The organism is Marinomonas communis, assembly GCF_004363305.1.
Taxonomy (GTDB): domain Bacteria; phylum Pseudomonadota; class Gammaproteobacteria; order Pseudomonadales; family Marinomonadaceae; genus Marinomonas; species Marinomonas communis.
Genome location: NZ_SNZA01000002.1, coordinates 1 through 461,373, shown reverse-complemented (window position 1 = coordinate 461,373; position 461,373 = coordinate 1). Strand labels below are relative to the sequence as shown.

General features: G+C 47.9%; 437 protein-coding genes, 2 tRNA genes, 1 pseudogene and 1 riboswitch (1 of these 441 only partly in view). Of the genes and pseudogenes, 228 read left to right on the top strand and 212 right to left on the bottom strand.

Features of this window, described 5'->3' with window-relative positions; genetic code table 11:
- Nucleotides 1-697, top strand: the final stretch of a protein-coding gene (locus C8D85_RS08595; protein WP_133561653.1) for a sensor histidine kinase. Its footprint begins 1,094 nt before the window's first position; 697 of the gene's 1,791 nt are visible here — the last part of the coding sequence; the start codon falls outside the window, past its left edge; it ends in the stop codon at nt 695-697.
- Nucleotides 698-707: 10 nt separating this feature from the next.
- Entirely contained in the window at nt 708-1,046 is a 339-nt protein-coding gene (locus tag C8D85_RS08590) for an Hpt domain-containing protein (protein ID WP_133561651.1), read from the top strand.
- 59 nt (nt 1,047-1,105) lie between these two features.
- On the opposite strand, the gene phoU is transcribed toward C8D85_RS08590, so the two are convergent.
- The 5 genes from phoU to C8D85_RS08565 form a co-directional block, all read right to left on the bottom strand.
- Complete coding sequence (gene phoU / locus C8D85_RS08585; RefSeq protein WP_133561649.1) at nt 1,106-1,828, bottom strand: phosphate signaling complex protein PhoU; 723 nt, start codon at nt 1,826-1,828, stop codon at nt 1,106-1,108.
- A 17-nt stretch (nt 1,829-1,845) separates the two neighbouring features.
- A complete protein-coding gene (gene pstB / locus C8D85_RS08580) occupies nt 1,846-2,676 on the bottom strand; it encodes a phosphate ABC transporter ATP-binding protein PstB (protein WP_133561647.1) in 831 nt (276 codons plus the stop codon).
- A gap of 20 nt (nt 2,677-2,696) precedes the next feature.
- A complete protein-coding gene (gene pstA / locus C8D85_RS08575; protein WP_133561645.1) occupies nt 2,697-4,409 on the bottom strand; it encodes a phosphate ABC transporter permease PstA in 1,713 nt (570 codons plus the stop codon).
- Nucleotides 4,409-6,661, bottom strand: a complete 2,253-nt coding sequence (locus tag C8D85_RS08570; RefSeq protein WP_133561643.1) for an ABC transporter permease subunit — start codon at nt 6,659-6,661, stop codon at nt 4,409-4,411. The genes pstA and C8D85_RS08570 overlap by 1 nt, the downstream gene beginning before the upstream one ends.
- A 119-nt stretch (nt 6,662-6,780) precedes the next feature.
- Nucleotides 6,781-7,749 (bottom strand): PstS family phosphate ABC transporter substrate-binding protein, encoded by a 969-nt coding sequence (locus C8D85_RS08565; RefSeq protein ID WP_133561641.1) that lies wholly within the window; start codon nt 7,747-7,749, stop codon nt 6,781-6,783.
- A 324-nt stretch (nt 7,750-8,073) separates the two neighbouring features.
- Between C8D85_RS08565 and C8D85_RS08560 the strand changes: the two genes are divergently transcribed.
- The 6 genes from C8D85_RS08560 to C8D85_RS08535 all read left to right on the top strand — a co-directional run bounded on the left by C8D85_RS08560 (nt 8,074) and on the right by C8D85_RS08535 (nt 16,000).
- Complete coding sequence (locus C8D85_RS08560) at nt 8,074-8,595, top strand: TRAP transporter small permease subunit (RefSeq protein ID WP_133561639.1); 522 nt, start codon at nt 8,074-8,076, stop codon at nt 8,593-8,595.
- 1 nt (nt 8,596) lies between these two features.
- Complete coding sequence (locus tag C8D85_RS08555) at nt 8,597-9,988, top strand: TRAP transporter large permease (protein ID WP_133561637.1); 1,392 nt, start codon at nt 8,597-8,599, stop codon at nt 9,986-9,988.
- A gap of 17 nt (nt 9,989-10,005) precedes the next feature.
- The gene (locus tag C8D85_RS08550; RefSeq protein WP_133561635.1) at nt 10,006-10,962 is read left to right on the top strand and encodes an NADPH:quinone reductase; all 957 of its coding nucleotides are present in this window, start codon (nt 10,006-10,008) and stop codon (nt 10,960-10,962) included.
- Nucleotides 10,963-11,071: 109 nt separating this feature from the next.
- Entirely contained in the window at nt 11,072-11,848 is a 777-nt protein-coding gene (locus C8D85_RS08545; protein WP_133561633.1) for an AraC family transcriptional regulator, read from the top strand.
- A gap of 315 nt (nt 11,849-12,163) precedes the next feature.
- Complete coding sequence (putA, locus tag C8D85_RS08540; protein ID WP_133561631.1) at nt 12,164-15,286, top strand: bifunctional proline dehydrogenase/L-glutamate gamma-semialdehyde dehydrogenase PutA; 3,123 nt, start codon at nt 12,164-12,166, stop codon at nt 15,284-15,286.
- A 24-nt stretch (nt 15,287-15,310) separates the two neighbouring features.
- Nucleotides 15,311-16,000 carry a 1-pyrroline-5-carboxylate dehydrogenase gene (locus tag C8D85_RS08535; RefSeq protein ID WP_133561629.1) on the top strand — a complete coding sequence of 230 codons (690 nt, stop codon included), beginning with the start codon at nt 15,311-15,313 and terminating at the stop codon, nt 15,998-16,000.
- A 119-nt stretch (nt 16,001-16,119) separates the two neighbouring features.
- Here the strand turns inward: C8D85_RS08535 and C8D85_RS08530 are convergent, their stop codons facing one another.
- The 8 genes from C8D85_RS08530 to C8D85_RS08495 form a co-directional block, all read right to left on the bottom strand.
- Nucleotides 16,120-18,483 (bottom strand): TonB-dependent siderophore receptor, encoded by a 2,364-nt coding sequence (locus C8D85_RS08530; RefSeq protein ID WP_211342160.1) that lies wholly within the window; start codon nt 18,481-18,483, stop codon nt 16,120-16,122.
- Nucleotides 18,484-18,577: 94 nt separating this feature from the next.
- Nucleotides 18,578-19,543: a FecR domain-containing protein gene (locus C8D85_RS08525; RefSeq protein WP_162847559.1), complete on the bottom strand. Its 966-nt coding sequence runs from the start codon at nt 19,541-19,543 to the stop codon at nt 18,578-18,580.
- Nucleotides 19,540-20,052 (bottom strand): sigma-70 family RNA polymerase sigma factor, encoded by a 513-nt coding sequence (locus C8D85_RS08520; protein WP_133561625.1) that lies wholly within the window; start codon nt 20,050-20,052, stop codon nt 19,540-19,542. Before C8D85_RS08520 ends, C8D85_RS08525 begins: the two co-directional genes overlap by 4 nt.
- Nucleotides 20,053-20,176: 124 nt before the next feature.
- Nucleotides 20,177-21,409: a GGDEF domain-containing protein gene (locus C8D85_RS08515; protein WP_133561623.1), complete on the bottom strand. Its 1,233-nt coding sequence runs from the start codon at nt 21,407-21,409 to the stop codon at nt 20,177-20,179.
- Nucleotides 21,410-21,579: 170 nt separating this feature from the next.
- Nucleotides 21,580-22,701 (bottom strand): TRAP transporter substrate-binding protein, encoded by a 1,122-nt coding sequence (locus C8D85_RS08510; RefSeq protein ID WP_133561621.1) that lies wholly within the window; start codon nt 22,699-22,701, stop codon nt 21,580-21,582.
- 233 nt (nt 22,702-22,934) lie between these two features.
- The gene (locus tag C8D85_RS08505; RefSeq protein WP_133561619.1) at nt 22,935-24,059 is read right to left on the bottom strand and encodes a TRAP transporter substrate-binding protein; all 1,125 of its coding nucleotides are present in this window, start codon (nt 24,057-24,059) and stop codon (nt 22,935-22,937) included.
- Between the two features lie 214 nt (nt 24,060-24,273).
- Nucleotides 24,274-25,398 carry a TRAP transporter substrate-binding protein gene (locus C8D85_RS08500; protein WP_133561617.1) on the bottom strand — a complete coding sequence of 375 codons (1,125 nt, stop codon included), beginning with the start codon at nt 25,396-25,398 and terminating at the stop codon, nt 24,274-24,276.
- Nucleotides 25,399-25,669: 271 nt separating this feature from the next.
- Nucleotides 25,670-26,722, bottom strand: coding sequence for a Gfo/Idh/MocA family oxidoreductase (locus C8D85_RS08495; protein WP_133561615.1), 1,053 nt, complete (start codon nt 26,720-26,722; stop codon nt 25,670-25,672).
- Between the two features lie 167 nt (nt 26,723-26,889).
- Here C8D85_RS08495 and C8D85_RS08490 point away from each other — a divergent pair, with 167 nt between their 5' ends.
- Nucleotides 26,890-27,789 (top strand): DUF808 domain-containing protein, encoded by a 900-nt coding sequence (locus tag C8D85_RS08490; protein ID WP_133561613.1) that lies wholly within the window; start codon nt 26,890-26,892, stop codon nt 27,787-27,789.
- A gap of 194 nt (nt 27,790-27,983) precedes the next feature.
- On the opposite strand, the gene uvrD is transcribed toward C8D85_RS08490, so the two are convergent.
- Entirely contained in the window at nt 27,984-30,194 is a 2,211-nt protein-coding gene (uvrD, locus tag C8D85_RS08485; RefSeq protein ID WP_133561611.1) for a DNA helicase II, read from the bottom strand.
- A gap of 168 nt (nt 30,195-30,362) precedes the next feature.
- On the opposite strand from uvrD, the gene C8D85_RS08480 reads away from it, so the two are divergent.
- The 3 genes from C8D85_RS08480 (at nt 30,363) to C8D85_RS08470 (ending at nt 32,736) form a co-directional block, all read left to right on the top strand.
- The gene (locus tag C8D85_RS08480; protein ID WP_133561609.1) at nt 30,363-30,557 is read left to right on the top strand and encodes a PA3496 family putative envelope integrity protein; all 195 of its coding nucleotides are present in this window, start codon (nt 30,363-30,365) and stop codon (nt 30,555-30,557) included.
- A 263-nt stretch (nt 30,558-30,820) separates the two neighbouring features.
- Nucleotides 30,821-32,017 (top strand): amino acid aminotransferase, encoded by a 1,197-nt coding sequence (locus tag C8D85_RS08475; RefSeq protein ID WP_133561607.1) that lies wholly within the window; start codon nt 30,821-30,823, stop codon nt 32,015-32,017.
- An 80-nt stretch (nt 32,018-32,097) separates the two neighbouring features.
- Complete coding sequence (locus C8D85_RS08470) at nt 32,098-32,736, top strand: DsbA family protein (RefSeq protein WP_133561605.1); 639 nt, start codon at nt 32,098-32,100, stop codon at nt 32,734-32,736.
- Between the two features lie 33 nt (nt 32,737-32,769).
- Here the strand turns inward: C8D85_RS08470 and C8D85_RS08465 are convergent, their stop codons facing one another.
- On the bottom strand, nt 32,770-34,563 hold the full coding sequence (locus C8D85_RS08465; protein ID WP_133561603.1) for a GntR family transcriptional regulator: 1,794 nt from the start codon (nt 34,561-34,563) through the stop codon (nt 32,770-32,772).
- A gap of 163 nt (nt 34,564-34,726) precedes the next feature.
- On the opposite strand from C8D85_RS08465, the gene C8D85_RS08460 reads away from it, so the two are divergent.
- Both C8D85_RS08460 and C8D85_RS08455 read left to right on the top strand, forming a co-directional pair.
- On the top strand, nt 34,727-35,944 hold the full coding sequence (locus C8D85_RS08460) for an aminotransferase class V-fold PLP-dependent enzyme (RefSeq protein WP_133561601.1): 1,218 nt from the start codon (nt 34,727-34,729) through the stop codon (nt 35,942-35,944).
- Entirely contained in the window at nt 35,937-36,329 is a 393-nt protein-coding gene (locus tag C8D85_RS08455) for a SufE family protein (RefSeq protein WP_133561599.1), read from the top strand. The genes C8D85_RS08460 and C8D85_RS08455 overlap by 8 nt, the downstream gene beginning before the upstream one ends.
- A gap of 15 nt (nt 36,330-36,344) precedes the next feature.
- On the opposite strand, the gene C8D85_RS08450 is transcribed toward C8D85_RS08455, so the two are convergent.
- The 3 genes from C8D85_RS08450 to tcdA are packed head-to-tail and all read right to left on the bottom strand — an operon-like array spanning nt 36,345 to nt 38,663.
- Complete coding sequence (locus tag C8D85_RS08450) at nt 36,345-36,929, bottom strand: LysE family translocator (RefSeq protein WP_133561596.1); 585 nt, start codon at nt 36,927-36,929, stop codon at nt 36,345-36,347.
- Nucleotides 36,930-36,980: 51 nt separating this feature from the next.
- The gene (locus C8D85_RS08445) at nt 36,981-37,838 is read right to left on the bottom strand and encodes an AraC family transcriptional regulator (protein ID WP_133561594.1); all 858 of its coding nucleotides are present in this window, start codon (nt 37,836-37,838) and stop codon (nt 36,981-36,983) included.
- Nucleotides 37,839-37,877: 39 nt separating this feature from the next.
- The gene (tcdA, locus tag C8D85_RS08440) at nt 37,878-38,663 is read right to left on the bottom strand and encodes a tRNA cyclic N6-threonylcarbamoyladenosine(37) synthase TcdA (protein ID WP_133561592.1); all 786 of its coding nucleotides are present in this window, start codon (nt 38,661-38,663) and stop codon (nt 37,878-37,880) included.
- 244 nt (nt 38,664-38,907) lie between these two features.
- Between tcdA and C8D85_RS08435 the strand changes: the two genes are divergently transcribed.
- The gene (locus C8D85_RS08435) at nt 38,908-39,648 is read left to right on the top strand and encodes a TrmB family transcriptional regulator (protein ID WP_133561590.1); all 741 of its coding nucleotides are present in this window, start codon (nt 38,908-38,910) and stop codon (nt 39,646-39,648) included.
- Here C8D85_RS08435 and C8D85_RS08430 read toward each other — a convergent pair whose 3' ends face one another.
- The 16 genes from C8D85_RS08430 to mnmG all read right to left on the bottom strand — a co-directional run bounded on the left by C8D85_RS08430 (nt 39,649) and on the right by mnmG (nt 54,916).
- Nucleotides 39,649-40,632: an SIR2 family protein gene (locus C8D85_RS08430; RefSeq protein ID WP_133561588.1), complete on the bottom strand. Its 984-nt coding sequence runs from the start codon at nt 40,630-40,632 to the stop codon at nt 39,649-39,651. It lies immediately after the preceding gene.
- A gap of 119 nt (nt 40,633-40,751) precedes the next feature.
- Nucleotides 40,752-42,689, bottom strand: a complete 1,938-nt coding sequence (locus C8D85_RS08425; RefSeq protein ID WP_280524919.1) for a propionyl-CoA synthetase — start codon at nt 42,687-42,689, stop codon at nt 40,752-40,754.
- 94 nt (nt 42,690-42,783) lie between these two features.
- Nucleotides 42,784-43,221 (bottom strand): F0F1 ATP synthase subunit epsilon, encoded by a 438-nt coding sequence (locus tag C8D85_RS08420; protein ID WP_133561583.1) that lies wholly within the window; start codon nt 43,219-43,221, stop codon nt 42,784-42,786.
- A 176-nt stretch (nt 43,222-43,397) separates the two neighbouring features.
- On the bottom strand, nt 43,398-43,817 hold the full coding sequence (locus C8D85_RS08415) for a F0F1 ATP synthase subunit epsilon (protein WP_133561581.1): 420 nt from the start codon (nt 43,815-43,817) through the stop codon (nt 43,398-43,400).
- A 60-nt stretch (nt 43,818-43,877) separates the two neighbouring features.
- Nucleotides 43,878-45,254: a F0F1 ATP synthase subunit beta gene (gene atpD / locus C8D85_RS08410; RefSeq protein WP_133561579.1), complete on the bottom strand. Its 1,377-nt coding sequence runs from the start codon at nt 45,252-45,254 to the stop codon at nt 43,878-43,880.
- A 28-nt stretch (nt 45,255-45,282) separates the two neighbouring features.
- A complete protein-coding gene (atpG, locus tag C8D85_RS08405) occupies nt 45,283-46,143 on the bottom strand; it encodes a F0F1 ATP synthase subunit gamma (RefSeq protein WP_133561577.1) in 861 nt (286 codons plus the stop codon).
- Nucleotides 46,144-46,221: 78 nt separating this feature from the next.
- Nucleotides 46,222-47,766: a F0F1 ATP synthase subunit alpha gene (gene atpA / locus C8D85_RS08400; RefSeq protein ID WP_133561575.1), complete on the bottom strand. Its 1,545-nt coding sequence runs from the start codon at nt 47,764-47,766 to the stop codon at nt 46,222-46,224.
- 36 nt (nt 47,767-47,802) lie between these two features.
- Entirely contained in the window at nt 47,803-48,339 is a 537-nt protein-coding gene (locus C8D85_RS08395; RefSeq protein WP_133561573.1) for a F0F1 ATP synthase subunit delta, read from the bottom strand.
- An 11-nt stretch (nt 48,340-48,350) separates the two neighbouring features.
- Nucleotides 48,351-48,821 (bottom strand): F0F1 ATP synthase subunit B, encoded by a 471-nt coding sequence (locus tag C8D85_RS08390; protein ID WP_133561571.1) that lies wholly within the window; start codon nt 48,819-48,821, stop codon nt 48,351-48,353.
- 60 nt (nt 48,822-48,881) lie between these two features.
- Nucleotides 48,882-49,139 carry a F0F1 ATP synthase subunit C gene (gene atpE, locus C8D85_RS08385; RefSeq protein ID WP_055462623.1) on the bottom strand — a complete coding sequence of 86 codons (258 nt, stop codon included), beginning with the start codon at nt 49,137-49,139 and terminating at the stop codon, nt 48,882-48,884.
- Between the two features lie 66 nt (nt 49,140-49,205).
- A complete protein-coding gene (gene atpB / locus C8D85_RS08380) occupies nt 49,206-50,027 on the bottom strand; it encodes a F0F1 ATP synthase subunit A (RefSeq protein ID WP_133561569.1) in 822 nt (273 codons plus the stop codon).
- A 48-nt stretch (nt 50,028-50,075) separates the two neighbouring features.
- Entirely contained in the window at nt 50,076-50,480 is a 405-nt protein-coding gene (locus C8D85_RS08375) for an ATP synthase subunit I (protein ID WP_133561567.1), read from the bottom strand.
- 180 nt (nt 50,481-50,660) lie between these two features.
- On the bottom strand, nt 50,661-51,554 hold the full coding sequence (locus C8D85_RS08370; RefSeq protein WP_133561565.1) for a ParB/RepB/Spo0J family partition protein: 894 nt from the start codon (nt 51,552-51,554) through the stop codon (nt 50,661-50,663).
- A 28-nt stretch (nt 51,555-51,582) separates the two neighbouring features.
- Nucleotides 51,583-52,356: a ParA family protein gene (locus C8D85_RS08365; RefSeq protein WP_133561563.1), complete on the bottom strand. Its 774-nt coding sequence runs from the start codon at nt 52,354-52,356 to the stop codon at nt 51,583-51,585.
- Nucleotides 52,357-52,362: 6 nt separating this feature from the next.
- Nucleotides 52,363-52,989 carry a 16S rRNA (guanine(527)-N(7))-methyltransferase RsmG gene (gene rsmG, locus C8D85_RS08360; protein WP_133561561.1) on the bottom strand — a complete coding sequence of 209 codons (627 nt, stop codon included), beginning with the start codon at nt 52,987-52,989 and terminating at the stop codon, nt 52,363-52,365.
- Nucleotides 52,990-53,026: 37 nt separating this feature from the next.
- Nucleotides 53,027-54,916: a tRNA uridine-5-carboxymethylaminomethyl(34) synthesis enzyme MnmG gene (mnmG, locus tag C8D85_RS08355; protein ID WP_133561559.1), complete on the bottom strand. Its 1,890-nt coding sequence runs from the start codon at nt 54,914-54,916 to the stop codon at nt 53,027-53,029.
- Nucleotides 54,917-55,612: 696 nt separating this feature from the next.
- Here mnmG and acuR point away from each other — a divergent pair.
- Complete coding sequence (acuR, locus tag C8D85_RS08350) at nt 55,613-56,239, top strand: acrylate utilization transcriptional regulator AcuR (protein ID WP_133561557.1); 627 nt, start codon at nt 55,613-55,615, stop codon at nt 56,237-56,239.
- Nucleotides 56,240-56,284: 45 nt separating this feature from the next.
- A complete protein-coding gene (gene acuI, locus C8D85_RS08345) occupies nt 56,285-57,262 on the top strand; it encodes an acrylyl-CoA reductase (NADPH) (protein WP_133561556.1) in 978 nt (325 codons plus the stop codon).
- A gap of 80 nt (nt 57,263-57,342) precedes the next feature.
- Here the strand turns inward: acuI and mnmE are convergent, their stop codons facing one another.
- The 4 genes from mnmE to rpmH all read right to left on the bottom strand — a co-directional run bounded on the left by mnmE (nt 57,343) and on the right by rpmH (nt 61,111).
- On the bottom strand, nt 57,343-58,722 hold the full coding sequence (gene mnmE / locus C8D85_RS08340) for a tRNA uridine-5-carboxymethylaminomethyl(34) synthesis GTPase MnmE (protein WP_133561554.1): 1,380 nt from the start codon (nt 58,720-58,722) through the stop codon (nt 57,343-57,345).
- A 101-nt stretch (nt 58,723-58,823) separates the two neighbouring features.
- A complete protein-coding gene (gene yidC / locus C8D85_RS08335) occupies nt 58,824-60,479 on the bottom strand; it encodes a membrane protein insertase YidC (protein ID WP_133561552.1) in 1,656 nt (551 codons plus the stop codon).
- Between the two features lie 95 nt (nt 60,480-60,574).
- A complete protein-coding gene (gene rnpA, locus C8D85_RS08330; RefSeq protein ID WP_323133257.1) occupies nt 60,575-60,958 on the bottom strand; it encodes a ribonuclease P protein component in 384 nt (127 codons plus the stop codon).
- An 18-nt stretch (nt 60,959-60,976) separates the two neighbouring features.
- On the bottom strand, nt 60,977-61,111 hold the full coding sequence (gene rpmH / locus C8D85_RS08325; protein ID WP_133561550.1) for a 50S ribosomal protein L34: 135 nt from the start codon (nt 61,109-61,111) through the stop codon (nt 60,977-60,979).
- Between the two features lie 529 nt (nt 61,112-61,640).
- Between rpmH and dnaA the strand changes: the two genes are divergently transcribed.
- The 4 genes from dnaA to gyrB are packed head-to-tail and all read left to right on the top strand — an operon-like array spanning nt 61,641 to nt 67,896.
- Nucleotides 61,641-63,191: a chromosomal replication initiator protein DnaA gene (dnaA, locus tag C8D85_RS08320; RefSeq protein ID WP_133561547.1), complete on the top strand. Its 1,551-nt coding sequence runs from the start codon at nt 61,641-61,643 to the stop codon at nt 63,189-63,191.
- A gap of 33 nt (nt 63,192-63,224) precedes the next feature.
- The gene (gene dnaN, locus C8D85_RS08315) at nt 63,225-64,322 is read left to right on the top strand and encodes a DNA polymerase III subunit beta (RefSeq protein ID WP_133561545.1); all 1,098 of its coding nucleotides are present in this window, start codon (nt 63,225-63,227) and stop codon (nt 64,320-64,322) included.
- Nucleotides 64,323-64,377: 55 nt separating this feature from the next.
- On the top strand, nt 64,378-65,472 hold the full coding sequence (gene recF, locus C8D85_RS08310; protein ID WP_133561543.1) for a DNA replication/repair protein RecF: 1,095 nt from the start codon (nt 64,378-64,380) through the stop codon (nt 65,470-65,472).
- Entirely contained in the window at nt 65,473-67,896 is a 2,424-nt protein-coding gene (gyrB, locus tag C8D85_RS08305) for a DNA topoisomerase (ATP-hydrolyzing) subunit B (RefSeq protein ID WP_133561541.1), read from the top strand.
- A gap of 78 nt (nt 67,897-67,974) precedes the next feature.
- On the opposite strand, the gene C8D85_RS08300 is transcribed toward gyrB, so the two are convergent.
- The 4 genes from C8D85_RS08300 to C8D85_RS08285 form a co-directional block, all read right to left on the bottom strand.
- A complete protein-coding gene (locus C8D85_RS08300; protein WP_133561539.1) occupies nt 67,975-68,700 on the bottom strand; it encodes a (2Fe-2S)-binding protein in 726 nt (241 codons plus the stop codon).
- Between the two features lie 22 nt (nt 68,701-68,722).
- Nucleotides 68,723-70,864, bottom strand: a complete 2,142-nt coding sequence (locus C8D85_RS08295; protein WP_133561537.1) for a TonB-dependent siderophore receptor — start codon at nt 70,862-70,864, stop codon at nt 68,723-68,725.
- Nucleotides 70,865-70,981: 117 nt separating this feature from the next.
- Nucleotides 70,982-71,872 carry an AraC family transcriptional regulator gene (locus C8D85_RS08290; protein WP_133561535.1) on the bottom strand — a complete coding sequence of 297 codons (891 nt, stop codon included), beginning with the start codon at nt 71,870-71,872 and terminating at the stop codon, nt 70,982-70,984.
- A 99-nt stretch (nt 71,873-71,971) separates the two neighbouring features.
- Nucleotides 71,972-72,826, bottom strand: coding sequence for an SDR family oxidoreductase (locus C8D85_RS08285; RefSeq protein ID WP_133561533.1), 855 nt, complete (start codon nt 72,824-72,826; stop codon nt 71,972-71,974).
- A gap of 86 nt (nt 72,827-72,912) precedes the next feature.
- On the opposite strand from C8D85_RS08285, the gene C8D85_RS08280 reads away from it, so the two are divergent.
- Complete coding sequence (locus C8D85_RS08280; RefSeq protein WP_133561531.1) at nt 72,913-73,308, top strand: winged helix-turn-helix transcriptional regulator; 396 nt, start codon at nt 72,913-72,915, stop codon at nt 73,306-73,308.
- A 188-nt stretch (nt 73,309-73,496) separates the two neighbouring features.
- Nucleotides 73,497-74,636 carry an MFS transporter gene (locus tag C8D85_RS08275; protein ID WP_244936968.1) on the top strand — a complete coding sequence of 380 codons (1,140 nt, stop codon included), beginning with the start codon at nt 73,497-73,499 and terminating at the stop codon, nt 74,634-74,636.
- An 89-nt stretch (nt 74,637-74,725) separates the two neighbouring features.
- Here C8D85_RS08275 and gmhB read toward each other — a convergent pair whose 3' ends face one another.
- A complete protein-coding gene (gene gmhB / locus C8D85_RS08270) occupies nt 74,726-75,283 on the bottom strand; it encodes a D-glycero-beta-D-manno-heptose 1,7-bisphosphate 7-phosphatase (protein WP_133561529.1) in 558 nt (185 codons plus the stop codon).
- Between the two features lie 154 nt (nt 75,284-75,437).
- On the opposite strand from gmhB, the gene C8D85_RS08265 reads away from it, so the two are divergent.
- Nucleotides 75,438-76,340 carry a lysophospholipid acyltransferase family protein gene (locus tag C8D85_RS08265; RefSeq protein WP_133561527.1) on the top strand — a complete coding sequence of 301 codons (903 nt, stop codon included), beginning with the start codon at nt 75,438-75,440 and terminating at the stop codon, nt 76,338-76,340.
- A gap of 89 nt (nt 76,341-76,429) precedes the next feature.
- Here C8D85_RS08265 and ybaK read toward each other — a convergent pair whose 3' ends face one another.
- The 6 genes from ybaK to def form a co-directional block, all read right to left on the bottom strand.
- Nucleotides 76,430-76,900, bottom strand: coding sequence for a Cys-tRNA(Pro) deacylase (ybaK, locus tag C8D85_RS08260; protein ID WP_133561525.1), 471 nt, complete (start codon nt 76,898-76,900; stop codon nt 76,430-76,432).
- Nucleotides 76,901-76,914: 14 nt separating this feature from the next.
- On the bottom strand, nt 76,915-78,363 hold the full coding sequence (locus C8D85_RS08255; RefSeq protein WP_133561523.1) for a TrkH family potassium uptake protein: 1,449 nt from the start codon (nt 78,361-78,363) through the stop codon (nt 76,915-76,917).
- Between the two features lie 70 nt (nt 78,364-78,433).
- Nucleotides 78,434-79,807, bottom strand: coding sequence for a Trk system potassium transporter TrkA (gene trkA, locus C8D85_RS08250; protein ID WP_133561521.1), 1,374 nt, complete (start codon nt 79,805-79,807; stop codon nt 78,434-78,436).
- A 182-nt stretch (nt 79,808-79,989) separates the two neighbouring features.
- Nucleotides 79,990-81,309, bottom strand: coding sequence for a 16S rRNA (cytosine(967)-C(5))-methyltransferase RsmB (gene rsmB, locus C8D85_RS08245; protein ID WP_133561519.1), 1,320 nt, complete (start codon nt 81,307-81,309; stop codon nt 79,990-79,992).
- On the bottom strand, nt 81,306-82,292 hold the full coding sequence (gene fmt / locus C8D85_RS08240) for a methionyl-tRNA formyltransferase (RefSeq protein ID WP_133561517.1): 987 nt from the start codon (nt 82,290-82,292) through the stop codon (nt 81,306-81,308). The genes rsmB and fmt overlap by 4 nt, the downstream gene beginning before the upstream one ends.
- A 142-nt stretch (nt 82,293-82,434) precedes the next feature.
- A complete protein-coding gene (def, locus tag C8D85_RS08235; RefSeq protein ID WP_133561515.1) occupies nt 82,435-82,941 on the bottom strand; it encodes a peptide deformylase in 507 nt (168 codons plus the stop codon).
- A gap of 218 nt (nt 82,942-83,159) precedes the next feature.
- Here def and dprA point away from each other — a divergent pair, with 218 nt between their 5' ends.
- The gene (dprA, locus tag C8D85_RS08230; protein WP_162847558.1) at nt 83,160-84,422 is read left to right on the top strand and encodes a DNA-processing protein DprA; all 1,263 of its coding nucleotides are present in this window, start codon (nt 83,160-83,162) and stop codon (nt 84,420-84,422) included.
- A gap of 19 nt (nt 84,423-84,441) precedes the next feature.
- Here the strand turns inward: dprA and C8D85_RS08225 are convergent, their stop codons facing one another.
- Nucleotides 84,442-84,858 (bottom strand): RNA-binding S4 domain-containing protein, encoded by a 417-nt coding sequence (locus C8D85_RS08225; RefSeq protein ID WP_133561511.1) that lies wholly within the window; start codon nt 84,856-84,858, stop codon nt 84,442-84,444.
- Nucleotides 84,859-84,903: 45 nt separating this feature from the next.
- Here C8D85_RS08225 and cysQ point away from each other — a divergent pair, with 45 nt between their 5' ends.
- Nucleotides 84,904-85,749, top strand: coding sequence for a 3'(2'),5'-bisphosphate nucleotidase CysQ (cysQ, locus tag C8D85_RS08220; RefSeq protein WP_133561509.1), 846 nt, complete (start codon nt 84,904-84,906; stop codon nt 85,747-85,749).
- On the opposite strand, the gene C8D85_RS08215 is transcribed toward cysQ, so the two are convergent.
- A complete protein-coding gene (locus C8D85_RS08215; RefSeq protein WP_133561507.1) occupies nt 85,746-86,354 on the bottom strand; it encodes a TetR/AcrR family transcriptional regulator in 609 nt (202 codons plus the stop codon). The genes cysQ and C8D85_RS08215 overlap by 4 nt on opposite strands.
- A gap of 91 nt (nt 86,355-86,445) precedes the next feature.
- On the opposite strand from C8D85_RS08215, the gene fabF reads away from it, so the two are divergent.
- A complete protein-coding gene (gene fabF / locus C8D85_RS08210; protein ID WP_133561505.1) occupies nt 86,446-87,720 on the top strand; it encodes a beta-ketoacyl-ACP synthase II in 1,275 nt (424 codons plus the stop codon).
- Nucleotides 87,721-87,790: 70 nt separating this feature from the next.
- Here the strand turns inward: fabF and C8D85_RS08205 are convergent, their stop codons facing one another.
- The 4 genes from C8D85_RS08205 to C8D85_RS08190 form a co-directional block, all read right to left on the bottom strand.
- On the bottom strand, nt 87,791-89,110 hold the full coding sequence (locus C8D85_RS08205) for a TRAP transporter large permease (protein WP_211342159.1): 1,320 nt from the start codon (nt 89,108-89,110) through the stop codon (nt 87,791-87,793).
- A complete protein-coding gene (locus C8D85_RS08200; RefSeq protein ID WP_133561503.1) occupies nt 89,110-89,661 on the bottom strand; it encodes a TRAP transporter small permease subunit in 552 nt (183 codons plus the stop codon). The genes C8D85_RS08205 and C8D85_RS08200 overlap by 1 nt, the downstream gene beginning before the upstream one ends.
- A gap of 68 nt (nt 89,662-89,729) precedes the next feature.
- Nucleotides 89,730-90,752, bottom strand: coding sequence for a TRAP transporter substrate-binding protein (locus C8D85_RS08195; protein ID WP_133561501.1), 1,023 nt, complete (start codon nt 90,750-90,752; stop codon nt 89,730-89,732).
- A 429-nt stretch (nt 90,753-91,181) separates the two neighbouring features.
- Nucleotides 91,182-93,068, bottom strand: coding sequence for a methyl-accepting chemotaxis protein (locus tag C8D85_RS08190; RefSeq protein WP_133561499.1), 1,887 nt, complete (start codon nt 93,066-93,068; stop codon nt 91,182-91,184).
- 376 nt (nt 93,069-93,444) lie between these two features.
- Here C8D85_RS08190 and C8D85_RS08185 point away from each other — a divergent pair, with 376 nt between their 5' ends.
- Entirely contained in the window at nt 93,445-94,395 is a 951-nt protein-coding gene (locus C8D85_RS08185) for a LysR family transcriptional regulator (protein ID WP_133561497.1), read from the top strand.
- A 153-nt stretch (nt 94,396-94,548) separates the two neighbouring features.
- On the opposite strand, the gene gabT is transcribed toward C8D85_RS08185, so the two are convergent.
- The gene (gene gabT / locus C8D85_RS08180; RefSeq protein ID WP_133561495.1) at nt 94,549-95,826 is read right to left on the bottom strand and encodes a 4-aminobutyrate--2-oxoglutarate transaminase; all 1,278 of its coding nucleotides are present in this window, start codon (nt 95,824-95,826) and stop codon (nt 94,549-94,551) included.
- 87 nt (nt 95,827-95,913) lie between these two features.
- Nucleotides 95,914-97,380: an NAD-dependent succinate-semialdehyde dehydrogenase gene (locus C8D85_RS08175; protein ID WP_133561493.1), complete on the bottom strand. Its 1,467-nt coding sequence runs from the start codon at nt 97,378-97,380 to the stop codon at nt 95,914-95,916.
- Between the two features lie 271 nt (nt 97,381-97,651).
- Between C8D85_RS08175 and C8D85_RS08170 the strand changes: the two genes are divergently transcribed.
- Together C8D85_RS08170 and C8D85_RS08165 are read left to right on the top strand one after the other, a co-directional pair.
- Complete coding sequence (locus C8D85_RS08170; protein WP_133561491.1) at nt 97,652-98,326, top strand: GntR family transcriptional regulator; 675 nt, start codon at nt 97,652-97,654, stop codon at nt 98,324-98,326.
- Nucleotides 98,327-98,492: 166 nt separating this feature from the next.
- On the top strand, nt 98,493-100,007 hold the full coding sequence (locus C8D85_RS08165; protein ID WP_133561489.1) for an aldehyde dehydrogenase (NADP(+)): 1,515 nt from the start codon (nt 98,493-98,495) through the stop codon (nt 100,005-100,007).
- A gap of 107 nt (nt 100,008-100,114) precedes the next feature.
- Here the strand turns inward: C8D85_RS08165 and C8D85_RS08160 are convergent, their stop codons facing one another.
- The 8 genes from C8D85_RS08160 to C8D85_RS08125 all read right to left on the bottom strand — a co-directional run bounded on the left by C8D85_RS08160 (nt 100,115) and on the right by C8D85_RS08125 (nt 107,384).
- Nucleotides 100,115-101,131 carry an Ldh family oxidoreductase gene (locus tag C8D85_RS08160; RefSeq protein WP_133561487.1) on the bottom strand — a complete coding sequence of 339 codons (1,017 nt, stop codon included), beginning with the start codon at nt 101,129-101,131 and terminating at the stop codon, nt 100,115-100,117.
- 67 nt (nt 101,132-101,198) lie between these two features.
- A complete protein-coding gene (locus C8D85_RS08155) occupies nt 101,199-102,452 on the bottom strand; it encodes an NAD(P)/FAD-dependent oxidoreductase (RefSeq protein WP_244936965.1) in 1,254 nt (417 codons plus the stop codon).
- Nucleotides 102,453-102,503: 51 nt separating this feature from the next.
- Nucleotides 102,504-103,448 carry a 4-hydroxyproline epimerase gene (locus C8D85_RS08150; RefSeq protein WP_133561485.1) on the bottom strand — a complete coding sequence of 315 codons (945 nt, stop codon included), beginning with the start codon at nt 103,446-103,448 and terminating at the stop codon, nt 102,504-102,506.
- Entirely contained in the window at nt 103,439-104,398 is a 960-nt protein-coding gene (locus C8D85_RS08145) for a dihydrodipicolinate synthase family protein (RefSeq protein ID WP_133561483.1), read from the bottom strand. The genes C8D85_RS08150 and C8D85_RS08145 overlap by 10 nt, the downstream gene beginning before the upstream one ends.
- Nucleotides 104,399-104,468: 70 nt before the next feature.
- Nucleotides 104,469-105,191 (bottom strand): amino acid ABC transporter ATP-binding protein, encoded by a 723-nt coding sequence (locus C8D85_RS08140; protein WP_133561481.1) that lies wholly within the window; start codon nt 105,189-105,191, stop codon nt 104,469-104,471.
- Nucleotides 105,188-105,850, bottom strand: a complete 663-nt coding sequence (locus C8D85_RS08135; RefSeq protein ID WP_133561479.1) for an amino acid ABC transporter permease — start codon at nt 105,848-105,850, stop codon at nt 105,188-105,190. The genes C8D85_RS08140 and C8D85_RS08135 overlap by 4 nt, the downstream gene beginning before the upstream one ends.
- A 9-nt stretch (nt 105,851-105,859) precedes the next feature.
- Entirely contained in the window at nt 105,860-106,522 is a 663-nt protein-coding gene (locus C8D85_RS08130) for an amino acid ABC transporter permease (protein WP_133561477.1), read from the bottom strand.
- Nucleotides 106,523-106,577: 55 nt separating this feature from the next.
- Complete coding sequence (locus tag C8D85_RS08125; RefSeq protein ID WP_133561475.1) at nt 106,578-107,384, bottom strand: transporter substrate-binding domain-containing protein; 807 nt, start codon at nt 107,382-107,384, stop codon at nt 106,578-106,580.
- A gap of 265 nt (nt 107,385-107,649) precedes the next feature.
- Here C8D85_RS08125 and C8D85_RS08120 point away from each other — a divergent pair, with 265 nt between their 5' ends.
- The 4 genes from C8D85_RS08120 to C8D85_RS08105 all read left to right on the top strand — a co-directional run bounded on the left by C8D85_RS08120 (nt 107,650) and on the right by C8D85_RS08105 (nt 111,593).
- Entirely contained in the window at nt 107,650-108,252 is a 603-nt protein-coding gene (locus tag C8D85_RS08120) for a TetR/AcrR family transcriptional regulator (RefSeq protein ID WP_133561473.1), read from the top strand.
- Nucleotides 108,253-108,336: 84 nt separating this feature from the next.
- Nucleotides 108,337-109,269: an oxygen-dependent coproporphyrinogen oxidase gene (gene hemF / locus C8D85_RS08115; RefSeq protein ID WP_280524918.1), complete on the top strand. Its 933-nt coding sequence runs from the start codon at nt 108,337-108,339 to the stop codon at nt 109,267-109,269.
- Nucleotides 109,270-109,312: 43 nt separating this feature from the next.
- Entirely contained in the window at nt 109,313-110,113 is an 801-nt protein-coding gene (aroE, locus tag C8D85_RS08110; RefSeq protein WP_133561469.1) for a shikimate dehydrogenase, read from the top strand.
- 322 nt (nt 110,114-110,435) lie between these two features.
- Nucleotides 110,436-111,593, top strand: coding sequence for a GNAT family N-acetyltransferase (locus C8D85_RS08105; RefSeq protein WP_133561467.1), 1,158 nt, complete (start codon nt 110,436-110,438; stop codon nt 111,591-111,593).
- Between the two features lie 251 nt (nt 111,594-111,844).
- Here the strand turns inward: C8D85_RS08105 and hmpA are convergent, their stop codons facing one another.
- A complete protein-coding gene (gene hmpA / locus C8D85_RS08100; RefSeq protein WP_133561465.1) occupies nt 111,845-113,038 on the bottom strand; it encodes an NO-inducible flavohemoprotein in 1,194 nt (397 codons plus the stop codon).
- 219 nt (nt 113,039-113,257) lie between these two features.
- Between hmpA and norR the strand changes: the two genes are divergently transcribed.
- Nucleotides 113,258-114,832, top strand: coding sequence for a nitric oxide reductase transcriptional regulator NorR (gene norR / locus C8D85_RS08095; protein ID WP_133561463.1), 1,575 nt, complete (start codon nt 113,258-113,260; stop codon nt 114,830-114,832).
- An 11-nt stretch (nt 114,833-114,843) separates the two neighbouring features.
- Here the strand turns inward: norR and C8D85_RS08090 are convergent, their stop codons facing one another.
- Nucleotides 114,844-115,284, bottom strand: coding sequence for a globin domain-containing protein (locus C8D85_RS08090; RefSeq protein ID WP_133561461.1), 441 nt, complete (start codon nt 115,282-115,284; stop codon nt 114,844-114,846).
- Nucleotides 115,277-115,474, bottom strand: a complete 198-nt coding sequence (locus tag C8D85_RS08085; RefSeq protein ID WP_133561460.1) for a hypothetical protein — start codon at nt 115,472-115,474, stop codon at nt 115,277-115,279. Before C8D85_RS08085 ends, C8D85_RS08090 begins: the two co-directional genes overlap by 8 nt.
- 392 nt (nt 115,475-115,866) lie before the next feature.
- On the opposite strand from C8D85_RS08085, the gene C8D85_RS08080 reads away from it, so the two are divergent.
- Nucleotides 115,867-117,153 carry an MATE family efflux transporter gene (locus C8D85_RS08080; RefSeq protein WP_133561877.1) on the top strand — a complete coding sequence of 429 codons (1,287 nt, stop codon included), beginning with the start codon at nt 115,867-115,869 and terminating at the stop codon, nt 117,151-117,153.
- Here the strand turns inward: C8D85_RS08080 and C8D85_RS08075 are convergent.
- Nucleotides 117,143-117,916, bottom strand: coding sequence for an FCD domain-containing protein (locus C8D85_RS08075; protein WP_133561458.1), 774 nt, complete (start codon nt 117,914-117,916; stop codon nt 117,143-117,145). The two genes, C8D85_RS08080 and C8D85_RS08075, sit on opposite strands and share 11 nt — an antisense overlap.
- A 301-nt stretch (nt 117,917-118,217) precedes the next feature.
- Between C8D85_RS08075 and C8D85_RS08070 the strand changes: the two genes are divergently transcribed.
- Nucleotides 118,218-121,031: an FAD-binding and (Fe-S)-binding domain-containing protein gene (locus tag C8D85_RS08070; RefSeq protein WP_133561456.1), complete on the top strand. Its 2,814-nt coding sequence runs from the start codon at nt 118,218-118,220 to the stop codon at nt 121,029-121,031.
- 96 nt (nt 121,032-121,127) lie between these two features.
- A complete protein-coding gene (locus C8D85_RS08065) occupies nt 121,128-122,345 on the top strand; it encodes a hypothetical protein (protein WP_133561454.1) in 1,218 nt (405 codons plus the stop codon).
- A gap of 14 nt (nt 122,346-122,359) precedes the next feature.
- On the opposite strand, the gene C8D85_RS08060 is transcribed toward C8D85_RS08065, so the two are convergent.
- On the bottom strand, nt 122,360-123,169 hold the full coding sequence (locus C8D85_RS08060; protein WP_133561452.1) for a sulfite exporter TauE/SafE family protein: 810 nt from the start codon (nt 123,167-123,169) through the stop codon (nt 122,360-122,362).
- A 43-nt stretch (nt 123,170-123,212) separates the two neighbouring features.
- A complete protein-coding gene (locus C8D85_RS08055; protein WP_133561450.1) occupies nt 123,213-124,097 on the bottom strand; it encodes a LysR family transcriptional regulator in 885 nt (294 codons plus the stop codon).
- Nucleotides 124,098-124,213: 116 nt separating this feature from the next.
- On the opposite strand from C8D85_RS08055, the gene C8D85_RS08050 reads away from it, so the two are divergent.
- Nucleotides 124,214-124,426 carry a DUF2798 domain-containing protein gene (locus C8D85_RS08050; RefSeq protein WP_133561448.1) on the top strand — a complete coding sequence of 71 codons (213 nt, stop codon included), beginning with the start codon at nt 124,214-124,216 and terminating at the stop codon, nt 124,424-124,426.
- Between the two features lie 211 nt (nt 124,427-124,637).
- On the opposite strand, the gene aguA is transcribed toward C8D85_RS08050, so the two are convergent.
- Nucleotides 124,638-125,711 (bottom strand): agmatine deiminase, encoded by a 1,074-nt coding sequence (gene aguA, locus C8D85_RS08045; protein ID WP_133561446.1) that lies wholly within the window; start codon nt 125,709-125,711, stop codon nt 124,638-124,640.
- 13 nt (nt 125,712-125,724) lie between these two features.
- Nucleotides 125,725-126,612 carry an N-carbamoylputrescine amidase gene (gene aguB, locus C8D85_RS08040; protein WP_133561444.1) on the bottom strand — a complete coding sequence of 296 codons (888 nt, stop codon included), beginning with the start codon at nt 126,610-126,612 and terminating at the stop codon, nt 125,725-125,727.
- Nucleotides 126,613-126,825: 213 nt separating this feature from the next.
- Between aguB and C8D85_RS08035 the strand changes: the two genes are divergently transcribed.
- Together C8D85_RS08035 and C8D85_RS08030 are read left to right on the top strand one after the other, a co-directional pair.
- Entirely contained in the window at nt 126,826-128,316 is a 1,491-nt protein-coding gene (locus C8D85_RS08035) for an aldehyde dehydrogenase (protein ID WP_133561442.1), read from the top strand.
- A 107-nt stretch (nt 128,317-128,423) separates the two neighbouring features.
- The gene (locus C8D85_RS08030; RefSeq protein WP_133561440.1) at nt 128,424-129,707 is read left to right on the top strand and encodes an NAD(P)/FAD-dependent oxidoreductase; all 1,284 of its coding nucleotides are present in this window, start codon (nt 128,424-128,426) and stop codon (nt 129,705-129,707) included.
- A gap of 63 nt (nt 129,708-129,770) precedes the next feature.
- On the opposite strand, the gene C8D85_RS08025 is transcribed toward C8D85_RS08030, so the two are convergent.
- A complete protein-coding gene (locus C8D85_RS08025; RefSeq protein WP_133561438.1) occupies nt 129,771-130,718 on the bottom strand; it encodes a LysR family transcriptional regulator in 948 nt (315 codons plus the stop codon).
- A 160-nt stretch (nt 130,719-130,878) separates the two neighbouring features.
- On the opposite strand from C8D85_RS08025, the gene C8D85_RS08020 reads away from it, so the two are divergent.
- Nucleotides 130,879-131,535, top strand: a complete 657-nt coding sequence (locus C8D85_RS08020) for a nitroreductase family protein (RefSeq protein ID WP_133561436.1) — start codon at nt 130,879-130,881, stop codon at nt 131,533-131,535.
- A 35-nt stretch (nt 131,536-131,570) separates the two neighbouring features.
- Here the strand turns inward: C8D85_RS08020 and C8D85_RS08015 are convergent, their stop codons facing one another.
- Entirely contained in the window at nt 131,571-132,389 is an 819-nt protein-coding gene (locus C8D85_RS08015) for a helix-turn-helix domain-containing protein (RefSeq protein WP_133561434.1), read from the bottom strand.
- Nucleotides 132,390-132,943: 554 nt separating this feature from the next.
- Between C8D85_RS08015 and C8D85_RS08010 the strand changes: the two genes are divergently transcribed.
- From C8D85_RS08010 to C8D85_RS07985, 6 genes are all read left to right on the top strand, one after another.
- On the top strand, nt 132,944-134,293 hold the full coding sequence (locus tag C8D85_RS08010; protein WP_244936963.1) for a glutamine synthetase family protein: 1,350 nt from the start codon (nt 132,944-132,946) through the stop codon (nt 134,291-134,293).
- A 122-nt stretch (nt 134,294-134,415) separates the two neighbouring features.
- A complete protein-coding gene (locus C8D85_RS08005) occupies nt 134,416-135,507 on the top strand; it encodes a polyamine ABC transporter substrate-binding protein (protein WP_133561432.1) in 1,092 nt (363 codons plus the stop codon).
- A gap of 70 nt (nt 135,508-135,577) precedes the next feature.
- Complete coding sequence (locus C8D85_RS08000) at nt 135,578-136,732, top strand: ABC transporter ATP-binding protein (RefSeq protein ID WP_133561430.1); 1,155 nt, start codon at nt 135,578-135,580, stop codon at nt 136,730-136,732.
- Entirely contained in the window at nt 136,729-137,667 is a 939-nt protein-coding gene (locus tag C8D85_RS07995) for an ABC transporter permease subunit (protein WP_228190218.1), read from the top strand. The genes C8D85_RS08000 and C8D85_RS07995 overlap by 4 nt, the downstream gene beginning before the upstream one ends.
- Entirely contained in the window at nt 137,667-138,476 is an 810-nt protein-coding gene (locus C8D85_RS07990) for an ABC transporter permease subunit (RefSeq protein WP_133561428.1), read from the top strand. The genes C8D85_RS07995 and C8D85_RS07990 overlap by 1 nt, the downstream gene beginning before the upstream one ends.
- Before the next feature lie 26 nt (nt 138,477-138,502).
- The gene (locus tag C8D85_RS07985; RefSeq protein WP_133561426.1) at nt 138,503-139,213 is read left to right on the top strand and encodes a glutamine amidotransferase-related protein; all 711 of its coding nucleotides are present in this window, start codon (nt 138,503-138,505) and stop codon (nt 139,211-139,213) included.
- 91 nt (nt 139,214-139,304) lie between these two features.
- On the opposite strand, the gene C8D85_RS07980 is transcribed toward C8D85_RS07985, so the two are convergent.
- Entirely contained in the window at nt 139,305-139,574 is a 270-nt protein-coding gene (locus tag C8D85_RS07980) for a hypothetical protein (protein ID WP_133561424.1), read from the bottom strand.
- Nucleotides 139,575-139,631: 57 nt separating this feature from the next.
- A complete protein-coding gene (locus tag C8D85_RS07975; protein ID WP_133561422.1) occupies nt 139,632-139,892 on the bottom strand; it encodes a hypothetical protein in 261 nt (86 codons plus the stop codon).
- Nucleotides 139,893-140,356: 464 nt separating this feature from the next.
- Here C8D85_RS07975 and C8D85_RS07970 point away from each other — a divergent pair, with 464 nt between their 5' ends.
- Both C8D85_RS07970 and C8D85_RS07965 read left to right on the top strand, forming a co-directional pair.
- Nucleotides 140,357-141,106: an SDR family oxidoreductase gene (locus tag C8D85_RS07970; RefSeq protein ID WP_133561420.1), complete on the top strand. Its 750-nt coding sequence runs from the start codon at nt 140,357-140,359 to the stop codon at nt 141,104-141,106.
- A 74-nt stretch (nt 141,107-141,180) separates the two neighbouring features.
- A complete protein-coding gene (locus C8D85_RS07965) occupies nt 141,181-141,396 on the top strand; it encodes a hypothetical protein (protein WP_133561418.1) in 216 nt (71 codons plus the stop codon).
- Nucleotides 141,397-141,411: 15 nt separating this feature from the next.
- Here the strand turns inward: C8D85_RS07965 and C8D85_RS07960 are convergent, their stop codons facing one another.
- Nucleotides 141,412-141,876 carry an Lrp/AsnC family transcriptional regulator gene (locus C8D85_RS07960; protein ID WP_133561416.1) on the bottom strand — a complete coding sequence of 155 codons (465 nt, stop codon included), beginning with the start codon at nt 141,874-141,876 and terminating at the stop codon, nt 141,412-141,414.
- Between the two features lie 128 nt (nt 141,877-142,004).
- Here C8D85_RS07960 and C8D85_RS07955 point away from each other — a divergent pair, with 128 nt between their 5' ends.
- Nucleotides 142,005-142,964 (top strand): hypothetical protein, encoded by a 960-nt coding sequence (locus C8D85_RS07955; RefSeq protein WP_133561414.1) that lies wholly within the window; start codon nt 142,005-142,007, stop codon nt 142,962-142,964.
- An 81-nt stretch (nt 142,965-143,045) separates the two neighbouring features.
- Here C8D85_RS07955 and C8D85_RS07950 read toward each other — a convergent pair whose 3' ends face one another.
- From C8D85_RS07950 to C8D85_RS07935, 4 genes are all read right to left on the bottom strand, one after another.
- A complete protein-coding gene (locus C8D85_RS07950) occupies nt 143,046-144,533 on the bottom strand; it encodes a Na+/H+ antiporter NhaC family protein (RefSeq protein WP_133561412.1) in 1,488 nt (495 codons plus the stop codon).
- A 148-nt stretch (nt 144,534-144,681) separates the two neighbouring features.
- A complete protein-coding gene (locus tag C8D85_RS07945) occupies nt 144,682-146,553 on the bottom strand; it encodes a methyl-accepting chemotaxis protein (RefSeq protein ID WP_133561410.1) in 1,872 nt (623 codons plus the stop codon).
- A 178-nt stretch (nt 146,554-146,731) separates the two neighbouring features.
- Nucleotides 146,732-147,385, bottom strand: coding sequence for a TetR/AcrR family transcriptional regulator (locus C8D85_RS07940; RefSeq protein ID WP_133561408.1), 654 nt, complete (start codon nt 147,383-147,385; stop codon nt 146,732-146,734).
- A 68-nt stretch (nt 147,386-147,453) separates the two neighbouring features.
- A complete protein-coding gene (locus tag C8D85_RS07935) occupies nt 147,454-148,731 on the bottom strand; it encodes an NAD(P)/FAD-dependent oxidoreductase (RefSeq protein WP_133561406.1) in 1,278 nt (425 codons plus the stop codon).
- A 213-nt stretch (nt 148,732-148,944) separates the two neighbouring features.
- On the opposite strand from C8D85_RS07935, the gene C8D85_RS07930 reads away from it, so the two are divergent.
- Both C8D85_RS07930 and C8D85_RS07925 read left to right on the top strand, forming a co-directional pair.
- On the top strand, nt 148,945-150,288 hold the full coding sequence (locus C8D85_RS07930) for a glutamine synthetase family protein (protein ID WP_133561404.1): 1,344 nt from the start codon (nt 148,945-148,947) through the stop codon (nt 150,286-150,288).
- 83 nt (nt 150,289-150,371) lie between these two features.
- Complete coding sequence (locus tag C8D85_RS07925; protein ID WP_244936961.1) at nt 150,372-151,493, top strand: extracellular solute-binding protein; 1,122 nt, start codon at nt 150,372-150,374, stop codon at nt 151,491-151,493.
- Between the two features lie 294 nt (nt 151,494-151,787).
- Here C8D85_RS07925 and C8D85_RS07920 read toward each other — a convergent pair whose 3' ends face one another.
- Nucleotides 151,788-152,069 carry a type II toxin-antitoxin system Phd/YefM family antitoxin gene (locus C8D85_RS07920; RefSeq protein ID WP_133561402.1) on the bottom strand — a complete coding sequence of 94 codons (282 nt, stop codon included), beginning with the start codon at nt 152,067-152,069 and terminating at the stop codon, nt 151,788-151,790.
- 711 nt (nt 152,070-152,780) lie between these two features.
- Here C8D85_RS07920 and C8D85_RS07915 point away from each other — a divergent pair.
- From C8D85_RS07915 to C8D85_RS07900, 4 genes are all read left to right on the top strand, one after another.
- Nucleotides 152,781-153,197, top strand: coding sequence for a DUF6884 domain-containing protein (locus tag C8D85_RS07915; protein WP_133561400.1), 417 nt, complete (start codon nt 152,781-152,783; stop codon nt 153,195-153,197).
- Nucleotides 153,194-153,829, top strand: a complete 636-nt coding sequence (locus C8D85_RS07910; RefSeq protein WP_133561398.1) for a GIY-YIG domain-containing protein — start codon at nt 153,194-153,196, stop codon at nt 153,827-153,829. The genes C8D85_RS07915 and C8D85_RS07910 overlap by 4 nt, the downstream gene beginning before the upstream one ends.
- 78 nt (nt 153,830-153,907) lie before the next feature.
- Nucleotides 153,908-154,285 carry a DUF6979 family protein gene (locus C8D85_RS07905; protein ID WP_133561396.1) on the top strand — a complete coding sequence of 126 codons (378 nt, stop codon included), beginning with the start codon at nt 153,908-153,910 and terminating at the stop codon, nt 154,283-154,285.
- A gap of 404 nt (nt 154,286-154,689) precedes the next feature.
- Nucleotides 154,690-155,304, top strand: a complete 615-nt coding sequence (locus C8D85_RS07900; RefSeq protein WP_133561394.1) for a hypothetical protein — start codon at nt 154,690-154,692, stop codon at nt 155,302-155,304.
- 257 nt (nt 155,305-155,561) lie between these two features.
- Here the strand turns inward: C8D85_RS07900 and ilvY are convergent, their stop codons facing one another.
- On the bottom strand, nt 155,562-156,437 hold the full coding sequence (gene ilvY / locus C8D85_RS07895; protein WP_133561869.1) for an HTH-type transcriptional activator IlvY: 876 nt from the start codon (nt 156,435-156,437) through the stop codon (nt 155,562-155,564).
- A gap of 203 nt (nt 156,438-156,640) precedes the next feature.
- Here ilvY and ilvC point away from each other — a divergent pair, with 203 nt between their 5' ends.
- The gene (gene ilvC, locus C8D85_RS07890; RefSeq protein ID WP_133561392.1) at nt 156,641-158,113 is read left to right on the top strand and encodes a ketol-acid reductoisomerase; all 1,473 of its coding nucleotides are present in this window, start codon (nt 156,641-156,643) and stop codon (nt 158,111-158,113) included.
- Nucleotides 158,114-158,221: 108 nt separating this feature from the next.
- Nucleotides 158,222-159,664, top strand: coding sequence for a molybdate ABC transporter ATP-binding protein ModF (gene modF / locus C8D85_RS07885; protein ID WP_133561390.1), 1,443 nt, complete (start codon nt 158,222-158,224; stop codon nt 159,662-159,664).
- A gap of 341 nt (nt 159,665-160,005) precedes the next feature.
- Here the strand turns inward: modF and C8D85_RS07880 are convergent, their stop codons facing one another.
- A complete protein-coding gene (locus tag C8D85_RS07880) occupies nt 160,006-162,015 on the bottom strand; it encodes a phytase (RefSeq protein ID WP_133561388.1) in 2,010 nt (669 codons plus the stop codon).
- A gap of 306 nt (nt 162,016-162,321) precedes the next feature.
- Here C8D85_RS07880 and C8D85_RS07875 point away from each other — a divergent pair, with 306 nt between their 5' ends.
- The 4 genes from C8D85_RS07875 (at nt 162,322) to C8D85_RS07860 (ending at nt 165,748) form a co-directional block, all read left to right on the top strand.
- Nucleotides 162,322-163,281 carry a hypothetical protein gene (locus tag C8D85_RS07875; RefSeq protein WP_133561386.1) on the top strand — a complete coding sequence of 320 codons (960 nt, stop codon included), beginning with the start codon at nt 162,322-162,324 and terminating at the stop codon, nt 163,279-163,281.
- A 2-nt stretch (nt 163,282-163,283) separates the two neighbouring features.
- Entirely contained in the window at nt 163,284-164,279 is a 996-nt protein-coding gene (locus tag C8D85_RS07870; protein WP_133561384.1) for an AraC family transcriptional regulator, read from the top strand.
- A gap of 101 nt (nt 164,280-164,380) precedes the next feature.
- Nucleotides 164,381-164,731, top strand: a complete 351-nt coding sequence (locus C8D85_RS07865; RefSeq protein ID WP_133561382.1) for a hypothetical protein — start codon at nt 164,381-164,383, stop codon at nt 164,729-164,731.
- A gap of 360 nt (nt 164,732-165,091) precedes the next feature.
- A complete protein-coding gene (locus C8D85_RS07860; RefSeq protein WP_133561380.1) occupies nt 165,092-165,748 on the top strand; it encodes a RusA family crossover junction endodeoxyribonuclease in 657 nt (218 codons plus the stop codon).
- Between the two features lie 161 nt (nt 165,749-165,909).
- Here the strand turns inward: C8D85_RS07860 and C8D85_RS07855 are convergent, their stop codons facing one another.
- Together C8D85_RS07855 and C8D85_RS07850 are read right to left on the bottom strand one after the other, a co-directional pair.
- Complete coding sequence (locus tag C8D85_RS07855; RefSeq protein WP_133561378.1) at nt 165,910-167,319, bottom strand: alanine/glycine:cation symporter family protein; 1,410 nt, start codon at nt 167,317-167,319, stop codon at nt 165,910-165,912.
- A 185-nt stretch (nt 167,320-167,504) separates the two neighbouring features.
- Nucleotides 167,505-169,244, bottom strand: coding sequence for a potassium/proton antiporter (locus C8D85_RS07850; protein ID WP_133561376.1), 1,740 nt, complete (start codon nt 169,242-169,244; stop codon nt 167,505-167,507).
- Nucleotides 169,245-169,512: 268 nt separating this feature from the next.
- Here C8D85_RS07850 and C8D85_RS07845 point away from each other — a divergent pair, with 268 nt between their 5' ends.
- Entirely contained in the window at nt 169,513-170,049 is a 537-nt protein-coding gene (locus C8D85_RS07845) for a DUF3237 family protein (RefSeq protein ID WP_133561374.1), read from the top strand.
- Between the two features lie 117 nt (nt 170,050-170,166).
- On the opposite strand, the gene C8D85_RS07840 is transcribed toward C8D85_RS07845, so the two are convergent.
- The 3 genes from C8D85_RS07840 to betC all read right to left on the bottom strand — a co-directional run bounded on the left by C8D85_RS07840 (nt 170,167) and on the right by betC (nt 173,558).
- Complete coding sequence (locus C8D85_RS07840) at nt 170,167-170,814, bottom strand: pyridoxamine 5'-phosphate oxidase family protein (protein WP_133561372.1); 648 nt, start codon at nt 170,812-170,814, stop codon at nt 170,167-170,169.
- A gap of 176 nt (nt 170,815-170,990) precedes the next feature.
- Nucleotides 170,991-171,929 (bottom strand): choline ABC transporter substrate-binding protein, encoded by a 939-nt coding sequence (gene choX, locus C8D85_RS07835; RefSeq protein ID WP_133561370.1) that lies wholly within the window; start codon nt 171,927-171,929, stop codon nt 170,991-170,993.
- Between the two features lie 102 nt (nt 171,930-172,031).
- Nucleotides 172,032-173,558, bottom strand: a complete 1,527-nt coding sequence (gene betC, locus C8D85_RS07830; RefSeq protein ID WP_133561368.1) for a choline-sulfatase — start codon at nt 173,556-173,558, stop codon at nt 172,032-172,034.
- A 136-nt stretch (nt 173,559-173,694) separates the two neighbouring features.
- Between betC and C8D85_RS07825 the strand changes: the two genes are divergently transcribed.
- Entirely contained in the window at nt 173,695-174,612 is a 918-nt protein-coding gene (locus C8D85_RS07825) for a choline sulfate utilization transcriptional regulator (protein WP_133561366.1), read from the top strand.
- 54 nt (nt 174,613-174,666) lie between these two features.
- On the opposite strand, the gene C8D85_RS07820 is transcribed toward C8D85_RS07825, so the two are convergent.
- Entirely contained in the window at nt 174,667-175,671 is a 1,005-nt protein-coding gene (locus C8D85_RS07820; protein ID WP_133561364.1) for an ABC transporter substrate-binding protein, read from the bottom strand.
- Between the two features lie 509 nt (nt 175,672-176,180).
- On the opposite strand from C8D85_RS07820, the gene C8D85_RS07815 reads away from it, so the two are divergent.
- The 13 genes from C8D85_RS07815 (at nt 176,181) to C8D85_RS07755 (ending at nt 191,541) form a co-directional block, all read left to right on the top strand.
- On the top strand, nt 176,181-177,539 hold the full coding sequence (locus C8D85_RS07815) for an amidohydrolase family protein (protein WP_133561362.1): 1,359 nt from the start codon (nt 176,181-176,183) through the stop codon (nt 177,537-177,539).
- Nucleotides 177,540-177,613: 74 nt separating this feature from the next.
- Nucleotides 177,614-179,026 (top strand): MocR-like pyridoxine biosynthesis transcription factor PdxR, encoded by a 1,413-nt coding sequence (gene pdxR / locus C8D85_RS07810; RefSeq protein ID WP_133561360.1) that lies wholly within the window; start codon nt 177,614-177,616, stop codon nt 179,024-179,026.
- Nucleotides 179,027-179,092: 66 nt separating this feature from the next.
- The gene (locus tag C8D85_RS07805; protein WP_133561358.1) at nt 179,093-179,512 is read left to right on the top strand and encodes a hypothetical protein; all 420 of its coding nucleotides are present in this window, start codon (nt 179,093-179,095) and stop codon (nt 179,510-179,512) included.
- A 505-nt stretch (nt 179,513-180,017) separates the two neighbouring features.
- Nucleotides 180,018-181,070 (top strand): type 2 periplasmic-binding domain-containing protein, encoded by a 1,053-nt coding sequence (locus tag C8D85_RS07800; RefSeq protein ID WP_133561356.1) that lies wholly within the window; start codon nt 180,018-180,020, stop codon nt 181,068-181,070.
- A 71-nt stretch (nt 181,071-181,141) separates the two neighbouring features.
- Nucleotides 181,142-181,576, top strand: coding sequence for a tripartite tricarboxylate transporter TctB family protein (locus C8D85_RS07795; protein ID WP_133561354.1), 435 nt, complete (start codon nt 181,142-181,144; stop codon nt 181,574-181,576).
- Nucleotides 181,577-181,593: 17 nt separating this feature from the next.
- On the top strand, nt 181,594-183,102 hold the full coding sequence (locus tag C8D85_RS07790) for a tripartite tricarboxylate transporter permease (RefSeq protein ID WP_133561352.1): 1,509 nt from the start codon (nt 181,594-181,596) through the stop codon (nt 183,100-183,102).
- Nucleotides 183,099-184,670, top strand: a complete 1,572-nt coding sequence (gene garD, locus C8D85_RS07785) for a galactarate dehydratase (protein WP_133561350.1) — start codon at nt 183,099-183,101, stop codon at nt 184,668-184,670. Before C8D85_RS07790 ends, garD begins: the two co-directional genes overlap by 4 nt.
- Before the next feature lie 118 nt (nt 184,671-184,788).
- Nucleotides 184,789-185,700, top strand: coding sequence for a 5-dehydro-4-deoxyglucarate dehydratase (locus C8D85_RS07780; RefSeq protein ID WP_133561348.1), 912 nt, complete (start codon nt 184,789-184,791; stop codon nt 185,698-185,700).
- A gap of 52 nt (nt 185,701-185,752) precedes the next feature.
- Nucleotides 185,753-187,078: an enolase C-terminal domain-like protein gene (locus C8D85_RS07775; RefSeq protein WP_133561346.1), complete on the top strand. Its 1,326-nt coding sequence runs from the start codon at nt 185,753-185,755 to the stop codon at nt 187,076-187,078.
- Between the two features lie 45 nt (nt 187,079-187,123).
- Nucleotides 187,124-187,882 carry a FadR/GntR family transcriptional regulator gene (locus C8D85_RS07770; RefSeq protein WP_133561344.1) on the top strand — a complete coding sequence of 253 codons (759 nt, stop codon included), beginning with the start codon at nt 187,124-187,126 and terminating at the stop codon, nt 187,880-187,882.
- Between the two features lie 62 nt (nt 187,883-187,944).
- A complete protein-coding gene (locus C8D85_RS07765; protein WP_133561342.1) occupies nt 187,945-189,531 on the top strand; it encodes an aldehyde dehydrogenase (NADP(+)) in 1,587 nt (528 codons plus the stop codon).
- A 92-nt stretch (nt 189,532-189,623) separates the two neighbouring features.
- Entirely contained in the window at nt 189,624-190,565 is a 942-nt protein-coding gene (locus tag C8D85_RS07760; RefSeq protein WP_133561340.1) for an AEC family transporter, read from the top strand.
- Between the two features lie 25 nt (nt 190,566-190,590).
- On the top strand, nt 190,591-191,541 hold the full coding sequence (locus tag C8D85_RS07755) for a 2-hydroxyacid dehydrogenase (RefSeq protein WP_133561338.1): 951 nt from the start codon (nt 190,591-190,593) through the stop codon (nt 191,539-191,541).
- A 45-nt stretch (nt 191,542-191,586) separates the two neighbouring features.
- Here the strand turns inward: C8D85_RS07755 and C8D85_RS07750 are convergent, their stop codons facing one another.
- Nucleotides 191,587-192,018, bottom strand: a complete 432-nt coding sequence (locus C8D85_RS07750; protein ID WP_133561336.1) for an Lrp/AsnC family transcriptional regulator — start codon at nt 192,016-192,018, stop codon at nt 191,587-191,589.
- Nucleotides 192,019-192,166: 148 nt separating this feature from the next.
- Here C8D85_RS07750 and ctlX point away from each other — a divergent pair, with 148 nt between their 5' ends.
- The 3 genes from ctlX (at nt 192,167) to C8D85_RS07735 (ending at nt 194,390) form a co-directional block, all read left to right on the top strand.
- On the top strand, nt 192,167-193,063 hold the full coding sequence (gene ctlX / locus C8D85_RS07745) for a citrulline utilization hydrolase CtlX (protein ID WP_133561334.1): 897 nt from the start codon (nt 192,167-192,169) through the stop codon (nt 193,061-193,063).
- A gap of 67 nt (nt 193,064-193,130) precedes the next feature.
- Entirely contained in the window at nt 193,131-193,640 is a 510-nt protein-coding gene (locus C8D85_RS07740; RefSeq protein ID WP_133561332.1) for a lipocalin family protein, read from the top strand.
- A 111-nt stretch (nt 193,641-193,751) separates the two neighbouring features.
- Nucleotides 193,752-194,390, top strand: coding sequence for a tellurite resistance TerB family protein (locus C8D85_RS07735; RefSeq protein ID WP_133561330.1), 639 nt, complete (start codon nt 193,752-193,754; stop codon nt 194,388-194,390).
- A 16-nt stretch (nt 194,391-194,406) separates the two neighbouring features.
- Here C8D85_RS07735 and thiE read toward each other — a convergent pair whose 3' ends face one another.
- From thiE to thiD, 7 genes are read right to left on the bottom strand one after another with little or no spacing between them, the layout of a single operon-like run.
- On the bottom strand, nt 194,407-195,039 hold the full coding sequence (gene thiE, locus C8D85_RS07730) for a thiamine phosphate synthase (protein ID WP_133561328.1): 633 nt from the start codon (nt 195,037-195,039) through the stop codon (nt 194,407-194,409).
- 19 nt (nt 195,040-195,058) lie between these two features.
- Entirely contained in the window at nt 195,059-195,853 is a 795-nt protein-coding gene (gene thiM, locus C8D85_RS07725; protein WP_133561326.1) for a hydroxyethylthiazole kinase, read from the bottom strand.
- Nucleotides 195,850-196,524, bottom strand: coding sequence for a thiaminase II (gene tenA / locus C8D85_RS07720; protein ID WP_133561324.1), 675 nt, complete (start codon nt 196,522-196,524; stop codon nt 195,850-195,852). Before tenA ends, thiM begins: the two co-directional genes overlap by 4 nt.
- Before the next feature lie 8 nt (nt 196,525-196,532).
- Complete coding sequence (locus C8D85_RS07715; protein ID WP_133561322.1) at nt 196,533-197,483, bottom strand: ABC transporter substrate-binding protein; 951 nt, start codon at nt 197,481-197,483, stop codon at nt 196,533-196,535.
- 15 nt (nt 197,484-197,498) lie between these two features.
- A complete protein-coding gene (locus tag C8D85_RS07710; RefSeq protein WP_211342158.1) occupies nt 197,499-198,239 on the bottom strand; it encodes an ABC transporter permease in 741 nt (246 codons plus the stop codon).
- Nucleotides 198,232-198,978, bottom strand: a complete 747-nt coding sequence (locus C8D85_RS07705; protein WP_133561318.1) for an ABC transporter ATP-binding protein — start codon at nt 198,976-198,978, stop codon at nt 198,232-198,234. Before C8D85_RS07705 ends, C8D85_RS07710 begins: the two co-directional genes overlap by 8 nt.
- A 4-nt stretch (nt 198,979-198,982) precedes the next feature.
- On the bottom strand, nt 198,983-199,792 hold the full coding sequence (gene thiD, locus C8D85_RS07700; protein ID WP_133561316.1) for a bifunctional hydroxymethylpyrimidine kinase/phosphomethylpyrimidine kinase: 810 nt from the start codon (nt 199,790-199,792) through the stop codon (nt 198,983-198,985).
- A gap of 85 nt (nt 199,793-199,877) precedes the next feature.
- Nucleotides 199,878-199,976: riboswitch (TPP riboswitch) on the bottom strand.
- A gap of 235 nt (nt 199,977-200,211) precedes the next feature.
- Here thiD and C8D85_RS07695 point away from each other — a divergent pair.
- From C8D85_RS07695 to C8D85_RS07685, 3 genes are all read left to right on the top strand, one after another.
- Nucleotides 200,212-200,448 (top strand): helix-hairpin-helix domain-containing protein, encoded by a 237-nt coding sequence (locus tag C8D85_RS07695; protein WP_133561314.1) that lies wholly within the window; start codon nt 200,212-200,214, stop codon nt 200,446-200,448.
- 2 nt (nt 200,449-200,450) lie between these two features.
- Entirely contained in the window at nt 200,451-200,762 is a 312-nt protein-coding gene (locus C8D85_RS07690) for a hypothetical protein (protein WP_133561312.1), read from the top strand.
- A 67-nt stretch (nt 200,763-200,829) separates the two neighbouring features.
- Nucleotides 200,830-201,366, top strand: coding sequence for a GNAT family N-acetyltransferase (locus tag C8D85_RS07685; RefSeq protein WP_133561310.1), 537 nt, complete (start codon nt 200,830-200,832; stop codon nt 201,364-201,366).
- A gap of 13 nt (nt 201,367-201,379) precedes the next feature.
- Here C8D85_RS07685 and C8D85_RS07680 read toward each other — a convergent pair whose 3' ends face one another.
- From C8D85_RS07680 to C8D85_RS07660, 5 genes are all read right to left on the bottom strand, one after another.
- Entirely contained in the window at nt 201,380-201,559 is a 180-nt protein-coding gene (locus tag C8D85_RS07680) for a DUF6435 family protein (protein WP_133561308.1), read from the bottom strand.
- 62 nt (nt 201,560-201,621) lie between these two features.
- On the bottom strand, nt 201,622-202,632 hold the full coding sequence (locus C8D85_RS07675; protein ID WP_133561306.1) for a DUF2955 domain-containing protein: 1,011 nt from the start codon (nt 202,630-202,632) through the stop codon (nt 201,622-201,624).
- Nucleotides 202,632-203,537 carry an efflux RND transporter periplasmic adaptor subunit gene (locus C8D85_RS07670; protein WP_133561304.1) on the bottom strand — a complete coding sequence of 302 codons (906 nt, stop codon included), beginning with the start codon at nt 203,535-203,537 and terminating at the stop codon, nt 202,632-202,634. The genes C8D85_RS07675 and C8D85_RS07670 overlap by 1 nt, the downstream gene beginning before the upstream one ends.
- Nucleotides 203,538-203,612: 75 nt before the next feature.
- Complete coding sequence (locus C8D85_RS07665) at nt 203,613-204,290, bottom strand: type 1 glutamine amidotransferase domain-containing protein (protein WP_133561302.1); 678 nt, start codon at nt 204,288-204,290, stop codon at nt 203,613-203,615.
- A gap of 34 nt (nt 204,291-204,324) precedes the next feature.
- The gene (locus tag C8D85_RS07660; protein WP_133561300.1) at nt 204,325-205,743 is read right to left on the bottom strand and encodes a coniferyl aldehyde dehydrogenase; all 1,419 of its coding nucleotides are present in this window, start codon (nt 205,741-205,743) and stop codon (nt 204,325-204,327) included.
- A 117-nt stretch (nt 205,744-205,860) separates the two neighbouring features.
- On the opposite strand from C8D85_RS07660, the gene C8D85_RS07655 reads away from it, so the two are divergent.
- A complete protein-coding gene (locus tag C8D85_RS07655) occupies nt 205,861-206,748 on the top strand; it encodes a LysR family transcriptional regulator (RefSeq protein ID WP_133561298.1) in 888 nt (295 codons plus the stop codon).
- Here C8D85_RS07655 and C8D85_RS07650 read toward each other — a convergent pair.
- Nucleotides 206,743-208,095: a multicopper oxidase family protein gene (locus C8D85_RS07650; RefSeq protein WP_133561296.1), complete on the bottom strand. Its 1,353-nt coding sequence runs from the start codon at nt 208,093-208,095 to the stop codon at nt 206,743-206,745. The genes C8D85_RS07655 and C8D85_RS07650 overlap by 6 nt on opposite strands.
- Before the next feature lie 197 nt (nt 208,096-208,292).
- Between C8D85_RS07650 and C8D85_RS07645 the strand changes: the two genes are divergently transcribed.
- On the top strand, nt 208,293-208,889 hold the full coding sequence (locus tag C8D85_RS07645; RefSeq protein WP_133561294.1) for a hypothetical protein: 597 nt from the start codon (nt 208,293-208,295) through the stop codon (nt 208,887-208,889).
- Here C8D85_RS07645 and C8D85_RS07640 read toward each other — a convergent pair.
- Nucleotides 208,871-210,295, bottom strand: a complete 1,425-nt coding sequence (locus C8D85_RS07640) for an aminotransferase-like domain-containing protein (protein WP_133561292.1) — start codon at nt 210,293-210,295, stop codon at nt 208,871-208,873. The two genes, C8D85_RS07645 and C8D85_RS07640, sit on opposite strands and share 19 nt — an antisense overlap.
- A gap of 145 nt (nt 210,296-210,440) precedes the next feature.
- On the opposite strand from C8D85_RS07640, the gene C8D85_RS07635 reads away from it, so the two are divergent.
- The 8 genes from C8D85_RS07635 (at nt 210,441) to C8D85_RS07600 (ending at nt 217,704) form a co-directional block, all read left to right on the top strand.
- Nucleotides 210,441-211,322 (top strand): EamA family transporter, encoded by an 882-nt coding sequence (locus tag C8D85_RS07635; protein WP_133561290.1) that lies wholly within the window; start codon nt 210,441-210,443, stop codon nt 211,320-211,322.
- Nucleotides 211,323-211,460: 138 nt separating this feature from the next.
- Nucleotides 211,461-211,778, top strand: coding sequence for an antibiotic biosynthesis monooxygenase family protein (locus C8D85_RS07630; protein WP_133561288.1), 318 nt, complete (start codon nt 211,461-211,463; stop codon nt 211,776-211,778).
- 88 nt (nt 211,779-211,866) lie between these two features.
- Complete coding sequence (locus C8D85_RS07625) at nt 211,867-212,778, top strand: LysR family transcriptional regulator (protein ID WP_133561286.1); 912 nt, start codon at nt 211,867-211,869, stop codon at nt 212,776-212,778.
- Nucleotides 212,779-212,955: 177 nt separating this feature from the next.
- Nucleotides 212,956-213,954 (top strand): TRAP transporter substrate-binding protein, encoded by a 999-nt coding sequence (locus tag C8D85_RS07620; protein WP_425324507.1) that lies wholly within the window; start codon nt 212,956-212,958, stop codon nt 213,952-213,954.
- Between the two features lie 45 nt (nt 213,955-213,999).
- Nucleotides 214,000-214,485 (top strand): TRAP transporter small permease, encoded by a 486-nt coding sequence (locus tag C8D85_RS07615; RefSeq protein ID WP_133561282.1) that lies wholly within the window; start codon nt 214,000-214,002, stop codon nt 214,483-214,485.
- Complete coding sequence (locus C8D85_RS07610) at nt 214,479-215,756, top strand: TRAP transporter large permease (RefSeq protein WP_133561280.1); 1,278 nt, start codon at nt 214,479-214,481, stop codon at nt 215,754-215,756. Before C8D85_RS07615 ends, C8D85_RS07610 begins: the two co-directional genes overlap by 7 nt.
- The gene (locus tag C8D85_RS07605) at nt 215,753-216,505 is read left to right on the top strand and encodes a M15 family metallopeptidase (protein ID WP_244936960.1); all 753 of its coding nucleotides are present in this window, start codon (nt 215,753-215,755) and stop codon (nt 216,503-216,505) included. The genes C8D85_RS07610 and C8D85_RS07605 overlap by 4 nt, the downstream gene beginning before the upstream one ends.
- 299 nt (nt 216,506-216,804) lie before the next feature.
- Nucleotides 216,805-217,704, top strand: coding sequence for a bestrophin family protein (locus tag C8D85_RS07600; protein WP_133561278.1), 900 nt, complete (start codon nt 216,805-216,807; stop codon nt 217,702-217,704).
- Nucleotides 217,705-217,740: 36 nt separating this feature from the next.
- Here C8D85_RS07600 and map read toward each other — a convergent pair whose 3' ends face one another.
- The 3 genes from map to C8D85_RS07585 all read right to left on the bottom strand — a co-directional run bounded on the left by map (nt 217,741) and on the right by C8D85_RS07585 (nt 219,864).
- Nucleotides 217,741-218,523, bottom strand: coding sequence for a type I methionyl aminopeptidase (map, locus tag C8D85_RS07595; RefSeq protein ID WP_133561276.1), 783 nt, complete (start codon nt 218,521-218,523; stop codon nt 217,741-217,743).
- Nucleotides 218,520-218,741, bottom strand: coding sequence for a ParD-like family protein (locus C8D85_RS07590; RefSeq protein WP_133561274.1), 222 nt, complete (start codon nt 218,739-218,741; stop codon nt 218,520-218,522). The genes map and C8D85_RS07590 overlap by 4 nt, the downstream gene beginning before the upstream one ends.
- 85 nt (nt 218,742-218,826) lie before the next feature.
- Nucleotides 218,827-219,864: a CobW family GTP-binding protein gene (locus C8D85_RS07585; RefSeq protein WP_133561272.1), complete on the bottom strand. Its 1,038-nt coding sequence runs from the start codon at nt 219,862-219,864 to the stop codon at nt 218,827-218,829.
- 223 nt (nt 219,865-220,087) lie between these two features.
- On the opposite strand from C8D85_RS07585, the gene C8D85_RS07580 reads away from it, so the two are divergent.
- Together C8D85_RS07580 and C8D85_RS07575 are read left to right on the top strand one after the other, a co-directional pair.
- Nucleotides 220,088-220,276 (top strand): CopG family transcriptional regulator, encoded by a 189-nt coding sequence (locus tag C8D85_RS07580; protein WP_133561270.1) that lies wholly within the window; start codon nt 220,088-220,090, stop codon nt 220,274-220,276.
- Nucleotides 220,277-220,360: 84 nt separating this feature from the next.
- Complete coding sequence (locus C8D85_RS07575; protein ID WP_133561268.1) at nt 220,361-220,696, top strand: zinc ribbon domain-containing protein YjdM; 336 nt, start codon at nt 220,361-220,363, stop codon at nt 220,694-220,696.
- Between the two features lie 39 nt (nt 220,697-220,735).
- Here the strand turns inward: C8D85_RS07575 and C8D85_RS07570 are convergent, their stop codons facing one another.
- Nucleotides 220,736-222,136, bottom strand: coding sequence for an aminotransferase-like domain-containing protein (locus C8D85_RS07570; RefSeq protein WP_133561266.1), 1,401 nt, complete (start codon nt 222,134-222,136; stop codon nt 220,736-220,738).
- Between the two features lie 130 nt (nt 222,137-222,266).
- Here C8D85_RS07570 and C8D85_RS07565 point away from each other — a divergent pair, with 130 nt between their 5' ends.
- A complete protein-coding gene (locus C8D85_RS07565; protein ID WP_133561264.1) occupies nt 222,267-223,127 on the top strand; it encodes a DMT family transporter in 861 nt (286 codons plus the stop codon).
- Here C8D85_RS07565 and C8D85_RS07560 read toward each other — a convergent pair.
- Nucleotides 223,124-224,029: a LysR family transcriptional regulator gene (locus tag C8D85_RS07560; protein ID WP_133561262.1), complete on the bottom strand. Its 906-nt coding sequence runs from the start codon at nt 224,027-224,029 to the stop codon at nt 223,124-223,126. The two genes, C8D85_RS07565 and C8D85_RS07560, sit on opposite strands and share 4 nt — an antisense overlap.
- Nucleotides 224,030-224,180: 151 nt before the next feature.
- Between C8D85_RS07560 and speB the strand changes: the two genes are divergently transcribed.
- From speB to C8D85_RS07470, 18 genes are all read left to right on the top strand, one after another.
- Complete coding sequence (gene speB, locus C8D85_RS07555) at nt 224,181-225,131, top strand: agmatinase (RefSeq protein ID WP_133561260.1); 951 nt, start codon at nt 224,181-224,183, stop codon at nt 225,129-225,131.
- Between the two features lie 162 nt (nt 225,132-225,293).
- Nucleotides 225,294-226,580, top strand: a complete 1,287-nt coding sequence (locus tag C8D85_RS07550; protein ID WP_133561259.1) for a purine-cytosine permease family protein — start codon at nt 225,294-225,296, stop codon at nt 226,578-226,580.
- An 18-nt stretch (nt 226,581-226,598) separates the two neighbouring features.
- Nucleotides 226,599-228,032 (top strand): aldehyde dehydrogenase family protein, encoded by a 1,434-nt coding sequence (locus C8D85_RS07545; protein ID WP_133561257.1) that lies wholly within the window; start codon nt 226,599-226,601, stop codon nt 228,030-228,032.
- A 179-nt stretch (nt 228,033-228,211) separates the two neighbouring features.
- Entirely contained in the window at nt 228,212-229,498 is a 1,287-nt protein-coding gene (urtA, locus tag C8D85_RS07540; protein ID WP_133561255.1) for an urea ABC transporter substrate-binding protein, read from the top strand.
- A gap of 120 nt (nt 229,499-229,618) precedes the next feature.
- The gene (gene urtB / locus C8D85_RS07535; RefSeq protein ID WP_133561865.1) at nt 229,619-231,178 is read left to right on the top strand and encodes an urea ABC transporter permease subunit UrtB; all 1,560 of its coding nucleotides are present in this window, start codon (nt 229,619-229,621) and stop codon (nt 231,176-231,178) included.
- Nucleotides 231,175-232,308, top strand: coding sequence for an urea ABC transporter permease subunit UrtC (urtC, locus tag C8D85_RS07530; protein WP_133561253.1), 1,134 nt, complete (start codon nt 231,175-231,177; stop codon nt 232,306-232,308). Before urtB ends, urtC begins: the two co-directional genes overlap by 4 nt.
- On the top strand, nt 232,305-233,162 hold the full coding sequence (gene urtD, locus C8D85_RS07525; RefSeq protein ID WP_211342157.1) for an urea ABC transporter ATP-binding protein UrtD: 858 nt from the start codon (nt 232,305-232,307) through the stop codon (nt 233,160-233,162). Before urtC ends, urtD begins: the two co-directional genes overlap by 4 nt.
- Nucleotides 233,163-233,164: 2 nt before the next feature.
- A complete protein-coding gene (urtE, locus tag C8D85_RS07520) occupies nt 233,165-233,854 on the top strand; it encodes an urea ABC transporter ATP-binding subunit UrtE (RefSeq protein WP_133561251.1) in 690 nt (229 codons plus the stop codon).
- 26 nt (nt 233,855-233,880) lie between these two features.
- Nucleotides 233,881-234,762, top strand: a complete 882-nt coding sequence (locus C8D85_RS07515; RefSeq protein WP_133561249.1) for an urease accessory protein UreD — start codon at nt 233,881-233,883, stop codon at nt 234,760-234,762.
- A gap of 58 nt (nt 234,763-234,820) precedes the next feature.
- The gene (locus C8D85_RS07510; protein ID WP_055463059.1) at nt 234,821-235,123 is read left to right on the top strand and encodes an urease subunit gamma; all 303 of its coding nucleotides are present in this window, start codon (nt 234,821-234,823) and stop codon (nt 235,121-235,123) included.
- Nucleotides 235,124-235,137: 14 nt separating this feature from the next.
- Nucleotides 235,138-235,458 (top strand): urease subunit beta, encoded by a 321-nt coding sequence (locus C8D85_RS07505; RefSeq protein WP_133561247.1) that lies wholly within the window; start codon nt 235,138-235,140, stop codon nt 235,456-235,458.
- The gene (gene ureC, locus C8D85_RS07500; RefSeq protein ID WP_133561245.1) at nt 235,458-237,164 is read left to right on the top strand and encodes an urease subunit alpha; all 1,707 of its coding nucleotides are present in this window, start codon (nt 235,458-235,460) and stop codon (nt 237,162-237,164) included. Before C8D85_RS07505 ends, ureC begins: the two co-directional genes overlap by 1 nt.
- 30 nt (nt 237,165-237,194) lie before the next feature.
- Nucleotides 237,195-237,638 (top strand): urease accessory protein UreE, encoded by a 444-nt coding sequence (gene ureE, locus C8D85_RS07495; protein WP_133561243.1) that lies wholly within the window; start codon nt 237,195-237,197, stop codon nt 237,636-237,638.
- Nucleotides 237,619-238,296, top strand: coding sequence for an urease accessory protein UreF (locus C8D85_RS07490; protein ID WP_133561241.1), 678 nt, complete (start codon nt 237,619-237,621; stop codon nt 238,294-238,296). Before ureE ends, C8D85_RS07490 begins: the two co-directional genes overlap by 20 nt.
- 83 nt (nt 238,297-238,379) lie before the next feature.
- Entirely contained in the window at nt 238,380-239,027 is a 648-nt protein-coding gene (gene ureG / locus C8D85_RS07485) for an urease accessory protein UreG (RefSeq protein WP_133561239.1), read from the top strand.
- 41 nt (nt 239,028-239,068) lie between these two features.
- On the top strand, nt 239,069-239,653 hold the full coding sequence (locus tag C8D85_RS07480) for a HupE/UreJ family protein (RefSeq protein WP_133561237.1): 585 nt from the start codon (nt 239,069-239,071) through the stop codon (nt 239,651-239,653).
- A gap of 97 nt (nt 239,654-239,750) precedes the next feature.
- On the top strand, nt 239,751-243,215 hold the full coding sequence (locus C8D85_RS07475) for a hybrid sensor histidine kinase/response regulator (RefSeq protein WP_133561235.1): 3,465 nt from the start codon (nt 239,751-239,753) through the stop codon (nt 243,213-243,215).
- A gap of 16 nt (nt 243,216-243,231) precedes the next feature.
- Nucleotides 243,232-244,146, top strand: coding sequence for a response regulator transcription factor (locus C8D85_RS07470; protein WP_133561233.1), 915 nt, complete (start codon nt 243,232-243,234; stop codon nt 244,144-244,146).
- Between the two features lies 1 nt (nt 244,147).
- Here C8D85_RS07470 and C8D85_RS07465 read toward each other — a convergent pair whose 3' ends face one another.
- Nucleotides 244,148-244,900 (bottom strand): sporulation protein, encoded by a 753-nt coding sequence (locus C8D85_RS07465; RefSeq protein ID WP_133561231.1) that lies wholly within the window; start codon nt 244,898-244,900, stop codon nt 244,148-244,150.
- Between the two features lie 29 nt (nt 244,901-244,929).
- Nucleotides 244,930-245,826: an aldo/keto reductase gene (locus tag C8D85_RS07460; protein ID WP_133561229.1), complete on the bottom strand. Its 897-nt coding sequence runs from the start codon at nt 245,824-245,826 to the stop codon at nt 244,930-244,932.
- A 150-nt stretch (nt 245,827-245,976) separates the two neighbouring features.
- Here C8D85_RS07460 and C8D85_RS07455 point away from each other — a divergent pair, with 150 nt between their 5' ends.
- The 3 genes from C8D85_RS07455 to C8D85_RS07445 all read left to right on the top strand — a co-directional run bounded on the left by C8D85_RS07455 (nt 245,977) and on the right by C8D85_RS07445 (nt 248,977).
- Nucleotides 245,977-247,038 (top strand): NAD(P)H-dependent flavin oxidoreductase, encoded by a 1,062-nt coding sequence (locus tag C8D85_RS07455; RefSeq protein WP_211342156.1) that lies wholly within the window; start codon nt 245,977-245,979, stop codon nt 247,036-247,038.
- Between the two features lie 43 nt (nt 247,039-247,081).
- The gene (locus tag C8D85_RS07450) at nt 247,082-247,678 is read left to right on the top strand and encodes an HD domain-containing protein (protein ID WP_133561225.1); all 597 of its coding nucleotides are present in this window, start codon (nt 247,082-247,084) and stop codon (nt 247,676-247,678) included.
- Nucleotides 247,679-247,810: 132 nt separating this feature from the next.
- Nucleotides 247,811-248,977 (top strand): cupin domain-containing carboxymuconolactone decarboxylase family protein, encoded by a 1,167-nt coding sequence (locus C8D85_RS07445; protein WP_133561223.1) that lies wholly within the window; start codon nt 247,811-247,813, stop codon nt 248,975-248,977.
- A 70-nt stretch (nt 248,978-249,047) separates the two neighbouring features.
- On the opposite strand, the gene C8D85_RS07440 is transcribed toward C8D85_RS07445, so the two are convergent.
- The gene (locus C8D85_RS07440; RefSeq protein ID WP_133561221.1) at nt 249,048-250,019 is read right to left on the bottom strand and encodes a GlxA family transcriptional regulator; all 972 of its coding nucleotides are present in this window, start codon (nt 250,017-250,019) and stop codon (nt 249,048-249,050) included.
- Nucleotides 250,020-250,122: 103 nt separating this feature from the next.
- Here C8D85_RS07440 and C8D85_RS07435 point away from each other — a divergent pair, with 103 nt between their 5' ends.
- Complete coding sequence (locus tag C8D85_RS07435; RefSeq protein ID WP_133561219.1) at nt 250,123-250,740, top strand: LysE family translocator; 618 nt, start codon at nt 250,123-250,125, stop codon at nt 250,738-250,740.
- 61 nt (nt 250,741-250,801) lie between these two features.
- On the opposite strand, the gene C8D85_RS07430 is transcribed toward C8D85_RS07435, so the two are convergent.
- From C8D85_RS07430 to C8D85_RS07415, 4 genes are read right to left on the bottom strand one after another with little or no spacing between them, the layout of a single operon-like run.
- Nucleotides 250,802-252,193, bottom strand: coding sequence for an APC family permease (locus C8D85_RS07430; protein WP_133561218.1), 1,392 nt, complete (start codon nt 252,191-252,193; stop codon nt 250,802-250,804).
- 38 nt (nt 252,194-252,231) lie between these two features.
- Nucleotides 252,232-253,524, bottom strand: coding sequence for an NAD(P)/FAD-dependent oxidoreductase (locus C8D85_RS07425; protein WP_133561216.1), 1,293 nt, complete (start codon nt 253,522-253,524; stop codon nt 252,232-252,234).
- 51 nt (nt 253,525-253,575) lie between these two features.
- Nucleotides 253,576-253,998: a Rid family hydrolase gene (locus C8D85_RS07420; RefSeq protein WP_133561214.1), complete on the bottom strand. Its 423-nt coding sequence runs from the start codon at nt 253,996-253,998 to the stop codon at nt 253,576-253,578.
- 22 nt (nt 253,999-254,020) lie between these two features.
- Complete coding sequence (locus tag C8D85_RS07415; RefSeq protein WP_133561212.1) at nt 254,021-255,160, bottom strand: ornithine cyclodeaminase family protein; 1,140 nt, start codon at nt 255,158-255,160, stop codon at nt 254,021-254,023.
- Between the two features lie 216 nt (nt 255,161-255,376).
- Here C8D85_RS07415 and C8D85_RS07410 point away from each other — a divergent pair, with 216 nt between their 5' ends.
- Both C8D85_RS07410 and C8D85_RS07400 read left to right on the top strand, forming a co-directional pair.
- On the top strand, nt 255,377-256,210 hold the full coding sequence (locus C8D85_RS07410) for a helix-turn-helix domain-containing protein (RefSeq protein WP_133561209.1): 834 nt from the start codon (nt 255,377-255,379) through the stop codon (nt 256,208-256,210).
- Between the two features lie 132 nt (nt 256,211-256,342).
- The gene (locus C8D85_RS07400; protein ID WP_211342155.1) at nt 256,343-257,224 is read left to right on the top strand and encodes a DMT family transporter; all 882 of its coding nucleotides are present in this window, start codon (nt 256,343-256,345) and stop codon (nt 257,222-257,224) included.
- A gap of 66 nt (nt 257,225-257,290) precedes the next feature.
- Here the strand turns inward: C8D85_RS07400 and ppnP are convergent, their stop codons facing one another.
- From ppnP to C8D85_RS07385, 3 genes are read right to left on the bottom strand one after another with little or no spacing between them, the layout of a single operon-like run.
- Nucleotides 257,291-257,602: a pyrimidine/purine nucleoside phosphorylase gene (ppnP, locus tag C8D85_RS07395; protein ID WP_133561207.1), complete on the bottom strand. Its 312-nt coding sequence runs from the start codon at nt 257,600-257,602 to the stop codon at nt 257,291-257,293.
- Nucleotides 257,603-258,427 carry a pyrroline-5-carboxylate reductase gene (proC, locus tag C8D85_RS07390; protein ID WP_133561205.1) on the bottom strand — a complete coding sequence of 275 codons (825 nt, stop codon included), beginning with the start codon at nt 258,425-258,427 and terminating at the stop codon, nt 257,603-257,605.
- Between the two features lie 9 nt (nt 258,428-258,436).
- Entirely contained in the window at nt 258,437-259,477 is a 1,041-nt protein-coding gene (locus tag C8D85_RS07385; RefSeq protein WP_133561203.1) for a zinc-dependent alcohol dehydrogenase family protein, read from the bottom strand.
- Nucleotides 259,478-259,629: 152 nt separating this feature from the next.
- Between C8D85_RS07385 and C8D85_RS07380 the strand changes: the two genes are divergently transcribed.
- Nucleotides 259,630-260,091: an Lrp/AsnC family transcriptional regulator gene (locus C8D85_RS07380; RefSeq protein WP_133561201.1), complete on the top strand. Its 462-nt coding sequence runs from the start codon at nt 259,630-259,632 to the stop codon at nt 260,089-260,091.
- A gap of 15 nt (nt 260,092-260,106) precedes the next feature.
- Here the strand turns inward: C8D85_RS07380 and C8D85_RS07375 are convergent, their stop codons facing one another.
- The 6 genes from C8D85_RS07375 to hutC all read right to left on the bottom strand — a co-directional run bounded on the left by C8D85_RS07375 (nt 260,107) and on the right by hutC (nt 266,758).
- The gene (locus tag C8D85_RS07375) at nt 260,107-260,568 is read right to left on the bottom strand and encodes a GNAT family N-acetyltransferase (RefSeq protein WP_133561199.1); all 462 of its coding nucleotides are present in this window, start codon (nt 260,566-260,568) and stop codon (nt 260,107-260,109) included.
- A 24-nt stretch (nt 260,569-260,592) separates the two neighbouring features.
- A complete protein-coding gene (hutG, locus tag C8D85_RS07370) occupies nt 260,593-261,402 on the bottom strand; it encodes an N-formylglutamate deformylase (protein WP_133561197.1) in 810 nt (269 codons plus the stop codon).
- On the bottom strand, nt 261,399-262,628 hold the full coding sequence (gene hutI / locus C8D85_RS07365) for an imidazolonepropionase (RefSeq protein WP_133561195.1): 1,230 nt from the start codon (nt 262,626-262,628) through the stop codon (nt 261,399-261,401). The genes hutG and hutI overlap by 4 nt, the downstream gene beginning before the upstream one ends.
- Before the next feature lie 24 nt (nt 262,629-262,652).
- Complete coding sequence (hutH, locus tag C8D85_RS07360) at nt 262,653-264,191, bottom strand: histidine ammonia-lyase (RefSeq protein WP_133561193.1); 1,539 nt, start codon at nt 264,189-264,191, stop codon at nt 262,653-262,655.
- A gap of 18 nt (nt 264,192-264,209) precedes the next feature.
- Nucleotides 264,210-265,889 (bottom strand): urocanate hydratase, encoded by a 1,680-nt coding sequence (hutU, locus tag C8D85_RS07355; RefSeq protein WP_133561191.1) that lies wholly within the window; start codon nt 265,887-265,889, stop codon nt 264,210-264,212.
- Nucleotides 265,890-266,002: 113 nt separating this feature from the next.
- Nucleotides 266,003-266,758, bottom strand: a complete 756-nt coding sequence (gene hutC, locus C8D85_RS07350) for a histidine utilization transcriptional repressor HutC (RefSeq protein ID WP_133561189.1) — start codon at nt 266,756-266,758, stop codon at nt 266,003-266,005.
- A 113-nt stretch (nt 266,759-266,871) separates the two neighbouring features.
- Between hutC and C8D85_RS07345 the strand changes: the two genes are divergently transcribed.
- Nucleotides 266,872-268,233: a formimidoylglutamate deiminase gene (locus tag C8D85_RS07345; RefSeq protein WP_133561187.1), complete on the top strand. Its 1,362-nt coding sequence runs from the start codon at nt 266,872-266,874 to the stop codon at nt 268,231-268,233.
- 2 nt (nt 268,234-268,235) lie between these two features.
- Here C8D85_RS07345 and C8D85_RS07340 read toward each other — a convergent pair whose 3' ends face one another.
- The 4 genes from C8D85_RS07340 to C8D85_RS07325 all read right to left on the bottom strand — a co-directional run bounded on the left by C8D85_RS07340 (nt 268,236) and on the right by C8D85_RS07325 (nt 271,346).
- The gene (locus C8D85_RS07340) at nt 268,236-268,871 is read right to left on the bottom strand and encodes a methyltransferase family protein (RefSeq protein ID WP_133561185.1); all 636 of its coding nucleotides are present in this window, start codon (nt 268,869-268,871) and stop codon (nt 268,236-268,238) included.
- Between the two features lie 127 nt (nt 268,872-268,998).
- Nucleotides 268,999-269,928, bottom strand: coding sequence for an allantoinase PuuE (gene puuE / locus C8D85_RS07335; RefSeq protein WP_133561183.1), 930 nt, complete (start codon nt 269,926-269,928; stop codon nt 268,999-269,001).
- A 16-nt stretch (nt 269,929-269,944) separates the two neighbouring features.
- The gene (locus C8D85_RS07330) at nt 269,945-270,676 is read right to left on the bottom strand and encodes an aspartate/glutamate racemase family protein (protein WP_133561181.1); all 732 of its coding nucleotides are present in this window, start codon (nt 270,674-270,676) and stop codon (nt 269,945-269,947) included.
- A gap of 4 nt (nt 270,677-270,680) precedes the next feature.
- Nucleotides 270,681-271,346, bottom strand: a complete 666-nt coding sequence (locus tag C8D85_RS07325; protein ID WP_133561179.1) for a GntR family transcriptional regulator — start codon at nt 271,344-271,346, stop codon at nt 270,681-270,683.
- A 280-nt stretch (nt 271,347-271,626) separates the two neighbouring features.
- Here C8D85_RS07325 and C8D85_RS07320 point away from each other — a divergent pair, with 280 nt between their 5' ends.
- A complete protein-coding gene (locus C8D85_RS07320; protein WP_133561177.1) occupies nt 271,627-273,066 on the top strand; it encodes an NCS1 family nucleobase:cation symporter-1 in 1,440 nt (479 codons plus the stop codon).
- 80 nt (nt 273,067-273,146) lie between these two features.
- Here C8D85_RS07320 and C8D85_RS07315 read toward each other — a convergent pair whose 3' ends face one another.
- Nucleotides 273,147-274,343 (bottom strand): putative manganese transporter, encoded by a 1,197-nt coding sequence (locus C8D85_RS07315; protein WP_244936957.1) that lies wholly within the window; start codon nt 274,341-274,343, stop codon nt 273,147-273,149.
- 245 nt (nt 274,344-274,588) lie between these two features.
- On the opposite strand from C8D85_RS07315, the gene dld reads away from it, so the two are divergent.
- Nucleotides 274,589-276,304: a D-lactate dehydrogenase gene (gene dld, locus C8D85_RS07310; protein ID WP_133561175.1), complete on the top strand. Its 1,716-nt coding sequence runs from the start codon at nt 274,589-274,591 to the stop codon at nt 276,302-276,304.
- Nucleotides 276,305-276,555: 251 nt separating this feature from the next.
- Here dld and C8D85_RS07305 read toward each other — a convergent pair whose 3' ends face one another.
- The 3 genes from C8D85_RS07305 to C8D85_RS07295 form a co-directional block, all read right to left on the bottom strand.
- On the bottom strand, nt 276,556-277,572 hold the full coding sequence (locus C8D85_RS07305; RefSeq protein WP_133561173.1) for a Gfo/Idh/MocA family oxidoreductase: 1,017 nt from the start codon (nt 277,570-277,572) through the stop codon (nt 276,556-276,558).
- A gap of 66 nt (nt 277,573-277,638) precedes the next feature.
- A complete protein-coding gene (locus C8D85_RS07300; protein WP_133561171.1) occupies nt 277,639-278,427 on the bottom strand; it encodes a TIM barrel protein in 789 nt (262 codons plus the stop codon).
- A 150-nt stretch (nt 278,428-278,577) separates the two neighbouring features.
- Nucleotides 278,578-279,513 carry a sugar ABC transporter substrate-binding protein gene (locus C8D85_RS07295; protein WP_133561169.1) on the bottom strand — a complete coding sequence of 312 codons (936 nt, stop codon included), beginning with the start codon at nt 279,511-279,513 and terminating at the stop codon, nt 278,578-278,580.
- 225 nt (nt 279,514-279,738) lie between these two features.
- Between C8D85_RS07295 and C8D85_RS07290 the strand changes: the two genes are divergently transcribed.
- Nucleotides 279,739-280,749 carry a LacI family DNA-binding transcriptional regulator gene (locus C8D85_RS07290; protein ID WP_133561167.1) on the top strand — a complete coding sequence of 337 codons (1,011 nt, stop codon included), beginning with the start codon at nt 279,739-279,741 and terminating at the stop codon, nt 280,747-280,749.
- A gap of 101 nt (nt 280,750-280,850) precedes the next feature.
- Here the strand turns inward: C8D85_RS07290 and cyoE are convergent, their stop codons facing one another.
- From cyoE to C8D85_RS07260, 6 genes are all read right to left on the bottom strand, one after another.
- Entirely contained in the window at nt 280,851-281,786 is a 936-nt protein-coding gene (gene cyoE, locus C8D85_RS07285; protein ID WP_211342154.1) for a heme o synthase, read from the bottom strand.
- 12 nt (nt 281,787-281,798) lie between these two features.
- On the bottom strand, nt 281,799-282,122 hold the full coding sequence (cyoD, locus tag C8D85_RS07280; RefSeq protein ID WP_133561165.1) for a cytochrome o ubiquinol oxidase subunit IV: 324 nt from the start codon (nt 282,120-282,122) through the stop codon (nt 281,799-281,801).
- The gene (cyoC, locus tag C8D85_RS07275) at nt 282,123-282,731 is read right to left on the bottom strand and encodes a cytochrome o ubiquinol oxidase subunit III (RefSeq protein ID WP_133561163.1); all 609 of its coding nucleotides are present in this window, start codon (nt 282,729-282,731) and stop codon (nt 282,123-282,125) included.
- Nucleotides 282,732-282,733: 2 nt separating this feature from the next.
- On the bottom strand, nt 282,734-284,710 hold the full coding sequence (cyoB, locus tag C8D85_RS07270; RefSeq protein ID WP_133561161.1) for a cytochrome o ubiquinol oxidase subunit I: 1,977 nt from the start codon (nt 284,708-284,710) through the stop codon (nt 282,734-282,736).
- Nucleotides 284,710-285,672: a ubiquinol oxidase subunit II gene (gene cyoA / locus C8D85_RS07265; RefSeq protein WP_162847557.1), complete on the bottom strand. Its 963-nt coding sequence runs from the start codon at nt 285,670-285,672 to the stop codon at nt 284,710-284,712. The genes cyoB and cyoA overlap by 1 nt, the downstream gene beginning before the upstream one ends.
- Nucleotides 285,673-285,830: 158 nt before the next feature.
- Nucleotides 285,831-286,211: a hypothetical protein gene (locus tag C8D85_RS07260; protein ID WP_133561159.1), complete on the bottom strand. Its 381-nt coding sequence runs from the start codon at nt 286,209-286,211 to the stop codon at nt 285,831-285,833.
- Between the two features lie 314 nt (nt 286,212-286,525).
- On the opposite strand from C8D85_RS07260, the gene C8D85_RS07255 reads away from it, so the two are divergent.
- Genes C8D85_RS07255 through C8D85_RS07240 form a run of 4 tightly spaced genes read left to right on the top strand, consistent with a single transcriptional unit; the run spans nt 286,526 to nt 291,160 of the window.
- A complete protein-coding gene (locus tag C8D85_RS07255) occupies nt 286,526-288,064 on the top strand; it encodes an ABC transporter substrate-binding protein (RefSeq protein ID WP_133561157.1) in 1,539 nt (512 codons plus the stop codon).
- Nucleotides 288,064-288,999 (top strand): ABC transporter permease, encoded by a 936-nt coding sequence (locus C8D85_RS07250; RefSeq protein ID WP_133561155.1) that lies wholly within the window; start codon nt 288,064-288,066, stop codon nt 288,997-288,999. Before C8D85_RS07255 ends, C8D85_RS07250 begins: the two co-directional genes overlap by 1 nt.
- Nucleotides 288,999-289,787: an ABC transporter permease gene (locus tag C8D85_RS07245; protein WP_133561153.1), complete on the top strand. Its 789-nt coding sequence runs from the start codon at nt 288,999-289,001 to the stop codon at nt 289,785-289,787. The genes C8D85_RS07250 and C8D85_RS07245 overlap by 1 nt, the downstream gene beginning before the upstream one ends.
- Complete coding sequence (locus tag C8D85_RS07240; RefSeq protein WP_133561151.1) at nt 289,784-291,160, top strand: ABC transporter ATP-binding protein; 1,377 nt, start codon at nt 289,784-289,786, stop codon at nt 291,158-291,160. Before C8D85_RS07245 ends, C8D85_RS07240 begins: the two co-directional genes overlap by 4 nt.
- A 46-nt stretch (nt 291,161-291,206) precedes the next feature.
- On the opposite strand, the gene C8D85_RS07235 is transcribed toward C8D85_RS07240, so the two are convergent.
- The 4 genes from C8D85_RS07235 to C8D85_RS07220 are packed head-to-tail and all read right to left on the bottom strand — an operon-like array spanning nt 291,207 to nt 293,190.
- A complete protein-coding gene (locus C8D85_RS07235) occupies nt 291,207-291,557 on the bottom strand; it encodes a putative quinol monooxygenase (RefSeq protein ID WP_133561149.1) in 351 nt (116 codons plus the stop codon).
- 21 nt (nt 291,558-291,578) lie between these two features.
- Nucleotides 291,579-291,923, bottom strand: a complete 345-nt coding sequence (locus C8D85_RS07230) for a DUF6404 family protein (RefSeq protein WP_133561147.1) — start codon at nt 291,921-291,923, stop codon at nt 291,579-291,581.
- Between the two features lie 26 nt (nt 291,924-291,949).
- The gene (locus C8D85_RS07225) at nt 291,950-292,831 is read right to left on the bottom strand and encodes a DMT family transporter (protein WP_133561145.1); all 882 of its coding nucleotides are present in this window, start codon (nt 292,829-292,831) and stop codon (nt 291,950-291,952) included.
- A 26-nt stretch (nt 292,832-292,857) separates the two neighbouring features.
- Complete coding sequence (locus tag C8D85_RS07220; RefSeq protein WP_133561143.1) at nt 292,858-293,190, bottom strand: DMT family transporter; 333 nt, start codon at nt 293,188-293,190, stop codon at nt 292,858-292,860.
- A gap of 142 nt (nt 293,191-293,332) precedes the next feature.
- Between C8D85_RS07220 and C8D85_RS07215 the strand changes: the two genes are divergently transcribed.
- The 7 genes from C8D85_RS07215 to C8D85_RS18240 all read left to right on the top strand — a co-directional run bounded on the left by C8D85_RS07215 (nt 293,333) and on the right by C8D85_RS18240 (nt 299,943).
- The gene (locus C8D85_RS07215; RefSeq protein WP_133561141.1) at nt 293,333-294,421 is read left to right on the top strand and encodes an NADH:flavin oxidoreductase/NADH oxidase; all 1,089 of its coding nucleotides are present in this window, start codon (nt 293,333-293,335) and stop codon (nt 294,419-294,421) included.
- Between the two features lie 97 nt (nt 294,422-294,518).
- Nucleotides 294,519-295,451 carry a LysR family transcriptional regulator gene (locus C8D85_RS07210; protein WP_133561139.1) on the top strand — a complete coding sequence of 311 codons (933 nt, stop codon included), beginning with the start codon at nt 294,519-294,521 and terminating at the stop codon, nt 295,449-295,451.
- A gap of 125 nt (nt 295,452-295,576) precedes the next feature.
- Nucleotides 295,577-295,948 (top strand): metalloregulator ArsR/SmtB family transcription factor, encoded by a 372-nt coding sequence (locus C8D85_RS07205; RefSeq protein ID WP_133561137.1) that lies wholly within the window; start codon nt 295,577-295,579, stop codon nt 295,946-295,948.
- A 12-nt stretch (nt 295,949-295,960) separates the two neighbouring features.
- Entirely contained in the window at nt 295,961-296,980 is a 1,020-nt protein-coding gene (gene arsB, locus C8D85_RS07200; protein ID WP_133561135.1) for an ACR3 family arsenite efflux transporter, read from the top strand.
- Nucleotides 296,981-297,008: 28 nt separating this feature from the next.
- Nucleotides 297,009-298,019: an ArsJ-associated glyceraldehyde-3-phosphate dehydrogenase gene (locus C8D85_RS07195; protein ID WP_133561849.1), complete on the top strand. Its 1,011-nt coding sequence runs from the start codon at nt 297,009-297,011 to the stop codon at nt 298,017-298,019.
- A 273-nt stretch (nt 298,020-298,292) separates the two neighbouring features.
- Nucleotides 298,293-299,510 carry an organoarsenical effux MFS transporter ArsJ gene (gene arsJ, locus C8D85_RS07190; protein WP_133561133.1) on the top strand — a complete coding sequence of 406 codons (1,218 nt, stop codon included), beginning with the start codon at nt 298,293-298,295 and terminating at the stop codon, nt 299,508-299,510.
- Between the two features lie 307 nt (nt 299,511-299,817).
- A complete protein-coding gene (locus C8D85_RS18240) occupies nt 299,818-299,943 on the top strand; it encodes a helix-turn-helix domain-containing protein (RefSeq protein WP_342353324.1) in 126 nt (41 codons plus the stop codon).
- A gap of 56 nt (nt 299,944-299,999) precedes the next feature.
- Here C8D85_RS18240 and C8D85_RS07180 read toward each other — a convergent pair whose 3' ends face one another.
- The 7 genes from C8D85_RS07180 to uraD form a co-directional block, all read right to left on the bottom strand.
- Nucleotides 300,000-300,365 carry an AraC family ligand binding domain-containing protein gene (locus tag C8D85_RS07180; protein ID WP_133561131.1) on the bottom strand — a complete coding sequence of 122 codons (366 nt, stop codon included), beginning with the start codon at nt 300,363-300,365 and terminating at the stop codon, nt 300,000-300,002.
- A gap of 106 nt (nt 300,366-300,471) precedes the next feature.
- Entirely contained in the window at nt 300,472-301,698 is a 1,227-nt protein-coding gene (locus C8D85_RS07175; protein ID WP_133561129.1) for an allantoate amidohydrolase, read from the bottom strand.
- Nucleotides 301,695-302,942: a pyridoxal-phosphate-dependent aminotransferase family protein gene (locus tag C8D85_RS07170; RefSeq protein ID WP_133561127.1), complete on the bottom strand. Its 1,248-nt coding sequence runs from the start codon at nt 302,940-302,942 to the stop codon at nt 301,695-301,697. Before C8D85_RS07170 ends, C8D85_RS07175 begins: the two co-directional genes overlap by 4 nt.
- Nucleotides 302,943-302,952: 10 nt before the next feature.
- Complete coding sequence (locus tag C8D85_RS07165) at nt 302,953-303,771, bottom strand: sulfite exporter TauE/SafE family protein (RefSeq protein ID WP_133561125.1); 819 nt, start codon at nt 303,769-303,771, stop codon at nt 302,953-302,955.
- Nucleotides 303,772-304,092: 321 nt separating this feature from the next.
- The gene (locus C8D85_RS07160; RefSeq protein ID WP_133561123.1) at nt 304,093-305,679 is read right to left on the bottom strand and encodes a gamma-glutamyltransferase family protein; all 1,587 of its coding nucleotides are present in this window, start codon (nt 305,677-305,679) and stop codon (nt 304,093-304,095) included.
- Nucleotides 305,680-305,682: 3 nt separating this feature from the next.
- On the bottom strand, nt 305,683-306,855 hold the full coding sequence (locus tag C8D85_RS07155) for an amidase (RefSeq protein WP_133561121.1): 1,173 nt from the start codon (nt 306,853-306,855) through the stop codon (nt 305,683-305,685).
- Nucleotides 306,856-306,934: 79 nt separating this feature from the next.
- On the bottom strand, nt 306,935-307,477 hold the full coding sequence (gene uraD, locus C8D85_RS07150; RefSeq protein ID WP_133561119.1) for a 2-oxo-4-hydroxy-4-carboxy-5-ureidoimidazoline decarboxylase: 543 nt from the start codon (nt 307,475-307,477) through the stop codon (nt 306,935-306,937).
- A 168-nt stretch (nt 307,478-307,645) separates the two neighbouring features.
- Between uraD and uraH the strand changes: the two genes are divergently transcribed.
- The 11 genes from uraH (at nt 307,646) to C8D85_RS07095 (ending at nt 316,688) form a co-directional block, all read left to right on the top strand.
- Nucleotides 307,646-308,002: a hydroxyisourate hydrolase gene (gene uraH, locus C8D85_RS07145; protein ID WP_133561117.1), complete on the top strand. Its 357-nt coding sequence runs from the start codon at nt 307,646-307,648 to the stop codon at nt 308,000-308,002.
- A 198-nt stretch (nt 308,003-308,200) separates the two neighbouring features.
- A complete protein-coding gene (gene hpxO, locus C8D85_RS07140; protein WP_133561115.1) occupies nt 308,201-309,355 on the top strand; it encodes an FAD-dependent urate hydroxylase HpxO in 1,155 nt (384 codons plus the stop codon).
- A gap of 278 nt (nt 309,356-309,633) precedes the next feature.
- Nucleotides 309,634-310,071: a DUF1294 domain-containing protein gene (locus tag C8D85_RS07135; protein WP_133561113.1), complete on the top strand. Its 438-nt coding sequence runs from the start codon at nt 309,634-309,636 to the stop codon at nt 310,069-310,071.
- 131 nt (nt 310,072-310,202) lie between these two features.
- Nucleotides 310,203-310,799 (top strand): hypothetical protein, encoded by a 597-nt coding sequence (locus tag C8D85_RS07130; protein WP_133561111.1) that lies wholly within the window; start codon nt 310,203-310,205, stop codon nt 310,797-310,799.
- A gap of 291 nt (nt 310,800-311,090) precedes the next feature.
- Nucleotides 311,091-312,074 carry an ABC transporter substrate-binding protein gene (locus C8D85_RS07125; RefSeq protein ID WP_133561109.1) on the top strand — a complete coding sequence of 328 codons (984 nt, stop codon included), beginning with the start codon at nt 311,091-311,093 and terminating at the stop codon, nt 312,072-312,074.
- Between the two features lie 4 nt (nt 312,075-312,078).
- Complete coding sequence (locus tag C8D85_RS07120; RefSeq protein ID WP_244936955.1) at nt 312,079-312,870, top strand: ABC transporter ATP-binding protein; 792 nt, start codon at nt 312,079-312,081, stop codon at nt 312,868-312,870.
- A complete protein-coding gene (locus C8D85_RS07115; protein ID WP_133561107.1) occupies nt 312,848-313,639 on the top strand; it encodes an ABC transporter permease in 792 nt (263 codons plus the stop codon). Before C8D85_RS07120 ends, C8D85_RS07115 begins: the two co-directional genes overlap by 23 nt.
- 23 nt (nt 313,640-313,662) lie before the next feature.
- Complete coding sequence (locus C8D85_RS07110) at nt 313,663-314,142, top strand: nucleoside deaminase (protein WP_133561105.1); 480 nt, start codon at nt 313,663-313,665, stop codon at nt 314,140-314,142.
- An 87-nt stretch (nt 314,143-314,229) separates the two neighbouring features.
- Nucleotides 314,230-315,219 carry an isopenicillin N synthase family dioxygenase gene (locus tag C8D85_RS07105; RefSeq protein ID WP_133561103.1) on the top strand — a complete coding sequence of 330 codons (990 nt, stop codon included), beginning with the start codon at nt 314,230-314,232 and terminating at the stop codon, nt 315,217-315,219.
- Nucleotides 315,220-315,340: 121 nt separating this feature from the next.
- Nucleotides 315,341-315,547 carry a Flp family type IVb pilin gene (locus tag C8D85_RS07100; RefSeq protein WP_133561102.1) on the top strand — a complete coding sequence of 69 codons (207 nt, stop codon included), beginning with the start codon at nt 315,341-315,343 and terminating at the stop codon, nt 315,545-315,547.
- Nucleotides 315,548-315,647: 100 nt separating this feature from the next.
- Nucleotides 315,648-316,688: a glycosyltransferase family 9 protein gene (locus C8D85_RS07095; protein WP_133561100.1), complete on the top strand. Its 1,041-nt coding sequence runs from the start codon at nt 315,648-315,650 to the stop codon at nt 316,686-316,688.
- A 7-nt stretch (nt 316,689-316,695) separates the two neighbouring features.
- Here the strand turns inward: C8D85_RS07095 and C8D85_RS07090 are convergent, their stop codons facing one another.
- The 4 genes from C8D85_RS07090 to C8D85_RS07075 all read right to left on the bottom strand — a co-directional run bounded on the left by C8D85_RS07090 (nt 316,696) and on the right by C8D85_RS07075 (nt 320,276).
- A complete protein-coding gene (locus C8D85_RS07090) occupies nt 316,696-317,508 on the bottom strand; it encodes a MurR/RpiR family transcriptional regulator (RefSeq protein ID WP_228190072.1) in 813 nt (270 codons plus the stop codon).
- 39 nt (nt 317,509-317,547) lie between these two features.
- Entirely contained in the window at nt 317,548-318,981 is a 1,434-nt protein-coding gene (locus C8D85_RS07085) for a sensor histidine kinase (protein WP_133561096.1), read from the bottom strand.
- A complete protein-coding gene (locus tag C8D85_RS07080; RefSeq protein WP_133561094.1) occupies nt 318,911-319,600 on the bottom strand; it encodes a response regulator transcription factor in 690 nt (229 codons plus the stop codon). The genes C8D85_RS07085 and C8D85_RS07080 overlap by 71 nt, the downstream gene beginning before the upstream one ends.
- Before the next feature lie 61 nt (nt 319,601-319,661).
- On the bottom strand, nt 319,662-320,276 hold the full coding sequence (locus tag C8D85_RS07075; RefSeq protein ID WP_133561092.1) for a PepSY domain-containing protein: 615 nt from the start codon (nt 320,274-320,276) through the stop codon (nt 319,662-319,664).
- A gap of 326 nt (nt 320,277-320,602) precedes the next feature.
- Between C8D85_RS07075 and C8D85_RS07070 the strand changes: the two genes are divergently transcribed.
- The 4 genes from C8D85_RS07070 to C8D85_RS07055 are packed head-to-tail and all read left to right on the top strand — an operon-like array spanning nt 320,603 to nt 323,432.
- Entirely contained in the window at nt 320,603-321,397 is a 795-nt protein-coding gene (locus tag C8D85_RS07070; protein ID WP_133561090.1) for a transporter substrate-binding domain-containing protein, read from the top strand.
- A 10-nt stretch (nt 321,398-321,407) separates the two neighbouring features.
- Nucleotides 321,408-322,070 carry an amino acid ABC transporter permease gene (locus C8D85_RS07065; RefSeq protein ID WP_133561088.1) on the top strand — a complete coding sequence of 221 codons (663 nt, stop codon included), beginning with the start codon at nt 321,408-321,410 and terminating at the stop codon, nt 322,068-322,070.
- The gene (locus tag C8D85_RS07060) at nt 322,067-322,717 is read left to right on the top strand and encodes an amino acid ABC transporter permease (protein ID WP_133561086.1); all 651 of its coding nucleotides are present in this window, start codon (nt 322,067-322,069) and stop codon (nt 322,715-322,717) included. Before C8D85_RS07065 ends, C8D85_RS07060 begins: the two co-directional genes overlap by 4 nt.
- The gene (locus C8D85_RS07055; protein ID WP_133561084.1) at nt 322,704-323,432 is read left to right on the top strand and encodes an amino acid ABC transporter ATP-binding protein; all 729 of its coding nucleotides are present in this window, start codon (nt 322,704-322,706) and stop codon (nt 323,430-323,432) included. Before C8D85_RS07060 ends, C8D85_RS07055 begins: the two co-directional genes overlap by 14 nt.
- A gap of 101 nt (nt 323,433-323,533) precedes the next feature.
- Here C8D85_RS07055 and C8D85_RS07050 read toward each other — a convergent pair whose 3' ends face one another.
- A complete protein-coding gene (locus tag C8D85_RS07050; RefSeq protein WP_211342153.1) occupies nt 323,534-324,760 on the bottom strand; it encodes an aminotransferase class V-fold PLP-dependent enzyme in 1,227 nt (408 codons plus the stop codon).
- A 126-nt stretch (nt 324,761-324,886) separates the two neighbouring features.
- On the opposite strand from C8D85_RS07050, the gene C8D85_RS07045 reads away from it, so the two are divergent.
- Entirely contained in the window at nt 324,887-325,354 is a 468-nt protein-coding gene (locus tag C8D85_RS07045; protein ID WP_133561080.1) for an Lrp/AsnC family transcriptional regulator, read from the top strand.
- Nucleotides 325,351-326,103 (top strand): sulfite exporter TauE/SafE family protein, encoded by a 753-nt coding sequence (locus C8D85_RS07040; RefSeq protein ID WP_133561078.1) that lies wholly within the window; start codon nt 325,351-325,353, stop codon nt 326,101-326,103. Before C8D85_RS07045 ends, C8D85_RS07040 begins: the two co-directional genes overlap by 4 nt.
- A gap of 18 nt (nt 326,104-326,121) precedes the next feature.
- Here the strand turns inward: C8D85_RS07040 and C8D85_RS07035 are convergent, their stop codons facing one another.
- Nucleotides 326,122-326,610 carry a hypothetical protein gene (locus C8D85_RS07035; protein WP_133561076.1) on the bottom strand — a complete coding sequence of 163 codons (489 nt, stop codon included), beginning with the start codon at nt 326,608-326,610 and terminating at the stop codon, nt 326,122-326,124.
- A 111-nt stretch (nt 326,611-326,721) separates the two neighbouring features.
- Nucleotides 326,722-327,627: a LysR family transcriptional regulator gene (locus C8D85_RS07030; protein WP_133561074.1), complete on the bottom strand. Its 906-nt coding sequence runs from the start codon at nt 327,625-327,627 to the stop codon at nt 326,722-326,724.
- A gap of 127 nt (nt 327,628-327,754) precedes the next feature.
- Between C8D85_RS07030 and C8D85_RS07025 the strand changes: the two genes are divergently transcribed.
- Together C8D85_RS07025 and C8D85_RS07020 are read left to right on the top strand one after the other, a co-directional pair.
- Nucleotides 327,755-329,155 (top strand): M20 family metallopeptidase, encoded by a 1,401-nt coding sequence (locus tag C8D85_RS07025; RefSeq protein ID WP_133561072.1) that lies wholly within the window; start codon nt 327,755-327,757, stop codon nt 329,153-329,155.
- Nucleotides 329,156-329,236: 81 nt separating this feature from the next.
- The gene (locus C8D85_RS07020) at nt 329,237-330,019 is read left to right on the top strand and encodes a sulfite exporter TauE/SafE family protein (protein WP_133561070.1); all 783 of its coding nucleotides are present in this window, start codon (nt 329,237-329,239) and stop codon (nt 330,017-330,019) included.
- A gap of 59 nt (nt 330,020-330,078) precedes the next feature.
- Here C8D85_RS07020 and C8D85_RS07015 read toward each other — a convergent pair whose 3' ends face one another.
- The gene (locus C8D85_RS07015) at nt 330,079-331,377 is read right to left on the bottom strand and encodes an MFS transporter (protein ID WP_211342152.1); all 1,299 of its coding nucleotides are present in this window, start codon (nt 331,375-331,377) and stop codon (nt 330,079-330,081) included.
- A 200-nt stretch (nt 331,378-331,577) separates the two neighbouring features.
- Here C8D85_RS07015 and C8D85_RS07010 point away from each other — a divergent pair, with 200 nt between their 5' ends.
- From C8D85_RS07010 to C8D85_RS06950, 13 genes are all read left to right on the top strand, one after another.
- Complete coding sequence (locus tag C8D85_RS07010) at nt 331,578-331,991, top strand: GNAT family acetyltransferase (protein ID WP_133561066.1); 414 nt, start codon at nt 331,578-331,580, stop codon at nt 331,989-331,991.
- Nucleotides 331,992-332,190: 199 nt separating this feature from the next.
- Nucleotides 332,191-332,607, top strand: coding sequence for a MarR family winged helix-turn-helix transcriptional regulator (locus C8D85_RS07005; RefSeq protein ID WP_133561064.1), 417 nt, complete (start codon nt 332,191-332,193; stop codon nt 332,605-332,607).
- 34 nt (nt 332,608-332,641) lie between these two features.
- The gene (locus tag C8D85_RS07000; RefSeq protein ID WP_133561062.1) at nt 332,642-333,706 is read left to right on the top strand and encodes an HlyD family secretion protein; all 1,065 of its coding nucleotides are present in this window, start codon (nt 332,642-332,644) and stop codon (nt 333,704-333,706) included.
- Nucleotides 333,707-333,718: 12 nt separating this feature from the next.
- A complete protein-coding gene (locus C8D85_RS06995; RefSeq protein WP_211342151.1) occupies nt 333,719-335,248 on the top strand; it encodes a DHA2 family efflux MFS transporter permease subunit in 1,530 nt (509 codons plus the stop codon).
- Between the two features lie 108 nt (nt 335,249-335,356).
- A complete protein-coding gene (locus C8D85_RS06990; protein ID WP_133561060.1) occupies nt 335,357-335,755 on the top strand; it encodes a hypothetical protein in 399 nt (132 codons plus the stop codon).
- A gap of 39 nt (nt 335,756-335,794) precedes the next feature.
- A complete protein-coding gene (locus C8D85_RS06985; protein WP_133561058.1) occupies nt 335,795-336,340 on the top strand; it encodes a copper chaperone PCu(A)C in 546 nt (181 codons plus the stop codon).
- A 108-nt stretch (nt 336,341-336,448) separates the two neighbouring features.
- Complete coding sequence (locus C8D85_RS06980; protein ID WP_133561056.1) at nt 336,449-337,048, top strand: gamma-glutamylcyclotransferase family protein; 600 nt, start codon at nt 336,449-336,451, stop codon at nt 337,046-337,048.
- Nucleotides 337,038-338,096, top strand: a complete 1,059-nt coding sequence (locus C8D85_RS06975; protein ID WP_133561054.1) for a methyltransferase — start codon at nt 337,038-337,040, stop codon at nt 338,094-338,096. The genes C8D85_RS06980 and C8D85_RS06975 overlap by 11 nt, the downstream gene beginning before the upstream one ends.
- A 41-nt stretch (nt 338,097-338,137) precedes the next feature.
- On the top strand, nt 338,138-339,457 hold the full coding sequence (locus C8D85_RS06970; RefSeq protein WP_133561052.1) for a hypothetical protein: 1,320 nt from the start codon (nt 338,138-338,140) through the stop codon (nt 339,455-339,457).
- A 65-nt stretch (nt 339,458-339,522) separates the two neighbouring features.
- Nucleotides 339,523-340,332 carry a DUF6502 family protein gene (locus C8D85_RS06965; protein ID WP_133561050.1) on the top strand — a complete coding sequence of 270 codons (810 nt, stop codon included), beginning with the start codon at nt 339,523-339,525 and terminating at the stop codon, nt 340,330-340,332.
- Nucleotides 340,325-341,341: a DUF5666 domain-containing protein gene (locus tag C8D85_RS06960; protein WP_133561048.1), complete on the top strand. Its 1,017-nt coding sequence runs from the start codon at nt 340,325-340,327 to the stop codon at nt 341,339-341,341. Before C8D85_RS06965 ends, C8D85_RS06960 begins: the two co-directional genes overlap by 8 nt.
- A 250-nt stretch (nt 341,342-341,591) precedes the next feature.
- Nucleotides 341,592-343,928: a glucose/quinate/shikimate family membrane-bound PQQ-dependent dehydrogenase gene (locus C8D85_RS06955; RefSeq protein WP_133561046.1), complete on the top strand. Its 2,337-nt coding sequence runs from the start codon at nt 341,592-341,594 to the stop codon at nt 343,926-343,928.
- 224 nt (nt 343,929-344,152) lie between these two features.
- Nucleotides 344,153-345,469, top strand: a complete 1,317-nt coding sequence (locus C8D85_RS06950; RefSeq protein ID WP_133561044.1) for a Na+/H+ antiporter NhaC family protein — start codon at nt 344,153-344,155, stop codon at nt 345,467-345,469.
- A 60-nt stretch (nt 345,470-345,529) separates the two neighbouring features.
- Here C8D85_RS06950 and C8D85_RS06945 read toward each other — a convergent pair whose 3' ends face one another.
- Nucleotides 345,530-346,696: a phytanoyl-CoA dioxygenase family protein gene (locus C8D85_RS06945; protein ID WP_133561042.1), complete on the bottom strand. Its 1,167-nt coding sequence runs from the start codon at nt 346,694-346,696 to the stop codon at nt 345,530-345,532.
- 118 nt (nt 346,697-346,814) lie between these two features.
- Between C8D85_RS06945 and C8D85_RS06940 the strand changes: the two genes are divergently transcribed.
- Complete coding sequence (locus C8D85_RS06940) at nt 346,815-347,840, top strand: LacI family DNA-binding transcriptional regulator (protein ID WP_162847556.1); 1,026 nt, start codon at nt 346,815-346,817, stop codon at nt 347,838-347,840.
- Here C8D85_RS06940 and C8D85_RS06935 read toward each other — a convergent pair.
- Together C8D85_RS06935 and nhaC are read right to left on the bottom strand one after the other, a co-directional pair.
- Nucleotides 347,837-348,679 carry an SDR family oxidoreductase gene (locus C8D85_RS06935; protein WP_133561038.1) on the bottom strand — a complete coding sequence of 281 codons (843 nt, stop codon included), beginning with the start codon at nt 348,677-348,679 and terminating at the stop codon, nt 347,837-347,839. The genes C8D85_RS06940 and C8D85_RS06935 overlap by 4 nt on opposite strands.
- Before the next feature lie 147 nt (nt 348,680-348,826).
- Entirely contained in the window at nt 348,827-350,347 is a 1,521-nt protein-coding gene (gene nhaC, locus C8D85_RS06930; protein ID WP_133561036.1) for a Na+/H+ antiporter NhaC, read from the bottom strand.
- A gap of 729 nt (nt 350,348-351,076) precedes the next feature.
- Between nhaC and C8D85_RS06925 the strand changes: the two genes are divergently transcribed.
- The 4 genes from C8D85_RS06925 to rarD all read left to right on the top strand — a co-directional run bounded on the left by C8D85_RS06925 (nt 351,077) and on the right by rarD (nt 356,013).
- Nucleotides 351,077-351,808 carry a response regulator gene (locus tag C8D85_RS06925; protein WP_133561034.1) on the top strand — a complete coding sequence of 244 codons (732 nt, stop codon included), beginning with the start codon at nt 351,077-351,079 and terminating at the stop codon, nt 351,806-351,808.
- Nucleotides 351,805-352,641 carry a substrate-binding periplasmic protein gene (locus tag C8D85_RS06920; protein ID WP_133561032.1) on the top strand — a complete coding sequence of 279 codons (837 nt, stop codon included), beginning with the start codon at nt 351,805-351,807 and terminating at the stop codon, nt 352,639-352,641. Before C8D85_RS06925 ends, C8D85_RS06920 begins: the two co-directional genes overlap by 4 nt.
- The gene (locus C8D85_RS06915) at nt 352,642-354,993 is read left to right on the top strand and encodes an ATP-binding protein (RefSeq protein WP_133561030.1); all 2,352 of its coding nucleotides are present in this window, start codon (nt 352,642-352,644) and stop codon (nt 354,991-354,993) included. It begins immediately after the preceding gene.
- A gap of 117 nt (nt 354,994-355,110) precedes the next feature.
- On the top strand, nt 355,111-356,013 hold the full coding sequence (gene rarD, locus C8D85_RS06910; RefSeq protein WP_133561028.1) for an EamA family transporter RarD: 903 nt from the start codon (nt 355,111-355,113) through the stop codon (nt 356,011-356,013).
- A gap of 28 nt (nt 356,014-356,041) precedes the next feature.
- Here rarD and C8D85_RS06905 read toward each other — a convergent pair whose 3' ends face one another.
- Nucleotides 356,042-356,767 (bottom strand): sulfite exporter TauE/SafE family protein, encoded by a 726-nt coding sequence (locus C8D85_RS06905; protein WP_133561026.1) that lies wholly within the window; start codon nt 356,765-356,767, stop codon nt 356,042-356,044.
- A 111-nt stretch (nt 356,768-356,878) separates the two neighbouring features.
- On the opposite strand from C8D85_RS06905, the gene C8D85_RS06900 reads away from it, so the two are divergent.
- Nucleotides 356,879-357,778: a LysR family transcriptional regulator gene (locus C8D85_RS06900; protein WP_133561023.1), complete on the top strand. Its 900-nt coding sequence runs from the start codon at nt 356,879-356,881 to the stop codon at nt 357,776-357,778.
- On the opposite strand, the gene C8D85_RS06895 is transcribed toward C8D85_RS06900, so the two are convergent.
- Entirely contained in the window at nt 357,744-358,622 is an 879-nt protein-coding gene (locus C8D85_RS06895) for a LysR family transcriptional regulator (protein ID WP_133561021.1), read from the bottom strand. The genes C8D85_RS06900 and C8D85_RS06895 overlap by 35 nt on opposite strands.
- Before the next feature lie 116 nt (nt 358,623-358,738).
- On the opposite strand from C8D85_RS06895, the gene C8D85_RS06890 reads away from it, so the two are divergent.
- Nucleotides 358,739-359,392: a glutathione S-transferase family protein gene (locus C8D85_RS06890; protein WP_133561019.1), complete on the top strand. Its 654-nt coding sequence runs from the start codon at nt 358,739-358,741 to the stop codon at nt 359,390-359,392.
- Here C8D85_RS06890 and ypfH read toward each other — a convergent pair.
- On the bottom strand, nt 359,389-360,006 hold the full coding sequence (gene ypfH / locus C8D85_RS06885) for an esterase (protein ID WP_162847555.1): 618 nt from the start codon (nt 360,004-360,006) through the stop codon (nt 359,389-359,391). The genes C8D85_RS06890 and ypfH overlap by 4 nt on opposite strands.
- Before the next feature lie 142 nt (nt 360,007-360,148).
- Nucleotides 360,149-360,922 carry a pyrroline-5-carboxylate reductase gene (locus C8D85_RS06880; RefSeq protein WP_133561015.1) on the bottom strand — a complete coding sequence of 258 codons (774 nt, stop codon included), beginning with the start codon at nt 360,920-360,922 and terminating at the stop codon, nt 360,149-360,151.
- A 209-nt stretch (nt 360,923-361,131) separates the two neighbouring features.
- Here C8D85_RS06880 and C8D85_RS06875 point away from each other — a divergent pair, with 209 nt between their 5' ends.
- Nucleotides 361,132-361,623 (top strand): hypothetical protein, encoded by a 492-nt coding sequence (locus C8D85_RS06875; protein WP_211342150.1) that lies wholly within the window; start codon nt 361,132-361,134, stop codon nt 361,621-361,623.
- On the opposite strand, the gene C8D85_RS06870 is transcribed toward C8D85_RS06875, so the two are convergent.
- Complete coding sequence (locus tag C8D85_RS06870) at nt 361,583-362,875, bottom strand: NAD(P)/FAD-dependent oxidoreductase (protein ID WP_133561013.1); 1,293 nt, start codon at nt 362,873-362,875, stop codon at nt 361,583-361,585. The genes C8D85_RS06875 and C8D85_RS06870 overlap by 41 nt on opposite strands.
- Before the next feature lie 20 nt (nt 362,876-362,895).
- Nucleotides 362,896-363,849, bottom strand: a complete 954-nt coding sequence (gene lhpI, locus C8D85_RS06865) for a bifunctional Delta(1)-pyrroline-2-carboxylate/Delta(1)-piperideine-2-carboxylate reductase (protein ID WP_133561010.1) — start codon at nt 363,847-363,849, stop codon at nt 362,896-362,898.
- Nucleotides 363,850-364,000: 151 nt separating this feature from the next.
- Here lhpI and C8D85_RS06860 point away from each other — a divergent pair, with 151 nt between their 5' ends.
- Nucleotides 364,001-364,804, top strand: a complete 804-nt coding sequence (locus C8D85_RS06860) for an AraC family transcriptional regulator (RefSeq protein ID WP_133561008.1) — start codon at nt 364,001-364,003, stop codon at nt 364,802-364,804.
- A gap of 7 nt (nt 364,805-364,811) precedes the next feature.
- Here C8D85_RS06860 and C8D85_RS06855 read toward each other — a convergent pair whose 3' ends face one another.
- Together C8D85_RS06855 and C8D85_RS06850 are read right to left on the bottom strand one after the other, a co-directional pair.
- Nucleotides 364,812-365,750: a DMT family transporter gene (locus tag C8D85_RS06855; RefSeq protein WP_133561006.1), complete on the bottom strand. Its 939-nt coding sequence runs from the start codon at nt 365,748-365,750 to the stop codon at nt 364,812-364,814.
- A gap of 96 nt (nt 365,751-365,846) precedes the next feature.
- Entirely contained in the window at nt 365,847-366,560 is a 714-nt protein-coding gene (locus tag C8D85_RS06850; RefSeq protein ID WP_133561004.1) for a helix-turn-helix domain-containing protein, read from the bottom strand.
- Between the two features lie 144 nt (nt 366,561-366,704).
- Here C8D85_RS06850 and C8D85_RS06845 point away from each other — a divergent pair, with 144 nt between their 5' ends.
- On the top strand, nt 366,705-367,748 hold the full coding sequence (locus tag C8D85_RS06845) for a hypothetical protein (protein ID WP_133561002.1): 1,044 nt from the start codon (nt 366,705-366,707) through the stop codon (nt 367,746-367,748).
- An 11-nt stretch (nt 367,749-367,759) separates the two neighbouring features.
- On the opposite strand, the gene C8D85_RS06840 is transcribed toward C8D85_RS06845, so the two are convergent.
- Nucleotides 367,760-368,680, bottom strand: a complete 921-nt coding sequence (locus C8D85_RS06840) for a sensor domain-containing diguanylate cyclase (RefSeq protein WP_162847554.1) — start codon at nt 368,678-368,680, stop codon at nt 367,760-367,762.
- Nucleotides 368,681-368,922: 242 nt separating this feature from the next.
- Nucleotides 368,923-370,053, bottom strand: a complete 1,131-nt coding sequence (locus C8D85_RS06835; protein WP_133560997.1) for a Gfo/Idh/MocA family protein — start codon at nt 370,051-370,053, stop codon at nt 368,923-368,925.
- 114 nt (nt 370,054-370,167) lie between these two features.
- Between C8D85_RS06835 and C8D85_RS06830 the strand changes: the two genes are divergently transcribed.
- The 3 genes from C8D85_RS06830 to C8D85_RS06820 all read left to right on the top strand — a co-directional run bounded on the left by C8D85_RS06830 (nt 370,168) and on the right by C8D85_RS06820 (nt 374,076).
- A complete protein-coding gene (locus C8D85_RS06830; protein ID WP_133560995.1) occupies nt 370,168-370,998 on the top strand; it encodes an AraC family transcriptional regulator in 831 nt (276 codons plus the stop codon).
- Nucleotides 370,999-371,100: 102 nt separating this feature from the next.
- Complete coding sequence (locus tag C8D85_RS06825) at nt 371,101-373,086, top strand: methyl-accepting chemotaxis protein (protein WP_133560992.1); 1,986 nt, start codon at nt 371,101-371,103, stop codon at nt 373,084-373,086.
- A 108-nt stretch (nt 373,087-373,194) separates the two neighbouring features.
- Nucleotides 373,195-374,076 carry an NAD(P)-dependent oxidoreductase gene (locus C8D85_RS06820; RefSeq protein ID WP_133560990.1) on the top strand — a complete coding sequence of 294 codons (882 nt, stop codon included), beginning with the start codon at nt 373,195-373,197 and terminating at the stop codon, nt 374,074-374,076.
- Nucleotides 374,077-374,082: 6 nt separating this feature from the next.
- On the opposite strand, the gene C8D85_RS06815 is transcribed toward C8D85_RS06820, so the two are convergent.
- Nucleotides 374,083-374,838: a DUF481 domain-containing protein gene (locus C8D85_RS06815; protein WP_133560988.1), complete on the bottom strand. Its 756-nt coding sequence runs from the start codon at nt 374,836-374,838 to the stop codon at nt 374,083-374,085.
- 210 nt (nt 374,839-375,048) lie between these two features.
- Here C8D85_RS06815 and C8D85_RS06810 point away from each other — a divergent pair, with 210 nt between their 5' ends.
- Complete coding sequence (locus tag C8D85_RS06810; protein ID WP_266099393.1) at nt 375,049-375,561, top strand: YgjP-like metallopeptidase domain-containing protein; 513 nt, start codon at nt 375,049-375,051, stop codon at nt 375,559-375,561.
- Nucleotides 375,562-375,566: 5 nt separating this feature from the next.
- Here the strand turns inward: C8D85_RS06810 and C8D85_RS06805 are convergent, their stop codons facing one another.
- The 3 genes from C8D85_RS06805 to C8D85_RS06795 all read right to left on the bottom strand — a co-directional run bounded on the left by C8D85_RS06805 (nt 375,567) and on the right by C8D85_RS06795 (nt 378,029).
- Complete coding sequence (locus C8D85_RS06805) at nt 375,567-375,920, bottom strand: FlxA-like family protein (protein ID WP_162847553.1); 354 nt, start codon at nt 375,918-375,920, stop codon at nt 375,567-375,569.
- A 130-nt stretch (nt 375,921-376,050) separates the two neighbouring features.
- The gene (gene yghU, locus C8D85_RS06800; protein WP_133561841.1) at nt 376,051-376,884 is read right to left on the bottom strand and encodes a glutathione-dependent disulfide-bond oxidoreductase; all 834 of its coding nucleotides are present in this window, start codon (nt 376,882-376,884) and stop codon (nt 376,051-376,053) included.
- Between the two features lie 146 nt (nt 376,885-377,030).
- Nucleotides 377,031-378,029 (bottom strand): branched-chain amino acid aminotransferase, encoded by a 999-nt coding sequence (locus C8D85_RS06795; RefSeq protein WP_133560984.1) that lies wholly within the window; start codon nt 378,027-378,029, stop codon nt 377,031-377,033.
- A gap of 265 nt (nt 378,030-378,294) precedes the next feature.
- On the opposite strand from C8D85_RS06795, the gene C8D85_RS06790 reads away from it, so the two are divergent.
- Nucleotides 378,295-378,612, top strand: a complete 318-nt coding sequence (locus C8D85_RS06790; protein ID WP_133560981.1) for a hypothetical protein — start codon at nt 378,295-378,297, stop codon at nt 378,610-378,612.
- A gap of 77 nt (nt 378,613-378,689) precedes the next feature.
- On the opposite strand, the gene C8D85_RS06785 is transcribed toward C8D85_RS06790, so the two are convergent.
- Nucleotides 378,690-379,649 carry a class 1 fructose-bisphosphatase gene (locus C8D85_RS06785; protein WP_133560979.1) on the bottom strand — a complete coding sequence of 320 codons (960 nt, stop codon included), beginning with the start codon at nt 379,647-379,649 and terminating at the stop codon, nt 378,690-378,692.
- Nucleotides 379,650-379,773: 124 nt separating this feature from the next.
- Here C8D85_RS06785 and C8D85_RS06780 point away from each other — a divergent pair, with 124 nt between their 5' ends.
- The gene (locus C8D85_RS06780; protein ID WP_133560977.1) at nt 379,774-380,733 is read left to right on the top strand and encodes a zinc transporter ZntB; all 960 of its coding nucleotides are present in this window, start codon (nt 379,774-379,776) and stop codon (nt 380,731-380,733) included.
- Nucleotides 380,734-380,839: 106 nt separating this feature from the next.
- Here C8D85_RS06780 and rpiA read toward each other — a convergent pair whose 3' ends face one another.
- A complete protein-coding gene (gene rpiA / locus C8D85_RS06775) occupies nt 380,840-381,511 on the bottom strand; it encodes a ribose-5-phosphate isomerase RpiA (protein ID WP_133560975.1) in 672 nt (223 codons plus the stop codon).
- A 252-nt stretch (nt 381,512-381,763) separates the two neighbouring features.
- Here rpiA and ilvA point away from each other — a divergent pair, with 252 nt between their 5' ends.
- Complete coding sequence (gene ilvA / locus C8D85_RS06770; RefSeq protein WP_133560973.1) at nt 381,764-383,269, top strand: threonine ammonia-lyase, biosynthetic; 1,506 nt, start codon at nt 381,764-381,766, stop codon at nt 383,267-383,269.
- Between the two features lie 260 nt (nt 383,270-383,529).
- Nucleotides 383,530-385,263, top strand: a complete 1,734-nt coding sequence (gene argS / locus C8D85_RS06765) for an arginine--tRNA ligase (protein ID WP_133560971.1) — start codon at nt 383,530-383,532, stop codon at nt 385,261-385,263.
- A 91-nt stretch (nt 385,264-385,354) separates the two neighbouring features.
- Here argS and C8D85_RS06760 read toward each other — a convergent pair whose 3' ends face one another.
- On the bottom strand, nt 385,355-386,158 hold the full coding sequence (locus tag C8D85_RS06760; RefSeq protein ID WP_133560969.1) for a substrate-binding periplasmic protein: 804 nt from the start codon (nt 386,156-386,158) through the stop codon (nt 385,355-385,357).
- 142 nt (nt 386,159-386,300) lie between these two features.
- Between C8D85_RS06760 and C8D85_RS06755 the strand changes: the two genes are divergently transcribed.
- Nucleotides 386,301-388,811, top strand: coding sequence for a putative bifunctional diguanylate cyclase/phosphodiesterase (locus tag C8D85_RS06755; protein ID WP_133560967.1), 2,511 nt, complete (start codon nt 386,301-386,303; stop codon nt 388,809-388,811).
- A gap of 15 nt (nt 388,812-388,826) precedes the next feature.
- Here C8D85_RS06755 and C8D85_RS06750 read toward each other — a convergent pair whose 3' ends face one another.
- The 6 genes from C8D85_RS06750 to C8D85_RS06725 form a co-directional block, all read right to left on the bottom strand.
- Nucleotides 388,827-389,444, bottom strand: a complete 618-nt coding sequence (locus tag C8D85_RS06750; protein WP_133560965.1) for a ubiquinone biosynthesis accessory factor UbiJ — start codon at nt 389,442-389,444, stop codon at nt 388,827-388,829.
- Between the two features lie 19 nt (nt 389,445-389,463).
- Complete coding sequence (locus C8D85_RS06745) at nt 389,464-389,844, bottom strand: gamma-butyrobetaine hydroxylase family protein (RefSeq protein ID WP_133560963.1); 381 nt, start codon at nt 389,842-389,844, stop codon at nt 389,464-389,466.
- Between the two features lie 28 nt (nt 389,845-389,872).
- On the bottom strand, nt 389,873-391,195 hold the full coding sequence (gene hslU, locus C8D85_RS06740) for an ATP-dependent protease ATPase subunit HslU (protein ID WP_133560961.1): 1,323 nt from the start codon (nt 391,193-391,195) through the stop codon (nt 389,873-389,875).
- Between the two features lie 19 nt (nt 391,196-391,214).
- Complete coding sequence (gene hslV, locus C8D85_RS06735) at nt 391,215-391,766, bottom strand: ATP-dependent protease subunit HslV (RefSeq protein ID WP_133560959.1); 552 nt, start codon at nt 391,764-391,766, stop codon at nt 391,215-391,217.
- Nucleotides 391,767-391,854: 88 nt separating this feature from the next.
- Entirely contained in the window at nt 391,855-392,481 is a 627-nt protein-coding gene (locus tag C8D85_RS06730) for an SPOR domain-containing protein (RefSeq protein WP_244936953.1), read from the bottom strand.
- A 29-nt stretch (nt 392,482-392,510) separates the two neighbouring features.
- Nucleotides 392,511-394,781 carry a primosomal protein N' gene (locus C8D85_RS06725; RefSeq protein WP_244936951.1) on the bottom strand — a complete coding sequence of 757 codons (2,271 nt, stop codon included), beginning with the start codon at nt 394,779-394,781 and terminating at the stop codon, nt 392,511-392,513.
- 237 nt (nt 394,782-395,018) lie between these two features.
- Here C8D85_RS06725 and rpmE point away from each other — a divergent pair, with 237 nt between their 5' ends.
- From rpmE to C8D85_RS06710, 3 genes are all read left to right on the top strand, one after another.
- The gene (rpmE, locus tag C8D85_RS06720; RefSeq protein ID WP_067332970.1) at nt 395,019-395,234 is read left to right on the top strand and encodes a 50S ribosomal protein L31; all 216 of its coding nucleotides are present in this window, start codon (nt 395,019-395,021) and stop codon (nt 395,232-395,234) included.
- A 16-nt stretch (nt 395,235-395,250) separates the two neighbouring features.
- Nucleotides 395,251-396,018 (top strand): thermonuclease family protein, encoded by a 768-nt coding sequence (locus C8D85_RS06715; RefSeq protein ID WP_133560955.1) that lies wholly within the window; start codon nt 395,251-395,253, stop codon nt 396,016-396,018.
- A gap of 128 nt (nt 396,019-396,146) precedes the next feature.
- Nucleotides 396,147-397,415: a malic enzyme-like NAD(P)-binding protein gene (locus C8D85_RS06710; RefSeq protein WP_133560953.1), complete on the top strand. Its 1,269-nt coding sequence runs from the start codon at nt 396,147-396,149 to the stop codon at nt 397,413-397,415.
- Nucleotides 397,416-397,485: 70 nt separating this feature from the next.
- Here C8D85_RS06710 and C8D85_RS06705 read toward each other — a convergent pair whose 3' ends face one another.
- Nucleotides 397,486-398,358: a LysR family transcriptional regulator gene (locus C8D85_RS06705; RefSeq protein WP_133560951.1), complete on the bottom strand. Its 873-nt coding sequence runs from the start codon at nt 398,356-398,358 to the stop codon at nt 397,486-397,488.
- Nucleotides 398,359-398,461: 103 nt separating this feature from the next.
- On the opposite strand from C8D85_RS06705, the gene C8D85_RS06700 reads away from it, so the two are divergent.
- Nucleotides 398,462-399,421: a TDT family transporter gene (locus C8D85_RS06700; protein ID WP_133560949.1), complete on the top strand. Its 960-nt coding sequence runs from the start codon at nt 398,462-398,464 to the stop codon at nt 399,419-399,421.
- Between the two features lie 111 nt (nt 399,422-399,532).
- Nucleotides 399,533-399,730, top strand: coding sequence for a hypothetical protein (locus C8D85_RS06695; RefSeq protein ID WP_211342149.1), 198 nt, complete (start codon nt 399,533-399,535; stop codon nt 399,728-399,730).
- A gap of 63 nt (nt 399,731-399,793) precedes the next feature.
- Here C8D85_RS06695 and C8D85_RS06690 read toward each other — a convergent pair whose 3' ends face one another.
- The 5 genes from C8D85_RS06690 to C8D85_RS06670 form a co-directional block, all read right to left on the bottom strand.
- Nucleotides 399,794-400,789 carry an OmpA family protein gene (locus C8D85_RS06690; RefSeq protein WP_133560945.1) on the bottom strand — a complete coding sequence of 332 codons (996 nt, stop codon included), beginning with the start codon at nt 400,787-400,789 and terminating at the stop codon, nt 399,794-399,796.
- A gap of 274 nt (nt 400,790-401,063) precedes the next feature.
- Nucleotides 401,064-402,113: a peptidase M42 gene (locus C8D85_RS06685; RefSeq protein WP_211342148.1), complete on the bottom strand. Its 1,050-nt coding sequence runs from the start codon at nt 402,111-402,113 to the stop codon at nt 401,064-401,066.
- Between the two features lie 147 nt (nt 402,114-402,260).
- Entirely contained in the window at nt 402,261-403,766 is a 1,506-nt protein-coding gene (locus C8D85_RS06680; RefSeq protein WP_133560941.1) for a tripartite tricarboxylate transporter permease, read from the bottom strand.
- A gap of 2 nt (nt 403,767-403,768) precedes the next feature.
- Nucleotides 403,769-404,278 carry a tripartite tricarboxylate transporter TctB family protein gene (locus C8D85_RS06675; protein WP_133560939.1) on the bottom strand — a complete coding sequence of 170 codons (510 nt, stop codon included), beginning with the start codon at nt 404,276-404,278 and terminating at the stop codon, nt 403,769-403,771.
- 57 nt (nt 404,279-404,335) lie between these two features.
- Nucleotides 404,336-405,325 carry a tripartite tricarboxylate transporter substrate binding protein gene (locus C8D85_RS06670; RefSeq protein WP_133560937.1) on the bottom strand — a complete coding sequence of 330 codons (990 nt, stop codon included), beginning with the start codon at nt 405,323-405,325 and terminating at the stop codon, nt 404,336-404,338.
- A gap of 242 nt (nt 405,326-405,567) precedes the next feature.
- Between C8D85_RS06670 and C8D85_RS06665 the strand changes: the two genes are divergently transcribed.
- Both C8D85_RS06665 and C8D85_RS06660 read left to right on the top strand, forming a co-directional pair.
- Nucleotides 405,568-406,938 carry a DUF4856 domain-containing protein gene (locus C8D85_RS06665; protein ID WP_133560935.1) on the top strand — a complete coding sequence of 457 codons (1,371 nt, stop codon included), beginning with the start codon at nt 405,568-405,570 and terminating at the stop codon, nt 406,936-406,938.
- An 8-nt stretch (nt 406,939-406,946) separates the two neighbouring features.
- Complete coding sequence (locus C8D85_RS06660; RefSeq protein ID WP_133560933.1) at nt 406,947-407,948, top strand: sterol desaturase family protein; 1,002 nt, start codon at nt 406,947-406,949, stop codon at nt 407,946-407,948.
- A gap of 52 nt (nt 407,949-408,000) precedes the next feature.
- On the opposite strand, the gene eat is transcribed toward C8D85_RS06660, so the two are convergent.
- The 3 genes from eat to C8D85_RS06645 are packed head-to-tail and all read right to left on the bottom strand — an operon-like array spanning nt 408,001 to nt 411,691.
- On the bottom strand, nt 408,001-409,395 hold the full coding sequence (gene eat / locus C8D85_RS06655; protein ID WP_133560931.1) for an ethanolamine permease: 1,395 nt from the start codon (nt 409,393-409,395) through the stop codon (nt 408,001-408,003).
- Nucleotides 409,396-409,422: 27 nt separating this feature from the next.
- On the bottom strand, nt 409,423-410,274 hold the full coding sequence (gene eutC, locus C8D85_RS06650) for an ethanolamine ammonia-lyase subunit EutC (protein WP_133560929.1): 852 nt from the start codon (nt 410,272-410,274) through the stop codon (nt 409,423-409,425).
- A gap of 1 nt (nt 410,275) precedes the next feature.
- Nucleotides 410,276-411,691, bottom strand: a complete 1,416-nt coding sequence (locus C8D85_RS06645; protein WP_133560927.1) for an ethanolamine ammonia-lyase subunit EutB — start codon at nt 411,689-411,691, stop codon at nt 410,276-410,278.
- Nucleotides 411,692-411,910: 219 nt separating this feature from the next.
- Between C8D85_RS06645 and C8D85_RS06640 the strand changes: the two genes are divergently transcribed.
- Both C8D85_RS06640 and C8D85_RS06635 read left to right on the top strand, forming a co-directional pair.
- Nucleotides 411,911-412,885 (top strand): helix-turn-helix domain-containing protein, encoded by a 975-nt coding sequence (locus C8D85_RS06640; RefSeq protein ID WP_133560925.1) that lies wholly within the window; start codon nt 411,911-411,913, stop codon nt 412,883-412,885.
- A gap of 124 nt (nt 412,886-413,009) precedes the next feature.
- Nucleotides 413,010-413,576 (top strand): MSMEG_1061 family FMN-dependent PPOX-type flavoprotein, encoded by a 567-nt coding sequence (locus tag C8D85_RS06635; RefSeq protein ID WP_133560923.1) that lies wholly within the window; start codon nt 413,010-413,012, stop codon nt 413,574-413,576.
- A gap of 89 nt (nt 413,577-413,665) precedes the next feature.
- Here the strand turns inward: C8D85_RS06635 and C8D85_RS06630 are convergent, their stop codons facing one another.
- Nucleotides 413,666-415,168 carry an alanine/glycine:cation symporter family protein gene (locus tag C8D85_RS06630; protein ID WP_133560921.1) on the bottom strand — a complete coding sequence of 501 codons (1,503 nt, stop codon included), beginning with the start codon at nt 415,166-415,168 and terminating at the stop codon, nt 413,666-413,668.
- 397 nt (nt 415,169-415,565) lie between these two features.
- On the opposite strand from C8D85_RS06630, the gene C8D85_RS06625 reads away from it, so the two are divergent.
- A complete protein-coding gene (locus tag C8D85_RS06625) occupies nt 415,566-416,348 on the top strand; it encodes a DODA-type extradiol aromatic ring-opening family dioxygenase (protein WP_133560919.1) in 783 nt (260 codons plus the stop codon).
- Nucleotides 416,349-416,534: 186 nt separating this feature from the next.
- The gene (locus C8D85_RS06620; protein ID WP_133560917.1) at nt 416,535-419,009 is read left to right on the top strand and encodes a glycogen/starch/alpha-glucan phosphorylase; all 2,475 of its coding nucleotides are present in this window, start codon (nt 416,535-416,537) and stop codon (nt 419,007-419,009) included.
- 9 nt (nt 419,010-419,018) lie between these two features.
- Here the strand turns inward: C8D85_RS06620 and C8D85_RS06615 are convergent, their stop codons facing one another.
- Nucleotides 419,019-419,765, bottom strand: coding sequence for a substrate-binding periplasmic protein (locus C8D85_RS06615; protein WP_133560915.1), 747 nt, complete (start codon nt 419,763-419,765; stop codon nt 419,019-419,021).
- Nucleotides 419,766-419,975: 210 nt separating this feature from the next.
- Nucleotides 419,976-420,989 (bottom strand): alcohol dehydrogenase AdhP, encoded by a 1,014-nt coding sequence (gene adhP / locus C8D85_RS06610; RefSeq protein WP_133560913.1) that lies wholly within the window; start codon nt 420,987-420,989, stop codon nt 419,976-419,978.
- Nucleotides 420,990-421,152: 163 nt separating this feature from the next.
- Between adhP and C8D85_RS06605 the strand changes: the two genes are divergently transcribed.
- Nucleotides 421,153-421,905 (top strand): TSUP family transporter, encoded by a 753-nt coding sequence (locus C8D85_RS06605; protein ID WP_133560911.1) that lies wholly within the window; start codon nt 421,153-421,155, stop codon nt 421,903-421,905.
- Nucleotides 421,906-421,952: 47 nt separating this feature from the next.
- Here C8D85_RS06605 and C8D85_RS06600 read toward each other — a convergent pair whose 3' ends face one another.
- Nucleotides 421,953-422,792, bottom strand: a complete 840-nt coding sequence (locus C8D85_RS06600) for a 2OG-Fe(II) oxygenase family protein (protein WP_133560909.1) — start codon at nt 422,790-422,792, stop codon at nt 421,953-421,955.
- A gap of 448 nt (nt 422,793-423,240) precedes the next feature.
- Between C8D85_RS06600 and C8D85_RS06595 the strand changes: the two genes are divergently transcribed.
- From C8D85_RS06595 to C8D85_RS06545, 11 genes are all read left to right on the top strand, one after another.
- Nucleotides 423,241-423,807, top strand: a complete 567-nt coding sequence (locus C8D85_RS06595; RefSeq protein ID WP_133560907.1) for a YqgE/AlgH family protein — start codon at nt 423,241-423,243, stop codon at nt 423,805-423,807.
- Nucleotides 423,807-424,277, top strand: coding sequence for a Holliday junction resolvase RuvX (gene ruvX / locus C8D85_RS06590; RefSeq protein ID WP_133560905.1), 471 nt, complete (start codon nt 423,807-423,809; stop codon nt 424,275-424,277). The genes C8D85_RS06595 and ruvX overlap by 1 nt, the downstream gene beginning before the upstream one ends.
- A 23-nt stretch (nt 424,278-424,300) precedes the next feature.
- Nucleotides 424,301-424,798 carry a bifunctional pyr operon transcriptional regulator/uracil phosphoribosyltransferase PyrR gene (pyrR, locus tag C8D85_RS06585; RefSeq protein ID WP_133560903.1) on the top strand — a complete coding sequence of 166 codons (498 nt, stop codon included), beginning with the start codon at nt 424,301-424,303 and terminating at the stop codon, nt 424,796-424,798.
- Nucleotides 424,799-424,989: 191 nt separating this feature from the next.
- The gene (locus tag C8D85_RS06580) at nt 424,990-425,988 is read left to right on the top strand and encodes an aspartate carbamoyltransferase catalytic subunit (protein ID WP_133560901.1); all 999 of its coding nucleotides are present in this window, start codon (nt 424,990-424,992) and stop codon (nt 425,986-425,988) included.
- Nucleotide 425,989: 1 nt separating this feature from the next.
- On the top strand, nt 425,990-427,267 hold the full coding sequence (locus C8D85_RS06575) for a dihydroorotase (protein ID WP_133560899.1): 1,278 nt from the start codon (nt 425,990-425,992) through the stop codon (nt 427,265-427,267).
- A 126-nt stretch (nt 427,268-427,393) separates the two neighbouring features.
- Nucleotides 427,394-428,485: a GGDEF domain-containing protein gene (locus C8D85_RS06570; RefSeq protein WP_133560897.1), complete on the top strand. Its 1,092-nt coding sequence runs from the start codon at nt 427,394-427,396 to the stop codon at nt 428,483-428,485.
- Nucleotides 428,486-428,511: 26 nt separating this feature from the next.
- Nucleotides 428,512-429,201 (top strand): YggS family pyridoxal phosphate-dependent enzyme, encoded by a 690-nt coding sequence (locus C8D85_RS06565; RefSeq protein ID WP_211342147.1) that lies wholly within the window; start codon nt 428,512-428,514, stop codon nt 429,199-429,201.
- Nucleotides 429,202-429,247: 46 nt separating this feature from the next.
- Nucleotides 429,248-430,069: a pyrroline-5-carboxylate reductase gene (proC, locus tag C8D85_RS06560; RefSeq protein WP_133560893.1), complete on the top strand. Its 822-nt coding sequence runs from the start codon at nt 429,248-429,250 to the stop codon at nt 430,067-430,069.
- Nucleotides 430,070-430,087: 18 nt separating this feature from the next.
- The gene (locus C8D85_RS06555; protein ID WP_133560891.1) at nt 430,088-430,630 is read left to right on the top strand and encodes a YggT family protein; all 543 of its coding nucleotides are present in this window, start codon (nt 430,088-430,090) and stop codon (nt 430,628-430,630) included.
- A gap of 127 nt (nt 430,631-430,757) precedes the next feature.
- Nucleotides 430,758-431,261, top strand: a complete 504-nt coding sequence (gene coaD / locus C8D85_RS06550; RefSeq protein ID WP_133560889.1) for a pantetheine-phosphate adenylyltransferase — start codon at nt 430,758-430,760, stop codon at nt 431,259-431,261.
- Between the two features lie 41 nt (nt 431,262-431,302).
- Complete coding sequence (locus tag C8D85_RS06545; protein ID WP_133560887.1) at nt 431,303-431,554, top strand: YfhL family 4Fe-4S dicluster ferredoxin; 252 nt, start codon at nt 431,303-431,305, stop codon at nt 431,552-431,554.
- 43 nt (nt 431,555-431,597) lie between these two features.
- Here C8D85_RS06545 and C8D85_RS06540 read toward each other — a convergent pair whose 3' ends face one another.
- Together C8D85_RS06540 and trmL are read right to left on the bottom strand one after the other, a co-directional pair.
- Nucleotides 431,598-432,716, bottom strand: a complete 1,119-nt coding sequence (locus tag C8D85_RS06540) for a potassium channel family protein (RefSeq protein WP_133560885.1) — start codon at nt 432,714-432,716, stop codon at nt 431,598-431,600.
- Nucleotides 432,717-432,730: 14 nt separating this feature from the next.
- A complete protein-coding gene (trmL, locus tag C8D85_RS06535) occupies nt 432,731-433,207 on the bottom strand; it encodes a tRNA (uridine(34)/cytosine(34)/5-carboxymethylaminomethyluridine(34)-2'-O)-methyltransferase TrmL (protein WP_133560883.1) in 477 nt (158 codons plus the stop codon).
- Between the two features lie 117 nt (nt 433,208-433,324).
- On the opposite strand from trmL, the gene C8D85_RS06530 reads away from it, so the two are divergent.
- Together C8D85_RS06530 and C8D85_RS06525 are read left to right on the top strand one after the other, a co-directional pair.
- Nucleotides 433,325-433,400, top strand: a tRNA-Phe gene (locus C8D85_RS06530).
- Between the two features lie 67 nt (nt 433,401-433,467).
- A tRNA-Phe gene (locus C8D85_RS06525) sits at nt 433,468-433,543 on the top strand.
- A 129-nt stretch (nt 433,544-433,672) separates the two neighbouring features.
- Here the strand turns inward: C8D85_RS06525 and C8D85_RS06520 are convergent.
- The 4 genes from C8D85_RS06520 to C8D85_RS06505 are packed head-to-tail and all read right to left on the bottom strand — an operon-like array spanning nt 433,673 to nt 438,381.
- Nucleotides 433,673-434,812 carry a hypothetical protein gene (locus C8D85_RS06520; RefSeq protein ID WP_133560881.1) on the bottom strand — a complete coding sequence of 380 codons (1,140 nt, stop codon included), beginning with the start codon at nt 434,810-434,812 and terminating at the stop codon, nt 433,673-433,675.
- A gap of 1 nt (nt 434,813) precedes the next feature.
- A complete protein-coding gene (locus C8D85_RS06515) occupies nt 434,814-436,355 on the bottom strand; it encodes a DUF6844 domain-containing protein (RefSeq protein ID WP_133560879.1) in 1,542 nt (513 codons plus the stop codon).
- A 26-nt stretch (nt 436,356-436,381) separates the two neighbouring features.
- The gene (lpoB, locus tag C8D85_RS06510) at nt 436,382-436,984 is read right to left on the bottom strand and encodes a penicillin-binding protein activator LpoB (RefSeq protein WP_133560877.1); all 603 of its coding nucleotides are present in this window, start codon (nt 436,982-436,984) and stop codon (nt 436,382-436,384) included.
- Nucleotides 436,985-436,995: 11 nt separating this feature from the next.
- Entirely contained in the window at nt 436,996-438,381 is a 1,386-nt protein-coding gene (locus C8D85_RS06505) for a COG3014 family protein (RefSeq protein WP_133560875.1), read from the bottom strand.
- A gap of 389 nt (nt 438,382-438,770) precedes the next feature.
- On the opposite strand from C8D85_RS06505, the gene C8D85_RS06500 reads away from it, so the two are divergent.
- The 4 genes from C8D85_RS06500 to C8D85_RS06485 all read left to right on the top strand — a co-directional run bounded on the left by C8D85_RS06500 (nt 438,771) and on the right by C8D85_RS06485 (nt 445,175).
- Entirely contained in the window at nt 438,771-441,917 is a 3,147-nt protein-coding gene (locus C8D85_RS06500; protein ID WP_133560873.1) for an ATP-binding protein, read from the top strand.
- Complete coding sequence (locus tag C8D85_RS06495) at nt 441,907-443,091, top strand: GAK system CofD-like protein (protein ID WP_133560871.1); 1,185 nt, start codon at nt 441,907-441,909, stop codon at nt 443,089-443,091. The genes C8D85_RS06500 and C8D85_RS06495 overlap by 11 nt, the downstream gene beginning before the upstream one ends.
- Before the next feature lie 115 nt (nt 443,092-443,206).
- A complete protein-coding gene (locus C8D85_RS06490) occupies nt 443,207-444,217 on the top strand; it encodes a response regulator (protein ID WP_133560869.1) in 1,011 nt (336 codons plus the stop codon).
- A 1-nt stretch (nt 444,218) separates the two neighbouring features.
- A complete protein-coding gene (locus tag C8D85_RS06485; RefSeq protein ID WP_133560867.1) occupies nt 444,219-445,175 on the top strand; it encodes a GGDEF domain-containing protein in 957 nt (318 codons plus the stop codon).
- 64 nt (nt 445,176-445,239) lie between these two features.
- On the opposite strand, the gene rimK is transcribed toward C8D85_RS06485, so the two are convergent.
- Nucleotides 445,240-446,136 carry a 30S ribosomal protein S6--L-glutamate ligase gene (gene rimK, locus C8D85_RS18145; RefSeq protein ID WP_211342163.1) on the bottom strand — a complete coding sequence of 299 codons (897 nt, stop codon included), beginning with the start codon at nt 446,134-446,136 and terminating at the stop codon, nt 445,240-445,242.
- Between the two features lie 84 nt (nt 446,137-446,220).
- Nucleotides 446,221-446,631: pseudogene (locus C8D85_RS18140) on the bottom strand (ATP-dependent zinc protease family protein); the annotation flags it as partial.
- A 252-nt stretch (nt 446,632-446,883) separates the two neighbouring features.
- Here C8D85_RS18140 and C8D85_RS06475 point away from each other — a divergent pair.
- Nucleotides 446,884-447,804 carry a D-hexose-6-phosphate mutarotase gene (locus tag C8D85_RS06475; protein WP_133560864.1) on the top strand — a complete coding sequence of 307 codons (921 nt, stop codon included), beginning with the start codon at nt 446,884-446,886 and terminating at the stop codon, nt 447,802-447,804.
- Nucleotides 447,805-447,893: 89 nt separating this feature from the next.
- Here C8D85_RS06475 and C8D85_RS06470 read toward each other — a convergent pair whose 3' ends face one another.
- On the bottom strand, nt 447,894-448,670 hold the full coding sequence (locus C8D85_RS06470; protein WP_133560862.1) for an exodeoxyribonuclease III: 777 nt from the start codon (nt 448,668-448,670) through the stop codon (nt 447,894-447,896).
- 118 nt (nt 448,671-448,788) lie between these two features.
- On the opposite strand from C8D85_RS06470, the gene pyrE reads away from it, so the two are divergent.
- Entirely contained in the window at nt 448,789-449,436 is a 648-nt protein-coding gene (gene pyrE, locus C8D85_RS06465) for an orotate phosphoribosyltransferase (RefSeq protein WP_133560860.1), read from the top strand.
- Between the two features lie 18 nt (nt 449,437-449,454).
- Here pyrE and slmA read toward each other — a convergent pair whose 3' ends face one another.
- From slmA to coaBC, 4 genes are all read right to left on the bottom strand, one after another.
- Nucleotides 449,455-450,051, bottom strand: a complete 597-nt coding sequence (gene slmA / locus C8D85_RS06460; protein WP_133560859.1) for a nucleoid occlusion factor SlmA — start codon at nt 450,049-450,051, stop codon at nt 449,455-449,457.
- Nucleotides 450,052-450,083: 32 nt separating this feature from the next.
- Nucleotides 450,084-450,992, bottom strand: coding sequence for an acetylglutamate kinase (gene argB / locus C8D85_RS06455; RefSeq protein WP_133560857.1), 909 nt, complete (start codon nt 450,990-450,992; stop codon nt 450,084-450,086).
- 312 nt (nt 450,993-451,304) lie between these two features.
- Nucleotides 451,305-451,763, bottom strand: coding sequence for a dUTP diphosphatase (dut, locus tag C8D85_RS06450; RefSeq protein WP_133560856.1), 459 nt, complete (start codon nt 451,761-451,763; stop codon nt 451,305-451,307).
- An 8-nt stretch (nt 451,764-451,771) separates the two neighbouring features.
- Nucleotides 451,772-452,989, bottom strand: a complete 1,218-nt coding sequence (coaBC, locus tag C8D85_RS06445; protein ID WP_133560854.1) for a bifunctional phosphopantothenoylcysteine decarboxylase/phosphopantothenate--cysteine ligase CoaBC — start codon at nt 452,987-452,989, stop codon at nt 451,772-451,774.
- A gap of 113 nt (nt 452,990-453,102) precedes the next feature.
- Here coaBC and radC point away from each other — a divergent pair, with 113 nt between their 5' ends.
- The 9 genes from radC to cdd all read left to right on the top strand — a co-directional run bounded on the left by radC (nt 453,103) and on the right by cdd (nt 460,863).
- A complete protein-coding gene (radC, locus tag C8D85_RS06440; RefSeq protein WP_133560852.1) occupies nt 453,103-453,777 on the top strand; it encodes a RadC family protein in 675 nt (224 codons plus the stop codon).
- Between the two features lie 292 nt (nt 453,778-454,069).
- Entirely contained in the window at nt 454,070-454,306 is a 237-nt protein-coding gene (gene rpmB, locus C8D85_RS06435) for a 50S ribosomal protein L28 (protein ID WP_055463997.1), read from the top strand.
- 12 nt (nt 454,307-454,318) lie between these two features.
- Nucleotides 454,319-454,489 (top strand): 50S ribosomal protein L33, encoded by a 171-nt coding sequence (rpmG, locus tag C8D85_RS06430; protein ID WP_011978459.1) that lies wholly within the window; start codon nt 454,319-454,321, stop codon nt 454,487-454,489.
- Nucleotides 454,490-454,709: 220 nt separating this feature from the next.
- Nucleotides 454,710-455,528 carry a bifunctional DNA-formamidopyrimidine glycosylase/DNA-(apurinic or apyrimidinic site) lyase gene (gene mutM, locus C8D85_RS06425; protein ID WP_133560850.1) on the top strand — a complete coding sequence of 273 codons (819 nt, stop codon included), beginning with the start codon at nt 454,710-454,712 and terminating at the stop codon, nt 455,526-455,528.
- 235 nt (nt 455,529-455,763) lie between these two features.
- Nucleotides 455,764-456,759, top strand: a complete 996-nt coding sequence (locus tag C8D85_RS06420) for a BMP family lipoprotein (RefSeq protein WP_133560848.1) — start codon at nt 455,764-455,766, stop codon at nt 456,757-456,759.
- An 80-nt stretch (nt 456,760-456,839) separates the two neighbouring features.
- Nucleotides 456,840-458,393, top strand: a complete 1,554-nt coding sequence (locus C8D85_RS06415) for an ABC transporter ATP-binding protein (RefSeq protein WP_133560846.1) — start codon at nt 456,840-456,842, stop codon at nt 458,391-458,393.
- Nucleotides 458,390-459,487 (top strand): ABC transporter permease, encoded by a 1,098-nt coding sequence (locus tag C8D85_RS06410; RefSeq protein WP_133560844.1) that lies wholly within the window; start codon nt 458,390-458,392, stop codon nt 459,485-459,487. Before C8D85_RS06415 ends, C8D85_RS06410 begins: the two co-directional genes overlap by 4 nt.
- Before the next feature lie 9 nt (nt 459,488-459,496).
- Complete coding sequence (locus C8D85_RS06405) at nt 459,497-460,465, top strand: ABC transporter permease (RefSeq protein WP_133560842.1); 969 nt, start codon at nt 459,497-459,499, stop codon at nt 460,463-460,465.
- Nucleotides 460,465-460,863, top strand: a complete 399-nt coding sequence (gene cdd / locus C8D85_RS06400) for a cytidine deaminase (RefSeq protein WP_133560840.1) — start codon at nt 460,465-460,467, stop codon at nt 460,861-460,863. Before C8D85_RS06405 ends, cdd begins: the two co-directional genes overlap by 1 nt.
- The last annotated feature ends 510 nt before the right edge of the window (nt 460,864-461,373 follow it).

The following is a 461,373-nucleotide window of genomic DNA, read 5'->3' as shown; positions in this document are numbered from 1 at the left end:
CTATTGTCAGGGAGCAGATCTATTGATCCAATTGCGTCCCTCTACCTTACCTATTATGAATTTGCCAAAACGTTCACGGCAACGCGCGCTTCGCATGGTGCAGATCAGCATTCGTGACAATGGCGAGGGACTTCCGGAGTCAGTTCAAGATGGGTTGCGTAACAACCCCCATAACCCGAATAATACGGTCATGAATCAGATCCAACTAATGGGTATGGGGTTCACTTTCTGCCACTTTTTAATCAGTGCACTACATGGAGAGCTGCACTTCACTAGCTCAAAAGGCAAGGGCTCTGAGATCTGGATTGATCTACCCATGGGCATAGAAGAGTCTCATGATGGATCCACTGAACACACTGTATACGACACACATATTGCAGTTCTAGAAACTGGTGGGTTACTTGACCAAGCGTTAGTCAATGCCCTCCGACCTTTTATTAGTCAAGTATCTAGCGTCACAGAAAGCCAACTGAGCGATTATTTGATGCTCTCTGAAGAGCTACCATTCAAAGTTTTATTCATTAATCAGCTCTTGCCCCTTAGTGCGGAACAGCGAGACAGGTGTATGAACCTACAAGAACAAGGCGTTGAATTAGTCCTTTCTCAAGCGCTGTCTCAAGCCCACCCCGAGCTATCGTCCGTTAGGCGCTTTCAATACCCTATTACCCCAGTTCAGCTGCAAACAATTTTAGGATAAGGACTTTTAAATGGCCGTCGATCAAGTACAACTAAAAACATTACACGATATTATCGGCAAAGAGACACTGCAGAAGGTTCAGCGCAGCTACATAGAAGACAGTGAGCCTAAGCTATTAGCGCTTGGTGACGCGATTGAAACGGGAGACTTTGCGACCATTGAACAGTTGAGTCACTCCTTAAAGTCTGCCAGCTCAAACCTCGCACTGAGTGGCGTCGCAGAAGTGTTCGCCCAGTTAGAAGCCTTGGCGACACAGCAACAAACATCACAATTAGCCGCTTTATACCAAGCAGCACAAACATCCTATCATCAAGAAGTGGCGGAACTAGACGCTCTTCTTAACAACTAAACAATGCAAAAAGGGCTGATAAATCAGCCCTTTAGTCACCTAGTGCAAGACATTCATCACTAGATTTTTTTGTCGTCCTGAGCCACTTTCTCAAGCTGCTCTGCAGGCATATGACGCACGTTGACACCATTAATCAAGTACACCAAGTGCTGGCAAAGGGAACGTGAGTGGTCACCGATACGCTCAAGTGAGCGCAGAATCCAAATAACATTGAATACACGACCAATCGAACGTGGATCTTCCATCATGTAAGTGATCAAAGAACGGATCGCTGTTTTGTATTCAAGATCGACAGTACGATCGGCTTTAGCAACACTGACCGCTAGATCAATATCCAAACGCGCATACGCATCAAGACTTTCACGTACCATGCGCGTTACTAACTGACCGATACGGCTGATTTCCACGTAACCACGTGGCGACTCGCCTTCATTGATCAGCTTCAAGGCATGGTTAGCAATCTTTTTCGCTTCATCGCCCATACGCTCTAGTTCACCAACCGCTTTACTGATCGATAGGATCATTCGTAAGTCGGTTGCCGCAGGCTGGCGCTTTGCCAGGATGCGCGTACATTCTTCATCAATGATGCCATCAAGCTGGTTGACGGTTGCGTCTTTTGCTTTCACTTCTTCAGCTAGGCTGCCGTCGCTTTCAAGTAGCGCATGAATAGCATCCGCTACCTGATTTTCTACTACACCACCCATGGTTAAAAAGTGCTGACGTAGGGTCTCAAGCTCGGTATTAAACTGCTGAGAAATATGATCCGCTGTTAACTCTCTCATAATCGTCGTTCCTTATCCTAGCCGTAGCGACCAGTGATGTAGTCTTCAGTTTGCTGTTTCGTTGGGTTGGTAAATAGGCTGTTGGTATCACCAAACTCAACCATGTTGCCCATGTACATAAACGCAGTATAGTCAGAAACACGTGCTGCCTGTTGCATGTTGTGGGTAACGATGGCAATCGTGAATTCTTCTTTTAGCTGGTGAATCAGCTCTTCGATCTTCAAGGTAGAGATCGGGTCAAGTGCTGATGCAGGCTCGTCTAATAGAAGCACTTCTGGTTTAACCGCTACTGTACGAGCGATCACTAGACGCTGTTGCTGACCACCGGACATACCTAGGGCACTTTCGTGTAGACGGTCTTTTACTTCGTCCCAAAGCGCCGCTGAGCGCAGTGCCCATTCAACCGTTTCGTCGATCACTCGCTTTTTGTTGATACCTTGAATACGTAGGCCGTAAGCTACGTTTTCGTAGATACTTTTCGGGAATGGGTTTGGCTTCTGGAATACCATGCCTACGCGACGACGTAGCTCGGCTACGTCGGTGCCTTTTTCGTAGATGTTCGTGTCATGCAGGTTGATTTCACCTGTGATACGACAGCTGTCTACCAAGTCGTTCATACGGTTGAAGCAACGTAGCAGCGTTGATTTACCACAGCCAGATGGGCCGATAAACGCGGTTACTTTCTTCTCAGGGATGATCATGTCGATCCCTTTCAGGGCTTCTTTCTCGCCGTAATAAAGGTGTAAGTCTTTAACGGAAAGACAAACTTTTTCGTCTTCAATGCGCAGCGCCTGCTGGCTACGTTGCATTGCTGAAATATCGATAGAGTGTGTAGTTGTTTCGCTCATAATAGTCTCTCTCCGCCGTCTTACATTTCCAGCGATTTGTATTTTTCACGTAGGTGGTTACGGATGGTAACGGCTGCTAAGTTAAGCAATGCAATCACGATTACCAATAATAGTGCAGTCGCGTAAACCAATGGGCGCGCTGCCTCTACGTTCGGGCTTTGGAAGCCCACATCATAAATATGGAAGCCCAAGTGCATGAACTTCTGATCCAAGTGGATGAACGGGTAGTTGCCATCCAATGGTAGCGATGGTGCCAATTTCACTACACCAACCAGCATCAGTGGCGCTACCTCACCGGCAGCACGGGCTACCGCTAGGATAACACCGGTCATGATCGCTGGGCTGGCCATTGGCAAGACCACACGCCATAGTGTTTCTGCTTTGGTGGCACCCAGTGCCAAAGAGCCTTCACGTACGTTACGAGGAATACGTGATAGACCTTCTTCTGTGGCTACGATGACCACTGGCACGGTTAGCAGTGCGAGTGTGATCGAGGCCCACATTAGACCACCGGTACCGAACGTCGGTGACGGTAACGCTTCTGGGAAGAACGCTTGGTCGATCCCCGAACCTAGGAAGTAAACGAAGAAACCTAGGCCAAATACACCGTATACGATCGATGGTACACCCGCTAAGTTGTTTACTGCGATACGAATGGTACGTGTCACAAAACCTTGCGATGCGTATTCGCGTAGGTAAACCGCCGCGACGACACCAAATGGTGTCACCAGGATGGTCATCAAGAGTACCATCATTACGGTACCGAAGATCGCAGGGAACACACCACCTTCCGTATTCGCTTCTCGTGGTTCAGCAGTTAGGAACTCCACCACTTTTGAACCGTAGAAGCCTAGCTTCTCAGCAATGCCCATGGCATTAGGACGGTACGCGCGAACAACTTTTGCTACTTGCAGTTCATGTACGCTGCCATCCATTACCTGTACCACGAAGGTATCACGGTTGATTTCGGCGTATAGGTCGATCAGACGTTGCTGTAATGCTTCGTACAGCGCATCTTGCTCTGCACGTTGCGCGTCAATATCAGCCAATTTCGCTGGCGTCAGTTCGTTGTTCAACTCAAGACGACGCTGTTCCAGACGAAGACGCTCTAGCTTGTGGTTGATCGCACCGATTTCGTCTTTTTCCACATCATGGATGTCGTCGTAAATCGTTGTGGCACGCTCAATACTACGTTCAAAAGCAGCCCAAGTAGCCAACGCTGAATCCGTTGGTGTTAGGTCTTCTGTCTGTGCAACCACTTTGCCATCTTCTTTCACGGCTTTTAGGTAACCGTACAGGTTGCCCCACTCGTGACGTTCTGCTGCAAACAGCATCTCTGGTTGAGTAATATCGGTGAAGTACTCATCGATCACCCAACGGAAGTCAGAGCCATATACATCACGGTTACCCGTTTTCATCAAAGAGCGCATCATTAGGTCATGATGGTCCGCGACATCGATGCCTGCTTCACGTAGCTGAGCAGCAGGTACTTCCGCTGACTCAACGCGCTCTGCAACCAATGTGTATGGCGTTGAGCCAGGTAGACTGTATGTACCTTGGTTAATGTCCGCTGGCCAAAAGTGACCTAGACCACGTACCGCAATCAGCGCCAATAGACCAATTACCATGATCACACAGATCGCTACTGCACCTGCGTTTAGCCATACCCATGGATCACCAGACTTCACCCACTGGGATACGGTTTGATTCTTAATTTTTAGTTCATTACTCATTATAGCGACCCGTATTTCTTACGTAGGTGCTGACGCACGGATTCAGCGATGGTGTTCACGACGAAGGTGAAGGCAAACAACACAAACGCTGCCAAGAACAAGATACGGTAGTGCGAGCTACCCACTTCGGATTCCGGTACTTCCACGGCCAAGTTCGCCGCCAAGGTACGCATACCTTCGAAGATGTTGAAGTCCATGATTGGCGTGTTACCAGTGGCCATCAATACGATCATGGTTTCACCCACGGCACGACCCATACCGATCATGATGGCAGAGAAGATACCTGGACTTGCAGTTGGTAGTACCACGCGTGTCATGGTTTGCCAGTAGGTCGCCCCCAATGCTAGCGAGCCTTGTGTTAGCGCTTTTGGCACTGAGAAGATCGCGTCTTCGGTGATCGAGAAGATCGTTGGAATCACCGCAAAGCCCATCGCAAAACCAACGACTAGGGCGTTACGTTGGTCGAACGTGATACCTAGATCGTTAGTGATAAAGCCTCGAATGTTGCCGTCGAAGAAGCTCAATTCGATCACTGGGCTCATCGCCACACAGCCCCAACCCAATAGTACAACCACTGGAATAAGCAGCATTGGTTGCCAGCCGTCCGGCACCATAAAGCGAACACTTTGTGGCAAACGAGACCAAATAAAGGCAAACAATAGAATGCCAAGCGGAAGTACCACTAGGATGCTAAATGCCGCCGCTAGGTTTTCTTCTAGGAATGGTGCAAAGAATAGACCGGCTAAGAAACCTAGAATAACCGTTGGAAGCGCTTCCATTAGCTCGATCACAGGTTTTACTTTACGACGCAGACCCGGTGCCATGAAGTAAGCCGTGTAGATCGCACCACAGATCGCTAGCGGAACCGCCATCAACATGGCATAGAACGCGGCTTTAAGGGTACCGAATGCCAGTGGCATCAAGCTGTATTTTGGCTCGAAGTCGTTGTTCGCAGCAGAAGACTGCCAAGTGTAAGTCGGCTCTTGATAACCTTCGTACCACACTTTGCCCCAGATCGATGACCAAGAGACTTCAGGGTGTTCGTTATCAACTTCGAAGAAATGTAGACCTTTTCCGTCTTCTAGTAATAGACCGTTAGCACGCGGTGCGAAGCTAATCATAGTCGCTGATCCGTCGCTAATACGCTCATCAATCACCTGACGGCTAGAGGTTGCGTTGAAGATCGATACCACACCACGATCATCCAAGGTAGCAAAGCCTTTACGACGGTGTTCCATCGCCATGTCGACCAAACCCGTTGGGTGCTTCACATCACGAATGTAAGTTAGATGCTCAACATTGTTATCGTCACGTACGTTGAACCATTGGCTCACACGACCAGCACTGTCTGCCACCATAACAGATGACTGACCTAGCAAGTAACGCATCGAAACCAGCTGCGCATCGCCATCGATTAAATCGATTTGCTCTTTTAGTTGCACATCATCAATGTCACGAATATCAAACTCAGACATGGCCCCCGCAGCATTCGCTACGTACAAGTAACGTTGATCACCCGAAATCAATAGTGAATGGGTGCCGTCTACAAATGGGATGTCTGCACTGTCTTCCGTTAACTCGACTTCTTCCGTGATGAAGTTAACGTCTTTTGATAAACGCACGACTTGTGCTTGCTGATCGCCAACAACCGCTAATGTCATACGATCTTCGTTGTCACGAATGCTCAAGTGGCGTGGTGCGAAATCGGCAGCTTGGATACCTTCTGTACCGTATGGGTATTCAATGCTTGGCGTGATCACACGCTCACCTTCAGGATACGTCGTCTTGTACACTTGCTGTGCCACAAGAACACGGCCATCGGCGTAAGCGAAGGCAATCATGCGGCTAGTGTCAGACTCAACGGCAAATGCAGTAGGCTGACCTAACGGGTTTTTAACGTTCTCAATAACGCTACCGTCGGCCACTTTGAAGTACACCATGTCGCCGTTTTCAGCCACACGGAAGCCCACTTCGGCTTGCTCTTCTGATGTGAGATATAAACTTTTACCTGACTCTGCAGCAGGCACGGCATAGCTGTCTTTTTGCTCAATACTGGCACCTGAAAATAGGGGTGCAACCTCATACATTAAATAGAAACATATCAGTAGGACAGCCAAAATCACACTGCTACCGCCGATGGCTATGCCAACGCTCGCACTGCGATCTTTGAATGCACGAACTTTACGATGACGCTTCAATGCTGGCGTATCGAAATCCAGTTCGGGTATTTTTTGATCCGCTTTTGTACTCATCCGATTTCACTTTTTATGACATTTTTGTGACAGTTAGGGACATAACAAAAGCAGGAGAGATCAAGTCTCTCCTGCTCCGTTGCATCCTGCAAACGTTCCTTGTTATCCAGTATCTCTTATTACTGAATACCTAGGTCAGATAGGTATTTAGCTGATACTTTCGCTGGTAGTGGAACGTAACCGTCTTTCACTACAACTTCTTGACCCATTTTAGAAAGAACCATCTTAACGAACTCACGCTCTAGTGGAGCTAGTGGTTTGTTAGGTGCTTTGTTTACATAAACGTAAAGGAAGCGAGACAGTGGGTATTTACCCGTCGCAGCGTTTTCTGGCGTTGCGTCGATTAGGTCACCGCCTTCTTTCTTAGCAAGTGGCAGAGCACGTACTGAAGAAGTTTTGTAACCGATACCAGAGTAACCGATACCGTTAAGAGACGTAGAAACTGACTGTACTACAGAAGCAGAACCTGGCTGCTCGTTTACAGAGTTTTTGAAGTCACCTTTGAATAGAGCGTTTGATTTGAAGTAACCGTAAGTACCAGATACTGAGTTACGACCAAATAGCTGCACATCACGGTTTGCCCAAGCACCTTCAAGGCCAGCTGCACCCCAGTTAGTGATGTCTTCGCTGTGACCACCCTTACGAGTAGAAGAGAAGATCGCATCCACTTCTGGAAGAGATAGACCTTTGATTGGGTTATCTTTGTGTACGAATACTGCTAGAGCATCGATTGCTACTGGGATAGCCGTTGGCTTGTAGCCGTATTTCTTCTCGAATGCTGCGATCTCTTTGTCTTTCATTTGACGAGACATTGGACCGAAGTTAGAAGTACCTTCAGTAAGCGCTGGTGGCGCAGTAGAAGAGCCAGCTGCTTGGATCTGGATGTTCACGTTAGGGTAAAGACGTTTGAAATCTTCTGCCCATAGCGTCATTAGGTTCGCTAGCGTGTCAGAACCAACACTAGAGATGTTACCTGATACACCACTTGCTTTAGTGTAAGAAGGTAGGTTTGCATCAACGTCTGCCATTACGTTAGCAGAAACACCTGCTAGAGTAGACACTGCTAGAGTCGCAACTAGTTTTATCATCACTTCAACCTCAATGGTTATCGTCAGTTTTGTATGAATCGAAATCTTTATCAGAGAGCCCGAATAAACTTCGTTTTCTTTCGATGATGTGAACTATAAAGAGGCTTTGTGACATTAATGTTAAAGCTTGAAATATTCTGAATCTTTTTTCACCAGCTCCCTATAAAGAGCGCAAAAAAGCGGTCAAAGCCATTCATTACGGGGCTTTTAAAGGGAAATGTACTTCAAATATTCCCAACAGACTGGATATCAAATAGACTGACGCCTCGGATTTTTCCGCCTTTCTATATTACAAAAGCAAAAAAATAGCCTGTGGGTTTAACTATGTTTAACAAAATCGTATGCGGTGCCGAAGGCATTTCCTCCGTCGTGGGGAAATGTGTCGCTTGGCTTACCCTTCTTATGATGTTGCTGACCTGTCTAATAGTGTTGCTACGCTATGGGTTGGGCATCGGCTCCATCGCTCTGCAAGAGTCTGTGCTTTATATGCATGCTATGGTGTTTATGCTCGGCGCAGCGTACACCTTCAAAGACGATGAACACGTGCGAGTAGATGTGCTTTACCGAGATTTCTCACCGCGCAAAAAAGCTTGGGTGAATATCTTAGGGGGCTTGTTCTTCTTATTGCCATTCTGTGCTTACACCGCCTACATGAGCATCGACTACGTCGCCGCTTCTTGGCGTGTGTTAGAAACATCACAAGAGCCAGGTGGCCTGCCATTCGTCTACCTTCTAAAAACACTGATTCCAATTATGATGGCGCTACTGATTATTCAGGGCATCGCTGACATTCTTAAGAACCTAGGTGTGGTATTCAATAAACAGCAATTAACGGAGGCACAATAAGGTGGCTGAGTTTTTACCTTTATGGCTATTCGCCGGTGTCTGTGTGTTTCTTCTATTCGGTTACCCGGTTGCCTTCTCTCTAGGTGGTACAGCGCTGCTGTTCGCTGCCGGTGGTGCGATGTTTGGAACGTTCGATGCGGTATTCCTAGAAGCCTTACCAAACCGCTTGTTTGGTATCGTACGCAATGAAACCCTGATTGCTGTACCACTGTTTGTCTTGATGGGTGTTCTGCTAGAAAAATCTAAGCTAGCTGAGCGCCTATTGGATTCCATGGCGATGCTGTTCGGTACCATGCGCGGTGGTTTGGGCATTTCGGTGATCCTAGTGGGCATGTTGATGGCAGCCAGCACTGGTATTGTGGGTGCAACTGTAGTGACTATGGGTATGATCTCGCTACCTACGATGTTACGTCGTGGCTACGACCCGGCCCTAGCAACCGGTACTATTTGTGCAACAGGTACCCTTGGCCAAATCATTCCACCGTCAATCGCCCTCGTACTACTAGGTGATGTCATGTCTAATGCCTTCCAAAAGGCACAATTGGAAATGGGCGTGTTCTCTCCTAAAACGGTTTCCGTAGGCGACTTATTCGTCGGTGCCTTGATCCCTGGTTTAATCTTGGTTGCCCTGTACATTGCTTACGTAGCTGGTGTGGCGTGGCTACAGCCGCATAAAGCCCCAGCCGTACCAAAAGAAGAGCTGCGCCGTGGTGTGGACGATTCTTCTTTAGCACTTGAGATCATCAAAGGCTTGTTGCCGCCGTTGCTCCTGATCCTTGCGGTATTAGGTTCGATCCTTGGCGGTCTAGCAACACCGACAGAAGCAGCAGGTGTTGGCGCATTCGGTGCCGCTATCCTAGCGTGGGCATCCGGTAAGCTGTCGTTACAAACTCTTAAAGAGTGTGTACTGTCGACCACAAAGGTCACCGGCATGGTATTTATGATCCTAGTCGGTGCGTCACTGTTCTCGTTGGTCTTCCGTGGTTTTGGTGGTGAAGAACTGATTCATGAGTTCTTTAACCAACTGCCTGGTGGTGTCATCAGTGCAGTCTTGATCGTCATGTTGGTGATGTTCTTCCTAGGCTTTATTTTAGACTTCATCGAAATCACCTTTGTTGTGGTGCCTATCGTTGCCCCAGTATTGTTGGCAATGGGCCTAGATCCAATCTGGTTAGGTATTATGATGGCGATCAACCTACAAACGTCATTCCTAACACCACCGTTTGGTTTCGCCCTGTTCTACCTACGTGGCGTTGCGCCACCAGAAGTAAAAACGCAGTCTATCTATAAAGGTGTGATTCCGTTTATTTTGATTCAATTGTTCGTACTGTTACTGCTCGCTATTTGGCCTGATCTGGCAACTTGGTTGCCTGAAACGGTCTACGCAGACTAATAATAAGAGGAGATGCTATGAAAGCTATGCAAGTGAACGATTATGGACCAGCAAGTGATTTAACGCTGGTAGATGCTGAAAAGCCCACCATCAACGATGATCAAATACTGGTTCAAATCGGAGCCTCTGGGGTTAACCCAGTTGATACTTACATTCGTTCTGGCATCAATAACTACACGGCGTCATTTCCTCATACCCCAGGCAATGACGGCGCGGGTACGATTGTCGAAGTCGGTAGCAATGTAACTGGGTTTAGCATTGGCCAACGTGTCTATTTCTCACGCAACCTAACTGGCTCTGCTGCAGAGTATGCCGTCACCCTACCGACGCATACCTTTCCGTTAGCAAATGCGTTGAGTTTCGCTGAAGGTGCTTGCCTAGGGGTTCCTTACACCACAGCCCATCGTGCTCTATTTGGCCGCGCTCACGCCCAAGCGGGCGAGCGTGTTCTGGTGCACGGTGCAACCGGTGCAGTGGGTATTGCAACGGTTCAGCTTGCACTGGCGGCTGGTATGAACGTTGTAGCTTCTGCAGGCACCATTGAAGGCGCAAATCTGCTACGTGCTCAGGGTGTTCAAGAAGTCATCATGCACAACCAAGAAGGCTATCTAACACCTTACCAATCACTGCAAACTGGCTTTGATGTGATCATCGAGATGTTGGCTAACCATAACCTTGACCAGGACCTCAAAGCTCTCGCATTTGGTGGTCGTGTGGCGGTGATCGGTAACCGTGGCACCGTGGACATCAACCCTCGTGACCTGATGGCGCGCGATGCAGCGGTGATGGGTGTGGCCTTAGCAAACGCAACGCCCGATGCGCTGAAACGTATCGCCCAAGCGATGTTGCCACTGTTCGAAAAAGGTGTGCTGAAACCCGTTATTCGTAAAGAGTACGCTCTGACCGAATTACCGCAAGCCCATGAAGATGTTCTAAAAAGTGGTGCTCAAGGGAACCTAGTCGTTGTCTTGTAACCCGCGTCAGAGGGCAGATTCTCTGCCCTCTTTCATTTTCCCTCTACTCAATTTCCCGCGACCCCGCTATACTTTCACCGTTTGATTGAATAAAAAGTAGGCAATTTACTTGGCTCCCTCTGATTCTGATGTTTTCAGCTTGCCCGATGTGGCTGACACGCATGACCACAACTACCATCAGTTAGTTGTCGTTCTTGATGGTAACACCGACTTTGATTTAGAAAGTCGCGGTGGTCGTCAAATGCGTTCTGGCAGTGGCTGCATTGTGCCCTCAGCAGAAGGCCATCAGTTTGTTGGCCTCGGTGACAATCGCATAATGGTGGTGAACTTGCCGGTACCGCCACAAAAAGCCATCACAGATGAAGAGTACGAAGTGGTGTCACGATTGTTTGATCAAGCGGCCTACTTTGAGCTAAATCCAAGGTTACAGGTATTGGCATCCGCCCTATCGGGAGAGCTACAGCAATACCCAGAGGATGTTTTATTAGCACGTGCCTGTGGCAATACCTTGCTCAGTGCCATTCGCCATCAGCTAAACAACCAAAACATTAAAACCCGTGGCCAGCAGTTAGATATTGAAAAGCTTGATCAGTTTATTGAGTTAAACCTGTCTCGTCGTGTGCAAATCAGCCAACTCGCTAACTTTTGCTTTTTAAGCGTGAGCCAGTTTCATGAGCGCTTTAAAGAGCGTACAGGCATGACGCCGCATCAATATCTGATTCGTAAACGTCTCGAACGAGCGCAGTTATTTTTGCGTGACGGCCATACCCCGGTTCAAGTGGCAGAAATGTGCGGCTTTTCCAGCCAAAGTGCCATGACCAGCACCTTTTCTCAGACTCTTGGTATCACCCCTCTGAAATATCAAAAACAGTTCCGTAATAGCTGATTACCAGCCATTCACTCGCACTAGTTTTTAGCATTTCGCGCCTTTTATGCTCTTAATTGGCGCAGTTGTCGACTTGTTTACAACACTAATAAATTCTGTCGGATTTTCTTATAAAAAAAGCCGAGTATTACGAAAGACGCTGTCACCACTCTGTCACTATATTTCTCTCACAGTACGAAGATGACGTTTGTTGCACGTTTGCTGGCTTGAGTTTTCCACTTCCTTTGCAACACTTTACGTAGAACGTCTTCATAACAATACAAAACGGTTTTATACGGAAACAACTATTTCCGGTTGTCGTGGGAGAATCTAACTATGTTTAACGCACTCGAGGTTTTACAACCAACTATTCTTGAGCGCCCCCTAAACGAACTGTGGCAGCGCATTTCACCGCTGTACAGTGCGGATGAAGAGCTGTGGCTAACAGAGCTATTAAAGCTAGCTGAACCAACTGATGCGCAGCTAAAAGCCAGCACAGATGCCGCGACAACCTTGATCGAGCAAGTACGTAAAGACGATGAGTCCATGTCAATGATTGACTCACTGTTGCTTGAGTACAGCCTGGATACTAAAGAAGGTATCTTGCTAATGTGTTTGGCAGAAGCCTTGATGCGTGTGCCAGACAAAGAAACCGCTGATGCGTTCATCAAAGACCGTCTAAGTGTTGCTGACTGGGCTTCTCACGTTAAAAACTCGGACTCATTCTTCGTTAACGCGTCGACTTGGGGTCTATTGTTGACGGGTAAAATCGTCACTATGGACGAAACCAAAGATGGTCAGCCAGCAAACCTGATCAATCGCATGGTAAACCGTGTTTCTGAGCCAGTGATTCGTAAAGCCATGAACCAAGCGATGAAGATCATGGGGCACCAATTCGTGCTTGGTCGTTCTATCAGCGAAGCATTGTCACGTGGTAAGAGCTACCGCGACAAAGGCTACACCTACTCATTCGACATGTTAGGTGAAGCAGCACTGACTGCTGCTGATGCCGACAAGTACCTTAAGTCTTACGAACAAGCCATCGAATCCGTTGGTAAAGACACCTACAACAAGGGCCACCGCCCAACGATCTCAATCAAACTGTCTGCCCTACACCCACGTTACGAAGTGGGCTGTGAAGAGCGCGTCATGACAGAGCTGTTTGAAAGCGTAAAAGGTTTGATCCAAAAAGCCCGCGCATTGAACGTTGGCATCACCATCGACGCAGAAGAAGCGGACCGCTTAGAGCTATCGCTGCACCTGTTTGAAAAGCTGTTCCGTGACGAAAGCACAAAAGGCTGGGGACTATTTGGCCTCGTTGTACAAGCCTACTCGAAACGTTGTCTTCCTGTTCTAAACTGGCTAGCCGCTCTTGCAAAAGACGTGGGTGATCGTATTCCTCTGCGTTTGGTAAAAGGCGCTTACTGGGACTCTGAAATCAAGCTGTGTCAGCAACGTGGTCTAAGTGGTTACCCAGTTTACACACGTAAAGAATCAACCGACGTTTCATACCTTGCTTGTGCAAACTTCCTATTAAGTGCACACACACGTCAGTGGATCTTCCCACAATTCGCAAGCCACAATGCGCATACGATTGCGACCATTGCTACGATTGCAGAAAACTTGGGCGCAACCACTAACGAGTACGAATTCCAGCGCCTACACGGCATGGGCGATGCGCTTTACAACCGTCTAATAAAAGACAAAGACGTTTGTGTTCGTATTTACGCGCCAGTTGGTAGCCATAAAGATTTGCTTCCTTACTTGGTTCGTCGTCTTCTAGAAAACGGTGCTAACAGCTCATTCGTACACCGTCTAGTGGATGCACGTTGCCCAATCTCTGAGCTAGTCGATCACCCAGTGACGACGCTTATGAGCCGTAAAACGCTGCGCAACCCATTCATTAATCTACCAAAAGACATGTTTGTTGACCGTAAAAACTCCTATGGTCCAAACATCGAGATTGAGTCTGAATGGACACCATTTAAAGCGTCTGTTGATGCCTTCATGGGGGCTGACACAACGTGGACGGCTTACCCAATCGTTGGCGGTGAAAACCTAGAAACGGACAAAGTTCGTGAAGTAAACAGCCCATACGATCACAGTCTAAACGTCGGTAAAGTGTACTGGTCCAATACTGAGATCGTAAACAAAGCCATCGATACCGCGGATGCAGCCTTCCCTGCTTGGTCTAAAACCCCAGCAACAGATCGTGCAGCTTGCCTAGAACGTATGGCAGAGCTGATGGAAGAAAACTACGCTGAGTTGGTTGCTATCTGTCACCGCGAAGCGGGTAAAACCATCCAAGACAGCATTGACGAAGTACGTGAAGCCGTCGACTTCTGTAACTACTACGCACAACAGGTTCGTCAAAACTTTGCTGCACCAAAAGTCTTCACCAACTTCCAAGGTAAGACTCAGCAGTCACAACTGACTGGCCGTGGTGTATTCGCTTGTATCAGCCCATGGAACTTCCCATTGGCGATCTTTACTGGCCAAGTTGTTGCCGCTCTTGCAGCAGGTAACGCAGTCGTGTGTAAAGCCGCTGAGCAAACCTCTTTGATTGCTTTCCGTGCCGTGCAAATGCTGCACGAAGCAGGCATTCCAAAAGACGTCTTGCACTTCCTACCAGGTAATGGTGCAACCGTAGGTGCGCCAATGACGCAACATAAACGCATCGCAGGTCTAGCGTTCACTGGTTCAACTGGCACAGCACAGTTGATCAACCGTACCTTGGCAAGCCGTGGTGTTGCGCCAGTTCCTGTGATTGCAGAAACCGGTGGTCAGAATGCGATGTTGGTTGATTCAACGTCTCTACCAGAACAGGTTGTACGTGACGCCGTTCGCTCTGCCTTTGCTTCTGCCGGTCAGCGTTGTTCTGCCCTACGTGTTTTGTTTGTTCAAGCTGACATTGCCGATCGCGTTATCCCAATGATCGCAGGCGCCATGAAAGAGCAGACGGTTGGCCTGCCTTACCTACACTCAACCGATGTAGGTCCGGTAATCGATGAAAAAGCACAAAAAATGCTGCTTGATCACATCGAAGTGATGAAAAAAGAAGGTCGTCTGATCGCTCAAGCCGAGCTACCAGAATGGGCGGAAAAAGGAACTTTTGTGGCACCGACTGCGTTTGAAATCAGCAGCATCGACCAACTAAAAGATGAGAAATTCGGTCCGATCATGCACGTGGTTCGCTACAAAGCAAAAGACCTAGATAAGATCATCGATACGATTAATAACTCTGGGTTTGGTTTGACCATGGGCGTTCACAGCCGTAACGAAACCACTTGTGCTCACATTGCTAACCGTGCGCGCGTTGGTAACCTCTACGTTAACCGTGACCAAGTCGGCGCTGTCGTAGGTGTACAACCATTTGGTGGCCAAGGTCTGTCTGGTACAGGTCCAAAAGCCGGTGGCCCACACTACCTACCACGCTTTGCGAAAGAGCAATTGGTTTAATCAGGCTGACAGGAGAAATAACCCATGACAATCGTAAAACCTATCCAAATCGAAGTGGCTAACCAAGTCTTTGAAGCCTGGAACCAATTAGGTGTTGCTGGCCGTGTTGCGCAGCTGGAAAAAGCGATCTTTGGTCTAACACACGAACAAGCCAATATGGCCAAGTGGCAGTTAGACAATGCCCGTCACGAAATTGGTGAAGCCGTTGTATTGCCAGGACCAACTGGTGAAAGCAACGTCCTATCCACTCACGGTCGCGGTGTGTTTTTAACCACCGTGCAATCCGGCATCGCAGGTGACCTTGTCTCTGTTGGCCTAGTCGGTCAAATCTTTGCAGCGCTGGTAGCGGGTAACCCTGTGATTACAGTAGGCCCAGAAGGCCAACAAATCATGGACACACTGGCGAAGTTTGTTCCTGAAGGCGTGGTGCAAAATGTGGCGGAATCGGCACAAGATTCCATCATTGAAGCAACCGATCTAGCTGGCGTGGCAATCATCTGTGACGTGGATAATGCCCAGCAGTTGAGCAAACGTTTAGCGGAGAAATCTGGCTTGCTATGTCAATTAGTCGAAGAGACGAGCATTGGCTCCCTAAGCACCATTGGCGCGCCACACTACATTCTTCGTTTTGTGACAGAGCAGACTGTGTCAACGAATACCACTGCCATTGGCGGTAACGCAACACTACTTGAACTAGGTAGTAAAGCGGAGTAACCCCTGCGATAGATGACGTGGTTGGGATAGGCTCTCCACCTGGTACTCGCCACGTTATCTTTCTCAGTGTATTAAGCCCACTGCAGCCCTCCCTAACTTTGCAGTGGGCTTTTTTTTACTTAAAAACGGTAGTCAAACGTTGCTGTTGCACTACGTGGTGCACCATAGATAGCACCGTAAGCCAGACCTTGGATGTATTTTTCATCAAAGATATTGTTAACGTTCAAACGCAATGTCGCATCGTCCGTCAGTTCATAGGACACAAACGCATTGGTCACCATGTACGCATCTTGCTTCACGTTAGAGGTGGATTGCACATCAGACTGCCAGCGTGTATTCACCCCAAGCTTTAGCTCTGGCATAGACGCTAGGCGCGTATCCAACATCAATTTCACGCTGTTACGCGGCACCCATTGGTAGATATCTTTACCATCTGGCCCAGTAAGTTTTAGATGAGTCAAACCAAGAGACAAACGTGTCAGTGGTGTTAAGTAGCCCGATGCTTCCACTTCATAGCCACGTGAGGTGACGTCTTTTGGCTCATAGTAGTACTGCTGATTAGAGTTAATACCGGCATAAGTCGCTAATCCTGTTTGCTTCGCTTCAAATACCGCAAAACTTGTCAGTACGCGTTTATCGAACCATTCTGCTTTAATACCAGCTTCGTAGTTGACGCCTTTTACTGGATCTAGATAGTTACCATTGATGTCTGTTTGGTCTTGGTTTTGATAAATATCGGAGTAAGACACATAACCTAGGACATCGTCTGTGAAGTCATATAAGAAGCTCACATAAGGGCTAACTTCTTCTGTATCTGGATAGTTCGTCGCGCTTACGGCATTGCCGTAAATAGACTTACCTGCACGCTCTAGTTTGATTGCATTCATACCGATAATCGAGTGCAACTGATCGGCTAACTGAAGTTTAGAAGCAAGGTACACACGCGTTAGTTGTTGCTCACCGGTACCATCTAGCGCTAAATCACCAAAACTTGGTTCTGGATAAGCACTACCATCGTATGGAAAAGAAGGTAGTGACTGACGCATCTCTGAATCATCTACGCTACCGCTGTAGGTTTTTGTGTTCTGCTCTGAGTAACTGATGCCAGCTAGTAGCTGGTGTTGACGACCGAAAGCTTCGAAATCGCCGCTTAAGTTAATATCGAACAGATCGTTTTCGATTTCGGTATGCCCTTTATAAGGCCAACCGACTAAGTTGCTGTAATCCGTATTAAGGCTGCCACTGGTCGAGTAGGCATAGAGTAATTGCGAGTCGCCAACGAACTCACGATGGTTATAAGTGGCTTTTGCTTCCCAGTTATCAGACAGCAAATGTGTGTACTCTACGAATGCATCGGTGGTTTCGGTATCCCAGTACGCCCAATCGGCTGCAGTTGAGGACGAGCGAGCAAAACTTGCTTGGCTGCCATCTTCTACATTTAACGTAAGAGAGCCCCACATTGGTGAATCTTGATTTGCATCTTGGTAGCTCATACCAAACGTTAAAATGCCGTTATCACCTACTTGGCCGTCCACCACTGCGTAGACAGTGCTGTTTTCATTCTCTAGGTCACGAATATACGACTCACCTGTTTCCGTTGCCATTACCACACGCGCAGCCCAACTACCGTCTTCCGTTAGAACTTTATTGTAGTCCAGTGCAGCACGCTGAGTGTCATAAGAGCCTGCGCTCACACTGACTTGGCCTTCATCTTCGTTGGTCGGACGTTTACGCACATAGTTAATCGTCCCCGATGCATTTCCCACCCCTGTCAGCAGACCGTTGGCACCACGAATCACTTCGATTTTTTCAAATAAGAAGGTGTCCTGTTGACCCGTTACCGTACCAAAGCTATTACTAACCCCAAGGCCATCAGTTTGAGTGAGCTGCACCTCAAAGCCACGAGAGTTAAACGTTGCACGATTGGTCTCATACTGCTCAACGTTAAGCCCTGTGATCATATTCAACGCTTCATTACTTTTTGTAAGGCCGTTTTCAGCAAGACTTTGTTGTTCAATCGAACTGATCGACTGTGGCGTGTCTTTAAGATCCAACTCAAGTCCAGTCGCCCCTTTCGATACACGATCAGCACGCTTCGCGGTCACCGCTAGAGTCTCCATGGTCACAGGCTGCTCAGCAAAGGTGTACTGGCTCGTACCAGACAGCAGTACCATGGAGTCATGCACCATAGCTTTTAACCCCGTACCATGCAGTAATGCCTCAAGTGCTTGTTCAACCGTAAGTTCCCCTGACAACGCTTGGTTCTGCTTTCCTAATGTCAAAGATGCTTGCGCTGATAAAGACAAGCCACTGGTTGCAGCAAAGCGTAATAAACCGTCAGAAAGCGCTCCAGCTGGAATATCGTAGTGATAGGAAGCCGTCAGAACCGTTTCCGGCCCCGTCACGTTTTCTGCTGCAAAGGCAGGAAAGGTACTTAATGAAGCGCCGATAACCAGCGCTGAAATAGTCGTTCTTTTAAACATGGGCAGTTTCTCAAACAATCAGTAAAACAAAGTCATCCTGTCGGCTATTAGCCGTTCTTGTAGTCTTTGCCCCACTTCCCCACAAAAAAGGGAACTAAGAATGAGAAATATTTTTATTATCTTCTAGAATGGTAAACCACGGTGTAATTTTGCGAACATTGACTGGCAAACTGAACGCGATGGCATCGAGTACTTTTTCCGTATCAGCCAGCGAATAATGCCCGACTAAGCGATAATGTGAAGCATTTGCCGAACATTTCAGCCACCCATTTGGGTGGTAACGATTAAGCAACTCGATAAACTCATCCAAGCGCATATTATCAGCGACTAGATAGCCGCGACGCCACGCCTCATCGTTTGCAGAGAGCCCTTGAAGTGGTGATAGGTTGGTTCGGTTGAATAGCACTGACTGCTTGGCTTGAACCTTGGTATGGGAGCCTGAGTCTGCAGTGACCGTCACGCTTCCTTGATGCACGGCTAAGTAGGTATGATCTTCATTTAAGCGCACCGAAAAGTTGGCACCGATTGCGGACACTTGACCAAAACCTGTCGCTAACTGTAACGGTATCGCCCCGGACGCACTCTCCACAAACAGCTCCCCTCGCAATAAGTGGAACTGTTGTAGATGCACTTGCTGGTCGATAGTGACCAGAGAGTCCGTATTGAGCCACAGCTGTGTACCATCTTTTAATGAAATTTGACGGACTTCCCCCACCTGCGTGGTTTCAGTTTCACCTGACAACCAAGTAGCTTGAATGTCTTGGCGCTGCTGCCAAACAATCGGGGCCGCAACCGCTAAGCCCATCATACCGAGTAAGAACTGGCGACGGCTACGCCCCGTTTGGTGTAATACATGGTAACTATGCTGTTTTGGCAAGTTCTGATACTGGCGATCGACTCGCTCCACTTGTTGCCAAACTTCTTGATGCAGCGAAGATTGGTTATGCCATGTTTGCCAAGCTTGCTTCTCTTGTGCACTAACATCTTCGCTTTGAAGACAAGCAAACCAATAAGCCGCTTCTTCAAGCACTTGCTCTTTGTTTGGGGTGCTAGTTGTCATACAGATGCTTCCGTTTGTACCGTCAAACATTGCAACATGGCTTGAGCAATGTATTTTTTCACCATACGCTCAGATACTTCTAACTCCAGAGCGATGTCTTGATAACGCACTCCTTGAATTCGCGACATCAAAAACGCTTGGCGTGCTTTAGGGGGTAAATTCTTCAGCATTAAATCCAACTGATATAGGCGCTCAAGTAGTTCATAGTGCTCTTCTGCTGAGGCACTTTCTAACTCAGTATGATGTTTTTGCGCTTCAAGGTAAGCCTGTTCTATATCCTGCCTGCGCCAATAATTGGCTAATAGGCCTTTGGCGATGGTAGTTAAGTATGCCCGTGGTGAGTCAATCTGGGAAAGATTTTCGCGTCGTGAAATCAGCCGAATAAAGCTGTCTTGAGTCAGATCTTCTGCCGTATGCTGGCAAGAAAGGTGACGCGACATAAAACGTTTTAACCAGCCATGATGTTGGCGGTAAAAATCGGAAAAGAGACTAGGAACCCCATTTTGCATGGTTTAAGCAACCCTATTGAATGACAACCCTCCTTCGTATTAGCGTAACGATTCCTCTTTATTACGCCTTAGACATGAAAATATCTTAATACAAATGAGAATTGTTTTAAATAAGGTTTTTTAGCTAGTCATCATAATAGGCCAAACACACTCGATTGCGTCCTGTGGCTTTCGCTTCATACAGGGCTCTGTCTACCCGTTTGTAAGCGTCCTCAAGTTGCAGTTCAGTCCCCAATTGAATCACGCCGATCGATACCGTCATGGCCAACTCACCGCCGCGTAACGACAGTGTTTGCTCGGGGATATGCTGACGTATCTTTTCGGCAATGACTCGAGCTTCAGCTAAATCATTATTGGGCAATAGAACATAAAACTCTTCGCCCCCAATGCGATACACTCGGCCATCATCTGGTAGCACGTCCAACATACTGTTCACTAGAAATTTTAATGCTTTATCACCACCGCTGTGACCATAAACATCGTTGACCGATTTAAAGTGATCCACATCAATGGTCAATAAGCTGGTCGCCCGCAGACTCTGTCGTGCTTTTTGCAACGCAACACTGACCGCAATATTAAATTCACGACGGTTACCCACACCCGTTAACGGGTCTGTGCGACTCGCTTTGTCTAACTGGCGCATCAATCGATTACGCTCAGTGATATTAAGCATCGCCCCTACTTGGCCGCCCTTATCACCATTAGCTTTATAAAATACTGCCTTGTTGAACTCGATTTCCATCAAGTCCCCATTAGCACTTTTTACCGATGCTTCATACACCTGAGTACCCCCAGCCGCCAACAAAGCTTGATCCGCTTCATAATACACATCGGCTAATTCTTTGGGAGCAATGTCATAAACCGAATGGCCGACAATGCGCTCTTTCGGTAGACCAAGGAACTCGCAGAAGTAACGGTTGCAGCCACGATAAATGTGCAACTCGTCTTTATAGAAAATAGGCACGGGGATGGCATCTAGAACCGTCTGTAGCGAACTTGGTTGATCTAATGAGTGAGCCTGCCAGGCACTGCGCGATTGCTCAGCCACTACCCAGGAAGCAATACGTGAAATATCATCGTACGCAATGCAGTCATTCGCACCACTATTGATCGCTTGTAGCGAGCGTTTAAAGCTCCACGCCTTCACCAATAAGAGTGCTTTACGAGCGCCCATGTAGGGATGGTCTTCTTCACCACAATCCGACTCATGCACAATCGTCATACTCGCAACAGGCACCTCAGACAGGTGAGTGAAAGGCACCCATTGGTAATCATAATGAGTGTCTTGTAGCAGCGAATTCAATGTCTCCTTCCATGGAGCAAACGCAGAAGAGTAATAAATAATGGAAGGAATCATAGTTGCCTAGCCTAACTAACATCATCTTTTAAGATTATAGAGTCTTTAGAAGCTGTTCAATAATCAACCTGTTTTGTTTTGATACCAGACCGTTATAACGTGAAACAAAACGTTGAGATAGAAAAAAGCCCCGCGGCTAAGCGAGGCTTTTATAGAGTATCGCGGCTAAATTATTCAGCGTCACGAGCGTTGATGTATGCGCGCTCAGACACATCGTGCCATTGTGATACTTTGCCAAGGAAGGTTTTGAAGGACTCGTACACTTTCTTGCTCATCTCATCACTTGCCGCCACCCCTTCAAGAGTTTCTTGAGACGCCACTTTTAGGGCTTTCAAAACGTCTTCAGGGAATGGACGCAGGTCTACATTATGCTCGTTAACAAGCGTTTGTAGGGCATCATTGTTCAATGCTGTGAACTCATCCAACATGTCTTGAGTCGCTTGACGAGACGCTGAACGAACGATGGCTTGTAGGTCTTTTGGCAGTGCTTCAAACGCAGTTTTGTTCACCAAAAGCTCCATTTCAGAACCTGGCTCATGCCAACCTGGGTAGTAGTAGTATTTCGCCGCTTTGTACAAACCAAATGCTAGGTCGTTGTATGGACCAACCCATTCTGTTGCGTCGATAGTACCCGTTTGCAGTGCTGTGAAGATTTCACCACCAGGTAAGTTGATCGGTGAGCCACCTAGCTTTTCTAGTACTTCGCCACCTAAACCAGGAATACGCATTTTCAGACCGCTGAAGTCATCTAGAGAGTTGATCTCTTTATTGAACCAACCACCCATCTGTACCCCAGTGTTACCCGCAGTCAGTGGTTTTAGATTGAACGGTTCGTACACTTCCTCCCATAGCTTCATACCGCCGCCATGGTAGATCCAAGAGTTGATCTCCTGAGCTGTCATACCAAATGGTACTGCTGTGAAGAATTGCGCAGCCGGAGCTTTACCTTTCCAGTAATACGCCGCACCGTGACCCATTTGCGCCGTACCGCGAGATACTGCATCAAACACTTCTAGCGGTGGAACCAGTTCCCCGGCAGCATAAACTTTGACTTTTAAACGACCACCAGACATCTCAGTGATGTTATTGGCGAGGTTTTCCGCGCCGGTCCCCAAACCTGGAAAGTTTTTCGGCCAAGTGGTGACCATTTTCCATTCGATGGTTTCTTGTTTAGCGGGTGCAGCGGCGGTGGTTTCGGTACTGCTAGACTGCTCTGAACCACCACATGCAACAAGTGTTGCCGCAGTGATCCCAGCAAGCGTCCACTTGCTGAATGCTTTCGCGTTGATCATTGGTGTATCCCTCAGAAAACTAGTTACATTATTCTTTTTGTCAGTTCACGACTGGATTGCGCTAGAGTGATTTCACTCCGCACCGTGCGAAATTGCATATTCTTTTCGCATTGGTGAATAAGGATACTATGCTCTGCACATCAATAGCTCAACACCCACTGACTCAATTGACATAAAAAAGCCCCTTAATCCAACGACTAAGGGGCTCATCACAACAGTCTTTTTGAAACAGCTTATTCAGCGGCGCGTGCGTTCACAAATGCTCGCTCAGAAATATCGCTCCACTTCATCACTTTTTCTTTGAAGTCTTTCATTGAGTCGTACACTTTCTGACTCATCGGGTCGTTGGCTGCGACTTTTTCCATCACCACATCGGTTGATGCACGGAATTCTGCTAACACGTCGTCTGGGAAGCGTTTCAGAATCACACCATGCTCGTTCACAAGCGTTTCCAAAGCACTGTTATTCTTCGCGGTGAACTCATCTAACATCTCCGCATTGGCTTGGCGTGCCGCCGCTCGAACAATCAGCTGAAGATCTTCAGGTAGCGCCGTAAATGCGTCTTTATTGATCACCGTTTCGATCGCCGAGCCTGGCTCTTGCCAACCTGGGTAATAGTAGTACTTCGCCGCTTTGTACAAGCCAAACGCAAGGTCATTGTAAGGTCCTACGAATTCTGTCGCATCAATGGTGCCCGTCTGCAGTGCCGTGAACATCTCGCTACCCGGCATGTTCACCACGGTGACACCTGCATCGGCTAAGACTTCTCCGCCAAGGCCTGGCATACGCATTTTCAAACCGTTTAGGTCTGCCACGGAGTTGATTTCTTTATTAAACCATCCGCCCATTTGTGTACCTGAGTTACCGGCCGCTAGTGGCATCACATTAAAAGGTTCATACACTTCTTCCCAGAGCTCCATACCGCCACCCTGGGTTAGCCAAGAATTCATCTCTTGCGCAGTTAGGCCGTAAGGAACGGTGGTAAAGAACTGTGCCGCAGGCACTTTACCTTTCCAGTAATAGGACGCCCCATGACTGATCTGGGCCGTACCACGAGACACGGCATCAAACGCTTCTAGAGCAGGTACTAACTCCCCCGCCGCATAAACTTTAACGTGGATACGACCACCAGACATGGCATTAATGCTCTGTGCTAACTGTTCAGCGCCGGTACCCAACGCAGGAAAGTTCTTCGGCCAAGTGGTAACCATTTTCCACTCAATGGTTTCTGTTTTAGCGGGCGCCGCAGCTTGGGTTTCAGTATTACTCGATGGCTCGCTTGAACCACCACAAGCCATCAACGTGGCAGCAGTAATGCCAGCAAGCGTCCACTTGCTAAGAGCGTTTGCATTTATCATGGATCTATCCCTTGGAAAACTCGTTACTTTTTTTTGGTATGCAAACCAGATGACGGGAAAGCTCTCAGTAGTCCGAGGCAGTGGTCGTTTATCTGGGGTTTAAGGATACTATGATTTGCGTAGTAATAGCTCAATGCTTCTATTAGCCATTAGTATAAAAAAGCCCCTTAATTCAACGAATTAAGGGGCTCAAAATAGTGATTACCGACTAAGATTACTCTCCGGCACGAGCATTGATAAAGGCACGCTCAGAGATTTCATGCCATTTCATCACTTTCTCTTTAAAGGCTTTCATCGAGTCGTAGACTTTTTGGCTAGCCGGGTCATTGGCTGCGACCTCTGCCATCACTTCATCAGACGCAGTACGTAGCTCGGCTAATACATCGTTAGGGAAGCGCTTCAGCTGCACATGATGCTCATTAACCAATGTTTCAAGAGCTGAGTTGTTCAACGCGGTAAACTCATCAAGCATGTCAGCATTAGCCTGACGCGCTGCCGCACGAACGATCTGCTGTAAGTCTTTTGGTAAGGCTGCAAACGCATCTTTGTTGATAAAGGTTTCAACCGCAGAACCGGGCTCTTGCCAACCTGGGAAGTAGTAGTACTTCGCTGCTTTGTAAATACCGAACGCTAGGTCGTTGTATGGACCTACCCACTCGGTTGCGTCAATCGCACCGGTTTGCAGAGCGGTGAAGATTTCACTACCCGGCATGTTAACAACCGTTGCACCGGCCTTCGCAATCACTTCACCACCTAGGCCAGGCATGCGCATTTTCAGACCGTCTAGATCCGCTACGGAGTTGATTTCTTTGTTAAACCAACCACCCATTTGCACACCAGTGTTACCTGCTGCCATGGGTACAATGTTAAATGGTGCGTAGATTTCTTCCCACAACTCCATACCACCACCGCTGTATAACCAAGAGTTCATCTCTTGAGCGGTAAGGCCAAACGGTGTAGTTGTGAAGAATTGCGCAGCTGGGACTTTACCCTTCCAGTAATAAGCTGCCGCGTGACCCATTTGTGCCGTACCACGAGATACCGCATCAAATGCTTCCAACGCAGGAACCAATTCACCCGCTGCGTATACTTTTACTTTTAATCGACCGCCAGACATCTCAGTAATACTGGTCGCCAGTTTTTCAGCGCCCGTACCCAATGCAGGGAAGTTTTTCGGCCAAGTGGTGACCATTTTCCATTCGATCGGCTCTACTTTTGCAGCAGGTGCTGCTTGAGCCGTTTCATTCGTTTTAGATTCATTGCTGCCGCCACAAGCCACCAATGACAAAGAAAACAAACCAGCCAAAGCCAGCTTGCTCAAATTCGCAAGTTTTTGCATGGTATTCCTCAGAAAAGCTAGTTACAGCGCTCTCTTTGCACAGCACACATTGCATGACAAACAAAGACAGAGCTGACTCATGCACAGGCTCATCACCTGACATGATTAGAAATGTTTATAATTCGCGATGTTGTTGTTTTTGTAGGCGTTTGTATGCCCTCGAACGAGAGCGGAACGAAATGGTATGCTGGAAACTTGATCAACTCAACGAAATTCTAAAACGTCACCAGAATTTCGTTGAGAGATCTGTCAAAGATTGTTTACAGCTTAATTAGAAAGCACTGTGGTAGTCCCATGCTTTACGCTCGCCAGACTGAGCTGACTGCTCCGCCAATTGCATGGCATACACCAACTCACAGGCGTGGCGAGATGATACGGGAGCTTCACCGCGACCTTGAATAGCATCCGTCAGCTGCTGATAGAAGTCTACGTAACGCCCAGATTTTAGTGCCTCCTGCGAAGCACTGATGTCATCTTGGCTAGGCGCGTTGTAGCGCACCGCTGTTTGCTCAGGGCTAGCAAAGTCTTCATCACCAGGTAACTCACCAGCACGCAATGCATCTTCTTGAGCATCTAAGCCATAGCAATGCCACGATCCTGCATCAAATCGCGCATTGTAGCGGCGCATCTCACCTGCTTCGAATAAACTCGCACCAAGGCGTACGCGCGTTTTGCCGTAACCCAGCTCAATTTCAAAACTATCCGGCGCCGAACTTTCGTCTCGTAGTGTATCTATACTGGCTTTTAACCAATCAGGTGTACCCAAAAGCGCCAGCGCTTGGTCCACAACATGCGGACCAAGATCCCAAAATATACCCGTGCCCACTCCCGGCTGCTCGCGCCAACGCTGCTGTACTACAGGACGGAATCGGTCGAAGCGGCTTTCTAATTGCTTCAGATTACCTAATTCCCGTGTCTCAAGCAGTTCCTTAAGACGTAGGAAGTCCCCATCAAAGCGGCGATTTTGATACACCGTGAAGATTAAACCTTTATCGTGGGCGATACGGCACAGCTCTTCGATCTGCTCAATTTCCGTCACCGACGGCTTTTCCAACAAAACATGCTTGCCGGTTTCCAGCGCCAACTTCGCTTGAGGAAAATGCAAAGCATTTGGCGTGGTGATCACCACAAGGTCGATCTCATCGCCAGCTATTAAAGCATCCGCGTCATTCACCACCGACACATCAGGCCAGTATTTATGAACCTCATCAGGTTTCGAAGAGCAAATATACGACAAAGTCATGTCTGCCTGATTCATCACAAACGGCGCATGAAATACACGGCCCGATAGTCCAAAACCAATAATACCCACTCGGATGGTCATAACGTTTCCTTATGTTTTATTCTATTTGCTACATACTAGCAGGTTTGCCGATCCTGTAGAGACGGGTGAAGTGTGAAAGGATCTTCAAGCTTGCGCACGAGAGTCTTTCAATTTATCAATCTCCCCCGCACTATGATGGCTAACTAGACCTGAAACAGGAGTTCACCATGGCAGGGACTAACTTACTCGCGTTAATTGATGACATCGCAACGTTATTAGACGACATCGCCTTGATGTCAAAAGTGGCAGCCAAAAAAACCGGTGCTGTACTCGGCGATGACTTGGCGTTGAATGCCCAACAAGTCACAGGCGTCAGTGCTGATCGTGAATTGCCCGTGGTCTGGGCAGTGGCAAAAGGCTCCTTTATCAATAAGCTGATCTTGGTGCCATTGGCATTGCTGATCTCCGCTTTTGCACCTTGGCTGATTACTCCTCTGCTCATGATTGGTGGTTTGTATCTTTGCTTTGAGGGTTTTGAGAAAATCCTACACAGCCTGACCCATAAAAGAGAGCACAGTGATCAGCTAAATCTACCAGAGGGTACAGATTTGGTGGCCTATGAGAAGGATAAGATCAAAGGCGCCATTCGTACGGACTTTATTCTTTCCGCTGAAATCGTCGTCATTGCCCTTGGCACCGTTCAAAACGCTGACTTTATCAGCCAAGTGCTGGTGGTATCCTTAATTGCCATCGCCATGACCGTTGGCGTCTACGCCCTGGTCGCAGGTATCGTCAAAATAGACGACCTTGGGCTGCACTTATCAAAAAAGCACCAAGACGGCTTACTCAACACACTGGGTATGGGGCTGGTCACCTTCGCACCTAAGCTTATGAAAACTCTATCTATTGTTGGCACCATCGCCATGTTCCTCGTCGGCGGCGGCATCATCGCCCATGCTTTGCCCCATATCGAAGCGCCATTAGACTCTCTACCACCCGCCCTAGAAGCCATTGTTTCTGGACTCGTGCCTATGCTGGTTAACTTTGGTATTGGCTTATTGGCTGGCGCCTTGGTGTATCTGGCTTGGGAATATGTCGTGGGGCAATTGGTTTCTCGGAGCCGCTAGACCTCAGATGGTCCGCCGCTTTACCAAGAAAGAAGTTTCTTTTAATGCTTTGAAACTGATTAAGCACTTCCCGTTTGCCTGATTTGCACTGACGTGTCGAAGCTGAGGAACGAAGCAAAGACGTTGCTCAAGCAAATCAGGTAACGGGAAGAGGTCATCCACTGACTGTGAATGACCCACTAGCGAACCCGACGCTACAAAACTTCCAGTTTAGCGAAGGACAACACTAACCACTTAGAGCCTGCGTCGTCGAAGTTGACCTGTACGCGAGCTTGAGGGCCTTGGCCTTCGTAGTTCACCACTAAGCCTTCACCAAAGATCGGATGCTTCACTCGATCCCCCATGGATACGTTAGTCTCTGGCACTGTGTGACCTTGCATGATGTTTTGGTTCTGACGCTGAATCGAAGCGGAGTAATCCGGACGTTGCATGGACACAGGACGCGCCACTTGTGAGCGTAAGCGGACTTCTTCCAAACATTCTTCAGGGATTTCACGAATAAAGCGCGATGGGCTGTTGAATGACTCTGAGCCGTGCAAACGACGTGACTCCGCGTAGGTAATGTAGAGCTTTTGCATGGCGCGGGTGATGCCTACATAGCAAAGACGACGCTCTTCTTCGAGACGCCCCGGCTCTTCAAACGACATACGACTTGGGAAGAGGTTTTCCTCGACACCAGCCATAAATACCAATGGAAATTCCAGACCTTTCGCTGAGTGCAAGGTCATCAGCTGTACCGAGTCTTGGTATTCATCTGCTTGAGCTTCGCCCGCATCCAGCACCGCTTGATCTAAGAACGCCATCATAGGGGAACTGAATTCTTCATCGGTTTCCAGCCAGTTAAAGCCGCTGGCAGCGTTGACCAGCTCTTTTAAGTTTTCTACGCGGGCTTCGCCCTTCTCGCCTTTTTCCTTTTCGTGATAAGGAATCAAACCCGCCTCAGCGATGATCTGGTCGAAAATATCGCCTAGACCAAGGTCAGGGTTCTGCAACGTGGTCGCCATGCCTTGAATCAACTGCATAAAGCCTTTGATGGCATTGGCCGCGCGGGCAGGCATCAGGCTATGCGTCACGATTTGATCGGCAGCTTGCCACATCGAACAGCCTTGATCACGAGCGATCTCACGGATAGTGCCGATACTACGCTCGCCAATGCCGCGCGTAGGTACGTTGATCACACGCTCCATTGCGCCGTCATCGTTTGGATCAATCGCTAAGCGGGCGTAGGCCAAAGCATTTTTGATTTCCAAACGGTCATAGAATCTGTGCCCACCGTAGATACGATAAGCAATTTGTTCCCTAACAAGACATTCCTCTATGACCCGTGATTGAGCATTGGAACGATACAGAATCGCCATATCTTTCAATGCGTTACCATCATCACGCCATTTTTTGATGATCTCGATAATAAAACGCGCTTCGTCTTGCTCGTTAAAGCCCGCGTAGACCGAAATCGGCTCACCTTCACCACTATCAGTCCATAGCTCTTTACCCAAGCGATCGTCGTTGTTGCTGATCAAACCGTTGGCGGCTTTTAGGATATGACCCGTTGAGCGGTAGTTTTGCTCTAGGCGAATCGTGTGTAAATCTTTGAAGTGCTTGGATAAATTTTGAATGTTTTCAATCTTCGCACCACGCCAACCATAGATCGACTGGTCATCGTCCCCGACCGCGGTAATAGAGCCTTCCTCTCCCACCATCAGACGTAGCCAAGCGTATTGGATGGTGTTGGTGTCTTGAAACTCGTCCACTAACACATGCACAAAGCGCTGTTGGTAATGCTTCAGTAACGCTGGGTTGGTGAGCATTAATTCATGGGCGCGCAGCAGTAATTCACCAAAGTCGAGTAAGCCGTTTTTCTCACAGGCTTCTTCGTAGTGGTAATACATTTCACGCATACCGCGGGAGAATGGATCATGACTATCCGGCACATGCGCCGCACGGCGGCCTTCGTCTTTTTGCGCGTTGATAAACCAGCACACTTGCTTGGGTGGCCAGCGTGTTTCATCAATGCTCAACTCACGCATAATGCGCTTCACCAAACGCAGCTGATCATCACTGTCCATGATTTGAAAGCTTTCTTTCAAACCTGCATCGCGCCAATGAGCCCGTAGCAAACGATGAGCAATACCGTGGAAGGTGCCAACCCACATCCCTTGAGGTGGCACGCCAACCAGCTGTTCGATACGAGCTTGCATTTCGCGCGCCGCTTTATTGGTAAACGTAACGGCCATCAAGCTGTAAGGAGAAATTTCGTAGGCGTGCATCAACCAAGCAATGCGATGCACTAATACTCGTGTTTTACCGGACCCAGCGCCTGCTAACACTAGGCTGTTTTGTAGAGGTGCTGCCACCGCTTCCCGCTGCTTATCGTTCAAAGCATCGAGGATAAAAGAAACATCCATTCGTATCCGCCAATAAAAATTTCATGAAAAATAGGTTGATTTTTGACCAGCTTTGCGTTTTTTATATCACTGAAGTCTTGATGTCTGTCTATTTTGACTTTTTTCACCTGTCGATGACAGTGATGTGTGCATTTCTGTCATCCGAAATGGACCTGTGAGGAAAAAATGATGAGTACGCCAGCGGAAACTGTTTCCGAAGTTAAAACTGATTTGTTATACGCTTCTATCAGCTTAAAGAAAGAAGAGAACGAACGTAACCAGAAAGAAGACAGTGCAAGGATGTTAAAAGCACGTCGAGCCATCGAAGCTTATCTGGAAGAAAAACGTCTCAATCATGCGATTTCAGACGGCTGGGACGATTAGAACCGCTCCGCCGCAGCCATAACAGTCTCTCAGTTCGCTCTGGGAGACTGGTCAACTACACCTTAGCTCAACCCTGTTCGGATTGGGCCCATGTCTTTTGTACACTCAATACTCTTCTTTGTTGATGTAAATCGTTTGCCTTTACACGTTATATAGGGTTGTTTTTCTAGCGGAAGGGGTCTGCTTGGAGTACCATTACGGCTGATTTTTTAAACGTCAACGAATAATAAAAACAGTACTTAAAACCCTTGCGGGGAGTCACCATGTTCGAAAACATTCAAGTTGCACCAGCTGACCCTATTCTCGGCTTAAATGACGCTTATCGTAACGATCCACACCCAAATAAAATTAACTTGGGTGTTGGTGTATACAAGGACGAGCTCGGCGCGACGCCTATTTTAAAATCTGTTAAGCAAGCTGAAGAGCGCTTAGTAGAAACCGAGAAAACCAAAAGCTACTTGAGCATTGAAGGTACTGAAGCGTACCGTAAAGCAGTTCAAGAACTTTTGTTCGGTGCAGATCACGATGTGATTACGAAACAGCGTGCTCACACGGCACAATCTCCAGGTGGTACTGGCGCACTGCGTATCGCGGCTGAATTTATTAAAAAGCACATGCCTGGTGCAACCGTTTGGGTCAGCAACCCAACGTGGGCGAACCACCAAGCCATCTTCCAATCTGTTGGTTTGGAAGTCGGCAGCTACGCATACTACGATGCAGCGTCTAAATCGCTAGATTTCGAAGCGATGCTAGCAAGCCTATCGCAAGTTCCAGAAGGTGATGTAGTACTGTTCCACGGCTGCTGCCACAACCCAACAGGCATCGATCCAACGAAAGAACAGTGGGCACAATTAGCGAAGCTTTGCAGCAAGCAAGGCTTCCTGCCATTGTTCGACTTCGCTTACCAAGGTTTCGGCGCAGGCTTAGAAGAAGACGCAGCAGGCCTACGAGTGTTCTTGGATCAAGTTCAAGAAATGCTGATCGCAAACTCTTTCTCGAAAAACTTCGGTTTATACAACGAGCGTGTAGGTGCGATTACCGTCATCTGTGAAACGTCAGAACACGCAGACGCAGCCTTCTCACAAGTGAAACGCTGCATTCGAGCAAACTACTCGAACCCACCATCACACGGTGCAGCAGTGGTCACTGAAGTACTGACCAACCCTCAGCTACGCAGCTTATGGGAAATGGAACTTCAAGCAATGCGTACACGTATTCACGAAATGCGTAGCCTATTCGTTAGCACACTGCGCGCGAAAGGCGTTGAACAAGACTTCTCGTTCATTTCGCAACAAAATGGCATGTTCTCTTTCTCTGGCCTAAATCCAGATCAAGTTGCGCAACTGCGCAGCGAATTTGGTATCTACATTGTTGGCTCAGGCCGTATCAGCGTAGCAGGTATGACCAAAGACAACATGGAACCACTTTGTGAAGCCATTGCGAAGGTTCTTGCGAACTAAGTCGTAATCGCTTAATAATGAAAAGCCAGCTAGGCGTCGTCTAGCTGGCTTTTTTATTGTCTCGAATAACTGGAGCAAACATGACCGCTACGTTGATTTACTGCTATGACCCTATGTGTAGCTGGTGTTGGGGCTTTCGCCCAACATGGACCGCCTTACAAAAAGCCCTAGCAAAACGTATCGATCGGGAAGATTTGACGATTCAACCCATGCTCGGAGGCTTAGCACCGGACTCTGATGTGCCCATGCCGATGGAAATGCGTCAGAAACTAGAAGCCACTTGGCAACGTATTGCATCAGAATTGGGTACAGAATTTAACTATGACTTCTGGCGTCATACAGAGCCACGTCGTTCAACCTACCCAGCCAATCGTGCTTGTCTCGTAGCACGTGATGAAAATCTAGAAATGGAAATGTATCACGCGATCCAGAAAGCCTATTATTTAGAGGCTAAAAACCCATCCGATCTCGATGTCTTAGCCGATTGCGCAGAGCATATTGGTCTGAGTCGAGCAGGGTTTCTCAAGAGCATGGACTACATCAAACAGCACGGACTAGTGGAAGAAGAAATCGAGAACGCGCGCCACCTTGGACTGAACTCATTTCCATCGTTGGCGTTATTGATCGGGGAAAAGCTGATAAATATTCCCATCAATTACCAAGACCACAAGCCTATGCAAGCCCAGATAGAACACTACTTAAAAGAAGCGGATGCCTAACGGCCTCCGCTCGCTTTCGCATACTTTAACGGACTAACCAAAATCGTGGTTAATGAGATCAAGCATCGGGTTATAAACCGTCTTGGTGCTCTTCTCTTTTGGTTTCTCTTCAGCATCAGGTTTCTGTGATACTTCGCTATCAGGCGACACTTCGTCTTCCTGCTTTAACATCACGTCTTCTATAGCAAAATCACTTGGCTCAAGCAGCATGCCCGCTGGCTCAGGTTGACCATTCTCTTCCTTCTGGTTTGCCTCAGTGACGTCTTCTGCGGCCTCAGTCTCTGCATTGACCTCATTTTCCTGATAAGTAGCTTCAACTTCCTGTCCTAAGTCTTCAGCCGCTTCCGTTCCCATCACTTCGTCAACACTCAGCGTTTCGCTCAGTGTTTCATCAAGCGCTTCAGGCGTCGTCACCTCAGTGCTTGATTCAGAAACTTCAGATTGCGCCTCATCAGTTTCTACACTCGCTACTGCTGCTTGCTCTTGTTGCGCTGCATCAATACAGCTTCTCAACTGTGCAGCAAGCTTCTCAATACCTTCATAGGTCACATTGACCGCTAACCAATGCTTCGCCTCAGCTTGCGCAGACAAATAGCTACCAGGCACAAGACCATGACGGTGTTTGGCAAACAGCGTTGTCAACTGAGCTTCCGTTAGTGCGGTATCGAGTTGCAACCAAAGTGTTAAGCCACCTTTAGCATTAGCAAAGCGAACCGTATCTCCCAAGGCGCCCTCTAAAAGGCTTTTCGACTTCTCAGCCACTGACCATATTTGACGTGCTCGACGCATTAATGAGTGGCGCTGATTAGGCTGCAGCGCATCCATCAGAGCTTGTTGTTGTGGGTCACTCAAAGCCAGATCCGCACACAATAAAGCGCCTTCTAAGGCTTGGTACTTACCCGGCAAACACCAGGCTGCATTGCGATCTACACCTTTGGACTCAACGCCCCCTATGTAGACAATTTGGTTTTTCTCATCCAAGGATTTATAGGTCATTAATGTGCTGGGCTTGTAGCTCAAATGGGACGTCATATCCCATTCAATCGCTGGAATCTCGAGCTGTTGCACGATCGCTAACCAGCGGCGCAAACTCAGGTTTGAAATCTCACTGCCACCAGGAAAGCCAAACTGACTTGGGAACACCACCATCTTGATGGCGTCATCACGTAGGCAGCGTACCGCTTCATCCAAATCCACACCGTGCTCGCCAGCGGCCAGAGTCACCACATCACGACCTAAACTGATCAAGGTTGAGGTTAAACGAGGATCACACGGCGTAATCACCAGCACCGCTTGCCCTACTTGTGTCAGCGTTTGCACTGCTTGGGTATACATGGCGAGTGGTGATCTACCCAGCCAAATCTGTGATGGGTGTATCTGAATAGCTACCTTACGTAAGTGCTCACTAACGGCTTCCCTTACTGCCAAATGCCCCTTTCCAAGAACGGGTAAATCGGTTTCTCCTTGGCGTACACTCGGATGAAGAAAGTCATCACTCTGATCTACTAATGCTGCGCGATGAGACAAAGCCGACCAAGCTAGCTTTTTACTTAACGCTTCGTCAAAACGCACCGCTCGGTCCCCCGCCAATAAGTGCGCATGTTTGACCGTGGGCTTATGGCAGACGAAATAGCCCGATTTGGGGCGCGACTCGATCCACCCTTCTTCAGCCAAAATATCATAGCCGTGAATGACGGTGTTCAAGCTTAATTCAAGCTGCTTCGCCAGTTTTCGAAGGGATGGCATCTTATCACCAGGTGATAGCTCGCCTTGGCTCATTTGCTGTAAAAACCAATCCACTACGCCTTTATAAAGAAAGTCCGCCACGGTCTCTGTACCTTTAATTTTAAAATCAAAATAACTGTATGAACCTTAGCGAATAACGCCGAAATGACAAGTGTTTCACCGCTGTAACGTGCAATATTACTGAGATTCACTAAATTTAAGGTACAATTTAGCTCCGTTTTTAGACAGCAGTGGAACCTTGCGTATGGCATTTGATGCAAACACCCTTCGAGCTCAGTTTCCGATTTTACAGTTGGAAGCCAATGATCACCCGTTGGTGTATCTCGATAATGCCGCCACCACGCAAAAACCACAGGCTGTTCTGGATGCTTTAATGGCCTATTACACCACCAGTAACGCTAATGTTCACCGTGGTGCCCATTACTTGAGTGATCGCGCTACAGCGCAATTTGAACACGCCCGTGATCGTGTTGCGCGTTTTATTAATGCGGCGGATTCAGACCATGTCATTTGGACCAAAGGCACCACAGAATCCATTAACTTGGTAGCCTATGGTTTGGAATGGTGTCTAAAGCCCGACGACGAGATCCTGATCACCAGTCTTGAACACCACGCCAACCTTGTACCGTGGCAACAATTGGCGTTTCGTACCGGTGCTCGTTTACGTGTGTTACCCCTAACCTCTAAGGGCGAATGGGAGCCAGAATACGAGCGTTATTTTAATGAACACACCCGTATTTTTGCCTGTACTCAGATCTCCAATGCCATTGGCGTAAAAACACCTATCAAAGAAATGCTCGCTGCCGCGAAAGCCGTCAAAGCCTTTACTCTGGTGGATGGCGCGCAAGCGGTCGCTCACTATCCGGTCGATGTACAAGACTTAGATTGCGACTTCTATGTCTTCTCAGGCCATAAGATGTACGCTCCAACAGGCATTGGCGTGCTGTATGGCAAACCTCATGCATTAGAAGTGCTGACACCAGTCCAAACAGGCGGCGAGATGGTGCGCCATGTGACGTACAACAGCACAGAGTTCAATGTTTTGCCCTATCGCCTCGAAGCAGGCACACCCAACATCGAAGGTGTCATTGGTATGACAGCAGCCTGCGATTTTCTTGCTAATCAAGATCGAACAGCGATGATTGAGTGGGAGCAGAAGCTCGCGCGCTATGTGTATGATGAGCTGAAGTTTAATACCTCGATTGAAATCTACTCACCGGCGGTAGACACCACCGTGGTCTCCCTTAGCGTACCGGGCATTCATACATTAGACCTAAACGGTTATCTGGATAGCCAAGGGGTCGCCGTACGTGCTGGCAGTCACTGTGCCCATCCATTGATGGCGCAGCTGGGCGTGAGCAGCACCCTACGAGCGTCGTTTGCTTGCTACAATACCCTATCGGAGGCACGCCGCTTCTGTGATGTTTTACTCGAAGCCATTGAGATTCTAGGTGATGACTGATTTAACCCGCGACGCCATTCAAACACGGCTGCAAGCCTGCACCAGCAAGGAAACCACCTTCAAAGAGTTGGTGAGTCTTAGCAAACAGCTGGAGCGTCTAACCGATGCAGACAAAACAGAAGAGAACAAAGTGAAAGGCTGTGAAAGCGCCGTCTGGCTGATTGAGCACCAAGATAATGGTGTTTGTACCTTCCAAGCGGACAGTGACGCTAAGCTGATGCGTGGCGTGCTAGTAGCGATCCTAAGCCTTGCCAATGGTCGTACTAAAACCGAGTTACAAGCTATGGATCTCGCCACAGAGCTCAGCCAATTCAACCTTTCCAGCTACCTGACCAGCTCTCGTACTAATGGAATATTGGGCATTCTTAAGCAGATTCAGACGTAATCTGTATCTGCTTTGCTATACAACAAAACCACTGATCCCTAATGCGATAAACATCACACCAGTAATCCGGTTAATCGCTACCAAATGGTTCTGCAGAATATGGGAAACTTTATCGATCGCTGAAGACACAAGAACATGAATAATCAATGTGATGCCTACCAACTCCAACGTCAGCACCATTGCATCGCGAATAAAGTTCGCCTCATCGGTAATAAACATTGGAAATAGTGCACCGAAAAACACTAAGGTTTTCGGATTCAGTAACGAAATCAACACACCGTTTTTGAAGCTGTAGCCTTTAGCAGCGACGCTCATTTCACTTTTAGCGTAATACAGCGCCTTACATCCTAAATAAGCAATATAACCACTGCATAACCAGGTCATTACCTGAAACGCCATTTCACTGGAATGAATCACTGCTAACAGCCATGTATTGGCCAGTAAAGATGCCAACATAAGCCCTGTGGCAATACCAAAAATCACTGGTAAGGTACGGCGAAGATTATGATTAATACTGTTGCTCACCACCGCTATACCGCCAGGGCCTGGGGAGGCGGCAGACGCCAAGCAAACAGCTAAAAAGGCTAATTGGCTTTCCATAATACTCTCATTGATCAATTAAGACCATTAGAGTAAGTCGGTCACACAATCTTATCTTGTAAAAAATTGCTGTTGGTAGGCGCTTGGTGAAATACCCATGGCACTGACAAATGCCTTGCTGAAGTGACTTTGATCGTGAAAGCCGCAATTAAGTGCTACATCAACCGCACTGATACCACATTTAAGTTGTGCTCTGGCGTGGTTTAAGCGTTGTTGGATTTGGTATTGATGAGGCGTTAGCTGATAGCAGCGTTTGAACTCTTTGATTAGATGAAACTTACTGATACCAGCCAGCTCTGCAACAGCCTCTAGAGAAAGTTTTTGCTGGTAGCAATCTGCTAAAAGGTCTCGCACGGACTCGATATTCGATTGTGCTTTGCTAAATGTCGGCATACTGCTGTGTTGGCTTTCTTGTAATAACAAGTTCACCAGTAGCAACTCCCATTGCTCTTCGATCTCTAATGCGCTCGCATTATGACGGATCTTATCTAGCAAGCCCTGCATTTGCAGACTTAAACGCCCATCGCTGATCACGCTTTGGCGAAACTGCGGAGCCTGATAACGCCCAAATAGGGATTGGTTTAGCGCACTCATACGTTCTTCAGAGGGATACAAAGCTCGATAACGCCAGCCTTCTCCTTTACCCTTAGAACCCGTATGTAGCTCATCTGGAGCCACGATTGAAAGCTGCCCCGGCAAGGCGTTATGGCTCGCGCCACGATGACTAAAATGCATCACACCCGCATCCACCACGGAGATCACAAAACCTGCGTGGGCATGTTTACCGAAGACCGTCTCGGTAAACTGCGCTTCAATCATTTCCAATCCGCCTAAAGTTTGGCTAGTAGAAACATTGCAGTATTCGTTGGCGTGCATCCAGCCTCCAAGGTAGCGTGGCGTTAGTGCCACACTACCAGCTTAGTAGAGAACGCTCTTGTAAAAAATTGCTTAGGTATGGTTAGCCTTTAGCGCCAGTTTCTCTAGCACTCGCCCAACCGCAACAAAACCAAAGGTTGCCGTGACCACTGTGCTGGAGCCAAAACCGGTTTCACAGTTCATCTTGGTTTCTGTATCCCCTTTCTCACGGGTTTCACACACTGTACCGTCTGTCTGTGGGTATTTCAGTTGCTCCAATGAGTACACACATTCGATTTCGAAGCGTTTTTTGGTATCACGAGGGAAGTTATAGTTTCGACGTAGGAAGTTACGCAGCTTAGCCGCCAGCGGGTCTTGCTCTGTACGAGACAAATCAGCGATCTGCACTTTAGTTGGATCGATCTGACCACCCGCACCGCCAACAGTAATCAGCTTACGCTTATTACGCTTACACCACGCGATCATAGCGGCTTTTGGCTTTAAGCTATCGATCGCATCAATGATGTAGTCAAACGGCTGATCCAAGAGCTCAGGCACGTTATCCGTGGTGATAAAGTCTTCCACACAGTTTACTTGGCAGTTTGGGTTGATCAACTTAATACGCTCTGCCATCGCGTCCACTTTGGCTTTGCCAATGGTGCCATCTAGGGCGTGAATTTGGCGGTTGATGTTGGTGACACAGACATCGTCCATATCGATCAAGGTGATCTGACCAATGCCCGAGCGTGCTAACGCTTCCGCGCACCATGAGCCAACCCCACCAATACCAATCACACAGACGTGGGCTTGCTGGAAAAACTCATAGGCTGTTTGGCCGTAAAGGCGGCTAATACCGCCAAAACGCTGATCATCACTCACTCTTGAACTCCTTGCAGAATCTCGTCGATAAGGCAGAATGGCTCTACAATGTCAGATCCAGCTGATGAACGACTTCATTGTGTCATAGCAGTACCAACCGACGGACATCCCTGTCCGTGACGGTCGGATCGCCCATCCATGGGCTTAATACTTGCTATGACACAACTACATCTCAGCTAAGATCGAAACAACAGCACCATGCTAAGTTCGACAACTTCTACATCTATACGATTAATTAGGGTTTATGCTGCATCAAGTCTTAGAACAACTTGGCCTTACCGAACGTGAGACCATTCTTTATCAAACCTTGCTGAAATTGGGGCCAGCTTCGATTCGTGATATCGCCGAGCAATCCGGGGTCAACCGTGGTTCTGCCTACGAGTCGTTGAAGCAGCTGCAAAGCAAAGGGGTCGTCAGCTATTTTCCGAAAGGTAAACGCCGTTTCTTTATGGCGGAGAACCCTGAGATTTTGCTGAATCTCGCCGAAGAGCGTAAGCAAAACATCGAGAAAACCATCGACTCGCTCAAGCACACTATTATTCCAAGCTTGGTACAGTCCCAACCGACTTTCCATCATACCGATGTACGTTACTATGAAGGCGATGATGGCATCGAATGGGTATTGCGCGATATTTTAAACGTGGTGTCTCAGCAAGACCATAAGGAATACAGCGTATTTTCCTCGAAACCGATCCGTCCTTATCTATATCGCCCCTTTCCAACATACACCAAGCAGCGTATTAAGCTGGGCATCAAAGTAAAAGTTATTGCGCTTGGGGACGGCGGTGAAGACGCTGAGCTATCGGAGCGTAAGTGGATCAAAACCGAAGACAGTGTCGACGCCAGCTATATCGCTATCTATCCGCCGAAGTGTGCCATCATTTCTCTAGCGCGGGATAACTTCCCATCCGCGGTGGTATTGGAATCAAACGATATTGCCAAAGCCCAGCAGATTATCTTTGATACCCTCTGGAGGCTGCTTTAACTACCAGTCGATAAACTCTAGGATTGACTCCATTGGAGTCAGTCTAGGCCAATCAACTTGTAACGCATCACTCCAAAATTGATGCCTCTCGACTTCGTCATAGTCAGGCGATTTCCACTCAATGATATGGACGTTATTTGTTCGACCAGAGATAAGCTGATTTAGGTGATCATCTAATCCAGAGTATCCGAATAAAATCACTTCTTCTGACTCGGAAATACAACTGACTAAACGCTTCCAATAGGCTTTAAGTATTACTGATGAGGCGATAATTGAAGGCTTATGAGCAACATGTGTTAAAACAATATGACGACCACATTTATGGATTGTTGGATTACTAGCCTTCTTTACCTTACCTGATGACTCATAGAATAATGGAGATCCATGAAGGTGGAGGTAATAGCCAAAATTCTTTTGATATTTTCTCTCTAAATTTGATTCTTTAAAGCCAGCGCCCCAAATACCGTCAACTAGGTCACCATTATATCCATCTAAATGATCGCTCTTTAGTAAGTTATAGAGTAAGGGATCATAATTTAGTGTAGCTATGTGGGACTTAGTTTTTTTGATAAATTCACTCAATGGAGATGCAAAATCATCTGGTAGCTCATAACTTGAGTTATGAAAGACAGATGCAACGTCATGCACATAGTGTCTAATGACCATGGGGAAATTCTTCCCATGCTCTGTAAGCCAATGAAGGTTATTTTCTTGTAGCCCTTGTCCGACATTATCTAAGAAATTGCATGCAAATACTGAAGTCTGGAGCTTATCTAGATCGTCTTCACCTTCAGGAGATCCTTTTTTAGCAAGGCATGTTTCTATTAACGTTTTCGTTTCAGGGCTAAGGTATGTAGCAGGAAAAAAATCATTATCATCACTTGCTCCCCAAGTATCAGATAATGCTTTTGAAAGCAGGTAAAACTTGCTATCGAGAGCCATCCCTAAGCCATTACCAAAAATTATCGTTTTACGCCCAGACATTTCAAAGCCTCTTCCATGAATCGTTATCTGATTATATAAAAAAGCCCGAGTAAAGGCTCGGGCAACAGTGGAATAACATGGCTAGGCCATGTTGGCTTGCTTAAAAAGCGTTTCCATTTTTAACCAGCGAGCTGGTCGACGATTAAACCGCGTTCGGCCATTAGCTCTTGGATGTCATAGATGCTGTTGGGATCATCGATAGTGGACGGAATGGTGAATTCTTCACCTGAGGCGATCTGACGTAGTAGCTTACGTAGGATTTTACCGGAGCGGGTTTTCGGTAAACGCGGCACCACCATGGCGATTTTAAAGCACGCTAAGGCTCCGATCTCCTGACGAACTAAGGCAACCAGTTCTTCTTGGACACTGTCTGCCTGGTCTTCGTAGCCGTTTTTTAATAACACCAAACCTAGCGGCAACTGACCTTTAAGATCGTCGTTAATCCCGATAACACAGCACTCTGCTACAGCGTCGTGCATGGCGACCACTTCTTCCATTTCACCAGTTGATAAGCGGTGACCCGCGACGTTAATCACGTCGTCGGTGCGTCCCATAATAAAGACATATCCGTCTTCATCGATATAACCGCCATCACCTGAGGTGTAATAACCTGAATACACATCTAAATAGCTGGATTTAAAGCGGTCGATATCGCCCCAAATGGTCGGTAAGCAGCTTGGTGGCAATGGACGTTTAATAGCGATACTGCCCTGCTCCATTGGCGGTAGCGGCTCTCCTTGATCATCCAGCACGTGAACTTGGAAACCAGGAGAAGGCACTGTCGAAGAGCCAGGTTTGGCGATTTTCATTTCAAGACCGATCGGGTTGGCACAGATTGCCCAGCCCGTTTCTGTTTGCCACCAATGGTCGACAATACATTTGCCTGTTACGGCTTTGGTCCACTCATAGGTCGGCGGGTCTAAACGCTCTCCGGCCATAAAGATCACTCGAAGGCCTGCGAGATCTTCTTTATTCAGCAACTCGGCATTGGGGTCTTCTTTACGAATGGCACGAAAGGCTGTCGGCGCGGCGAACAACGTTTTAACATCATACTCTTTGCAAACACGCCAGAACTCACCCGCATTCGGTGTCATGATTGGCTTGCCTTCGTACATCACTGTTGTACAGCCGTAGATCAGCGGGCCGTAGACGATGTAAGAATGCCCCACTACCCAACCCACATCGGATGCCGCCCAGAACACTTCTCCTGGACTCATGTTGTAGATCGCTTGCATAGAATAATTGAGTGCTACGGCATGGCCACCGTTATCACGCACCACACCTTTTGGCTTACCTGTCGTACCAGAGGTATAGAGGATATAGAGCGGATCCGTTGCTTTAACGGGGGTACAGTCGGTCGGTTTTGCCTCGCTCACTGCATGGCTCCAGTCAAGATCTCGACCTTCTTTAAGCAGTGCAAGTTGTTGTTCTCGTTGATAAACAATGCAAGCATTTGGCGTGTGATCAGCTTGCTTAAGGGCTTCATCAAGTAATGGCTTATAGGCAATGACACGACAAATTTCGATGCCACAAGACGCGGTGACGATGGCTTTAGGCTTGGCATCGTCGATACGAACCGCAAGCTCATGAGCAGCAAAACCACCAAATACCACGGAATGTATGGCACCCAAACGAGCGACAGCCAGCATGGCGATTAAAGCTTGGGGGATCATGGGCATGTAGATAACAACGGTATCGCCTTTTTCGACACCTTGCTGTTTCAGCGCACCAGCAAACAAAGATACTTCATTAAGTAGTTCTTGGTAGCTGTAAGTCTTCTTCGTATCGGTGACGGGAGAGTCGTAGATTAGAGCCGTTTGCTCGGCACGGCCATTTTTCACATGATAATCGAGCGCTAAGTAGCAAGTATTTAACTCGCCATCAGCAAACCATCGATCCATCCCCTGTTCGTCCTGAGATAATACGGTTTTCGGGAATTTAAACCATTCCAAGGCTTGAGCTTTTTCACGCCAAAACGCCTCTGGCTCGGCGCAGGCTCGTTGATATTCTATTTGATATGACATGCAGGCAGACCTTTTATGTTTATTCTTTGCCAAACTCAGATTGTTGACAATCTTAAGCGTCAGAATCAAATATAGACCAATTATTAGCCAATAAATCTAATACTTAAGGCTAATATTTTGGCTTGTCTTATTTTTTGTCGACAAAGTGTCCTATTTTGCGACTTTGCTCAATCGCTTTAATACGTGCCGTTGCTTCGTTCAACTCCTTCAAAGCACGAGTATGGTCTAGGTCATTACTCGAAGAACCTAAATGCTCCTCTGCGTGCTGCTTAGCTGCCAGTGCTTCTTCCATATCCAGCTCACCCGCACGTTCCGCAAAGTCTGCCAATAAAATCACCTTGTGCGGCTGCACTTCCATAAAACCACCTGAAATAAAGATCATGTCCTCACTGCCATCTTCTTTTACCAAACGCGCGCTGCCGGCTTTTAACATGGTGAGAAGCGGTGCATGACCCGGGAAGACACCAACCTCGCCAAGCTCTGCTGCGACGACTATATAGCGTACGGGACTGGAAAACAGAGTACGCTCGGCACTGACGATGTCACATAAAATGGTACGGCTCATTAAAACTCCCTTTTACTTAATTAACTTGCGGGTTAATTGGAATGCATAAATCCTTCCAAGTTTGGTCAATGTACTCCAAATACTCACATATAATGTGACCATTAAAAGGATTATTAAAAACGGCAGGCATAAAAAAAGCAGCCAGTGGCTGCTTTTTTAGGACTGAAGCGTCGCGATTATTTTACGTGACGGTATTGTTGGATAGTACGTAGACGAGCTACGGCTTCCGCCAATTCAGCCGTTGCACGGCTGTAGTCCAAATCAGATTGTTGCTGATTCAACAGATCTTGAGCGTGTTTCTGTGCTTCAAGTGCTGCTGCCTCATCAAGATCGTCCGCGCGAATAGCGGTATCTGCTAAGACAGTTACACGGTGTGGCTGAACTTCTAGGAAGCCGCCAGAAACGAAGATAACTTCTTGTTCACCGTTTTGCTTAATCACACGAACAGGGCCTGGTTGCAACGTAGTCAACAAAGGCGCGTGACCTGGGTAGATACCTAGATCGCCATAACTACCTGCAGCCACAAGAGTCTCAACAGAACCTGAGAAGATCTCTTGTTCAGCGCTTACGATATCGCATTGTACCGTGATAGCCATAAGTTGCCTCTTTCAAGTCAGGCGTTGCCAGCGAGCCGTAACTCGCTGACACTGCGTGGATTAAAGTTTCTTAGCTTTCTCAACCGCTTCTTCGATGCTACCGATCATGTAGAACGCTTGCTCTGGAAGCTCGTCGAATTCGCCGTTTAGGATGCCTTGGAAGCCACGGATAGTGTCTTTCAAAGAAACGTATTTACCTGGAGCACCAGTGAATACTTCCGCTACGAAGAAAGGCTGAGACAAGAAACGCTGGATCTTACGAGCACGGTTTACTGTCTGCTTATCTTCTTCAGATAGCTCGTCCATACCTAGGATCGCGATGATGTCTTTAAGCTCTTTGTAACGCTGAAGTACTGTTTGTACGCCACGTGCTACATCGTAGTGCTCTTGACCGATTACTAGTGGATCAAGCTGACGAGAAGTAGAGTCTAGTGGGTCGATTGCTGGGTAGATACCTAGCGCAGCGATGTCACGAGACAATACAACTGTTGCATCCAAGTGCGAGAACGTTGTCGCTGGAGATGGGTCAGTCAAGTCATCCGCAGGTACGTATACCGCTTGGATAGACGTGATCGAACCAGTCTTAGTCGACGTGATACGCTCTTGAAGTACACCCATCTCTTCTGCAAGAGTTGGCTGGTAACCTACCGCAGAAGGCATACGACCTAGAAGTGCTGATACTTCAGTACCCGCTAGTGTGTAACGGTAGATGTTGTCGACGAAGAATAGTACGTCGCGGCCTTCATCACGGAATTTTTCCGCCATAGTAAGACCTGTTAGTGCTACACGTAGACGGTTACCTGGTGGCTCGTTCATCTGACCGTATACTAGAGATACTTTGTCGATTACGTTCGAGTCAGTCATCTCGTGGTAGAAGTCGTTACCCTCACGAGTACGCTCACCTACACCTGCGAATACAGAGTAACCGCTGTGCTCGATCGCGATGTTACGGATAAGCTCCATCATGTTTACGGTTTTACCTACACCGGCACCACCGAACAGACCAACTTTACCACCTTTCGCGAAAGGACAAACAAGGTCGATTACCTTGATACCCGTTTCTAGAAGTTCGTTACCTGATGCTTGATCAGCGTAAGATGGAGCTTCGCGGTGGATAGACCAACGCTCTTCTTCACCGATTGCGCCTTTCTCATCGATCGGGTTACCTAGAACGTCCATGATACGACCTAGAGTTTTTGTACCAACCGGTACAGACACAGGCTTACCAGTGTTTTGAACTTCTAGGTTACGCTTAAGACCTTCTGTAGAACCCATGGCGATAGTACGTACGATACCGTCGCCTAGCTGTTGTTGAACTTCCAACACCAGCTCTTTACCCTCGATAGTGAGGGCGTCGTATACTTTTGGCACATTGTCGCGTGGGAATTCCACGTCGATTACCGCGCCGATAATCTGTACGATTTGTCCGCTACTCATGTTCGGATCCTCTTAATACCTTGATACCTTAAACCGCTGCCGCGCCGCCAACAATCTCAGAAATTTCCTGAGTAATGGCTGCCTGACGTGCCTTGTTGTATACCAACTGCAACTCATCAATGATGTTGCCCGCGTTGTCGGTTGCGTTCTTCATAGCCAGCATTCGAGCGGCTTGTTCACACGCAATGTTTTCAACAACGGCCTGGTACACCTGAGATTCGATGTAACGAACCAAAAGATCGTTTAGGATCTCGACTGCATCGGGTTCGTACAAGTAGTCCCAGTGGTGTTTCAGTTCTGCATTTTCTTCTGCTTGTAGCGGCAAAAGTTGCTCGACATTTGGTTTCTGAGTCATTGTGTTAACGAACTCGTTAGACACCATAACTAGACGGTCGATGCGACCTTCATCAAACGCATCCAACATAACTTTAACACTACCAACCAAACGTGACGCTTCAGGCGCATCACCTAGGCCAGTTACTGCCGCAGCTACATTACCACCGTAGTTTTTGAAGAAAGACACAGCTTTTGAGCCAACAGCACAGATCTCAATTTCGACCCCTGCTTCAACGTATTGCTTCATGTCTTTGATCGCAGCTTTAAACGCGTTTACGTTCAAGCCACCACACAAACCACGGTCACTGGATACGATGACGTAACCAACTCGCTTGATTTCACGCTCGGTTAGGTAACGGTGCTTATACTCAGGATTCGCGTTAGCCAAGTGACCAATCACCTGACGAATACGATCTGCATACGGACGAGAAGAGGCCATACGATCCTGAGCCTTACGCGTTTTACTCGCAGCAACTTTTTCCATTGCGCGGGTAATTTTTCGCGTATTGTTAATGCTCCCAATCTGAGCGCGTATCTCTTTTCCGACTGCCATATTAGACCTGCCCTTGTGAGAATGTTAATTCACAAACTGCAGAGATGATTGGTGGCTGGCACGCCAGCCACCAAGTCATTACCAAGTTTGTGTCGCTTTAAACTTCTCAATCGCTGACTTGAATGTACCAGCGATTTCGTCGTTGTAATTACCAGACTTGTTGATGTCTTGCATCATCGCACTGTGCTCGCTGTTCATGTAGCTCAACAATGCTTTTTCAAAGCTAGCAATTTTGCTTGTATCAACATCTGCAAGGTAGCCTTCGTTGGCAGCGTAAAGAATTACGCCCATGTCACCTACTGACATTGGACTGAACTGAGCTTGTTTCATCAATTCAGTTACTTGCTTACCGTGCTCAAGTTGCTTACGAGTCGCATCATCAAGGTCAGAAGCGAACTGAGCGAATGCCGCCAATTCACGGTACTGAGCTAGAGCAAGACGGATACCACCACCTAGCTTCTTGATGATCTTAGTCTGCGCTGCACCACCTACACGAGATACCGAGATACCAGCGTTCATCGCAGGACGGATACCGGCGTTGAATGAGCTAGTTTCTAGGAAGATCTGACCGTCAGTGATAGAGATTACGTTCGTTGGTACGAACGCAGATACGTCACCACCTTGAGTCTCGATGATAGGTAGAGCAGTCAAAGAACCTGTTTGACCTTTAACTTCACCGTTAGTGAACTTCTCTACGTATTCTGCGCTTACGCGAGACGCACGCTCTAGTAGACGAGAGTGCAAGTAGAAAACGTCACCTGGGTATGCTTCACGGCCTGGTGGACGACGTAGTAGCAATGAGATTTGACGGTAAGCCCAAGCTTGTTTCGTCAAGTCATCAAATACGATCAATGCGTCTTCACCGCGGTCACGGAAGTATTCGCCCATAGTACAGCCAGAGTATGGAGCCAAGAACTGCATTGCTGCAGGATCAGCGGCACCCGCTACGACAACAGTGGTGTATTCCATTGCGCCGTTTTCTTCAAGCTTACGTACTACGTTAGCGATAGTAGATTGTTTCTGACCGATCGCAACGTACACACACTTAATGCCAGAGCTTTTCTGAGCAATGATAGTGTCGATTGCTAGAGCGGTTTTACCGATCTGACGGTCACCGATGATCAACTCACGCTGACCACGACCGATTGGCACCATTGAGTCAATCGCTTTGTAACCAGTTTGAACTGGCTGATCAACGCCTTGACGAGCGATTACGCCTGGTGCAACTTTTTCAACTGCATCAGTCATTTTCGCTTCTACTGGGCCTTTACCGTCTACTGGGTTACCTAGTGCGTCAACAACGCGACCAAGTAGCTCAGGGCCTACTGGTACTTCAAGGATACGACCAGTACATTTTGCTTTTTGACCTTCTACAAGGTCTTGGTAGTTACCTAGTACTACGGCACCTACAGAGTCACGCTCTAGGTTCAATGCCATACCATAGACACCACCAGGGAACTCAATCATTTCCCCGTACATTACGTCAGCTAGACCGTGGATCAATACGATACCGTCTGCAACGCTGACAATTGTGCCCTCATTCTGGGCATCTGAAGACACATCAAGTGACTCGATGCGCTTCTTAATGATCTCGCTGATCTCAGATGGATTCAGTTGCTGCATGCTAAATTCCTCAACCCTGGTTTCACAGATGAAACCTTAGGAGTTTATCGCTTCGGCCAGTTTCGCCAGTTTTCCGCGTACTGAACCGTCGATGATTAAATCACCGGTACGGATTACCACGCCACCAATAAGGCTTGCGTCTGTTTCACTGCTTAAATTGACGTTACGGTCCAATTTTTTACTCAGTGAAGCGGCCAGTGTTTGCTCTTGTTCTGCTGATAACGCAAAAGCGGATGTGACAACCACATCAACTGCTTTCTCGTAGTTCAGTTTGAACTGCTCAAATAACTCAGAAATCGCTGGAAGAAGCGTTAGACGCTTATTCTCAGCAAGACCTAACAAGTAAGCCTTGCCTTGCTCAGTGACTACTTCGTTGCACACTTCCGCTAGAGCTGTTGCCTTCTCTTGCGCACTAAAAGCTGGGTTCTGAAGCGCTTCGTTTAGCTTGGCTTCTTCTGTAGCAGTAGCCAATATGCTTAGCATATTGGCCCACTCAGCTACTTGGCCTTGCTCACGAGCGACTTCAAAAGCGGCTTTGGCGTATGGTCGCGCGACTGTTTTTAATTCAGCCATAGGACCCTCGCTTATAGCTCTTTGGCGAGTTGTTCAACGATCTCGCTGTGTGCTTTTTCGTCAACGCTGGCGCCCAAAATCTTCTCTGCACCGGTAAGAGCTAGAGCTGAAACTTGAGTACGTAGTGCTTCTTTAGCACGTACAACATCTTGTTCAATCTCTGCTTGAGCTGCATCACGTAGGCGTTTGCCGTCTGCTAGCGCTTGCTCTTTCGCTTCATCAATGATTTGGTTAGCACGTTTGTTGGCTTGTTCAATAATCTCGGCCGCTTGTTCCTTGCTTTCACGTAGCGTTTGAGTAGCTTTTTCTTGAGCTAGCTCTAAGTCACGTGAAGCGCGGTTAGCTGCTTCCAAACCGTCCGCGATTTTCTTGCTACGCTCTTCGAGCGCAGCAATCACTGGTGGCCACACAAACTTCATGCAGAACCACACAAAAATCGCAAACGAGATAGCTTGGCCTATTAGTGTGAGATTAATATTCACGCAAATATCCTCGCTCTAGTCGTTCAAAATTAATAATTCACTTTTCGTCAAAGCGAAATATTAGCCAGCAACCTGAGCAATGAATGGGTTTGCGAAAGTGAAGAACAATGCAATACCAACACCGATCATTGTTACGGCGTCAAGAAGACCCGCTACGATGAACATTTTAACCTGAAGCATTGGAACCATTTCTGGTTGACGCGCAGCGCCTTCCAAGAATTTACCACCAAGTAGACCAAAACCAATCGCAGTACCTAGGGCACCTAGACCGATAAGAAGGGCTACAGCAACAGCGGTTAGACCAACTACAGTTTCCATTTTAACTCCTAATTTTCACAGTTTTTAAGATTTCAAGGTTTAAAAAATCGTTATTACAACGCGATCTTAGTGATCTTCGTGCGCCATACTCAAGTAAACGATGGTCAGCATCATGAAGATGAATGCTTGCAGTACGATTACTAGAATGTGGAAGATCGCCCAAGGCACAGACAGAGCCCATTGAATGCCCCATGGCAAGATCGCGATCAAGATGAAGATCAATTCACCAGCGTACAAGTTACCGAAAAGTCGTAACGCTAGAGAAACTGGCTTAGCAAGAAGACCAACCCCTTCCAACAGTAGGTTGAAAGGCATCATCCATTTGCCGAAAGGCTGTAAAGTCAACTCTCCAACGAAGCCGCCTAGGCCTTTTACTTTGATGCTGTAGTAAACAATCAAAACAAAGACAGAGATCGACATACCAAGAGTTGCGTTCAAATCTGTAGTCGGAACCACACGGAAGTATGGTACGCCTAGCAATGATGCTAGGTGCGGCAAGAAGTCTACCGGTACCAAGTCCATAAGGTTCATCAAGAAGACCCAAACAAAGATCGTCAGTGCCAACGGCGCGATGACTTTGTTTTTACCGTGGAATGTTTCTTTGACACTCTTGTCAACGAATTCCACCATTAGCTCAACGAAGTTCTGAAGACCAGAAGGTGTATCTACCGATACTTTCTTCGCTGCTTTACGGAATAACCATAGGAATAGGATACCTAGGCCGATCGAGAACAACATCGTGTCCAGGTGAATCGCCCAGAACCCCATTGCCGCAGCTTCTTCAGCACCGTGGGCAATGCCCCACGAACCATCAGGATGTTGACCAAAGGTCAAATTCTGAAGGTGGTGCTGTATGTAGCTTGACGCTGTGAGATTTTCACTTGCCATATTTACATCCACACTTTTTCAATGATTAAAACCGTTTCCCTTCTGCGGTCAGTACTTTAACAGCAGTGGGCTGAGCCAATGGCTCAAAATTGCGATACCGAAGCCGGCAAATAGTGCGCCGGGGGCAATGGGCTTAATAAAAATAAACACGGCCGATAACAGTATTGCCGTGAGCACCAACTTGCCTGCTTCACCTCGATAAAATGACTTCACCACATCTTTGGCTGGGCGAGTCCCGGAGTGGCCAAATACGCGCCACGCCATATATAAACTTGGAATTATGCTAGCCAGAGCACCCGCTAAAAATGAGTACGCGTGTAGACCATCATAAATGCCAAAAATTCCAACGCTAAGACAAAAAACTAACACTAATTGTGTTGCAATAAAGCGAAACACGGCACGTTTTTTGGCGGCTAATAAAGCACTCGCCTTGAGCGGTTTGCTATGAGCCATTATTTCCCCTAGCTTGACGCACCATTGTGACGCATCGAAATAAGCACACAATGTGATCAAATTTAAAATCCGACGCATTATATGGGTTATATTCAGGCGGTTCAATACAAACACGGCACAGAAAGTGCACTATTAGCCTAATGTCTACTATATTGATGCGTTATCGCACCAAAGTTGTGTTTAAAGTCCGAAAAGTTCGCTCATCATGGACTCTAAATGTGCTTGATCGCGGTACTCAATCACCAATTTTCCTTTGCCTTTAGCGTTGGCCTGGATTTTCACTTGAGAATCAATTTTATCTGCAATGCGCGCCGCATGTTCGCTGTAATCCGGTAATGATGGTTTCTCATGCGCAGTCTGAGGCTGTTGGTAAGACTTCACCAACTTTTCCGTTTCGCGAACAGACAACGATTTCGTAATAACAATTGACGCTGCCTGAGCTTGGTACTCGGTTTCTAGACCTAGCAGAGCTCTAGCATGCCCCATTTCAATGTCACCGTGTTCAACCAAACGACGCACATCTGGGGTCAAGTTAAGTAAGCGCAGTAAGTTGGCCACAGCAGAACGTGATTTTCCTACAGTATCAGCCACTTGCTGTTGGGTTAAGCTAAACTCTTCAACCAAACGCTGTAACGCAACCGCTTCTTCGATAGGGTTGAGATCTTCACGCTGAATATTTTCAATTAACGCTAAGACTACTGCATCCGAATCTTCTACATGACGAATGATGACTGGTACTTTATCAAGCCCAGCGATTTTAGCCGCGCGCCAGCGTCGCTCACCAGCGATGATTTCGTAGCGTTGCTCCCCCAGTGGTCGAACCACAATCGGTTGCATGATGCCTTGATTACGAATCGAGTTCGCTAGTTCATCTAGCTGATTTGGGTTCATGTCGCGGCGCGGCTGAAATTTACCTTTACTCAGCCAATCAACAGGCAAGTAAGTCAAACCTTGAATGGTTTGATCATTCGTTGCAGAAGTATTGTCTGCTCCGTCACCATCTTGAGCAGGAGCCGCTTTGGGTGCTAGCAGAGCATCTAAGCCACGACCTAAGCCGCGTTTTTTCATCGTCATTCTAATCAACCTTTATTAAGAATGGTGACTACGCAGCCACTGCGCGTTTGCGAATAAATTCGCCCGCTAAGGCGAGGTAAGCAACCGCGCCACGGGACTGTTTTTCATAATGTAGGACAGGCAAACCGTAACTTGGCGCTTCGGCGAGTCGAATATTTCTTGGAATCACAGTGTCGAACACTTTATCGCCAAAGTACTCCACCAATTGTGTCGAAACATCATGGGTCAAACTTGGACGTGGGTCGTACATGGTTCTTAAGATCCCTTCGATTGCCAAGGCTGGGTTCAGTGCCGTCGAGATCGTTTCAATGGTTTGCAGCAGGGCTGTTAGGCCTTCCAATGCGTAATACTCACATTGTACTGGAATCAATACGCCTTGCGCGGCTGCCAGCGCATTCACCGTCAACATATTCAACGATGGAGGACAGTCCAGTAGCACGTAATCAAAGTCGTTTTCGACTTCGTATAGGCTAGCCCGCAAGCGCGTTTCTTTACTTGGCAAATCCAACAGCACAACTTCTGCACCCGTTAAATCACCGTTTGCAGGCAGTACAGTATATCCAGCCGTTTCGCTGTAGGTCATCGCCTCTTTCACACTATGGGTGCCAACCAAGACATCGAACACAGTTTTTTCAAGATCATCTTTCTGCAAGCCACTGCCTGTGGTGGCATTGCCCTGCGGATCTAGGTCAATCAGCAATACTCGACGTTTCATGGCACTCAAGGAAGCGGCCAAGTTGACACAAGTTGTCGTTTTGCCAACACCACCTTTTTGATTGGTCACTGCGATGATACGCGCCATAGCTAACTATCCTTTGCGAGTCATGATCACCATATGACGCTCAGCATCAATGGTAGGAACGCTCAATGGTTTGATCTCTTGTACTACCACGGTGTCTGGCAGTTGGGCCAGTTCATCATCCGGGTAGACACCTTTCATAGCTAAGAAATTACCATTTGCCGACGGTAATGGTAAGCACCAATTAATCATGTCTTCAAGTGATGCAAACGCACGCGATGTCACATGGTCATAAACACCTTGATGTGCATGCTTTTCCACTCGCTCATTAACAACGGTGACGTTATCTAGCCCCATTTCCATCTTAACTTGCGTCAAAAAGCGCGTCTTTTTACCGTTACTGTCGAGTAAAGTGAAATCATGATCTGGTAAACAGATGGCTAAAATCATCCCTGGCAAACCAGGACCAGTGCCCACATCAATGACTTTTTTACCTGTAATAAATGGCAAGGTCGCCAAACTGTCTAAAAGGTGCAGCGACACCATTTTGTCAGCATCACGAATAGCCGTCAGGTTGTAGGCTTTGTTCCACTTTTGCAGTAAGCCTAAGTATTGAACAAGACGCTCAACGGTCTCATCAGAAAGCGAGATGCCCATGTCGTTGGCACCTCGCTTGAGGGTATCAAAATAACTCACAATCGTTCCTAGAGTGCAATTCTATTGGTTGCTGATTCTAGGCACTTTTGCTGCTTATGGCACGTTTTTTCAAGTGAACCAAGAGTAAAGACACCGCAGCAGGTGTTACACCTTGGATACGAGAAGCGGCCGCAAGAGTTGCAGGACGTGCTTCTGAAAGCTTTTGTTTTACCTCATTCGACAAACCGTCAATCACCGAATAATCCATATTCTCTGGCAGTGGTGTGTTTTCTTGTCGACGTAAACGTTCAATGTCTTCAGCTTGACGGGAAATGTAGCCCGCATATTTCACTGAAATTTGTACCTGCTCGGAAACTTGCTCTGACACAGGGTGCTCAGGGGCATTCTTCAAATTCGCCACATCTGCATATTCAACACCAGGACGTTTTAATAGGTCTAATAAGCTGTACTCGTGAGAAATCGGCGTTTCTAGCTTCGGATTAATCAGCTCAGCTTCAGGTGTATTCGGCACAATCCATGAAGACTTCATGCGCTGGGTTTCTTGTTCGATCGCTTCACGTTTTTCGCAGAATGCCGCCCAACGCTCTTCGCTGACTAAACCAAGTTCATGGCCTTTTTCAGTCAGGCGCATATCGGCATTGTCTTCACGCAAGATCAAACGATATTCCGCACGGCTAGTAAACATACGATATGGTTCTTTCGTCCCCATCGTAATTAAGTCATCGACCAAGACGCCAAGGTAAGCCTCATCACGACGAGGTGTCCAGGCGTCTTTGCCTTGCGCTTGTAAAGCAGCGTTCATACCTGCTAACAAACCTTGTGCGCCGGCTTCTTCGTAGCCTGTGGTACCGTTAATTTGCCCTGCGAAGAACAGACTTTCCATGTGTTTGGTTTCTAAAGAGTACTTCAGATCCTGCGGATTGAAGTAATCGTATTCAATGGCATATCCCGGACGGGTAATGTGCGCATTTTCCAAACCTTTCATAGAACGAATCAGATTCAGCTGAACATCAAACGGCAAAGAAGTTGAGACACCATTTGGATACAGCTCATGAGTTGTTAAGCCCTCAGGCTCGATGAACACTTGATGCGAGTTTTTGTCCGCAAAGCGCACAATTTTGTCTTCAATAGAAGGACAGTAACGCGGACCAACACCCTCAATCACCCCAGAGTACATTGGCGAACGGTCCATACCTGCACGAATGATGTCATGGGTTTGTTCATTGGTATGGGTAATAAAGCAATTAATTTGCTTAGGATGAAGTGCTCGACTGCCCATGTAAGACATTACTGGTGTGATGTCATCGCCAGGTTGTGCTTGCATGACAGAGAAGTCTACAGATCGAGCATCGATACGCGGTGGTGTACCAGTCTTCAGACGATCAATACGGAATGGTAAAGCACGTAGCTTTTGAGCCAAGCCAATGGATGCGGGATCCCCTGCACGGCCACCCGAATAGTTCTGCATGCCTACGTGGATGACACCACCTAGGAATGTACCAGTTGTCAGAACGACCGTTTTACTTAAGAAGCGGATACCACTTTGAGTGACTACGCCACGAGCAGCGCCGTCTTCAACGATCAAATCTTCACAAGATTGTTGGAACAACCAAAGGTTCTCTTGGTTTTCCAACATATGACGCACAGCTGCTTTGTATAAGATACGATCAGCTTGAGCGCGTGTTGCTCTCACGGCAGGCCCTTTGCGGCTGTTTAAAGTACGGAACTGTATACCAGCCATATCCGTCGCAAGTGCCATAGCGCCATCTAACGCATCAATTTCCTTAACAAGGTGGGACTTCCCGATACCACCAATCGCTGGGTTACAGGACATCTGCCCTAGCGTTTCAATGTTATGAGTTAAAAGAAGGGTTTTTACACCCATACGTGCTGCTGCAAGTGCGGCTTCTGTACCAGCATGGCCACCACCTACAACAATCACATCAAAGCGAGTTGGGAAATCCACACAAACCTCGGTAATGAATAAAAAACGAACAGTTAAATTAACAGGGCGCTAAGTATATCCGTTAAATTGCAAATTGAAAGAGAAGCCAAGGGCGCTTTCCCGGTCATCAAAAATAAAATAAAGAGTGTTATATAGTGTTTTCTTATGTTTAAGTTATTTATATATCACGGCTTCTTCTGTTAATAATGTAAAAAAAACCATATATATCATTACCATACAGACATAAAAACTTGTTAAGCGATGGTGCTAAATCCTGTTATGTGGATAAAAGGATGCTGTTGATAAAAGTGTGAGTTATACAAACCGTTTTTTTCGATGTGGAACAGTACCAACCTGTGCAAAACTTCTTATCCACTTACCCCCGTTTTTTTCCACAAGCGTTTTAAGAACGGTGTTTAATTATAAGTACATGTTTTACATATATATTTTTATATTTTTTGTGGATACATACAGCTTTTTTTAATGAAAATAATCCACAGATAAAAAGATAAGAAAAAAATTCATCTTGTTCGATTCATCTCAAAATATTTGTGAATAAAACAACTTGACAGCATCCATGTGGATGAAAGTCGAATGTGAACAAATATAGAAAATCCAACTTTCTCTTCAAATGTGGATAGATTTAACCCGCTACACGCTTGCTAGTTTGTGAGTAACCTTCTATTTTTAGACGATCAGTCTAAATTCGGAGACATCATGGACAGTGTAAAAAATCGCAGAGGAAGGCCTAAAGCGACGGATCTCAGTTATCAAGATACCCAAGAAGCGCTGCTACAGGCGGGAGTGATTTGGCTAACTCAGTCAGGCTTTCAAGGCACGGGACTTGAGCCGATGTTGCGCTCTGTGCAAGTGCCGAAAGGCTCTTTTTACCATTACTTTGAGAGTAAAGAGCTATTTGCCTTAGCCGTTCTACAGCGATATCGGTCGTTTTTTGAGGCGAAGCTTGATCGCTATTTACTGGATGAAACGCTACCGCCTTTGACACGTCTGCGTAATTTTATTGAATCAGCGAAAGCTGGAATGGAGAAGTATGCTTTCAAGCGAGGCTGCCTAGTGGGCAATTTAGAACAGGAAGCAACGGTTCTACCTGAATCGATTCGCCAAGCGGTATTAGATACCTACCAAAGTTGGCAAAACAAAGTCGCGGATTGCTTAACACTAGCTCAAGAGCAGGGCTTGATTGATGAACATGCTGATGTAAAAGCTCTCGCTCATGTGTTTTGGGTAGGTTGGGAAGGCGCCGTAGCACGGGCTCGATTAACCAGATCGAGTAGCCCATTGCTACAGTTTGAAAAATTTTACTTAGCGGGCTTACCCCGCTAACACATTTGTCTATTTCTAGACACTTGGTCTAATTAGGAGAGGTCAATGTTTAACGCAATACTGATTAATAAAAGCGAACAGGGATATCAAGCCACTTTGAGCAAGGTGTCAGAACAGGAATTACCGGAAGGTGATGTACAAATTGCAGTCACCGCCAGCACTTTGAACTACAAAGACGCACTTGCTATCACTGGTAAATCGCCAGTGGTTCGCCAATTTCCAATGGTGCCAGGTATCGATTTGGTTGGAGAAGTGCTGTCCTCGGACAGTGATCGCTTCCAAGCGGGTGATCAAGTCTTGCTGAATGGCTTTGGCGTAGGTGAAACCCATTGGGGTGGTTTGGCGGAGCGCGCCAGCTTAAAAAGCGATTGGTTGATTGCTTTACCGACCGCATTTACACCGGAACAAGCGATGGCCATTGGTACCGCGGGTTACACGGCTATGTTAAGTGTTTTAGCGCTGGAAAAGCATGGCTTAACCCCTGCTCACGGCCCTATTTTAGTGACGGGAGCGAATGGCGGAGTCGGTAGCTATGCAGTGCGTATCCTAAGTAAGTTAGGCTTTGATGTGGTGGCGAGCACGGGGCGTCCAGAAGAGTCTGATTATCTAAAACGTCTTGGCGCGAGTGATATCATTGATCGATCTGAACTCTGTGAGTCTGGTCGTCCATTACAGAAAGAGCGTTGGGCTGGCGTGGTGGACTGTGTTGGCAGTCATACCTTGGTGAATGCTTGCGCTAGCACTCGTTACGGTGGTGCTGTGACGAGCTGTGGTCTCGCCCAAGGCATGGACTTCCCTGCTACCGTGATGCCCTTCATTCTTCGCGGTATTACCTTGTACGGCATTGACAGTGTCATGCGCCCCCTTGCAGACCGAGAAACGGCGTGGCAACGCTTAGCAGAACTGTTGTCGGCGGAAGACTTAGATCAAATTGGCGCGACAATTAGTCTTGCAGACAGCCTAGACTATGCAGAAAAGCTACTGGATGGTTCTGTACGTGGTCGAGTGATTGTAAAGGTTTAATCGCTTTTTAAGTCATTCATTTGCTACAAAAACGCCCGCATTTTGCGGGCGTTTTGCAGGTATTTTTTGCTGATTATCGATTATTTACCGATACAGAATGATCCAAAGATGCGTCCAAGCAAATCATCACTGGTAAACGCGCCTGTGATTTCACTCAAGGCTTCTTGGGCTTCTTTCAAATCTTCGGCCAATAGCTCCCCTGCGCCATAACCATGAAGTTGCTCAAAGCCTGCGTCCAAGAAGCGGTTGGCTTTTTGCAGCGCTTCGATATGACGACGACGGGCGATAAAGCCCCCTTCTGTGGTGCTGTCAAACCCCATGATGCTTTTTAGGTGGGTTTTTAATGCTTCAACACCATCGTTGGTTTTGGCGGAAAGCGAAATAACTGGTAGGCCGTTGATGTCTTCATAGCCTGTGTTTTCTTGCGTTAGATCGACTTTGTTACGCACCAAGGTTAAGTGATCACGTGACTTCAGCTGTCCCATAAACTCAGGCCAGATTTCATTCGGGTCATTGGAGTCGACAGATTGGCTATCAACCATCAATAGAATGCGATCCGCCTTATGAATTTCTTCCCAAGCACGCTGGATACCAATGCGCTCTACTTCGTCTGGGCTATCACGTAATCCTGCGGTATCGATGATATGCAGTGGCATGCCATCGATATGAATGTGCTCACGCAAGACATCTCGCGTGGTGCCTTCAATGGAGGTTACAATGGCGGATTCTTTACCTGATAAGGCGTTCAAAAGACTGGACTTACCTGCATTTGGACGCCCAGCGATAACTACACTCATACCTTCACGTAATAAAGCCCCTTGGTTGGCTTCTTTCATCACGCCGTGCAGTTTGTTGCGAATGTCTTCAAGGTCTGCGGCCACTTTACCATCACCGATAAAGTCGATTTCCTCTTCCGGAAAATCGATGGCGGCTTCCACATAAATACGCAGATGAATCAAGGCTTCCACCAGTTCATCGATGCGCTTTGAAAACGCGCCTTGCAAGGAACGCAGAGCGCATTTGGCGGCCTGCTCTGACGATGAGTCGATCAAATCGGCAATGGCTTCAGCTTGAGTAAGGTCCATCTTATCGTTTAAGAAGGCGCGCTCAGAGAACTCACCAGGACGTGCTAGACGTGCGCCGAGCGCCATACAGCGGCTTAGCAGCATATCGATGATCACTGGGCCACCGTGGCCTTGTAGTTCGAATACATCCTCACCTGTGAAGGAGTTAGGACCTGGGAAGTACAACGCGATCCCCATGTCCAGTTGCTCTCCTTCGGTATCCTTAAAAGGGACATAGTGAGCATGACGCGGTGTGGGTTCAAAACCGATAATAGTCTTGGCTATCTCAAGACTTTTTGCGCCGGAAAGACGCACGATGCCAACGCCGCCACGACCGGGCGCTGTGGCTTGAGCAACGATGGTATCTTGGTCAATGAGCTGTTGAAAATCTGACATGGTGACCTGTGCAATCAATTAAGAATTAAGCTAAGTGTAAGACGTTCATAGCAAAAAGGCCTCCCGTAGGAAGCCTTTTTCGAACCAGAGAACAGGCTGTATTAACCTTCGCCTTTCTCTATGTTCTTCGTAATGACGTACTGCTGGATGATCGACAATGTGTTGTTCACTACCCAGTAAAGTACTAGACCTGCAGGGAACCACAAGAAGAAGAAGGTAAATGCGATCGGCATAATCTTCATAATGCGGGCTTGCATTGGGTCTGGCGGAGTTGGGTTCAACGCTTGCTGACCTAGCATACTTAGACCCATTAGGATCGGTAGTACGAAGTAAGGGTCCATCGCTGAAAGGTCGTTGATCCATAGCATAAATGGCGCATGACGCAGTTCAACGGATTCCATCAATACCCAGTACAGAGATAGGAATACAGGCATTTGTACCAAGATTGGAAGACAGCCACCTAGTGGGTTGATCTTCTCTTTCTTGTAAAGGCTCATCATCGCTTGTGACATGGCTTGACGGTCATCGCCGTGCTGTTCACGTAGGCGTGCTAGTTCTGGTGCGAACTTACGCATTTTCGCCATTGAGCGGTAGCTGGCTGCAGACAGTTTGAAGAACAGTGCCTTCACACAGACTACGATCAAGATAATGGCAACACCCCAGTTCACGACAAACGATTGAATCGCTGTTAGCAACCAGAACAGTGGTTTCGCCAACCACCACAACCAACCATAGTCTACGGTTAGGTCTAGGTTTTCAGCGGTTGCTTCAAGTTTGTCTTGCAGTTTTGGACCTACGTAGAACGTAGAGCTCAAAGTGCCTTGTTGGCCTGCTGGGATTTCAACCGCTTGGCCTGTGAAGCCAATGAGGTTAAAGCCATTGTTCGTGCGTGCTTGCAGCGTTACTTTTTGGCCTTGTTCAGGGATCCAAGCGGAAACGAAGTAGTGTTGTAGCAACGCTACCCAACCTTTGGTCGTGGTTTCTTTAACCGGCTCTTCTTCCATGTCGTCAAACGACACTTTACGGTATTTGTTGTTTTCATCAGACACCGCACCGCCTAGGTAAGGCTGTAAGCCCATGTTAGTCGCTGTGCTTGGGTCTTCTGAACTGTCACGTTTGATCTGTGCAAACAAGTTACCACGCCAAGTGTCGTTGCTCGCGTTGTTTACGGTGATCAACTGACGAATGCTGTATTCACCTTTAGTGAACTGGAACGTTTTCGTGTAACTCACGCCCTTAGCATCGGTGAAGTATAAGTTTACATCTAGAGTGTCTTGACCTTCAGTCATGGTGTATGACGTCTGCTCTGTACTGTAAACTGGACGCTCGCCGCTGGCATCTGGGCCATCACGACCAATCAAACCACTTTGCGTCACGTAGATACGCTCGCCGCCATTATCCAAAATCACAAAAGGCTCTTTGCCTTCTAGCGTTTTGTAATATTGCAGCAAAGAGGCTTCCACTAAATCACCGCCAACAGGGTTGATGGCAACATCAAGCGTATCCGTTTTAACGTGGATCAGCTGACCTTTGGCAACGGTTGTTGCTTGATCTGGAATATCGGCGTCGCTCGCCGCTAGAGTCGTAGTGCTAGCGCTTGGAAGATCGGAATCTGCACTGGTAACAACTGAGCTTTCGCTGGTTGTGCTGGCAGTTTGAGCTGTTGCAGCTGTGCCGTAGTCTTGGTTCCACTGCAGGAACAGCAGGTAGCCACTGACAAACAGCGCTCCCCATAAAAAGTAACGTCTGAAATCCATGGTATTCAACTAGTTTGTTTGGTTGGACAATGGAGGTGAAAACACCCTTTTAAAAATCACGCCGTATTAAACCAGCCTTTAGCTGATTTTTCAGCCTATTTCTGCTTTGACTTGCGTTGTTTTTGTTCAAAATTTGGCTTTTGGGCCTTCTTCGCGAGTTGTTTCCAAGCTTTTTCTAAGCGTTTGTGCAGCTCAGGGTTTTCCACATCGCGAATACCTTGGCGGGCAAGGAAGACGATATCGAGACCATTTAATAGCTCTTGGTGATGACGGAACGAGTCACGAACAACGCGTTTAATGCGATTACGACCTACGGCTCGTTTGTCGGTTTTCTTTGAGACAATTAGCCCAAGACGACCACTGTCGGCATGTTTGCGTGCTAATAGAAGAAATTCGCCTGCGAAGACTTTAGTAGAGGTGTCGTTAAAGACGGATTGGTAGTCCCCGGCATTCAGGAGTCTGACCTGCCGGGGAAACATAAAGCGTGACATCAAAGATTACGCGCTTAGAACCTTACGACCGCGAGCACGGCGAGCCGCCAATACTTTACGACCGTTTTTAGTTGCCATGCGAGCACGGAAACCGTGAACGCGTTTACGTTTAAGTACGCTAGGTTGGAAAGTTCTTTTCATTTCTATATCTCACTGAATCAGTGTCTGAGTGTGAGGGTTAGCGTCCGCCAAGCCTCTTGGTTTTGATTACAAAATCAGGGCGCGGATTTTAGAGGGTTTGTTGCAACAATTCAATCTGCCTGAAACGCTTTTCTGTGAAAAATTTAACCAACAAATCCCTCCATAAATTATTCACAGACTTCTACAACCAATGTGAATAACAAAAAAGATCATCCTCAATAGTTATTAACAGATGGTTACGTAAAGCCAAAAAATACTTTTATTAACATAACCTTGAAGTCTGATTTAGGTGTGAATAAAATATTTCTAACCTGCTTGTTAATATGTTGATAACCTATTTGATTATACACAATCGGGGGTGTTCATTCACTGCTGTGGGTAACTTTGATTGTTATTAACAAATTTTCTTATCAAACAAAATAACGTGGATAACCCATATTTTTGTGGATAACTGCTAACCCTCACGTTAGAATCCTCCTCTTGCTTAAAATTTACCGAATTAGAAACTCAATCAGGGAGAGCGTTTATCGTGTCTTTGCAGTATTGGGAACGCTGTCTTGTTACCTTGCAGGAAGAGTTTTCCTCATCGCAATTCAATACATGGATTCGTCCGCTGCAAGCGGAGGTCGAGTCCAATGGCGATCTGTGCCTCTATGCTCCCAATCGTTTCGTACTTGATTGGGTCACCAATAAATACCAAGTACGTATTAAAGAGCTGTTGTCTGAATTTGCAGGAGATGAGCCTGCTCCAAATTTAGTGCTTGCTGTGCGCCAAGCGGGCTTCTCTAAGCCCACTCCTCCGCCTCCACCACCGCCAGTTCAAAAAGCACCTGAGTCGACGCCCCGTGTGGCGCCAGCTGCTGAACCTCAGTTCGAGTCAGGCTATAGCCCAGGTTTTAGCTTAATGGACGATGATAGAGACGGACCTGAAATAGAATTCGAAGCACCATTAAGTTTAGGGGATCACTATGTACGCCCTGAACCAGAGCCTTATGAACAAGGTCAGTTACCGCTTACACCGCCAAACCGTAAGGTCGAAGTAGAAGGTGGTATCAACCATGGTGCTAATCTGAATAATTCCTTTACCTTCGAAAACTTTGTCGAAGGTAAATCGAACCAGTTGGCCCATGCGGCTGCGCAACAGGTAGCGGAAAACCCAGGTGGTGCTTACAACCCGCTGTTTATCTATGGTGGGGTTGGCCTTGGTAAAACCCACTTAATGCAAGCGGTCGGTACGGAACTGATGCGCCATAACCCGAATGCTAAAGTGGTGTACTTGCACTCCGAGCGTTTTGTGGCGGACATGGTCAAGGCGTTGCAACTTAACGCAATTAACGACTTTAAACGTTACTATCGTTCTGTGGATGCCTTGCTGATTGATGATATTCAATTCTTTGCTGGTAAAGATCGAACTCAAGAAGAGTTTTTCCACACCTTTAACGCCTTGTTAGAAGGTGGTCAGCAGATGATTTTGACCTGTGACCGTTATCCAAAAGAGATCCAAGGACTCGAAGATCGCCTTAAGTCGCGATTTGGTTGGGGCTTAACCGTCGCCATTGAACCACCCGAATTGGAAACACGTGTCGCAATCCTGATGCGTAAAGCTGAAGAAAGCGGTGTGAAATTGTCTTATGATTCGGCATTCTTTATCGCACAAAAGATTCGCTCCAATGTTCGTGAGTTAGAAGGTGCATTAAAACGAGTCATTGCCAACTCTCACTTTACAGGTCGTTCTATTACACCTGATTTTGTTAGAGAGTCATTAAAAGACTTATTGGCCTTGCAGGACAAGTTGGTGAACATTGATAATATCCAGCGAATTGTTGCTGAATATTACAAGATTAAAATCAGTGATTTACTATCGAAGCGCCGCAGTCGCTCGGTCGCACGTCCACGTCAAGTGGCCATGTCGCTGGCGAAAGAGCTGACCAACCATAGCTTGCCGGAGATTGGTGATGCCTTTGGTGGTCGAGACCATACCACGGCGTTGCACGCGATTCGTAAAATCAAAGAGTTGCAGGATACCGATTCGGATATCCGAGAAGACTACAAACAACTGATGCGCATATTGACCACCTAATTGGTCTAAGACATTGAATTAACGAGGAAAAGAATGAAATTTTCAGTCGTCCGCGAAACGTTACTAAAGCCACTGCAACTGGTTGCCGGTGTCGTTGAGCGTAAACAAACGATGCCAGTGTTGGCCAATGTTTTGGTAGAAGTAAAAGACCAAACTCTAACTTTGACAGGTTCTGACCTAGAAGTGGAATTGGTGGGTCGTGCGCCACTTGATGAATGCCAAGAAGGCCGTATTACCGTGCCTGCCCGTAAGCTAATGGACATTTGCAAAAGCTTACCGGATAGCGCAGTGATCGAGTTCTCATTAGACGATCAAAAAGCCGTGATTCGCTCGGGTCGTTCACGCTTCACCTTATCGACATTGCCTGCTGAAGAGTTCCCGAACATTCAAGACATGCAAGGTGATTTAGTGGTGAACATTGCCCAAGGCAGTGTGCGTAAACTGATCGACCGTACCGGTTTTGCTATGGCGAACCAAGACGTACGTTACTACTTAAATGGCATGCTATTCGAAGTAGCGGATGGCCAATTGCGTGTGGTAGCAACCGATGGTCACCGTCTGGCGACGGCTATCGAAGACGCCCACGTCAAAGGCGATCTAACGCAAGTCATCGTACCGCGTAAAGGTGTACTGGAACTGAACCGTCTATTAAATGACTCTGAAGATGAAGTCGAGTTAACCATTGGTTCGAACCACATCCGTGCAAAAGTAGCAGACTACACCTTCACTTCTAAGCTAGTTGACGGCAAGTTCCCTGATTATCACCGCGTTATCCCGCGTAATAACGAAAAAGTTGTTGCAGCGGATCGTTTGGAACTGCGCCAAGTTTTCCTACGTGCATCGATTCTATCGAACGAGAAATACCGCGGTGTGCGCCTAATCTTGTCGAACGGTATGTTGCAAGTGTTTGCTAACAACCCTGAGCAAGAAGAAGCAGAAGAATCTGTATTGGTGCAGTACCAAGGCGACAATCTAGAAGTGGGCTTCAACGTAGGCTACTTACTGGATGTACTAGGTGTGATCGATTCGCAAGAAGTTCGTATCTCTTTGAACGATGCCAATAGCAGTGCCTTGATCGAAGAAGGCCAAGGTCACGCGTCTCAGTACGTTGTGATGCCTATGCGTCTGTAATAGTGTCTAAGAGGGTGCATCAGCGCCCTCTTTAGCCTCTAAATAAGCCTCATATATGCCACTGGCTCGCCTCGACATTTCCCGTCTGCGCAACCTCACCCATGTCCGTTTTGAACCCTCGCCTCAGGTCAACATCATCGTTGGCGAAAATGGCAGCGGCAAAACCTCGGTGTTGGAAGCCATCTATTTGCTCTCGTTTGGTCGCTCATTCCGCAGTCACAAACACAAAACCTATATCCAATATGAACAGCCGGAATGTGTGGTGTTCTCGCAAGTGGATCAAGGCACTCAGCAACTCCCGATAGGTATCAAACGTACCCGCGATGGCGCGGTTGAAGTGCGTATACAAGGTCGTGCCGCCCAGTCTGCGGTCGAGCTTGCCGAATGCCTGCCAGTACAGCTGATTAACCCCGATGCGTTTCGATTATTGGAAGGTTCGCCGAAGATTCGTCGCCAATTTGTCGACTGGGGCGTATTCCACTATGACGAGCAATTTATTAGTGCGTGGCGAGGTTGGCAAAAAGCATTAAAACAGCGGAATAGCTTGCTCAGACGTGGTAAAATATCGCCCAATTTACTGGCGGCGTTTGATCAAGAGTTGATCCGCTTAGGTGAGCAGGTAAATCTGTCTCGAAAAGCCTATGTGGCAGCCTTAACGCCGCACTTTGAATCCGTGTTACAGCAGTTGGCGCCGGGCCTTGAGGTACAACTTGGTTTTTTCCAAGGTTGGGATGCTCAGAGAACGTTAAGCGAAGCCATTGAGCACAGTTATCAGCGTGACATTGATGTAGGTTACACAAATACCGGCCCACAGCGGGCCGATTTGCGCGTGAAAACCCCAACTGGGGATGCTCTGGATACCTTGTCCCGCGGGCAGCAGAAGCTTGTCGTGTCGGCTCTGAAAATAGCTCAAGGGCAATTACTGATTGAACGTGGTCGACAATTGGTGTTCTTGGTGGACGACTTACCCGCCGAACTGGACGCCAATCATCGCCGCAAGTTGTGTCAGCTGTTGGAATCATTGGACAGCCAAATTTTTATTACTAGCGTTGGGCCAGATAGTATGGACTTTACTTGGTCTGATCAGATAGATGTTCGTCACTTTTCCATGAAACAAGGCGAATTGTCCCTAAACGCACAGGAGAGTTAAATGAGTGAAAATAGTTACGATTCGTCCAGTATCAAGGTGCTCAAGGGGCTAGACGCTGTTCGTAAGCGCCCTGGTATGTACATTGGTGATACGGACGATGGTACCGGTCTACACCACATGGTATTCGAGGTGGTGGACAACTCCATTGATGAAGCATTGGCCGGTCACTGTGACACCATCAAAGTCATCATTCACCCTGACGAATCCATTTCCGTGTCGGACAATGGTCGTGGTATTCCGGTTGAAATGCACCCAGAAGAAGGCGTGTCTGCGGCCGAAGTTATTATGACGGTATTGCACGCTGGCGGTAAGTTCGACGATAACTCTTACAAAGTCTCTGGTGGTCTGCACGGAGTAGGTGTTTCAGTGGTAAACGCCCTATCTGAAACCGTTACGCTAACGATCCGTAAAAACGGCAAAGTTTACGAACAACACTACGCGCACGGTGTGCCACAAGCGCCACTGGCAGTGATCGGTGAGTCAGACGGCAAAGGTACTACGGTACACTTCAAACCGTCGGCGGAGACTTTCTCAAACATCCTATTTGTCTACGATATCCTAGCGAAGCGTCTACGTGAGCTGTCATTCCTGAACTCTGGTGTGGCGATTCACCTAAAAGACGAGCGTACAGGTAAAGAAGAATTCTTTAACTACGAAGGTGGTTTGAAGTCATTCGTTGAGCACTTGAACACTAACAAGCAGCCCATCAACGATATTTTCCACTTTATCTGTCAGCGCGAAGATCTAGAAGATGGCATCGCGGTAGAAGTGGCACTGCAGTGGAACGAAGGCTTCCAAGAAAATATCTACTGTTACACCAACAACATCCCACAGCGCGATGGTGGTACCCACTTAGCAGGTTTCCGTGGTGCGTTAACGCGTACGCTTAACAACTTCATCGAGGCCGAAGGCCTAGCGAAGAAGCAAAAAGTAGCCACTACGGGTGATGACTGCCGTGAAGGTCTAACCGCGATTGTTTCGGTAAAAGTACCTGATCCAAAGTTCTCTTCTCAGACCAAAGACAAACTGGTGTCTTCGGAAGTAAAAACTGCGGTTGAGCAAGAGATGAGTAAGCGTTTCGCGGAATTCCTATTGGAAAAACCAAACGAAGCGAAAACCATCGTCAACAAGATGCTTGATGCGGCTCGTGCCCGTGAAGCGGCGCGCCGCGCTCGTGATATGACGCGTCGTAAAGGTGCTCTAGACATCGCCGGTCTGCCAGGTAAATTGGCTGACTGTCAGGAGAAAGACCCAGCGCTTTCTGAAATCTACCTAGTGGAGGGTGACTCTGCGGGTGGTTCTGCGAAGCAAGGTCGTGACCGCCGCACGCAAGCGATCCTACCGCTTAAAGGTAAGATCCTAAACGTTGAAAAAGCACGTTTCGACAAAATGCTGTCTTCTGCAGAAGTTGGCACCCTAATCACAGCGCTTGGCTGTGGTATCGGTCGTGACGAGTTCAACGCGGACAAACTTCGTTACCACAGCATCGTTATCATGACCGATGCCGACGTGGACGGTTCGCACATTCGTACTCTGTTGCTAACGTTCTTCTTCCGTCAAATGCCAGAAATCATCGAGCGTGGCCATATCTTTATCGCTCAGCCACCGCTGTTTAAGATCAAACGCGGCAAGCAAGAGCAGTACATTAAAGACGAAGCCGCACTGGATCAGCACTTAATCGAAGTCGCTCTAGATGGCGCGCAATTCTTCGTAAACGAAGAAGTACCAGGTATCCAAGGCGAAGGCCTATCGAAGCTGATCCGTGATTACATCCGTATCGAAGAAGACATCGATCGTATGTCTCGCGTGTACCCGAAAGATGTTATGAATAAGCTTCTGTACTGCAAAGAACTAACGGTTGAGCAGCTTTCTGACGAAGCGACTGTGAATACTTGGGTTGAAAACCTAAGTGCACAAATGCCTGTCGACGTTCGTACTGGCTTCCGTTTTGACTTTGGCGTTGAGAAAGACGCAGAGCGTAACCAGTTCCTACCGGTTGTAGACATTATGTCTCACGGTGTGAGCACTCGTTACCGTTTTGAAGCGGCGTTCTTCACATCAGCGGATTACAAACGCATCGTGGCGATGGCACAAACCATCGATGAATTGTTTGAAGAAGGTTCTTTCATCCAGCGTGGTGAGCGTCGTGAACCTGTGACAACCATCGAAGGCATGAAAGCTTGGTTGATGAAGGAAGCATCTCGCGGCCTAACGATCCAGCGATACAAAGGTCTAGGTGAGATGAACCCTGAGCAACTTTGGGAAACCACAATGGACCCAGATGCGCGTCGTATGTTGCGTGTAACCATCGATGATGCGGTGGCTGCGGATCAGATGTTCACCACATTGATGGGTGACGAAGTCGAACCTCGTCGTAACTTCATCCAAGACAACGCGCTATCGGTAGCCAACTTGGACGTATAAGCTTCAAGCTTATTTAGCCAAAACTCTCAAAAGCCAGTGTCTCGACACTGGCTTTTTTATTTCCTGAAGACGTGTTGTCTAAAGAGCGATCGGATCTTTTTGCTTCGCCACTAAACGTGGGCAATTAGCGCACTCTTTCGCACCATGGCAGCGATAGATTAAACAGCAGGTTTTACGCTGAAAGCTTGTCTCTTGAACGAGCAATCGCTGCGCGGTTTTGGGCACTGTTAAGTTCATTAACTGACACCATTTTTGACCCTGCTGGAAAAGCCATTGGGCTTTATTATGATCAGAAATCACGAGGATATTTTGGTTGATCAAGTGCTCTAAGGTGGTAAATAGCGTGTCAGCTAGAATGGCCATTAGGAGGGGCTGACGGACCGGCATTTGCTCGCATAATGCTTCTGCATAACCTTGGCAGAGTGTCGTTAAAGCTGGCGCTAGCTGATCAATTGCCTCATCGATGCTGTCGTGGTGAATGGTTCGACTGTTTTCTGGGAGTTGATAGCCAAGGGTGTAATGAGCGGTTTGTTTTAACGTCAGCTGTTCAAAGTTGTCAATGCTGGTCTGTAAGCGATAGGCGCTTAGGATCGCAAGGTAGACGGGTTGCCAGATGAGCATGCCCCAAACCCGTAGACGCCAAAAAGGCGCACCAGCTTCAGGTGCGCCTTTCGCTATGGCATTAGCCAGTTGAGCGATGCCTTGATCGGGCTGTTCAGCTTGGATACAAGTACTCTCTTCTACCCTCTCTAAGTGAGAGAAACCAGGAATAATAGAGTTTGTTAAGTTAGTGAGTGCTTGCATTCTATTTCAAAGATACCTCTGTTTAAAATTGGTAGCGGGCGCTAAGCTCAAGGCTTCGTTCTGCACCGAACCAGCAGTTATCGCTGTCGTAGCAGCTGTAATAGGTTTCATCAGTCAGGTTGCTCACGCTGAAACGCACACTGGCGCCATCAAGGCTTGGCGACAGGCTGGCCAAGTCATAGCCTAACGAAGCATCGAATAGCGTCACAGAAGGTACTTCTCCTGAGTTTTGTGCGTCGATCTGCATCTGGCCAACATAGCGTGCTCCCAAGCCAACATCGAAGCCTGCTAGAGCGCCGTCAATGGGTTGATAGTTTAGCCATACGCTTGCTTGACGGTCTGGGACCCAAATTGGCGTTTTGCCCTGCAAGCCGCTATTGTCTTTGGTGACTTCTGAATCTTGAATGGTCAAAGCAAGGCGCATATCCCATTCGTCGTTCAGATAATGTGTGACGTCCGCTTCGATGCCGCGAGAGCGTACTTCACCCACTTGAATCAAGTCATAAGCGGTGCCGTCAGGATCTCGTGTTTTGACCTTGGTTTTTACAATTTGATAGCCAGCAAGGGTTGCGACAGTATCGCGGCCGCTAAACTTCATGCCCACCTCGATTTGCTCCCCTTCAGAAGGATCAAAGGTATTGCCCTGGCGGTCAGAGCCTGACACAGGCTCATAGCTTTGAGCGTAATTCACATAGGGTGCAACACCGTTATCAAACTGATGCAACACGCCCGCACGGCCACTGGTAAAGCGCTGGCTTAACTGCGTATCTTGGTTCGCTCCGTATTTGATGCCTTGCTCGCTCGATTCAAAACGGTCATGACGAAGACCGCCTAGGAAGACCCAATTGCCCCACTCGATTTGATCCTGTAGGTAAACGCCCACTTGCTCTTTTTCAATGGTGAAATCGCTAGAATAACCTGATGCGGCAAAGTCTAATGAAGCACGACTGATCTGATAATGATCAGGGTTATATAAATCAATGCTACTGGTTGCTGCGTCTTCGTAGCGAATATCAGACTTAAGCTTGCTGTAATCTAAGCCCAGTAACAGGTGGTGTGTTGCTTCACCCTGTTGCAGTTCGGCTGCAAACTGGTTGTCTAAGGTGATGCCTTTGCTGTGTTCATCGGTTAAATACGCGCGACGAGAGAGTGTGCGCTCATCGGCAGCAAGCCCAGTTGAGTAGGTATTTTCCTGGTAAGCCGTGGCGTCCATAATTCGGGTATTTTGCAGGAAGTGCCATTGATCATTGATCTTATGGTCGACCTTAAAGCCAAGCAACGCGACTTCTTTATCGTAAGTGTTCCAATTCGCATCACCAGAGTAAGCATCACTGCTCAGAGGGCCGTTAATGTTACTTAGAACCGTTCCTTTGGCTGGTAAAGAGGTATAGATGCCCATTTTAGGGTCTTGTTGATAATAGAAATTAACGTTTACAAGGGTATCGTCACTGGCTTGCCAATCCAATGACGGGGCAATCATGATGCGCTCTTCTTCTGCAGTCACCGCTTGGGCGTCTTGTTGGCGTATAGCTCCGACCACTCGATAATTCAGTTGCTCATTAATGGCACCAGTACTGTCAAACTCAGCTTCACGCTTGTTATCGGAACCTACTGTGAGTTCGACACTGTGCTCTGGGTCGTCTTGTGGCGCTTTACTGATGATATTCACCATGCCACCTGGTGGCATGTAGCCGTACAGTGCTGAAGTTGGGCCTTTGAACACTTCGACTTGCTCAATGGCTGCGCCGTCTATCTGTGGCTGTAAGTTCCAATCGTTGTACAGCAATTGCAGGCCATCGAAGTAGTTCTGATAGTTGATGAAACCACGAATATTAAACAGATCCAAACGGGTGACGGCACCACCACGTAGCTCCGTATTTATCCCCGATGTGTAACGAACCGCTTCAGAAAGAGAGTCAGCGCCCTGCTGATCCAAGGCTTCACCGCTAATGACACTGATGCTTTGCGGCGTTACTTGGTTATTTAGCTGGTTTTTAGTGGCCGTATTTCGATAGGTTTCGCTGCTCACGGTGAGCGTATCCAATGTCGTAGATGACAGGTCATTAGGTTCGTCCGCTAAGGCGAATGATGCGCTGGTCACAGCGAGAGCAATTGCACTGGGCTTAAGGATGCCCTGTCCTTTGGTAAAGCGATGAGCACTCATGAAACAAAGTTCTCCAGAAAGAATATTTTTGAGAATGAGTCTCATTTTATGGTTTTGATTATTCTTTACTTAACCATTTGGTGCAAGTCTAAAGTGAAGGATACTTCTACCGATCTCTCACAACTCTCTAGCTTGGATGGGCAACCAATACTCCATATGGCTTTTGTCATCGTCTATTTGATAATCGTGTGGATACACCTCGAGCTCAAAGCCAGAAATACCACGATAACGTGAACTAGGTAGCCAATGACGGAGAAACCATAGAAAAGCAGGTTCGATATGACGAGCACTGCCGTGAATGGGAATGACTGCATACACCTGTTCTGGAACCTTTAAAACGTCTAACTTGGCACAAGTTGGCAAACTTGAGAGGCTTTGCCCGGCCCAGTAACACAGGCTTTCCTCCTGCTCAGGAGAAGGTCTCGTATCAATCACACCAATGCGTGGCGCGCTATTTGGCTCAGTGTTTTCACTAAGAACAGTTTCATACTGATGCCACAGGTCAGGTACAGTTTCTGTGAAATTTGGAGCACTGGAAAACGGCCCTAATATGCGCCCTTTTAGACCCGTGAGGGAGAAAGCAGGTCGAGTTTCAATGCGAATTTGCTGAAATAAAGGGTGATGTTCCGAGGTATCAGGCGTGATGATTTGTAGCGGTTTTTTGATACCGACACGTTTGCCCTGTTTGCGGTATTGTCCTGGTGTGCAATGGAAATGCTGTTTGAACGCTCGATGGAAACTAATTTCCGAGTCAAAGCCGCACATTAGCGCTATATCGATATGTTTGGCTTGGCTGTCTAATAGCGCTTCGGCCCCCATGCTTAGACGCAGCTCTCTGATGTATTGAGCAACCGACAGCCCAGTCGCATCGCTAAAGACACGCTGAAACTGCCAGCGTGACCAGCAGCTGATCTCAGCGAGAGACGCAACGGTATGCTGTTCTGACAAATGGTCATGCAGATATTGCAGAACCGCATCAATACGGGAAAAGCGCTGAGGCTTGGACATAATCTCTGGAAAGCTTACAAATGAAAATCATTATTATGCTTTTCAATGAAGATGCCAAGCCTGTTTGATACCTGATAGGCAGTCAGGGTAATGATGTAATTAAGAGAGCGCTAGTTTGATGCTGTCCTGAATCGGTGTAGTCGGACGACCAATCAATTTAGACAAGGTTTGGCTGTCATCAAATAAGCCACCTTTGGAGGCACCAACATCTGAGTCAGCTAGTACTGCAGCAAAACCTTCTGGCAATCCTACTTCCACTAATACTTTAGCGTACTCGGCTTCAGGAAGGTCTTGGTAAACCACCTCTTTGCCGCTGATCTTTGTAATGTAGGCCGCATATTGCGCTAGGGTGAAGGCTTCATCTCCAGCCAGCTCGTACACCTTCCCTGCTTGATCTTCTGAAGTGATCACGGTCGCTGCTGCATCGGCGTAGTCTGCACGAGCTGCGGTTGAGTATTTACCTTCGCCTGCGCTGCCCAGTACCGCACCGTGCTCAACTGCCATGCCTGCACTCATGGTGTAGTTCTCTGAATACCAGCCGTTGCGTAGCACTACATGTGGCACGTTGGAGGCTTTTAACGCTGCTTCGGTGGCTACGTGCTCTTCTGCTAGAGCAAGTGGTGATGTGTCTGCGTGTAGGATGCTGGTGTAAGCCAGTAGTTCTACGCCTGTTGCTTGAGCTGCGTCGATCACGTTTTGATGCTGAGCGGCACGTTGGCCGACTTCGCTTGAAGATACTAAGACGACGCGCTTAATACCGTTCATGGCTGCTTTAAGAGAGGCTGGGTCTGTGTAGTCGGCTTTGCGCACCACAACGCCTCGCTCTTGCAGTGCAGTCGCTTTTTCTGGACTACGAACGGCCGCGACGATTTGGTCTGCAGCGACCCCTTTTGCTAAAAGGCTGTTAATGACTAAATTACCTAGCTGGCCTGATGCACCGGTGACTAAAATCATACTGTTCTCCTATAAGGATGGTGAGTGAATAAGAGATAGGCTAGACTATTAGCTAACTTTTAGTAAGTACGTACAAAAAGGTAAGTATGAAAAAACATGAATTAAATGCTCCTGAGGGCACTGAGTTCTCATTTGATCGAGGGGATGTATTCTCTGATAAGTGTCCCTCGCGGGAGATTTTGCGCCACGTCACGGGACGATGGGGCATGTTGGTGTTCTTTGCATTGCAGGACGGTGAAGCCAAGCGTTTTAGTGAGTTGCGTCGCACTATCAAAGGCGTTAGTGAAAAAATGCTTGCGCAAACATTGCAGCAGTTAGAAGGCGACGGGTTTGTGAAGCGTATTGTGTATCCGGTTGTGCCGCCTCATGTGGAATATCAATTAACGCCACTGGGGATCGAGTTTGGTCAACGGGTGATGAATCTAATTGGCTGGCTTGAGGACAACCTCTCAACGATTCTAGATCAACGTCAGCTTGCATAATCGACTATAAGTGTTGCGACAGCGTTGTTTAATGCGTATAGAAATCGATCATATTTGAGTCAGTATTAAACGTCTACTTGCCTATCTTTAAACCAACTTGCGTGATTAAATCCTGCAAGTTGGAGTCCGTCTACTCCAGCCCTTTTTTATGCTCTTTCTGCGTCCGCAGATTCTTTCGAGATGTCATCATGAAAATACACGAATGGAAGCGTACCGCGACCTATTATGCGATGTTTATCGTCTGTGGTGCGGTTAGCGGTATGTTAGGCCCCAGTCTCGTTTATCTGGCCGATTTAGCCCAAGCAACGGTGAGCCAGATTTCGGTTTTATTCATGGCGCGTGGGATTGGTAATATTCTGGGGGCATTGCTGGCATCGCGTATGTATGATCGCTTCGCTGGCCATCATTATCTGATACTGATGTTAGTGTGCGTCATTGCAGGTTTATGGATGATCCCTTTCGCTACCAGCTTGACGGTTTTGATCGCCATTTTCTTTTTGTTAGGTGCCAGTGAAGTGTCTCTGAACACTGGTGGCAATCTTATGATGTTGTGGTTACACCGAGAAAAAGTCGGTGCCTATGTGACCTTTTTGCATTTGTGCTACAGCATGGGAGCCATGATTGCTCCAATGATCTTTGTCTTTTCCATGTGGTTGAGTGGCGATTTTGGCTGGGGCTTCTGGCTGATTGCCCTGTATAGCTGCTTATTCCCTATCTTGCTAGCACGACAAGTGAGCCCTGCATTTCCGGTTTCATCTTGCCAAGACTCTGTGGCACCTGAAAAGCAAACGCTGCGCTTTTATGCTTACCTTTGGGTGGTGTTTTTGTACGTCAGCTTTGAAATTTCGATTGCCGGTTGGATTTCTACTTATGGTGTTCTATCCGGTTGGGATCAAGAGCATGCTGCGCTGCTATCGACTTGGTTTTTCTTAGCCTTATCCTTAGGTCGTTTGTGCTTTATTCCATTGCAACGTTGGCTAACGGAACGGCAATGCGTGACTGGATTGTTAGTTATCAGCGTACTCAGTTCTGTGGCAATGATATGGCTGGCGAATATTCACTTAGGCTGGGTAGCCTTTGGACTGGGGTTTGGCTGTTCGGCATTGTTTCCTCTGATGTTCTCTTTTGCCAACAGTATTTTGGTTTTAACGGGACGTCGAACGGGTTTGGTCTTTGTCTGTTGTGGCTTAGGTGCACTGGTGGCGCCATCCTTATCTGGCCCTATCATCGACCATTTAGGCGTCACAGCATTTCCTTGGCTTTTATTGTTACTGGCTTTATTACTTGTCGGAAGTTGGGGAAGATTGGTGCGCATTGCTGGGCGTTAGTGGAGTCGCTGCTCTGTCATATACAAACGAGAAATCCCACAAATGTGAGGGATTTCTCATAAGGGTACTGAGCAATCTACTAGCGCTTTTTAGCCATATTTATGAATGGTAGAAATCGCAAAGGCAGCTAGATCAGTGTAGATATCAAAGTAGAAATCGATTTCTTTGTATTGGGTATCACGGCCTTTTCCAGTCAATACCAACACAGGTGCACAGCCTCGAGCATGGCCGGCTTGAAGATCTCGTAATGAATCCCCCACCATGATGGCAGGCGTTTTTGTAAAGTCTACGCCGAGCTGCGCTTCGATGGCTTCAATCATACCGCTCTTAGGCTTACGGCAGTGACACGCATCATCGGGCCCGTGTGGGCAATATTCGATGCCTTCCACGTGACCGCCCTCTGCTTCTAAAAGCCCGAGCATCTTTTCATGCATGCTATGCAAGGTGGCTTCATCGTAGTAGCCCCGTGCGATGCCTGATTGGTTCGTTGCTATGAAGATCTGAAAACCAGCTTTGCTTAATGCCGCCATGGCTTTAATACTACCTGGTAGCGGAATCCATTCATCAACGGATTTAACGTACGCATCGGAATCTTGGTTGATGACGCCATCACGATCGAGAATGATGACGGGCTTGTTATTCGCCATAAATGTGCCTACCTCAGATTAATGAATTGCATTAAGTGGTAGTATAATGGTTTCAGATTGGCTTGGGTGAGTGTTTTCACGTGAAACACTTTTTAAGTGCAGTGCGCTCACTCCCTCGGCCACAGATATAGATTGATCAAATTAAGTGGGTGTTATGTCCGAGCAAGTTACCTCCTCTCCAATGACAAAGCTGATAAAAGCCATGGGGAAGTTACCGTTTCCATTTGTACGTCGTGTTGGGCGTATGGTGGGGTTGTTAGGGCTTCGCTTTGATCGTCGAACACGCCAGGCCATCGATCGTAACCTTGAGTTATGTTTGCCACATTTAGACAAAGAGCAACGTGTTCGATTGCGTAACAGCCGCCTACAGCACATGGGGCAGACCTTCGCTGAGATGGGACATTTATGGACCCGTGATGTGTCATACATCCTTGATCGTTGCTATGAAGGCGATGGCGCAGCTGAGCTAAAACAAGCGGTGGAAGCCAAAGGTGGCGTGATTGTTCTAGCGCCTCATATTGGTAACTGGGAAGCTGTGAATGTCTTTGTTAGTGCCATTCGTCCTATGACAGCGATGTACCGCCCTAACAAAGATGAAAGCCTAGATGCCTTTATTCTCGAAGCACGTAATCGCGCAGGTGGCGAATTGGTTCCCACTAACCGACGTGGGGTGATGCAGATTGTGAAAGCACTTAATGCCGATGGTGTGGTAGGCATGTTACCTGACCAAGTGCCACAACAAGGCAGTGGTGACTTTGCTCCATTTTATGGACATCAAGCTTACACCATGACGTTAGCTGGTCAGCTAGCTCAGAAGACTGGCGCTAAAGCATTTGTTGTTGGTTGTATTCAAACGGCTAAAGGGTTTGAGGTAAATGCCTTTGAAGTAGACAGCCGATTCTACGATGAGGACACAGTGACCTCTTTAACGGGGTTGAATGCTTCGATTGAAAAGCTGGTGGAACGTGCTCCGAGTCAATATCAATGGGAATACAAGCGCTTCAAATTACAGCCCCATGGCGCGTTAAATCCATATAAAGAACATCAACACGTTTAACGAATATGTGACCAGCAAACAAAAAGAAGGGGCTAATCATTAGCCCCTTCTTTTTAATCTCATCTTGTTGCTGACAATGCTATGTCGTATCAATGCTCAGCGATATCTGAGAAAACGGTTTGTCGACAAACACTGGCTAGGTCTTTGGGGGCCAAACCAATATCAAAGCCACGCTTACCACCACTCACATAGATTTTGTCAAACGCTTCAGAGCTACTGTCGATGACGGTGACTAATGCTTTCTTTTGTCCTACTGGACTGATCCCCCCGACGATGTATCCCGTTAAGCGTTCTGCGTCTTTTGGCTCAGTCATGCGCAGCTTTTTAACTTTCAGCGCGGCTGCAGTGCGTTTTAAATTCAACTTACCGGTCACCGGTACAATGGCTACGAAAACGTCTTTGTCATCCGTAACCAGTAACGTCTTGAAGACCTGTTCTGGAGCCAAGCCAAGTTTGTCTGCGGCTTCCTGACCGAAGTTTTGGCAGCTAGGATCATGCTCGTATTCGTGTTGAGTAAAAGCGATCTTACGCTTCTTTAGCATTTGCGTTGCGGGTGTCATCGATTATTCCTTTGTTACTTCTGCCAAAACATCGGGGTAAACAAGACCAGTAAAGTGAAGACTTCTAAACGACCAAGCAGCATGGCGAAACATAGCATCCATTTTGACGGATCATTAATGGACGCAAAGTTTGCAGCCACCTCCCCTAAACCTGGACCTAGGTTGTTTAGCGTCGCTGCCACGGCGGACCAAGCGGTGACTTGATCGATGCCAGTTGCCATCAAACCAATCATCAGAATGACATACACAAGTAAGTAGGCAGAGAAGAATCCCCATACCGCTGACACCACTCGTTCTTGAATCGCTTTACCGCCTACCTTAACGGGGATGACGGCGTTTGGGTGTACCAGACGTTGAATTTCACGGAAGCCCTGTTTCAGGATCAGTAGGATACGAATCACCTTCATACCACCACCGGTTGAGCTAGCACAGCCGCCAGCGAAGGACGTCACGATCAACAAGAACGGTAAGAAATGCGGCCATACAGAGAAGTCAGAAGTACTGAATCCGGCCGTGGTTGCGATGGAAACACTTTCGAAAATGGCGTAGCGCAATGACGTCTGCCAATCAAAGGTTTCAGTTAAAATCAGTACCAAAGTGGCCAAGGAAATAGCGCTACCTAGTAAGAAGAAAAAGAAGCGTGCTTCAGGATCTTTGAAGTAATGCCAAACACTGCGCATACGCCAAGCATAAAAGTGCAAGCCGAAGTTCAGTGCGGCGATCACCATAAATACCGTACAGATGATCTCAATGGTGACGCTGTTAAAGTAGCCAATACTGGCATCGTGGGTTGAGAAACCACCAATCGCTACAGTGGAGAAACTATGACACAAGGCATCAAAGAAGCTCATCCCCGCCGCCCAATAGCTTAGCGTACAGACGATGGTTAACGACGCATAAATATACCAAAGCGCCTTAGCGGTCTCGGCAATACGTGGTGTCAGTTTTGAGTCTTTTACTGGCCCTGGTGTTTCGGCTCGATAAAGCTGCATACCCCCAACGCCTAGCATCGGCATGATGGCTACCGCCAAGACGATGATACCCATACCGCCTAACCATTGAAGCCACTGACGGTAAAATAAGATGGACTGCGGCAAGTCATCAATGGCCGTTAAAATGGTAGCACCGGTTGTGGTTAGACCAGACAGGGACTCAAACAAAGAGTCAGTGAAACTCAGATGCGGGTCTGTCGCGAGAAAGAATGGCACCGAACCGAACAAACCCAGAGTCGTCCAGAACAAGACGGTTACTAAGAACCCGTCGCGAATTTTTAAATCACCACGGTGGTTTCGAAACGGAAACCAAATGACCAAACCACTTGCCAAGTTGATGAGCAAGGCATATAGGAATGCCTGCAGTGCGCCGTCCTGATAGATCAATGAAACGATGATCGGTGGTAACAGCGTCAAACTGAAGATCATAATAAGCAAACCGATAACGCGCAGGATTACCTGAATATGCATGTCTTGGCCTTATGAAAAAAATGTCCCAGCCGAAGCGTGGGACGTTAGTAAAAAGTAGTTAGTTTGCATGTTAAAAGAAGCTTAAGCCAACTTGGAACAGTTGCTCTACTGCCGGGATCTGCTTCTTATTCGAGACGAAAATAATCACATGGTCTTCTGCTTGAACGACGACTTCTCCAGTGGCTAAGATCACTTCGTCTTCTCGAACGATGGCACCGATGGTTGCCCCTTCCGGTAGTGGGATATTGGCAATCGAACGCCCCACTACTTTCGAGGAGCGATGGTCACCGTGCGCGACCGCTTCGAGTGCTTCCGCTGCACCTTTACGCATGGTGTGAACATTGACCACGTCACCACGACGGATAAAACTCAAGAGCGAACTGATCGTCGTGTGCTGCGGCGAAATAGCGATATCAATCATGCCTTCTTGAACAATGTCGACGTAGGCTGGGTTATTGATGATGGTCATTACCGTACGTACACCAAGCACTTTGGCCAACATCGATGACATGATGTTGGCTTCATCGTTATTGGTGATGGCGCAAAATACATCGGTGGATTCAATGTTTTCTTCCAGCAGTAGCTCTTGTTTTGAAGCATCGCCATTTAACACAATGGTGTTATCTAGGGTTTCAGAAAGTACGCGACAACGTTCTGGATCGCGTTCGATGATTTTCACCCGATACTCTTTCTCAAGACTTTGTGCTAGACGCTCACCGATATTACCGCCTCCAGCAATAATGATTCGACGATAAGGTGTGTCCAGTGGACGCAGCTCACTCATCACATCCATGACATCCCGCTGTGCGGCCAAGAAAAACACTTCATCGTTGGCATGAATATGCGTATTGCCATCCGGCTTGATGGACTGGCCATTACGATAAATAGCCGCAATACGAGTCTGAATAGATGGCATGTGTTCGCGCAAAAAGCTAATTGGGCGATCGATCAGAGGGCCGCCCTTTTCCGCTTTGACCACCACTAATTGAACTTTACCTTCGGCGAATTCCATCACTTGTAACGCACCAGGATAACGAATCAAGCGACTCAAGTGTTTCGTTACTTCCTTCTCAGGACTTATACGAACGTCCATCGGCAAAGCCGTATCGGCGAAAATCTTTGGGTATTTCGAGTAAGCATTGGAGCGAATACGGCCAATTTTCGTTGGGGTCTTAAACAGCGTGTAGGCAACCTGACAGGCAATCATATTGGTTTCGTCTTGGTTGCTAACGGCGATCAATAGATCGGCATCGTTACAACCAGCTTGGTCCAATACGTCTGGGTGGGAACCGCTGCCATGAACTGTTTGAATGTCTAGGCGATCTTGTAGCTCGCGCAAACGATTCTGATCGGTATCGATGACTGTGATGTCGTTGTCTTCGTTTGCCAAGTTCTCAGCCAGCGTCGCGCCAACTTGGCCCGCGCCAATAATTATGATCTTCATGGTCAGCCTTAGAGCATTGTGCTCATCGCATGTGAAAGAACGTCTTAAAATAAGAGTCTATTGCGTACACATTTTAAACGCGATTGAAGAAATATTTAACGTTGTTTTGGCGAATAATCTATATATTTTGAAGCAATACGAACCCTCCTTTTTTCATAAGAGGGTTCGTATTGGAGAGAGGATCAGTCTTTCTTGATTAGACAGTAATAAAAGCCGTCTTGGCCATTTTGTGTTGGAAAGATTTGTACCCCATGGGAAACCGCTTTACCAAAGCTGAGAGATAACTTGTCATTAAGTAGGTTCAGCGGACATTCCTTGGCGTCTTCGGTACGAGCCAAAAAGCTTGCGATCTGCTGCTCGTTTTCTTCTGGCATCAAAGAACAAGTCGCATAAAGCAAGTAGCCGCCCTGCTTCAAGGTTTGCCAAGTGGCATCCAAAATACTGGCTTGAATATCGCAGAGCGCAGCAATGTCATCTGGCTTACGGTTGATCTTAATGTCTGGGTTACGGCGGATAACACCCGTTGCAGAACAGGGAGCATCCAATAGGATTTTGTCGAACGCAATCTTATCCCACCACTGATCTGGCTGACTGGCATCGCCACAGATTAACGCCGCTGAGCCACCTATGCGCTCTAGGTTTGATTCAATGCGAGCTAATCGCCAAGGCTCTAATTCGACGGCCGTTAAGTCTAAGTCAGGCGCGAGTTCCAGTAAGTGACCTGTTTTACCCCCTGGCGCTGCGCAAGCATCGAGCACTCGCTCGCCTGTTTTGGGAGCCAATAAGCTTGCCGCCAATTGAGCAGATTCATCTTGGATGCTGACATGACCGTTTTCAAAATCAGGTAACATAGTGACCGGTACAGCGGATTCTAGGTACAAACCTGATACTGAAAAGGACGTTTCACGTGAAACAATGCCCTGTTCTGCTAATTTTTGTTTGTACGTTTCACGTGAAACATGTGCTTCGTTGACTCGGATACACATCGGTGGATGAGCATTGGTGGCTTCAATAATTGAGTCCAGCTCCGCATCCCAATGTTTCTTAAATCGCTTCACTAGCCACTTAGGTAAGTTGTGTGCCATGGAAGGTTGAGAAGATAAGTTCTCAAGAATGTCATCACGCTCTCGCTGATAGCGACGCAAGACGGCATTCATCAACTTTGTAGCCCACTCTTTATCTAACTGACGACAGAGCTCAACTGACTCATGTACCGCAGCATGATCAGGGGTGCTCATATGTTCAATTTGATAGAGCCCCATCAGCAATGCGGCATACAGATCAAAGTCTTTTTCTTCAAACGGTTTGCTTAACAAACTCAGAGCGACGGTGTTCAGCTGCGGATAGAAGCGACACACACCAAAGCACAGTTCTTTGGCTAAACCTTGTTCGTCGTAATCGACCTGGCTAATTTGCTTATTAATCTGTGTGGACAAAGAGCCACGTTGTAGAAGCACTTGCTCAAGAATTTTCGCACTGACTAAGCGAGCGGATTGGCTCATGCTTGGCTCCCAAGTCGTTTGCCTAATTGCAGTTGATCTTTAAATTTGCCATTCAGTGCATCTTGCACTGCCATACGTTTACCGCCAGGGAATTGTAGTTCAGTGATTAGAATGGAGCCTTTGCCGGTGTTCACAACGACCCCTTCTTTGCTGACCATCGTGATTTCGCCACATTCGAAGTCTTGGTCTTCGGTGTTAAGTAGCTTTGCAGCGTGGATCTTCATTACCCCTGCTGGGGTCTGAGTATAAGCTCCAGGCCATGGTAATAAACCACGAATACGAAGACTGATCACCGAGGCATCTTGAGTCCAATCCACTTCCCCTTCTTGCTTCGTTAATTTGTCTGCATAGCAAGTCAGTGAGTCATCTTGTGTCTCAGGTGTCACTTGTCCTGATTTAATCGCTTCTAAACCTTCAATCAAGGCTTCGCCACCTAACACTGCTAGGCGGTCATGTAATGAGCCTGACGTGTCCTCCGGTTTAATATCGCATTCTTTCTTATGCAGCATGTCGCCTGTATCAAGCCCTACGTCCATTTGCATAATGGTAATACCGGTTAATGTATCACCGGCAATGACAGCACGATGGATTGGAGCAGCACCACGCCAACGGGGCAGCAATGAAGCGTGTACGTTAATACAACCAAGCTTTGGTGTGTCCAATACGGCTTTCGGTAAAATCAGACCGTAGGCAGCAACAATCATAATGTCAGCATTCAAATCCGCTAGCGCTTGGCGATCGGCTTCGTCTTTAAAATTCAGCGGCTGATAAACGGGAATATCGTGCGTCAGGGCAAGCTGTTTCACAGGACTTGCAACCAATTTCTGCCCACGACCCGCAGGGCGATCTGGTTGAGTGTAAACTGCGATCACTTCGTATTGATTCTGTGCGGAGTGATCTAGTACAGCTTGAAGACTGGCGGCAGCAAAATCCGGTGTGCCAGCGAAAACAATGCGTAGAGGCGTTTGAGTAGTATCTGTCATGGTGCGTCTAATGCCCTCATGTAACGAAACAGTTTCATGTAACGAAAAATCAGGCCGGAGCCTGATTTTTGAAAAGAAGATGGTTGTGACTATTCAATACAAGTTAATCCGCTGGCGTTCATAGCGCCGTGCGATTTACTTTCTAGGCACGTTTCTTCTGTGCTTTTTGCAGCTTAGTCTTGATACGGTTGCGCTTTAGTGGCGATAAGTAATCCACCATCAGCTTGCCGTCTAGGTGGTCAATCTCGTGTTGTACACAAACGGCCATCAACTCATCCGTGTCCATTTCAAACGGCTTACCATGTCGGTCCAGAGCTTTGACTCGTACTTTCGCCGCACGGTAAATGTGCTCGTAGAAACCTGGTACGGATAAGCAGCCTTCTTGGAATTCGTTCGGCTCTTCGTCTAGCACGTCGAACTCAGGGTTAATGAATACGATAGGTTCATTGCGTTCTTCAGAGAAGTCCATAACAACGATGCGGTAGTGGTAGTCTACCTGTGTTGCAGCAAGGCCCACGCCCTGCTCGTCATACATGGTATCAATCATGTCGTCGATCTTTGTTTGCAAGGCGTCGGTAAATTCTGTGACCGGCTCTGCCACTTTGCGCAAACGTGGATCTGGATATTCTAAAATGGGTAATACAGCCATAGGGATTTCCAGTACAGTGTTCGTATAGTACCCGTAGGATAAGCACCATCGGGTTATTTAGCGTTGCCTATATTGTAACGTATTCAGCTCGAAATGCCTGCATGAGACTGGCTAAATTTTATGCAATATGGTTAAATACGCCGCAAATTTTAGCGATTACTCTGACAGCTTTTGTCAGTGACTGAATGGATTCACTCAATGCTTGCAAGGATTGCCGCATGAATACCTCACACCACGGCTTCAGTCAGCGCGACTGGTTAGCACTCAGTTTATTACCCAGTATCGGCGCTAAGCGTCTCGCAAGTTTATGGACTTATCTTTCCGCTTGGAGCTCTTCTGAGGAAGAAGAAGCCTCACTGTTTGATACATTGAACAGCAACGACGATTCTGAGCTTGAGGCTGCAGCTAAGTCCGTTGATGCTCAAGTGCTACGCGCATTAGGCTGGTCAGAACATGTCGCTAAGTCTGCTGAACGTTACTTGAAATACCGTACTCTTCCTTATGACTTAGAAGAGCGCTTGAATCAAACTGAGCGTTGGTTAAGCGAGACCGACCAGTCGATCGTATTTCGCGATGAAGCCACCTACCCGACATTGCTTAAGCAGATTGCCGTGCCACCTTTATTTCTATTTGTGAAAGGTTCTATTGAGGCATGGCAGCAACCTTGTATTGGTGTGGTGGGCGCTCGCAATGCGTCTGGCTATGGTAGAAAGCTAGCGCAAGAGTGGAGTGAGCGTTTAGCTTCAGGTGGCTATGCGGTCTGCAGTGGTGGAGCAAAAGGCATTGATGCCTATGCCCATCAAGGCGCTTTAGCGGCCCGAGGCAATACCGTAGTGGTCATGGGAACTGGACTTTTGAACTGGTATCCACGGCAGAACTACGCTTTGTTTGAACGTATTATTGAACAAGGTGGAGCCTTAGTTAGTGAGTACCCATTAACCACACATCCTAAGCCCAATCTATTTCCTCCTCGTAATCGTATTATCAGTGGCATGAGTCATGGGGTGTTAGTCGTTGAGGCATCTGAAAAAAGCGGATCTTTGATCAGTGCGCGCTATGCATTGGAAGAAAACCGCGAGGTGTTTGCCATTCCTGGGCGCGTTGGCGATCCACAATCCAGTGGTACAAACCATCTGATACGCCAAGGTGCAACCTTAGTTCGTTCGACGGATGATATGCTCGAAGAGTTACCACGAGAAGCTCGTAAGACCACAGCGTCACAGGAAACAGTGTGCGTTAGCCCACCAGATACAGCGGCTTCTCAGCTGATTTCGCCTATGCCTCAGTCTGAAGGCTTATCAGCTCCAGCCTCTTCTTTGTTGCAGCTATTTTGGCAAGAACGAATCGGTTTGGACTTTGACGCCTTGATCCGAAAAACGGGCATGGGAGCGTCGGACTTAGCTCAGACACTTATGGAGCTTGAGCTATCTGGCCAAGTGGTAAATGCGCAGGGGCACTATCAATATGCCCCGACCACTTAGTGGGTGTTTATACCAAGTTTTAAAATGAGTCGAAAATGTCTCGTTTGAGCTGTTTGATATCGCGACGCTCTTTTTTGTTTGGTTTGTGATCTGCCATGATGCGGCCACCAAAGGATTTGTGCTCAAGAGCACGACGTTCACGTTTCTCGATGGACTCGGATGTTTCGCTGTAAAGCTTTTGAGCCTCAGGAGCGCCTTTGCGTTGCTCACTCAGGCCCTTCACTTCTACAGTGACTTCGTCCCAGCCTTTACGGATGGTTATCAGCGCGCCCAGCTCAACCGTACGAGCGGCTTTACCCTTGGCACCGTTGTACATTACCTTGCCACCGTCGATGGCTTCTTTGCAAAGTGTACGGGTTTTGAAAAAACGGGCCGCCCAGAGCCATTTATCTAATCTTACCGCTTGTGAATCTGGCTGTTTTTCTGCTTTACTCATAAATTGAACACACGAAAAAATGAAACGAAAGAAACCAGTACTATTATGATGGATGTAAGTCGCCACCCTACTTTTCTAGCACTGCAACAAATCATACACGATGCATCCGATGCGATCATGGAGATTTATCAGAAAGCCGACCTAGGCGTAGAGCACAAGTCGGATGACAGCCCTGTGACTGCGGCGGACATCGCTGCCAATCGCATTATCATGGCTGGCCTGAAAGCCCTGACACCCGATATTCCAATTTTATCGGAAGAAGCGGTCGTGGACTTCGAAGAGCGCAAAGACTGGCAGCAGCTTTGGGTTGTTGATCCTCTGGATGGTACGAAAGAGTTTATTAAGCGTAATGGTGAATTTAGTATCAACATTGCCCTCGTGGCAGACGGTGCTCCGATTCTTGGTATCGTCTTTTTACCTACCACGCGAGAAGGCTACTTTGGTGTAACAACTGAGTGGCAAGGCATTGAGCCATGTGCCATCAAGTGGCATGACGATGACATCGAGAATATTTCAGTACGTGAGCCCCGCGAGCCGCTCGTGGCGATGACCAGTCGAAGTCATGGACCTGCCCTACCACAAGACTTGAAAGAAACGCTCAAAGAAGCCTATGAGCAGGTACGTGAATTACCTAAAGGGAGTTCGATCAAAGGTTGTCGTATTGCCGAGGGGATTGCAGATCTGCACCTGCGTCGTGGCCCAACAAGCGAATGGGACACTGCTGCCCAGCAAGCCATTATCGAAGCCGCTGGTGGGATGTTAGTAGCACCGAGTGGCAAGCCATTCCGTTATAACCAGCGGGATACGCTGCTAAATGGTCACTTTATCGTGGCAGGACCTGAAGTCGCCCCCGTGATTCTTGATTGGTACCAACAACGAGAAGATGACTAAGTAACGTCACCGACCATCGTCCTGCAGGCTAAGCCCTGATTCAAGCGCGTCAGAATCCTACCTTGGGCGCGTTTGATAAAATCCTGTCGTAGTGGTTGAGTGACTGAACGCGCGATTGATACGGTGCCTACCAGAGATACAACCGTTTCTTCCGCGAGGCATTTAGCATGCTTAACCCCACGCTTTTCTAAAATGTTTGCCAATCGATCGACAAGACTGTCAAAGCATTCCTGATAAGTTTGACGTACCGTTTCATCTTGATGGGCTGCATCGGTGACTAAGAACTCTAATGGAGAGGGTGAATCAGGGTTGGGATCGCTCCAGCTTAGGTAGCGTGTTATCAACGCTTTTAAATGCGTTTCTTTGTCTTCGGTTTGCTTCGCAGCACGCGCCCAAAATCCTTTTGCCGTAGCAAACTTTAGCGCCGCCTCGTACAAAGAGCTCTTACCGGAAAAGTGCGCGTAAAAAGCCCCATGGGTCATATTGGCCTGTTTCATAATTTGATTCAGTGTGACCCGATCAAACCCTTTTGAACAAAATAACTTTGCCGCAGCCTGCAAAATACGCTGACGAGTCTGTTCTTTATGTTTCGGCGAATAAGGCATATTGCCCCCTGCAAAATATTATCTTGATCATAAATAGCTCAACTTTAGCATACGAGTTTATATAAATTCGCAAACAAATGTGGAGAACTCGATGTTAGCAAGCCAACATTATGTCATCACCGGAATGGGTATGGTGTCGCCTTTGGGCATAGGTGTCGAAGCCGTATGGGAACGTTTGATTCGAGGTGAGTCGGGCATACGTCCGTTACCTGCCAAGTTATGTGAAGGCGTTACGACACAGATTGCAGGTCAAGTTCCAAGCCATCAGGAGCTGGAAAACGGCTTAAATGAAGCGGACTATCTGTCACCAAAAGATCGTAAGCGCATTGATTTGTTCACCTTATTTGCCATCGCTGCCGCTGAAGAAGCGTTACAACAGGCAAATTGGCATCCTGAGTCTGAAGCAGACAAACAGGCGACGGCAACCATCATCGCCACAGGCATTGGCGGCTTACCTGTTATCACTCATGCTGAAGAGGTACGAAAAGCACAAGGCGCAAGACGCGTGTCGCCGTTTACGGTACCGGCTTTTTTAGCCAATTTGGCTGCCGGTAACCTTTCGATTCGCTTTGGTTTTAAAGGGCCGTTAGGCACACCTGTTACTGCCTGTGCCGCGGGCGTTCAAGCCATTGGCGATGCCCTTCGCTTGCTTAAAACTGGTGAAGCCAAGGTCGCTTTAGCAGGCGGTACAGAAGCCTGTATCGATCCTTTATCGTTAGCGGGCTTTGGCGCATTGAAAGCGCTCTCTAGTCGAAATGATGCACCAGAGCATGCGTCGCGTCCGTTTGACCAAGACCGTGAAGGGTTTGTGATGGGAGAAGGTGCAGGCTTAGTAGTGTTAGAAACCTTAGAGCATGCATTAGAGCGTGGAGCGACGCCGTTAGTAGAGATTGTCGGCTATGGTACCAGCAGCGATGCTTACCATCTCACTGCTGGCCCTGAGTCAGGTGAAGGTGCCGCCAGAGCCATGCAACAAGCGATCAACATGGCGGGTGTTAAAGCCTCGGATATTGGTTATGTGAATGCCCACGCAACGTCGACGCCTGTTGGCGATCGAGGGGAAATTAACGCCCTACGCTCAGTGTTTGGTGAGGCGATCAACACCGTTGCGATTTCCTCGACGAAGTCTTCGACAGGTCATTTGCTAGGAGCCGCTGGCGGTGTAGAAACGATCTTCAGTGCGCAAGCGTTACGTACGTCTACCCTACCGGCGACCTTGAACCTAGAGCAACCGGATGAAAGCATGAGAGACCTTGACCTTATCCCTAAGCATGCTCGCCAACAATCAGTCGACTATGTGCTGTGTAACGGCTTTGGTTTCGGTGGTGTTAACGCTGCACTCTTGTTGAAACGCTATCAAGCCTAAACTCAAAACAAAAAACCGCCTAAGGTAGCCCTTAGGCGGTCTTCAATGTTGGCAGCTGTTCTGAGAGTCGCTAATTCATTAGCTTGTCAGGCAACCAAGTTACGAGTTCTGGGTTGAACATTACGATGATCAATACCAAAAGTTTGATCAATACGAACGGTGTCACCGAACGATAGATGTCCAACATAGTGATGCCTGGAGGCGCGATACCTTTTAGGTAGAACAAAGCGAAACCGTATGGCGGTGTTTGTACCGCGATTTCGATGTTCAGAATCATCAAGATACCAAACCAAATTGGGTCAAAACCAAGTGACACAGCAATCGGTGTGAAGATCGGTGCACACATCAAAACGATGATGAACTCATCGATGATGAAACCCAGCAATAGCATGATGATCTGGAACAGCACGATGACCATCATTGGTGGTAGGCCTAGGTCTTCAGTAAAGCCTGCCACCATGTTCTGAACGCCCATCAATAGGTGGAAGTTACTGAACACTGTAGCACCGAAGATGATCCACATTGCCACACTCACAAGGACGGCAGCGCGAAGGCCAGCGCTTTGTACCATTTTTGGCTTAAAGCGTTTGAAGAAGATCGCTAGGATGATCGCACCCACAACCCCGATCGCACCGGATTCTGTTGGTGTGGCGATACCCATGATGATACTGCCAAGTACCGCAACGATCAGTAGCAGAGACAAACCGCCGTCACGCAGCGTTAGCAATTTCTGCTTCGGTGTTTGAGGTACTTCTGGTACTTTATCAAGCGGTGCTTTCTTCGGGTTGAGCTTACAAGAAATCACTACGTATGCGATCAGTAGGATAATTGTGATCAAAGCTGGTACCAAAGCACCAATGAACATACGACCTACAGAGTTTTGCGTAGACGATGCGAACATGATCATTGGGATACTTGGTGGGATCAAGATACCTAGACCACCACCGGCCATGATGACACCTAGGGCCAGGCGCTTATCGTAACCACGTTCAAGCATTGGACGCAGCGCGATACTACCTGAAGTCATGATACCGGCACCGATGATACCGACCATGGCACCGATCATTGAACAAACGATGATAACGCTAATGGCTAGGGAACCACGCACTTTACCGATGATCAACTGGCTGGCACTGAACATGGCATCACCGATACCAGAACGTGTCAGTAATTGCCCCATGTAGATGTACAATGGGATGGCCAATAGGATAAAGCTGAAGTAAGTGCCTTCTAACGTGGTTGGAATCACGTTAAACAGTGCATCACCCCATGTGATGTAACCTACACCCATGGCAATGCCGCCTAGCGCAAGACCCACTGGAGCGCCAAGTGCGAAGCTTACTAAAATACAGACCAGCAAAACGCCGGTTAACACTTCGATACTCATCATTACGCGTCGTCCTCGTCGTCAAAATTACGCTCTGGTAATAGACGTTTACCAGTAAATAAATGCACCGCATCATCTAACCAGTCGCTAGATAACTGAGCGATGAGTAGTGTGCTGGCGATGGCAATCATGACCCAGAAGTGGTGCATGTGTGGTGCCCATTCGCTTTGACGGCGGTAGTTAAATTCAAGTGCTTCTTCGAACTTGCCGATGCTCATTTTACAAACGATCACCAAGAAGAAAATCCCCAGCGCAAACGAGAACATGTTGAACAAGCTACGTACGCGTGGTGACACTTTGTTATAAAGAATATCTACGTTGATATGGCCGCGGCGCTGCTGTGCGTAGGCACCGCCTAGTGCGGCAATGTAGCCGAACATAAACAACGATAAGTCATAAGCCCAAATAGTTGGCTTATTTAGGAAGTAGCGAGAAAATACTTCGAAAGCTACGACAAACGCCAAGGCTGGCATGACATAAGAAACAGATTTGCCGACGAATTCCACCACTCGGTGAACCACGGCGCAATATAGCCTCATCGCAGTCAATAACATGGAAATGTACCTCGATTAGAAACGAAAAAGGCGAGCGCATAAGCGCTCGCCTCTAGAGGGGGTATCGATTACTTCTCAGCGCGAAGTACGTCGATTAGACGTTTGCTGTATTCATCAGATGCAGCGTATTCGTCCCAAAGACCAGCACCAGCAGCAGCCCAAGCTTTCTTGTCAGCTTCAGATGGCTCTGGAGACCATTTCAGACCTTTAGCTTCCATTTCTGCAACCGCTTCAGCTTCCCATTTCTTAGACTTAGTTAGCTGTTCTTCTGCGTGAGTTTTCGTTGCTGCACGAACTTCTTCTTTCTGCTCGTCAGTCAGTTTGTTCCAAGCGTTACGGTTAACAACGATTGGTAGTACTTGAGCGCCAGCTAGAGGCAGTTTGTACATGTATTTCGCAACTTCAACGTGGTTACCGTCACGGTGGTCGATCATGTTAGAACCGATAGAACCGTCGATTACGCCAGTTGATAGAGACGTGTAGATCTCAGACCAAGCAAGAGATACTGGTGAAGCACCTAGGTTACGTAGGAACTTACCGTATGCACCTGGCGCACGGATCTTCAAGCCTTTGAAGTCTTCAACAGAGTTGATTGGCTCTTTTGTGATGATGTAAACAGGTGGTTGGATGTATGGGTCAAGCCATACTAGACCTTGAGAGCCGTAAGCTTCTTTTAGGATCTCACCCCAGCCTTTGTCGTAGAACAACTCATGTAGTTCATCAGTGTTGTCTGTGCCGCCTGGTAGACCGATCTCAACAACGCCTGCTGGAAGCTCACCAGCGTGCATAGATTGGAATGGTGCACCCATTGTTACTAGACCAGATTTTACTGCGCCTAGGATACCTGTCGTACCAACACCTTCACCTGAGTAAAGTACTTGTACTTTTACTGCACCGTCAGTGTTTGCTTCGATGTTCTTCGCTAGGTTTTCGTAGATTTCACCGAAAGCGGTACCACGACCGTAAAGGTTTGCAAATCGCCAGTTTTGGTCAGCTGCGTGAGCAGAAGTTGCTACTGCGCCAGCGCCCAAAGCGACAGCAAGAGAACTCGCAACTAACTGTTTTTTTACTTTTTGTAGTGTCTTTAACATGAGTAACCTCTTGAATGAGAGTTGCTAATTTAGCCATGTCCTCCCCGACGATGGCGGCTTAAATCGATACTTTCAAAAAGCTTGCACAAATTAAACCATGCAAAATCACCCTAAAGTTTTGTTTTGACCAAACAATAGGTATGTTTTTAAAAGTCTTTATAAATCAGTTGTATAGTCTTTTTAGTGGTGCATAAATGCCCCAAAATGGTGCCATTTTAATGAGGCACGACTGACTGTTGTTGAATGATCTAGTGATTTGATAATTAAAGCATTTTCAGCACGGCTTGTGCGGATAATCTGTTGAAACTTTGTACGACATTATTTTGTCATAATTTGGCACCATAATGGTGCGCTTTTGTGTTTTTCCAGATTAAAAAAAGGAGAGCTAGGCTCTCCTTTGAAATTTTAAGCATTCTAAAAAATGAATGGCTAATTTAGCTCAAAGCGCTCCATCTGCCCTGTTAAATTCGTCACGTGCTGATTGATTTCTTTGCCAGAAGCATTGATATTTTGCGTCGCTTGATAGTTATGTTCGATGCTTTGGGCAATATCATCCATATCTTTGGCCATGGTTTGTGTGGTCAAAACGACCTCCTGAATGGCAGAAGAAATGGTGTGCGTCTGTTGTGCCGCATCCATGGTTAAAGACTCGACTTCTTTGATCGTCATCACTGCGCTTTCGCCTTTTTCTCGACCTACGGCTACCTGCTGCAAGCTGGTTTGCATTGCTTGGATAACTTGCTGTGTTTCTTGTTGAATCCCTTCAATCTTGCCAGTGATATTAGTCGTCGCTTGAACGGTTTGTTCTGCTAGGGTGCGTACTTCATCGGCCACCACCGCAAAACCTCGGCCAGCTTCCCCTGCTCGTGCGGCTTCTATGGCAGCGTTAAGGGCAAGTAAGTTAGTTTGCTCGGCAACCCCGACGATTAGATCAATAACTGAATCGATTTCTTTTGAGCGCTCGCCTAGTTTCGCGACGATGCTGTGGGTGTGTTCGATGGAGCCGGCCACAGATTGAATCGAATGGATGGCATCACCAATGACCTGTGCGCCAGTTTGTGCCGACTGATGAGCATGATTCGCTGCATCGTTTACCTGACGTGTCATATCACCGACGTTCGCTGCTGTCTGAGAAATCTCTTCAGTAGCAGTGGCCAGCGTATTACTACGGTCACGGATTTGCTCGCTGCTAGACACAATAGTAAAGGCATTATCGCTTAGATGATCGGCGGTGAGCACTAACGCTTGGTTACTTTGCTGAAGCTGTTGTACCAATTGGCTTAAGTTATCTGTCATCACGTTGGATGTGATTAGGATCTGGTCGAGCTCGTCATGTTGATTGAGAGAACTAGAAGGATGACGTTTCAGCTTCCCGGCGGCGACGTCTTGTAAGCGCTTTAGGATCAACTGGATTTTACGATTAAGAGTAAAAATCACGGTCGCGATCAAAGCGCCAATTAGCAGTGTCAAAATGACACTACCAATAATTAAGTCACGGCGCGCCTCGTTGGCAGTTGTTTGAGCTTGCTGTTGGGCATTTACAAGCAAAGGGCTTTTTAGGTATTCAGTGGTGCGACCAAGAGCTGCTGAGTTCTGCTCACGCACGGTATCTAAGCGCTGTGTTAACGATTTTAGCGACATTGCTAAGTCTGCCACTTGCTGACCAGCCGTTTGGTAAGACTCAATCAAAGGGTTAAAGTCATCACCAAAGCCAATATCGTTCACCTGTTTCATCAAGCGCGCAATACTGTCTTGCCATACCGACAGATTATCAGGTGTGGAATACGCTAAAAAATCTTTCTCTTTAGCACGCACTTCTTTAAACGTCGCGGCAAATTGAGCCAACATCGCCAGTTTTTGCTCTGCCTGGCTGGCTTGTTCATTTAAGCTCAATAATGCTCCGCTTTGGTTATCTGTACCCAATTTCTGCTTCATATCTAGGGCTTGTTTTAGGCTTGATAAGTATTCCGGCAAAGTTTTACCCAGTGCTGTAATACCTTGCTTTGCTTGAGCATCTAAATATGGATTAGCTTGAGCCTCTTGCAGTGCTGTTTGCTGTGCTAAGCGATCCAGTTCTTCATATAAACTGGGCAGACTTGAGACCGATGGATTCGCCGCATGACGTTCAAATTTAAGCAATGTAATTTCCAGATTGCTTAAATTGGCGTAGCTGTCCGCGATACGGTTAGCTTTTAAGCCAGCTTGTTGCATTTGCTGGAAGTTGATGACGGCGTAAAAGCCAAAGCCAGCAAACCCTAAGCAAACTAAAACCAAGGTAGCGATCAATTTTTGTCGCACAGAAAGTGATATCGACACAATAACTCCTAAATCAGTGCAATGCTGTGAGCGTAGGGCTAAACGACAGGCTCAGCGCTTTCTAAAAAAAAGCCCGAGCGGGTGCGCGGGCTAAGAAGTAAGTACGAAGATTCTCAATTTAAGAAGCATGAAAGGGTCTTCTTAAGAGCCACCGACTCGATCAATAAGGGTGATTTAATTCATCAAAGTCAGTCACTCCACCTTAGAGAAGCTTGGCAACGATTGAAACGCCATTGTCTAAATCTAAAGTTAGGCGTTGACCAAACAATGCACTTAGGCACAATGGATAGATTCAGGAAGCTTAATATAGCCATGTCGTAAGGGTTGGTATCGGATATACTGGTCAAAACATCTGACGCTGCAGTTAGGAGGTGTGATGAGTGCAAACAATTATTCGCTGGGCCAAGTCGGCGATTATGAGATCAAACAGCTAAAAGTATTTAAAACCGTGGTGGATTGTGGTGGCTTCTCAGCTGCTGAAACCATGTTGAATATCGGGCGTTCGACCATCAGTTTGCATATCTCCAATTTGGAGTCTCGTCTCAACCTGACGTTGTGTAAGCGTGGCCGTGGCGGTTTTTCTCTGACGGAAGAAGGGGAAATCATCTATCAAATGACCGAGACCTTGTTGGAGTCATTGGACGCTTTTCGTATTACCGTCAACAACTTAAACGCCAGCTTGACAGGTCGACTGCGCATTGCTCTGTCGGATTCGGTGAGCTTGGATCCACGCTGTCGTATGCCTGAACTGATTAGGCACTTCACCGATCGTGCGCCTGAAGTCACTCTCTATACCAATGTGGCGTCTATGGCCAAAATAGAGCGCACCATTCTCAACGATGAGGCCGATGTGGGCTTTATCCCCTATCACCGTAAATTGGATGGCTTAGAGTACATTCACCTATACAGTGATAATTGCTACATCTACGTCGCCAAAGATCACCCAATTGCCAAACTAAGCGAAGCTGAGCAAGTGGCGGAGGTGGACAGCTATCCTGCATCTCATGCAGGCTTGAAGCCACACGAAGGCGTCAGTGAACAGATTTCTAATATGAATTTGTCTGCAATCTCGTACTTCTACGATACCCGCTTAGCCTTGATTTTATCTGGTCGTTACATTGGCTTTTTACCGGAAGAATACGCATCAGAGTACGTTAATCGAGGTGAAATCGTCGCCGTGGCAACCAAGCAGCGCCATTACACATTGGGCATGGCCGTTATCTACAAGAAAACCGCCCAGCCGAATAAGCCTCGTGAACTGTTCCTACAGGTATTGCGTGAGCAGCTTGCTGTCGCCCATGACAAAGCTGAAGCTGCACCCTATTAAGTGTTTTCTAGACGCCCTTCCATCGTTCTTAAAATCATCCAAATAAAAAAGCCCCCATCCGCTAGGATGGGGGCTAAAAATACAAGACAAGGACCTGGAGGGTGTGTCTTGTGAACGGAAGTCTAGGTGGACTAAACCGTTAAAACTGAAATCTTAAACAAGCTCTTTGAAGATACGCTTGAAGATTTCCATGCCTTCATCGATGATTTCCATTTCAATCGTCAATGCAGGTAGGAAGCGGATAACGTTACCGCGGATACCACAAGACAGTAGTACTAGACCATTTTCTGCCGCTTTAGCAGATAGGTTTTTCGCTAGCTCTGGGTATGGCTTGCTTACGTCACCGTCGTGTACGAATTCCACTGCGATCATTGCGCCAGCGTTACGCACGTCGCCAATGATTTGTGGGTATTCAGCTTGTAGGCCTTTTAGGTGCTCAACGAAACGCGCGCCAACTTGCTTAGCACGTTCGCATAGGTTTTCTTCTTCGATCACGTCGAATACTGCAAGACCGGCTGCACAACCTACTGGAGAACCACCGTAAGTACCGCCTAGACCACCAGGGATTGGTGCGTCCATGATCTCTGCTTTACCAACCACTGCCGCGATTGGGAAACCACCCGCGATACCTTTTGCTGCTGTCATAAGGTCAGCTTCGATACCAGCTTGCTCGTGGCAGAACATGGTACCTGTACGTGCGAAACCTGCTTGGATTTCGTCAGCGATCAATAGGATGCCGTGCTCGTCACATAGTGCGCGTAGTTTCTGCATGAAGCTTGCTGAAGCCATGTAGAAACCACCTTCACCTTGTACTGGCTCGATGATGATTGCCGCAACACGAGATGGCTCGATGTCGCAAGTGAAGCGCATTTGAAGGTCAGCAAGCGCTTGCTCTTCAGTGATACCTAGGTATTCATTTGGGTATGGCACGTGGAAGATGTCGCTTGGGAACGGACCAAAGCCGATCTTGTAAGGGTTTACTTTACCCGTTAGACCCATGGTCATGTTCGTACGACCGTGGAAGCCACCGTTGAATGCGATGATGCCTGGGCGGCCAGTGTAAGCACGTGCGATTTTCACACAGTTCTCAACCGCTTCGGCACCGGTTGTGACGAAGATAGATTTCTTCGGCGTGTTACCAGGCGCTGCAGCGTTTAGTTTTTCCGCTAGTGCAACAGCAGACTCATAAGGGCTAACCATGACACAAGTGTGTGTGAAACGCTCAAGTTGTGCTTGTACAGCCGCTTTAACTTTTGGGTGGTTGTGGCCCGTGTTCACTACGGCAATACCTGCACCGAAGTCAATGTGACGGTTGCCTTCAACGTCCCAAATCTCAGCGTTCTGAGCACGGTCTACGTACACAGGAGCCATGTTACCTTGGCCACGTGCAATGGCGTTTACTTTGCGTTCTTGTAAGCTAGCGTTGTTCATTTGTCTTGTTCTCTCTACATTAGAAAGCAGACACATCTTTCAGTTCAACTGGCCTTTAGATGTGTCTTCTGTTGCGAAAAAGTCGGCTTAGTTAATGCCGCCCATGCATAGATATTTCACTTCCACGTACTCGTCGATACCGTACTTGGAACCTTCACGGCCACTGCCAGACTCTTTCACACCACCAAACGGCGCAACTTCGCTGGAAATAATGCCTTCGTTAATACCGACCATGCCGTATTCCAAACCTTCAGAAACACGCCAGATACGGCCGATATTTTGGGAATAGAAGTAAGATGCCAAACCAAATGGGGTATTGTTTGCCATCTCTACCGCTTCTTCTTCTGTGCTAAAGCGGAACAACGGAGCCACAGGACCAAAGATCTCACTAGAGAAGATCGTCATGTCTGGTGTTACACCCGTTAGGATCGTTGGCTCGAAGAATTGCTCGCCCGCTTGTTCTGCTTTCGCGCCACCGATCAATGCTTTCGCACCTTTGCTCACGGCATCGTTCACAAGCTCTTCAACCTTGTTAACCGCAGCTTTGTTGATCAAAGGACCGATGTTTACGCCTTCAGTGAAACCGTTACCTGTTTTGAATTCGGCTACGCGCTTCGCCAATTTCTCAGCAAAGGCATCGTAAACGCCGTCTTGTACAAGGATGCGGTTCGCACAAACACAGGTTTGGCCTGCGTTGCGGTATTTCGATGCGATAGCACCTTCTACTGCTGCATCAAGATCTGCGTCGTCGAATACGATGAAAGGTGCGTTACCGCCCAATTCCATTGACGTACGTTTAACCGTTTGCGCACACTGAGATAGCAACAATTTGCCCACTGGCGTTGAACCAGTGAAGCTCAACTTACGCACGATTGGGTTGCCGGTTAGTACACCGCCAATTGACTTCGCATCAGTACCTACCACGACGTTTAGAACACCTGCTGGGATACCTGCTTGGTGCGCAAGCTCAGCCAGTGCAAGCGCACATAGTGGTGTTTCTTCAGATGGCTTGATAACGATCGTACAGCCTGCAGCGAGCGCTGGACCGGCTTTACGAGTGATCATGGCAATTGGGAAGTTCCAAGGTGTGATCGCTGCAACAACGCCCACAGCTTGTTTAACAGTCAAAACGCGCTTGTCGTTTGCGAACGTTGGGATCACATCTCCGTACAAACGGCGTGCTTCGTCAGCAAACCAGTCGATGAAAGACGCGCCGTATAGCACTTCGCCTTTCGCTTCTGCGAACGGTTTACCTTGTTCTAGAGTCATTAGCTTCGCAAGATCTTCTTGGTTATCAAGAATCAGCTGGTTCCACTTACGTAGAAGCGTGGCACGCTCTTTCGCAGTTTTGCCCTGCCAAGCTTTCTGTGCTGCATTGGCAGCTTCGACAGCGCGAGTTGTTTCGTCCGCTGCGATATCAGCAACGTCAACAATGTGCTCACCTGTAGCAGGGTTGATCACCGCGAACGTTTTACCAGAATCAGCCGCTACCCACTCACCGTTCACGTAAGATTGGTTTTTCAGTAGGTTTGGTTGAGCTAATGTTACTTGCATAATAACTCCAGACTCATAATGAGATGTCAGTGTTCGAACCTTTACAGTCCGCAATAGATTGATAGTAGGAGATCCACCTTGGTTGGAAAATGTGAAGCTATCAATGCTTTGTTTGGTGTGGCTCAAACTTTTGCACAGATTTTTCAAGGTTGGAGTTATCTGGCATGGATTTTGGTATACTGCCCCACTAATAATGCTGTGCGATGGGCTGTGAAGGAGTGGAAGCCGGAAAGCGATATCGTACTGAGTTCAAGCAAAGAGGTGAGTTAAGTTGGCCCAAAAGAGAGCTGTAGTTCGTCAAAGTTTACCTGATGTGATCGTTGCGGATTTACGCAAACGTATTCTCTCTGGCGAGTTGGAAGAAGGCGCTTTGATTCGACAGGAGTTACTTGCTGAAGAGTACGATGTCTCGCGTATGCCTGTGCATGAAGCATTGAAACGCCTCGATGCGGAAGGCTTGCTGGTCTTTAAAAACAACCGCGGCGCAACGGTAACGAAGCATACGATTGAAGAAATTGCGGAAATCTTTGATGTTCGAACACTGCTCGAAGTGGATCTGTTTGCTCGCTCCATCCCCAATATGACCGACACCCACTTTGAAGCTTGTGAAGCCATCCTAAAAGAAATGGATGACTCCTATCAAACGGGCAATGTCGCAGACTGGGGGCCGTTGAATGCGGAGTACCACGGTAAACTTTATGAAGCTGCGGGACGCCATTTAACCGAGCAATTACTAGAACGCGTGACATTACAAGCAAACCGTTATGTCAGCATGCACATCGGCAAGCTCGATAAACGCGATAACGCTAGCCACGATCACCACGATTTACTTAAATTGGCGCGCGAGCGAGATATTTTAGGAGCAACGGCGCTGCTGCGAACGCACTTGGTGAATACTAAAAACCAAGTTATTGAACTGGTGAAGCAGAATCGCTTAAACGACTGACTTTAGCACTGTTCTATTTCTTAAAAGACCCACCGATGATTTCATCCGTGGGTCTTTTTCTTTATAGCTCTTAGCAATCTGTCTTGCCCCCTTGCCAGCCTAGTAAAAATAGTGAACAATTAAATTGGATACAAAATACATTTTAATCTAATTGGAGTGAAACCCCATGACGTTCACGCCCCACGGAAAACATTTGATTGCCGGCCAATGGGTCAGCTCAGCACAACAATTTAGTTCAAGTCCTGCTCATGGAGATGACTTCTCATTCTCCGTAGGGTCGGTTGACCTCGTTGATCAGGCGGTGCAAGCAGCAGAGAGCGCTTTTTATAAGTTCAGTGCCACCTCTAGAGCAGAGCGTGCCGCGTTCTTAAATACCATTGCAGAGGAAATCGAAGCCCGTGCGGAAGCCGTGACTGAAATCGGCACATCGGAAACCGGTTTACCTGCGGCACGTCTAGAAGGCGAGCGTGGTCGTACCTGTGGCCAGCTGCGATTGTTTGCTCAGCATATTCTTGATGGTGAGTACTTGGACCGTCGTCATGATCAAGCCTTACCTGAGCGTCAACCTTTACCGCGAGCGGACCTTCGTCTAATGCAACGCCCGATCGGCCCGGTGGCGGTGTTCGGTGCTTCTAACTTCCCGTTGGCTTTCTCTACAGCAGGTGGGGATACCGCTTCTGCTTTGGCTGCAGGCTGTCCCGTTGTGGTGAAAGGTCACAGTGCCCACCCTGGTACGGGAGAAATCATCGCCGAAGCGATTCATGCCGCCATTCAGAAATGTGACATGCCAGCTGGTGTGTTCAGCTTGATCCAAGGTGGTAATCGTGAGGTAGGTTCAGCTCTGGTGCAGCACCCGCTTATTAAAGCTGTAGGGTTCACTGGCTCTCTAGCAGGTGGCCGAGCATTGTTTGACTTGTGTGCTGCACGACCTGAACCGATTCCATTCTTTGGTGAGCTGGGCTCCGTTAACCCTATGTTTTTGTTCGAAAATGCCATCTCAAATCGAGGTGAAGCTCTGGCCAAAGGCTGGGCAGGTTCATTAACCATGGGCGCAGGTCAGTTCTGTACCAATCCAGGTATTGCAGTGCTGGTTAAAGGCGAAGCCGCAGAAAAGTTTGTGACCACTGCAAAAGAGGCACTAGCATCTGTACCTGCTCAAACCATGCTAACAGATGGTATCGCCGACGCTTACCGCTCTGGCCAAAAGCGCATTGCCGAAAGCGCTGGTGTGCGTGAAGTACTGGCTACCAGCTGTGATTTGCGTGATGCAACGCCCTACTTGTATCAAACCACTGCCAAAGAATGGCTCGCAAATGAAGCCTTAGCGGAAGAAGTGTTTGGCCCATTGGGAGTGATCGTCATCGCCGAAGACCAAGCAGAAATGCTGGCCATCGCGTCAAGCTTAGAAGGACAGCTAACTTGTACGTTGCACTTAGATGATGCCGACATCGATAGCGCAAAACGCTTTATGCCAATCCTAGAGCGTAAGGCTGGCCGTGTCCTAGCGAATGCGTTCCCTACCGGCGTAGAAGTCTGTGACAGCATGGTTCACGGTGGCCCATATCCTGCTTCCACAAACTTTGGAGCGACCTCCGTTGGCACCATGGCGATTCGCCGCTTCCTTCGTCCCGTATGTTTCCAAGACATTCCCGCGGCACTGTTACCGCAAGACTTGGTTTAGCGTATAAAAGAAAAGCGGTGTGGGATGTCCTACACCGCTTTTTGGTTGCCCCTTCCATTCCTACCTGTCGGAGCAACGAACCTGTTATCCAGCTTAAGTCGATGGATTTAAGCCTTGAGTGCGACTAATTCATCGTAAAGCGCTTTGGGTATTTCCACTGCGTCACGCTCCGAGTTAAACGCCTGTGCGGCTTGGCGACGCTGGGATGGCAAGCGCGCACCTTGGTCGATGACGTCCGCAAATAAGCGTTCCGCTCGGTCATTGTTTTCGGCCACTCGACCGCCACTCAATAAATATGGATCGAAGGCAAGGATGATTTCACCATGATAAGGTGCTTCTGGTTTGTCGCCAGCGGCTTCCATACTTTCTTTACTGGTTAGGTCGTCGATTAATGGGCCTGCCATCAGCTCAATCATCAGTGAAAGTGCAGAGCCTTTATGGCCACCAAAGGTCAACATAGCACCGTCCATTGCAGCCTCAGCGTCGGTGGTTGGTTGACCGTCTTTATCTATTGCGACACCTTCTGGTAATGGCTTGCCGGCGCGGCGGTATAACTCAATCTCACCTCGTGCGAACTGACTGGTGGCAAAGTCGAACGTAAAGGGTGCTTTACCCTGACGTGGCCAACTGAACGCAAATGGATTTGTACCCAATAAGCCTCGTGTGCCGCCAGCTGGAGCCACCCAAGCGTGACTTGGCAGCATGGCCATGCCGGCTAAGCCTGCTTCGGAGAGCATTTCCACTTCAGGCCAAAGCGCAGAAAAGTGAAAGCAGCGGTTGATGGCCAGAGCTGCGACGCCATTCTTCTTCGCTTTTTCAATTAACATAGGCATCGCGGCTTTCATTGCGAGTAATGAAATGCCGTCATTGGCGTCGGCTCGAACCACCGCTGGGCCTGCATCGGTAATGGTGGGTTCAGCCGTACCGCTGACGCGTCCAGAACGAATGCTCTCGGTACACATAAATAGGCGGTATAAACCGTGCGACTGACAATCGCCAAGTTGGTTCGTGTAGATGATATCGGTAATGGCTTGAGCATGAGCTTCATTGAAGCCATTACTGGTTAGTACAGACTCACTTAGCTCGCGTACTTCCGCCAAGCTAAGGGTAATGTTCTCGCTCATGGAATCTCCGTCCGTCACAGGATGTTGTTATAGGATTAAAGCATACTACGTATACTGGATACAAAATTTAAGAAAAGCGTTGTGCAGAGTACGCAGACATCGAAATACTCGGGTTTTGCCCCATAACTAAGTCATGCACCAACTCTGCGGTACCGGCTGCTTGGGTAAGTCCCAAATGCCCATGGCCAAAGGCATAAATAACTCTCGAACAGTCTTTGGCGAAGCCGATAACTGGCAAGCTGTCTGGCATAGAAGGGCGAAACCCCATCCATTGCTCACCATGCTCTGTTTTGAGCCCTGGCAAAAATTTCGCTGCTTTATCTAACAGGATCTTAGAGCGCTGGTAATTGGGCGCAAGGGACAGTCCGCCTAACTCCACTGCCCCGCCAATACGGACACCGTCTCCCGCTTTGGTCACCACAAAGCCATGATTACTAAAGGTAATGTGGGTCTTCAGCTCAAAAGCACCGGCAGGCAGGGTCGTGTTGTACCCTCTTTCTGTATCAAGAGGTACATTGTCACCTAATTGCGAAGCGAGTTGCTTAGACCAAGCGCCCGCAGCGACCACCAGTTGGCGCCCTTGGAAGCAGTGGCCTTCGGTAAATACCACTACGTGATCCGTTTGAGGAGCGATGGAGTCAACCTGATGGCACTCAATTTCACCTCCCATTTCTGTGAAAACGTTAGCAAGATGCTCGGTCCAAGTTTTTGGATGGACAACGTTTTTCCACTCTGGGGTAAAACCCGCATGAGTAAAGCGCGGATCAATACCGGGTTGAATCTTGGCGATGGCTTCAGTGCTCTCGAGTAGCTCAAATTTGACACCATGAGCTTTACGCGTTTGCCAGCTTGGCCAAGCGGCTTGAAATTCGGCTGCGCCTTCATATAGCTGTAGCTGGCCTTCTCTGCGAATGAGGTGTTCCCCATCAACTGCTTTAATTTGACGTTCTAAGGCGGCTTTTGACAGTTCCATCAAGTCGGCTTGGGCTTTGAGCGCCGCCGCATAACGGTCCTTCCAGCTAGCACGCCAAAAGTGCAGCATCCAAGGTAAGATTTTAAAAGCATAGGCTGGGCGAATCGACAAAGGGCCCAGTGGATCGAGCAACCATTTGGGGGCTTTGCGCATAATTCCAGGCGTTGCCAACGGAATGACATCGGCAAAGGCAAATGCACCCGCATTGCCTGCGGAGGTTTCAGCGGCGACGCCTTTGCTGTCTAACACCAGAACCCGCTTGCCTTCTTGTTGTAACTTTAACGCACTACTAATGCCGATAATGCCGGCACCAATGACGATCACGTCATACATAGGAGAATCACTCACAGCCCACCTCAACGAGAAAAATCCGATATAAAAACGATTAACCGCGTGCCATCACACGGTTAATGTCACTCCATGGCGCAGAGGGTCTGTGGGATTCACGACCATTTTTGCTTCACGAGTAATAAATGCTTGCCCAGTAATAGAAGGGATAATACCGCCTGCTTGGCTACCTGTTTGGTAACTTAAGGTGTAGCCGCTACCAATGGTGCTTTCTTGGTAAATTTCCTCGCCTGGCGCTAAACGGTTATCGGCCGCCAAACAGGACAAGCGCGCTGAACTACCCGTACCACAAGGGGAGCGGTCGTAGGCATCATCTGGACACAATACGAAGTTACGGGTGTGACCCTTATCGGTTAACGCCGGTCCATAGAACACAATATGGTCAATGATGCCGCCATGTTCTCCTTCGATGCCGTTGGCATAGATGGTTTCACGAACCTTAATACCCACCTCGGTGAGAGTGCGAATATTGTTTGGTAGAACTGGGGTTGGGCTGTCATCCACAATAAAGAACCAGTTACCGCCGTAGGCAATGTCCCCTACCACTTTACCCACGCCTTCTACATCCAGCTCGACGCCTTTCTTAAAGCGGTAACTTTCGATGTTTTGCACGGTAACGGTGTTTTTGTCGCTTAACGTGACTTCGACAATGCCCACTGGTGTCTCGATCTTGTGGGTGCCGACACCGATCTTGCCAATATGAGCCAGCGTGGCGGCTAGGCCAATGGTGCCGTGACCACACATACCAATAACGGCCGCGGCATCAAAGTAAATCACGCCGGTGACACAGCTCGGATCGGTAGGCTCTACCAATAGCGCGCCGACCATGGCTTCTTGTCCGTAAGGTTCTACTACTAAGGAGCGGTAAAAATCCTTATGTTCTGTTGCAAGACGTTTCGCCCGATCAGACAAAGGCCCTGATCCAAGATCAGGGCCTCCTTCTAAAATCACTCGGGTCGGTTCGCCTTCAGTATGGCTATCGACAACTACAAGCATTGAGCAATCACTCCACCTTGTTTAGACCAGTCCGCAAACCAAGCTTTGAACAGCGAGTACTGTTGTTCACAGTAATGGCGCTGAGCATCGTTCAGTTCATCCGTTTCGTTGAAGTGTAAGCGATACTCTTCTTCACCGTTTAGGACAAGCAGATATTTGAAGAACAGTACCAATTCTGGGCCTTCGTCAAAACTTGCCAAGACGCTGAACGCTTCTTCCAACTCTTTGGCACGAACGCGCGCTTCCGCATTGCCTTGCGCTGCCATGCGAGAAAGATTGGCAAGCAACAACACTTCTTTAGGTAACGCGGTACCGATACCCGTGATCGCACCTACCGCACCACAGTTAACGAAACCGTGGAACACTGCTGTATCCACACCCACCATCAACAAGACTTCATCGTCTTTAGAGGTAATGTTTTCTGCTGCGTAACGTAGGTCTGCATCGCCACCAAATTCTTTGAAACCGATAAGGTTTGGATGCTCAGAACGCAGGTTGAAGAACAAATCTGCACGTGTTGCAAAGCCGTACACTGGGCTGTTGTAAATGATCGCTGGTACATCTGGAGCCGCTTCTAGGATCGCTTTGAAATGATTACGTTGAGCCTCAATCACAGTACCGCGTGACAGCACGCGAGGAATGACCATCAAACCTGCTGCCCCTACTTTTTGTGCGTGCGCCGCATGCGCCACAGCGGACTTCGTATTGATCGCGCCCGTACCCACCACAACAGGGATACCCGCTTTCACAAGGCGCTCCACACCTTCCATACGCTCTTCATCTGTTAACAATGGCCAGTCACCCATAGAGCCACAGTAGACCACTGCAGACATACCCGCTGCGATCATTTCGTGGCCTTTCTTAACCAATGCATCGTAATCCGGAGTACGGTCGGCTTTGCATGGTGTCATTAGAGCTGGCATAACGCCGTTGAATACGTCTTTGTTCATGATTATTTACCTTGTGAAAAATATCTCGATGAGCGCAGTGTCCTGCTCTCAACATATAGTGTTTTAAGTGTTAACGCACGTTCGCTAAGAACTTGCGGGTATGTTCGGATTGTGGCGCTCCAAAAATTTGTTCTGGTGGGCCAATCTCTTCCATAATGCCGTGATGAAAATAAGCCACACGATCGGAAACTTCTTTGGCAAACCCCATTTCATGGGTGACGCAAATCATGGTCATTCCTTCTTCTGCTAAGAGACGCATGGTATCGAGCACTTCCCCCACTTTTTCAGGGTCTAGAGCGGAGGTCGCTTCATCAAACAGCATGTATTCTGGTTCCATCGCTAATGCACGAGCAATGGCAAGACGCTGTTGTTGCCCACCAGATAATGAGTTGGGATAGTGTTTAAACTTATCGCCCAAGCCCACGTGCTTAAGCTGCTTTTCTGCCATCGCGATGGCTTCTTCTTTGGATTTCCCCTTCACAATACGCGGTGCTAAGGCCACGTTTTCTAGCACCGTTAGGTGCGGAAAGCTGTTCCATTGTTGAAACACCATACCTAGCTTTTGGCGCAGCTTATTGACGTCCGTGCTTTTGGCATGAACGTCGATACCATCCACATGAACAGAGCCTTGCTGAATTTGCTCTAGGCTGTTTAGGCAGTACAACAAGGTGGATTTTCCGGAACCTGAGGAACCGATGACCGATAGCACCTCACCTTTATTAACGTCTAGATTAATGCCTTTGAGGACGTGTAAATCGCCAAAGTGCTTATGTAGGTCGCGAACTTGAATCATTTTGACCACCTTTGTTCAAACTTGTGTGCGTAACGCGAAATCGGATAGGACAGAGCGAAGTAAAATGCCCCTGCGATTGCCAGAATAAGAAGAGGTTCTTGGGTACGAGTGATCAATACTTGGCTGGCTTTTAAAAGCTCCACATAACCCAATACCGATACCAAAGCACTGTCTTTCATCACCCCTAGTACAACGCCAATCCATGCAGGGAATACGGCACGACCACCAATAGGAAGCACCACGTGGAACAGGTCTTGCCAGTAGCTCATGCCCAAGGAGCGAGATGCACGGCGCATAGAAGGAGGCACGGCCTCGATGCCACCTCGAGCAACGTTAGCGACCAGTGCGGCGGTGTAGAACGTCAAGATCACCACGCCTGATACAAACGGATCAAAGTTCAAGCCAATGATGGGCGCGAAGTTATAGAACAGTACTAACTGAATAATCAGTGGAACCGAGCGAAAAACGTCTAGTACAGGCGCAATGGTTAAGGTTGCCGCGAGCTTACCTTCGTGCAGAACCCAACCAAAGAAAGTACCTAGCAAGGTGCCAATGGAAATGGAAAGCACTGAAATCCATAGGGTTTTTAAGGCCGCTTCACCTAAGAACCATAGATCATTGACGCCAAAACCTGTGAAGAAACTGATGGAATCTTGCATGGTATTCTCCTAGTAACGGAACAGGCGCATGGCCAATAAACGACTGGCTGCTAAGATGATTTTGACGATGACGTAATACAGCACCGCGGTGACGGCAAAGTACTCGAAAATACGGAACGTGCGGCTGGCGAAGAATTGCGTTTCACCACTGAGCTCACGAAAGCCGATCAGCATGCCCAATGAAGACATCAATACTGCCCAAACCATTTGGTTTGTAATCGGGTGGTAAATCACCTTAAAGACTTGTGGAATCACAATGCGAGTGTAGGCTTGCCAAGCGTTCATCCCCAAACAGCGCGCCGCTTTTAGCTGAGTGTCCGGCACGGCTTGGAAGCCACCACGAAAGTTTTCAGCAAGATAACCCGCACAGTTAAAACTCAGACCTGCCAAGATAATGGTGTAAGGCGTCAAGTTAATACCAATCGCACCTAGGCCGAAGCCAAAAAAGAACAATTGGAACAGCGCAGGTGTGTTGCGGGCCATTTCAATCCATGACACGGCAAACCATTTTAAAGGGCCGTTCATGTTCATTCGAATTAAGGCCAAGCACAGCCCCAATAGAATGCCGATGACCATTGACAGCGTTGCGACCTCTAAAGTGGTCAACCCTGCCTGAATTAAGTCAGGCAAAGTCTTCAGCACTGGTCGCCAGTGGAAGTTGTATTCAAACATAGTTCTACCTCATACAGCGCCTTATGAAGACATAAGGCGCATCGCCACTGAGTGCTTAGTAAAGAACACCTGGGATACGTAACTCAGGTGCTTGATCAGCGCCTACGTACTTGCTCCAAAGCTCGTCGTAACGGCCAGAACGTACTTGATGCGTCACAAACAAGTTGAGGTAGTTAAGCCAAGTGACGTCTTGGCGTTTGCCAACAATCGAGGTGTAGTCCGGAGTCCAAGGCATACGTGGACCTGGGTCTAGGCTGTCGTATTGCTGAGTGATGGCTTTCACAGCAGTGTTTGTGGTTAAGCCAATGTCTGCTTTACCTTGTGCTACTGCTAGGAACACTTCGTTTTCTGACTGGTAGCTTTGGTACAGATTGGTTTCGCCCCATTGTTCGGCGATTTTCAACCATTCTTGTTCTGGCATGGTGCCCAACGCTGCCGCAACACGTTTACCGTGAATATCTTCAAAAGAGCTGATGCCACTTTCGGCATTGACGACGCCTTGAGAGAAGTAAATTGCGTAAGGGATACTAAAACCAACAGTACGAGCACGGGCCAAGGTGTCAGACGTCGCTCCGAATACTACATCTGCGCGACCTGTCGCAATCACTGGTAAACGCTCGGACCAGGTTACCGGCATGATCTCCGCTTCGACTTCCAATGACTTCGCCAAATCTTGGCAGTATTCCACATCAAAGCCAGCAGGCTCATTGTTCGCATCACGGTAGCCAATGGGCGGGAAATCCAGCACCACACCGCAACGAAGTGTGCCGCGATCCACCACATTATCGAGCGTGTCAGCTTGAACGTTTGCGGTCACCATCATGGCCGTTGTTGCGAGTAAAGCCGTTAATTGACGTTTCATCGTACTTGTTCCTCTATCGGTTTTTATTGATCTGTATTTTGTATCCAAAATACATGTGAGGTATGTGAGCGTCAATAATGTTGTTCAAAAAAAATTCAAAATCAGTAAGGGCTACTAGAAGTGATTTTTTATAAAAGAGGTAATTTTTTTGTAGGAAAGTCAGAAAAATTAATCATTTAGCTTATAAAGTAGGACTATGTCTCTATCTTCTGATAGGGTTTTAGTGGTGAAAATACGATCAAGCACAGCATAAGGAGCGAGCGAAATGGATATGCAGTCCACCTTAGATGCCCCCACAAAACCAGAAAACCCAACTAAGGTGAAGATTCTGGATGTGGCCGAGCAGGCGATTATTGAACATGGCTATAAGTCGATGAGTTTTCGCGATGTGGCGGCAGCAGTGGGGATCAAAAGTGCAAGTGTTCACTACCATTTTCCGACCAAAGGGGATCTGGCTACAGCTGTGATGCGACGTCATCGAGAAACCTTTGAGCAAGGCTTAAAACTGCCTAAGAAAAAACGACAAGCAGCGCAGAAAGCACTGAATAAGTTTATTGATGCTATGGCAAAAGAAACGGTCAAGCAGGATGTGTTGGGCTTATCAACTGTCCTGACAGCAGAGAAAAGTCTGCTAGATGAGGCAACCCAAGCAGAGCTTACCGCTTTTTACGAGTTGAAAATGGATTGGTTGTCGACCGTGGTGTCGTACATGAAAAAAGACTGGATGCCGACCGAAGAAGCACGTGCCTACGCTAGTCAAATTCTTGCTAGCCTACATGGTGCGACGGTTGTGGCCTCTGCAACGGGCAAGGCAGAAGAGTTTGAATTAGCGGTTGCGCCTTGGCGTACTTTGGTAGATCGCATTTAAGCTTATTGCATTTCAGTCGTTCTGTGTTGCCTTGTAAGAATGTTAGAATGCAGAGACTTTGTATCGGATGGATTGGAGCCCTGTGTGACTGTATTAACTGAGGATAAAATTGCTGCCGTCAAAACCTATTTGATGGGCCTGCAAGACCAGATTTGTCAGCGTCTTGAAGCGTTTGAACCTGAGGCACGTTTTCATGAAGACGCTTGGCAACGTGATAACGGTGGCATGGGGCGTACGCGTGTGTTGGCTGGGGACGTCATCGAAAAAGGTGGGGTAAACTTCTCTCATGTTCGTGGCGATCGACTGCCTCCTTCAGCCACTGCAGACCGCCCAGAATTAGCCGGTGGCAGCTTTGAAGCCATGGGCGTTTCCTTAGTCATTCATCCGAATAATCCTTACGCCCCAACCTCTCACGCTAATGTGCGCTTGTTCGTGGTTCATAAAGAAGGCCTCGATCCAGTTTGGTGGTTTGGTGGTGGCTTTGATCTGACCCCATATTACGGTGATGATGCAGACTGTATCCAATGGCACCAGCAAGCCTTCGACTCTCTTGCGCCATTTGGCGAGGAGTATTACGACCGCTTCAAAGCCTGGTGTGATGAGTACTTCTTCTTAAAACATCGTCAAGAACATCGTGGTATCGGTGGTGTTTTCTTTGATGATTTCAATGAGTTACCGTTTGAAGAGAGCTTTGCCTTGATGCAAGCGGTCGGCAACGGCTACATTGAAGCTTATGAGCCAATCCTTGCTAAACACAAAGACACACCGTTTGGTGAGCGCGAGCGTGACTTCCAATTGCACCGTCGCGGTCGTTACGTGGAGTTTAATCTGGTGTTTGACCGTGGTACCCACTTTGGTTTGCAAAGCGGCGCAGGTCGTACCGAATCCATCCTGATGTCGTTGCCACCGGAAGTAAAGTGGACTTATGGCTACGAGCCTGAAGAAGGCAGCCCTGAAGCGGCGTTGACGGATTATTATCTCACCGGACGTGATTGGCTCAATCGCCACACAGCGTAATGGGTTCTACTAAGTAATATTTTTCTGAGTTAGAGGTTCTAAAGTGCAACAGCTTGCGGTTATCGGTAATCCAATCGAACACAGTAAATCCCCAGAAATCCATCATGCGTTTGCTGAGCAGCTGGGGCTGGCGGTGAACTATCGTAAAATCTTGGGCGATTTAGAAGGCTTTGAGCAGCAAGTGCGAGACTTCTTTGCTGACGGTGGAGTAGGCATGAACGTCACTGTTCCTTTCAAGCAGCGTGCCTTCGATATGTGCGACAAGCTAAGCAAACGTGCTGAGCAAGCGGGTGCCGTGAATACCCTGATGATGGGCAAAAATGGCGAACTCTATGGTGATAACACTGATGGTGCAGGCATGGTGCGCGACATCGTCAAAGTACTTGAGCAACCACTTAAAGACAAACGTATTTTGGTAATCGGTGCCGGTGGTGCTGTGCGCGGTGTGTTAGGTCCGGTGATGGCACAAAACCCTGATATCGTGGTGATTGCGAACCGAACGGTCGCGAAAGCCGAAGAACTGGCACAGCTTTTCAACTGCGACTATTCAAGCTTTGATGACCTAAAAGGACCTTTCGATATTATTATCAATGGTTCCTCTGCCAGCCTTGGCGGCGAGCTTCCTCCTTTGAAAGATAGTCTCGTGAACGATAAAACATGGGTCTACGACATGGTCTATGGCGCGGAACCAACCGTATTTATGCAGTGGGCCTTTGCCCGTGGTGCACAAGGTGCCGACGGTTTAGGAATGTTGGTTGGCCAAGCGGCGGAAGCCTTCTTTATGTGGCTGCACCAGCGCCCAGCTCAAGCACCAGTGATTGAAAAGCTTCGAGCTGAGATGTAGGTCATTCCACTCAATAAGAATCGTCTTCGGTCAGGCTCAGACGGCACATCCTTGTGCCGATTGAGCCTTCGCCATCATCCTGATGGCTGACCTTCGTTCGATTCTTATCGATGCTCACATCAGCGTAGCTTGAACCAAACGACTTTACTCAGATGAGTTCATGATCTTTGTAAGAGATCAGCATACTTTTTAGGTATGAGTTATCAGTCTGAGAGCTGCCGTCAGGATGACGGCATCGGCTAACCAGCACAGGGATGTGCTGTTGAGCCGACTCGAAGACGATAACTTATGCCTTTTAACATTCTTGTTCTAGGGAGGTTCCATGAAAGCTCAATGGTTTGCATCGGTAGCGGATATTGGCTACGAGCGCTGGCAACAAGCTATTGGCGAGACCTCCTATCCTTTTGCGCAATATGCGTTTTACCAAGCTTTAGAGGAACATGGCTGTCTAGGCGATGGCACAGGCTGGTATCCAGAGTATTTGCTGGTGATGGAAGACGATGACGCGCCATTAGCCATTGCTCCCACCTTCTTGAAAACCCATTCCCATGGGGAATTTGTGTTCGATTGGTCTTGGGCCGATGCTTACCAACGCTATGGTTATCAGTATTACCCAAAGCGCGTTTGGGCGGTGCCTTACTCCCCTGTCACGGGGCCGCGTTTATTTACTCATCTTGATCCAACGGGGCATTCGGAAGAATACGTGTCTTTGTACGCGGCGCTTGCACCTGTTATTACCCAAGCTAACCAAGAGCGTGAGTTTTCCAGCTGGCATCTGCTGTTTTGCCGCGAGCACTTGGCCGAGCATTTAGGGCAATCCGATGAGTATCTGCACCGTATTTCCTGCCAGTTCCATTGGTTTAACAAAGGCTATCAGTCCATGGAGGACTACTTTAGCCACTTCTCCAGCCGTAAGCGCAAAAGTGCCCGTAAAGAGCGTGACAAGATCGCTCAGCAGGGCCTTCGTTTAGAGCGCAAGCTGGGTCCTGAGTTAACCCCAGAAGAAGTGCAATTCTTCTATGTTTGCTACCAAAGCACCTACGCTAAACGTGGTCAGACGGGGTATCTCAGCGAAGCTTTCTTTCAACAGCTGGTGAAAAGCATGGCCGAGCAGATTCTGCTGGTGCTGGCCTACAAAGGTGATCAGCCGGTAGGCGCTTCTTGGTGTTTCTTCGACGATCACTCACTTTATGGCCGTTATTGGGGTTGTATCGAGGAATTTGACTGCCTGCACTTTGAAGCCTGTTACTACCAAGGCATCGAGTTCTGTATCGAAAAAGGGTTACAGCATTTTGATCCAGGCACTCAAGGGGAACACAAAATCGCCCGTGGCTTCGAGCCGGTGTTTAGCCACAGCGTACATTACATCGATAACCCCGGCTTTCGTGAAGCGATTGGCAACTTCTGCCAAGAAGAAGCCAAAGCCGTACGTGAGTACCATCAAGATACCCACGCACTATTGCCGTTTAAGCAGGGCTGAATATTTTGTAGGAGCTCGCTGTGCGAGGGAAAAAGCCTGCGAGTCATAGCTCCATTCCCGCGGAAACCGCGGTCCTACAGTAGGTTGTAGGACCTCGCAGTGCGAGGGAAAAAGCCTGCGAATCATAGCTCCATTCCCGCGGAAACCGCGGTCCTACAGTAGGTTGTAGGACCTCGCTGTGCGAGGGAAAAGCCTCGCGAATCAGAGTTTCTTTCCCGCGGAAACCGCGGTCCTACATTGAGTCTTTTGCTTTAAAAACTCTGATGTGGGCCAAAGACTTCGTAGTGAATGCGATCATCGCTGACGCCTAGGCTGAGCAGTTGTTCTTTGATAAACATCATAAAGCCTACTGGGCCACACAAGTAGAAATCACCATCCGCCAGCGGCAGGATTTCAGAGATCTGCCCTAGCTGCATTTGGCCCGCCAAGACACGCTCAGTGTTCTCTGGTGCGCCGTTTTCTAGCCAAGTGTAGTGAGTCAGGTTGAGTGTTTGAGCTAGACCCTCAACATGTTCTGCAAACGAGTGTTGCTGTGGGTTGCGGCAAGCGTGTAGGTAGAAAATGGGGTTTTGGCTGCCTTGGCTTGCTAAGGTATCAAGCATGGCGTTCATTGGTGTTAAACCAACGCCTGCGGAGATCAAGACCACTGGACGTTGGCGTTCTTGGTAATGGAAGTCGCCTGCAGGTGGCATGAGCTCTACTTCGTCGCCCTCTTCGATACTGTCGTGTAGGTAGTTGGAAACCACACCATTTTTTACGTCTCCTAGCTCACGTTTGACGCTGATGCGGTAGCTTTGACCGTTCGCTGCGGTAGAAAGACTATACTGGCGGATCTCATCAAACTCATGGTTGTTCGGGTGAACTTTGATACCTAGGTACTGACCAGGCTGGAAGTCCACCACATTACCACCGTCAACGGGTACAAAAGTAAAGCTTGTGACCAATTCAGATTCAGTTTGCTTTTTGGCAACGCGGAATTTTCGGAAACCTTCCCAACCGCCGTTTTTCGCTGCATTGGCTTTGTACAGGTCACCTTCGATTTGGATAAAGATATCAGCCAGTTGCTGGTAGGCTGCGTCCCATGCTTCTTCAATATCTGCTGTGAAAGCGTCACCGAGTAGCTCACGTAGGGTTTCAATCAGATGGTGGCCGACGATAGCGTATTGATCCGCTTGAATGTTAAAGCTGGTGTGTTTATGAGCAATGCGCATCACCGCACCCGTTAGCACTTCTAGGTTATCGATATGAGTAGCGTAAGCGGCAATAGCATTAAACAGCGCGGCTGGCTGGCGACCTGTGGCTTGGTGTGACATGTTGAACACGTCTTTTAGCTCAGGGTTATGAGTAAACATACGGTTGTAAAAGTGTTCAGTAATGGCGGTGCCAGCGGATGCTAGAACAGGAATGGTTGCCTTAACGGTATCGATATGAGTTTGAGAAAGCATTTTTAACGTCTCCACTATAAGTAGGTGTTTCAAGGGCTCTAAACATGAGCTATTTGATTTACTTATAGCGAATTTAATGCCAAAAAATAAAACCTATATAAATCATATGCTTACTGTTTTTTATAAATCTGATTTATGTCAAAGTGACACGTTTTATCAAGTGTCATTTTAATCCTTTCGAGTCATAATGACTCTTATCTGATAAATACGAGTAATGTCATGATTTCCACGGATGCTTTGCTGCGTTTTGCCCTGGATTTGGCCAGCGCTGTTACCCTAGAAGATCGCTTTGAACGACTGATTCGCGCTATACGTGCAGCCGTTGATTGTGATGCGGTGGTTTTGTTAGAGCGTAAAGGTGATTTGCTATTGCCACTGGCCCAGCAGGGCTTGATGGATGATGTCATGGGACGTCGCTTTAACATTAGCGAGCATCCACGCTTTACCGAGATCTGCGATGCGTACCAGCCGGTACGCTTTCCGACTGGCTGCTCCCTTCCCGATCCTTACGATGGCATGGTGTCTGGTTTTGATGATGGCCTGCCTGTGCATGCCTGCATGGGCATTCCTTTGTACGTGCAAGGCAATATGCTTGGGGTGGTGACGCTCGACAGTATGACGCCTGGAGCGTTTGATTCGATTGATGCCCGAGCGTTGGAAATCGTCGGCACCATGGCCGCGATGAGCTTAAATACCGCCATGTTGCTGGCGCGTTTGGAGCGCAAATCGAAACATGCCGAAGAATTGCTTGTCGAGCTCAGCGAAGATGCCTTGAACAAAGAAGCCACGGAAATGATCGGCCAAAGCCAAGCCATGCTGACTTTGAAGCAGCACTTGGAGCTGGTCGCTCCTGCGGATTTGGCAGTATTGATCGAAGGCGAAACCGGCGTAGGTAAAGAGTTAGTCGCGCGTACTTTGCATCGTGCTTCGAAACGGGCTCAAGCCCCCATGGTGTACGTAAACTGCGCCGCGATTCCGGAAAATCTGATTGAGAGTGAGCTGTTTGGTCATGTTAAAGGGGCATTTACAGGCGCGGATCGTGACCGTGTTGGTAAGTTTACCTTGGCTCACGGTGGCACTTTGTTTCTTGATGAAATTGGTGAGCTGCCTTTGGAAGCCCAAGGTAGCCTGTTAAGGGCGATTCAAAACCAAGAAATCCAAGCCGTAGGCAAAGATAAGATCGAATACGTAGACGTGCGCATCATCGCAGCCACTAACCGAGATCTTAAACAAGAAGTGGTGGAAAAGCGCTTTCGCGCCGATTTATACCATCGCTTGAGTGTGTTTCCGATTGCTGTGCCGCCTTTGCGCGAACGTAATGGTGATGTACTGCTATTGGCGGGATTTTTCGCAGAACAATTGCGTCGTAAGTTCGGCCTGCAGCAGTTAACCCTTTCCCCTAAAGCCAGTGAGTGGCTGAAAGCGTATCGTTGGCCGGGCAATGTTCGCGAGCTAGAGCACGTCTTGTCTCGTGCGGCGCTATTGGCAAAAAGTAATACTAATCAAGGGATTACGAGAATTGAGCCCATGCACTTAACAGGGCTAGTGGACGCGTTTTCAGTGCCAAAAGAATCACTCAAAGAGCAACCAAACAAGATAGGGTTAGATACAGCTGAGATCCAAGATCTAAAACAGGCAACAGAAGATTTTCAACGTCAAACTATCCAACAGGCGTTGGATCAGGCGGGGCTGAATTGGGCGCAAGCCGCACGATCATTGGCGATGGATCGTGCGAACTTGGTTCGTTTGGCTAAACGTTTAGGCATTGAAGTCACGAAACAACGTAACTCTTAGCGCTAGCGTGCTTATTCAGATCCTTGGCCGTGTGTGGCTTGGCTCACCTGCTGAATACGACCTGCTGGAACGCTAAACGCTGAGACCAAATAAGCTCGTAACTCTTCCGGATAGCCTAGATCACGGATGGCATCGGACATGCAGTTAAGCCACATCAGGCGCTCTTTATCGTTCACTTGTAAGTGTGCGTGGGCCCGTGGCAAAGCGATTTGACCGTATTTTTTAGCGTACATTCGCTCACCGCCCATCCAGCCGTGCAGGAACAACACCAATTTATCAATAGAGGTGTCGATGGGCTGTGGGTGCATCTCAAATAACGGACGGTAGTCTGATGTTTCCGCCATGATACGGTAAAAGTTATGCACCAGCTTCGTTAAGCCTTCCATGCCCCCTACTGCTTGCAGAGTCGCATCGCCCTCACCGAATGCTGGCCGAGTTGAAGCCTCAGTCATCTTGTTTGTTCGCCGCTGCTTTTTCTGACTTTTCTTTGTCCATTTTAATCGAGTTACGGTAGCCACCGAGCGCTGCCAATGCACCGATGATTAAGCTCATGTAAAATGGAATCTCAAACAGCATGGTAATACTGATAAAGACACAGCCTACTGCAAGGCCTTCTAAAATCGGTTTTAATGTTTTTTTCATAACCATTCCCCAAAATTTTCGCCGCCGAGTTTAGCAAAATACCGACCATTTTAAAGCAAATTGTGGAAAAAACGCTCAGTTATCCAGATGTCAATACATTTTGATAAAGACGTAACCTTCCCTGCTAGTCTGTGGATAACGATGCTTTTGTGGATATAAAAACACGATTTTATTCTATCAGCAGTTGAAAACTGTCTAATATAAGCGGTTTTGTGTATAACAGGCGATAATGTCCACAGGCTGATTGTTGTGTGAGTGGCGAATAGAGAAAATTAGTTATCCACAATTAGTGGATGTTCACAGATTAGCAATTTCCGAGGCTTAGCTTGAGTTTTCAACAGCTTGTAAAACGCTTTAAACGAGACGGTGAATTGAACCGCAAGATCTGGCATATGGCGTGGCCACCCATGGTGTCTAACATCACTACGCCTTTATTGGGCTTAGTCGACACTGCGGTGGTGGGACATTTAGGCACTGCTATTCACCTTGGTGCGGTCGCGATTGGTGCCAGCATCTATAGTTTCTTGTTTTGGGCATTTGGTTTTTTGCGTATGGGCTCTACAGGACTAACGGCTCAAGCGCTGGGCCGTGAAGATGGCCGACAAGTGCGTGCCTTGTTATTGCAGTCTCTTGCGATGGGGATTGGGATTGGTTTGCTGCTGATTGTGTTCCAAGCACCCATTATCGAATTGGCGATCTACTTTATGGCGCCAAGTGCAGAATTAGAGCCTTGGGCACGCGCTTATTGCGAAGCACGGATTTACAGTGCTCCTGCAGTGCTGGCGGATTATGCCTTGATGGGCTGGTTCTTTGGTGTGCAATACTCCAAAGGCCCTCTTTGGATGCTATTGGTGATTAACCTTGCCAATATGGTGCTCGACTATATCGCAGTGTACCAATGGGAGATGGCCAGTGTTGGTGTGGCTTGGGCGACTGTCGCATCGCACTATTTGGGCGTGGTGTTTGCGCTGGTATTGGCTGCGAAGCAGTTACAGCGTTTTGATGGTCATGTACCGCTAGTTGATCTTTCGAAATGGCGTACTTACATCGAATTGGTACAGGTAAATCGTTACTTGTTTGTGAGAACGATCTTGCTACTGACAGTAATGACCTTCTTTACCGCTCAAGGCGCACGTCAAGGGGATGCCATACTTGCGGCCAACGCGGTGCTGATGACCTTTCTAATGATTATCTCCAATGCCTTGGACGGTTTTGCCTTTTCCGTGGAAGCCCTATGTGGCGAATATCTGGGCCGTAAAAACCGCGAGCTGTTCCAAAAAGTTATCCGCTTATCAACCTATTGGGCTGTCGTCGCAGCCGTGCTTCTGATGCTGATTTTCACTGCCTTTGGCGGCTTAATCATTGATTTGCTGACCAGCGTTGAGTCGGTTCGAGCGCAAGCCAAACTGTACCTACCGTGGTTGATTGCTTTTCCTCTGTTGGGTATTTGGTCCTACATGCTCGATGGCATTTTCATCGGCACCACCAGTGTAAAGCAGATGCAAAACACCATGATTATCAGCGTGTTAGGGATCTTCTTCCCATTATGGTTTATCACCCAAGGGCTGGGCAATCATGGCTTATGGCTCAGCATGGCGCTGTTCTTTATCGCCCGTGCCGTGACACTGTGGTGGTGTTATCGCCGTAACCTTATAAAAGGTGTGTGGTTCAGCGGTTAGCGTTTTCACTGCGTCGCAGGGAGCGTTGTATTCGCGATTCCTCGCGGCGCATCTTCAATAAGTGGTCTTCGACAAAGACTAAATGCGAGTGTACGGCAGCACGGGCTTCTTCCGGTTTGCCTGCCATGATCGCTTCATAAAGCGCTTTGTGTTGTGTCATGACTTGCCCGCGAGCCGCTTTCTTCTCAAACAAATTGCTTAAATTGGCAGAAATACTGTTCTCTAAAATCGCGAATAAGCTACGTAGGGTGTGCAATAACACGACATTGTGAGCGCATTCTGCAATGGCCATATGAAATTCAGCGTCTAGCTTGGATTCTTGCTGAGCATCCTGCTGGCGGTTTGCTTCTAATAAGGCTTCATAACGCTGAGTGAGCATCGCCTTGTCCGCATCGGTCGCACGCAGCGCTGCATAGTAAGCCGATAACCCTTCCAAAGCATCGCGAAACTCTAATTGATCATACAAAAACTCATCATGTGAACTTAACAGGGCTTGCAGCGGGTCGGTAAACGAAGAACCGATCTGGTCGGATACGTAAGTCCCTCCACCGTGCTTGGTGGCCACCACGCCGCGAGCAGCCAGTTTTTGTATCGCTTCTCTTAATGATGGGCGTGACACTTCAAAGCGTTCTGCTAATTCTCGTTCTGGCGGTAATTTTTGCCCTGCTTTAAACGTACCGTCCAAAATCATACTTTCTAGCTCTTGCATGATGAGATCGGATATTTTGGTCTGTTTTGCTCGCTGAAAGGGGCGCTGAGTCATATTTTTCTCTTACTAGACGTATTGTTTTAAAAGATAAAATCATTATTGGTATGACCAATATTAAGTTTATCAACAGGGAAATAGAATTTTGTTAATAACCATAAAATTGGTAAAACAAGTAAAAATATAGCCTAAAAGTCGCTAATTTCTTATAAATGTACAGTTTGACAATTTACAAAAAGGTTTCTATTGTCATGAAAAATAACAAAGGTAAATTGGTATTACCAATTTATATTAAAAGAATTTAATAAGTTACGTGATGAGTGATTGCCAGTCCTCATCATAAAAACTGGATGCCCTTATGAAACTGCCCTATCAAGCTCTGTACACCCAGCTCGTTGAGCGTATCGATGACGAACGACTTATCCATGACCCTTTGCGTACCCTTGCCTACGGAACCGATGCCAGCTTCTATCGTATGGTGCCGCAATTGGTGGTGCGTGTGCACAACGAAGATGAGGTTCGCTTCGTACTGCAATGTACCCGAGCGCTGGACATCCCTGTCACGTTTCGTGCAGGAGGAACTAGCTTGTCTGGGCAAGCGGTGACGGATTCGGTGCTGATTCAATTGTCAGACCAATGGAAAGGCTACCGCATTCACGATCATGGTCATGCCGTGTCGTTACAGCCAGGCATCATCGGCGCTCGTGCCAATCAATTGCTCGCACCTTATCAGCGCAAGATCGGCCCTGATCCAGCGTCGATTAACGCCTGTATGATCGGTGGGATTGCCGCGAATAATGCCAGTGGCATGTGTTGCGGTACGGCGCAAAATAGCTATCACACTGTGAAAAGCATGCGCATTATCTTTGAAGATGGCACATTGCTCGATACGGCGGATGAGAACAGTCGTACAGCATTTCGAGAAAGCCACTCAGATTTGCTATCTACATTGGAAACACTTGCTTATGGTGTACAAAATAACAGCGATTTAGCAGACAAAATCAGACACAAATACAGGCTAAAAAACACCACCGGGTACAGTTTGAACAGTTTGGTGGATTTTACCGACCCATTTGAGATCCTGATGCACTTAATGATCGGCTCAGAGGGAACCTTAGGTTTTATCAGTGAAGTGACTTACCACACGGTCGAAGAGCACCCGATCAAAGCCGCAGCCCTAATCTACTTCCCCGATATGGAAACCACGTGTCGTGCGGTGACCGTGCTGAAAAGCACACCCGTTTCCGCAGTGGAGCTGATAGACCGTGCTGGCCTTCGTACCGTAGAAGGCAAACCTGGCATGCCAGAAATGCTCAAAGACCTTGGCGATGAGGTAGCGGGCTTACTAGTGGATGTGCGCGGCTCAACCGCGGCAGAGCTAGAGCAAAAAGTGGCTAAGATTACACAGTCTCTACAGGGGATGAATGCACTGTATGAGATTGAATTCACTCAAGAAAAAGGCTTATACGACACCTATTGGAAGATCCGCAAAGGCATGTTCCCAGCGGTCGGTGCGGTACGTAAAGTCGGCACTACGGTGATTATCGAAGACGTGGCGTTTCCCGTGGAACAATTGGCGGAAGGCGTATTGGAGCTTCAGGGCGTGTTCCAAAAATACGGCTACAGCGAAGCGATCTTGTTTGGCCATGCCTTAGAAGGCAACTTGCATTTTGTCTTTACTCAAGGGTTTGACGATCCTGCGGAAGTAAAACGCTACGAAGCCCTAATGGACGAAGTCGCACAGTTGGTCGCGGTGAAATACAACGGCTCTTTGAAAGCGGAACACGGTACCGGTCGCAATATGGCGCCCTATGTGCTGCTTGAGTGGGGGCAACAAGCCTACGACATCATGTGGCAATTGAAAAAAGCCTTTGATCCCAAGGGTTTACTCAACCCTGATGTCATCTTGACGCACAACGCCAACATTCACGTTGAGAACCTTAAGCCAATGCCTCAGGCAAACGATAAAGTGGATACTTGTATCGAATGTGGCTTCTGTGAGCATGCATGTCCTTCTCGAGCACTGACCTTAACGCCGCGTCAGCGTATTGTATTGTGGCGAGAAATTCAGCGTTTAGAGCGCTCGGGTGAATCACCAGAACGTCTGACAGAGTTACGCGAAGAATACGCTTACCAAGGAGTGGATACCTGTGCTGCTTGCGGCCTGTGTTCGATGCAATGTCCCGTCGGTATCAATACCGGTGATCTGACCCGTGAACTGCGCCATGATCGATACGATGACACTAAGGTCGGCTACTGGGTGGCGGATCACTTTGAAGGTGTCACTAAGACTGCCCGTGCTGGCCTAGCGGTGGCAGGCGGTATGCGCAATATCTTGGGTAACGGTGGTATGAAAGCCGTAACTGGCGTTGCCAATAGTGTAACGGGCGGTGTGGTTCCAAAATGGCACCCACAAATGCCAACGGCTGCATCCATGCCTAAACAACGCATTGGGGTCGCACAAGCTGGTCGTCCAAGCGTGGTCTACGTACCAAGCTGCGCCACCCGTGTGATGGGTGCTGGGCCAAATGCCGAGGACAAACGTCCTGTCATGGACGTTATGCTGTCTGTACTGGAAAAAGCGGGCTATAACGTGATTGTACCTAATGGGATTGAAAGCCAATGCTGTGGCATGGCTTTCCAATCCAAAGGGCAATTCGCTGCAGCGGAGCAAAAAGCCAACGATCTCAACACCTTACTGATGCAAGCCAGCCAACAAGGTGAACTGCCAGTGGTCTGTGACACCAGTCCATGTTTATTACGTATGAAGGAATCGTTAGATCCAGCATTGAAGCTTTACGAACAAGTGCAGTTCCTTTCTGAATTCGCCATGGTGAATCTAAATATCGAAAGCAAGATCCCGAAAATGGCGCTGCACATCACCTGTAGCACCACTCGCATGGGACTTGGGCAAACCTTTGTGAACTTAGCACAGCAACTGGCTGACGAAGTGGTTATCCCACCAGATATCACCTGCTGTGGCTTTGCTGGCGACAAAGGCTTCAGCACACCAGAGTTAAACCAAAGCGCCCTGAAAACCCTGAAAAGCGCCGTACAAGACTGCGAAGTCGGTTACTCCAACTCCCGTACCTGCGAGATAGGCCTAACCGAACATTCGGGGATTGAATATCAATCGATAGTGTATCTAGTGGATCAGCTGGCAACAGCTTAGGTTGATATAAATAAAGTGTATCTTGGCCTTATTTCTTGCGTTTTCATGACTCTTTGCTTTATTTAAAACTTCGTCATCAAAACCAAGGAAGGGCCTATGAAACGCTCTCTTATATTTCCTGCTGCTTTACTACTTTCTGCTTGTTCCACTAATTCACAATTAAATGTTGTAGATGGGTTAACGCTTGTTGCGGCAAACGATGGGGTTGTATTGAATCCGAGTCGTTGGATTATTTGGGACCATCCTTTGCAAACAACTTATGTTTCTCTAAATGGCCAGCTTGGTCTTCAGGTTGGGCAGGTCTGTACTGCAAGCCGCTATCGCTCGCCTTTTACTAATAATTGTCGAGAAATTGAGGGCACTGGGAAATATTATCACGAGTACTACAGTGAAGCTCAAAACTCAAAGACTTCTGGACAGCAAGATAAAAATAAATCAGATATTACGGCTAAAACTCAACGCTTACAGGGCTTCTTAGATGCAGTTTATAGCGAGAACGATGCTCAGATTGAGTACGTTGGAGCCGTCACGGATTACTATGTTTGTTTAGCCCATGAAAAGACTGAAGCAATTAAGAAAGAGGCTGAAGTAGCTGAGAGAGAGGCTGATAAAGCGAAAAATACAGTAGTGAAGCAGGATGATGTGTTGGGTACAAAGCAAGAAATTAGCGAAAAATCATCTTCATGCAAAAGCGAAAGAGATAAGCGTGACGGAGCACTCAAAACACTCCGCATAGCGCAAAACGAAGTACGTAAACAATCCATGATGCCAAATCGAGTCGTGTATAACTGGGCTGAGGCTCTGAAATTTGATGGTGGCGTTGTAGTAAAAGAGACATCGAATTCTATTTCTGGCAATCGAGAAAAGCAGGCTAGTGGTTACACCGTAGTAAACGGCCTTCATATACAGCGCTTTCAGCTCACCTGTGGCGACCTTAAAAAATTAAAAGAGTATGGTGATAGCAATCGTTTAAAAGTCGTGACTATGACGCTAAGTGCAGATGAGCTTTATTATGATGCTCGTGAATACAAGGCTACGGCCTTCAATACAAACGCGTCTTTTACCCTAAGCGAGCTCAAAGCACTTAAAGACATTGTAAAACTAGATGATGTTATAGTAGAAGTGAACGCGACATTAGCCAGTACCTCGGATCTTTCCTCAAAAGGCAGCTTAATAGCGACTGAAGTTGATTACGATAAGAGTAAGAATGGATTGACTTACTATGCTGTCCTTACCGACCTAAAATCGTTCCAATGCTCCAAGAACGATTCTGAATCCACACTTGCTATGATGAGCCAAGCAGATGAAACATAGTTATGTAGCCACCATCACAACCAAAACGTCGAGTACATGCCGAAGGCACAGACCAGTAACAACGCCCAGCCGATAAATTTAAAGAAGGTGGGCGTTTCAGCTTTTTGGATGCGCTCATGGAAATGCTGTCCCATCAAGTGGCCGACAAAGGCACAAGGTAGCAACCAAAGTTGATGAATGAGCTGTAAATCGACTCCCGCGATTAGGAAAGATGCCATCTTGATGCATACCAAGATAAACCAGAGTACGAATAAGGTATCGCGCAGCTGATGGCGTGGTACTTTGGTGGCGAATACTGAAACGATCAGTGGTGCACCGATCAAAGACGTGCCGCTAACATAACCGCCCATCATAAGTAGCCCCGTGCTGACGATGGGGTTCTTGCTGTAGAACGGTTTATTGATGATGTACGACACAGCAAATACAGCAACGATTACGAAAATCACACCAGTGACAATGTCATTGGGCAGGGTTAATAAGCCGAACACGCCAATCAGTTTGGGCACGATCATGATGCCCAATGCTTTGCGCAAATAGCCCCAAGAAATATTACCCTGCTCTGTAACGGGTTGTTCTGAATGTTCGCTAATCGTGGCTTTGTTTTCTGCTTTGGCTTTTCGCGCACCTCGCCAAGCGATCCAGCTGGAAAAGATCAGCAGATGAATGGAAATGATTGGTAGGAACACCAGAGGATCGTTGTGAACCAAGAGTAAAAACGGCAACGCCAATACTGCACCGCCAAAGCCTAACCCCGTGCGAACAAAACCACTCCAAATGAAAATCCCTGCGATGGCGGCGTACTGCCACCAAAGTAACTGTTCCATAGAATGTGATCCTTATTGGTTAGGTTTGGGTGATAAGCCTAAATTATGAGGGGATAAACCAGGCTTGGCTATGGAGAAACTTGGTTAATTCATCCCGTAGAAGTTTGGCTCTGACTGAAAGGCTACGTCGGTAGGGCCAGACTAGATAAATCTCACGGCGACGGCCATGCCACTCGGGCATCACTCGTATTAATCGCCCCTGCTGCACATCCTCATAGACAATGCTTTCTGGTAACAGTGTTACGCCATGGCCATGTTTGGCCAGATTAGCGGCGATTCGCATATCATTACCTGTATGGCGGTGCGTCTTATAAACGGCATGTTCTTGGCCGGATTCATGAATGATATGCCAATCAGTAAATAATTGCCCCGCAACACTTTCAGTTTGCTCTAACTCACTAAGGGTGTTTGGTCGTGGTGAAAACTCCGGAGATGCCACCAACACGCCTTGAATCTCTCCGACTTTACGCTGAATCAGTGATAAGTTTGAGGATTGCCCTGAACGCAAGGCCAAATCCGCTTGAGTGTCTTGTAGGCTTTCGTATTGATTGCTTAACTCTATTCTTAGGCTAATTTGAGGGTATTGTGCTGCGAAATGTACCCAAAATTCATCAAGTGGCCCTGATCCTAGGTTGGTTGGCGCGAGGATCTTCACGTCCCCTTCCAAGCTATTTAATGTGTGATCCAGATTGGAAATCCGTTGATCCAAAGCATCGATAAACTCCGCACATTCACGGTAATAACGCTCTCCCACCGTTGTTAGGGTTAAACCTTTAGTGGAGCGATGAAGTAACACCGAGCCCAACTTGGCTTCCAAGGCCGCAATCCGTCGTGACACCGTGGCGATGGTCATACCCAGTTTATCTGCGGCTGCTGTCAGGCTCTTAGTGTCTGCAGCGGCTATGAAAATTTTGAGATCATCGAGCATTTTTGCATTTTTGCATATTTGTAAAAAAGGTTATTGAAACTGTCTATTTTTACCAATATAGCGGTTTGGTAAGCTTACTGTATAGCATTAAGTGGTTGAGCAAAGAGGTTTTCCACATGAAACATCGCATTATATTCGCGGCATTGATGTCATTCGTTTTATCCCTACTTATGACAGCTTGGGTGACCTTTGTGAATTTAGGTATGCACCCTGATTTTGCCTCATTCTGGATGAAATCTTGGGTACTTGCATGGCCCGCAGCAGGCACCATCTCGTTTATCTTTGGCCCCTACTTACACCAGCTTGCTACCAAACTAGCAACCAAGTAGGACCGCGCTGCGCGCAGGAAAAGCCCTTGTACGACTTGTCTTAAGTAACAAGGGGGCAGATTCCTTATAAAAAATTTATCGTTTTGCGAGAGATAAATCATTAAAGGAATCTGACCCCTTATATGCTTCATTTTCGAATTCAACAACCAACAAAAAACCACGTCGGGTTGCCCCTGACGTGGTTTTTTTAACACTTCTTCCGATTGAGCAACTAAACCGGTATCTGTTGTGTAATGCAGTGCAGGTTGCCGCCGCCTAGCAGGACTTCTCGTGCTGGAATACCAACGATGGTATGAGACGGGAAGGCTGTTTGCAGTACTTGCTCCGCTTCGCTGTCTTTTCCTGCATCCAATTGCGGGTAGAAAACGGCGCCATTGGTAATCAGGAAGTTCGCGTAGGATGCGCCTAGGCGCTCCCCTGCTTCGCGGGCCATGCGGTCCGGTTGTACCAGGCCGTTGGCTTCTTCCTCACCCATAAACAGTGGTCCCGGCATGGGGATGCTGTGAACGATTAGCGAGCGTCCTTTGGCATCGGTGGTTTCGGACAATACCTTTAATGCCGCTTGGCTGATGTTGTATTGCGGGTCACTTGGGTCGTCACAGACGGTTAAGATGACTTCACCTGGTTTGACCACATGCAAGATGTTGTCGATGTGACCATTGGTTTCGTCGTTAAACAGTCCAAGGGGAAGCCAAATAACTTTCTCAATACCTAAGTACGCCTGCAGCTGCGCTTCAATGTCGGCACGGCTAAGATCTGGGTTACGACTTGGATGTAGCAAGCATTCTTCCGTGGTGTAAACCGTACCTTCCCCATCACTGTGGATGGAGCCACCTTCTAGAATAAACGGCGCATCGTAGCGCTGAACGTCTTCTAATTCAGCGATTCGAGTGGCAACGGTTTCATCATCTGACCAGTCGTCGTATAGACCGTCTAGCTCGCCACCCCAAGCATTAAAGCCCCAGTTGATGGCGCGTTTTTCGCCTTGGCCATTGATCACCATGGTTGGGCCGATATCGCGCATCCAAGCATCGTTATACTGCATTGGGAAAAGCTGTACCTGAGACGGTAGCATGGCTCTCGCCTGTGCCTCATATTCTGGTAATACTGCGACTTTTACTGTGACATAACCGCTTAAACGCTCAATAAAGTGGGCAAAGGTTGCTTGTGCGGGCAGTGCCTGCTCGCGCCAGTTGTCTGGGCGAGTGGGCCAAGCTAGCCAAACGCTTTCCTGTGGCTCATGCTCACCTGGCATCCAAAAGCCGTCCTGCTGTGGCGTTGTCATAGTGCCTCCTGTATTAATGGGCGGTCTTTACTTGGCCGTCTAGGGTTTTCAGCACGTCGTAGTGTTCTGGACGACGGTCACGGAACAAGCCCCACGCTTTACGCATGGTGCGCACATGGTCAAGGTCAAAGGTATGAACCAAGATGCTTTCTGAGCTGCGGTCCGCTTGCTCGATAAGCTCACCACGTTCATCACAGATAAATGATGAACCGAAGAAGGTTAACTCAAGATCGCGGTGTTGCGCCGCTTCTGTACCAATTCGGTTGGAGGCAATGACAGGCACTTGGTTGGCAGCCGCGTGACCACGCATGGTGTTAGTCCAGTGTGGCATGCTGTCCATCTCAGGTTGACTTGGTTCGGAGCCTATTGCCGTCGGGAACAATAGAATATCCGCGCCCATCAGTGCCATGGCGCGAGCTGTTTCTGGGAACCATTGATCCCAACAAATACCAACTCCCACACAGCCAAACTTGGTGTGCCACACTTTAAAGCCAGTATCCCCTGGGCTGAAGTAGTACTTCTCAAGGTAGCCGTCGCTATCAGGGATGTGCGTTTTACGGTAAACACCTAATAGTTCACCGCCTGCATCAATCATCGCCAGTGAGTTAAAACGTACTTGTCCGGCACGTTCGTACCAGCTGAATGGCAGTACAACGTCTAATTCTTTAGCGAGGGCTTGGAAGCGTTTAAAGGCCTCGTTCTCTTCTAAAGTAGTGGCGAGATCGTGGTATGACTCATGGATTTCGATACAAAAATACGGCGTTTCAAATAACTCTTGGATAAGAATGACTTGTGCGCCTTGAGCCGCCGCTTGACGAATTAGCTTTTCTGCTCGGTCAACGTTTTCCTGTTGGTTCCACGTGCAGTGCATTTGCGTGGCTGCCACCGTAATTTTTGACATGGTGTGTTCTCCAATTAGCTACCCTTGTGGGTACGTTATCGTTATCAAGTCACAGAAGTACAGGATGTGTCATGTGAGCGCTTCATCTTAGTTCCCCATGAAAAAAACGATATACCCCCACGGGGATATGGTGCGATAGGATGACGCTCAGTTAGTTTAGATTGATCACAACTCATGACGCGTTTTGATAAACGCCAGAGGAAGGAATTACCTATGAAAACCTATCAAGAATGGCAAGCCCTGCGTTCAGACATTCGTTTGCACTCAGACGCCTACATTAATGGTGCGTTTACCGCGGCACAGAGTGGGGAAACATTTGATTGTATCAACCCGACCGATGAGTCGCTGCTTGCCAAAGTGGCCAGCTGTGATGAAGCCGATGTGAACCTTGCCACCGAGGCTGCCAAAGCAGCGTTTAAAAGCGGTGTTTGGTCTGAAATGGCGCCAGGTAAGCGCAAGCGCATTCTGCAAAAGTGGGCAGATTTATTAGAAGCTCACCAAGACGAGCTAGCGCTTATTGATACCTTAGACATGGGTAAATCGATTTCAGAGATGGTCAATATTGATGTGCCAGACTCGATTGATTGCCTACGTTGGTCAGCAGAATGCATCGATAAGCTTTATGGCGAAATCGCACCGACGAACCCAGATAATTTGGCGCTGATTAGCCGTGAACCACTGGGCGTGGTGGCGATTATTACTCCTTGGAACTACCCACTGATGATGGTGATGTGGAAGATTGCGCCAGCTTTGGCTGCGGGCAATAGCGTGATTTTAAAACCATCGGAAAAATCGCCTTTAAGTGCGTTAAGAATAGCCGAGTTAGCAACGCAAGCGGGGGTCCCAGATGGTGTCTTCAATGTCCTCCCCGGTTTTGGTCACACAGCTGGTAAAGCCCTTGCGTTGCACCACAACATCGGCACGCTTGCTTTCACGGGATCAAGCCGTGTAGCAGGCATGCTGATGGAATACGCTGGGCAGTCGAATATGAAACGGGTCTGGCTTGAGGCGGGTGGTAAATCCCCTTGCCTAGTGTTTGCAGATTGCAAAGACGTGCAAGCAGCAGCGCAAGGCGCGGCAACGGCGATCTTCACCAACCAAGGTGAAGTGTGTATCGCGTGCTCACGCTTGTATGTGCAAAACAGCATCAAAGACGAGTTTATGGCCGCGCTATTAGAAGCCGCTAAAGCCTATGTGCCAGGTGATCCTTTGGATCCTGCGACCAAAATGGGGCCAATGGTTGATAAAGCACAACTGGATACGGTGACCCGCTTTATCGAGAGCGCCATAGCTGATGGCGCAACCCTTGCGCTGGGTGGCGTGCCAGATTACCAAGCGGGTAAAGGTTACTACGCGAAACCCACTATCTTTACGGATGCCAACCACGAAATGGAATTCGTTCGCGAAGAAATCTTTGGTCCAGTATTGGCGGTGATGGGCTTTGACACTGAAGAAGAAGCCATTGCCCTAGCCAATGATTCCAAATATGGCTTAGGTGCATCGGTTTGGACCAATGACTTGGGCCGCGCTCACCGTGTTAGTCGACGTCTTGAGTCGGGCATGGTGTGGGTTAACACCTGGGGTGATGGTGATACCACGGTTCCTTTTGGTGGTGTTAAAGCGTCTGGTAATGGCCGTGATAAATCTTGGCATGCCTTGGAAAAATACACCGAGATTAAAAACACTTGGATTAGCTTGAAGTAACAAGCCCCACTTTCATTGATTACCATACAGGGCCGTCACAGGACCGCCCTGTTCACACAAAGTTCGCGTACCAATAGGGTCGCCTACGTGTATAGGAGAGGTTTTATATGTCATCCCCTACTCATGCAAATTCATACTACGCAGCGTCTGCCAACGACAAGGCGTTACGTCCACAGCTTACCGGCGAACATCGTTGCGATGTTTGTGTTGTGGGGGCGGGTTTTACTGGCATATCCACGGCTTTAAGTTTGGCCGAAAAAGGGAAACGTGTGATCGTTGTAGAAGGCAGCCGTATTGGCTTTGGTGCTTCTGGGCGCAACGGTGGTCAGATTGTTAACAGCTTTAACCGAGACATTGATTACATATTCAAAAACTACGGGGACGACATTGGTCAGAAAATGGCGAAAATGGCCTTTGCTGGCTCAGAACTGATTCGTCACCGTATTGAAAAGTACAATATCGACTGTGATCTTAAGCATGGCAACGTATTTGCGGCCTGCAATAAGAAGCAATTCGAAGAGCTAAAAGCCAAAAAAGCCCTATGGGAATCCCATGGCCATAATGAACTTGAGCTACTGACTGCCTCATCGATTCAAGATCACATTGGTACGGATCGCTACGCAGGCGGTCTGCTGGATCGCAAAGGCGGCCACATCCAGCCGTTGAACTTGGTACTTGGCCAAGCGCGTGCGTTTGAAGAGTTAGGCGGCCAGATCTTTGAAGACTCTGAAGTGGTGCGTTTAGAGAAAGGCGTTCCTGGTAAGGTGGTCACCAAGCAAGGTACCGTGATTGCCGATAAAATCGTGGTGGCGGGTAACGCCTATGTGTTTGGATTGCTTCCAGAAGTTGAGAAAAAAGCCATGCCATGTGGCACGCAAGTGATCGCGACAGAGCCGCTTCCAGAAGATCTACAAAAGCAACTGTTACCAACAGATCGCTGCGTAGAAGACTGTAACTATCTTTTGGATTACTACCGTTTATCGGGCGATGGTCGACTGATCTACGGCGGCGGAACGACTTACGGTGCCCGTGATCCAGGTAAGATCGAATCGATCATCGTGCCGAAAATGCTGAAAACTTACCCGATGCTAAAAGACGTGAAAATCGACTTTGCATGGACCGGTAACTTCCTGCTGACCATGATGCGTATGCCTCAGGTAGGTAAAATCGGCGAAAACCTATACTACGCACAAGGCTACTCAGGCCATGGTGTGACCAACTCCCACTTAATGGGTGAGATCTTGTCCGATGCCATTGATGGCGACACAGAGCGCTTCGACGTATTCGCCAGCATGCCACAGTACCAGTTCCCGGGTGGTCGTATGCTACGAGTACCGTACACAGCGATTGGTGCAGCGTACTACAACATGCGTGACCAGCTAGGTATTTAATGCAGACTGAGCGTTAAGGTCTACATAGAAGCCGCTTTCGAGCGGCTTTTTGTTGTCTATCGCTTAGGCTTCAGTTCGCTCGACCAGTGACTGTGGCAGGATGCCCGCTTCCACTAGACGTTGTAGGCTTTGCTGGGTATGTCTTCGCAGTGCGTCTCTTAGTAGGCGCATGCTCGGAGTGATGGATTGGCGGCTTGGGCAGATTAACCAAAGTTCGCCGCAAGGGACGGTGTAGTCTGGCAATAGCGAGATAAGCCGCCCGCTTAGAATGTCATCTGCTACGTCTAATGCGGATTTCATGGCGATGCCATGCCCTGCCACGCACCAGCGTCGCACCATATCACCATCGTTGGCGGCCCGATTGGCTTTGGGTTTGATTTTGTAGCGGCGCTGCTCATCTTGAAAGTCCCAAGCATCGTTGAGTATGTCACGCAGCTGATAGAACAACGCGTTGTGCTGCATCAGGTCGTTCGGATGATGTGGCATGTCATGCTCGTCAAGGTATGCAGGACTGGCACACAATAATCTCGGTACATTACAAATTTTAAAGCCGTATAGCGACGCATCATTGGGAGCGCCATAGCGTAAGGCCATGTCCATTGCGTCTCGGTAAAAGTCGATGTTGCTGTCGCTCAGGTGCATTCTAAGGGTGATATCAGGGTGCTCCGCCATAAAAGCATCGAGCCAAGGGGCGATGACGTTACGCCCAAGGTCGGAAGACACTGCAATGCGCATTTCTCCAGAGATGGTCTGATTGTCCTTGGTAACGGCTTGTTTGGCGTGTTGCCATTGTTCTAAGGATTGAGCGCATAAAGGCAAAAAGCGCTCGCCAGCACTGGAGACGCGCAGTTGCCGAGTTGAGCGGATGAACAGCTCGGCACCAAGGGCTGCTTCAACACGTTTTAGCGCAGCGCTGGCGGTTGCTGATTGCATATCCAAATGGGTGGCCGCGGCGGTGATACTCCCCAACTCTGAAATCTTGAGAACCACTTCCAAATCTTCAATTTGCACAGACTTTTACCTATCTAATAGATTGTGAATGCAATGTTTATTATCAAATATTTTTTGATAATGATTCAATCTAAAGCGTGTTTTTCTCTCTTATTCGGGGCGCTAGTATCTCGGTTATTCCAAGGCTCTTTGAGCCTGTTACTGATTATGAGGATAAATTATGTCGCACTCTATTATTGAAGATTTAAGCAAACGCTACACAACCAAACACTACGACGCGAGCAAGCGAATCCCTGCGGCAGAGCTGGAGGTGATTTATGAAGCCTTACGCTTGTCTGCGTCGTCCATTAACTCCCAGCCATGGAAGTTCGTTGTGATCGAGAGCGAGGAAGCCAAACAGCGTTTCCATGATACCTTTGCAAATAAGTTTCAGTTCAACCAAAAGCACGCCAAAGCAGCGTCGCATATCATCTTGTTTGCCCACAAAACACACTACAACCGCGATGATTACGCACAAGTTGTAGATCAAGGGATTGCGGATGGCAGAACGACTCCTGAGCAACGCGAGCAGGCATTTGGCGCGTTTGCCTTTGCCGAGTTAAACACCGATGAGCAAGGCAACACAGCGGCATGGACGAAAGCGCAAACCTATTTGGCACTAGGGAACACTATGCATACCCTTGCACGCCTAGGCATTGATTCAACGCCGATGGAAGGTGTTGATCCTGAGCTAATTGGTGAGTTGTTTGCGGATGAATTAGCTGGCTATCAGTGTGATGTGGCGCTAGCGATGGGCTACCGTAGCGAAGAAGAGGATTACAATGCGCCATTGACTAAGTCACGCCTGAGTCGCGAGCAAGTGATTACCGTTCTATAAGCGTTTCGTTAGGACAAATTGTACGGACAGAGAGGCTAATGCGCTTCTCTGTCGAGTGCATCCAAGTGGCTGAGGAATAAGGTAAAAATCTCAGATTGGGTAGAAGTATCCAAGCGTGCGTGGATGTTCTTACGGTGTACTTTAACAGTACCGGCACTGATGCCTAGCTCATTGGCAATGGACTTAGATGAGTGACCTTTCAGCAATAATCCCAAAATTTCCTGCTCGCGTGTCGTCAGTACTCCATGGGCAAATGTCTTCAGCGCTTGCTTCAATGGACCTGAGCTCGGTGCACGATCCACAAAACCGCCGGATTGAGCCAACCAGAACTGGCTAATCAAGGCTTCTATCATTGGGAAAACCGTTTTTAAATTATTCAGTTCGGTGCGTCGAATCGAACCGACGGCCTTTTGACGGCCCAGTGATACAGCAAAAGTCGTGGTCTTATCCAAATCCACCAAAATATTGATTTCATCCACCAGGTCAAAATCGCGATAGCAGGTTTGGTAGTACTCGGTTTCTTCGAACGAATCAGGAGCCATATCGACTAGACGGTAAACGCCTGGGGCAATGCCATGCTGAAGCGAGTTAAACAATGGGTCGAGTAAATAGGCTTGATTGAGGTACATGCGCAGGGTGTTGCTCTGCTCAGACAGGTCGCTCGGATGAATCAACAGCGGTTTCAGCGCTTTCTTATAGGTCACCATGATGATGGTGTCGAAGTAGCAGAGCTGGCGCAGGAAATCTTCTAGCACAGTTGGGAAACTGGGAACGCGAACATGGCTGGTTAATTGCCCTAAGTCTTTCATCAACTCGGGTAAGGCCAATTGCCCTCGTAAAGTGGAACTGTGCATCGTTTTGTATCCTCTCCTGTGCGCGTTGTTCTTATCGTGCGCTATCTTGGGGCGCTAGCCATTACTTTAAAACAAATGGTTACGTTAAAAGCAATTACTAGGCCAAAAAACGTCTTAATGAAACATACACTAATTCGACGCTTTTATCGGTTTTAATTGTTCAATCCGCTGGCTGTTTTTTCTCTCATTACCTAAAAAATTTCGTCGACTTTAAGATCCTAGATAGTGTAAAACTGTGCTTAATAACCCGAATAATGCTTCGGCTTATGAGTTGCCAGATAACACCTAGAATGCATAAATCAATCATTTAGCCATTATTTATCAGCAAGATAGGTTTTCTCTCAGATAGTTTGTGGATTGCCTTAGAAGAATATTTATCCAATTTTCTCTTTGTTTGCATATACCCACTCGGGGATAGTTACTCGCATCGTTTGCTCGGGTTAAGGTGATTTTCATAGAGAGAACTTGATCTAGAGCAACGCTTCCAAACTGAAAAAGCGAATGAAGTGTCGGCTATTACAGAGTTCAAGTTCTCCAGCGGTAAGACTAATTTCATGAGAGAACTTTCTATGTCGGATATGTATGAAGGGAATAACGAATTTGATCTGTTTATTACGGATTTAAACGGTAACTTGCGCGGTAAGCGTATCCCAGCCAGTGGGTTAAAGAGTGTCATGACACAGGGGGTGAAGTTGCCTCACTCTGTGATTGGCTTTGACCACTGGGGTGACGACGTACTCGACAACGGCATGGTGTTCGAAACTGGTGACAGCGATGGTATCTGTTTAGCCGTCCATCCTGAGCCGATTCCTGTGCCATGGGCGGAAACCGCTCGTGATCAAATTCTTGCCATGATGTACAACGCCGATGGCACACCATTCTACCCAGATCCACGCCAAGTACTGACGCGCATCGTCAATCGCTTCAAAGAGCTTGGTTACACACCCGTAGTAGCGACAGAGCTTGAATTCTACTTGCTAGACGGCACTTCCGAAGCCCAACGTCGTCCTTCTCCACCGATCATTGTGGAAGGTAATGGTGTGCGTTTGAATAAAACCGACTGTTACTCCATCGAAGAAATGGATGGCTTAGAAAGCTTCTTCGCAGAAGTACGCCAAGCCTGTGAAGCCCAAGGGATTCCTGCAGACACCATCATTTCAGAATTAGGCCCTGGTCAGTTCGAAATCAATATGAAGCACACCAACGATGCGGTGCAGGCGGCGGATCACGCGATCATGTTCAAGCGTCTGATCAAAGGCGTGGCGCGCCAGCATGACTTCGGTGCGACCTTTATGGCGAAACCTTACGCAGACAAGAGCGGCAACGGCTTCCACGTTCACTTCAGCTTGCTTGATGAGCAAGGCAACAACATTTTCGACAACGGCACAGATGAAGGCTCTGGTTTGTTGCAACAAGCGGTCGCTGGCCTACTGAACCACATGTCGGATTCGATGCTGGTCTTCGCGCCACATATGAACTCTTACCGTCGTTTCCAAACGGGGGCCCACGCGCCAACATTTGCAAGCTGGGGCTATGAAAACCGTACCGTCGCGGTACGTATCCCAGAAAGTGAAAACATCGCGCGCCGCATTGAACATCGCGTCGCCGGTGCGGATGCCAACCCATACTTAGTGCTGGCCGCGGTGCTAGGCGCAGCACTGCACGGCATTGAAGCGAAAATGTCTCCGCCACAGCCAATTGAAGGGGATGCTTACGCTATGTCTGAGCGCTTTGAGCCACTGCCAAATCGCTGGGAACTGGCCACAGAAGCTTTCAACGACAGCAGCTTCTTACGTGACTATTTAGGCGAAGAGTTCGTTCGAGTGTTTGGCGCAGCCAAAGAGCAAGAACAGCAAAAGATTCACAGCCGAATTTCAAACGTGGAGTACGAAGCCTACTTATAGATAGGCGTCGTACTCATGGGAATAAAAGATAAGAAAGCCCGCTAAAAAGGGCTTCATTCAACGACTTCAATCACCTCACAACTGGAACAATGGCCGACCTGGGCCAAATAGGAGAGCTCTACATGAAACGTAATGCATTGAGTGTGTTAATTGCTGGTAGTGCGTCAGTGTTTGCTGGCAGCAGCTTTGCAGAAGATGTGATCAACATCTACAACTGGTCTGACTACATGGCGCCGGGTGCCCTAGAGCAATTCACCAAAGAAACCGGTATTAAGGTTAACTACGATGTGTACGACAGCAACGAAGTGCTGGAAGCCAAGCTGATGGCGGGTGGCTCCGGCTACGATGTTGTGATGCCTTCTAACTCATTCTTTGAACGCCAAGTGAAAGCGGGCGTTTACCAAACCATCGATAAGAGCAAACTGAGCAACTACGGCAACCTAGACCAGACCCTTGCTAAGCAAATCGAAAAGCATGATGCGGGCAACCAGCGCAATATTCCTTATGCTTGGGGCACGATTGGTATTGGTTACAACACCAAGCTGATTGAAGAGCGCCTAGGAACAGCCGACATCGATTCTTGGGATGTACTGTTTGACCCTGCCGTAGCGGCTAAGTTGTCAGACTGTGGCATTGCAGTGCTCGACTCACCTGCTGAAATCATGTCTGTGGTCAATAACTACCGCGGCGTGGATCCGAACTCTGAAGACAAAGCGGAGCTGGAAGCGTCTACTAAACTGATGTCTGGTACCCGCGATAACATCAAATACTTCCACTCAAGCAAATACATTTCAGACCTGGCTAACGGTGACGTGTGTGTCGCGATTGGTTACAACGGAGACATTTTGCAATCGCAAAGCCGCGCGGAAGAAGCTGGCCAAGGCGTTGATATCAATTTCGTGATTCCAAAAGAGGGCACCTTGGTATGGTTTGACCTAATGGCCGTGCCTGCGGACGCACCACACCCAGAAGCAGCGCATAAGTTCATCGACTTTATTCTGAAGCCTGAGATTGCCTCTGCGATTTCGAACTACGTTTACTACGCAGTACCGAATACTGCTGCAGAGCCATTGCTTGATCCAGAAGTGGCCAACAATAAAGGTGTTTACCCAACGCAAGCGGTCAAAGAAAAACTGTACGTTCAAGTTGCGCACACTGCGCGTTTTGATCGCTCGTTGACGCGTGCTTGGACCAACATCAAAACCGGTCGCTAAACCCTGCGTTTCTGCCCTGCGGAGCCATTTGGCTCCGCTACCTTCTCTTTTATTGACTGACAGGTGGGTTATGTCTGTATCTTCTGTTGCGCCTCAAATCGTGCCAAAAGCGGCACCAACGTGGCGTCAAAGCACTTCGGAACCGTTTGTTCGCATTGAGCAAATCAATAAGCAGTTTGGCGATTTCACAGCGGTGAACAACGTGTCGCTGGATATCTACAAAAATGAATTGTTCTGTCTACTGGGTGGTTCAGGCTCTGGTAAGAGTACCTTGCTACGTATGCTGGCTGGATTTGAAAAACCAACCTCGGGTCGCATTCTGATTGATGGCGTCGACATGTCGAATACGCCCCCTTGGGAGCGTCCAGTCAACATGATGTTCCAATCTTATGCCTTGTTCCCACATCTGAGCGTGGCTGCTAACGTGGCATTTGGCTTGAAACGAGAAGGCCTGCCCAGTGGTGAAGTTCAAAAGCGTGTCGCAGACATTTTGGATATGGTGCAGCTGGGGCATTTGGCCAAGCGCAAACCGCATATGCTATCCGGTGGTCAACGCCAACGTGTGGCGCTGGCGCGCTCATTAGTGAAGCGTCCTAAGCTGTTGTTACTGGATGAGCCATTAGGCGCATTGGATAAGAAATTGCGTGAAGAAACGCAGTTTGAATTGATGCGTTTACAAGAAGAGTTGGGTATTACTTTTGTCGTGGTCACCCACGACCAAGAGGAAGCCATGACTCTCGCCACGCGCATTGGCGTGATGAACAATGGGGTCATTGTTCAAACAGCGGAGCCTCATGAAGTATACGAGTACCCGAACAATCGCTTTGTCGCGGAATTTATCGGTAACGTGAATTTGTTCGAAGGGACAGTGGTCGGCGATGAGCGCGACAGCGCCTCCATTCATTGTGCCGACACGGAAAACTTGATTCATGTGGACCATGGCATCAGCTGTGCGCCTAACCAGCAAGTGAGCGTGGCCATTCGTCCAGAGAAATTCCGTATTACCCGCGAAGCGCCTGCGTCTTTGGTAAACACCACCCAAGGTATCGTCACGGAAGTGGCCTACATGGGTAGCCAATCGATCTACAAAGTGCGCTTACCTTCCGGCAAAGAAGTGCGTATTACTCAGCCAAACGTTCAGCGTGATGCAGACGATCGTTTTACGTGGGATGATCATGTCTACCTTGCATGGGATGCGGACAGCAGCGTGGTACTGACATCATGATGACCACAACCGCTTCCTCCGATTCGACTCGCTTAAGTGTGATTCAACGCCTGCGCCAGATTCGTCTAGGACGCTGGTGTGTCATTTTGATTCCCATGCTTTGGTTGGCGGCGTTCTTTTTCATCCCATTTTTGGTGGTGTTTAAGATCTCCCTAGCGGAAGCCATGATTGCTGTGCCGCCTTACTCCCCGCTTATTGAATGGGATCCGAGTAATGCTTACGCCACCCTAAAAGTGACCTTTGGCAATTACTTGTTTTTGTTTGAGTCCCGTTTTTACCTAGATGCGTATTTAAGCTCTCTGCGTATTGCTGCGGTATCGACCTTTTTCACCTTGTTGATTGGTTTTCCGATTGCCTATTTGATTGCACGCAGTGGGCCGACTCAGCGTACGATTTTATTAGCACTGGTGATTTTGCCGTTCTGGACTTCGTTTTTACTGCGTGTTTACGCATGGATGGCCTTACTGAAAAAGAATGGTTTGGTGAACGAAACCTTGATGGCGATTGGCCTGATTGATCAGCCGCTGCAAATCTTACAGACAGATTTCGCGGTGTATCTGGGCATCGTCTACACCTACCTACCCTTTATGATTTTGCCCCTTTATACCACCCTAGAAAAAATGGACATGAGCCTTATCGAGGCGGCGCAAGATTTAGGTGCCAAGCCTTGGCGAGCGTTTTGTCTGGTGACGCTGCCATTGGCGAAGCCAGGCATCATTGCCGGTTGTTTGCTGGTCTTTATCCCAGCCGTAGGGGAATTCGTTATCCCTGCATTGCTAGGCGGATCGGACACCTTGATGATTGGCCGCGTGTTATGGGATGAGTTCTTCTTGAACCGAGATTGGCCATTAGCGTCGGCGGTGGCGATCATCATGCTGATTGTACTGGTTGGACCGATTATGTTTATGCGTAACGGCAATAAGGAGGCCATGTAATGAAAGGCAACTCTTGGGCGCTTAAATTAAGCGCGGGCTTTGGCTTCTTATTCCTTTACGCGCCAATCATAGCCCTAATTGTCTACAGCTTTAACGAATCCAAGCTGGTGACTGTGTGGGGTGGCTGGTCGATTAAATGGTATGTCGAGCTGTTCCAAAATGAGCAGATTATGAATGCTGCTTGGGTCAGCTTAAAAATTGCCTTTATCAGTGCCACCCTTGCGGCGGTCTTGGGGACGCTGGCAGGATTTGTTTTAAGCCGTATGGGCAAATTCACCGGCAAAACCATCATGGCAGGCTGGGTAACTGCGCCGCTGGTGATGCCTGAAGTCATCACGGGGTTGTCGTTGTTACTGTTGTTTGTGGCGATGGAAAGCATGTTCGGTTGGCCCGCTGGTCGTGGCACGACGACCATCGTCATTGCTCATACGACGTTCTGTTTAGCCTATGTGGCGGTGGTGGTTCAATCCCGCTTGGCATCCATGGATGACACTTTGGAAGAGGCCGCGATGGACTTGGGTGCGAAGCCTGTGTCGTTGTTCTTCCTCGTCACATTACCACTGATTGCGCCAGCGATATTGTCTGGCTGGTTGCTGTCGTTTACTTTATCCCTAGATGACTTGGTGATTGCGAGCTTTGTGTCAGGGCCAGGGAATTCGACACTGCCGATGGTGATCTTTTCCAAAGTTCGCTTGGGTGTAACCCCAGAGATCAACGCCCTAGCGACCTTGATGATCTTAGCGGTATCTATTGCAGTGATTGCAGCGATCGTCATTATGCGTCGCCAAAATCGCTTTCAGGGACCGTAACGCTGTATGTTTGAGGTAAGTAATAAATGAAAATAGGTGTTCTTGCGGCGGGTATTACGCCAGATGCATTGCTTTCTGAGTATCCGACTTATGCTGAGATGTTCGCTCAGCAAATCTCGGCTTTGGAGCCTTCGCTAACGTTTGAAATTTTCGACGTGCGCCTAGATGAGTTCCCAGAGAGCACGGACAGCTGTGATGGCTGGTTAATCACTGGCTCTAAGTCAGATGCATACGGTGATGATCCTTGGATTCTCAAACTGTGTGAGTTCATCCGTGAAGTGGATACTAAAGGCCAAGTCCTAGTGGGTATTTGCTTTGGGCATCAAGTGATTGCCCGTGCGTTAGGTGGTCGTGTGGCGAAATTCGACGGTGGTTGGGGTGTGGGCGTTCATCACTACCAAGTGGTGGAAGAGATCCCGACGTTGCCAGCGATGGAGCAAGTGGCTTTTTGTGCTTTCCATCAAGATCAGGTGTTGGAAAAGCCAGCCAAAATGACCACGTTTCTAACCAGTGACTTTTGTGAGCACGCTGGATTGATCTACAAGGATCAAATTCTGACGTTCCAGGGGCACCCAGAGTTCTCTAAAGCCTATGAGAATGAACTCATCAATATGTATGACGGGGTGACGTTAACGCAAGAGGTGGCCGATAAGGCGCGTCAAACGGTGGAGCAAGACACGATCCAGAACCAACAACTAATGGCTTGGATTGGACAGTTCTTAAAAGCGAAGGCTTAGCCGCTGATAAGCAATAAAAAAGCCCGATCACAATGACTTGTGATCGGGCCAAAACATAACAAAACTGGAGGGGAATCCGGGTTTTGCTGGATTAGTTCGATGCGCGAACTGCGTCAAACTGACCTTGTAGCTCGTCAATTTTCGCTTCGTAAGCATTTAGCTTTTGAGAAAGCGTTGTTGGCTGTGCGAACTCAACGTTAGGGTTAGATTCAACGCCCATTGTTTCTAGTTGAGCTGAAAGTGCTTTTGCTTGCGCTTTTGCATCGTAGTAATCATCTTGGATGTTATTACTGCTTGCTGCAAAAGAAGCTGACGCAGTTAGAGTTAATGCTGCAATAAGTGCTGATGTTTTAACGTTCATAATATTCACCTTTAAACTTTTAAATTCGATTCAATTCTTTCTGAAAACTTCACTAAATTAGTTAGCTGAATATTGAGTGTTCAGCAGGCCTTTCAATTCAGCGCTTTTCTCGCTGATAACATCAAGCTTTTGAGAAGTCGTCATTGGCTGACCGTATAGATCGCCGACTTGGTAACCTTCTGCTGAAGCTTCGGCAGCCAGTGCGTTGTAGCGAGATTCAGCTGTGCGAAGATCGTCGTTAATGTTGTCTGCGAATGCTGCAGTAGACAGTGCAGAAGTGGCTAGAACAGCAGATGTAAGTGCGATTAGTTTTTTCATGTTGAGCCTCCTTTAAAGGGTCTCTTTTAAATTTAATAAAGCGTTTAAATTGTTTTGCGAAAAGTGTTTCGCGTTTCGATGGAGTTAATATTAGCCATGAAAAAAAATAAAAAAAGAGCGCAAAATTCTGTTCCAAAGTTCTTCCCTCAAAATGAAAAAACAGCCTAAATCGCCATTAAAAGAACCAATCAAGGACAACTCTGATGGTTTATTCTTAATCAATAAAAATTGGCAAATATTAATGACGCTATGCATCGTGTTCAGGCCAATTTAGTACAGCAAACGAGCGACTATGCAGAAAAACTACGTTGCAGCATGCACATTGAAAGCACACTTCAGGAAAACTTTTGTTTTTAGCCACTGACATATGCTTAATTGAAATCGATTAAATCGATCTCCTATGATCGAATTCATCGATAGATTGCGCTATTTATGGGGAATGAACCGATTCAGGGGGAGTGGATATGAGTAAGAAAGTCGTGCTGATTACAGGAGCAAGCCGTGGCATTGGTGCCGCCACCGCAAAGTTATTTGCACAGCATGGTTATGATGTATGTTTAAACTACAAATCAAACCAGCAGGCCGCTGAATCGTTGCAGAGCGAGATCCGAAGCCTAGGAGTAAAGTGTTTATGTGTGGCGGCTGATGTGGCCGATGAAGCACAAGTGGTTAGTTTGTTCGAAGCTGTGGATCACTCTCTTGGGCCCATTTCGGTACTGGTGAACAATGCGGCGATATTGAAGCCACAGGCACGATTAAAGGATATGTCGGCAGAACGAGTGAATCAGATGCTCTGTACGAATGTGACCAGTGCTTTTATCTGTGCTCGTGAGGCCGTAAAAAGAATGTCTACGCAAATGGGAGGCCAAGGTGGAGTGATTGTGAATGTTTCTTCGGTGGCTGCCAGAACGGGCTCGCCGAATGAATACATTGACTATGCTGCTTCAAAAGGAGCCTTGGATACCCTAACAAAAGGTCTAGCGATGGAAGTTGCAGCGGAAGGGATTCGTGTGAACAGCGTGCGTCCGGGATTGATTTATACCGATATGCATCGCGACGGCGGTGAACCAAATCGTGTGGACCGTTTGGCCTGTAAGCTGCCGATGCAACGAGGTGGACAAGCGTCTGAGGTTGCAGAGGCGATTTATTGGTTGGCGTCGGATAAATCTTCCTTTGCTACCGGCAATTTTATCGATCTGGCTGGTGGACTTTGAGTCAACAAAGCCACTTACTTCAACATCAGAGGTGCTATGATGGAGTTTCTGCAGCCTTAATGAGATGTGTATAAATGGTGTTGTTTTTTCCTAATCAACAAGCGTTGGACTGTATTAGTGACAGCGGCCAAGTACTTGGACAAATCGTTTTTCAGGGCGGTCAGGACGAATACAGCTTTGCTGCCGCCCAATCGGTGCTGTTAACGGAAGCCGAACAATCGAGTATTGCCGCTAAGTTAGCTCAGCTCATGACAGGGCAGTCCAGCATTCCAATGCAGGATGATGACTAACGCGACGTGCCAGTATCATTCGAGTTCAATAGCGGTTTCAAACTTATCCCGCTTCATCGAAATCAGCGTGCGAAACTTCCTCACGTTAGGATTGCTGTACAGCAGACGATCACATAGCTTTTCATAAGCTTCCATATCACGCACCATGACGATTAGAACGAAATCGACTTCGCCGGTGACTTGATAGCACTGCTTGATTTCAGGTGTGGCTTGGATGCTTTTCACAAATTCCTGAAACAGCTGCTTATGATCCCTTTCCATAAACACTTCCACTACCATGTGCAGCATGGGACCGAGCTTATGTGGCGCGACCAGTGCGACTTGGCGACTGATATATCCCTCTTCAGTGAGACGTTTCACCCGCTTTAAACACGCCGGCGGTGACAGCCCTACTTGCGCCGCTAACTGTACATTTGTCAGGCGGCTGTCTTGTTGTAGTTGCATCAAGATATTACGGTCGATTCGATCTAAAGCGTTCATGGTTAATAATATTTTGTTAATTGCCTAACAAACAAATTAAATGAAATGTTTTATAAGTAAAGCGTGACATTATTTTTCTTGGCGTCTTTACAATGACTGTCTATGTTAAATGATCTTTGTGGAACGTTATGAAATCGGTATTAAGCGTTGTTCTGACTTTGTTAAAAGAAGCGGCCAAGGTGTATTGGGTACTGTTAAAAGTCATGGTGCCCGCCTTAGTCATCGTCAAGGGGCTGGAAATGATCGGTGGTGTGGCGCTGCTCGGTGACATTCTGTCGCCTATGATGCAATGGGTCGGATTGCCAAATGAGTTGGGGTTGGTCTGGGCGACCTTGATGCTCACGAACATTTATACCGGTTTGATTGTTTACTTTAACTTGGAGCTGACGCAAACCTTGAGCGTTGCGCAAGTCACTGTATTGGGCGTGCTGGCATTGTTATCGCACTCTCTACCCGTAGAAGGGGCTGTGGCGAAGAATATGGGCGTCAGCTGGCGCGTTACCCTAGCACTTCGTTTTGGTGGTGCGGTGATCTTAGGCGGTGCCCTACATTTCCTGTACAGCTCAATGAACTGGTTGCAGCAACCGGCCAGCTCTTTGTGGCGTCCCGACGCACCTGTGGATGACAGCTTAGTGTCATGGGCATTAGGCCAGATCGAAACTCTTGCTTGGATTTATGTGATTATCTTTGCCTTGATGGTGTTGCTAAGAGTCCTTAGAGCGATTGGTATTGAGCGCATGATGCATACCTTGCTTTACCCTGTGCTGCGCTGGTTGGGTATCGGCAAAGACGCTGCAAACGTGGCGGTGATCGGCGTGGTGCTTGGTCTGACGTTTGGAGCGGGGCTACTGATTAAAGAAGCGCAATCTGGCCGTCTGAGTCAGCGAGATATTTTCTTAACGATTGGCTTTTTGGGGCTGTTTCACAGTGTCATCGAGGACACTATGCTGATTCTCCTGATGGGGGCGGATCTTTCAGGAATTCTTTGGGCGAGACTGGTGTTTGCGTTAGTCGTCATTGGAGCCTTGGCTCGTTGGTCATATGTGACGCGAAAATTAAACGATCGCCAAGAAACACCGCAGACGTAATAAAAACATGTTGCTTGAATATACAAAGGACCGTTAAACGGCCCTTTGTATAGATCTACTGTCTAATGAGTTGCTAAATAATTAGACGCTGTACCCTAGGATAATGAAAAGGACAAAGCTCAGAGTCGCGCCCAATGCGGTGTAAGGTAGCTGGGTCATCGCGTGTGCCATGGGCGAGCACCCTGCTCCTTGTGCGGCCAGCACGGTAGAGTCACTGAAGAAACAAGCATGACTACCAAACGATGACGCAGACAGTAGTGCACCAATTACTAATGCCATATTGGCATCCACACCTAAGGCAATCGGCACAACAATGGGAATAGCGATAATAAATGATCCCCAGCTCGATGCCGTACCGAACACAATGGCCGCCATGACGACAAATACCAAAGCCGGCATCAGTTCAGCGGTCATGATAGGAGCGACCACACTGACGATATAGCTGGTCATACCCAGTTCGTCGTTGACACTTTTCAACATAAAACCGGCAATCACTGTGGACAGTGGGTAGAGCATCACCTTGAAGCCTTCAAAGACGCCTTTGAACTGCTCTTCTAGCGATAACAGCCCTTGTAAGTAATACATTGCCACGGTAATCGCTAGGGTCACCAAAACGCCTTTTAACAGGTCGATATCGTAGTAAACCGTTGCCGCAATCAAGATCAACATCGGTACGATAAAGTTCAACATGCCCACTAGGCTGCTGGTCTTGCGATGGCTGGTTGCGGCCGCTTCCATGGTATCGCCAGTATAGTCTAAAGGCTTAGGCTGTCCGCTTGCGGCGCGAGCTTCCGCCTTTTTCATTGCCCCTAGGTTGCCGACCACACCTAATGCCACCAAAAACACTAGGATCAACGCGACCCAGCCATAGACCATAAATGGGATTGCAGAAATATACGTTGCGAGACCTTGGCCGTCGGCTGCCAATTCGTTCTCCTCGAGCAAGCCTGCAAAGAACACTGCCCATGTGGAAACGGGTACTAAGATACACATCGGTGCGGCCGTTGAGTCGATGATATACGCCAATTTCTCACGGGAAACTTTGTAATGATCGGTCACTTGTTTAACCGAAGAGGACACCGCCAAACAGTTTAGATAGTCATCGATAAATACGACTAAGCCAATAAAAAAGGTTGTTAACAATGATTGGCGGCGGGACTTAATACGGCCTTTTAACCAATCGCTGAAACTGTTTAGACAGCCGCTTTTCTCCAGTAATACGATCAAGCCGCCCATCAAACCACAGACCAACACGATCCAAATAATGGTTTCATTGCCCATCACCGCAGACAGTGTGTCGGCAAGAGACGTGACCACCGAAGTGTGATCAAGCATGATCAGGCCGGCGACCACACCGGTTAATAAGGATTCAAAAGGGGCACGAGAAATGAGAGCAATGGAGAGGACAAACAACGTGGGCAGTAGCGATTTGAAGCCCCAGTCTTCACCAGGTTGATGTGCGTAAGACAATGACCAGAAGAAAGCAATGGCGCCAAGAGTCACCATGACCGACAGCAAAAGGGAGCGTTTAGGGCGAATAGTATTCAACGCTCTTATAACTTGTTCCATAGAGTGTTCCCGATTTTAAAGCATAATTCTTATAAGCATTTAAAATACTCTGAAACAAATACGGAAACATATATCCCCAAGGGGTTAGCCCATAGGAGGTATAAAAAAAGCCAGCTAAGCAGCTGGCTTTTGTTAAAGGAAGTGATGATTAGACTTTGAAACGGTCCAAAATCGATTTCTGTGACTCGGTATGTGAACGCTGTTGTTCCATGGCGTTACTGGAGTCTTGAGCAAGATCTACCACAGAGGTGGACAGTGTTTTAATTTTCACTGCATTTTGGTTGATCTCTTCCGCTACATGACTTTGCTCTTGTGCCGCAGAGGCGATTTGAGTGTTCATATCTCGAATTTGCTCAATGGATTGGCGAATGCGTACGAGCGCGGTGTCCGCCAGTTTGGCATTTTCTACGGCTTTTACAGCAGTATTTCGGCTCTCGGTCATCGCATGGGAAACCGCTGCTGAGCCATTTTGCAATTGCTCAATCATGCCACGAATCTCAGTGGTCGATTCCTGAGTGCGCTGAGCTAGTGTACGGACTTCATCAGCAACCACGGCAAAGCCACGACCGGACTCCCCTGCTCGGGCTGCCTCAATGGCGGCGTTCAAAGCAAGCAAGTTGGTTTGATCTGCGATCTCGTTAATGACGGCCAAAATGGTTTCGATATTACTGGTTGCATGCTCCAAGCCTTTGACCTGTTCAACCGCTTGATCGATTCGATCCGACAATGCGTCGATTGATTTCGCGGTGTCACTGACCACTGCAGAACCTTCAAGGGTGGTACGATCCACTTCGTTGGCAGATTCAGAGGCACGTTGTGCGTTTTCAGCCACTTCGTTGGACGCCAACGACATTTGGTGGATGGCCGTGGCCAGCATTTCGAGTTCTTTCAATTGATCTTGCATGGCTTGCGAAGATTGGCGCGAACTAGTAACGGTCTGCTTACCACTGGCTGCCACTTCGTCACCTAATTGTTTTAGGTGCGTAATGCGCTCCTGCAAGCTTGCCGCAAACTGGTTAAAACCTTGAGCTAGCTCTGCAAACTCTGGTGTATTGCTCGGTGCAATGCGTTTCGTCAGATCACCTTCACCAGTGGCAACATCTTTGATGGCCGCATTCAACTCCCCTAGAGGGCGCAACAGTGTACGGATAAGTAACGTCATCACTACGACACTGATCAAGATGCCTAATAGGCCAAAGACAATTGCATTGCTGCGTAATGTTGCCAGGGCAGAAAAGGCTTTGTCTTCATCAACCACAGCAACGACGAACCAATCTTGGCTGGCTTCACGGGTCACACTAATCAGGCTGTCGACACCGTCAACTTTAGCCTGTTGTAGACCTTCTTTTAACGTGACGGAAGGTAAGACTTCAGCAAACGGTTTACCGTTACTTTCTGTTTCAGGGTGGGCGATCACTTGGCCTTTATCGGTGACAAGGAACAGGTAGCCTGCATCAAAGATATTGACGGAGTTCACCAAATCGGACAAACCACCCAGCTCTAAATCGTAGAACATTGCACCGACAAAACGGTTGCCATTCATTACGGGATTACCGATAGAAATGATCGTTTGTTTGGTGGATACATCCACATAAGGTGCGGTCACGATTTGTGTGCGTTCACGCTTAGCATCTACGTACCAAGGACGTTTGCGTGGATCGTAGCTCGCATCTGGTTCCCAGCCGTCGTCATTTTCAACCACGACCGCATCGGACTCGTAACCTAGGCCGATGGCTAGAAAGCTGTTTTTGATCGCAGGCTTCTCCAGTAGCTGCTTAACATAGCCTCTGTCATCGGGATTGAGCTCTATGCTCTCGGTCATACTTTGCGCCATAGCTTTCTTGTTGGATAGCTCTGCACTGATTGTATTCCCTACCCCGACAACCATTTCCTTCAGGCTGACTTTGACTAGACCTTCGACTTCTGAGCGGACAGTAAATAACTGTTGGACACTCAGTAAACCGACGGTCAAGGCTAACAATAGCGATGACATCGCAACGATTTTTTGGCTAAAACGCATGTGTACCCCACCAATTTAAGGCGTTGATTTTTATGAGGAAAGTATTTTCTCATGTCATACGACACTTTTCAGTATAGAAGACATTTTCATTTTGCTATGAGAAAACCTTCAGCGCGCAAGCAGCCAATACCGTTGGATGTATTGTCTCCGCAAGCGCTTTAGAAAGAGGAAATCCCCCCTATTCGGGTGATTTTAAATGATGTGCTAGCAGGCTTTGTAACATTATTTTCAAGTCCTGTAGTGTTCGTGTTGCGCGTTGTTCATTTTGGTTAACGATCACCAGATAACTACTGTGAGTGACTTCTAAATAATGACGTGCGATGCGCTCGCGTTCGCGAATATGCTTGTTGATCCCCAGCCGTTTAAACACTTTAGCCATTTGTGAGATCACCATATCATCATGACGTTCATCCAGCTCTCTTAGTTCAGGCACTGAGAACATGGCTTGTACTAGGCGAAGCACCGCCTTTTGCTGACGATAAGTACGTAAGTTGATGTCGACAACTTGGTCAATAAAGTCCTCTAGGGACAGACTTTCAACAGGCCACTCTTCGATGTCGTTTAAGACTTCTTCAATGCTGTCTAGCCAGCTTTTGCCCATGGCGTACAAAATGGCGTGTTTATTGGGAAAGTAGTGATAAAGCGAGCCGACTGAAATCCCGACTTCCTTGGCGATGATGGCAGTATTTAGATCGTTCAAGCCAACGGTTTCTAGCAAGTTGCTGGTGACTTCTAAGATCTGCTGAGTGCGCTTAATAGAGCGTGACTGCACTGGCTCACTGCGCGGTGAAACGGATTGCATGGTTTTCATCGTCGTCGGTTTTTTGGTCATGATATGTGAGGGTGTCCTTCTATCAAATAAGGCATCAATATAAGTCGCGATAACGGTTGCTAAGATCGCTACGGTAACCGATCTAACATGGAATAGTACAGCATTCCTGCCACCAGACCGGGCCAACGCAGTAAGGTGCCACCAGGGAAGTCGCGCATGGGCAGCTTTTCAAACGCATCGACCGTTTCTAACGAGCCTTGCACCGCTTTCGCAAACACCGCACCCGCAAAAGTAGCTAAGGCCACGCCGTGCCCAGAATAGCCATGGGCGACAAAAATATTCTCATCTTGGCGCGCGATATGCGGCATCCGATTCAAAGTAATTGCTAGAGTTCCGCCCCACGCGTAATCAATACGATAACGGTCAAGCTCAGGATACGTCTCGATCATGTGTTTCTTCACAAACCCTGCGATGTCTTTTGGAAAGCGCGGACTGTAATTCTCGCCGCCACCCCACAGCATGCGACCATCGGCTGACAGGCGATAGTAATTCACCACAAACTTCGAGTCAGCGATGGCAATGTTGTCAGGGTTAATGCGCCCGATCACCTCTTGTGGCAATGGCTCAGTCGCAATAATAAAGTTGTTAATCGGCATAATCTTACGAGCCGCAGGGCGATTTAGATGACCTAAGTAACCATTGCAGGCAAACAGAATATAGCGGCAGGTCACTTGGCCTTTTGCGGTTCTAACTACGGGTTTTTCACCCGCTTGATAGTCAATCACAGCCGAGTTTTCATAAAGCTTCGCGCCATGTCCCTCTGCCGCTTTGGCTAAGCCCAAGGCAAAATTCAGGGGATGCAAATGGGCACCTTCTGCGTACCATTCGCCGCCGTGGTAACGATCCGTCCCCAGCTTCTGTGTGACTTCGTCTGCGTTCAGAAAGGACACACCTTGATAGCCCAACACGTCACGTTTGTATGCGACTGCGTCACGGATTTCTTGTGCATGCTTTGGCTTATTCGCCACATGCAGCACCCCGTCGCTCAAGTCACAATCGATTTGGTACTGTTTCACTAAGTCTTTGACTAAGGTGACCGAGTCGACTGACGTTTGCCACAACAGATCCGCCGCTTCTTTGCCAACTTGCTTCACCATCTCTTCATGGCCCATATTATGGCCTTGGCAAATTTGTCCACCGTTGCGTCCTGATGCCCCCCAACCGATTTTATGAGCTTCCAGAAGCGTGACTTGATACCCTGCCTCAGCCAAATGCAGCGCGGCAGAAGTCCCAGTAAAGCCTCCACCAATGATACAAATATCACTTTCGTGATCGCCCACTAACTGTGGACGATCGACCAAGGCTTTGGCTGTGGCGGCGTAGTAAGACGCTTCATGTGTGCTCAATGGGGCACTCCTATTTCAAGTGTTAACCGAACGATCAGTCGGTTTTTGTTGAAAATGAATCTTTTGAAAACCTATTTCTAACAAAGTGTTGATTTAATAATCAAACTGAAATATGTTTTTAAACCGAAACATTATTCGGTTTAGCGCAAAGAATAACCGAAACAAAAAAGATCGCAACAGGAAATTTAAGATCCATCCAAACCAAGGTGAGTTATGACAGAGCTTGAAGCTTTTTTAAAAGAGCATGCAATTACAGAAGTCGAGTCAACGTTAGCAGATATGACAGGTAACGCGCGGGGTAAGTTCTACCCGACGTTTAAGTTCTTAGCTGAGAAAACAGGCCGTATCCCAGAGACGGTACTGGTGCAAAGTGTGACAGGTGATTGGGCAGACAACCACTACGACATTGTTGACGCCAGCGACCGCGACATGGTGCTCAAGCCTGATCCAAACACCTTGCGAATGGTACCTTGGGCGGATGAACCGACGGCACAAGTGATCAACGATTGTTACACTACCGATGGTGAATTACACCCATTGGCCAGTCGTACGATCTTGCGTCATATCCTGTCTCTTTATGAGAAAGAAGGTCTAAAACCTATTATCGCTCCAGAAGTTGAGTTTTACCTGATTCAACCGAATACCGACCCTGACTACGAACTAAAACCCGCTGCAGGCCGTTCTGGTAAGCGTGAAACCTCACGTCGTTCCTACAGCATTGATGCGGTAAACGAGTTCAACACTATCATCGATACCCTATATGCCTACTGCGAAGCACAAGACCTGGACGTGGACACCTTGATCCACGAATCTGGTGCGGCACAGATGGAAATCAACTTTATTCACGGTGATCCATTAGATCTTGCCGATCAGGTGTTTGTGTTCAAACGCACATTACGTGAAGCCGCGATGAAACACGGTGTCTACGCGACCTTCATGGCGAAGCCGATGAAAAACGAACCGGGCAGCGCGATGCACATCCACCAAAGCTTAGTGGACGCTGAAACGGGTCAAAACGTTTTCGATAACAATGGCGAGCCGAGTGAGTTGTTCTACCACTACCTAGGTGGCTTGCAGAAATACACGCCGAACGCGATTTCTTTCTTTGCGCCGAACGTTAACTCTTACCGCCGCTTCTCCCCTGAAATGGCAGCACCGATCAACATGCAATGGGGCTTTGACAACCGCACAGCAGGTCTACGTATTCCGTATGCACCGCCACAAGCGACACGCATTGAAAACCGTTTCCCTGGCGCGGACTGTAACCCTTACTTAGCCATCGCCGCGACCTTGGCCTGTGGTTACTTGGGTATGAAGCAAAAACTGCGTCCGACCGAACCCACCAAAGGCAACCAGCCGCCTTCTGAATACCAAGAAGTGGAAATTGCCCGCACCTTGGAAGAAGGCCTTCGTCTATTAGAAGACTGCGAACCATTGTGTGAAATCCTAGGCATGGACTTTGTCACCGCTTACATGGGCGTTAAACGTAGCGAATTCGAAACGTTTAACCGCGTGATCAGCTCATGGGAACGCGAGCACCTGCTATTGAACGTGTAATAACTTTCAAACCGTGATGCCCAATGACTTGGATAGAAAAGCCAAGCGTGGGCATCCTTATGACATCACTAAAGGAATCAACCATGACACACCCACAACGAAAAATGCGACGTGTAGTACCCATTGCAAGCTTAGTCTGTGCGTTGAGCGCAGGCGCTACGCCTGCCATGGCGGAGACACTCAAGTTTTACAACTGGTCTGACTACATTGCAGAAGACACCATCGAACGTTTTGAAGCTGAAACCGGCATCGACGTGATCGAAGACGTATTCGATAGCAACGAAGTGCTAGAAGCCAAACTGTTGGCAGGCAACTCAGGTTACGACCTGGTTGTACCGACGGCTTCGTTTATGGGCCGCCAGATCCAAGCGGGTGTGTTTGATACCTTAGACAAGTCAAAACTGTCTAACTTACATCGTGTTGATACAGAGCTGCTGTCTTTCCTAGAAGCAGTCGACCCGGGCAACCAATACGGCGTACCTTACCTTTGGGGCACCACAGGGATTGGTTACAACGTTGATAAAGTGAAAGAAGTACTGGGCGAAGACGCGCCAGTTAACAGCTGGGATCTGGTGTTCAAACCGGAAAACATGGAAAAACTGCAGTCCTGTGGCGTCATGTTCCTAGACTCACCAGACGAGCTTTACCCACTGGTTTTAAACTACCTCGGCAAAGACCCAAACAGCCGCACCCAATCGGACTACGCCTTGGACAGCGAAGGGGTTGAACTGCTGAAAAGCGTGCGCCCATACGTTAGCCAATTCCACTCTTCTCAATACATCAGCGCCCTCGCAAACGGCGATGCTTGCGTTGCCATCGGTTGGTCGGGTGACGTGATCCAAGCACAAGACCGCGCCATCGAAGCGGAAAACGGCATCAACATCGAATACAGCATTCCAAAGGAAGGCACACAAGTCTGGTTCGACATGCTAGCGATTCCAAAAGATGCCAAAAACAAAGACGCAGCGCATAAATTCATCGACTTCCTACTACGCCCTGACGTCATCGCCGATATCTCCAACTACGTCGCCTACGCCAACCCGAACGTTGACGCCATGGATCTACAAGACGAAGAAATCCGCGACAACGAAGGCATCTACCCACCAGCGGATGTGAAAAAGAAACTGTTCGCACAGAAAGTCCGCGGCATGCGAATTGAACGCCTAATGGTCCGCCTCTGGACCGACATCAAAACAGGCCGCTAGAGAGTTCTAAACCCACATAAAAAAACGGAGGTATTCCCTCCGTTTTTTCATTCAGCAATGGTCTTGTAGGACCGAGCTGTGCTCGGGAACAACCTAGCGTCCTCCTCGGCAATGCGCTTCGCCTTATTGCTGTAGGTGTGAGCTTCCATGCAATTCAATTCGCTTGCGCAACTTCTTCGCTTCGTACCTCAGCTCGAAACGTCAGCGCGAATCAAACGCATGGAATCTTTGTAGGACCGCGCTTTGCGCGGGAAATTGGGTTTTGTACGACCCGATTGTATCGGGGAGAAGTCTTTAAGTTCTCGGGAAATGAGAGGAACTAAGACTTACCAAAACATGCTCAAAGCTGTCTGTGTATCCTTGGTCTGCTTCTTTCACAGATTGATCAAAGTCGCTTTTAAAGCCTGATTGAGAAAGCAAATGCAGCGTCTCCTGCAAGCCTTCATAGTGCTCACGAGACATCATAACGACCCTGTCTGTCTCATTTATGATTTCGATAATCTTATTGTCTTTGTTCACTTGCTCTATCAACTTAGAAAGTGAAGCTTGAGCGTCTGTAGCTGTAATCGTTTTCATAAAGAAAGCCTTTCATTAAGTACTTAGATAGCATAAGTCGATTTTCATGCTTGAGCGAATCCTTAAAGGATAGAGCCTTGCAGCTCCTCCATAACTGGCTATAATGTGAACACAACTTATCCTTCTTCCACGTGTGGCGACATACAGACCCCTGGAGTTGGACGAATAAGCCGGCCCCGTGCCGGTTTTTTCACATCTAAAGCCTAGGAAGGCGATAGTAGTGTCACTGGTGCGCGAGCTTCCATGCAATTCAATTCGCTTGCGCAACTTCTTCGCTTCGTCCCTCAGCTCGAAACGTCAGCGCGAATCAAACGCATGGAAGCTTTGTAGGACTGCGCTTTGCGCGGGAAATTGGGTCTTGTACGACCCGATTGTATCGGGGAGCAAGCTCTCAGCCTAGATGATAAATCGCCAACACTTTGATCTCAGAACATTGGTCACAGCATCAGAAATGGATTAACCTATAACCAATGCAGTCAAGGATGACTAGAACGCACCTCTCTTAACTCTTCCTTGAACGGCACGGTTATTTAACGAAATGGGTATGCGCGTTTTTACATGCCTGAAGCGCTCACTTTTTATAAATTTATAATTATTTCAATAGGTTATGGTTTTACCTTCCACAAGACTAAAACAGAATAACGCGCACACCGGTTTATTGGGTAAATGCGCATGCGCACTATGATAATGTTAGCCCCTAAAAGAGAAGTCATGAGCAAGAAAATAGTTCTTATTTCATGCGTAAGCCAAAAGCTATCGCATCGTGCAAAAGCGAAAGATCTTTATGTGAGTACGCTTTTCAAACTGAATCTTAAATACGGTAATAGCTTAAAACCTGATGCAATTTATATTCTTTCTGCAGAGCACGGGCTTTTGAGCTTGGATCAAATGATAGATCCATATGAAAGAACCTTGAATAACATGCGCGCGCCGGATATTAAGGAGTGGGCGAACAAAGTTTTGTCTCAACTGAAAGAGGTCACCTCCTTAAAAGGCGATGCGTTCACATTTCTCGCAGGCGAAAAATATCGAAGGTACTTATTGCCTCATTTGAGCAATACAGAAATTCCACTTAAAGGCTTGCCCATTGGCAAACAGCTTAAGCATCTCAAGGAGCTTACGGCATGAGCAAAGAGTGTGAAACAATACATAAATTGGCTAGAAGCTTGAAAAGGCACACTTTCCCCTTTGATGATTCAGAAATCCCATCTAACGGAATTTACATATTATTTGAAAAAGATGAGAAAGGTCATGGAGGAGACCGAATTGTTCGAGTAGGTACACATACTGGAGACAATCAGCTTCGACCAAGGCTCAAACAACACTTTCTGAATGAAAATAAGGATAGGAGCATATTCAGAAAGAATATCGGCCGCTCGTTACTTAAACAGGCCAATGATCCCTTTCTTGAGTATTGGGAGCTTGATCTTACTACCCGAAAGTCCAAGGAGAAGTATGCGCATCTGATTGACTTTGAATATCAAAAAGTTATTGAGTCACGAGTTAGTCAATACATTCAAGGTGCTTTTTCATTCTGCGTGTTTGAAGTAAATGACAAGAAGAAGCGACTAGAAATCGAATCAAAAATCATTTCGACCGTTTCTTGGTGTGAGAGGTGCACCCCGTCAAACAATTGGATTGGCAGTTTTTCACCAAAGGAAAAAATCGCAAAAAGTGGCCTATGGCTGGTAAATGAATTATATAAAACACCCTTTGACGCTTCGGGCATTCAGTGCTTTTCAAAGCTAGTAGATGGCTAACAAGTAGCTCCAGCGGACAAAATACCCATTGCGCCCGCATTTATCCGGTGAGCTCGGCGTTACTTCCAAGGAGGTCAAATGAGTAAGTATGGCGATGTGGCTGTCGAGGCAACTCGTATTGCCCAAACGGGAGTCTGCCCAATTGAAGCATGGAAAACAGCTGCAACACGTGAGTTTAAAGACCGCATAGCTTCCATTAACAAGGGATGCCCCAAAAGTACTTTCCTAGGTTTAGCTGAAGATGGTTTCATCCTAGGTGTACCGAGTGGCAGTTATACTAAGTCGATTTTAAATAAGCAGTATGCTTTAGAGGCTTTAGCGCTACTAAAACACGACGGAAATTTTAGAAAAGACTTAAAAAAGCTATGGGCTCAGTCGTGTGGTTCCGAGTCGAAAGCGCATAATCATCAAATGGATGTTGTTGTTTCGCTATGGTTAAGTGGGTTTTTGAAGTGAGCACATAACAAACTGTTCAAGAAGGATTCGCCACACGTGAGATTTTTATAGAAAGGCTTGTGTACGACCCGATCTTATTTGGGGAGCAAACTGATAGCCTAGATGATAAATCGCTAACACTTTGACCTCAGGGCATTGGCAACATCATCAGAAATAGCTTAGTCTCTCAGCAAAGTTGTCAAGGATGACCAGAATACACCTTTCTTACCTCTTCCTTGAACGGCACGGTTATTTATCAAAATGAGCATACGTGTTTTTACAAGCTCTAAATGCTCGTCATTGTAAAAATATCTAATAATTTTAATTGTTTACGGTCTTTTCGATCAAAGAATAATATGCACGCAGATTTACTGGATGAACGTGCATGCGCATTAATAAAATGTTATGCACTAAGAGAGGAAGTCGTGGCAAAACCAATCGAAATTCAAACAGCCATTAAGTCAATTGAATTCACGCATCTTCAATTACACCTGCTAACAGTACTTGTGTGCGCCTATTGTGAAGACACGAAGGACCTTGAACCGATCAATAATCTGTATCGTGCGGTAGGTTCTGGTGGTTACTTTGAAAAGCGTGATGTATCAGATTGGGTTAGCCGGTTTACGCCGCTCAGATACAACGCCAAAAAAAAGCGATTCACAGCTTCGCAGCTTGTTTCTGGCTGGCATATTGCTCAAGGACTTCGCCAAACGCATCTGATAGAAAGCGAGAAGCTGTCGGTGCATCTTGCAAAGCTAGCTGTCACTCCCGAACCCGAAGCAATTCATCAAGCTCTCGAAAAGGTCGAGAAGCAGCTTGAGAATATCCAAGTGGAGTTGTACAAACTCCGAGCTGCAGGGAAGCTTACTAACATTGATTCCTTTGAAATGACAACTGACGATGAGAAAACACAAATTAAGGCATATCTCGCAGCTCACCCTGCATCAGATCCGATAGGTAAATTTGGCGTGCCTCAAAGTAAGTATCGGTACGGAAGTTTTGGCTTAAGTTCCATGGATATGATTTGGTGGAACCGGTAGTGCCTAACAAACCTTTGCAGCTGACATGTGACGCGCCGCTCGGTTTGGCTACGCCAAGCCCTCTCACCGAATCAAACGCAGCTGAACTCAAGCGTTAGATTTAAATAATCCCATTAACACGATTCCATGCGTTTAATTGGCGCTGACGCGTCGAGGTACGAGACAATGGCGTAAGCCAATTGAATTGCATGGAAGAGTGCCCCCAACTATCTCGCAAATCTAAAAGACTCCCGCGCGCAGGGCGGTCCCACAAGGGCTTAAACCAACGCCCAAAACGCCTCAACTAGCGGGTTTTTCAAGCTCTTCTTCAAGGTAAACAAGCCAATGTCGTAAGGCTCTAGCTCGGGCTGTACGTCGAGGATTTTGACGCGGTCCATCAGTGGGCTGTTGTCGAGTACGATCTTTGGCACCACGCCAATACCAAATCCCAAGCTCACCATGCTTACGATGGCTTCGTTACCTGCGACCTGTGCGTAGATATTTGGCGTGATGTTTTGCTCGCTTAACCAGTCGTCCACGCGAATCCTTGAAACCCCGCCTTCGGATAAGATCATCGGCACTCGTTCCCAGTCACTTGCTGAGGCTGGTGAAGTGGTAGGAACGTTGGGTTGTTGCTCAACGGGGGCGATAAAGACTAACGGCGATTTGGTGATCGGTGCGAACGCTAAGCCTTTGTGCATGGAGGATGGGCGTGCGGCGATGGTGATTTCTTCATTGCCGTCCAAGATGCGGGTAATGGCTTTATCGGGGTCGCCAGTGTGCAGTTTGATTTCGATGTGCGGATGCACTTGGCGAAAGCGGTTTAATAGCTCAAATAAGAAGCTGTAGCTGGCGGTGACGGAGCAGTAAATGCTGATTTCACCACTGAGTTGATCCGAGTGGTCGGTGAGTTCGTGGCGAATCAGGTTCCACTGGCTGGTAGTTTCGCGGGCGTATTTCACAAAACGCTGGCCTTCGCGGGTCAGTTCCACGGTACGGTTGTCGCGGCTGAATAGGTCCACCCCCACTTCTTCTTCCAAATGGCGAATGTTGCGCGACAGTGCAGAAACACTGATGTTGCACTCGTCGCTAGCGCGGCCAAAGTGCAGCGTTTCGGCTAAGGCGAGGAATTGTTTGAGGGCTTTTGTATTCATAAAAGCCATGATAGCTCTGTTTTGCAAAAAATGGGACGTTATATTGCAAATATATCAATTTACGAAAGGATCGCTCTTCTATACATTGAACTTACTTCGCAACACAGCCCTGCTTTTCAGCGTTGTGTATGTGTCACTCTTTTTTAATATCGACGTGTTTTGATGTCGGTACTTTAATCATAAAAATTTAGGATGTGTTAACCATGGCTAACTACTTCAATACTTTGCCGCTACGTGAGCAACTAGCTCAACTAGCAAAATGTCGTTTTATGGATATGTCAGAATTTGCTGATGGCGTAGAAGCGCTTAAAGGCAAAAAAATGGTAGTAATCGGTTGTGGTGCACAAGGTCTTAACCAAGGTCTTAACCTACGAGATTCTGGTCTAGACGTTTCTTACGCGCTACGTCCAGAAGCAATCGAGCAGAAGCGTCAATCTTGGAAAAACGCGACTGAAAACGGTTTCACAGTAGGCACTTACGAGGAACTAATCCCAACAGCTGACGTGGTTCTTAACCTGACTCCAGATAAGCAACACACATCTGTAGTAAAAGCGGTTATGCCTCTTATGAAAGAAGGCGCTTGCCTATCTTACTCTCACGGTTTCAACATCGTTGAAGAAGGCATGCAAATCCGTGACGACCTAACTGTAATCATGGTTGCACCTAAGTGTCCTGGTTCTGAAGTACGTGCAGAATACGTTCGTGGCTTCGGTGTACCAACACTTATCGCTGTTCACGAAGACAACGATCCTAAAGGCGAAGGTCTTGCACTAGCAAAAGCTTACGCAGTAGGTACTGGCGGTCACAAAGCAGGCGTTCTAATGTCTTCTTTCATCGCGGAAGTTAAGTCTGACTTGATGGGTGAGCAAACTATCCTTTGTGGTATGTTGCAAACTGGTTCGATCCTTTGCTTCGACAAAATGGTTGAAGAAGGCATCGACGCAGGTTACGCATCTAAGTTGATCCAGTACGGTTGGGAAACTATCACTGAAGCACTTAAGTACGGTGGCGTGACAAACATGCTAGACCGTCTTTCTAACCCAGCTAAGATCAAAGCATTTGACCTTGCTGAAGAGCTTAAGCAAATCATGCGTCCGCTTTACAACAAGCACCAAGACGACATCATGGACGGTACTTTCTCTCGCGTGATGATGGAAGACTGGGCGAACGACGACGCTAACCTTCTAAAATGGCGTGCAGAAACTGCTGAGACGAACTTCGAGAAGACTCCAGCAGGCGACGTAGAAATCTCTGAGCAAGAGTTCTTCGACAAAGGTATCTTGATGGTAGCAATGGTTAAAGCGGGTGTTGAGTTAGCATTCGAAACTATGACTGCTGCAGGCATCATCGCTGAATCTGCTTACTACGAGTCTCTACACGAAACTCCGCTAATCGCGAACACTATCGCTCGTAAGAAACTTTACGAAATGAACGCGACGATCTCTGATACAGCTGAGTACGGTTGTTACCTATACAACCACGCTTGTGTACCACTACTAGCGGACTTCATGAAAGGCATCAAAACTGACGTAATCGGTAAAGGCCTATCTGTAGAAGACAACGGCGTAGATAACGCTCGTCTAATCGAAGTAAACGCAGCGCTACGTTCTCACCCAGTTGAGGCAGTAGGTGCGGTTCTTCGTGGTCACATGGCTGACATGAAGAAGATTGTTTAATTTTCATTAGAAATTAAACACTTAAAAAGCCGAGTAGTTCGAAAGAGCACTCGGCTTTTTTGTCGCTTTCTCTTTTGCAATTAGTTCGACATTGGTAAGGAATCACTCATGGACTTTCGTATTTGCCTTGAAAACCTCAGCGTAAACTTTGATGAACGCTTTCATCTGAACAACATTGATTGGACGATTGAGCCAAGCCAGCATTGGGTGATTACAGGTACGAATGGGTCGGGTAAGTCAGCTCTCGCAGCGGTGCTTGCAGGTGTGGGTGAAATCGAATCAGGTCAGTTATCGGGCCTACCAAGCCGTGTAGGGTTAGTCTCGTTTGAAGCGCAAGCAGAGTTAATTGCGAAAGAACTGAAAAAAGACGACGCCGACATCATGGATGTCATTGCCATCGGTACGCCGGTGCAAGAAATGATCTTTGAAAACTGTGCGGACCCAGAACTGGCCGCAGAGTTGGTGGAAAAGTTTGGCCTAAGCCATTTGCTGGATCGAGCGTTTCGCAAACTGTCGACGGGCGAGACCCGCAAGGTCATGCTGATCCGAGCATTGTCGAGCAAGCCGGATTTATTGATCCTAGATGAGCCATTTGATGGCTTAGACGCGGATACTCTAGCGATGCTGCAACAGCACTTAGCATCGATCATCGATACTACACCCATGGTGATGGTATTGAATCGCTTTGATGAAATGCCAAGCTTTATCACCCATGTGGCTTACTTGGAAAAAGACGGTCATGACGGCGGCACACTAGCGTTTAAAGTGGATCGTAACGACGAATCAGCGTTTGCTGAGCTATACCAACTATTGCACCTGAAAACCACGGATCTACAAGTTCCTGAGACCGATCCTGCCAGCAAACTGCCTGCTTTAGACCCACAGCAGCCATTGGTAAAACTTACCGATGCGACGATCAAATACGGCGATACGGTAATCGTAGATAAGCTCAACTGGACCATTGAATCAGGTAAACATTGGCAGCTGAGCGGCCCGAATGGCAGTGGTAAAACAGGTGTCTTGTCGTTGATTACCGGCGATCACCCACAGTGTTATGTGAACGATATTTTCGTGTTTGGTTTCCAGCGTGGTAATGGCGAAAGCATCTGGCAGATTAAGCAATTTATTGGCTATGTCTCGACCGCATTGCAATGGGAATACCGCGTCAGCGTCAGCTGTAAAAACGTCATCATTTCTGGCTTCTACGACAGCATCGGCATGTACACCAAATCGACTGATAACCAGAAAAAGATTGCTGATGAATGGTTGGCGTTATTAGGTATGAGTGATCGTGCCGATCAACCGTTTAACAAGCTTTCCTACGGCGATCAACGTTTGTTATTAATTGCCCGTGCCATGGTCAAACACCCGCCGCTATTGATCCTAGACGAGCCGTGCTTAGGCTTGGACGACATGAACCGACAGCTAGTCTTAGCGTTGATTGAAAAGATCTGTGCCGGTAAAGAAACCACCGTACTGTACGTAAACCACCACGCCGAAGACCAAATCGCAGGCATCGAACACTACCTAGCACTGGAGAAAAACGCTTAAAACACATGTATGCCCCGATTCTATCAGGGATAGAGCCGTTTTGTAGGACTGCGCTGCGCGCGGGAACAACCTCGCACCCTCCGCAGTAATAAGATTCGCCTGATTGCTGCTGGCTGGAGTTTTCAAGCATTCAATTCGCTTGCGCAACTTCTTCGCTTCGTCCCTCAGCTCGAAACGTCAGCGCGAATTAAACGCATGAAACCTCTAATGAAGGTCGCGATATTTTTTGTACGACCCTATTGCATCGGGGAGAAACCAGCCTTGTAGGACTGCGCTGTGCGCGGGAACAAAAAAGCCGCTAATTCCCTCGAATTAGCGGCTTTTTATCATCTAAATCAGGCTTATTTCAAAACCGCTTGAATGTCGCGCCAGTCGACGATTTTGAAGTTTTGGTTCTCGGCTTTGTATTGGCTATCAATGTTGTACCAATCCTGTGCTAAGAACAGGCCGTTCGGGAACTCGTCACCTAAGCTTTGTGAAACGGCGTGGATGCCGTCGGTGTCGGTAGCGCCGTCTGTGCCGCGTTCGTCATCGCCGATGATGGCGAAGCTTTTTACGAATTTGCCTTGATCATTTAAATCAAACACCGCATAGGTGTTGTTACCTTGGCTTGAGGCGATCAGCAGGTTTTGCTTTTTGGTTTGGTAAAGGGTTAAGCCTTCGATGTCGTCGATTAGGTGTTTACCATCCACTTCGGCAAAGATTTGACCTTCTGTGCTGCCATTCTCACGGGCATCGAACGCCCAGATCGCGTGGTCTTCTTCACCTACATATAGAGTCTGAGTTCGGTCATCCACCACACAGCCTTCTGGCTGTGACGGTACGTTTAGGGTGCGCACAACGGTGCCTTGAGCTTCGTCATTTTTCACGCTAATGCGCCATTGTTTGATCTGGCCATCTTTGCCGTTCACGAATACATAGGGTGTTCCGTCTTCGCCACGTGACATACACAGGCCGTAGACTTCATCGACGCTGGACAGTAGCTCTGGTGCCTCTGGGTGCACTGTGCCTTGAGTGGCAGGCAGTGGTTTGATCGGCGTAGCAGAACCATCGATGGTGTACAGTGTGATTGTGTTCTTCTTACGGTTTGACGCCGCTGCTAGCGCGATCGGATTACCTTCTGCATCGATCACATCTTGGCGAATATCGACGTTGTTGGGCTTGCCGCCTTCTAGATATTGGATCTCGTTACCTTGTAGGTCATAAGCCATCAAGCCGCCCTTTTTGTTGGTGGCGATGATCAGACTGTCTTTGGGGGATTTGGCGTTATACCAAAGGGCTGGGTCGTCCGCCGCATCGCCATGGTTATCGACGGCTTTGGTTTCACCGTGAGCACGCACCAATTCCACGCCTTTGATTTCAAGCTCCCGTGGAGACAAGGTGTTTTCTGCTTTATAGCCCGAAAGCTTTTCAAGCTCGTCCCAAGAAAGGGTTTGGTAAACGGGCTCGTCTAGCTCGGTGTTACCAATCCAAAGCTGCTGAGTGGACGCGCTGACCAGCTTGGCTTCTTCAACACCTGCGACATCAAACTTACCAAGAAATTTATGGCTAACACGATCGTATAGCACAAAGCCTTGGCCTTCATCGGCGATGACAATGGCACCTTTGCCATGTGCTTGATAAACGATGTCTAGGTTTTCAATCTCTTCTAAATGACCAAGTGGCTCAACCACATCCAGTAGCGCGCGGTCTTTGACGTTCTCAGGATCAGCACCGTACCCCCAGACACCAACGTTTTGCTCTGCCACGTATAAGGTATTGGTTTCGTCATCCATAGCACAACCACTTAACTCACCGCCCACATTCATGGCGCGGACAAACGTTGGTTTGCCGTTATGTTGGATCGCACTGCTGACCTTTGAGCCATCGTACTTGAGCTTATATTGCACCAGGTTGCCTGCATCGTCGTAACTAGCGACAAACATGTTGCCCGATGTGGCATTTTTACCCAAACAGACGCCTTCTGGCGTGATCTCTAGAGGCAAGCGCCCTACCTCTGTTAGCGGAGCATTCGCTTTGCTGTTGATCTGGTAGAACGCGATGGCGTCTTCATCAGGTAGGCCAACGGCTGCGATGTCGGCTTTCTTACCGTCTTCTGAACGCAAGCCATAACGCACGTCTGCGCCCAATGCTTCGATACCCTCAATATGCTGAATTTCTTTGCCTGAGGCGTTATACACCGCGATGCCATTGCCTTCTAGGGTGCTAATCAATAAAGACTGCTGACCGTCTGCGGATTGCCATACCGCGCTGTCGGCAATGTCTTCATAGCTAGTGGATGTGGTCGCTGCGTAGCTGCTACTGGCTGCCAATAAAGCGGTGGCAATCAGAGTGTGTTGGAAACGAGGCATAAAGGCTCCTAATCATGAAATAAGGGTTGGTCATAAGAATTAGGGGCACTGTAAAAAGGTTGTGTGGCAGATTTGTGACAGATTTTTTTGACGCTCTCGGAACGAGGTTGATTTGATGGGTTTTACAGATTTTTGAGCTTTTTAGCGGCCATTTATCCCTTTTTAACTGGTTTTTATCGTCACTTTTATCGTCTGTTTAGCTCTTTTTGAAGAAAATTCAGCTCTTATGTGAGCTGATCGGACTTTGCCTGTCATATAAGTGTCACATGATGCGCGTAGAAACATTGCTGTCTTGAGGAGAGCTAAATGATTCGTCGCGTTCGCTACACACTGCTGCACACTTATGTTTTTGCCAAAATGCTGGTACCCCATTGGCCGTGGTTGATCGGCCTACCATTGAGCATGGCGGTTATCATCCTTTTGAATAAAACCGCAGGCGCAGTGATCCCTACCGTTGATTGGGTATGGTTGGACATCATCGGCGAAGGCGGCTTAGCGCTGTTTATGGTGATGTGGATGCTGATTGTACTGGCGACCCGTGAGCCGGGATTTATCACCAATTGGATGGCATTTGGCTTCTTGTGTCTGTGCGCTTCCAGCTTCCAAGACATGCTGGATGAAATCTATGTGCTGCCAGACGCTGTCTCTTGGGATAAATGGATCGAGTCAGCTCCCGTGGGTTTAGTGTCGTTGGTAATCGGATTGATCCTTTGGTATCGCGAACAGCGCCAGCTTAAGAAGTACTTAAATAAACGTTCGGGCGTGCTGCAAAACGACTTGGCGCTACACGAAGATAGCCTATTGCCACAATGGTCAGCGTTAGCCAAAGCAGTGCAAGACGCCCCTGCACATCAGCCTACCTTGGTGGTGCTGCGTGTCGCCCCCGAAGTACGCAGCCAACTACCATTAACGCTGCAAGATCAAAGCAAATTGCGCTTTTTAATCGCTGAAATGCTGCTTTGGAACAGCCCTGATGCCAGCCAAGTCTTTCAACTGACGGGGGAAGGCTACGCCCTGTTATCGGCGGCTCCGGTTTCTCAAGAACAGATTAATGATGTGGTGTTGTTGCTGCGCTCCATGCGTTTTCGCGGCAAAGGCCACAAGCAGGCGACATTGTTAGAAGTGAAGTCACGTACCTTAATATTGGAAAACGCCTTATCCGATTCAGAGCTACGCAATAACATACAGCAAGTGCAAGCTGACCTTGCTTCGACGGCTGATGGAATCGTAAACAGCCAATCGATCGCGAATGTTCATGTGGTGTAGAGATGGCCAAGTCTTGGTGTGAATCCCATGAGGCGACCGTCGCTCTGCAAGCAGGTGTCCTGCAAATGGGCGACGTGGCGCTTCAGCGCGCGATACCGATGGACGTGTTGCTAAGTAAAACCAAACTGTTCGCTACGGACCTACAAAATCCGAGAACGCTATTATCAGCGAAACAGCTGGCGCAGTTGTTTCGCAACGCCAGCTTTCTATTATCCCGCCCAGACTTACCCTTGGTCATCGGCCAGCAGCTGTTGCCCATCAGCCTGCAACACTTTGGTTTAGGCGTTATGCATGCTGCAAACGTGGCGCAGGCATTGGATTATCTACTGAAAGCACAAAGCCTTTGGTCGCCTCTACTGCATGTGACCGCACTCAAGCACGAAGGCTATTTATCTCTGTATTGGAGCGATGCGGGGGCTCATCTTGACCCAGAGGAATTTACCTTAGCGGTACTGATGGAGATGGAAGCCCTGCGCTCTATATTGCTCTGGTTAGGCGTTGACCTGCATGCAGCTGAGTGGGCATTTGAACTGAAAAGCCTACCTACCAATACCCTATCTGAATGCCAAAGCCGATGGGCCGCCAGCCCTATAAAGACAAACTGTGAGCGCTTTGTACTGACCTTACCCAACACATTACTGCATGAGCCGTTGAAACAAGCATCGAGCAGCCTCTTTCACGTCAGTGAACAGCAAGTCGCCCAACTACCGCTGAGCTTTTTGGGTTTTATACAGCAACGTTTACTGCAAGAGATACGTGAGATGCCATCGTTAGAAACCTTGGCAGAAGAAATGGCCATCAGCCCCGCGACCCTCAAACGCAAACTCAAAGCCCACGGCACCAGCTATCAAAAGCAAATGGACCAAGCGCGCAGCTTAATGAGCTACCACTACAGCCACAAACTCGGCTACTCCACCGAAAGAGTCGCCGAATCGCTTAACTTCTACGACACCAGCAACTTCCGCCGCGCCATGAAACGCTGGATCCTAGCTTCCTAACCCCTAGGCTTCAGCTCTTGTAGGACTGCGCTGTGCGCGGGAACAACCTAGCATCCTTCGCGGCAATGCGCTTCGCCTGATTGCTGCGGGTTGGAGCTTCCATGCAATTCAAATATTTAGAAAGCACGCGAATCAAACGCATAGAATCTCTTGTAGGACCGCGCTGTGCGCGGGAACAACCTCGCATCCTCTGCCGCAACGCGCTTCGCCTGATTGCTGTTGGCCTGAGCTTCCAAGCATTCAATTCGCTTGCACAACTTCTTCGCTTCGTCCCTCAGCTCGAAACGTCAGCGCGAATCAAACGCATGGAATCTCTTGTAGGACTGCGCTGCGCGCGGGAACAACCTTGCATCCTCTGCTGCAAAGAGCTTCGCCTGATTGCTTCGGGCTGGAGCTTTCATGCAATTCAACTATTTAAAAAAGCACGCGAATCAAATGCATGGAACCTCTGATGAAGGTCGTAATATCGGTTTTTGTACGACCCGATTGTATCGGGGAGCTGGTCCGCAGCCTAGGTTAAAAGCCGCTAAGACTTTGATCTCAGAACATTGGCAACGGTATAAGAAATAGCTTAACCTCTAACCAACACTGTCACGGATGACTGGAGAACACCTTTCTTTTTCCTCCCCCTGACAGACGCGGCTTTCTATCAAAATGAGCATGCGTATTTATACATATTTTGTATAATAAATTTAATTTCATCAATAGCTTATGGCTTTATGATCGATATCCAAGTGCAGAATAACGCGCACACACGGTTTATTGGATAAACGCGCATGCGCATTAATAAAACGTTATGAATCAAATCAACTATGAATGATCATCTAGGTAAAGAACCTCCTGAATATGGAGAAATTGTTTTTGAAATCAACAGATCTCCAGTATCCCTCCAATCAAAATCAGAAAAGAAAAATGAGTTTAAAGATTTTGTGTCGTCAATAGTAAAAGGTGCGGGATTCTTATTGTCAGGAGATGTTAAATTACTCATAGAGTGGCGAGTAACGGAGCAGCACAGATATGAGCATGCAAGCGCATATGATGTTGACAACATCATCAAGCCACTTCTAGATTCTATATCTGGCCCAGATGGAGTCTTAGTTGATGATAATCAGGTTCAATCTATTGAGTGCTATTGGACTGATATCTATCATGACCCAGATGAAAAGCTAATTGTGACGATTAAATATGTAAGTGATGAGTGGCTTCCGAAAGAAGGCTTGGAGTTCCTTTCTTTTGAAGGAAATTTATGTCTTCCTATATGGAACAACATGAAGCCTGAGCATCAAAAAATTTTTATAGAACGTTATAGATCTGGCATTGAATTTAAAAATCAAGCTTTAGAAGCTGGCATAGAGTACTACCAAGCAAAATTAGTCATGCCTATACAGCGAGTATTTCATAAGGGGAGGCTAGCGGGCTTCAAAATAACTAGTGCAACTGACCGCCTAGCGGAGATAAATAATTCATAACAAGCCGCTCAAATTCGTTCCGGCCAAAAAAATCGTGGCCTCCACTGTGCTCGCTAACGCTCGCCGTTTAGCGGGGCATTAGACGCTCCTCCCCCCAAAACAAAGCCTGCACGAGGCAGGCTTTATCAACAGATCCAATTCTCAACAGACCTTAAACGCGATCAATCCTGTTTAGGCTTTTCGTCCCAAACACTTAGGTCGATGTCTTTCTGTACTTCAGGGTAGTCGTCTGAGTTAAAGATCGGTGTACGAGTCTTGTTCTGAGCGAAGTAGTCTTTGGTCAGTTTCACGACCAAACCAGACAGCAGTACGATGGCGATTAAGTTGATGGTTGCCATGAGGCCCATCGCTGCATCGGCTGCGTTGAAGACCATTGCTACGCTTTCGTACGCGCCCCAAGGGATCATCGCTAGCGCTAGGACACGCAAGATGAAGATACCTGGTTTGCTTGCCCACTTCAGGTACGTCAGAGCGTTTTCCGCGTAGCTGTAGTTACCAATGATCGAGGTGAAGGCGAAGAAGAAGATTGCGATGGCAACAAAGTAATGGCCAAAGCTGCCGACGTGGTGCGACATCGCGGTTTGCGTTAGGACTATGCCTGACTCGCCGTTGCCTAGCACGCCGGACAGCAAGATCATCAAGGCAGTTGCGGTACAGATGAGCAATGTATCGATGAATACACCGAGTGATTGCACCATGCCCTGAGACGCTGGGTGGTGTGGGTTAGGCGTTGCTACTGCTGCGATGTTTGGTGCAGAACCCATACCGGCTTCGTTCGAGAATAGACCTCGCTTAACACCGTTTAGCAATGCACCGGCGATACCGCCAGCAGCTTGTTCAATACCAAAGGCGCTCTTGAAAATCAGCGCAAACATGGCTGGAACTTGCTCGAAGTTCACCGCGATGATGTACAGCGCCAACGCTAAGTAAGCAATTGCCATAAATGGCACGACGATCTCAGCGAAGCGTGCGATTTTCTTGATGCCGCCAAAGATAACAATCGCGGCCAGTACCATAATCACAAGACCTGAGGTCAATTTAGGCACACCAAATGCGCCTTCCATTGCTCCGGCAATCGAGTTGGCTTGTACCGCATTGAACACTAGACCGAAGGCAAGGATCAGCGCCAAGGAGAAGATAGCACCCGCCCATGGTGCTTTTAAACCTTTGCTGATGTAGAACGCCGGACCACCGCGTAGCTGGCCGTTTTGGTCACGTACTTTGTAAAGCTGTGCCAAAGTGCTTTCTGCGTAAGCGGTTGCCATACCGATCAAAGCAACGACCCACATCCAGAAGATGGCACCTGCGCCGCCTAATGCCAGCGCAACGGCAACACCTGCCATGTTACCTGTGCCGACGCGGGAGGCTAGGCTGGTACATAAGGCTTGGAAGGGGGAAATGCCGCCACGGTCGCTTTGTGGGGCTTTGAATACGGTGCGGACAAATTCAGGAAAGTGGCGGATTTGGATAAATCCTAAACGCAGGGTGAAGTACACGCCAACGGCCAACAGACCATAAATCAGAATATAGCCCCAAAACAGCGTATTGAGGGAATCAATTAAAGTTGCCATACGGCACTCCCAGTATGTTGTGATTATTTGCGAGGGGTAAGGGCTCGGGTAGAGCCCCCAGAAGAGGCGCATTTTTGATGCGTCTCCTCTAAAAAGGGAGCAAGACTAGCGGTTTGCATAAATTTGGCAAGGCAAAATGGGTAATAAATGCGCACTAATGGTGCATTTTAATAGCAAGAGCGACTTTATGGTGCATTTTTTGATCTAAGTATTTTCAAACCAAACTGGGTAATCTCACCTGACTGAACTTCTCGCACGGTCAGTTCTATCTCTCCGAAACGGCAACGGTCCCCGACCACGACTCGGCCATGGAACTTGTCGATAAAGACATCACGAACGCTACAGTCTAGATAAGCGTCTTCTACGGTGAAGAAATACAAGTACGCCAAATCACGCATTTTGGCGTCGCTGTTGACCACAAAGTCCCCATAAAACTGGCTCATCGACGTGTGCTGTTGATGTTGGCCTGGTGTGAAGTATTTGTTCAGCTCGGCGTCGCTTTCTACTTGGGAGAAAAAGGCGGCTTTGTCCGTCGCACGCAGCGATTCATCAAAGTCTTCGAGCAATTGTCCGCCACGCATCACGCCCATTGGGCGTGAGTAAGTCGTTGAAGGTAGGGATTCTGCGGAACAACCAATAAACTCACTGTCCTCTGGTACTTCATAAATCAGGATGTGACGGTTGTGGAAGTCGTCAAAGTTAATGCTAAAGGCATTCGGCGTGGCTTCTTTATCGGGCAGCTCCACTTTGAGCCAACGGGCCATGGCGGGAATACTCCACCCTTGTAGCACCAAGGACATAATCACAACGACAAACACAAGATTGAAGTAAATCGGTACTTGTTCCACACCGGAAAGTGATGGGTACATGGCCAAGATAATCGGCACCGCTCCCCTTAGGCCACACCAGCTGATAAAGGCTTGTTCACGCCAAGGAAAGTGGAACGGCAACAGCGACAAGATCACGGCAATCGGACGGGCAACGAAAATCAGCACCGCGCCAATGGCCAGCGCTGGCAAGATAACCGGCCAAATTTGGCTTGGAGTGACCAACAAGCCCAGCATTAAGAACATGCTGATTTGGCTCAGCCAAGCCATACCATCATGAAAGCGGTGGATATCGCGCTTGTAAGGCATATTGTGGGCATTGCCCAAGGTGACGCCAACGATGTAGATGGCGAGGAAGCCACTGCCGCCCCAGACGTTGGTGATGCCGAAAATACTTAAACCAGCACTGGTGACCAAAAGAGGATACAAGGAGCTGGCAAGTTGTAGTTTAGGTAACAGCTTCTTCAATAGGTAGCCGCCCGCGACGCCCATTGCTAGTCCAAGACCCATTTGTTGAATCAATTCGGTTAATAGAGACCAACCTAGCCCTCCTTCCGGTTGGCCGATCAATTGTACCATGGTGATGGTTAAGAAGATCGCCATCGGGTCGTTGGCACCGGATTCGACCTCCAGTGTGGCACCGGTTCGCTCTTTGATACGCAGTCCTGCATTCCGAATCAAGCCAAAGACGGCTGCGGCATCCGTTGAGCCAATGATAGCGCCTAAAAGCAGACTCTCCTGCCACGATAAATCCAACCACCAATACACTGCGCCCGCGGTGATCCCCGCGGTCACCAGCACGCCTAATGTGGCCAGTAAGAAGGCTGGCCGTAGACTGATGGCAAAGGACTCTTTTCGTGTCCCCAAGCCGCCATCTAGCAATATGGTCGCCAAAGCCAAGTTACCAAATAAGAACGCCAACCCTGAGTTATCAAAATGAATCCCGCCAATACCATCTTCACCGGCGAGCATGCCGACTAATAGAAATACCAACAGCAAAGGGGTGCCAAGGCGGCTAGAGAAAACACTGGCAAGGATACTCAGTAATGCGAGTAACCCAGCAAGGAAAATATATTGGCTTGAGATTTCTATCGTCATAAGGCGATCTACATTAGAGGTGGCTGGTCAGGTGCTTCAATATTCCAGTGTATGAAATGCCATCAGATCGAGCTACAGCAAGGCCTAGGCTTCTGCTGGATTTCCGCAATTGCATAATGTTTAAAGCTTAACTGTTTATATCAAAAACAAATTGTGTTGGGCGGATAAATTATTTTAATGACCACCATTGTTGCCCTACATTTTGGAATGTCTCTAGCTAACGAAGAGACATTCATAGGATCAGAATAAAAATAACAGAGGAAAGCATATGTTTAAGCGCAACGTTCTATTGGGAATTTGTCTGGTGTCGGCCTGCTTCAATGCAACAAGTGCTGAGATGGACCCAAATCGAGATGATCGTTTTGATACCAAATTTGTTTATGAATCTCGCGTCACAATCGATACACAGCGAGTGACCGTAGGTCAGAGTAAGTATGGCGAGCGGGGTATTATTTGGATCACAGGTGGCGAAGTCGAGGGTCCGAATATTAAAGGTAAGATTATTCCTGGCGGTGGTGACTGGCAGTTAGGTCGACCTGATGGCGGCAAAGATCTTGATGCTCGATACGCACTGTTAACAGACGATGGTTTCACGATTCTGATTAATAATAAGGTCACTATCGATTACCGCCCAACCGAAGACAATCCGAAAAACCGTTATGCTCGCAGTGTGCTGACATTCGATGCGCCGTTAGGAAGTCCTTATGAGTGGATGAATCGTTCCGTATTTCTGGGCACGTTAGATCGCGCCTCAAACTTTGAGGAAGACCCTGCCGTGATCATTCGGGTATGGGAGCTATTATAAACTTGCGGTGAGATGGGCGAGGCCCAACTAGCCACTAAGATCGAAGCGCAAGCCGCCATGTCGGGGAGGACATTTATCATTCAACTGAGGCGCTGGCGGCTTGCGTATCGAAATCGATTACTTCGCGTTTGGTGCTGTGGGCAACGGATATTCTTTGCTTTGGTCGGCGTTTTGCTGCGGTGCTTGCCATTGCTTTTCTAGTGGCAATACACCGGCCCAAACTGGCCAATCAAAATCTTCGTCGTCATCAATCGCGCCTTCTGCGCGCATTTTGACACTGGCTTCTTCGATCTTGATACGTACCAAGCCAGTGGCTTTCACTTCAATGTCTTTTACAGGGCGCAAGCTGTCCCAACGTCCCGGTGAGACTTTATCGAGAAACAGTTTGAAGTGATGCATTTTGACATCGTAATCTTCAATCGGCTCCGGTACGCCGAACAGGGTTACCGAACGGTAGTTAACCGAGTGGTGAAATGCTGAGCGCGCCAACACCAGACCGTCTAGCTCACAGATATTGATACAAACCTTTTGCCCTTCTTTGACTGCGCCGTGGGTATTACGGGCTTTGCTGTGGGCATGCCAGTAGAGGTATTCCCCTTCACGCCAGTGGCATGTGGGTGTGACAAAGACTTGGCCATTTGCTTGCTGACCAATGTGACACATTAAAGTGTCATCAATGATTTTATAAACGCTGGCTTGATCGTATTGGGCGCGGCCTGCCCCACGCTTTACGGTACTGGTTGGTGTTTGTAATGAGTCTGACATCTGGCTTCCTAACTTCTACTGGCTCATGGATGATTTTAGATTACGCCTATTTGGTGTTGTCAAAAATAGCCAGATTTGTATTTTTATTGCAGTCCAGATTGAAGGCCCACCCATAAAAAACGCCTACTCACACAAGTGCAAGCAGACGTCCACAGGAGAGGTTTGGCTTTAAGCGCTTACAAGCCCAACGAGCTTTTGACCGCGTCTAGGCCCGATTGACCTGAAGTCGTTGTCACACCATCCAGCCACTTATCCAGCACGGCAGGGTTTTTCTTCAGCCATGTGCTCGCGGCTTCGTTGGCAGACATACCTTCATCTGTCATAGAGATAACGGTGTTTTCCATGTCCAATGAAAATTCCATATTTTGCAGCAACTTACCGACATTACCGCATTCTTGGCTGTAGCCTTTACGTGTAACGGTGTGAATCGTGGCTCCACCGTAGTTAGGGCCAAAGTAGTCATCGCCGCCGGATAGGTACTGTAGATCAAAGTTTACGTTCATTGGGTGTGGTTCCCAAGCAAGGAAGACGATGAACTTATCGCGCTTCACCGCACGGGCGACCTGAGCCAGCATGGCTTGTTCACCAGACTCCACCACACGCCATTCGCCTAGATCGAAATCGTCTTTCTCGATCATGCCCATTAGGTTTTGGTTGGCCGGAGAACCTGCGCCGATGCCGTAAATACGCTCACCAAACTCTTTGCTGTGTTTTGCCAAGTCAGCAAAGTCCTTAACGCCTTGGTCGGCGACATATTTTGGAACCGCTAATGTGAACTTCACGCCAGTTAAGTTGGTACGGATGACGTCTAAGTCGCTTTTATATTTATCAATAAAAGCGGTTTGCGCAGGCATCCAGTTGCCTAGAAACACATCGATTTCACCGTTTTTGATGCTTTCAAAACCAATCGGCACCGCCAACAGCTTAATGTCGGTTTCGTAGCCAAGGGCTTCAAGAACCGTGGTGGCGAGGCCATTCGTTGCACCAATGTCGGTCCAACCTGGATCGGTCATGGTGACTGTTTGGCATTGCTCAGGGACCGCGGCGTAGGTGGTGCTGGCCGCTGCTGTGACCAGTGTCGCCAGCAATGTTTTATTCAGTTTTGAAAGGTTCATCAATCGGTTCCTCTGTGTATGTCGTCTATATTTGTCTGGTATTGGATGGTTAGCACTAGGCTAACAATCCAATGCATAGGCTGTAAAACCGGTTCCTACTGCTTACGAAACCCGTGGAAAACGAGATTTCGCCTCCAAGTCGTCCAGATCAATGTGATTACGCATGTACATTTCACTGGCTTGGAAAATAGGTTGGTGGTCCCAAGCGATGTTCTCTCCCTCGCCAAAGGCTTTAACAATCAACCGACGGCGACGTTGGCTTATAAGCACTGCTTGGGAAATCGCGTCGCTGTCCCAGCGCTCCGCCGCCTCTTGTCGAAACTCTGCCAAGCGTGTCGCATGGGCAGGATCATTCGCCAAGTTATTTAACTCTAATGGATCGCGCTCAAGATCGTAGAGCTGGTCTGGGTCGATGGCACAGTGTACGAACTTGTAAGCGCCGCGACGGATCATAAACAATGGTGCGAGGGTGCCTTCGCCACAATACTCTCCGATGACCTCGTCATGACCGCCCTCTTGTCCTGTCACATGAGGCACCAGTGAGCGGCCGTCGATGGGCATGGCGTATTCCATCCCTTGGCCATCAGTTGCCCAATCGACAAATGTAGGCAGCAAATCCATGGTCGAAACGGATGCTTTGACTCGTTTTGGTTGGAAGCGTTGCGGTGCATGGACAATCATGGGGACGCGTGCAGAGCCTTCGAAGTAGGACATCTTGTACCAAAGGTTACGCTCACCCAGCATATCGCCATGGTCGCCTGAGAACACAATGATGGTGTCGTCCTCTAAACCGCTTTCTTTTAGTGCTTTTAAAAGCTTGCCGATTTGATCGTCAACGTAGCTACAAGCGCCGTAGTAAGCATGGCGCGCATTGCGTATGTCTTCTTCTGTGATGTCTTGATCATAGTAAGCATAAACATCTTGTAGACGGCGCGAATGTGGGTCCTGCTCTGACTCTGGGATATTCACTTGGGGTAAGTCAATTGCGTCATGATCGTAACGATCCCAGTACTCTTGAGTAATCGCATAAGGGTCATGGGGATGCGTCATGGATACCGTTAAACAGAAAGGACGGTCTTGTTTGCCACGGGCATAATCGTAAAGGTAGCGCTCAGCATGAAAGACCACCTCGTCATCAAAATCCAACTGGTTGCTGCGCACACACGTGCCAGCCTGTAGCACCGAAGACATGTTGTGGTACCAAGTTGGGCGTGTGTCGGGATCGTCCCAATTTGGGAACCAACCGTAATCGGCTGGGTAAATATCAGTGGTGAGGCGCTTTTCAAAACCATGCAACTGATCAGGCCCACAGAAATGCATCTTGCCCGATAACGCAGTTTGATAACCGCCAGCGCGCAGATAATGGGCGAACGTTGGGATGTCGGCGGGGAAGTCAGCGGCATTGTCCCAAGCCCCAATGCGGGTTGGCAACTGCCCCGTCATTAGGACATAACGAGAAGGCGCACACAGAGGGCTATTGCAGTAAGCCGAATCAAACACGACCCCTTCGGCAGCTAACGCCTCGAGGTGCGGAACTTTGGCGGTTTTACCCCCGTAGAAAGGCAACGCCGATGCGGCCATTTGGTCGGCCATGATAAATAGAATATTGGGCGCTTTGCGGGTTGTCATGCAACACTCCATACGGCTCAAAAAATAAGTTGAAATAATGTTACTGCGCAGCGTGTAAACCAGTTATAACTAGGTTGAACCTTATAAAAAGGCTTGTAAACTGACTGAAAAGTTATGAATGGGATAAGCTGAACTTATGCTAACTGAAAACGACATGCCGCCTTTACAAATGCTGGTTGTGTTTGAGTCCTCTGCACGACACCTAAGTTTCACTGCTGCAGCGCGAGAATTGGGCACTACTCAGCCGGCTATAAGTCAGCAAATCAAAGCCTTAGAGGCGTTTTTAAATACGCAGCTGTTTCGTCGCGTCTATCGTGGCGTGGAGCTTACGGACGATGGGCACCTGCTACTAAAAACGACACAAGCGAGTTTGAGCGAGCTGCAAAAAACCTTGCGATTTATTCGTAAAAAAACCAAAACGCCGCGCATTAATGTCGCGACGGACTTTGCTTTTGCCGCCTATTGGTTGATGCCACGCTTACCTGAGTTTCGCAAACAGCACCCAGAAATAGAGATTCGCCTGCACACCGCACAAAACAACGTGGACGTGGGACTGCAAGACATCGACCTCGCCATTGTCTTTAGTGATGGCATTCACAAAGGCTTTGTATCGGAAAAACTGTTCGAAGAAGAAGTCTTTCCAGTATGTAGCCCAAAACTCCTGGAAGAGTACGGTCCTTTTCAACAACTGGCAGACATCAGCAACGCTCCTTTACTGAAACTGCATGCAGAGTCGGATGAAAAATGGATGGTCTGGGAGCGCTTGTTTGAGCTTCACAACGATATTCTCTCACCTTTACAAACCGTCATGGAATTCGACAATTATACTTTGCTGTTGCAGGCCGCCATTGCTGGACAAGGTGTCGCATTGGGCTGGGGGAATCTAGTTGACGATATGCTAGATAAAGAACTTTTAATCGCCTTCCCTGCTTTTAGTACACGGTCTTCGAATGGCTACTATTCGGTGATCCCACCTTCTCGTGGAGATGACTCGGTTGTGCAAATCTTTAAGGAATGGCTTCACAAAAAAACCGCACCGTTTCCGGTGCGGTAAAGTCGTCAGGATTGCGATGGATGAACACCGCTGACGAGGCAAATAAAAGCTAGACTAATTTAATACGCTACGGTTGATTGCAGATTCAGGGTCAAAACTGTCTACCGGCTTGTTCTGCGCTTTTGCTGTCCACTGCCAAGTGGTGGCAAGGCGTTCTGGAGTGAGGGCGCCCATTCCGTCGCGCTCAGACACAGCGTTAAATACCAGCCCCTTGATGGATTTAATCGTATCGGTCGCGGTCGCAGCATCCACTTCTGGTACCATGTCATGAACAATCTCACCACTTTCTTCTGGGTGCGACCATGTGTAATCAATGGCTTTTGCGTAGGCTGAAACAAAGCGCTTTGCCACATCTGGTTGTTCTGACAAGAATCGATCAGAGCCAATGATGGATGTCGCGTAGAAGGCTAGACCAGCATCGTACCAAGGCATTACCTTGATGGATTTATCGGCAACCTGAGCTTGGTGCTCGTATTTCACCGTATCCGTCACCCAAGAAATCACCACATCTGTGTTGCCTTGAATTAGCATGGCATTTAATGCACCTGGATCGGCTTTGGTTAACTTGATGCTGTCTTCCGGCACGCCGTTTACGTTAAGGAGTAGAGGTAAAAACACGTTTGAAGAGGTATAAGGAGATGTGGCGATACGCTTACCCTCTACGTCTTTTACGTTCTCAATATCGGAATCCTCTAACACAAAGAAGGCGTGAGGGGCTTCACTGAAGACTGAATAGACGGCGCTAACAGGCACTTCGTTTTCTGCTTTGGCCATCAATAGAGCCACTAAATCACTTAAGCCCATATCGGCGTTGTTGGTGGCTAGCTTGGTAATGGCGTCGTTTGATCCACGTCCAGTGGCGACGCTGACGTCTAGGCCTTGCTCATCAAAGAAACCTTTTGCAAGCCCCACATAAATCGGTGCTTTATCCCCTCCAGGTAGCCAATCAAGCTGGAAACGAACCGCATCCGCTGCAAACGCAGAAGCGCTAACAGAGGTTAGACCAGCCAAGGCAAGAGTGCGGGCAATAGTGTGTTTTACAAGATGGAATTTGGACATAGTGAGACTCCGAAATGATCGATTAATCCGCTAGGCGGAATGAACACGACAAAGTCACGAAGTCGGTGTGGATGAGGGCGAGAGGATCGGGGTTACACAGCGAGTACAACGGCTGTCACTTCCCATTCCACACGCCGCTTCGGCATCGTCGAATGGGAGTGAGCAATGCCCGGGTATCATCAATACCTGACCGCTTCTACTCATCTCCAATGGGCCTATGTAGGAGGCCTTGGTTATGACAATGCAAGCGATAGGCCAACTTTACTTCCATGATCGACGACGTTTTAAGGTTTTGTTGCACTATAACGGGACATTATTAGAGGTGGTCTAACCGTTTTGGTGATAGCAAGCCATGAAATTTACGTTTCATGCTGGTATAAGATTTGCTTCTTATTCTAGTGGGTCGCCTTCGTGTGCGACACTTTACTTTGTACCCTATGCAAAAGAGTAGAAGCGGTTAGCATCGTTATGACGATCAAGACATTGCTCTTTCCAACTCAGGAGAGGACATGAGCCGCTATCTCATACAGAACTTACACGCTATGCCGACCGTTGCGGGTTCGGCCAACAGTATTCGCATCCAAGGAGATGTGATCACCGCCATAGGTGAAGACTTACCTTTAGAAGATGGAGAAACCGCCATCGATGGCCGTCATTGCGTGGCTTACCCAGGTTTTGTGAATACCCATCATCATCTTGCTCAGTCTGTGCTAAAGGGCATTCCTGAGGGGCGTCAGGTTCCGTTAGGTGAATGGTTGGCGCAAGTGCCTTATCGCTACTGGCCCAAAATCACTCCAGACGATATGTATGTAGCTGCTAAAGTCGGTTTTTATGAATTGCTGCGCTCTGGTGTCGCCACCTGTGCGGACCAGCATTATTTGTATCATGCGGGGACTTCCCCTGAATTGGAGGATGCGGTTTGGCAGGCAGCAGAAGAGTTGGGAATTCGCTTTGTCTTGTGTCGCGGGGCCACTACGACCACTGGCAGCCATCGAGGTATGCAGGGCAATCGAATTCAGCCAGAAACCTTAGATTTGGCCATCAGTCGGATGGAAGCCAGTCGCCAGCGTTACCATGATGGTTCAGACCTGAGTATGCGACGCTTGGTGGTGGCGCCTACTAGCCTAGTGCACACCTCTCCTAGAGACGATTTGCTGGCCTTTGGGGAGTTTGCCAAAGCTCACGGGCTAAAACGCCACACCCATCTGTTAGAAGTCAGCTACGACGAACAAGTAGCACAAACACAACATGGCATGAGTGCTGTGGATTACGCCGATTCTTGTGGTTGGCTTGGGGAAGATGTTTGGTTTGCCCATCTGGTGAAAGCAGATCGTCCAGCCATTGATAAATTGGCTCGGTCTGGGACTCGTATAGCCCATTGCCCTACGTCTAATAGTCGCCTTGGCAGTGGCATTGCCCCAGTGATTGACATGGCAAAAGCGGGTATGAAAATTACCCTAGGGGTAGATGGTTCAGCGTCCAGTGAAGGTGGCTCCATGCTCCAAGAAATGAACTTTGCTTGGTTGCTACACCGCACCCAGCATGGAGCAGATGCTACCAGTCCAGAAGGTGTCATGGGGTGGGCTACAGAAAATGGCGCTGACCTCCTTGGGTTTAAAACGGGCAAACTGGCCTTGGGCTATGGGGCTGATATTGTCTTGTATCGCTTGGACAGTCCTCGTTTAGCTGGCATTCACCAAAGTGAATGGGCACCTGTAATGGCAGGTGAGCCCAGTGAGATTCATATGAGTTTTGTAAATGGTAAGCCCGTCGTTCAAGGTGGGCGTGTTCTAGGTGTGGACGAGCAGCAACTGACACAGGATGCCATGAACGTGGTCCAGCGCCTGAAGAGTCTTGTAAATAGCTAAAACCTCTGGCGATAGATGAAGGATCTGGTAGGCTGATAATTTATTATTAAAGTAAGCTTGAGCCAGACCAGATCATGATCGCCAGTCTTTCGTTTAGTTTGGAGTCCAATGAGACGCCAAGGTATCAGCAATTACAGCAGCAGCTGCTTGAAGCCATTGAGCAAGGCCGCTTGGCGGTTGGGGATAAGTTGCCTTCTAGTCGTACTTTCGCCCGTTCTTTAGGGGTGTCCCGCAGTGTGGTGATTCAAACCTATGAACAGTTGATTGCGGAAGGGGTGCTGCGCAGTGAGCCAAAACGTGGGATTTTTGTTGCGCCTGTGGAGCGTATTTCGGTCAGTGCGGAACCGGCTGCAACATTGGTTGAGTCGTCTCGCAAAGGCGGCTTTGATTCTGGGGTGGATGTCAGTCAGTTTCCGAGTAAGGAGTGGGCGGCCAGCATGCGCCGTGCTTGGTTGTCCCCTGATCCCAATGTCTTGATGGGCAGCTACCGAGCGGGCTTGCCGGCACTGCGCCAAGCGATCGTGGCATACTTGTACGCTCTACGCGGCTTGTCGTGCTTACCTGAGCAAGTGGTGATCACTGCCGGTAGCCGAGATGCCATGGCGTTGCTAGCGCATGCCTTGCAGTCCTGTTGCCGACATTGGTTCTTAGAAGAACCCACCTACCCTCCTCTGCATGCAAGTTTGGCCAATGTTGCGGTGCAGCCTTTGGCGGTTCAGAGCGATGGCGCTTTGCCTCCTACTCAAGTATCCGATTGGGCGGCAGTGCTCACCCCTAACCGACAATATCCTCTGGGCATCAGTTACAGTTCACCCGTTCGAGAGCAATGGCTGGATGCATTGCAAGCCGGACAGGGTTTTATCATCGAAGACGATTACGACAACGAGTTCTTGTATCAAGGTCGTGCATCGGTGCCTTTGATGCAGTTAGCGCAACATCGAGGCTCAGCCCAAGAGCGTATTTTCTACGTTGGGAGCTTGTCTAAGGTGTTGTTTCGAGGGCTACGCATGGGATTTATCATCGCGCCGTTATCCCAAGTCGATCGCCTGCTATCCAGTCAACAAGCCTTAGGTGTGTCGGCTTCTCTGCCGATGCAGCCCGTTGTGGCAGACTTTATGACAAATGGCAGCTTCTATCGGCATTTAAACCGTATGAGACGCCATTATCGTGAAAAAAGGGATGCTCTATTAGCTTTGTTGTCTCAGCATTTGGAGCCTTGGTTTGAATGGGATAAGCCAAGTGGCGGCATGCATGTTATCGCGTATTTCAAAAGCCATATCCGCCAGCCCGAGCAAGTATGGAGACAGCTTGATCAGGCCTGTGCTGAGCAGGGGCTCGCCTTATCATGGCTGCATCAGCACTATCATTCCCTGCCTGAGCCATTGCCGAGACCTGGTTTGTTGCTCGGCTTTACCGGTCCAAGCACTGAGCAACTGGATCAATGGGTGCGTTTAATTGCCCTGCACGCGAAAAAAATAATGCTTTAGTGCTAGATAAATACAAATGATAGTTATTATCATTAGCGCATTGCTCACACTTAGCGAGGGTTTTCCATGGAAGATTGGAAGCGTGTCATTGTTGCTGGTAATCAAGCGTTTCAATGTGGTGAAAATGCCAAGGCTGCTGACTATTATCAGGAAGCGTCTGATATTGCTTTGGAGATGATTGACTGTTGGTACGACACCGAAGCCGCCATCAATGCGCTGGTGGTCAGCGATTTGAACCTAGCTGAGACCCAGTGCCGACTGGAACAGTTTGAGCAAGCCATCGATACGTACGCTTCTTTGAGTCTGGCGCTGCGTAAATTTCAGTGTAGCTTTGCTCCCAGTAATCCTATTGTTGGCATTGTGGCGCGCTCGCTAACCCAAATTAAGCAAGAGTTTCTGACGCTGACGAAAGTCTACGCTTATGACATTCTGGCCATCCCTCGTGCCAAGGCGGCACCGCATTCATTACTAGATTGCGCGACCTAAGACGCTTATTTGCTAGCCCTGCTTGAAGAGTGCCTGATGTTTACTAAAACGGTGAGATTTGAGCACGGCTAGCCGCCGATAAATCGGTTTATCTTGGTCAATTACTCCGTTTTTTGTGAGTCTTAATTCACTTCTTCTCTTTATCAGAGTGATATTTTTAGCGCGAAATGCATGGATGACTGCAAAATACTCATGCGAAGTGCGTACTAATTAACCACATTCTGATGCCATATTATTAGTTGTTATTACTGAAGTTTTTCAAGTTATCCCTATTTTACCCACCTATTCGCGACCGTTCCGCGCAAAATTTACGCCAAATTACCCCCTAATTAAGTTGTATGACTTTTTGTTGTTTGGGTGCTTGCAAGGTCATTTGTATGATGTATGATTTATTACGTTCTCTAGATCATTCCAACTGCTTCTCATAAAGTGAACGACAGTATGGAAGTCAGGAACGGATTTCTCGTCTTTAATACAAAAACAACTACGGGACAGGACTATAACTATGAAAACTCTGATGACTACCGCTAAAGTTGCCTTGCTTGCTGGTTCGGTGGCTGCGGCACCTGCGATTGCCTTTGCTGCGGACAACCCAATTCGCGGTAACATCCGCATCGTGATCGGCTCAAAATCTACAGGTGGTGACACCTATCAAGCGTCTTCTATCATTGCTGAAGCATTGGCGGATAAGATCGACGCAAACATCAAAGTGGATGCTGTAGGCTTCTCTGCGGGCTACCAAGCTCTAGCACGCGTACCAAGCGGTAATACATTGATGATTTTCCATGATCAAGCCTACCTTGGTCACCTATACAAGCAAAAAGGCTACGAAGACCCATTCAAACAATGGCAAATCGGCCCTTCTTTTGCGACCAACCCAGGTAACGGTTACCTCGTACCAAAGAATTCTCCATACAAAAACATGGATGAGATCCTGAATGCAGCCGGCAACGGTCAAACCATTCGTGTGGCGATCCAACCAGGTGGTGTATCGGAAATCGGTTACACAGCGATGAAGAACGCGGTACGTCTTGCTTACCCAGGCCAAGAAGACAACCTTGTAGCACTTAACACAGGTTCTCAGTCTGACAAAAACCAAGCGATGTTTGATGGTCTTGCTGACGTGATCAACGGTAGTGTGCAGGCGAATGAGCAATACACACGTTTGCCTGCGGATGATCAAAAAGCGATGAACTTTGTTTGGCTGACAGCGAAGTCTTCCACCCTACAAGGTGCAAATCCTGAAGGTATGGGTCAAACATCGCGTGATGAGTTGCTGCAATACGCATCTGGCTTAGGCGTTAAAGTGCCAATGGATGCAGAAAACGATTTCACGTTCGATAAAGAGTTTTTCTTCCTGTACAACAAACGCATGTCTCCAGAAGTGGTTGCATTCCTAGACAAGGCTTTGGCTGATGTCTTTGCGGATGGCAAAGTACAAGAGACATTGAAGAAGTCATTCTTCATTCCAAACTTCCGTACCTCTGCTGAGGCACAAAAGCACTTCCAAGCGAAGCGTGATAGCTACGCGAAAATTATCGAGAACCTACACAAGTAGTATCCAGATAGTCATGCCCCGCAGGCGCTGTCTGTCCTGCGGTGGCATATGATTTCCTCGAGAGGATTGTTATGTCTTGGTTTTCCTCACTGAATACCGTTGTCATCGACTTTGATCAGTCACACCTATTCTTCCCGCGCATCATTTTGACATTGATTGCGGTGCTTGGCCTGGTGATCGTGGTGACGAATGCTCGCCCTGTATTGCGTGCCATACGCTCAGGACGCTATCAGTTTTTTGTTAAAAATGCGGACTTCTTCCGCTTAATCGCAACCTTGGCTTTGATTCCAGGTTATTTCTGGATGATGGATTTTATCGGCTCCGTTTTGCCGAATATGGGACTTGGTTTCTTATTGGCGTCTATTCCTTTTGTCTTCCTTATGTCGATGTTGTATTGCCATGAAAAGACGCGCCGTAACGTCACCATTATTGTGGCCAATGCGTTGCTTGCCCCGACCTTTGTTTGGGTAGTGCTCTATCACTTCTTCCTTGTATCGATGCCTTAGGCTAGTGGAGTGACACGATGGAATTTTTAGAATTACTTTCGCCAGCTTTCTTCTTGCTAGCGGCGGCTGGGTCGATCATCGGTATTATCTTTGGTGCGATTCCAGGCATGACAGCGACCATGGCGGTTGCGGTGTGTTTGCCTTTGACCTACACGTTGGGTTTGCAAGAAGGCTTGGCACTTTTGCTCGGTTTATACGTGGGTGGTATTTCAGGTGGCTTGGTGCCAGCGGTGTTATTGAACATCCCAGGAACACCGTCTTCGATCACCACTACCTTTGATGGCTACCCAATGGCACAGCGCGGTGAAGCAGAGCGTGCCTTGAAAACATGTATCGTAGCATCGTTGTTCGGTGGCTTTTTTAGTGCTGTGATCTTGTTCTTTTTTGCGCCGGTCTTGGCGGATTTTGCGATTAAGTTCTCGTATGTTGAGAAGTTTTTGATGATCTTCTTTGCCATGTCTGTGATCGCATCTTTGTCGAAAAACATCTTGATGGGGGTCTTCAGTGGTCTGATTGGTGTGTTGCTAAGCTTGATCGGCACTTACGATGTATCGAACGGTGGTAACGGTGAGTACCGCTTGATGATGCCATTTATGGAAGATTACTTAGCTTACGGCTTCTCTCTACTGCCTGTGTTGATCGGCTTGTTTGGTATTTCGACCATTATTGAAGAAGCGGAAAAGGGCGTTACAGAAACCTCCCATGAGAACAAGGTGAACCTATCAAAAGGTAAGCCGTTTAGTTTCTCTATCTTTAAAGGTCAATTCGGCAACTTATTGCGTTCATCTTCGATCGGTACGTTTATCGGTATGCTACCGGGTATCGGTGGTAGCGCGGCGTCGATCTTGGCGTATACGCAACAAAAGAACTTATCTAAACAGCCTGAAAAACTTGGCAAAGGTGAGCCAGAAGGCTTGGTTGCATCTGAGTCTGCAAACAATGGTTTGACCGGTGGTGCTTTGATTCCTCTATTGTCCCTAGGTATCCCTGGTGACAGTACCACGGCGGTATTGATCGGCGCCTTCACCTTGCAGGGCTTACAAGTTGGCCCACTGTTTATTGGTGAGAACATCGATACGTGGTACTCCATGATCACGGGTCTGATGTTTGCCAACATCATCATGTTCATAGTGATGTTCTATGCCATTCGTTACATCGCAAAAGTGGTATTGATCCCGAAATTCGTGCTGTACCCAATCATCGTGATGATGTGTGCGGTGGGGGCTTATGCCATCAACTACGGCATCATGTTTGATGTATGGACCCTTTTGATCTTTGGTGTAGCGGGTTGGATCTTCACAAAGATCGGTATCGAAATTGCGCCATTGGTGATCGGCTTTATCTTGGGCAGTGCCGCAGAAGTGTACTTTGTTAAGAGTCTTGAGTCCTATGGTGAGTACTCGATCCTGGTCACTAAGAGCCCAATTGCGATGGTGCTGTGGGGACTGATCATCCTATCCATTGTGTTGTCCGTGATGATTCATAAGAAAAGTAAGAAGCAAGCCCAGCAGGAGAGCGCATCATGAGTTCCTCTTATGTCCTGATTAAAATTCACGACAGCGATAACGTTGCCATCATCCTGAATCAAGGGGGTGCACCAAAAGGCGCGGAGCTACCAGGTGGTATTACCTTGATCGAAGATGTGCCACAAGGCCATAAAGTCGCCTTGGTGGACATCGAGACGGGCGGGCAAGTGCGTCGTTACAACGAAGTAGTGGGCTACGCCAAGCATGAGATCAAACAAGGTTCTTGGGTTTCTGAGAAAGTGGTTGATATGCCGACGCCACCAAAGTTAGACGAGCTGCAATTAGCGACTCGTGAGAAGCCAAACTTTGAACCATTAGAAGGTTACACTTTCGATGGCTACAAGAACCCAGACGGCTCAGCGGGTACGAAAAACCTACTGGGTATCAGCACCAGTGTGCAGTGTGTGGCGGGCATTACCGATTACGTGGTGAAGCTGATTAAGAAAACCTTACTGCCCAAATATCCTAACGTGGATGGCGTGGTGGCTCTTAATCATACCTATGGTTGCGGTGTGGCGATCACTGCGCCTGCGGCGATTGTGCCGATTCGAACTTTGCAGAATATGGCGAAGAACCCGAATTTTGGCGGCGAAATTATGGTCGTCGGGTTGGGCTGTGAAAAGCTATCGCCATCACGTTTGCTGGAAATCGATGAAGAGCAAGCCGTCAATCTGTTACCTAATTCTGAGGCTGCGAAAACCCTAGAAGATCACGTGGTCAGTCTGCAAGACGAAAACCACCACGGTTTCCAAGATATGGTTGATCACATCATGGAGATGGCCGAAGCCCACCTTGAGCGTTTGAATAAACGTCGCCGTGAGCCATGTCCGATCTCAGAACTGGTGGTCGGTATGCAATGTGGCGGCAGTGATGCGTTTTCTGGTGTGACTGCGAACCCAGCTGTGGGTTACGCGTCGGATTTGATCGTACGTGCTGGTGGTTCGGTGATGTTCTCCGAAGTATCTGAAGTGCGTGATGGCATCCATCTGTTAACGCCTCGTGCCGACACGGTGGAAGTCGGTCAAGCATTGTTGCGAGAAATGCAGTGGTTTGATGATTACTTAAGCCAAGGCAAAGCGGATCGCAGTGCTAACACCACGCCTGGCAACAAAAAGGGCGGTTTGAACAACATCGTTGAGAAGTCATTAGGCTCGATTACCAAATCCGGTAACAGCCCGATTGTCGATGTATTAAGCCCTGGTGAACGTATTCGTAAGCGTGGTTTGAACTTCGCCGCGACGCCAGCCAGTGACTTTATCTGTGGCACCTTGCAGTTTGCCTCAGGCATGAACATCCAAGTCTTCACCACCGGCCGTGGCACGCCATATGGCTTAGAAGTCGCGCCAGTGATCAAAGTGTCCACCAACTCCACGTTAGGTAAGCGTTGGCACGATCTGATTGATATGGATGCAGGACGCATTGCGAGCAAAGAAATTACCTTAGAAGAAGCGGGGTGGGAGCTTTTCCACCTGATTCTGGACGTGGCTTCTGGCCGCAAACAAGTGGCTGCGGACCGCCTTGGCCTGCACAACGATTTGGTGCTGTTTAACCCTGCGCCAGTGACCTGATTTTAAATTGGTAAATAGCATTGCTATTTAATTGTATAGTTGTATGATGTATTACAAATAACATCATACTAGTAAGCCGATAGGCTCTAATCAAATAACAACAAGAGAGGAAAACAGCATGGCTTTTTCTGTAGAACAAATTCGTGAAGCACTAAGTGATGGTCTTTTATCTTTCCCTGTAACGGACTTCGACGCGAACGGTAAATTCAACGCGGAGACTTACAAAGGCCGCTTGGAAGCGTTCATCGAGCACGGCGTTTCATCGATCTTTATCGCAGGTGGTACCGGAGAGTTTTTCTCTCTAGACGAAGAAGATTTCCGTGAAATCGTTGAAGTGTCTGTGGCAACTGTAAAAGGTCGCGTACCAGTGATTGCCGCAGCAGGCCGCAGCGTAAAAGACGCGTCTAAGTTCTCGAACATTGCCGCAGAAGCTGGCTGTGACGGTATCTTGCTGATGCCTCCTTTCCTAACCGAATGTCCTGAAGACGGTATCGTTGAGTACGCGACCGCCGTGATGCAAAGCGCAGACATTCAGTTTGTTTACTACAACCGTGGTAACGGCATCCTAAGTGCTGAGTCTGTGAAAGAGTTGGCAGCACGCAACCCGAACATGGTTGGTCTAAAAGATGGCGTGGGTAACATCGCGGCATTGAACGACACCATCAAAACAGTAGGTGATCGTCTGGTGTACATCGGTGGTGTACCAACGGCGGAAATCTTCGCGGAAGCTTACCTGTCTATCGGTGTGAACACATACTCTTCTGCTGCGTACAACTTCATGCCTGAAATGGCGATGAGCTTCTACAAAGCGTTGCGTGCGGGTGACAAAGCAACCGTGACACGCATTATCCAAAACTTCTTTATCCCATTCTGCCGCCTACGTGACACGAAAAAAGGTTACGCTGTGAGCTTGATCAAAGCGGGTGTTGCATTGCAAGGTATGCCTGCGGGTGACGTACGTCCACCGCTAACGATGCCAAATGATGCAGACCTAGCAGCTCTTAAAGCGATCATTGATCAGAACAAATAAGCGAATCACGGGAGAGCATGCTCTCCCGTTTGCTCATTGAGTGGAGAGAAATATGTTTACCACCATCAAGAAAATGGAAGTCGTACCGGTTGCAGGCTACGACAGCTTCCTACTGAACCTAAGTGGCGGTCATGCGCCTTGGTTTATCCGTACGGTCGTTGTACTTGAAGACAACGATGGCAACCTTGGTTTAGGGGAAATCCCAGCGACCGACAGCATCATCTCAACGCTGGAGCGCTGCAAGGAATTGATCGAAGGTCAGAGCGTTGGCAAGTGGAAGTCGATTATTTCGTCTGTACGCAGCGCCATTTCTGGTCAAGAAGATGACGTACGTGGCAACCAAACGTTTGACCTACGTACTGCGGTACACGTGATTACCGGTATCGAGTCGGCGTTGTTGGACCTTGCGGGCAAAAACATGGGCTTGCCAGTGGTCGAGCTACTAGGTCAATACGGTCGTCAGCGTGATGAAGTGGAAGCTTTGGGCTACTTATTCTTCCTAGGGGATCGTAAGAAAACCGATCTACCTTACCCAAGCTATGACAACCCAATCGACGCATGGGATCGTGTGCGTGGTGAAGAAGCCCTGACCCCAGAAGCGATTGCCAACTTAGCAAAAGGTGCTTACGAGCGTTACGGCTTTAAAGACTTCAAACTAAAAGGCGGCGTACTAGACGGCCATCAAGAAGCAGATTGTATCCGTGCTTTGCACGAAGTCTTCCCTGATGCGCGTTTAACGCTTGACCCGAATGGCGCTTGGACATTGGATCAAGCCGTGGAATACCTAACGCCGATCAAAGACATCCTAAGTTACGCCGAGGACCCATGTGGTCAAGAAGGTGCTTGGTCAGGTCGTGAAACCATGTCGGAATTCAAACGCCGTACTGGCCTGAAAACAGCGACCAATATGATCGCGACGGACTGGCAGCAATTCCGCAACGCGGTGCGCTTGGATTCTGTGGATATCCCATTGGCGGATTGTCACTTCTGGACCATGCAAGGTGCGGTAGCCGTCGGTGAGCTATGTAACGAATGGGGCATGACGTGGGGTTCTCACTCTAACAACCACTTCGATATTTCCCTAGCGATGATGACGCACGTTGCGGCGGCTTGTCCGGGTGAGATTACTGCCATTGATACCCATTGGATCTGGCAAGACGGTCAACGCATCACAAAAGACCCATTTAAGATTAAGGGTGGTAAAATCGCGGTTCCAACGACCCCTGGTTTGGGCATCGAATTGGATCGCGAAAAACTGATGGAAGCGCACGAGCTATACAAATCCCTGACCCTCGGTCAGCGTGATGACAGCATGGCCATGCAATTCTTAATTCCTGGTTGGACATTCAATCCTAAGAAACCAACGCTTGTTAGATAATGCGCTCTAGGATAATGTTCTATAAAAAATAACGGCATGAGTTCCATGGGCAATATTGATAATTTAAGTAGTACACTCCGAGTTCAACGATTAAGTAAAGGTGACAGCCTTGCTACTACGGTGGCGAAACAGCTGGAAGCAGAGATTACCTCTGGGCGTATTCAAGTGGGGAATAAACTCCCAACGGAAAGTGCGCTGTGTGACCTTTTTGGGGTGAGCCGAACGGTTATTCGAGAAGCCATTACACAACTCAAGTCGTTAGGATTAGTGGAAACCCGTCGCGGGGTGGGCACCACGGTAACACGTTCTATGTCGAGCGAAACCGTGTTTGCTTACAACGTTGACCCAACGGCGATCAAAGACATTTTGCATATTCTTGAAATACGTATGAGTGTCGAAAGTGCCGCCTGTGCATTGGCGGCCGAGCGTCGTACCGAAGCCGACTTGGCAAAAATGGAACGTCACTTTAGCGAATTCGATGCCGCACTTGCGCGTGGCGAATTGGCCCGTAAAGAAGACTATGAATTCCATTTAGCGATCTGCCAAGCGACCCACAATCCATTTTTTAAACAGTTCTACGAACAGTTTAATAAGAACGTTATCCCGCGAGCGAACTTGGTTAACTCAAACTTGGATCATGTAGCCAGTGAAGAGTATTTGAATCGAGTGCGTGCAGAGCATGAGGCGATCCTGACCAGTATCCGAGCCAAAGACGCGGATGCTGCCAAAGAAGCCATGCATCAACACTTGAGTCGTGCTTACCTTCGCTACGAGCGCTATAACGAATCGAACTCGTTTGATTAACCTCTCGATGAACCAATTAAGCCTAGCGACGCTGGGCTTAAGAGCTCAAAAAGGGGATACAAATGGAAGCTTCTCAACTTCTTCAAGGCACATTACTGATCGCTGGTCAGGAAACAAAAGGCTCTCTTAACGCGATCCACGCAGTCAACCCTGCAACCAACGAAACCATGGAACCGGCTTACCTAGGCGGTACCAAAGAGCAAGTTAACCAAGCCGCTCAAGCCGCTTGGCAAGCGTTCGACACTTACCGTGCTACCACACCGGAAGCGCGCGCTACTTTTCTAGAAACCATTGCTGATGAAATCCTTGCCCTAGGCGATACCTTAGTACAGCGTGCGATGGCCGAGTCTGGCCTACCACAAGCGCGTATCGAAGGTGAGCGTGGCCGTACCATGGGCCAATTGCGTTTATTCGCAGGCGTAGTACGTGCTGGTAAATACCTAGACGTGCGCATTGATCCAGCGATGCCTGAGCGTACTCCTCTGCCACGTAACGATTTACGTCTACAGTACATTCCGTTAGGTCCTGTTGCGGTATTTGGTGCCTCTAACTTCCCATTAGCGTTTTCGGTTGCGGGCGGTGATACGGCTTCTGCTCTAGCGGCGGGTTGTCCAGTGATTGTGAAAGCGCACTCAGCACACCCTGGTACAGCAGAACTCGTGGGCCGTGCGATCACGGCGGCAGCGAAGAAAACCGGCATGCCAGCTGGCGTATTCTCATTGATGTATGGCTCTGGCCGTGAAGTGGGCTCTGCCTTGGTTGAGCACCCACATATCAAAGCGGTTGGTTTCACGGGTTCTCGTTCTGGTGGCGTGGCGTTGATGAACATCGCGGCAGCTCGTAAAGAGCCGATCCCTGTGTACGCTGAAATGAGCTCGATCAACCCAGTGTTCTTGATGCCTAATAAGCTTGAGACACAAGCCGAAGCGGTTGCTAAAGGCTTTGTGGGCTCTTTGATGATGGGTGCAGGTCAGTTCTGTACTAACCCTGGTCTTGTGGTGACATTAAACGGCGCAGGTAGCGATACCTTCGTGAATACCGTGATGTCGGAAATCCAAAACCAAGGCACGCAAACCATGCTGACGCCGGGCATCTACCAAGCCTACTGCGAAGGCGTAGCGAAGCTTGCGGACAATACCAGCGTTGAACTCGTTGGCAAAGGTCATGAAAGCGATGCGCCAAACCAGTGTCAGCCACATGTTTTCAAAACTTCAGCACAAGCGTTCCTAGCGGATCCTTCCATGGAAGACGAAGTCTTCGGTTCGACGTCATTGGTGATCCAGTGTGCCAACTTAGATGAGTACAAAGCGGTGGCAGAACACTTGGAAGGTCAGTTAACAGCGACCATTCAAATGACTGACGACGATGTGGAAGCGGTTCGTGCTCTGCTACCAACCCTTGAGCGCAAAGCTGGTCGTATTCTGTGTAACGCTTTCCCAACGGGTGTGGAAGTGTGTCATGCCATGGTTCATGGTGGCCCATTCCCAGCAACGTCTGACTCTCGTACCACATCGGTGGGCAGCGCGGCGATTGACCGCTTCGTACGCCCTGTCTGTTACCAAGACCTTCCTGTGGCGTTGCAACCTGCGGCGATTCAAGATGCTAACCCTTTGAATGTGCCTCAGTTACTAGACGGCAAAATGAAGTAAGCCTGAATGGCTTGACTCCAAACCTCGCTATTGGGGCACCTAGAGGTGCCCCTTTTTTATTCAAGGCCTTAGCCCATTTTTAGGAGTGGAGTATGGAAGCGTCTGCTTTTGCGGCAATCTTGGATGTATCCGCCCCAGTACTGCTATTGATTGTCGTGGGGGCATTTTTGCGTGCTCGACACGTGATCGATGACAGCTTTATTTCGTCTGGCTCACGTTTTGTGTTTGCGGTGGGTATGCCAACCTTATTGTTTTTCAGCATGTTGGGGGCAAATCCAGGCAGCTTAATGTCTTGGCAGATGCCAGTGTACTTTGCACTGGGTATATTGCTGACGTTTGGGTTTGCGTGGTGGCTTTCTGGGCGTTTGAAGATGCCGGACTCTGAGCGAGGCGTCTTTATTCAAATCGCCTTTCGTGGCAACACGGGTGTCTTTAGTCTGGCATTGGTTGTCAACATGTTTGGGGAAGAGGGCGTGGTGATCGGTGGTGTGCTGGCCAGTATCACCTCGGTTTTGTTCAACATCCTGGCAGAAATCGCTTTATCCCGTTATCAAACCAATCACGATGTCAGCATCAAGCAGTTGCTAGGCACCATCGTACGCAACCCTATGATCGTCGGTGTCGTGGCGGGTATTGTGGTGAATTTTGTTGGCTTACCCATTCCAAGCCAAGTGGTGACCGCAGGCAAATATTTGGGTGGTGTGACCTTACCCTTAGCCTTGCTCTGCATCGGTGGGTCCCTAGCCACGAGTAGATTTGTGCTTTCCAAAACCGTTGGCGTTGCGATCGCTATCAAAGTACTGATAAGCCCGATTATTCTGACCTGTGGGGCCGCGTTATTGGGTTTTTCCGAGCACGAACAGCTTTACCTATTTTTATTCTTTGGCGCACCTGTGGCGGCGTCAGCCTACGTGGTCTCTGTTGCCCATGGCAGTGATGGCAAGCAAACCGCGAACGCCATTGCCACATCGACGTTACTTGGCTCCCTCGTAATCGTTGCGATAGCACCACCGCTGTTGGCGTGGTTGTCCTAGAAAAACCTAATAAAAGGAGAGAACGATGAAAGACATTGATGTATTGGTGGTATGGCCGATTCGCCCTGATCAAATGGCGGTGTTAGAACAGACCTATCGCGTGCATCGCTACGATTTAGCGTCTGATGTGGAGAAGGCGCATATGATCGATAGCGTTGGAGAGCAGATCCGTGCTGTGGTGACCACACACGGTGGCGGCTTTGAAAAGTCGCTGCTTGACCGTTTGCCAAATCTTGAAATCGTAGGTTGTGCCAGTGTTGGCTTCGATACGCTATGTGTCTCGGATTGTCAGGCACGAGGGATCCCTGTGACCCATACGCCGGATGTGTTAACCGATGACGTGGCGGACATGGCCATGATGCTATTGTTGGCTACCCTAAGACGCATGTTGCCCGCGGTGGATTGGATCAAGCAAGGTCACTGGGTAGAGCAAGGCATGATGCCACTGAACACCTCCCTGAAAGGCAAGACACTCGGCATCGTTGGGTTGGGGCGCATTGGTCAGGCCATCGCCAGCCGAGCTGAAGCATTCGGGATGAACATCAGTTACTACAGTCGCGCGAAAAAAACGGACGTATCTTACAAACATTACGATGACCTGATGACGTTGGCAAAAGACGTTGATGTGCTGGCTCCCGTTATCCCTGGAGGTTCCGCAACACAAGGTTTGATTAGCCGCGAAGTGCTGACTGCACTAGGACCAGACAGTTACTTCGTCAATGTTTCCCGAGGCTCCGTGGTCGATGAAACGGCTCTAGTAGAATTACTGGCGCAAGGTGCTATCAAAGGCGCGGGTCTAGATGTGTTCGTGGATGAGCCAAACGTCCCCGACGCCTTACTAAGCATGGACAACGTCGTACTCCAACCCCACTGCGCCAGCGGTACCTTTGAGACCCGCGCCGCCATGGCACAACTGGTGCTGGATAACCTCGCCGCTCACTTTGGCAACAAACCACTGCTGACGCCGATTCAGTAATCTCTATCGTGGTGTATGGTTAACAAGCTCTACGCCACGATTGCTTCACAAACTACTCAGTAAAATACTGGTTTCGCTGTTTAAAATCCCTTCCACTTCACGTACTCGTCTAAGAACACGATCAAACTCTCCAAGACTGGTGGTTTGTAACTCGGCCACTAAATCCCATGCGCCGTTGGTGGTGTGCAGTTTTATCAGTTCAGGGATGCCGCGTAATTTCTGAATCACTTGCGAGGTAGATCGCCCTGCGACTTCGATCATCATGATGGCGCGTACGGTGTCTTGTTCTAACTCCTCATGAACGCGAATGGTAAAGCCCAAAATAGCGCCGCTTTGCGTTAATCGGTCTAGACGGTTTTGTACTGTTGCTCGAGACACGTTCAACTGGCTGGCCAATTGTGAAATGGAAGCGCGACCATCTTTGCGCAGTTCGGCAATTAGAGCGCTATCCAGCGAGTCATAAATATAGGGTTTCATCAAAGAGCCTTTTAGTATTAATCAAAATGCCTAACGTAGGTTGTCAAATTGATAAATAATAAATCAATTTGCATAAATTATTGGCATTTTAACTGGCGGGGCTGATTTCTAACATAGTGTCCCTACACTTTTTAAAAGAGGGACTTCGATGAGTATTCAAGCACCAAAGCAGGTTGTGATGGTTCGCCCCCATCATTTTCGTGTCAACGATGCCACCTTAGAGGACAACGCCTTTCAGCGTTCGGTTCATCATACGGATGTGTCTAAGCAGGCGTATATTGAAGTGAGCCAAGCCGTCGAGAAGCTGCGAGCTCATGGCATTACGGTGCACCTCTTTGAAGATAAAAGTATCGACACGCCTGACTCCGTCTTTCCCAATAATTGGTTTTCGACTCACCATAGCGGCACCTTGATCACCTATCCCATGCGTGCGGAAAACCGCCGCAGAGAATATCGACAAGATGTGCTGGAAACACTGTGGCAGCAGTATGGACTTGAGCACGCCAAAGACTTGCGTCACTTTACAGACCAACAACGCTTCTTGGAGGGAACGGGGTCGATCGTCTTTGATCATGTGAATAAGTTAGCGTATATGGCTCGCTCACAACGTACTGATGACGATCTTTTGAAAGACGTGTGTGACTTTCTAGGCTACGAAGCCGTGATATTTGACGCTTATGATGCGCAAGGTACTCCGGTGTACCACACCAACGTCATGATGTGTGTTGGGACGCACTTTGTACTGATCGGCTTAGACATGCTAGAGGCTACTCAGAGAGCGTTGTTGTGCCAACGTTTCGAGCGCAGTCAGCAAACGGTGATTGCATTAACCCATGAGCAAATACAGCATTTCTGTGGCAATGCTATCGAGCTACAAGGCAAAGAGGGCGCGCTGTTGTCACTCTCGCAAACGGCTTATGATGCACTCACGATTGAACAACGAGCAACGATTTCACAGCATGCCACCTTACTACCGTTATCGGTTAGCACTATTGAAGCGGCCGGCGGCTCCGTACGCTGCATGATTGCTGGAGTGCATGGTTAAACGGGAATTCGATAAAGCCAAATCGCTGCTGCTAACGTATAAGGGCTGACGATTAGGAGGTCAGTTTATGTTTCGTGCAGTATGGGTTTTATTGGTGGTGTTGCTGACAGGGTGTACGTCTGCACCAAAAGGCATTGAGCCGGTGCAAGAGTTTGAGTTGTCGAAGTACTTAGGCACTTGGTACGAAATCGCTCGTTTGGACCACAGCTTTGAGCGTGGTTTGTCTAACGTCACGGCGGAATACAGCTTACGAAAAGATGGCGGTGTACGCGTGATTAATCGAGGCTATTCGGCAGAAGAAGGGAAATGGGAGCAGGCCGAAGGAAAAGCCTATTTTGTTGAAGATAGCGACACAGGGTATTTAAAAGTGAGCTTTTTTGGACCATTTTATGGGGCTTACGTTGTGTTCAATTTAGATGAAAACTATCAACAATCCTTTGTTTCTGGACCCGATCGCTCGTACTTGTGGTTCTTGTCTCGCACCCCAACGGTCTCTGAAGCTGACAAGCAACGCTTTATCCAAGCTGCACGGGCAAAGGGATTTGATACCGATGAATTGATCTTTGTTGAGCAGTGAAAAGAGCGTTTATAGACTGTGTAAGTTTGTGCAAAGTAACGCAAATGCCGGAACATCGCGTTATTTTAGTGCTCAAATATAGCCATAACCCAATAGTTAAGGATTATGGCTATGAATCTAAGTAAATTGCTTAATCAAGCGCTCAGCTCATCAGCATTAAAGCAAGTCACCCAGAAAGTAGGTAGCTCAAGCTCATCTTTGGGGGGCAGTGATACATTGAAAAAAATGGGCATGGGCGCAGTGGGTGGCAGCCTGCTAACGTCTTTACTGAAATCAGGCAAAGGATCAACCTTGTTAAAAGTTGGTGGTGCTGCAGCCGTCGGAGCCTTGGCATATAAGGTCTACAACGACTACCAAAAAGAGAAAGCCCAGCCACAGCAAACCGAAGTTTTCCACGAAACGGATCAACAGCATCCTACCATCATCTTAAAAGCCATGATTGCCGCCGCCAAAGCTGACGGTCATATCGATGCAACGGAAATGGCACATATCCATGAAGCATTGGCTCAGGCCAATATCGGCGCTCATGAACAAGCCTTCCTAGAAGGGGAAATCAATAAACCTCTCGATCCAACAGAGATCGCTGCCTTGGCGACAACCCCAGCCTTAGCATCCGAAATTTACCTAGCGTCATTGCTCGTGGTAGATGAACAAAACGCTATGGAAGCCATGTACTTAAATGAACTGGCGCGTCAGCTAAAACTCGATACAGAAATGCAGAAGCGCCTGGTTCTCGCTAGCGGTGAGTAATCTCTGATTTCATTGCTTAGGCTGGTAGGCGACTACTCTGAATCACTGCCTTTAAACTACGGGTTGCTTGAGTGACGTTGTCGGCATGGCTAATCGCGGAGACCAGTGCAATACCATGTACGCCTGTGGCGGCGATATCGGCTAGGTTGTCGTGTCGAATTCCACCGATGGCGACGATGGGTTTATCGTAGACCGCTAAGGCTTCTTTTAGACCATTTAGGCCCCAGTGGTATTGGGTGTTGGTTTTGGTCGGTGTGGGGTAAATAGCGCTTAAGCCAATGTAATTAATGGGCAGGTGTTTGGCTTCTTCCAATTGTTGCCAGCTCTCGATTGAGAGCCCTAGAATTTTCTCTGGTCCCAATAAATATCGTGCGTCATGCACGGGCATATCGCTTTGTCCGAGGTGCACGCCATCCGCATTCACGGCTAGGGCAACGTCGACGCGATCATTGATAATAAGCGGAACGTTGGCAGCTTTGAGTATCGGCTGAATGGCGCGGGCACGGCGAATAAAGTCACGTACATCGTGATGCTTCTCTCGAAGTTGCACCATAGTCACCCCACCGGCGACCGCTTGAGTGACGACGCGTACTAATGTGTCGAGGTCTTGGTTATCGTCGGTGACGAGATACAGTTCGTAGGGTGACATGGTGTTTCCTTCTAAAGCATTAGGTCAGTTGCGACAGTTTTAAGCGCTGCGTCAGTGTGTCGGCATCTAAGTTATACAAGGCATCGAGCAGGGCTACCTGCAGACTGCCAGGGCCTTTGGTCTGCTCTGCGGCGATTTCCCCAACCACACCCATGACCGCTGCGGCGGCTAATCCGCTGGTTTCACCTATGGCTGCGAATGCGCCGGTGATCGCGCTGAGTGAGCAACCTGTGCCAGTCACTTGCGTCATCATGGGATGGCCATTGTTCAGCGCAAAAGTGCCTTCATTGCTGACGACGTAGTCTGTTGCACCAGAGATCACAACTTGTGCTTGGTATTGCTCAACCAATTGCTTGGCCGCCTCCAATGCGGCTTCGCTAGGGTCTTGCGAATCAACACCTTTCCCTTGGGAGGTTTGTCCCGCTAACGCAATGATTTCCGAAGCGTTACCACGGACGATCAGATGCTTGGCAAGGGCGGCCAACTGGCGTGCAGTGTTGGTACGTAAGCTGGTCGCCCCACAACCCACTGGGTCGAGCACCACCGGCTTGCCCGCTTCATTGGCTTGTTCCACGGCAAAGGTCATACGCTCAATCCAAGTACGATCCAAGGTGCCAATATTGATCACCAAGGCGCCAGCAAAGGCCATCATCTCAGCCATTTCTTCTCGTGAATGCGCCATGATGGGTGAGGCGCCGATGGCGAGCAATGCATTGGCGGAGTTATTCATCACTACATAGTTGGTGATATTGACGACTAATGGCGCTTGTTCGCGCAGTTGCGCCAGCGCAGTACAAATCGCGTTTACGTTCATAGATTGGCTCCGGATTGGTTAAGGCCTTGTTGCCAAAAGGCAATTTCCATACGCGTGGCCGTGCGGAAGGTTTCAATTAGCTGCTGGCCCTTTTGGCTGCTCAGCTCGATATCAGCGAGCAATTTATTAAAGTGCGTTGCGCCTTGTGCCACATGGGATTGGAAGTCATCGCCACTGTAGAGCTTGAGCCACGTTTGGTAGGGGTTAGCGTCCCATACAGTGTCAGATTGTTGTGCCAGTTGATGACCGATGGCGGCGTAACCAATGGAACAAGGGGCTAGGGCTGCATAGAGGCTGACCAGGTCGCCACTCATACCAGCGTCCAACACAAAGCGCGTGTAGGCCACAGTGCCAAAGTCCTCTGGCTCTTGTTCCATATCTTGTTCGCTAATGCCCCATTGCTCGCACCATGCCACATGGTGGGCGATTTCACTGTCGAGCAATGCGTGCACTGTCGGCAACGATTGGCGCATGTCTTCTAGGCTGTTGGCTTTATAAATGGCCAAGGCATAGGCTCGTACATAGTGCTTGAGGAACAAGAAGTCTTGCTTCAGATAATGCAGAAAGCTTGGTTTTGCTAAGGTGCCTTTTGCTAATTGCTGTACAAAATCATGTTCCGTATAGGCTTGCCACTCTTGCTGGCACGCCTCAATCAGGTCTTGATACTGCATGGTGGCTCCTAGTTAAGGCTTGGCACGTAGTCTTGGGCTTTTGGTAGCGATTCGATGATGCCGTGCTCAAACATAAACTCGGCGTAATCATCGTAACGGGCCAAATCAATCGCCGCTGGACGCAGGGCAAAACGCGTTAAGGTGTCTTTCCATGCTAGAGCATTCAGCTCGTTGTCCAAGGTATCAGGAGAGTAGGCGATGAATTCTTTCCAAGCCGCTTTTGGGTGGTTTACGATGTAGGTGGTGGCTTTTTCGAGCGCTCGGTTAAAGGCTTGAATCGACTCCTTATCGTAGGTTTTGCTGTTCGCCACAAACACCAATTCATCGTAGGCCGGTACACCGTGCTCTTCTGGGAAAAACGCTGTCGCAGCGTAGTTTTCAAGCTTTAGCTGATTGGTTTCAAAGTTACGCAGACCACCCCAAATGGCATCCACTTTGCCAGAAGCCAACGATGCCGACAGGGACCAACCAACGTTGATGATCTCGACCTCATCCCACATCACACCATGGTGTTTAAGCATGGTGCCAACGGTAGCTTCTTCTGTACCAGCGATGGCAATACCGATCTTCTTACCTTTTAAATCTGCTGGCGATGTAATCTTGCTATCGTCCATCACCATCAAGGTATTCAGCGGCGTCGCAATCAAGGTAGCAGAGCGGATCAATGGCAAGCCCGCTGCCACATCAATGGTCAAAGTGGGCTGATAAGAGATCGCCATATCGACTTTGCCCGCAGCGACCAGCTTGGGTGGCATGCTTGGGTCAGCTGGCTCTTGAATGGTGACGTCTAGGCCTTGTTCTGCAAAGTAGCCCTTTTCCTGAGCAATCACGATAGGGCCATGGTTAGGGTTCACAAACCAATCCAGCATCAGCGACAGTTCATGGTCGGCTGCCAACAATGATGAGCTGGCTGATAGGCCAAGCAGGGCAGTGGTGCTGAAACGTGTATAAGTATTCATAGAGATCATCCATCCTTATTGAGAATGCCAAGGTAACGAGCGTTTTAATAACCAATCGACACTGAAATACAGGGCGACCGAAAACAGAGAAAGAATAAACAGCGCAGCGAACATTTCGTCGATGCGCATACGGGCATTGGCCTGCAACATCAGGTAGCCAAGGCCCGCGCTGGAGCCAACCCATTCGCCCACCACCGCGCCAATCGGTGCAACCACCACTGCAACACGAAGTCCTGAACCTAAAGCAGGCAAAGCGGCAGGCAATTGAATATGCCAAAGGGTGCGCCAGCGGTTCGCGTTAAGGGTTTGGGCGAGATCCAGATAGCCTAACGGCGTGCTGCGAAGACCATCGAAACAACAGGTGGTCACAGGGAAGAAGATAATAATCGCCGCCATAGCGACTTTTGAGGCGATGCCATAGTCCAGCCAAAGCATCAAAATCGGCGCGATGGCAAATACTGGAATGGCTTGGCTGGCAATCAAAATCGGCAGCAACCATTGTTTTACCGGACGAAACAGCAGCATCAGCAAGGCGAAACACAAACCAATGCTGACACCGAGGGCGAGCCCGATCAGTACTTCTTGTGCCGTGACCCAGGTATGTGACCAAAGCATTGGCCAGCGTGAGATCAACACCTCGAACACAGCTATGGGAGCAGGCAAAATAAAGCTGGGTAACGACCAGATCAGGATCGCCCCTTGCCATAAACCCAGTATCACAAGACTTGCTGTGGCACCACGAAGCCAATTAGACATGCTCACCTCCAAGTCGATGCAAAATATCGTTTTGAAGTGCGGCGCTGTGTTCATCCAATTGCCGAGGCGGTGTGGATGCTAAACCCGCTAAAAGGTGTGCGTTGGCGGGGGAGCCTTCCATCACGTAAATCTGATGTCCCAAGCGCACCGCTTCTTGCGGATCGTGGGTCACCAGCAACACGGTTTTGCCTTGTAGTAGCTCGAATGAAAGGCTTTGCAACTTGTGGCGCGTGACCGCATCTAAGGCAGAAAACGGCTCATCCATTAATACAATGGGGCGTTCTTGCAGTAAGGTTCGCGCTAGGGCAACCCGCTGGCGCATGCCACCAGAAAGCGTGTGAGGGTAGTTATTGGCGTACGCCTTAAGGCCTACTTTTTCCAGCAGTAACAAGGCTTTATCACGCAGATCTTGGGACAAGCTGCGACCTTGTAAGCGTTCGGCAATGCAGACGTTATCAAGTACAGACAGCCAAGGCAGCAGTAAATCCTGCTGCGCCATGTAAGCAATATTGCCAGACAGTGGTTGGCCGTCTGTCTCGATTTTTCCTTGCCATTGAGCCTCTTCCAGTAAGCCCGCAAGCTTGCGCAAAATCGAGGTTTTACCACAGCCACTACGGCCCAATAAACACGTCCATTGCTGTGCTGGCAGCTGCATGACTAAATCCTGCAATACGGGCTTTGCGTGTGTTGTGTAGCGCAGCGCATCGGCCTGAATCGAGATCGCAAATCCTTGGCTCATAGGTTTAGCGCTGCCATTGATAAAAGTGGTGCACCGGGCCGTGACCTTGACCAATCTGTAACTGGTTCGAGGCAACAATGGCACCGGTTAAATAGTCTTTGGCCTGCTGAACAGCCGACGTTAGATCCGCCCCTTGAGCAAGATATGAAGCAATCGCTGACGACAGCGTGCAGCCCGTGCCGTGGGTGTTTTGTGTATCAATGCGAGGCGTGGTGAAGGTTTGCACATCGCCATTTGTAATCAACCAATCGTTGCTGTCTGGCAAACTTTCAAGGTGTCCACCTTTTAGCAACACCGCTTTGGTTGGCAATTGCTGTAACGCTGGGATCAGCTCTCGTATAGCTTGTTCAGAGCCTGGAACGTTTGTGTTCAGCAGGGTAGCTGCTTCAGGCAGGTTGGGAGTAATCAGCGTGGCTAACGGCAGTAGCTCGTCTATTAGGGTTTGAATGGCGGTTTGTTGCAGCAATAAATCGCCACTGGTCGCCACCATCACTGGGTCGAGTACAATGTGTTTAGGTTGATATTGGCGCAGCTTGCGGGCGATAAGCTGAATGATCTCTGCATTGGCTAGCATGCCGATTTTGACCGCTTGCACGTTGAGATCGGTAAAGACCGCATCCAATTGTGCTGCGATATGATCTAGGGGAATGGCATGGACATCGGTTACCCCAAGGGTGTTTTGAGCCGTGGTCGCCGTGATCACCGTGCAGGCGTAACCGCCCGTGGCAGAGATGGCTTTGATATCGGCTTGAATGCCTGCACCACCGCCGCTGTCCGAGCCTGCGATGCTTAACGTAATAGGAGTGTTTGTCATGATATTCCCCTCGGACGAAGGGAAAACGGGGTGCGAGATGCGCAGGAGCCAGCGACAGAGGATTGAAACATCGCGGAACTCAACTAACATTGTCCCCATAGTTCCCTACGTCAGTGCTAACTGAATCAGGTTCAACGGGTCTCGCCTAAGCGATCTCAGCATTACTGCCCCCCGACTATGTGATCACGATGTTATCAGCTCTTTGCCTCAGACACTAGCTACCTATTGGGCCCTCGATTTTCGTACGACCGCGCTGCGCGCGGGAATAGTATAAACGTACGGAATATTGCTTAAACATGATTGGCCCCTTCCAATAAATACGCTAAGTTCACTAGCACAGATGCGCTCCGTTAGAAGGTTATGAACTTCTAAGGGGCTTATGACTGAATTGGACGTTACCTAGTGAAAGGAATTTTCGTATGGCATTTAGTGAACAAGAAAAAGCAGCGCTACTTGAAGTAAAAGGCGTTGGGCCTACCGTCGTGAAGCGTTTTGAGGAAGTCGGTATTGATTCTTTTTCGGAGCTGGCGAGATATGAGCCAAAGGAAATTGCTGAAATAGTTGCCTCAATGCTTAGAACTACCTGTTGGAAAAACAGTCCTCAAGCCCTATCAGCAGTCAAATCTGCGATAGAACGGGCAAGGCTAGGGCTGTGAAAATGTCCAGTTATAACACCCTATATGAATTCGATAGTTCTTGGAGGGTTACTTCCATCGCGATGACGCGGCCACTAGGTGAGTATGCCGTTAATCTTAGTGTGAGCTTTGCTAAGGCAGATGATGTCGTAAGCCTTGAGTTCCTTCGTATTGATGACCCCCAGAACATTATCGAATTAATGGATTTCCAGAATGTCACCGTGTCTGAAGAAGTGGACTCTGATAGAGACTTTTGCACGATCAAAGTGGAGTTAGTCGCGGACAGCTATGCAGAATTTTGGTGTGATGCCGTGTCGATGAAATCTACATTGTAAACTGCAATCTAAGTCCGCTATCTATGTTACCTTTCTGGATCACCACCATTCATCTTCGAGGTTCCCGATGATCTACCGAGCTTTTCATTCTTCTCAGCAAGCCGAAGTTGTTGGGCTTTTCTCGTCTGTATTTGCCGCTTCCGAAGGGGAAAAAGAAGGGGCGATGTTGGGGCATTTGACAGAGCAGTTGTCGTCGCTTTTAGATGACGAGTCGGTGTTAGGTTTTGCTGCTTACGAGGATGAAACGCTGGTTGGGGCGATTTTCTTTTCGCGCCTGCTGTTCGAAGCGCCAGTTTCGGTGTATATGCTATCGCCTGTGGCCGTGGCAACTGAACAGCAATGCCAAGGCGTTGGGCAGGCTCTGATTCAGTTTGGCTTGAATGCGTTGAAGGAACGTTCAGTGGAAGTAGTGATTACTTATGGCGATCCAGCTTACTACTCGAAAGTCGGCTTTGAGCCCTTGTCTGAGACAGTGATACAAGCTCCTGTAAAACTTTCTATGCCATTTGGCTGGCAGGGGCAGTCATTGAACGGGCAGCCTATCCCTGTGATGGCGGATCGACCCACTTGTGTGGAACCATTCAAAGACCCTGCTTATTGGTAAAGGCGAGAGTGAATCACTGAGACTTTTGCGCGTCGAGGGCTTTGATTTGTTCGTGCACTGCTTCGGCCTCCGCTGTCAGCATTGAGTAGGTTCTGATATCGCCTTTGCGCTGTGCTTGCATGGCCTGCTCAAGCAGTTCTGAATAACGCTTTTCAAGTTTCTTGGTCGGGTTAGATTTGAACAACGATAGCACTGAAGAGCTCCTTTATTTAAGTTGCCCTTGTTCTACGAGCTAGCGTCTAGTTTGGTTCAATTCTAAGTCCTTCCGTGTCTTGCTTTATCGTCATTTGGATAATTCGATAGGTGATTCAACCAGTGCGCTAGCGTATAGATAATCAATAGAGCAATCACTAACTCAATTGCCCTTAAGGCAATAGAGCTTAAGCCAAAGTCATTACCATAGTGCGCCACATAGAGTTGGTACGGTATCAAAAAGCCCATTAATGCGTCAGCGTGAATAGCGCGATCTCTTGGTTCGGAGTAATGACTCCACTTCAATATTAGATACACCATCAAAAAAGAGACGACAAAATAGGTGAATACATTGACTTCAGTGCCTGAGTACATAAATGAAGCGATTACCGCGAGGCTGCATCCTCCAACTTGAGATAGGATTTTTTCTGTGGCGTGTTGCTTCATATGTTCATGGGTAGGTTGCATCGCTGAGGTAATCAATGGAACTAAGCAAAACACCGCGCTGGTCACTTCATTAATCATGATGAAGGCCAAGCCGCCACCAACCAATATCAGCATTTTAAGGCGATCAGTGCCTGTGACAGGTTGAGAGACAACCGTAGGTTTAGGCGGGTGTGTTCTTATCGGCATTAAGTGATTGATAAGACTCGCTACAAGCGCAGCTAGCAGGGCGCTTAATATTACATCGCGGATGATATTGGGTATGGCTAAGGTGTAATCGCTGCTGCTGTGATAGGTCGTGATGAAGATGATCATAAACAGTGGCAGAGTGGCCATACGGATACGTAGATTATTGTCAGCGTGACGACGGACATGATCAAAGTACAATATGCTGCAAGTCCAGATAATAAATGGATGCGATGCGAACAGCTGATTTACAAATACCGCTCCGATGGCAGCGCATACTGAGGGTGCCAGGCGCTGCAATAGGTGATGGAAGTGCTTAGAGAAACTGGTCGTGGCAACAACTATCGCAAAAAGAACGACATAGACGCTGACGTCTAGGTGCAGCATTTTGCTCAGCATTAAGCACATCACAATGATAAGACTTTTGCGAATGAGCTCGTACATTAGTAGATGTATCTCATCCAGCTTAAAATTGTCATCCAAATGTCTGCCACATGATAGTCATCGCGGACCATGACGCTTGCGCGACTGCCAGCAACCAGTAGTGTTGGAGCTTGGTCGGTTTGGATTCGTACACGAATTTTTTGTTGCGGACGAATCCAGCGAGTTTCCTCTTCAACTTGCGCTAAGCTCGTTACTTGTTCCGCTCCTGTAGAGATGGCTGGATCGACTGAACGAATGTGGCCTAGAAATACTTGATTCGGATATGCATCGAAGACAATGTTTACCGCACGACCTTTGGTTAATGCAGGTAGCCCTTTTTCTGTGAAGTCTGCTGCAATCCATAGATCCTGTTGATTGACAATGTGGACTAGCGTATCTGATGGCGTGACGTACATGCCTTCTTGATAGGTAAGGTTGGTCACTGTGCCCGCTTTCGTAGCAACGATTTGTGTCAATTGCAGATTACGTTGGGCTGTTTTCAGGTCTGCTTTAGCGGCTTGTAACGTGGCCGCCTTAGTCTGCTTGTTCGCGGTAGCTTCATCTAGCTGTTCTTTACTAGCGGAAGCTGACTCGTATAAAGACTGAATCCGAGCTAAATAACGGTCTGCCTGCTGCCATTGGCCTTGGGCCAGAAGGACATTAGCTTGAGCTTTTTCCGCAGCCAGACTGTATTGACTGGAATCTAGCTCGAATAAAGGTTGTCCGACTGTTACCTGTTCACCTTCTTTTACCAGTACTTTCTCGATATGCCCTGATACTTCTGTTGAGATGTTTAGTGGGGCTATTTTTAGTCGCGCCTGGGTGGTAAAAGGTATTTCGTTATCGCTAATGACTAAAAAGATACTAAACGCAATCGCCAAAAACAGCACGACAGACGTTAGATAAGCATAAATATCGCGTTTCATGTGAGCTCGTTATCAAGAAATAGCCGCCAAGAGGCGTCCCATATGGAACGCCTCCTCGACGAGATTTGAGGAGAATTAGGCCAGCTGTTTGATCAAAGCTTGTGCGACCGCTTCTGAGCTGGCAGGGTTCTGGCCTGTAATCAAACGACCATCTTCAACCACGTGAGGCTGCCAGTCAGCGCCTTTTTCATAATGACCACCAAGACGAATGAATTCATCTTCGATCAAGAATGGCACCACATCAGTCAGCGCCACTCCCGCTTCCTCTCCGTTAGTAAAGCCAGTGACTTTACGCCCTTTTATAAGCGGCTCGCCGTTAGCTGCTTTCACATGACGCAGTACACCAGGCGCATGACAAACAAAGCTGATTGGCTTGCCTGCTTGTGCAAACGCTTCGATCAGGGCAATAGACTGATCTGACTCGGCAAGATCCCACAGAGGGCCATGACCGCCAGGGTAAAACACCGCATCAAAATCTGCCTGTGACACGTCTTCAAGTTTGACGGTGTTTGCTAGTACTTGTTGCGCCTGTTCGTCTTTTTTAAATCGCTCGGTAGCAGGGGTTTGAAAGTCAGGCAAATCACTTTTCGGGTCCAGAGGTGGCTGGCCACCCATAGGTGAAGCCAACACAAGTTGAGCACCTGCATCTAAAAAGGTGTAGTACGGTGCGGCAAACTCTTCTAACCAAAAGCCTGTTTTTTCTCCAGTGTTGCCCAGCTCATTATGTGATGTAAGAACCATTAAAATTTTCATGTAAACCTCTCTATCCTTTATCAATATGGGTGAATCAGTGATTAAAAAAAGCGTCTACGGCTGCTTGTTTGTCTGCATACGGTGCTCGTAAGCGAAGGTTTGATGCACCCGTTTCGCTTTGTACTACCACCGCTTTGGCATGAGAGAACTGGCGGAAGCCATGAATACCATGGTAAGCCCCCATTCCAGATGCGCCCACACCACCAAAAGGTAGCTCATCAATAGATACATGGGTCATAACGTCGTTGATGACCAGCGCCCCAGAAGTCGTTTGTTGCGCAAACGCTTGCTGTGCTGTGCTGTCCTCATTGAAGTAATAGGCGGCCAAAGGACGAGGGTGTTGATTAATATACTGAATTGCCTCGTCTTCTTCTTGATACAGACGAATGGGCAACAATGGGCCAAAGATTTCTTCCTGCATGATCGCCATATCGTCAGTTGCCCCAATCACCAAATGCGGAGCGATTTTACGGCTAGAGGCGTCGTAAGCTGGTTCATTTTGCGGCGCAAGATTGATGATCTCGCCGCCTTTTTGACGCGCATCTTCTAATAGATCGACTAAGCGCTGGTAATGGCGTTCGTTAATGATCGCGGTGTAATCGGTATTTTCTTGAATGCTTGGGAAGGTTTTTTCCATGAATTCTCGCGCTTGGTCTTTGAACGCTTGAGCTTGTTCTGTAGGCAGCAAAACATAATCTGGTGATAGGCAAATTTGACCAGCATTAAAGGATTTAATCGTTAATGTGCGTTCAACGGCTTTGCTCAGGTCAGCACCTTTGGCCACCATAACTGGTGACTTTCCGCCCAGCTCCAATGTCACTGGCACAAGGTTCTCTGCAGCAGCCCGCATCACATGCTTACCCACAGCGGTACTACCAGTAAAGACTAAATGATCGAAAGGTAAGTGGCTGAAAGCTTGGCCAACATCCGCATCCCCTAGTACGACGGTTAGCTCTTCAGGGCCGAAGTAACGGGCCACTAATTCAGCCAATAAATCTGAAGTCTTAGGTGTCAGCTCAGAAGGCTTCAACATGGCGCTATTGCCGGCTGCGAATACGCCAGCTAACGGTCCAAATGCTAAATTGATTGGAAAATTCCAAGGACTAATGACACCAACAACCCCTAATGGTTGAAATTGTATTTCTGTGCGCATTTCAGGGTCAGGTGAGGCAGTTTGTTCTGTCTTCATCCAAGTTTCTAGATTATCGATGGCGTGTTGCAACATCTTGCTGGTCGTTACCATATCGGCCACGTAAGACTGGTATAAGCTACGGTGCCCAAAATCTTCGCTCATCGCAGAAGCAATAGCTTTATGGTTATCACGGATTAATTTTATGCAGCGCTGCAAACGGTCTTTTCGTAACTCGACTGACGCTGGGCCAGAACGAAGTTGTTGGCGTTTCATGCTGCTGAGAATTTTCTCTAGCTCGTTTTGAATTGTTTCTTTTGACATACATCCCCCTGTAGTTGGATGGCTTGCTTTTAATGCCTACATCGTAGAAGCGATTGAGAGGAGAGGGGTAACAATGCTATTTTTCAGAGGGTATAAATAAATTTATGGGGTGTCGAAATGTCTCTTGCAAGAATGCGCACATTTATAGAAGTTTATCGCCAGCGCTCTATTAGCGGTGCAGCGCGTTCACTTAATTTGACGCAACCTGCTGTATCGCAACACATTGCGGGACTGGAGGTTGCCATTGGGCGACCTTTATTTGAACGTTCCTCTAGTGGCGTTGAGCCTACCTCCACAGCCGATGAATTAGCCATGGACATTGGTGATAAGCTGGAAGCAGCAGAGGCGGCTTTGGCCTCAGCAAGAGCACGATCAATGGACATCTCTGGAGTCTTGCAAATAGTCGGACATGCGGATTTTATGGCTGAGATACTCAGTGTACAGATGCTACCGTTATTGGAATCGGGGGTGAAAATTCGTATGCATACTGGTAACGGCAGCATGGTGTCGAGCATGTTGCTTGAGGGGCATTGTGATTTGGGGGTCTCTGCACATCCTGTTTTAGATGATCGTTTGAAAAGTGAGCTGATTTATACCAGTAAAGTACTCCCAGTGGCCGCTCCCAGTGTCGTAAAGCGCATCATGTCAGCACAAGACTTTGGCGAAGCGATTCGTGCCGAGTCTTTATTGGCTTATAACTTGGAATTATCGTTGATCGAACCTTGGTTGCTAAAAAATCAAATTAGTATTGCGTCGTTGGTCCCTGCTGTTGTGAGTCAAGATCTGCGTGCCCAGCGTAAGTTGCTGGCACAAGGTTTTGGTTGGTCCGTAATGCCGGAGTTCTTATGTCAGCAGCAAATTGCTCAGGGCGAACTTATGGAGATTCCTTCGCCAGTTGGCACCCGTGACATTCATTATTATTTAATTTGGTTACCGAGTGCTTTACGCCAAGTCCGAGTTGCCCATGCAAGACAGACCTTGCTTACTCAATTAAGGTCACTATGACACCTCAATATACCCCATTAGCCCCGTCTTGAGGTGCTCTATCACATGACAGTGGTACATCCAGCGGCCTGGGTTGTCAGCAACAAAAGCGATTCTCGCGGTTTCATTTTGGCCTAGTAACACTGTGTCGGTGTGAAACGGTTCGATACGTTGTTTATTGGAATCTAAAACGGTGAAGGTGTGGCCGTGTAGGTGGATCGGGTGGTGGTATTGAGTCAGGTTGGCTAACTCAAAGATGTAGGTTTTGCCCTGTTCTAATCGGGCGAGTGGTTCAGGAATGTGCTTCGCTGACATGCCGTCCCATGCTTTGCGGTTGATGGTCCAGAAGCGGTAATTGACCTTGCCGTCTTTTTTCACTGGGTTGATGGAGGCATCCCATTCAAACGCGAATTGAATGGTCTCGGCATTGTCGAGGTCAGGCGTTGGAATCGGGTTTAAAGGTAAGCGCGGCAGAGCTCGACGTTGCTTGCTTTCGCCAACGGTTTTAAAGCGTACTAGCACTTCGTGTTTATGGTACAAGGTGACGATCTGGTCCGCTTCATCGGGGGCAATAAAGCCTAGATCCAAACGCATACCTGGGCCCATTAAGTGCTGTTGCAGCGGACGAGGTGTTGCGATGGGGTTGCCATCAACGGTGACAATAGTGAGGTCGCTGCCGTCGCCGCGAATGTTGTAAGTCAGCGTGTTATCAATGTTTACGAGGCGAGCGCGGATCGCTCCGCCAGTAGGGATGTAATAGGTTGGCGCGACTTTGCCATTTACGGTCATCAAGCGCCCTGGCGTGCCCATACGAAAAGCATTGCGTGGAGTCGTCAACGCAGTGAAAGAACCATCGTCGCGGATATGCCAGTTTTTCAATCCCATTACCACATCTGCATCAAAGCCCGGATCTTCGGCTTCGTCCACGATAAACGCTCCAACTAAGCCTTTGCCAAGCTGTTCAACACTGTTCATATGTGGGTGATACCAGAAGGTGCCCGCGTCAGGTGGCGTGAACTCGTAGTCAAAGGTTTCCCCCGGCATAATCGGTGCTTGGCTCAAAAAGGGCACACCGTCCATCGCAATCGGAATGCGCAACCCATGCCAATGGATCGTCGTGGGTTCTGCGAGCTTATTCACCACACGGATGCGCACGGGCTGATGCTGCTTGGCACGGATCACCGGCGCAGGAAAATGCCCATTAAAACACCAAGCAGGGGTATTGCCATCCGGCGCGATGCGCACATCGGCAGGTGCGACGATGAGCTCATAATCAAAGCCCTCACTTGGTGTCGCTAAAAGGATGTTTGGCATAGCACCCAGCGTTAACAGCGCTGAGCTGGACTTTAGAAATTGACGGCGATCCATGGAGACACTCCTGTGTTAGCAAGGGCAAAATCATTTCACAAATGAAAACAACTCTCAATAACGGCACTTGTTTCTGCATCAAACTATTGATCTTAGACGCCATAAATCGTGTGCTAAGCATTGGGAGATGGCGTGATTTGCATAGCAGTGAGGTGAAATGCCCGCTAACATGGCCATGACAAAATAAGGAGATGGTTATGGATTGGATTAAGTGGAGCATGGGCGGTGCAGCGATGGTGCTTGCGATTGCGGGCTTTGTACCTTACATCGTGCAGGTCTTAAATGGACGTGTAAAACCGCATGTGTTTTCTTGGCTTATCTGGGGCCTGACTACGACGATCGTCTTCTTTGCACAGCTGCAAGCGGATGGCGGTATTGGCGCTTGGCCAATTGGCGTGTCTGGCTTTATCACCCTGTATGTCGCGTTTCTAGCCTATTTAAAGCGAGGGGATGCCTCCTCCACGGTATTAGATTGGTGGTTTTTGGCTGCGGCACTCGCGTCTTTGCCTCTCTGGTATCTCACCCAAGACCCTTTGTGGGCGGTCATCATACTTACGGTCGTGGATGTGCTAGGTTTTGGTCCCACTGCTCGAAAAGCCTATCACTATCCGTTTGAAGAAAGTCGAGCCTTTTTCTTGTTAATCATCTTACGTAATGCCTGCGCAATCATCGCGTTAGAGGCGTATTCCCTTGCCACCGTGTTATTCCCATTTGTGATGGCGCTTGCCTGTGTGTTGCTATTGGCCATGATGCAATATCGACGACTCAGGTTAGCTCAATCCATTGTTTCATAGATTTTACAGATTAACTTACAAAGGCGATGTAATTGCGCCTGCGCACTATCACTGTCTACCTCATGATAGAGAGGCCAGCCGCAGTTAATTCTGAAGCAATCGTTGTAATCAGGATGCGTGCTAAAACAGCTGCCGCGGCGAATATCGATGCCTTGTTGTAATGCTTGTTCAGCGAGAGCATTGGTATCTAAATTTGGAATACGTAGCCACAGTACAAGTCCTCCTTGCGGGGCGCTGATTTGCGTGGAGTCTGGTAAATGCTCGCTTAAGAGCTGTCGATACTGATGCATTTGTGACTGCAAAATGGGCCTGAGCGCGTTGAGGTGTCGACGGTAATCGCCGCACAACAAAAACTCTGCGATGCAGGCTTGGACCAAGCTGTTGACCCCCATGCTAGTGCTGTGATGCTGTTGGTAAAACCGATCAAAATAGCGCCCAGGTAAACACCAACCAAGGCGTAAACCTGGAGCGAGCGTCTTTGAGATGGAGCTGCACCATAGAATATAACCCTCCTTATCCCAGTATTTCGCAGGTAGAGGTTGAGCCTTGTCGTGGCTAAGCTCAAAGTAGACATCATCTTCAATTACTGGTGTTTGATATTGAGCTGCAAGCTTTGCGATGGCTTGCTTTTGGTCGGTGGGCAACGTAATACCGAGAGGGTTTATGTGAGTGGTGCTTAATAACGCCGCAGAGACTTTTTGTTCCGCAAAGCAGGCTTCGAGTAGGCTGAGATCAATGCCCTCATGGGTAACGGGGATTTCGATAATCTGACGCTGTAAGGTGGATAAAAGATCGAGTAGGCCGCTAAAGCAAGGCGAGCAGACGGCGATGGTGTCGTTTGGCTTGCTTACGCTTTCCAGAGCGATCCGTACTGATTCTAAGCAGGAGTTAGTGATGACTAGCTCCTCGGGGTTAAAGGCAAAATGCTGGTCTCTAAAATGTTCCGAGAGGGCATTACGCAAGCTGGCAGCACCTTGAGACTCTGGGTAGCGAAACATACTCTGGCTAGCCCGTTGGGTGACGCGTTTAATGGTTCGAGTTAGGTCCGTTTCTGGCAGTAACTCGGGCGCAAGCAAAGAGGTTCCAAGTGGAGCAAAGCCCGTCACTGCAGCATCATAACCTTGCTGTGGCGCAAAGTGGCTTGGATCTCGGGGGACTAAAGACTGACTAGAGAGAGCTGGGAACGCAGTCTTTTTGCTTCGATTGGCAACGAAGTAGCCTGCTTGAGGGCGCGCGTAAATCCAGCCTCGATCTTCCAAGTACGCATAGGCTTTTCCGGCGGTCGTCAAACTGATCGATTGCTGTTTAGCCAATTTCCTAAGAGCAGGCAGGCGAGAACCAGTTGGTAAACGCTCACTTATGATATCGTCAATAAACGTCTGGGCGAGCGTTTCATATAAAGTCATCGTACGACCAGACCCTTTCAAAATGCGGTTGTTAAAATTGTACTCTTAATTTTATTAAAAATTGAATCTGCTCTCTTGGCAAGCATCGTCTCATACTTTGTCCTCATTCGGATCAGAACGGCTTAATAAACGAGAGGGCCATATCATGAATCAAAGAGACAGTTTGTTGCTGGTGTTACTGATGGCGCTGTGGGGCTTTAACTTTAGCGTGATCAAGCTGGGGGTGAACGATATCGATCCCTTTTTACTAACTGCGTTGCGCTTTACCCTAGCTGTATTACCGCTGATCTTCTTTATTCGCCGTCCCAATGTGCCGTGGCGTTATTTGATGGCGTATGGCTTAACCTTTGGCGTTGGGGTTTGGGGCTTGACCACCTTGTCCGTTGGTGCGGGCGTTTCCTCTGGCTTGGCCTCCTTGCTGTTGGATATGAGTGTGATCAGTAGCTTGTTAGTGGGTCGTTACTTACTCAAAGAACAAGTCACCGTGAGTAAAGTTCTAGGCACGATACTCGCTTTGATAGGCTTGGGCATAATTATCTGGAACCAAGACGGCACCATGACGGTGCTAGGGTTAGCCTTGGTACTCAGCGCTTCGGTGTTTTGGAGCGTGAATGGCTTAATCGTCAAACGCTCGGGAACCCGCGAAATCTTTGCCTTTAATATTTGGGGTATGGCCTTTGCTCCGGTTCCATTACTGCTGTTAGCGATGGCTGTCAGTGGCCCAAGCTCAGTGGCGCAATCCATCATGAACATCAACAGCTCTGTGCTGTTCTCCGCTGCTTTCCAAGCTTACCCAACGACACTGCTTGGCTACTGGTTCTGGAACAAAATGATCGTCAAATACTCCGTATCAAGCGTCGCTCCTATGACCTTGCTAGTGCCGGTATTTGCCCTAATCGGCGGCTATCTTTTCTTTGGTGAAAGCCTCGATGCGGCGCAGTCTATCGCCGCATTAGTGATCCTGCTAGGTGTCGCAGTGAGCGAAATCAAACTGCCGAAGAGGCGGGTAATAGTGAAAGTTGGGTAGATATTGAAGGGGTCAGATTCCTGCAAAGCTTTACGTCACTGAAACTACGGTATGTAAGGAGTCTGACCCCTGTTAGTGGGATGATAAAATTAGTGAAATCACATGATTAATTAAGTGCTTACTATCGAAGGACAACCCATGATGCTTTTAGCAAAGACCCCCTCACCCCCTTACTATGCGGTGATTTTTACATCGGTTCGAACAGCTGGTGATAACGGCTACGGTGAGGTCGCGGACAAGATGGTCACGCTTGCTGAGCAGCAGCCAGGCTTTTTAGGGATGGAGTCAGCGCGGGAGGACGTGGGAGTCACTGTCTCCTACTGGCAAGACTTGGATTCGATTAAGCAATGGAAGCAAAATGTAGAGCATTTAGGCGCTCAGAAAATGGGCCGTGAGCAATGGTATGAAACCTTCAAAGTTCGTATTGCAAAGGTAGAGCGAGATTACGGCCTTTAGGAGTATGCAGGCATTTCAATTGTCTCTGTTTCTCGTAATATAAATAAACGCTGAAATATTCTAGTTATTTATATGGAGTGCCACCCAGATGCATAAGTTGTCCCCTAGAACACTAGAGTATTTAAATGCTATTGCGCGTTATAAAACTCTAAGGAAGGCCGCTGCTCGTCTGAATATTGACCCTTCCGCGGTGAGTCGGCAAATTTCACAGCTGGAAGCGACGCTTAGGTTGCCTGTATGGGACCGTACAAATAATCGAAACCCGATCACGCCTGCTGGAGAAGAGTTACTTCAGTATTATCGAAAGATGACGTCTAGTGAGCAGGCGACGCTTTCTCGCATTGATGATCTGCTAAACCTTCGTACTGGGGAGGTTAGAATAGCGGTGGGGGAAGGTATCTTAGGTGACTTAATCTCTTCTTCTCTACAGTCTTTTCTTGAACTTCACAAAGACATTCAGTTAACGGTTGAAATGGCTGGGGCGCAAGATGCTGTTCAGTTACTACAGGAAGAGCATATTGATTTTGCTTTAACGTATGCCTCTGTGAACCATCCAAAATTGTTTTGTCATTTAGAAACTAATCACCCGTTAGAACTCATCGTACCCTTTGGTCATGAACTAACAAGAGCAAAAGAGCCTGTCACGTTTGAGGAGCTGACACATTACCCAATGGCGTTAATAGATAAGTCTACAGGCATGGGACGTCTGGTGACTCTTTGCGAAGAAATTCATCATCAAAAACTAGTGCCGCGACTCAGGTCTAACTCTGTAGCTGCTTTGAAAAACTTTGTTGTGTCTGGGCTGGGGATTACATTCATGCCCTTGCAAACGGTGCATGACGAGATCGCGAGTCATAAGATAGAAGTGGTTCCAATGCACAACCCAATTTTTGAGCAGGCTAAAGTCAGAGTATTGAGTTTAGAGGGGAGAGAGTTGACCTTAGCGGCCCAAGCGTTACTTGAACACTTATCTGAAACCATGAATTTTCTGCATGATTAGAGAAACTACTGTGTGGACTAAAAATCAACACTTTGACTATTGTGGTGTCAACATATCAAGGATAACGTCTTAAAGGTGCTACAAAAAAATGACATAGCCGCCAAAGATAATGATCGCTCAAGGTGACAAAAGGACGAAATAATGAACATGCTAAACAAACTTGCGTTGACAAAATCTATGCTCAAGCCTCTTGCAACAGGGCTTGCTCTAACAGCCTTATCCGCTTCTATTCATGCTCAAACAATTAATCTTAGTTATAACGGTGCACCTGACGCAGACAAGAATGCAGTGCACCTGTTTGCCTCAAATCTACAGCAACTAGTAGCTAAAAAAACGGATGGAGAGCTTGAATTAAAATTGTATCCGAACAGTATGCTTGGGGAAGAAGAAGAGCGCATGGAGCAGGTGCTAAACACGCCGAGCTTGAATATCGCATCATTTGGTGGCGTCTCTCCGCTGTTTCCTGAAATTTTTGTTAGTTCTATTCCATTCCTGTTTTCTGATTTCGATCATGCCCGCCAGTTTTTTGATGAGGGCCAATATTGGCAAGAAGCTAAAGAAGCTTTTTATGAGCGTACGGGTGGCCATTTGTTGGCGGTCGTTGAAGAAGGTGGCTTTCTAGCGTTTACCAATAATGAGCGCCCTATCAAATCTCCAAAAGACTTCGATGGTTTACGTTTTCGTGCGATGGATAAGAGTCAAGTAGCACTTTATGAAGCCTTTGGGGCTTCTGGAACGCCAATCCCTTGGACAGAAGTTTACTTATCTTTAAAAACCGGCGTTGCTGATGGCCAGATGAACCCGCCAATGTACATTATTCTTGGCAGCTTATTCGAAGTTCAAAAATACGCAACTCTTGCTAACGTTCAATACTCTGACCAATTTTTAGTTGCAAACGATGAACTGCTTAAGTCGCTTTCCGATAGTGAGCGAGAAGCCTTGGAAGAGGCGGTGAAAGAAGCTAATGATATCAACCGTAAAGCGGTACAGAGTCAGGTAGAAGAGCGTATTGCCTTCCTTGAGGAGAAAGGCATGGACGTATATCGACCTACAGCTTCGGAGCTGCAACAGTTTCAAGAGATTGGACAGCCTTCGTACTTGAAATGGTTGCAAGAAGAAGGGATTGACCAAAAGTGGATTGATCTCGCCTTTAAAGACGCAGGCGTTCAAAAGTAAGACTTGTTCAAAGGCGCTCTAGGGCGCCTTTCTTTAGAGGTTCGTATGAAGTTTCAGTTTCTCTGTGAGCGGTTGTATCGCTTATTTCTGCTCTGCTCTGTCAGTATTTTGGCGTTGAATGTGTTGATTATTCTGTACAGTGTTTTCACTCGATATGCACTCAATCATTCCCCCATTTGGTCTGATGAATTATCTCGTTATGCCATTGTTGCCAGCGTGATGTTGGCAGTGTCTTGTGCCTACGTTGATGGGAGGCACATGAGGGTTTCTATTATTGAGCAATCTGTCTCACAAACGCCACGTCGTTTAATTGAGTTATACCAATGGTTGGTTGTGACGGCCGTTTCTCTTTTCTTCGCGTATGTCAGTTTTAAATACGCGTTATCGTTAAGTAAATTCACAAGTATGGGATTAAGTATCAGTAAAACCATTCCCCTTATGTCTCTACCTGTTGGGTTTATATCTTTATTTCTAATGTCATCCCTACAGGGGCCATTTAAAAAGCCAACCAACGAGGGTGAAATATGTTAGTTGCCCTAATCGGTACGTTTTTACTCAACCTTATTTTAGGTGTGCCTTTATTTATCTGTTTAATGTTGGCAGCCATCGTAGGGTTTTATTTTGTAGATTTTTCACTCGTATTTCGCATATTGCCACAGCAATTTTTTGGCGGGATTAATTCGTTTGCATTGATGGCTATTCCGCTCTTTATCTTTGCTGGCAATTTGATGAACTCCTCTGGACTAACCACTCAACTGATTCGTCTTGCAAACTCTTTAGTGGGACATCTACGAGGTGGGCTAGGTTATGTCAATGTTGTCTCTAGTGTGTTTTTTGCTGGCGTCAATGGCTCTGCGGTTGCAGACACCTCTGCTTTAGGCTCCTTATTAGTTCCAGCGATGAAAAAAGAAGGGTATAGCACGAGCTATGCTGCAGGATTGACAGCTGCCAGCTCTCTAATCGGCCCGATTATTCCACCAAGCATATTTATGATTCTGTATGCGTCTCTTACGAATACATCAGTGGGAGATTTATTTCTTGCGGGTGTGATTCCAGGCCTACTGTTGGGCGGTGCCTTTGTAGCGATGAACTATCTGTATGTGCGAAAGGCTGGGATACAAAGCCAAAATGAAAGGTCCACTCTGCGGGGCATTTTAACGGCATTCTGGTTTTCTGCCCCTGCGCTGATTGCCCCATTTATTATTGTAGCCAGTATTGTATTCGGGTTTGTAACACCCACTGAATCTGGTGCTTTAATCGTTGCTTATGCGTTGATTCTAGGGATGATCAACCGTACTTTAAACTGGCAAAAGTTAAAAGAAGCGCTCGTAGATACCGCTCTATTAAGTTGCTCTATCTTTGTCATCATTGCAGCTTCAGCTGTCGTGAGTTGGTTACTGGCTTATGCCCAGTTACCTAATCAACTAGTTGAGTATTTGGCGCCTTTTAAAAATAACCCAACTATGGTGTTACTGATATTAAGTTTGATTACTTTCTTTATCGGTATGCTGATGGAAGAAGTGTCTGCCTTGATGTTACTGACTCCGGTCTTTTTTCCTGTAGCAATTGCATCAGGAATCGATCCTGTTCATTTAGGCGTGGTTATTACTGTTAATATTACGATTGCATTGATCACTCCTCCAATGGGTGCCTGTGTATTTGTGGCTGCTGCCGTTAGTAAATTACAAATCAGTGAGATGTTTAAAAGCATCTGGCCGTTTGTATTGGTTGCGGTGTTTGTTCAGATCTTCGTTATTTGCTTTCCAGCGTTAACATTATCATTACCGGGGATATTTCAGTGAACAATGATCTAGTGGATATGAAAATTCCTGCAACTGATGATTTCTCCTGGGTTGATTACAAAAGCATTCCAATTGTCGACAATGGAGAGCGTCTAATTCCTTTGAGTACATCTCAGCATCTCGTGACCTACCCATTTTACGCAAAAATGGGTATAGCAAATGCGATACCTGAATGCTTTGTTCGCGAGACTGTTTTTGAAAAGCTTCACCACGCTGCGAGAGCTCTGCCAGATTGCTTTAAGCTTGTAGTATTGGATGGTTGGCGACCGTTCTCTGTACAACAACATTTCTTCGATAGCTTAATTAATATTTTGCGGAAGTCATTCCCGAACCACGATGAACAGCATTTATTTAATCAAGCAAAGAGTCTTGTATCACCGCCAAGCAGCGATAAGCTTTCTCCTAGTCCTCATTTAACTGGCGGGTCTGTAGATGTCACATTGTGTGACACAAATGGACGTCTTTTAGATATGGGAACGGAATTTGATGAAGCTAGTAAGTTATCTTGGACGGATGCATTTGAAAACCTTCAAGGCCATGAGCAAGCTCGATTTAATCGACGTGTTCTATATCATGCAATGATGGCTGCGGGGTTTACAAACTTACCTAGTGAGTGGTGGCATTTCGACTATGGAAATCAATTATGGTCATACCGTAAAAACCAATCTGAAGCTTTTTATGGTATCTCAAAGCCTCGCGATATTATTAAGCAGTGGGAAAACGAAATAGTTGATAATCAATTTATCTGATGTTTTAGCAGGGCTTCATTGCCTACAGACACCTTGCTTTGTATCAGGTGTTGGTACTACTTATCTTCTCAATTAATTTTCGCGTAACTCAGCTGCTTCCCTTCTCAAAAATCGGCGCTTTTAGGCATGTCTTTAGTATGTGTTTTGTATTATAAAAAGCATCCTTTCAGCGCTCCGATGAGTGTTTATAAAAACAATATTGAAAGTGTTCGAAGCCTTAGTATTTGGGCTTTGTGAATGGTGTTGTCTGAGCTTTTTCGGTCATTTTTTGCTTTCGTTTGTTTTTATAGAGGTAGGTAATGGTTGTTTACCCCAATCATAATTGGATCGTGGTGCTGACGACGTTGAAAGGCGCCATTTTAATGCGCATTGCGCCGCGCATTCTGATGATTACGCTGTTGGCGGTGGTGATTGTTTTTGTCGAGAAGTTGTACCCAGATGTGTTCATTAATGTTAGTGCGACGCCATTGACGTTGTTGGGTTTGTCGTTGTCGATCTTTATGAGTTTTCGCAATAGCTCCTGCTACGAGCGTTGGTGGGAAGGGCGTAAAATGTGGGGATTGATCGTGATCGAAGCTCGGGCAATGGGGCGTGAAACCGTCAGTATTGCAGGGCACCCTTTAAGGGAAGAGATCATGAAGTTGATCTGTGGTTTTGCCCATGCTTTGAACGCCCATTTGCGCCGACAAGATGAGTGGGAAGCGGCTAAGCCTTGGGTTGCTAATAAAGATTTCGAGTACGTTGATAATCTGTCTGACACGCTTCTGAACGCGATCGCGAAGCGCTTTGCCATGTTGCAGGCCGAAGGTGCTATCAGTGAGTTACGTTACTTGGAGCTAGAAAAGCGCCTAAGAAGTTTATCCGAAGCCCATGCCAACTGTGAGCGCATTAAAAATACGCCGCTGCCTTTCCCTTATACTCTGATGCTGCATCGGACGACCTTTATTTTCTGCTTGTTGTTGCCATTCGCGATGGCGCAGCCACTGGGCTGGTTAGCACCATTTATTACCGCAGTGGTGAGCTATACCTTCTTTGGCTTGGATGCGATTGGCAATGAGTTAGAAGACCCATTTGGTAACGATGTGAATGATCTACCGACCAATGCGATGGTTAGGGTGATCGAACGTGATGTGCTGAGGTCATTGGGTCATGAGGACTTACCGCCAGCATTAAAACCCGTTGACCATGTGTTGAGTTAGTAAAGGAAATCCCTTTACTAACTCTTGTCATGACAGCTAAAGCGGCTGCTCTTCTTCTCGAAGGGTTAACACTTCGTAGCCTGTATCGGTGACGAGAATCGTGTGTTCCCATTGGGCAGATAGCTTTCGATCTGCGGTGATGACGGTCCAGCCGTCCTTCTTGGTTTTCGTTTTGGCTCGGCCCTGGTTGATCATTGGTTCTATGGTAAACGTCATGCCGGGTTTAAGTTTTAAGCCTTGTCCTCGGCGTCCTACGTGCATGACTTGTGGTGCTTCGTGCATTTCTCGGCCAATACCGTGGCCGCAGTATTCTTGTACGACGGTGTAGCGATTCTCTTGGGCGAAGCTGGCGATGGCATGACCGATATCCCCTAGTGTTGCACCAGGTTTCACTTGTTTGATGCCTTGCCACATGGCCTCATAGGTGGCTTTAACGAGGCGTCTGGCTTCAGGCCCTGCACTAGGCATCACGTACATTTTGCTTGAATCAGCAATAAAGCCATTCTTTTCCAAAGTGATGTCTAGATTAATTATATCTCGCGGGCGTAGGGCATAGTGTTCACTAGGCATGCCGTGGCAAACGACTTCGTTGACGGATGTGTTGAGTGAGTACGGATAATCATATTGACCAAGGCTGGCTGGTCGAGCATTGAGCTCCTGACGAATGTAGCGCTCTACTTCATTATTGATGGCCATGGTGGTGACATCTTCTTTGACAAAACTGTCTAGGTGCTTAAAGACCTTCGCAAGTAGTCGGCCCGATTCGCGCATTAGCTCGATTTCCGCAGGGCTTTTGATATGAACGGTTTCTCTGTTCATGCTAGGGCCTGCTGATCGATCATTTCAGCCGCTTCTAGGGCATCGGCTTTGTCCAACTCCATTTGAATGATTTCCGAGAAGCTCATGGTTGGATTTCGTTCTGCAAGGCGGCCAATCTTAATCCAGAACTCAGCTTGAGCATTGATGGAGCGTGACATGACTTGAGAGGCGCGGCGCACATCGTCATGTACGTCGTCGGAGATTTTGATGATTCCCATAATATGATCCATACATAAAACGTATATGGATCATATTATATTAAGTCTCGCAATTGAAATGCGCAAATCAAGAGAAAATGGGGGGCTATTTTTGCAAACAGGCTAGCATTTGTTGTTCTAATGCTTCCCAATCCAGTTCTTGTGGACTGATGATTTCAATGCGTGAATCGCGGCGGTAAGCCACTTTGTCGAAGTCGTGTTCATCGTTCACTCGGTTGTAGAACACCCAAGCATGACCAATGCGGATCACCCCTTTGATGCGACTAACACCTTCGATGCCGTTTAGGGTTTCTTCCAGTTGCCAATAATCGAAGCAATCGTCTCGATGGAAAATCCAACCACAGCTGAATAAGCCACTGCCATTGCCCGTTTTTCGAATGGGTTTGCCAGGTTCTGCGATGGCTTCTGGTTCATGGTGATGGTGTTCATGTGTGTGATCATGGCTATGTGAATGGCTGTGATCATGATGAGTATGAGAATGGGCTTCAGGAAATTGTGCCTTAAGCTGACCATTGCGTACCAAGTCCAATAGCGCTGGGTCGATCTCGCCTTTGATGCTTCGACCAATATGCTGTCTCGGTGGAAACATGCCATGCAAGCTGGTTTCCACAAACTCGACCAGTTCTGGCTCTGCGATATCGCATTTATTGATAATTACCACATCGGATAAATTCAGCTGGTCGTGGAGGATATTGCTGTTGGCGACGTCTTCCAGTTCAAGCGAGCGGGGATCAAGGATGCAAATGGTGGCGCGTAGGTCGAGCTTGTCCTTGAAAGACGGCCCCATTAACGTATCGATAATCCCCTCCGGGTGGCCTATTCCAGTGGGTTCGATGATCAAACGGTCGGGCTTCGCATGTTCAATCAGAGACTTCAAGGTGGGGGTTAATGATGCGCCCATGGTGCAACAGATACAGCCACCCGCTAGCTCTTTGATATGAAGGCCTTCTTCATTCGGCATCATTTCTTGGTCAATGCCGACTTGGCCAAACTCATTGACCAGTACTGCCCAAGACTCGCCCTCGGGCTTATTTGCCAAAAGCCCGTTAATGGTTGTGGTTTTGCCAACACCAAGAAACCCAGTGATGATGTTGGTAGGAATGGCGTTGGCTTGCTCGTTCATAAAATCTCTTCGTTTATCAATGGTACGGGTGGCGACGGCTATGACGAATAGTTTGAAACGTTTTACGCGGGCGGACTATCCCTATTCCGACAGTTTTTTCATGATCTTCAATACCCTGTCCTGTTCATGGCGATTATAGGGAGAAAATACAATGTATAGAGATGAAATTCCTTATCGGGTATTATAATCAAATGATAATGAATAGACGTTCTAAGGATGCCTAATGGAAAGCAAAACTGCCCGTTTTACTGTATTGCTCGACCCTCGTAAAAAGAAGGCGTTTGAGAAACTATGTGCTGAAAAAGACTTAACGCCCTCACAAGTGGTGCGTCAGCTGATACGTGGTTATTTAGAAGATCACGATGTGGATTTCACCAAAGAAGTACTAGAAGAAGCCCCTAAGAAAGGCTAATTTGCCAAAAGCATTATCATGTTATTGTCATTGCGTTATAATGCCGCGCACATTATTCCCTATTTCTATTGAGGTTATTGAAGTATGAGTCTTCCAGCTTGCCCAAAGTGCAACTCTGAATACGTTTATGAAGATCAGGCCATGTTGATCTGCCCTGAGTGTGCTCACGAGTGGAACCCGAATGAAGAAGTGGTAGACGAAGACGCGCTGATCCTAAAAGACGCAGTTGGCAACCTGCTAGCGGAAGGTGACAAGGTAACCTTGACCAAAGACCTGAAAGTAAAAGGCTCTTCTCAAGTACTGAAAGTCGGCACGAAAGCGACCATCAAACGCTTCGTCGACGGCGACCATGACATCGACTGTAAAGTCGACGGCGCTGGTGACATGATGCTGAAATCTAAGTTCGTTAAGAAAGCGTAATTTGTTCAGCGAATTAAAATGATTTAAGAAGGCTCCTAATTAGGGGCCTTCTTGCATTTGGCGCTCTAACGCCCATTCCAATGTTTCAAAAATCTTTGGATCTGTGCATTGGGCGACATTGAAACGCAGGTAATCATGAGCACTTTGCGATTGGCTAAACACATTGCCTGGAGCCAGTACTACACCTTTACTTAAGCAATCTTGAGCCAATTGCGTTGCATTCGTTCCTGTGGGTAAACGACACCATAGGAACATGCCGTCTTTTGGTTGGATCCAAGGCTCTATTCCCAAGCTGACTAGTCGTTTTGAAACACTGATACGCTGCTTGGCGAGCCATCCGTGAAGCCTCTCCATATGTTTACGATAGCCACTGTCGGTGAGCGTTTGCAGGACTATTTCACTGTCTAGACGGTTGCCACTGAAAGAGGTGGCTATCTTTAGATCCACCAGTTGTTCGATCCAGTCCTGTTTCGCTGCGATGTAGCCACAACGTACGGATGCGGAGACTGTTTTTGAAAAACTACCAATCTCAATCACTTGATCTAAACCGTCAAAGGCCGCTAATCGTGGCGTACGGGTGGTTTCTAAATCGGCAAAAATATCGTCTTCAACGATCACCAATTCGGAAGCTTTCGCCAATGTCAGTAAACGATGAGCAACGCTATGACTTAAGTGCGCGCCAGTGGGGTTATGCACACCAGAATTGGTCAGATAAAGCCTTGGTTGATACTCCGATAACGCTCGTTCAAAACACTCAATATCTGGACCATTGGGGGAATAAGGGATGCCAAAAATGTTCACTCGGTGGGCTTTTAGCAAGGCATGAAAGTTAAAGTAACAAGGATCGTCCACGAGCACGGTATCACCTGGTGAGAGGAGGAAGCGACCAATCAGATCAATGGCATGCGTGCCGGATTCGGTCAGCATAATTTGCTCCGAGGAGGCTTCGATATTTTGCCCTAACAAACGACGTTGCAGAAATTGCCGAAAGGCCAAAGAGCCTTTAGGGGAGGCGTATTCAGTTAAATCTGGGGAGTTGCTTCTAGCGAGATGACGCAAAGCGCGCTTAATCCCCGTTTGATAAAGCCACTCAGAAGGCAACCAGCCACAGCCTGGCATCAAAGAATCTGGAGCAGCCTCCAAGGATTCTTTCGACACCCATAACGGATCAATTTCACGAGCGACTTTAGGACCAATTTGGTTTAAGTCTAACGGCGCAATGTGGCCCGAGGTATAAAAGCCTGCTCCTGGGCGCGAAATAATAGAGCCTTCTGCAACGAGTCGATCATAAGCTTCAACGACGGTAGACACAGACACTTGCATGGCTTTGGCTTGCGCGCGAACCGACGGCAAACGTGTATTGGGCAAGTAAGCCCGCGATGCGATTTTCGATTCAATATCTGCCATTACCGCTTCGATTAAAGTGCCTGTGCGGGCCATGTAACGCCTCCTCGTGAATTCACTGTATTGCAAAAATTACCATAACAGTTTTTTAAAATTGTATCGGTTTGTGTCTCCTTTTAAGAGTCTTTTTTCGGTTTTATAAGATGATTGATAAAGGGAGAACATTATGAAGAAAACAACTCAAGGTTGGCTCAGTGGTTTTGTTGGGGTAACGACATTTGCGGGCTCATTGCCCGCTACTCGAATTGCCTTACAGGGCTTTGACCCAACATTTTTAACCGTTGCACGTGCGTCGATTGCGGGAATCCTAGCGTTGTTATGTTTGTATTTACTAAAACAACCTCGTCCCAATGCCTCACAAATTTCGACGCTATTATTGAGTGCTTTGGGCGTAGTGGTGGGATTTCCATTATTAACAGGCTTCGCACTGTTATACGTCACCTCGGCACACTGCGTGGTATTTGTCGGCTTGCTACCAATCTGCACAGCATTGTTTGCGGTGTTAAGAGGCGGCGAACGCCCGAGTTGGCCATTTTGGCTGTTTTCTTTGGTGGGTGCGGTGCTGGTGGCGGGCTATGCAACACTAGGATCAGGCGAAGCCTCTTTGGTGGGTGATGGACTGATGCTGGCGGCGATTGTGGCATGCGGCATGGGCTATGCCGAAGGCGCACGTTTGTCACGAGTGCTAGGTGGATGGCAGGTGATTTGTTGGTCCTTGGTGGTTTCTCTCCCTGTTATGTTGCCATTGACGTTGATCCTTTGGCCAAGCTCTTTTGCAGAGGTGTCCACGTCAGCGTGGCTAGGCTTAGGTTATGTATCCTTGTTTAGCATGCTGTTTGGTTTTGTCTTTTGGTATCGAGGCTTGGCATTAGGAGGCATTGCAGCGGTCAGTCAGCTGCAATTGATTCAACCATTTATTGGATTCGTGTTAGCTGCATGGTTACTGCAAGAAAGCATCAGTCTGACCATGTTGTGGATCACCTTAGTCGCAGTGCTGTGTGTGGCGGGCGCAAAGCGTTTTGCTTAAGCATTGCGGTAAGACTTTTGTGCATGCTCCTTGGCTAATTCGCGTAGCTTCTTGATCGGAAGCTCTCGTGCTCGACCGCGTTTAAAGACTAAGGAGAAGGGGGCTTGGAAGCCGAATTCACTAGGGGTAATGGGTTTCAATAAATTTTTCTGCATGTAAAGCTCGGCGTAGTTTTCGGGAAGATAGCCAACGTATCTTCCCGAAAGAATCAAAGCGAGCTGGGCTTCCATAGTATCAACGGTCGCGGTGCTGTAACCAAAACCACGCTTTCTCAAATCCGCACTTTTCCAATAGCTACGACTCACCACTCCGAACTTTTTCACTTCTTCGATAGACGGTAAATGCTCATTGAATAAGGGATGCTGGTGGCTGCAATAGAGCCAGTGCTGTTCTTTGTAGAGCGGGATGTCGATTAAGTTGCTAACTTTTGAAGGGAAAGTGCCAATTGCTGCATCAAAGCGCTCATCCAGCACCCCTTGAACCAACTCATGTGGACCACGAGTTAATAGATTTAACTGAGTTCCCGGAAATTCATCGTGAAACGCACGCAAAATCTCAGGCAAGTTGAGGGTTTTGTCCATCACCGTTGCATCTAAAATTGCGAGATTAAAGGCGCCCACTTCATTGCCATCCAACGCGAGGGAGGCCTTTTCGAGTTGGTCATACTCTTCCAAAAAAGTTTCCACATATTGCAGATACTTTTGACCTTTTTCAGTCAGCATAAAGCCTGAGCGCCCACGTCGGCATAAGATAAAACCAACATGTTCTTCCAGCTCGCTCATGTAGTTACTGATTGCTGATGTGGTTAGGTTTAGATCCTGCTGCGCTCCGGAATAACCTTGATGGCGAACCACAGACACAAAAACTTCGAGTAGGCGAATGTTGACTCTTTTATGCTTCATATTGTTGTGAACTCTTCGTTGTTTTTACTTCAGTAATTTGTGAAGTAATTTTTTCAAATATGCTATTTAACAAGAAATATTAATTTAACAATATTGAAATTAACCAATTTATAGAACCCATTTCGCTAGAAAAATTTAAGGTTAATTCAATATGGAAAAAGTACTTCATCAACCACAAAGCGGTAACGATGTCCCTCGCTTCGCAGGGCGTGCCACTATGATGAGACTGCCGTTTACAGAGCAGCTGGAAGGGCTAGATGCTGCTTTCATAGGTATTCCTTTGGATGTGGGGACATCGCAACGCGCAGGTACTCGCTACGGTCCACGTCAAATCCGTGCGGAGTCGGTAATGATTCGCCCATATAACATGGCGACGGGCGCAGCGCCTTTTGATGCATTGTCGGTTGCGGATATCGGTGATGTGCCCATTAACACTTATAACCTGCTTAAGTCAGTCGACATCATCGAGCAGTATTACAAAGCCTTGAACCAATACTCGCTGATTCCATTGACCTTGGGCGGCGATCACACGCTTACGCTACCCATTTTACGTGCGATTAAAGAAAAACATGGCCCCGTGGCTTTGATTCACATCGATGCTCACACGGACACCAACGACAATATGTTTGGTGAAAAAATTGCTCATGGAACGACGTTCCGTCGAGCAGTAGAAGAAGGCCTACTGGACTGCGATCGTGTGTTTCAAATCGGTCAACGCGCACAAGGCTACTCTGCGGAAGACTTTAAATGGGGAACTCAGCAAGGCTTCACCTTATACACAGCAGAAGATTGCTGGCATAAGTCTCTTGAGCCTTTGATGGCAGAGATCCGTGAAAAAGTAGGCGATACGCCAATCTACATTTCTTTCGATATCGACGGTATTGACCCTGCTTGGGCACCAGGTACCGGAACACCAGAAGTAGGGGGATTAACTTCTATCCAAGCACTAGAGATCGTGCGCGGTTGTAAAGGGCTTAACATTGTCGGGGGGGATCTTGTGGAAGTGTCGCCGCCTTATGATGTCAGCGGGAATACCTCTCAGCTGGCAGCCAATCTACTGTATGAAATGCTCTGTGTCTTACCGGGCGTTGCTTACAGATAACGTCATTTTTCTAAACATAACAATAATTTAGAGTTTGTCTGATGCTTGTTATCTTTCTATTGGGTTTCGCAACTAGCCCTCCTCCCCAGAAGAAATAAGCATCAGGCTTTTAAAGTGTGCCAAAAAATAATATTTAAATATCACAAATGAACGAGGCCTATTATGAGTCAGTCCCACGATACGGTAAGCGCGTGCTCCGCAAATGAGCGCAATGTCGGTTTAATTAGCACAATCTTTCTTTGGTTAGCAGGCGCATTGGTGGTGCCAACCGTCATGACTGGGCAGATGTTTATTCCCGATGTTGACCCTATTTCTGCCATTAGCATTGTTTTTGTTGGTTCCGTTTTTGGCTGTATAGCACTGGCATCGATTGCCGCCATTGGAACGCGTACCGGCTTGACCACTTTTGTTTATGCTCGCAATGTCTTTGGAACATCTGGGGCGAAGGCGTTTGCCGCATTGAACTTAGTGCTATTGATGGGCTGGGGCATTATTCAAGGCTATTTAGGTGGTATCGCATTAAATAAAGTGCTGAGTATCTGGTTTGGGTTCGACCATATCGTACTGTCGATCATCATTACCCAGGGTATTGTCTTATTTGTCACCATGCTTGGGCATTCAGGGATTCAAAAGATTGAAGGTTGGGCGTCAGGTTTGATGCTGATCTTGGCGTTGGGTGTTATCTATTACCTGCTGGATATGAACGGTTTAACCGACCTAAAAGAGGTGCCTTTATCAGAAGAGCCAGGTCTAACAGGTTCCATCGTATTCGATATTGTCTTAGCGACAGCGTTTTCTTGGATGGCGTTACCTTGTGACTACAACCGCTACTGTAAATCGGTCAAGACAAGTGTAGCAGGTATTTCCATCGGTTATATGGTCGGTACCTTGGTCGCGATGGGATTGGGCATTTTGGTGGCTTCGATCTCTATTTTGAATGGTCAGCCTTCTACTTATGATCCTTCTGAACTGTTAACACCTGGGTTTGCGGCGGCAGCAGCACTGGTGATGTTTCTATCGGTTGTTACGACCAACATTATGACGCTCTACAGTATCACCATGAGTGCGATGTCTTTATCTCGTCAATTTTCCTTTAAGGCAGTGGTATTTGTATTTGGTGCGGTTGCATTGCTGGCCTCCCTGTTACAAGAGCTGCTTATGGCGTCGTTCTTTGATTGGATCTTATTGGTTGGCGCTTTCATGATCCCTGTTTTTGCGATCATGCTGGTGGATTACTACGTGCTCAACAACAAAACAATGGCAGAGGACGTGAGCGTTAACATCAGTTATGGCGCACTGTTAGCTTACCTGATTAGTGTGTTTGCTTCGTTGTACTTTACTTATGTTCACCCATTGGAATTTGTCACGGCGTTTACCTTCGTTATTTCCGGCGTTTTGTATTTCACCTTGTCGAAAGTGGCATTCAAGACCAACAACGCTGTTGCTTAATAGAGACTGGATAGTTTTATGAATTTGAAGCATTACATTGAGTCCCGTCATACTGATTCGGATACAACTCGACCACTGATCAACCCCTTCTCACAGCAAGCGTTTGGCTCCATGCCGACTGCTTCAACGGACCAGATTGACACGGCGATCAGTGCTGCACATCGCGCTTTTAAAGGTTGGTCAGAGAGTACAAAGGCCATTCGCGCGCAATATTTAAAAGGCATTGCAGAGGGCTTTCGAGCCCGCCAAGAGGCGCTTGCAAACAGTATTGTCGTGAGTGTTGGTAAACCGATTGTCGAAGCTCGCCTAGATGTCGAAGATGCCATCGCGTGTTACGAATATTACGCAGGTTTGTTAGACACAAACTGTCTCGGTAATGAACTGCCTGAGGCGGTTGAAGGAACAGGTTATGGTGCGATTAAGCACTACGCTCCCGTAGGTGTAGTTGGGTTGATTGTGCCATGGAACTTTCCAACGGTGACCACCGCATGGAAGCTGGCACCAGCGCTCGCTGCAGGTTGTACGGTGATTTTAAAACCGTCAGAGATATCGCCTTGGCCGGAGAGTATATTGGCGGATATTTGTGATGATATTCAATTGCCTAAAGGCGTACTCAATATCGTATTCGGTGAAGCTGAGGTGGGGCAATATCTTGTCGACAGCCCAAAAGTCGACAAGGTGTCTTTTACCGGTAGTACGCGTGTTGGCCAGAAGATTATGGCGGCCAGCGCGCCGACATTGAAAAACTTGAGTTTAGAGTTGGGGGGGAAGTCCTCTTTGATCGTGTGTGCCGATGCTGACATCGATGAAGCCGCACAATTGGCGGCGAACGGAATTTTCTTCAACGCTGGGCAAATGTGTTCTGCTACCTCACGTGTTCACGTTCATACCTCATTGTATGAGCCATTTCTCGTTGCACTGAAAAACAAAGTTGCAGCTTTATCATTAGGCGACCCCTTACTGGAGAGCACGGATATGGGGCCTTTGAGTTGTGCTATGCAGTTTGACAAAGTCTCAAGCTACTTCGCTCAAGCAAAGCAAGAGGGCTTATCCTGTCTTATCGGTGGGCAGGTGAAAGAGGGCTTTTTCGTTTCGCCAACGGTTTACGAAAATGTACCGACAAGCAGCGTGCTATGGAATGAAGAAATCTTTGGCCCCGTCTTGTGTGTGGCTCCGTATTCGACACTTGATGAAGCGATTGCAAAATCCAATGACAGTGAGTTCGGCCTTGCGGGCTCTGTTGTTGCCAAAGACAAGGCAACGGCACTAGATATTGCCAATCAGCTGCGTGCAGGCGTGATCTGGATAAACACCGATCAAATCGTCTTGCCACAGCTATCATGGGGCGGCTTCGGTCAAAGTGGTATCGGCCGTGAACTGGGCATCAATGGTCTACATTCGTTCACCGAGCTTAAACACATCATTGTCGAGATGCCTTCCAGTGGGAGCTAAATAGAAAACGCATTTTAAGAACGACTACGTCAAATGACGTATGCGCCTAGGGTGTTTCGCGCATACCGTTTTGGATGTGATTTTTGAATACTGGTTGTACTGATATGCAGCGTCGCAGGTTTTAGTTAGGTCTGCTTATCAGCTCAAAAAAATCACTATCACAAAGGACGACTCCAATCATGAAACTTAAAACGCTTGCTTCTGCGATTGCGCTCTCCGGTGCAACGCTTATCGCTTTTCCTTCGATGGCTGCTGATGACACGATCAAAGTAGGTGTGCTGCACTCTTTGTCTGGCACGATGGCGATTTCTGAAACCACATTAAAAGACACTGTTCTAATGATGGTAGAAGAGCAAAACAAGAAAGGTGGTTTGCTAGGTAAAAAACTAGAAGCTGTGGTCGTTGACCCTGCGTCAAACTGGCCTTTGTTTGCAGAGAAAGCGCGTGAGTTGATTACTGAAAAAGACGTAGACGTGATTTTCGGTTGCTGGACATCGGTTTCTCGTAAATCGGTTCTACCGGTTATCGAAGAACTTAACGGTTTGATGTTCTACCCAGTTCAGTACGAAGGTGAAGAGTCGTCTAAAAACGTGTTCTACACAGGCGCTGCGCCGAACCAACAAGCGATTCCAGCGGTTAACTACCTAAAGGATGAGCTCGGTGTTGAGCGTTGGGTGCTAGCGGGTACGGACTACGTTTACCCACGTACCACTAACAAAATTCTTGAAGCTTACCTAAAAGACATGGGTGTCGCAGAAGAAGACATCATGATCAACTACACGCCTTTTGGTCATTCTGATTGGCAGTCGATCGTAGCGGATATCGCTAAATTCGGTTCTGAAGGTAAGAAAACAGCCGTTGTTTCTACCATCAACGGTGACGCAAACGTGCCTTTCTACAAAGAGCTAGGTAACCAAGGTATCTCTTCTGAAGATATCCCAGTTGTTGCATTCTCTGTAGGTGAAGAAGAGCTTTCTGGTCTAGATACCGCTCCTCTAGTGGGTCACTTAGCGGCTTGGAACTACTTCCAGAGCGTTGAGACAGAAGAAAACGAAGAGTTCATCACTCAATGGAAAGCTTTCACTAAGAACCCAGATCGTGTAACGAATGACCCAATGGAAGCGACTTACATCGGTTTCAACATGTGGGCTAACGCGGTAACGGAAGCGGGTACGACGGACGTGGATGCGGTTGAGCAAGCAATGATCGGCCAAGAAACACCTAACCTAACAGGCGGTGTGGCTGTGATGAACAAAAACCACCACTTGAGCAAGCCGGTTCTGATTGGTGAAATCCAAGACGACGGTCAGTTTGAGACTGTATGGGAAACAGAAGGCGTTGTACCAGGCGACGCGTGGTCTGACTTCCTACCAGGTTCTAAAGACCTGATTGCCGATTGGACGGATCCAGTGAAGTGTGGCAACTACAACACGGAAACGAAAACGTGTTCAGGTCAGAACTACTAATTTGACCATGTCCCAGGGTTAAAACTTGGCCCTCAGAGCAATCTGAGGGTCTTTTCTAACGCCCCATTCTTCTCAATCCTGGAGTATTTCGTGAAATATCTCATCTCATTTTGTTTGTTAATGTTTGCCAGTTGGATGCCAGTACATGCGGCGACAACTGAGGTTCTACTTGAACAATTAACAACAACCAAGCTTTCCAAATTACCCGATATGGTTGAGCAACTCGAAGCGCAAGGGGACGAATCCCTGTTGCCAGTATTTCGAGCTTGGCTCGCGGGTGATCTGCATTTTGTTAAAGACAGCAAAACCATTGTGGTGGAAACCGATGTGCAAGGTAAAGAGGTCTATATCGACCCATTTAGCCAAGAGCAGCTGTTGGGTCTTTCCAGTAAAGACGTCAAGAAAATCAAAGTAAACAATAAGTTGCGTGGCTTGTTGCGTGGTGTGATCGCGCGTATCCAGTTAACCTCAAACAATGCTGATGTGCGCGAAGGGGCGGTGCGTGAGCTGTTGTCAGACATTGATGAGGACACTTTTGCAACGCTAGAAACCTTATTCCCCAAAGAGTCGAACAGCGATGTGAAGCAGATGATGCAAACTGCATTATCGATTTACACGGCAACGGATAAAAGCAATAGCCAAATTACTCGTGTGACGGCGATTGAGTTTTTAGGAGGCAGTTTAGAAAACGATGTACGCAACGTCTTATTAAAACTGTCCCGAGATAGCAATGAAGTGGTGGCTGCGGCGGCAGACAAGGCGCTTGTGAACATTAACCGACAGGTAGAACGTTACGCGTTGGTGGATCAGCTGTTCTTTGGTTTGAGCCTTGGCTCAGTCTTACTGTTGGCATCGATTGGTTTGGCGATCACCTTTGGTGTGATGGGTGTGATCAACATGGCGCACGGTGAAATGATCATGTTGGGTGCTTACACCACTTATGTTGTGCAGCTGATCATGCCGAACTATATCGACTACTCCATTTGGGTAGCGATTCCTGCTGCGTTCCTTGTCTCTGGTCTGATGGGCGTATTGATTGAGCGTCTAGTCATTTGTCGACTGCATGGTCGTCCATTGGAAACCTTGTTAGCGACTTTTGGTATCAGCCTGATTTTACAACAGCTGGTGCGTACGATTTTCTCTCCGCTTAACCGTCAAGTGTCAACACCGAGCTGGATGAGTGGTTCTTGGGAAATTAACCCAGTGCTGTCTTTGACGTTGAACCGTTTATATATCTTAGCGTTTGCTTTGCTGGTGTTCTTGGCACTGGTGTTCATTTTGAAGAAAAGTTCATTAGGTCTAAACGTACGCGCTGTGTCGCAAAACCGCAGTATGGCCAAAGCCATGGGGGTTAAAACCGAGTGGGTCGATGCGATGACCTTTGGTTTGGGTTCAGGCATTGCGGGTATCGCTGGGGTGGCTTTGTCTCAATTAACCAACGTTGGGCCAAACCTTGGCCAAGCGTACATCATTGACTCGTTCATGGTGGTGGTCTTCGGTGGCGTGGGTAACTTACTGGGTACGTTAGTCGCTGCGTTTACCTTAGGTATCGCAAACAAATTCCTAGAGCCAACCACGGGCGCGGTGTTGGCTGCGATCTTGGTGTTGGTCTTCATCATCCTATTTATTCAGAAACGTCCTAAAGGATTGTTCCCACAAAAAGGGAGAGCAGCAGAATGAGCAAGCTGATCAACTGGTTTTCCGAAGGTCGCTCATCAGGCAAATACACGCTGCCGTTTGTCATCCTTCTTTTAGCGGTCACGGTTTTGGCTTCAGCCGCTAACTTGTTATTACCGCAAGACTCTGCGCTGTATGTGAGTACTTACAGTATTACCTTGTTAGGCAAATATTTGTGCTACGCCATGCTAGCACTGGCGGTGGATATTATCTGGGGTTACTGCGGTATTTTGAGCTTAGGCCACGGCGCATTCTTTGCGCTGGGCGGCTATGCCATGGGCATGTACCTCATGCGTCAGATCGGTGATCGTGGTGTGTATGGGCATCCAATTCTGCCTGATTTTATGGTGTTTCTAGATTGGCAGGAGTTGCCTTGGTTTTGGCATGGTATGGATCAATTTTGGTTTGCCATGATCATGGCAGTACTGGTTCCGGGGTTATTAGCCTTTGTCTTTGGGTGGTTGGCGTTCCGTTCTCGTGTGACGGGGGTGTACCTATCGATCATGACGCAAGCGTTGACTTATGCTCTGTTGCTGGCCTTCTTTCGTAACGAAATGGGCTTCGGCGGTAACAACGGTCTGACCGACTTTAAAGAGATCCTAGGCTTTGATTTGCAGTCCGACAGCACGCGAGTGTCGCTGTTTATCATTACCGCGGTCTTATTGGCAGTCGTGTTGATGCTGAGCCAACGTATCCTGTCGTCACGCTTAGGTAAGGTTACTTTGGCGGTGCGCGATGCCGAAGCACGTACCCGTTTTATCGGCTATCGCACTGAGCGCTATAAAGTGTGGCTGTTTGTTTATTCAGCTGTGATTGCGGGTGTGGCAGGGGCCTTGTACGTACCTCAGGTTGGCATCATTAACCCGGGTGAATTCTCTCCTATCAATTCTATTGAAGTGGTGATTTGGGTAGCGGTTGGTGGCCGTGGCACCTTGATTGGCGCCATTATCGGAGCGTTATTGGTGAATTATGCGAAAACCCGTTTCACCGCCATTATGCCGGATGGTTGGTTGTTTGCACTGGGGGCTTTATTTGTCCTAGTCACCTTGTTCTTACCAAAAGGATTGATTGGCCTTTACGGGCAGCTGAAATCGAAACGTCAGCCCGCTTCATCTCAGGAGGTGACATCATGAGTGCATTCGATAATTCGATCCAAGGGCTACGAGAGACCTTTCGTCGAGATCAAGTTTGGCCATTCTTAGCCCCGGAACAAGCGGCTAAGATCGACGTATCGAATCAAATGATTCTGTACGTAGAGGGCTTAAATCTCAGTTTTGATGGCTTCAAAGCGCTTAATGATCTGAACCTGTATGTCAACGATGGGGAGTTGCGTTGCTTAATTGGTGCCAATGGCGCGGGCAAAACCACACTGATGGACGTGATTACAGGTAAATCCAAACCTGATGCAGGGTCGGTGTATTTTGGTCAGACGCATAACCTGCTGACCAAAGACGAGGCCGACATTGCGCAACTTGGCATTGGGCGTAAATTCCAAAAGCCGACCGTGTTTGAAGAACAAACCGTGTTTGACAACTTAGAGCTGTCCTTGAAAACCGATAAGCGTGTGCTGCCGACCTTGTTTGCCAACTTATCCCCTTCTGAAATTGATCGTATTGATGAAGTGCTCGCCATCATTGGCTTGAAGCAACAGCGTTTTATGAAGGCGGGTGCTTTGTCACATGGCCAGAAACAATGGCTCGAAATTGGCATGTTGTTGGTATCGGATCCGCGTTTGTTATTGATCGACGAACCGGTTGCTGGGATGACCGCACAAGAGACTGAGCGGACTGCAGAGCTGCTGACATCGTTAGCAGGAGAGCGAACGGTGATTGTAGTGGAGCACGATATGGAGTTTGTGCGCAGCATTGCACGCACTGTAACGGTGCTTCACCAAGGCTCGGTGCTCGCAGAAGGCACTATGGATCAGATTCAAAGCAATAAAGATGTGATCGAGGTTTACCTCGGTGAAGAAGCGGTGGAGGCCTAAGTATGATTTCAATGAACAAAGTGAGCCAACTTTACGGTGGCACGCAAATACTCTGGGATTTGGACTTAGACATCGAGCCGGGCTCAATCACCTGCATCATGGGGCGCAACGGTGTGGGCAAAACCACGTTAATGAAAGCCATCATGGGGTTGTTACCGATTAAAAGCGGTGAAATCACGATGAATAACCAAGCGCTGCACAAGCTGAGTGCTGAACGTCGAGCTTATGAAGGGATCGGCTATGTACCCCAAGGGCGCGATATCTTTCCCATGCTAACGGTCGAAGAAAACTTACGTATCGGTCTGCCAGTTCGCAAAAGCAAAGAGATTCCGGAAAAGATTTTTGAATTGTTTCCGGTGCTCAAAGAAATGTTGCACCGCCGCGGCGGTGATTTATCCGGTGGTCAGCAACAACAATTAGCGATTGGTCGCGCTTTGGTGCTTGAGCCAAAGGTGTTGATCTTGGATGAGCCAAATGAAGGTATTCAACCAAACATTGTGAAGCAGATTGGCGACGTGATTCTTAAGCTCAATGAGGAGGAAGGCCTCACCGTGATCTTAATCGAACAGAAATTGGGGTTCGCCCGCCGCGTAGGCAAAGAGTTTCGTCTGATGGAAAAGGGTCGTATCGTCGCGGCTGACAAGATGGAAAACTTGAATGACGATCTGATTAAGCAATACCTCGCGGTATAGACTTTGAAAGCAAGCTAAGGAATTGCATGAGTGTTGTAAAAGATGCGTTGCCCTCAATAGAAACCGTTTCACCTGCCAGTCAGTGGCAGGCGTATTTAACGCTTGGTTTCACTAAGAGTGCTCGTGGCACCGTATTAAAAACCTGTGACCACAAGGGGCCTTTGTATGTGCAAAAGCCCTTTTATCCAGAAGGCAAAGACACGGCTCATGTGTACTTATTGCATCCCCCTGGCGGTTTGGTATCGGGTGATGAGCTAGTGATCGAATCCAACCAAGCTCCGGACACCCATGTGCTGATTACTACCCCTGGTGCGGGGCGCGTATACAAAGCGCGTCCAGATCGAACCTTACAACGTCAAACGACTCGTTTGCATGTGCCGAAAGACGCCATCATGGAATGGCTGCCACAAGAAACCATTCTTTACCCTGATGCCAACACACGACTACGTAACCAGATTGAGCTGCATGGCAGTGCGCGCTTCATTGGCTGGGAGATTACTTGCTTTGGTTTACCGGCTAACCAATTGGATTTTGGAACTGGGCAAGCCGATCAAAGCTTTCAGATTCGTGTCGATGGGCGTTTGCGCTTGCGTGAGCGCTTATTGGTCGATGAATACAGTCGTGGCTTGATGGCAGGCAAAGCGGGTTTGCAAGGCAACCCAGTGAACGGCTTATTGCTGGCTGGACCATTTTTGAACGTGGAAGAGGGAGTGCTGGAGACCCTGAGAGGTCTTTGCCAAGACAACGATGGCTTGTCCGGCGTGACCCAAGTGGATGAGTTTATTGTGCTGCGTAGCTTGAGTCATGACAGCGAAAAAATGAAGCGATTGTTTACGCGATGCTGGGAAGTGCTACGCCCAGTATTGATCGATAAAACAGCGTGTGCGCCGAGAATTTGGGCAACCTAAACCAAAGGCTGCTACCGCCATGCGCGAAGCAAAATGATAACGAATAAAGGGTTGAACGATGGAATTACTACCAAGAGAAAAGGACAAGCTGCTGGTGTTCACAGCAGCCTTGTTGGCTGAACGACGTTTAAATCGTGGCCTGAAGTTGAACTACCCCGAAGCCATGGCCTACATCACCATGGAAATTATTGAAGGTGCACGAGATGGTAAAACCGTGGCCGAGCTGATGGCATTTGGTAAGACCTTATTGAGTGCGGAACAAGTGATGGATGGCGTCGCGGATTTGATCCACGAAGTACAGGTGGAAGCGACGTTCCCAGACGGCACGAAATTGGTCACTGTGCATAACCCGATTAACTAACTCACGGAGGCAACATGATTCCAGGTGAAATTCAGGTCGCTGATGGAGTGATCGAGCTAAACGAAGGTCGTAAGACACTGACATTACGTGTTGAAAATACCGGCGATCGCCCAGTACAAATTGGCTCCCATTACCATTTTTATGAAGTGAACCCTGCTCTGGTATTTGATCGCGACCAAGCCAAAGGTTACCGCTTGAACATTGCTTCAGGAACCGCGGTGCGTTTTGAACCGGGCCAAGGGCGTGAAGTGGAATTAGTCGAATACGCAGGTACGAAAACGATTTATGGCTTTCGTGGTGAAGTGATGGGCAGCTTGGCAGAGGGAGCAGAATAATGGCGATAATGGACAGACAAAGCTACGCACAGATGTTTGGTCCAACGACCGGCGATCGCGTGCGTTTAGGGGATACCGACCTTTGGATTCAGGTAGAAAAAGATTTCACCACGTACGGCGACGAAGTGAAGTTTGGTGGCGGTAAAGTCATCCGTGACGGCATGGGACAAAGCCAATTAACCAATGATGTGGCGGTAGATTTAGTGATCACTAATGCCCTTGTGTTGGATCACTGGGGCATCGTCAAAGGTGATGTCGGTATCAAAAATGGCCGTATCTTTAAAGTCGGTAAAGCGGGTAACCCAGACGTCCAAGACAATGTTGATATCGTTGTGGGACCCGGTACTGAAGTCATCGCCGGTGAAGGTTCGATCCTGACGGCGGGTGGCATTGATGCGCACATTCACTTTATTTGTCCACAGCAAATCGAAGAAGCCCTGACGTCTGGTGTAACGACAATGATTGGTGGCGGTACCGGCCCTGCGACAGGTACCAATGCTACGACCTGTACGTCTGGTCCTTGGTACTTAGGTAAGATGTTACAAGCCACTGATAGCATGCCGATGAACTTAGGTTTCTTGGGCAAAGGGAACGCGAGTTTGCCTGATGCTTTGGAAGAGCAATTAGAAGCGGGCGCTTGTGGTCTAAAGCTGCACGAAGACTGGGGTACGACACCGGCCTCGATTGATTGCTGTTTATCGGTTGCCGAAAAGTACGACGTACAAGTGGCGATCCATACGGATACTTTGAATGAGTCAGGCTTTGTCGACAGTACCATTGATGCCTTCAAAGACCGTGTGATTCACACCTACCATACGGAAGGTGCAGGGGGCGGTCACGCACCGGACATCATTCGTGCGGCAGGCTTAGCGAACGTTTTACCGTCTTCCACCAATCCAACACGTCCGTACACGCACAACACCGTGGATGAGCATTTGGATATGTTGATGGTGTGTCACCACCTAGACAGCAACATCCCTGAGGACGTGGCCTTTGCAGACTCGCGTATTCGTAAAGAAACCATTGCGGCGGAAGACATCTTCCACGATCGCGGTGCCTTCTCAATGATCTCCTCAGACTCGCAAGCCATGGGCCGAGTGGGGGAAGTGGTTACTCGTACGTGGCAAACGGCGCACAAGATGAAGCAACAGTTTGGTTTGTTGCCAGAAGACACAGAAGTGGGGGCTGATAACTTCCGAGCCAAACGTTATGTTGCCAAATACACCATTAACCCTGCGATCGCGCACGGTATCAGCCACGAAGTCGGCTCAATTGAGCCGGGTAAATTGGCGGATTTGGTGTTATGGAAACCTGCGTTCTTTGCAGTGAAACCGTCGATGATTATTAAAGGCGGCATGATTGCCAGCGCACCCATGGGCGACCCGAACGCGTCGATCCCAACGCCACAACCAGTACATTACCGCCCTATGTTTGGCTCGTTCGGCAAAGCCCCTGCGGCCACGTCTGTGACCTTTGTTTCAGAAGCAGCATTGAATAATGGCATTAAAGAATCGCTTGGCTTAGATCGTACTTTGGTGGCGTGTAAGAACACCCGCAACATCCGTAAAACAGACATGATTCATAATGCGTGGATGCCGAATATCACCGTCGACCCACAGACTTATGAAGTGCGTGCAGACGGTGAATTACTGACTTGTGAGCCAGCGGAAAGCTTGCCTTTGGCGCAACTGTACAACTTGTTTTAATCGCTTAGCGCGAAGAATTGGGGTAGCCCTATGTTAGATATTTACACTCGCCTCGGCACACATTGCCACGATGAGGTGTACACCACTGTGATTTTGACCCATGAACAACGCGAACGCGGCCGCCTAAAACTCGTTGGCGAAAACGGTGAAGAGGTTCGTGTGTTTTTAGATCGTGGTAAGCCTTTGTTAGTGGGCGAATATTTGCGCTCTGAATGCGGCAAGACCATTCAAATTGTTGGTGCGGTCGAAGACATCGCTCATGCCAGCTGCGAGGATTGGACGACCTTTGCTAAAGCTTGTTACCACTTAGGCAACCGTCACACCAAAGTGGAAGTCGGTGAGCGTTGGTTGCGAATTAAGCCAGATCACGTGTTGGAAGAGATGCTGCACTTGCTAGGATTGGTCGTCACTCATGAGCAAGGCATTTTCAATCCAGAATCTGGAGCGTACAGCCATGGTCATCACCACCACTGATCACGGACTGCTGCGCTTATTGCAGCTTAGTAGTGTCAGTTTGCCTGTTGGTGGCTATGCCTTTTCGCAAGGCATGGAGTACGCCATTGACAAAGGTTGGGTGACAAAGCAAGCGCAGGTCGCGGATTGGACGCAGCTTCAGCTATTGCAGTCGTTAGCACGTGTGGATTTGCCTGTATTGCGTTTGGCCATGGCGGCTTGGGCTACACGAGATGAAGCGCGTATTGTTGAGCTGAACGATTTGATCTTAGCGTGTCGTGAGACCAAAGAATTACGTTTGAACGACACAGCTATGGGCGAAGCCTTGGCGCGTTTGTTACGTAGTTTGGAGATCGAAACACCGTTTGTACGCTTGGAAGACATTAGCTTTGTCGTGCTGTTTGCGATTGCCGCGACGCACTGGCAAGTGGAGTTTGATAGCGCAGCATTGGGTTTTTCATGGTCTTGGCTTGAGAACCAAATCGCTGCGGCGACCAAGCTCGTGCCTCTAGGGCAAACCCAAGCACAGTTATTACTGGGGGAATTGCAACCGACTTTATCGGAAGCAATTGCCTTGTCGAAAACCATCGGCGAAGACGATATTGGCGCGGGCCTACCAGCGGTAGCTATCGCCAGTTGTTTACATGAAACCCAATATTCGAGGTTGTTCCGTTCTTAGAGGATTCCCCTAACTCTATAGCCAATTTATCGGGTTAACATCAATTCGAAACTGACAAAGTGATATCGCAATAGGAGCGAAACATGAGTAAACCAAAACAAACCCTACGAGTCGGTGTAGGTGGCCCAGTCGGTTCGGGCAAGACAGCATTATTGCGCTCTTTGTGTTCTGCGATGCGTGAACACTACAACATCGCTGTGGTAACAAATGATATTTATACCCAAGAGGATGCCAAGTTTTTAACGCGTCATGAAGCGTTAGAAGCCGATCGCATCATTGGTGTGGAAACCGGTGGCTGTCCTCATACAGCGATTCGTGAAGATGCGTCGATGAACTTGGCGGCGATTGATCAGTTGTTGGATCGTCACGGCGAGCTGGACGTGGTGTTTGTAGAATCGGGTGGCGATAACTTGAGTGCCACGTTTAGTCCGGAATTATCTGATCTGACCATCTACGTGATCGACGTGTCTGCCGGAGATAAGATTCCACGCAAAGGTGGCCCCGGCATTACCAAGTCAGACTTGCTGATCATTAACAAGATCGACCTTGCTCCATTGGTAGGCGCATCACTGGAAGTCATGGATCAAGATGCCAAAGCGCAACGTGGAGAACGCCCATTTGTGTTCTCGAATTTAAAAGCCGCACAAGGCTTGGATGACATCATTCAGTTCATTGTCACAGAAGGCATGCTTGAAGCGAAAGAAATCCCACCTGCAAAAGCTGTGGTATAAGGTAGAATCCCTACGGCTAACGCAACATTAGGAGAAATTTAATGCGTATATCAATGAGTAAAGCTGCGACGGTCGCAGCGCTAACAGTCGGATCAACAGTCGCGATGGCGCACACAGGACACGAGCACACGTCTAGTTTTATGTCTGGCTTCCTGCACCCAATGGGCGGTTTAGACCACTTGTTGGCGATGGTTGCGGTAGGTCTTTGGGCTGCTAGCATGGGTGGTCGCGCTCTTTGGGCTGTGCCGATGGCATTTGTTGCCATGATGCTATTAGGTGGCGGTGCTGCGATGGCTGGTCTAGAAGTGCCATTTGTTGAGCAGGGTATCTTGTTATCAGTAATGGTATTAGGTGCATTGGTATTGGGTGCGAAACGTCTACCTGTGGCAGCTTGTGCAGCCATTGCTGGCGGCTTTGCGGTTTTCCACGGTGTGGCGCATGGTATGGAGATGCCTGCGAACGGTGCAGCAGCTCAGTACGCTCTAGGTTTTGCCGTTGCGACAACTGCTCTTCATTTGGTGGGTGTTGGCTTTGGTCAACTGATGGCTCGTCTGGGTACGCCACTTGTGACACGTATTAGCGGCTCTGTAATTGCTGTATTGGGTATGGTATTAGCAATCGCATAATCTACCAGTAGATAGGGGTGTTGTAGGGTAGTTCGACACCCAAAATAAACGCCAAGAACTTGTCTGTTCTTGGCGTTTTACGATGGGGTGAAGTGAGATGGCTGCTGCTCAGAAAATCTTCAAAGTAAGGCGCCACTACAACAAGTGGGTCGCTGACCAAACCATGGAAGATTACGCGCTGCGCTATACGGCTAAGCAAGGTCATTCCATGAGTATTGACCGCGTTGGTCATACCGCCCTAGGCGCGGCGGCATTTCTGGCGTTAGAAGGGTTGGCAGCGGTTATCACGCTTACCTATGGCTTCACCAATGCCGTAGCTGCTATTTTGACGGTGCTTGCGGTTTTCTTTATCACTGGCTTTCCCATTGCTTATTACTCAGCCAAACATGGCTTAGACATTGATCTGCTGACACGCGGGGCAGGCTTTGGCTATCTTGGCTCTACGATTACTTCGCTGATCTATGCCACTTTCACTTTCATCTTTTTTGCTATCGAAGCGGCCATTTTAGCCTCTGCATTGGAAGTCTTGCTTGGGATTCCCTTACCCATTGGCTATGCCTTATCAGCGTTATTCGTCATTCCCATTGTGACCCATGGTATTAGAGCGATCAGTCGCTTTCAAACTGGCACGCAATGGATTTGGTTAGTTTTACAAGTCGCGGCCATTGGTGTGGTGGTGACGCAGGAATATCAAAATTTTTATGGTTGGACGGAGTATGTCCCCGGCCATTTGCCTCAAGACACGGGGTTTGATTGGCTGCTGTTTGGTGCGGCGGCCTCGGTGTTGTTTGCATTGATGGCGCAAATTGGTGAACAGGTCGATTACCTTCGTTTCTTTCCGAAAAAGACCAAAGAGAATCGCAATCGCTGGTGGTTTTGGCTGGTATTGGCGGGGCCCGGGTGGGTCTTTATTGGTGCGATCAAAATGCTGCTGGGGTCATTTTTGGCTTACTTGGCTATTTCTGATGGTGCCACGGTCCTACAGGCAACCGATCCAACTTATCTGTATCAACGAATCTTTCTGTTCTTAACGACTTCTCCGACGACGGCTTTGATTTTAGCCGCTGTCTTCGTGTTTATTTGTCAGATGAAAATCAACTTGACCAATGCTTATGCAGGGTCCATCGCGTGGTCGAATTTCTTCTCTCGTCTTACACACTCTCACCCCGGTCGCGTGGTCTGGCTAATCTTTAACGTTACCATTGCGCTCCTATTGATGGAGCTGGGTATTTACCAAGCGTTAGGTGCGATTTTAAGCGTATTTGCCATCAGTGCCGTGAGTTGGTTGTCGAGCTTGTCGGCGGATTTATTGATCAATAAGCCGCTAGGGTTAAGTCCAAACTATGTGGAGTTTAAACGTGCGCATTTGTACGACATTAATCCAGTAGGTACTGGCTCGATGTTAATCGCCACCACGCTTGGATTGCTGTGTTATTTGGGCATCTTTGGTGAGGTGGCAAAAAGTCTGTCGCATTTTATTGCCATTGCAGCCTGCTTTATTTGTGTACCGCTGATTGCGATGCTTACCAAAGGAAAGTATTACATTGCGCGACAAAGCCCTGAGTTAATTCCTCTGATTGCGACAGCGAAGCAAGCCAATCCAATCTCTCACCCTCACGCACACTCTGTAGTCACGTTAAAGTGCGGTATCTGTGAAAATGAGTTTGAAAGCGAAGACATGAGCTTCTGTTCTGCTTACCAACAGCCGATTTGTTCTCTTTGTTGTTCCCTCGACGTGCGTTGTTTGGACAGTTGTAAGCCGCAGGCCAGTATTTCTCAACAAAGTGACTACTTTCTGAAACTGTTTTTACCAAAGCGACTGGTGCGCGCGATCAGCTCGCGGCTAGGACGGTTTGCCTCCATGCTGGTGGTGATCAACATCATTAACGCGGCGTTGATGATGCTGATTTATCGGCAAATGGCGCCGCAAACAGAGAGCGAAGCCGCGTTGCTGGAGCAAGCTATGTATGCGTTGTTCTTCACTTTGTTGATTGTATCCGGGGTGCTGTCGTGGTTGTTTTTGTTGGCCCATGAAAGTCGCGTGGTGGCGCAAAAAGAATCGAACCGCCAAACTCGTAAGTTGACCCAAGAAGTAGAGGCACACAAAGAAACCGATTTGGCACTACAGAGTGCTAAAGAACAAGCAGAGCAGGCAAATGAAGCCAAAAGCCGTTATCTAAGCGGGATCAGTCATGAACTGCGCACGCCTTTGCAGTCGATTATTGGCTATGCCCAATTACTCTCAGAAAAAGACAATACCCCATCAGGGCACCAAAACGGCTTGGACATTATTCATCGTAGCGGTTTGTATTTAGCCGATCTAATTGAAGGGTTGCTGGATATTTCTAAGATTGAAGCGGGGCGTTTTGACTTATACCGAAACACCGTGGATTTACCGAAGCTGATTGATCAATTAAACAGTATGTTTGCCATGCAAGCGCAGGGCAAAGGTATTGGCTTTCAGGCAAAAATCCTAGCACCGTTGCCCAACCAAGTGGTCACAGATGAAAAGCGCTTGCGACAAATTCTGATTAATTTGCTGTCCAATGCGGTGAAGTACACGCCTAAAGGTAACGTGGTATTTGAAGTGAATTATCGTAATCAGGTGGCGGAGTTCGTGATTCGTGATACCGGGCTTGGGATCAAGCAGGAGCATTTACAGCGAATCTTTGATCCTTTTGAGCGGGTGCGTGATGTCGCCACCGCTAACCTTCCGGGGACGGGCTTGGGGTTGACCATTGTTAAGCTACTGACTGAAATCATGGGGGGCGACCTGCAAGCCAAGTCGGTGGTCGGAGAAGGCAGTGAATTCAAAGTAAGTTTGATGTTGCCATGGGTGTCACAAGGACAAGAAGCAACACCAATGTCCAAGAAAATAGTCAGTTACCGTGGTTATCAAAGAACTATTATGGTGGTCGACGATGATCCCGTGGTGCGTGGTCTGCTCGCGGATATTTTAACCCCCATAGGCTTTAACGTTGTTGAAGCGGCCGATGCAAAGCTGTGTCTGGATGAGTTGGATTCGTGCTCGCCTGACTTGTTTGTACTGGATGTCTCGATGCCGGGCATGAACGGCTTAAGTCTTGCTAAAGTCTTGCGTGAGCAAGGTTATGCTGTGCCGATTGTCATGCTGTCAGCGGATGCGCAGGAGAACCAAAGGCGCCCCGATGAGCAAAATGCGTTTAATCAATATTTGGTCAAGCCCATTAAAAACACCGCTTTATTGGATGCGATTCAACAGTGGCTGAAGATCGAATGGGTGTATCAAGAAACCGTTTCAGCAGAAGACTCTGTCTCGCTGTCGGCTTTAGAGGACATGTCTAAACAAACTCCGAAACGCGCGGCGGCGGATGAGTTACCTGTCCCCATACCCGATCATGAAGTGATCAGGGAACTAACGGCGTTTGCGGAAATGGGGTATAAAAAGGGAGTACGTGGCGTTTTGGATCAGCTTCCTGACAAGGGGATTGTTGATCCACAACATTTAGCACAGTTGGAAGCGCTCTATAAAAGCTTCCAATTTGATGGCATTGCAACTTACTTAAAACAGCACACCGTGTGATGTGGAACTTTTGAAAATGAAGGCGAACCCTAAGAATGACATTGTGTTGGTAGTCGACGACTCTCCTGATGCGCTGAGTCTGATCCATGACACTTTGGAGCAAGCCAACATGGATGTTTTAGTCGCTTTAGAAGGCCGACAGGCGTTAACCATAGCGAAGCGAATTCGACCGGACATCATTTTGCTCGATGCGGTAATGCCAAATATGGATGGTTTCGAGACGTGTCATGCGCTCAAGGCGGATCCCAACTTGTCGAGTATTCCTGTCATCTTTATGACGGGCTTGTCTGATACCAATGATATCGTTCGCGGTCTTGAAGCGGGTGGGGTGGATTATTTGACCAAGCCTATTCAACCGAATGAGTTAATCGCGCGCATGCGAGTGCATTTAAACAATGCCCGCTTGAGTAATAACGCTCAGTCAGCTCTTGATAGCATGGGGCAATTCTTGATGACGTTTAATGGGCAAGGCGACGTTGCTTGGGCCACGCCACAAGCGCATGCCCTATTGGCCAAGGCTCGCTTAACGTCCGCTTGGCAGGTTGAGCATCTAGCACCTCAGGTACGGAGCTGGTTAAGTCATCGACCTGAAGAAGGGAATCGTCTGCCACTTCAAGAGCTCGACTATCCACTTACCTTGAAGTTTCTGGGATACACCGAACAGTCGGAAGCGTTGGTGAAACTGGAGGACGGGGACCGTCCGCTTGGGCCGGAGTTACTCAAAGTCGAGTTGGGTTTGACCGAACGTGAATCCCACGTTTTACACTGGATAGCGAACGGCAAGACCAACCGCGAGATTGCAGAAATCTTAGAAATGAGCCCCCGTACCGTTAACAAGCATTTGGAACAAATCTTTCCCAAACTTGGCGTTGAAAACCGTACGGCGGCTGCGGGTGTAGCATTACGTATCATGACGCGCGAGAGCGCCTAAACTACCCCAGTACTCTCTCAACATAAGGCTTAACGTCGGCGACGGTGGTGCAATGATTCGGGATTGAAATACTGCGGTAACCATCGCCTTTGAAGGCACGATCCACTTCGAGTAAAACGCCTGTTTCTTGGCCGTTGTCGACGAAGGTGACTTCGATTTCACGCACGCCAAACAATGAAAAACTGTCCGGTTTGAATTCGTACTCTTGATAACAAGGTAGGTGCGAGGTGAAGCCCGGTGCTGATACCTTGCCCGCTTCAATGTCCGATTTGAACAAGCGGTAGCCGCTTTGGCTAATGAAGTCTAAGACCGCTCGTTGCGTTGCTGACGGCAGAATCGTCAGAGGGTCTTTGTCAGAACCATCGATACCGTTTTTAATGTCGATGCCTGTTTGTAGCCACATTTTTGCAATCGTCACCCCTGCTAATTCGCTGGCAGGGATTTCTGGATGCAGCATCAGTGAGAATGTTTTAGTTAAGGTTTCTCCCGCCTCTACGGTCAGCGCCAACGGTTGCCACCATTCTTGTAGCACGACACTGCGTTGCACCTCACGCTCATGTTCTTTGGTTTCAACGGTAGCTTTTGCTTTGGTCATCACGGCAAAAGACAGCCCTTGGATTTCCTGCGCGACATCGCCGCCTTTAATGACGACTTCTACCTCAAACGGTGCGCCAGCTTGCAGGCTGTCACTTTTCAAGATGGCATCCACATTGGCTTTGCCAATGCCAACACTTGCGAGTAATTTTTTAAACATAGGATGTCTCTAGTTATTTTGGGGAACGATTAAGGGACAGGATGACCTTGTGATGCCACCCAAATGGCGAACCACTCATGGTCGCTTAATGTCATCGTCAGCGCTTGCTGTGCAGCCAATACACGCTCAATTTTGCCCGAACCAAGTACGGGGGCAATGCCTGAAGGGTGGCGCATCAGCCAAGCAAGGGCGATTTGGTCAAAGCTGGCTTGATGAGCTTCTGCGACGTCAGACATGGCTTGGTAAAGGGTTGGGTTAATGCCTTCTAGCTTAAATAAGTCACCGCCAGCAAAGGGCGACCAAGCCATAGGCGTCACAGCATGTTGCTGAGCGTGCTCTAGGGTGCCGTCTTTGAAGTGTTTTAGCTCCAAAGGTGACAGCTCCACTTGGTTGACGAGCAGTGGCATATCGATACGAGATTGCAGCAAATCAAACTGCTGTGCAGAAAAATTCGACACGCCAAAGTGCTTCACTTTTCCGACGGTATAAAGGTGCTCAAATGCTTCGCTTACATGATCTGGGTCCATCAATGGCGAAGGGCGGTGAATCAAGAGCATATCCAGGGAATCTACGTTTAAGTTTTTAAGAGATTGATCAACGCTTTGAATAATGTGTCCGGTACTTTGATCGTATCGGTGGCTGCTGATCTCTGGACGTTGCTGGCTTGGAAGTAAGATGCCGCACTTACTGATGATTTGCAGTTTGTCGCGCAATGAAGGTTTCAATGCTAAGGCGCGGCCAAATAAAGTTTCGCACTGATAATCACCATAAATATCTGCGTGGTCGACGGTGGTGATCCCGGCTTCAAGGCTTTGCTCAATAAAGCTAAGCAATTCTTGATCTGACATGCCCCATTCGGCCAAACGCCAGTAGCCTTGAGCAATGCGAGAGCCGGTAAAACCTAGTGGGTGATAGGTGTGCGTCATAGGATAATCCTTAGGTGATCACAAAATTTATGTGTGGTTACTGTAGCAACTCACTATTGGACTGCCTAGCGATGAAAGGTTCCCAGATGAGGATTCCTTTGCTGTCATATGACTTCAGCATGAGACGTGCTAGCCTAGTGAGTAGATTTCATGGAGGGTTTGACTGTGCGTATCGAGGAATTGTTTGGAATTGAACTGCCGATTATTCAAGCGCCCATGGCGGGCGTTCAAGACTACCGATTAGCTGTTGCGGTGTCTAATGCCGGAGGACTTGGGTCATTACCTTGTGCCATGCTGAGTGAAGAGCGCTTAGCGCAGGAGCTGGAAAGCCTAAGCCAACAGACGGATCGCCCATACAACGTAAATTTCTTTTGTCACACTCCGCCTGAACCCGACAGTGGCGTCGAAGGGCGCTGGCGCGCCACGTTGTTACCTTACTATGAAGAACTTGGACTTGAGCTTACCTCCATTACCTCTGGTCCAAGTCGTACGCCGTTTAACCAGCAAGCCTTGGCGGTTTTAGAAGCCTTTAAGCCCCCAGTGGTGAGCTTTCACTTCGGGTTGCCAGATCCAGAATTACTGGCTCCTATCCGCGCATGGGGTGGGAAAATCATTGCCAGCGCGACAACGGTGCAAGAGGCCATCTGGCTAGAGCAGCATGGGGTAGATGCGATCATTGCTCAGGGCCTAGAAGCGGGTGGCCATCGCGGCTTTTTCTTAGACAAAAGCATTGCCACGCAAGTGGGTATCTTTGCGCTGTTACCGCAAATCATTCAAGCAGTGTCCGTGCCAGTCATCGCAGCAGGCGGTATTGCGGATGCACAAGGCGTGGCGGCCATGATGGCCCTAGGGGCCGCTGGCGTACAGGTGGGTACGGCTTATTTGCTATGCGATGAAGCGCAAACCAGTGAGGTACATCGCGCTGCACTTCAGTCTGAAGCCGCTAACACGACTGCATTGACGAATTTATTCAGTGGCGGTGCGGCCCGTGGCATCGTTAATCGTGTGATGCAAGAGCTTGGTCCGATGAGTGCAGACGCACCGCAGTTTCCATTGGCGACACCTGCGATAGCGCCTTTGCGAGCAGCGGCCGAAGCGCAGCAGTCAGGCGATTTTTCACCGCTTTGGGCAGGGCAGAATGTGACTGGGTGCCGCGCCGTCTCAGCTCAGGTCATAACACAAGCCTTGGCGAATATTGAAGAGATGCGTTAGGGTAGCGCATTCTCTTTGAATCCCTGTTTGGAAGCTTATCCCTATGTCCGATGCAACGCCTCTTTCTCATTTAGAACAGCAGTTAAACTTCCTACGAGAAATCGATCAGCTGAAAAGCGTCGTGCGCAAATCTCCTCTGATTGATCAGTCCCGCAAAGAAAACTCGGCGGAGCATTCTTGGCATTTGGCAATGTATGCGCTCATTCTGCAAGATAGTGCGAATACGACGGTGAACATCGATCGTGTGATCAAGATGCTGCTACTGCATGACGTAGTGGAAATTGATGCGGGCGATCACCCAATTCATGAAACCGGTGATACTTCCGCGCAAGAAGCCGCTGAGCTTCAGGCGGCTGAGCGTATCTTTGGTTTATTGCCTGAGGCGCAAGGGGAAGAGCTGAAAGCGCTGTGGCTTGAGTTTGAGGCTGCTGAAACGGATGACGCCCAATTCGCTAAATCCCTCGACCGCCTTCAGCCTTTGATTCATAACGTCGCCACGCAAGGTGGCACTTGGGTCGAAGGGCAAGTAACCGAACCGCAAGTGCAGACACGTTATGGCCAAGTCATCGTAAAAGGCTCTAAAGCGTTGTGGCAGCATGCTAAGCAATTGGTCGCGCAACACTTCAAATCTCAACAATAATGCAGCAATAGTGACTTCTTAAGGGGCTTGGAGGATTAGGCAAAAATGCTGGAGAATCCTTCAAATGTCCCCAAGGCGCTGATGCTCTAATGATCTTGTGTTAACCATTTCACAACGATATTGGAGGTCTCGATGTCTAACCAAGCAAACTCTCAAGACACAAACGCTCATAAAGCACGTTCCCGTAAGGCACGACTCAGTCCTGCGGCTTTGCTAGCCCTCGCGGGGCTATCAGGGGAGGCCATCGCAAAGGAGCAGGAAATATATCCTGCAGGCAGTCAGCCAGCTTTTTCTGGGCCTGAGGCATTTTTCGATGGTCAAGTCGATGTACAAGTGGTGTTTCCTGAGCGCGAAGGCGTGCCCTATTCAGGTGCTTATGTCACCTTTCAAGCTGGGGCTAGAACTGCTTGGCATGATCACCCTGCGGGACAACATATGATCGTCACCCAAGGCACTGCTTTAACCGGAACCCGTGATGGGCAGGTGATCCAATTCCATGAAGGCGAGGCGGTTTGGTGTCCTGATGGTGTGGATCATTGGCATGGGGCAACCCCTGATGCTGCGATGACGCACTTTGTCGTGACAGCGAGCCAAGACGGACAAAATGTTAACTGGAAAGATAAGGTCAGTGACGAGGTGTATCAGGCCGCGGTGGCATCGTTGCAGGATGAGCATACACACTTCACAGCTTTGGATGAACGACAGCAACACCTGACTTACACCATTGCCTTAGCAACATTAGGTCAATCTCATGCGTTAATGGATACGTTGGATGTGGCTCTTGCAAACGGTGTCCCAGTCAGTGATTTGAGAGAAGCTATGATTCACTTGTATCCCTACGCAGGTTTTCCCCGTTCTCTGAATGCTTTGAACACTCTGATGCAAGTAGTCGAGGCCCGTAACGCTGCAGGATATGACACGGCGGAAGGCAAACCAGCGACACTTTTATCAGATAAGGATGACGCACAAGCATTAGGGCAATCGGTACAAACGGCCCTAGTCGGTGCGCCAGTGGGCGGTCCATTGTTTGATTTCGCTCCGGGAGCCAATGTGTTCCTGCAAAAGCACTTGTTTGGTGATGTCTTTGCCCGTGGTGTGTTATCCCATCAGGATCGGGAACTGCTAACTTTAGCTATTTTAGCGGTGATGCCAAACACCGATGGTCAGCTGAATGCGCACATCAATATGGCACGAAACGCAGGGGTTTCAGACGATCAAATGGCAGAGCTTGGTCAGCTATTAACCCAGCGAATTACTGCTCAAGCAGGCGCTCGCCTCGTACAACGTTTGAACCAATAAACTATCCACCATGGCTATGCAGCGCCTCTATGGTAATGGTTGGGCTTTGATACCCGATCATTGGAGGTGCTTAGTGCTGCTCTGGCTGACGTCGATATTCGGTTGGAGTGCAACCAAATTGGCGGCGAAATTGCTGACGAAAGTTACCATCGTGCTGATAGCCTAATTGCGCGGCAATGTGTTCGATCGTTTGTGTGGAATGGGTGAGTAGCCAAGCACCTTGCTCTAAGCGAACACTTTGCCAATAGGCGGCTGCAGATTGACCAAAGAGACTTAAAAATTTGCGATCCAGTTGGCGTCGGCTAAGTCCCACTTGTGCGCTGATATCGGTGACATTGATTGGGTGCGACATATGCTCGAACATCAATACCAAAGCACGATGAACGTAGGCGTCCGAAACCGCTGGCGCATTGTTCCATGTCATAAACGCCAATGGATTGCGGGACTCCGTGATCATCATATCCGCCAGCCCTTTGGCTGCTCGCTGTGCATTCATCTTTTTTGCCAACAACGCCTGAGCTAACTCAATGGTCGCAGTGCCTCCCACGCTGGTGGTGATGCGTCCGTCGGTGACAAATAATCCTTTTTCTTGAAGTTTGACTGCTGGGTAGCGTTCTTTTAGCTGCTGTTGATGACGCCAATGAAGTGTCACCGCTTTATGATCAAGCAGGCCACACTCGGCTAAACAAAAGACCGCGTTGTCGATGGCAACAATATGGGTATTAGCGCGATAAATCTGTTTTAACAGCGGACGAAAGAGAGCTGCTTGCTCAATGGCCGACTGAGCAGTGCGTCCACCAAACAGCACCACAAAATCTGTATTGCGAAAATCATGTTTCTCGCTAAGAGGGGCAACATCGATACCTAAGCCACTGCTGGCTTGTAAGGGATGCTGAGTCAGTTGATAGCTTCGCCAAGAACAATAACGTTGACGACTGCGGTCGTCTTCATCGGAGCTAAAGCGCAGTTTATCTGTGAAACCTGCGTAGGGCAGTAACGTCACCTCAGGAAACAAGATTAAGTCAAAGTGTGGCGTAGTCATTTTGTCCAAATAGCGCTGAATTATGTCTATTTAAGCTAGCACCTTTCTGAGTAGGATTCACTAGGATAGCTCTTAACAATCATTACCAAAGAGAAAGAATGTTATGACGTTGGAAAGCTGGGTCGCACTGTTTATCACCTGTGTCGCTCTTTCACTAAGCCCTGGGCCAAGCTCCACATACGCTTTGGCGACGTCGATTCGTCAAGGGGCAACCGCAGGCTTCAAAGCGGTGCTAGGCAGTACGCTGGGTTTTTCGACTTTGATCTTAATTGCCCTAGTTGGTCTCACGGCTTTTGTGGCCACACTGCCTTGGCTAGTGTCATTTATGAAAGGGATCGGGGCACTGTATTTACTTTGGTTGGCGTTTACATTGTGGCGCTCTGTCAACGCTAATGAACCACACATGGAGGTTGCTCAGCAGAAATCGTTATCTCGGCATCATACAGTTGTGCGCGGTTTCTTGATCGCCTTGTCTAACCCTAAAATTGTGCTGTTTTGGTTAGCGTTTATGCCATCTATCGTGGCAGTGGATGCATTAACAGCAGTGGACATGGCTGTGGTCATTGCCACATTTGCCCTGGTTGAGGCAGGTGTAGAGTTAGCCTTGGTGTGGTTTGGCGCAGCCGCTCAGCATTTCCTTGCTAAACACGTACGTTTGATCGACCGTTTTAGCGCGGTAATCTTTGTGTTGTTTGCCATCATGATAGTGCTATCGGAGTAACCTTATTGCCGGGACGAGGAAGCGCCCCAAATATCTGGAGCGCTTATGGTATCAAGCGAGATTAATCGGCTTCGAATAGCCCTTTTTTCATGTAGAACTTCACCCAAAGTGCGCCGATGATGGCAACGACCGCCAGCATGCTTCCTGCAATGGTAAAGACCATTTGGGTCATTTCTGGCGCGGGAGAGTTATTGATAATGACATACAGCATTGAGACGATCCCTACAATTTGCGGAATGGGGTAAAACGGCGTTTTGTATGGGCGCTTCAGGTTAGGAAAGCGGCGTCGTAGTACGATCACATCAATATGAGAGATGATGTACGCCAATAGGTAACTGGTGGTTGCCGCAATGACGAGAACGATCAGCGAGTCGATGTCCAACGTCACAAACGGGATCGATGTAAACAGCGCCATCATGATGATGCCTACCCAAGGCGTATTATAGCGGTTGACCGCTTTTAGCATTGGGAACGCTTGTTTCTGTTGAGCCATACCGTGAAGCATACGCGGAAGACCCGCTAGGATCGTATTGATTGTGCTACAGGTAGCGGCAAGGGCCATTACTGTGGCGATAAACAGACCTGATTTACCAAATACCGCATTGGCATAATCTAAGTAAGGGATCGGTGAACCAAGCAAGGTTTCTGTATCAAGGACTAAGCTGGCACCAAAGACAAACGCCAAAAATATTCCGAAAATAGCGAACAAAGATAGGTTCATTGCTCTTGGAATATTTTTGTTGGGGTCTTTGACTTCGTTAATCATAGGGCAAATGTATTCTGCCCCCACAAACAGCCACATTGCCAACGCGATTAGGCCAATGAAACTACCGTCTAGCACCCCGGCAAATCCCCAGTCGACTGAGGTGCCTTGTAGCGTTTGAACAGACTCCGAGCCGCCCGAGATGGCTGCTAATCCCAGCAAAACCATTGCGCTAACCAAAACAAAGGCAATGAAGTTTTGCACTTTGGCAAACACATCTGCCCCGACTAGGTTAGTGATGGCGAGTACGGCTAAGATCAGTAGAGGAACAAGCTTTTCTGGAAACATACCAGGTAGAAGCTCTGCGAGCATGGCATCTACTAAAAACATTTCAATAGGAACCGCTAAGCTGGCGACGATAACGTATCCGGCAAAGACCGCAACGATCGCTGGGAAGTGGCCAATGGCCTTTTGTGTGTAAGTGGCTAACGTGCCTTCTTGGGGGAACATTAGCGAAAGCTCTGCAAAGCTCATCGCATTACACTGGGAGATAATCAGAGCCGCAATCATTGCAAACACAAACGTCGTGCCGCCCATTCCGATACCTTGCAGGGCCGAAATCATCGCGCCTTGGACAATGACCAATCCTATACAGATCGCCATCATCGTGATTAGGCCTATCTTAGTACTTTTTTGCATGGTCGAAGGCGACGCCATGCTTAACTCATCGGTGGTGGTAATATCACTCATTATTCTGTTCCTCTTGTGAATGACACAATGTGCTAAACCTAAAATCGGTTAAATCGATACGGAGCGGGGTCGACGAGCGGCGAGTCGTTCATGACAATATCCGCTGCGAGTTGTCCCGCCGCTGGGCCAGTACCAAAGCCATGTCCCGAGAAGCCTGTCGCAACAGTCAATCCAGGAATGTCTTGGACACGGTCAATCACCGGCATGGAGTCCGGGGTCACATCAATCAAACCTGCCCACGATTCTTCTAATTCTGCGTCTTTGAAAATGGGCCAAGCGTTGATGGTATTGCGCATGGCATCATCCAATAAGCCATGATTTATTCTGGGTTCGCGAACACGAATGGATTCAAATGGAGAGCGCTTGTTGGCTGTCCAAGATCGAGGCGTTGATAAGTCTTCAAAAAACTCTTTGCCAAATGAAATGTTTAACGCGTCTTTCCCGAAGCGTAATTGGTCTTTGAATTGCAGACCGATCTTAAGGTGATCCAAGGTCAATGGAGCATCGACTTTGCCCCGTTGCATGATGATAAAGCCACCATCTTGGTGCTTACGAAATGAGAAGTCTGAGCCTCCTACGGCAATCTCAGTGGGACCTTTGATCGGCTTGGTTCTCAACACCGAAGCAATGACCGGTAGCGTAGGCAGTTGCACACCCAGATTACCCAAAAATCTTCGGGACCAAGCACCGCCGGCTAGGAGGACTTGGTCACAGCGAATTTCCCCCAGCTCGGTGATAACACCAGAGACTTTGCCGGCTTGCATACTCAGCGTTCGAACGGCGCACTGCTGCACGATGGTCGCGCCATATTTGATGGCAGCATTAGCTATGGCGCTGGTTGCTAACGTTGGTTCACCGCGACCATCCGATGGGGTATATACCGCTCCTTTCCAAGAGCCATTCCCGCCGGGAACAAGCTTATCTAGCTCTGCTTTGCTTAAGAGAGTGGAATCGAGATCCAGACCTGCGACAGAGTCCAACCATTTTTCATGAATGGCCATCTGCTCATCGGTGTCTCCAAGGAACATGATGCCTGCCTGACGATAGCCAACGGGCGCATCAACTCGTTCAGACAGGTTGCTCCAAATTTTGTCAGCGGCTTGCGCCAATGGAACATCTTCTGCGTGGCGGCTGGTTTTACGAATCCAGCCCAGATTTCGCGAAGACTGCTCGGCAGCAATGTGACCTTTTTCAAGCACCACGACGGGTACTCCGCGCTCTGCTAGTGTCAGCGCCGCACAAATGCCGACAATGCCACCGCCGATGATGACGACAGAGGTTGAATCCGGCAGTTGATTGCTGGTGTTAACTTTGACAAGTGTTTTTAACATGGCGTTTTCCAAAACAAAAAAGCGCTAAGAGGGCTTAGCGCTTTGGCTGTATTACTGGGTCAATAGGACTTCTTTGACTTTTGCTTTAGCGGAGCCGCGATAAGCCGTCAGCTCTAATTCCACTTTATAAATGGTTGAACCAAGTGGTGGGCAAGTCACGGTTGTCGCTGGGTTGATGCCTTTAAACTTCTCCCCAATGACGGCCATCACAACCTCGGTATCCACTGGGTTTTGAATAAATACGCGAGACATCACCACATCACCAAGAGAAGCATCAACGCTATGCAAAGCGCTTTCGATGTTGGCAAAGACTTGTAGTGTCTGTGCCGTGACATCTTCGGGAATCTCTTTGGTAACTGGGTGTCTGCCGGCGGTATTGGAAACAAAGATCCAGTCTTCTACTGCCACCACTCTTGAATAACTGGCTTTTTCTTCAAACACGTTGCCAGTTTTTACTTTGATAATATCGGTCATAAAATGCTCTCAGCGTATTTGATTAGCGCAGTGTTGGTGTGTCCCAAAGGTTCAGTTTGACGCCGATGTTTTGGTCAATGGCGTTTTGATAAATCTTGGTCGCCCAAGCCACGTCTTCTGTAGGTAGGCCGCCAACTGAGAGCACGATGATTTCATCGTCATTCTGACGTCCAGGTGCCTCACCAGCACAAATGGCTCCCAGATCTTCCAGTTGATCTTTGGTCATTAAACCTTCGTCAATCATGTCCATAAAACGGCAACCAATGATTGGGATGTACATGTGAGCAGGTTTTGGTGCTTCTTCGTGCCACGCTTCGTACAGGCCGATGTTGTCCATGACTTTGCGAACATCATTGGCTTCTAGCTCCGCATCAAAGCGGCAATAGGCAGGCATGGAAATGTATGCGCCAGGTTTGACCCACTCGCGTTTTACGATTGGATAAGTGCTGACATCGCCGGTTTCACCTGAGTTGCAGTAGGTAACGATGTCGGCGTCACGGACGACGTCTTCTAAGGTATCAACCACTTGAACATTGGTGATTTGCGGGAAGGTTTGGTTAACCCATGTTAAGAAGCTGTCCAAGCTTTTCTGACCACGTCCTTTTACCTTCAAGGTATCGATATTTGGGCAAACGGCCATGAAGGCTGCGATAGACGTTTTGCCCATCACCCCAGGGCCTAACAAACCAACGACTTTTGAGTCTTTACGGGCGAGGTGTTTTGCGCCAACGCCTGGGACGGCACCGGTACGGTACGCAGACAGTAGATTAGCGGACATGTGAGCAAGCGGTGCTCCGGTGTCGGCGTCGTTCAAAGTGAACATTAAGATCGAGCGAGGTAAGCCTTTTTCACGGTTCTCAATGTTGGAGCCGTACCATTTCACGCCGCAAGTCTGGTAGTCGCCACCCAGGTATGCTGGCATCGCCATTAAGCGTCGATCAGGGGTGTGTCGTGGCATGGTTGGAATGTCAGGCTGCTCAGGAAAGGTGACCATGGCACCGTGAGAGTCGTTGTTTGGTCCCGCCATGCGGTAGTCGCCTTTGTGCAGTAGGGCGAACATATCTTCCATTGTGTCGACACAAGTCGGCATGTTGGTCACGCCGGCTTTGATCATGTCTGGTTCTGATAGGTAAATGAAATCGATTTTTGTGTTGTCGGACATGGTTTTAACCCCTCAAATTTGGTCATGACGAGAACGTCTAATGTGCTGTTTTGCCGATTGAAGAAATGTGCTTCGGATCGGATTCATTTCATCCTAGGGTGTAAAAAATGGCGGGTATTGAATTTTTGCGACACGATTAAATGTCTTTAAATTGAGAGAAAATATGGCATCTTGCTTGCAACGTGACGCTATCGTCTATTTTTGCAAGGTGTGGGTATGGCTCATCAAAATACGATTGATCGTCTCGGTAAAATTCGTTCGAAGCAGCCTTGGCTGGTATTAAGTGCGGCAGAAAAGTTTTCGGTGGCCAGTTCTACGAACCCAGCCATATCGCATTTTTACAGTTTTGAAATGTCTCGCTCCAAGCAAGAAACCATTGCCATACCTGATGGTTGTGTCGACATCATCTTTGACTGCGATGCGAGTCGTCCCACAGCAGAAGTGTTTGGTACGCCCATGGAGGCCATTGATATTCATTTGGTCGAAGATCATCGTTACTTCGGCGTGCGATTTGCGTCAGGCATAATTCCAGATTGTTTAAGGGTGTCAGCGCAGGAGTTAATAGAGCACCACTTTAGCTTACAAGACGTTATTCCCCATGCAGATCAACTGTTTGAGACGGTTGTCAGTCAGTCGAACTTTTCCGATCAAGTAGCGTCATTTCAGCAGTTTTTTGAAGGCAAAAGTGCTCGGCAATTGGCCCCATTAACACAGGCTGTGGTGCAACGAATTTTTGCTTTACAGGGCAATGTTAGGATCGATGAATTAGCCGAATTAACTGGCTACACCACGCGTACCATTCAACGTCAATTTCGAGCAGATATGGGCATGACCCCCAAGCAATTTGGACGAATTGTGCGTTGCCAATCGGCGGTTTATCAGATCAATCACAGTGATCAGGTGGTGTTTTCTGATATGGCGTTTGATCTAGGTTTTAGTGACCAACCGCACTTCTTAAGAGAGTTTAAAAAGCTCGTTCATGCTACGCCAATGACTTATCAAAACCGTGTAAAGCAGCAAACTTACCTCGAACGTATACAGCATTTTTGATCAAGACTAGGGCGCGTTGTACTCACCTCGCACATTCCTTGTGCGGTTTTTTCTCGCTTCTCGGGCATCTGTTGAACAAATAACATGATATAACCATGGTTCTTTTTGAATAATTCGGACGATTTTCCGCTTATGACCACGGTTTGGCTGACGGTTTTGGCTCTTGTTGCGTTCGCTGCGAACTCTGTTTTTTCCCGACTGGCGTTGGCGGAGCAGTGGATTGATGCAGCGGGGTTTACCATTGTACGGCTTATAACAGGCGCATTGGTTTTACTGCTGTTGCTGTACTTTAATCGCTTATCTTCTAAACGTGCGCTAAAGGCAACGAGTCCAATGGGCTCTGAAGCAGCGCCTTCTAAACGAGGTAGCTGGCTAGCAGCCTTGATGTTGTTTGCCTACGCGGTGGCCTTTTCTTACGCCTATTTGCAACTGGAAACCGGCAGTGGCGCCTTGGTGTTATTCGGTATGGTGCAGCTCACCATGGTGGTTGCCACCTTTCTAGAGGGGCATCGATTGCGAGGGCTTGAGGTCATAGGCATATTGATCGCTTTTGCTGGGCTGGTGTATTTAGTCCTACCACAAGTATCAACGCCTTCGATTATGGGAGTAGTGCTTATGGCGTTAGCAGGGATGGCGTGGGCCGGTTATACCTTATTAGGCAGAGGTTCTAACGCACCTTTGGCAGACACCAGCTTCAACTTTTTACGCACGGTACCCATGGCAGTCTTACTTGGGGTGATAACGCTGGATCAATGGTTCGCCACACCACAAGGCCTGCTCTTGGCTGCGCTATCTGGCGGTCTGGCTTCTGGTGTCGGCTATAGTATTTGGTATCGCGTACTGAGACACTTAAGTGCAACCCAAGCCGGTGTGTTGCAGTTATTGGTGCCAGTAATCGCCGCGATCGGAGGAGTTCTCTTTGTCGCAGAGCCACTCACTATGCGACTGATCATCTCAGCCGCACTGATTCTTGGTGGGATTTATTTGGTGATAAATGGCAGAAGTAAAACGTAGCGTCCCTAAGAGCGCTACGCTTTTATTTTCAGTGCCTACTTGCTCTGAACTTGGTTGAAAGTGCTATTAAAGATAGGCGCAGCAGTAGTCTACAACGCTGTTTGCAATCACCTGAAAACTAGCGTTTTCTGGTACGTAAAAGACGTCACCACTGGAGTATGACTGCCAAGTTGTTTCGTTTGGCAGCAGAACTAAAAGATCTCCGTTCAGGATTTCCATGCGTTCTTTGGCACTAGTGCTGAACTCAAATTCTCCTGGGTTCATAATACCAAGAGTTACTTTGCTACCATCACTAAGCTCCAAGCTTCTACTTGTGACTTGTCCGTCAAAGTATTGATTCGCTTTTTTGATTACTGTGACATTGTCATATTGAGACATTTATTTTGCTCCACTTAATTCAATTGAGCGGTCATAGGCCGCTTTGACCGCCTGTCGTGTAGCGCCGTCTACATTAGCGCGTTTAAGCACATTTAAGGCGGCTTCGGTTGTCCCACCTTTCGATGCAATTTGTTGGCAAAGTTCTTCAGGGCTATATTCGGAAGCCTGTGCAAGTTGCCCCGCACCAATTGCAGTTTGCGTGACCAGCGTTTTGATTTGTTGATTAGACAACCCAAGGCTACGACCTTGTTCCTGCATTGCCTGCATCATCAATAAGAAATACGCTGGGCCACTTCCTGAAAGCGCGGTGACAGCGTTAATCTGGTTTTCATCTTCTAGTTCAATCAGTGCTCCGCAGGCTTGAGCAACCCACTTCGCGATCTCTTTTTGCTGGTCGTCTGTATGCTCGTTGGCATAGAGGCCAGTCATGCCTGCATTAACCAGCGCAGGCATATTTGGCATAAGACGCACAATCGCAGTGTCTTGCCCCAGTCCACTTGCCAGCGTCTGCACACTTGTACCCGCGGCGATAGAAATAAAGACCTTTCCTGCTGAGGCATCTGTTTGAGCCAAAGGCTCGATAACAGAAAGCATGACTTGTGGTTTCACTGCCAAGACTACGGCATCTGCAAAGGAGACAGCGACTTCGGCTGAGTCCGTCACAGGGACATTAAAGGAACTCTTCAGCCATTCAGCACGCTTAGCGTTGGGTTCGCAGATAACGATGCTTTGCTCTGTATGACCTTGTTTGAGCAGGCCTTGGACGATCGCTGCGGCCATATTTCCACCGCCAATAAAGGCGATCTTACTTTGCTTAATCGACACTTCTGGCTCCTAAAACTCGGTAACAATGGTAACGCCTGTCGCGCTGGCAGTATCCATCGTGGTAAGTGCTTCAATGGATTGTTCTAGGCTGATCGTGCGGCCTAAAAGCTTCTGTGGCGCCAATTTGCCTGAAAGCATCATGCTTAACATGGCGTCGTAGCGGTAGGCTTGCATGCCGTGGCTACCGATGATTTCAAGTTCGTCAGCAATCACTTTCGCCATGGGCATCGGCGGAGCAGCATGGTCTGCGAGCAGTAGCCCGACTTGAATGTGTTTGCCCAACTTACGCAGGCTTCTTACAGAGTTGAAAGCGGTAATAGAATGGCCTAATGCGTCTAATGAAACGTGAGCGCCACCTTTAGTGATTTCGACCACCGCTTCAGCGACATCGGCTACTTGATTTGCGTTGATGGTCGCTACTGCACCTAGGGATTTCGCCAATTCCAGCTTGCCTTGGTCAATATCAATCGCGATGACATTAGCACCCAGTGATTGCGCAATCATGACGGCAGATAAACCGACACCACCACAACCGTGGACCGCCACCCATTGTCCAGCAGAGACTTTACCTTGATCGACCACAGCACGGAATGAGGTAGCGAAACGACAGCCTAGGCTCGCTGCTGTGGTGAACTCTAGGTCTTCAGGCATAGCAACAAGGTTCACATCTGCTTGATCCACTGTGGTGTATTCAGCAAAGGAACCCCAGTGGGTGAAGCCTGGTTGTGTTTGGTTGCCACAGACTTGATGATTGCCAGAGTTACATTCTGGACAGCCGCCACAAGCGTTGATAAAGGGAACGGTGACACGATCACCGACTTTAAAACGCGTCACGTCTTTACCGACTTCTGCGATGACGCCCGCGAATTCGTGGCCCGGAACATGAGGTAATACCACGTCCGTATCGTGCCCTTGCCAGCAATGCCAATCGCTGCGGCAAACACCGGTTGCTTCCACTTTGATCACAACACCATGGGACGCAGGCGTCGGATCTGCAACGGTCTGAATGGTCGGTAAAGATGAAAATTGTTCGATCACTACGGCTTTCATGGCACACCTCTTAATCTGTTGGCTAGGTATCAATCTACAGACTTCAGTGTACGAAAGTGGTGAGGAATTACCTTGCTATTTACCTCAGAAATGCCATCCTTTTTAAAAGAGTCTTTCTTATTTAACCTTATATTTGTAAGAGTGTTTCAATAATGGCATTAGATAGAACCGATATTCAGCTTTTGGCCCTATTACAGAAAAATGGTCGCCTCTCCAATGCAAAATTGGCCGAAGCGTTGTCTTTAAGCGAGACGCCTTGCTGGCGACGTTTAAAAAAGCTCGAAGAAGAGAAGGTGATCAGCAGTTATCAGGCGAATATTGATCGCCGTAAGGTCGGGTTTGGTGTGATGGCGTTTGTCCAAATCTCATGTACCAGCCACGATGAAGAAAGTACTTTGTTGTTTGAACGCATCATTGAAGAGTCAGAAAACGTACAGGCTTGTCATAACACCACAGGGGAAGCGGATTTTATGCTACAAGTCGTTGCGAAGGATTTAGACGACTACAGTGCTTTTGTCGAAAATACCTTGCGCAAGCTACCTGGTGTGTCTGCCATTCGCTCCAATATCTCTTTAAGAGAAGTGAAGTCTTCGACGCGGCTGCCTTTGGAGTAGTCAGTTAGTCTCCAATTATTTTGTCAGGCACTTTGTCATGAAGCAGCTATGCGGATCTTCTTTGTAATTTGCGAAGGGGCCGCAATACTCGAAGCCAAACTTTTCATAGAGTCTGCGCGCAGGCAGGAAAAAGTCTTGTGTCCCTGTTTCTAGGCTTGCATATGAATAGCCACGTTCTGCTGCAACGTTCAAAGTATGTCTCAAGAGTTTTGTTGCAATGCCAGATTGGCGTACAGCGCTGGAGGTTCGCATTGATTTTAATTCAATATGGTTTGGCGTGAGTTGCTTGATTGCTAAGCATCCTTGCAACACGCCATTTATCCAGCCGCTGAAAAAGGTGATATCTGGTGATCTCAATGCTTCTACATCCAAGGCATGGACACACTCAGGAGGAGATACTGCATACATATCTGCAAGATGCTCTTCCAATAATTTGATCACTTCACCACAAGAAAGATCATCAATTTTAATATCCATTGCTACAACTCTTTTTAAATAGGGCTATAGCTTTGTAGCAAGAATCGCTCCAATGACCTTTTGTAGCTGGTTTTGTATATGAGGCAGTTTATTCTGGTCTAAAGCGTACTCATGATGGGCGGCTTTGTCAGTGTCGAGGTACGTGGCTTGGGAAAGCTCTAGTTGAATAGCGTGGATACCTTGCTCAGGCTGTCCGAAATGACGGGTAATGTAGCCCCCTTTAAAACGGCCATTGGTCACTTGGCTGTAGTGTGGCTCGATCACTTGATTCACCGCATGACGAATACGCTCATCACAAGACAAGCCTTCATTCGTTCCCCAGTTAAAGTCCGGTAAGGTGCCTTCAAACAGCATAGGCACCTGCGCCGCGATACTGTGGGCATCAAATAAAATGGCGTAGCCAAATTTGTCCTTTAGCCGAGCGAGTTCTTGGGTGATGGTGTCATGATAAGGGCGCCAAATATGGTCTTTGCAAAACTGGCGATGTTCTGCAGAAGGCTCATGGCCCGACTGGAACACGGGCTGATCGGCAAATAGGATGTCTGGGAACAGGCCAGTGGTTTTCGTTTGGTACAATGGTTTATCGTCATAAGGGCGGTTTAAGTCGATGACAAACCGAGAATAGTTGGCTTGGATAACGCCGACGCCCAAAGTCTCTAAAAATGGGTAGAGCTCGGGAATAAACCAATCCGTATCCGGCAAACATTGAGCGTCACCTGTCAGTCCTGCGTTGACGTCATCGGTGAGCTGCGTGCCAGAGTGAGGCATGCTGACCAGTAAAGGGGTCTCACCTTGTTGAAAGTGAAAGGCTGGTGTTTTCAGTGCTGCGCTCATGAACAAACTTCCCCTTGATAAACCCGTTGTAAGACAAATTGCCCCCCTAGCCAATAGCTCAATTCTCCAGGGGTTTGCACATCCCAATGGACAAAGTTGGCTTGTTTACCAACCGCTAACGTGCCGACCTGCTGTTCCATCCCTAATGCTTTAGCAGCATGAATGGTCGCCCCTGCTAAGGCTTCTTCTGGGGTCATACCAAACAAGGTGCAGGCCATGTTCATCATCAGACGCAAGGACAACACAGGGGCTGTACCAGGGTTGGCATCGGTCGCGATGGCCATGGGTACCTTGTGTTTACGGAACAAATCAATGGGCGGTTTTTGTGTTTCACGTAAAACATAGTAGGCGCCCGGCAAAATCACGGCGACGGTACCGGCATCCGCCATGGCTTTGACATCGTCCTCGGTCACGTACTCCAAATGATCTGCTGATAGAGCCTGATAACCGGCCGCCATGGAGGAACCACCTAGGGAAGAAAGTTGCTCCGCATGCAGTTTTACCGGTAAACCAAGCGCTTTCGCTGCCTCGAAGTAACGCTGAGTCTGCGCCACAGAGAAACCAATGCCTTCACAAAAAGCATCCACTGCATCGGCTAGCCCGAGTTGCGCCACCTGAGGCAGGATCTCTTGGCACACGTAATCGATGTAATCGTCTGGACGCCCGGCAAACTCTGGTGGCAAGGCATGGGCTGCTAGGCAGGTGGTTTTGATATCCACCGGATTATTGTCGAGCAGTGTTTTGGCCGCCTGCAGCATGGCTATTTCACTTTGAGCGTTCAAGCCATAACCGGACTTAATTTCCACGCTTGTCACGCCGTCCGCCATCAAGCTATTCAGACGTTTCTGTGCAGTGTCCACCAGTTCGTCAACACTGGCGGCACGGGTGGCATTAACAGAAGAGACAATGCCGCCTCCTGCTTTGGCGATCTCTTGGTAAGTCGCACCATTGAGTCGCATTTCAAACTCATTGGCGCGATTACCACCAAAAACCAAATGGGTATGACAGTCCACCAAGCCCGGTGTGATTACCCCACCTTCCAGTTGATAGGTGTGTTGGGCTTGATGCGCGGGCAAGTCTTGCTTTGCGCCCAGCCAAGCGATGCGGCCTTGTTTAACCGCCAACGCACCGTCTTCAATAACGTTGTATTGGCCGTTTTCTAGGGTCGCAATCTGAGCGCCAATCCATACACTGTCCCAATCCATCATGGTGTCTGCCTTACTCATTTTGTTTGGTCTGTCCTTCTCTCTTTATGCGCTCAAGCTTGGTAACAAGCCAGCTGGCATCAAGCCATTGTGCGCCGCTTCTTTTAACAAGGACGTGGCTTTCTCAATGTCTGCAGCGAAGTAACGATCTTTGTCATAGAACGGTACATGGGAACGCAGTTCCGCTTTCGCTTGTTCAAGGATCGTGGTCGATTTCAATGGCGCACGGAAATCCAGACCTTGAGCGGCTGCCAAGATTTCGACAGCTAAAATGCCGCGAGTATTTTCTGACATATCACGTAGACGGCGTGCTGCAAAGGTGGCCATCGAAACGTGGTCTTCTTGGTTGGCTGAGGTAGGCAAGCTGTCTACTGAAGCAGGGTGAGCAAAGGTTTTGTTCTCACTGGCAAGCGCTGCAGCGGTGACTTGCGCAATCATAAAGCCAGAGTTGACGCCGCCATTATCCACTAGGAACGGCGGTAATTTACTTAGGCCGCTGTCGATCAGAAGTGCCATACGGCGCTCCGAAAGACTGCCGATTTCAGCAATGGCGAGGGCCAAGTTATCGGCTGCCATAGCAACGGGCTCAGCGTGGAAGTTACCCCCTGAAATGATGTCGCCATCTTCGGCAAACACCAATGGGTTGTCTGATACCGAGTTCGCTTCCACACGCAGTGTGTTCGCCGCATTACGGATTTGCTCTAAGCAAGCGCCCATGACTTGTGGCTGGCAACGCAGAGAGTATGGGTCTTGTACCTTTTCACAGCCCACATGGGAGCTGCCGATATCACTGGTATCGCCAAGAAGGTGACGGTATGCCGCCGCCACATCGATTTGCGTTTGATGACCGCGAACCAGATGGATACGCTCGTCAAATGGACGACGGCTACCCAAAGCCGCTTCGACTGAAAACGCACCACAGGTAATGGCGCTGGCAAACAGATCTTCCGCTTCGAATAGGCCTTCCAGAGCGAACGCCGTCGAAGCTTGAGTACCATTAAGTAGGGCTAAACCTTCTTTTGGCGCAAGGGTAATCGGTTCTAATCCCGCTACCGCAAGAGCTGCTTGGCCAGATAGGATTTCGCCTTTGTAGCGCGCTTTGCCTTCCCCAAGTAATACCGCGCTCATATGCGCTAAAGGAGCCAAGTCACCTGACGCGCCCACCGAACCTTTTTTCGGAATGCATGGGTAAACTTCTTTATTAATCAGTGTGATCAAGGCTTCGATCACAGAAAGGCGAATGCCAGAGAAACCACGCGCCAAGCTATTCACTTTAAGGGCCATCACCATTTTTACGGTGGCATCATCCATCAAATCGCCAGTACCCGCCGCATGGGATAACACGATACTGCGTTGTAGCTCTTCGAGATCATCAGGGGCAATACGCGTATTTGCCAATAGACCAAAGCCCGTGTTGATGCCGTAGACGGTGCGATCTTCACGGATCACATCATCGACGACTTTTGTGCTGGCTTCGATCGCAGGAATCGCAGCAGGGTCTAGGCTTAATTTCACCTTACGACGACTGATTTGGCGCAAGTCCGCTAGGGTAAGTTGGCCGGGATTAATAGTGAATTCAAACATGTTATTTCGTCGCTCTTATTATTTTGCTGGAGTAGTAATCATTGGCAGGTGCAAACCCTGCTCTTTAGCGCAATCAACGGCAATATCGTAACCGGCATCCGCATGACGCATCACCCCAGTTGCTGGGTCATTATGCAAGACACGAGCAATACGCTCAGCGGCTTCATCGGTACCGTCACAGACAATCACCACACCTGAGTGTTGTGAGAAGCCCATGCCGACACCGCCACCATGGTGCAGTGATACCCATGTTGCGCCAGAGGCTGTGTTAAGCAGCGCATTAAGTAATGGCCAGTCGGACACTGCATCCGAACCATCTTGCATGCCTTCCGTTTCACGATTAGGGCTGGCAACCGAACCTGAGTCTAGGTGATCTCGCCCAATCACAACTGGCGCTGACAGTTCACCTGAACGCACCATTTCATTGAAGGCTAGGCCAAGTTTGGCGCGTTGACCAAGACCTACCCAACAAATACGTGCAGGCAAGCCTTGGAACTGAATACGTTCGCGAGCCATATCTAGCCAATGATGAAGGTGCTCATCGTCTGGAATCAACTCTTTAACTTTGGCATCGGTTTTGTAAATGTCTTCTGGGTTGCCGGATAGGGCTGCCCAGCGGAATGGGCCAATACCGCGACAGAATAGCGGACGAATGTAAGCAGGAACGAAACCTGGGAAATCGAACGCATTGTCGACGCCTTCTTCTAAAGCCATCTGGCGAATGTTATTGCCGTAGTCAAACGTCGGTACGCCCATTTTTTGGAAGGCAAGCATGGCTTCAACGTGTACCGCCATGGTTTGTTTCGCGGCTTTCGTTGTGCCTGCTGGGTCTTTCTGTGCTGCGTCTTTGTATTCTTCCCAGCTCATGCCTTGAGGCAAGTAACCATTCAATGGATCGTGGGCAGAGGTTTGGTCTGTCACCATGTCTGGGCGAACGCCACGTTTTACCAACTCTGGCAAAATGTCTGCTGCGTTACCACACAGCGCGATAGAGATGGCTTTACCTTCTTCGGTGTAACGTTTGATGCGGGCTAGGGCATCGTCTAGATCGGTCGCTTGCTCATCCACGTAGCGTGTACGCAGACGGAAATCGATACGGCTTTGCTGACATTCAATGTTTAAAGAACAAGCGCCAGCTAAGGTTGCTGCTAAAGGTTGCGCGCCACCCATGCCACCAAGTCCAGCGGTCAAGATCCAGCGTCCTGTTAAGTTACCATCGTAATGTTGGCGACCCGCTTCTACGAAGGTTTCATACGTACCCTGTACGATGCCTTGGCTGCCGATGTAGATCCAGGATCCCGCCGTCATTTGGCCGTACATAGCCAAGCCTTTGGCGTCTAGCTCGTTGAAGTGCTCCCAAGTCGCCCAGTGTGGCACTAGGTTGGAGTTGGCGATCAATACGCGCGGCGCATTTTCATGGGTCTTGAATACACCAGCAGGCTTGCCAGATTGCACCAGTAGCGTTTCGTCGGTTTCTAGGTTTTTCAGTGTTTCAACAATCTTGTCGTAACATTCCCAGTTACGCGCGGCGCGGCCGATACCACCGTACACTACTAGTTCTTCTGGGTTTTCGGCCACATCTGGATCTAGGTTGTTCATTAGCATGCGCAGCGGCGCTTCAGTCAGCCAGCTTTTTGCATTAAGAGTGGTGCCGTGTGGCGCGCGAATTTCACCTTGGCGGTAGCGATTGTTCGACATGATGTGTTCCTTTTAATGAATCTGTGTTCTATGTGTAAACATGTATATACAACTCAATTTAAACATAAAAGGAATTTCTGCTTTGCGCAAGGATTTTTTACAGCGGAAGTCCCTTAGCTGGAAAAATGCCCGAATAATTGGAAGCGATTACCTGGGTGAAGTAGGCGTGCAGCAGTGACGATTTGATCCCCTGACCAGGTGCGGCGCTTGATCTGTAGACAAGGCTCGTGGTCATTAATGTCCAGCAGTTCACATTCTCGAGCGTTAGGTAACACTGCTTCGACTAAGTGTTCCCCTTCGGTCATTGGTGCGGCTTTCATCAAGTAGACGTACGGCGTTTCTTGAGTGAAATCTTGCTCACCATATTCTGGTGCAAGGGTTGCGTTGACGACACGCTCTTCCAATTGAATCGGTTGATTGTCCTCGAAGTGCAGGATCACTGAACGGAAAATCTCTTGGTTGGTGCGCATTCCTAAGTTGATGGCTTCTTCGACAGAGGCTTTGCTTTTGGTGAGTTGCAATTGTTTGGCGTGGTACTGACCGCCTCGTGAGGCCACTTCTTCGGCGATGTTGTGCACTTCAAACAGGGCAGAGTGAGCCTTTTTTTGTGCCACAAATGTACCGAGTCCTTGCTGTCGAGTGAGTAGCCCCTCTGCCGTCAGCTCACGTAAGGCACGGTTTACGGTCATTCTACTGACGTTCAGCGCTTTAACGATCTCTGCCTCTGATGGCACACGTTGGTTCGCTTGCCATTCCCCAGAAGTCACTTTTTGAGTGATGGCTTGTTTGAGTCTGGCATAAATCGGCGCAGGCGTGTCTGGCAGATCGGCAAAGAAATTCACTAGCAAAGGATGGATCGAGTTGGCCACGTATCGTCCTACATCGCGATTAAAAACAAACCAAAAGTATACCTTTGTTGCTTGTATTTAAAAACATTAAGTTGTATATACAATCAATAAATATTTAGTTTAGGTGATTTGCTATGACGCGCTACTTTACAAAACGGGCTTATTTAGAACACGGTTGGGCCGACAATGTTCGCTTTACGGTGGAAAATGGACACTTTGCCCAAGTAGACGTCAATGTTTCTCCGACTCCAGCAGACACTGTGCTGGACGGCCCAGTTCTACCGACGGTTGCCAATCTGCACTCCCATGCTTTTCAGCGCTTAATGGCGGGGATGGCGGAAATCGCCGCCAATCCTGAAGACAGTTTCTGGAGCTGGCGCGATGTCATGTACAAGACTGCGACCCAGCTAACCCCAGAAAAGCTCGAAGTTATTGCCAGCAAGCTATACATCGAGTTGCTTAAAGGAGGCTTTAGCCAAGTTGGGGAGTTCCATTACTTGCATAACCAAGCCGACGGGCAAGCGTATTCCACTGCAACGGCCTTGGGCGATGCGGTACTCAATGCGGGTTCACGAGTAGGAATGGGGGTCACACTGTTACCGGCCTTGTATCAATACGCGGGGTTTGGCCAACAACCTGCCAATACAGGACAGCAACGCTTTATTCAGTCCACCGAACAGTACATCGAGCAATATAAGGGCTACGAAAAGCGAGTGGCCGGATCGACGTTGCACAAATTAGGTGTGTGTTTTCACTCCCTTCGGGCTACTGACTTTAAGGCTATGAAGGACGTGCTCAAGGCAGTGGATACCGGACAGCCGATTCATATTCACATTGCAGAGCAAAACAAAGAAGTGCAAGACTGCTTGGCGTTCTCTGGTCAGCGTCCAGTAGAATGGTTGGCCCAAGAAATGGGCCTATCGCCGCGCTGGACCTTAATACATGCAACGCATCTTTCGGACAGTGAAGTGCAAAGCATTGCGCAATCAGGTGCGACCGTTGGCATTTGTACAACCACGGAAGCTAACTTGGGCGATGGGATCTTTCCCGCCACCGTCTATGAACAAGCTGGTGGTCATTGGGGCGTTGGTTCTGATAGTCATGTCAGCACTTCCTTGCAAGAAGAGCTTCGCTGGTTTGAATATGGTCAGCGCTTAGCCCAGCAAAAGCGCAATCGCTTATACAGTGAGCAGCAGCCTCATATTGCGGATCACTTATTTGCCAAAGCATTACAGGGTGGCAATCAAGCCTGTAATGTACAGTTGGGTATTCGCGTTGGTCATCGCGCCGACTTTATGGTGTGGGACAAAACTGAGCCTTTTGTTCATTCCAGCCAGTCGAAAGACTTGCTCAATCGTTGGTTGTTTGCCTTAAGTAATAACCCGATCAAAGACGTTTATGTTGCAGGCCAAGCAGTGATCACTGATCGACAGCATGAGCTTGATACAAACGTCAATCAGGCATTTTCGAAGATCGTAGACAAGTATTTTGGATAACCTTACAGCCACCTAGGTACGGCATTTTGATACTGTCGATAGGTATCTGGAAACTGCTGTGCTAGGTGGCGCTCTTCTTCAATTGTTTGGCGCAAAATGGTGATCACACCGACCGCAAGACACAGCAGTGAAAAGAGGGACGGTAAGGCAAAGAAGAATCCCACTTGGGAGGCAAGAACACCAAGGTAAATAGGATTGCGGCTGATGCCATACATCCCATTGGTGACCAGTTGTGTCGGGCCTTTTTGATTAATCCCAGATGTCCAGCAGCGGCCTAGTATAAAATGCGTAGCGATGGCCCATGCGAACCCAGTGGTTAACAGTGCAGTACCAGCAAGGATTACCCAATCTGCTGAGAGAGCAGGCAAGAGGCCAAGGTATTGATCGACACTGGGATAAAAGTAACGGATGACGCAGGTAAGCCAGATCCACACCCGAAAGACATCAAAGATCTTGTGATGCCACCAATTGGCGGAAAACACTGAACCATGAAACACCCGCTCGGTATGTGTGACACGCTTTAAATACAAAATCCGCGTGGTATAAAACAGTGCCACAAAGGTATAAAAGCAAGCTAGATAAGCGCGGTTGAATGTGATCACATCACTGGTGAATTCAATGGATAAGGCTGTAGACATGTCGAAAACGAACTCCGTTTGGATAGGATGCCCGCAGAGCGATCACAGACAAGGTAAGCCATTGTTTCACAGAATGTGCTGAACCTAAACCTTTATGAGTTGAAGTGTGGTTTAGGTTCAGCCGCCGTTATTTTGCTGGATGATGGGTCATCCAGTGTTCAGCGATATCACAGCGGCGTGTTATCCACACATCATCATGTGATTGCACGTAATCAAGGAATTTCTTTAATGCCATAAAGCGTGCAGGTTTCCCTAAGGTGCGACAGTGCATACCAATTGACATCATCTTCGGTGCTGTTTCACCTTCGGCGTAGAGACAATCGAAGTTGTCTTTGAGGTACTGGAAGAATTCATCACCATGGCTAAAGCCGTACGGTGAAGCAAAGCGCATATCGTTACAGTCCAGTGTGTAAGGGATGATCAGATGCGGTTTGGTTTTGCTTTCATCTTCGTGGTGAGGCACTTCAACCCAGTAAGGAAGATCGTCACCATAATTGTCAGAGTCGTATTTGAGCTGTGGCTGCTCTGCCACCAGCTTACGCGTGTTTGGCGAGTCACGTCCTGTGTACCAGCCCATTGGCATGACGCCAGTAACGTCTTTGATGATTTGTAGTGCTTGTTGCATGTGCTGGCGTTCTTCTTCAATGGACATTTCTTGGTAGTGGATCCATTTCAGACCGTGGCACACCAACTCGTGGCCGCCTTCGACGAAGGCTTTTGCGACGTCTGGATTACGTTGCAGCGCCGTTGCGATGGCGAAGATTGATAAGGGTAAGCCACGCTTTTCAAACTCATTCAATATGCGCCACACACCATTACGAGAGCCGTATTCGTACAAAGACTCCATGCTCATATGACGGTCTTTAAACGGCTGTGCCCCAAAGATTTCCGAGAGAAAGGTTTCGGCGTGCTCATCTCCGTGTAACACACAGTTCTCGCCACCTTCTTCGAAGTTCAGTACAAATTGCAGTGCGATACGGGCTTTATTCGGCCATTCTACCTTGGGTAAGTTGTTGCGACCGTATCCGGCGTAATCTCGTTCTAAATAATGTTTCATGCTGTACTACCTTATGCTAGCGATTCCAATGCTCATAGCGGCCGATAAAAGGTTTGTTGACGGGCGCGCCATATTGACCAGTTTTAGCGGTCTTAAGTCCTAACTGGTGCAAACTTTCTGCCAGTTTTACCGCCGCGGCAACGCCATCCACAATTGGTACCGGCAGTTCTGCTCTAAGGCGATCCACTAGGGCGGACATCCCTGCGCAGCCCAGAACAATGGCTTCTGCACCATCTTCATTGATAGCCGCCAGACATTCATCGCGTAACTGACGGTAGGCGCTTGGTTCAATATGCTCTAACGCCAGTACTGGTATATCCGTTGCTCGCACACCACTGCACAGGTGTTGGTAGCCATATTTGTGTAGTAGGTGCTCACTAGCAGGGACTGTTCGAGACAATGTCGTCACCACGCCAAACTTATGGCCGACCATGCTGGCGAATTTGAAAGCAGCTTCAGCAATACCGATCACAGGGGCATCAGCCAGTTCTCGGGCGGCATCCAGTGCCGGATCACCGAAGCAGGCGATAATGTGCGCATCGACGCCCATTGCTTTGCCTTTTTGAACTTGATCCAACATTGCCGCACCGGCGATGACTTCATCAAATGCGCATTCGATGCTTTTAGGGCCATGCTCTGGAGTGCTGGCAATGATGTCACTGTCTGGCAATGCGATCAGGCGCGCACTAGCCGCCATGGCGTCGGTCATACCCGCGCTGGTGTTTGGATTAATAATTTGGATACGCATGGGGTCACTCTGCAAACAGACGATGGAAGTCGATGTTTTGTTCTTCTTGGCTTTCCAGAACTAACGAGGCTTTGATGTCTTGCAGGTGATGAGTCATCCACTGGCGAGCTTTCTTCGTTTCCTGTTGATCCAGTAAGTCCAGAAGTTGGGCATGGTCACCGCAATCACAACTCACGCTACTACGGGTTCCATACGCGGCAATGACCAACGAGGAGCGATAGCACAATTGCTCTACAAAGGCGGCCAGCACACTATTGCCAGCGATCTTGGCTAACTCGTAGTGAAAGCGAGCTGTGGCTTGGATTTGGGTGGCCATATCCCCTTGGTGCTCAGCTTGGTGCTCGTCCTCCACTAGATCACGAAAGTACTCTGAGTGCTCTTTGCTCCAGTGTTGCTGTAATGAGGAGATCAGTTGAGGCTCGATTAAGATACGACTGTCGAGCACTTCGAGGGCTTCTTCTTCGCTTGGGTGATTGACTTGCGCGCCTTTGTTGCGAGCAATGACAACGAAATGTTCTAGCGCGAGGCGTTGCAGCACCTTACGTATTCCCGTGCGGCTGACACCAAACGCTTCGGATAAACGGTCTTCTGGCAGGCGAGCACCAGGGGGTAATTGATGTTCGACGATGGCTTTTAATATCTTCTGGTAAATCTTTTCGTCATTCGACATATACGCTAACACCTATATAAATTGTATACGATGTATCGGATAAATTTGTATACATTGATTTCAATATAGCACGTCAATAATGTTTCAGCATCTTTAATTAGTGGTCATTAAATTGTGCACAACCATGAGGCTTTTAATGCTTTTTGTGTTGCCTTTTGGGGCATGATTTGAATATTTTATCGCTTAAATTGAAGAAAAGATGCGTGGTTTTGGGTTCTGATGAGTTGGCATATAAATTGTATTCAATGATTGTATACAATCAAACAAAAGGAACCTGCGGATGAAATCACAACTACCGGTGAGCCCACGGCTCAGTAATGAGGACTTAAAGCCTGATACCCAGCAAAAGTGGGGGTGGTACAGTATTTTTGCGTTTTGGATGTCGGATGTGCATAGCGTTGGGGGGTATGTATTTGCTGCCAGTCTATTTGCCTTAGGGTTAAATGGCATTCAAGTGTTTATCAGCTTATTAGTCGGTATCTCGATTGTTTTGGTGTTTGCTAACTTGATGGGCAAACCTGGACAAAAAGCAGGTGCCCCCTTTCCTGTGATCGCTCGTATGTCATTTGGTGTCTTTGGTGCTAACATCCCTGCGGTGATTCGTGGTTTGATCGCAGTCGTTTGGTACGGTATTCAAACCTTCCTAGCGTCCAGCTCTTTCATTATTTTGCTGTTGTACTTCTTCCCAGGTATGGCGACGCTGGCAGACGGCAGTTTCCTTGGTCTTTCTTACCTTGGCTGGATTGGTTTCACTGCTATGTGGATCCTACAAGGCATTGTTTTCATGTTCGGTATGGACATGATTCGTAAAGTGATCGATTGGTCTGGTCCTGCTATTTACGTGGCGATGTTTGCCTTATGTGTGTACATGGTGAATCTAGCTGGTTGGGAAAACATTAGCTTTACTCTAGGCGATGCCAGCCTTTCTGGTATGGATGCCATCATGCAGATGATCATTGCGATTGCGCTGGTATCGGGCTACTTTGCAGGGCCAACGCTGAACTTTAGTGACTTCTCGCGCTACTGTGGCAGTTACAAGCAATTGAAGTTCGGCAACCTGCTTGGCCTGCCATTTAACTTTATCTTGTTCTCAGTGTTCAGTGTGGTGATTGTATCTGCATCGATTCCGGTGTTTGGTGAAATGATCACGGACCCAGTAGAAACGGTACGTCGCCTCGACTCAGGTATGATTACCGTATTGGGTGCGATGACGTTTATCTTTGCAACCGTGGGTATCAACATCGTAGCGAACTTTGTAGCGCCGGCGTTCGACTTCTCCAACGTATCGCCACAGAAGATCAGCTTCAAAGCGGGCGGTTTTATCGCAGCATTCGGTTCGGTGCTGCTAATGCCTTGGAACCTATTCAACAATCCAGAAGTGATTCATTACACCGTAGATGTGCTAGCAGCCATGATCGGCCCGCTATACGGCATTATCATTGTGGACTACTTCTTTATTAAGAAAGGCAAAATCGATATCGATTCCCTGTATACAGAATCTGAGCAGGGCATTTACTGGTACGACAACGGTATCAATAAGAAAAGTGTCTACGCTCTTGTCATTGCAGGCATCGTTGCGATCTTCTGCAGCTTCGTGTTTACCGCATTGGCGAACTACGCTTTGTTTATTGGCGGTTTCACCGCGGCGTTTTTATACCGCTATCTAATGGAGCCTGAGCGCGTTGCCTTGCACGGCTTAGACCTTGCCAAGCAAAGCTGATTGCTTCAACAAAGGTCAGTTGTCCCTATGACTGACCTTGCCTCGTTTGCCTGCTGCGTTCTTCGAATCAGCAGGCTTTTTTACATTTCAACCAGCCAATAAAAACCATAGCCTGCGATTAGTGCGGGGATAAATGAGTAAAGGGTCGCTAAAAAGGCGGCTTTCGGTGCTAAGGCGATGGCTGGAAAGAGTGCATCGCCGTCGTTGCTGACAGCGTTAGCGATGAGAGCCGACAAAGGGATGGTATTTTGAATATAGAAACTGGTCACAAGGATCTGAGGGCCGCATCCCGGTAGCAAACCAATAAGTGCTGCGACTAGAATGGAACCACTTTGCCACGTGTGCAGAAACTCAAATATCGTTTCACCACCAGCGAGCATGATCAACTCAAAAGCGATAAATGCGAGCACCACCCAGCTGGTCACAAATTGAGTGTCCTGAGCAACTTTCCTGAGCCAATGTTTAGGAAGCTCATTGTCGTTCTCTCTAGTCAATTCTGAGTAGCGGTCGCTTTTGGCAGACAGTGCCCAAAGTAACAAACAGCTAAAACCTGCCATGGCGCCAAGTGTCTCGATACTATGTTCTGGCAATCCAATAAGACCATTGACGTCATACTGCATGGCGACCAGTAATGCCACCGCTGTCATAGGAACAATCAAGACGCACCAGAAGACAATGCTTAGTTTCGCGATCAAAATGTCTATCGCGTGCAACGAGGGCTTTGACGTTGCGGTAGTGTCCCCATCCTGCTCATTAGTTGAGGGCATGGCTAATATCGGTGAAGGCAGGAAGCGGTTGGTGAATAATCCAGATAGCACCCCAACAGCCATACATAGAGGCAAAACGATCAGAGCATCTTGGGGGCGCTGACTAACCAATAAGAACGCCGCGTCTCCCATGGTACTGGTGAGTACAGCAACCACCGCACCGAAGCGAATTTGGCCTTTGGTGTATTGCGTGATGATAACAATGGCGCCTCCACAACCAGGTAATACCCCCATAAGACTAGCGAACAATACTTCTCGGTAAGGCTTATTATTAATCCATTTCTGCAGTCCTAGAGTATTTAGATGGTGGCTAATACCGTAGTAGATGGCTAACGTGGCCGCGACGAATGCTGAGACTTGTATAAACGCTTCGGATAGAACGCTGCTAATAGTGGATTGCAGCCCTGGAACCAGCCAGAGACAGCCGACTAGCAGAGGTACGATGGCTCGCTTATTAGACATAACGAGCAGTAACGAATGTGGGTTAGTGAGCTTAATAGTGGCCATCATGATTGAAGTGCTTTATTTTGTATATGGTAATGATAATAATTATCAATATTATGCGTATAGTCAAAGCTTTTCGTGGCTTCCATCAACTTTTTCTAGTTCACATATAGCTAGAGATGATTATCGATCGCACAAAAAAGCCTTTAAAGTAGTACAATGTTGACGTTGTTGGCACACCCCTATTAAAAAGATAAGCCTTATTCATCCATAGAGCATCTTCGACTTACTAAGCAGTGGTATTGAAATTCATGAACGCAGAACATTCCCCTAACCAACTGGCCGAAACCCTTGCGGCGATTGTTGGGCCTAAGTACATCTACACCGATCAAGAAAAGAAAGCGCCTTACTGTAAAGGCTTTCGCTTTGGCAGCGGCGGCGCTTATGCCGTAGTTCGTCCAGGCAGTCTAGTTGAGATCTGGCATGTGCTTCAGGCGTGTGTTGACGCTGATGTCATCGTCATTATGCAAGCGGCGAACACCGGTCTAACGGGTGGCTCGACACCAAGTGGCAGTGATTATGATCGCCCAGTAGTGATCATCAGCACTATGCGAGTGGATGGCGTTCAGATTATCAAAAATGGTGAGCAGATCATTGGTCTACCAGGCAGTACCTTGTTTGGCTTGGAAGAAGACTTGAAACCTCACGGTCGCGAGCCTCATTCAGTGATTGGCTCATCTTGTATCGGTGCGTCGATTGTCGGTGGTATCTGTAACAACTCAGGTGGGGCTTTGGTTCAGCGTGGTCCAGCTTACACTGAAATGTCTTTGTACGCGGAAGTTACGCCAGATGGCAAACTGGAACTGGTGAACCATCTAGGTATTAAGCTTGGCAATTCTCCAGAAGAAATCCTGCACAACCTAGAGCACAAACGTTACCAAGAGTCTGATGTGTTGGACACGGAACAGCGTGCTTCGGATGTGGAGTATGAACAACGTGTGCGAGACGTGGATGCGGATACGCCTTCTCGCTTTAATGCCGATCCTCGTCGTCTGCATGAGTCGGCAGGTTGTGCCGGTAAATTGGCTGTGTTTGCGGTACGTATGGATACTTTCCCGATCCCAGAAAAACAGCAAGTTTTCTACATGGGAACCAACGACCCAAGTGTGATGGAAGACATTCGCCGTCATATGCTGTCTCAGTTCGACAATATTCCTGTCTCTGGCGAATACATGCATAAAACCTGTTATGACCTGAGTAAAGAATACGGTAAAGATACTTTCCTTGTGATCGACAAGCTGGGCACCAAATACATGCCAAAGCTGTTTGCGGTGAAGCGAACGGTGGATCGTATCTCTGGGAAGTTTAGCTTCATTCCTAAGCAGTTCTCAGATCGTGCTTTGCAATTTATGAGTAAGTTTTTCCCGAACCACTTGCCTGAGCGCATGGAGTCATTCCGTAAGCAGTATGATCATCATTGGATTATTGAAACGGCAAATGCTGGGGTCGACGAAGCGCGTGCTTATTTGACGCAATATTTCCAAGATAACCCAGGCAAAGGTGGATTCTTTGAGTGTACTGAGCGTGAAGCGGAACAAGCCATTTTGCATCGTTTCGTAGCCGGTGGTGCATTAAGCCGCTTCCACCTGATTCAAAACAAATCGCAAAACCTTGGTTCAATCATGACCATCGACGTGGCTTTCCCACGTAACGAACGCGACTGGTACGAAACACTACCACCTGAGATTGATGAGCAGATTGCCGTGAAGATGTACTACGGTCACTTCTTCTGTCACGTCATGCACCAAAACTACATTCTTAAACAAGGTGTGGATGCTAAGGCTCTGAAGCAGCAGATTTTGGAAACCTTCGATGCTCGTGGTGCGAAGTACCCAGCGGAGCATAACGTCGGCCATGAGTACGCAGCGGAAGAAAGCTTAAGCTCGTTCTATAAGAAAATTGACCCGACTAACAGCTTTAACGCTGGTATCGGTAAGACCAGTAAAAAGAAAAACTGGGAAGCCTAAAAAACAAAGCCCGCTTCAATCGAAGCGGGCTTTTCTTTGGTGGACACTTACCTGCTTTTAATTTGCTTGCGCATTGTCTTCGTCCCTCGACGCAAAATACATGGATGTATAAATATCGCGATGTCAGGATGACAAAGAGCGATAGAGGCGCAAATCCAAAATCAGGTAATCGTCTAGCAGATCATTCAGGAGTTAACTCAAATCTCCAATTTTTGAGGGGGCTCACACCTATTAAAACAGCTTTAAGATGCTTAAATATCCGTCGCGACTGGCTGGTTGCTTTGCACTGACTCAATACATGCTAGAGCAACGGCGAGGGCGCGATGTGCATCGTTGCCATTTGGACCTGTTTGCTCGCCTGTTAGAATCGCTTCCACAAAGGCGCGAATCTGTGCCGTGTAACCTTCCGCAAAGATGTGCGAGTCCATGCGCCATGTGGCGTCTTCTGCGCCATTTTGATTGAACAATGTCATGTTGGCTTTGCGTACATCGCCCATTTGCACCATGCCCTTTGAGCCAAGTACTTCTGCTCGCACATCGTAGCCATACATGGCACAGAAGTTGGCTTCTGCTACGGCCATGGCGCCGTTATCAAAACGTAAGGTCACGGTTGCTACGTCTAGGTGCCCGTGGCCTTTCGCATCGGGTCGAACAAGGGCGTCAGCCATCGCGCGTACTTCGGTCACTTTGGCGCCTTCGTTAAGCCACAATAAGGTGTCGAAGTCATGAATCAGTGTTTCGTAAAAAATTGTCCAAGTAGGAATCTTGAAGGGATCGCCCCCCCATGGACCTGGATCACGAGTTAGTGAACGCAGTTGCTGTGGCTCACCAATATTACCAGCGTTAATGGCTGCTTTAGCATCGGCAAAAGCGCGATCCCAACGGCGGTTAAAGCCAATTTGATATGCAACACCTGCTTTCTTGGCGGCTGCGCTGACGTCTTCAATTTCTGCTAGGGTGAGTCCGGCGGGTTTCTCACAGAATACGGACTTTCCATGCTCGATAAAGTATTTGGAAATGCTGGCATGGAAACGTGCGGGTGAGGCAATGATTACACCATCTACATCAGGGTGGTTGGCGATCTCTTCTTGGCTATCAGTGGCGTATTCGCAGCCTAATTTTTCTGCCAAGGCTTTGGCACCGTCGAGGTTCATATCCAACACCCCAAACAGGTTCGCATTGGCCATTTTGAACGCAACATTTTCGGCGTGGTGAGAGCCCATTCGGCCTGCGCCGACAAGAACTAGATTGGCAATTTTCTTACTCATTTTTGTTATCTCTTTTTAACCGTTGAGGACGGCCAACGCAGAAAAATCCTACGTTAGCAGAATGTATTAAAGATCCAGTGTAAAGGCCGAGCGGAAGGCTTCGAGTGCTGCTTCATCGTTCCCTTTGGCAAAGGCTTCCATGCCGACAGGGCCGCGGTAACCCATGTCATACAGACCTTTTGCTACACCTGCGTAGTTAATTTCACCTGTACCTGGTTCACATCGCCCTGGGTTATCGGCGACTTGCACTTCACCAATCCAAGGAAGACATTTTTCACACCAGCGTAGTAAGTCGCCTTCACCAATTTGCGTATGGTAAAGGTCTAGATTGATACGCAGTTGCGGACGATTAACTGCGGACACGAGGGCAAAGACATCCTCAGTACTACCAAACGGGCAACCTGGGTGGTCCAATAGGTTTAGATTCTCCAGAGTGAACACGACGTTCTCTTTTTCGGCAAGGTCGCAAATACGGTTCAGGGTATCTTGGGCCTTTAACCACATGGCTCCAGTGACATTCTCATGTTGCCAAATCGGAATACCTCCATCATCCAACCCTGTGCCATGAAGGTTCAGGCGCTGCACGCCTAAACGTTTACCGACAACAATGGTTTCTGCCGCGGACTGCAGTAGCTTTTCTGCCCCTTCATCATCGGCTAGACGACCCTCTAAGTAACCATTCATGATGGTGAATGTGGCCCCTGTTTTCTCAAGCTTTTGCAGGTCATGGTCAGGCCAATTCCATAGCCCAACGCCAAAGCCCATTTCATGTAGGCGTGAGGCACGCCATTCTATTGGTTGGTCAGGCCAAAGCATTTCTGCGCAGGCAGCCAATTGAAAAGGTTGATGGCTCATATCGTATGATCTCTAAGTAAGTAGGTGTTACGTGTAAAGCGTTCGGCCGCGAAAAAAGAGGCGGTATGGAACCGCCTAAAGGTTTCGAGGTGGGTAGTAGACAATGACCTACTACCCATATTGCACTCGTGTGCAAATCGGCTTAAAAAATTAGTTACGAGAGGCGTAACGTTCCATGTTGGTTGGTGTGACGAGTTCAAATGGCACCCAAACTTTTTGAGGTACATCCTCGCCTTTAGCAAGCTTCACTGCGGCCTCAACGGCTCCAGCGCCTTGCCCTTTAGCATCTTGGAAAACGGTGACATCTAGGTCTCCTGCACGCATGGCTTGTAAGGCATCTTGTGTGGCATCCACTCCAGCGACCACAATTTTACTCATGTCTAGGTCTACAGCCTTCATTGCTTGGATTGCGCCGATTGCCATTTCATCATTGTTGGCAATAACAGCATCGAATTGAACTCCAGCAGAAAGCCAGTTGGTCATGATGTCATTTCCCATAGCGCGCTGCCAAAGAGCGGTTTGCTTTTCAATGATCTTTAACCCTTTGCACTCATCCGTAGCCAAAACATCATAGATATCTTGGGTGCGTTGAATGCCGGTTTGATCGGTGAGGGCGCCCATCAGCACAACAACGTCACCTTTACCATCGAGAAGTCGGCACACCTCTTTGGTTTGCAGGGTGCCAGAATCCACTTCGTTGGATGCAACAAATGCTTGGTTATCAGGGAGTAGGTCCACATTGATTGGTTGGCGGTTTACATACACTAAAGGAACATCGGCAGCCTGAGCATCATCACTCATAGAAACGGTTGCATCCGTGTCGACGGGGCTAACAATGATGGCATCGACCCCTGAGGCTATGAAGTTCTGTATTTGGTTTAATTGGGTACCGACTTCATTTTTGGCATCTTCCACTTGCAGCTCAACCCCTTCCATAGACTCACCACGTTCTTGAATAGCGGTACGCAGTAAAGTTAAGAAGTTATCATCGTAAGTCGCCATGGAAACGCCAATACGTAAATCTGAGGCGAATGCACCGGTACTTAGTAAGCTCGCAGCAAGAGTTGATAGAACTAGTTTCTTCATATTTTTATTCTCCTAGTGTATGCATCTGTATTTGTTTTGCACTCGTGTGCAATGGTGGAACGGTGAAAGTATGCACGCGAGAGCAAAAAATAGTCAATATCATTTTGGAACATTTTTTCCATTATTTAATTAAAGGAAAATTATATTCGGAAATGGTGCTCTCAGGGGCTGGTTTAGTGTGGGCGAGAGTGACAGAATAACCTGATCTGATCACAATGAGTTGTTATGAAGCAATCAAGTTCAAAGCCGAGTAAAGTGACATCGAACGATGTTGCGGAACGTGCAGGGGTATCAAGATGGACCGTTTCAAGGGCCTTAACCCCTGGAAAATCAATTTCTGAGTCGGTACGTCAACGAGTATTGGCTGCCGCCGAAGAGCTGGGCTATAAACCGAATCTACTAGCAAGAAGTCTTTCCACTCAGAAAACGGGTTTGATCGCTGTCGTTGTGGACTGTTTTATCAACCACAACGTTTCGAAACTGATGGATCGATTGACCGCAGAGCTTCAGTCTCAAGGGCTGCGTGCTGTTGTTTTGAACGTGACTCACTATCAACGGGTGACAGAGCTGGTAGAGCATGCCGATCAGCTTCAGTGTGATGGTGTGATTTTCCTTGGAGCGACGCTGACCGATGACTTTGTCTCTCTGACCAGCAAGATTCAACGTATTCCTATTGTGATTGCCTTTCGCGATTGTGACCTCCCAGAGCCTTTTGTTTTCACGACAGAAGACTATGCGGCAGGGGAGGAGATCGCCGAGTTATTGCTGCAGCAAAAGGCTTCGCGCTTTGCTTACTTTGGTGGTCCGCCGGGTGTATCAACCTTTGTTCGACGCCAAGAGGGTTTTGAAGCGAAGCTCAAGCAGAGCGGTATTTCCCTAACGCAAACCTTTCATTGTGATAACTATGATCAGTTCTTAGCTTGCTCTGTTTTTGAGCGTTATTTGGCCGACACCGATAAATCGAAACGAGTGGATGCGATCTTTTGTGAGAATGATGCCATTGCCTTTGGTGTACTTGATGCAATGCGTGCTCATGAGTGTTTGCAAGAGATTGCAGTGGTCGGTTTTGACGACGTACCTTATGCTGCCAGCAAAAGCTACCAACTCACCACCTATGCGCCCCCTGTCGATAAAATCATTAAAGAAACGGTGGCGGTGATGTTAGGTGAGAGCCCTGAGTCAAAACGTATGAATGGCAACATGGTTGTTCGAGCATCCCACTTACTTGGTCAGTAAATAAAAAGCTTGTCGAATGTATCTGCCATGTGTGCGATACCATAAAAAATGCCCCGCAGAATTCTCTGCGGGGCATTTTTGATTCTTCTAACGAAGGGGACTTAGTGTGCCAGCATAACTAGGTAGTCAGGGGCTACCGCACGAAAGTCCAACGACATGGTAATACTTAGAGCCGTTACGGTGATGATGGAGAAGAAGAACACTTGGCGTGCCCAACGGTTCACATCAATGTCCGCACGATAGCCTTTTACCGCCATGCCTAGCCACCAAAGGCTAGTGCACGCAGCAACGGCCATAAAGCCCACACCTACGTAACCAGTAAGTGGCAGCATGGCACTCGCGACAGCGAAGACAGCGATCCACAAGACAATGTGGTGCTTCGCTTTTTGAATGCCCTGAGCCACTGGCAATACAGGAATACCTGCCGCTGCGTAGTCTTTGTAGCGGAAGATGGCAATGGCGTAAGAATGTGGCATCTGCCAAATACTAAACATTACCAACAAAATCGCCGCACCTGCGTCAAACTGCCCGGTCACAGCACAGTAACCCACCACTGGTGGCACTGCGCCCGACAAGCTACCAATCAACGTGCCGTAAACCGAATTGCGTTTAAAGTACAGGCTGTAAAGACCCACGTATACGAAGTAACCGAACGCTGCGAAGAACACAGCGACGTCGTTCGTAAAGTACGCAAGTAAACTAAACCCGACCACGCCTAGTACCAGTCCGTGTGCTAACGCCGCTTTGAGCGACATTTCACCAGTAACTGTTACGCGGTTACGAGTACGTTGCATCTTGGCGTCAATGTCGCGGTCGATGCAGTTATTGATCGCACAACCAGAAGCCACGACTAGTGACAATCCAATGATTGTCACCAGCATAAGCAGCCAATCGATGTCACCGCGAGCGGCGAGGAAGTACCCCCCCGCCACGGAGATCAAATTGCCCATAATGATGCCCGGCTTAGTTACCTTTAGGTAACGGTCGAACACACTATGTTGTTCTGGTTTTGACGACGATGAGATCCGCTTAAACATACGCTTCTTCGCCTAGTACATCATCATCAGAACAGATTCGTAGATAATCCATACAGATAGCGCTACGACCATTACGATAACGATGGCTGTAAAGATGAATGACAAAGTATCGATCTTGCCTTCTTTGGTGAAGTTTAGGTGCAAGAAGTACTTTAAGTGCACAACGATCTGTACGACAGCTGTTACAACGATGATTGCGAACAATGTTGCGCGATCAAAAGCGCTGGTCATAACGGCCCAGAAAGGGATAACCGTTAGGATAACAGACAGTACAAAACCAACAACGTAAGAGCTTACGCTACCGTGAGAATGTGCATCGTGATCATGTTGACTCATTTACATAGCTCCCATTAGGTAGACGAATGAGAATACACAGATCCAGATTACGTCTAGGAAGTGCCAGAACAAGCTTAGGCAACCTAAGCGAGTTACAGTGCGGTCTTGTAGACCACGCTTAGCAACATCGATAAATAGAACAGTAATCCACAGAAGACCTGCTGTTACGTGTAAACCGTGAAGACCTACCAACGAGAAGAACGCTGTTAGGAATGCACTTGCACTTGGACCGTTACCTGCGTGGATCAAGTGGTTGAACTCGTAAAGTTCGATACCAATGAACGCCAAACCAAACAAGAAAGTGATGAACAACCAGAATAGGGTGCCACCTTTGTTCTTTTTGTACGCAGAAATCATTGCGAAGCCGAATGTGATCGAGCTAAGCAATAGGGCAGCGGTGCCGCCTGCAATCAAGTTTAGGTCGAAGATGTCTTTACCTGATACGCCACCTGCAGTGTTCATAAACAACACTGCGTAGGTTGCGAAGAAGGATGCAAACAGGATGCAGTCCGTCATCAGGTAGATCCAGAAACCTAACGTAGTCATACGTCCAGTATCGTGGTGTTCTTCGTGGTGCGCATCGTGATGCGCTGCTGCATGAGTACCCATGATTACCCCTTAGCCACGTTATCTAGGTGTTCGTTTTCGATACGTGCTACTTCATCAGGCTGAACGTAGTAATCAGTGTTACTAGCGTAAGCACGGCAGATGAAGGCAACGATCAGACCGATGAAGCTTGCACCAGCCAACCACCAGATGTGCCAGATTAGGGCGAAGCCCATAGCCGTAGCAAGAAGACCCATGATTGGACCTGCATTGGTGTTGCTTGGCATGTGGATCGGCGCGTAGCTTTCATGACGCTGGTACGCAGTACCTTTCTCTTTCATGTCAGTGAAGGCATCGATGTCTTCAACTTGTGGCAATTTTGCGAAGTTGTAGAACTGTGGAGGAGACGCCAAAGACCACTCAAGAGTGTGACCGTTCCATGGATCGCCAGTTTTGTCCAAGTTCTTGTCTTTGTTTTTGAAGCCAAGGAACAATTGAATGAACTGAGCTGCGATACCAATTGCGATAACGAATGCACCGACTGCAGCGATGTATAGCCAGATGTTCCAGTCTGGGTTGTCCGTGTGGTTTAGACGACGAGTCATACCTAGGAAACCTAGAACGTAAAGTGGCATAAACGCTAGCAAGAAACCGATCGTCCAACACCAGAAAGAGATCTTTCCGTATTTTGGATCTAGGTGGAAGCCCATTGCTTTCGGGAACCAGAAAGCGAAGCCCGCTAGGTAACCGAATACTGCACCACCGATAATCGTGTTATGGAAGTGAGCGATTAGGAACAATGAGTTGTGTAGTACGTAGTCTGCACCCGGTACAGCAAGTAGTACACCAGTCATACCACCGATCGAGAAGATCACCATGAAGCCAAGAGTCCAAAGCATTGGAACTTCTAGACGTACACGGCCTTTGTACATAGTGAACAACCAGTTGAACAGTTTTACACCTGTCGGAATCGCGATGATCATCGTCATGATACCGAAGAAGGCATTAACGTTCGCGCTCGCACCCATGGTAAAGAAGTGGTGCAACCATACGATGAAGCCAAGGATGGAAATCGCGCCAGACGCGTAAACCATTGACTTGTAACCGAATAGGCGCTTGCCTGTGAACGTCGAAACGATCTCAGAGAAGATACCGAACGCTGGTAGAACAAGGATGTATACTTCAGGGTGACCCCAAGCCCAGAACAAGTTGATGTACATCATCGAGTTCCCGCCAAGGTCGTTGGTGAAGAAGTGGAAATCCAAGTAACGGTCAAGCGTTAGCATAGCTAGCGCGGCAGTTAGAATCGGGAAAGATGCTACGATCAATACGTTGGCCCAAGTACAAGTCCAAGTAAAGATAGGCATATCCATCAACTTCATGCCAGGTGCACGCATCTTAAGTACAGTAACCAAGAAGTTAACACCTGTTAGTGTTGTACCGATACCCGATATCTGCAGTGCCCAAATGTAGTAATCAACCCCTACTCCTGGGCTGAATTCAAGACCTGACAACGGTGGGTAAGCTACCCAACCAGTCATAGCGAATTCACCTAGACCTAGAGAGATGTTAACTAGCAATGCGCCCGATACTGCCAACCAGAAAGAAAGGTTGTTTAGGAACGGGAAGGCAACGTCACGTGCACCGATCTGCAATGGCAGGATGATGTTCATCAAACCGATCATAAATGGCATCGCCATAAAGATGATCATGATGACACCGTGTGCCGTAAAGATCTGGTCGTAGTGGTGCGGAGGCAAATAACCTTCCGAGCCATTGGTTGCCACAGCGAGCTGTGTACGCATCATAATCGCATCCGCGAAACCACGGATAAGCATTACGAATGCTAAGATAATGTACATGATACCCAAGCGTTTGTGGTCAACAGATGTCAACCATTCACGCCATAGCCAGCCCCATTTCTTTGCTAGTGTCATGAACACGAACAACGCCGCGCCGCCGACAGCAACAACTGCTAGGGTGCCTAGGACAATTGGGTCATATGGGATCGCGTCCCAAGACAATTTACCTAGAAGATTCATTAGTGAGATGCCTCCTCAGACTCATGGGTAGTGCTTGCGCGCTCACGCTTAGGCAGGATTACGCCTTCAGGTAGCTCGGCACCGTATTCTGGCTTACCGTAGAACTCGATACGGCCCATGTCGCCCATGTATTCCCAGATGATGTCAAAGAACAGACCGTCTTTAACGGTTCCGAAGTACTCAACTGGGTGGTATTCAGTTGGCTCAACAAGTGCTTCATAACGCTCAGTAGTAAGCGCTTCGCCACTTGCTTTCACACCGTCAACCCACTCTTGGAAGTCTTCACGAGTTGGTGTCGCGATCGCTTCGAACTTCATGCCTGTAAAGCCATGACCTGAGTAGTTTGCAGAGATGCCATCAAATGTGCCTGGCTCATCAGCAATCAAGTGAAGTTTCGTTTCCATGCCCGCCATTGAGTAGATTTGACTACCTAATTGAGGGATGAAGAATGAGTTCATTGTGCCTGCTGATGTGATGCGGAAGTTCACAGGAACATTCGCAGGGAATGCCAACTCATTTACCGTCGCGATACCAAGATCTGGGTAAATGAACAACCATTTCCAGTTAAGAGAAACCACCTCGACAGTGATCGCCTCTTCTTCAGATTCGATAGGCTTGTATGGATTCAACGCATGCGTTGATTTGTAAGTAATTACACCAAGAATCGCGATAATGATAATTGGAATAATCCATACAACGGCTTCAATTTTTGTGGAGTGTGACCACTTAGGTTCGTAAGCTTCACCACGGCCTTCACGATATTTCCACGCGAAGTAAAGTGTCATGAAGATCACCGGAACCACGACAAGCAGCATCAAGATAGTCGCTGTAATGATCAGCTCCTTCTCTTGAACACCGATTTGTCCTTTCGGGTCAAGCACACCACCCTGACAACCTGCTAGTACAAGTACTAGTGCTGCCAAAGCGACTTTACTTAAGTTACGAGTTAACAAGAGATTCATCCTCTAACCCTAGATTGACGTAGGCTGACATCGAAACGATGACAGGATTTCAGACCGGCTCAGGCCGGTAACTTTCCCGCGAAGGAGTTAAGTCTGTACTCAAAGAGTACGTGATCAATGATTCACTCGGATGAGTAAAAAATGATCGACCAAACTCTTTAAGCAGAAACTGGGGGTGCGCGACAAGCTAAAACCGCACGTTGGCAGACTTGTCGAATGGCCACCTGACGAGGTGGCTTTATGTTGCGTCGGCTTTTTTCCGGCAACACAAATTGTCCACTGGGCATAAGCAACCAGTAGACAAACACAAAGAGGCTGATAATGCCGAAAAAGGCATACAGGGAGATAAGAGGGAGGTCTTTAAAAACCGTTTGGAAAAAGTCACTTGGGTCGTAAGCGCCGCCTAGCGGGAAGATAATTAAGTTGACCGCTACCACAGCTAAAACAAACGCGTTCAAACGAGCCGCCCACTTCATAGACTGAAGAGGCTGGCGCAGTTCGCCAAGATTGCTCATCATGCTGGTTTGCTTCACATCCACGTTTGGATACCTACTTTTTGACCTGTGACAGACCATAATTGCTCAACATTTGATCAATTATGACATAAATCAGAATTTCGACCGAAAATTGTACACATTAGTTCGCAATCTCTCCACCTTAAATTTCGCATATCTTATGGCAACCTGCTTGGGATTCATAAATAAGCCGTTTTTATTCAATAATTAGTGTTTATAAGCGATCTCTACTTGAGAATCTTTCATGATGAAAATTAAATAAAAGGGATTCTCAACAATAATGTTATATCGTAACATTGAGCCTTAAATAACTGATTTATTTAAGGACTGTCTTTTTTATGCGCTCTCTTAACGCCCGTAAGCTTGGCCTGCTCTCATTAGTAACGTTCACGGCTTTGAATTTGAACGCTGCTCCCACCGAATCAAATACCGTTAAGATCAATGCGGCATTTGAGTTCTCAAGCATAGATCCTTCCCGTAGCGGTTATGTCTTTACGCGTATGCAGGTGCTGGAAACGCTGCTAAACGTTGATGAAAAAGGCGCATTAACGGCTGGTTTAGCAAGCGACTGGGAGATACTAGAGCAAGGTAAACGCTGGCGTTTGACGCTGCGCGACGATGTTGTTTTCCACAACGACACGCTGATGACAGCAGCCAGTGTGGTAGCCGCATTGAATATCGCCAAAGAGAAACCAGGGGCCTGGCAGGGCGTTCCTGTACAAGCCATTAAGGCAGTCAATGATCATCAAATCGACATTGAGCTAACCCAAGCATACCAACCATTGGGAGCGATCTTAGCAAACTATGCGAGCTCGATCTTAGCACCTGAGGCGTATGGACAGGACAATGTTGCGACGCAATTAATTGGTACAGGACCGTTTTCTGTCTACGAAGTTAATGTGCCTCACCGTCTAGTCGTGGAGAAGTTTGACCAATACTGGGGACAAAAAGCGCAAATCGAATACGCTCGTTACTTAACTGGTCACCGCGCGGAAGCCCGTGTTTTGCAAGCCCGCAGCGGGCAAGCAGACATTGTCTTTGGCTTAGATCCTGCCGCTGTGCCGACGCTAAAACGCTTACCTAACCTAGAGATTGTCCGTTCCGATTTGCCTCGTACTTTGGTTGTGAAAGTCAATGCGGGTCAAAAGTTTCTAGACACTGTTGAAGCGCGCCAAGCCCTAAGCTATGCCCTCAACCGCCAGGGAATTGCAATGGCGGTACTGCGCTCTCCAGAATCTGCTACGGCGCAAATCTTACCGCCTTACATGAGTGACTGGTATGTAGCCAACTCAGACATGTCTCAGAACCTTGAGAAGGCAAATGCCTTGCTGGCAGGGTTAGGCTGGCAGAAAAACAGCGATGGCTGGTTAGAAAAAGCAGGCCAGCTGTTTGAAATCGACATGATCACTTACGCTGACCGCCCAGAGCTAACGACCGTTGCGACGGCGATCCAAGACCAATGGAAGCAAGTTGGCGTGAAGTTAAACGTTAATATCACCAATTCCAGCGCCATTCCTGCCGGTCATGCGGATGATTCATTGGATACGGCATTGATCGCCCGTAACTACGGTTCGATTGCGAGTCCTTTAGGTACGTTGATCAAAGATATGGGGCAAGCTAAAGGCGGTGATTGGGGCACGATGAACTGGTCAAATAGCTACGTGCAAAGTACTTTGACAGAGCTATTGAGTGAGACCGATGCGAGTGTTTTCACACAAAAGGCGCAGCGTATTGCTCAGGCAATTTATGATGAAAAACCTCTGATTCCTGTGGCTTACTACGTTCAGCAAACGGCGGTGAATAAGCGTCTTGAAGGGTTCCGCTTCGATCCATATGAGCGCAGCTTCTTCCTAAATGAACTGACTTGGGTGAAATAATGCGCCAACTGTTGTTGAAGCGTTTGCTGCAATTGATTGCCGTATCATGGGGAGTTGGTACGCTGACCTTCATTTTGATGCGCTCGTTACCGGGTGATATGGCGTATCGTATTGCAGCCAGCCGTTATGGTATGGATGCAGTGGACAGTCGAGCCGCTGACATCGTGCGCGAAGAACTGGGCCTTGATCAAGGGGCGTTATCCGCCTACTGGCAGTGGTTTACTGACCTACTGAGCTGGAATCTTGGCAACTCGCTGGTGAGCGGTGCGCCTGTCTCGGAATCCCTTTGGCATATGCTTGGGCACTCCTTGCTGTTGGCTGGGGCGGGCATGGCCATCGCGTTGATCATTGCTATACCTCTGGGGTTGGCAAGTGCTTACTGGGGCGGGTGGCTAGACAGAATATTACTGACTGTATCGACGGTTATGCGTGCTGTCCCCGTGTTTGTGATTGGTTTGCTGGCGGTGATTGTTTTTGCTCTAGAGTGGAATCTGTTTCCTGTGGCGGGTTTTGGTACCCCTGCTCACCTTGTACTGCCGGCACTGACCTTAGCATTAAGCCTCGCTGCCATTTCTAATCGTGTGATTCATACGGAAGCCAAACGTGTGTTTGGTTCTTCGTTTTATGAATTTGCTCGCATGAAGGGGCTGTCGCCTTGGCAGGCTTTCAAGCATCACGGTATCCGTAATATTGCCGTACCCGTGGTTGCGTTCTTAGGCATTCAGTTGATTACCGTTGTAGAAGGTGTGGTGATGATCGAGTCCTTGTTTTCATGGCCTGGTATCGGTCATGGTCTTGCTCACGCTATCTTTGCCCGTGATATTCCACTGATTCAGGGGGCTGCCTTGATGATGGGCGTGATGTTTGTTGTGTTGAATACCTTGGTTGATATTGCCTGTCATTATCTCGACCCACGTGGAGGACGTATCGCCTAATGCTTGCTCTTTCTACTACGCAAAAATCAGGTCTGGCGTTACTTGTTCTGTTGATCGCCTATGCATTGTGCGCACCTTTGCTGCAAGCGGGGGATGCAACAACGCAAAACTTAAGTCAGATCTTAACGTCACCTAATGCTGATTATTGGCTAGGGACCGATCATTTTGGCCGCAATATGTGGCTACGTTTGGCCGAAGCAATGCAGCTATCGCTGATGATGGCAGCCTTATGCGTGATAACTTCTGCGATTATCGGTGTCACTGCTGGTGTGCTTGCGGCGACGCGAGCACCTTGGTTTGATCGAGTGATGGATGGCATCGTAACCATGATTTTGGCGTTGCCGGGTCTGGTTCTGGTGTTGATCTTCGCTGCGATTGTACCGGGCTCTTTTTGGATGCTGTATGTGGCGATCTCATTGATTCAATGGATTGAATACTTCCGTATCAGTCGCGCGATCACGCAGCGTTTGACGCAATCTCCTGCGGTGCAATCGTCAAAGTTAATGGGGTTTGGAGAATGGTATATTTTCCGGCGTCATTATTTCCCTGCCATCATGCCGCCGTTGTTTACCATCGCCGCTTTTGGCGCCGCCAATGCCATTTTGATGATGGCGTCGTTGGGCTTTGTCTATGTCGGGATTCAACCGCCATTGGCTGAACTGGGATTAATGATCGTCGAGCATTTTCCATACTACAGTGATGCACCTTGGTTGCTGGCACAGCCCTTAGCTGCATTGGCCCTAGTCGTATTAGCGTGTCAATTAATGGGCCGAGGTAAGTCTCTATGAGTTTAATTCATATCGAAAATCTGTCGGTACATGCGGGCTCTGTTGAACTGCTTGCGCCCATTAGTCTCACCGTGCAAAAAGGTGAACGTTTGACCATCCTAGGTCAAACGGGATCAGGCAAAAGTCTGCTCGCACAGGCGATTATGGGGAATTTGCCCGCAAGTTTGCGTACCGAGGGCGACGTGCGACTGTTTGATCAGCGAGTTAATTCTGAGGAGCGTCAAGCGTTCTGGGGTAAACAGATCAGTATGCTGCCCCAGGAGCCTTGGAATTCCCTAGATCCGTTAATGGGCGCCAAACAGCAACTTGCACAAACTTATCATCTGGTCGCTGGCGAGAGTTCTGCTCAAGCCCAGCAAAGTGCGGACTACACATTGGCACTTCAGGGGTTACAAGAAAGTGGCCATAAGCGGGTTGATCAGCTGTCTGGCGGTATGGCTCAGCGTGTTGCCATTGCGTGTGCAATGGCAGGTGGGGCACCGGTTTTATTGGCGGACGAGCCTACGAAAGGTTTGGATGTTTCCCGTCGCGACCAAGTGGTCGACCAATTGATGACGCAATCCGAGCAAGGCGCTCTCATCACCATTACGCATGATGTTGCTGTGGCTCGTCAGATTGGTGGTCGTATGATGGTGATTAAGTCCGGTGAACTACTGGAAGAAGGCAATGCCGAAGACATTCTCAATGCGCCTCAGCACCCTTTTACCAAAGCATTGATCGATGCCGACCCTGTCAATTGGGCGGATGAGATACGCGATATGCGCCACGGTGAACCGTTGATCTCTGTGCAAGATTTAACAATAGGTCACGGTAAACAAGCGCTTTCTAAGCATCTGGACTTTACCTTGCATCAAGGGGAAGTAGTCGGTGTAGTGGGCGACAGTGGTTGTGGTAAGAGCACGTTAGGCGATACGTTACTGGGCGTTCATAAAGCCCTTGGCGGTAAAATAGAACGTCATAGCAATGCGCCGCTGCATCAATGGCAAAAGCTCTATCAAGATCCTACGGCGGCCGTCAGCTCGGCGGTGTCGTTGCGTACTTTGCTTAATGACATGGTGTCACTGCATAACATTGATCGTTCTCGTATTGCACCGCTGATGCAACAGTTAGGACTGAGTGATGATCTGTTAAATCGCAACTCTGAAGGGGTGTCTGGTGGCGAACTGCAGCGATTTTGTATGCTCCGTGCCTTGTTGCTGGATCCAGTGTTTTTGTTTGCTGATGAGCCGACCTCTCGATTAGATCCTATCACTCAAAGGGAAGTCAGCCAGCTGTTAGTGGATGTTGCTAAGCAAAATGGCTGTGCGGTGATGTTAGTCAGCCATGACCCTGCCATGATTCATAAACGCTGTGATCGAGTGATTACTCTTTAAAGAAACAATCCCATAGACTTGCTTGGGTAAGTCTATAGGATCCTGTTTAATCTACCTTTGGCGCGTCGAAATTCTCTGGTTCATCTGTATAAATACACACATTCCAATCGGCCGCTAAACCATCTTCCGCTTGGCAGTACTTTTCGAAGAATGCGGCAATTTCTTTGCGCTGACAATGCGCTTCGAACGCTGCCATATTTGCCCATTGTTCATTAAAGGCAATCGGAAAGCTTTCACCATCAGCAAATGGGCTCTGGATATGGCGTGTCACGCGATATTGAAGACAACCGTCCTCTCGCAGAGTATTTGGCTCAAGGCTCTGTAGAACTTCAAACAACTCTTGCTCTTTACCTTCTTTTGGAAGGAACTGTGCGACACAATAAACCGTACTAGACATAAATATTCCTTATAAAATTATTTAGAGTGATGACCATTCACTCAGCTGAAGCTTACGACGACGCACCGAATAAAACACTGCCATGCCTATACCATAGACCACGCCCCAAACAGCCGCCTTATCCATAGCCGTTTTCATAGTGTCTTGGCTGCCTAGCAAGCCAAAGTACATGACTAAGAAAATGATGATGGCAAAGTACCAAAAAGCAATCACAGCATTTAGGTGAAAGCCTAAGTAGTACGGAGGTGGGACTTTAATGCCCAGCATTCGTAATAAGCTAAACATCGGAGGCTTATAGTTGGATAGCCATACGCCTTGCGCTTGTAGCTCAGCATGGGCTTTCATTAATTTGTCTTCAAATGCCACGTTGTGTTCCTTTCGATTTCTCACCGCTATGATGAACGGGTGTTTTTTATAAGTTGGGTAACAGAGAAGCCTGTGACCCAAGAGGTCCCCGCGAGAACCAGTAACGTACCTATGAGTGTATTCCAGCCCACAGGTTCCCCTAAAAATAAATGCCCCCACAGGATACCAAAGACCGGCACCAAAAAGGTAACCGATAACGCTGAGGCCGCGCCGATGTCGTCAACGAGCCGAAAATACAGAATGTAAGCCAAGCCAGTACAAAAGACCCCAAGGGCCAATACAGGCAAGCCAATGTCCAAGGTCAACGGCTCGCGGGCCGGCATGAGAAGTGCCAACGGAAGTAACAACAGCGAGGCGCCCCACATGCTGCCATGGGCGTTATTAAACGAAGAGACTTTTGGGGCGATTTTGGTGTAGTTCGTAGCAATACCATAACTAAATGCTGCCGAAACACTGCATAACATAGGCAATGCTGCATCCCATCCGACTAAACGCGCTTCTTTGCCAACCAAGACACACACGCCGATGACACCCAGAGCGAGGCCCATCATAAACTTATTGGTTAAACGGTTGCCGCCCCAAACCACTGAGATCAATGCTCCCCAAATAGGGGCCGTTGAATTCAATATCGACAGGGTTGAAGCGTTCAGTGTTTGCGCCGCATAAGCGATTAAGACAAAGGGTAACGCGGTACTGAATAAACCGAGAATCAGGTAATGTTTTGGATGCGCCAGAAAATCTAAACGTTTACGCCACAACATAGCGATGATAAGTAGCGTCAGTGCAGCCAATACCACTCGCGCTTCGATTAAGAGCGCAGGCCCCATGGGATTCGCAGCAATACGCATAAACAGGAAAGAGCTACCCCATAAAGCAGCTAAGACAAACAAACTAAGCAGGCTTGCCATGCTAAAACTCCCTATAAAATGACGGATTAATGCCCGTTCGCGTTGGAAAACAGATTAATCACAATAACCCCTAGGATGATCAGCCCCATACCCAGCAGAGCCGGCGTGTCCAGCTTTTGGCCAAACATAAACCAGCCGATCACCGCCGTTAGAACAATCCCCAGTCCAGCCCAAATGGCATAGGCGATGCCTACCGACATGACCTTTAACGTAAGAGACAAGAAATAAAACGCCAGTCCATAGCCGACTACGACCAGTACACTTGGCCCAAGCTTAGTAAAACCCTCGCTCGCCTTAAGTGCCGAAGTGGCAATTACTTCGGACAAAATCGCCACCAGTAAAATAATCCATGTTTTCATCGCGGTGTCTCGTATCTAGATATAATAAATTTGGATAGCAGTTATCAAAAATTAGAGGTTCATGAATGTCTTGGCTTTCGTATCATGTAGGCATCAACACGGCTGGTGTCAGCCTGTTCCCTATTTGACAAGGAGCCACATCATGGCACAACTCTTTACCCCATTTACACTAAAAAGTATCACCCTGAAAAATCGTGTAGCGATTCCTCCCATGTGCCAGTACAGCGCGGAGGAAGGCTTGGCGAATGATTGGCACCAAGTGCATTACACTGGATTGGCTCGCGGCGGTGCGGGGTTGGTGATCGTGGAGGCCACGGCGGTGTCACCAGAAGGTCGCATTTCTCCAAACTGTCTGGGTATTTGGAATGATGAGCAGGCTGAAGCACTGGCGAAGGTAGCGCAGAGTATTAAGGCCAACGGCAGCGTACCGGGCATCCAAATTGCCCACGCAGGTCGTAAGGCCAGCGCTAACCGTCCATGGGATGGGGATGATCACATTGCCGAAGACGATCCTCGAGGTTGGCAAACCATTGCACCGTCTGCGATCGCTTTTGGTAAGCATTTGAGCAAAGAGCCTCAAGCCATGACGAAGGCAGATATTGAGCGTGTCACTCAAGATTTCGTTGACGGCGCAAAACGCGCACTTGAAGCGGGCTATGAATGGCTAGAGCTACACTTTGCCCATGGTTACCTTGCACAGTCGTTCTTCTCGTCTCATTCTAACCAGCGTACCGATGAATACGGTGGTGACAAAGAAGGTCGTGGTAAGTTCTTGTTGGATACCTTAAAAGCGGTACGCCAAGTGTGGCCTGAGCACTTGCCTTTAACGGCTCGATTCGGTGTGTTGGAATACGATGGTCGCGACGAAGAAACACTGCAAGAAAGCATCTGGCTGGTTCAGCAAATGAAAGAGCAAGGCTTGGATATGCTCAGTGTGAGTGTCGGCTTTACCATTGCTGAAACCAATATCCCTTGGGGCCCTGCGATGTTGGCACAAGTGTCTGAGCGCGTGCGCCGTGAGACTGGCTTACCTGTGTCGTCCGCATGGGGTTTTGAACAGCCAAACGATGCCGAGCGCGCTATTGTCGAAGGTCAGATGGACCAAGTGTTGATTGGCCGTGCGTATTTATCGAACCCGCATTACACCTATGAATTGGCTAAAGCCCTGAAGGTTGAAAAGCCTTCTTGGACCTTGCCTGCGCCTTACGCACATTGGTTAGAGCGTTACTAAGGTCTCGTGATTGCAAACGCATGTGAGGTTTCGCCTCATGTTACACTTCACCGATGTAGGCTTAAGGTCTGCATCGGTTTTTTATTAGGTGCTTGCTATGAATATTTTGCGTCGCGATCTCAATCTGCTGTTGCTGTTCCATGTGCTGTATCAAGAGCGTAATGCTTCCCGAGCAGCAAAGTTACTGTCCATCAGCCAACCTGCGTTAAGTCATAAGTTGAATAAGCTACGTGATGAGTGGGGAGACCCGTTATTTATCAAAGCACCGCGAGGCTTAACTCCCACTCCCAAAGCCCACGATCTTGCTCGTCAGTTAGGTGAGTTGATACCGGATTTAGAGTCCTTTTACAGCACGCAAATTGAGCCGGACTTTCAGCATCGTGATGATCGCATCATTATCTACACCCATGACTATTTTGAGATGTGTTATCTCGCGCATCTGTTGGATAACGTCAAGCAAAGTGCGCCAAACGTCCGCTTTGTGATCCGTAATACCCGTGGCGAGTTGCCCCGCAATGAATTGGAAAATGGCCAATGTGATTTAGCTATCGCCGGATTCTATACGGACCTGCCGGATACAATGCGTCAGCAGTTTATTGGTGAAAAACCATATCGTGTCTTGTCATCTGTGGATAACCCTCATATCGGGGATAGCTTAGATCTGGAGGCTTATTTAAAGTGCGAGCATGTGGTGATATCTGTCACAGGGGATTTAGTCAGTGATATTGATCTGCACCTAGAACAACAGGGCTTGAAGCGCAATGTGGTGGCGGGCTTGTCGAGTCATCTATCGCCGATGCATTTAATACAATATCGTCCAGAAATGATCTCAACGTGCTTCGATCATGTGGCGAATAGCGCCGCAGCGCAAAATCCTAAATTGCGTGTTCACGAACCCCCGATCGAGATTCCCAATGTGCGCCTGTTCCAAGTCTGGCATGAGCGTACCCACGCCGATCCACTGCGACGCTGGATTCGTCAGCTGATCGCGCAAGTCTCGCAAACCTGCCCTTATGAAGCATTGCTTTGATGAGCATGGCGGCCGCTTTGCGGATAAATTGACCTCAATTTTATCCCTGCCTCTTTAATATATTTGATTATTCATATATCCTTAATTTCATATATATGATTTTAAAGATATGGTGAGTAATCGATATGACCCCAGTACCAGAAATAGACATTAGCCCTATCCAATTTTACAAATGTCTAGCGGACGACACGCGCCTCAAAAGTATGCTGCTAATCCAACTGCAAGGAGAGCTGTGTGTTTGTGAATTAATGGAAGCCATCGACGAAAGTCAGCCGAAAGTATCTCGTCATCTGGCACAACTTAGAGGCTGTGGTCTGCTGACGGACCGTCGTCAAGGGCAGTGGGTGTTTTACAGCATCAACGAAGCCTTGCCGGACTGGGCAAAACTGGTCCTGCAAGTCACTGTGGCCGAAAACCTAGAGACCATCGCCGCAGGTTTGGCTCGATTAGAGAGTATGGGGGATCGCCCTGAACGCACAAATGCGTGCTGTGAGTAAGGGGCGACTAACATGGGCATCTTTGAACGTTACTTGAGTGTCTGGGTCGCTTTAGCCATTGTCACAGGAATTGTTCTTGGTCTGTGGCTGCCGAATATGTTTGCTATGGTGGCGAGCTTTGAGTATGCGCACGTTAATCTGATCATCGCGGTACTGATCTGGCTGATGATTTATCCCATGATGGTACAAGTCGACTTTGCAGCCATCAAAGACGTGGGTAAAAAGCCGAAAGGCTTAGTTCTGACGTTAGTGGTGAATTGGCTGGTCAAACCGTTCACCATGGCGTTGCTAGGCTGGCTATTCTTTAAGGGACTCTTTGCGGAATGGGTCGACCCTCAGACCGCGTCTGAATACATCGCGGGCATGATTTTATTGGGTGTTGCGCCTTGCACGGCGATGGTCTTTGTCTGGAGCCAGCTCACCAAAGGTGACCCTAACTACACCTTAGTCCAAGTCTCGGTGAATGATGTCATTATGATTTTCGCTTTTGCACCGATCGCGGGATTCTTATTAGGGGTCACAGACATCACTGTCCCTTGGAGTACATTAGCGCTGTCTGTGGTGCTGTATGTGGTGTTGCCCTTAATCGCTGGGGCATTCACTCGTCGTACTTTGAATCGAGGGGAGAACCCACAACGTTTGCAACAATGGCTGGCTAGGCTGAAGCCTTGGTCCATCATTGGCTTATTAACTACCGTAGTACTGTTGTTTGGCTTTCAGGCAGAGACCATTCTCGCGAAGCCTCAAGCCATTGTATTGATTGCCATCCCGCTACTAATTCAAAGCTACGTGATTTTCGCCATTACGTACTGGGTAGCTCGAAAGATACGCTTGTCTCATAGCGTAGCGGCTCCGGCTTGCATGATTGGTACGTCTAATTTCTTTGAGCTGGCGGTTGCGGTAGCGATCTCTTTGTTTGGTTTGCATTCAGGGGCTGCCTTGGCGACCGTTGTCGGGGTCTTGGTCGAAGTGCCTGTGATGCTGAGCTTAGTGTGGTTCGCCAACCGCACACGCCACTGGTTTACTCACTAATTTTTTACGCGATATACGCGAGGTAATGATGACAATTAAAGTAGGCATTAATGGATTTGGTCGTATGGGACGTTTGTCGTTCCGTGCAGCATTTGATTGGGATGATGTGGAATTCGTACAGATCAACGACCCAGCAGGCGATGCGGCAACGCTCGCACATCTGATCACGTTTGACTCTGTTCACGGCCGTTGGCACCACGAAGCCACTGCAGAAGGCAACGAGATGATCATCAATGGTCAACGTATTCCTTGCACGCAGAACAAAGCCATTGGTGAGACTGACTGGTCAGGCTGTGATGTGGTGATTGAAGCCAGCGGCAAGATGAAAACCAAAGCCTTGCTACAAGCTTACCTAGACCAAGGCGTTAAGCGCGTGGTGGTGACCGCTCCAGTGAAAGAAGATGGCGTGCTAAACGTAGTGATGGGCGTTAACCAAGAGCTTTACGATCCAGCGCTTTACCCAATCGTTACCGCAGCGTCTTGTACCACGAACTGTCTTGCACCTGTGGTAAAAGTGATTCATGAAAAATTGGGCATTGAACACGGTTCCATGACCACGATTCACGACATCACTAATACACAGACTATCTTGGATGCACCGCATAAAGACTTACGTCGTGCGCGTGCTTGTGGTGCCAGCCTGATCCCAACGACAACCGGCTCAGCGACCGCGATCACCCATATTTTTCCAGAGTTAAAAGGCAAGCTAAACGGCCATGCGGTTCGTGTGCCATTAGCAAATGCTTCTTTAACTGACTGTGTGTTTGAAGTCAGCCGCCCAACGACCGAAGCGGAAGTAAATGGCTTCCTAAAAGAAGCAGCAGAGGGCGAGCTAAAAGACATCCTTGGCTATGAAGAGCGTCCATTGGTATCGGTGGATTACAAAACTGACCCACGCTCTAGCATCATCGATGCGCTTTCGACCATGGTCATCAATGGTACACAAGTGAAGTTGTACGCTTGGTATGACAACGAATGGGGTTACGCCAACCGTACTGCTGAGCTAATGCGTATGGTCGGTCGTTTGGATCAGGCCTAGCTCTTTGACCAATTTAGATAAATCCAGCCTACGACCCGGCTCAGACAGTGCGTCCCTGCACTGGATGAGCCTTGCCATCATCCTGATGGCCGATCTTAAGGCTTAGAATTTATCTTACTGATGCACGTGCAAAGCTTAGCTTGAAGATGACAAGCACTTAGCCCATGGATGGGCGACCCGGCCGTCACGCACAGGGGTGTGCGTCGGTCGGTGCTGTCATCATCAAGCGAGGCGTTAACTACTTACTTTGCTCATAAACGGAATCAAGATCTCATGGGAGCACTAGCCAATCTTTCGCCAGCGATCCGCCAATATATGGTGGTGACGGGTAATTACTGGGCGTTTACCTTAACCGACGGCGCGTTGCGGATGTTGGTGGTACTGTATTTCCACGGTTTAGGCTACAGCCCGCTGCAAATCGCCATGCTGTTCTTGTTCTACGAGATCTTTGGCGTGGTCACCAATCTTGTTGGCGGCTGGCTGGGCGCGCGTCTTGGCCTTAACCGCACCATGAATATTGGGCTGTTTCTGCAAGTGGTGGCGCTGAGTATGTTGTTGGTGCCCGCGAGTTTCTTAACCGTGCCTTGGGTGATGGGCGCACAAGCGTTATCGGGCATTGCCAAAGACTTAAATAAGATGAGCGCCAAAAGCTCAATTAAGCTTCTCGTACCTAGCGATGCTCAAGGTCAACTATATAAATGGGTGGCTCTACTCACCGGCTCTAAAAATGCCTTAAAAGGTGTGGGCTTCTTTTTGGGCGGTGCGTTATTGAGCCTATTTGGCTTTAAAGGCTCGATTCTGGGGATGGCGGTAGCACTTGCGCTGGTGTGGGCTGCCAGCATGTTAGCGCTGAAAAAGGATCTCGGAAAAGCGAAGAATAAGCCAAAATTTGGTGACATCTTCTCGAAAAGTGCCGCGGTAAACTACCTTTCTGCTGCTCGTCTGTTTTTGTTCGGTGCCCGAGATGTCTGGTTTGTGGTGGCCTTACCAGTATTCCTTGCCAGCACCTTTGGCTGGGATCATTGGTACGTGGGCGGATTCCTCGCGGCTTGGGTGATTGCATACGGTTTTGTCCAAGGTTTCGCACCACGCTTTACCGGTAAAGCCTCTGGCAAAGTACCTGATGGTCGCCAAGCCCTTGGTTGGGCGCTAGCCCTCGGCGTGATTCCCGTTGCCATTGCTCTGGCCCTAACCTTTGATTGGCAGATTGAATTCGCCGTGATCGCAGGCTTATTTGCTTTCGGTGCTATATTCGCCATCAACTCCTCCCTACACAGTTATCTTATCGTCAGCTACGCAGGCAAAGATGGTGTGTCTCTTGATGTCGGCTTTTACTATATGGCCAACGCCATGGGCCGCCTAATCGGCACGCTATTATCCGGCTGGCTATATCAGGACTACGGCTTAGTCGTTTGCCTGTGGGTATCGGCAGGATTTATTGGTTTAACTGCGTTGATCTCGGTGAGGTTGCCGAGGAATAGTGAGGCTTAACGGAAGCTCGTTGTATAGAGCGGACATCAGAGTAAACACATAAATAGATGGACCTATGGATATAGTATCTCATTCGGCTACAAGAAAGAGGCAATGATTGTTGGGACTGCAGAGTTTGCAATGGTTTTTTTCGTGGAGAAGGCTGTGTATCTAAGCTGCGAAAAAGATCTAGCTATGGCATGTAAAAATAAACTGCAGCCTATCCATTGCCTTACTATAAACCTCACTGCGATCACGTTTGCCAACTGCCAAGACGGTAACAATCACCACATCATCTTCGACTATAGATGCATTAAGCTGAAACACCATGAAAGAAAGTGGCCCTGGGCGCGAAAGCTTATACAAAGCACTACGATCTGGCTCGCGGCCGCAATTCGACACGATTTTAAAAGTGTTAAAAGCCCTTGGGTTAGAGCTAAAAATTGTGGGCTAGCCAAACCTTGTCCCTGACAGAGTCAGGTCGTACAGGGACAAGACTCAGAAGGGCGCTTACAGCACTGTCCCTTCTGGAAGGGTGACAAAGATCGAGTGGCGGATTTCGTTATTCAAGGCTTTAGAGCAGTGACCTTCGCCTTCGGTGTCTTCTAGCAGCAGTACATCACCGCCTTTGAATTGGCGGGTTTCACCGCTCGACACTTTAAACTCACAACTGCCTTTGATGATAAATAACAGCTGACGCTGTGGCGCTGGGTGCCATTTGAAATCGTAGTCCGCTGGTGTTTCGCGAAAGATCATCTCTCCCGCTTCAAAACGCTCTGACAACATACCGATCGGCCCGCCATCGCGTACATCAATATTCACTTCACCAAAATGACTCTTGCCCTGATCGTCATTATAAATTCGAATAAATTGCATCGAGTAACCCCTGTAAATATTCCAGGGGTCAGATCCCTTAAATGTTGAATGACCAAGTCTTTGAATGCTCTCGTTAAAGGGATCTGACCCCTTCAAGCTGCAAAGCCTACTTTAAGCTCTGCAATGTATGGCTTAACACCGCCAAAGTGGCGACCACATCCTCGGTCATAATCGCTTCCGCTGGATGGTGGCTAATGCCTTTGTCACAGCGCATAAACAGCATCGCTACTGGGCAAATCTCCGCCATGGCCATGGCATCGTGGCCAGCACCTGAGAATAAGGTATGGACATCGATGTTTTGTGCAGCGATGGCATCACGCAACACGCCTTGTAGCCCAGCGTCACAATGTACAGCGTTGGCGCTGTGGGTTTGCTGATGTTCTAAGATAACGTTGCGCTTTGCGGCGATCTTCGCCAAACGATCCATGATGTCGGTCAAAGCGTCATCGCGTTGTTGATCGTGTTCGCTCCGAATATCCAATGAGAAAACAGTTTTGCCAGAGATCACATTGACGCCATTTGGGCGGTTACTGATCTGGCCGACGGTTGCGACGACGCCATGCTCTCTAGCAACGGCTTCCACCGCTAAAATCATTTCACTGCTGGCCGCTAGCGCGTCCAATCGCATTGGCATGGGCACTGTGCCCGCATGACCTGCCATACCAGTGACGGTAAATTCAAAACGCTTAGCACCCGCGATGGCGCTGACCACACCGATAGGGAGGTTTTTCTCTTCTAAAACAGGGCCTTGCTCAATATGCAGTTCAAGGTAGCCTTTCAAATTGTCCGTCGGGATTGCCGCTTCTGAGACTTTATCAAAGCTTAAACCGAAGTTTTCCAGCGCCTCGGTAAGGCTAATGCCGTCATCGTCTTTCAGCTCGGCCCAGCTCGCTGGCCATTGGCCGGTTAAGGCGCGGCTGCCCAGCAAAGTCGAACCAAAGCGGGTGCCTTCTTCGTCACCAAAGCCCACGATATCTAAATGGAAAGGTAAACGGATACCTTCCGCTTGGAACGCCTCGATCAAGGTCACCGGAGCGACCACGCCAAGCATGCCATCGTATTTACCGCCATTGGGTACCGTGTCCAAATGGCTACCCATAATAAAGCGCGGTGCGTTGGCATCTTCGGCCTCAAGACGGCCCCACAAGTTACCCGCTTGGTCTTGCCAAGTTTGCATGCCTGCGGCTTCCATCCAGCCGCCAACCAATTGGTTGGCTTCTTTATGTTGCTCAGTCAGGTAGCGACGGTCGAGGTGCTCGGACGATTGGCTAATCTTGCCAAGCGTCTCCAAGCGCTCCATGACGGCTTGGCCAAGGCGTTTGAAATCCATCATAGGCTAGCCTTTTGCGCTGCACTGTCTTTTGCTGAAGAGTACACGGCTAATGCAGTATCCACACCCTCACCATTGGGCAGAGCAAAACCTTGGCCGCGAAGTACGGTTTCAAGGGATTGAAGCGTGTGCAACACAGCATCTTGACGTGCGTTGTAGCCCATGGTGCCGATGCGCCACACTTTGCCTTTTAACGGGCCAAAGCTGGTGCCGATTTCGATGTTAAAGATGTTGAGCATATCGTGACGTACTTTCTCACCATCGACATTGTCAGGGATATGAACGCCAACCACGTTGCTCATTTTATTGCTTAGATCGCCATATGGCTGTAAGCCCATTGCTTGGATGCCTTGCAGCATGGCGTTGCCAGCTAATTGATGGCGGGCGATGACCGCGTCTTGGCCTTCACGTAGCAGTTCTACAGCACATTGGCGCGAGCCGAATAGCATGGTTGCTGCTTCTGTATGATGGTTTAGGCGCTCTTCGCCCCAGTAATCCATGATCATGCCAAGGTCGAAGTAGTTTGAGCGAATGCGCGAACCCATGGACTCTGTATGGTGTGCGTCACGAATACCGGCTTCTACATGGTGACGCTTACGTACTGCTGCCACGAAACGGTCGTTGTAGCTGACTGGCGCACTGCCAGAGGGGCCGCCAAGGCATTTTTGTAGACCAACTGATACCGCGTCGATTTGCCAAGCATCCATATCAAATGGGTTGCCGCCAATGGAAGCCGTCGCATCCGTGTACAGCAGCACATCGTGGGCGCGACAGATGCCACCGATGTCATTCAATGGCTGCAACATGGTCGTTGAGGTATCACCTTGTACGATGGCCAATACTTTCGGCTGCACACGTTTGATCGCTTCTTCGATTTGTTGAGGGTCGAAGACTTCGCCCCAAGGCACTTCAATGGTGTGTACTTCCGCGTCGGCTCGTTCTGCAATCTCTGTTAGAAGATGGCCGAAGCGTCCGAAGATCGGCACAAGCACTTTATCGCCTGGCTCCAATACGGATACCAAAGACGCTTCGATGCCTGCGCGAGACGTACCATCGATAAGGAACGTTTGCTCGTTTTGCGTGTTGAAGACTTGGCGGTATAGCGCCATCACTTCGTTCATATAACCCGTCATGGTTGGATCGTATTGACCCACTAGCTGCGTTGACATGGCTTGCAACACACTTGGATAGCAGTTGATCGGGCCAGGGCCCATTAGCAAACGTGGTGGAAATTGTAGAGGTTGCATGGGGTAGCTCCTACGCTAAAACTTGATAAAGCATTCGAAGACCAGTGAAGATCAGTGTTACCGCGAACACTTTTTTCAACATGGCAGCGTTTAAACGGTTCGCAAGGCCCGCACCCACTGGTGCGAACAATACCGTCAGCGGAATGATACAGGCGGCACCGACAAGGTTAACCAAGCCAAATGTGCCAAATGGTGCGTCTGCTGGTGTTTGTCCAACGATCAACATAGTGACCGCTGCGGGTAGAGAAATAATAAGACCCACGGCTGCGGCGGTGCCGACGGCACGGTGTGCAGGGTAGTTACAGAAGGTTAGCGTTGGCACGGTTAGCGTGCCGCCACCGATCCCCACCATAGAGCTGAAGAAACCGATACAAGTGGCGATGATGCTCTGACCGCCTTTACCTGGTAGCGAGTTAAACAAGGCGTCTTTTTTGCCTAGCAGCATATTGATTGCAGAGAGGGTCGCAATCACACCGAATAATAACGTTAGCCATTGGCCTTCCACACGTGTTACGACAAAACTGCCGATCAACACACCTAGGAAAATAAAGAAGCCCCAGGCTTTAAGTAGCTCAAAGTCCACATTGCCTTTCGCGTTATGGGCGCGGATCGAGCTAATCGATGTCGGAATAATGGTCGCAAGAGAGGTGGCTGTGGCGACTAACATGGCTGAGTCAGCGCTGACGCCTAGACCTTGGTATAAGAAAAACAGCACTGGCACGATTACGATACCGCCACCAACGCCTAACAGACCTGCCAAGATACCGGCGATCACGCCTGTGCCCATCATGGCTAAAATCATGGAATAGTTTTCCATTATGAATGACATCTACTTTTTAACTCCTGCTTAAGGACTGTTGTGTGTGATTGGAATCAAAACGAATTCTTCGGCCCGGCTTAGACGGCACATCCCTGTGCCGATTAAGCCTACGCAATCATCCTGATTGCTGGCCTCTAGAATTGTTTTGATCCCACTGAACACTTACGGTGTTCAAACTTTAAAAACATTTTGTCTGTTTGCCTTGAAAGCGAGGAGTCGGTTATGAAAAGCGTAGGCCCATGGACGGGCGTGCCGGACTTTTGGGCAGGGATGCCCAACGGACGGCGCTTTCATAACTGACTTCGACGACTCTAAGACTTAACTCGCTACTCAATGACTAGCCGAAGAAACCGCTAAGCCATCACTACGTGGGTCGGTGGCGGCGTCGGTATTGCCCTCTGGGAACAACACCACGGCGCCCGCATGCCCCATTAATTCATTGCACGCAGGTACGGCAACTAAGTCGTGACCGCGGGCAATCAATGTATCTGCGGCATCGGCCGCGAAATCACTTTCCACTTTTAAGTTGTGGCTCACATCTCCCCATGTGCGACCCAGTAACCAACGACCTGCGGCGATGCTCTGCGCCAAAGGCTGCTTGTGGTACACATAACGACTGAATAGTGCCGCTTGAGTTTGTGGTTGGCCTTCACCGCCCATGGTGCCGTAGCTGATGCGACGGCCATCGTTAAGCTCTGCAAAAGCAGGGTTTAGGGTGTGAAATGGCTTTAAATTCGGCTCAAGTTCTTGCAAATGGCCTTTTTCAAGGCTGAACGATGAACCGCGGTTATTCCACACAATGCCGGTGCTTGGGCTGACGATGCCGCTGCCAAACTCCCAGTACAGACTCTGTATATAACTCACCATACGACCTTCGCTGTCGCAGCAGCCCATCCAAATGGTATCGCCGTGCTTCGCTGGGTGTGGCCAAGTTTGGGCTTGGTCGATGGCAATGTTGTCTGCCATGGCAGATAGGCTTTCATCGCTTAATAAGTCTTGTAGCTCAACGCTTAAGCGCGCTGGATCAGTTACATATTCATTGCGGGCGATAAAGGCTTGTTTGGTGGCTTCGATCAGTAGGTGTGCCATATCGGTTTCACCGCCATTGCCTAGCTGGTGAATGCGATCGTACAGCGCCAAGATGATCAACGAAGCAATGCCTTGGGTCGGTGCCGGTAGGTTGTAAAGCTTACCTACACCTGTTTCTACGCTTAACGGCGTGACTTCTTCTGCACGGTAATCGTGGAAATCTGACAAACGAATTGGCGAGCCAGCCGCTTCAAGGTCGGCTGCCAGCTTCTCAGCAACCGTGCCGTTGTAGAAGTCGTCTAAGCCGACTTCGGCTAAGTGTTTTAGTGTTTGTGCCAAGGTACTCAGCGTTAAGCGGTTACCGTGGGTGAGTGTTTCACCTTGATCTAAGAACTGCGCGAAGCCCGGTACCGCTGACAAATCATCATGTACTTTCTGACTAGCTGCTTGCAGGCTTTCCGTAATTTCGATGCCATTCTCTGCATGATCGATAGCATTTTTCAGCAGTTCGCTTAATGACTTAGGTGCTTGCCAGAGCGCGCTGATGTCTAACGCTTTTTGCCAGCCGGCTACTGCGCCGGCCATTGTGACGGTTGCTTTGCCGCCACGCGCAGGGATCGCGTCTTCACCTTGGAAGAAATCCAAGGTCGCAAGTTGTGCCGCTTTGCCGGATGCGTCGATGCCGATGGGTGCTTTGCCAGGTTCGCTAATGAGCCAAAAACCGTCGCCACCTAGACCATTCATATGTGGATACACTACCGCAATGGTTGCTGCCGCTGCGACCATGGCCTCAATCGCCGTGCCGCCTTGTTCAAGGATGGCTTGGCCAGCTTTGGTGGCTTCGTGATGTGGTGCAGTAAAGGCAATAGATGGCGAGATCGAAGACATGCGTTACTCCATTAGGTCTTGGGCTAGGGCTAACAAACTTAAATCACTACCGCGCGGGCCAATAAGGGATAGACCACACGGTGCGCCGTCAATGCTGCAAACGGGTAGATGTAATTGTGGTAAACCACATAAGCCAGCAATCGCTGTGAGTTCTAAAAGTTGGTTGCGATATTCTGCTAACTCATTGTCTTGCATGGTCAAAAGCGGTGAGCGACCCGGTGTGGTTGGCAGAACCAAGACCGCTCCTTCAAGCTGCTCATCGAGCCATGCGCGAAACTTCGCTTGTTGTGCTTTGGCGTCGCTGACGTCGTCTGCGCTGATGGTTTTGGTCCATTCAAAACGGCTGGCAATATCCGGTGCGAAATCGGGATCATTCTGTGTGATCCAAGCGCCGTGGTTTTGCCAGATTTCTGCCCCTTGTAAGGTACGAAACGTTGCACCGGTTTGCCAGTAAACAGGGTCGATTTCAAGGCTTTCATCGATGTTGAGTTTGCCTTGATTTGCCCAAGTATCTAGCTGCTTAAGTAGCGCATCTTTGTGTTCAACCTGTTCGATTAATGCTTTGGCAATCAGTGTCTTAGCAAGCTTTGGCTGCTGGTTAGGTAGTAGTGTTTTGGCAACCTTGATTAGCTCATCAAGGCTGCGAGTCATAAAGCCAACGGTGTCAAACGAAGGGGCTAGCGCCACCATGTTATCGGCCGCGATGGCACCATGGGTTGGGCGCAAGCCAAATAAGCCGTTGTAGCTTGATGGCACTCGGATGGAGCCGCCAGTGTCAGTGCCCAAACCAATCTCAGCCAGATTGCCTGATACGGCAACAGCAGAGCCGGAAGAGGAGCCACCCGGTAAACGCTCAGGTGTTATTGGGTTTTCTGGCGTGCCGTAATGAATATTTTGCCCGTTTAAGCTGTAAGCCAACTCGTCAGTGATGGTCTTGCCTACGAAGCTTGCTCCTGCATCGAGCAGAGCGCTAACGCATGACGCCGTTTCCGTTGGTTGGTTGTGAGTGGCAAGCCACGTTGGGTTGCCCGCTGTGGTTGGCAAACCTTCCATATGAAACAAATCTTTCACCGCGAGGCGCATACCCGACAAAGCGTCTGATGTCGGCGCTTTATGCGCAAACGCTTTGCCTTTTGTCGGCGTCAAAAATGGGCTTTGGGCGGTGAAGTGTTTCATGGTTTGCTCCTGTCTCTTAAGTTATGAAACAATTGTTTCTTTATTTTGTCAACTGAAACAAACAGTGCTAACGCAAAAACTATGCTGACCAAAATGACTTAGGGAGTGCTTCGATCCGAAAGCCAGCAATTTTGTGTACTTCGTTCAAAGCGCGACGAAACTCATCCTCGACGGAGTTAGGTAGGCGTGCTTCAAAGCCTTCAAGAATTTGCTCTTTGGTGGCGCCTTTCACCGCCATGATGAAGGGAAAGCCAAACTTATCGCGGTAGCTTTCGTTCAAACCAAGGAAGCGTTCAAACTCTGGAGGAGTGAGTTGATCTAGCCCTGCACCAGCCTGTTCGCTGGTGGAAGCATCGGTTAACTCCCCCGCCAAAGCGGCCTTGCCTGCTAAGTCTGGATGGGCTCGGAGTAAGACAAGCTGAGTGCTGTGATCGGCGGCTTCGATGATGTCATACATGGCTTGAGTGACCGCAGTTTGTGGGCCGTCTCGATGATGCTTTAGCGAATCACGCTTTCCATATAACGCTTCGGCAACCCACTTTGAATGCTCGTATATGTCTTTTAAGTGGTTGATAAAGCAGTCTTTATCTTGCTCAAGCAGAGGTGTGCTTGCTGTGTTCATAACGCGGTGTTCCTTGGTATTTATGGTTTAAGTGTGCTTAGCTGATGCCAAGTTTGGGTGTCGTTACTGGCATAGATTTTGTTCTAACACTTTCCGCTGTAAGCACGCCAAAGTGCAAGTATATTTTTCCAAGTGGGTCATCTTGGCTATTTTTTATAAGGATTTTTTATGGGTTATTTAACCTCGCATATTCTCGATACAACTCGTGGTGTAGCAGCGTCAGGTGTCGCCATTGAACTTTACCAATTAGCCGAAGACGGCACGCGAAGCTTGGTTCACAAAACCTTCTCCAACCATGATGGTCGCTGCGATGCACCGCTTTTGGAAGGAGCAGAGTTTAAAGCTGGGCGCTACGAATTAGAGTTCGCCATTGGCGATTATTTCGCAGAGCAAGGTATCGAAATGCCTGAGCCTCGTTTTCTCGATGTGGTGGTATTGCGTTTCGGTATCGCCGACGAAGACAGCCATTACCACGTACCTCTGCTCGTGACACCATACTCCTACAGCACCTATCGTGGAAGTTGATCGATCGGTTAACTTTTGCGTCATGCTAGTGCATGCGCATCATGGTTGTGCGGTCCCAATGATCGCGCAATCAGAGTCTATGGCTACAGCAAAGCTCTGAAACCATTGTTTCATATGGGTTTTGGTAGAAACAAACGTTTTGGGTACGAATCTTGCCATTAGGGTGTAAGGAAACACCGAATGAGCAAGGGGAATACCATGAAAGCAATCATCATTGGCGCAGGCATTGGTGGCATGAGCGCCGCAGCCGCTTTAAAACAGCAAGGCATCGAATGCGAGATTTTTGAGGCCGTTAAAGAAATGAAACCCGTCGGGGCTGCTATTTCTGTTTGGTCTAATGGCGTTAAATGCATGAATCACCTAGGCATGGGCAGCATCATGGATAACTTGGGTGGCCCGATGCATAAAATGGCTTACAACGAAGGCATTAGCGGTGCCACCATGACGCAATTCAGCTTAGCGCCGTTGGTAGCCGAAGTGGGCGAGCGACCATGTCCAGTATCGCGTGCAGACCTGCAAGCGCAAATGATTGACTGGTGGGGGCGCGAGAAGGTTCATTTTGGTAAGCGCTTAGAAGCTGTCACACAAACGGATACCAGTGTTACAGCGACCTTTACCGACGGTTCTATGGTGACGGGCGACTTTATGATTGCGGCAGATGGGGCGCACTCCATTGCCCGCGAATACGTACTCGGACATAAAGTGGAACGTCGATATGCAGGCTATGTGAACTGGAATGGTTTGGTGGAAATCGATGAAGCCATCGCCCCAGCTGATCAATGGACCATGTTTGTCGCCGATGGCAAACGTGTCTCCGTTATGCCGATTGCCGATAACCGCTTCTACTTCTTCTTTGATGTGCCACTGCCTCTTGGGCTGCCGCAGGATCGCAGTACCGTTAAAAATGACTTAACAGGCTACTTCCAAGATTGGGCGCAACCAGTACAGACACTAATTAATGCCATCGACCCTGAAACCACGAACCGCATTGAAATCCATGATGTAGAACCGTTTAAGCCGTTGGTCAAAGGCAGAGTGGCTTTATTAGGAGACGCTGGTCACAGCACCACGCCGGATATCGGGCAAGGTGGCTGCGCTGCGCTCGAAGATGCTGTGGTGTTAGGACAATGCTTTGCAGAAGAAGACAGCATTGAACTGGCCCTCGCTGAGTACAACGACGCACGAGTGGACCGCGTGAAAGACCTAGTGCTGAAAGCTCGCGCTCGCTGTGACGTGACCCACGGCTACCACCCAGAAACTACCCAAGCATGGTACGACGAACTGCGTAGCGAAACTGGCGAAGGCATCATGAAAGGACTGTCAAAAACCATCCTCGGCGGCCCACTGGGCTAGCCTACACCGGTCGGAGGTCCTTCTTTGTAGGAGCGGTCTCCGCCCCGCGACCAAAACCGCATTGCCCAAGGCAAACCGAAGTCCCGAATTGTAGGACCTCGGTTTCCGAGGGATCAATTCTCAAACTAGGCAGCATTCCTAGGTTGCTATTGCACTATCTACGGTGCTTATTAGCCATTTGCTACGCCATTCCATGCAACTCGCTGCCAGCGTCTCACTCATCTGAAGAAGTTATAGAGTATAGTGCGCTATTCAAAAGAGCATTAGAAAGGCTGTCAATGTCCAAACCTAGCGTCACTTCCAACCCTAAAAAGAAAACGCCAGCTTCTCTGTTATTTTGTGCTGCCTATTTCCTGCTACTGTCGGTTTCATTCGTACTACTGGATGGGCTGGCAATCCTGTTGGCGGTTTATGCGGTCATGTCTTCGCTGACGTATGTGGTATATGGTTTTGATAAGCGTGCCGCGCAAAAAGGTCAGAGTCGTATATCTGAGAAAACGCTACATTTGCTATCACTCTTCTGCGGTTGGCCAGGGGCGCTAATAGCTCAGCACCGTCTTCGACACAAAACCGTTAAGCAGCCTTTTAAAGCGATCCTTTGGATAATGATTTTAGTGAACTGCGGTGTGACTGTCTGGTTATTAGTAGGTGGGTGGAGAATGGGGCGGTCAGCTCTCGATATTTTACTAACTTCTAAATTGGGTTTTGTTTTATAATGAACATGATTATCATTTGATTTTTCTGTATCTGTTGTAAAGTATTTCTGGTGCCGGTTACGTTTTAGTTTAAATGTGATCCTAGGTAATCAGATGAATTTGTTTTTTTAGAGGGATTTATTGGAGCGAACATGGAATTTGACTCATCCAAATATAAAGTACAGAAACTACCTAATTTGCTGTTGGTTCATTGGGTTATCAATCCTGGGCTTGCTGTCAATGAACTGATTTTGGGGCAGAGGTTGCCTCGGGTTATGTTAACAGACAAGGCGCAGGACATTGACTATGTCCCTTGTCCACATTGCAAGGCAATGAATGATGCTGATCTATGGTCTGGTAAGAATAGCTTCGGTCATTGGTTTGGAATCATTTGTCCAGAGTGCCATCAAAAGATCCCTAGTTTGCTGAATCTCACTAGCTTGCTTGTTTTGTTCTTTACCTTCCCTATTTGGATCTGGTTGAAGTTATGGGGAGAGCAAAAGTGGCTCGAAAAGGAGAAAAAGCGTTTTGTTTTTTCCTCAACTAAAAAAGCTAAAAAAAATCGGTTCGAGAACTTTAAGATAGGCTTACTCTTTGGCTTATTTATGTTTTGCGTTATCTCATTAGATAGGTATCTTGATGATCGGCTGAATCCAGAGTCGATGCTCGCTTATGCGTTCATTTGTATTGTTGGGGCAATGATATTTGGAGCTCTCATGGATATTCCTTCATTCAAAAGACGGAGCTGACAAGAGAACTTGGTGCGTTATACACGCACACAAACCTATGCACTCAATACTGCTCATTCCCATAGTGCCCCGCTTTTTAGCAATTCCAATCCATGAAACGTTTGTTTCGCTCTCTTTTGAGTCACCTTGCCCGATCATTTTCTGAAAAAGAGTGCTGAAATGTTGAGATTAATCTTTAACTGACTGTTTTTAAATAAATTTTGTCCGTTTTGATAAAGTTGGAACGAATGTTGCTCTCACCTATTGTGTGAAACAAAAGTATCTTTTAAAGAAGCACAGGAGAGTTTGAGTATGAAAGCAGCGTTGAAGTTATCTCTGTTGGCCGGTTTGATCTCTAGTTCGTCCGTGATGGCTGCTGACAAGGTAACCTTTCAGTTGGATTGGCTACCAGGTGGCGATAAAGCTCCGGTTTACGTGGGCATTCAAGAAGGCTTTTTTGCCGAAGCGGACCTAGATGTCTCGATTGCCAGTGGTCGAGGTTCTACCGATGCCCTGACCAAAATGGCAACTGGCCAATCTGATGTGGGCAGCTCAGATATTGGTGCTTTGATGGCTGCTAAGGCGCAAGACGGTGTGCCTGTTGTGGCGATTTACCCTTATTTTACTCAAGCTCCACATGCATTTTTCGCTCTGAAAAGTTCTGGGATTGATTCCATCGAAGATTTGAAAGGCAAGAAGGTCGCGACATCTCCTTTTACCTCTTCTAATGCGTTTTTACCTTTGGTTCTAAAAGAGAACGGTCTGAGCGAAGACGATATTAGTCTAGTGAAAACCGATCCTGGCGCATTGGGTCCAATGATGATTACAGGCAATGCAGATGCGATCATTGCATGGGTCACCAATACGGCATTATTTACCACTCAGGCCGCAGAAGCGGGCAAGGAAATCGTCGAGATGCCTTGGTCGAGCGCGGGCTTGTCTTTGTATAGCTCTTCATTGTTGGCATCAGAGCGTTTTTTATCTGAGCGACCAGAAGTGGCTGAGCGTTTTGTGAAAGCATTCGCGAAATCCCTAGAGTTTACTTATGCGCATCCCGACAAAGCTGGGGAAGCGATTCATGCGATGGTACCGGAAGTGGATGCCAAGATCGCTGCAGCACAAATCAAGAGTATTACCAACCTTGTTTATAACGATGTCACTAAAGCGGATGGTTTTGGGGTATTTACCCCAGAGCGTATCCAGCAAACATGGGAATATGTTGCCGCGGCTAACGAGTTAAGTGAAGACGCATTAGACCCACAAACAGCGGTGGATTTCACCTACTTGGCGGAGTGATATTTTGACAGAAGTAAGTAATAAATCCGCTTACGTCAGTATGCAAGGGGTGGGGCATCGTTATGATCCTCGCCCTGGTGCTCCGATGGCGGTGCAAGATATTGATTTAGATATTCATCGTCACGAGTTTGTGGCGGTAGTGGGGCCGTCTGGCTGTGGTAAGTCGACGTTACTGCGCATGGTGTCTGGCTTATTGATCCCTTCTCATGGTGAAGTGTCGGTGTTTAACCGACGAGTAACGGAGCCGCGTGACGATGTGGGTATTGTTTTTCAAAAAGCCAATTTACTTCCTTGGCTGACGGTGCGCAAAAATGTCCTGTTTCCGTTGAAACATAAATATGGGCATTACACCCAAGAAGACGAAAAGCGTACTGATGAGTTGTTAAAAATGGCTGGTTTGACGCAGTTTGCAGACAAAATGCCAGATGAACTATCGGGCGGTATGCAGCAGCGTGTTGGCATTGTACGAGCTTTGTTACTAAACCCCGATATTTTGCTGATGGATGAGCCCTTTTCGGCGTTGGATGCACTGACTCGTGAGCAGATCGGCTTTGATCTGTTAAAAATCTGGGAAGAGAATCCTAAAACGGTGCTGTTTATCACTCACTCGATCAGCGAGGCTGTGTTGCTATCAGATCGGATTTTGGTGATGAGTAAACGCCCTGGCACAGTGCTGGATTTGATCGAAGTAGATTTACCCCGCCCACGTACCAGTAAAACCATAAATGAACCGCGTTTTGCTGAACTGACTGACTTAATTCGAGGACATATTTATGAGCCAAACGTACCAGCCTAAGTCTTGGGTCGGGCTACAGGCGTATCGTTTTGCGCCAGTGTTGTTCTTCATCGGGTTGATTGCTCTATGGGAGCTGATTTGTCAGGTAGGCAAGGTGCCCAATTACATCCTCCCCTCGCCGTCAGCGATCATTAAAGCGTTCTTTGATGTGGAGTTCTCCCGTTGGATGGGGCATTTGTGGGCAACGCTTCGAGTGGCTTTGATGGGCTTCGCTTTGTCGATATTGATCGCCTTGCCGTTGTCGATTGGCATGATTCGCTCTGAGTTAATGAACCGCACATTGTACCCAGTATTGATTGTGATCCAGTCAACGCCAGTGGTTGCGGTAGCCCCTTTGATCATTGTGTTGCTTGGTACGGATGATCCCTCTCGCGTATTGATCACTTGCTTGATTACCTTCTTCCCATTGGTGGTTTCCGCGACCACGGGCATGCTGGAAACGCCACCTGAAATGATCGAGTTAAGCCAATCCCTTCGTGCACCGCGCTATCGCGAAACTTGGCAGATCCGTATTCCTTATGCCATACCGCATATCTTCAGCGGTCTACGAGTATCGATTACCTTAGCGATTATTGGTGCAGTGGTGGCGGAGTTTGTTGCAGCAGAAGAAGGTCTGGGTTACTTCATTCAATTCTCGACATCATTCTTTAAGATTCCGCAGGCATTTGCAGGCTTAATTTTCTTAGCAGTGACCAGCTTGTTGCTATTCAAGTCAGTGCAGTGGATTCAAGCGTGGTGGTTCCCTTGGAGCTTACCGAAGAAGAAATAACGATGATTAAAGATGAGAACACTATGAGTAATTTAACCCCACAGGACGAAGCTTTGTTACGCCAAAGCTTTGCTTTAGCAGATGATGCAAAGAAGCAGGGTATTCACCCCTTTGCAGCAATTTTAGTGGATGAACATGGTGAAGTGCTGATGTCGCAAGTAAATGGCTATTTGCCTGATTTAGATATGACAGGTCATGCAGAGAGAAAGCTGATGACCCGTGCGAGCAAAACCTATCGCCCCGATTTCTTAGCACGTTGCACCATGTACGTGTCGGCTGAGCCTTGCGCGATGTGTGCTGGGGCGGCTTATTGGGCCGGTCTTGGGCGAGTGGTATATGGTCTAAGTGAAGCACGTTTAAAAACGATTACCGGCAATCATCCGGAAAACCCAACACTAGATTTACCCTGTCGAGCGGTGTTTGATGCGGGACAACGTAAGGTAGAAGTCATCGGCCCTTGTTTAGAAGACGAGGCAGCGGCTCTACATGAGGGCGTTTGGTAGCCCTAACTGACAATTTAACCGAACGGAGTAGAAGCAGGCAGGCCATTGGAGCTGGGTCATTGCTCCAGAACTTTTAGGAGATGCAATATGACTCAATCCTATGCTCTGGAAGAACTACAACGTGAATCCACTTTCGGTGGCGCTGGCTCTGAAGCAGAGCGTGAAGTGCCTGTGATCGACCTGAGTAACTTCGAAGAACGTCGCGAGCAAATCGCGGATGAACTGTGGCATGCGGCGACAGAAATTGGTTTCTTCCAACTTAAAAACCATGGCATCGCTCGTTCAGATATCGATGCAGCGTTTAAAGAGTCCGACCGATTCTTCAATCTTCCCGATGATGTAAAAGCCCAATGGCCTCGGCCAAAAGGTGTTAATGCGGGCTATGAAACTCGCAGCCAGATTCGCCCATCAACAGGCACTGCAGACGAGAAAGAGTCCTACCAAATTACTCAATACCACATGGATGGCTTGTGGCCGACCGAGGGCGAGTTACCTAACTTCCAAGACAATATTCTTTCGTTTGAACAGCAGTGTTGGGAAGTCGGTATGAAAGTCCTATCGTGCTTTGCAGACAAGTTAGGTTTTGAGAGAGACTTCTTCACTAAAGCCCACGATCCAAAACAAAGCGATTACCAAAGCACCTTGCGCTTGTTGCACTACTATCCAACTGAAGGCGTGACTGAGCAGGGAAATATCTGGCGCGCAGGTGCCCACACGGATTTTGACTGCTTAACCTTGTTGTTCCAGCACGAAGGTCATGGTGGCCTGCAAGTGTGTCCAGGTAAAGATGCGGATACGAAACAGTGGACCAGCATACCACCTATTGCCGATGTGATTACCTGCAACATCGGTGATATGTTGATGCGCTGGAGCGATGACCAATTAAAATCCAATCTGCACCGTGTGCGTTTACCTCGTGTGGACGAATATTGCGGCAGTCGTTACTCCGTTGCCTTCTTCTGCCAAGCCAATAAAACGCAGATGATCCAAGGGCCCAACAAGCACTATGAACCAATCAGCGCAGAGGACTTTTTGAATCAACGTATTCAAGCGAACTTTGCCAAAGCAGATCGTTAAGTATGTTAAAAAGGCTGGCTTCTTAAGATAAGCCAGTCTTTCTTATAAAAATGGTGCTTATTGTAGAAATTAGGTTAATAATTATGTTTTATAAGCTCAATTTGATAGCACTTAATGGATTATGATTACCATACTTTATAAAAAGCTGATGATGGCACTCGGGCAGTTTTTAACCAGCAAGGATGGCGTGGCAGCAACAGAGTACGCCGTGATAGCGGTAGGTGTTGCGGGCGTCATCGCTATCGTTTTTGGCTCAGATGGCGGCGCATTAGAGACCACTTTATCTGGGCTAGTAAGTCAGATTGCTGATCTGACTAGTACACCCTAATCCTCTTTATGGGCCTAGCCTTTTCATATCATTTTGCATCGTTGCACTTGAACGGTAAAATCTCATCATTATTTGATAGCTTTCGACACGGACTCTTTACATGACAAAACTTCCACCAGATCGTTTAAAGCACCTTTGGTTTGAACGTGGTGCGTACGCAAACAAAAAAGCACGACGATACTTAGCTGATGAGTTTGATCCGAAGGCAGTCAAAAAAATCACTGTGATTAGACATGCTGCATTAGGCGATCAGGTGATTGTGCGTCCGTTTTTGGTCGAGGCACGAAAATTCTTCCCAAATGCGGAAATTACTTTGGCTGCTGTGTCCAACTATCAATACGGTATGCCAACAGATCTTGTGGATCACGTGAGTATCATGCCAGGCTCTGATATGCGTAAAACCGCAGGGACTAAAGAAAAGCTGGCTTGTATCAAAGCATTGGGTGAACAAGATATTATGTTTGACTTAGCAAGTACCAATCGCTCTCACTGGATGATGGCATTTGGTAAGGCTAAGCTAAAAATGGGATTTCCATACAAAAGCTTTGTTCGCAGGTTACTTTGTGATGTGGCCGTATTCCGCTCTGATTTGCAGCCAGAAGTGGAAGTGATGCTTGATATGCTGCGCATCCTTGGTCACACACCACCTATGCGTTTGGATTTTGCTTACCCTGATCATCAATTGGTATGTGACAAAGAGCGGCCATTTATCCTGTATTTCAATGGTGCTTCTATGAAAGACAAGATCTTATCAAAAGATCAGATGCGCGAAGTGATCGAGAAAAGTATGGCTGCGTTACCCGATTATCAGCATGTCTATTTGGAAGGCAAAAATGACTTTGAGAAAGGCGAGTTCTTAGAGGACTTATCCGCTCAGGATAACCTTTCAATCCAAGAATGCTTACCTTTGGATGAGTTGGTGCAGAAAGTAGCGCAAGCTTCTCTGCTGGTTGCACCGGATACTGGCGTTCGCAATATTGCTATTTCGACGCATACTCCAACAGTCGGCATTTTTTACTTCACTGTTCCTTATCGCTATACACCTCTTTATGAGCCACATCATATTGTGATGCGCTCGGACGCGAGTATCCCATCCAGTGATGAGATTGTGTTAGCCATTTCTACTGCGTTGGAGTCGTAGCATCCTGTTACAACTCCATTTCATCCAGGTCATCGTAGAGATTCGAAATAGACTGGGTTCGGTATTGCGCGTTTTCGCCAATGTAGCTGTAGACGCGATTACACAGCATCGAAACGAGACTCATTGGGGCTGCATAGCTGTAGAATGGGTTGTCGTTGCCGAGGTGACAGACCAAGACTTTGCTGACTTGTTGGTTGTAGACCTGTCCAGTCGGGTCGGTCACGAGTATGGTGTTGCGACCTTCTAATGCTTCAACAATCTTCTTAAAGATGCGCGTTCTACGGCGGAAGCCAAACAGTACGATGACTTCGTCATCTAGAATATCGTGTAGATCTTCACCTAACGTCTGCCCTGGTTGGGGCAATAGCCGAACTGACGTTCGGATCTGCTGTAGCTGCTGACGGAAGTGCAGTGCAACAGGGTAAGAGTTTCGAAAGCCAATTAAAGTGACACGACTTGCGTTGGCTAACTGGGCGCTAATTTCATCCAGTAGTTCTGTTCGTAGTCCTTCAAATGTCAGGGATAGGTTCTTTAGTTCTTCCGCGGTTTGATCGATGGATTGGCCTTGCGTTAACACTGGAACACCCTGTTGACGCAGTTGTAATTGGGCCTGTTTGGCATCTTGTTGTGATTCAAATCCGAGCTGGCGGAAAAAACGACTGACAGTCGCTTTAGATGTCTGGGTATGTTCGGCGATTTCCGCAGACGTTTGACTCACAATTGCCAGTGGGTGTTGCTGTAGGTAGTTAGCAATGGTGCGCGCCGAGGGCGACAGTGTTGGGTAATTTTGCTCAATAAGCGAAAGAACATCCTGCTTCACGATGATGTGCTGCCTTCAATAAAAACGAATAGGTATACGTTAATCGAAAGCAGCAGTCGTGCCAACAGTCTCCCTACCATTCGCGCTAATAGATCTGTCTTTTCTAAAACGCACGGTGACTGCGAGGCCAGGAGATAGATTGCTTAACTCCACATCACCGCCATGAAACTCTGCTATGGCTTTAACTAACGGTAGTCCGAGGCCGTAACCGGGTGTCGTGCGACTGGACTCTAAACGGTATAAGCGCTGGAAAACTTTATCGTGAAATTCTGTCGCGATGCCCGGACCGTTATCTGCAACCGTGAAGCCAGTAGCGGTTAATGACAGTTTCAATGTGGCACCGTCTCCACCATATTTACTGGCATTCTCAAGAGTATTAAACAAGGCGCGAAAGACTAATGATCGATCGCCTTCTATTGTTGTAACACCGGATGCATCAAGGAGAATGCTTTGCTGTCGATCTTGGGCGATAGGCTGTAGTAGTTCGATGGCATCGTCGGCAATCTGTTGCAAATCAACCTCTTGGAAGGAAGAGCGTGCTTGCTTGTGCTCTAAGCGACTCAGTTCTAACATCGAGCTAAAGGTATGCAGGATGTCGTCGAGCTCTTTGAGCATAGGCTCTAACGTTGCTGCGGTGATCGGCTCTTGCGGTGTTTGGGTGATGGCGGATTCCAGTGCCAAACGCAAACGTCCTAACGGTGTTCGTAAGTCGTGGGCAATCGCATCGGTTACCCCAGACACCGCTTGGAAGGAGTGTTCTAACTGTGTCAGCATTCGGTTGATGTTACTCGCCAAGAGATCAAATTCATCCCCACGCCCCGTTGACGGTACCCGAGCAGACCAGTTGCCACCTTGAACAACAGCGGCTGTTTGGTTAAACCTTTTTATACGTCTTAGTAACTGCTTAGAAAGATAGCGCCCTGAAAAGGCCCCAAGAATAATGGTCAACAGGAGTGAAACGAGGCTGGCATTGATGAACCGTTGTTGTAAGAAATACAGGTCTTCTTCATCAAACGCGACCAGCAACGTGCCTTGAGCAAGCGTCACGATGCAGCCAGAATAAACCCGCAGATCATCACCTTGGGCGACTAGGAAAGAGGATACATCGGGGCAGCCTTGAAGGTGATTGGGGACACGAGATAAATCCCCCAAGGCCGCTTGGGAATCTTGATAAGCAATGATCCAGTCACGGCTTTGCTCCGCTTGCAGGCTGAGTTGTTGTAAGAACTCACTGTATTGGAGTTGCTCTGCTAATAGCTGTTGTTGCTGTGCGATCAGATTGAGCTGTTGTTGCTTACTGCGGCTGATCTCCCCAATACTGAGCTGGTACAGCACAAAGATGATGGCTGAGATCAGTAGCAGCAGAATACCAGTGAATAAAACGGTGAAGCGCCAAGCAAAGCTAGCGAACCGAGCTGTCCACCAGTCGATAGCCGACGCCACGGATGGTTTCAAGAATCGGAGCCAGGTCATCGCTTTCTACCTTTTTTCGAAGACGTGCCACATGGACGTCAATTACATTGGTTTGAGGATCAAAGTCATAGTGCCAGACAGCTTCAAAGAGTAACGTACGTGTGACCACTTGTCCCGGGTGCTCCATCAGATAGCGCAACAGCTGAAATTCTTTCGGCTGTAAAGTAATCGGGCGGCCTTGGCGCGAGACTTCACGGGTGATTAAGTTCATAGAGAGGTCACCGACAGTCAAGGCCGAGTGCTCTGCAGGTTGTTGGTGCGAGGAGCGCTTTAGCAAAATCTCTATGCGAGCCAGTAACTCAGCAAAAGCAAAAGGTTTAACGAGGTAATCATCACCGCCTTCACGTAAGCCTTTCACCCGATCATCAACAGAGTCCAAGGCGCTCAGAATGAGTACAGGAAGAGTTCGTCCGGCACTGCGCAAAGTGTTGAGAACCGTCAGTCCATCCAATTTTGGCAACATGCGATCCAAAATAATCAGCTGAAAGTCACCTTCTAGTGCTTGGAAAAGCGCATCTTGTCCATCGCTGGCGACCACAACGTGATAACCTTGTTCTGTGAGGCCTTTTTTGAGAAAGCTTTGTGTGACTTGATCGTCTTCTACTACCAGTATTCGCATGGGCTGTTTACCTATTAAAAAGCAGGTGTGGGGAGCACCTGCTAATTTGCATGGATGATGATTACTTACGATTGATAGACGGAATGGATTCTCCAGACGCCGCGTCGATTAATAGGCGTCGCATCTGTGAACCGTCGATGTATTCCACTTCATAGTATGTAAGGCCACGTTTGTGTTCTAGCTCAATGGACTCAATATGTGATGAATTATGAGCGTTAGCAATCTCAATGGCTTTATCAATGGAGACAGCACCAGGCTGGTTGACGGATTCGATCGCTGCCACATCTTCATCATCTAGTTTACTAAAGCCCAATACCTTCAGAGACTTATGGTAATACTCGACTTCCGTTAAGTTGTTTAAAGTATACGAAGCTTGGTGCTTTTCACCAGCGTCTAAATTAATGGCTTTGATCTCATAGACGAGCATGTGATCTTCGTCGTCTAGTTCGATTTCAACAATGGTGCCAGCATAGTTTGAACGAAATGCCGCGATAGCCTGTGTCATAGTGGTTTCACTGGACTGCAGCGCAAGACGCATGATGTCATCTTTATGGTCTTTGTCTTTTGCGTAGCTGGCAGTGCTTGTGAGCAGTAACGCAGAGGTTAATGCGGTTAACATTGTGCCCGTTGTAAATAAGCCCGTTGCGATGATGCCCATTTTTGCTTTGAAAGTCATAAGGGTTCTCCTCAGTTCGTTATGATGGCTATCACTTTAGCGTATCCCCCTTAAACCCAAGATGGACACAACATTAAACTTTTTTAATGAAAGTCGATGGGCTGTTTTGGTGCGCGTAATTGTTTATGCATCATGTTGGTTCATATTGAAATTTGACTTATCGGTCAGATACTTATGGGCAAATTTGCCTATTTCCTCAAGAAAAGTCAGCCATAGTTGGTACTTACGTCTCATACTGAGTGAGTTATGAAACTTTGGTTTCATTTTGGCATATTGCTTGCAAACTCTGTTTCACAATTACATAAAGCTAAACGAGGCAATCAACGATGACATCACTTAAGAAACTACTAGGTAAGACACTGCTTGCAACGGCATGTTTGGGTACAGCAATGAGCGCAGCGGCAGATGTGCTTAGCGACATTAAAGCGCGCGATGAAATTCGCATTGCCGTACCTCAGGACTTCCCACCATTCGGTTCAGTAGGCGCTGACCTTAAACCGCAGGGCATTGATGTAGACATGGCAAACTACATTGCCGATCAGCTTGGTGTGGATTTGACGATTGTTCCAGTGACCAGTGCGAACCGTATCCCGTACTTGCAAACCAACAAAGTTGATCTAGTGATTTCTAGCTTAGGTAAAAACCCTGAGCGCGAAAAAGCCATCGATTTCTCAACACCATACGCACCATTCTTCTTGGGTGTATTCGGTGAGAAAAGCATCTCAGTGGGCGCTCTTCAAGACCTATCTGGTAAAACTGTAGGCGTAACCCGTGGTTCGGTTGAAGACCTAGAGCTTGAGAAAAACGCACCAAGTGATGTGACAGTACAGCGTTTTGAAGACAACAACACTACGTTGACAGCTTACCTATCTGGTCAAGTGAACTTGATTGCCACAGGTAACCTTGTTGCAACAGAGATCGCCAAACGTAAGCCGGCTCGTGCCCCTGAAGCGAAATTCATGCTGAAAGACTCACCTTGTTACATCGGTATGGCCAAAGGTGAAACAGCGCTACAAACAGAAGTGAACAGCATCATTGCGAAGGCTCTGGCAGAAGGCAAGCTAAACGACATTTCCATGAAATGGTTAAAGGCTCCATTGCCTAAAGGCTTTGGTGCATAAGGCTTAAGCCATGCTGAATTTTTCCGATTTATTACCCTATACGGATGTGTTCTTTGGTGGTCTGATGACCACCATTGAACTCACCTTATTAACCACTGTACTGGGCGTTGTATTGGGAACAACCTGTGCTGCCGTTCGACAATACGGTCACCCTGCGAGCCAGCGCGCGGTGGCGGCTTATGTAGAACTCATCCGCAACACGCCTTTTATTGTGCAGTTATTCTTTATTTTCTTTGGTCTGCCGTCGATTGGTTTGATGTTGAGTCCATGGCAAGCCAGTGTCATTGCACTCACCATTAACCTTGGGGCATACAGCACAGAGATCATTCGTGCCGGTTTGAACAATATTCCGAAGGGGCAATGGGAAGCGGCTAAAGTGTTGGGAATGGACTTTCGTCAGACCCTAACACGCGTTGTATTCACACCCGCCTTTGAAAAGATTTATCCTGCGTTAACCAGCCAATGCATCATCGTTATGTTGGGCTCAGCGGTGTTATCTCAGATTTCGGTACAAGACCTCACTTATGCAGCCAACTTGGTTCAATCGCGTAACTTTCGAGCGTTTGAAAGCTATGTGGTGACAGCATTGATGTACTTAGGCTTAGCAATGTTGATGCGATATGTCTTTGCCATGATTGGCAAACGTGTGTTCGCATTTCGGGAGGCTCAATGATTGAATTTTCAAACTGGGACATTCTGCGTAACCTGTTGATTGCGACCCAATGGACAGTGTTGCTGTCACTTGCCGCGTTTATCGGTGGCACGGCGGTGGCATTAGGCTTAACCGCCATGCGCTTAACTCGTAATCCAGTGATGATACGCATAGTCAAACTTTACGTAGAGCTGTTCCAAGGCACGCCACTTCTTATGCAGATGTTCCTGTGTTTCTTTGGCTTGTCGATGATCGGTTATGAAATTTCTGCTTGGGGTGCGGCGATCTTGTCTTTAACCCTCTTTACCAGCGCTTTTTTAGTTGAAATTTGGCGCGGTTGTATCGACACCCTACCAAAAGGTCAGTGGGAAGCGAGCCGTGTATTGGGCTTGAACTTCTTACAAACTCTACGCCATGTGATTCTGCCGCAAGCAACCAAAGTGGCGTTTGCCCCGACCGTCGGCTTTTCGGTGCAAGTGGTCAAAGGCACGGCGTTGGCATCGGTAATTGGTTTTGTCGAGCTGACGAAAGCCGGCACCATGTTAAACAACGCGACCTTTGAGCCGTTTAAAGTGTTCGCTTTTGTGGCGCTTATCTATTTTGCCCTGTGTTACCCGCTGTCTCTTTGCAGCAAGTATTTGGAGAAGAAATACCATGTCGCTCGTTAAACTTGATCAAGTCCATAAATACTATGGCGACTTCCATGTGCTTAAAGGCATTGATCTAAACATCAAAGCGGGGGAAGTGGTATCGATCATCGGTAAAAGTGGCTCAGGTAAGAGTACCTTGCTGCGCTGTATTAATGGTTTAGAGGAATACCAACAAGGCGGTATTTCGGTCGACGATAAAGAAGTGACTTCGGAAGACATCCAAGTGCGTCGATTGGCACTAAGTGTGGGGATGATCTTTCAGAACTTTAACCTGTTTCCCCATCTCACGGTGGGTGAAAACATTATGTTGGCACCGACCATCGTTCTGAAGAAGTCCAAGGCGGAAGCCGAAAAAGTCGCCCGTGCCATGCTTGAAAAGGTAGGGCTTGGGGATAAGTTTGATCGTTATCCAGAGAAACTGTCTGGTGGACAACAACAGCGGGTTGCTATTGCACGTGCTTTGGCGATGAACCCGAAAGTCTTGCTTTGTGATGAGATCACCTCCGCCCTAGACCCTGAGTTGGTGGGTGAAGTGTTAAAAGTCCTAGAGCAATTAGCTGCAGAGGGCATGACATTGATCTTGGTAACCCATGAAATGAACTTTGCTCGTGACGTGGGTGACCGCGTTGTCTTTATGCACCAAGGCAAAGTCTGGGAAGAGGGTAATTCTAAAAAGCTACTCTCAGAGCCGGAAACGGAAGAACTGAAGCAGTTTATTGGTGCCGTTCTTTAACTTCCTTCGCCTCCAGTATGATTGAAGCCCCGTATTGGGGCTTTTTTTTGTTCGATCCAAAAGGTGAACTCTTGCTTGAGGTCACCTGTAGTGCGAGCTTTCTAAAGAGCTTGATCTAACGCGGCAATCAACTGATCGATTTCCTCAGGGGTGGTGTAGTGCACAAAGGATAGGCGAACGACACCTGTGTTGGGATCGATATTCATGGCTTCTAACAGTCGTACAGCATAGAAATGTCCTACGCCACACATGATGCCTTGCTCTACGAGCTTGCGGCCTAATTCTTGAGGTGTTTGCTGTGTCGGCACAATCGACACGGTCGCTGCGCGCTCGCTGGCTTGGTCCGAGCCAAGCAAGGTCACGTTAGGGTGACTCGATAAGAAGGTCAGTAACTTATCTAAAAGCGGTTGTTCAGTCTCATGAAAGAGCTTACGCACTCTTTCAGCAATAAGTTTGACGTCGCTGGTCGCTTCAAAATGATGGTCGTGTACCGCTTCGAAATAATCCAATACGGCTTGGCTAGCGGCTACTTGTGCATGATCAGGACCTGCAGGGACAAACCATTTGGCTTTGTAAGCGCCATTAAAATAATGCGCCTGATTACCCAGTAACTCTGCCACGGCATTGCGAATGACCATCATACCCAAATGCGGGCCGAAGGTTTTGTAGAGAGAGAATAAGTAAATATCCGCTCCAAGTGCACCGACATCTGGCAAACCGTGTCCTGCATACGATACGCCATCGACTAACGTGATCACTCCTGCTGCTTTGGCTTTGGCGCAAATCTCAGCCACCGGATTAATATAAGCCACAATGTTAGAACAGTGGTTGAACGCTAATAGCTTTGTCTTGGGTGTGATCAGTTCATCTAAATCGTCTACTGATAGTGCACCCGTTTTAGGGTCGACTTGCCACTCTTTGATAACAATGCCGTGTTTAGCAAGACGATGCCAAACACCAATGTTAGCTTCGTGATCTTGGTTGGTGACAATGATTTCATCGCCTGCTTGCAGCACATTGGCAAAGGCTTGGGCGAGGACATAAGTGTTCTGAGAGGTTGAGGGGCCCATATACACTTCGTCTGTATCCACATTTAAGTAGGCTGCCAAGCGGGCATGAGAGGCGTCCATTTGTGCCCCCGCTTTGAGCGCTGCAGGATGCGGGTGGTAAGGCTGCACTTTGGTTTCACGATAATAGTTACTCAGTGCCTCAATCACCTGAGCGCAAGCGTAAGAGCCACCTGCGTTGTCGAAAAACGCTTGTCCTTGTAATGATGCTTCTTGGAACGCTGGAAACTGCTGACGTACAAAATTTTGATCCAACAACATAACCTTCCCCTGATAAATAAGTGTGCAAGATCCTTTCATTCTAGAAGCATTGGGCCGCAATGTGCTTGCATAATAGGGGGCTTACTCGTACGGTTTCACAAGATACTTTCGTTATTGAGATGCTAAATGACAGAAATTGCCTTGGATCGTACGGACTATAAAATTATAAAAGCATTGGAGCACAATGGTCGGGCCAGCAATGCATTGATTGCAGAGCAAGTGAACCTGTCACAATCCCAGTGTTTAAGGCGTATCAAACGTTTGGAGGAGTGCGGCATTATCCGTGGCTACCGAGCGCAGATTGATTATGAAAAAATGGGTTATACAGTGGTCGCGTGGACCTTGGTGACCATTAGCAAGGATGTTCCCGAAGCACGGGATAACGTCACTCGCTATTTGCAGGAACAAGAGCAGGCGGTATCCGTATTTGGTGTCACAGGAGACGTGGATTTGATGGTGGAAATTCGTGCAAAGGATATGGCAGCTTTTAGTGACTTTGTCGTTAAAGGGATTTATGCCCATGAGCAAGTGGTGAGCACCAAATCCTATATTCGTCTCGACACAGCGAAACTCAATGGTGGAATTATTACATGATGGATACGACGCTTCTTATCATCGCGGCACTGATTGTCGGGTTATCCAAAGGCGGTTTGGCTTCTATGGCGGCGATTGCCGTACCCATGCTGGCGTTGTTTATGAACCCCGTGCAAGCGGCGGCAACGTTACTGCCCGTTTACATTGTCACGGATTGGGTTGGCGTCTGGCTGTATCGTAAGCATTACTCGAAAAGAAATGTTTGGATTTTGACGCCTGCTATCTTGTTAGGATTAGCCATCGCCACCGTCATTACCCCTTACACCCCCGAGTTTGGCTTGTTAATTTTTACTGGCTTAATAGGGCTTTGGTACAGTGTAAGAGCTTGGTTTTCCAAACCTTCCACTGCCGTGAAAACAGCTGAAATCGGCCCCGGCGTGTTTTGGGGGACATTAACTGGGATCGCCAGTTTTATTACGCATTCAGGAGCGCCGCCAGCGCAAGCGTATTTATTGCCGCAGAAACTGCCTAAGTTGGAGTTCGCTGGCACCATCGCGATTGCATTTGCCATTGGTAATGTGGTCAAGATACCCGCTTACTACTCCATCGGACAAATGGATGGTTTGAATTGGTCGTTAATCGTGGGGTTGGCTGTTACCGGTATTATCGGGACGTTTATTGGACGTTGGCTGACCAAGAAATTGCATGATCAGACCTACATCAAAGTCATTCAGGGGATGTTGTTTTTGCTGTCCATTATTTTGCTATTACGCGGCGGCATGATGCTCATCCAGTCCATCTCAAGTTAGTAAGGATGAGCGAACACATTAAATAGCCTCATTGGGGTTGTCGATATCGAATAGGTAAGCCCATTCTTTATCGCGCCCCATGGCGTCTTTCATCTGAACTTTCAGGACCCATTGCATGCGTTCATCGGTACATAGAGGAACCACCACTTGACTGTGCCATGTATTGTCAGGGCGTTTGCTTAACGGGTATTCGTACACCCCAAGGTACATGTCTCGACCTTCAAGCACTAGTTTAATGTCTTGGGCATTTTGTACGGCTTTGGGTAAGTCCAAAGTGGTACTGATACGACGGTTCAAGCGAATACCGTCCTCAAATTGGATCGTCGCGCCATTAAACCGCTCAGGTGTTTCCTGTAAGGTGCAAAGGCCAGTGTCTAGATTGCATGGCCCCAAGGCATCCGGCAGAGGGTCTTCTGAGTGAATCATTTTAACGAGGGCTGCGACACCAAAAACGGACACGAAGGCACCAGCGTAAAATATCAGTTCGGCTTTGCTAAAAAATTTCATAAGACGCTATTCAATCGATCGGTTGCTTATCTATTACGTATATTACCCCGATACAGACCACGAAGGCAGGGAAGAGTTCGATAAACAACGGTCATTCCTTTATTTACTCTCTTACCGCCCGCTGTGCTCCGTGAGAGCAGCGGTTAAAAAGTCGAGGAAATAGCGCACAATAGCCGGCTGTTTTCGGCGCGACATCACCTGTAATTGCAGGCTGCGCTGAACTAAGGACGGCTCTTGCATTGGGCGCAGGACGAGTCCGTCCCGCAGGGCTTGGCGTTGTACTGTGAGTTCACCGCATAGGGCAATCGCATCAGGGCTTTCTTTGGTATAAGTGTAGATCGCACCCATAGCATTGCTGGTCAGAGCTGGAGCAATTTGGATGCCTTCCAAATGACAGGCAATGTCAAACAGGTAACTGAGGGTTGTGCCGGGTTCAGATAACGCAATCGGATAGTCTTTTAAATCACGCACACTTAGGCATTCTGCATTGGCTAAAGGGTGCTGCTGAGATAGCAATGCAGAGATGGGTGAGGGAACTTGGAGGGCCACTTCGACTCCTTGTTCCGGTTGCAAGCTAAAGGTCAGTGCCGCATCAACACTGCCTTCTTTGACTAGTTGAGTTGCCTTACCAGAATCAACGACCTGTAACGAGACTATGGCGCTGGGGTATTGCTGGCGAAACTGAGCAATCACATAAGGAAGGAAGTCCCATGCCATGCCTTCAGGGCAAGCCAGAGTGATGGTTTGCTGCTGTAGACTATTTAAGCCTTTCATTTCTGCGATGACATTACTTAATTCAACCGAGTTACGCAGCGCATAGGTGTAGAGAATCTCACCCGCAGAGGTCAGCGCCATGCCACGTGGTTTGCGTTCAAACAAGGTCAGTTGTAATTGATCTTCCAACTGACTGATTTGGCGGCTGATAGCAGACACGGCAACGTGCAGCTCTTCAGATGCAGCAGAAAGAGAGCCCGTTTGAGCGACGGCGTGGAAATAGCGCAGAGAGATTTCATACATAATGATTAGCTTTCTATTTTATGGAAGCATTGATTCCATAATTGATAATTGTTGCAAACCTAGTGACATCATAAGCTAAACCCCATTCTAAAATCGAGTCAACGCCTTAAAGGATGGAGAGAATCCCATGAATGATGAAACACGCTCAGGGCGTCAACAAGCGCTTGAGGCTGCAGTAGAGACAATCCGCAATGGGGTATTTGTGGAAACCCTTGCACGTCGCGTTGCGATGCCAACTGAAAGCCAAAATCCGCAGGCACAACAGCCTCTCCGAGCCTATCTGGTGGATGAGATCCAACCGACGCTGATGGCGCTTGGCTTCGAGTGCCAAGTCTATGACAACCCAATGGCGGGTCAACCGCCGCTGTTGATTGGCGTGCGCCATGAAGGGGACGAGCTGCCGACCTTGCTGACTTATGGTCACGGTGATGTGACAAATGGTCAGGAGAATGAATGGCGAGCTGGAACGCATCCATGGGATCTGAGTTTGCATGGTGACCAACTATTTGGCCGAGGAACCGCGGATAACAAAGGCCAGCATACGATTAACCTTTTAGGGCTGGAGGCTGCCATCAAGGCGCGCTCGGGCAAGCTGGGCTACAACCTGAAAGTCTTGTTTGAGATGAGCGAAGAAGTGGGCTCAAAGGGGCTGGAAGACTTTTGTCGTATGCAGGCTGAGACGTTACAGGCGGACCTGTTTCTAGCGTCAGATGGACCACGCTTAAATGCTAAGACGCCGACCATTTTCCTCGGCTCCCGTGGTGTTTGTCAGTTCCGCTTACGTTGTACAACGGACAATGGCGCACGTCATTCTGGTAACTGGGGCGGTGTCATCACCAATCCCGCGATACGTCTGCAACATGCGCTCAGTACCTTGGTCTCGCCAACAGGGAAATTACTGCCTGACTTTTTAAAAGCACCAGCGCCTACTGGTATCACTGCGCAGATGATGCAGGGTTTGCCTGTTGGGGGGCATGAAGGCGATCCAGAGTTGAACGCTTTATGGGGCGAAGCACACCTAAGCCCAGGTGAACGCTTATTTGGTAGTAATACTCTCGAAGTGATAGCGCTTGGGGCTGGCAACATTGATAAGCCAGTTGGGGCGATACCCAATAGCGCCGAAGCAGTGTGTCATTTACGTCTTGTGCCAGGGACGGATTGGAGTAACTTAGTTGCCAATCTTGAACGCCACTTTAGTGACTTAGACTTTAAAGATATCGAGATTCTGTATGAGGGTGGTTACAATGCCACGCGCTTGGATCCAGCTCATCCTTGGGTTCACTTTGTACAGTCATCCATGGAGGCTTCCCTTGGGCAGCCGGTCAGTGTCTTGCCGAACTTAGGCGGGACCATTCCAAATCACTGCTTTGCCGATGTATTGTCATTGCCAACCGTTTGGATGCCGCATTCTTATCCGTCGTGTAAACAGCATGCGCCGGACGAGCATTTATTAATGAGTGTGGCGCAACAAGGGTTGGCCTGTGCCGCAGGCGTGTTTTGGGATTTAGGGGAGCATTGGCCTCACTAAATGACCATATGGTAACGATCTGATGAAGCCCCTGATAACGAGGGGCTTCTTTTTTTTGCATGCAAACATGGGGAGTGTGGCATGGACTTTATTATGTATTTGGTACTTGGTGTGTGTTCTGGTGTGTTGGCAGGGTTATTTGGTATCGGTGGCGGGTTGATTATCGTCCCGGTACTTGTGTTCAGCTTTTCGGCTCAAGGCGTCTCTGCGGATGTGCTGACACACCTCGCCGTGGGTACATCGTTAGCGTGTATTTTGTTCACCTCCATTAATTCAGTGTGGGCACATCATCAGCGAGGTGCGGTGTTGTGGTCTCTCGTTGTGTGGTTAAGCGTGGGGATTTTGTTAGGCAGCTCGTTAGGCGGTGTGACGGCCTCTTATATTGACGGGGATGACCTGCAGCAGATTATCGGTGTGTTTGCGGTACTGATGGCGCTACAAATGTGGTTTGGTTGGAAGCCCAAGGGCAATACAGGATCACTGTCTAAGCCTACGTTATCTGTTTCGGGCGCTTTGATTGGTTGGGCGTCGGCTATTTTTGGTATCGGCGGCGGCTCTTTAATGGTGCCATTTTTAACCTGGAAAGGGATCGATATGAAAAAAGCCGTAGCCACTTCAGCGGCTTGTGGTTTGCCTATTGCCCTGTCTGGAGCGTTTTCTTTTATTGTGATGGGGATGGGGCATCAGGCTCTGCCTGAATACAGCGTGGGCTTTGTCTATCTGCCTGCGTTAGTAGGGATCGCCGCGACCAGCTTTTTTAGTGCTCGCTTGGGGGCAAGGCTTGCGCATAACTTGGATGCGGTATTGTTGAAGAAGTTATTTGCGGTGTTACTACTAGGGGTTGGGGCGAACTTTTTAATTTAGTTCAAAGTCAGTTCATCAAGGCAGTGATGCATACATCACTGCCTTTTCTGAGTCTTATATTAACCAATCTTGAAGTGCTTACGGATCGCCAGCATGGTGATCAAACTCACGCAGCAAGTGAACAATAAGTAGTAACTTGGAGCCATCAAATCATCGGTAGCACTGATCGACCAAACTAATAGGAAGGGCGTGAAGCTGCCGAACACTGTGGTCGCAATGTTGTAGCTTAATGCCATGCCTGTGGCGCGAACGTGGGTCGGAAAGAGCTCGGACATCAGCGCTGGCAGACCACCAAAATACATCGCTTTTAATACGCTTAACCAGAACAATACCGAAGCCAGAACCAGTAAGGTTGCATTCGCTGACAGTAACATGAAGGCTGGGTAAACCGTGATGAAGAAGAGTGCGCCTGCAAACATCATCAATTTGGTACGACCGATTCGGTCAGACAATATTCCGATGAAAGGCGTTAGAACGGTCAGTACCGCATAACTGATCAAGGTGCCACCGTAGCCAATAGAGCCACTTAGACCGAGATATTTCGTGGCGTAAGTCGGCATGAAAATAATCGAATAAGTTACAGAGGTAGACAGCACCATGGCACCAATATTGAAAAATAGGCCGCGCTTATGGGTTTTCACCAGCTCAGCAACCGGTACTTTCACTTCTTCTTTCTCAGCAAAAGACTCTGCTTCTTCGATATGACGGCGAATGTATAGACCCACAGGGCCGATCAGTAAACCAAAGATGAAAGGCACCCTCCAGCCCCAGTCTTCCAGTTGCTCTGTTGTCAGAGTGGCGGTTAGCACAAGACCAAATCCCGCACCTAGAAGCCCACTGATACCTTGGCTGGCAAACATAAAGCTGGAAATGAAGCCTTTGCGCTCAGGGTACTGTTCCACCAACATAGCCGTGGCACTGCCAAACTCACCACCGGCTGAGAAGCCTTGCATCAAGCGTGCTAGCAAAATGCCAATGGGGGCAAGCAAGCCAATGCTTTCGTAGGTTGGCATAACCGCGATCAAGAAAGTACCTGCCATCATTAGCCAAATCGTTAGCAACATGGCGGCTTTACGACCGACTTTATCCGCGTAGCCACCAATGACCACAGCGCCTAGAGGGCGAATGAGGTAAGACATGGCAAAAGCAAATAAGGCCATCATCAACGAAAGGGTTTCGTTGTCGGTTGGGAAAAACAGCTTAGAAATGGTACTGGCAAAAAATGCATAGGCAATTAAGTCAAACCATTCCAAAGCATTACCAATGGATGAGGCAATAATCAGCTTATATAGCTTTTTGTCTGATGGCGCTTCGCTAGCGCTTGAGGCATTATTGTTACTTAAATAAGTGTCCGTCACGGGGCTCTCCATGGTGCTAGGTGATCGAAAAGGTGTAAATCGATACTAGGGAGTCCTTTGGTTTTGCACAATTATTCATTTCCTAATACATTGTTGCTATTTTTAGAAGGCAATAAGTAACTATTTTGGGGCATGATGGGCATAGCCGACGCTTTTGTATATATTGTCAATGTTGAGGTGTACTCAGAGGAGTGGGTGTTATGACAATAAGAAGGGTACAACCCATTGATTTAGAACCCTTGGTAGAATTGTGGGAAATGGTCTTTCCAGACGATCCGTCTCACAACGCGCCACGAGCGATGCTACCAACCAAACTGGACGTAGACGATTTAATCCTCGTTGCGTGGGAAGAAGGTAAGCTGATTGGTGCATGTATGGTTGGTTACGATGGTCACCGAGGCTGGCTGTATGCCGTAGCGGTGCATCCTGATCATCGCCGCAAAGGCGTAGGCACCAACTTGATTAATGCATCGTTTGATACGTTGAAGTCGCTTGGCTGCATCAAAGTTAACTTACAGGTGCGTGAAGTAAACAACCCAGAAGTCGTGGCGTTTTATGAGTCACTGGGCTTCAAGGTAGAGCAACGTATCAGTATGGGCAAGCTCATAGATTGATAGGTAGACGCAACTACCCTCTATAAAATGCTAAAGCGACTAAGCGATCTTCGGGTCGCTTTTTTTATGCCTGTGATTTGTGCAAGAAATATCGGTACCGCAGAGGCTATCGAGGAACAAGCGTGCAGATATAAAGCTATATATTGTTTATAGTAAGCAAAGTATACAATAATCAACTTATACCACTGTGGATCCCCTTATGAGCGTTAGAGAACTGAGCTTTTTATTAACGGATGTGAAGCGTTTACTGCGCCGAGAGTATCTGAAAAGCGATTTACCCATCACCCCAATGCAAGCCCGTGCATTGGTTTATGTGTCGCGTTTTGAAGGTCTTCGCCAAAAGGCGTTGGCCGATATTTTAGAAATTCAACCGATTACCACCGCACGTTTGATTGACCAATTGAGCGACGAGGGGCTGGTGGAACGCCGCCCAGATCCAACGGATCGACGCGCCCATTGCTTGTATTTAACGGATCAGGCACAGGCGCTTTTAGATGATATTGGCGTCGTGGTCGAAGACGTCAACCGAAAGGCTGTCGCTGGACTAAGTGCGGATGAAATCGATCAATTACTGCATTTGTTAAAAGTGATGCATAGCAACCTCAGCCAAGACTAATGCCATGGCGTCACTTTCGAGAGGACATTAAAGAATGAGTGAAAGCAATACCCCTGCCGTAGAACCTAAACAAGTCACACAGCGAAACAAGCGCCGTTTGCTGTTATTTGTTGTGCCCGTTGTTGCTGTGGCGGCTTCGGCTTATGTTTACTTGCACGGCGGTCGTTATGTTGAAACGGACAATGCCTTTGTGAAAAACGATAAGACGATGATCACAGCAGAAGTCTCCGGATCGATTCAGACCTTGGCGGTAAAAGAAAACCAAGCCGTTGAGAAAGGGGCGTTGCTGTTCGCGATTGATCCTGTGCCTTATCAAACTGCCGTGGCGCAAGCTCAGGCGCAGTTGGAGCAGGTGCGTATTGAGCTATTGTCCCAGCAGGCGGCCTACGAAGAGAAAGAAGCTGAAATCACGTTGGCGCAGAGTACTTTTGCCTACAATCAGCGCGACGAAAAGCGTCAGGCTGACTTGCTAAAACAGCACTACATCTCAGATTCACAGTACGATGCGTCCACTCACACGACGAAAACCAGCCGTTTACAAATCGATGCGTTAGAAAAAGATTTGCGTCGCTTGCGTGAAGCGTTGGGTGGAGATGCTTCTCGTCCAGTGACAGAGCACCCAAGTTATCAAGCAGCGCAGGCACAGCTGGAACAAGCAAAGTTGAATCTTTCTCATGTACAGGTTTATGCGCCGGCAAACGGAATCGTTACCAATGTGCCGACGTCCGGTGAATACATAACGACAGGTGCCAGTGCGATGGTCTTGGTTGCTAACCAAAATCCATGGATTGAAGCCAATTTCACTGAAAAAGACATGACCTATATGAAACCAGGACAAACGGTTGAAGTCGAAGTGGACGCATACCCAGGCGTGACTTGGAAGGGAACCGTTGAAAGTATTAGCCCTGCGACAGGCTCGGAGTTTTCGGTGATCCCAGCTGAAAATGCGACCGGTAATTGGGTGAAAGTGACGCAGCGTGTTCCAGTACGCATTCATATCGATGCTAATGATAATGAACAAGTGTTACGAGCAGGATTAAGTACGTTAGTTACCGTTGATACAGAGCATCAAACCAGCTTACTTGGCGTGAAGCTTTAAGGTCGGTGTGGCATGACCCTCACTCAATCAAAACGCGCAGGAGATGAATCTTTTCAGCGCATCATGGTCACCGTATCGGTCATGCTTGCTACCATCATGCAAGCATTGGATACGACGATTGCCAACGTCGCTCTGCCGCATATGCAAGGCGCAATGGGGGCGACACAGGACCAAATTTCTTGGGTATTAACTTCGTATATCGTTGCTGCAGCGATTTGTATGCCTTTGACTGGATTTTTATCCGCCCGCTTTGGTCGTAAGCGATTATTTCTGTGGTCTGTCGTTGGCTTTACCGTGACATCAGTATTGTGTGGTATGGCTCAATCTCTGAATCAGATCATCCTATTTCGTCTGTTACAGGGCGTGTTCGGCGCAAGTTTAGTTCCACTCTCTCAGGCTATTCTGCTAGACAGTTACCCTAAAGAAAAGCATGGTTCAGCGATGGCCATGTGGGGGGTAGGTGTTATGGTCGGTCCTATTCTTGGTCCCTTTTTAGGGGGCTTGTTGACGGAGTACTACAGCTGGCGTTGGGTGTTTTACATCAATGTGCCGTTTGGTATTTTGGCTTGGTTAGGCATCACGAGCTTTGTTAAAGAAACGGATCTCAATCGCCAACGTAAGTTCGATTTTTACGGTTTCTTACTGCTGGCACTTGGCATTGGTGCGTTGCAAATGATGCTGGACCGTGGGGAAACTTTAGACTGGTTCAGTAGCTTAGAGGTCATCATTGAGGCGGGCTTGGCGGTCTTATGCTTGTATATGTTTGTGGTGCACATCAATACGCACAGCAGTCCTTTTATTGAAACCGCTCTGTTCCGTGATCGTAATTTTTCGGTAGGTCTCGTGTTCATCTTTATCGTCGGCATTATTTTGCTGGCAACTATGGCGTTATTGCCGCCATTTATGCAAAACCTGATGGGCTATCAAGTGGTTGATGTTGGCATGATTTTAGCCCCTCGCGGTTTTGGAACCATGGCAATGATGATCCTAGTGGGCAAGCTATCGGGTAAAGTCGATCCGAGATTGTTTATCTTCGTTGGGCTGCTGTTGATCATTTCATCTATGTGGGAGATGACACAGTTCACTTTGGATACGACTGCTGCAGATATTGTCAGAACGGGCATTGTGCAAGGTGCTGGATTGGGGCTGATTTTTGTGCCGCTTTCGACGATTGCCTTCTCAACTTTAGCGCCGCATTTGCGCACCGAAGCCTCGTCGTTATTCAGTTTGTTGCGTAATATCGGTAGTAGTATAGGCATCTCTATTGTTGCCACTTATCTGACCCAGCATACGCAGATTAATCACGCGATTTTTGCCGAATCCATCAACCCGTTTAACATGGGGCTGCAACTTGCTGAGCAGGCGGGGGCATACTCTACAGAGTCTGTAGCAGGACTGGCTGCACTGAATCAAATGGTCAGTGCTCAAGCGGCCACCATGGCCTATCTGCAGGACTTTCGTTTGATGATGTGGGTAACGGTTGCTGCGCTACCGCTGGTGTTTGCCTTAGGGCGGCCACAACCTAAAGCCACGAACGAGTAAACGTCTGAAGCGATAGAGCCTTGTTTAGGTGGCGTCATCCTGATCAAGGTTCTAGGTTTTCTTGTTGGTTTTCTCTACAATGAGGCCACGTTTAGTTTCGGTCTGATTATGCCAATTTCGTTGCTTGCACGATTACGTCAATACGGACGCTGGGTATTATTTGCTTGGTGTGTGTCATTGCTTGGTCCACTTGTGGTGCCAACGCAGCCTGTCGTGCAAAATGATTACGTGGTATTGCGTGTTTGTACTCTGATGAACGGTGTCCAGTTTATCAAAGTACCCCTTTCTGAGTTTTCTGACACCCAAGTTAAGGATCACATTGGCCAGTTACACGCCAGCTGTAAGTGTGGCTTAAATGTCGATCATTTATCGATTATCGGGGCAGATTACTCCGTTACAGCGACGCCTTTTGTGCCTGTACGCTGGAGCGACCCCTATAGTGGGCACGTTATTGCGACTTTCGATGCTCATTATGATCCGAGAGCCCCGCCATTCTTTTATAGCTGAATTTGTTTTAACCATTAATCCACTATAAGAGAATGTATTATGTCTTCACGTTTTTTAACGACTGTCGCGGCAGTTGCTACCCTGTGCGCATCAAGTCTTGCTTTAGCAAGTGATATCCAACTGAGTAATCCTGCGGTGCGTGCTATGCCGCCAGGTGCGCCAGCGAGTGGTGCCTACGTCACTTTAACGAATCACTCCGATCAAGATCGTTATTTGGTCGCGGCAGAAAGTGATGTGGCAGATGCCGTAGAAGTGCATTTGAGTGAAATGCAGGGTGACACCATGAAAATGTACCAAGTGGAGCAAGTTTTGGTGCCCGCTCATGGTCAAGCGCAACTCAAACCTGGTAGCTACCACATTATGATGATGGGGCTAAAAAAGCCTTTGAAAGCAGGCGATCAGGTGGCATTTACCTTGGTCATGAAAAATGGCGAGCGTTTACCTCTGACCGCTCCAGTGTTGTCGCCAGAAGAGATGACACAATATATGCCAGCAGGTATGAAAATGAAGTCTATGGATCATTCGAAAATGAACCATGGTAATCATAAGAAAATGGCGGAAGGCGAGCACTCTAGTCATCACTAAGTGAAGCGCCTAGGCTAGGCAGATGGGACTTCTCTGGCCTAGCCTCCAGTCATTGGGCGCGTTATGATCAGTGCTCCTTAAATTGCTCTCACCTTAAAAGGAGTGCTTATGAGTCGTCATTTTATCCTAGGTTATGGCAGCCTGATCAGTTCAACTAGCCGTGCAAAGACCGGTGAAACTGGCCAAGTATGGCCTGTTAAACTGAAGGGGTATGAACGAACTTGGTCAGTGATGTCCCAAGCACTGGGCATGAGCTCTGTGGCGGTTATTAAAGCATCCAATAAGGCCTGTAATGGGGTGTTAATTGAGGTGGCAGAAGACCAGTTCCCATTGTTTGATGAACGCGAACATGGTTATGAACGCGCACAGGTGTCGCGTTCACAACTTCACTCTTACCATGAAGACGAATTGCCTGAAGGCACCTATTGGGTGTACCACACCAAAGAAGTGGTAACGCCTTGCCAGCATTACCCCATTGTCTTGAGTTACGTTGATGTGATCTTGTCGGGTTGCTTAGAGCATGGCGATCACTTTTTGCATGACTTTTTATCGTTAACCCAAGGTTGGCGTGCACCGTTGGTGAATGACCGACGTGCTCCGGTGTATCCAAGAGCACAAACTGAATTATCGACAGAGCGCTTTAGTCATTTACTGGCGCCTGTTTCCACTTTGACTTTAAATGAGTTAGCTATCACTTATGACGCTTAATCCCCCCAGCTTATTGCTGGCGCGCAACGAGGCGCAGTTTACGGGCAATGTACTGTTTGCCAACCCTGAAGACACTTACCCACAGACACTGATGTCACAAGCGAACGTTTATACTTGGTGTCAATCTAAAGCGGTGGACGAGCAATTGGCTCGTGTTGGCCTTGCAGACGAGCAACGTCATTTCGGGGCAGAGTGGGATGCAGGACGAATCGAAGCGTTCGACCATGTCATCATCTATCAGCCAAAGGCGAAAGAGTTGCTTGATTACCTGCTCGCAGCCACCTTGCCACACCTTAAACAAGGTGGACAGTTGTGGTTGGTTGGAGACAACAAAAGTGGCGTTAAATCGTCCGTTAAGCGTTTAACAGCACCACTGGAAGAGGTGGGTAAGGTCGACAGTGCTAAACACTGCTTGCTGTTTAATGGCTATCTTCGTGGTGAAGCGAAGCCATTTGCGTTAAACGATTGGATCACCCGTTGGCAAGAAGACGCTGCCGGTCAGAGCTTTACCCTGTGCAGCATTCCTGGTGTTTTTGGTCATGGTAAGCTGGATAAAGGCACTGCTCTGTTACTAGAGCAACTAGAACAGCATCGCTTTATGAGTGATGTGGCCAATGCCCGTTTACTGGATTTTGGTTGTGGGGATGGCGTCATCAGTATGTGGTTGCATAAACGTACTGGGGCGAACATCAGTGCCTTGGATGACTCTGCTTTGGCGCTTAAAGCGACTGAGCTGACCTTTGCTGCCAATGACGCCAGTGAAGCTCTGACTTTAGTGCCTTCAAATGGTTTATCTGAAGTGAAAGGTCGCTTTAACTATGTGATCACGAATCCGCCATTCCACACGGGGATTAGTACGGATTACTCCATTGCTGAGCGCTTCTTTATCGATGTGAAGAAACATCTAACGCTGAATGGCGAACTATTTGTCGTGGCCAATGACTTCCTGCGCTACCCGCCATTGATCGATGCCGCATTGGGCAAACATCAAACGCTTAACAAAGGTCGCGGATTTGCTGTCTACCACGCTCGTCAGCAAAAGCCATAGATAGTGATCCAGTAACCAACACATAAGGGAAACGAGACAGTATGAGCATCCAAGGATGGGAGATATCAGCACGCACTGCCGGTTATGGTGTCGCCCTAGGGTGTGTGTGCTTTTTGATGGCTCTGATTCCAGGACTTGATGGCTTATCGGTTGTGTCTGCGTTGGTGTATTGGTGTGTGTGCGCCTCTTCTTGGGCGAAAATTAATCCTCGTAATAAGCGTCAAATCGGCTTTTTACTTGCGGTTGGGACTGTGGCTTTGCTGGTCGCTGTGCCCACCGATGTACCTATTCCCGTCATACACTTATTGGAAGGTAATTTAGCGATTGTGGCAATGCTGACTGGTGTTTCATTCCTCGGTTTATTGCCCGATACGCTGAAATCTCAAAAGCCAGTCTTGGCCAGCCGTGGAGTGTTTAGCACCTGGGCAAGTGTGCAGTTGCTTGGAGCAGTCATTAATATGTCTGCTGTGTTTGTGGTCGGTGACAAGTTACAGCGACTGTCGTCGCAGATGTCGTCTGCTCAATTCTCAGTGCTGATTCGTGCGTTGACCAGTGCCGGATGGTGGTCGCCGTTCTTTGCTTCCGTTGCAGTGGCGTTATCGGTTGCTCCGAATGCGCAGTTTCATCACTTGGCGATGATTGGTTTGCCAATTGCGGTCTTTGCCTGCGTCATTTCTTGGTGGGAGTTCAAACGACGTGAGGTTTTAACTGGTTTTGTCGGGTTTCCTCTGACATTGCAGTCGCTCACGTTTCCTGTTGTGTTAGCCATCTTGGTACTGTTCTTCCATTACTATGTTTTGCCTGATGTGGCGATCTTATCGATCGTAACTCTACTGAGTCCGGTGTCAGTGATCCTTTGGTTATGGTTGCGGGGCGGGCCTCGTCAGACGAAGCAACGATTGCAGAATCATGCCGACATCCGTTTAGCGAATATGGCGAACGAATTGTCTCTGTTTCTGGCGGCAGGCTTCTTAACCACGACGGTGGGCTTGGCTTTAAAAGGGTGGCTAGGGGAAGGATGGTCGCTGTTCGGCCAGTTTGGCTTCTTCGAAGCTTATCTGTGTTATCTCGCGATCTGTGGCATTGCATTATTGGGACTGCATCCGATCGTTGGCATCTCCTTAATGAGTTCGATGGTGCCGTACCATGATGTGAACAATACTTTATTGGCTTTCGTCTCACTTTGCGCTTGGGCAGTGGGAACATCTATTAGTCCGTTGTCAGGGATTAACCTTTCTATATCCGGTAAGTACGCGGTGGATAACTATCAGCTGGCGAAGTCAAACTGGTGGTATGGCGCGGTGATGTCTTTTTGGGTCGCTGTTGCGATGTTGATTCTTTCCAGTGTGTTGCCTACTTAAAACCTATGAATGGAATATTACCTCAGCATCGGTACACTTATCGGATTCCAGCAAGGTGATGTGACATGTCCGATTCCACCAATGAACCGAATAATGCTTTTTTGCGCGCTCTGAAGGCAGTCTTGTCACCTCTGGTGCGCTTAGTGGTTCGCTTTGGGGTAACGTATCCCGAGTTTTTAGAACTACTTAAGCGAGTTTACGTGGAGGAAGTACGTAGAGAGCTAAAGCAAAAGAACGAGAAGGTGACTTTGAGTCGCATCAGTGTCATCAGCGGTGTGCACCGCAAGGATGTAAGACGGTTTATGGACGAGCCTGAATCTGTAGCGCCTGAGAAGGTATCTTTGACCTCCCGCCTAGTCAGTATCTGGCTAGGGGATCGTCGTTACTTGGACGCCCAAGGGAAGCCGCTGGTTTTACCCCGGCACGGTGTGAATTCCTTCGAAGCATTAGTAAGCAGTGTGAGTAAAGATGTTCGTCCTAGAACCTTATTGGATGAATGGCTAGAGCGCGGCTTAATTGAGGTTTGCGAAGAGGGCTACAAGTTAAATCCTCTGGCTCTTTACCCTAGTGATGATCTTGCCACCAAAATTTCTTTCTTTGCACGCAATACTTCAAATCACATTGCCACCTGTGACCATAACCTTAGTGAAGTAGATAACCCCTTTCCAGAACGCTCTGTGTACTACAACCGGCTGACAGAATCGTCTGTGGATGAGCTGCAGCATTACATCAGCCAAGCCAGCCAGCAGTTACTAGTGGATGTAAATAAAAAAGCACAGCATCTAGCAGATCAAGATGATCTTTCTGGGGACGGTAAGCATCGTTTTATTCTGGGGACATATTTCTACCGAGAGCAGGAGCAAGACGATGTTTAAATGGCTGGGCCTATTGCTTACTTGTTTCTCCATAATGCTGTGGGCCGGTGAAGATCGAGGTCTAGGTGGAACGGGAAAAACCGCTAATGATGATCGAGGCCTAGGAGGTACAGGGGTTATTGGAACGATCACAGAGTTTGGCAGTATTTGGGTGAATGGACTCGAGATAGAGCTGAATGAGGAAACCGATATTTTGCTAGATGGCGAACCTGCTAAAGAAAGTGATTTGCGTTTAGGCCAGCAGGTCGCAGTGCTAGCTTTCCAAGAGAATGAACAATGGTGGGCGCAATCCATTCAAGTTCAACATGCGTTAATTGGTGTAGTTGAAGCGGTTACGGGTTCCGATCAATGGACGGTCCAAGGTGTCGATATTCACTCCGATCAGAACCTTGCTCATAACTTAGAGCCCTTGCGGGTTGGCAATACAGTAAAAGTCAGCGGCTACTTTGTTGGTGATGTGTTGTATGCAACTGACTTTTCGCTCTCTGAATCCGAGGAACATTGGCGTGTCCATGGACCTGTGATTGCGCATGATGATGGTCGTTTAACCATTGGTTCAATCGAGCTGCCTGAAGCCATGCAAACGGTTGAAGAAGGTGAGTGGGTGACGCTCATTGGCGATCGTAAAGCGGACTTGAACAAGCCATTTTTCATAGGCAGAGGATCATTGCCATACATAGATCAGGCAGAGGCGTTTAGGTTTGAAAAAAGGGACCACGAGCGACGCTCAGTTGAGGTGATTCCTGCTCAGTATATACGAGAGCGACGCAAAGAAATGCGTCACTTTGAGCGTCGACCTAGCGGAGCCTTTCAGCCAAGAGGTGGTCTGCCAAGTCGACATGAGCGGACCGATGATACTAAGCAGCGAGTAGTTGCTCCGCCTATAGGTCATTTCGAAAAAGATCGAGTTCGTGATGATCCGCCACATAGTAGAGCTGATAGGCCAGATGGACCGCCTCCAGGGGAACCGCCTGGTGGACGTGGTCCGGATATGCCAAAGCCTAGATAAGTCGTTGTATTACAGATAATACGTTTATAGATGTAATTTTTATTTTAAAGGTGATCCGATTTTTGATTTGCTACGTATGGGGCGGTGTTTCATCAGAATATGACTGTGTGTCAATGTTTATGCACATTTTAGGCTAAATGATAACAAACGGTGATAATTCTCAATTCACTTCCCACTTCCCTGAAAATAGTTTTAACTCTAATGAAGTTGTTAAACAAAAACCTTAATTTTCAGGGAGAACTAAATTGCCATGTTACTTTTAGCAGTGCTGTTTTTTGTAATCGGTATTGTGTTAACAGTCGGCGGTATTTGGTTGTTGGCGCTGGATGGTAGCCTTTACTATTTGATCGCAGGTGTGGTGTTTCTGGTCGTCGCGATAACACTTCGTAAGAGACGTACACTTGCCAACATTTCCTACGCGGCCTTGTTATTAGGCACACTCATTTGGGCCTTGTGGGAGTCGGGACTAAGTTGGTGGCCTCTGGCAAGCCGCATGGGCGCATGGCTCGTATTGGCCTTGCCGTTGTTGATCTTTGCTCGTAATCGTCTTTCCGTAAATCGTTTATTGCTCCCTGTTTGGGCCATTTGTACAGTGGTAACTCTTAGCCCATTAGCAATGGATGAGCCTACTGCAGTGAAAGGCACCATGGCTGAAAAAGTGGTGTCACCGTCTGCGGACATTGGTTTTCAGGAAGATGACGAATGGCAGGCTTATGGGCGTACGAACTTAGGCCAGCGCTTTTCCCCGGCCAATCAAATCACAACCGAAAATGTGTCTGACCTTGAGTTGGCTTGGGAATATCAAACAGGCGATCTGAAAGGTCCGAATGATGTTGGTGAAACCACTTACGAAGCAACACCTCTTAAGATCGGTAATGCTCTATATATCTGTACGCCGCATAACTGGTTAATCGCACTGAATGCAGACACAGGCAAAGAACTTTGGGTTTATGATGCCAAAGTACCTGCTGAGAGTCAGCGACAACACCAAACCTGTCGTGGGGTTTCTTACCTTGCACCAGAAAATGATACGGCAACGAATATCGTTGAACCTGCAACACAACCTGCAGAAACGCTTGCAAGCATGCAATGTGATGCACAGCTTTTCTTGCCAACCTCTGATGCGCGTTTGATTGCCGTTGACCCTAAAACAGGGGCTCGTTGTGCAAACTTTGCCGACGACGGTGTGTTGGATTTGATGCATAACATGCCTTATACCCAATCAGGTTATTACTACTCAACTTCCCCCCCATTGGTGGCGGGTGGTCATGTCATCGTCTCTGGGTCAGTGAATGACAATTACGATATCAATTCCCCATCGGGTGTCATTCGTGCCTACGATGCGAAAACGGGTACCTTACAGTGGAATTGGGACGCCGGTAATCCTGACGAAACGGCTCCGATTGGAGAAGGCGAAACGTATGCTGTCAGCTCGCCAAACAGCTGGTCTGTGGCCAGTGCCGATGAAGCATTGGGTCTAGCTTATTTCCCGATGGGCAACCGTACTCCAGATCAGCTAGGGATGTATCGAACTCCAGCGGAAGAAAAATACGCGACCTCTGTGGTGGCGCTAGATCTTGAAACGGGTCAGGTTGAGTGGGTACAGCAATTTGTGCATCACGACCTTTGGGATATGGATACCCCTGCTCAACCTGTGCTGTTGGACCTAAACACAGATAAAGGCGTTGAACCTGCGTTGGTTGTGCCAACCAAGCAAGGGGATGTCTATGTGCTGAATCGAGCAACAGGCGAAGCCATCTTCCCAATTACGGAAGAACCAGCTCCGCAAGGTGCTATTCCAGGGGACTTCACTGCGCCAACGCAACCGACTTCGGCTGTAACGTTTAAACCCGAGCCACTGACCGAAGCGAAAATGTGGGGTGCGACGCCAATTGATCAAATGTTGTGCCGCATCGAATTCAACAGTTTGGATTACGAAGGACGCTACACGCCACCTTCTGAAAATGGTTCGATCATTTTTCCGGGTAACTTCGGGGTCTTCAACTGGGGCAGTGTAGCGGTCGACCCTAGACGACAAGTCATGTTTGGAATGCCGCTTTATCTAGCGTTTACCTCTAAGTTGGTGGCAAAAGGTGGTCAAGATCTTGGCGCGACCAACCAAGGTGAGCAAGGTGTCAACGAAAACGCAGGTGCTCCCTACGCGGTAGAAATGGGTCCCTTCTTATCGCCATTAGGTGTGCCATGTCAGCAACCACCTTGGGGATATGTTGCTGGTGTTGATTTGCAAACCGGTAAAACCGCTTGGAAGCATAAAAACGGCACTATCGAAGATCTAACCCCGTTGAAACTACCAATCAAAATGGGTGTGCCAGGCATTGGTGGGCCGATCATCACCGACAGTGGTGTCGCCTTTATGGCAGCCAGTGTTGATAACTATCTGCGTGCTTATGATGTCAAAACGGGTGCCCAATTATGGCAAGCGCGTCTTCCTGCAGGGGGGCAAGCCACACCGATGACCTATATGAACAGTCAAGGTGAGCAAATGGTGGTTCAGGTAGCGGGCGGTCACGGCTCTATTGGTACCACTATCGGCGACTATGTTGTGGCCTACAAACTTGCTAAGTGATTGTTTTGCTTAATGAGTCATTTGAAAAGCTCGGCGATGCCGAGCTTTTTTATTACTTAATTGTTTTATTTTCTTGTTCCAATAAACTTTAAGTTATAACGAAACTGCTTTTAGAAAGACCATTTAAGTATTGGAGATACAAGTAATGTTTCTCTATTATGCCCGCCTTAACAGTGGCCAAAAGCTGCGAATCAATTAAATATAAGCTGGAAACATCAGTAATCATGACGAAACCCACTCCTTTGGCATTATTGCCATTGCTTCTTTTTTTAGTTCTGTTCGTTGGTAGCGGCCTTTGGTATCAAAGCCAAGGCGTCGACTTCGCCTTTTACCAAATTCAAGCACCAGTAGCGATTCTGCCAGCCTTAGTTTTAGCGATTCTTCTGAGTCGCGGTGAGCTGAATAAGCGTATTGATACCTTTATGAAAGGCGTCGGAGATCAGACCATCATCACTATGGTGCTGATCTACTTGCTTGCCGGTGCCTTTGCCAGTGTTGCGAAGTCCATTGGTGGTGTTGATGCAACGGTGAACTTTGGTTTAAGCATTATTCCCACAAGCTTTATTTTACCTGGCATCTTTATTATCACCGCATTTGTTGCGACGTCGATGGGAACCTCAATGGGTACCATCGCTGCGATTGCCCCCATTGCGATTGGTGTCGCAGAGGCAACTGATCTGCCTTTATTGACAACCGTTGGAGCTGTGATCGGTGGTGCAATGTTTGGTGATAACCTGTCGATTATTTCCGATACCACTATTGCCGCTACGCGTACGCAAGGCTGTGACATGCGCGACAAGTTCCGCATGAACTTTAAGATCGCACTGCCCGCTGCAATATTGGTACTAATCTGGTTATATTTCCAAGGTTCTGAAGCGCATCTTAGCGAAGTCGGCGATTACGATTTATGGCGTGTGTTGCCGTATGTAGCAGTGCTAGTGTTGGCGATTTTAGGCGTTAACGTCCTATTAGTGCTGTTCACAGGCATTGTATTGGCCGGAGGCGTTGGCTTAGCTACTATGGCCGATTACAGCGTTGCGAATTGGTCCAAAGATATTTATGCCGGTTACACTGGTATGCAAGAAATCATGATCCTATCCCTGTTGATAGGTGGTTTGGGTGCTCTGATGAAATCTCAAGGTGGTTTGGACTGGATCGTACAAAGTATTGAACGTATCAGTCGTGCCTTGGGGGCAAAAGATGGTTCTCAACGTGCAGGTGAATTCAGTATCAGCGCGTCAGTCGCTTTAACGAACCTATGTACGGCAAATAACACAGTATCGATTCTGATTAATGGTTCGGTCGCAAAAGACATTGCCAGCCGTTACAACGTGGATCCACGTCGCAGTGCCAGCTTGCTGGATATCTTTGCTTGTGTGGTGCAGGGCTTGATTCCATATGGGGCGCAAATCCTATTGGCTTCTTCCATGGCTAAAGTATCGCCGTTAGAAGTGATTGGCCACGTACAATACAGCTGGGTGCTCGCCGTGGTTGGTTTGTTATCCATCGTCTTAGCTTGGCCAAAAAGCCGTCGCGTGTAAGACGATATAATTTGCAAAACAAGAAAGCGCCTCAGGTTATCCTGAGGCGCTTTCTTGTCATTATGGACACCGTTTTTGGCACAGTCTAGCTAATGAATGCTGATATTCCTCGGGGGAGACGAGATCTTTAATATGCTGAACAAAGTGTTGAGCTTGGGTGCTGGGAGCTGTTTCTCCTTGAGGAGTATCCAGATCTAAATTGGTTGGAAAGGCATAGCTATCGGCAATACTGTTTACTAATGTGTTTAGCTCCTGTTCGTCGAGAGCGTTCTGCTGCCAAGCCTTCAAAGTTGCTGTATACAAGTATGAGCACATGGTTTGATGATCAATTGCCTCCATCGTCTTACCAAAACTAGCAGAAATCTGAAGTAAGTTGCCTATGCGATGCAAATCTGATGTGCGATTTTGCCCTGCAGCATGCAGTAAGGCTGGATTAAAGAAAAGAGCATCTCCTTTTTCTAATGGCAACTGGACGTGATGCTCAGCAAAATACTGCTTCACTTCTGGTTTACGCCATGCCATGTATCCGAGCTCGTATTGATGTGAGAAAGGCAACAGTTGAGTGGGACCTGAGTTAAGTGGCATGTCGCTATGTGCTAATGCACCTTGCAAGGTCAACGAGCTCGATAGGCGATGCAGAGAGATCGGGTAGCGGCTGCATGTCTCATCGCTCTGAAACCCGAGGTGGTAGTCCCGATGAGGTTGCTGTGCTTGTCCGCCTGGTCGTACGATGTTGACTTGGGATGTCATTTGCCAATTGGGCCCCAGCCATGCTTCTGCGACCCAACTCAGCATCGGGTTCTTATAGTAGTGAAGAAACGCATTGGGATCGGCCAATGCAACTTTTTGCAACGCATTCCATATGCGTCCATTAGCCCCTTGTTTGGCAAAATGGTCACCTCCCTGAGTTGATCCTGCTTCTTGTTGCAGAATGGCTTCGTAGAGAGTGTTATGACGATCTAGAAGTGCCATATTAGGCTGTGCTTGTTTGATCACCAGCACTCCCGGTCCACTCGTAGACAGGGCCTGGTGTAGCTCGGACAAAGTGGCTCTGGGATCCCTCTTCATTGCGTTCATTAGGTCTTGAGCTTGGTAAATTAAAACGTTCTGCTGACATTGGTTCGCAGTAGGGTAGTGATCAAGATTGAGTGTCTGTTGGCATAGCTGTGCTAAGTCAGACAGTTCTATTTCATCGCTTGAAGCAAAAATTGCATTGATTGACTTCATGTTGATGGCCTCATTATTGTTTTTGTCGTGCAATCAGTCTATCAATGGCGTAGCGTAACCTGAGGTTTGTTAACCTCAAATTAGCCTCATGATAAGCTCACGCAAAAGGATGTTGCCCATGCGAAAGCCAAGACGTTATTCCATTAAGCAAATTGCGGCCCAAGCAGGCGTTAGCCAGGCGACTGTTGATCGAGCGGTTCACCATCGTGGCCATGTTAATCCGCAGACTCAGCAACGAATTGCACAAGCAATGAAAGAGCTAAAAGAGCAAGAGCTGTTTTCTATGCCAGTGCAAGGTCGCACTGTCTTTATAGATGTCGTCATGCATGCGCCAGCTAGGTTTTGTCAGGCGGTTCGTGATGCTATGAACCAGCAGGCAGTGCAATGGTCAGCCTTTCGCATCAAACTTCGTTTTCATCTATTTGAAGATATTAGTGTCAGTGATTTGCGCAAACAGCTGATTTGGATTGCTCAACATGGCTCCCATGGCGTGGTGCTTAAAGTGCCTAATGACCCATTGATGATGGAGACAATTAAGGACTTACAGCAACAAGGTATTCCCGTAGTGACGCTAGTGACTGATCTGCCAGAGTCTGATCGTTTGCTTTATTGCGGTATGTCAAACCACCATGCTGGTGCAACAGCTGCTTACCTGATGGCGAATTGGTTACCGCAAGCAGCTAGATCAAATGTACTTGTCGTACTGAGTAATGATCGGTTTCAAGGTGAAGATGAGCGGGCACTTGCTTTTGCTCGAAGCCTTCAACAACAGCGTCCAGAAATAAGAGTATCACGCACAGAAGGTAGCTTTGGTATGGATGAGCGTCTATATGTGCAACTATGCGAGGATCTGAAAGGTCATGAAAGCTGGAGCGGTGTGTACAGTGTAGGCGGAGGAAATCGAGCTATCTTACAAGCCTTTGAAGATCTGGAACTGCCAGCCCCTGTACTAATAGGCCATGATTTGGATCGGGACAATCGTTTGTTGTTAGCGCAAAAGCGCCTTCAGGCCGTGTTGTATCACGACCTGACGGTCGATGCTCAGCGCTCTTTCCAAGCATTATTACAGTGGCATCGGCTGATCCCCGAGACTGATTTGCCACAGTCGAAGGTAGAAATCATCACACCTTACAATTTGCCTTAACCGACTGGTAGCGTCAAAGCATGTAAAGGTTTTGGTGTTCCTTGGTCGTCGCAGCCGATGATCCCCTGATCCAAATCGATTAAGGCTCCGGTCATCATGCCTGACTCTTCTGAAAGTAAGAAAGCTACTGATTGTGCAACCTCTGCAGGCTTCAATAAACGTCCAAAGGGTTGCCCTGCTTCGGCTTTTTCTAGCCAGTTTTCATCTGCTTGATGATACCGCTGTTGGATTTCGTGTTCATGAGGCGTGTCCATCCAGCCAATATTGAGTCCATTGACTCGAATTCGATTACGCATGGCGCTGAATGCGACATTCTTGGTCAATGTTGCCAGAGCACCTTTTGAGGCAGCATAAGGGGTTAGAAAAGATTGGCCACCATGTGAAGTCATCGTGACGATGTTAACGATACGACCTTCAATCTGATGCTGAATCATATGTTTAATAAGGTGCTGCATGAGGAAAAATGGAGCTTTAACATTCGTAGCAAATATGTCATCAAAAAGCTTACTACTGGTGTCTAATATGCCACCACGGTCAGACATACCCGCACAGTTGACGAGGCCGTGCAGTGTGCCGAAACGATCAACACCTGCGTCCACCAATTGCTTAAGATCCTGCTCTTGTGTGAGATCTGTTGGTACGAACAGCGCTTCGCAGCCTAATGCAGCTAGTTGCTCAACTTGATGTAATCCTTTTGCTTGATTGCGCCCACAAATAACTAGCCCAGCAGCTCCTCGCTCAGCGAGTAGATGAGCAACCGCAGCGCCTAGACCTTGAGTACTGCCTGTGACGATGAAATGTTGCCCGGCGAATGATTGGAACCCTTGAGAAATTGTCATGGTGTGTTCTCCTATTTTTGTTTTTAAGAGAACATAGCAAGCGAAAAAAGCTGTATGCAGCACTAAAGCCTCAAAATAACCTCAAGGACGTGCAAAAAAATCCCCGCCGAAGCAGGGACCTTTAGGGGTAACTAGGTGATAGTGCGCTTATTTCGCTGCGTAAGCACCCGAAACATTGCGATCGGTTGCAGACCCTGTTGCGTAGTCAGCAATTGCTTCACCTTGTTTCGCCCAGCGCTCTTGTTCTTCTTGCGTCGCTTTTGGCGAGAAGACACCAATTTGAGCGTAGATTAAGCCCAGTACTGGTGAAATCCAACATGCGAAGGCAAGTGGGATGTACAACAAGTTTTCGAAGTTACCATTACCGATGCTTAGACCTAGTGCGCCGATAACGAAGGCTCCGCCCGCGTTCCAAGGAACCAGAGGAGATACTAAAGTACCGCCTTCTTCGATAGCGCGAGATAGGTTTAGAGTTGAGTATTTCATACCGCGGTAAACCGGTGCGTACATACGACCTGGTAGTGCGATAGATAGGTACGGGTCGCCTGCGACTAGGTTTGTAGCAACCGATGTCAGTGTTGCTGAAGACTGGATGCCACGGAATGAGTCAACTTTAGACATGATGGCGCGGATGATCGCTTCAAGACAACGTGTTTTCTCTAGTGCACCACCGAAGCCTAGGGCGATTAGGATCAATGAGATGGTCCACATCATAGACTGGATGCCGCCACGGTTAAGTAGGCTGTTGATCGCATCTGAGCTGGTTTGAATAGAGTAACCACTGTTTGCGTAAGTCAGTACATCGTGTACGCCAGCGCCTTGTGTAAACATAGCAACCGCAGCACCCGTTAGTACACCAGCGAACAAAGAAGGAATCGGTGGCATGCGTTTCACGGCCAATACGATAACCACTAGAGCTGGAAGCAGTAGCCATGCAGAGATTTCAAAATTGTTTTGTAGAGACGTAGTGATCGCTGTAATACGCTCGAAGGACGCATTGTCGTTATCGATCAGCGTGAAACCTGCGACCAAGTAGATCACCAAAGCAATTAACATGGATGGGATCGTTGTCGGCATCATGTTTTTGATATGCGAGAACACATCGGTGCCAGTAACTGCTGGCGCAAGGTTTGTCGTATCAGAAAGAGGAGACACTTTATCGCCAAAGAATGCACCGGAAACAACTGCACCCGCTGTCCAATACATTGGGATTTCAAATCCAGCGCCGATACCCATTAGCGCAAGACCCACTGTACCAACGGTTCCCCAAGAGGTACCCAAAGATAGCGATACAACAGAACAAAGGATCATGGCTGCCGCTAGGAAAATCTGCGGCGACAAAATGGTAAGTCCGTAGTAAATCAAGGTTGGAACCGTACCAGAAGCGATCCAAACCCCAACGATCATACCGACTAGAATCAATACTGAGACTGATGGCATAGAAACGTGAATAACGTGGAAGATGCCTTCCTCAATGTCCTTCCAGCGCAGTCCTTGTTTGATCCCCACCAGAGCCGTAATCGCCAAGCCAATGGCTAAGGGAATATGCGGAGTGAAATCACCAAAGTAGAAGATTTGTACGCCTAATAAAGCAAGGGTAAGAATGACGGGCAAAAGAGCTAAGCCGAGGCTTGGCATATTCGCCGTACGAGAAGAGTTTGTCGCCATAGTATGTTCCTGTTTCTTTTGTTGTGTCTTATTTTGAAAATCGTCTGAACAGAAGACGTCTTTTCTATTGCTAACGTTTTAACAGGAAGATTTGTTTAATTCGCAAACAGCTCGTAATAACTTGTATGAACAATGTGAAAGGCAAAAATACGGTTTTATGACAGGTTTTCGTACGGTTTTTTAATAAAAGCACGAGATCCTTACGATTTTTTTGAATGAGATGATGCGTATAAATAAGCTGATAGTGAAAAAAGGCATATTTAGAAAGTGATGTCTTTGAAAAGCCATGCACCAGAATAAAACTTTTATTTGTGCAATTGAGCCCGTCTATCGGAGTTGGCTGTAGCCTAGGTATAACATGGGCCGAGCCACGAGGCCGAAACGCACAATAATGGCTCATTAACAGACAGCATTGGTGCGTTATGAGATGTTTACTGGATTAACCGTGCTGAGTGATTAACAAGAATGTGGTTGCTTTGGTCCATTATATTAAAAGTCAGATGCATCCTGTCATTATATTCGACACAAGTGTAAATGGCTGTTTATGTTTCTTGTTTGTGTTTACATTTTGTTTATATGTGGTCGTGGTTTTTCTTCCGCGCTTGGCTCTTATGTTTTTTGCAGTGACTTGGTATAGTTCTTTCAAAGGTGGTCCGATCAACCCCTCTTTAACAGAGGGGAAACGATAATAAAAACCTATCTCCCCTTGACCGTTTAAGTGCATATTCTATGTTAATGTCCGACATTAAAATTCTCGTGGTTGACGACTCGAGCGTGACCCGAGAAATGCTACAAAGTTATTTCGCCGAGGAAGGCTATTCTGTGTCTACGGCAGAGACTGCCGAAGCGGCAGAGACGCTGCTCAGCGAGCATGAATTTGACCTCGTATTACTAGACATTCGTTTACCTGGTAAGGATGGTTTAACGCTGACCCGCGAACTGCGTTCTCGCTCAGAGGTTGGCATTATCTTAGTGACCGGTAAGCAAGACGAAATAGATCGTATTATTGGCCTAGAATGTGGCGCTGATGAATACGTTAGTAAGCCCTTCAATCCCAGAGAAATCCTTGCTCGTGGCAAAAACTTAATCCGACGTGTTCGCTTGCAGCGCAGCCTCCACAAGCCTGTGGAGGAGCCGGTGCTTCGTACGGTAGGGACTTGGCAGCTAGATACGGCGCGCCGTGTACTAATTAAGTCGGATAAAAGCATCAGCCAGTTAACGGAAGGGGAATTCCAACTGCTGAGTGCTCTACTGGAAAACGAAGGGGTGGCGCTAACTCGCGATCAATTGATGGATCGAATCAAAAACCGCACATGGAATGCGACGGACCGTACGATTGATGTGCTGATTGGACGGATACGTCGTAAGCTGGCGGAAGATGCGCTATGTCCCGCATTGATTATTACCGTCCATGGAGTGGGGTATTTGCTGAGCCCTTCGCCTCAGACTGATATGCCATGAGTCGGAGGCTTTCTTTAGCAGCATTCACGGCTGTTGGGCTGCTCATGTCGGTCACGGTGAATGTCCTAGCAGCAGATGTGAGGCCGTCCACTCGTCCCGACTTGCAAGGCTTGTCGGTGCGTCTTTGCGGTAACCCTGCGTATCCTCCTGTGTCATGGATTTCCCCAGATGATCGTGTTCAGGGGGTGAATGCTGCGGTAATCAGAGCGTTACTACAGCCCTTAGGTGTCAAAGTGGATGACCTACAGAACAGTAACTGGCGTCGCTGTTTAAAAGAAGTTGAACTCGGTAATGTCGATATCATCTCAGGTTTTCGAACGGAAGCGCGTCAAGCATATATGAGCTTTCTTGAAACGCCTATCGTTACCGAATCCATATATTTGTATTATCCCGTTGATGCTCCCGTACCATTCTTCTCTTGGGAAGATTTATCTGGGTTACGAGTGGGAGTGCTGATGGGGGATAGTTTTGGCGATGGGCCGGATGAAGCGCTGCGTCGTTACCCAGAGCTAGAGCAAGTTTCAACCCAAGATCAGAACTTACTAAAGCTGGCGGATAATCGACTGGATGCTGTGCCGATGGGGAAACTGTCGGGCCAATTGCAAATTGCCTCTTTAGGGCTACAAGGCAAGATCGGCTATACCGCAACGGATGTGAGTGATTACTGGTACGTTGGGGTGTCCAATCGATCTCCATTGCATGACTGGCTACCAGAGCTTAATGAGCGCTTACGGCAGCTGCTTAAATCCCCTGCGCTGATTAATAGTCTCCTGCAAAGGCAGCAGGCACTGTATTTAGAGTCGGAACAACGTCAACAAAAGGGCGCTCCTTAGATGAATAACTCGCCTCGTTTATCCTTGTTTTCTCGCCTAGTGCGCTACAAGCAGAATCGCCCACTCGCTTATCGCATCTTTATCAAACTCTTGTCTCTTAGCTTATTGCTGGCGCTGATTTCCACCAGCATTCAGGTTTACAACGAATACCGTCGAGAACGTGCGGCCATGCAGCAGCAAACGGATTACATCACGTCTTCTCATATTGAAGGGATTCGCAAAGGATTGTGGGACCTAGACAGCGAGCAACTGCTGTTGCAGCTTAAAGGCATTATGAACTTCTCCAATGTCAGTGCGGTGACCTTGCACTCTGAAGATTGGCAAGACGACATTGTTGTGGGGCACCCTCCAGCGCAAGCGTCCTCTGACTATGGTACGACATTTGCGATTTATTATATTGATCGTCAAGGGCAGCAAACTGATCGCTTATTAGGTGAGTTAACGGTTTATCACGACATGGCTGCGATTCAATCACGCCTGCTGCGTTCAGCAATCGAAATTGCCATGTTCCAAAGTATTCTAGTGCTGATTAATGGACTGGTTTTGCTATTAATCGTGCATTTTATGGTGACTCGTCACTTGGAATACATGTCCAGTTATACCCGCTCGATTGGCGCGGGGAACCTCAAGCTCAAATTAGTGCTGCCTCACAAGACAAAACTTGAGCAGGACGACGAAATCGATGCGGTGGTCAGTGCAATGAATGATATGCGCGAGGCGATTTTGGCGGATATCAAACAGAAAGATCGCATCGAGGCAGAGTTACGTTTCCACCGAGATCAGCTGCAAGAGCAAGTACAGCGTCGGACCCAGCGTCTACAACATGCGAAGGAAGCAGCAGAAGAAGCCAATGTGGCCAAAAGTCAGTTTTTGGCCACCATGAGTCATGAAATTAAAACGCCACTGAATGGTATTTTGGGCATGGTGGAATTACTGCAACGAGCCCCACAGCCACAGGATAGCCAAGAAAAGTTGGCGGCCATTTATCAGTCTGGTGAAGCGCTGTTGGAGATACTCAACGGCCTATTAGATTACGCTCGCTTAGAAGAGGGCATGTATAGCCCCGAAATCTTGCCATTTTCTATCGGTGAGTTAGTCAACTCCACTTGCTTGCTGTTTTCAGCTCAAGCAGAGCGGCAGGGAACCCAGATAAACATTCACATTAGTGACGAACTGGACGAGTTCTACCAAGGTGGTGCGGGCGCGGTACGTCAGATTCTGTCGAATCTAGTGTCCAATGCGATCAAGTTTACCGAAGGGGGACAGGTCACTATCAACGTGCAGCCTGCTAATGAAGACCCTGAGCATGCCGCAGGGGTATTGTTTGAAGTTGAGGATACTGGTATCGGTATCCCTGAAGACTACTTGGTGCATATTTTCGAGCGGTTTAGTCAGGCGGATGACAGCATCACAAGGCGCTTTGGCGGTACAGGGTTAGGGCTGGCTATTACGGCGCAATTGGTGCGTTTGTTAGAGGGTGAAATTGGTGTGGAAAGCCGTGTTGGTCATGGTAGTGCCTTTTGGTTTTACGTACCGCTGGCTGCCATTGATGCGCTGCCGGTGATGCCAGATCACAGGCTATCCAGTGACGAGGCCCCTCTAGCACCTATGAAGATACTGTTGGTTGAAGATACGCCGATTAACCAAGCCGTCACCATGGAATTACTCAAGCAAGATGGCCACACTGTGACGCTGGCGAAAGATGGCCCTGAGGCCCTTACTTGGGCGGCAAAGGAGCCCTTTGATTTAATGCTCTTGGATATCCATCTGCCAGGTATGAGTGGCTTAGAGGTGGCAGCAAGGATTCGTGCTGATGCAGGTTTAAATGTGCATACTCCTATGGTGGCATTAACCGCCAATGTCCAGCCAAGTAACGTCAAAAAGTGCCATGATGCTGGTATTTGGGCCGTGATCCCTAAGCCTTTCAGTCGTGATGTCTTGCATCAGGTGATGCGAGCACAAACGACAGAGAGCATGACTTTGCCTGTTTCAAATACCACGGATGAGTTGTTGGATATGGCACTGATACGTTCCCACTTCACGGCACTGGGCAAGCAGCGCTTAAGTCATCTCGTGCAGTCCTTCGAGCGCGCTCTGGATCAAGGCATAGATGAACTTCAAAAAATGAACGTTGAGAAGGATCATTATGAGTTGGCGGAAATTGCTCATCGCCTAGCAGGGGATGCTGACGCCGTTGGTGCTCAAGCGGTGGCTCAATCCTTACGAACTATTGAAGTACTGTCGAGCGAGGGGGCGAATCGTGATTATGGGCAAGATATCACCGCGCTGTTGCAAGTTTATCAAGCCACGTCTGAGGCTTATCAGCAAATCTTCGAATCTCACTCTGTTTGACCGTTTGTGTAAACTTCGTGCAAGATGATTTGGGTAACGTTTTTGTCGACTGGAAGCGATTATAGTCAATGGTCCTCTGGGTGGTGGAGCCCAGACATACTATAAGAAGAATGCATTATGGATCAGTCGACAAAAACGGGTATTTTCTACGGGCTTACAGCATACGTATGGTGGGCGATCGCGCCGATTTACTTCAAAGCCGTATCTGACATTGGGGCGCTAGATATTTTGGCACATCGCGTTATTTGGTCATGCGTGATTGTTGTATTGCTGATTGCGGCAATGGGCAAATTGAGTGTTTTGGTCAATGTGCTACGTTCTCCCAAAAAGCTACTGGCACTGTTTGTCTCAACGGCATTGATCGCCGCTAACTGGGGAACGTTCATTTATGCCGTGAACAGTGATCAAATGCTCAGTGCAAGTCTTGGTTATTACATCAATCCTTTGGTCAGTATCATTATTGGCATGGTCTTTTTTCAAGACAAACTTGATCGCCCGCGCAAGCTGGCTGCCGCTTTGTGTGTGGTAGCCGTTGTCTTTGAAATCGTACAATTTGGCCGCCTACCTTGGATTACTTTAGTACTCGCTTTCAGCTTTGGTTTTTATGGCTTGGTCCGTAAGAAACTGGCAGTTGATAGCTTTACTGGCATGGCATTGGAGACGGGACTTATGCTGCCGTTTGCGGCACTGCAGCTGTTGTGGTCGACCGACCCCCAGAGCAATATGTTTAACAACGAAATGGGCTTAAATATCCTCTTATTTGCAGCAGGTCCGATCACCATGGTACCACTTATGTTATTTGCCGCCGCGGCGAACCGCGTTAGCTTAGTGACGCTTGGCTTCTTTCAATATATTGCTCCAAGCGGCATCTTTTTACTGGCGGTTTTTGTTTACGGTGAAACCTTCACCAGCGATAAGCTGATAACCTTTGGTTTAATTTGGAGTGCTTTACTTATTCTTATGTTGGACTCGCTACGCAAACTTCGTAAACGTCCAGAAGTTATCGCTCCCACCGCATAAAAGAAGGCCAGTCAATGCTGGCCTTCTTTTATGAAAACAACATCAGCTTCATCGCTGCGATGGTCGACATAATTCGAATCAACCATTTAAAGTGAACGGGCTTAACGTGCTTCAAGAAGTGGTAGCCGATAACCGCACCAACGAGTAACCCTGGTATAGCGTAGGCACTGATGGTGAGACTTTCTTGTGTTAGTAAGCCAAGGCTTAAATACATGGGCAGTTTCACGAGGTTGATAATGAAGAATCCCCAAGCTCGGGTGCTGACGTAGCTGTCTTTACTGAGTTTTTGTTCGAGCAAAAATAAGCTGAACAGCGGTCCTGCGGCATTGGCAATCATACTGACTAAACCGCCAGCAAAGCCCATAGAGTAGGCGGTAATCGGCTTTTGCATAAAGGTTGCCGGACGTGCATCCAGATATAAGCCCAGTGCAATCATGGCAATGATGATGCCACCCAGCAAAGCGACGAACTGGTCGGCATTGATACCAGATAACAGTTGCGCTCCGACAAACACCCCCAAGAAACCTAAAGGTAAGAAGCGCGCCAGAACAGGCCAAGAAATATGTTTGCGATAACTGTAAACGGCCATGACGTCGGTAATGATATAAAGCGGTAACAGCACCCCAAGTGACTCAGGTCCAGGAAAGGCAATCATGACGATTGGCAGTACCAGCAGCCCCATGCCACCGACAGAGAATTTAGAGAAGCCGGTGATTAAACCAGCGATAAACATCACCACTAATGCGGTTGTCACAATGGTCCCCCTTGTTGATTCGAAAGTGTTACTTGATTGGCTATAGAATAGCGTCAATAATGAAATAAAAATAATTTCATTTTTTGATTATCATGAAAGGAAAAGCCAATCATGAAATTGGATCAGCTAAGAGCGTTTATCGCTGTAGTAGAAAGTGGTAGCTTTCGTGCTGCGGCGGAGGCCATTCATAAGACGCAGCCCAGTGTCAGTGCCGCTGTCAAAGCGTTGGAAGAACAGTATGGTATTGTGCTGTTGGATCGTGACAGCTATCGCCCAACTCTGACGGCTCAAGGTAACGCCTTTTTCAAACAAAGTAAGAAGCTGTTGTTGCAGGTAAATCAACTTGAGCATCTAGGACATCACCTCGCCCAAGGGGAAGAGCAACAGCCACTCAGACTTTGCATTAGTCAAATGAGTTTGACCGAGCCCATTGTACGGATATTAAAGGACTTCGAAGAGACGCACCCTAATATCGCCCTTGAGCTGACCACCGACCACTTAAACGGCGTGCAAGAACATCTTATTAAAGACAAATCTGACATTGCTATTGGGCCAAGCTATGGCCTCGATGACCGCCATGTCTTTGTTGAAGTGGGAAAGTTGGAAATGACCTGTGTTGTTCACCCTGAATTACTGCCCGAGCTTCAAGCAGGTGCCCAGAAGGTGAAGCAACAAGCGCTCTACTCTCTACCCCAGATCTTAGTCAGTCGAACGGCGGAAGATCAAGAGCACCGTTTTATTCTGCCAACTGGGAAGCGCTGGCATGTGAACGATTTCCAAGCGAAAAAGACCTTAGTTCAAGCAGGAATGGGTTGGGCACGTATGCCCAACTATATGATCAAAGATTCTTTAGAAGAAGGGCGTCTGGTGCGTATGGATGTCGAGAACTTTAGTTCCCACAGCCAATTTCCCCTATTTATGATTCGTCTACGCAACCAAACACTGAGTCACGAAGCCAATGTGTTTTGGCGCTTTGTTAAAGCGGCGCTAAAACCTTCTCTGGAGTCTTAGGAGCTATATCTTCTTGCTGAAATGCCGTACTGATAATGGCCGCCAGATGAGCGCCAAAAGCAGGGTGTGGAACCGGTGCTACTGACAAGACAATATCCACCGCAGGTAAGGGGGGCAATGTGTGATCTTGGAGAATTGTTAAACCAGCAGAGACACTTGAGATTGCCATGGCGCTAATTCCAATGCCGCGTTTTAAAATGCTCTTGATCGCGGTTGCGCTGGAGGAGCTGGCCATTAAGGTGTAAGCGCGAGCTTGTTTCTCCATGCCATCGATGGCGGCACTGTGAAATTTACAATCAGGTTCATACAACACCAGTGGTAGTGGTGTCACATTCATGTCTTGGCCACCATGCACCCAGACGCCTTTGTCATGCTTTAACAAATAGCCTTCTTCGGCATCGGGTGCACGCGTTAAAATGGCGACGTCGACTTTGCCTTGGTCCATCATCAAACGTAGCTGTGTGCTGCAGTCGCAGACCACTTTTATAGTTTGCTGCGGAAGTTTATCGCGAATCAGCGCCACCACGTCAGGCAGCACAGACTCTGCATAATCATCAGGACAGCCAACAATTAATGGACGATGCTGCACAGAGTGTTTGAAGTGGCTAATAGCTTCATCGTGAAGTGATAAGATGCGTCGCGCATAACTCACCAGCTCTTGGCCCCGCTCTGTTAGAGCAACGTTGCGGCCGCTTTTGGAAAATAACGCTTGCCCCGTCTCCTCTTCGAGCTTTTTCATTTGCATACTGATCGCACTTTGCGAACGATAGGTTTGCATGGCGGCGCGTGTGAAGCTGCCAGTATCGACAAAGGCGACAAAACTGCGTAACGCATCAATATCCATGGGTTATCCATTCATTAGAAAAACGAAAGTGATTCATTAAAACTATTCGTTAGTCAAATGAATAGCAAGGGCGCACAATCAAATCTCTTCATACCACTTGCTAAGGAATTGCCCACATGAAACTGATCATTGCCAACAAAAACTATTCTTCATGGTCCCTACGCGGTTGGCTGGCGCTGAAAGCGTTCGACGTCCCATTTGAGGAAATCAAGCTGTCGCTTTTTACAGAAGACTTTTACAACACCTTATCTTTGTATAGTCCTGTGCAGAAGGTGCCGGTATTGGTCGATGGTGATTTGAGTGTATGGGATTCTTTGGCGATTGCTGAGTACGTCAATGAGACCTATTTATCAGGAAAAGGCTGGCCTGCTGAACCGAAAAAGCGCGCCTTAGCTCGTTCAGTGGTTGCTGAAATGCACAGTGGTTACAGCGCACTGCGTAATGAAATGCCGATGAATTGTCGAGCGAAGCGCAAAATCGAATTGTCCCAACGGGCACAGCAAGATCTCGAAAACATCAGCCACCTATGGGAAAAGCTGAGATCGCAGCATCAAGACCAAGGGCCGTATTTGTTCGGTGAGTTCAGCTTGGCCGACGCGTTTTTTGCACCGGTTGCTTTCCGCTTTGTCACCTACGGCATTGAGTTAGAAGGTGTCGCTAAAGACTATCATCAAGCGATGCTTAACCACCCCGCGATGCAAGAGTGGTTAGCGGATGCACTGACTGAAACCGATGTCGTTGAAGAAGATGAAGCGGGCGAGCCGGTTTAACTGCGCAATATCTCCAACAAGCGCACAGACTCTTCGTGGTTGATGCTGTGCGCTAATCCGTCAAAGGTATCCAATGTAGTGCTGGCGCCTAGTGCTTCAAGCCAGTCATGACCTTGAATTGCGTGTTGGACGGGCATGACTTTATCGGCATTGCCATGCAGAAAGTGGACGTTGCTTGGAGCTGGGTTGTGCTGTGGTGCTTTGGCAAATCGTCCTGATAAGGACACGACGTGTTTGGCTAGCGGTGTCTCTATCAGTTGTGTGGACGACAATGACATGATGGCCCCTTGTGAGAAGCCAATAATGGCGGTGTCATTCACTTCGACTTTGGCGGTGTTTTGCCAAAAACGAATCTTGTCTGCAAAGTGTGGCATTTCGACTTTGATTCGATCTAGGCGGTTCTCTTCATTTATGTCTTTGATTGAAAACCACTGCAGCCCTTCTCCTAAGTCAAATGGATGAGGGGCGGCCACTGATACCACCATGGCACGATCCAATGAGTCTGCTAGCCATCTCCCTAGAGTCATTAAACTTTCAGGACGAGAGCCAACACCGTGAAACAGTAGAATGAGACGGCTGGCGATAACGGGCTTTTGAATCACGATGTCTGGCATAAGGGGCTCCATACTTGAATGGCGCTACGTTAAAAGATATTAATTCGTGAATAAATACGGTATTCACGAATACACTATTACAAAAAAGTGAATAATCTTTTTGGAACCAAAACCAAGCAATAGGTTCCTTATCGCCGTACTTTTATTTCGCGCCTTGTAAACGAGCTTTCAAACTGTCGAGTGCCGCAATCAAGGCGTCTTTGCCTCCTTGCTGGGTGAAGATGTTTACGGCTTGCTCATTTAAACCACCAGGCGTGCAATGCTCTGGCACTTGATCGGCAAAAGGCTGCTCTGTGTGGTTAAGAGCGGTGTGGTTTAGACCTTTAAACAGCGCAGCAAAATACCGTTGCGCGCTTTCTTGTGGAGTGCCTTCATTGGTCATCCATTCCGACAAGGTTGCTAATGATTCGAAATAAATGCCCATAGTGGCGCTGGCAACCGCGTAACGATCAAACTCGTCTTCGGTTTCTGCAGTAATGACTGTCCCTATGGCGTTGAATAATGTCTCTGCGGTTTGCTGTCTTGGATAAATAGCCGTGACGCCAAGGCGCTGAGCGACAAAGGGAAGAGGAATTGCTCGGCATAGATTCACGTCTTGACCAAACCATTGCTGCAAGGTTGTGTGAGTGAGTGTCGCAATTAGGCTGATCACTACCTTATTTAAAGGAATCTGAAGTCCAGCTAGTACTTCTTCAGCAATTTGTGGGCGTACCGCGAGCACAATGACATCGGATTGGTCGATGATCATTTGGTTGTCGTCCAACACCTGAACGTTAGAAAAGTCGACGGCGAGTTTTGCGGAAAGTGCATGACTGCGACGGCTAACGCAGACCTGCTCAATCGTCAGTTCGCTGGCAAATAAGCCACGAATGCAGGCTTCAGAAATGACTCCCGTACCAATAAAACCTAATTTCATGTGATGTCCTTTTTGTATGAAGTAGCGGTGTTTGTTATCTCACAGACGATTCTTGCAATTCAAGGCTTGCGCAATCGTTATGGCTTTGTAAAGAAAGCCAAATCAGTTTTGTCTCTGAGGAAGGATTCAGGCATTCAAGGGAACGCTCTGGCGAAGTTTGCTGACGTTGATTAGTTTGTAAAGACATTCAGTAATCAAAGGATCGGTGCATGAGTGCAACCATTCAAAAAATCTTCGCCAAGGCGTTATCGTTGTTGTTTTTCATTTTAGCGGCCATGGTCTGTGGTAGCAGTTTGATGACTGCGGTGTCGCAACATCAGTCTGGCCAAGAGTTAACCCAGACCCTTATTCAAGTGATTAACTCGAATATTATTGCCATCGCTGTCTTCGAATTGGCGATGGTGATTAACAAAGAATACGGCAACAAAAATGAGCATGATGTAATCATTATGCTGCGTCGTACTTTGCCCCGATTTATCAGTACCGTGTGTGTGGCTCTTTCCCTTGAGGGACTGATTATGGTGATCAAATACAGCCAAGCCGACATGGCGGGTAACTTATATTACCCTGTGGCCATAGTCGGCAGTGCCGCGTTTTTGTTGCTCGCACTAGGTGTATTTCTGCATTACGTGCCTTGCGACACAGCCCCCAAAGTGGCGGCTAAAACCGGTCAACCCGATAAGGACGAAGTGCTACGCTAGTTGGGCGCTTCGCCACTTTTTGTAATAACAGCTCTGCAGTGATGGCTGCTTGAGTAACACCTAAGTGCTGATGTCCGAAGGCGAAGCTTAAACATGGGAATCGAGGGTGCTGATCGATGATCGGCAAAGAGTCAGGCAATGTGGGGCGATGTCCCATCCATTCTGATGCTTGTGCTTCCTCAGGAGTGAACAGCTTCGGCAACAGGGCTTTGGTATGCTTTCGTAATACACTAAAACGCTTTTCGATCGGAGGCAGTTCAGTGCCACCGATCTCGCTCATACCGACTACCCGCAGGCCGCTGTTGAGAGGTGACATCACAAAGCGCCGATCTGCTGACAAAATAGTATGTCGAATACGTGCTTGGTCTTTAGGGTAGGTGAGGTGATAGCCCCGTTCCGCTTCCAATGGCACGTTAATACCGACTTGCTCAAGTAGGGTTTGTGTCCACGCCCCAGCACACAAACTAACATGATCAAATTTATGGTGGTGTCCTGGGATATGAACCTCAATATGCTGTGTGGCGGCTTGCAGAGACATCACCTTCTCGTTAATGAAATGACCGCCACGCTCTTTAAACGCCTGAAGTAGGGCTTGGCACACTTCGTACGGGTCGGATAAACGATAGATCTCTGGAATGTACACCGCATGGCTTAGTTGCATGGAGAGTTCAGGTTCAAGCTCTGCTAAGCGCTGCCCTTCCACCACTTCACAAGGCACATTGTGTTGCTGCAATTTGCTAGCTAGTTGATGGGCTGCCACCTTCTGACGATCGTCTTCCCAGACCACAAGGTTCCCTGCCTTGATCAGCAAGTGTGCATGGCCGATGTCGGCTAAGGTTCGTTGCCATGCGGGCTGGGAGCACTGATTTAAAGCGCTGATGGCTTGTGTGCCAAGAGCGGCTTGCTGAACGCTAGATGCCTTAAGGAACTTTGCATACCAAGGTAAGGCTTTGACCAAATACTTAAATGGAATACACACAGGGCCATCTGGGTTGAGCCAAAGCTTGGGCGCATTTCGCACCGTCGCAGGAGTTGCTAGAGGTTCAATGACTTCGGTGGCTAGGTAGCCAGCATTACCAAAAGAGGCAGCACGCCCTGGTTCATTACCATCTAATAAGGTGACTTGGTAGCCTTGGCGTTGCGCTTCCAACGCCACGCATAGTCCCACCACTCCCGCACCGACGACGGCATAGGTAGGCTTGCCCTGTGACTGAGATAAGGAAAACGGTGTGGCAGATAGTGAGGCACTCATAACAACTCCTTTGGCACAGATTAACGGGTCGCTTCAAACGCCATAATGGCAGCGGCTAGGTCTTCACGAGAGTCGCCTACCGATTTGAATACAGTAATCGCGTCCTCGGCATTTGCCAATGCTTGGCGGCCCTTATGTTGTGTCGAACACAGTTCAGTCAATTCCGCGACAATCTCATCTGCTCGAAAAGCGCCTTCGTTAATCGGTATGATTAAGTCTCCAGTTTCGGCTAATGCTCCGGCTCTCGTGTCGACAAATACATTAGCTTGTTGCAGCACGGCGTTATCGGCTTCTCGCATTGTTGGTGTAAAGCTACCGACTAGATCGATGTGACACCCCGGGCGCAACCATTCTCCTTTTAGAACAGGATCTTTGGCTAAGGTCGCACAGCTAATAATGGCCGCTTGAGCGGCGGTGCTTGCGAGTTCCTGTTCTGTCACCGCGTGGGCATTATGGCCTTGATCACGAAGATCTTGTGCGAATTGCTCCGCTGCGGCGAGGTTTCGATCCCATATCCAGATAGCTTTTATCGGCCTAACGTTCATGTGCGCAGGGACCAAGTAGCGCCCCATACGCCCAGCACCAATCATCAGCAAACTGTCGCTGTCTGGACGCGATAAATACAGTGATGCTAAGGCTGAGGCTGCTGCAGTGCGACGTGCGGTGATAATATTACCGTCCATTTGCGCCAAGGTTTCGCCTGTTTCACCAGAGCTAAGGGTGTACAAGCTTGTTAGTCCTGGCTTGCCTTTCTCATTGTTACCGGGAAATACCGAGACCTGTTTTACGCCAAGATACTTGCCTTCGATCCACGCTGGCATCAATAGTAGGGTGGCTTGCTGGGTGTTAGGTACATCAATGAAATGATGGTGGCGTACGGGGGAATGAACCGCTGTGGTGAAAATCGTCTGCAATGCCTTGATTAGACCAGACCAATCCAAGCTTTGGGTTAATTGTTCTGCGGTTAAGTACATGGTGTGCTCCTTGGTAAATTCATCGTTATGTTGCAGTCAATGCTAGTCTTTAAGGTTGCGCTAGAGTGTTCCGAAACTCTGCCGCTGTTGACCAAAGCTATGCATTTGCTAGGAGACTTGTTATAAAACGTAGACGGTTGGGGAGGAGAATATGCAAAATCATCAAAGTGGAATCCGGCGTGAGCTGATTGCAACGCAGCACGGTGAGCATGTGCATGATTTCGCTCAAATCCTGATTGGCTGGCAAGGAAAGATGACTTGCGAGTTACCCCACGAAACGGGGGCCTTGTCCCGTGGCCGTTTTGCGTTGGCACCTGACCAATTACCGCACCTCTTCTCAGGTGATTCCCAAGACTGTGAGTTATTGGTGGTGGATTTGTCCGCGGATGATCCGACGGTACGATATATTCAAGACAGCACGGGCGTATCCGTGGCAGACCTGTTTCGTCAGCAACACTTATTTTCTACGTTGCCATTGACGTCTTTACCTTGCCTTGAATTTGCAGCAGGGCAATTAGCCAATGCTTCGCCGTTCATGCAACAGCGCATCAATGCGCAGATGTTACCCATGGTTGTATTGCAGGTGGCGGATGCCATGTTAGAACAAGATCGATTATGGCAATCGGTTCAACATCAGCGCTTTAACTCATCAGAGTTTCGCCGCCTGATTGATCAAGCCCCAGAACGACAATGGAGCAATGAATGGCTCGCCCATCACTTTAATATGAGCGAAAGCCATTTCTATACAGTCTGTCAGGCGCAACTTGGCTTAAGTCCACAAAAGTACATATTGCAGCGCAAGCTGCAGCAGGCGCAAACGCTATTGCGTCAGTCATCTTTGCCGGTATCTGTGCTGGCACATCAATTTGGTTTTTCTAGTACCTCAGCGTTTTCCCGAGCATATCGTAAAATGATGGGGCATTCTCCAGCACAAGCCCGAGGCCGTCAGCACTAACAAGCTGCTAAGGTTTTTCCGGAATCGCGCTGGAGGGTTTAGCGGTATAGCTTTGTAGTACCAGACAGGCACCGATTAGAGCCATGCCCAACCACCCGGAGAATCCTAAATGTTCCCCGACGATGGTGACCGCAAAGATTGCTGCTACCACAGGCTCAAACAAGGTGAGTACGGTTGCTGTGCTGGCATGGGTTGTCTTCAAGCCGAATCCAAACAACACATAGCCTAGAAACATCGGCACCGCTGCCATATAAAGTGCCACACTGATGTTATTTATCGAGGCAAATAAATGCTCTCCTGTTAGGGCTAATGACGGTAATAGAATACAAGCGCTCACGACAAACATGCTGCTCATTGAGGCTTTAGAATGAACGCCTTGCTCAATCATATGCTTACCGATCCATGCGTATAAGGCATAGGAGCCACCAGCGACCAACCCAAGAATGATGCCGATAACGGTATCCCATTGACTGTGAGCAGCTTGAGTTGGGGCTGCCTCGGAAAACGCCAGCAGCAAAGTGCCGAGCAAGCCAAAACTTAAGCTGATTAACCAAGTTTTATTAAAAGGGTTCTTTTTGCTGATTAGCCATTCCAATAAGGCTGTGGCAAAAGGCGCACTGCCGATGGTGACAACGGTGCCAATCGCAACCCCTGCTAAATGCATGGCGCTGTAAAAGGTCAGCGGGTAAACGGCAATGCCGAGTGCTCCGCCAACAACATAGGCTTTCAACTGCCATAACTGCTTGGCATCTCGCTGCAAGTTTTTAAGTGCTACCAATGCTTGTAATAGGCCGCCAACGCCCATGGCAAAAGCTCCGATGGCCAATGGGCTAACGTCAGGAGCTAGGCTAGCAACCGTACCGGTCGTGCCCCACAAAAAAGAGGCCAGCAATATGGCAAGATGACCAGTTTGGTGATTAACGTTGTTAATGGAAGCTGTATGCATGGTTCTGCTCTCTGTGTCTTTATGAGAGTTATCATATGAGAAAAAGACACTAAGTGTTGTGCTAAAAAGACGCTCTTGTAGACCGTTAAGATGGAGTTAATGGCGTCCAGACAGCTGGCTTGGGGATAGTCCAAAATGTTGACGAAAGCGACGACTAAAAGCGGATAAGTCATTGTAGCCTACTTGTTCAGCGACTTGCTGGACAGGTAAATCGGAGTGAGTCAGTAGGGCTTTGGCTTTTTCCATCCTTAAACTCGTGATGTAGTGCATTGGGCTTTGCCCTATATCTCGCTTAAAAAGTGTCTTGAATTGGGTGGCGCTTAGGTGGGCCTGTTGCGACAGGATGGTGATATCCAGCGAGTGTGCTAAATGCTCAATAATGTAGGTTTGCGCACGACGAATTCTTGGATCAATTTGATGCCCGAGCGTCTGCTGTGCCAGTAACTGCTCGAACAATTGAAATAGCGTTTGCTCGATATCAGGGTGCACTTGGTGTACGAGTTGCTTTTCAACAAACAGCAAAAAACTTTGCAGTGGCGCGCTGATATCAAAGACCTGTTGCTCACTCTGAGTAAGGTGATCTGGCAGGCTATTCATATCAGCAACGATAAAACGTGCGGCTTCGTCAGCTTTAAAATGGTGCTCTTGTCCCTTTTTAATGACCACGCATTCTCCGACCGAAACGCTGCCACGAAAGTTGGGAATCTCGATCACAATGGCGCCTTGTGTAGGCAGTACCAATTGATGATAAGAGTGGATATGGGTATCCGTGCGTTTGGTGTAGGCGCGAAGGCTTAGTGTATTTTGCATGGTTTCATCGAACAGTTATGAATAAGACGTTTCACTAAGCACAGATTTAGCATCCTGCCAGTTTTATTAGATATAAGTGCTGGTTATTAATTAAACAGTGTTGTGTGCCGATAGCTTCTCTTTGCATGGTTTCACGGAGTGACGATGATGGCAACGAGCAATTTGTCTTTTCAATCTCGATATGAGTATCAAAGAGAGGAGGTCGTAACGCGGCAAGCGGTCAGTGTGACACAAGCTGCTGCGTCTACAGGCGATGCAGCACTGGAGTTAAAAGCTCAAGCAGGCCAGCGCATCATTGCACAGCAGGAGGTGAGCTTTCAGGCGCGAACCGAAGAACTTGGTCTAGACGATGCACAAGAGAGTATTTCGCGTGTCGAAAAGCGCTTTCAGAGCATGATTTCGATCCTTGAGCGGATGTTTGGTGTGAAAATATCCCTATATGATGCCTCAGAACTTGAGGGGGCTGGAGGCGGCCAAAGTGAGCCTTCAGCCAACAGTGGTTCGAAACAAGGGCAAGTGCGTCAAACCGCCATGGCCATGCGAGAGTATCATCAGATAACGGAACAAGAGTCCAGCTATGTAGGTATACAAGGGCGGCTTGAGCTCAATGATGGCCGATCATTGAATGTCGACTTTAGCCTGGATATGTCTCGTTCTCGCTACGAAGAGTTCTATGGTGAGATTTCATTCACAGGCCGTAATGTGGATCCATTGGTCGTGAATTTAAATGGTAACGCCGCACAGTTAACCAATCAGCGCGTTAGCTTTGACCTTGATGGCGACGGAGTAGAGGAGCAGGTTGCATTTGCCAGCGGGGACTCGGCGTTTTTAGCCATTGATAAAAATGGCAATGGTAGCATCGATGATGGCTCTGAGTTATTTGGCCCCCAATCAGGCAGTGGCTTTGCTGACCTTGCTCAATACGACAGCAATCAAGATGGCCTGATCGATAGTCTTGACGATATCTGGCAAGAGTTAGTTCTAGTGCAGCGAGATGAACAAGGAAATGAAAGCTTGTTAAGTTTAAGTGATGCGGGCATTCGTGCCTTTGTACTAGAGCGAACCAGTTCCCCATTCAGCCTTTTCAACGACCAGGGTGAGCGTACAGGCATCATTCGAGAAACTGGTCTTTATATCAAAGATGATGGCTCGATCGATAGTCTGCAGCATGTGGATTTGGTTGTGTAACCGTTTAGCGATCAAGATGTGATGACGCGCACGCAATTGCGCCCATTGCCTTTGGCTTCGTACATTGCTTCATCTGCTCGATTAAAGACACCGTGTAAGTCATCGTTAAGCTGAGAAGAGGTAACGCCAAAACTTGCTGTAATATTGTTCAGGCCACCCGCGGAGCGGCTTTCGAGTTCGGTGCGAAGATTCTCGGCTGTGCTTTGTGCGGTATCTGGCGCGGTGTTGGGTAAAAGGATGATGAATTCCTCACCGCCCCATCTGGCAATACTGGCGGGCTCATCAACAGTCTCTTTCATCAACTGGGCAACATCTTCAAGTACTCTATCGCCTACTAGGTGACCGTGTTCGTCATTTATGGATTTGAAGCGATCAATGTCCATGAGTATTAAAGAAAGCTGCTCTGACGCGTTTTGTGCATGTTGAATAGCTTTGTTAAGACGGTAAGTAAATTCACGTTTGTTGAGCAAGCCTGTTAATGGATCTGTCGAGATTAGCTCTTGCATCTTTTCATCTTTCAGCTTTTGCTCAGTGGTGTCTCGGCAAATGCATAGCAGCAACCGTTCATTTTGATAAAACGTGGCGTTACTGCTGATTTCAACATGAATGATGTTTCGATCTTTGCGGATGTGTCGCGTTTCAAAGGTAACGCCGTCAGCATCGATGCTGGAAAGCAGCCCAAGAATGGTTTCCTTATCAAGATCCGCATCCCAGTCCCAGACACCAAGTTGATATGTTTGCTCCCGTGTATAGCCAAGCAACTCAACGAACGCTTGGTTGGCGTCTACAACCTCCCCCTTCATATTAATCAATACGATGGCTTCGCGAGAGTTTTCAAACAGAAAATGCCAAATAGACATTTCCTGGCGAATCTGTTTCTTTGTGCTGTCCTTTGCGATTTGTGAAAAGTCCTTTGGCGTCGACGCAGTCATAGAGGCATCCAGCAAACCGTTTGTTTCATTATAGAGCATAGTCTTTGCATTGCTTGATAAGGCTATCATCGACAAAGCATAGGAGTGTAGACTTTTTGTAATAGAAGCGGTTGAAAGGTGGGTGCGAAACGTTTCCGAATCCGCTAAGCTAAAGAAATGTGGCGCTTGCCAGGTTACTTGGGGAGCGCTGCATAAGTGCGTGCGACGGGTGCTCTGTGCTCGTTCGCACGCCATTATGTTTATTAGTCGTTGTTGATCGACACCCAGCGACTTTCTTTGTGAGAAAGCTCTACTGCATCGCAAACCGCATTGACAGCACAGGCTGCACGAAAATCAGGCCAAAGAGGTGCATCTTGAGCAATCCCTTCCACTAAATCTCTTATCTCGACGGCTTTCATGTCGTTATAGCCAAGCCCATGGCCTGCCGAAACACAAAAGTGGCGGTAATCTGGGTGCTCTGGCCCTGTTAGAATACGACGAAATCCCTGTCTGTTCGAGGCATCTGTGGCGGTATACAGTTGCAGCTCAGAGAGGCGTTCTTGGTCGTAAACCAAGGTGCCTTTGGTGCCGGTTACTTCCAGCCATAAACCATTTTTACGTCCCCATGCGATGCGCGAGGACTCTAAAGTGCCGATTGCACCATTGGCAAAGCGAATCATCATGTGTACCTGATCGTCGTTTTCTACCATGCCCACTTCACCAGTTTTATCCGCAATCGGTCGCGTGTTATGTACCGTTTGTAGATCGGCGCAAACCTGCGTAATGGGAGCAACCAGATAGTGCGCCATATTAATAATATGAGATCCCATGTCACCAAGCGTCCCTGAACCCGAAAACTGACGCTTTAAGCGCCATGAAAACGGGGTATTGGCATCAGCGAGGTAGTCTTCATTGAAGGTACCGCGAAAGTGGACCACTTCTCCAATCTCGCCACGCTCAATGATTTCTTTAGCCAATTGAATGGTTGGGTTTTTTGTATAGTTGAAACCTACTAGCGTTTTAATGCCCGCTTGTTCCGCAGCAAGAGTCATCTCCATGGCATCTTGAGCGTTGAGCGCCAATGGCTTTTCTGAATAAACATGTTTTCCTGCGGCAATCGCCGCCAGTGCCATTTCTTTATGTAAGTGGTTAGGAGCACAAATGTCTACAACATCGATATCAGGATCGTTGATAATGTCATGCCAGTCTCCTGTTGATCGATGAAATCCCAGCAGCTTCGCTTGAGACTCAGCCTGTTCAGGGGTGATGTCTGCGACCATCTCACAGATAATCTGACGGCTAAGAGGGAAAACGGCAGCAGCGGTCTGAAAGGCTATAGCATGGGCTTTTCCCATATAGCCAGTGCCAATTAAGCCAATTCTTATTGCGTTCATGAAGGTTACCTCGTTATTTTTATTGTCGTATTGCTCGTATATTAAGTTGCTGGTTTAGGGCTTCTTGTTATGTGTATAAGGTAAAGTTGCTGTGAAAAAGGGTACATATCTGGAATGCAGGAAAATTTGTCTGAAATACTGATTGAGGAAATCAAAGAGGTGTACTTTGGCCAAGTGCACTATCCAGCAGGCGGCACACATGGACCTCGTATCCAGCGAGGTATTCAATTATTTCACCTGATTAGTGGTGCTGTGACATTTGATATAGAAGGCCAGCTAATTGCTTTGAAGCCAGGTGATATGTGTCTCTTATTGCCTGGGCAACAAGAGTATCACCGCTTTAGCGATACCGAAGAGAGTCAGCATTCATGGTGTCAGTTTGATTTCGAAACTAGGCCAGAACACTTGAACGCATGGCTCAAACAGGGGCCTACGGTGGTGCAATGTAATAATGATATGGAGCGCTTTATGGCCCTTGGTTTATCGCTCACTCGAACTCTGGAGTTATCGGTTCAGCCGACATTGCAGGCTTTAGGGTTATCGTTGCTTCGTTATTTCATGGCCTTGCCTGCATCCATGAGTGTTAATGAGCAGCACCTAGCTCCTCCTTCAAGGGCTATTCGTTCAGCATGTGATTATATGAAGGCCAATCTGAGCAATAGTATGGGGCTTGTGGATGTGGCTGAGCACAGCCATGTCACTGTGAATCATTTAATTGTCCTGTTTCGACAACATTTAGGGCTGACGCCAAGCCGCTATCTGTGGCAGCTGCGGACCCATCACGCTGCATTATTATTGCGGCGTACTAGTCTTCCGATTGCCCAAGTGGCGGAGCAATCCGGCTTTTCATCGGCATTTCATTTTTCACGTGTCTTTAAGCAGCATTATAACTTGTCTCCTAAGCAGTTTCGTTTCACGGCTCAACAAGAGTCAGGTCATAGTTAGGCGAGGGTTGCCAATATTAGATATACCTTTGCAAAGCCTTTGTGCTAAAACTTAATAAGACCATGAACTTGGAAGCCCTTTTCAGAAGCAAAGGAGACCGCAATGCCCGCACTGAAGATACGTCAGAAGATTAGTCTAGGTTTGATTGCGATATTCGTACTCGCGATGGTGGTGGTTTACGCCGTTGTTGAAGGGAAAGTGAAAGCGGATTTGATTGCTGAGCGTCAGAGTCAAATAGATGTCAATCAACAAAGCCTAGTGGAACTGTTAGGGGCCACACTCAATCAAGTGCAGCTGATGACTAGCTCTATTGCATTGGCCGCGACACAGTTGCCAGAAGATGTTGAAATGTACAAGCAGGTGCTTCCCCCCTTGATTGATAATCATGGAGACAGCAGCATCGCTGGGGGTGGTATTTGGCCAGAGCCCAATGCGTTCACGCCAGGAGTTGAGCGTCGAAGTTTCTTCTGGGCGCGCTCTGGGAGCGGTTTAGAACTCCTCGAAGATTACAATGATCCCAATGGTACGGGTTATCACAACGAAGGTTGGTACACTGTTGGGCGTAATGCCGCAATTAATCAATGTGCATGGTCGGAAGCCTACACAGACCCAGTTTCGAAAGTGCCAATGGTCACTTGTACCATCCCAATCAGAGAAAAGGGACGCTTCTCTGGTGTTGCTACCGTGGACATGATGTTGGATGGCATCACTGATATTTTGGAGCAATATGGGGAAGAGAACCAAGGTTATGTATTTGCTCTAGATGCCCAAGGCCAGATGCTTAGCTTCCCTAAAGCGGCAGCAAGTATCGTTAACTCAGATGATAGCATTGTTACCGCAGACGAATTGGCGCAGCAATTAAGCTGGTTGGCACCAGCGTTACTGGCAGCGAAACAATCAGGTGCTGGGGTCATTGAGTTAAAGCATGATGAGATTCTTGGTCAATCGGCTTTTGTGGATTTGATCAAAGAGCCACAAACAGGCTGGACGATTGGCTTGGTTGTGCCAAAGGGTGTGATGACCGAAGTGGCTGGAAGTATGAGTCTGTTTTTGATGCTTGCTCTAGGTGGCTTGCTGATCCTAGTGAGTATCGTGGCATTGTTCTTCTTCCGAAGTTTGTTGTCTCGTATCGAGCATACAACTGGTCAAATTCAAGGGCTGGTATCGGGTAATGTTGAGCAAGAGTTGGTGATCTTTAAGCAAGATGAGATTGGCGAGTTACGCCAGTCTGTAAATGCTTATGGGGCCAAACTGAAATCTCTGTTAGCGAGCATTCATCAAGAATCCGCCAAGCTGGTTGACGATGCGAGTCAACTTAAAACTTTTAGTAACGAGTTCCTAAACAAAGCTAACAGCCTGAGCGATGAAAACCATATGTTGGCTGCTGCAACCGAAGAGTTTGGCGCAACCTCCGCGGATGTGGCCATGTATTCCAATGAAACCAAAGAGACTGTCGAGCGCATCCACTTAGACGTTCGTGCTAGTGGGGAAGAGATGCAAGGGGTAATCCAAACCATGCGTTCGCTTGCACAAACCATGAATCGCGCCGAACAGAATATCTTGAAGTTAGACGAAGACAGTCGCAAAGCCCATGGCATGTTAAGCGTCATTCGTGACATCGCGGAGCAGACGAATTTGCTGGCGCTAAATGCTGCGATTGAAGCTGCGCGTGCGGGTGAAACAGGACGTGGTTTCGCTGTTGTTGCGGATGAAGTACGTAATCTGGCCGCTAAAAGTGAAAGCTCTGCAGTAGAAATTGAGCAAATCCTTAATCGACTGCAAGAGGCTTCAAAAGAATCAGTTGATTCTATGTCGACTGGCCAAGCGGAAACCGATAAAGCGGTGAACAATGCTGAATCAACGGCTAGCCACTTACAAGATGTTGTGAATGCATTCTCGCAGATTACCGATCAAGCGACACAAATCTCGGTTGCTGCGAACGAGCAACAGAAGGTTTCCCATGACTTGACCGAGTTTGTATCTAGGTTACAGTCTTTAACCAGCAGTAATGCAGACGACTCCAGTCATTTGAGTCAGATGAGTGAAGAGATCGAGGCCATCGCGAAGCGTCTGAATGCCTTGAAATAATCGTGCAGTCTGTCGTTCAATAAACCCGCTTTTGCGGGTTTATTTTATGGCATCAAGTACATTTTTGATAAACCAAATACACCACCAACAATAAGAGAGGGCGACAGCATGAAAGTCAGTTTTTTGGGACTAGGGACAATGGGCTACCCAATGGCAGGTCATGTAAGTAAAGCTGGCCATGAGGTTGTGGTATACAACCGTACAGCAAGTAAAGCACAGCGTTGGTTGGAGCAATATTCAGGTAGCATGGCAGAGACGCCTGCATTGGCCGCGAAAGACGCAGACATCGTACTAACCTGCGTGGGTAATGATAATGACCTGCGTGAGTTGTATTTAGGTGAGCAAGGCGCCTTATCAACGGCTCGTCCTGGGACGCTGTTTATCGATCACACCACAGCATCGGCTGAAGTAGCAAAGGAATTGGCAGCAGCCATTCATGAGAAAGGTTGCTCCTTTCTCGATGCCCCAGTGTCTGGTGGGCAAGCGGGTGCAGAAAACGGAGTCCTGACGGTGATGATTGGTGGTGCTCAAGAGAACATTGAGCGTGCTAGTTCTGTGCTGACCTGTTTTGCGAAAGCTTATACCCGTATGGGAGATATTGGTGCAGGGCAGCTCGCGAAAATGGTTAACCAAATTCTGATTGGTGGTGTACTAAGTGGTCTATCTGAAGGCATTCGCTTTGCTCAAAAAGCCGGACTCGACATTGATACACTAGTCGAAACACTGAAGTATGGGGCAGCCGGTTCTTGGCAATTGGAAAACCGTGGTGCCACTATGGCGAAAGACGAATTTGATTTTGGCTTTGCCATTGAATGGATGCATAAGGACTTAGGCATTGCCTTGGCGCAAGCGGAGAAAATGGGAATTGAATTACCTCACACCCAAGGAGTCGATCAAGATTACGTTGCGTTGATTGAAGAGGGGCGTGGGCGACAAGACACGTCAGTATTGATAAAGGCCTTGGATAAACGTAACCAAGGCCAATCTTAGCCAAATCTAGAACGAATACAGAACCGATGCCGTGGTTTCGGTGTCGGTCGTATCGGTATCTGATGGCACATCCGATGTGTATTTAACTCGGTAAGCCAATTTCATCGCCAGATTGTCGACGATGTTGGCTTGCAATGCTGATACGGACTCGTTAACGGTATTGCCACCGCTGGTGCTGATCTCGCTGGTCAGCTCCTGTCGAAAGAGTGAGTTTGCCGTGAAGTGTTTCTCAAAAGTGCCTGCAATACGGACAAAAGTACCTCGGTCTGACTCGCCATCTGCCGCCGCATCTTTATCAATAGCAAAGTCGCGGTAGCCTACTCCAGTAGAGGCTTCTAGATACGAGCCATCTTTTGCTTGCCAAAAGCGGTTACCATAACCTGTTGAAACGGAGCTTTTGCTTCGGTAGCCCGAGAAGCGATCTTTCTCATACGCGCCACGAACAAACCAAAACTGTTCGGTATCAAACTTATAGTTACTTTGTAGGCTACCAGCGTATTTCTCAGCTGTGGTATCGCTGTCTGAGCTGCTATATAGCGAGCTCAAGCTGTAATCAGTACGCCATTGAATCGATTCTTGTGTTAGTCCTAGGCGACCATTGATATTGTTTGTATCGCTGTTGCCAGAGGTGGATACAAAGCCCAGTTCAGCAGAGCCAGACCATTTGTCCTTGTTGCTATCTAGGTCGACATCGGTGTCGGCGAAGGCGAGAGGCGCGGCGATTGATACCGCAATGATGGATGGAAAAATAAGGGATCTCATTAGCAACCTCGTTGGCGTGTCATTGGGAATCATTTGAAATTATCACAGCCAACTTGCATGCCCGATAGGTGTGTGGGAAGTTACTCGGTTTGATCTTAATTCCCCTAACTATTTGAAAATTGCTTAAGCTAAGTTTGCAATCTCGAATGAGGCGCGGCATCGTTAGGGGGCCATCAATCAATGCTTAGCAATGGATAAGAAGAGAGTTTTTTGTCAGAAATCAAACAATATTTAGGTCATTACAGCGCAGATTTGCAAGCGCAAGTACAAAGTATGCTGGACGCGGAAAAGACCGCTGCTTGGCTCTTGAATAAGTACCCGTCGCCACACAGTTTGAGTAGTGAAAAAACGCTTTATCAGTTTGTGCAAGAACTGAAGCGTGAATACATGCGCAGCGCCGCCCCGATTAATAAGGTGCTTTACGACGATAAGCTGCACGTGATTCATAATGCTTTAGGGCTGCATACTTTTGTATCCAGAGTGCAGGGCAAAAAGCTGAAAGCGAAAAATGAAATACGAGTCGCAGCATTGTTTCGCCATGTGCCGGAACCTTTTTTGCGCATGATTGTGGCTCATGAGCTGGCACATCTTCGAGAAAAAGAGCACAACAAAGCGTTTTATAAACTCTGCCAGCATATGGCGCCAGATTATCATCAGCTTGAGTTTGAAGTGAGGGTATACCTTTGCCATAGAGACCGTTTTGGGGATCTGTGGCTACCTTAAAGGCACTACGCGTAAGTATCCAATGTTTGTCCTAATGGATCTTCTGGATCTTTCTCGGTAGTTGATTCGTCACTGTCTTTGGAGGCCTCTTTGGCTTCCTCTTGTTGGGCTTTTTTAGCTTCTTGCATTTGCAGCTGAGCAATTTGTTGTTGCAGCATTTGGATCTGTTGCTGTAGTAGCTCAGCTTGCTCGGTATCTTCTTCGGTCTTGTCGGTGCTGGTAGTGATATCAGTGAGCTCTTCTTGAAGCGTTTTGACTTTTTCTTCGAGAGCTTCAATTCTAGATGAGGTGGATGAAGTTTGTGTTGAGCGGCTGCTTTGTTGGGCAATACTGCTCAAATCCATTGAAATGCTACTCATGAATAACCTCCTGAAGAAAAGACGGCAGCGACAATGACTGCGATTCATCTAATTATCGACAGTTCTTCAGGAGGGTTTAGGCTCTTTACGTAACTTTACACTAGTTGATTTGATCAACTATGTGTGGCGGCTAGTCCAAGTCTGCTGCGCTATGGCGCTCCTTGATGCCGTTTTCTCCCCAATGGTTGACTCGTATGCCCCGTTTAACAGCAGGGCGTTCGGCAATCATTTTTGCCCAGCGCTGTACGTATTGGTATTCGCCAACGTCTAGGAATTCAGCCGCACCGTAAAGGTCGCCCAACACTAACTTGCCATACCAAGGCCAAATGGCCATATCGGCAATTGAGTATTCGTCGCCTGCCATGTATTTATTTTCCGCTAAGTGTTTATTTAGCACATCTAGTTGGCGTTTAGCCTCCATGGTGTAGCGTTCGATTGGGTACTCTTGCTTAAACGGTGCGTACACATAGAAGTGACCGAAACCGCCACCTAAGAATGGCGCAGAGCCCATTTGCCACATCAACCAATTTCGGCACTCGGTTTTAGCTTTGATATCCTTAGGAATAAACACATCGTGCTTTTCTGCTAAGTATTGCAGGATAGAGCCGGATTCAAACAGTCGCAGCGGTGGGTTCACGCTGGTGTCAACCATGGCAGGAATTTTGGAGTTCGGGTTGATCTCAACAAAGCCGGATGAAAATTGCTGGCCTTCACCGATATTGATCATGTAGGCATCGTATTCAGCCTCATTAATACCAAGGGCCAATAGTTCTTCTAAAAGGATGGTGACCTTTTGTCCATTTGGGGTAGCAAGGGAGTGCAATTGCAGCGGGTGCTCACCTTGTGGCAGCTCTTTTTCATGGGTTGCACCAGCGTAAGGGCGATTGGTTTTTGACCATTGTTGGGTCTTTTCAGCATCCCATTTCCAAACTTTATCAGGTGTGTATTCGTTTTCAGAACTCATCATAGACTCCTTAATTATTTTGCCTACATAGGTTATATGGCGCTCAAGCGATAACCTCAAGGCTCGAAAAAGGAGACTGTGTGCAAACAAAAAAGCCAGCGACTGAATCAGGCGCTGGCTTTTTGCCGGTCAATGAATGATCGATATTAAGCGATCTTAGTCAACCAACCGTGAGTGTCCGGTGCTTTGCCCCATTGAATATCATTCAGCGCTTGGCGAAGTTTTTGTGCCATAGGGCCCACTTCACCATTGCCTACTTGGATGTCTTCACCATTGTGGATCAAAGTGCCAACAGAAGTCAGAACCGCTGCGGTGCCAGAAAGCATGGCTTCAACGCCTGGTTTCTTAGCACGCTCTAGAAGTTCCTCTACTGATACTTCACGTTCGGAAACCGTCATACCTAGATCTTTCGCAATCTGTAGGATACTTGAACGTGTTACACCGTGTAGGAAGCTTGAATCCAACGCTTTGGTGATGATTTCGTTGCCATCAACGATGAGAAAGTTAGCCGCGCCTGTTTCAGTGATGTAGCCGTTCGGACAGAACAATACTTGGTCTGCTTGGAACTTCTCTTTGGCTTCGAGCGTAGGAGCTAGGGCACTTGCGTAGTTACCACCGCTCTTGATCATACCCATATGCGGTGCACAACGTTGGCCCGTTTCGTCTAGTAGTAAACGAAGCGCGCGTGCTCCGCCAGCGAAGTAATCACCTACTGGAGATAATAGAACATACATCAAAGATGAATCAGAAGGCGCTGCGGCTTTACCGACGGCTGCTTCGGTACCAATGTGTGTTGGACGGATGTACATAGAGCCCGGAGGCGTTGGTACGTCTGCTGCATACTCTGCAACGATGTCAGAAATCATCTGCGTCAGTTGCTCTTTATTCACTTCTGGAAGTGACAACAAGCGGCTGCTCTGTGCGAAACGCTCGACGTTTTGGTCCATTCGAAAGACGTGCACGCTGCCGTCTTCGTGACGGAATGCTTTCAAGCCTTCAAAACAAGTGCTTGAGTAATGCAAAACGTGTGCACCTGGGTGTAGAGAGATGCTGTCAGAAGCAACGATCTGGGATTCAGACCATTGATTGTTTTCGAATGTTGCTAATGCCATTTTCGGCATAAACACGCTACCAAAAGCCGCCATTATGATTTCCTACTGAATGAAATTGCGAAAAAATGTGTGCGATTAAGTTTGGCCAGGCGATTTGAATGGATGTCCAAGACTTAATTGCAAAATACTAAAACAGAATAGCCCGCTAAGAAAGCGAGTTTCGAAGAATAACCTGTGCACTACGACTAATTGTTCACATAACTAGCTGATGTTGGGGTTATGTCAGCTCCTGATGCAAAAGTTCAGCAAAACTCTGGGGATCTGACTATGCTGAAGAAAACAACAACAGGAGCGCAGTATGAAATTCGGATTAGTCGATCGCCAAGGGTATGTTCCGGATATGAATTACGGTGAAGCGGGCCAAGAGTTGGCGTGCTTTGTGCCAACGGATTACCGTTTTGAGCAAGTGTCTTATGTTAATGGAGAAGGTGAGGTAAGAGTCGATGGCCATAATTGGCGCTTCTTTTTCACTCAAGAAGGGATTGGTGTCGAGCTAATGGGCGGCATTGTGACTTTAAACGAAGCTCAGAAATTCCTACAAGATGTGAAGTCCCATATTTGGGGTGATAAACACCAGCAAGTACAAATCTTCTTATCCGGTGCTGCGCCAGATTGATCCATGGATAAGGTTCATTGTTTTGAACGAAAAAGACCGACTAAATTAGTCGGTCTTTTGCTATTCCAAAGTTAGTGTTAATAACTTAAACACTTATCCACTTCGTTTGCAGCACCTAGGACCACTGCAACGCGTTGGTGAATACCTTCTGGTTGAATGTCCAAAATACGATCCGTATGGGTGAAAGCTTTACCGCCAGCTTGTTCAAGTAGCATACCCATAGGGTTAGCTTCGTACATCAAACGCAGCTTGCCAGGCTTGTTTGGATCTTTCTTATCCCAAGGGTAAATAAAGATACCGCCACGACAAAGGATACGGTGAACATCACCCACCATAGCCGCTACCCAACGCATATTGAAGTTCTTAGCGCGTGGGCCGTCTTTGCCTGCAACCAAGTCATTCACGTAATTTTGCATCGCTTCTGACCAGAAGCGTTGATTAGACATATTAATCGCGAACTCTTGCGTCTCGTTGTCCACTTTTACGTTTTCACGAGTTAGAATAAATTCGCCTTGCTCCACATCCAAAGTAAACATGTTCACACCGTTACCAGTTGTGAACACCAACATCGTCGATGGACCATAAAGCACATAGCCTGCCGCGACTTGGTTTTTACCTGGCTGTAGGAAGTCTGCTTCCGTTGCAGGCTCACTACCTACCTGATGGTAGATGGAGAAAATGGTTCCTACCATTGAGTTAATGTCGATGTTTGAAGAGCCATCCAGTGGATCAAAGGCAATCAAATATTCGCCATCAGTGTTGGCAGGGACGATGTCGTCCTCTTCTTCGGACGCAATAGCGCGTACCGCAGGAGAGGCCAGCAAAGCACTTTTAAGCATGTTGTTAGAGATCACATCCAGTTTCTTTTGTTCTTCCCCTTGAACGTTCTCGTTACCAGCCATTCCTAGGATGCCGGCTAGCGAACCTTTTTTCAGTGCGCTGGAGATATCGATACAAGTTTGGGTTGTGACTAACAGTACTTCCTGCAATGATGCGCTAGAGGCATCGGACGCAAGGAACTGAGATAAGCTTTGCATGGCAAGGGTCCTTTTTATTTATTCGTCTTGGGAAATTATGCCACCCGCTCAGTTCCACGTCAGCCTACAATGCCAATAAATATGAGTTGATGGCTCAACTCATTGCAAAAGAGAAGAGAACACTATGGATTACTTACTGCACTACTTAAAATTTGACGGTCAAGGTGGCGCTTCCCGTGAAACGCAATTGCCGACGGCTTTGCCTGAAAGTGGTGCCCATTGGGTACACATCGACTGCTCCAAAGATGATGGTCGAGATTGGCTGGATAACATGGCGGATATCCCTGAAGCCGTGGTGGATGCATTGTTTGCTGACGAAACTCGTCCACGTACGGTCAAAATGGGACAAGGTGTATTGATCACCCTGCGTGGCGTCAATTTAAACCCAGACTCAGATCCTTCAGATATGGTGTCCTTGCGCTTGTGGGCCACGCCGCACTTTATTGTTTCAACGCGTCGTCGTCGCTTGCTGTCTGTTGTGGAACAAGTGAATAACCTTGAAAAAGGCGAAGGCCCGGAAAACATTGCCGAGCTTGTTGCGACCTTAACACATACGCTGACCGCTCGTATGGCGGGGGTTATCGATGGTCTAGAAGACACATTGGGTGAGCTTGAAGAGGAAATGAGCGAGCAGGTATTGCCTGAGCAACGTACCATCCTAGTGGATCGCCGCTTGCAGACGGTTCGTTTACGCCGTTTCTTGGTGCCACAAAAAGAAGCCATTAGCCGTCTGGCGGTAGAGCTTCAATCTTGGGTAACCAAAGAGCAGATGGCTGATATTCAGGAAGCTGCCAACGACATTACTCGTTATGTTGAAGCCTTGGAGTCATTACGCGAGCGTTGCTTACTGATGCAAGAAGAGTTTGCCAACCATCAAGCAGAGAAGATGAACGCCCGCATGTACGTGCTGTCGATCCTGTCCGGTATCTTTATGCCGTTGGGCTTCTTAACTGGCTTATTTGGTATCAATATCGGCGGTATGCCTGGCGTGGAGAATGGTGCAGCATTCTGGCTGTTTGTCGGCGTATTGGTATTTATGGGTATTGGCCAATACGTGCTAATGCGCAAGAGTCGCTGGTTCTAGTGTTTTAGCTCTGCTTGTGGTTTAGATAGCTAGAGCCCAGCCATTATTTTTCTCTCTACGCGCAAGTGCTAAGAGTCGCTGAAAAATGAGACTGGGCTCTATCTTCTTAAGCCTTAAGTGTTTTCACACCAGACTGAGTGCCAAGCAATAGAACGTTAGCTGGGCGAGCTGCGAATAGACCGTTTGTCACCACGCCAACGATTTCGTTGATTTGGCTTTCTAGCTTCACAGCGTCCAAGATTTCTAGGTTGTACACGTCTAGGATATGGTTGCCGTTATCAGTTACCACACCTTCACGGTACACTGGGTCACCGCCAAGTTTTACCAATTCACGTGCCACATAGCTACGTGCCATTGGGATCACTTCCACTGGAAGAGGGAAGTCGCCTAGCACTTTCACTAATTTTGACTCATCTGCGATACAAACGAATTCTTCTGAAACGGCTGCAACGATCTTCTCGCGTGTGAGTGCCGCACCGCCACCTTTGATTAGGTGAAGGTGGTCGTTTGATTCATCCGCACCGTCTACATACACACGGATTGAGTCCACAGAGTTTAGGTCATACACAGGAATGCCGTGACCTTTTAGACGTTCTGCAGAAGCTTCTGAGCTCGCTACCGTGCCATCAAATAGTTGTTTGTGCTTTGCCAATTCATCAATGAACATGTTCGCTGTTGAACCGGTACCTACACCGACAATAGTGTCTTCTTCTAGCAGTGGAAGAATGTATTCTACTGCGGCTTCAGCGACTGCTTTTTTTAATTCGTCTTGCGTCATGCTGGGTAAACCTGTGACTTAGAGTGTGAGTAATGGTGTTGCCCAAAAGGGTGGGCACATTATAGTCAGTTACCTTAGCTATTGTTACCCCTCTAGGACGAAGTTGCCGAGTTCGGTCTAAAAGCACTCTAATCCCGCCCAAGCCTTTGCTCATGAAGGTGGGAAAGAGTATATTGCGTGTTCATTTATTAGCAGAGTTACCCCCTAAAACGCCGATTCTAGGCGTGCTTTGGAGAAAAAGCAGGAATGTATATGCCTCACACAATCATCAAAAAGATTCTACAAGCGCCGGTTTATGACGTCGCGGTAGAAACCCCTGTTTCCCGTGCTACGCAACTGTCTGAACGCACTGGCAACGATATTATTTTGAAGCGAGAAGACCTACAGCCAGTGTTCTCGTTTAAGATTCGTGGTGCATACAACAAAATTATTCAGCTTTCTGAAGAAGACCGTGCCAAAGGCGTGATTGCTGCTTCAGCAGGTAACCATGCGCAAGGCCTTGCCCTTGCTGCGAAAAAACTAGGCATCAAAGCCACCATCGTGATGCCAGAAACGACTCCTGATGTGAAAGTCAACGCAGTACGTGCCCGTGGTGCCGAAGTGGTGTTAGCAGGCGATGCCTTTGATGCAGCGTTTGCAAAATCCCAAGAAATCATGGCGCAAACAGGCCAAGTCTACGTACACCCATTTGACGACCTTGATACGATCGCCGGTCAAGGCACGATCGGTATGGAGCTATTGCGCCAAATCGAAGGTGACATCGATGCGGTGTTCATCCCCGTGGGCGGTGGTGGTCTAATCGCTGGTGTCGCAGCTTACATCAAATACCTACGCCCTGAGATTAAAGTCATTGGTGTAGAGCCAACCGATGCGGCGTGTTTAAAAGTTGCTTTAGACACAGGCAAACCAACACGTCTTGCTCAAGTGGGTATCTTCGCAGAAGGTGTCGCGGTGGCTGAAATCGGTAAGAACACCTTTGAAATTGCCAAAGAATGCGTTGACGAAGTCATTACCGTGAACACTGATGAAATGTGTGCCGCGATCAAGGATATCTACGACGATACCCGTGCGATCACTGAACCAGCCGGTGCTTGTGCGCTAGCGGGTCTGAAAAAGTACATTGAGCGTGAAGGCGCTAAAGGTCAGCGTCTGGTAGCGATCAACTCTGGTGCGAACGTTAACTTCGACCGTCTACGCCATGTCTCTGAGCGTGCCGAATTAGGTGAAAAGCGCGAAGCCATCATCGCGGTGAAAATCCCAGAAGCACCAGGTAGTTTTAAAGATTTCTGTCAGGCGTTGGTAGGTCGTTCGATCACCGAGTTCAACTACCGCTACAGCAATGACAAGCAAGCAGTGATTTTTGTCGGTGTGGCGCTGGGCGGCAGTCCAAATAGTCGTGAAGAGCTGCTACATGACCTGAAAGATTACGAAATCGTCGATTTAACCGATGATGAAACCGCGAAGGTTCACGTACGTCATATGATTGGCGGTCACTTGCGCAGTGAGAAAGGCGAGTTGCTGTACAGCTTTGAATTCCCTGAACGCCCTGGTGCGTTGCTGAAATTCCTAAATACTTTAGGCGGTCAGTGGAATATTTCCATGTTCCATTACCGTAACCACGGTGATGCCTACGGTCGAGTGTTGGTAGGCTTGCAGGCGGTCGGCGAAGAGACTGATGTGACGCGCTACTTAGACGAGTTAGGCTACCCTTACCAAGATGAAAATGATAACCCAGCTTGTAAGCTGTTCTTTCGCTAAATAGTCGAAAATCGGTTATCATAGCGCCAACTTCAAATGACATGACAACCCTCTGTTGAAGGCAGGTTTGTCGCTTAAGCTAAAGCTTTTAGAAAGTTGTCGGCTGATCACAAGCATTAAGACCATGGATGGGCGATCCGCCCGTCGCGGGCATGGATGCCCGTTCGGGCGGTGCTGTGATCGGTTGACGACTTTCCTCTTTAGACCTTGAGTTAACGACTGCTTCAGCAGAGGGTTCTGTATTTTAAAATGGGTTTCTTGTGAATATTCAAACGCTTCTTAATCAACGTATTCAAGCGGCTATGGTCGCATCGGGTGCGGCGGACGATGCTCCGGCTCTCGTTCGTCAATCTGCAAAAGTTCAATTTGGTGACTACCAAGCCAATGGTATCATGGGCGCGGCAAAGAAAATCGGCACCAATCCTCGTGAGTTCGCAGCCAAAGTGTTGGAGCAATTGGATCTTTCCGATGTGGCAGATAAAGTCGAAATCGCAGGCCCAGGTTTCATCAATATCTTCTTGAAAAACGAATGGTTAGGTTCAGCGTTAGCGGATCTTCGTCACAGTGAACGTCTAGATGTTGCGACGGTAGAAGCACCACAAACTGTGGTGGTGGATTACTCGGCACCTAACCTTGCGAAAGAGATGCACGTTGGTCACCTACGCTCTACCGTTATCGGTGATGCAGTAGTACGTACTCTTGAGTTTATGGGCCACAACGTTGTGCGCCAGAACCACGTCGGCGACTGGGGTACTCAGTTTGGTATGCTGTTGGCCTACATGGAGCGTCTACGTGCGGAAAACTCTGAAATCAGCATGGCGCTGTCAGACCTAGAGTCTTTCTACCGCGAAGCGAAAAAGTGCTTTGATGACGACGAAGCCTTTGCGGCACGTGCTCGTGAACTGGTCGTGGAACTTCAGTCTGGTGACGAGCAATGCATGGCACTGTGGCAAGAGTTCATCAATATCTCTCTTGAGCATTGTGAAGAAACTTACCGCATGTTGGGTGTTTCCCTAGAGCGTAAAGACGTGATGCCAGAAAGCGCTTACAACAGCGATTTGCAGAACGTAATCAACGACCTAGAAGCACAAGGCTTAATCAAAGAAGACCAAGGCGCGAAGTGTGTTTTCTTAGAAGAGTTTGCCAACAAAGAAGGTGACATCACGCCGATCATCGTTCAGAAAACCGGTGGTGGTTTCCTTTACGCTACCACTGACTTAGCCGCTGTACGCTACCGTCAGAAAGTATTGAATGCAGATCGTGCACTGTACTTTGTAGATGCTCGCCAATCTTTGCATTTCCAACAGATCTTCACGCTATCGCGCAAAGCAGGCTTTGCTCAGCCAAGCATCAGCCTTGAGCACATGCCGTTTGGTACGGTAATGGGCAGTGATGGTAAACCATTTAAGACTCGCTCTGGTGGTGTGGCGAAGCTTTCTGCGTTGCTTGAAGAAGCACAAGAACGTGCGTTCCAGCTAGTCGCGTCGAAGAACCCAGATATGCCAGAAGAAGAGCAGCGTAACATCGGCCGTGTCGTTGGTATCGCATCGGTTAAGTACGCTGACTTATCTAAGAATCGTACCTCTGATTACGTGTTCAACTGGGACAACATGCTAAGCTTTGAAGGCAACACCGCGCCTTACTTGTTGTACGCTTACTCTCGTGTCGCGAGCATCGTGCGTCGTTCAGAAATGGACGTATCTGCGTTGAATGCTCCGATCACAGTAGTAGAAGATCAAGAGCGTGCCTTGGCGGTGAAGCTTTGCCAATTCGAAGAAGCGATTCAGCAGGTGATCAACGACGGTATGCCACACTTTATGTGTGCTTACTTATACGAGCTTGCGGGTATCTTTATGAGCTTCTACGAAGCTTGCCCAATCTTGAACGCAGAAGACGCGTTGAAAGAAAGCCGTCTACAGCTTGCCCTAAGTACTGCGGCAACGTTGAAGCAAGGTCTAGAGCTACTAGGTATCGAAACTCTAGAGCGTATGTAAGCGCTTTAACGCTTAATAGCTTAAAGACATTAAAAAGCCCGAACATGGTGACATGTTCGGGCTTTTTCGTATTTAAATATGCTGTGTCACGTTATTCACGAATGATGATTGGGGTTAGATTATAATGTTCAGCTGCTTTTTCAAGGCGGCCATCTAGCTTGATGTCAGAAACGAACTGATCCATACGTTGTAGCCATTGATCGTCCCCTTTGGCCACAGCATAGGCATATTGAAACTGCTCAGTTTTACCAGGCGGTGCGAGCAGCTCAGCCCAATCATAGACGCTGACCATTTTTTGCCCATACGGGTAATCGGTTATAAAGACATCCGCACGTCCAGATAGTACTTCAAGCTCTCGCTCATTTGGCCTTAGTACCGTGGTGAGTGTGGCATTTTTAAGCGACTTGCGCATAGCGTTTTCCATGTAAGTGCCTTTTTGCACGCAGATAATCACGCCTTTTTGGTCCATGTCGCTCCAGCTTTTAATAAAAGGGTGCTGCTTGGTTGTGACCGCATACATATTGCTAGCGAGATAAGGTTGAGTAAAGTTGATGCGCTTCTGGCGAGCTTTTGTATTGCCCACACCGAACATGGCGACATCACATTTACCTGTCTCTAAATCATCCATAAAACGACCGAAATGGGTTTTGACATAGTTGACTGGAACACCAAGGTCGTCGGCCAAGGCATGGCTCAGGTCGATATCAATGCCTTCGAGCTGTTGTGTGCGAGGGCTTAAGTAGGTGATGGAAAAGTAATCTGGCCAAATGCATACGTTGATGCCTTGGCGCGCTTCTATGTTAGAAATGGTTTTGCCGTCTTCTCCCCATGCTGGATTTAGAAAAACAGCGAAAATGGCGAAAAATAGCGTCAGATAGCCTTGTCTTAGCGACATAAATCAACACCTCAAGCGAATTAAAACGATAAGCTATGCTTATTATGTAAGCAATTCATGTGTCAGGTGCTGATCTAGGTTAAGAACTTTGCTCAAATTACTCTCAAATTTTATACAGCGGCAAACCGTCGTGGTGGCGAGCATGGTCATAATCCTATTAGTGATGACGGTCAGCTTGCAGCATATTCTCGGTAGAGGTCACCAGCGAGCCCTTGAAGAGCAGCTGTTGACGAACACCTCTCTGGCCTACGCCCTAGAAGACTCCGTTATCCGCTCTTTGCAAGCGGCTGTTGGCGCGTTGCAGACGGTCGCACTCGATGCAGAGGAACGCTCTAAAGCAACCTCTAATTTGCTGACTCAGCGACTGTTAAGAGGCTTACCGCAGCTGCGCAGTATTGATGTGGTGGTGTATGAACAGGCTTCCCTGTGTGCTGAGCGAGCATCCAATGCCGATGTTTTATTCCTACCGGTTCAAGCAGGGCGTTATTGGGGCGATGCATTTCGTCTGGCGGAGCTTCAGTATTGGCCTGTGTGTGTGCCGTATTTTTCCCAAGGGGCGTTAGCAGGTTTTGTTATTGGCTCTTTGAATATGCACTACTTCCAAAGCTTGTTTCAGTCTGTTTCTGCGAGTCGTCGCGAAGTCTCTCTCTATTTATTTTCTGGGGAGAAAATTCTCGGAGAAGGAGCTGACTTTTTAAGTAGCGCCCGTCGAGAGGTGGTGATGGACCGCTCTTGGGGAGATCTTCGTGAGCAAAACGAACAAGGTAGCTACTTGGACAGCTACCGCGCCACCTCTTTTTATCCACTGGTCATTTCTCTACGATCCTACAACAAAGATGCATTAGCTAACTGGCAAAGTGATGCGCAAATCGTCAGAACAATCTTTAGTGTGCTAGCAATCGCTGTGGTGCTGATGTTAGTGATGTATCTGGTGTTTCGACACAAGCGAGACAAAGTTCAGGGTAGTAATCATTTATTGAGTATGGCGATCCGTAGTGCGGCAAACGCCATATTTATTACCGATCCCAAGGGCCGCATAGAATGGGTGAACGATGCCTTCACAACCTTAACAGGCTATAGCCTGAAGCAAGTGCGTGGTAAGACGCCACGTATTTTAAACTCGGGTGTTCATGAGCGGCCATTCTTTCAGAACTTATGGGAAACCATTTCCCAAGGTAAAAGTTGGCGGAACGAACTGGTGAACCGTCATAAGAACGGTCAGTTTGTGACGGTGGAGCAGACGATTACGCCTATTTTAGACAGTGCTGGCGAAGTGGAATATTTCATTGCTGTGCATGAAGACATTACTGTGCGCAAAGAGGCTGAACAACAGGTCTTGTATATGGCACAACATGATGACTTAACAGGACTCTCTAATAGGCGATATTTTGAGCAATGTTTGGATGAGTGTGTGTCGCAGCGACACTACGGTAGCATTGCCTTACTGTTTATAGACCTTGATCGTTTCAAAGAAATCAATGACACCTTAGGCCATGAAGCAGGGGATGTATTGCTTAAACGAGTTGCTAAGAAGCTCGAACGCATTGCGCCGGATGAGGCGTTGTTGTCGCGTCTTGGTGGCGATGAATTTGCTTTATTCCTGCATCCAGCACAGCAAGCGTCTCATATTCATCACTTGGCTCAAGCCATCGTGGATGCATTAGCTCAGCCTTTTGAGTACCAAGACACCACCTTTTCGGTCAGTTGTAGTGTGGGGGTGGCAATGAGTGATGTTGCCGACATCGATAGCTCGTCATTATTACGCCAAGCTGACTTAGCGATGTATCGAGCCAAGCACTCCGGTAAAAATACCTATCGCTTCTTTGACGATTCAATGGATGAAAGCATGCAGCGTCGAGTGGCTACCCAGCGACACCTTGAGGAAGCCATGTCTCAAGATGATCAGCTCAGTCTGTTCTTTCAACCACAAGTGCATTCACGAACCAATCAAGTCGTTGGGGTCGAAGTGCTGATTCGCTGGCGGCGTTTGGGTGAGTGGATTTCTCCAGCGGTCTTTATCCCTATTGCGGAAGACAGTGGTCAAATCATTGAACTGGGGCGCTGGATTATTGATCGTACCTTAAGCCAAGTGGCAGATTGGCGAGCACGGAATATCGAAGTTGGAAAAGTGTCGATTAATATCTCTGCGGTACAACTGTCGAACTCTGAAGTCGCCTATGAGTTACTCAATGCGTTGAAACACTACAAGGTACCCAGTGAGGTGATTGCGATTGAGTTTACTGAAACAACGCTAATGGTCCGCTCTGCGCAACTGGCTCGTAATCTCGCCATGTTACGCGCCAATAATATCAGTATTGCCATTGATGACTTTGGCACGGGCTATTGTTCGTTGAGTTATCTAAAAGAGTTAGAGGCCAACTACCTGAAGATTGATCAGTCGTTTGTACGCGGTATTGGTGATATCGAGTCTGACGAATGCATAGTCAGCGCCACCATCGCCATGGCTAAAGGGCTGAATATGGAAGTGATTGCCGAAGGGGTTGAGATAGAGTACCAAGCTCAGTATTTGGCTGAGCATGGTTGTGACTATTTACAAGGCTATGGTTTTGCGCGCCCCATGCCCGCCGCTGATTTGGAAGTATGGTTAGAGCAGCGCAAGCAGACACTCAACGCTGAACATGTGAAAGCTTGAAGCGAATAAATTCTGCTAGCGTCGTTTCTCAGCTAACTTCAACTTAGCTTCAAAGCGGTCCAGTTGCATGCCTAGACGTTCAGTTTCATCGACAAAGTGATCGAACTCGATTTTGCTGGGAAGCAACTCACTGTTGGATTGTAAATAGTTGACCAAATGAATGCGGGCATTGGTGGTCAGTTCTTTTGTCACGCTCCACTGAGTTCGAACGAGACGGGCGAATGTCGCTGCAGGTAGGTCACCGACTTTATCGGCTAAGATGCCTTCCCAGTCGAACTCAAAACCTTGCATGACTTTATGAAGCGTCATCAGAGCTTGTGCGTTACCGCGAATGCGTAAGTCGCCATCAAAGAAACCATCACCTTCCAGAAGCTTACGGTAAGCACTGCTAGGGCCTTTGACATGGGTATCGAGCTTAGCATCCAGCTCTATCTCGTCCATGCTTTCTGGACGATCCAGCATAATGCCTTCTTCCAATACATGAACCTGTAGAATCAGGTTAAAGTCTTCGACTTCCAGAAAGATCTGTTGGCCAGCTAACTTAGTTAGGTGGCGTTGTGACGGTGGATCTTGCTTGAGGGCATAGTTTACCGCACGTTCAATGGATGCCAAGGCGACGAGGCTGATGGTCATAACGTTAAGCCTATGTTTATTAGTGTACTTGATGAATTTGAATGGCAGAGGTTTCGCGAGTGCGACCTTCTTTGGCTAGTCGATCTAGGTACATTTGCCAAAGTTCATCATGATTTTTGCCGAGATTGTAGAGGTAATCCCAGGCATACAGGCCCGTGTCATGACCATCATCAAAGCTGATTTTTAAAGCATAGTTGCCCGCCGCTTCGATGTTCATAATGGCCACATCTTTCTTGCCGTATTGCAGTATCGGCATTTGCATGCCGTGTCCACGCACTTCGGCAGAAGGGGAATGAACACGAAGGTATTCCGCGCTAAGGCGATAGCTTGCACCATCGGCAAAGGCCAACTCCAGTTCACGGGATTGCTTGTGGTAGTGAATTTTAGTTGGCGTTGCCATGATGCGTACTCTTCTTAAATCGCGGCCATTACAGGATGTATTGGCTTAAGTCTTCGTTTTCAGCCACTTCACCGAGCTGTTGGTTCACGTAGTCAGCGGTGATGTCTACGATTTGGCCTTCTGGCATATCGCTCGCTGAGTAGGAAACTTCTTCCAAGAGACGCTCTAGTACCGTGTGCAGACGACGCGCACCAATGTTTTCTGTGCGTTCGTTCACTTGGCAAGCAATTTCAGCAATACGAGTGATGCCTTCTTCGGTGAAGTTTAAATCAATGTTTTCAGTTTTCGCCAGTGCCACATACTGTTTTGTTAAAGACGCGCTTGGTTCAGTCAAGATACGTTTAAAATCGTCAACGGTAAGGGCGTCTAGTTCTACACGAATCGGCAAACGACCTTGTAACTCAGGGATCAGGTCAGAAGGCTTCGATAAATGGAACGCACCTGAGGCAATAAATAGGATGTGATCGGTTTTGATCATGCCGTATTTGGTGTTGACCGTACAGCCTTCAATCAATGGCAACAAGTCACGCTGAACCCCTTCACGGGAGACTTCACCGCTAGAGCGCTCAGAGCTTTTGGCGACTTTGTCGATCTCATCAAGGAAGACGATGCCGTGTTGCTCAACCGCTTCTACCGCGCGCGCTTTAAGCTCTTCTTCATTGACCAGTTTGGCCGCTTCTTCGTCACGAATCTGGCGCAGTGCGTCTTTCACCTTTAGCTTGCGCTTTTTCTTACGATCGCCACCCATGTTAGAGAATAGGTTCTGCAATTGGCTGGTCATCTCCTCCATGCCAGGAGGCGTCATGATTTCTACGCCCATAGGGGCATCAGAAACTTCGATATCGATCTCTTTATCGTCTAGCTGACCTTCACGCAATTTCTTGCGGAACGTTTGGCGAGTTGAGTTGGACGCTGAGTCTTCTTCAAAACCACGTGCTGGCGGCAGTAGGGCATCTAGAATGCGATCTTCTGCTGCATCTTCCGCTTTGTGTTTCATGCGCTCCGTTTCTTGTTCACGAAACATTTTGATCGAGGTTTCCACCAAGTCACGGATAATGGAGTCGACATCACGGCCAACGTAACCCACTTCAGTGAATTTAGTTGCTTCGATCTTAATGAATGGCGCGTTCGACAGCTTAGCTAAACGGCGTGCGATTTCAGTTTTACCCACACCCGTTGGACCGATCATTAGGATGTTCTTCGGTGTGACTTCGGCACGCATGTCGTCTGGCAGTTGCATACGACGCCAGCGGTTACGCAGGGCAATGGCAACGGCGCGCTTCGCACTTTGTTGACCAACAATGTGTTGATCTAAGGCATTTACTGTTTCACGAGGTGTCATATTACTCATGGTTTGATCTCTTAATTCGTTACTTAGATTGGTCTTCAAGCTTAGGATCGATGTTAATCGTCTCGATCGTTAAGTTGTGGTTGGTGAAGACACAAATGTCGGCGGCGATATTGAGACTCTTCTCAACGATGTCTTGGGCGCTTAGCTCTGTGTTATCGAGCAATGCACGGGCTGCGGCTTCAGCGAAGTTGCCGCCAGAACCGATCGCAAGGGCGCCATGTTGAGGCTCTACCACATCACCATTACCGGTAATAATTAGGGTGCTTTCTGTATTGGCCACGATCAACATGGCTTCTAATTTGCGTAATGCTTTATCTGATCGCCAGTCTTTGGCTAAGTCGACGGCAGCGCGAACCAAGTGGCCTTGGTGCTTTTCTAGCTGACCTTCAAAACGTTCGAACAACGTGAATGCATCTGCCGTGCCGCCTGCGAATCCCGCGATCACTTCACCACGGTATAAGCGGCGAACTTTACGGGCGTTGCCCTTCATTACGGTGTTGCCTAGGGAAACTTGTCCATCGCCACCCACGACGACTTGGTTGTCTTTGCGTACGGTTAGAATCGTAGTCATGATTTACTCCACATTCGATTACTTATCAAAATGGGGGTAAGGGGAAAGATTTCAAGCGCTCTGTGCGAAACAGAACGCTTTTGAACGATTATTGCTCTTTCTTTATTTTATAGGTGTAAGAGTTGAGTCCCATTTGCGCCAGTTTGTCCTGTGCACGGCTTTCTGCAGAGCGGGTTTCGAAAGGACCAACCGTGACGCGATACCAAACACCGCCGTCTTTACTTTCACTGGCTTTAATGTGTGCTTCAAGACCCGATAAAATTAACTTGGCCCGCAGGCGGTCCGCATCAGTATTTGAGCGGAAAGACGCTGCTTGAATCATATAGCTAAAGTTCTCTTCTTCACGAGGTTGGAACTCATAGGCGTCCACATGACTAGTATCCACTTCGCTATTCTGTAACAACTGATAGAACTCAAAAGTCTCACGTTTGTTGGCACTTTCAGCAGGCTTCGTGACGGTTTTCTCAGGTGCTTTTGTCACTGGCGCGGCCGGTGTGACTTTTTGAACGGGAGTTGTTGTCGGCGTCTGAACTTCAGCCAATTTGAACAGTATGAAGCCAAAACCAATGAGCAAGACAATGACCGCTGCCCACAAAAGCTTCGACACACTGCGTTTAGGGGGCGGTGTGGGAGCGCGTCTAGTCGCCCCTTTCTTAGAACGGCTGGTTTTGGTCGCTAATTGCATCAAGTTAAACATGTGAACAATCATAGTCATTGGTTGGTGCGCCCATTATGCGCAGAGCGCTAAAAAGTTTCCAGTGGATCAACGTCAATTGCGAAACGAATTCGTTGATTGCGGGTGTGTTGTTCAAGCCATTGGCTGGCTTGAGCGATCACCGCATGCAAGTTGCCTCGTTGAGGGCTCTTTACATTTAATAATGCTCGGTGCTGTCCGGCCTTACGTACAATAATGGCGGCATACGGGCCAACTACTTGCATGCCCTCCGACAAGTGGACTGATAAGGCTTGTCTGAGTGCCATCAAAAGCTCCATGGCGTGTGCCTCTTGCTGAGACTCTGCGCGGATAATGACTTGATGATAAAAGGGCGGCAAAGATAATTGCTGCCTCTCTCTCAGACCATCCATGGCTAAGGCTTCATAGCCTTGTTCACATAAGCACTGTATTGCGATGTGATCTGGATGATAGGTTTGCAGCAAAACATGGCCGCGCTTTGAGCTACGGCCAGCACGCCCAGCTACTTGCGTAATAAGCTGTGCCGTGCGTTCCATACCGCGAAAGTCTGAAGAGAATAAACCCACGTCGGCATCCATAATCACTACCAAGGTCACATTCGGAAAGTGGTGGCCCTTGGCAAGCATCTGTGTTCCCACAAGAATGGCTTGGTCATGTTCGTGGATTTTCTGAGTGATCTGGGTCAGAGCTGACTTGCGTTGCGTACTGTCCCGGTCAATTCGCAAGACTGGAGTGTGTTGGAAAATTTGATTGAGCACACCCTCGACCTGCTCCGTGCCTTCACCAACCGTGAACAGTTCATTGCTGTGACATTCTGGGCAGGTGTGTAGTAGGGCTTTGTGACTGTCGCAATGGTGACAGTGGAGTTTATTGGCTCGCTTATGGACGGTGAGATTGACGTCACAATGATCGCACGCGGCGATCCAACCACACTGATGGCACATCAATGTGGGGGCGTAGCCACGACGATTTAAAAACACTAATACCTGCTCTTTACGCTCTAAGGTTTGGCGCATACGCTCCAGAGTGTATTCGCTAAAACCTTGTTTAAGACTTTGGCCACGCAAATCAACTCGTTCCATTTGCGGTAGTTCAGCGTCCCCCGCCCGTTGGCGTAATTTAAGCCACGAATAACGCTTTTGTAGGGCGTTGGCCAAGCTTTCATATGAGGGGGTAGCGGATGCCAGCAGTACGGGTATGTTTTGTCCTTGAGCGCGTTTGATAGCGAGGTCACGGGCATGATAGCGAAACCCTTCATGCTGTTTGTAAGACGCATCGTGCTCTTCATCGATGATGATCAGACCTAAGTTCGCGGTCGGTATAAACACAGAAGAGCGTGTGCCAATAATGATCTTGGCTTCCCCTTGTTCGATCATGAGCCAAGCATCCAAACGCTCGCGATCTGTCATATTGGAATGCATCAGCACAATGTCGGTGTTGAAACGATTTTCAAAGCGACGCAGCGTCTGCGGTGTTAGGCCAATCTCTGGCACCATCACCAAGACTTGCTTGTCTTCTTTGAGCAAGGCGTCGATCACTCGTAAAAAGACTTCTGTTTTACCACTACCGGTAATGCCATCGAGTAAGGCCACGCCAAATTCATTGCGCATGGCTAAGATCGTTTTCGTGGCGGCGGCTTGCTCAAGATTTAATGTTGGCGGTACTTGCTTTTGGTGAGCGTGTGTCTCAACCGACTTGATGAAATTACGCTGCTCGCTGCGCACCAGCCCCTTCTTTTCGAGGCCTTTGGCAGCGGCAGTGGTGAGTTCCAGTACGGTCAACAAGTGTGGGCTTAGGCCGTGTTCTTCATGTTGTTGAGCAGCTTCTAGAAAGGCTTTTTGTTGTTTGGCATTTTTTAGTGACTCAGCCGTCGTGGCTTTACCTTCCGGGGTTAAAAACCACCAGGTCTCTGTACGAAACTCTGGGCGTTCACCCTTGCGTAGACTCGTCGGTAGAGCGTGAAAAAACACTTCACCAACCGGGTGATGATAGTAACGTGCCGCCCAAGCACATAAATCGAACAACTCTTTAGAGAGGATCGGGCTTTCATCTAATAATGCCGTAATAGGTTTAATCTGCGCATCGTCATAGTCGCTGTTAGAGCTGGTCTCAATCACTAGGCCGACGCTGTGTCGATCCCCTTTACCAAAAGGCACTTTGACGCGCATGCCAGGGCGTATGTGGTGACGATAAGCCAATGCCTTAGGGACTTTGTAGTCAAAGGTCGCACGTAAAGGCACATTAAGCGCCACTTTTACGTACGGGTCTTGAGTAAGCAGTGCATCGACCATATAAAGACTAATACCTTGATTTATCAGCAAAAAGATTTCATGTAACAGATTATCAGTTAAGTGTACGTTAGTCTGAATGGAAAATGTGAACTTTTCATGGGTTTTCAAGGGGTGAAATTATCGTAAAAGGGCTTGCCGAATGGCGTTTAGACGCCTAAAATACGCGGCTCTTGGTACCACTGTACAATTGATGTACAACGAATCGTGCGGTGCTTAGCAACGATTACTGACTAAGTGGCGGCACACCAAACCTTAAGGTAAAAAACGATGAAAAAAGATATCCACCCAAATTACTCAGCTGTTTCTGCAACTTGTACTTGTGGTAACACTCTTACTCTAAACTCAACACTAGGCAACGACCTGCACATCGACGTATGCAGCAACTGCCACCCTTTCTACACTGGTCAACAGAAAATGGTTGATACAGGTGGTCGTGTTGATCGCTTCAACAAGCGTTTCGGAGCTCGTCGTTCTACTAAGTAATTGGTGGATGGCACGTATGCTGATTCAAAAAAAGCGCCAAGTTTTCTTGGCGCTTTTTTTATGCCTATCACTTGATAGCTATGCTCAGTGTCTGGCCCAAGGGGAACTTCATCGCGCCGCGGTAAAACGCGTGATTGATGGTGATACCCTGCATCTGACCGATGGGCGGAAAGTCCGTTTAGTCGGCATCAATACACCTGAATTAGACCATGAACACGGCAAACACGATGCGTTTGCGCTAGAAGCTAAACAGCGCTTGGAAGTGCTTGCGGGAGATCACATTTATTGGCAAAGCGCCCAAGAAAGTGAAGATCGTTATGGTCGTAAGCTGTATTATTTATTTACGAAAGATCGAGCCTCGATATCAAGTCAGTTACTATCAGAAGGGCTTGGTTATCGTGTTGCGGTGCCGCCTAATGTCGCTTACCAAGATTGCCTAGATAAGGCTGAGTACAGCGCAAGACAGGCGGAACGAGGTGTTTGGCAGACGCCGAAACCATGGCAACCTAACTCCGGATTCGCTCTAACGCAATCCAAAATCACCTCTGTCACGTACAATCGCGGCGGCTGGTGGTTGGAAACGGAACAAGATTTGGTGATCAATATTCCTCGCTACGCGGAGCAATATTGGCACAAAAAAGACGTGTACTTTCTTCAAGGAAAGCTTGTTGAAGCACGCGGTTGGCAATACCAACGCAAAAAACACCAAAAAGATCGCTTTAAATCGGTGGTTTTAACGGTGAAACATCCTCAAGACTTACGTAGAATTGAGGCGTCGCAATGACGACATACTATATTTATAACGATAAGGCGTGTCTTCTAGGTGAATGCCACAAGCATTACTAACACCAGAAAGTCACCCAAATGCTGCAAAGCAACGAACAACACTACTAATTAGACGGAATAACAAAAATGGCAGAAGATCTAAAACAAGCGGCGCTTGAGTACCATGAGAAACCTGTACCAGGCAAACTAAACATCACTATCAGCAAGCCAACAGCGACTTCACGTGATCTTTCTTTGGCATACAGCCCAGGCGTTGCTGAACCTTGCCGCGAAATCGCGAAAGATCCTGAAACGGCTTACCGTTACACTGGTAAAGGTAACCTAGTTGCCGTAATTTCTGATGGTTCTGCAGTACTAGGCTTGGGTAACATCGGTCCATTGGCTTCTAAGCCAGTAATGGAAGGTAAAGGTGTTCTATTCAAGCGTTTCGCAGGTGTTAACTCAGTAGACGTTGAAGTCGAAGCAGAAAGCCCAGAAGCCTTCATCGATACTGTTGCGCGTATTGCGAACACTTACGGTGGTATTAACCTAGAAGACATCAAAGCACCTGAGTGTTTTGAAATTGAGCGTCAGCTAATCGAGCGTTGTTCAATCCCTGTATTCCACGATGATCAGCACGGTACAGCAATCGTAACGGCTGCAGGCCTTCTGAATGCGCTTGAACTTCAAGGCAAAGCTATCGAAGATGCGAAAATCGTATGTCTAGGTGCGGGTGCTGCAGCGACGGCATGTATGAACCTAATCATTGCTTGTGGCGCGAAGCGTGAAAACATTTACGTTCTTGATCGTAAAGGTGTAATTCACTCTGGCCGTGACGACCTAAATGAGTACAAAGCAACATTTGCTATCGAAACACCTGCTCGCACTCTAGATGATGCGATCGAAGGTGCAGACGTATTCATCGGTGTATCAGGTCCTGATCTACTATCGGTTGAGCAGCTGAAGAAAATGGCCGCTAACCCAGTGGTATTCGCATGTTCTAACCCTGATCCAGAGATCAACCCAGAAGCGGCACTGGCGGCACGTTCTGATTTGATCATGGCAACAGGCCGTTCTGACTACCCGAACCAAGTAAACAACGTACTTGGCTTCCCATTCATCTTCCGTGGTGCGTTGGACGTTCGTGCAACGAAGATCAACGAAGAGATGAAAGTGGCAGCGGTTCACGCTCTGAAAGACCTTGCGAAAGAGCCAGTACCACAAGACGTTATCACGGCTTACGGCGGTGCGGCGCTTGAGTTTGGTAAAGAGTACATCCTACCTAAGCCAATGGATGCGCGTTTGCTAACAGAAGTATCGGCTGCGGTTGCAAAAGCAGCAGTGGATTCAGGTGTAGCGTCTCTACCATACCCAGACTTCTACCCGCTAGAGTCTCTAGACCGTTTCGAAGCGTAATTTAGAAACGCTTTAAACCTATACAAAAGGCGATGAGTCATTGACCATCGCCTTTTTTGTCGCGTCGAGTTTAGGTGGCGTTAAGAAAGTGTTCGGTGAGCGTTTTCATTCCTTTGGAAGCGTACTTATGACGATGCTGAACAATCGATAATTGGCGGTAAAAATGGTTTGGATAGGGCAATCTAGCAATACGCCCTAACTCTAAACGTGCTTGGGCCGCAATCAATGATATGAATGACAGCCCTAAACCGTTCTCGACGGCCAGCATAATCGATTCAAGACTGCTAAATTCCATGACCTGATTTACGTTTGTGAGCGCTGGGCGAATATGTCGTTCGAATTGCTCACGGCTTCCTGAATAGGCCTCCCTAAGCACCCACGGCTGACCATCCAGATCCGCTAAGCTGACACTACCTTGGTATAAGAGAGGGTGGTTAGGCGCAGCAATTAGGATCATTTCATCCTGTTGCCACGGCGTTGCTTGTAATTCTGCATGGGTATTTTGCCCTTCGACCAGTGCCATATCGAGTTCAAACCGCAGTAATTGCTGGCATAGGGTTTGGGTGTTTGCGATTTGGATTTTGGCTTGGCATAAGGTGGGTTGTGATGCCAGTAACGTGGGTAGCATGTAGTTACCGATGGTCTGGCTTGCGCCAATATTCAGCACTTCTGGCTGATGTTCATAAGAGCCAAATAGCTGCTCGATCTCTTGTGCTCGTGAAAGCATCTCCTCTGCTAAGGGCAGCAGTAAGCGCCCCTGACTATTAAGCTTCAAGCGGCGCTGGACTCTATCAAAAAGTTCCGTCGCCAGTTGTTGCTCAAGTTGTTGCAATGTCTGTGATAAAGCTCCTTTCGATAAGCATAGTTCTTCGCTGGCTTGATTGAGATTGCCGAAGCGCGCGATGGCAGAAAAGGTCCGGAGCTGGTGTAAGGTCAGTTTCATGTTTTGATTTTCTAAATATACTGTTTAAAACATATAGATTTTCTATTCAATATAGCACGTTTAACATGGCGTCATTGTTATTTAGTTCTATTGGAGAGATGCCATGAATACTGTCAGACAAGCCTTGCTAAATGCTCCAACGCCCTTGGCTGGTTTGTCGTTAGGGATGGCCTCTCTAAGTGGTGTGTTACACCATGTGATGCCAGATCTTTGGTGGTTGTGCTGGGGATTATTGAGTTGTGCCGTGATATTGCTGCTATTGCTGACGACGAAGTTTATTTTACACCCTAAGAGTCTATGGCGGGATTTGTCCCACCCTGTAGTTGGCAGTGTGGTGCCCACCTTTGCCATGGCGGCGATGGTGATTTCTTTAGCGTTGACGGCTTGGTCTAACACCTTTGCTTTAGCGTTATGGAGTGTTGCCGTGGTGACACACTTTATGTTTCTAGTGGCCTTTGTTTGGCATCGAGTACGTGCCCGCTCTTTAAAAGAGTTAATTCCTAGTTGGTTTGTTCCGCCTGTTGGATTGAGTGTTGCTGCACTAACCGTCCCTAATACAGAGTATCTGGCTTTAGCGAAAGGCATTGTCTGGTTTGGCTTGAGCAGCTATGCGGCCTTATTACCTTTTATGCTATACCGGCTGATTACTGGTGAGGGGTTACCGGATCAAGCTAAACCGACACTGGCCATTTTAGCTGCGCCAGCCAGTTTGACGCTGACAGCCTATTTAACGGTCATGGAACAACCTTCTTTCTTGCTGGTGATGATCTTGCTAGGCGTGGCATTGCTGATGACTTGTGTGATCTACGCTTCTTTATGGCACTTACTAGCATTGCCATTTAGTCCCGGTTACGCAGCGTTTACCTTTCCTCTTGTGATCAGCCCTACGGCGCTATTCAAAGCGTCAGAGGTCTTTTCTCAGCACGTTTGGCTGTCTGAATATGCAAATCAACTGTATTGGTTAGCAACGGTGGAGCTTGTTATCGCCGGTTTGATGGTGGCCTATGTTGTGACGCGCTTTAGTTGGTGTTATCTAGGTAAGAGCTTGGTTTATAAAATGTGAGGCAAAATGTTACTGCAACTGTCTAATCCGTGAAAAGTTCGTTTGTGAGATGTAAAAGAAGAGGTAATCAAACGACTTGTTATCTATGGTTAAGTTATTTGCAGGAGAGAAATGTCTATGAAAATGATGATCCTATTAATCAGCTCTGTGTTAGTTCTGTCTGGTTGTTCTGTGCATCGTGTCGCTGGAGAAATTGCGGGTGTTGATGTGGAAGCTAGTCGAAGTGGTGACCATCATAAAGGGCATGACGGTCAAGGCTCGGGTAAGTTTTGCCCACCTGGACAAGCTAAGAAAGGCAGCTGTCACTAACTTTTAGGGCGTACATAAAAAAACCAGACCGAAGTCTGGTTTTTTTATGTAACGAGATAAACCTTAGTTAGGCATATCGTTTTCCATCGCTTCACGAGAAGAGAAAGAAACCGTTGTTGCACGACGGTTCATTTGACGATTTGCTTTTGAGTCGTTTTCCACAACTGGGTACGCTTCACCGTAACCAACAGTGTCTAGACGGCTAGCGTCAACACCGAACTCTTGTACTAGACGATCAGCGACCGCTTGAGCACGTTTTTCAGACAACTCTTGGTTGTAAGTGTCTGTACCGATAGCATCTGCAAAGCCACGGATTTGAGCTACTTGCTCTGGGTTATTTGCTAGGTAGTCCGCGATGCTCTGAAGGTCAGAGTATTCAGATTGAGCTACGTGTGCAGAGTCGAAAGCAAAGTGAATGTCGTATGGCAACACAGTTTTCACTGGCGCTGCTGGCTCTGGTTCTACAACTGGTGCTGGCTCAGGCTCTACGACAGGCGTTGGTTCAACAACAACTGGAGCTGGCTCTGCTTTCTTACCACCAAATGCGTACATCAAACCGATGGTTGCGATTTGATCAGTGTGATCTGCTTCTAAGTCTTCCACTACGCGGTAGTCTGCACGAAGTGCCGTAGCATCAGTCAGTGCGAACTTCAGACCACCACCGGCGTTTAGCTGAGTGTTGTTATCGCTTTCTAGCACGTCGTAGCTAGTTGTACCCAAACCAGCTGCTAGGTATGGCGTTACACTTGATTCATTGAAGAAGCTGTATAGGCCATCAATGCGGTATTGGTTTGCATCAATGTCTTGGCCATTTTCTAGTTCGCTATCAAGGTTAAGATAAGTGAACTCTACCGCCCATGGGTTATCGAACTGGTAACCAAAGCTCAGACCAAACGCACGATCGTCTTCAAGGTCACGATTGCTATCAGGCATTGAGTAACCAATGCTTGGTGTCAAAGTGAAACCTGGAGCTGGCTGATCAGCGTGAGCTAGAGTTGTTGCAGCAGTTGCCGCAAGAATACTGCTTACAAGAGCGGTTTTCTTAAAGATATTCGACATGTCTCTCTCCTTAGGGGAATGTCATTGGATAATGAGTAAAGTGTACATGAAAACTTCAATTTTGGTATGAGATTCAAAAGTGCAAGAAGTGTCGGCTTTGTGCGGATCTTGAATCATATTGACGCAAAGTTGACACTTTTTGGCATCTTTACACAATTCTATATCGGTAAGTCATTAGTTTTCTTAATAAATGACGCGGTTAATTACATGACTTTTGCACATCTTGCCCGGTAAACAGGCCGAACAAGAGGCAAAAACGCCAATTGTGTACAGATTAAAGATTCGCAATGGCTGTCAGCATGGTTAAAAACGCATTGATAGAGGCAATAGAAGCTGACTCATGCATGGTGTGGTACCCCGTTGTAGGAATCTGTAATGTTGTACCATCCACTAAACCATTGGATGCGGCGATAATCCGCCCTAGTTCAGTACTTCCTAACGAGTTAGGGGATTGTCCACTAGCAACCAGTTTTTCGTTTTCCGCTTCAACATAACGGTTTTTAAACAAATAGCTAAAGCCTATGTCCTGACACAGTTTCTCAAGCAGTGCAGTACTTTCAGGGTTAAACGATGCGTTGGCATCTTTCTCACGTAGTACCAACAGTTGTTCATTAGCGCTTTCAATGTCTGGGAATGGACTGGTGTCTACTACAAACAGGCGGTTAGTGGTGCCACCGAAGCGACGGAACCACTCCAATAAGTAGCGCCAGCTTTTACCGGCTTCTTCTTGCGCCGTAAAGAAAGCAGTGCCTTTAAAGCCCAAGCTGAACATATGCACCAGTGCTGCAGCACACAGTACGTTATCCAGCTGACCTTCTAATCGGTCGCCATTTTTCGACAGCGTGTCTTCAAAGGCAACAGGGGTGCCAGCGACAACGCCTTCTAAGCCATCCACTTCGAAAATCAGGTTGTTACGAAACTCACAAATGTAGCCGTTGCGAATGACGCCTTTACCACGATAGCCGCCTGACCATGTTTCATATGCGTAAACACGTTCTTGGTTGAAGCGCTCGGTAACCTTTGTCATCAACTGTTCAGAGACGGAGTTGTTGAGTAAGTCAGTGCGGTTCGCAGAAACGAAGGCTGCATATTGAAACTCATTAGGGCCGGTACATACCAAACCATGACGATCAATGTGCGCCGAAAACATAGTGCTAAACGGGTCACTACCTTGGGCAACCAAAACCCCTTCGTACCATGTTACTTTAGCGCCACGTTCTTCTAGCTCACGCTGTAAAACGCGAAAGAAAGAATGCTCAGCACCAACTACGGATGGCGCGCGAATCAGGCCCTTTAGCAGATCAATAAACTCTTCGTTTAGCACGCACAACCTCTCTATGAATGTGGTGTTATAAAAATGCGATCATAGGTTTTTTGCTCCAGAATGGAAGCGGTTTATCGTGCGTTTTCAGATCATTTTGATTCGATAACACGGTGAAAACCGTGTTATCGATATAAGGGAGGGCAATGACTAGGCTTTGGTGAATAGTTTGGGCTTTAACCAGCGTGTCCAAAGCGGAGTTTGCGTAAACAAGGCGAACACGATGGCAGCAAACAAAACACTCGAAAGAGGGCTGGAGAACAGATTCGCAAAGAACTGTCCCATATCGCCACGTTCGGACAAGATGGCGCGGCGCCAGTTTTCGTCCATTAGCTTGCTCAAAATAACGCCTAGAATAACGGGGCCAATAGGGTAGTTATACAGACGCATAAAGTAGCCTAAGACACCAAAGGCCAACATCCACCACACATCAACAACTGAGTTGTTGATGGCATAAGCGCCCACTACTGATAACAGCAAGATGAGAGGTATCAATACCCCTTTCGGGCATTCAACCAATTTCGAGAAAATGCGAATGCCAGTCAAGCCAAAGATCAATACAAAAATATTGGCTAGGGTTAAATTGCCCACGGTGAACCAGAACATATGCGGTTGTTCAATCAGCAGCAGAGGCCCCGGGTTTAAACCGTGAATAAAGAGCGCGCCGATAAACACGGCCGTTACGGCATCGCCCGGTATCCCGAGAGTTAACATTGGAATATAGGCACCACCTACGGCAGCGTTATTGGCAGCTTCGGGCGCAATCAGGCCTTCTTTAGCTCCTTGCCCAAAGGGTACTTCAGGCTTTTTGGTGGAGCGCTTAGCTTGGTCGTACGCCATCAATGCCGCAATGTCGCCACCAGTACCAGGCAAGGCACCAATGATGACGCCGATGAAAGAAGACTGAATGCTAAGTGGCAAGAAGCGACGCACATCGGCCCAAGGTGGAATAATGCGAGAAATTTTTTGCTTGATGATGGCTTTATCTAAATGGTGGAGCTGATGGAGCGCCTCAGAGACACCAAACAAACCAATCATTGCAGCGATCACGTTGATGCCGTCCCACAGTTCAATAATGCCAAAAGTAAAGCGCTCTTCTGCGGTTAAAGGGTCTAGTCCAACGGTGCCGACCAATACACCCAAAGCGCCAGCAAACAAGCCTTTGGCAAGGCTACCAGATGAAAGGGAACCAACTAACGTTAACCCTAGAACCGCCAACAGTAAGTAATCGCGAGGCTGGAAGGTGATCGCAAATTCACTGATGGTTGGGGCTGCAATGGCCAGAACGAAGATGCCGACAAAGCCACCGATGACAGACATCACAGTAGATAAGCCGATGGCCTCACCCGCTAAACCTTTCTTAGCAAGTGGATAACCATCTAGTGCCGTTGCAATGGCTGATGGCGCCCCTGGGATATTGAGCAGAATGGCTGTGCGTGAGCCGCCGTATACCCCTCCCATGAAGATGCCGACCATCAAACACAGGGCATGATTGACGTCCCAGGAGAAGGTGAACGATATCAGGATCGATACCGCCATAGTAACGGATAAGCCTGGGATCGCACCGACGTAAATACCTAAAAAAGTACCTAATGCGGTAAGGGCTAACAATTCAGGGGAGAGCCATGATAAAGCAAAGTAATTTAAAGCCTCCATAATTACTCTCCTCCGAAAAAGCGTGAGATGGCTGCGAGGATCGCTCGCTCAGGAATAATTCCTTCTGGCAGCACAATCTGAAAAATGAGGCGGAAGACCACGTATATCAATACAAGGCTGAGTAACGCTAAGCCAAGTGACCACAATGCTGAGCGCTGGGATAAGACCTTCAAAGCAACCCACAAAAAGATGATCGAAGTGGCAATAAAGCCAAGTTGCTCAAGTACGACGGCATACACTAACACCAAAGCCATCACGAAACCGACAACCGGAGGGAAGCAGTGATAGAAGAAGCGGGCTTCTTGATTCAAAGGTGTTTTGAGACTCTGAGTAAAGGCAATGCATGATGCTAAGACCATCATCGCTGATGCACCGATTGGCACAGCGCCTGGTGAGCTGAGTTCAGAAAAGCCAGAAATAAGGTAGGAACGCCACAACAGAAAAATACTGAAAATGACCAATAAAAAGCTGAACAGCCTTTCGCCAGGATAGCGAGATGGCAGCCTAGACATAGAAGCTCCGAAGCTTGGGGCATGTTGCTCTGCAACATGCCCCGTTACATGCATTGATTAAGGACGTGGGATACCGAACTCTTCTGGAGAACGCTTAGAGAAGCCTGCATCGTGTACTAGCCAAGATGATACAGAGCGGTAGTTTTCCAGAAAGTCGACAGCTGGTTGGCCTGATAGGTTCATGATGCCGTAGCCGCGATTATTCATCAGTGTTTGGAAGTCTTCAGCTTGTGCACCTTTGGTAAAGGCATCGGTTAGCTTAGCCACCACATCATCTGGCGTACCTTGTTTTACGAAGACACCAAAGAAAGGGCCGTATGGTAGGTATTTGTCTAAACCGGGTAGAGCTTCAGTAATGATGCCTACTTCAGGTAAAACAGGGCTTGGTTGATTATCGACCAATGCAATGGCTTTCATTCGGCCCGCTTTAATATGTTGAACCGCTGCACCTAATACCGCTGGCATCACATCAATGGCGCCACCTTGCAGTGCTGTCAGTGCTGGACCGTCACCATTGTATGGGATCGTGGTGACGTCTAGTTTAACTTCGGATTCAATCATCGCCATAACGATAGAAGCCAAACCACCTTGGCCAGTAGAGCCCACTTTAACACTGCCAGGGTTGGCTTTGATGTAGTCAATCATCTCTTGCATGGTGTTGAACGGCGCATCGTTCTGCGCCACCAACATTGGGATGCCGCGTGCTAGAACATTAACAGGAATCATGTCGCTGTAATCAATGTCAGCCAAGCCTAGGACTTTGTACATTTGCGGGTTTTCTGCGCCCATTAGTAGGGTGTAACCATCCGCTTTTTTGGCATTAACGTATTTAGTGGCAATGGCACCGACACCGCCGGTACGGTTGGTCAAAATGATGTCAGTTCCTAAGACTTCTTCTGCGTGTGGTGATACAGAACGCATTACCGTATCGGTAGAGCCGCCTGCGCCCCACTGGATAATGCCTTGGATGTCTTTGTTCGGGAAATCAGCCATAGCGGTTGAAGACAGCGCTAAGCCGGCAAGGGTGCTGAGGATTATTTTTTTCATAATTGCTCCGAATCACTGCTAGTTAGGGGGAGTGAAGCGACCTATTGGTCTTGTTATCCATAAAAAAGTGTAGCAATTATAAGTTTGTTTTTTTATATATCCAGCGTTTGACTATACTTACTTGCATTTGTTGTAGCGTGATATTGATAATAATTCTTAGTATTGTTACATTTCTGGTTATATTAGTGGTTTCTAAATAAATTGACTTTGTCAACTAAAATAACCCTGCGAAGGATGAAATAATGAAAAAAACACTTCTTAGCCTGTTGGTTGCCTGCTCTACAAGTGCGATGGCTGCTCAATCCTACGAGTTTGGTGTAACGCTGCAAGGCTACGATGGCTCAGCAACTAGCTCGGTCTCTTACGGTGGTCAAATTGCTCGTCATGCGCTGCATAACTCTTTGAAAAAGGTAGCGGGTAAAGGTGATCAAGCACAAATGAATACCTACTTGTCGAGCACAGAAGCTGGTCGTGTGATCCTTGATCCGGTTAGCAAAGATGGTTTCCCTGTGAAGCAGAGTAAAATCGATGAGCTTTCTTCAGGTAAAGACTTACTATCAAGCGCTTACGATGGTGTAATCACCGGCTGGCCAGGTAACCCAACGGGTCAAGAACTGTTAGAACAACTAGTGGATGCGGCCGCAAAAACAAAAGCGGGTTACGATCCAGTCAACGGTTATGATTACGTACAGTTGATTTCAAAATTCGCCATGGGTGCGGTGTTCTATAACAAAGCCGTTAACCATTACCTAGAAGAAAAGCTAGAAGCAGATCAGCATCCGAACAACGAAGCTTACAAGCCAGGCACAGCTTACACGGGTAAAGAGCACGTTTGGGATGAAGCGTTCGGCTACTTTGGTGCACCTGCAAATGGCTTGTCTTTAAGCGCGAAAGAAGTGGTGCAAATCACGAAGCAAAACCCTGAAGTTTTCGCTAAAGCGGACGCGAACGGTGATGGCGTGGTGGATCTGAAGTCTGAAATGGCTTTTGCTCACGCTTACTATGCAGCCAGCGTAGATGCCAGTGCAGGAACCAACTACTTCCATACTATTATGCAAGCCTTTGTTGATGGTCGTCAGTTGATCAGTGATGCAAAAGGTAAGGCATTAACAGATGCACAACGTACTGAGCTGAAAGAGTACGCAGCGGTGATCGCTACAGCGTGGCAACAAGTGATTGCTGAGGCAGCGTTCAAGTACGCGGGCAGTGTTTACGCTGACCTAGAAAAAATCGCAGTGATTGAAGAAGCCCATGGTGATGTATCTAAAGCATACCGCAACTACGTGAAACACTGGGGTGAGCTAAAAGGCTTTGCGCTAGCGTTGGAAGCCGCTGGTCGTGATCTAGGTAATGCTCAAGCAGGTTTAGATCGTTTGATCGGCTTTAGCCCAGTATTGTTCGGTGATGCACAAGTTGTCGCGCTGGACGGTAAAGGTGGCTTCGTTCAAGCCAATGCGGGTCCGATGCAAGAATACAAGTTGAACATGATCAAAGTGCAAAACCTGTTGGCACAAAGCTTCGCATTAGAGGCTAAGCTGAATGACAAAACAGCGGGTATGAGTGATGTGCTAGAGCAATTGAACGCTGCGGCACAGAGCGCTGAAAACGACTAATGTAGTCTATGCTAGAAAGCTATTTAACATGGCTTATGGAAGAGCTTGCTACGGCAGGCTCTTCTTTATTGGACCTTCGAAAACGAGTTTCCCTATGGTATCTGCTAAGTGCTGTTGGGTTCGCTTTTGTCGTGTTCTATTGGCGCTATGGTAAGCATGGCTGGCAACGTCTGCTGCCCTATGTATCCCCTAAGGTTTGGTTGAGCCGATCTTCCAGAACCGATGTCGGGTTGTGGCTATGCAATCGGCTGTTACTGGCACTGTTAATCCCTAAAACGCTCACGCACGCCTTGTGGATCAGTGGCTTATATTACTATTGGCAAAAGCAAGGTTTGACACCCCTTGGCCTGGGTTGGTCGACCACTTGGGTGATGGTGTTGTTTACGTTCTGTTATGTGATAGCAGACGATTTCTCCCGGTTCTTTACTCATTGGTGTTTGCATAAGGTCCCTATGCTTTGGGCTTTCCACCAGGTGCATCATAGCGCTCTAGTGCTCACGCCCTTCACCGTTTTTCGTACACACCCTGTCGAAGGGGTGCTGTTCTTCATGCGTTCTCTCTGTGTCCAAAGTGTTATGGTTAGCGTGTTCTTGGTGCTGTTTCCTAATCAAGTGTCCTTGTGGCAAATCTACGGTGTCTTAGTGACGACATTCTTATTCAATGTACTGGGCGCTAACCTGCGTCATTCAATGGTGGTATTGAGCTATGGTCCACGTATAGAAAAGTGGCTGATCTCTCCGGCTCAGCATCAGATCCATCATTCTACGGATGTGGCGCATTATGATCGTAACTTCGGTGTGTTGCTCGCGATTTGGGATCGCTTATTCAAAACCTGGTTGCCCGGCAATGATCAACAGACATTGAAGTTTGGTACGGGGCGCGCCATCGATCGAACGGGTGTGATAGGGCATTGGTGGATTCCCATGATGGATTGCGCGGATGTTATCCGTCATGGTGTGGCTAAGCGTTGTCGAAACTTAAAAAAGCGCCTCACGATTAGGGAGCCGTGAGACGCTTTTTACACTTGGTTTTCTTCACACTTAGCGTGTTAGCAAGGTGGTATTAAAGCTCTGCTTCCGCCGCTGCCAACATGTTGAATTCTTCTTCTGGTGTTTTGGCCACCAAACGATTGCGGCTATATAAGAAGAAGTACGCAGCGCCGATGACAAATAGCGCCAAAGTGTACATAAAGGCACGTGGATCGTAGGCATATACTCCAGTTAGCGCCACAAGTGACAATACCAAAGCGATCCCCGATGTGATCACGCCGCCAGGTGTTTTGTACGGACGCGGTAGGTCAGGTTGTTTCACGCGAAGCAGGATGTGGCTCAATGCCATTAATGCGTAAGATACTGTTGCACCTACCACGGCCATACCTAGCATCAGATCCCCTTCACCCGTTAAAGACGCTAGGAAGCCAAATACGCCTGGTACGATTAAGGCACGCGCTGGCACTTTACGTTCATTGGTAACAGACAAGCCCTTTGGCAAGTAGCCTGCGCGAGATAAAGCAAATACTAGACGGCTGTAGCCGTAAATAATCGAGAAGAACGACGCGACAAGACCCGCTAGAGCCAAGACGTTAACCGTCGTTGCCAATACAGGTTTACCGGCAACGTTTAGTGCGTCTACTAGAGGGACAGCACTGCTACCAATGGCTTCTGCACCGGTTACGCCAGCTAGCAAGAACACCACTAGCACCGCAGTGAATAGCAAGAAGATCATGGCACCAATGATGCCTTTAGGTACGTCTTGCGCTGGGTTTTTCGCTTCTTCTGCTGCCAAAGGTACCCCTTCTACTGCAAGGAATAGCCACATCGCAAACGGCAATGCCGCCCACACACCGTACCAACCAAATGGCATAAACTCGGATGCGCCAGCTGCGTCAGTTGGTGCGATATCAAATAGACGAGAAGCATCGAAATCGCCGATCAATGCCACTGCTGTGCCAAGGATAGCGACCACTGCCAAGCCTGAAATGACCATCATGACTTTCAATGCTTCACCGACACCTGCCAAGTGAATACCAATAAACACAAGGTAGAATAAGGCGTAGACCACAGGGCCGTTGAAACCTAGTAACTCTTCTACGGCAGAGCCAATAAAAATTACGATGGCCGCTGGCGCTAGGGCGTATTCAATTAAGACTGCCAAGCCCGTCATATAGCCACCAACTGGGCCCATAGCTTGACGTGCGAAACTGTAGCCGCCACCGGCCGCAGGAATTGAAGCTGACATTTCGGCCAAAGACAGCACCAATGTTAGGTACATTAAGCCCATAAGAACAGCTGCGATGGCAAAGCCACCCCAGCCAGCCTCGCCAATACCAAAGTTCCAACCAGCGAAGTCACCAGAAATAACATACGATACCCCCAAGCCTGCTAAGAGTAGCCAGCCCGCGGTGCCACGTTTTAACTGGCGTTTCGCCAGATATTCTTGATCCATTTGATCAGCCATGTGTGTTCCTCTTGTGTTTTTAGTTCGTTATTTGGGTTGTGATACAAGAAAGTTGTGTTGTTCGTTATCGTGTTCCAGTACCGAGTCATCGGTACGATCTTTTAGCTGCACGCCAGAAAGCTTTTTGGTGCGTGCTTCGCTAAGCAGGTAGTAGGCTTTACGGGCCGCATCATGGTGGTTTAGGCCTGCCAATCGAATATTTGAAATGCAGTTTCGGTAAGCGTCGGTTAACCCTGCTTTGGGAGCCCAAGTGAGATACAAGCCCATGCTGTCGGGTGAGCTAAGTCCTGGTCTTTCACCGACCAGTACAATGACGCAGCGAGCATTCAGGATCTCTCCGATGGGATCACCGATGGCCACGCGCCCTTGCTCCACAATGCACAACGGGGCAATCGACCAAGGAGTTGCATCGCCTTGAAGGCGGGGTAACAGCTCATTTAAAAAGGGCACTGTGTTTTCTTCGATCGCAAAAGCCGATAAACCATCGACGATTACGATCGCCAAATCATAAGGCTCAGAGCGCGATGTTGAGTGCTCTTGTAAGCGTTCAATCGACGTGCGATGTAAGCGTCGTCCCCAGTCTGGTCGTTGCAAATAGGTAGCGCGATTCTCCGCTTGGCTATGTAAGCGAATAGGAGCGTGTTCCATCGACCAATCTTGCTCAGCGAAGCTGGCTGTCAAACCGTCAATATTGAGCGGTGAATGCACCGCATCAATCGCTTGAGCATGGGCTAGCTGGAAGGCCAGTAAGTGTTTGGTGGGAACGCTGACTCCTGCACGGCCTAGACCAATACGCGCATCGGTGAACGAGCGCAGTTTGTGCCATGGGTTTTCGACGACGGCTTCTTCGATAGGATGGGTAGGGAAGATGCGCTTCATACTAGGCTCCCCCCAATAAACGGTTCAGTGAATGCTCAAAGGCACCGGGTATCTTGTGATTAAGAGTGAATTGGTCGTCTTGGAAAATACGGGTATGTTTTAGCCACTGATCGAATTCAGGGGACGGGTTAAGTCCTAAGGCTTGGCGCACATACATGGCATCGTGAAACGATGTCGTTTGATAGTTGAGCATGATGTCATCAGAGCCTGGGATGCCCATGATGAAAGTGCACCCTGATACGGCCAACAGCGTCATTAAGTTGTCCATATCGTTCTGGTCGGCTTGGGCGTGGTTGGTGTAACACACATCACAGCCCATAGGTAAACCGAGTAACTTGGCGCAGAAGTGATCTTCTAGGCCAGCACGAGTGATCTCTTTGCCGTCATAGAGGTATTCTGGGCCAATGAAGCCAACCACCGTGTTGACCAACAAAGGGTTGAACTTGCGTGCAACTGCATAAGCACGTGCTTCACAGGTCTGCTGATCGACATTGTGATGTGCGTTGGCGGAAAGCGCGCTACCCTGTCCCGTTTCAAAGTACATCACATTATTGCCCACTGTGCCTCGTTTCAAAGACAGGGCGGCATCTTGGGCCTCGGCAAGGGTGGCCAAATTAAAACCAAAACTATCGTTGGTCGCTTGTGTGCCACCGATAGACTGGAACACCAAATCCACCGGAGCGCCTTGCTCAATGCATTCAATGGTATTCGTAACATGGGTGAGAACACAGGATTGAGTTGGAATCTCGTAGTGTTGAATCACGTCATCCATCATTTTCATAAGACGACAGGCTTGAGCAACGTTGTCCGTCGCTGGATTAATACCAATTACGGCGTCGCCGTTGGCGTACATCAAACCATCTAAAATACTGGCTGCAATGCCAGTTAGATCATCGGTCGGATGGTTGGGTTGTAAGCGGGTGGATAAGTGACCGGGTAAGCCAATTGTGTTGCGAAACGCCGTCTTAACATGGCACTTTTTAGCGACCAGTATTAAGTCTTGGTTGCGCATGATTTTGCTGACGGCAGCGGCCATTTCTGGTGTGACCCCAGCACGAATAGCGTGCAATGTCATAGGCGTGGCCAAGTCGCTGAGTAACCAATCCCGAAAACCGCCAACGGTTAAATGTGAGATAGGAGCAAAAGCGGACTTGTCGTGCTCATCAATGATTAAGCGTGTGATTTCATCTTCTTCATAAGGAACGACCACTTCCTCTAGAAATAATTTCAGTGGCACATCCGCTAATGTCATTTGCGCAATGGCGCGCTCTTCAGCGGTGTCTGCTGCGACGCCAGCGAGGCGATCGCCAGAGCGTGCCGGCGTCGCTTTGGCCATCAGCTCGGTTAAGCTTTGAAACCCGAAAGTGCGTTCACCTACGGTGTGTCGAAAGCGAAATTTTGAAGAAGCGTTTGTCATTTGAAAGCCTTTGCGTCTAAGGTAAAGAACCAATCTGATAACGCAGGTTTATTCGGCATGAGAATTGCTGCGTTTAAATTCGTCACTTATTACATTGTTAAAAATGTCAGTGATAGAGCGTTATCGAATTTTGGCAATAATAAAAACATTAAATAAATCAATGTTTTGCAAGAGATTCGTATTTCGGTTTTGCGCAAATTTGATATTCGGAGAAAACCAATGACTGGGCTTGATGCGGTAATTGCACCAAAAGAGGGCGCTTCAATTGTCCTGAAAGAGGCCTTTGACGCGGACCTTCATGCTGGCAATTTGACTAACTGGCAACAAGAGTACGATCAAACCAGTCGCGGTGGTTTCTATGGCAGAATCGCGGAGTTGCCGTTTGCGGATTTGCAGGTTTTCCAAGAAAGCACCAGCCAAGCATTACAGCAAAAATGTGTGGTGTGGCCTGATTCAGTTTGGTTGGGCATTCCGCTTGCTCAACAAGAAGAGTCACGCATCAATGGATTATCCGTTCGTTCAGAACACATTATGTGCCGTCCTGGGGATTGTGAGTTTGAGTTGACCACGCCACAAGACTACGAGCTGTTTGGTATGGTGGTACAGCTAGAGACTTTGACGCGTATGGCGCGTATTCATGGCGTTGACTTAAACTGGGAGGAATTGACGGCTCATGGTCGATTGTCATTGCCAGAGAAGACGTTAAATGATGTGCGTTTTGTGCTGGGTAGGTCATTGCAGGGCTCTGGAATGCGTGCCATGCCAGAACGATTAACGCATGATTTGCTAATGACAGCCTTGCTTGAGGTATTGAAAACTGAGCAACCGGCTCCTGCGCAAACGCAGAGTTATCACCATCGGAAAATGGTGGTGGATGCAGCCCGTGCATGGATCAATGACAACCCTGATACACCTCTTACCGTAACGGACCTTTGCCAAGTCACCAACGTCAGTCGTCGTACCTTGCAGTATGCATTCGAAAGTATCTTGAGTATTAGTCCTATTCAGTATCTACGTATATCACGCTTAAATGGTGTTCGCAGAGCTCTTTTAAACGCATCAAATAACACAAGCATTGCCGATATTGCTGCTAATTGGGGCTTTTGGCATATGAGTCAGTTCGCAAAAGATTATCGCTTGTTGTTTGGTGAGCGCCCCTCAAAAACCTTAGAACAAGGCCGTTTTAATCGTTAAATAATGCTGTCATGCAGGATGCGGTTGTGAATTGCTATGGTGACGCCTAGAATAGCGCTCAATAAATAATTCTAATAATGCTTCTCATATGCATATTGAGGGCATTAACTAAAGAGCCTATAGCATGAGCCAAATTACTACGTTAGAGCAACTTCAGCAGTTCTACAAAGCACCGCATCCGATTGTGATGAAAAAAGCGATTCAAGCGCTTGAGCCTCATACCATTACTTTTATCGAGCACAGTCGCTTTGCACTGGTTAGCAGTCGTGGCGCAGAAGGGCATCTCGATGTTTCTCCTCGCGGTGGCCAAGCGGGCTTTATTAAAGTCTTAGATAATCAACATCTGGTTTTCGGTGATCTGCCGGGTAATAACCGTATCGATACTCTGCGTAATCTCCTGCATACCCCAGAAATCGGCATCTTGTTTATTATCCCAGGCATCAATGAAATCGTCAGACTACGTGGTAAAGCGACGTTGCATGATGATGAAGAGCTTCTGGATTTGTGTGTTGAATCAGGCAAACGCCCTAAGATTGTGGTGAAGGTAGCGGTTGAAGAGCTGTTCTTCCATTGCCCAAAAGCCATGATGGTGTCGGATTTGTGGTCGCCGGAACAATTCACTGATCGTGATATCCTGCCGTCCCTTGGTCAGATTATTAAAGACCAATTGGGGTTAGACTCTTTAGATTAATCATGTCGTTTAGCCTATAAGAAAGGCCGCTTAGGGAAACCTAAGCGGCCTTCTTTTTTAGCTATGAAAGCTGTGGATAAAAAGCGCGATTATTTATTTGCTTGCTTTTTCTCTAGGCGTTTTTCCCAGAAGTCCGCACCTTTGATGCCTAATGCTTTCGGGTCGAAGGTGTATTCCTCAACGCCTGCAGCTTTTTGGTCTTCGTAGTCTTTCAGAGCTTTCATCGTCGGACGAGCCATGAAGAAGATCACAATGATACCCACGATGTTCAACCACGCCATCAAGCCTACGCCCACATCACCAAGGTTCCAGATGTAACCTGCAGTGTTTACAGTACCGTATGCAACCATGAACATGATCAACAGTTTAACCAATGTTAGCGGTACATTTACTTTCAGCGCGCGACGTAGGTAAGCCACGTTTGTTTCAGCGATGTAGTAGTACGCTAGGATCGTTGTGAAGGCGAAGAAGAACAGCGCAACACCAACGAAGATTGAACCGAAGCTACCAAAGATGCTCTGCAAAGCCATTTGCGTAAACGCAGGTGAAGCAATGATGACATCAGCAGGTACGTTTTGAACAATGAACTGACCGTCAGGCAGTGTGCCTTGGATGTTGTACTGTTGTGTGATCAGGATCATCAATGCTGTGGCAGTACATACGAACAGTGTATCTACGTATACAGAGAACGCTTGTACTAGACCTTGTTGTGCTGGGTGCTCAACCTCTGCTGCTGCGGCAGCGTGAGGGCCAGTACCTTGGCCGGCTTCGTTAGAGTAAACACCACGTTTTACACCCCAACCAATCGCTGCACCAAAACCAGCTTGAGCAGTGAAGGCATCAGAGATGATCATTGAGAAAATGCCAGGCACTTGATCAACGTTAAGGAATACAACGATCAATGCCATGATGATGTAACCCATCGCCATAAATGGCACGATGATCTGAGTGAAGTTTGCAATACGCTTGATACCACCGAAGATGATGAAAGCCAGTACCACCAGAATCACAGCAAGCGCCACAAGTTTAGTGGTGCCGACAGAGCCGAATGATGTGTTGATGATATCGCCTTGACCAAATACTTGAGCAACCGCGTTACCAACAGAGTTAGCTTGGATGCCTGGAAGGAATACGCCACATGCGATGATAGACGCTAGGGCAAACAACACGCCCAACCATTTCATGCTTAGGCCTTTCTCAAAGTAGTACGCTGGGCCACCACGGTATTGGCCATTGTCGTTAACTTTGTAGATCTGACCAAGTGTTGATTCAGCGTAGGCTGTACTCGCGCCTAGGAACGCAACCACCCACATCCAGAATACAGCACCTGGACCACCAAAACCGATCGCAGCTGCAACCCCTGCGATGTTACCTGTACCCACACGACCTGAAAGAGATACTGCTAGGGCTTGGAAAGAAGAAATACCTTTTTCAGATGGCGTTGAGTTAAAAAGCAACGACCACATTTCTTTGAAGTGACGAACCTGAGCAAAGCGCGTCAGGATGGAATAGAACAGACCAGCACCAAGACACAAATAGATAAGTGCCGGGCTCCAGATGATTCCATTGAGGAAATCAATGAATTCTTGCATAGAAGTTCTCCAGTGGTAGTGCGCTCATTGAGCGTTTTAATTTTTATTAGGTGCTGGGATACCAGCTAAACCCATCGCCTAGTTTACGGTGTGATTGTTCGTGACAATGTGTAAACTTTTCGATTTATTAAGCACAACCTGTGCAAATATGAATTCGGAATTTATCACGCTTAATCGCGATTTAACATTTGGCTAGATGATATTTTTTGGCGCTACTTGGTGTTTATTTAGCAACTCTTGGTTTGCTTTTTTTGATCATAAAGTGGTCTTTTAGAGGTGATATTGTTTCATTTAATGAAATAAATCATTGCTCCGTTCAATATTTATTGTGTTTCTGTGTAGTACTAACATAGACGTATTCTTATTTGATTGAAGCGCTGTCTTCAAGGAGTGGTATATGTCTGCTGTAGCGTTCGTTTCCCATGGTGGTGGCCCGATGCCGATTTTAGGCGATCCTAGTCATGACGAACTGGTGTCAACATTGAAAGGTTTGGCGCAACAACTGCCCAAACAGCCGTCAGTCATCATCATGCTTAGTGCTCACTGGGAGACCAATGGTTTTGAAATAACGTCAGGCGCCGCGCCTGAGCTAATTTACGACTACTATGGCTTTCCCGAGGCATCTTATCAGTTGCAATACCCTGCACCAGGAGCGCCTCAGTTAGCCAAGGAGATTGCGCACAGCATGCAGGCTCAAGGAACGTCCATTCGTTTGAATGAGACGCGAGGGTTTGATCATGGAATGTTTATCCCTTTAATGTTGATGTACCCTGAGGCTAATATTCCGGTATTACAAATATCACTGACCAGCTCCTTGAGTCCAAGTGAGCATTGGCTGTTTGGCGAGCGATTAGCGCATAGCTTACCTGAGGATGCGCTGGTGATTGGCTCTGGCTTCAGCTTCCATAACATGCGCGCATTTTTTGCGCCTAAAACGCCCCAGATGAATCAAGCAGTGCATGCCTTTCAAGTATGGCTGGATGAGACAGTGACTAGCCCTGATGTGCAAGATGCTCAAGAGCGCTGGGCCAACTGGTCATCCGTGGAAGGAGGGCGATTCTGTCATCCCCGGGAGGAGCATCTGGTGCCTTTAATCGTCTGTCATGCTATTGCGCAAAAACAGGGAGTGTCTGTGCCCTTCACGGCATTAGACGTCGAGGCTCGTCACTTTATTTGGTAGATGTTATTTAGTTCACCAAGCCGGCTTTAGGAGTCGGCTTTGTTTTTGCATGAATGGGGGGAAGCAGAGAACGTACTGTAAACTCATGGTAAGTGCATAATTGGCGCTAGACCGACACCGCAATGCCGTTGCAACATAGTGTCTATACCATGCACATATCACCTTTCAAAATTGAGGACGATAGCAATGCCAAGCCCATCCGATCAGCTATCCACGACGAAAACCGCTTCTTGCCTTGAACTGAAACAGGGCATTTTATACCACATGCGCTACACCTTAGCGCTGCGCGCAGAGCAGGCCAGTCAGCGTGACTGGTGGCTATGTCTATCTCTTGCGGTACGTGACCGTATTATCGATGACATGGTGGCTACGCAAACTAAGCACAACGACGATAACGTACGTCGATTGTATTACCTGTCGATGGAATATCTGATGGGGCGAATGCTGATTAACAATGTACATAATGTTCGAGTATTTGAAGAAGCACAGCAGGCCATCCAAGAGCTGGGTTTATCTTGGGATGAAGTCTGTGAAGTTGAAGTAGACATGGGACTTGGCAACGGTGGTTTGGGGCGTTTAGCCGCCTGCTTCTTAGATTCACTGGCAACTCTTGATTTGCCTGCCATCGGTTATGGTATTTACTACGAATTCGGCTTGTTTAAACAAGACTTCCAAGAGGGTAAGCAAGTTGAACACCCTGATACTTGGATAAACTATGGAACACCATGGGAATTGGTACGTCCTGAGTATGCCCAGACGATCCAGTTTTATGGGCGTGTGGAAGCCTCTTATGACAACTTCGGTAATTATCATCCTCTGTGGGTGGATACTAAGAATGTGCTGGGGATTCCCCATGATATTCCTGTGGCAGGGTACGACACCAAAACGGTGAACTTCTTACGCTTGTGGTCGTCGCGCTCAACCGAAGACTTTGATCTAGACGAGTTCAACAAGGGTGACTATGTTGAAGCGGTGCGTTCAAAAGCCATTGGCGAAACCATTTCCAAAGTACTTTATCCAAATGATAAAACGGAAAATGGCAAAGAGCTGCGCTTGGTTCAGCAGTATTTCTTTGTGGCTTGTTCTTTGGCGGATATTCTACGACGCTTTGAACGCGGTAATGGTACGGATTGGGATAAGCTGCCTGAAAAGGCTGCCATTCAGCTTAATGACACGCATCCTGCCATCGCCGTTGTCGAGTTAATGCGCATTCTCGTGGACGATAAACGTCTGCATTGGGATCATGCTTGGTCATTGGTTACTCGTATCTTTGCCTACACTAATCATACGTTGCTGCCAGAAGCACTCGAAACATGGAGTGTGGGCTTATTTCAAAAGGTTCTTCCTCGTCATTTGCAGCTGATCTACGAAATTAACCATCGTTTTATGGAGCAAGTAGAGCAGCGTTGGCCTGGTCGTGATGACATCAAAACCGAATTGTCGATTATTCAAGAAGGCCACCATAAGATGGTGCGCATGGCGCATTTAGCCGTTGTTGGCAGTCACAAAGTGAACGGTGTAGCGGCATTGCACTCAGAGCTTTTGAAAAGCGATTTGTTTGCTCGTTTCAATGAGTTCTATCCCGATAAACTGACTAACAAAACCAATGGCATTACGCCGCGTCGCTGGCTATTGAACTGTAATCCTGGGCTTGCACAGTTATTTGAACAGTATGGTGTTGAGCAAGATTGGCCTAAGAATCTAGAGCGCTTGCGCAAGCTAGAGGGGCTCGCAGAGGATCAAGCATTTCAGCAAGCTTTCATGGCTGTTAAACATCAAAATAAGCAGCGCTTAGCTGACGTGATCAAAGCGGAATGTGGCGTCGAGGTAGACCCAACGGCCATGTTTGATGTGCAGATCAAACGCTTACATGAATACAAGCGTCAGCACTTGAGTTTGCTAAATATTCTGACTCTTTACCATCGACTACTAAATGATCCTAATCTTGATATCGTACCACGGGTATTTATTTTTGGTGCGAAGGCGGCACCCGGTTATGGCTTGGCGAAAGCGATCATCTATGCCATCAACGCTGTGGCGAATGTCATTAATAATGATGCGCGCGTTCAAGGTAAGTTGAAGGTCGTGTTTTTACCAAATTATCGAGTGTCTCTGGCTGCGAAAATCATCCCAGCTGCGGACTTATCTGAACAGATCTCAACAGCAGGGAAAGAAGCGTCCGGTACAGGCAATATGAAGCTTGCATTGAATGGGGCGTTAACCATAGGCACATTGGATGGTGCCAATGTTGAGATCAAAGAAGAGGTCGGTGACGATAATATCTTTATCTTTGGCTTGAAAGTAGAGGATGTACAGGCGTTGGACCGACATGGGTACAATCCGTATGACTATTACCATGGAGATGAAGAGCTTAAAAACGCGATTGACTGGTTGTGTTCTGGCTACTTTAGTCCTAATGAGCCTCATGCATTTGATGAGATTCGCTCCGCACTGCTAGAGCATGGTGATCGTTTTAAAGTATTGGCTGACTACCGTGCTTATGTGGAGTGCCAAGAACTGGTGGCGCAAGCGTATCAAGACAAGGCGCGCTGGGCGAGAATGGCTATTATGAATACCGCTCGTATGGCGAAGTTTTCATCGGATCGCACGACCCAAGAATACGCAGACGAAATCTGGCACCTACCCGCTTGCCCAATTTAAGGCGAGCGGTTAAAGGTACTCATTTCGAATAGCTTGAAATGTGCCGTTACGTTTAATGATTTGTAGCCCTTGGTTGAAGGCTTGCACAAGCTCTCGTGCTTGTGGGTAGTTTTTGCTTAAGCATACGTGCAAAGGCACTAAGGGCTCTGCTACAAGGCTACTGACTTTGATCGACTTTTGTAGCCCCTCTTTTTTTGCTTGATGCAACACTGGGTAGCGCGAAACAAAAAAGACATCACTTTGCCCAGCCATGATGGATTCAAGCCCTTCTGAAATACCTTGAACCGTTGAATGTTCAATGTTTAGCTCGGTCAGCTGTTGTTCCATGTCCCACTGCTCTACTGAAATTACACGGAAAGAGTTCAGATCATAAATGCTTTCAATGTGGTCGGTTGCAAACGATGGACGGCTGATGAGCACACGACTACTGGTGCTGACTTCATTGCTAAACAGCATGTATGGGGCGCGCTCAGGTCGACGAGCACAACTGACTGTGCCAGCAAACTCGCCCGATTCAATGCCTTGCAAAATAGCCTGCCATGGTGCTGTTTCAAATGAAACTTGAATACCAACCGCGGCAAATGCCGCTTGGGTAACACGAATGTCCATGCCTGAAATGCTGTTAGAGGATTCATCAACCGTTATGTAAGGTGGGTAGTCCTCAACGGGAAGAGTTAACGTTTGGGCCGATGAAAGCCCTGAAAAGCAACCAATAATGGACAGCAGCAGAAACCACAGCGCTCGCTGAAAAAACACAAAACCCCCTTAATTAAGCCATCCATGACGTGTGTTGGCGGTAAAAATGCAAACAATGTTCAAAGACGGGCTAAGGTATCACAAAATAAGGAAGTGATAATAGAAGAAGCGGCGATTTTATGAACAAAATCGCCGCATATGAGTTATGAATTTGGTTTATGTGTCGATCTAAGGCAGCGCTGTATTTTGCAGCGCTGCAAGTCGGCTTTTTTAAGTTAGAGACATCACGATACGTCCGGTAATTTCCCCTTTCTCCATGTCTTGGAAAATGGCGTTAATATCATCCAGTTTCTTCTCGGTAATGATGGCTTTTACTTTGCCGCGAGCCGCGAATTCTAGGCACTCTTCAAGATCTTTTCGAGTACCTACGATGGAGCCCACTACACTGACACCGTTTAATACCGTGTCAAAAATAGGCAGCGGCATGTCCTCTGGAGGTAGGCCTACTAATACACACTTACCACCACGACGAACGACGTCATAGCTTTGGCGGAAGCCTGCTTTACTAACCGCTGTACAGACACTGCCATGCACACCACCAGTGGTCGCTTTGATGTCTTCCACGACGTTATCCGTCATAAAGTCAAAGAAATATTCCGCGCCCAAGGAGGTTGCTAGTTCACGCTTGGCGTCTCCAGTGTCGACAGCCACTACTCTGAGCCCCATGGCGACGGCATATTGCACGGCTAAATGTCCTAAGCCCCCAATACCAAAGATTGCGACCCATTGACCTGGTTTAGCATCGGATACTTTAAGAGCTTTGTAGGTGGTTACGCCCGCACAGAACAGTGGCGCCGCATCGACATAGTTCAGCCCAGTTGGTACTTTGACGACATAGTCTGCGTGTGCAGCGCAGTATTCTGCATAACCGCCTGCAACTGAGTAGCCAGCGTTCTGTTGCGATAAACATAGACTTTCTTGCCCAGCTAGGCAGTATTCACAATGGCCACAAGCACTGTAAAGCCAAGGGATGCCGACTCGGTCACCCAGTGCGAGGTGGGAGACGGCGGAGCCAATTTCTACGATTTCACCTACTCCTTCATGACCCGGAATAAGAGGTAATGTGGGCTTTACTGGCCAGTCTCCATGACAGGCATGTAGATCCGTATGGCAGACACCACAGGCGTGGATTTTTACCAATACTTGGTGAGGTTCAATGGTAGGCTTCTGGACATCTTCGATGTTAAGAATTGAGCCGAAGGTATTAGCAACCGCTGCTTTCATGGCAAACTCCCTTGTTATTGTATGAATGGCAGAAAATAAGAAAGATTATCATCTGCGTGAATTAACATAGGCGGTTCTTGCGAGTAATACTTGATTGATAGTCTTAAAGTGTTGTCTCGTAGTCCAAATATGCAGGTTTCATGCTCTAGGTTGGAGAACGGTATTGGATATCTCATTGTTGATGTTGTTGTCGGTCATTGCTCTCGGGACGTATATCCAGACGGCAACAGGTTTCGGCTTTGGTTTGATCGTACTAGGGATTGGTGGGGCGCTGGAATTAATGACGATTCCGGAATTGGCATTTATCGCCAGCTTGCTGAGCTTAGTGAATGGAGCGTCAGGTCTATACGGTGGAGTGTGGCGACAGGCGCAATTTCGCTCTATGTGGGTATTTCTAAGTGTCGCTCTTCCGATGGTGGCGGTTGGTTTGTACTGGCTCGATCATTTGGGGCAAGCGGCATTGAATGTGCTACAGGGATTATTGGGCATCGTGATGATCCTTGTTTGCGTCAGTTCAATGTTAAAACCTGATCCGCTCAAGGCGCCTTCTCCTAGCTGGCATTTTGCGTTGAGTGGTGTCTTTGCTGGGTTACTAAGTGGCCTTTTTTCGACAGCAGGGCCACCGATATCTTATCTGATGTATCGTCAACCTGTGCCCTTGATTGTGATCAGAGCGACGTTGCTCAGTTTGTTCTTGTTGTTAGCCGCATTTAGAACAGGTATGTCGCTTGTCACCGAGTCTATCTCATTAGAAGTGCAATTCGTGTCATTGATTGGTGCGCCACTGGTGCTGGCAGGAACCTATTTATCAAGACGCTTTTTGCTCTCTCTGTTGGAGGCGGATGTAGTAAAACGATTGGCGATGGGGATGCTGGTGTTGTCGGGTGGGGTCTTACTGGTCAAGGCAGTATTGTAGTGAACCAGAGATAAGACACTAGGTCGTGTCTTATCTCTGTGCTGGGTTTAGATAACGCCAAGTTCCACTAAACGTTCATGCAGGTATGTGCCTGCCGTATGGCGCTCAGATAATTTCACATCGGGCCTTGGGTGAAGAAATAGCGGTAGAGAAATCCTTGCTTTGGTTTTATCGGTGCCTTCCGGGTTGATGACCCTATGGGAAGTAGAAGGAAAGTATCCCGCAGACGCTTCTTGTAACATGTCGCCAATGTTGACGATCAGGTTGCCGAAGTCACAGGGTACGTCGATCCAATCGCCATTTTTAAGCTGCACTTGTAGCCCTGGTTCATTCGCTGCTGGCAAAATGGTGATCAAGTTGATGTCTTCGTGCGCACCTGCGCGGATCGCACCTAACTCCTCATCACCTTTCAATGGTGGGTAGTGCAAAACCCGCAACAAAGTCTGATCGCTTTTTTCAATCATGCTGGACAGTGGTTGAGAGTAGTGACTTGCTATATCGCTAGGCGTGTATTGCTCGATCCATCCTAATAGTTGCTCGGCAAGCTGATTGGCCTCTTGATAGTACTGAGCCAGCTCTGCTTTATGTGCCGTTGGACACTGTCCCCATGGGTAATAGTGGAAATATTCCTTGATGTCTTTCTTACTGTGACCTTTTGCCGTTTCAGAGACATCGGGCGGGAAGTAGCCATCTTGTGTTCCGACGTTGTAGCGAAAGTTGTGCTTTTCTTCGCTATTAAAAAAGTCATGCCAGTTTTGGTAAATATCAGAGACCAACTGTTGGCGAATAGGATGGTTTTTCAGGACGCCGAACCCTGTTTCACGTAGGGATTTAACGAAGTCTTGAGCGGCAGTTGGGCTTTGGTAATCGACAGCTTCTAAAATCATGACGAATTTCCTATGAACGTGTTCAATATGGACTAGAGCATAGCTCAGTCAGTTAAAAAGTGAATTGACGCAAATATAGGAAAGGCCTAGGACGACCAGCCATTATGAAAGAAATAGCGCAGATCGATGGTTTCTTCGAGATACTGATCACGCCATGTCTCTAAACTAATTTGTTGAGATTTGTGGTGCAAGTGACGGTCCTACTTTCGTGCTCAGTGGGTGAAAAATAAGGTTTTAATTAACCATTTGGTTGAATTTTATTAGTTTACCAGCATTTTTTATAAAATGAAGGATAATTCAGATAAAAGAAACTTATCAGTGGGCAAATGAATTGATTGTCCTATACTGGCATTACGACCTTCGATTTTCAGAGTTAGAGAAAGAGCGTTTATTTGATCGAAGGATTTAGGCGCGAGCTCTTGCGTCATTTTTAAAGGGGGCGTTGTTTATGGCGAATACATTCCAATCGTTAAAGAATCACTTTTTGATTTCTATGCCGCATTTGAATGATCCAAACTTTGAACACACGGTGGTTTATGTCTGCGAGCACACGGAAACGGGTGCGATGGGCATTGTGATTAATCGACCATCAAACGTCGATTTTGGTGAGTTGGCAGAGCATCTTGGTATGCAAATGTCGCTGCCAACCTTAACCTCAGAACAGATCTTAGTGGGTGGGCCAGTGGAATCAGAACGTGGCTTTATTCTGCACAGCAGTGATAAGTGCTGGGGAAATACCTTACGAGTCACCGATGATGTCTGTCTTTCAGCTTCGCTAGAAACGCTTGAGCATATTGCTTCTGGCGATGGCCCGGAGTCATTTTTGATTACCTTAGGGTGCGCCGGTTGGGAAGAAGGGCAGTTAGAAGGCGAAATTGCCAATAATGATTGGCTGGTGTGCGAGGCGGATTTAGACGTATTATTTAATACGCCTAGTGACATGCAGTTTACTGCTGCAACCAAGGTCCTAGGCTTAGATATGAGTTTACTATCGCCGGATATAGGACATGCTTGATGACTGAAACGTCCACATCAAAGACGTCAACGAACCCCAATACTGCGATCGCGGTATTGGGGTTTGATTTTGGTACGACCCGCATTGGGGTTGCCATTGGCCAAAGCCTGACTGGGCAAGGCCGCCCGCTTGTGCCACTTAAAGCCACTGATGGTATTCCTAACTGGGATATGATTAGTGCACTAGTTGAAGAATGGCAACCGGATGCTTTTGTGGTCGGCTTGCCGTTAAATATGGATGGTAGCGAAAATGAGATGTGTCAACGGGCACGAAAATTTGCGAAACGTCTCCATGGACGTTACAACCGCCCATACCATATGATGGATGAACGTCTGTCCTCCTATGAGGCGAAAGGGCAAGTGATTGCTCAAGGCGGTAACCGTAACTTTAAAGAAAACTCAGTCGATGGGTTGGCTGCACAAATGATTTTGGAATCATGGTTTGCGCAGCAGACGGCCAGCTCCGATTGATTGACCAAGGATAAGCATCACACATGACGTTGGATCTTGATAAAGCGCTGGCCTCCATGAAGCAGCAACTGGCGCAATACTGTCAGCAGCACCATATTGATAACCCTATCGTTGTGGGTATCCACTCCGGTGGTGTTTGGGTAGCGAATGAAATTCTCGATGCCGTACCGACGGATGAAGAGTTGGCGACATTGGATATTACTTTTTACCGAGACGACTTCACTCGTGCTGGTCTGAACCCAAAGGTTGGGCACACACAGCTACCAGCATTAGAAGACCGTCATGTTATTTTAGTGGACGATGTATTGATGTCTGGGCGCACCATTCGTGCTGCCATGAATGAGATTTTTGACTTTGGTCGTCCAGCCAGCATCACTTTGGCGATTTTGTTTGACTTAAACAGCCGAGAGCTGCCAATACGCGCCGATGTGGTGGGAGAGCAGCTGTCGTTGAAGTCAAATCAACGTGTAAAACTGTCAGGCCCTACACCATTGGCAGTTTCTGTGATTGAAACCCATTAAAAATAGGGCGGGAGCTTTATTTTTTGGGCAAGTCATACGACAATTAGGACTTGGATACAGTGGTTCGCTAATAAGGTGATGTTTGGCGATAATTCTTGCCAAATTGACCATCTAGCCCACGAATGCCCGGTTGCAGCTTAGTCTGTGCCGGGCATTTTCCTATCATACATAGTGATTGAGGAAAGCAAACTATGATGCGATCCGACCCTCGGGCGTTACAGTTAAACGAACAAGGTCAACTAAAGCACTTTCTAACCTTAGATGGCTTAAGTAAAGAAATTCTAACGGAGATTCTCGACCGCGCAGAATCTTTCCTATCCATGGGTGAACAGTCCGTTAAGAAAGTACCTCTTCTACGAGGTAAAACGGTTGTTAATCTATTCTTCGAAAATTCCACTCGTACGCGAACGACCTTTGAGCTGGCTGCTAAACGCCTGTCTGCTGACGTCATTAACCTCAATATTGCTACCTCAGCGACCTCGAAAGGTGAATCCTTACTGGATACCCTGCAGAACCTTGAAGCGATGCAAAGTGATATGTTCGTTGTGCGCCACCAAGACAGCGGAGCGCCGCATTTCATTGCTGAGCATTGCTCGCCAAATGTTGCCATCATCAACGCTGGGGATGGTCGTCATGCTCATCCGACGCAGGCGATGCTGGATATGTTGACCATTCGTCGACACAAAGGTCAATTTGAAGGCCTTAAAGTTGCCATCGTTGGCGATATCCTTCATTCCCGAGTAGCACGTTCAGAATTGCATGCCTTGAAAACCTTAGGTGTTGAAGACATTCGTCTGGTTGGGCCGAAAACCTTAGTACCTGAGTTTTTCCGTGATATGGGCGCTAACATCTGCCATGACCTGAAAGCAGGCTTGGAGGATGTGGACGTTGTGGTCATGTTGCGCTTGCAGAAAGAGCGTATGGCTGGCGCATTGTTGCCGAGCGAAAGCGAGTTTTATCGCTTGTATGGCTTGACGGAAGAGAGTCTATCTTGGGCCAAACCAGATGCCATCGTCATGCACCCTGGGCCAATTAACCGAGGTGTAGAGATTTCATCGGAAGTAGCGGATGGCGACCGAGCGGTAATTCTGGATCAGGTGACCAATGGCATCGCGGTGCGTATGGCTGTTATGTCGATGGCTATGAGTGGCCAAGTTCAAGAGCAACAGGCTGTGGGAGATGAGGGCTAATATGAAACTTCGCATAAGTAACGGTCGCGTTATTGACCCAAGCCAGAATTTAGACGCGGTGATTGATCTGTTTATCGAAGATCATCGAATTGTTGCAATGGGTGAGGCGCCAGCAGGTTTTGACGACGCGGAAGTGCTCGATGTATCGGGTAAATGGATATTGCCTGGTTTGGTAGATACTGCGGTTGCGTTGCGTGAACCAGGTTACTCGCAAAAGGGCACGATTGCTTCAGAAGGTCGTGCGGCAGTATCGGGTGGTGTGACCACATTGGTATGCCCGCCAAATACGAAGCCAATTGTTGATACACCTGCAGTAGCGGCATTGATCCAAGATAAAGCAGACGAAGCGGGCATGGCGAATGTGTTTCCGATCGGTGCGCTGACTCAAGGATTACAAGGTGAGCAACTGAGTAACATGGTGGCGTTAACGGATGCGGGTTGTGTGGCTTTGTCAAACCATGGCCATGATCTGGCAAGTAATCGTGTCTTGTCCCGTGCATTGGAATACGCAGCAACCCATGACTTACTCGTCGTGTTTCATCCGAATGACAGCAGTCTATCGGAAGGTGGCTGTGCGCACGAAGGCATGATGTCGACTATGCATGGTTTAGCGGGTATCCCTGAAACGGCAGAAACCATCGCTTTGATGCGTGATTTGCTGTTGGTCGAGAAAACTGGCGTTCGCGCGCACTTTGCTCGCTTGTCTTGTGCGAAGTCGGTTGAAATGATTGCTGATGCGAAAGCATCGGGCTTGGATGTGACATGTGACGTAGCGCTGCATAACTTGTTATTGACCGATGAAGTGCTCAAAGAGTTCGATGGTCAGTTCCATGTGCTGCCCCCGCTTCGCTCCGAGAATGATCGATTGACGTTGATTGAGGGGCTGAAAACAGGTGTCATTAATGCCATTTGTTCAGATCACCAGCCTCATGAAAAGATGGCGAAAGTCGCGCCATTTGCAGCAACCGACCCCGGCATGGCTAACGTAGAAGTGTTGTTACCGTTAGCGCTTCGTTTAATGGACGAAGGTGATTTAGAGCTTGACCAGTTGTTGACGGCTCTAACTGTAGGACCTGCGGCTTGCTTTGGCCTAGAAGCCGGTTCTCTGGCAGTGGGTAGCTTCGCCGACTTTGTGGTGTTTGATAGCACAGATAAATGGATTTGGGACCAAAGTACGAGAAAATCCAAAGGGTCAAACTCTGGCTTCAATGGTGAGCAAATGGCTGGCCGAGTGCTACAAACCTACATCTCAGGTCAGCGCGTATACTCCCTAAACTAAGAGTGTTCTCGGCACCGTGTGTCGTGATTAGGTTCTCAATTAATGATAAAGTTGCCAAAAGAGGATCATGTGCCCTTGAGTAGCACATGATCCATGAAGGCTTGAACGATTTTGGTAATGGGGTTTATGGAGATAGATACTAAGGATGAGACCTCGCAAGAGGCTGTACATGAGTTGCTAATGCAACGTGACTTCCTATTGCAGTTGCGTAAGGTTGATCAGCTTATGCTGAGCCAAGTGGCTTGTAGCATGAATCCCATTGCTTATGTTGAGCAAATGATTGGCAGTATCGGTGAGTTATTTCCTAATAATCTGAAGGTCTGTGTACTGACTTGTGATCAAGAGCTGACCCAGTGGCGTGTTATCAATTACCAAGATTGGCCAAGCTTGGGAGATGCATTAGGGAATGTGTCGCGTGTACCTCAATCTCTAGCGACGTTTGTTGCCAGTCCATCTCGAGCGTTTGCCCGTGAAAGCAATGTCGCAACGCGTGCTGATTGGGAGCGTTGGCAGGAGTGCTTAGGTGACTATTCCATTGATTCGTGTGATCTAGTTAGCATACAAGACGGCCAAAAAAACTGGTTTACCTTCTGTTTATTCTCACCGAAGTTTGTCACTGAAATAGAGCAGCGCATGCATTATTGGGCACTAGAGCAAGTGCTTCATTCTTTACCGAGCTGGGTTAAATCAATGGTGATTCGTTGCCAGACCGATGCAACGTTACAGCAGCATACGAATGCAGTAACAGGTTTATTGCAACCCCATTCCTTCGCTAAAGCATTGGATATGATGCTGCGTGATGCACGCCGTTACTTCCAACGTCTAGCCTTTGTCTCCGTTTTGGTGAATGAAGAAGCGGAAGAGGATGAGCTCAAGTTGCTGTCCGATATTTTGCGCGATACATTGCGAGACAATGATCTATTGGCCAACGTATCAGACCATGAATTTGTGATGGCAATGCGCATATCGCAATTGGATGATGGGCCTGTTGTTGCGCAAAAAGTACAAAGTGCGCTGCTTAAAGCAGATCCAAACCAAGTTTCAGTGTTGAGCGGTGGTGTTAAGATTGGCGTGGCTCTGTACCCAGAGCAAGCAAACCACGATAAGTTGTACTTTGCCTCAGTCGCAGCGGCTAACGCAGTTACAGAAAGCGTTGGCTTCCGATTGGAGTACTACGGCAAATTTGTAAAAGATTTAGATGAAGCGTATGGCGATTAAAGACGAGTTCAGTATTAGGAGTGCTTGTGAGTATTGCTGACAATTTAAGGCAAGTTCAACGTGATATAGCGGATTGTGCCGCACAGTGTGGTCGTTCAGCTTCTGATGTGCGATTACTTGCCGTGAGTAAGACAAAGCCTCTTGCTGATTTGGAGTCTGCGTACGCGGCTGGACAGCGTTTGTTTGGTGAGAACTACGTTCAGGAAGCCGTAGAGAAGTATCAAGCTTTATCTCACCTGAGCGATATCGAGTGGCATTTTATTGGTCCTATTCAATCAAATAAATCGCGTCAGATTGCAGAGACAATGGATTGGGTACATACCATTGATCGAGAAAAAATTGCTAGACGTTTAAGTGAACAGCGTCCTACAGAGTTGCCCCCATTGAATGTTCTAATTCAAGTTAACATCAGCGGCGAGACTTCTAAGTCGGGCATCGAATTGAGCGATTTAGAGGGGGTTGTGGCGTTAGTGAAAAGCTTGCCGAATCTTTCATTGCGAGGATTGATGGCGATTCCAGCACCGCAAACGGATATGGCGCTGCAGCGAGAAGTATATGCGCCGCTGCAACAAGCGTTTTTAACACTGCAAAAGAACGACCCGATGGTGGACACGCTATCGATTGGTATGTCTGGGGACTTGGCGGCAGCCATTGCATCGGGCAGCACCATGGTGCGTGTTGGCACGGCGATTTTCGGTGCACGACAATATACTTAAAGTGAACGACAGACGTTCCGGTACATTTTAACGAATAAGGTGAACAATGACTTTGAAGATTGCGTTTGTAGGCGTAGGTAACATGGCATCAGCGATCATTGGCGGTTTGCGTGCCAGTGGTTATTCCGGCGATGCTATTGTGGGTAGTTCGATCAACGTAGAGGATCATCCGCGCCTTGAGCAACGTTTTGGTATGACTATGTACGCAGATAACAAGGAAGCGGTTGCGGCTGCGGACGTTGTCTTTTTGTGTGTTAAACCAAACTTGCTGCAATCAGTGGTAGAAGAGTTTGCGACGGTTGTTCGCCCTGAGCAATTGTTTGTATCGGTCGCAGCGGGTATTGAAATTGGTGCCTTGGAAAGCTGGTTAGGACAACCCGTTGCTGTTGTGCGCTCTATGCCAAATACCCCAGCTTTGGTGGGGGCTGGCATGTCTGGCTTGATTGCGAACGAGCACACCAGTGAGGATCAAAAGAATTGGGTTGCGAATGCTTTTGACAGTTTTGGTAGCCATGTTTGGATCGAAGACGAAGCGCAAATGCACACTGTGACGGCGCTTTCAGGCAGCGCTCCAGCGTACTTTTTCCGTATGCTAGAAGTGATGATTGAAGCAGGTGTGGCGCAAGGGTTGGATGAAGCGACGAGTCGTAAGCTGTCAACGTACGCCATGAAAGGGGCGGCAGCGATGGTGACTGAGCTAGACGAAGATATTGCTCAGCTACGCAAAAATATCACATCTCCAAACGGTACTACTCAAGCGGCATTAGAAACTCTAGAAGAACAAGGGATTCAGTCACTGATGACGGCTGCAGTAGATGCTTGTGCAGAGCGCTCAAAAGAGCTCGGTAAAGAATTTGCCAACAAATAATGAGGGTTGGAAAAGACAATGATGAGTGATCCATTCATTTTAGTGGTCAAAACATTGGGTAACTTATACCTGTTTATTGTGTTGTTGCGCCTAGTGCTTCAACTAAGTAAAGCGGACTTTTATAACCCAATTAGCCAGGGTGTGGTAAAAGCAACGAGTCCATTACTAAAGCCTCTTCGTAAGGTGATCCCTTCGATCGGTCGTATTGACACGTCTTCAGTAGTGTTGGCCTTGGCTGTACAGGCGGTCATTTTAGTCATTATTATGGCGATTGTTGGTTATCAGCTCACGCCAACTCATTATGTGATCTACACCGTAGCGGGCGTGGCGTATCATCTGTTGGATTTGTATTTTTGGGCTATGCTGATCTCTGTCATTCTAAGCTGGGTGGCGCCGGGTTCGGGTCACCCTGGTGCGTTATTGGTAGGTCAAGTATGTGAGCCGTTATACCGCGTTTGTCATCGCTTTATCCCTTCGCTTGGGGGCTTTGATCTATCGCCAATTTTTATTTTCTTGGCAATTTCGGTGTTGAAGCAGTTTGTTGCACCATTCGTAATTTGATGCGAAAGCTGACTATTTAGGTCGCTTATTTGAGAAGAACAGAAGATTCTTATATGATGCGCAGCCGAAAGGTTAGCCAAGAATCATCTGGTTCTTCAAATTAATATTAAAAAATTGGACTAGAGCTATGAGTACAATCGCAGTTTATCCAGGCACATTTGACCCTATAACAAATGGTCACGCAGATCTTGTGGAACGTGCCGCGAAACTGTTTCCAAAGGTCATTGTTGCCGTGGCAGCAAGCCCCAAGAAACGACCTGCCTTGGCTCACGATGTACGTATTCAGTTAGCAGAGGAAGTGCTAGGCCATCTCGATAATGTTGAGGTGTTGGGTTTCGATAACTTGCTGACTGAGTTTACTCGCTCGGTTAATGGTCAAGTTGTCGTACGTGGTTTACGTGCAGTGTCGGATTTCGAATATGAATTCCAATTGGCAAATATGAACCGAGTGATAGCGCCGGATGTTGAGAGTTTGTTTCTAACACCTTCAGAAAAGCACTCTTACATCTCATCTACTTTGGTACGTGAAATCGCTTCTCTCGACGGAGATTTTGGTATGTTTGTGCACCCTAAGGTGAAGCACGTACTTACTGAGCACTACCGTCAAGTAGCAGCTGCAAAACGTTCTTGATTTTATATTGCCTTCGGGCAGTGGTTTTTTAGGAGAGCAATATGTCTCTGATTATTACTGATGAATGCATCAACTGTGATGTGTGTGAACCAGAATGTCCTAACGAAGCGATTAGCCAAGGTGAAGAGATTTACGTCATCGATCCGGCTAAATGTACAGAGTGTATTGGTCACTACGATGAGCCTCAATGTCAGCAGGTTTGTCCAGTTGACTGTATTCCTCATGACCCGAATTTCAAAGAGACGGAAGAGCAGCTGATGGAGAAGTACCTCGTACTGACGGGGCAGCTGTAACACCACATCAAAAAGAAAAGCCAAGCATCTGCTTGGCTTTTTGCTAATTGGCTTGGCTGTGTTGAGCCAGAATTCTTAAAATATCTTCCTTTGTCGGTGCCTTTTGGTCTTCTCCTATTAGGAGTATTAGAGCGTTTAAGCTGATGCGTTCGCTGGATTTAGGATGCGTGACGATATTGCCCATCGTGTCCTCGAAACCAATTGCTGTACCTAAATCCCGCTGGATGAGCTCTGTCACCACGTCTGCCCATCTTATGTTGTAAAGGGAAACGTTAATGCGGATGGTGTGATCCCCTTGGTATCGGAAAAGATCTTCTAATACTCGCTCTGTTCCAGGCGCAACCAATGAACGAACAAGCATCTCTGGGTATGCCCGCACTGGTCGAATCACTGCTTTAGCGCCTGACTGGCGAAAGCGTTCGCGGTTTGCATCATCGATGGCTTCGGCCAAGATAAATGCTTTGGTACCAATTTCTTTAATACGATGAAGCGTATCAAATACCAAACTGTCACTGTGGCTATCTAAGCTGTCAGGTGACAGCACGACGATATATTTGGCTTTTGCAACCCCCGCGCTGTCCAGCATGCCCGGTGCGGTCGCATCTCCTGTATGATGAACAACACCCTGTGCTCTCAATGTTTCAGGAAGGCCTTCTGGAAACTTAGGCGTGAGGATTTGTATGGGCGCATCATCCAGCCCTGGAGTATTGCAAATTTGCTGAACTAAAAGAGTTAAATAGCGCTCTGTATCAGTGGTTGGGGTATTGATAATAAGAAGGTGATCTTGCATATCGCTCCACTCCAAACGTCCTTTGATTTTCATTTCTTTGCGAATTAAACGTATCTCGACATAGTCGCTGGCGATCTGTGCTAGCAGAGTAATGCCCATACCATAGATAAACACAATCGTAGCCAGCTGCCCCCAAAAGGTGGCGGCTGAGATATCGCCATAACCAGTGGTGCTGGCAGATGTCATGGTGAGCCAAAATGCCTGCCACCAATCTAGGTCTTCAAAGTACACCATGGCAACACTGTGCACCGCTACTACTGCAGCCAGCATAAGAAAGCGCCGTTTAAGGTCTTTGACGGCGTGCAGGTGTACTTGTTTACGATAGCGCTGTCGCGAGCGATTTCTCTTGTGGACCAGCTTTCCTAGCAACATAACCTATCCCTGTTTTAGATGCTCTCAGGCATGGCGTAATCCAGTTGGCGCCAAGATTCATACACCATAACCGCAACGGTATTCGACAAATTTAGGCTGCGGGAGCCTGCTTGCATGGGCAAACGTAGACGCTGCTGGTTAGGGAGTGCTTCGATGAAGTCATTGGGTAAGCCTCGTGTTTCGGGGCCGAACACCAGAACATCATTGACTGCAAAGGAAGCCGTTGAATGTGTTTGACTGCCTTTTGTGGTCAGCGCATACACAGTGCCCAGCTGCCCTTCGTTCTCGGATAAAAATGTTTGCCAATCTGCATAGCGTTTGACTCGGGCAAGCTCGTGATAGTCTAACCCAGCACGACGAACCTTCTTTTCATCTAGGTCGAAGCCAAGTGGCTCAATCAAGTGCAATTGGTAGCCTGTGTTTGCACATAGGCGAATGACATTGCCGGTATTAGGTGGAATTTCTGGTTGGTACAAAACAATATGTAGCATGTTGTCTCTCCTATAATTTTTCTATCATACCAGAGAGAGCTAATTTCCTAACTTATCAACAAAAAAATTAAAAAACAGTTGACGGTCAGAGTGAGTTATTTATAATACGCCGCACTTGCCCAGATAGCTCAGTCGGTAGAGCAGGGGATTGAAAATCCCCGTGTCGGTGGTTCGATTCCGCCTCTGGGCACCATTGTTTTATTAGATCAGGTAAGTTTCTGATTTATATAAAGTAAGTGCCTTAGAAACTTGCTTTAAAAGCCCAGATAGCTCAGTCGGTAGAGCAGGGGATTGAAAATCCCCGTGTCGGTGGTTCGATTCCGCCTCTGGGCACCATGCATATTAAAGCCTCGCATTAAGCGGGGCTTTTTTGCTTCTGAGCTCTTGTTAAAATGTGCTCAGCACAAAAAACGCACCTTAAAGTGTGCGTTTTGCATTTTTTGACTCTCCCGCTCTAACAGCCCGTTAGCTGCCAATAATAAATCCACTGGTACGTTCTACAGGCGCTTTAGGAGCTTTTTTAGTAGAAAAGCTTGAGGATGGTTTAGGAGAGGTCTTAACGCGTCTTGCAACGGGGAGATCCATCATATTCGAACTGTCACCACTGACAACTGAAACATAAGCCGTTTTATGTTGTACTCTGTTTACTTTGACTCTACCAACCTTGTTCTCAGTGTAGCCTAAGCTTTCTTTAGTATAAGGGTCGAAGAGTTCCTCGCCGACTGCATATATATCGAAAAGCTCGCCTTCTTTAACCGTCTTACCACCTGAGTTCAGAACAAAGTTGTTATCACTTGTATGGAGTAAGATGAGAGGGTAGATATTGTCTTTTAATTGGTCGAAAATTTTTCGGCTAGAAATATCAATGAGTAGGGATAAATTATCACGGCTAGAAGTCGTTGGGACTTTTTCACTCCATTTGATTTGGTTGTTAATCAAATCGATCATCTGATATTCAACAATGACTCGGCTAGAATAGTGAGTTGTTTTGCTGCCAACTTTTTCACCTGTTAACTCAAGCGTTTTGCGAGTGTCTGTGACTTTTTTCGTTGTATTCGCTTCAAGTACTTTCCCGCGTAAAACGTAATCTACTCCAGGTTTGCTTCGGTCTGCTACGACACTAAATAATCGATCTTGAACAAATCTTGCTTCGAGTGCTTTAGTAAGATCTCTAGCGTGCTTGTTACCAGAAAAGTTTTCAATGGCTAAAGTGCGGCGGCTACCGTTCATACCTTTCAAGCTTTTTTGGCGTCGTTTGTCGTCATCGTATTCTACATTCGCTTGTAGACGTACTTTACAAAAACCACTATCACAGCTTTCGCTTAATACTCGATAAGTTGTATTCCCTGAACTTGAGTAGGTTGACCCTCCCGTTGTTGCCTCAGTGAACTCAAAGCCGTCTTCGTTTTCTTGGTAAATATCAATAGAGGAGCGCTCACTTTTGATATCAACACCAACCACTTGTTCTACGGCACTCACCAGTGCCGCATCAATTGCCGCATCTCGGCTAGGGCCTTCCCCGATTACTTGAATGGATTCGATACCTGCAAAAGCAGGCATGGCTGCTATCAAGCTAGCAGCCAAAATAGTTAAGCCTTTCTTCATGTTAGAAATCTGCTGCGCTAAAGCGAGATTTAGACTGCTGAGTCGTTATAACTCCTGAGTCTTTCTTCGGTTGAGTATCTTCAATTTGCTTGGCAGTTTTACCGCTTTGCATCGCTTCTGCATTGCGCACATAAACTGGGTGCCAGACAACTGCAACGCCTACCATTTCATGACCGGTAATAGGGTGCGTCATCTCCCATTTGTTCATCGTGCGAAGACCATTAAGTCCTTTAATTGAAGCGGTCATCTTAGTTGCGTCATTCGTTACTGTACGTAAGGTTTCAACAACACCTGGATCCATAGATGAGACTGATTTGCTACTCGCAAGCGTATGAACAACTTCTTGAACTTCTGTGCGTTGTTCTGAGACTTTGCTGAAGTAATCACCACTCATATTATAGGTTTGCGCAAGGTTAGCTAAAGCGTTTGCTCGTGCTTGTTTATATGCAGCTTTAACTTTTTTATCCATAAGACGGTCATTGTCAGTGTATTTAACACCGGCTTGACCATATGAAATAATCATTGGAAAACCTTTATCATCGTACTCGACCGTCGTTCCATACTCTAAGTAAGGCGTTTGGTTGGCGCTTAGAGTCGCTTGTACATTAGCAAAGGCTGGATTGGCCATAGCAACATCAGGCTTTACTTGACCTTTTGATTCAATAAGCGCTTTTAACTGATCTCTTTTCTTCAAAGATTTTGCTAAAACGACGCCGACGTAACCCTTACCGCTACTGTTGTACATCTCAAAGGTTTTAATGACGAACATACCTGACATATCGCCAAAGGCTTCGGTAATGCTTTCCTCTGCGAAGTGATCACGCATTAGCTCTTGTTTCTTCTGCTTGCTTGCACTTTTAAACTCGGCAGGATCAAGGCCTTCTTCTTCAAGTGCTGAATCAAGCTTCGCTTCCATTAGGGCAACGGCTTTCTCATAAACACTAGCCGCTCTAGATTCAGATTTGAAATCATCTGCAGTGGGTGCTGGAGCGCCTTCATCCATGAAAAATTCCATGACAACGTTGTTTCGTACGCTCGTATTTAAATTCATTAAATGAGATTGTTTGGCATCCGCTACAGCACGTCGAATAGCGTTTGCACGGTAACGAGACCAGTCAGGGTTTGCTTTATCGACAGCAACAGTTGCTTTTCCTGTTGTTAAGCTTACTAAATGGCTTTTACCTGCTTCCGCTAACTGAGCTTCTACATCAATTTTATATTGATCGAGCAGAGCGTTGATCTCTTTGCGAGGATTTTTAACCTTATTCACAGAATCTGCTGACTGTTCTCCAAAAGCTTTTGCTTCATCGGCAGGTGTGACAAGATCTTCGCTGTTGGCGATGGAATTATCTTCTTCGAAATCCTCTTCAAAGTCTTCCTCAAAATCCTCTTCGAAGTCTTCTTCAAAATCATCAAAGGATTCGTCAGCTAGCTCCATTGAACTGTCCAATGAATCGATAGAGTCTAATTCTTGGGATTCGTCATTTGCGTTGGCATTGAAAGCTGCCAACGCGACAGCAAGTGCTATCGCGGTGTATTTCATAATAGGATTCCTTTCTTAAGCAGCTGTTACCAAGATACTGTGTCGCCATCAGCAACTTTGCCGACAACTCGTTCGCCTTCCCAGTAAGAAAGGCCGTTCTCAAGGTTAGTTAGGGACAACTGGAAGTAGTACTCAATTCGAGTGTCGCTGTTATCCATTGTGTTATTGCGCTGCATGATTTTGCCTGAGAGGCTGAAGTCAGGAGCATATACTTGGCCCGCTCCCTTAACAGATGATTGCTTAACCATTTCTGAATCTTTTAACTGACGCATTTGAGCGACAGCTTTGTCACCATCAGTAAAAGCATTAGTTACAAGGAACTTGCCACTGTTTGTTAGTTTCACCCGAATGCTTTTAGCGAGCTGGTCTGTATCAATTCGCTGCATTGTGTCGTTAGTGATATCAGATACAAATAGGATATAGCGGCCATTTGCATCTGGATGGTCTAGCATTTTATTTGCAATGATCTCATCTGACATAGATTCTGCAGCACCTTTGAAATCAGCGTATGAAAGACCAGCAACAATATTTTCAGTCTTACTCTCGGCGTTAATATAAGCTGTAGGGGTAGTGCAGCCTGTAATAGTGATAGCAAGTATTGTGGCAGCAAGGGTTTTAAGTTTTAACATTGCGGTGTTCCTTAAAGGTTAATAACGCGAATAAGAGGCTCAGATGAAGAGCTAGCAGCTTTAACGTGTACGATATGTCGTTTTGAAGAGGTATCTAGTGAAACAGGAATTTCATAGTTGCCTGCTTTCACTTTAATTGAGTCACCGCTACGTTTTACGTGTGCTGTCTGATATTGCTTAGGTAAAGAAGTAAAAGTACGAGTGTCTGCTTTTGTCATAGCGCCTTGAAGAACACCAGCAGCGAAACCTGCAAGAGGATTGCTATCGTTGATCTGCTTTTGAGCGACTGTTTTCAGAATTGTTCGAGTGATTTCGCGTGTAAGAACCATGTTGTAGTTCTTTTCAAATTCAGCGCCGATAATTTTATCCATATCCGCGATGACTTCCGTTTTAACGCCTTCAACTTCGATATTTGGGAAGGCTTGATCGCGAGCCTTTAGGCGAGGAAGTGCAATGCCTGTGTAGGCAACATCTTCAGTAAATAGGAATAATGGTAGGTCTAAACGGAACTCTTCTTTAACCATGGACTCACCATTCTCAAAAATAACCCAAACCATGTTATCCGTTGATTTAGATCCTTTTGCAAGGCTCTTGGCTAAGTCTAAATCCGCTTTTACCTGTGCTGAGTTTGTGAGGCCGTAAACACGTTTAAAGGCATCTGCTGCTTTATTAAAGTCAGATGAAGACTTGCCATTTAAAAGTAAATTAAGGCCGTATGAATAGGTCGTGTATGGGTTTACAAAACCTTCATATGGTTTCCATTGATCGAAAGTCACGCCCTTTTCTTCAAGCATGGCGCGAGTTTCATCACTGTTTAGTGTTTTTGCGACAAATTCAGCAGGATTGAACTTACTGTCTTCGCCTTCTTCTTTAAGTTTCTCTTCTTGCTCTTTGATTTGCTCTGCAAAGAACTCTGCTGCTCGTCGTTGGCGTTCTTCCGCGCGATTCCATTCGACACGGGCATTGTTGTAATCACCTGTAAGCATAAAGTTCCATGCTTTATAGGTGTTTGTCATAACACCATCATATTGAGTTTGTTCGTAATCTAGGAAAGTGTCGTTACCAACCATTGATAGGCCGGTCTGAAGCGAGTTACTTACAAACCCTTCTTGGTCGACTTCTTTCATTGACTTTTCGGTTGCATCAAAAACTTGATTGGATAACTCATAATCTCCAGCGTAGTTTAGCGCTGCCCCCGCTTCTATCGCCCATAGAATGTCCGAGACAGTTTGCTTCTCCGGATCGAACCCCGACTTTTCCAAAGCAAATTGTGAAGCGGCAGTGTAGTTACCTGAGTGGGTTGCTGAAGTAAATTCCTGATTAGACTTTGTTGGCATAACACCAGCGCAGCCAGTGAGTGCTGCAGTTGTTACAATCAATAGCAATGATTTTTTCATTTCATCTTCCAGATGTGTGTGAAGGAGTACCCTCTTCCAAGAGGGGAGACGGATCTGAAAGAATGACCGTAGCGTTATAAAGAATGGCAGGTGTGAATGCTAAGTATTGGCTATAATCAGCCTATAGCACTTTAAACAATCCATGTTTATAAAATCTATTTGTAAGAAATTCGTCAGATCCATTGAGCAGATAATCTAAAAGAGCGGTTAGAATATTTCAACCGTATTCTAATGGCTGATATCAAATGATCTAAAAATAGGCATATTATTTATTGGCTTGTTATCGCTCGACCAAGGTTTTTGATATATTTTTACTTATCTTTGCATGCTCAGCGCAATCTGAATGTTCTGTGAATGCTTGTATTAATGGATGAAAGGCTCCTTCATCGATGGCTCAGGTTTTAAAAATAATCCTCTTAACGGCGTTAAGCTATTTTATTGCTGGATGGCTGGGGCAAATGTTTGCGATCCCCCCCGGTTATGCAACGGTTATTTGGCCAGCTTCTGGTGTCGCGATTGCTGCTTGTCTTTTGTTTGGTTATTGGCCGATTGTAGGGGTACTGCTGGGCTCGGCACTCGTAAATATTGCGATCGGTTACGATAATACTGGGCAAATTAATATTTTATTGCCAGTTCTCATTGCTCTAGGCAGTGCGTTGCAAACCGCTGTTGCGTACACCTTAGTAAGGCACTTCATTGGTAAAAAGCTGGAATTCTATAATGTCCGCCATGTGCTTAGCTTTATCGCATTGGCAGGCCCAGTTGGTTGTTTAATCAGTGCCAGTACTGGTACCTCAATTCTTTACGGCTTTGATTTACTGAGCTCTGATCAAGTGCTGCTAAATTGGTTAAGTTGGTGGCTAGGGGACTCCGTAGGCGTTGTCGTGCTGGTGCCATGGTTGGCGGTGTTATTCAGAAAGCGCTTTGCTGTTTATTATGATCATCCCTTGCGGGTGCTGCTTGCCTTATCCATCGTTTCGTTAACAACGATCATATTAACGCTCTCCACTGCCTACTTTGAAATCAATAAGCAACGACAAGCGTTTAACTCCAGCGCGGACTTAAGTTCGACGTTATTGAGTGAGCGTATCAAGAACTCCGTGGATATCCTTTACAGTATGGCTGGCTATATCCGTGGTAGTGGTAAAGTGACTGAGTTGGAGTTTCAGGACTTTAGTGAAAGCATTATGAGCCAAGATCGCGCGATCAAGGCTTTGTCGATAAACCATGTGTTAGAAGAACAGGACATTGCTTCCTATGAAGCTAACATGTCACTTCTGCACGGCTTTCCATTCTCAGTTAAAGAGCGCAATGCTAAGGGAGAGTTGATTCCTGTCGGGCAGCGTGACCGTTATGTATCCGTTGGTCTTATTTATCCGCTAGAGCCTAACATCAAGGCACTAGGGTTTGATGTGTATTCTGAAGTGTCCCGTCGTGTGGCTATCCAAAATGCAATACGGCTCAATTCAGCAATACCTACCGCTGCGATTACTTTGGTACAGGGTAATAAAGCAGTGTTAATGTTCCTGCCAACCTATAAGCAGCAAAAACTGTTTGCTATGGCAACGGGGCTGTTTGAAATCAGTGACCTGTCTTCTCGCATCTTAGATCGTGTTTCGACGCCTGGTGTTGAGGTGTATCTGGTTGACCGTCAAGCGGATAAAGCGCCTTACATCTTAGCGTCAAGCGCGAATGCTTTGTTAGATGTGGATACCTTAATAGAAGGTGTTAATAATGAGCGCTTTCCTGCGATCCATCGTTCTATGATCCCCGTTGGAGCTCACCAATGGGAGCTAATACACATTGCGCGCTCGAAGTTTATTGAGCAACCTTGGGGAACGCATTTTGTTTTGGTGGGCGGATTATTTGTTGCTGGTCTCTTGGGGTGGGTGTTGAGTTTGGTGTTCAGTCATGCCGCACAAGTAGAAAGGCAAGTTGCAGAGCGTACCAAAGAGCTGTCGAAAGCTAACTTGGCGCTTCGTGAGTCGGGTGAGAAGTTACAGCAAGCATCGCTCGCTGCTCAGGAGGCAAACCAAGCGAAAAGTCGGTTCTTAGCCAACATGAGTCATGAGATTCGGACACCTTTAAATGGCATGTTAGGCAGTCTATCCCTTCTAAAAAGCCAATCGCTCAATGTAGAGCAAATGAAATTGGCTGAATTGGCTCACCAAAGTGGCGATGCTTTGTTGGATTTAGTGAACGATATTCTTGACTTGTCGAAAATTGAAGCGGGTGAATTGGAGTTGGAGCCTCAGTACTTCAACCTGCAAGATTTACTAGAAGACGCAGCGAGTCTGATGCGTCTCAAAGCAGAAGAGAAAAAGCTTACCTTTATTGCCCCTGAAACCTTGCTGCCTGAGGCAATGGTTTATGGCGATCGGTTACGCCTAAGGCAAGTGATTTTGAATCTGTTGGGCAATGCTATTAAATTCACGCCGACGGGCGGCAGTGTTCGCCTAATGGCGAAAAGAACTGTACTCGATGATGCAGCAGCGACATATCGTTTAAGTATTCAGGATACAGGTATTGGCATCTCTGATAGCTTACAGCAGCGTTTATTCCAACGTTTTCGGCAGGCGGATGCATCCACTACCCGTCGTTATGGTGGCACAGGTCTGGGCTTAGCCATTAGTAAAGAGTTGATCGAGGCTATGGAAGGGCAAATAGGTGTTGAAAGCCAGCTGGGTGTGGGCTCGACATTTTGGGTTGAGCTTACTTTGCCAATCCAAGTGCAAACACATAATGAAGCACAAGAGGCACTAGAGCCTGTAGAGATGGCTTATTTGCTCAGTCAGCACGAGGATGATATTGCTTATGTGCGTGCGGTGTTGGAATCGAGGGGTATTCAAGTTACTCATTTGCAATCTGTCGGTCAATTGCCAGATTTCGACGAATCTATGTTGGTAGTGGTAGACGACCGGATCTTTGTTGATACGAACCGTTCAGAACTGACTCCGTATCAGTCGCAAATGATTGTCTTGTTGGAGCAGGGGCGTTCGTTAGATCAGTCACAAGGCAGTTATATACCATCGGTGTATAAGCCTGTACATCGACGGGCTTTATTCTCATCCATTGAAGCGATGTTACAGCAGGAGAATGTTGCGCTTGTTGAAAATAACTCTACCGTCCTTGAAGGCGTCGTTGCAGATGCCAGAGTTTTGCTTGTGGAAGACAATCTAACCAATCAGATCGTTGCAAAAGGTATGCTGGGGTTATTCGGTGTGGCAGTGGACATCGCTGAGAATGGTGAAGAAGCAGTATCCGCCTGCCAAACAAACGCTTATGACTTGATCTTTATGGATTGCCAAATGCCTGTAATGGATGGCTATGAGGCTACTCGAGCAATCCGTGAAATGACAGAGGGCGCTGCGACCTCAAATGACGTTGCTATTGTTGCTTTGAGTGCTAATGCCATGAAAGGGGATGACTTGCTTTGTTTCGAGGCTGGTATGGACGACCATATTGCGAAGCCTATATCGAAAGAACGTTTGTCTGAGGTAATCGAGCGATGGTTAGGGGCTAAGCATGACCGCTAAGGTATCCCGTCGCCTAGTCGTGCCGGATTCAGTCAGAGTACATCGTTATCAAAACCTTCCTGAACTGGCGCCATCAGTGTTGTTTTTTAGTGGTGGGTCAGCGTTAAACAAAATAGCGCGGGTGCTGAAGGCATACACCCACCACTCTATTCATTTGGTGACACCTTTTGACTCAGGGGGCAGCTCAGCCAAGTTGCGCCAAGCATTTAATATTCCCGCAGTAGGGGACTTGAGAAGTCGCATGATGGCTTTGGCAGACGAGACGGTCTTAGGGCAACCGGATGTATTTGAGCTTTTCAGCTACCGCTTGCCGTTTGATGCCACAGTCGCTGAGCTTGAGCTTGAGCAAGAGTTAGCGGCGCTATCTGTTGGCGAGCACCCGTTAATGCAGCCGATTCTTGCTCCTATGAAAACGTTAATCACCACCCAATTAATTCGGCTTTGTAGTGAGTTGCCCAAAGACTTTGACCTTAGGGGAGCAAGTGTTGGGAACTTGATTATTGCTGGTGGCTACTTGGGGCATGGGCAGCTGTTAGATCCCATTATCTTCTTGTTTTCTAGACTGGTTAAAACATTGGGGCAGGTCACAACAATTGTCGATGAAACTCACCATTTGGGTGCGCGTCTTGAGTCAAATGAAGTGGTCTTGGGGCAGCATCAGATTACAGGGAAAGAGACTGTGCCACTTGCTCAACCGATAAAAGAGATTTGGCTAAATCAAGGCCTAGATGAACGCCTGCCTGTGTCCGCAACACTGCCCGAAGACCGTAAACAACTGATTGAACAAGCTGACCTAATCTGTTTTCCTCCGGGTAGTTTTTTCACCAGTCTGGTCGCAAATTTGTTGGTAGACGGTGTGAGTCATGCCATTTTGAATAACCCTAACCCCAAGATCTATTTACCAAATCTGGGTGTCGACCCTGAGCAGCTTGGTTGGAGTTTGATGGATCGGGTGGAATACCTTTTAACACTTCTGTTGGGCGACGCCGAGCGTAATGCAACTGAGCCTGTATTAAATTGGCTGCTTATCGATGAGCATTATGATTATGGCGAAATTGACCTAGAGCGCTTAACTAAGTGGGGAGTCGGTGTGGTGAAAACACCTTTGATCGGGATAAAGCCGCACCAGTATTCTGAACACTTAGTAGTTCAGGCTCTGTTATCATTTACTTAGTTAGTGAAGTCAACAACTTGGGCTATAAATCGGTGTCCTAAAGCGCTACACTTGTGCGAACTTGTAGAAAAATTGAGCGATTGTATGCTCACCCTGTTTGGTGGTTTTATTTTTCATGAGCAAAAAAATACTCATTTGTGATGACTCAGGTATTGCCCGTAAGCAACTCTCTCGTGTGCTTCCTAAAGAATGGGATGCAGAGGTGGCTTTTGCTGCGAATGGTCAGGAAGCGCTTGATCATATCAAGCAAAATCCAACAGATATCCTCTTCCTTGACTTAAATATGCCCGTGTTAGATGGCTATCAAACACTTGAAGCCCTTCAAGGGGTGGCCAATGCACCGAAGGTACTAGTGGTGTTAGGGGATGTACAAGCTCAAGCGGTGCAAAAAGTCACAGCACTTGGCGCGATAGATTTCCTGAAAAAGCCAGTCAGCCAAGATGTGTTGCAAAAAGCCATAGAGCAACACGGGCTTTTCGGTTCTGGAGCAGCATCGGGTTTAGTGGTATCAGGTAGTGCGGCTGATGATTTCAGCTTAAATCAATGCCTACAGGAAGTTTCCAACGTTGCTATGGGGCGTGCAGCCAGTGTTTTGGCGGATATGCTTAATGTGTTTGTAAAACTGCCTGTCCCCAAGGTGAATATCCTTGAGGTGAGTGAGCTACAGATGGCGCTGTCATATAGCTCGATGAACACGGAACGCTGTTCAGCTGTCACGCAGGGGTTTGTCGGTGCAGGCATTGCGATGGAAGCATTGCTGATTTTCTCTGATTCAAGCTTTCCAGATATGGCGAAGTTGCTCAACGTCTCGGAAGATATTGACCGAGCGCTTGAAGTCGAATTGCAAATGGATATCTCGTCCGTTTTGATTGGTCCTTTTATCAAAGCGTTAGGTGATCAGCTAAATATCGATTTTAGCTACAGTCATCCCGTGGTACTAGGGCAGCATATTAAAGTGGCTGACCTGATCAATGTGAAGCGAGCGCAATGGAAACGCACCTTGGCAGTCGAAATTGTTTACGAGGTGGATAACTATAAAATCAGCTGTGATTTGATGTTGTTGTTTACGGAGGATTCGCTGCCCGTGTTAGAGAATCTTCTGTCTTATTTGGTTGAGGATGAGTGAGATGTCACAGCAAACTGACATGACAGAACTGCATTGGCTGTTTGATATGTTGCAACATATCGATGTAGGCCTAGTGGTGATTAATAAAAATTACGAAGTGGAGCTGTGGAATGGTTTTATGGAAAACCATTCGGGGGTTAGCTCTACTAATGCGCGTAATCGCTCACTATTCGATATCTTTCCGAGTATTAATGCCTCTTGGCTGCAGCAGAAACTCGACACAGTTCTGGCGCTTCGCACACCTATCTACGTATCTTGGGAGCAGCGTCCATACTTGTTTCCATTTAAGTCTTACCGTTCCGTAACCAGTATTTCTGAGTCTATGTTTCAGAATGTGGTAATTCGTCCGATTAATAACGCTAATGGCACAGTAGATCATTTGTGCTTGGTGGTTTATGACGTGACTGATGTGGCGGTGAACAAAGCAGCGCTGTCGGCTGCGAATCGTAAGCTTGATCAGATGAGTAAGACGGATGGCCTGACAGAGCTTAACAATCGCTCGAGTTTGGACAAAGCCATTAAACTAACATTCGATGCTTATGCTGTTGGCAACAGTGGTCCGCACACCTTGGTGATTGCGGACATAGACCACTTTAAGAAAGTGAATGATAACTATGGCCACCCAGCAGGCGATGTCGTGCTACAGGATATGGCAAAAATCTTATCAGGCGGCTCTCGCCGTGGAGATTTTGTAGGCCGCTATGGCGGTGAAGAGTTTTGCGTACTTCTTTTAAATACCAATAAAGAAGGTGCCTTTACATACTGCGAGAAGATTCGTAAACAAGTCGAAGAGAATACCTTTAAGACAAATAAAGGCGATCTAAATATTACGGTTAGTTTGGGGTGTTGCGAGCTTGGAAAACAGCATTCATCTATTGGTGAATGGGTTGAGAGTGCTGATAAAGCCTTATATCAAGCTAAAGAGGGTGGCCGAAATCGCACGGTGATTGCGGAGTAATGTAAGGCAAGTTGATCTGCTAAAAAGATAAAGCTCTGCTGTGAGAACAGCAGAGCTTTTTTTATTATGCGCTACGTGACTTATTTAAAACGCGCTTCTCGATTGCGGCAATCATCATTGAAGCGATGTCTTCATTGGTAGCCGTTTCGATACCTTGTAGCCCTGGGGATGAGTTTACCTCAAGCAATAGCGGGCCGTTGTTAGAACGAATTAGGTCTACCCCAGCGACTTTTAGGTTCATCGCCTTGGCGGCTTTGATAGCGATACGTTTCTCTTCCGCAGTGATTTTTACCAGTTCAGCGCGACCACCTTGGTGGATGTTAGCGCGGAACTCACCCGGAGCGGCTACTCGTTGAATGGAAGCAACCACTTTGCCATCAATGACGAAGCAACGCAGATCCTTGCCACTGGCTTCTTTGATGAACTCCTGCACTAGGATATTGGCATTCAAGCTCTTAAAAGCGTTGATGACGGACTCAGCCGCTTTTTTAGTTTCAGCAAGTACAACGCCTTTTCCTTGTGTGCCTTCTAGTAGCTTCACGATCAGTGGTGCGCCGCCAACCATGTTAATCAAATCTGTTGTGTCTAATGGTGAGTTAGCAAAGCCCGTTGTTGGAATCGCAAGTCCATGTTCAAGTAATAGCTGTAGTGATCGCAGTTTGTCTCGTGATTGTGCAATGGCCGTTGAGTCGTTTAGACAGAAAATGCCTAGGGATTCAAATTGGCGCAGCAGCGTACAAGCGTAAAATGTCATGCTCGGGCGAATCCGAGGGATCACAGCATCTAAGTCGTTTAGGATACGGCCACCACGATAGTGAATCTCAGGCGTTGTGGCATCCAGTTTCATGTAGCAGTGACGGACATTCAAAAACTGCATTTCATGGCCCATCGCTTCACCAGCTTCAATGATGCGACGGTTGCTGTATAGGTCAGGGTTGCTGGCCAAAACGCCAATACGCAAGCCACCTTCACGAATTTCAGGTGCTTCGTATAATTTGGCTAGAGTTTCTTGTGGTCGGTCCCCAAAAATACAGCTAACTTGAGGGTCGACGATCAGGCGACCATTCATGGCTTCTCGGCCTAGAAGCATTCTAAAGCCCATGCTGTCACGATCTGTTAGCGTAAGCTCAACATCCCATGTACGCTCGCCAAGTTGTAAGGGAACGCAGATCACATAGCGTTTTTCACGATCGCCACTCGAGCTTTTAATGACACGTTGATCAATGACTTCTGCTTCACAATAAACCACCACTTTACGGCTGTCTTGGATAGGGTGCACTTCGAAGGTGACCCATTGTTGTCCAGCTCTTTGAAATGGCTGGATGTTCACAGCGTGAAGTGATGAGGTCTTCGCTCCAGAGTCCACTCGAGCTTTGATAGCAGGAATGTTTAGCGAAGGAAAAGCACACCATTCGGCATTGCCAATAACTGACTTTTGGTCAAAAAACTCACTCATAGTGCAGTATTCTCATTAATACATGGGAGAAAAACGTATTGGGACAAGGATAGTCTACACCAGCGATTTTGCGCAGCTGTATTCCTTATAAATTGAGTTTGCGTTATAGCGTAAAGTTGACCAATAAGTAAGTACTATTTGAAAATCCCGCTCGATTTTGTGATTTGAATGTTCAGCATTACGTCAAACTATTGTAATCAGAGTGTGAAGGTCTAATATGGGCAAATCGAAGTAGAGAATTTGGAGCGATAAATGGATGCTCAGCTAATGCGAGAGCTAGAGGAATTAGGTGGCGAAATCCGTCCTAATAGCCTTAGAGAATGCGATGAGATCATCATCGATCAGCCTAGCTTTAGTGCCCGCATCGCATTGTGGGGTGGTCATTTGGTCAGTTTTATTCCGATGGGGCAGCAAGATGTGTTGTTTCAATCGGAAAACGAAGGTGCATTAACCCGCTTCGGGCGTCGTCATTTTGGTGTCCCAGTTTGTTGGCCGTGGTTTGGTGCTAATACTGAAGACGATGATCTGCCTGCACATGGCTTGGCACGATACTTTCGTTGGCAGTTGGTTGAAGTCGGCCGATTTAAGAACGGCGACGCGAAAATTGTGATCCGCTTGGCATCTGAGGATCATCCGCTCATAGAAGAGATGTGGCCTCACGCTTTTGAATTGCGACAGGTGTTTCGTTTAGGCGAAGGATTTAGTGTCAACTTTTCAGCGGCAAATTTATCGGATAAAACGATGCCGATTTCTGAAGCACTGCATACCTACTTCCGTGTTGGTGATAATAAGACCGCACAAGTACAAGGTTTAGACGGTGTTCAGTATGTTGATAAGTTTGACGATGGGCAGAAAAAGCAACAAGTAGGGGCTGTTTCGCCTTGTGAGGAGCTAGACCGCGTTTATCTGGATGCACCGCAAGAGACAGTGCTGGAAGACCCTGCATTGCAGAGAAAGCTTGTGATTAGCTCTGAAGGTGCCCAATCAACGGTGTTGTGGAACCCAGGTGAAGCGTTAGCAAAACTTCGCACGGACATGGAAGATGAAGACTATCGTCAGTTTGTCTGTGTTGAGACTGCGAATGCTTTGGAGAATGCATACAAGATTGCCGCCGGTGAAATGCATCAACTGCGAGTCACCGTTCGAGTTGAACCGCTAAGTGACGAGTCGTAGCGTCATTCTTTAGTGCCTTTGCCAAATATCAAAAAGCCCTTGCGAAGATCATCGCAAGGGCTTTTTCTATTAGGTGTGTCTGCGGCGACCTAGTCTAAGTCGTATTCCATAATGATCGGAGCATGGTCAGAGAAACGTTGTCCTTTATAGACACTGCCGCCTTGAATGACATGCTTTAAACCAGGCGTTGCAATTTGGTAGTCCAAACGGCCACCTTCATCTAGTTTCCAGGCGCGCTCGTAATCTGGCCACCAGGTATATTGCTTATCTTGTTTATTCACTTGGCGGAACGCGTCAATGTACTCATGATCGTTAAAGATCTCGTTTATCCATTTACGCTCTTCAGGTAAGAAACCAGAATTGCGCTGATTAACGAACCAGCTGCTGACATCAATCGGTGATCGTGCCACATTGGTTGTACCACAGAATATAAACTCACGACGTTTGCGACGTGTTTTAATTAAATGGTTCTTGAAACCTTCCATAAAGCGGTACTTATGCTCTTGGAGTGCTTCTTCATGGTTAGAGCCATGAGGAGTTAAGAAGGAGCCGATGCTGACCTTGTCAAAGTCTGCTTGGATAAAGCGACCTTCGAAGTCGCACTCAGGAAACCCCATGCCTGTCATAATGGCTTTAGGCATTGCTTTACTATAAATAGCAACACCCGCTTCATCAGGGTTATCAAGTGAGTCAAAGAAGTACGCGTTAAACTCTGGTGGAAAAAATACGCTGTCGTTCAGGCTGCGCTCATCCGCTTGTATGTCTTGTAAACATACTACGTCGGGGTTTTGGCGCACCATCCACTCAAAGAAGCCGCGCTCCGCTGCTTGTTTTATACCGTTTACATTAAGGCTGATGACCTTCATTTCTGGTCCCTACAATTCCTAGCCGTGTGTTATATTAGCGCCCATTGGTTGTCAGGAAAGCATACTTTGCTGACAAGAGGCAATTTGTTTGTAATTTTTTATCCCCCTTGGAGTCGGCATGAAACCTTACCAGAGAGAATTTATTGAATTCGCCATAGAGCAAAAAGTATTGCGTTTTGGCGAGTTCACACTTAAATCTGGGCGTGTAAGCCCGTATTTCTTTAACGCTGGCCTGTTTAGTTCAGGTCAAGCATTAGCAAAACTTGGCCGCTTTTATGCTGCGGCATTAGTCGAAGCAGGCGTCTCGTTCGACGTCTTATTTGGCCCTGCTTACAAAGGTATTCCTTTGGCGACGACCACTGCGGTTGCATTGTATGATCATCATGACATTGATACACCGTACGTGTTTAACCGCAAAGAAGCAAAAGATCATGGTGAAGGTGGTACCCTGGTGGGCGCACCACTTGAAGGCAACATCATGATCATTGACGACGTTATCACTGCTGGCACTGCGATCCGTGAAGTGATGGATATTATCAATTCCGCGGGTGCAAAACCTGCTGGTGTTCTTATTGCTTTGAACCGCCAAGAGCGCGGTCGTGGCGAGTTATCTGCTATCCAAGAAGTAGAGCGTGACTTCAGTATGCCTGTCGTAAGCATTGTGTCTCTGAATGACATCATGACTTACTTGGAAGAGCAGGACTCACCTGAGTTTGCTCAACACCTTGCCGCGGTTAAAGCATACCGCGATCAGTACGGTGTTTAATCAATGATTGGCTGCGCGCTAGGCGCGGCCAACCATTAGGGTTGGAGCGATGGCTTGCCATTGCTCCTGCCAATTCTGTAGCGGCTTTGTCTTGTATTCAGTACGAACGTATTGACGGATTTTGCCTTCCAGCAAGGCCAGCAGGTAGTTGGCGCAAGCATTTGTGCCCATCACTGGACGTAAGTTTTGCTTCAAATCGGCTTCACGCAATACTTGGCGAAGCTGAGTCTCAATACGATCAAATAGCTGCGCAATACGAACACGCAAGCGCTCCGTCTCTCCTGCCAAGGCATCTGCTGTGAGCAGACGACACATGCCTGGGTTTTGCTCAGAAAAACTCAATACTAAGAACAAAATCACTTCTAAACGTTTATTGACGTCTTCTTCGTCCTGCACAATGCGATGAATGCGAGTAAATAAGGTTTCCTCGATAAATTCGATTAAACCTTCAAACATCTTCGCTTTGCTTGGGAAATGGCGATACAGAGCTGCCTCTGACACCCCCACTTCTTTTGCTAGAGCAGCAGTAGTAATACGAGCCCCTGGGCTGCTTTCTAACATGCCCGCTAAGGACTGTAATATTTCCGTGCGTCGATCGCTTTTTTTTGTGCTCATATTAATACGGCCTATCGCTTTAAATGGGCGAATTAAATGTCTTTTTCTTGATTAGTGATCAGTGTGCCTACGCCGGTATCGGTGAAGATCTCAAGTAGCGTAGCGTGAGGTACTCGCCCATCAATAATATGTGCGCTGGTAACGCCAGCGTTTACCGCAGAAAGTGCACAGCTGATCTTCGGTAGCATGCCGCCGTAGATAGTGCCGTCAGCAATAAGGTTATCAACTTGTGCTGTGCTTAACCCAGTTAGCACGTTACCTTGCTTATCTTGTACGCCTGAGATGTTCGTTAGTAGCATGAGTTTTTCTGCGTTAACCGCTTCGGCTACTTTACCTGCTACCAAATCCGCGTTGATGTTATAAGCGTTGCCTTCATCATCAATACCGATCGGTGCGATAACAGGAATCAAATCGCTGTTTTCAAGAACTTTCAAAACGCTTGTATCAATACTCGCCACTTCACCCACATGGCCGATGTCGACCTGTTCTGGTGCACTCATACCTTCTGCTTGATGTTTCACAAACAGTTTTTTCGCTTTGATGAAACCGCTGTCTTTGCCCGTTAGACCGATCGCTTTACCACCAGCACGGCTGATTAGGTTCACGATGTCTTTGTTTACCTGACCACCAAGTACCATTTCTACTACGTCCATTGTTGCAGTGTCTGTAACACGCATGCCGTTAATGAACTTAGACTCGATGCTTAGCTTGGCAAGCATTTCACCAATCTGTGGGCCGCCACCGTGAACAACAATTGGATTAATACCGATAGCTTTCATTAACACGATATCGCGCGCGAACCCTGCTTGTAGTGCTTCATCAGTCATGGCATTACCGCCGTATTTGATGACCAATGTTTTGCCAGCAAAACGTTGGATGTAAGGAAGCGATTCACTCAATACTTGAGCTACATCTAATGCAGATTCGCGTGTATAAGCCACGTTGGTAACACTCCTATTGTTATTCAAAGAGCTTTTTTGACAGAGTCGAAAAAAGTTGTGGGAGGGTGCAGTTAAGACTCAGCTGAGTTTAAGCACACTATGTGCCAGAAACATTACAGTGAGTGTAAGCGACCACTTATGGTGGAAAATAATAACGTGAACTGCGTCGACTCTCTATAAAAAATTAAAGAAAATTGACGAATTTCTGACCGAATAAAGTGATCTTTATTTACCAAAGGGGAGATGGGTGAACTGCTTCTAAAAGAGCAATGAAATAGTTGAGAATAACTCAACTATTTCATGTGCAAAGGATTACTTGGTGCCGGTAGAACCGAAGCCACCTGTGCCGCGGTCGCTGGCAACGAAGTCTTCAACGATATTGAACTCTGCTTGTACAACAGGCAACAGAACAAGTTGAGCAACGCGCTCACCCGGTTCGATCGTGAATGTCGTTTGGCCGCGGTTCCAGCAAGAGACCATTAGTTCGCCTTGGTAATCAGAATCGATCAGACCAACTAAGTTACCCAGTACGATGCCGTGTTTATGCCCTAAACCTGAGCGCGGAAGAATCGTCGCTGCTAAATTTGGGTCTTCAATGTAGATCGCTAGACCTGTTGGTAACAAAGTGGTTTGTCCAGGTTCGAGAACCACTGCTTCGTCTAGGCAGGCACGTAGGTCTAGACCTGCCGAGCCTTCGGTCGCGTAAGCTGGTAATGGCAATTCAGTGCCGATCTTTGGGTTCAGGATTTTAAGTTGAATAGGGTGTTTCATTGATTCACTCATGACTGTGTGGATTGGTATTGAGTAATCAGCTCAACAAGCTCAATGGCCAGAGCTGATTTCGCCTCTTTCGGCGGTGTCCATTGCTGGTCTTTGGATAGCACGGTCACTTGGTTTTCATCATTGTTAAAACCAATATCAGTGCGTGACACATCATTGGCGATGATCAAGTCCAGACCTTTACGTTCTAGTTTACTTTTTGCATAAGCGATTACGTCTTGGGTTTCTGCAGCAAAGCCCACCATACATTTTGCGGCTTTTGCTTGGCTTAGGGTGGCAATCACGTCCGGATTTTTTACCAGAGTTAATTGCATTTCATCGCTATCGCCAGTCTTCTTCATCTTTTGGGAAGCGACTTCTTTCATGCGAAAGTCAGCGACCGCTGCTGCGCCGATAAATACGTCGGCAGGCGTTACCGTAGCAGTATGACAAGCGCTTAACATTTCTTCTGCGCTTTTGATGTCTATACGTTTGACGCCTTGTGGTGCGTCCAATTGTGTTGGGCCGCTTACCAGTGTGACGTGAGCGCCCCGTGCTTGTGCGGCCGCTGCCAGCGCGTAACCCATTTTGCCTGAACTATGGTTACTGATGTAGCGCACTGGATCGATGGCTTCCATAGTTGGTCCGGCGGTAATCACCCAATGCTGACCTGCTAAGTCTTGTTGTGTGGGGGCTATAAGCTGCTCGATAGCTTTTAATAAATCAATTGGCTCTTCCATGCGCCCTGCGCCCACATCGCCACAGGCTTGTGCGCCAGAGGCTGGACCAATCATGGCAACATCACGTGAGATCAGTGTTTGTAGATTGGTTTGAGTTGCAGGGTGCTTCCACATGGCTTGATTCATGGCAGGCGCTAATGCAACAGGCGCTTCTGTTGCCAAGCACAAGGTTGTTAGTAAATCGTTGGCCATACCTTGTGCATAGCGAGCCATGAAGTCAGCCGACGCTGGGGCAATGATAATAAGGTCTGCCCATTTCGCTAATTCAATATGTCCCATGCCCAACTCGGCTGATGGGTCAAGCAAAGTGCTGCGCACAGGGTGTCCAGAGACGGCTTGCAATGTCATTTCCGTGACAAAGGCTTTTGCCCCTTCAGTTAGCACTACTTGAACGTCGGCACCTGCTTTGGTGAGCAGGCGGATCAACTCAATGGTTTTGTAAGCGGCGATACCGCCGGTAATCCCCACGAGAATCTGTTTGTTCGCAAGACTGGACATAATTCGCTTCTTATCACAAAGTGGCAGACATTCGCTGAATATGATGAAGCACAGGATGTGCTCATGTATTCGCAGTTAGAATGAGCAAAGAGTATCACAAGGAGGTGAGTATTATGAGTATAAAACAATGGCCAGAAGCCGAACGCCCACGAGAAAAACTCATGCATCAAGGGGCGCATGCCTTAAGTGACGCAGAGTTGCTGGCGATTTTTCTTAGAACTGGTACTCAAGGTATCAGTGCAGTGGAATTGGCACGCAGAGTGCTTCATCAATTTGGTGGCCTTAGGGCTTTGTTATCGGCTTCAAGGGATGAGTTTTGCCAAGGCTTTGGTTTAGGCGATGCAAAATACACTCAACTGCAAGCTGTCCTAGAAATGTCCAAACGGCATTTACAAGAGCAGCTGACCCGCGATACGGTTTTTAATAGTGCTGAAGCGGTGCGTACTTATTTATCGACTCAGTTGCGTCACTCTCCTCGGGAAATTTTTGCGGTGTTGTTCTTAGACTCACAACATCGACTGATTCGCTATCAAGAGCTCTTTATGGGCACCATCGACAGCGCAGCTGTGTATCCAAGAGAAGTGGTTAAGGCTGCGCTTACTCATAATGCCGCAGCGGTGATCTTAGCTCACAATCATCCATCCGGAGTTTCGGAGCCTAGCCAAGCGGATATCAACATCACCGAACGTATCCGCAAAGCACTAGAGCTGATTGATGTGCGTTTATTGGATCATTTTATTGTCGGCGACAGTCGACCATTGTCTTTGGCTGAGCGAGGGTTGCTCTGACTGAGATTCCCTGCAAATAGGTTTCCTGTTGTTTAATTTACATGGTTTTCACTTCAGTGACTTGAATGCAGGATAGCCATCTCAGATACAGCCAATTGATCAATTTTTTAACAAATCATTTGCTGTTTTCGGGGGACTATGGGAGAATTCGCGCCGCTATATCCTCGGTACGGGATTTTGTGGCCCCCGCGTTCTCTTTGAGTTTTGGCTTAAAGCGTTCCAGAGTGACCCACGCTCCGCCTGAGGAAGTGCAAACTTCCAATAATCTTCGGATAGCATAAGGTATTTAATTATGTCTCGCGTATGTCAAGTTACTGGGAAGCGTCCTATTACAGGTAACAACGTTTCTCACTCAAAGCGTCACACTAAGCGTCGCTTTCTTCCTAACCTTCACTGGCACCGTTTTTGGGTAGAAAGTGAAAGCCGTTACGTTCGTCTACGTGTATCTTCTAAAGGTATGCGTATCATCGATAAAAAAGGCATCGATTCAGTTCTTACTGAAATGCGTGCCCGTGGCGAAAAAGTATAAGGAATCTGAATCATGGCTTCTAAAGGCGCTCGCGATCTAATCCGCATGGTATCTTCTGCAGGTACTGGTCACTTCTACACAACTGACAAGAACAAACGTAACACTCCAGACAAACTGGAAATGAAAAAGTTTGATCCAGTTGTTCGTAAGCACGTGATGTACAAAGAAGCGAAAATCAAATAATTTTTGCTTTCTTGTAAACGAAAAAGCCGGCCTAGTGTCGGTTTTTTTGTGTCTGAAATATGTGATAGGTAGAACGCGCAAGCTAAGTGGTGAAAAAGCTTTGTCCCCGATAGAATCGGGTTGTACGGGGTGTATTCCCCGAAAGAACGAAGTCGTACGAGCGAATTCTATTCGCGATAAAAGAATTTACATAACACAGCAAATGCTCTTTGAGGAATGTATGCCGGAATTACCCGAGGTCGAAACCACCAAAAATGGCATAGCGCCGCATATTTTAAATCAAACCATTGAACACATAGAAATTCGTCAGCCCAAACTACGCTGGCCAATCCCTGATGATGTGTCTGTCAAATTGCCCGGCCAAGTGGTTCGAAGCGTCACGCGCCGCGGGAAATACATTGGTGTGCAAACCGATGCTGGAACCTTGATTATTCACTTGGGCATGTCGGGCAGTTTGTACTTTGTTGCGCCAGAAACGCCTCCGATGTTTCATGATCATGTGGATATTCATTTCGCAGAGTTTAATAAAGTATTGCGTTACACCGACCCGCGCCGCTTCGGAGCCATGCTGTGGCAAGAGGGCGATTGGCAGTTACATGAGCTGATTTCACATCTTGGTCCAGAGCCCCTAACTGATGCTTTTAATGTGGAGTACCTCTACGAAAAAGTAAAAGGGCGTAAGCAAGCGATTAAACAATTCATTATGGACAGTAAAATCGTGGTGGGTGTCGGGAATATATACGCCAATGAAGCCTTATTTATGGCGGGTATTCGCCCTACTCGTGCAGCGGGTAATATCAGCAAGGCGCGCTTAACTGTGTTTGTAGAATGTATTAAGACGGTATTGGCGGCAGCGATTGAGCAAGGCGGTACGACATTAAAGGATTTTGTCAGCGGCGAAGGTAAGCCAGGTTATTTCAAACAAGAGTTAAAGGTTTATGGTCGTGCCGATCAACCTTGTGTGACCTGCAAAGCACCTCTCAAAGAAATTCGTCAAGGTCAGCGCAGCACAGTGTACTGTTCAACTTGTCAAAAGTAGCGGTCGGCATGTTTATTGCTGTTTGTTGCTATGGGTAGCTTGTTAGGCAGATTGTTTTGATTTCATCTACATTTATGGGCAAAACATCGCGTGTTGTATGAAAAACAGTGAATAATGGTGCAATTGTGCACGTCGTTATTGCGCTCAAAGCTTAATCAGTTTATTTTTGACCGATTAGCCAGCTTTAGGCTTTGGTAATCCTAAATTGCCATGATAAAAATCAAAGGGGAATAGAATGAAAGGTGTCTTTCTTGCATCGGCTACTGCATTAGCCATGGCGGTGTCTTCTGCATACGCTGCTGATATCAAACCTGCTGTGGTTTATGATCAAGCGGGTAAGTTTGATAAGTCGTTTAACGAGGGTGTTTACAACGGCATTACAAAGTTTACGGAAGATACTGGTATTGAAATTCGTGAGTCTGAGCCAAAGAACGAAGCTCAGGTTGAGCAAAACCTTCGCCGTCTAGCGAAACGTGGTTACTCACCAATTGTTGCAGTGGGCTTCACCATGATGTCTGCGGTACAAAAGGTCGCTCAGGATTTCCCTGATGTGCAGTTCACAATCATTGATGCTGTAATTGATCTGCCAAACGTGCAGTCTATCGTATTTAAAGAACACGAAGGTTCATTCCTTGTTGGCGCATTGGCAGCCATGGCATCCAAGACGGATACAGTTGGCTTCGTCGGTGGTATGGATATCCCTCTAATTCGTAAGTTTGGTTGTGGCTATGAGCAAGGTGCGAAATTTATCACACCAAATGCAACTGTTATTCAGAATATGACGGGTTCTACTGGCGCTGCATTTAATGACCCAACAAAAGGTTCTGAACTTGCGAAAAGCCAATTCTCTAAAGGTGCTGATGTAGTATTCGCTGCTGCAGGTGGTACAGGTATTGGTGTATACCAAGCAGCTAAAGATGAAGGTAAGTTAGCGATCGGTGTTGACTCGAATCAGAACCATATTCAGCCTGGCACAATGCTAACCTCTATGGTTAAGCGTGTAGACTCTGCTGCTTACAAAGTGTTTGAGGAAGCCAACACAGGCGAATGGAAGCCTGGTCTAGAGATCCTAGGTCTATCTGATGGTGGTGTAGATTGGGCTTTGGATGAGCACAATAAAGGTCTAATCACTGCAGATATGAAAGCTAAAATGGATGATGTTAAGGCGAAAATCATCAGCGGTGAGATCAGTGTGCACGACTACATGTCAGACAGCACTTGTAACTATTAATCGCAAATAAAGCAGCTGTTCACTATGTTAAATGGTGAACAGCTGCTTTTTTTTGCTCAAAACTTTGCATAGAAAGAAATATGACTCAACAAACACATCCATACTCGATTGAGTTAGAAGGGATTTCGAAGCGATTCGGTACGGTGCAAGCGAATAAGAATATCGACTTGCAAGTCCCTGCTGGCACGATCCACGGCATTATCGGTGAGAACGGCGCTGGCAAATCTACCTTAATGAGCATTATTTACGGTTTTTATGAAGCCGATTCGGGCTCGATCTCTATTGATGGTCAGCAGGTCTCGATCCGAAATTCTCAAGATGCCATTAATGTGGGCATTGGCATGGTGCACCAGCACTTTATGCTAGTGGAAAACTTCTCTGTTTTAGAAAATGTTATTTTGGGTGCCGAGGGTGGTGCAGTTCTAAAACAAGGTATGGATGCAGCCCGCGAAGAGCTTAAGCGCTTGGAGCAAGAATATAGCCTGGATATTGATGTTGATGCGATCGTGGAAGATTTGCCAGTGGGATTGCAGCAACGTGTTGAAATCCTTAAGGCGTTATACCGTGGTGCTAAAATTCTAATATTGGATGAACCAACGGGTGTGTTAACACCGCAAGAAGCAGATCATTTATTCCGTATCCTTAAGTCTCTAAAAGAGCAAGGGGTGACGGTGATTCTGATTACCCACAAGCTACGAGAAATTTTAGCCTCAACGGACAATGTTTCAGTGATGCGCCAAGGTGAGATGGTAGCGCATCGTGAAACTTCAAAAACCGATAAGGAAGAATTGGCTGAATTAATGGTGGGTAAGAAGGTTCGTCTCAAGGTAAATAAAGACGAAGCCAAACCTGAGCAGACAGTTTTGTCGGCAAAAGATCTTTCATTCTTTGATGGGCAAGGTGTTGAGCGCCTTAAAAAAGTGTCTCTTGATCTTAAAGCTGGTGAGATCCTTGGTATTGCAGGGGTTTCAGGTAATGGTCAGAGTGAACTTTTAAATGTGCTTTCTGGTATCACGCCGATGGCGTCGGGTGAAATCCAGTTTGCGGGACAGACTATTACTGCTAATGCGCCAAAGAATGCTGCGCAAATGCGTGATCTTAAAATGGCTCACGTGCCAGAAGATCGTCACAAAATGGGTTTGGTGACAGGCTTTGAGGCCTACGAAGCTGCAGTTTTAGGCTATCACGATTCAGAAGCTTATAACGGTTCGGTATTGATGAAGCGTAGCGCGATGCTCGAAGAGTGTAATGAGCGCATGGCTGCTTGGGATGTTCGACCGCCGAATCCTCATTTGAAAACGGCCAACTTCTCTGGTGGTAATCAGCAGAAGATCGTTATTGCTCGAGAAGTTGAGCAGAACCCTAATGTACTGTTAATCGGTCAACCGACCCGTGGCGTGGACATTGGTGCAATTGAAAATATTCACGAGCAAATCGTGAAACTACGGGATGCAGGCAAAGCGATTTTGCTAGTGTCGGTAGAGCTAGATGAAATTATGGCGTTGAGTGATCGAATTATTGTGATGTTTGATGGAGCGGTTGTAGGTGAAGTCTCAGCCAATGAAGCAGATGAACGTACGCTAGGTCTAATGATGGCCAATGCGTGGAATGAGGGACAAGGAGCACAGGCATGAGTCAAGCGAAAGTCCCTGCGTGGGTAAGTGTGGGTTTAATACCGCTGTTAAATATTCTATTGGCATTTTTGGTCTCTGGTTTGGTGTTTCTGGCGATTGGAGAAGACCCTATCGAAGCGGCTGGCTATCTAGTATATGGCGCCTTTGGTTACGATGAAGGGATCGGATATACCTTATATTACGCGACGAACTTAATTTTCACTGGCCTTGCTGTGTCGGTGGCCTTTAAAGCTGGATTGTTCAATATCGGTGGTGAAGGTCAGGCCTATATCGGTGGTTTAGGGGTTGGTTTACTTTGTTTGTGGTTTGATAGCTCGTTGCCTTTGTTGGTGATTGCTCCGTTAGCGATCATTGGTGGCGCCTTGTTTGGTGCAGCCTGGGCTTATATCCCTGCTTATCTTCAAGCTCGACGTGGTAGTCACATCGTTATTACGACCATCATGTTCAACTTTATTGCCTCGTCTTTGATGGTTTACCTGATGGTGAATTGGCTAAAGGCTGAGGGTGTTATGTCACCTATCAGTCGTACCTTTGAAGAAAGCGCATGGCTTCCGTACATGCATGACATCTTTGCGCCGTTTGGTTTTGATATTGGTGACTCGCCATTGAACTTGGCATTCGTACTAGCACTGTTATGTTGTGTGTTCTATTGGGCATTGGTATGGCATACCCGTTGGGGATATCAATTACGTACTGTGGGTACAAATCCTACCGCTGCGCAGTATGCAGGTATAGATAATGCGAAAGTGACTATCTGGGTGATGTTGATCTCTGGTGGCCTGGCAGGTTTAGTTGGCGTAAACGAGATTATGGGGGTTAACCATAACCTATTGCTTAACTTTACTGCTGGTTATGGGTTTGCGGGAATCGCTGTTGCCCTGATGGGGCGTAATCATCCGATTGGTATTGTGCTGGCGGCGATGTTGTTTGGTGCGCTGTATCAAGGCGGTGCAGAGTTGTCTTTTGAAATACCAACGATTACACCTGAAATTGTGGTGGTGATTCAGGGTCTTGTGATCCTATTCTCTGGCGCGCTAGAGAATATGTTCAAAGGCAAGATTGAAGGTCTTTTTTTACGTAAAGCGGCAGCATAGGAGCGCGGTATGTTTGAAACATTAATACTGATTCTCGATGCGACCCTGCGCGTATCGACACCATTGATTTTGGCAGCGCTTGCAGGCTTGTTTTCTGAGCGTTCTGGCATTGTAGATATCGGCTTGGAAGGTAAGATGCTGGCGGGGGCGTTTGCTGCCGCCGCTGCAGCAGCAGTATTTGGCTCCGCTTGGATTGGTTTGCTATTTGCCATTGCTGCTTCAGTAAGCTTGGCGCTGATTCATGGCTTTGCCTGTATAACTCATCGCGGAGATCACATTGTCTCTGGTGTGGCAATCAATACGATTGTTGCTGGGCTAACAGTGACGCTTGGTCTAGATTGGTTTGATCAAGGTGGTCAGACGCCATCTTTAACGGGTGATGCTCGTTTTACGCCGATTACTTTCCCGTTTGCTGATCAGCTAGCAGATGTGCCTGTGATTGGTCTGATCTATTCTGAGTTATTAAGTGGCCATAACATTCTGGTGTATTTAGCATTTGCAATGGTGCCTCTTACTTATTGGATTGTTTTTAAAACTCGCTTTGGTTTACGTTTACGAGCGGTGGGGGAGAATCCTCATGCGGTGGACACCGCAGGTATTTCTGTTGCTTTGGTGCGTTATCGAGCGGTGATCATTTGTGGCATTTTGTGTGGTCTTGCAGGAGCTTACTTGTCTACTGCGCACAACGCAGGTTTCTTAAAAGATATGAGTGCAGGTAAAGGCTACATGGCGCTGGCGGCACTAATCTTTGGTAAATGGCGTCCGATTCCTGTGTTATGCGCTTGTTTGCTGTTCGGTTTTCTTGATGCATTAGCGGTTCGTTTACAAGGCGTTTCGTTGCCCGGTATTGGTGAGGTGCCGGTGCAGGCGATCGAAGTATTGCCTTACGTACTGACTGTATTGCTGCTTGCTGGATTCATTGGTAAAGCAGTAGGTCCAAAAGCGATCGGTAAGCCATACGTTAAGGAACGTGCTTAATGTCTCACTCAGAACAATGGATTACGTTGACGAAGAAAGCCATGAGTAAGGCCTATGTGCCTTACTCACACTTTCAGGTTGGAGCCGTAATCGAAACGGAAACTGGTAATATTTTTTCTGGCTGTAATGTAGAAAATGCCTCCTACCCCGAAGGTACTTGTGCTGAGGCTGGGGCGATAGCCGCCATGGTTATGGGAGGTGATACTCTTATTAAGCAAATTTATGTGATGGGCAAAGGTGAGCAGTTGGTGACCCCCTGTGGTGGTTGTCGACAGCGAATTCGAGAGTTTTCTTCAAGCGAAACGCTTATACATATTTGCTCTCCAGAGGGGGTCCGCAAGACATTAACGATGAATGAGTTGCTGCCTTATTCCTTTGGTCCAGATAATTTAAAGTAAGAGCATTGTGTTAATACCTTTAAAGAGAAGCTTCGGCTTCTCTTTTTGGTTTCTATAAAAAGGGATCTATATAAAGGGAGAAGTGTCATAACAATGGCTTGATTGGGTGTTTCCGTTCATGACTAAGCAACCTTTAGAACTTTTTTAAAATTAATTCTAAAAAGTGCTTGCATAAAATAATCGCGACGGTAATATACGCACCCACTGACACGGCAGACCACCACGGACTGCACAGCGAACTGGAAACGGTAAGCAACTTACTCTTAGATGGTTAAGAAAATGTGTCAACGCTCTTTAAAATAGATAATCAGATAATTTGTGTGGGCGCTCGCTGGAGACTTCTCAAAAAACTTTGAAGTCTTAAATGAGTGACCATGTCAATTCGCTTTACGTTCTTTAGTCTTCGGATTGAAGAATATAGTTAAAGTCAGACGTGATTCATGAGTTTGAGCAAGCTTTTTTAAACTGAAGAGTTTGATCATGGCTCAGATTGAACGCTGGCGGCAGGCT

What these genes read in the sequence shown, in the direction of transcription:
- C8D85_RS08590 (WP_133561651.1), top strand. Translation starts at nt 708, where the DNA reads ATGGCCGTCGATCAAGTACAACTAAAAACATTACACGATATTATCGGC.
- phoU (WP_133561649.1), bottom strand. Translation starts at nt 1,828, where the DNA reads ATGAGAGAGTTAACAGCGGATCATATTTCTCAGCAGTTTAATACCGAG.
- pstB (WP_133561647.1), bottom strand. Translation starts at nt 2,676, where the DNA reads ATGAGCGAAACAACTACACACTCTATCGATATTTCAGCAATGCAACGT.
- pstA (WP_133561645.1), bottom strand. Translation starts at nt 4,409, where the DNA reads ATGAGTAATGAACTAAAAATTAAGAATCAAACCGTATCCCAGTGGGTG.
- C8D85_RS08570 (WP_133561643.1), bottom strand. Translation starts at nt 6,661, where the DNA reads ATGAGTACAAAAGCGGATCAAAAAATACCCGAACTGGATTTCGATACG.
- C8D85_RS08565 (WP_133561641.1), bottom strand. Translation starts at nt 7,749, where the DNA reads ATGATAAAACTAGTTGCGACTCTAGCAGTGTCTACTCTAGCAGGTGTT.
- C8D85_RS08560 (WP_133561639.1), top strand. Translation starts at nt 8,074, where the DNA reads ATGTTTAACAAAATCGTATGCGGTGCCGAAGGCATTTCCTCCGTCGTG.
- C8D85_RS08550 (WP_133561635.1), top strand. Translation starts at nt 10,006, where the DNA reads ATGAAAGCTATGCAAGTGAACGATTATGGACCAGCAAGTGATTTAACG.
- putA (WP_133561631.1), top strand. Translation starts at nt 12,164, where the DNA reads ATGTTTAACGCACTCGAGGTTTTACAACCAACTATTCTTGAGCGCCCC.
- C8D85_RS08535 (WP_133561629.1), top strand. Translation starts at nt 15,311, where the DNA reads ATGACAATCGTAAAACCTATCCAAATCGAAGTGGCTAACCAAGTCTTT.
- C8D85_RS08530 (WP_211342160.1), bottom strand. Translation starts at nt 18,483, where the DNA reads ATGTTTAAAAGAACGACTATTTCAGCGCTGGTTATCGGCGCTTCATTA.
- C8D85_RS08525 (WP_162847559.1), bottom strand. Translation starts at nt 19,543, where the DNA reads ATGACAACTAGCACCCCAAACAAAGAGCAAGTGCTTGAAGAAGCGGCT.
- C8D85_RS08520 (WP_133561625.1), bottom strand. Translation starts at nt 20,052, where the DNA reads ATGCAAAATGGGGTTCCTAGTCTCTTTTCCGATTTTTACCGCCAACAT.
- C8D85_RS08515 (WP_133561623.1), bottom strand. Translation starts at nt 21,409, where the DNA reads ATGATTCCTTCCATTATTTATTACTCTTCTGCGTTTGCTCCATGGAAG.
- C8D85_RS08510 (WP_133561621.1), bottom strand. Translation starts at nt 22,701, where the DNA reads ATGATCAACGCGAAAGCATTCAGCAAGTGGACGCTTGCTGGGATCACT.
- C8D85_RS08505 (WP_133561619.1), bottom strand. Translation starts at nt 24,059, where the DNA reads ATGATAAATGCAAACGCTCTTAGCAAGTGGACGCTTGCTGGCATTACT.
- C8D85_RS08500 (WP_133561617.1), bottom strand. Translation starts at nt 25,398, where the DNA reads ATGCAAAAACTTGCGAATTTGAGCAAGCTGGCTTTGGCTGGTTTGTTT.
- C8D85_RS08495 (WP_133561615.1), bottom strand. Translation starts at nt 26,722, where the DNA reads ATGACCATCCGAGTGGGTATTATTGGTTTTGGACTATCGGGCCGTGTA.
- C8D85_RS08490 (WP_133561613.1), top strand. Translation starts at nt 26,890, where the DNA reads ATGGCAGGGACTAACTTACTCGCGTTAATTGATGACATCGCAACGTTA.
- uvrD (WP_133561611.1), bottom strand. Translation starts at nt 30,194, where the DNA reads ATGGATGTTTCTTTTATCCTCGATGCTTTGAACGATAAGCAGCGGGAA.
- C8D85_RS08480 (WP_133561609.1), top strand. Translation starts at nt 30,363, where the DNA reads ATGAGTACGCCAGCGGAAACTGTTTCCGAAGTTAAAACTGATTTGTTA.
- C8D85_RS08475 (WP_133561607.1), top strand. Translation starts at nt 30,821, where the DNA reads ATGTTCGAAAACATTCAAGTTGCACCAGCTGACCCTATTCTCGGCTTA.
- C8D85_RS08470 (WP_133561605.1), top strand. Translation starts at nt 32,098, where the DNA reads ATGACCGCTACGTTGATTTACTGCTATGACCCTATGTGTAGCTGGTGT.
- C8D85_RS08460 (WP_133561601.1), top strand. Translation starts at nt 34,727, where the DNA reads ATGGCATTTGATGCAAACACCCTTCGAGCTCAGTTTCCGATTTTACAG.
- C8D85_RS08455 (WP_133561599.1), top strand. Translation starts at nt 35,937, where the DNA reads ATGACTGATTTAACCCGCGACGCCATTCAAACACGGCTGCAAGCCTGC.
- C8D85_RS08450 (WP_133561596.1), bottom strand. Translation starts at nt 36,929, where the DNA reads ATGGAAAGCCAATTAGCCTTTTTAGCTGTTTGCTTGGCGTCTGCCGCC.
- C8D85_RS08435 (WP_133561590.1), top strand. Translation starts at nt 38,908, where the DNA reads ATGCTGCATCAAGTCTTAGAACAACTTGGCCTTACCGAACGTGAGACC.
- C8D85_RS08430 (WP_133561588.1), bottom strand. Translation starts at nt 40,632, where the DNA reads ATGTCTGGGCGTAAAACGATAATTTTTGGTAATGGCTTAGGGATGGCT.
- C8D85_RS08420 (WP_133561583.1), bottom strand. Translation starts at nt 43,221, where the DNA reads ATGAGCCGTACCATTTTATGTGACATCGTCAGTGCCGAGCGTACTCTG.
- C8D85_RS08415 (WP_133561581.1), bottom strand. Translation starts at nt 43,817, where the DNA reads ATGGCTATCACGGTACAATGCGATATCGTAAGCGCTGAACAAGAGATC.
- atpD (WP_133561579.1), bottom strand. Translation starts at nt 45,254, where the DNA reads ATGAGTAGCGGACAAATCGTACAGATTATCGGCGCGGTAATCGACGTG.
- atpG (WP_133561577.1), bottom strand. Translation starts at nt 46,143, where the DNA reads ATGGCAGTCGGAAAAGAGATACGCGCTCAGATTGGGAGCATTAACAAT.
- atpA (WP_133561575.1), bottom strand. Translation starts at nt 47,766, where the DNA reads ATGCAGCAACTGAATCCATCTGAGATCAGCGAGATCATTAAGAAGCGC.
- C8D85_RS08395 (WP_133561573.1), bottom strand. Translation starts at nt 48,339, where the DNA reads ATGGCTGAATTAAAAACAGTCGCGCGACCATACGCCAAAGCCGCTTTT.
- atpE (WP_055462623.1), bottom strand. Translation starts at nt 49,139, where the DNA reads ATGGAAACTGTAGTTGGTCTAACCGCTGTTGCTGTAGCCCTTCTTATC.
- atpB (WP_133561569.1), bottom strand. Translation starts at nt 50,027, where the DNA reads ATGGCAAGTGAAAATCTCACAGCGTCAAGCTACATACAGCACCACCTT.
- C8D85_RS08375 (WP_133561567.1), bottom strand. Translation starts at nt 50,480, where the DNA reads ATGGCTCATAGCAAACCGCTCAAGGCGAGTGCTTTATTAGCCGCCAAA.
- C8D85_RS08370 (WP_133561565.1), bottom strand. Translation starts at nt 51,554, where the DNA reads ATGACGATGAAAAAACGCGGCTTAGGTCGTGGCTTAGATGCTCTGCTA.
- C8D85_RS08365 (WP_133561563.1), bottom strand. Translation starts at nt 52,356, where the DNA reads ATGGCGCGTATCATCGCAGTGACCAATCAAAAAGGTGGTGTTGGCAAA.
- acuR (WP_133561557.1), top strand. Translation starts at nt 55,613, where the DNA reads ATGGACAGTGTAAAAAATCGCAGAGGAAGGCCTAAAGCGACGGATCTC.
- acuI (WP_133561556.1), top strand. Translation starts at nt 56,285, where the DNA reads ATGTTTAACGCAATACTGATTAATAAAAGCGAACAGGGATATCAAGCC.
- mnmE (WP_133561554.1), bottom strand. Translation starts at nt 58,722, where the DNA reads ATGTCAGATTTTCAACAGCTCATTGACCAAGATACCATCGTTGCTCAA.
- yidC (WP_133561552.1), bottom strand. Translation starts at nt 60,479, where the DNA reads ATGGATTTCAGACGTTACTTTTTATGGGGAGCGCTGTTTGTCAGTGGC.
- rnpA (WP_323133257.1), bottom strand. Translation starts at nt 60,958, where the DNA reads ATGTTTCCCCGGCAGGTCAGACTCCTGAATGCCGGGGACTACCAATCC.
- rpmH (WP_133561550.1), bottom strand. Translation starts at nt 61,111, where the DNA reads ATGAAAAGAACTTTCCAACCTAGCGTACTTAAACGTAAACGCGTTCAC.
- dnaN (WP_133561545.1), top strand. Translation starts at nt 63,225, where the DNA reads ATGAAATTTTCAGTCGTCCGCGAAACGTTACTAAAGCCACTGCAACTG.
- recF (WP_133561543.1), top strand. Translation starts at nt 64,378, where the DNA reads ATGCCACTGGCTCGCCTCGACATTTCCCGTCTGCGCAACCTCACCCAT.
- gyrB (WP_133561541.1), top strand. Translation starts at nt 65,473, where the DNA reads ATGAGTGAAAATAGTTACGATTCGTCCAGTATCAAGGTGCTCAAGGGG.
- C8D85_RS08300 (WP_133561539.1), bottom strand. Translation starts at nt 68,700, where the DNA reads ATGCAAGCACTCACTAACTTAACAAACTCTATTATTCCTGGTTTCTCT.
- C8D85_RS08295 (WP_133561537.1), bottom strand. Translation starts at nt 70,864, where the DNA reads ATGAGTGCTCATCGCTTTACCAAAGGACAGGGCATCCTTAAGCCCAGT.
- C8D85_RS08290 (WP_133561535.1), bottom strand. Translation starts at nt 71,872, where the DNA reads ATGTCCAAGCCTCAGCGCTTTTCCCGTATTGATGCGGTTCTGCAATAT.
- C8D85_RS08285 (WP_133561533.1), bottom strand. Translation starts at nt 72,826, where the DNA reads ATGATTTTAGTCACCGGTGCATCAGGCCAGCTAGGTAATTTAGTCATT.
- C8D85_RS08280 (WP_133561531.1), top strand. Translation starts at nt 72,913, where the DNA reads ATGAAAAAACATGAATTAAATGCTCCTGAGGGCACTGAGTTCTCATTT.
- C8D85_RS08275 (WP_244936968.1), top strand. Translation starts at nt 73,497, where the DNA reads ATGAAAATACACGAATGGAAGCGTACCGCGACCTATTATGCGATGTTT.
- gmhB (WP_133561529.1), bottom strand. Translation starts at nt 75,283, where the DNA reads ATGGCGAATAACAAGCCCGTCATCATTCTCGATCGTGATGGCGTCATC.
- C8D85_RS08265 (WP_133561527.1), top strand. Translation starts at nt 75,438, where the DNA reads ATGTCCGAGCAAGTTACCTCCTCTCCAATGACAAAGCTGATAAAAGCC.
- ybaK (WP_133561525.1), bottom strand. Translation starts at nt 76,900, where the DNA reads ATGACACCCGCAACGCAAATGCTAAAGAAGCGTAAGATCGCTTTTACT.
- C8D85_RS08255 (WP_133561523.1), bottom strand. Translation starts at nt 78,363, where the DNA reads ATGCATATTCAGGTAATCCTGCGCGTTATCGGTTTGCTTATTATGATC.
- trkA (WP_133561521.1), bottom strand. Translation starts at nt 79,807, where the DNA reads ATGAAGATCATAATTATTGGCGCGGGCCAAGTTGGCGCGACGCTGGCT.
- rsmB (WP_133561519.1), bottom strand. Translation starts at nt 81,309, where the DNA reads ATGAGCCAATCCGCTCGCTTAGTCAGTGCGAAAATTCTTGAGCAAGTG.
- fmt (WP_133561517.1), bottom strand. Translation starts at nt 82,292, where the DNA reads ATGACAGATACTACTCAAACGCCTCTACGCATTGTTTTCGCTGGCACA.
- def (WP_133561515.1), bottom strand. Translation starts at nt 82,941, where the DNA reads ATGGCTGTATTACCCATTTTAGAATATCCAGATCCACGTTTGCGCAAA.
- dprA (WP_162847558.1), top strand. Translation starts at nt 83,160, where the DNA reads ATGAATACCTCACACCACGGCTTCAGTCAGCGCGACTGGTTAGCACTC.
- C8D85_RS08225 (WP_133561511.1), bottom strand. Translation starts at nt 84,858, where the DNA reads ATGAGTAAAGCAGAAAAACAGCCAGATTCACAAGCGGTAAGATTAGAT.
- cysQ (WP_133561509.1), top strand. Translation starts at nt 84,904, where the DNA reads ATGATGGATGTAAGTCGCCACCCTACTTTTCTAGCACTGCAACAAATC.
- C8D85_RS08215 (WP_133561507.1), bottom strand. Translation starts at nt 86,354, where the DNA reads ATGCCTTATTCGCCGAAACATAAAGAACAGACTCGTCAGCGTATTTTG.
- fabF (WP_133561505.1), top strand. Translation starts at nt 86,446, where the DNA reads ATGTTAGCAAGCCAACATTATGTCATCACCGGAATGGGTATGGTGTCG.
- C8D85_RS08205 (WP_211342159.1), bottom strand. Translation starts at nt 89,110, where the DNA reads ATGATGAGTATCGAAGTGTTAACCGGCGTTTTGCTGGTCTGTATTTTA.
- C8D85_RS08200 (WP_133561503.1), bottom strand. Translation starts at nt 89,661, where the DNA reads ATGTTATTGACTGCGATGAGGCTATATTGCGCCGTGGTTCACCGAGTG.
- C8D85_RS08195 (WP_133561501.1), bottom strand. Translation starts at nt 90,752, where the DNA reads ATGTTAAAGACACTACAAAAAGTAAAAAAACAGTTAGTTGCGAGTTCT.
- C8D85_RS08185 (WP_133561497.1), top strand. Translation starts at nt 93,445, where the DNA reads ATGAGTGCAAACAATTATTCGCTGGGCCAAGTCGGCGATTATGAGATC.
- gabT (WP_133561495.1), bottom strand. Translation starts at nt 95,826, where the DNA reads ATGAACAACGCTAGCTTACAAGAACGCAAAGTAAACGCCATTGCACGT.
- C8D85_RS08175 (WP_133561493.1), bottom strand. Translation starts at nt 97,380, where the DNA reads ATGCAAGTAACATTAGCTCAACCAAACCTACTGAAAAACCAATCTTAC.
- C8D85_RS08165 (WP_133561489.1), top strand. Translation starts at nt 98,493, where the DNA reads ATGACGTTCACGCCCCACGGAAAACATTTGATTGCCGGCCAATGGGTC.
- C8D85_RS08160 (WP_133561487.1), bottom strand. Translation starts at nt 101,131, where the DNA reads ATGAGCGAGAACATTACCCTTAGCTTGGCGGAAGTACGCGAGCTAAGT.
- C8D85_RS08150 (WP_133561485.1), bottom strand. Translation starts at nt 103,448, where the DNA reads ATGCTTGTAGTTGTCGATAGCCATACTGAAGGCGAACCGACCCGAGTG.
- C8D85_RS08145 (WP_133561483.1), bottom strand. Translation starts at nt 104,398, where the DNA reads ATGAACAAAGACGTATTCAACGGCGTTATGCCAGCTCTAATGACACCA.
- C8D85_RS08140 (WP_133561481.1), bottom strand. Translation starts at nt 105,191, where the DNA reads ATGATTCAAGTTCGCGACCTACATAAGCACTTTGGCGATTTACACGTC.
- C8D85_RS08135 (WP_133561479.1), bottom strand. Translation starts at nt 105,850, where the DNA reads ATGCAAGATTCCATCAGTTTCTTCACAGGTTTTGGCGTCAATGATCTA.
- C8D85_RS08130 (WP_133561477.1), bottom strand. Translation starts at nt 106,522, where the DNA reads ATGTTTGAATACAACTTCCACTGGCGACCAGTGCTGAAGACTTTGCCT.
- C8D85_RS08125 (WP_133561475.1), bottom strand. Translation starts at nt 107,384, where the DNA reads ATGAAACGTCAATTAACGGCTTTACTCGCAACAACGGCCATGATGGTG.
- C8D85_RS08120 (WP_133561473.1), top strand. Translation starts at nt 107,650, where the DNA reads ATGGATATGCAGTCCACCTTAGATGCCCCCACAAAACCAGAAAACCCA.
- C8D85_RS08105 (WP_133561467.1), top strand. Translation starts at nt 110,436, where the DNA reads ATGAAAGCTCAATGGTTTGCATCGGTAGCGGATATTGGCTACGAGCGC.
- hmpA (WP_133561465.1), bottom strand. Translation starts at nt 113,038, where the DNA reads ATGCTTTCTCAAACTCATATCGATACCGTTAAGGCAACCATTCCTGTT.
- norR (WP_133561463.1), top strand. Translation starts at nt 113,258, where the DNA reads ATGATTTCCACGGATGCTTTGCTGCGTTTTGCCCTGGATTTGGCCAGC.
- C8D85_RS08090 (WP_133561461.1), bottom strand. Translation starts at nt 115,284, where the DNA reads ATGACTGAGGCTTCAACTCGGCCAGCATTCGGTGAGGGCGATGCGACT.
- C8D85_RS08085 (WP_133561460.1), bottom strand. Translation starts at nt 115,474, where the DNA reads ATGAAAAAAACATTAAAACCGATTTTAGAAGGCCTTGCAGTAGGCTGT.
- C8D85_RS08080 (WP_133561877.1), top strand. Translation starts at nt 115,867, where the DNA reads ATGGCGTGGCCACCCATGGTGTCTAACATCACTACGCCTTTATTGGGC.
- C8D85_RS08075 (WP_133561458.1), bottom strand. Translation starts at nt 117,916, where the DNA reads ATGACTCAGCGCCCCTTTCAGCGAGCAAAACAGACCAAAATATCCGAT.
- C8D85_RS08070 (WP_133561456.1), top strand. Translation starts at nt 118,218, where the DNA reads ATGAAACTGCCCTATCAAGCTCTGTACACCCAGCTCGTTGAGCGTATC.
- C8D85_RS08065 (WP_133561454.1), top strand. Translation starts at nt 121,128, where the DNA reads ATGAAACGCTCTCTTATATTTCCTGCTGCTTTACTACTTTCTGCTTGT.
- C8D85_RS08060 (WP_133561452.1), bottom strand. Translation starts at nt 123,169, where the DNA reads ATGGAACAGTTACTTTGGTGGCAGTACGCCGCCATCGCAGGGATTTTC.
- C8D85_RS08055 (WP_133561450.1), bottom strand. Translation starts at nt 124,097, where the DNA reads ATGCTCGATGATCTCAAAATTTTCATAGCCGCTGCAGACACTAAGAGC.
- C8D85_RS08050 (WP_133561448.1), top strand. Translation starts at nt 124,214, where the DNA reads ATGAAACATCGCATTATATTCGCGGCATTGATGTCATTCGTTTTATCC.
- aguA (WP_133561446.1), bottom strand. Translation starts at nt 125,711, where the DNA reads ATGACAACGCCACAGCAGGACGGCTTTTGGATGCCAGGTGAGCATGAG.
- aguB (WP_133561444.1), bottom strand. Translation starts at nt 126,612, where the DNA reads ATGTCAAAAATTACGGTGGCAGCCACGCAAATGCACTGCACGTGGAAC.
- C8D85_RS08035 (WP_133561442.1), top strand. Translation starts at nt 126,826, where the DNA reads ATGAAAACCTATCAAGAATGGCAAGCCCTGCGTTCAGACATTCGTTTG.
- C8D85_RS08030 (WP_133561440.1), top strand. Translation starts at nt 128,424, where the DNA reads ATGTCATCCCCTACTCATGCAAATTCATACTACGCAGCGTCTGCCAAC.
- C8D85_RS08020 (WP_133561436.1), top strand. Translation starts at nt 130,879, where the DNA reads ATGTCGCACTCTATTATTGAAGATTTAAGCAAACGCTACACAACCAAA.
- C8D85_RS08015 (WP_133561434.1), bottom strand. Translation starts at nt 132,389, where the DNA reads ATGCACAGTTCCACTTTACGAGGGCAATTGGCCTTACCCGAGTTGATG.
- C8D85_RS08010 (WP_244936963.1), top strand. Translation starts at nt 132,944, where the DNA reads ATGAGAGAACTTTCTATGTCGGATATGTATGAAGGGAATAACGAATTT.
- C8D85_RS08005 (WP_133561432.1), top strand. Translation starts at nt 134,416, where the DNA reads ATGAAACGTAATGCATTGAGTGTGTTAATTGCTGGTAGTGCGTCAGTG.
- C8D85_RS08000 (WP_133561430.1), top strand. Translation starts at nt 135,578, where the DNA reads ATGTCTGTATCTTCTGTTGCGCCTCAAATCGTGCCAAAAGCGGCACCA.
- C8D85_RS07995 (WP_228190218.1), top strand. Translation starts at nt 136,729, where the DNA reads ATGATGACCACAACCGCTTCCTCCGATTCGACTCGCTTAAGTGTGATT.
- C8D85_RS07990 (WP_133561428.1), top strand. Translation starts at nt 137,667, where the DNA reads ATGAAAGGCAACTCTTGGGCGCTTAAATTAAGCGCGGGCTTTGGCTTC.
- C8D85_RS07985 (WP_133561426.1), top strand. Translation starts at nt 138,503, where the DNA reads ATGAAAATAGGTGTTCTTGCGGCGGGTATTACGCCAGATGCATTGCTT.
- C8D85_RS07980 (WP_133561424.1), bottom strand. Translation starts at nt 139,574, where the DNA reads ATGAACGTTAAAACATCAGCACTTATTGCAGCATTAACTCTAACTGCG.
- C8D85_RS07975 (WP_133561422.1), bottom strand. Translation starts at nt 139,892, where the DNA reads ATGAAAAAACTAATCGCACTTACATCTGCTGTTCTAGCCACTTCTGCA.
- C8D85_RS07970 (WP_133561420.1), top strand. Translation starts at nt 140,357, where the DNA reads ATGAGTAAGAAAGTCGTGCTGATTACAGGAGCAAGCCGTGGCATTGGT.
- C8D85_RS07965 (WP_133561418.1), top strand. Translation starts at nt 141,181, where the DNA reads ATGGTGTTGTTTTTTCCTAATCAACAAGCGTTGGACTGTATTAGTGAC.
- C8D85_RS07960 (WP_133561416.1), bottom strand. Translation starts at nt 141,876, where the DNA reads ATGAACGCTTTAGATCGAATCGACCGTAATATCTTGATGCAACTACAA.
- C8D85_RS07955 (WP_133561414.1), top strand. Translation starts at nt 142,005, where the DNA reads ATGAAATCGGTATTAAGCGTTGTTCTGACTTTGTTAAAAGAAGCGGCC.
- C8D85_RS07950 (WP_133561412.1), bottom strand. Translation starts at nt 144,533, where the DNA reads ATGGAACAAGTTATAAGAGCGTTGAATACTATTCGCCCTAAACGCTCC.
- C8D85_RS07945 (WP_133561410.1), bottom strand. Translation starts at nt 146,553, where the DNA reads ATGCGTTTTAGCCAAAAAATCGTTGCGATGTCATCGCTATTGTTAGCC.
- C8D85_RS07940 (WP_133561408.1), bottom strand. Translation starts at nt 147,385, where the DNA reads ATGACCAAAAAACCGACGACGATGAAAACCATGCAATCCGTTTCACCG.
- C8D85_RS07930 (WP_133561404.1), top strand. Translation starts at nt 148,945, where the DNA reads ATGACAGAGCTTGAAGCTTTTTTAAAAGAGCATGCAATTACAGAAGTC.
- C8D85_RS07925 (WP_244936961.1), top strand. Translation starts at nt 150,372, where the DNA reads ATGACACACCCACAACGAAAAATGCGACGTGTAGTACCCATTGCAAGC.
- C8D85_RS07920 (WP_133561402.1), bottom strand. Translation starts at nt 152,069, where the DNA reads ATGAAAACGATTACAGCTACAGACGCTCAAGCTTCACTTTCTAAGTTG.
- C8D85_RS07915 (WP_133561400.1), top strand. Translation starts at nt 152,781, where the DNA reads ATGAGCAAGAAAATAGTTCTTATTTCATGCGTAAGCCAAAAGCTATCG.
- C8D85_RS07910 (WP_133561398.1), top strand. Translation starts at nt 153,194, where the DNA reads ATGAGCAAAGAGTGTGAAACAATACATAAATTGGCTAGAAGCTTGAAA.
- C8D85_RS07905 (WP_133561396.1), top strand. Translation starts at nt 153,908, where the DNA reads ATGAGTAAGTATGGCGATGTGGCTGTCGAGGCAACTCGTATTGCCCAA.
- ilvY (WP_133561869.1), bottom strand. Translation starts at nt 156,437, where the DNA reads ATGAATACAAAAGCCCTCAAACAATTCCTCGCCTTAGCCGAAACGCTG.
- ilvC (WP_133561392.1), top strand. Translation starts at nt 156,641, where the DNA reads ATGGCTAACTACTTCAATACTTTGCCGCTACGTGAGCAACTAGCTCAA.
- modF (WP_133561390.1), top strand. Translation starts at nt 158,222, where the DNA reads ATGGACTTTCGTATTTGCCTTGAAAACCTCAGCGTAAACTTTGATGAA.
- C8D85_RS07880 (WP_133561388.1), bottom strand. Translation starts at nt 162,015, where the DNA reads ATGCCTCGTTTCCAACACACTCTGATTGCCACCGCTTTATTGGCAGCC.
- C8D85_RS07875 (WP_133561386.1), top strand. Translation starts at nt 162,322, where the DNA reads ATGATTCGTCGCGTTCGCTACACACTGCTGCACACTTATGTTTTTGCC.
- C8D85_RS07870 (WP_133561384.1), top strand. Translation starts at nt 163,284, where the DNA reads ATGGCCAAGTCTTGGTGTGAATCCCATGAGGCGACCGTCGCTCTGCAA.
- C8D85_RS07865 (WP_133561382.1), top strand. Translation starts at nt 164,381, where the DNA reads ATGCAATTCAAATATTTAGAAAGCACGCGAATCAAACGCATAGAATCT.
- C8D85_RS07860 (WP_133561380.1), top strand. Translation starts at nt 165,092, where the DNA reads ATGAATGATCATCTAGGTAAAGAACCTCCTGAATATGGAGAAATTGTT.
- C8D85_RS07855 (WP_133561378.1), bottom strand. Translation starts at nt 167,319, where the DNA reads ATGGCAACTTTAATTGATTCCCTCAATACGCTGTTTTGGGGCTATATT.
- C8D85_RS07850 (WP_133561376.1), bottom strand. Translation starts at nt 169,244, where the DNA reads ATGACGATAGAAATCTCAAGCCAATATATTTTCCTTGCTGGGTTACTC.
- C8D85_RS07845 (WP_133561374.1), top strand. Translation starts at nt 169,513, where the DNA reads ATGTTTAAGCGCAACGTTCTATTGGGAATTTGTCTGGTGTCGGCCTGC.
- C8D85_RS07840 (WP_133561372.1), bottom strand. Translation starts at nt 170,814, where the DNA reads ATGTCAGACTCATTACAAACACCAACCAGTACCGTAAAGCGTGGGGCA.
- choX (WP_133561370.1), bottom strand. Translation starts at nt 171,929, where the DNA reads ATGAACCTTTCAAAACTGAATAAAACATTGCTGGCGACACTGGTCACA.
- betC (WP_133561368.1), bottom strand. Translation starts at nt 173,558, where the DNA reads ATGACAACCCGCAAAGCGCCCAATATTCTATTTATCATGGCCGACCAA.
- C8D85_RS07825 (WP_133561366.1), top strand. Translation starts at nt 173,695, where the DNA reads ATGCTAACTGAAAACGACATGCCGCCTTTACAAATGCTGGTTGTGTTT.
- C8D85_RS07820 (WP_133561364.1), bottom strand. Translation starts at nt 175,671, where the DNA reads ATGTCCAAATTCCATCTTGTAAAACACACTATTGCCCGCACTCTTGCC.
- C8D85_RS07815 (WP_133561362.1), top strand. Translation starts at nt 176,181, where the DNA reads ATGAGCCGCTATCTCATACAGAACTTACACGCTATGCCGACCGTTGCG.
- pdxR (WP_133561360.1), top strand. Translation starts at nt 177,614, where the DNA reads ATGATCGCCAGTCTTTCGTTTAGTTTGGAGTCCAATGAGACGCCAAGG.
- C8D85_RS07805 (WP_133561358.1), top strand. Translation starts at nt 179,093, where the DNA reads ATGGAAGATTGGAAGCGTGTCATTGTTGCTGGTAATCAAGCGTTTCAA.
- C8D85_RS07800 (WP_133561356.1), top strand. Translation starts at nt 180,018, where the DNA reads ATGAAAACTCTGATGACTACCGCTAAAGTTGCCTTGCTTGCTGGTTCG.
- C8D85_RS07795 (WP_133561354.1), top strand. Translation starts at nt 181,142, where the DNA reads ATGTCTTGGTTTTCCTCACTGAATACCGTTGTCATCGACTTTGATCAG.
- C8D85_RS07790 (WP_133561352.1), top strand. Translation starts at nt 181,594, where the DNA reads ATGGAATTTTTAGAATTACTTTCGCCAGCTTTCTTCTTGCTAGCGGCG.
- garD (WP_133561350.1), top strand. Translation starts at nt 183,099, where the DNA reads ATGAGTTCCTCTTATGTCCTGATTAAAATTCACGACAGCGATAACGTT.
- C8D85_RS07780 (WP_133561348.1), top strand. Translation starts at nt 184,789, where the DNA reads ATGGCTTTTTCTGTAGAACAAATTCGTGAAGCACTAAGTGATGGTCTT.
- C8D85_RS07775 (WP_133561346.1), top strand. Translation starts at nt 185,753, where the DNA reads ATGTTTACCACCATCAAGAAAATGGAAGTCGTACCGGTTGCAGGCTAC.
- C8D85_RS07770 (WP_133561344.1), top strand. Translation starts at nt 187,124, where the DNA reads ATGGGCAATATTGATAATTTAAGTAGTACACTCCGAGTTCAACGATTA.
- C8D85_RS07765 (WP_133561342.1), top strand. Translation starts at nt 187,945, where the DNA reads ATGGAAGCTTCTCAACTTCTTCAAGGCACATTACTGATCGCTGGTCAG.
- C8D85_RS07760 (WP_133561340.1), top strand. Translation starts at nt 189,624, where the DNA reads ATGGAAGCGTCTGCTTTTGCGGCAATCTTGGATGTATCCGCCCCAGTA.
- C8D85_RS07755 (WP_133561338.1), top strand. Translation starts at nt 190,591, where the DNA reads ATGAAAGACATTGATGTATTGGTGGTATGGCCGATTCGCCCTGATCAA.
- C8D85_RS07750 (WP_133561336.1), bottom strand. Translation starts at nt 192,018, where the DNA reads ATGAAACCCTATATTTATGACTCGCTGGATAGCGCTCTAATTGCCGAA.
- ctlX (WP_133561334.1), top strand. Translation starts at nt 192,167, where the DNA reads ATGAGTATTCAAGCACCAAAGCAGGTTGTGATGGTTCGCCCCCATCAT.
- C8D85_RS07740 (WP_133561332.1), top strand. Translation starts at nt 193,131, where the DNA reads ATGTTTCGTGCAGTATGGGTTTTATTGGTGGTGTTGCTGACAGGGTGT.
- C8D85_RS07735 (WP_133561330.1), top strand. Translation starts at nt 193,752, where the DNA reads ATGAATCTAAGTAAATTGCTTAATCAAGCGCTCAGCTCATCAGCATTA.
- thiE (WP_133561328.1), bottom strand. Translation starts at nt 195,039, where the DNA reads ATGTCACCCTACGAACTGTATCTCGTCACCGACGATAACCAAGACCTC.
- thiM (WP_133561326.1), bottom strand. Translation starts at nt 195,853, where the DNA reads ATGAACGTAAACGCGATTTGTACTGCGCTGGCGCAACTGCGCGAACAA.
- tenA (WP_133561324.1), bottom strand. Translation starts at nt 196,524, where the DNA reads ATGCAGTATCAAGACCTGATTGAGGCGTGCCAGCAAGAGTGGCAAGCC.
- C8D85_RS07715 (WP_133561322.1), bottom strand. Translation starts at nt 197,483, where the DNA reads ATGAATACTTATACACGTTTCAGCACCACTGCCCTGCTTGGCCTATCA.
- C8D85_RS07710 (WP_211342158.1), bottom strand. Translation starts at nt 198,239, where the DNA reads ATGTCTAATTGGCTTCGTGGTGCCACAGCAAGTCTTGTGATACTGGGT.
- C8D85_RS07705 (WP_133561318.1), bottom strand. Translation starts at nt 198,978, where the DNA reads ATGAGCCAAGGATTTGCGATCTCGATTCAGGCCGATGCGCTGCGCTAC.
- thiD (WP_133561316.1), bottom strand. Translation starts at nt 199,792, where the DNA reads ATGACAAACACTCCTATTACGTTAAGCATCGCAGGCTCGGACAGCGGC.
- C8D85_RS07695 (WP_133561314.1), top strand. Translation starts at nt 200,212, where the DNA reads ATGGCATTTAGTGAACAAGAAAAAGCAGCGCTACTTGAAGTAAAAGGC.
- C8D85_RS07690 (WP_133561312.1), top strand. Translation starts at nt 200,451, where the DNA reads ATGTCCAGTTATAACACCCTATATGAATTCGATAGTTCTTGGAGGGTT.
- C8D85_RS07685 (WP_133561310.1), top strand. Translation starts at nt 200,830, where the DNA reads ATGATCTACCGAGCTTTTCATTCTTCTCAGCAAGCCGAAGTTGTTGGG.
- C8D85_RS07675 (WP_133561306.1), bottom strand. Translation starts at nt 202,632, where the DNA reads ATGTACGAGCTCATTCGCAAAAGTCTTATCATTGTGATGTGCTTAATG.
- C8D85_RS07670 (WP_133561304.1), bottom strand. Translation starts at nt 203,537, where the DNA reads ATGAAACGCGATATTTATGCTTATCTAACGTCTGTCGTGCTGTTTTTG.
- C8D85_RS07665 (WP_133561302.1), bottom strand. Translation starts at nt 204,290, where the DNA reads ATGAAAATTTTAATGGTTCTTACATCACATAATGAGCTGGGCAACACT.
- C8D85_RS07660 (WP_133561300.1), bottom strand. Translation starts at nt 205,743, where the DNA reads ATGTCAAAAGAAACAATTCAAAACGAGCTAGAGAAAATTCTCAGCAGC.
- C8D85_RS07655 (WP_133561298.1), top strand. Translation starts at nt 205,861, where the DNA reads ATGTCTCTTGCAAGAATGCGCACATTTATAGAAGTTTATCGCCAGCGC.
- C8D85_RS07650 (WP_133561296.1), bottom strand. Translation starts at nt 208,095, where the DNA reads ATGGATCGCCGTCAATTTCTAAAGTCCAGCTCAGCGCTGTTAACGCTG.
- C8D85_RS07645 (WP_133561294.1), top strand. Translation starts at nt 208,293, where the DNA reads ATGGATTGGATTAAGTGGAGCATGGGCGGTGCAGCGATGGTGCTTGCG.
- C8D85_RS07640 (WP_133561292.1), bottom strand. Translation starts at nt 210,295, where the DNA reads ATGACTTTATATGAAACGCTCGCCCAGACGTTTATTGACGATATCATA.
- C8D85_RS07635 (WP_133561290.1), top strand. Translation starts at nt 210,441, where the DNA reads ATGAATCAAAGAGACAGTTTGTTGCTGGTGTTACTGATGGCGCTGTGG.
- C8D85_RS07630 (WP_133561288.1), top strand. Translation starts at nt 211,461, where the DNA reads ATGATGCTTTTAGCAAAGACCCCCTCACCCCCTTACTATGCGGTGATT.
- C8D85_RS07625 (WP_133561286.1), top strand. Translation starts at nt 211,867, where the DNA reads ATGCATAAGTTGTCCCCTAGAACACTAGAGTATTTAAATGCTATTGCG.
- C8D85_RS07620 (WP_425324507.1), top strand. Translation starts at nt 212,956, where the DNA reads ATGCTCAAGCCTCTTGCAACAGGGCTTGCTCTAACAGCCTTATCCGCT.
- C8D85_RS07615 (WP_133561282.1), top strand. Translation starts at nt 214,000, where the DNA reads ATGAAGTTTCAGTTTCTCTGTGAGCGGTTGTATCGCTTATTTCTGCTC.
- C8D85_RS07610 (WP_133561280.1), top strand. Translation starts at nt 214,479, where the DNA reads ATGTTAGTTGCCCTAATCGGTACGTTTTTACTCAACCTTATTTTAGGT.
- C8D85_RS07600 (WP_133561278.1), top strand. Translation starts at nt 216,805, where the DNA reads ATGGTTGTTTACCCCAATCATAATTGGATCGTGGTGCTGACGACGTTG.
- map (WP_133561276.1), bottom strand. Translation starts at nt 218,523, where the DNA reads ATGAACAGAGAAACCGTTCATATCAAAAGCCCTGCGGAAATCGAGCTA.
- C8D85_RS07590 (WP_133561274.1), bottom strand. Translation starts at nt 218,741, where the DNA reads ATGGGAATCATCAAAATCTCCGACGACGTACATGACGATGTGCGCCGC.
- C8D85_RS07585 (WP_133561272.1), bottom strand. Translation starts at nt 219,864, where the DNA reads ATGAACGAGCAAGCCAACGCCATTCCTACCAACATCATCACTGGGTTT.
- C8D85_RS07580 (WP_133561270.1), top strand. Translation starts at nt 220,088, where the DNA reads ATGGAAAGCAAAACTGCCCGTTTTACTGTATTGCTCGACCCTCGTAAA.
- C8D85_RS07575 (WP_133561268.1), top strand. Translation starts at nt 220,361, where the DNA reads ATGAGTCTTCCAGCTTGCCCAAAGTGCAACTCTGAATACGTTTATGAA.
- C8D85_RS07570 (WP_133561266.1), bottom strand. Translation starts at nt 222,136, where the DNA reads ATGGCCCGCACAGGCACTTTAATCGAAGCGGTAATGGCAGATATTGAA.
- C8D85_RS07565 (WP_133561264.1), top strand. Translation starts at nt 222,267, where the DNA reads ATGAAGAAAACAACTCAAGGTTGGCTCAGTGGTTTTGTTGGGGTAACG.
- C8D85_RS07560 (WP_133561262.1), bottom strand. Translation starts at nt 224,029, where the DNA reads ATGAAGCATAAAAGAGTCAACATTCGCCTACTCGAAGTTTTTGTGTCT.
- speB (WP_133561260.1), top strand. Translation starts at nt 224,181, where the DNA reads ATGGAAAAAGTACTTCATCAACCACAAAGCGGTAACGATGTCCCTCGC.
- C8D85_RS07550 (WP_133561259.1), top strand. Translation starts at nt 225,294, where the DNA reads ATGAGTCAGTCCCACGATACGGTAAGCGCGTGCTCCGCAAATGAGCGC.
- C8D85_RS07545 (WP_133561257.1), top strand. Translation starts at nt 226,599, where the DNA reads ATGAATTTGAAGCATTACATTGAGTCCCGTCATACTGATTCGGATACA.
- urtA (WP_133561255.1), top strand. Translation starts at nt 228,212, where the DNA reads ATGAAACTTAAAACGCTTGCTTCTGCGATTGCGCTCTCCGGTGCAACG.
- urtB (WP_133561865.1), top strand. Translation starts at nt 229,619, where the DNA reads ATGTTTGCCAGTTGGATGCCAGTACATGCGGCGACAACTGAGGTTCTA.
- urtC (WP_133561253.1), top strand. Translation starts at nt 231,175, where the DNA reads ATGAGCAAGCTGATCAACTGGTTTTCCGAAGGTCGCTCATCAGGCAAA.
- urtD (WP_211342157.1), top strand. Translation starts at nt 232,305, where the DNA reads ATGAGTGCATTCGATAATTCGATCCAAGGGCTACGAGAGACCTTTCGT.
- urtE (WP_133561251.1), top strand. Translation starts at nt 233,165, where the DNA reads ATGATTTCAATGAACAAAGTGAGCCAACTTTACGGTGGCACGCAAATA.
- C8D85_RS07515 (WP_133561249.1), top strand. Translation starts at nt 233,881, where the DNA reads ATGAGTGTTGTAAAAGATGCGTTGCCCTCAATAGAAACCGTTTCACCT.
- C8D85_RS07510 (WP_055463059.1), top strand. Translation starts at nt 234,821, where the DNA reads ATGGAATTACTACCAAGAGAAAAGGACAAGCTGCTGGTGTTCACAGCA.
- C8D85_RS07505 (WP_133561247.1), top strand. Translation starts at nt 235,138, where the DNA reads ATGATTCCAGGTGAAATTCAGGTCGCTGATGGAGTGATCGAGCTAAAC.
- ureC (WP_133561245.1), top strand. Translation starts at nt 235,458, where the DNA reads ATGGCGATAATGGACAGACAAAGCTACGCACAGATGTTTGGTCCAACG.
- ureE (WP_133561243.1), top strand. Translation starts at nt 237,195, where the DNA reads ATGTTAGATATTTACACTCGCCTCGGCACACATTGCCACGATGAGGTG.
- C8D85_RS07490 (WP_133561241.1), top strand. Translation starts at nt 237,619, where the DNA reads ATGGTCATCACCACCACTGATCACGGACTGCTGCGCTTATTGCAGCTT.
- ureG (WP_133561239.1), top strand. Translation starts at nt 238,380, where the DNA reads ATGAGTAAACCAAAACAAACCCTACGAGTCGGTGTAGGTGGCCCAGTC.
- C8D85_RS07480 (WP_133561237.1), top strand. Translation starts at nt 239,069, where the DNA reads ATGCGTATATCAATGAGTAAAGCTGCGACGGTCGCAGCGCTAACAGTC.
- C8D85_RS07475 (WP_133561235.1), top strand. Translation starts at nt 239,751, where the DNA reads ATGGCTGCTGCTCAGAAAATCTTCAAAGTAAGGCGCCACTACAACAAG.
- C8D85_RS07470 (WP_133561233.1), top strand. Translation starts at nt 243,232, where the DNA reads ATGAAGGCGAACCCTAAGAATGACATTGTGTTGGTAGTCGACGACTCT.
- C8D85_RS07465 (WP_133561231.1), bottom strand. Translation starts at nt 244,900, where the DNA reads ATGTTTAAAAAATTACTCGCAAGTGTTGGCATTGGCAAAGCCAATGTG.
- C8D85_RS07460 (WP_133561229.1), bottom strand. Translation starts at nt 245,826, where the DNA reads ATGACGCACACCTATCACCCACTAGGTTTTACCGGCTCTCGCATTGCT.
- C8D85_RS07455 (WP_211342156.1), top strand. Translation starts at nt 245,977, where the DNA reads ATGGAGGGTTTGACTGTGCGTATCGAGGAATTGTTTGGAATTGAACTG.
- C8D85_RS07450 (WP_133561225.1), top strand. Translation starts at nt 247,082, where the DNA reads ATGTCCGATGCAACGCCTCTTTCTCATTTAGAACAGCAGTTAAACTTC.
- C8D85_RS07445 (WP_133561223.1), top strand. Translation starts at nt 247,811, where the DNA reads ATGTCTAACCAAGCAAACTCTCAAGACACAAACGCTCATAAAGCACGT.
- C8D85_RS07440 (WP_133561221.1), bottom strand. Translation starts at nt 250,019, where the DNA reads ATGACTACGCCACACTTTGACTTAATCTTGTTTCCTGAGGTGACGTTA.
- C8D85_RS07435 (WP_133561219.1), top strand. Translation starts at nt 250,123, where the DNA reads ATGACGTTGGAAAGCTGGGTCGCACTGTTTATCACCTGTGTCGCTCTT.
- C8D85_RS07430 (WP_133561218.1), bottom strand. Translation starts at nt 252,193, where the DNA reads ATGAGTGATATTACCACCACCGATGAGTTAAGCATGGCGTCGCCTTCG.
- C8D85_RS07425 (WP_133561216.1), bottom strand. Translation starts at nt 253,524, where the DNA reads ATGTTAAAAACACTTGTCAAAGTTAACACCAGCAATCAACTGCCGGAT.
- C8D85_RS07420 (WP_133561214.1), bottom strand. Translation starts at nt 253,998, where the DNA reads ATGACCGATATTATCAAAGTAAAAACTGGCAACGTGTTTGAAGAAAAA.
- C8D85_RS07415 (WP_133561212.1), bottom strand. Translation starts at nt 255,160, where the DNA reads ATGTCCGACAACACAAAAATCGATTTCATTTACCTATCAGAACCAGAC.
- C8D85_RS07410 (WP_133561209.1), top strand. Translation starts at nt 255,377, where the DNA reads ATGGCTCATCAAAATACGATTGATCGTCTCGGTAAAATTCGTTCGAAG.
- C8D85_RS07400 (WP_211342155.1), top strand. Translation starts at nt 256,343, where the DNA reads ATGACCACGGTTTGGCTGACGGTTTTGGCTCTTGTTGCGTTCGCTGCG.
- ppnP (WP_133561207.1), bottom strand. Translation starts at nt 257,602, where the DNA reads ATGTCTCAATATGACAATGTCACAGTAATCAAAAAAGCGAATCAATAC.
- C8D85_RS07385 (WP_133561203.1), bottom strand. Translation starts at nt 259,477, where the DNA reads ATGAAAGCCGTAGTGATCGAACAATTTTCATCTTTACCGACCATTCAG.
- C8D85_RS07380 (WP_133561201.1), top strand. Translation starts at nt 259,630, where the DNA reads ATGGCATTAGATAGAACCGATATTCAGCTTTTGGCCCTATTACAGAAA.
- C8D85_RS07375 (WP_133561199.1), bottom strand. Translation starts at nt 260,568, where the DNA reads ATGGATATTAAAATTGATGATCTTTCTTGTGGTGAAGTGATCAAATTA.
- hutG (WP_133561197.1), bottom strand. Translation starts at nt 261,402, where the DNA reads ATGAGCGCAGCACTGAAAACACCAGCCTTTCACTTTCAACAAGGTGAG.
- hutI (WP_133561195.1), bottom strand. Translation starts at nt 262,628, where the DNA reads ATGAGTAAGGCAGACACCATGATGGATTGGGACAGTGTATGGATTGGC.
- hutH (WP_133561193.1), bottom strand. Translation starts at nt 264,191, where the DNA reads ATGTTTGAATTCACTATTAATCCCGGCCAACTTACCCTAGCGGACTTG.
- hutU (WP_133561191.1), bottom strand. Translation starts at nt 265,889, where the DNA reads ATGTCGAACAATCGCTACCGCCAAGGTGAAATTCGCGCGCCACACGGC.
- C8D85_RS07345 (WP_133561187.1), top strand. Translation starts at nt 266,872, where the DNA reads ATGACGCGCTACTTTACAAAACGGGCTTATTTAGAACACGGTTGGGCC.
- C8D85_RS07340 (WP_133561185.1), bottom strand. Translation starts at nt 268,871, where the DNA reads ATGTCTACAGCCTTATCCATTGAATTCACCAGTGATGTGATCACATTC.
- puuE (WP_133561183.1), bottom strand. Translation starts at nt 269,928, where the DNA reads ATGAAACATTATTTAGAACGAGATTACGCCGGATACGGTCGCAACAAC.
- C8D85_RS07330 (WP_133561181.1), bottom strand. Translation starts at nt 270,676, where the DNA reads ATGCGTATCCAAATTATTAATCCAAACACCAGCGCGGGTATGACCGAC.
- C8D85_RS07325 (WP_133561179.1), bottom strand. Translation starts at nt 271,346, where the DNA reads ATGTCGAATGACGAAAAGATTTACCAGAAGATATTAAAAGCCATCGTC.
- C8D85_RS07320 (WP_133561177.1), top strand. Translation starts at nt 271,627, where the DNA reads ATGAAATCACAACTACCGGTGAGCCCACGGCTCAGTAATGAGGACTTA.
- C8D85_RS07315 (WP_244936957.1), bottom strand. Translation starts at nt 274,343, where the DNA reads ATGATGGCCACTATTAAGCTCACTAACCCACATTCGTTACTGCTCGTT.
- dld (WP_133561175.1), top strand. Translation starts at nt 274,589, where the DNA reads ATGAACGCAGAACATTCCCCTAACCAACTGGCCGAAACCCTTGCGGCG.
- C8D85_RS07305 (WP_133561173.1), bottom strand. Translation starts at nt 277,572, where the DNA reads ATGAGTAAGAAAATTGCCAATCTAGTTCTTGTCGGCGCAGGCCGAATG.
- C8D85_RS07300 (WP_133561171.1), bottom strand. Translation starts at nt 278,427, where the DNA reads ATGAGCCATCAACCTTTTCAATTGGCTGCCTGCGCAGAAATGCTTTGG.
- C8D85_RS07295 (WP_133561169.1), bottom strand. Translation starts at nt 279,513, where the DNA reads ATGAAGAAACTAGTTCTATCAACTCTTGCTGCGAGCTTACTAAGTACC.
- C8D85_RS07290 (WP_133561167.1), top strand. Translation starts at nt 279,739, where the DNA reads ATGAAGCAATCAAGTTCAAAGCCGAGTAAAGTGACATCGAACGATGTT.
- cyoE (WP_211342154.1), bottom strand. Translation starts at nt 281,786, where the DNA reads ATGTTTAAGCGGATCTCATCGTCGTCAAAACCAGAACAACATAGTGTG.
- cyoD (WP_133561165.1), bottom strand. Translation starts at nt 282,122, where the DNA reads ATGAGTCAACATGATCACGATGCACATTCTCACGGTAGCGTAAGCTCT.
- cyoC (WP_133561163.1), bottom strand. Translation starts at nt 282,731, where the DNA reads ATGGGTACTCATGCAGCAGCGCATCACGATGCGCACCACGAAGAACAC.
- cyoB (WP_133561161.1), bottom strand. Translation starts at nt 284,710, where the DNA reads ATGAATCTTCTAGGTAAATTGTCTTGGGACGCGATCCCATATGACCCA.
- cyoA (WP_162847557.1), bottom strand. Translation starts at nt 285,672, where the DNA reads ATGAATCTCTTGTTAACTCGTAACTTAAGTAAAGTCGCTTTGGCAGCA.
- C8D85_RS07255 (WP_133561157.1), top strand. Translation starts at nt 286,526, where the DNA reads ATGCGCTCTCTTAACGCCCGTAAGCTTGGCCTGCTCTCATTAGTAACG.
- C8D85_RS07250 (WP_133561155.1), top strand. Translation starts at nt 288,064, where the DNA reads ATGCGCCAACTGTTGTTGAAGCGTTTGCTGCAATTGATTGCCGTATCA.
- C8D85_RS07245 (WP_133561153.1), top strand. Translation starts at nt 288,999, where the DNA reads ATGCTTGCTCTTTCTACTACGCAAAAATCAGGTCTGGCGTTACTTGTT.
- C8D85_RS07240 (WP_133561151.1), top strand. Translation starts at nt 289,784, where the DNA reads ATGAGTTTAATTCATATCGAAAATCTGTCGGTACATGCGGGCTCTGTT.
- C8D85_RS07235 (WP_133561149.1), bottom strand. Translation starts at nt 291,557, where the DNA reads ATGTCTAGTACGGTTTATTGTGTCGCACAGTTCCTTCCAAAAGAAGGT.
- C8D85_RS07225 (WP_133561145.1), bottom strand. Translation starts at nt 292,831, where the DNA reads ATGGCAAGCCTGCTTAGTTTGTTTGTCTTAGCTGCTTTATGGGGTAGC.
- C8D85_RS07220 (WP_133561143.1), bottom strand. Translation starts at nt 293,190, where the DNA reads ATGAAAACATGGATTATTTTACTGGTGGCGATTTTGTCCGAAGTAATT.
- C8D85_RS07215 (WP_133561141.1), top strand. Translation starts at nt 293,333, where the DNA reads ATGGCACAACTCTTTACCCCATTTACACTAAAAAGTATCACCCTGAAA.
- C8D85_RS07210 (WP_133561139.1), top strand. Translation starts at nt 294,519, where the DNA reads ATGAATATTTTGCGTCGCGATCTCAATCTGCTGTTGCTGTTCCATGTG.
- C8D85_RS07205 (WP_133561137.1), top strand. Translation starts at nt 295,577, where the DNA reads ATGACCCCAGTACCAGAAATAGACATTAGCCCTATCCAATTTTACAAA.
- arsB (WP_133561135.1), top strand. Translation starts at nt 295,961, where the DNA reads ATGGGCATCTTTGAACGTTACTTGAGTGTCTGGGTCGCTTTAGCCATT.
- C8D85_RS07195 (WP_133561849.1), top strand. Translation starts at nt 297,009, where the DNA reads ATGACAATTAAAGTAGGCATTAATGGATTTGGTCGTATGGGACGTTTG.
- arsJ (WP_133561133.1), top strand. Translation starts at nt 298,293, where the DNA reads ATGGGAGCACTAGCCAATCTTTCGCCAGCGATCCGCCAATATATGGTG.
- C8D85_RS18240 (WP_342353324.1), top strand. Translation starts at nt 299,818, where the DNA reads ATGAAAGAAAGTGGCCCTGGGCGCGAAAGCTTATACAAAGCACTACGA.
- C8D85_RS07180 (WP_133561131.1), bottom strand. Translation starts at nt 300,365, where the DNA reads ATGCAATTTATTCGAATTTATAATGACGATCAGGGCAAGAGTCATTTT.
- C8D85_RS07175 (WP_133561129.1), bottom strand. Translation starts at nt 301,698, where the DNA reads ATGATGGATTTCAAACGCCTTGGCCAAGCCGTCATGGAGCGCTTGGAG.
- C8D85_RS07170 (WP_133561127.1), bottom strand. Translation starts at nt 302,942, where the DNA reads ATGCAACCTCTACAATTTCCACCACGTTTGCTAATGGGCCCTGGCCCG.
- C8D85_RS07165 (WP_133561125.1), bottom strand. Translation starts at nt 303,771, where the DNA reads ATGTCATTCATAATGGAAAACTATTCCATGATTTTAGCCATGATGGGC.
- C8D85_RS07160 (WP_133561123.1), bottom strand. Translation starts at nt 305,679, where the DNA reads ATGTCTTCGATCTCGCCATCTATTGCCTTTACTGCACCACATCACGAA.
- C8D85_RS07155 (WP_133561121.1), bottom strand. Translation starts at nt 306,855, where the DNA reads ATGAAACACTTCACCGCCCAAAGCCCATTTTTGACGCCGACAAAAGGC.
- uraD (WP_133561119.1), bottom strand. Translation starts at nt 307,477, where the DNA reads ATGAACACAGCAAGCACACCTCTGCTTGAGCAAGATAAAGACTGCTTT.
- uraH (WP_133561117.1), top strand. Translation starts at nt 307,646, where the DNA reads ATGGGTTATTTAACCTCGCATATTCTCGATACAACTCGTGGTGTAGCA.
- hpxO (WP_133561115.1), top strand. Translation starts at nt 308,201, where the DNA reads ATGAAAGCAATCATCATTGGCGCAGGCATTGGTGGCATGAGCGCCGCA.
- C8D85_RS07135 (WP_133561113.1), top strand. Translation starts at nt 309,634, where the DNA reads ATGTCCAAACCTAGCGTCACTTCCAACCCTAAAAAGAAAACGCCAGCT.
- C8D85_RS07130 (WP_133561111.1), top strand. Translation starts at nt 310,203, where the DNA reads ATGGAATTTGACTCATCCAAATATAAAGTACAGAAACTACCTAATTTG.
- C8D85_RS07125 (WP_133561109.1), top strand. Translation starts at nt 311,091, where the DNA reads ATGAAAGCAGCGTTGAAGTTATCTCTGTTGGCCGGTTTGATCTCTAGT.
- C8D85_RS07115 (WP_133561107.1), top strand. Translation starts at nt 312,848, where the DNA reads ATGAGCCAAACGTACCAGCCTAAGTCTTGGGTCGGGCTACAGGCGTAT.
- C8D85_RS07110 (WP_133561105.1), top strand. Translation starts at nt 313,663, where the DNA reads ATGAGTAATTTAACCCCACAGGACGAAGCTTTGTTACGCCAAAGCTTT.
- C8D85_RS07105 (WP_133561103.1), top strand. Translation starts at nt 314,230, where the DNA reads ATGACTCAATCCTATGCTCTGGAAGAACTACAACGTGAATCCACTTTC.
- C8D85_RS07100 (WP_133561102.1), top strand. Translation starts at nt 315,341, where the DNA reads ATGATTACCATACTTTATAAAAAGCTGATGATGGCACTCGGGCAGTTT.
- C8D85_RS07095 (WP_133561100.1), top strand. Translation starts at nt 315,648, where the DNA reads ATGACAAAACTTCCACCAGATCGTTTAAAGCACCTTTGGTTTGAACGT.
- C8D85_RS07085 (WP_133561096.1), bottom strand. Translation starts at nt 318,981, where the DNA reads ATGACCTGGCTCCGATTCTTGAAACCATCCGTGGCGTCGGCTATCGAC.
- C8D85_RS07080 (WP_133561094.1), bottom strand. Translation starts at nt 319,600, where the DNA reads ATGCGAATACTGGTAGTAGAAGACGATCAAGTCACACAAAGCTTTCTC.
- C8D85_RS07075 (WP_133561092.1), bottom strand. Translation starts at nt 320,276, where the DNA reads ATGACTTTCAAAGCAAAAATGGGCATCATCGCAACGGGCTTATTTACA.
- C8D85_RS07070 (WP_133561090.1), top strand. Translation starts at nt 320,603, where the DNA reads ATGACATCACTTAAGAAACTACTAGGTAAGACACTGCTTGCAACGGCA.
- C8D85_RS07065 (WP_133561088.1), top strand. Translation starts at nt 321,408, where the DNA reads ATGCTGAATTTTTCCGATTTATTACCCTATACGGATGTGTTCTTTGGT.
- C8D85_RS07060 (WP_133561086.1), top strand. Translation starts at nt 322,067, where the DNA reads ATGATTGAATTTTCAAACTGGGACATTCTGCGTAACCTGTTGATTGCG.
- C8D85_RS07055 (WP_133561084.1), top strand. Translation starts at nt 322,704, where the DNA reads ATGTCGCTCGTTAAACTTGATCAAGTCCATAAATACTATGGCGACTTC.
- C8D85_RS07050 (WP_211342153.1), bottom strand. Translation starts at nt 324,760, where the DNA reads ATGTTGTTGGATCAAAATTTTGTACGTCAGCAGTTTCCAGCGTTCCAA.
- C8D85_RS07045 (WP_133561080.1), top strand. Translation starts at nt 324,887, where the DNA reads ATGACAGAAATTGCCTTGGATCGTACGGACTATAAAATTATAAAAGCA.
- C8D85_RS07040 (WP_133561078.1), top strand. Translation starts at nt 325,351, where the DNA reads ATGATGGATACGACGCTTCTTATCATCGCGGCACTGATTGTCGGGTTA.
- C8D85_RS07035 (WP_133561076.1), bottom strand. Translation starts at nt 326,610, where the DNA reads ATGAAATTTTTTAGCAAAGCCGAACTGATATTTTACGCTGGTGCCTTC.
- C8D85_RS07030 (WP_133561074.1), bottom strand. Translation starts at nt 327,627, where the DNA reads ATGTATGAAATCTCTCTGCGCTATTTCCACGCCGTCGCTCAAACGGGC.
- C8D85_RS07025 (WP_133561072.1), top strand. Translation starts at nt 327,755, where the DNA reads ATGAATGATGAAACACGCTCAGGGCGTCAACAAGCGCTTGAGGCTGCA.
- C8D85_RS07020 (WP_133561070.1), top strand. Translation starts at nt 329,237, where the DNA reads ATGGACTTTATTATGTATTTGGTACTTGGTGTGTGTTCTGGTGTGTTG.
- C8D85_RS07010 (WP_133561066.1), top strand. Translation starts at nt 331,578, where the DNA reads ATGACAATAAGAAGGGTACAACCCATTGATTTAGAACCCTTGGTAGAA.
- C8D85_RS07005 (WP_133561064.1), top strand. Translation starts at nt 332,191, where the DNA reads ATGAGCGTTAGAGAACTGAGCTTTTTATTAACGGATGTGAAGCGTTTA.
- C8D85_RS07000 (WP_133561062.1), top strand. Translation starts at nt 332,642, where the DNA reads ATGAGTGAAAGCAATACCCCTGCCGTAGAACCTAAACAAGTCACACAG.
- C8D85_RS06995 (WP_211342151.1), top strand. Translation starts at nt 333,719, where the DNA reads ATGACCCTCACTCAATCAAAACGCGCAGGAGATGAATCTTTTCAGCGC.
- C8D85_RS06990 (WP_133561060.1), top strand. Translation starts at nt 335,357, where the DNA reads ATGCCAATTTCGTTGCTTGCACGATTACGTCAATACGGACGCTGGGTA.
- C8D85_RS06985 (WP_133561058.1), top strand. Translation starts at nt 335,795, where the DNA reads ATGTCTTCACGTTTTTTAACGACTGTCGCGGCAGTTGCTACCCTGTGC.
- C8D85_RS06980 (WP_133561056.1), top strand. Translation starts at nt 336,449, where the DNA reads ATGAGTCGTCATTTTATCCTAGGTTATGGCAGCCTGATCAGTTCAACT.
- C8D85_RS06975 (WP_133561054.1), top strand. Translation starts at nt 337,038, where the DNA reads ATGACGCTTAATCCCCCCAGCTTATTGCTGGCGCGCAACGAGGCGCAG.
- C8D85_RS06970 (WP_133561052.1), top strand. Translation starts at nt 338,138, where the DNA reads ATGAGCATCCAAGGATGGGAGATATCAGCACGCACTGCCGGTTATGGT.
- C8D85_RS06965 (WP_133561050.1), top strand. Translation starts at nt 339,523, where the DNA reads ATGTCCGATTCCACCAATGAACCGAATAATGCTTTTTTGCGCGCTCTG.
- C8D85_RS06960 (WP_133561048.1), top strand. Translation starts at nt 340,325, where the DNA reads ATGTTTAAATGGCTGGGCCTATTGCTTACTTGTTTCTCCATAATGCTG.
- C8D85_RS06955 (WP_133561046.1), top strand. Translation starts at nt 341,592, where the DNA reads ATGTTACTTTTAGCAGTGCTGTTTTTTGTAATCGGTATTGTGTTAACA.
- C8D85_RS06950 (WP_133561044.1), top strand. Translation starts at nt 344,153, where the DNA reads ATGACGAAACCCACTCCTTTGGCATTATTGCCATTGCTTCTTTTTTTA.
- C8D85_RS06945 (WP_133561042.1), bottom strand. Translation starts at nt 346,696, where the DNA reads ATGAAGTCAATCAATGCAATTTTTGCTTCAAGCGATGAAATAGAACTG.
- C8D85_RS06940 (WP_162847556.1), top strand. Translation starts at nt 346,815, where the DNA reads ATGCGAAAGCCAAGACGTTATTCCATTAAGCAAATTGCGGCCCAAGCA.
- C8D85_RS06935 (WP_133561038.1), bottom strand. Translation starts at nt 348,679, where the DNA reads ATGACAATTTCTCAAGGGTTCCAATCATTCGCCGGGCAACATTTCATC.
- nhaC (WP_133561036.1), bottom strand. Translation starts at nt 350,347, where the DNA reads ATGGCGACAAACTCTTCTCGTACGGCGAATATGCCAAGCCTCGGCTTA.
- C8D85_RS06925 (WP_133561034.1), top strand. Translation starts at nt 351,077, where the DNA reads ATGTTAATGTCCGACATTAAAATTCTCGTGGTTGACGACTCGAGCGTG.
- C8D85_RS06920 (WP_133561032.1), top strand. Translation starts at nt 351,805, where the DNA reads ATGAGTCGGAGGCTTTCTTTAGCAGCATTCACGGCTGTTGGGCTGCTC.
- C8D85_RS06915 (WP_133561030.1), top strand. Translation starts at nt 352,642, where the DNA reads ATGAATAACTCGCCTCGTTTATCCTTGTTTTCTCGCCTAGTGCGCTAC.
- rarD (WP_133561028.1), top strand. Translation starts at nt 355,111, where the DNA reads ATGGATCAGTCGACAAAAACGGGTATTTTCTACGGGCTTACAGCATAC.
- C8D85_RS06900 (WP_133561023.1), top strand. Translation starts at nt 356,879, where the DNA reads ATGAAATTGGATCAGCTAAGAGCGTTTATCGCTGTAGTAGAAAGTGGT.
- C8D85_RS06895 (WP_133561021.1), bottom strand. Translation starts at nt 358,622, where the DNA reads ATGGATATTGATGCGTTACGCAGTTTTGTCGCCTTTGTCGATACTGGC.
- C8D85_RS06890 (WP_133561019.1), top strand. Translation starts at nt 358,739, where the DNA reads ATGAAACTGATCATTGCCAACAAAAACTATTCTTCATGGTCCCTACGC.
- ypfH (WP_162847555.1), bottom strand. Translation starts at nt 360,006, where the DNA reads ATGCCAGACATCGTGATTCAAAAGCCCGTTATCGCCAGCCGTCTCATT.
- C8D85_RS06880 (WP_133561015.1), bottom strand. Translation starts at nt 360,922, where the DNA reads ATGAAATTAGGTTTTATTGGTACGGGAGTCATTTCTGAAGCCTGCATT.
- C8D85_RS06875 (WP_211342150.1), top strand. Translation starts at nt 361,132, where the DNA reads ATGAGTGCAACCATTCAAAAAATCTTCGCCAAGGCGTTATCGTTGTTG.
- C8D85_RS06870 (WP_133561013.1), bottom strand. Translation starts at nt 362,875, where the DNA reads ATGAGTGCCTCACTATCTGCCACACCGTTTTCCTTATCTCAGTCACAG.
- lhpI (WP_133561010.1), bottom strand. Translation starts at nt 363,849, where the DNA reads ATGTACTTAACCGCAGAACAATTAACCCAAAGCTTGGATTGGTCTGGT.
- C8D85_RS06860 (WP_133561008.1), top strand. Translation starts at nt 364,001, where the DNA reads ATGCAAAATCATCAAAGTGGAATCCGGCGTGAGCTGATTGCAACGCAG.
- C8D85_RS06855 (WP_133561006.1), bottom strand. Translation starts at nt 365,750, where the DNA reads ATGCATACAGCTTCCATTAACAACGTTAATCACCAAACTGGTCATCTT.
- C8D85_RS06850 (WP_133561004.1), bottom strand. Translation starts at nt 366,560, where the DNA reads ATGCAAAATACACTAAGCCTTCGCGCCTACACCAAACGCACGGATACC.
- C8D85_RS06845 (WP_133561002.1), top strand. Translation starts at nt 366,705, where the DNA reads ATGATGGCAACGAGCAATTTGTCTTTTCAATCTCGATATGAGTATCAA.
- C8D85_RS06840 (WP_162847554.1), bottom strand. Translation starts at nt 368,680, where the DNA reads ATGACTGCGTCGACGCCAAAGGACTTTTCACAAATCGCAAAGGACAGC.
- C8D85_RS06835 (WP_133560997.1), bottom strand. Translation starts at nt 370,053, where the DNA reads ATGAACGCAATAAGAATTGGCTTAATTGGCACTGGCTATATGGGAAAA.
- C8D85_RS06830 (WP_133560995.1), top strand. Translation starts at nt 370,168, where the DNA reads ATGCAGGAAAATTTGTCTGAAATACTGATTGAGGAAATCAAAGAGGTG.
- C8D85_RS06825 (WP_133560992.1), top strand. Translation starts at nt 371,101, where the DNA reads ATGCCCGCACTGAAGATACGTCAGAAGATTAGTCTAGGTTTGATTGCG.
- C8D85_RS06820 (WP_133560990.1), top strand. Translation starts at nt 373,195, where the DNA reads ATGAAAGTCAGTTTTTTGGGACTAGGGACAATGGGCTACCCAATGGCA.
- C8D85_RS06815 (WP_133560988.1), bottom strand. Translation starts at nt 374,838, where the DNA reads ATGAGATCCCTTATTTTTCCATCCATCATTGCGGTATCAATCGCCGCG.
- C8D85_RS06805 (WP_162847553.1), bottom strand. Translation starts at nt 375,920, where the DNA reads ATGAGTAGCATTTCAATGGATTTGAGCAGTATTGCCCAACAAAGCAGC.
- yghU (WP_133561841.1), bottom strand. Translation starts at nt 376,884, where the DNA reads ATGAGTTCTGAAAACGAATACACACCTGATAAAGTTTGGAAATGGGAT.
- C8D85_RS06795 (WP_133560984.1), bottom strand. Translation starts at nt 378,029, where the DNA reads ATGGCGGCTTTTGGTAGCGTGTTTATGCCGAAAATGGCATTAGCAACA.
- C8D85_RS06790 (WP_133560981.1), top strand. Translation starts at nt 378,295, where the DNA reads ATGAAATTCGGATTAGTCGATCGCCAAGGGTATGTTCCGGATATGAAT.
- C8D85_RS06785 (WP_133560979.1), bottom strand. Translation starts at nt 379,649, where the DNA reads ATGCAAAGCTTATCTCAGTTCCTTGCGTCCGATGCCTCTAGCGCATCA.
- C8D85_RS06780 (WP_133560977.1), top strand. Translation starts at nt 379,774, where the DNA reads ATGGATTACTTACTGCACTACTTAAAATTTGACGGTCAAGGTGGCGCT.
- rpiA (WP_133560975.1), bottom strand. Translation starts at nt 381,511, where the DNA reads ATGACGCAAGACGAATTAAAAAAAGCAGTCGCTGAAGCCGCAGTAGAA.
- ilvA (WP_133560973.1), top strand. Translation starts at nt 381,764, where the DNA reads ATGCCTCACACAATCATCAAAAAGATTCTACAAGCGCCGGTTTATGAC.
- C8D85_RS06760 (WP_133560969.1), bottom strand. Translation starts at nt 386,158, where the DNA reads ATGTCGCTAAGACAAGGCTATCTGACGCTATTTTTCGCCATTTTCGCT.
- C8D85_RS06755 (WP_133560967.1), top strand. Translation starts at nt 386,301, where the DNA reads ATGGTCATAATCCTATTAGTGATGACGGTCAGCTTGCAGCATATTCTC.
- C8D85_RS06750 (WP_133560965.1), bottom strand. Translation starts at nt 389,444, where the DNA reads ATGACCATCAGCCTCGTCGCCTTGGCATCCATTGAACGTGCGGTAAAC.
- C8D85_RS06745 (WP_133560963.1), bottom strand. Translation starts at nt 389,844, where the DNA reads ATGGCAACGCCAACTAAAATTCACTACCACAAGCAATCCCGTGAACTG.
- hslU (WP_133560961.1), bottom strand. Translation starts at nt 391,195, where the DNA reads ATGAGTAATATGACACCTCGTGAAACAGTAAATGCCTTAGATCAACAC.
- hslV (WP_133560959.1), bottom strand. Translation starts at nt 391,766, where the DNA reads ATGACTACGATTCTAACCGTACGCAAAGACAACCAAGTCGTCGTGGGT.
- C8D85_RS06730 (WP_244936953.1), bottom strand. Translation starts at nt 392,481, where the DNA reads ATGACTATGATTGTTCACATGTTTAACTTGATGCAATTAGCGACCAAA.
- rpmE (WP_067332970.1), top strand. Translation starts at nt 395,019, where the DNA reads ATGAAAAAAGATATCCACCCAAATTACTCAGCTGTTTCTGCAACTTGT.
- C8D85_RS06715 (WP_133560955.1), top strand. Translation starts at nt 395,251, where the DNA reads ATGCTGATTCAAAAAAAGCGCCAAGTTTTCTTGGCGCTTTTTTTATGC.
- C8D85_RS06710 (WP_133560953.1), top strand. Translation starts at nt 396,147, where the DNA reads ATGGCAGAAGATCTAAAACAAGCGGCGCTTGAGTACCATGAGAAACCT.
- C8D85_RS06705 (WP_133560951.1), bottom strand. Translation starts at nt 398,358, where the DNA reads ATGAAACTGACCTTACACCAGCTCCGGACCTTTTCTGCCATCGCGCGC.
- C8D85_RS06700 (WP_133560949.1), top strand. Translation starts at nt 398,462, where the DNA reads ATGAATACTGTCAGACAAGCCTTGCTAAATGCTCCAACGCCCTTGGCT.
- C8D85_RS06695 (WP_211342149.1), top strand. Translation starts at nt 399,533, where the DNA reads ATGTCTATGAAAATGATGATCCTATTAATCAGCTCTGTGTTAGTTCTG.
- C8D85_RS06690 (WP_133560945.1), bottom strand. Translation starts at nt 400,789, where the DNA reads ATGTCGAATATCTTTAAGAAAACCGCTCTTGTAAGCAGTATTCTTGCG.
- C8D85_RS06680 (WP_133560941.1), bottom strand. Translation starts at nt 403,766, where the DNA reads ATGGAGGCTTTAAATTACTTTGCTTTATCATGGCTCTCCCCTGAATTG.
- C8D85_RS06675 (WP_133560939.1), bottom strand. Translation starts at nt 404,278, where the DNA reads ATGTCTAGGCTGCCATCTCGCTATCCTGGCGAAAGGCTGTTCAGCTTT.
- C8D85_RS06670 (WP_133560937.1), bottom strand. Translation starts at nt 405,325, where the DNA reads ATGAAAAAAATAATCCTCAGCACCCTTGCCGGCTTAGCGCTGTCTTCA.
- C8D85_RS06665 (WP_133560935.1), top strand. Translation starts at nt 405,568, where the DNA reads ATGAAAAAAACACTTCTTAGCCTGTTGGTTGCCTGCTCTACAAGTGCG.
- C8D85_RS06660 (WP_133560933.1), top strand. Translation starts at nt 406,947, where the DNA reads ATGCTAGAAAGCTATTTAACATGGCTTATGGAAGAGCTTGCTACGGCA.
- eat (WP_133560931.1), bottom strand. Translation starts at nt 409,395, where the DNA reads ATGGCTGATCAAATGGATCAAGAATATCTGGCGAAACGCCAGTTAAAA.
- eutC (WP_133560929.1), bottom strand. Translation starts at nt 410,274, where the DNA reads ATGAAGCGCATCTTCCCTACCCATCCTATCGAAGAAGCCGTCGTCGAA.
- C8D85_RS06645 (WP_133560927.1), bottom strand. Translation starts at nt 411,691, where the DNA reads ATGACAAACGCTTCTTCAAAATTTCGCTTTCGACACACCGTAGGTGAA.
- C8D85_RS06640 (WP_133560925.1), top strand. Translation starts at nt 411,911, where the DNA reads ATGACTGGGCTTGATGCGGTAATTGCACCAAAAGAGGGCGCTTCAATT.
- C8D85_RS06635 (WP_133560923.1), top strand. Translation starts at nt 413,010, where the DNA reads ATGAGCCAAATTACTACGTTAGAGCAACTTCAGCAGTTCTACAAAGCA.
- C8D85_RS06630 (WP_133560921.1), bottom strand. Translation starts at nt 415,168, where the DNA reads ATGCAAGAATTCATTGATTTCCTCAATGGAATCATCTGGAGCCCGGCA.
- C8D85_RS06625 (WP_133560919.1), top strand. Translation starts at nt 415,566, where the DNA reads ATGTCTGCTGTAGCGTTCGTTTCCCATGGTGGTGGCCCGATGCCGATT.
- C8D85_RS06620 (WP_133560917.1), top strand. Translation starts at nt 416,535, where the DNA reads ATGCCAAGCCCATCCGATCAGCTATCCACGACGAAAACCGCTTCTTGC.
- adhP (WP_133560913.1), bottom strand. Translation starts at nt 420,989, where the DNA reads ATGAAAGCAGCGGTTGCTAATACCTTCGGCTCAATTCTTAACATCGAA.
- C8D85_RS06600 (WP_133560909.1), bottom strand. Translation starts at nt 422,792, where the DNA reads ATGATTTTAGAAGCTGTCGATTACCAAAGCCCAACTGCCGCTCAAGAC.
- C8D85_RS06595 (WP_133560907.1), top strand. Translation starts at nt 423,241, where the DNA reads ATGGCGAATACATTCCAATCGTTAAAGAATCACTTTTTGATTTCTATG.
- ruvX (WP_133560905.1), top strand. Translation starts at nt 423,807, where the DNA reads ATGACTGAAACGTCCACATCAAAGACGTCAACGAACCCCAATACTGCG.
- pyrR (WP_133560903.1), top strand. Translation starts at nt 424,301, where the DNA reads ATGACGTTGGATCTTGATAAAGCGCTGGCCTCCATGAAGCAGCAACTG.
- C8D85_RS06580 (WP_133560901.1), top strand. Translation starts at nt 424,990, where the DNA reads ATGATGCGATCCGACCCTCGGGCGTTACAGTTAAACGAACAAGGTCAA.
- C8D85_RS06575 (WP_133560899.1), top strand. Translation starts at nt 425,990, where the DNA reads ATGAAACTTCGCATAAGTAACGGTCGCGTTATTGACCCAAGCCAGAAT.
- C8D85_RS06570 (WP_133560897.1), top strand. Translation starts at nt 427,394, where the DNA reads ATGGAGATAGATACTAAGGATGAGACCTCGCAAGAGGCTGTACATGAG.
- proC (WP_133560893.1), top strand. Translation starts at nt 429,248, where the DNA reads ATGACTTTGAAGATTGCGTTTGTAGGCGTAGGTAACATGGCATCAGCG.
- C8D85_RS06555 (WP_133560891.1), top strand. Translation starts at nt 430,088, where the DNA reads ATGATGAGTGATCCATTCATTTTAGTGGTCAAAACATTGGGTAACTTA.
- coaD (WP_133560889.1), top strand. Translation starts at nt 430,758, where the DNA reads ATGAGTACAATCGCAGTTTATCCAGGCACATTTGACCCTATAACAAAT.
- C8D85_RS06545 (WP_133560887.1), top strand. Translation starts at nt 431,303, where the DNA reads ATGTCTCTGATTATTACTGATGAATGCATCAACTGTGATGTGTGTGAA.
- C8D85_RS06540 (WP_133560885.1), bottom strand. Translation starts at nt 432,716, where the DNA reads ATGTTGCTAGGAAAGCTGGTCCACAAGAGAAATCGCTCGCGACAGCGC.
- trmL (WP_133560883.1), bottom strand. Translation starts at nt 433,207, where the DNA reads ATGCTACATATTGTTTTGTACCAACCAGAAATTCCACCTAATACCGGC.
- C8D85_RS06520 (WP_133560881.1), bottom strand. Translation starts at nt 434,812, where the DNA reads ATGAAGAAAGGCTTAACTATTTTGGCTGCTAGCTTGATAGCAGCCATG.
- C8D85_RS06515 (WP_133560879.1), bottom strand. Translation starts at nt 436,355, where the DNA reads ATGAAATACACCGCGATAGCACTTGCTGTCGCGTTGGCAGCTTTCAAT.
- lpoB (WP_133560877.1), bottom strand. Translation starts at nt 436,984, where the DNA reads ATGTTAAAACTTAAAACCCTTGCTGCCACAATACTTGCTATCACTATT.
- C8D85_RS06505 (WP_133560875.1), bottom strand. Translation starts at nt 438,381, where the DNA reads ATGAAAAAATCATTGCTATTGATTGTAACAACTGCAGCACTCACTGGC.
- C8D85_RS06500 (WP_133560873.1), top strand. Translation starts at nt 438,771, where the DNA reads ATGGCTCAGGTTTTAAAAATAATCCTCTTAACGGCGTTAAGCTATTTT.
- C8D85_RS06495 (WP_133560871.1), top strand. Translation starts at nt 441,907, where the DNA reads ATGACCGCTAAGGTATCCCGTCGCCTAGTCGTGCCGGATTCAGTCAGA.
- C8D85_RS06490 (WP_133560869.1), top strand. Translation starts at nt 443,207, where the DNA reads ATGAGCAAAAAAATACTCATTTGTGATGACTCAGGTATTGCCCGTAAG.
- C8D85_RS06485 (WP_133560867.1), top strand. Translation starts at nt 444,219, where the DNA reads ATGTCACAGCAAACTGACATGACAGAACTGCATTGGCTGTTTGATATG.
- C8D85_RS06475 (WP_133560864.1), top strand. Translation starts at nt 446,884, where the DNA reads ATGGATGCTCAGCTAATGCGAGAGCTAGAGGAATTAGGTGGCGAAATC.
- C8D85_RS06470 (WP_133560862.1), bottom strand. Translation starts at nt 448,670, where the DNA reads ATGAAGGTCATCAGCCTTAATGTAAACGGTATAAAACAAGCAGCGGAG.
- pyrE (WP_133560860.1), top strand. Translation starts at nt 448,789, where the DNA reads ATGAAACCTTACCAGAGAGAATTTATTGAATTCGCCATAGAGCAAAAA.
- slmA (WP_133560859.1), bottom strand. Translation starts at nt 450,051, where the DNA reads ATGAGCACAAAAAAAAGCGATCGACGCACGGAAATATTACAGTCCTTA.
- dut (WP_133560856.1), bottom strand. Translation starts at nt 451,763, where the DNA reads ATGAAACACCCTATTCAACTTAAAATCCTGAACCCAAAGATCGGCACT.
- coaBC (WP_133560854.1), bottom strand. Translation starts at nt 452,989, where the DNA reads ATGTCCAGTCTTGCGAACAAACAGATTCTCGTGGGGATTACCGGCGGT.
- radC (WP_133560852.1), top strand. Translation starts at nt 453,103, where the DNA reads ATGAGTATAAAACAATGGCCAGAAGCCGAACGCCCACGAGAAAAACTC.
- rpmB (WP_055463997.1), top strand. Translation starts at nt 454,070, where the DNA reads ATGTCTCGCGTATGTCAAGTTACTGGGAAGCGTCCTATTACAGGTAAC.
- rpmG (WP_011978459.1), top strand. Translation starts at nt 454,319, where the DNA reads ATGGCTTCTAAAGGCGCTCGCGATCTAATCCGCATGGTATCTTCTGCA.
- mutM (WP_133560850.1), top strand. Translation starts at nt 454,710, where the DNA reads ATGCCGGAATTACCCGAGGTCGAAACCACCAAAAATGGCATAGCGCCG.
- C8D85_RS06420 (WP_133560848.1), top strand. Translation starts at nt 455,764, where the DNA reads ATGAAAGGTGTCTTTCTTGCATCGGCTACTGCATTAGCCATGGCGGTG.
- C8D85_RS06415 (WP_133560846.1), top strand. Translation starts at nt 456,840, where the DNA reads ATGACTCAACAAACACATCCATACTCGATTGAGTTAGAAGGGATTTCG.
- C8D85_RS06410 (WP_133560844.1), top strand. Translation starts at nt 458,390, where the DNA reads ATGAGTCAAGCGAAAGTCCCTGCGTGGGTAAGTGTGGGTTTAATACCG.
- C8D85_RS06405 (WP_133560842.1), top strand. Translation starts at nt 459,497, where the DNA reads ATGTTTGAAACATTAATACTGATTCTCGATGCGACCCTGCGCGTATCG.
- cdd (WP_133560840.1), top strand. Translation starts at nt 460,465, where the DNA reads ATGTCTCACTCAGAACAATGGATTACGTTGACGAAGAAAGCCATGAGT.